This window comes from Bradyrhizobium sp. 190 (assembly GCF_023073415.1).
GTDB lineage: Bacteria > Pseudomonadota > Alphaproteobacteria > Rhizobiales > Xanthobacteraceae > Bradyrhizobium.
In genome coordinates this window covers 173015-627034 of record NZ_JADPJL010000008.1, presented here as the reverse complement: position 1 = coordinate 627034, position 454020 = coordinate 173015, and the positions used below count along the sequence as shown (strand labels likewise).

Annotated in this window: 435 protein-coding genes, 8 pseudogenes and 1 riboswitch (1 of these 444 running past the window's edge); of the genes and pseudogenes, 203 read left to right on the top strand and 240 right to left on the bottom strand. The window is 62.4% G+C overall.

Annotation, left to right across the window (positions count from 1 at the left end; genetic code table 11):
* The 4 genes from IVB22_RS06820 to IVB22_RS06805 form a co-directional block, all read right to left on the bottom strand.
* Positions 1 to 61: the 5' end (the start) of a hypothetical protein gene (locus IVB22_RS06820; RefSeq protein ID WP_247516529.1), read on the bottom strand. The gene continues 191 nt to the left of window position 1, outside the view; the window shows 61 of its 252 coding nt (coding positions 1-61); its start codon is at positions 59 to 61; its stop codon lies off the left edge, out of view.
* A 77-nt stretch (positions 62 to 138) separates the two neighbouring features.
* Positions 139 to 375, bottom strand: a complete 237-nt coding sequence (locus tag IVB22_RS06815; RefSeq protein ID WP_247516528.1) for a hypothetical protein — start codon at positions 373 to 375, stop codon at positions 139 to 141.
* Positions 376 to 469: 94 nt separating this feature from the next.
* Positions 470 to 613, bottom strand: a complete 144-nt coding sequence (locus tag IVB22_RS06810; protein ID WP_247516527.1) for a hypothetical protein — start codon at positions 611 to 613, stop codon at positions 470 to 472.
* Between the two features lie 60 nt (positions 614 to 673).
* Entirely contained in the window at positions 674 to 832 is a 159-nt protein-coding gene (locus IVB22_RS06805) for a hypothetical protein (RefSeq protein WP_247516526.1), read from the bottom strand.
* Between the two features lie 468 nt (positions 833 to 1300).
* On the opposite strand from IVB22_RS06805, the gene IVB22_RS06800 reads away from it, so the two are divergent.
* The gene (locus IVB22_RS06800; protein WP_247516525.1) at positions 1301 to 1528 is read left to right on the top strand and encodes a DUF2188 domain-containing protein; all 228 of its coding nucleotides are present in this window, start codon (positions 1301 to 1303) and stop codon (positions 1526 to 1528) included.
* A 213-nt stretch (positions 1529 to 1741) separates the two neighbouring features.
* Here IVB22_RS06800 and IVB22_RS06795 read toward each other — a convergent pair whose 3' ends face one another.
* Positions 1742 to 1891, bottom strand: a complete 150-nt coding sequence (locus IVB22_RS06795) for a hypothetical protein (protein WP_247516524.1) — start codon at positions 1889 to 1891, stop codon at positions 1742 to 1744.
* 221 nt (positions 1892 to 2112) lie between these two features.
* On the opposite strand from IVB22_RS06795, the gene IVB22_RS06790 reads away from it, so the two are divergent.
* Complete coding sequence (locus IVB22_RS06790) at positions 2113 to 2340, top strand: hypothetical protein (RefSeq protein ID WP_247516523.1); 228 nt, start codon at positions 2113 to 2115, stop codon at positions 2338 to 2340.
* Between the two features lie 243 nt (positions 2341 to 2583).
* A complete protein-coding gene (locus tag IVB22_RS06785; RefSeq protein WP_247516522.1) occupies positions 2584 to 2799 on the top strand; it encodes a hypothetical protein in 216 nt (71 codons plus the stop codon).
* 35 nt (positions 2800 to 2834) lie between these two features.
* Here the strand turns inward: IVB22_RS06785 and IVB22_RS06780 are convergent, their stop codons facing one another.
* From IVB22_RS06780 to IVB22_RS06720, 13 genes are all read right to left on the bottom strand, one after another.
* Positions 2835 to 4169: a c-type cytochrome gene (locus tag IVB22_RS06780; protein ID WP_247516521.1), complete on the bottom strand. Its 1335-nt coding sequence runs from the start codon at positions 4167 to 4169 to the stop codon at positions 2835 to 2837.
* Positions 4170 to 4180: 11 nt separating this feature from the next.
* Positions 4181 to 4561 carry a gamma-butyrobetaine hydroxylase-like domain-containing protein gene (locus IVB22_RS06775; RefSeq protein ID WP_247516520.1) on the bottom strand — a complete coding sequence of 127 codons (381 nt, stop codon included), beginning with the start codon at positions 4559 to 4561 and terminating at the stop codon, positions 4181 to 4183.
* Positions 4562 to 4575: 14 nt separating this feature from the next.
* A complete protein-coding gene (locus IVB22_RS06770; RefSeq protein ID WP_247516519.1) occupies positions 4576 to 4731 on the bottom strand; it encodes a hypothetical protein in 156 nt (51 codons plus the stop codon).
* A gap of 30 nt (positions 4732 to 4761) precedes the next feature.
* Positions 4762 to 5787, bottom strand: a complete 1026-nt coding sequence (locus IVB22_RS06765; protein WP_247516518.1) for a formate dehydrogenase subunit gamma — start codon at positions 5785 to 5787, stop codon at positions 4762 to 4764.
* Between the two features lie 72 nt (positions 5788 to 5859).
* The gene (gene fdh3B, locus IVB22_RS06760) at positions 5860 to 6456 is read right to left on the bottom strand and encodes a formate dehydrogenase FDH3 subunit beta (protein ID WP_028348819.1); all 597 of its coding nucleotides are present in this window, start codon (positions 6454 to 6456) and stop codon (positions 5860 to 5862) included.
* Between the two features lie 14 nt (positions 6457 to 6470).
* Positions 6471 to 9437, bottom strand: coding sequence for a formate dehydrogenase subunit alpha (locus IVB22_RS06755; protein WP_247516517.1), 2967 nt, complete (start codon positions 9435 to 9437; stop codon positions 6471 to 6473).
* Between the two features lie 13 nt (positions 9438 to 9450).
* Positions 9451 to 9666 (bottom strand): hypothetical protein, encoded by a 216-nt coding sequence (locus IVB22_RS06750; RefSeq protein WP_247516516.1) that lies wholly within the window; start codon positions 9664 to 9666, stop codon positions 9451 to 9453.
* Positions 9667 to 9699: 33 nt separating this feature from the next.
* The gene (locus IVB22_RS06745) at positions 9700 to 10488 is read right to left on the bottom strand and encodes a molecular chaperone TorD family protein (protein WP_247516515.1); all 789 of its coding nucleotides are present in this window, start codon (positions 10486 to 10488) and stop codon (positions 9700 to 9702) included.
* A gap of 129 nt (positions 10489 to 10617) precedes the next feature.
* Positions 10618 to 11316 carry a DUF3306 domain-containing protein gene (locus IVB22_RS06740; RefSeq protein WP_247516514.1) on the bottom strand — a complete coding sequence of 233 codons (699 nt, stop codon included), beginning with the start codon at positions 11314 to 11316 and terminating at the stop codon, positions 10618 to 10620.
* Positions 11313 to 11825 carry a DUF3305 domain-containing protein gene (locus tag IVB22_RS06735; RefSeq protein ID WP_247516513.1) on the bottom strand — a complete coding sequence of 171 codons (513 nt, stop codon included), beginning with the start codon at positions 11823 to 11825 and terminating at the stop codon, positions 11313 to 11315. Before IVB22_RS06735 ends, IVB22_RS06740 begins: the two co-directional genes overlap by 4 nt.
* 28 nt (positions 11826 to 11853) lie before the next feature.
* The gene (locus tag IVB22_RS06730; protein WP_247516512.1) at positions 11854 to 12876 is read right to left on the bottom strand and encodes a DUF6352 family protein; all 1023 of its coding nucleotides are present in this window, start codon (positions 12874 to 12876) and stop codon (positions 11854 to 11856) included.
* Complete coding sequence (locus tag IVB22_RS06725; RefSeq protein WP_247516511.1) at positions 12873 to 13448, bottom strand: DUF6505 family protein; 576 nt, start codon at positions 13446 to 13448, stop codon at positions 12873 to 12875. Before IVB22_RS06725 ends, IVB22_RS06730 begins: the two co-directional genes overlap by 4 nt.
* 7 nt (positions 13449 to 13455) lie before the next feature.
* Positions 13456 to 14211, bottom strand: a complete 756-nt coding sequence (locus IVB22_RS06720) for a biotin/lipoate--protein ligase family protein (RefSeq protein WP_247516510.1) — start codon at positions 14209 to 14211, stop codon at positions 13456 to 13458.
* Positions 14212 to 14380: 169 nt separating this feature from the next.
* Between IVB22_RS06720 and IVB22_RS06715 the strand changes: the two genes are divergently transcribed.
* Both IVB22_RS06715 and IVB22_RS06710 read left to right on the top strand, forming a co-directional pair.
* A complete protein-coding gene (locus IVB22_RS06715) occupies positions 14381 to 16417 on the top strand; it encodes a 4Fe-4S binding protein (protein WP_374207478.1) in 2037 nt (678 codons plus the stop codon).
* Between the two features lie 7 nt (positions 16418 to 16424).
* The gene (locus IVB22_RS06710; RefSeq protein WP_374207477.1) at positions 16425 to 17276 is read left to right on the top strand and encodes an Mrp/NBP35 family ATP-binding protein; all 852 of its coding nucleotides are present in this window, start codon (positions 16425 to 16427) and stop codon (positions 17274 to 17276) included.
* Between the two features lie 16 nt (positions 17277 to 17292).
* Here the strand turns inward: IVB22_RS06710 and IVB22_RS06705 are convergent, their stop codons facing one another.
* The 3 genes from IVB22_RS06705 to IVB22_RS06695 all read right to left on the bottom strand — a co-directional run bounded on the left by IVB22_RS06705 (position 17293) and on the right by IVB22_RS06695 (position 19410).
* Complete coding sequence (locus IVB22_RS06705; RefSeq protein ID WP_247516508.1) at positions 17293 to 17526, bottom strand: hypothetical protein; 234 nt, start codon at positions 17524 to 17526, stop codon at positions 17293 to 17295.
* Positions 17527 to 17647: 121 nt separating this feature from the next.
* Positions 17648 to 18673: a histone deacetylase family protein gene (locus IVB22_RS06700; protein WP_247516507.1), complete on the bottom strand. Its 1026-nt coding sequence runs from the start codon at positions 18671 to 18673 to the stop codon at positions 17648 to 17650.
* Positions 18670 to 19410, bottom strand: a complete 741-nt coding sequence (locus IVB22_RS06695) for a GntR family transcriptional regulator (RefSeq protein ID WP_247516506.1) — start codon at positions 19408 to 19410, stop codon at positions 18670 to 18672. Before IVB22_RS06695 ends, IVB22_RS06700 begins: the two co-directional genes overlap by 4 nt.
* Positions 19411 to 19537: 127 nt before the next feature.
* Here IVB22_RS06695 and IVB22_RS06690 point away from each other — a divergent pair, with 127 nt between their 5' ends.
* The 8 genes from IVB22_RS06690 to IVB22_RS06655 all read left to right on the top strand — a co-directional run bounded on the left by IVB22_RS06690 (position 19538) and on the right by IVB22_RS06655 (position 28766).
* Positions 19538 to 20326, top strand: a complete 789-nt coding sequence (locus IVB22_RS06690; protein ID WP_247516505.1) for a class II aldolase/adducin family protein — start codon at positions 19538 to 19540, stop codon at positions 20324 to 20326.
* Positions 20327 to 20384: 58 nt separating this feature from the next.
* Positions 20385 to 21938 carry an ABC transporter substrate-binding protein gene (locus IVB22_RS06685; RefSeq protein WP_247516504.1) on the top strand — a complete coding sequence of 518 codons (1554 nt, stop codon included), beginning with the start codon at positions 20385 to 20387 and terminating at the stop codon, positions 21936 to 21938.
* A 73-nt stretch (positions 21939 to 22011) separates the two neighbouring features.
* Entirely contained in the window at positions 22012 to 22983 is a 972-nt protein-coding gene (locus IVB22_RS06680; RefSeq protein ID WP_247516503.1) for an ABC transporter permease, read from the top strand.
* Positions 22980 to 23819 carry an ABC transporter permease gene (locus IVB22_RS06675; protein WP_247516502.1) on the top strand — a complete coding sequence of 280 codons (840 nt, stop codon included), beginning with the start codon at positions 22980 to 22982 and terminating at the stop codon, positions 23817 to 23819. Before IVB22_RS06680 ends, IVB22_RS06675 begins: the two co-directional genes overlap by 4 nt.
* 2 nt (positions 23820 to 23821) lie before the next feature.
* On the top strand, positions 23822 to 25429 hold the full coding sequence (locus tag IVB22_RS06670; protein ID WP_247516501.1) for an ABC transporter ATP-binding protein: 1608 nt from the start codon (positions 23822 to 23824) through the stop codon (positions 25427 to 25429).
* A gap of 15 nt (positions 25430 to 25444) precedes the next feature.
* Positions 25445 to 26380 (top strand): glyoxylate/hydroxypyruvate reductase A, encoded by a 936-nt coding sequence (locus tag IVB22_RS06665; protein WP_247516500.1) that lies wholly within the window; start codon positions 25445 to 25447, stop codon positions 26378 to 26380.
* A 9-nt stretch (positions 26381 to 26389) separates the two neighbouring features.
* Positions 26390 to 27466 carry a phosphotransferase gene (locus IVB22_RS06660; RefSeq protein WP_247516499.1) on the top strand — a complete coding sequence of 359 codons (1077 nt, stop codon included), beginning with the start codon at positions 26390 to 26392 and terminating at the stop codon, positions 27464 to 27466.
* Between the two features lie 4 nt (positions 27467 to 27470).
* Positions 27471 to 28766, top strand: a complete 1296-nt coding sequence (locus tag IVB22_RS06655; RefSeq protein WP_247516498.1) for an aspartate aminotransferase family protein — start codon at positions 27471 to 27473, stop codon at positions 28764 to 28766.
* 298 nt (positions 28767 to 29064) lie between these two features.
* On the opposite strand, the gene IVB22_RS06650 is transcribed toward IVB22_RS06655, so the two are convergent.
* The 3 genes from IVB22_RS06650 to IVB22_RS06640 are packed head-to-tail and all read right to left on the bottom strand — an operon-like array spanning position 29065 to position 31863.
* Positions 29065 to 29901 (bottom strand): SDR family NAD(P)-dependent oxidoreductase, encoded by an 837-nt coding sequence (locus IVB22_RS06650; protein WP_247516497.1) that lies wholly within the window; start codon positions 29899 to 29901, stop codon positions 29065 to 29067.
* Positions 29902 to 29907: 6 nt separating this feature from the next.
* Positions 29908 to 30786 carry an alpha/beta fold hydrolase gene (locus IVB22_RS06645; RefSeq protein ID WP_247516496.1) on the bottom strand — a complete coding sequence of 293 codons (879 nt, stop codon included), beginning with the start codon at positions 30784 to 30786 and terminating at the stop codon, positions 29908 to 29910.
* A 27-nt stretch (positions 30787 to 30813) separates the two neighbouring features.
* Positions 30814 to 31863 (bottom strand): hydroxyacid dehydrogenase, encoded by a 1050-nt coding sequence (locus tag IVB22_RS06640; protein ID WP_247516495.1) that lies wholly within the window; start codon positions 31861 to 31863, stop codon positions 30814 to 30816.
* Between the two features lie 330 nt (positions 31864 to 32193).
* Between IVB22_RS06640 and IVB22_RS06635 the strand changes: the two genes are divergently transcribed.
* The 3 genes from IVB22_RS06635 to IVB22_RS06625 all read left to right on the top strand — a co-directional run bounded on the left by IVB22_RS06635 (position 32194) and on the right by IVB22_RS06625 (position 33801).
* A complete protein-coding gene (locus tag IVB22_RS06635; RefSeq protein WP_247516494.1) occupies positions 32194 to 32748 on the top strand; it encodes a thiamine pyrophosphate-binding protein in 555 nt (184 codons plus the stop codon).
* A gap of 8 nt (positions 32749 to 32756) precedes the next feature.
* Positions 32757 to 33371 carry a thiamine pyrophosphate-dependent enzyme gene (locus tag IVB22_RS06630; protein WP_247516493.1) on the top strand — a complete coding sequence of 205 codons (615 nt, stop codon included), beginning with the start codon at positions 32757 to 32759 and terminating at the stop codon, positions 33369 to 33371.
* A gap of 76 nt (positions 33372 to 33447) precedes the next feature.
* Entirely contained in the window at positions 33448 to 33801 is a 354-nt protein-coding gene (locus IVB22_RS06625) for a VanZ family protein (RefSeq protein WP_247516492.1), read from the top strand.
* A gap of 59 nt (positions 33802 to 33860) precedes the next feature.
* Here IVB22_RS06625 and IVB22_RS06620 read toward each other — a convergent pair whose 3' ends face one another.
* From IVB22_RS06620 to gcl, 4 genes are all read right to left on the bottom strand, one after another.
* Complete coding sequence (locus tag IVB22_RS06620; protein ID WP_247516491.1) at positions 33861 to 34247, bottom strand: DUF1236 domain-containing protein; 387 nt, start codon at positions 34245 to 34247, stop codon at positions 33861 to 33863.
* 133 nt (positions 34248 to 34380) lie between these two features.
* Positions 34381 to 35310, bottom strand: a complete 930-nt coding sequence (locus IVB22_RS06615) for a 2-hydroxy-3-oxopropionate reductase (protein ID WP_308200368.1) — start codon at positions 35308 to 35310, stop codon at positions 34381 to 34383.
* The gene (gene hyi / locus IVB22_RS06610; protein WP_247516489.1) at positions 35303 to 36088 is read right to left on the bottom strand and encodes a hydroxypyruvate isomerase; all 786 of its coding nucleotides are present in this window, start codon (positions 36086 to 36088) and stop codon (positions 35303 to 35305) included. Before hyi ends, IVB22_RS06615 begins: the two co-directional genes overlap by 8 nt.
* 17 nt (positions 36089 to 36105) lie before the next feature.
* On the bottom strand, positions 36106 to 37905 hold the full coding sequence (gcl, locus tag IVB22_RS06605) for a glyoxylate carboligase (RefSeq protein ID WP_247516488.1): 1800 nt from the start codon (positions 37903 to 37905) through the stop codon (positions 36106 to 36108).
* A 328-nt stretch (positions 37906 to 38233) separates the two neighbouring features.
* On the opposite strand from gcl, the gene IVB22_RS06600 reads away from it, so the two are divergent.
* Positions 38234 to 39247: an N-acetylmuramoyl-L-alanine amidase gene (locus IVB22_RS06600; protein ID WP_247516487.1), complete on the top strand. Its 1014-nt coding sequence runs from the start codon at positions 38234 to 38236 to the stop codon at positions 39245 to 39247.
* 45 nt (positions 39248 to 39292) lie between these two features.
* Here IVB22_RS06600 and IVB22_RS06595 read toward each other — a convergent pair whose 3' ends face one another.
* The 3 genes from IVB22_RS06595 to IVB22_RS06585 all read right to left on the bottom strand — a co-directional run bounded on the left by IVB22_RS06595 (position 39293) and on the right by IVB22_RS06585 (position 43800).
* Entirely contained in the window at positions 39293 to 40321 is a 1029-nt protein-coding gene (locus tag IVB22_RS06595; RefSeq protein ID WP_374207494.1) for a hypothetical protein, read from the bottom strand.
* A gap of 155 nt (positions 40322 to 40476) precedes the next feature.
* Positions 40477 to 41538, bottom strand: coding sequence for a ketopantoate reductase family protein (locus IVB22_RS06590; protein ID WP_247516485.1), 1062 nt, complete (start codon positions 41536 to 41538; stop codon positions 40477 to 40479).
* A gap of 225 nt (positions 41539 to 41763) precedes the next feature.
* Positions 41764 to 43800 (bottom strand): ATP-binding protein, encoded by a 2037-nt coding sequence (locus tag IVB22_RS06585; RefSeq protein WP_374207476.1) that lies wholly within the window; start codon positions 43798 to 43800, stop codon positions 41764 to 41766.
* Between the two features lie 374 nt (positions 43801 to 44174).
* On the opposite strand from IVB22_RS06585, the gene IVB22_RS06580 reads away from it, so the two are divergent.
* From IVB22_RS06580 to tenA, 3 genes are all read left to right on the top strand, one after another.
* Positions 44175 to 45566 carry an ABC transporter substrate-binding protein gene (locus tag IVB22_RS06580; protein ID WP_247516483.1) on the top strand — a complete coding sequence of 464 codons (1392 nt, stop codon included), beginning with the start codon at positions 44175 to 44177 and terminating at the stop codon, positions 45564 to 45566.
* Positions 45567 to 45868: 302 nt separating this feature from the next.
* A complete protein-coding gene (locus IVB22_RS06575) occupies positions 45869 to 47287 on the top strand; it encodes an APC family permease (RefSeq protein WP_247516482.1) in 1419 nt (472 codons plus the stop codon).
* A gap of 122 nt (positions 47288 to 47409) precedes the next feature.
* Positions 47410 to 48072 carry a thiaminase II gene (gene tenA, locus IVB22_RS06570; RefSeq protein ID WP_247516481.1) on the top strand — a complete coding sequence of 221 codons (663 nt, stop codon included), beginning with the start codon at positions 47410 to 47412 and terminating at the stop codon, positions 48070 to 48072.
* 136 nt (positions 48073 to 48208) lie between these two features.
* On the opposite strand, the gene IVB22_RS06565 is transcribed toward tenA, so the two are convergent.
* From IVB22_RS06565 to IVB22_RS06555, 3 genes are read right to left on the bottom strand one after another with little or no spacing between them, the layout of a single operon-like run.
* A complete protein-coding gene (locus tag IVB22_RS06565; RefSeq protein ID WP_247516480.1) occupies positions 48209 to 49231 on the bottom strand; it encodes a HupE/UreJ family protein in 1023 nt (340 codons plus the stop codon).
* The gene (locus IVB22_RS06560; protein ID WP_247516479.1) at positions 49228 to 50037 is read right to left on the bottom strand and encodes a peptidyl-prolyl cis-trans isomerase; all 810 of its coding nucleotides are present in this window, start codon (positions 50035 to 50037) and stop codon (positions 49228 to 49230) included. The genes IVB22_RS06565 and IVB22_RS06560 overlap by 4 nt, the downstream gene beginning before the upstream one ends.
* Positions 50038 to 50087: 50 nt before the next feature.
* Entirely contained in the window at positions 50088 to 52028 is a 1941-nt protein-coding gene (locus IVB22_RS06555; RefSeq protein WP_374207475.1) for a DUF3604 domain-containing protein, read from the bottom strand.
* 348 nt (positions 52029 to 52376) lie between these two features.
* On the opposite strand from IVB22_RS06555, the gene IVB22_RS06550 reads away from it, so the two are divergent.
* Positions 52377 to 52634 (top strand): hypothetical protein, encoded by a 258-nt coding sequence (locus IVB22_RS06550; RefSeq protein WP_247516959.1) that lies wholly within the window; start codon positions 52377 to 52379, stop codon positions 52632 to 52634.
* A gap of 46 nt (positions 52635 to 52680) precedes the next feature.
* Here IVB22_RS06550 and IVB22_RS06545 read toward each other — a convergent pair whose 3' ends face one another.
* Together IVB22_RS06545 and IVB22_RS06540 are read right to left on the bottom strand one after the other, a co-directional pair.
* Positions 52681 to 53532 carry an IclR family transcriptional regulator gene (locus tag IVB22_RS06545; protein ID WP_247516478.1) on the bottom strand — a complete coding sequence of 284 codons (852 nt, stop codon included), beginning with the start codon at positions 53530 to 53532 and terminating at the stop codon, positions 52681 to 52683.
* Positions 53533 to 53653: 121 nt separating this feature from the next.
* On the bottom strand, positions 53654 to 55819 hold the full coding sequence (locus IVB22_RS06540) for an acetate--CoA ligase family protein (RefSeq protein WP_247516477.1): 2166 nt from the start codon (positions 55817 to 55819) through the stop codon (positions 53654 to 53656).
* A 217-nt stretch (positions 55820 to 56036) separates the two neighbouring features.
* Between IVB22_RS06540 and IVB22_RS06535 the strand changes: the two genes are divergently transcribed.
* From IVB22_RS06535 to IVB22_RS06485, 11 genes are all read left to right on the top strand, one after another.
* Positions 56037 to 56732 carry a GntR family transcriptional regulator gene (locus IVB22_RS06535; protein WP_249805046.1) on the top strand — a complete coding sequence of 232 codons (696 nt, stop codon included), beginning with the start codon at positions 56037 to 56039 and terminating at the stop codon, positions 56730 to 56732.
* A 65-nt stretch (positions 56733 to 56797) separates the two neighbouring features.
* A complete protein-coding gene (oxc, locus tag IVB22_RS06530) occupies positions 56798 to 58528 on the top strand; it encodes an oxalyl-CoA decarboxylase (RefSeq protein ID WP_247516475.1) in 1731 nt (576 codons plus the stop codon).
* Between the two features lie 58 nt (positions 58529 to 58586).
* Positions 58587 to 59864 carry a formyl-CoA transferase gene (gene frc, locus IVB22_RS06525; protein ID WP_247516474.1) on the top strand — a complete coding sequence of 426 codons (1278 nt, stop codon included), beginning with the start codon at positions 58587 to 58589 and terminating at the stop codon, positions 59862 to 59864.
* A 203-nt stretch (positions 59865 to 60067) separates the two neighbouring features.
* On the top strand, positions 60068 to 60205 hold the full coding sequence (locus IVB22_RS06520; RefSeq protein WP_247516473.1) for a hypothetical protein: 138 nt from the start codon (positions 60068 to 60070) through the stop codon (positions 60203 to 60205).
* Positions 60206 to 60746: 541 nt separating this feature from the next.
* Positions 60747 to 61757: a tripartite tricarboxylate transporter substrate binding protein gene (locus tag IVB22_RS06515; RefSeq protein ID WP_247516472.1), complete on the top strand. Its 1011-nt coding sequence runs from the start codon at positions 60747 to 60749 to the stop codon at positions 61755 to 61757.
* Between the two features lie 81 nt (positions 61758 to 61838).
* Positions 61839 to 62336, top strand: coding sequence for a tripartite tricarboxylate transporter TctB family protein (locus IVB22_RS06510; RefSeq protein WP_247516471.1), 498 nt, complete (start codon positions 61839 to 61841; stop codon positions 62334 to 62336).
* 28 nt (positions 62337 to 62364) lie between these two features.
* Complete coding sequence (locus tag IVB22_RS06505; protein ID WP_247516470.1) at positions 62365 to 63864, top strand: tripartite tricarboxylate transporter permease; 1500 nt, start codon at positions 62365 to 62367, stop codon at positions 63862 to 63864.
* 216 nt (positions 63865 to 64080) lie between these two features.
* Entirely contained in the window at positions 64081 to 65373 is a 1293-nt protein-coding gene (gene oxlT, locus IVB22_RS06500; RefSeq protein ID WP_247516469.1) for an oxalate/formate MFS antiporter, read from the top strand.
* Between the two features lie 270 nt (positions 65374 to 65643).
* Positions 65644 to 66075 (top strand): CBS domain-containing protein, encoded by a 432-nt coding sequence (locus IVB22_RS06495; protein ID WP_247516468.1) that lies wholly within the window; start codon positions 65644 to 65646, stop codon positions 66073 to 66075.
* Positions 66076 to 66179: 104 nt separating this feature from the next.
* The gene (locus tag IVB22_RS06490) at positions 66180 to 67202 is read left to right on the top strand and encodes a 2-dehydropantoate 2-reductase (protein ID WP_247516467.1); all 1023 of its coding nucleotides are present in this window, start codon (positions 66180 to 66182) and stop codon (positions 67200 to 67202) included.
* Positions 67202 to 68017, top strand: a complete 816-nt coding sequence (locus IVB22_RS06485; protein ID WP_247516466.1) for a fumarylacetoacetate hydrolase family protein — start codon at positions 67202 to 67204, stop codon at positions 68015 to 68017. The genes IVB22_RS06490 and IVB22_RS06485 overlap by 1 nt, the downstream gene beginning before the upstream one ends.
* Before the next feature lie 440 nt (positions 68018 to 68457).
* Here IVB22_RS06485 and IVB22_RS06480 read toward each other — a convergent pair whose 3' ends face one another.
* Complete coding sequence (locus IVB22_RS06480; protein ID WP_247516465.1) at positions 68458 to 68928, bottom strand: SgcJ/EcaC family oxidoreductase; 471 nt, start codon at positions 68926 to 68928, stop codon at positions 68458 to 68460.
* 514 nt (positions 68929 to 69442) lie between these two features.
* Here IVB22_RS06480 and IVB22_RS06475 point away from each other — a divergent pair.
* Positions 69443 to 69661 carry a hypothetical protein gene (locus IVB22_RS06475; protein ID WP_247516464.1) on the top strand — a complete coding sequence of 73 codons (219 nt, stop codon included), beginning with the start codon at positions 69443 to 69445 and terminating at the stop codon, positions 69659 to 69661.
* A 26-nt stretch (positions 69662 to 69687) separates the two neighbouring features.
* Positions 69688 to 69879: a hypothetical protein gene (locus IVB22_RS06470; protein ID WP_247516463.1), complete on the top strand. Its 192-nt coding sequence runs from the start codon at positions 69688 to 69690 to the stop codon at positions 69877 to 69879.
* A gap of 221 nt (positions 69880 to 70100) precedes the next feature.
* Here IVB22_RS06470 and IVB22_RS06465 read toward each other — a convergent pair whose 3' ends face one another.
* Positions 70101 to 71180 carry a sensor histidine kinase gene (locus IVB22_RS06465; protein WP_247516462.1) on the bottom strand — a complete coding sequence of 360 codons (1080 nt, stop codon included), beginning with the start codon at positions 71178 to 71180 and terminating at the stop codon, positions 70101 to 70103.
* 77 nt (positions 71181 to 71257) lie between these two features.
* Positions 71258 to 71449: a hypothetical protein gene (locus tag IVB22_RS06460; protein ID WP_247516461.1), complete on the bottom strand. Its 192-nt coding sequence runs from the start codon at positions 71447 to 71449 to the stop codon at positions 71258 to 71260.
* A 667-nt stretch (positions 71450 to 72116) separates the two neighbouring features.
* Between IVB22_RS06460 and IVB22_RS06455 the strand changes: the two genes are divergently transcribed.
* The 4 genes and pseudogenes from IVB22_RS06455 to IVB22_RS06440 all read left to right on the top strand — a co-directional run bounded on the left by IVB22_RS06455 (position 72117) and on the right by IVB22_RS06440 (position 75674).
* On the top strand, positions 72117 to 72803 hold the full coding sequence (locus tag IVB22_RS06455) for a Crp/Fnr family transcriptional regulator (RefSeq protein ID WP_247516460.1): 687 nt from the start codon (positions 72117 to 72119) through the stop codon (positions 72801 to 72803).
* 1 nt (position 72804) lies between these two features.
* A pseudogene (locus tag IVB22_RS06450) lies at positions 72805 to 72996 on the top strand (fumarylacetoacetate hydrolase family protein); the annotation flags it as partial.
* 323 nt (positions 72997 to 73319) lie between these two features.
* Positions 73320 to 74465, top strand: coding sequence for a fructose-1,6-bisphosphatase (locus tag IVB22_RS06445; protein ID WP_247516459.1), 1146 nt, complete (start codon positions 73320 to 73322; stop codon positions 74463 to 74465).
* Between the two features lie 21 nt (positions 74466 to 74486).
* Positions 74487 to 75674, top strand: a complete 1188-nt coding sequence (locus tag IVB22_RS06440) for a 6-phosphofructokinase (protein WP_247516458.1) — start codon at positions 74487 to 74489, stop codon at positions 75672 to 75674.
* Positions 75675 to 75718: 44 nt separating this feature from the next.
* Here the strand turns inward: IVB22_RS06440 and IVB22_RS06435 are convergent, their stop codons facing one another.
* Both IVB22_RS06435 and IVB22_RS06430 read right to left on the bottom strand, forming a co-directional pair.
* Entirely contained in the window at positions 75719 to 77263 is a 1545-nt protein-coding gene (locus tag IVB22_RS06435) for an SGNH family hydrolase (protein WP_247516457.1), read from the bottom strand.
* A gap of 116 nt (positions 77264 to 77379) precedes the next feature.
* Positions 77380 to 77823: an Rrf2 family transcriptional regulator gene (locus tag IVB22_RS06430; RefSeq protein WP_247516456.1), complete on the bottom strand. Its 444-nt coding sequence runs from the start codon at positions 77821 to 77823 to the stop codon at positions 77380 to 77382.
* 150 nt (positions 77824 to 77973) lie between these two features.
* On the opposite strand from IVB22_RS06430, the gene IVB22_RS06425 reads away from it, so the two are divergent.
* On the top strand, positions 77974 to 78675 hold the full coding sequence (locus IVB22_RS06425; protein ID WP_247516455.1) for a class I SAM-dependent methyltransferase: 702 nt from the start codon (positions 77974 to 77976) through the stop codon (positions 78673 to 78675).
* 118 nt (positions 78676 to 78793) lie between these two features.
* Here the strand turns inward: IVB22_RS06425 and IVB22_RS06420 are convergent, their stop codons facing one another.
* The gene (locus tag IVB22_RS06420; protein ID WP_247516454.1) at positions 78794 to 79093 is read right to left on the bottom strand and encodes a hypothetical protein; all 300 of its coding nucleotides are present in this window, start codon (positions 79091 to 79093) and stop codon (positions 78794 to 78796) included.
* A gap of 352 nt (positions 79094 to 79445) precedes the next feature.
* On the opposite strand from IVB22_RS06420, the gene IVB22_RS06415 reads away from it, so the two are divergent.
* The 4 genes from IVB22_RS06415 (at position 79446) to IVB22_RS06400 (ending at position 86093) form a co-directional block, all read left to right on the top strand.
* Positions 79446 to 80246 (top strand): trans-aconitate 2-methyltransferase, encoded by an 801-nt coding sequence (locus IVB22_RS06415; protein ID WP_247516453.1) that lies wholly within the window; start codon positions 79446 to 79448, stop codon positions 80244 to 80246.
* Between the two features lie 253 nt (positions 80247 to 80499).
* Positions 80500 to 83820 (top strand): adenylate/guanylate cyclase domain-containing protein, encoded by a 3321-nt coding sequence (locus tag IVB22_RS06410; RefSeq protein WP_247516452.1) that lies wholly within the window; start codon positions 80500 to 80502, stop codon positions 83818 to 83820.
* Positions 83821 to 84056: 236 nt separating this feature from the next.
* On the top strand, positions 84057 to 85052 hold the full coding sequence (locus tag IVB22_RS06405) for a nitronate monooxygenase family protein (protein WP_247516451.1): 996 nt from the start codon (positions 84057 to 84059) through the stop codon (positions 85050 to 85052).
* A 72-nt stretch (positions 85053 to 85124) separates the two neighbouring features.
* Complete coding sequence (locus tag IVB22_RS06400; RefSeq protein ID WP_247516450.1) at positions 85125 to 86093, top strand: zinc-binding dehydrogenase; 969 nt, start codon at positions 85125 to 85127, stop codon at positions 86091 to 86093.
* Between the two features lie 209 nt (positions 86094 to 86302).
* Here the strand turns inward: IVB22_RS06400 and IVB22_RS06395 are convergent, their stop codons facing one another.
* The 6 genes from IVB22_RS06395 to IVB22_RS06370 form a co-directional block, all read right to left on the bottom strand.
* Positions 86303 to 87301, bottom strand: coding sequence for an aldo/keto reductase (locus IVB22_RS06395; RefSeq protein ID WP_247516449.1), 999 nt, complete (start codon positions 87299 to 87301; stop codon positions 86303 to 86305).
* 110 nt (positions 87302 to 87411) lie between these two features.
* On the bottom strand, positions 87412 to 88053 hold the full coding sequence (locus tag IVB22_RS06390; RefSeq protein ID WP_247516448.1) for a hypothetical protein: 642 nt from the start codon (positions 88051 to 88053) through the stop codon (positions 87412 to 87414).
* Positions 88053 to 88553, bottom strand: a complete 501-nt coding sequence (locus IVB22_RS06385) for a c-type cytochrome (RefSeq protein ID WP_247516958.1) — start codon at positions 88551 to 88553, stop codon at positions 88053 to 88055. Before IVB22_RS06385 ends, IVB22_RS06390 begins: the two co-directional genes overlap by 1 nt.
* A gap of 134 nt (positions 88554 to 88687) precedes the next feature.
* Positions 88688 to 90397: a PQQ-dependent dehydrogenase, methanol/ethanol family gene (locus IVB22_RS06380; protein WP_247516447.1), complete on the bottom strand. Its 1710-nt coding sequence runs from the start codon at positions 90395 to 90397 to the stop codon at positions 88688 to 88690.
* Between the two features lie 186 nt (positions 90398 to 90583).
* Positions 90584 to 91087, bottom strand: a complete 504-nt coding sequence (locus IVB22_RS06375) for a copper chaperone PCu(A)C (protein ID WP_247516446.1) — start codon at positions 91085 to 91087, stop codon at positions 90584 to 90586.
* A gap of 269 nt (positions 91088 to 91356) precedes the next feature.
* Positions 91357 to 92454: a serine hydrolase gene (locus IVB22_RS06370; RefSeq protein ID WP_247516445.1), complete on the bottom strand. Its 1098-nt coding sequence runs from the start codon at positions 92452 to 92454 to the stop codon at positions 91357 to 91359.
* An 84-nt stretch (positions 92455 to 92538) separates the two neighbouring features.
* Here IVB22_RS06370 and IVB22_RS41325 point away from each other — a divergent pair, with 84 nt between their 5' ends.
* From IVB22_RS41325 to IVB22_RS06360, 3 genes are all read left to right on the top strand, one after another.
* Positions 92539 to 92667, top strand: a complete 129-nt coding sequence (locus tag IVB22_RS41325) for a hypothetical protein (protein ID WP_256467378.1) — start codon at positions 92539 to 92541, stop codon at positions 92665 to 92667.
* A gap of 1373 nt (positions 92668 to 94040) precedes the next feature.
* The gene (locus IVB22_RS06365) at positions 94041 to 95417 is read left to right on the top strand and encodes a cation-efflux pump (protein ID WP_247516444.1); all 1377 of its coding nucleotides are present in this window, start codon (positions 94041 to 94043) and stop codon (positions 95415 to 95417) included.
* A 192-nt stretch (positions 95418 to 95609) separates the two neighbouring features.
* The gene (locus IVB22_RS06360; RefSeq protein WP_247516443.1) at positions 95610 to 97907 is read left to right on the top strand and encodes a PAS domain-containing sensor histidine kinase; all 2298 of its coding nucleotides are present in this window, start codon (positions 95610 to 95612) and stop codon (positions 97905 to 97907) included.
* A gap of 7 nt (positions 97908 to 97914) precedes the next feature.
* On the opposite strand, the gene IVB22_RS06355 is transcribed toward IVB22_RS06360, so the two are convergent.
* From IVB22_RS06355 to IVB22_RS06330, 6 genes are all read right to left on the bottom strand, one after another.
* Positions 97915 to 98700, bottom strand: a complete 786-nt coding sequence (locus tag IVB22_RS06355) for an ABC transporter permease (protein WP_247516442.1) — start codon at positions 98698 to 98700, stop codon at positions 97915 to 97917.
* Complete coding sequence (locus IVB22_RS06350; RefSeq protein WP_247516441.1) at positions 98697 to 99566, bottom strand: ABC transporter permease; 870 nt, start codon at positions 99564 to 99566, stop codon at positions 98697 to 98699. Before IVB22_RS06350 ends, IVB22_RS06355 begins: the two co-directional genes overlap by 4 nt.
* 57 nt (positions 99567 to 99623) lie before the next feature.
* Positions 99624 to 100679, bottom strand: coding sequence for an ABC transporter substrate-binding protein (locus IVB22_RS06345; protein ID WP_247516957.1), 1056 nt, complete (start codon positions 100677 to 100679; stop codon positions 99624 to 99626).
* A 39-nt stretch (positions 100680 to 100718) separates the two neighbouring features.
* The gene (locus tag IVB22_RS06340; RefSeq protein ID WP_247516440.1) at positions 100719 to 102026 is read right to left on the bottom strand and encodes an FAD-binding oxidoreductase; all 1308 of its coding nucleotides are present in this window, start codon (positions 102024 to 102026) and stop codon (positions 100719 to 100721) included.
* Positions 102027 to 102045: 19 nt separating this feature from the next.
* Positions 102046 to 102744 (bottom strand): HAD family hydrolase, encoded by a 699-nt coding sequence (locus tag IVB22_RS06335; RefSeq protein ID WP_247516439.1) that lies wholly within the window; start codon positions 102742 to 102744, stop codon positions 102046 to 102048.
* A 61-nt stretch (positions 102745 to 102805) separates the two neighbouring features.
* Positions 102806 to 103894, bottom strand: coding sequence for an ABC transporter ATP-binding protein (locus IVB22_RS06330; RefSeq protein WP_247516438.1), 1089 nt, complete (start codon positions 103892 to 103894; stop codon positions 102806 to 102808).
* A 250-nt stretch (positions 103895 to 104144) separates the two neighbouring features.
* Here IVB22_RS06330 and IVB22_RS06325 point away from each other — a divergent pair, with 250 nt between their 5' ends.
* The gene (locus tag IVB22_RS06325; RefSeq protein ID WP_247516437.1) at positions 104145 to 105092 is read left to right on the top strand and encodes a LysR family transcriptional regulator; all 948 of its coding nucleotides are present in this window, start codon (positions 104145 to 104147) and stop codon (positions 105090 to 105092) included.
* Between the two features lie 12 nt (positions 105093 to 105104).
* Here IVB22_RS06325 and IVB22_RS06320 read toward each other — a convergent pair whose 3' ends face one another.
* Complete coding sequence (locus tag IVB22_RS06320) at positions 105105 to 105995, bottom strand: LysR family transcriptional regulator (RefSeq protein ID WP_247516436.1); 891 nt, start codon at positions 105993 to 105995, stop codon at positions 105105 to 105107.
* A gap of 419 nt (positions 105996 to 106414) precedes the next feature.
* Between IVB22_RS06320 and IVB22_RS06315 the strand changes: the two genes are divergently transcribed.
* From IVB22_RS06315 to IVB22_RS06295, 5 genes are read left to right on the top strand one after another with little or no spacing between them, the layout of a single operon-like run.
* Complete coding sequence (locus tag IVB22_RS06315; RefSeq protein ID WP_249804959.1) at positions 106415 to 107077, top strand: cytochrome c oxidase assembly protein; 663 nt, start codon at positions 106415 to 106417, stop codon at positions 107075 to 107077.
* A 1-nt stretch (position 107078) separates the two neighbouring features.
* On the top strand, positions 107079 to 108209 hold the full coding sequence (locus IVB22_RS06310; RefSeq protein WP_247516435.1) for a c-type cytochrome: 1131 nt from the start codon (positions 107079 to 107081) through the stop codon (positions 108207 to 108209).
* On the top strand, positions 108206 to 109219 hold the full coding sequence (coxB, locus tag IVB22_RS06305; protein WP_247516434.1) for a cytochrome c oxidase subunit II: 1014 nt from the start codon (positions 108206 to 108208) through the stop codon (positions 109217 to 109219). The genes IVB22_RS06310 and coxB overlap by 4 nt, the downstream gene beginning before the upstream one ends.
* Complete coding sequence (ctaD, locus tag IVB22_RS06300) at positions 109212 to 111743, top strand: cytochrome c oxidase subunit I (RefSeq protein WP_247516433.1); 2532 nt, start codon at positions 109212 to 109214, stop codon at positions 111741 to 111743. Before coxB ends, ctaD begins: the two co-directional genes overlap by 8 nt.
* A complete protein-coding gene (locus tag IVB22_RS06295) occupies positions 111740 to 112108 on the top strand; it encodes a hypothetical protein (protein ID WP_247516432.1) in 369 nt (122 codons plus the stop codon). The genes ctaD and IVB22_RS06295 overlap by 4 nt, the downstream gene beginning before the upstream one ends.
* Before the next feature lie 46 nt (positions 112109 to 112154).
* On the opposite strand, the gene IVB22_RS06290 is transcribed toward IVB22_RS06295, so the two are convergent.
* On the bottom strand, positions 112155 to 113972 hold the full coding sequence (locus tag IVB22_RS06290) for an adenylate/guanylate cyclase domain-containing protein (protein ID WP_308200357.1): 1818 nt from the start codon (positions 113970 to 113972) through the stop codon (positions 112155 to 112157).
* 52 nt (positions 113973 to 114024) lie between these two features.
* The gene (locus tag IVB22_RS06285) at positions 114025 to 114996 is read right to left on the bottom strand and encodes an ABC transporter substrate-binding protein (protein WP_247516954.1); all 972 of its coding nucleotides are present in this window, start codon (positions 114994 to 114996) and stop codon (positions 114025 to 114027) included.
* A 271-nt stretch (positions 114997 to 115267) separates the two neighbouring features.
* Between IVB22_RS06285 and IVB22_RS06280 the strand changes: the two genes are divergently transcribed.
* Positions 115268 to 116116 carry a metal-dependent phosphohydrolase gene (locus IVB22_RS06280; RefSeq protein WP_247516431.1) on the top strand — a complete coding sequence of 283 codons (849 nt, stop codon included), beginning with the start codon at positions 115268 to 115270 and terminating at the stop codon, positions 116114 to 116116.
* A gap of 135 nt (positions 116117 to 116251) precedes the next feature.
* Here IVB22_RS06280 and IVB22_RS06275 read toward each other — a convergent pair whose 3' ends face one another.
* Complete coding sequence (locus IVB22_RS06275) at positions 116252 to 116683, bottom strand: DUF4440 domain-containing protein (RefSeq protein WP_247516430.1); 432 nt, start codon at positions 116681 to 116683, stop codon at positions 116252 to 116254.
* A gap of 147 nt (positions 116684 to 116830) precedes the next feature.
* Positions 116831 to 118525, bottom strand: coding sequence for a winged helix-turn-helix domain-containing tetratricopeptide repeat protein (locus IVB22_RS06270; protein ID WP_247516429.1), 1695 nt, complete (start codon positions 118523 to 118525; stop codon positions 116831 to 116833).
* A gap of 196 nt (positions 118526 to 118721) precedes the next feature.
* Between IVB22_RS06270 and IVB22_RS06265 the strand changes: the two genes are divergently transcribed.
* Positions 118722 to 118973, top strand: a complete 252-nt coding sequence (locus IVB22_RS06265) for a hypothetical protein (protein ID WP_247516428.1) — start codon at positions 118722 to 118724, stop codon at positions 118971 to 118973.
* A gap of 94 nt (positions 118974 to 119067) precedes the next feature.
* Here IVB22_RS06265 and IVB22_RS06260 read toward each other — a convergent pair.
* The 8 genes and pseudogenes from IVB22_RS06260 to IVB22_RS06225 all read right to left on the bottom strand — a co-directional run.
* Positions 119068 to 119376 (bottom strand): annotated as a pseudogene (locus IVB22_RS06260) (serine/threonine protein kinase); the annotation flags it as partial.
* A gap of 4 nt (positions 119377 to 119380) precedes the next feature.
* Positions 119381 to 120121, bottom strand: coding sequence for a metallophosphoesterase (locus IVB22_RS06255; RefSeq protein WP_247516427.1), 741 nt, complete (start codon positions 120119 to 120121; stop codon positions 119381 to 119383).
* Between the two features lie 135 nt (positions 120122 to 120256).
* Positions 120257 to 121456: a PHB depolymerase family esterase gene (locus tag IVB22_RS06250; protein WP_247516426.1), complete on the bottom strand. Its 1200-nt coding sequence runs from the start codon at positions 121454 to 121456 to the stop codon at positions 120257 to 120259.
* A 5-nt stretch (positions 121457 to 121461) separates the two neighbouring features.
* Positions 121462 to 121881, bottom strand: a complete 420-nt coding sequence (locus IVB22_RS06245) for a CopG family transcriptional regulator (RefSeq protein WP_247516425.1) — start codon at positions 121879 to 121881, stop codon at positions 121462 to 121464.
* 736 nt (positions 121882 to 122617) lie between these two features.
* Positions 122618 to 123214, bottom strand: coding sequence for a TetR family transcriptional regulator (locus IVB22_RS06240; RefSeq protein WP_247516424.1), 597 nt, complete (start codon positions 123212 to 123214; stop codon positions 122618 to 122620).
* A 337-nt stretch (positions 123215 to 123551) separates the two neighbouring features.
* Positions 123552 to 124160 carry a hypothetical protein gene (locus tag IVB22_RS06235; RefSeq protein ID WP_247516423.1) on the bottom strand — a complete coding sequence of 203 codons (609 nt, stop codon included), beginning with the start codon at positions 124158 to 124160 and terminating at the stop codon, positions 123552 to 123554.
* A complete protein-coding gene (locus IVB22_RS06230) occupies positions 124153 to 124827 on the bottom strand; it encodes a hypothetical protein (RefSeq protein ID WP_247516422.1) in 675 nt (224 codons plus the stop codon). The genes IVB22_RS06235 and IVB22_RS06230 overlap by 8 nt, the downstream gene beginning before the upstream one ends.
* On the bottom strand, positions 124824 to 125588 hold the full coding sequence (locus IVB22_RS06225; protein WP_247516421.1) for a MotA/TolQ/ExbB proton channel family protein: 765 nt from the start codon (positions 125586 to 125588) through the stop codon (positions 124824 to 124826). The genes IVB22_RS06230 and IVB22_RS06225 overlap by 4 nt, the downstream gene beginning before the upstream one ends.
* A gap of 214 nt (positions 125589 to 125802) precedes the next feature.
* Between IVB22_RS06225 and IVB22_RS06220 the strand changes: the two genes are divergently transcribed.
* From IVB22_RS06220 to IVB22_RS06200, 5 genes are all read left to right on the top strand, one after another.
* Entirely contained in the window at positions 125803 to 127179 is a 1377-nt protein-coding gene (locus tag IVB22_RS06220; RefSeq protein WP_247516420.1) for a sensor histidine kinase, read from the top strand.
* Positions 127179 to 127832: a response regulator transcription factor gene (locus IVB22_RS06215; RefSeq protein WP_247516419.1), complete on the top strand. Its 654-nt coding sequence runs from the start codon at positions 127179 to 127181 to the stop codon at positions 127830 to 127832. The genes IVB22_RS06220 and IVB22_RS06215 overlap by 1 nt, the downstream gene beginning before the upstream one ends.
* A gap of 163 nt (positions 127833 to 127995) precedes the next feature.
* The gene (gene purB / locus IVB22_RS06210) at positions 127996 to 129303 is read left to right on the top strand and encodes an adenylosuccinate lyase (RefSeq protein WP_247516418.1); all 1308 of its coding nucleotides are present in this window, start codon (positions 127996 to 127998) and stop codon (positions 129301 to 129303) included.
* A gap of 269 nt (positions 129304 to 129572) precedes the next feature.
* Entirely contained in the window at positions 129573 to 130361 is a 789-nt protein-coding gene (gene murI, locus IVB22_RS06205; protein WP_247516417.1) for a glutamate racemase, read from the top strand.
* Between the two features lie 70 nt (positions 130362 to 130431).
* A complete protein-coding gene (locus tag IVB22_RS06200; RefSeq protein ID WP_247516416.1) occupies positions 130432 to 130899 on the top strand; it encodes a hypothetical protein in 468 nt (155 codons plus the stop codon).
* A gap of 201 nt (positions 130900 to 131100) precedes the next feature.
* Here IVB22_RS06200 and IVB22_RS06195 read toward each other — a convergent pair whose 3' ends face one another.
* Entirely contained in the window at positions 131101 to 131568 is a 468-nt protein-coding gene (locus IVB22_RS06195) for a heme-binding protein (RefSeq protein WP_247516415.1), read from the bottom strand.
* 408 nt (positions 131569 to 131976) lie between these two features.
* Between IVB22_RS06195 and IVB22_RS06190 the strand changes: the two are divergent.
* Positions 131977 to 132063, top strand: a pseudogene (locus IVB22_RS06190) (glutamate racemase); the annotation flags it as partial.
* 506 nt (positions 132064 to 132569) lie between these two features.
* Positions 132570 to 133586 (top strand): transporter, encoded by a 1017-nt coding sequence (locus tag IVB22_RS06185; RefSeq protein WP_247516414.1) that lies wholly within the window; start codon positions 132570 to 132572, stop codon positions 133584 to 133586.
* A 296-nt stretch (positions 133587 to 133882) separates the two neighbouring features.
* Here IVB22_RS06185 and IVB22_RS06180 read toward each other — a convergent pair whose 3' ends face one another.
* The 3 genes and pseudogenes from IVB22_RS06180 to bla all read right to left on the bottom strand — a co-directional run bounded on the left by IVB22_RS06180 (position 133883) and on the right by bla (position 135743).
* Positions 133883 to 134296 (bottom strand): DUF6130 family protein, encoded by a 414-nt coding sequence (locus tag IVB22_RS06180; RefSeq protein WP_247516413.1) that lies wholly within the window; start codon positions 134294 to 134296, stop codon positions 133883 to 133885.
* Between the two features lie 161 nt (positions 134297 to 134457).
* Positions 134458 to 134614: pseudogene (locus IVB22_RS06175) on the bottom strand (cyclic nucleotide-binding protein); the annotation flags it as partial.
* Positions 134615 to 134885: 271 nt separating this feature from the next.
* Positions 134886 to 135743 (bottom strand): class A beta-lactamase, encoded by an 858-nt coding sequence (gene bla, locus IVB22_RS06170; protein ID WP_247516412.1) that lies wholly within the window; start codon positions 135741 to 135743, stop codon positions 134886 to 134888.
* Positions 135744 to 135895: 152 nt separating this feature from the next.
* Between bla and IVB22_RS06165 the strand changes: the two are divergent.
* The 4 genes and pseudogenes from IVB22_RS06165 (at position 135896) to IVB22_RS06150 (ending at position 139741) form a co-directional block, all read left to right on the top strand.
* A pseudogene (locus tag IVB22_RS06165) lies at positions 135896 to 136674 on the top strand (HpcH/HpaI aldolase/citrate lyase family protein).
* A gap of 206 nt (positions 136675 to 136880) precedes the next feature.
* Positions 136881 to 137660 carry an acyltransferase gene (locus IVB22_RS06160; protein WP_247516411.1) on the top strand — a complete coding sequence of 260 codons (780 nt, stop codon included), beginning with the start codon at positions 136881 to 136883 and terminating at the stop codon, positions 137658 to 137660.
* A gap of 215 nt (positions 137661 to 137875) precedes the next feature.
* On the top strand, positions 137876 to 138493 hold the full coding sequence (rpsD, locus tag IVB22_RS06155) for a 30S ribosomal protein S4 (protein ID WP_247516410.1): 618 nt from the start codon (positions 137876 to 137878) through the stop codon (positions 138491 to 138493).
* Positions 138494 to 138673: 180 nt separating this feature from the next.
* Entirely contained in the window at positions 138674 to 139741 is a 1068-nt protein-coding gene (locus IVB22_RS06150) for a low specificity L-threonine aldolase (protein ID WP_247516409.1), read from the top strand.
* A 6-nt stretch (positions 139742 to 139747) separates the two neighbouring features.
* Here the strand turns inward: IVB22_RS06150 and IVB22_RS06145 are convergent, their stop codons facing one another.
* Positions 139748 to 141316, bottom strand: a complete 1569-nt coding sequence (locus tag IVB22_RS06145; RefSeq protein ID WP_247516953.1) for a beta-(1-6) glucans synthase — start codon at positions 141314 to 141316, stop codon at positions 139748 to 139750.
* 227 nt (positions 141317 to 141543) lie between these two features.
* Between IVB22_RS06145 and IVB22_RS06140 the strand changes: the two genes are divergently transcribed.
* A complete protein-coding gene (locus IVB22_RS06140; protein WP_247516408.1) occupies positions 141544 to 143025 on the top strand; it encodes a GH1 family beta-glucosidase in 1482 nt (493 codons plus the stop codon).
* Positions 143026 to 143037: 12 nt separating this feature from the next.
* On the opposite strand, the gene IVB22_RS06135 is transcribed toward IVB22_RS06140, so the two are convergent.
* From IVB22_RS06135 to grxD, 4 genes are read right to left on the bottom strand one after another with little or no spacing between them, the layout of a single operon-like run.
* Positions 143038 to 144342: a serine hydrolase gene (locus tag IVB22_RS06135; RefSeq protein WP_247516407.1), complete on the bottom strand. Its 1305-nt coding sequence runs from the start codon at positions 144340 to 144342 to the stop codon at positions 143038 to 143040.
* On the bottom strand, positions 144323 to 145606 hold the full coding sequence (locus IVB22_RS06130) for a serine hydrolase domain-containing protein (RefSeq protein WP_374207474.1): 1284 nt from the start codon (positions 145604 to 145606) through the stop codon (positions 144323 to 144325). The genes IVB22_RS06135 and IVB22_RS06130 overlap by 20 nt, the downstream gene beginning before the upstream one ends.
* Before the next feature lie 42 nt (positions 145607 to 145648).
* A complete protein-coding gene (locus IVB22_RS06125) occupies positions 145649 to 146203 on the bottom strand; it encodes an O-acetyl-ADP-ribose deacetylase (RefSeq protein ID WP_247516951.1) in 555 nt (184 codons plus the stop codon).
* Positions 146200 to 146538 carry a Grx4 family monothiol glutaredoxin gene (gene grxD, locus IVB22_RS06120; protein WP_247516406.1) on the bottom strand — a complete coding sequence of 113 codons (339 nt, stop codon included), beginning with the start codon at positions 146536 to 146538 and terminating at the stop codon, positions 146200 to 146202. The genes IVB22_RS06125 and grxD overlap by 4 nt, the downstream gene beginning before the upstream one ends.
* Positions 146539 to 146926: 388 nt before the next feature.
* Here grxD and egtB point away from each other — a divergent pair, with 388 nt between their 5' ends.
* Positions 146927 to 148093 (top strand): ergothioneine biosynthesis protein EgtB, encoded by a 1167-nt coding sequence (egtB, locus tag IVB22_RS06115; protein ID WP_374207493.1) that lies wholly within the window; start codon positions 146927 to 146929, stop codon positions 148091 to 148093.
* A 48-nt stretch (positions 148094 to 148141) separates the two neighbouring features.
* Positions 148142 to 149113 carry an L-histidine N(alpha)-methyltransferase gene (egtD, locus tag IVB22_RS06110; protein ID WP_247516404.1) on the top strand — a complete coding sequence of 324 codons (972 nt, stop codon included), beginning with the start codon at positions 148142 to 148144 and terminating at the stop codon, positions 149111 to 149113.
* A gap of 37 nt (positions 149114 to 149150) precedes the next feature.
* Here egtD and IVB22_RS06105 read toward each other — a convergent pair whose 3' ends face one another.
* From IVB22_RS06105 to IVB22_RS06095, 3 genes are all read right to left on the bottom strand, one after another.
* Positions 149151 to 149450: a hypothetical protein gene (locus tag IVB22_RS06105; RefSeq protein ID WP_247516403.1), complete on the bottom strand. Its 300-nt coding sequence runs from the start codon at positions 149448 to 149450 to the stop codon at positions 149151 to 149153.
* A 516-nt stretch (positions 149451 to 149966) separates the two neighbouring features.
* On the bottom strand, positions 149967 to 151145 hold the full coding sequence (locus IVB22_RS06100) for a low temperature requirement protein A (protein WP_247516402.1): 1179 nt from the start codon (positions 151143 to 151145) through the stop codon (positions 149967 to 149969).
* A 30-nt stretch (positions 151146 to 151175) separates the two neighbouring features.
* On the bottom strand, positions 151176 to 151412 hold the full coding sequence (locus IVB22_RS06095) for a BolA family protein (RefSeq protein WP_057848608.1): 237 nt from the start codon (positions 151410 to 151412) through the stop codon (positions 151176 to 151178).
* Positions 151413 to 151596: 184 nt separating this feature from the next.
* Here IVB22_RS06095 and IVB22_RS06090 point away from each other — a divergent pair, with 184 nt between their 5' ends.
* Positions 151597 to 151956, top strand: coding sequence for a DUF427 domain-containing protein (locus IVB22_RS06090; RefSeq protein WP_247516401.1), 360 nt, complete (start codon positions 151597 to 151599; stop codon positions 151954 to 151956).
* An 11-nt stretch (positions 151957 to 151967) separates the two neighbouring features.
* Here the strand turns inward: IVB22_RS06090 and IVB22_RS06085 are convergent, their stop codons facing one another.
* Positions 151968 to 152141 (bottom strand): DUF1328 domain-containing protein, encoded by a 174-nt coding sequence (locus IVB22_RS06085; RefSeq protein WP_025590829.1) that lies wholly within the window; start codon positions 152139 to 152141, stop codon positions 151968 to 151970.
* A gap of 197 nt (positions 152142 to 152338) precedes the next feature.
* Here IVB22_RS06085 and IVB22_RS06080 point away from each other — a divergent pair, with 197 nt between their 5' ends.
* Positions 152339 to 153523, top strand: coding sequence for an acyltransferase (locus tag IVB22_RS06080; RefSeq protein ID WP_247516400.1), 1185 nt, complete (start codon positions 152339 to 152341; stop codon positions 153521 to 153523).
* A 94-nt stretch (positions 153524 to 153617) separates the two neighbouring features.
* Here IVB22_RS06080 and purL read toward each other — a convergent pair whose 3' ends face one another.
* Positions 153618 to 155825 carry a phosphoribosylformylglycinamidine synthase subunit PurL gene (gene purL, locus IVB22_RS06075; RefSeq protein ID WP_247516399.1) on the bottom strand — a complete coding sequence of 736 codons (2208 nt, stop codon included), beginning with the start codon at positions 155823 to 155825 and terminating at the stop codon, positions 153618 to 153620.
* Positions 155826 to 155987: 162 nt separating this feature from the next.
* On the opposite strand from purL, the gene IVB22_RS06070 reads away from it, so the two are divergent.
* Positions 155988 to 156476, top strand: coding sequence for a PaaI family thioesterase (locus IVB22_RS06070; RefSeq protein WP_247516398.1), 489 nt, complete (start codon positions 155988 to 155990; stop codon positions 156474 to 156476).
* Complete coding sequence (locus tag IVB22_RS06065; RefSeq protein WP_247516397.1) at positions 156466 to 157395, top strand: DMT family transporter; 930 nt, start codon at positions 156466 to 156468, stop codon at positions 157393 to 157395. The genes IVB22_RS06070 and IVB22_RS06065 overlap by 11 nt, the downstream gene beginning before the upstream one ends.
* A 30-nt stretch (positions 157396 to 157425) precedes the next feature.
* Here the strand turns inward: IVB22_RS06065 and IVB22_RS06060 are convergent, their stop codons facing one another.
* Entirely contained in the window at positions 157426 to 158163 is a 738-nt protein-coding gene (locus IVB22_RS06060) for a tetratricopeptide repeat protein (protein ID WP_247516396.1), read from the bottom strand.
* A 248-nt stretch (positions 158164 to 158411) separates the two neighbouring features.
* On the opposite strand from IVB22_RS06060, the gene IVB22_RS06055 reads away from it, so the two are divergent.
* On the top strand, positions 158412 to 158750 hold the full coding sequence (locus IVB22_RS06055) for a hypothetical protein (protein ID WP_247516395.1): 339 nt from the start codon (positions 158412 to 158414) through the stop codon (positions 158748 to 158750).
* Positions 158751 to 158827: 77 nt separating this feature from the next.
* On the opposite strand, the gene IVB22_RS06050 is transcribed toward IVB22_RS06055, so the two are convergent.
* The 4 genes from IVB22_RS06050 to purC are packed head-to-tail and all read right to left on the bottom strand — an operon-like array spanning position 158828 to position 161542.
* Entirely contained in the window at positions 158828 to 159781 is a 954-nt protein-coding gene (locus IVB22_RS06050) for a tripartite tricarboxylate transporter substrate-binding protein (RefSeq protein WP_247516950.1), read from the bottom strand.
* Between the two features lie 8 nt (positions 159782 to 159789).
* On the bottom strand, positions 159790 to 160491 hold the full coding sequence (purQ, locus tag IVB22_RS06045) for a phosphoribosylformylglycinamidine synthase subunit PurQ (RefSeq protein WP_247516394.1): 702 nt from the start codon (positions 160489 to 160491) through the stop codon (positions 159790 to 159792).
* Between the two features lie 11 nt (positions 160492 to 160502).
* Positions 160503 to 160742 carry a phosphoribosylformylglycinamidine synthase subunit PurS gene (purS, locus tag IVB22_RS06040; RefSeq protein WP_247516393.1) on the bottom strand — a complete coding sequence of 80 codons (240 nt, stop codon included), beginning with the start codon at positions 160740 to 160742 and terminating at the stop codon, positions 160503 to 160505.
* A 32-nt stretch (positions 160743 to 160774) separates the two neighbouring features.
* Positions 160775 to 161542: a phosphoribosylaminoimidazolesuccinocarboxamide synthase gene (gene purC, locus IVB22_RS06035; RefSeq protein ID WP_171708996.1), complete on the bottom strand. Its 768-nt coding sequence runs from the start codon at positions 161540 to 161542 to the stop codon at positions 160775 to 160777.
* 317 nt (positions 161543 to 161859) lie between these two features.
* Here purC and IVB22_RS06030 point away from each other — a divergent pair, with 317 nt between their 5' ends.
* Positions 161860 to 162183 carry a DUF1476 domain-containing protein gene (locus IVB22_RS06030; RefSeq protein ID WP_247516392.1) on the top strand — a complete coding sequence of 108 codons (324 nt, stop codon included), beginning with the start codon at positions 161860 to 161862 and terminating at the stop codon, positions 162181 to 162183.
* Positions 162184 to 162224: 41 nt separating this feature from the next.
* On the opposite strand, the gene IVB22_RS06025 is transcribed toward IVB22_RS06030, so the two are convergent.
* Complete coding sequence (locus IVB22_RS06025; RefSeq protein ID WP_247516391.1) at positions 162225 to 163145, bottom strand: LysR family transcriptional regulator; 921 nt, start codon at positions 163143 to 163145, stop codon at positions 162225 to 162227.
* A 115-nt stretch (positions 163146 to 163260) separates the two neighbouring features.
* On the opposite strand from IVB22_RS06025, the gene IVB22_RS06020 reads away from it, so the two are divergent.
* Complete coding sequence (locus IVB22_RS06020) at positions 163261 to 164073, top strand: oxaloacetate decarboxylase (protein WP_247516390.1); 813 nt, start codon at positions 163261 to 163263, stop codon at positions 164071 to 164073.
* Between the two features lie 109 nt (positions 164074 to 164182).
* Here the strand turns inward: IVB22_RS06020 and cynS are convergent, their stop codons facing one another.
* From cynS to IVB22_RS06000, 4 genes are all read right to left on the bottom strand, one after another.
* Entirely contained in the window at positions 164183 to 164671 is a 489-nt protein-coding gene (cynS, locus tag IVB22_RS06015; RefSeq protein ID WP_247516389.1) for a cyanase, read from the bottom strand.
* 65 nt (positions 164672 to 164736) lie between these two features.
* Positions 164737 to 165663: an ABC transporter ATP-binding protein gene (locus tag IVB22_RS06010; RefSeq protein ID WP_247516388.1), complete on the bottom strand. Its 927-nt coding sequence runs from the start codon at positions 165661 to 165663 to the stop codon at positions 164737 to 164739.
* Between the two features lie 4 nt (positions 165664 to 165667).
* On the bottom strand, positions 165668 to 166507 hold the full coding sequence (gene ntrB, locus IVB22_RS06005) for a nitrate ABC transporter permease (RefSeq protein ID WP_247516387.1): 840 nt from the start codon (positions 166505 to 166507) through the stop codon (positions 165668 to 165670).
* Positions 166508 to 166673: 166 nt separating this feature from the next.
* Positions 166674 to 168056, bottom strand: coding sequence for a CmpA/NrtA family ABC transporter substrate-binding protein (locus IVB22_RS06000; protein WP_247516386.1), 1383 nt, complete (start codon positions 168054 to 168056; stop codon positions 166674 to 166676).
* Positions 168057 to 168223: 167 nt separating this feature from the next.
* Here IVB22_RS06000 and IVB22_RS05995 point away from each other — a divergent pair, with 167 nt between their 5' ends.
* The 4 genes from IVB22_RS05995 to IVB22_RS05980 all read left to right on the top strand — a co-directional run bounded on the left by IVB22_RS05995 (position 168224) and on the right by IVB22_RS05980 (position 173092).
* Positions 168224 to 170146 (top strand): sigma 54-interacting transcriptional regulator, encoded by a 1923-nt coding sequence (locus IVB22_RS05995; protein ID WP_247516385.1) that lies wholly within the window; start codon positions 168224 to 168226, stop codon positions 170144 to 170146.
* Positions 170147 to 170375: 229 nt separating this feature from the next.
* The gene (locus IVB22_RS05990; protein ID WP_247516384.1) at positions 170376 to 170963 is read left to right on the top strand and encodes a hypothetical protein; all 588 of its coding nucleotides are present in this window, start codon (positions 170376 to 170378) and stop codon (positions 170961 to 170963) included.
* 406 nt (positions 170964 to 171369) lie between these two features.
* Positions 171370 to 171948 (top strand): hypothetical protein, encoded by a 579-nt coding sequence (locus IVB22_RS05985; RefSeq protein ID WP_247516383.1) that lies wholly within the window; start codon positions 171370 to 171372, stop codon positions 171946 to 171948.
* Positions 171949 to 172108: 160 nt separating this feature from the next.
* The gene (locus tag IVB22_RS05980) at positions 172109 to 173092 is read left to right on the top strand and encodes a tripartite tricarboxylate transporter substrate binding protein (RefSeq protein WP_247516382.1); all 984 of its coding nucleotides are present in this window, start codon (positions 172109 to 172111) and stop codon (positions 173090 to 173092) included.
* Between the two features lie 133 nt (positions 173093 to 173225).
* On the opposite strand, the gene IVB22_RS05975 is transcribed toward IVB22_RS05980, so the two are convergent.
* From IVB22_RS05975 to IVB22_RS05950, 6 genes are all read right to left on the bottom strand, one after another.
* Positions 173226 to 173738: a tetratricopeptide repeat protein gene (locus IVB22_RS05975; protein ID WP_247516381.1), complete on the bottom strand. Its 513-nt coding sequence runs from the start codon at positions 173736 to 173738 to the stop codon at positions 173226 to 173228.
* A gap of 182 nt (positions 173739 to 173920) precedes the next feature.
* Positions 173921 to 174319 carry a RidA family protein gene (locus tag IVB22_RS05970; RefSeq protein ID WP_247516380.1) on the bottom strand — a complete coding sequence of 133 codons (399 nt, stop codon included), beginning with the start codon at positions 174317 to 174319 and terminating at the stop codon, positions 173921 to 173923.
* Between the two features lie 232 nt (positions 174320 to 174551).
* Positions 174552 to 175169 (bottom strand): hypothetical protein, encoded by a 618-nt coding sequence (locus IVB22_RS05965; protein ID WP_247516379.1) that lies wholly within the window; start codon positions 175167 to 175169, stop codon positions 174552 to 174554.
* Between the two features lie 113 nt (positions 175170 to 175282).
* Positions 175283 to 176080 carry a DUF2182 domain-containing protein gene (locus IVB22_RS05960; RefSeq protein ID WP_247516378.1) on the bottom strand — a complete coding sequence of 266 codons (798 nt, stop codon included), beginning with the start codon at positions 176078 to 176080 and terminating at the stop codon, positions 175283 to 175285.
* Between the two features lie 46 nt (positions 176081 to 176126).
* On the bottom strand, positions 176127 to 176759 hold the full coding sequence (locus IVB22_RS05955; RefSeq protein ID WP_247516377.1) for a DUF1326 domain-containing protein: 633 nt from the start codon (positions 176757 to 176759) through the stop codon (positions 176127 to 176129).
* A 157-nt stretch (positions 176760 to 176916) separates the two neighbouring features.
* On the bottom strand, positions 176917 to 178113 hold the full coding sequence (locus IVB22_RS05950; RefSeq protein WP_247516376.1) for a TrmJ/YjtD family RNA methyltransferase: 1197 nt from the start codon (positions 178111 to 178113) through the stop codon (positions 176917 to 176919).
* A gap of 219 nt (positions 178114 to 178332) precedes the next feature.
* Between IVB22_RS05950 and IVB22_RS05945 the strand changes: the two genes are divergently transcribed.
* From IVB22_RS05945 to IVB22_RS05925, 5 genes are all read left to right on the top strand, one after another.
* On the top strand, positions 178333 to 178689 hold the full coding sequence (locus IVB22_RS05945; RefSeq protein ID WP_247516375.1) for a hypothetical protein: 357 nt from the start codon (positions 178333 to 178335) through the stop codon (positions 178687 to 178689).
* A gap of 122 nt (positions 178690 to 178811) precedes the next feature.
* A complete protein-coding gene (locus tag IVB22_RS05940; RefSeq protein WP_247516374.1) occupies positions 178812 to 180539 on the top strand; it encodes a S9 family peptidase in 1728 nt (575 codons plus the stop codon).
* A gap of 141 nt (positions 180540 to 180680) precedes the next feature.
* Entirely contained in the window at positions 180681 to 181895 is a 1215-nt protein-coding gene (locus IVB22_RS05935; RefSeq protein WP_247516373.1) for an NADP-dependent isocitrate dehydrogenase, read from the top strand.
* 230 nt (positions 181896 to 182125) lie between these two features.
* Positions 182126 to 182599, top strand: a complete 474-nt coding sequence (locus IVB22_RS05930; RefSeq protein ID WP_247516949.1) for a DUF3455 domain-containing protein — start codon at positions 182126 to 182128, stop codon at positions 182597 to 182599.
* Positions 182600 to 182702: 103 nt separating this feature from the next.
* Positions 182703 to 183209 (top strand): DUF3455 domain-containing protein, encoded by a 507-nt coding sequence (locus IVB22_RS05925; RefSeq protein WP_247516372.1) that lies wholly within the window; start codon positions 182703 to 182705, stop codon positions 183207 to 183209.
* 56 nt (positions 183210 to 183265) lie between these two features.
* Here the strand turns inward: IVB22_RS05925 and IVB22_RS05920 are convergent, their stop codons facing one another.
* The 4 genes from IVB22_RS05920 to IVB22_RS05905 form a co-directional block, all read right to left on the bottom strand.
* Positions 183266 to 183946, bottom strand: coding sequence for a DUF2270 domain-containing protein (locus IVB22_RS05920; RefSeq protein ID WP_247516371.1), 681 nt, complete (start codon positions 183944 to 183946; stop codon positions 183266 to 183268).
* Between the two features lie 250 nt (positions 183947 to 184196).
* On the bottom strand, positions 184197 to 184520 hold the full coding sequence (locus tag IVB22_RS05915) for a septal ring lytic transglycosylase RlpA family protein (RefSeq protein ID WP_247516370.1): 324 nt from the start codon (positions 184518 to 184520) through the stop codon (positions 184197 to 184199).
* A 1112-nt stretch (positions 184521 to 185632) separates the two neighbouring features.
* Positions 185633 to 186232, bottom strand: a complete 600-nt coding sequence (locus IVB22_RS05910) for an NADPH-dependent F420 reductase (protein ID WP_247516369.1) — start codon at positions 186230 to 186232, stop codon at positions 185633 to 185635.
* 23 nt (positions 186233 to 186255) lie between these two features.
* Positions 186256 to 186696 carry an ester cyclase gene (locus IVB22_RS05905; RefSeq protein ID WP_247516368.1) on the bottom strand — a complete coding sequence of 147 codons (441 nt, stop codon included), beginning with the start codon at positions 186694 to 186696 and terminating at the stop codon, positions 186256 to 186258.
* A gap of 177 nt (positions 186697 to 186873) precedes the next feature.
* On the opposite strand from IVB22_RS05905, the gene IVB22_RS05900 reads away from it, so the two are divergent.
* Positions 186874 to 187803, top strand: a complete 930-nt coding sequence (locus tag IVB22_RS05900; protein ID WP_247516948.1) for a LysR family transcriptional regulator — start codon at positions 186874 to 186876, stop codon at positions 187801 to 187803.
* A 168-nt stretch (positions 187804 to 187971) separates the two neighbouring features.
* Here IVB22_RS05900 and alaS read toward each other — a convergent pair whose 3' ends face one another.
* Complete coding sequence (alaS, locus tag IVB22_RS05895) at positions 187972 to 190647, bottom strand: alanine--tRNA ligase (RefSeq protein WP_247516367.1); 2676 nt, start codon at positions 190645 to 190647, stop codon at positions 187972 to 187974.
* A 212-nt stretch (positions 190648 to 190859) separates the two neighbouring features.
* Positions 190860 to 190950: riboswitch (glycine riboswitch) on the top strand.
* A gap of 138 nt (positions 190951 to 191088) precedes the next feature.
* Here alaS and gcvT point away from each other — a divergent pair.
* Genes gcvT through gcvP form a run of 3 tightly spaced genes read left to right on the top strand, consistent with a single transcriptional unit; the run spans position 191089 to position 195496 of the window.
* Positions 191089 to 192234, top strand: a complete 1146-nt coding sequence (gene gcvT / locus IVB22_RS05890) for a glycine cleavage system aminomethyltransferase GcvT (RefSeq protein WP_247516366.1) — start codon at positions 191089 to 191091, stop codon at positions 192232 to 192234.
* Between the two features lie 16 nt (positions 192235 to 192250).
* Positions 192251 to 192616, top strand: coding sequence for a glycine cleavage system protein GcvH (gene gcvH, locus IVB22_RS05885; protein ID WP_247516365.1), 366 nt, complete (start codon positions 192251 to 192253; stop codon positions 192614 to 192616).
* 12 nt (positions 192617 to 192628) lie between these two features.
* A complete protein-coding gene (gene gcvP, locus IVB22_RS05880) occupies positions 192629 to 195496 on the top strand; it encodes an aminomethyl-transferring glycine dehydrogenase (RefSeq protein ID WP_247516364.1) in 2868 nt (955 codons plus the stop codon).
* Positions 195497 to 195603: 107 nt separating this feature from the next.
* Here gcvP and IVB22_RS05875 read toward each other — a convergent pair whose 3' ends face one another.
* The 3 genes from IVB22_RS05875 to recA all read right to left on the bottom strand — a co-directional run bounded on the left by IVB22_RS05875 (position 195604) and on the right by recA (position 198795).
* Positions 195604 to 196575 (bottom strand): hypothetical protein, encoded by a 972-nt coding sequence (locus IVB22_RS05875; RefSeq protein ID WP_247516363.1) that lies wholly within the window; start codon positions 196573 to 196575, stop codon positions 195604 to 195606.
* Positions 196572 to 197489 carry a hypothetical protein gene (locus IVB22_RS05870; protein WP_247516362.1) on the bottom strand — a complete coding sequence of 306 codons (918 nt, stop codon included), beginning with the start codon at positions 197487 to 197489 and terminating at the stop codon, positions 196572 to 196574. The genes IVB22_RS05875 and IVB22_RS05870 overlap by 4 nt, the downstream gene beginning before the upstream one ends.
* Before the next feature lie 217 nt (positions 197490 to 197706).
* On the bottom strand, positions 197707 to 198795 hold the full coding sequence (gene recA / locus IVB22_RS05865) for a recombinase RecA (RefSeq protein ID WP_214488537.1): 1089 nt from the start codon (positions 198793 to 198795) through the stop codon (positions 197707 to 197709).
* 1024 nt (positions 198796 to 199819) lie between these two features.
* Here recA and IVB22_RS05855 point away from each other — a divergent pair.
* From IVB22_RS05855 to IVB22_RS05820, 8 genes are all read left to right on the top strand, one after another.
* Positions 199820 to 200032, top strand: a complete 213-nt coding sequence (locus IVB22_RS05855; RefSeq protein ID WP_247516360.1) for a hypothetical protein — start codon at positions 199820 to 199822, stop codon at positions 200030 to 200032.
* 636 nt (positions 200033 to 200668) lie between these two features.
* Complete coding sequence (locus IVB22_RS05850) at positions 200669 to 200869, top strand: hypothetical protein (RefSeq protein ID WP_247516359.1); 201 nt, start codon at positions 200669 to 200671, stop codon at positions 200867 to 200869.
* 663 nt (positions 200870 to 201532) lie between these two features.
* A complete protein-coding gene (locus IVB22_RS05845; protein WP_247516358.1) occupies positions 201533 to 201826 on the top strand; it encodes a hypothetical protein in 294 nt (97 codons plus the stop codon).
* A 216-nt stretch (positions 201827 to 202042) separates the two neighbouring features.
* Complete coding sequence (locus tag IVB22_RS05840) at positions 202043 to 202282, top strand: hypothetical protein (RefSeq protein ID WP_247516357.1); 240 nt, start codon at positions 202043 to 202045, stop codon at positions 202280 to 202282.
* A 490-nt stretch (positions 202283 to 202772) separates the two neighbouring features.
* Positions 202773 to 202952, top strand: a complete 180-nt coding sequence (locus IVB22_RS05835) for a hypothetical protein (protein WP_247516356.1) — start codon at positions 202773 to 202775, stop codon at positions 202950 to 202952.
* Positions 202953 to 203101: 149 nt separating this feature from the next.
* Complete coding sequence (locus IVB22_RS05830; RefSeq protein ID WP_247516355.1) at positions 203102 to 203296, top strand: hypothetical protein; 195 nt, start codon at positions 203102 to 203104, stop codon at positions 203294 to 203296.
* Between the two features lie 850 nt (positions 203297 to 204146).
* A complete protein-coding gene (locus tag IVB22_RS05825) occupies positions 204147 to 204374 on the top strand; it encodes a hypothetical protein (protein ID WP_247516354.1) in 228 nt (75 codons plus the stop codon).
* A gap of 163 nt (positions 204375 to 204537) precedes the next feature.
* Positions 204538 to 204780, top strand: a complete 243-nt coding sequence (locus IVB22_RS05820; protein ID WP_247516353.1) for a hypothetical protein — start codon at positions 204538 to 204540, stop codon at positions 204778 to 204780.
* Between the two features lie 6 nt (positions 204781 to 204786).
* Here the strand turns inward: IVB22_RS05820 and IVB22_RS05815 are convergent, their stop codons facing one another.
* The 3 genes from IVB22_RS05815 to IVB22_RS05805 all read right to left on the bottom strand — a co-directional run bounded on the left by IVB22_RS05815 (position 204787) and on the right by IVB22_RS05805 (position 205914).
* A complete protein-coding gene (locus IVB22_RS05815) occupies positions 204787 to 205122 on the bottom strand; it encodes a PilZ domain-containing protein (protein ID WP_247516352.1) in 336 nt (111 codons plus the stop codon).
* A gap of 109 nt (positions 205123 to 205231) precedes the next feature.
* Positions 205232 to 205462, bottom strand: a complete 231-nt coding sequence (locus IVB22_RS05810; protein ID WP_025590163.1) for a hypothetical protein — start codon at positions 205460 to 205462, stop codon at positions 205232 to 205234.
* Between the two features lie 176 nt (positions 205463 to 205638).
* Entirely contained in the window at positions 205639 to 205914 is a 276-nt protein-coding gene (locus IVB22_RS05805; RefSeq protein WP_247516351.1) for a hypothetical protein, read from the bottom strand.
* A 237-nt stretch (positions 205915 to 206151) separates the two neighbouring features.
* Here IVB22_RS05805 and IVB22_RS05800 point away from each other — a divergent pair, with 237 nt between their 5' ends.
* Positions 206152 to 206613: a PaaI family thioesterase gene (locus IVB22_RS05800; RefSeq protein WP_247516350.1), complete on the top strand. Its 462-nt coding sequence runs from the start codon at positions 206152 to 206154 to the stop codon at positions 206611 to 206613.
* Between the two features lie 440 nt (positions 206614 to 207053).
* Here IVB22_RS05800 and IVB22_RS41865 read toward each other — a convergent pair.
* The 5 genes and pseudogenes from IVB22_RS41865 to IVB22_RS05780 form a co-directional block, all read right to left on the bottom strand.
* Positions 207054 to 207156 (bottom strand): annotated as a pseudogene (locus IVB22_RS41865) (IS5/IS1182 family transposase); the annotation flags it as partial.
* Positions 207157 to 207221: 65 nt separating this feature from the next.
* Positions 207222 to 207617, bottom strand: a complete 396-nt coding sequence (locus IVB22_RS05795) for a response regulator (RefSeq protein WP_247516349.1) — start codon at positions 207615 to 207617, stop codon at positions 207222 to 207224.
* Positions 207618 to 207626: 9 nt separating this feature from the next.
* Positions 207627 to 207998, bottom strand: coding sequence for a response regulator (locus IVB22_RS05790; RefSeq protein ID WP_247516348.1), 372 nt, complete (start codon positions 207996 to 207998; stop codon positions 207627 to 207629).
* A gap of 301 nt (positions 207999 to 208299) precedes the next feature.
* Positions 208300 to 209706: a sodium:proton antiporter gene (locus IVB22_RS05785; protein ID WP_247516347.1), complete on the bottom strand. Its 1407-nt coding sequence runs from the start codon at positions 209704 to 209706 to the stop codon at positions 208300 to 208302.
* Positions 209707 to 209712: 6 nt separating this feature from the next.
* The gene (locus IVB22_RS05780; RefSeq protein WP_247516346.1) at positions 209713 to 209850 is read right to left on the bottom strand and encodes a hypothetical protein; all 138 of its coding nucleotides are present in this window, start codon (positions 209848 to 209850) and stop codon (positions 209713 to 209715) included.
* Positions 209851 to 209934: 84 nt separating this feature from the next.
* On the opposite strand from IVB22_RS05780, the gene IVB22_RS05775 reads away from it, so the two are divergent.
* Positions 209935 to 210666: a CPBP family intramembrane glutamic endopeptidase gene (locus tag IVB22_RS05775; RefSeq protein WP_247516345.1), complete on the top strand. Its 732-nt coding sequence runs from the start codon at positions 209935 to 209937 to the stop codon at positions 210664 to 210666.
* 162 nt (positions 210667 to 210828) lie between these two features.
* Here IVB22_RS05775 and IVB22_RS05770 read toward each other — a convergent pair whose 3' ends face one another.
* The 4 genes from IVB22_RS05770 to IVB22_RS05755 form a co-directional block, all read right to left on the bottom strand.
* A complete protein-coding gene (locus tag IVB22_RS05770) occupies positions 210829 to 211044 on the bottom strand; it encodes a hypothetical protein (RefSeq protein WP_247516344.1) in 216 nt (71 codons plus the stop codon).
* Between the two features lie 81 nt (positions 211045 to 211125).
* A complete protein-coding gene (locus IVB22_RS05765) occupies positions 211126 to 211287 on the bottom strand; it encodes a DUF2934 domain-containing protein (RefSeq protein ID WP_247516343.1) in 162 nt (53 codons plus the stop codon).
* Positions 211288 to 212434: 1147 nt separating this feature from the next.
* A complete protein-coding gene (locus IVB22_RS05760; protein ID WP_247516342.1) occupies positions 212435 to 214465 on the bottom strand; it encodes a pyrroloquinoline quinone-dependent dehydrogenase in 2031 nt (676 codons plus the stop codon).
* A 55-nt stretch (positions 214466 to 214520) separates the two neighbouring features.
* The gene (locus IVB22_RS05755) at positions 214521 to 215984 is read right to left on the bottom strand and encodes a caspase family protein (RefSeq protein WP_247516341.1); all 1464 of its coding nucleotides are present in this window, start codon (positions 215982 to 215984) and stop codon (positions 214521 to 214523) included.
* A 228-nt stretch (positions 215985 to 216212) separates the two neighbouring features.
* Here IVB22_RS05755 and IVB22_RS05750 point away from each other — a divergent pair, with 228 nt between their 5' ends.
* The 4 genes from IVB22_RS05750 (at position 216213) to IVB22_RS05735 (ending at position 220951) form a co-directional block, all read left to right on the top strand.
* Positions 216213 to 216608 (top strand): hypothetical protein, encoded by a 396-nt coding sequence (locus IVB22_RS05750; protein ID WP_247516340.1) that lies wholly within the window; start codon positions 216213 to 216215, stop codon positions 216606 to 216608.
* 195 nt (positions 216609 to 216803) lie between these two features.
* Positions 216804 to 218000: a GNAT family N-acetyltransferase gene (locus tag IVB22_RS05745; RefSeq protein WP_247516339.1), complete on the top strand. Its 1197-nt coding sequence runs from the start codon at positions 216804 to 216806 to the stop codon at positions 217998 to 218000.
* Positions 218000 to 218944 (top strand): cupin-like domain-containing protein, encoded by a 945-nt coding sequence (locus IVB22_RS05740; protein ID WP_247516338.1) that lies wholly within the window; start codon positions 218000 to 218002, stop codon positions 218942 to 218944. Before IVB22_RS05745 ends, IVB22_RS05740 begins: the two co-directional genes overlap by 1 nt.
* A gap of 213 nt (positions 218945 to 219157) precedes the next feature.
* Positions 219158 to 220951, top strand: coding sequence for a vanadium-dependent haloperoxidase (locus IVB22_RS05735; protein ID WP_247516337.1), 1794 nt, complete (start codon positions 219158 to 219160; stop codon positions 220949 to 220951).
* Between the two features lie 124 nt (positions 220952 to 221075).
* Here the strand turns inward: IVB22_RS05735 and IVB22_RS05730 are convergent, their stop codons facing one another.
* Together IVB22_RS05730 and IVB22_RS05725 are read right to left on the bottom strand one after the other, a co-directional pair.
* On the bottom strand, positions 221076 to 221714 hold the full coding sequence (locus tag IVB22_RS05730; protein ID WP_247516336.1) for an NIPSNAP family protein: 639 nt from the start codon (positions 221712 to 221714) through the stop codon (positions 221076 to 221078).
* 135 nt (positions 221715 to 221849) lie between these two features.
* Positions 221850 to 222515 carry a DsbA family oxidoreductase gene (locus IVB22_RS05725; RefSeq protein ID WP_247516335.1) on the bottom strand — a complete coding sequence of 222 codons (666 nt, stop codon included), beginning with the start codon at positions 222513 to 222515 and terminating at the stop codon, positions 221850 to 221852.
* 235 nt (positions 222516 to 222750) lie between these two features.
* On the opposite strand from IVB22_RS05725, the gene IVB22_RS05720 reads away from it, so the two are divergent.
* Together IVB22_RS05720 and IVB22_RS05715 are read left to right on the top strand one after the other, a co-directional pair.
* On the top strand, positions 222751 to 223131 hold the full coding sequence (locus IVB22_RS05720) for an acyl-CoA thioesterase domain-containing protein (protein WP_247516334.1): 381 nt from the start codon (positions 222751 to 222753) through the stop codon (positions 223129 to 223131).
* A gap of 423 nt (positions 223132 to 223554) precedes the next feature.
* The gene (locus IVB22_RS05715) at positions 223555 to 224040 is read left to right on the top strand and encodes a hypothetical protein (RefSeq protein WP_247516333.1); all 486 of its coding nucleotides are present in this window, start codon (positions 223555 to 223557) and stop codon (positions 224038 to 224040) included.
* A gap of 431 nt (positions 224041 to 224471) precedes the next feature.
* Here IVB22_RS05715 and IVB22_RS05710 read toward each other — a convergent pair whose 3' ends face one another.
* Positions 224472 to 225296, bottom strand: coding sequence for a helix-turn-helix domain-containing protein (locus IVB22_RS05710; RefSeq protein WP_247516332.1), 825 nt, complete (start codon positions 225294 to 225296; stop codon positions 224472 to 224474).
* Positions 225297 to 225396: 100 nt separating this feature from the next.
* Between IVB22_RS05710 and IVB22_RS05705 the strand changes: the two genes are divergently transcribed.
* Together IVB22_RS05705 and IVB22_RS05700 are read left to right on the top strand one after the other, a co-directional pair.
* Complete coding sequence (locus tag IVB22_RS05705) at positions 225397 to 225618, top strand: hypothetical protein (protein WP_247516331.1); 222 nt, start codon at positions 225397 to 225399, stop codon at positions 225616 to 225618.
* A gap of 41 nt (positions 225619 to 225659) precedes the next feature.
* Entirely contained in the window at positions 225660 to 226058 is a 399-nt protein-coding gene (locus IVB22_RS05700) for a hypothetical protein (protein WP_247516330.1), read from the top strand.
* 162 nt (positions 226059 to 226220) lie between these two features.
* Here IVB22_RS05700 and IVB22_RS41320 read toward each other — a convergent pair whose 3' ends face one another.
* Positions 226221 to 226355, bottom strand: coding sequence for a hypothetical protein (locus IVB22_RS41320; RefSeq protein ID WP_256467377.1), 135 nt, complete (start codon positions 226353 to 226355; stop codon positions 226221 to 226223).
* On the bottom strand, positions 226355 to 226825 hold the full coding sequence (locus IVB22_RS05695) for a group III truncated hemoglobin (protein ID WP_247516329.1): 471 nt from the start codon (positions 226823 to 226825) through the stop codon (positions 226355 to 226357). Before IVB22_RS05695 ends, IVB22_RS41320 begins: the two co-directional genes overlap by 1 nt.
* 87 nt (positions 226826 to 226912) lie before the next feature.
* Here IVB22_RS05695 and IVB22_RS05690 point away from each other — a divergent pair, with 87 nt between their 5' ends.
* Both IVB22_RS05690 and IVB22_RS05685 read left to right on the top strand, forming a co-directional pair.
* Entirely contained in the window at positions 226913 to 227341 is a 429-nt protein-coding gene (locus IVB22_RS05690; RefSeq protein ID WP_247516328.1) for an Rrf2 family transcriptional regulator, read from the top strand.
* 38 nt (positions 227342 to 227379) lie between these two features.
* Positions 227380 to 227670, top strand: coding sequence for a DUF6522 family protein (locus tag IVB22_RS05685; protein ID WP_247516327.1), 291 nt, complete (start codon positions 227380 to 227382; stop codon positions 227668 to 227670).
* A 4-nt stretch (positions 227671 to 227674) separates the two neighbouring features.
* Here the strand turns inward: IVB22_RS05685 and IVB22_RS05680 are convergent, their stop codons facing one another.
* The gene (locus IVB22_RS05680; protein ID WP_247516326.1) at positions 227675 to 228478 is read right to left on the bottom strand and encodes an SET domain-containing protein; all 804 of its coding nucleotides are present in this window, start codon (positions 228476 to 228478) and stop codon (positions 227675 to 227677) included.
* Between the two features lie 155 nt (positions 228479 to 228633).
* On the opposite strand from IVB22_RS05680, the gene IVB22_RS05675 reads away from it, so the two are divergent.
* Positions 228634 to 229251, top strand: coding sequence for a hypothetical protein (locus IVB22_RS05675; protein WP_247516325.1), 618 nt, complete (start codon positions 228634 to 228636; stop codon positions 229249 to 229251).
* 123 nt (positions 229252 to 229374) lie between these two features.
* A complete protein-coding gene (locus IVB22_RS05670) occupies positions 229375 to 229698 on the top strand; it encodes a hypothetical protein (RefSeq protein ID WP_247516324.1) in 324 nt (107 codons plus the stop codon).
* Between the two features lie 72 nt (positions 229699 to 229770).
* Here IVB22_RS05670 and IVB22_RS05665 read toward each other — a convergent pair whose 3' ends face one another.
* The gene (locus IVB22_RS05665; RefSeq protein ID WP_247516323.1) at positions 229771 to 230505 is read right to left on the bottom strand and encodes a TetR/AcrR family transcriptional regulator; all 735 of its coding nucleotides are present in this window, start codon (positions 230503 to 230505) and stop codon (positions 229771 to 229773) included.
* 112 nt (positions 230506 to 230617) lie between these two features.
* On the opposite strand from IVB22_RS05665, the gene IVB22_RS05660 reads away from it, so the two are divergent.
* The 5 genes from IVB22_RS05660 to IVB22_RS05640 all read left to right on the top strand — a co-directional run bounded on the left by IVB22_RS05660 (position 230618) and on the right by IVB22_RS05640 (position 234905).
* Positions 230618 to 232021, top strand: coding sequence for a carotenoid oxygenase family protein (locus tag IVB22_RS05660; RefSeq protein WP_247516322.1), 1404 nt, complete (start codon positions 230618 to 230620; stop codon positions 232019 to 232021).
* Positions 232022 to 232287: 266 nt separating this feature from the next.
* On the top strand, positions 232288 to 232866 hold the full coding sequence (locus IVB22_RS05655; protein WP_247516321.1) for a hypothetical protein: 579 nt from the start codon (positions 232288 to 232290) through the stop codon (positions 232864 to 232866).
* A gap of 45 nt (positions 232867 to 232911) precedes the next feature.
* The gene (locus IVB22_RS05650) at positions 232912 to 233469 is read left to right on the top strand and encodes an inner membrane-spanning protein YciB (RefSeq protein ID WP_247516320.1); all 558 of its coding nucleotides are present in this window, start codon (positions 232912 to 232914) and stop codon (positions 233467 to 233469) included.
* Between the two features lie 131 nt (positions 233470 to 233600).
* Positions 233601 to 233897: a hypothetical protein gene (locus IVB22_RS05645; protein ID WP_025588796.1), complete on the top strand. Its 297-nt coding sequence runs from the start codon at positions 233601 to 233603 to the stop codon at positions 233895 to 233897.
* Between the two features lie 39 nt (positions 233898 to 233936).
* Entirely contained in the window at positions 233937 to 234905 is a 969-nt protein-coding gene (locus IVB22_RS05640; RefSeq protein WP_247516319.1) for an SH3 domain-containing protein, read from the top strand.
* Between the two features lie 31 nt (positions 234906 to 234936).
* Here the strand turns inward: IVB22_RS05640 and IVB22_RS05635 are convergent, their stop codons facing one another.
* From IVB22_RS05635 to IVB22_RS05615, 5 genes are read right to left on the bottom strand one after another with little or no spacing between them, the layout of a single operon-like run.
* Positions 234937 to 235629: a DUF429 domain-containing protein gene (locus IVB22_RS05635; protein WP_308200356.1), complete on the bottom strand. Its 693-nt coding sequence runs from the start codon at positions 235627 to 235629 to the stop codon at positions 234937 to 234939.
* Complete coding sequence (locus tag IVB22_RS05630; protein WP_161855722.1) at positions 235626 to 236069, bottom strand: MaoC family dehydratase; 444 nt, start codon at positions 236067 to 236069, stop codon at positions 235626 to 235628. The genes IVB22_RS05635 and IVB22_RS05630 overlap by 4 nt, the downstream gene beginning before the upstream one ends.
* Before the next feature lie 28 nt (positions 236070 to 236097).
* Positions 236098 to 237750 (bottom strand): fumarate hydratase, encoded by a 1653-nt coding sequence (locus tag IVB22_RS05625; protein WP_247516317.1) that lies wholly within the window; start codon positions 237748 to 237750, stop codon positions 236098 to 236100.
* A complete protein-coding gene (locus tag IVB22_RS05620) occupies positions 237747 to 238184 on the bottom strand; it encodes a type II toxin-antitoxin system RelE/ParE family toxin (RefSeq protein ID WP_247516316.1) in 438 nt (145 codons plus the stop codon). Before IVB22_RS05620 ends, IVB22_RS05625 begins: the two co-directional genes overlap by 4 nt.
* Before the next feature lie 6 nt (positions 238185 to 238190).
* Entirely contained in the window at positions 238191 to 238412 is a 222-nt protein-coding gene (locus tag IVB22_RS05615; RefSeq protein ID WP_247516315.1) for a hypothetical protein, read from the bottom strand.
* Between the two features lie 157 nt (positions 238413 to 238569).
* On the opposite strand from IVB22_RS05615, the gene IVB22_RS05610 reads away from it, so the two are divergent.
* From IVB22_RS05610 to IVB22_RS05590, 5 genes are all read left to right on the top strand, one after another.
* Positions 238570 to 239100, top strand: a complete 531-nt coding sequence (locus IVB22_RS05610; protein ID WP_247516314.1) for a hypothetical protein — start codon at positions 238570 to 238572, stop codon at positions 239098 to 239100.
* A 77-nt stretch (positions 239101 to 239177) separates the two neighbouring features.
* Positions 239178 to 239654, top strand: a complete 477-nt coding sequence (locus tag IVB22_RS05605; protein WP_247516313.1) for a hypothetical protein — start codon at positions 239178 to 239180, stop codon at positions 239652 to 239654.
* A 157-nt stretch (positions 239655 to 239811) separates the two neighbouring features.
* The gene (locus tag IVB22_RS05600) at positions 239812 to 239997 is read left to right on the top strand and encodes a hypothetical protein (RefSeq protein WP_247516312.1); all 186 of its coding nucleotides are present in this window, start codon (positions 239812 to 239814) and stop codon (positions 239995 to 239997) included.
* A 92-nt stretch (positions 239998 to 240089) separates the two neighbouring features.
* The gene (locus tag IVB22_RS05595) at positions 240090 to 240764 is read left to right on the top strand and encodes an isoprenylcysteine carboxylmethyltransferase family protein (RefSeq protein WP_247516311.1); all 675 of its coding nucleotides are present in this window, start codon (positions 240090 to 240092) and stop codon (positions 240762 to 240764) included.
* Positions 240765 to 240785: 21 nt separating this feature from the next.
* On the top strand, positions 240786 to 241145 hold the full coding sequence (locus IVB22_RS05590; RefSeq protein WP_247516310.1) for a GFA family protein: 360 nt from the start codon (positions 240786 to 240788) through the stop codon (positions 241143 to 241145).
* A 58-nt stretch (positions 241146 to 241203) separates the two neighbouring features.
* On the opposite strand, the gene IVB22_RS05585 is transcribed toward IVB22_RS05590, so the two are convergent.
* The gene (locus tag IVB22_RS05585; RefSeq protein ID WP_247516309.1) at positions 241204 to 241911 is read right to left on the bottom strand and encodes a glutathione S-transferase; all 708 of its coding nucleotides are present in this window, start codon (positions 241909 to 241911) and stop codon (positions 241204 to 241206) included.
* A gap of 256 nt (positions 241912 to 242167) precedes the next feature.
* On the opposite strand from IVB22_RS05585, the gene IVB22_RS05580 reads away from it, so the two are divergent.
* Positions 242168 to 242536 (top strand): DUF3606 domain-containing protein, encoded by a 369-nt coding sequence (locus IVB22_RS05580; RefSeq protein ID WP_247516308.1) that lies wholly within the window; start codon positions 242168 to 242170, stop codon positions 242534 to 242536.
* 184 nt (positions 242537 to 242720) lie between these two features.
* On the opposite strand, the gene IVB22_RS05575 is transcribed toward IVB22_RS05580, so the two are convergent.
* From IVB22_RS05575 to flgB, 9 genes are all read right to left on the bottom strand, one after another.
* A complete protein-coding gene (locus tag IVB22_RS05575) occupies positions 242721 to 243401 on the bottom strand; it encodes a lectin (RefSeq protein WP_247516307.1) in 681 nt (226 codons plus the stop codon).
* A 144-nt stretch (positions 243402 to 243545) separates the two neighbouring features.
* Positions 243546 to 244559, bottom strand: coding sequence for a Tim44-like domain-containing protein (locus IVB22_RS05570; protein ID WP_374207471.1), 1014 nt, complete (start codon positions 244557 to 244559; stop codon positions 243546 to 243548).
* A 239-nt stretch (positions 244560 to 244798) separates the two neighbouring features.
* The gene (gene cckA, locus IVB22_RS05565; RefSeq protein ID WP_247516305.1) at positions 244799 to 247363 is read right to left on the bottom strand and encodes a cell cycle histidine kinase CckA; all 2565 of its coding nucleotides are present in this window, start codon (positions 247361 to 247363) and stop codon (positions 244799 to 244801) included.
* 183 nt (positions 247364 to 247546) lie between these two features.
* Positions 247547 to 248620, bottom strand: coding sequence for a flagellar biosynthesis protein FlhB (gene flhB / locus IVB22_RS05560; RefSeq protein ID WP_247516304.1), 1074 nt, complete (start codon positions 248618 to 248620; stop codon positions 247547 to 247549).
* A 129-nt stretch (positions 248621 to 248749) separates the two neighbouring features.
* Positions 248750 to 249520 carry a flagellar biosynthetic protein FliR gene (gene fliR, locus IVB22_RS05555; protein WP_247516303.1) on the bottom strand — a complete coding sequence of 257 codons (771 nt, stop codon included), beginning with the start codon at positions 249518 to 249520 and terminating at the stop codon, positions 248750 to 248752.
* A 14-nt stretch (positions 249521 to 249534) separates the two neighbouring features.
* Positions 249535 to 249798 (bottom strand): flagellar biosynthesis protein FliQ, encoded by a 264-nt coding sequence (gene fliQ, locus IVB22_RS05550; RefSeq protein ID WP_247516302.1) that lies wholly within the window; start codon positions 249796 to 249798, stop codon positions 249535 to 249537.
* Positions 249799 to 249934: 136 nt separating this feature from the next.
* On the bottom strand, positions 249935 to 250246 hold the full coding sequence (fliE, locus tag IVB22_RS05545) for a flagellar hook-basal body complex protein FliE (RefSeq protein ID WP_247516301.1): 312 nt from the start codon (positions 250244 to 250246) through the stop codon (positions 249935 to 249937).
* Positions 250247 to 250262: 16 nt separating this feature from the next.
* A complete protein-coding gene (gene flgC / locus IVB22_RS05540; RefSeq protein WP_247516300.1) occupies positions 250263 to 250688 on the bottom strand; it encodes a flagellar basal body rod protein FlgC in 426 nt (141 codons plus the stop codon).
* A 19-nt stretch (positions 250689 to 250707) separates the two neighbouring features.
* Entirely contained in the window at positions 250708 to 251118 is a 411-nt protein-coding gene (gene flgB / locus IVB22_RS05535) for a flagellar basal body rod protein FlgB (protein WP_247516299.1), read from the bottom strand.
* A 433-nt stretch (positions 251119 to 251551) separates the two neighbouring features.
* Between flgB and IVB22_RS05530 the strand changes: the two genes are divergently transcribed.
* From IVB22_RS05530 to IVB22_RS05515, 4 genes are all read left to right on the top strand, one after another.
* On the top strand, positions 251552 to 252583 hold the full coding sequence (locus IVB22_RS05530) for a flagellar biosynthetic protein FliO (protein WP_247516298.1): 1032 nt from the start codon (positions 251552 to 251554) through the stop codon (positions 252581 to 252583).
* Complete coding sequence (fliP, locus tag IVB22_RS05525) at positions 252580 to 253335, top strand: flagellar type III secretion system pore protein FliP (protein WP_247516297.1); 756 nt, start codon at positions 252580 to 252582, stop codon at positions 253333 to 253335. Before IVB22_RS05530 ends, fliP begins: the two co-directional genes overlap by 4 nt.
* A gap of 228 nt (positions 253336 to 253563) precedes the next feature.
* Complete coding sequence (locus IVB22_RS05520; RefSeq protein WP_247516947.1) at positions 253564 to 254547, top strand: GGDEF domain-containing protein; 984 nt, start codon at positions 253564 to 253566, stop codon at positions 254545 to 254547.
* A 125-nt stretch (positions 254548 to 254672) separates the two neighbouring features.
* A complete protein-coding gene (locus IVB22_RS05515; protein ID WP_247516296.1) occupies positions 254673 to 254996 on the top strand; it encodes a copper-binding protein in 324 nt (107 codons plus the stop codon).
* A 256-nt stretch (positions 254997 to 255252) separates the two neighbouring features.
* Here IVB22_RS05515 and IVB22_RS05510 read toward each other — a convergent pair whose 3' ends face one another.
* Positions 255253 to 255483 (bottom strand): hypothetical protein, encoded by a 231-nt coding sequence (locus IVB22_RS05510; protein ID WP_247516295.1) that lies wholly within the window; start codon positions 255481 to 255483, stop codon positions 255253 to 255255.
* Positions 255484 to 256145: 662 nt separating this feature from the next.
* On the opposite strand from IVB22_RS05510, the gene IVB22_RS05505 reads away from it, so the two are divergent.
* Positions 256146 to 257540 carry an FAD-binding oxidoreductase gene (locus IVB22_RS05505; RefSeq protein ID WP_247516294.1) on the top strand — a complete coding sequence of 465 codons (1395 nt, stop codon included), beginning with the start codon at positions 256146 to 256148 and terminating at the stop codon, positions 257538 to 257540.
* A 45-nt stretch (positions 257541 to 257585) separates the two neighbouring features.
* On the opposite strand, the gene IVB22_RS05500 is transcribed toward IVB22_RS05505, so the two are convergent.
* Positions 257586 to 257822: a hypothetical protein gene (locus IVB22_RS05500; protein WP_247516293.1), complete on the bottom strand. Its 237-nt coding sequence runs from the start codon at positions 257820 to 257822 to the stop codon at positions 257586 to 257588.
* A 309-nt stretch (positions 257823 to 258131) separates the two neighbouring features.
* Here IVB22_RS05500 and IVB22_RS05495 point away from each other — a divergent pair, with 309 nt between their 5' ends.
* Complete coding sequence (locus IVB22_RS05495; RefSeq protein WP_247516292.1) at positions 258132 to 258983, top strand: glyoxalase superfamily protein; 852 nt, start codon at positions 258132 to 258134, stop codon at positions 258981 to 258983.
* Between the two features lie 57 nt (positions 258984 to 259040).
* On the opposite strand, the gene IVB22_RS05490 is transcribed toward IVB22_RS05495, so the two are convergent.
* Both IVB22_RS05490 and IVB22_RS05485 read right to left on the bottom strand, forming a co-directional pair.
* A complete protein-coding gene (locus tag IVB22_RS05490; protein WP_256467376.1) occupies positions 259041 to 259424 on the bottom strand; it encodes a DUF1488 family protein in 384 nt (127 codons plus the stop codon).
* A 117-nt stretch (positions 259425 to 259541) separates the two neighbouring features.
* Entirely contained in the window at positions 259542 to 263327 is a 3786-nt protein-coding gene (locus IVB22_RS05485; RefSeq protein WP_247516290.1) for a tetratricopeptide repeat protein, read from the bottom strand.
* Positions 263328 to 263726: 399 nt separating this feature from the next.
* On the opposite strand from IVB22_RS05485, the gene IVB22_RS05480 reads away from it, so the two are divergent.
* Both IVB22_RS05480 and IVB22_RS05475 read left to right on the top strand, forming a co-directional pair.
* On the top strand, positions 263727 to 263948 hold the full coding sequence (locus IVB22_RS05480) for a hypothetical protein (protein WP_247516289.1): 222 nt from the start codon (positions 263727 to 263729) through the stop codon (positions 263946 to 263948).
* Between the two features lie 83 nt (positions 263949 to 264031).
* Complete coding sequence (locus IVB22_RS05475; protein WP_247516946.1) at positions 264032 to 264397, top strand: hypothetical protein; 366 nt, start codon at positions 264032 to 264034, stop codon at positions 264395 to 264397.
* A 48-nt stretch (positions 264398 to 264445) separates the two neighbouring features.
* Here the strand turns inward: IVB22_RS05475 and IVB22_RS05470 are convergent, their stop codons facing one another.
* Genes IVB22_RS05470 through fliL form a run of 4 tightly spaced genes read right to left on the bottom strand, consistent with a single transcriptional unit; the run spans position 264446 to position 267371 of the window.
* Entirely contained in the window at positions 264446 to 265228 is a 783-nt protein-coding gene (locus tag IVB22_RS05470; protein ID WP_247516288.1) for a MotE family protein, read from the bottom strand.
* Positions 265225 to 265662, bottom strand: coding sequence for a DUF6468 domain-containing protein (locus tag IVB22_RS05465; RefSeq protein WP_247516287.1), 438 nt, complete (start codon positions 265660 to 265662; stop codon positions 265225 to 265227). Before IVB22_RS05465 ends, IVB22_RS05470 begins: the two co-directional genes overlap by 4 nt.
* Positions 265659 to 266861 carry a flagellar motor switch protein FliM gene (fliM, locus tag IVB22_RS05460; protein ID WP_108519780.1) on the bottom strand — a complete coding sequence of 401 codons (1203 nt, stop codon included), beginning with the start codon at positions 266859 to 266861 and terminating at the stop codon, positions 265659 to 265661. Before fliM ends, IVB22_RS05465 begins: the two co-directional genes overlap by 4 nt.
* An 18-nt stretch (positions 266862 to 266879) precedes the next feature.
* Positions 266880 to 267371: a flagellar basal body-associated protein FliL gene (gene fliL / locus IVB22_RS05455; protein WP_247516286.1), complete on the bottom strand. Its 492-nt coding sequence runs from the start codon at positions 267369 to 267371 to the stop codon at positions 266880 to 266882.
* 388 nt (positions 267372 to 267759) lie between these two features.
* Between fliL and flgF the strand changes: the two genes are divergently transcribed.
* From flgF to IVB22_RS05425, 6 genes are all read left to right on the top strand, one after another.
* Positions 267760 to 268524: a flagellar basal-body rod protein FlgF gene (flgF, locus tag IVB22_RS05450; protein ID WP_247516285.1), complete on the top strand. Its 765-nt coding sequence runs from the start codon at positions 267760 to 267762 to the stop codon at positions 268522 to 268524.
* Between the two features lie 18 nt (positions 268525 to 268542).
* Positions 268543 to 269331: a flagellar basal-body rod protein FlgG gene (gene flgG, locus IVB22_RS05445; protein WP_247516284.1), complete on the top strand. Its 789-nt coding sequence runs from the start codon at positions 268543 to 268545 to the stop codon at positions 269329 to 269331.
* Between the two features lie 10 nt (positions 269332 to 269341).
* Positions 269342 to 270424 carry a flagellar basal body P-ring formation chaperone FlgA gene (flgA, locus tag IVB22_RS05440; protein WP_247516283.1) on the top strand — a complete coding sequence of 361 codons (1083 nt, stop codon included), beginning with the start codon at positions 269342 to 269344 and terminating at the stop codon, positions 270422 to 270424.
* Positions 270425 to 270429: 5 nt separating this feature from the next.
* The gene (gene flgH / locus IVB22_RS05435) at positions 270430 to 271182 is read left to right on the top strand and encodes a flagellar basal body L-ring protein FlgH (RefSeq protein WP_247516282.1); all 753 of its coding nucleotides are present in this window, start codon (positions 270430 to 270432) and stop codon (positions 271180 to 271182) included.
* A gap of 226 nt (positions 271183 to 271408) precedes the next feature.
* Positions 271409 to 271864: a YidB family protein gene (locus IVB22_RS05430; protein WP_247516281.1), complete on the top strand. Its 456-nt coding sequence runs from the start codon at positions 271409 to 271411 to the stop codon at positions 271862 to 271864.
* Between the two features lie 44 nt (positions 271865 to 271908).
* Positions 271909 to 272172 carry a GlsB/YeaQ/YmgE family stress response membrane protein gene (locus tag IVB22_RS05425; protein ID WP_247516280.1) on the top strand — a complete coding sequence of 88 codons (264 nt, stop codon included), beginning with the start codon at positions 271909 to 271911 and terminating at the stop codon, positions 272170 to 272172.
* A 74-nt stretch (positions 272173 to 272246) separates the two neighbouring features.
* Here IVB22_RS05425 and IVB22_RS05420 read toward each other — a convergent pair whose 3' ends face one another.
* The 4 genes from IVB22_RS05420 to IVB22_RS05405 form a co-directional block, all read right to left on the bottom strand.
* Entirely contained in the window at positions 272247 to 273770 is a 1524-nt protein-coding gene (locus IVB22_RS05420; protein WP_247516279.1) for a tripartite tricarboxylate transporter permease, read from the bottom strand.
* Complete coding sequence (locus tag IVB22_RS05415; RefSeq protein WP_247516278.1) at positions 273770 to 274249, bottom strand: tripartite tricarboxylate transporter TctB family protein; 480 nt, start codon at positions 274247 to 274249, stop codon at positions 273770 to 273772. Before IVB22_RS05415 ends, IVB22_RS05420 begins: the two co-directional genes overlap by 1 nt.
* Positions 274246 to 275208: a tripartite tricarboxylate transporter substrate binding protein gene (locus IVB22_RS05410; protein WP_247516277.1), complete on the bottom strand. Its 963-nt coding sequence runs from the start codon at positions 275206 to 275208 to the stop codon at positions 274246 to 274248. The genes IVB22_RS05415 and IVB22_RS05410 overlap by 4 nt, the downstream gene beginning before the upstream one ends.
* A 345-nt stretch (positions 275209 to 275553) precedes the next feature.
* Complete coding sequence (locus tag IVB22_RS05405; RefSeq protein ID WP_247516276.1) at positions 275554 to 275811, bottom strand: DUF3551 domain-containing protein; 258 nt, start codon at positions 275809 to 275811, stop codon at positions 275554 to 275556.
* Positions 275812 to 276114: 303 nt separating this feature from the next.
* Here IVB22_RS05405 and IVB22_RS05400 point away from each other — a divergent pair, with 303 nt between their 5' ends.
* Entirely contained in the window at positions 276115 to 276474 is a 360-nt protein-coding gene (locus IVB22_RS05400) for a PRC-barrel domain-containing protein (RefSeq protein ID WP_247516275.1), read from the top strand.
* A gap of 551 nt (positions 276475 to 277025) precedes the next feature.
* Here IVB22_RS05400 and IVB22_RS05395 read toward each other — a convergent pair.
* Positions 277026 to 277241, bottom strand: coding sequence for a hypothetical protein (locus IVB22_RS05395; RefSeq protein WP_247516274.1), 216 nt, complete (start codon positions 277239 to 277241; stop codon positions 277026 to 277028).
* Positions 277242 to 277685: 444 nt separating this feature from the next.
* Between IVB22_RS05395 and IVB22_RS05390 the strand changes: the two genes are divergently transcribed.
* The gene (locus tag IVB22_RS05390) at positions 277686 to 278198 is read left to right on the top strand and encodes a ClpXP protease specificity-enhancing factor SspB (RefSeq protein WP_247516273.1); all 513 of its coding nucleotides are present in this window, start codon (positions 277686 to 277688) and stop codon (positions 278196 to 278198) included.
* A 4-nt stretch (positions 278199 to 278202) separates the two neighbouring features.
* Here the strand turns inward: IVB22_RS05390 and IVB22_RS05385 are convergent, their stop codons facing one another.
* The 4 genes from IVB22_RS05385 to IVB22_RS05370 form a co-directional block, all read right to left on the bottom strand.
* A complete protein-coding gene (locus tag IVB22_RS05385) occupies positions 278203 to 279015 on the bottom strand; it encodes a hypothetical protein (protein ID WP_247516272.1) in 813 nt (270 codons plus the stop codon).
* 55 nt (positions 279016 to 279070) lie between these two features.
* Positions 279071 to 279898 carry a 2-keto-4-pentenoate hydratase gene (locus tag IVB22_RS05380; protein WP_247516271.1) on the bottom strand — a complete coding sequence of 276 codons (828 nt, stop codon included), beginning with the start codon at positions 279896 to 279898 and terminating at the stop codon, positions 279071 to 279073.
* A gap of 68 nt (positions 279899 to 279966) precedes the next feature.
* Positions 279967 to 280332, bottom strand: coding sequence for an RNA polymerase-binding protein DksA (gene dksA / locus IVB22_RS05375; RefSeq protein ID WP_092509290.1), 366 nt, complete (start codon positions 280330 to 280332; stop codon positions 279967 to 279969).
* A gap of 201 nt (positions 280333 to 280533) precedes the next feature.
* The gene (locus tag IVB22_RS05370) at positions 280534 to 281145 is read right to left on the bottom strand and encodes an NAD(P)-dependent oxidoreductase (protein ID WP_247516270.1); all 612 of its coding nucleotides are present in this window, start codon (positions 281143 to 281145) and stop codon (positions 280534 to 280536) included.
* A 114-nt stretch (positions 281146 to 281259) separates the two neighbouring features.
* Between IVB22_RS05370 and IVB22_RS05365 the strand changes: the two genes are divergently transcribed.
* Entirely contained in the window at positions 281260 to 281649 is a 390-nt protein-coding gene (locus tag IVB22_RS05365; protein WP_247516269.1) for a helix-turn-helix domain-containing protein, read from the top strand.
* Between the two features lie 36 nt (positions 281650 to 281685).
* Here IVB22_RS05365 and IVB22_RS05360 read toward each other — a convergent pair whose 3' ends face one another.
* Entirely contained in the window at positions 281686 to 282099 is a 414-nt protein-coding gene (locus IVB22_RS05360) for a flagellar assembly protein FliX (RefSeq protein WP_247516268.1), read from the bottom strand.
* A 266-nt stretch (positions 282100 to 282365) separates the two neighbouring features.
* Here IVB22_RS05360 and IVB22_RS05355 point away from each other — a divergent pair, with 266 nt between their 5' ends.
* The 4 genes from IVB22_RS05355 to IVB22_RS05340 all read left to right on the top strand — a co-directional run bounded on the left by IVB22_RS05355 (position 282366) and on the right by IVB22_RS05340 (position 284889).
* Complete coding sequence (locus IVB22_RS05355; RefSeq protein ID WP_247516267.1) at positions 282366 to 283484, top strand: flagellar basal body P-ring protein FlgI; 1119 nt, start codon at positions 282366 to 282368, stop codon at positions 283482 to 283484.
* Positions 283484 to 283840 carry a flagellar assembly peptidoglycan hydrolase FlgJ gene (gene flgJ / locus IVB22_RS05350; RefSeq protein WP_247516266.1) on the top strand — a complete coding sequence of 119 codons (357 nt, stop codon included), beginning with the start codon at positions 283484 to 283486 and terminating at the stop codon, positions 283838 to 283840. The genes IVB22_RS05355 and flgJ overlap by 1 nt, the downstream gene beginning before the upstream one ends.
* A 20-nt stretch (positions 283841 to 283860) precedes the next feature.
* The gene (locus IVB22_RS05345) at positions 283861 to 284352 is read left to right on the top strand and encodes a hypothetical protein (RefSeq protein ID WP_247516265.1); all 492 of its coding nucleotides are present in this window, start codon (positions 283861 to 283863) and stop codon (positions 284350 to 284352) included.
* A 147-nt stretch (positions 284353 to 284499) separates the two neighbouring features.
* Positions 284500 to 284889, top strand: a complete 390-nt coding sequence (locus tag IVB22_RS05340) for a flagellar protein FlaG (RefSeq protein WP_247516264.1) — start codon at positions 284500 to 284502, stop codon at positions 284887 to 284889.
* A gap of 7 nt (positions 284890 to 284896) precedes the next feature.
* Here the strand turns inward: IVB22_RS05340 and IVB22_RS05335 are convergent, their stop codons facing one another.
* Positions 284897 to 285262: a hypothetical protein gene (locus tag IVB22_RS05335; RefSeq protein WP_247516263.1), complete on the bottom strand. Its 366-nt coding sequence runs from the start codon at positions 285260 to 285262 to the stop codon at positions 284897 to 284899.
* Positions 285263 to 285281: 19 nt separating this feature from the next.
* Positions 285282 to 285647 carry a flagellar biosynthesis regulator FlaF gene (gene flaF / locus IVB22_RS05330; RefSeq protein ID WP_247516262.1) on the bottom strand — a complete coding sequence of 122 codons (366 nt, stop codon included), beginning with the start codon at positions 285645 to 285647 and terminating at the stop codon, positions 285282 to 285284.
* 490 nt (positions 285648 to 286137) lie between these two features.
* On the opposite strand from flaF, the gene flbT reads away from it, so the two are divergent.
* Positions 286138 to 286566 (top strand): flagellar biosynthesis repressor FlbT, encoded by a 429-nt coding sequence (flbT, locus tag IVB22_RS05325; protein WP_247516261.1) that lies wholly within the window; start codon positions 286138 to 286140, stop codon positions 286564 to 286566.
* A 73-nt stretch (positions 286567 to 286639) separates the two neighbouring features.
* On the opposite strand, the gene IVB22_RS05320 is transcribed toward flbT, so the two are convergent.
* The 5 genes from IVB22_RS05320 to IVB22_RS05300 form a co-directional block, all read right to left on the bottom strand.
* On the bottom strand, positions 286640 to 288517 hold the full coding sequence (locus tag IVB22_RS05320) for a flagellar protein (protein ID WP_247516260.1): 1878 nt from the start codon (positions 288515 to 288517) through the stop codon (positions 286640 to 286642).
* Between the two features lie 7 nt (positions 288518 to 288524).
* Positions 288525 to 290405: a flagellar hook-associated protein FlgK gene (gene flgK, locus IVB22_RS05315; protein WP_247516259.1), complete on the bottom strand. Its 1881-nt coding sequence runs from the start codon at positions 290403 to 290405 to the stop codon at positions 288525 to 288527.
* Between the two features lie 45 nt (positions 290406 to 290450).
* Complete coding sequence (locus IVB22_RS05310) at positions 290451 to 292268, bottom strand: flagellar hook protein FlgE (RefSeq protein ID WP_247516258.1); 1818 nt, start codon at positions 292266 to 292268, stop codon at positions 290451 to 290453.
* A gap of 189 nt (positions 292269 to 292457) precedes the next feature.
* Positions 292458 to 292958, bottom strand: coding sequence for a peptide-methionine (R)-S-oxide reductase MsrB (gene msrB / locus IVB22_RS05305; RefSeq protein ID WP_247516257.1), 501 nt, complete (start codon positions 292956 to 292958; stop codon positions 292458 to 292460).
* A gap of 63 nt (positions 292959 to 293021) precedes the next feature.
* Positions 293022 to 294509 (bottom strand): FAD-binding oxidoreductase, encoded by a 1488-nt coding sequence (locus tag IVB22_RS05300; protein ID WP_247516256.1) that lies wholly within the window; start codon positions 294507 to 294509, stop codon positions 293022 to 293024.
* Positions 294510 to 294603: 94 nt separating this feature from the next.
* Between IVB22_RS05300 and IVB22_RS05295 the strand changes: the two genes are divergently transcribed.
* On the top strand, positions 294604 to 295158 hold the full coding sequence (locus tag IVB22_RS05295; protein ID WP_247516255.1) for a histidine phosphatase family protein: 555 nt from the start codon (positions 294604 to 294606) through the stop codon (positions 295156 to 295158).
* 159 nt (positions 295159 to 295317) lie between these two features.
* Positions 295318 to 295743: a universal stress protein gene (locus IVB22_RS05290; RefSeq protein WP_247516254.1), complete on the top strand. Its 426-nt coding sequence runs from the start codon at positions 295318 to 295320 to the stop codon at positions 295741 to 295743.
* A gap of 111 nt (positions 295744 to 295854) precedes the next feature.
* Here the strand turns inward: IVB22_RS05290 and IVB22_RS05285 are convergent, their stop codons facing one another.
* Positions 295855 to 296091: a DUF1127 domain-containing protein gene (locus tag IVB22_RS05285; RefSeq protein ID WP_247516253.1), complete on the bottom strand. Its 237-nt coding sequence runs from the start codon at positions 296089 to 296091 to the stop codon at positions 295855 to 295857.
* A gap of 179 nt (positions 296092 to 296270) precedes the next feature.
* Between IVB22_RS05285 and IVB22_RS05280 the strand changes: the two genes are divergently transcribed.
* The gene (locus IVB22_RS05280) at positions 296271 to 297611 is read left to right on the top strand and encodes a PLP-dependent aminotransferase family protein (protein WP_247516252.1); all 1341 of its coding nucleotides are present in this window, start codon (positions 296271 to 296273) and stop codon (positions 297609 to 297611) included.
* Between the two features lie 2 nt (positions 297612 to 297613).
* On the opposite strand, the gene IVB22_RS05275 is transcribed toward IVB22_RS05280, so the two are convergent.
* Both IVB22_RS05275 and IVB22_RS05270 read right to left on the bottom strand, forming a co-directional pair.
* A complete protein-coding gene (locus tag IVB22_RS05275; RefSeq protein ID WP_247516251.1) occupies positions 297614 to 298222 on the bottom strand; it encodes a YdcF family protein in 609 nt (202 codons plus the stop codon).
* 95 nt (positions 298223 to 298317) lie between these two features.
* A complete protein-coding gene (locus tag IVB22_RS05270) occupies positions 298318 to 298923 on the bottom strand; it encodes a hypothetical protein (protein ID WP_247516250.1) in 606 nt (201 codons plus the stop codon).
* Between the two features lie 70 nt (positions 298924 to 298993).
* Here IVB22_RS05270 and IVB22_RS05265 point away from each other — a divergent pair, with 70 nt between their 5' ends.
* Entirely contained in the window at positions 298994 to 299428 is a 435-nt protein-coding gene (locus IVB22_RS05265; protein WP_247516249.1) for a hypothetical protein, read from the top strand.
* 20 nt (positions 299429 to 299448) lie between these two features.
* On the opposite strand, the gene IVB22_RS05260 is transcribed toward IVB22_RS05265, so the two are convergent.
* Entirely contained in the window at positions 299449 to 301851 is a 2403-nt protein-coding gene (locus IVB22_RS05260) for an EAL domain-containing protein (protein ID WP_247516248.1), read from the bottom strand.
* 462 nt (positions 301852 to 302313) lie between these two features.
* Positions 302314 to 302820 carry a ferritin-like domain-containing protein gene (locus IVB22_RS05255; protein WP_247516247.1) on the bottom strand — a complete coding sequence of 169 codons (507 nt, stop codon included), beginning with the start codon at positions 302818 to 302820 and terminating at the stop codon, positions 302314 to 302316.
* A gap of 375 nt (positions 302821 to 303195) precedes the next feature.
* Here IVB22_RS05255 and IVB22_RS05250 point away from each other — a divergent pair, with 375 nt between their 5' ends.
* Both IVB22_RS05250 and IVB22_RS05245 read left to right on the top strand, forming a co-directional pair.
* A complete protein-coding gene (locus IVB22_RS05250) occupies positions 303196 to 304251 on the top strand; it encodes a YbhN family protein (protein ID WP_247516246.1) in 1056 nt (351 codons plus the stop codon).
* 97 nt (positions 304252 to 304348) lie between these two features.
* On the top strand, positions 304349 to 306337 hold the full coding sequence (locus IVB22_RS05245; RefSeq protein WP_247516245.1) for a hypothetical protein: 1989 nt from the start codon (positions 304349 to 304351) through the stop codon (positions 306335 to 306337).
* Between the two features lie 58 nt (positions 306338 to 306395).
* On the opposite strand, the gene IVB22_RS05240 is transcribed toward IVB22_RS05245, so the two are convergent.
* Together IVB22_RS05240 and IVB22_RS05235 are read right to left on the bottom strand one after the other, a co-directional pair.
* Positions 306396 to 307004, bottom strand: coding sequence for a DUF2147 domain-containing protein (locus tag IVB22_RS05240; RefSeq protein ID WP_247516244.1), 609 nt, complete (start codon positions 307002 to 307004; stop codon positions 306396 to 306398).
* Between the two features lie 124 nt (positions 307005 to 307128).
* Positions 307129 to 308157, bottom strand: a complete 1029-nt coding sequence (locus IVB22_RS05235; protein ID WP_247516243.1) for an NAD(P)/FAD-dependent oxidoreductase — start codon at positions 308155 to 308157, stop codon at positions 307129 to 307131.
* Positions 308158 to 308316: 159 nt separating this feature from the next.
* On the opposite strand from IVB22_RS05235, the gene IVB22_RS05230 reads away from it, so the two are divergent.
* Positions 308317 to 308772, top strand: a complete 456-nt coding sequence (locus tag IVB22_RS05230; protein WP_247516242.1) for a thioesterase family protein — start codon at positions 308317 to 308319, stop codon at positions 308770 to 308772.
* Positions 308769 to 309878, top strand: coding sequence for a S9 family peptidase (locus tag IVB22_RS05225; protein ID WP_247516241.1), 1110 nt, complete (start codon positions 308769 to 308771; stop codon positions 309876 to 309878). The genes IVB22_RS05230 and IVB22_RS05225 overlap by 4 nt, the downstream gene beginning before the upstream one ends.
* 14 nt (positions 309879 to 309892) lie before the next feature.
* Here IVB22_RS05225 and IVB22_RS05220 read toward each other — a convergent pair whose 3' ends face one another.
* Together IVB22_RS05220 and IVB22_RS05215 are read right to left on the bottom strand one after the other, a co-directional pair.
* A complete protein-coding gene (locus IVB22_RS05220; RefSeq protein ID WP_247516240.1) occupies positions 309893 to 310213 on the bottom strand; it encodes a 2Fe-2S iron-sulfur cluster-binding protein in 321 nt (106 codons plus the stop codon).
* Between the two features lie 139 nt (positions 310214 to 310352).
* Positions 310353 to 310730 (bottom strand): Hpt domain-containing protein, encoded by a 378-nt coding sequence (locus tag IVB22_RS05215; RefSeq protein WP_247516239.1) that lies wholly within the window; start codon positions 310728 to 310730, stop codon positions 310353 to 310355.
* Between the two features lie 391 nt (positions 310731 to 311121).
* Between IVB22_RS05215 and IVB22_RS05210 the strand changes: the two genes are divergently transcribed.
* Entirely contained in the window at positions 311122 to 316461 is a 5340-nt protein-coding gene (locus IVB22_RS05210; RefSeq protein ID WP_247516238.1) for a negative regulator of septation ring formation, read from the top strand.
* A gap of 82 nt (positions 316462 to 316543) precedes the next feature.
* Positions 316544 to 316837 (top strand): hypothetical protein, encoded by a 294-nt coding sequence (locus IVB22_RS05205; protein ID WP_247516237.1) that lies wholly within the window; start codon positions 316544 to 316546, stop codon positions 316835 to 316837.
* Between the two features lie 176 nt (positions 316838 to 317013).
* On the opposite strand, the gene IVB22_RS05200 is transcribed toward IVB22_RS05205, so the two are convergent.
* The 3 genes from IVB22_RS05200 to IVB22_RS05190 all read right to left on the bottom strand — a co-directional run bounded on the left by IVB22_RS05200 (position 317014) and on the right by IVB22_RS05190 (position 319927).
* The gene (locus IVB22_RS05200; protein WP_247516236.1) at positions 317014 to 317904 is read right to left on the bottom strand and encodes an MlaD family protein; all 891 of its coding nucleotides are present in this window, start codon (positions 317902 to 317904) and stop codon (positions 317014 to 317016) included.
* A gap of 116 nt (positions 317905 to 318020) precedes the next feature.
* Complete coding sequence (locus tag IVB22_RS05195; protein WP_247516235.1) at positions 318021 to 318791, bottom strand: ABC transporter ATP-binding protein; 771 nt, start codon at positions 318789 to 318791, stop codon at positions 318021 to 318023.
* A 2-nt stretch (positions 318792 to 318793) separates the two neighbouring features.
* Positions 318794 to 319927 carry an ABC transporter permease gene (locus IVB22_RS05190; protein ID WP_247516234.1) on the bottom strand — a complete coding sequence of 378 codons (1134 nt, stop codon included), beginning with the start codon at positions 319925 to 319927 and terminating at the stop codon, positions 318794 to 318796.
* Between the two features lie 143 nt (positions 319928 to 320070).
* Here IVB22_RS05190 and dgcA point away from each other — a divergent pair, with 143 nt between their 5' ends.
* The gene (gene dgcA, locus IVB22_RS05185; RefSeq protein ID WP_247516233.1) at positions 320071 to 321066 is read left to right on the top strand and encodes an N-acetyl-D-Glu racemase DgcA; all 996 of its coding nucleotides are present in this window, start codon (positions 320071 to 320073) and stop codon (positions 321064 to 321066) included.
* Here the strand turns inward: dgcA and IVB22_RS05180 are convergent.
* Entirely contained in the window at positions 321036 to 322235 is a 1200-nt protein-coding gene (locus IVB22_RS05180; RefSeq protein ID WP_247516232.1) for an MFS transporter, read from the bottom strand. The two genes, dgcA and IVB22_RS05180, sit on opposite strands and share 31 nt — an antisense overlap.
* Positions 322236 to 322311: 76 nt before the next feature.
* Here IVB22_RS05180 and IVB22_RS05175 point away from each other — a divergent pair, with 76 nt between their 5' ends.
* The 5 genes from IVB22_RS05175 to IVB22_RS05155 all read left to right on the top strand — a co-directional run bounded on the left by IVB22_RS05175 (position 322312) and on the right by IVB22_RS05155 (position 328786).
* Complete coding sequence (locus IVB22_RS05175) at positions 322312 to 323574, top strand: hypothetical protein (RefSeq protein WP_247516231.1); 1263 nt, start codon at positions 322312 to 322314, stop codon at positions 323572 to 323574.
* 147 nt (positions 323575 to 323721) lie between these two features.
* The gene (locus IVB22_RS05170) at positions 323722 to 324663 is read left to right on the top strand and encodes a diacylglycerol kinase family protein (RefSeq protein ID WP_247516230.1); all 942 of its coding nucleotides are present in this window, start codon (positions 323722 to 323724) and stop codon (positions 324661 to 324663) included.
* A gap of 381 nt (positions 324664 to 325044) precedes the next feature.
* The gene (locus IVB22_RS05165) at positions 325045 to 325566 is read left to right on the top strand and encodes a DUF1269 domain-containing protein (protein ID WP_247516229.1); all 522 of its coding nucleotides are present in this window, start codon (positions 325045 to 325047) and stop codon (positions 325564 to 325566) included.
* Between the two features lie 36 nt (positions 325567 to 325602).
* On the top strand, positions 325603 to 327333 hold the full coding sequence (locus tag IVB22_RS05160; RefSeq protein WP_247516228.1) for a metallophosphoesterase: 1731 nt from the start codon (positions 325603 to 325605) through the stop codon (positions 327331 to 327333).
* A gap of 316 nt (positions 327334 to 327649) precedes the next feature.
* Positions 327650 to 328786: an OpgC domain-containing protein gene (locus tag IVB22_RS05155; protein WP_247516227.1), complete on the top strand. Its 1137-nt coding sequence runs from the start codon at positions 327650 to 327652 to the stop codon at positions 328784 to 328786.
* 78 nt (positions 328787 to 328864) lie between these two features.
* On the opposite strand, the gene IVB22_RS05150 is transcribed toward IVB22_RS05155, so the two are convergent.
* Entirely contained in the window at positions 328865 to 329896 is a 1032-nt protein-coding gene (locus IVB22_RS05150) for an AI-2E family transporter (protein ID WP_247516226.1), read from the bottom strand.
* Positions 329897 to 330058: 162 nt separating this feature from the next.
* Here IVB22_RS05150 and IVB22_RS05145 point away from each other — a divergent pair, with 162 nt between their 5' ends.
* The gene (locus IVB22_RS05145) at positions 330059 to 331702 is read left to right on the top strand and encodes a caspase family protein (RefSeq protein WP_247516225.1); all 1644 of its coding nucleotides are present in this window, start codon (positions 330059 to 330061) and stop codon (positions 331700 to 331702) included.
* A gap of 74 nt (positions 331703 to 331776) precedes the next feature.
* Here IVB22_RS05145 and IVB22_RS05140 read toward each other — a convergent pair whose 3' ends face one another.
* From IVB22_RS05140 to thiD, 4 genes are all read right to left on the bottom strand, one after another.
* A complete protein-coding gene (locus IVB22_RS05140; RefSeq protein ID WP_247516224.1) occupies positions 331777 to 332766 on the bottom strand; it encodes a threonine/serine dehydratase in 990 nt (329 codons plus the stop codon).
* 53 nt (positions 332767 to 332819) lie between these two features.
* Complete coding sequence (locus IVB22_RS05135) at positions 332820 to 333878, bottom strand: glycosyltransferase family 1 protein (protein WP_247516223.1); 1059 nt, start codon at positions 333876 to 333878, stop codon at positions 332820 to 332822.
* Positions 333875 to 334687, bottom strand: coding sequence for a UDP-2,3-diacylglucosamine diphosphatase (locus tag IVB22_RS05130; RefSeq protein WP_247516222.1), 813 nt, complete (start codon positions 334685 to 334687; stop codon positions 333875 to 333877). The genes IVB22_RS05135 and IVB22_RS05130 overlap by 4 nt, the downstream gene beginning before the upstream one ends.
* A gap of 278 nt (positions 334688 to 334965) precedes the next feature.
* A complete protein-coding gene (gene thiD, locus IVB22_RS05125; protein WP_247516221.1) occupies positions 334966 to 335766 on the bottom strand; it encodes a bifunctional hydroxymethylpyrimidine kinase/phosphomethylpyrimidine kinase in 801 nt (266 codons plus the stop codon).
* 146 nt (positions 335767 to 335912) lie between these two features.
* Between thiD and IVB22_RS05120 the strand changes: the two genes are divergently transcribed.
* The 3 genes from IVB22_RS05120 (at position 335913) to IVB22_RS05110 (ending at position 338343) form a co-directional block, all read left to right on the top strand.
* Positions 335913 to 336158 carry an Lrp/AsnC ligand binding domain-containing protein gene (locus IVB22_RS05120; protein WP_214492143.1) on the top strand — a complete coding sequence of 82 codons (246 nt, stop codon included), beginning with the start codon at positions 335913 to 335915 and terminating at the stop codon, positions 336156 to 336158.
* 69 nt (positions 336159 to 336227) lie between these two features.
* Positions 336228 to 337304 (top strand): Ldh family oxidoreductase, encoded by a 1077-nt coding sequence (locus IVB22_RS05115; protein ID WP_247516220.1) that lies wholly within the window; start codon positions 336228 to 336230, stop codon positions 337302 to 337304.
* Between the two features lie 226 nt (positions 337305 to 337530).
* Positions 337531 to 338343: a J domain-containing protein gene (locus tag IVB22_RS05110; RefSeq protein WP_247516219.1), complete on the top strand. Its 813-nt coding sequence runs from the start codon at positions 337531 to 337533 to the stop codon at positions 338341 to 338343.
* Between the two features lie 21 nt (positions 338344 to 338364).
* On the opposite strand, the gene IVB22_RS05105 is transcribed toward IVB22_RS05110, so the two are convergent.
* Positions 338365 to 339300, bottom strand: a complete 936-nt coding sequence (locus IVB22_RS05105) for a cytochrome c (protein ID WP_247516218.1) — start codon at positions 339298 to 339300, stop codon at positions 338365 to 338367.
* 167 nt (positions 339301 to 339467) lie between these two features.
* Here IVB22_RS05105 and IVB22_RS05100 point away from each other — a divergent pair, with 167 nt between their 5' ends.
* The gene (locus tag IVB22_RS05100; protein WP_247516217.1) at positions 339468 to 339890 is read left to right on the top strand and encodes a CHRD domain-containing protein; all 423 of its coding nucleotides are present in this window, start codon (positions 339468 to 339470) and stop codon (positions 339888 to 339890) included.
* Between the two features lie 272 nt (positions 339891 to 340162).
* Here the strand turns inward: IVB22_RS05100 and IVB22_RS05095 are convergent, their stop codons facing one another.
* The 7 genes from IVB22_RS05095 to IVB22_RS05065 form a co-directional block, all read right to left on the bottom strand.
* Positions 340163 to 340606, bottom strand: coding sequence for a cytochrome c (locus IVB22_RS05095; protein WP_247516216.1), 444 nt, complete (start codon positions 340604 to 340606; stop codon positions 340163 to 340165).
* A gap of 109 nt (positions 340607 to 340715) precedes the next feature.
* Positions 340716 to 343025, bottom strand: coding sequence for a xanthine dehydrogenase family protein molybdopterin-binding subunit (locus IVB22_RS05090; protein ID WP_247516215.1), 2310 nt, complete (start codon positions 343023 to 343025; stop codon positions 340716 to 340718).
* A 333-nt stretch (positions 343026 to 343358) separates the two neighbouring features.
* Complete coding sequence (gene murJ / locus IVB22_RS05085; RefSeq protein WP_247516214.1) at positions 343359 to 344900, bottom strand: murein biosynthesis integral membrane protein MurJ; 1542 nt, start codon at positions 344898 to 344900, stop codon at positions 343359 to 343361.
* A 36-nt stretch (positions 344901 to 344936) separates the two neighbouring features.
* Positions 344937 to 346088, bottom strand: coding sequence for a DegT/DnrJ/EryC1/StrS aminotransferase family protein (locus IVB22_RS05080; RefSeq protein WP_247516213.1), 1152 nt, complete (start codon positions 346086 to 346088; stop codon positions 344937 to 344939).
* Positions 346089 to 346119: 31 nt separating this feature from the next.
* Entirely contained in the window at positions 346120 to 347136 is a 1017-nt protein-coding gene (locus tag IVB22_RS05075) for a Gfo/Idh/MocA family protein (protein WP_247516212.1), read from the bottom strand.
* Positions 347137 to 347287: 151 nt separating this feature from the next.
* Complete coding sequence (locus IVB22_RS05070) at positions 347288 to 348700, bottom strand: mannose-1-phosphate guanylyltransferase/mannose-6-phosphate isomerase (protein ID WP_247516211.1); 1413 nt, start codon at positions 348698 to 348700, stop codon at positions 347288 to 347290.
* 7 nt (positions 348701 to 348707) lie between these two features.
* Positions 348708 to 349697, bottom strand: coding sequence for an NAD-dependent epimerase (locus tag IVB22_RS05065; protein ID WP_247516210.1), 990 nt, complete (start codon positions 349695 to 349697; stop codon positions 348708 to 348710).
* Between the two features lie 175 nt (positions 349698 to 349872).
* On the opposite strand from IVB22_RS05065, the gene IVB22_RS05060 reads away from it, so the two are divergent.
* Positions 349873 to 350832, top strand: a complete 960-nt coding sequence (locus IVB22_RS05060) for a lysylphosphatidylglycerol synthase transmembrane domain-containing protein (RefSeq protein WP_247516209.1) — start codon at positions 349873 to 349875, stop codon at positions 350830 to 350832.
* Between the two features lie 29 nt (positions 350833 to 350861).
* On the top strand, positions 350862 to 351884 hold the full coding sequence (locus IVB22_RS05055; RefSeq protein WP_247516208.1) for a glycosyltransferase family 4 protein: 1023 nt from the start codon (positions 350862 to 350864) through the stop codon (positions 351882 to 351884).
* 94 nt (positions 351885 to 351978) lie between these two features.
* Here the strand turns inward: IVB22_RS05055 and IVB22_RS05050 are convergent, their stop codons facing one another.
* From IVB22_RS05050 to rfaD, 6 genes are all read right to left on the bottom strand, one after another.
* Entirely contained in the window at positions 351979 to 353184 is a 1206-nt protein-coding gene (locus IVB22_RS05050) for a glycosyltransferase family 4 protein (protein WP_247516207.1), read from the bottom strand.
* 45 nt (positions 353185 to 353229) lie between these two features.
* Positions 353230 to 355146 carry an SDR family NAD(P)-dependent oxidoreductase gene (locus tag IVB22_RS05045; protein WP_247516206.1) on the bottom strand — a complete coding sequence of 639 codons (1917 nt, stop codon included), beginning with the start codon at positions 355144 to 355146 and terminating at the stop codon, positions 353230 to 353232.
* 87 nt (positions 355147 to 355233) lie between these two features.
* The gene (locus IVB22_RS05040; RefSeq protein ID WP_374207492.1) at positions 355234 to 356520 is read right to left on the bottom strand and encodes an O-antigen ligase family protein; all 1287 of its coding nucleotides are present in this window, start codon (positions 356518 to 356520) and stop codon (positions 355234 to 355236) included.
* Between the two features lie 26 nt (positions 356521 to 356546).
* Entirely contained in the window at positions 356547 to 357836 is a 1290-nt protein-coding gene (locus IVB22_RS05035) for an O-antigen ligase (protein ID WP_247516204.1), read from the bottom strand.
* Positions 357833 to 359305, bottom strand: a complete 1473-nt coding sequence (rfaE1, locus tag IVB22_RS05030; RefSeq protein WP_247516203.1) for a D-glycero-beta-D-manno-heptose-7-phosphate kinase — start codon at positions 359303 to 359305, stop codon at positions 357833 to 357835. The genes IVB22_RS05035 and rfaE1 overlap by 4 nt, the downstream gene beginning before the upstream one ends.
* Before the next feature lie 18 nt (positions 359306 to 359323).
* Positions 359324 to 360301 (bottom strand): ADP-glyceromanno-heptose 6-epimerase, encoded by a 978-nt coding sequence (gene rfaD, locus IVB22_RS05025; protein WP_247516202.1) that lies wholly within the window; start codon positions 360299 to 360301, stop codon positions 359324 to 359326.
* Between the two features lie 168 nt (positions 360302 to 360469).
* On the opposite strand from rfaD, the gene waaF reads away from it, so the two are divergent.
* Positions 360470 to 361528: a lipopolysaccharide heptosyltransferase II gene (gene waaF, locus IVB22_RS05020; protein ID WP_374207467.1), complete on the top strand. Its 1059-nt coding sequence runs from the start codon at positions 360470 to 360472 to the stop codon at positions 361526 to 361528.
* 157 nt (positions 361529 to 361685) lie between these two features.
* Positions 361686 to 362279, top strand: coding sequence for a D-sedoheptulose 7-phosphate isomerase (locus tag IVB22_RS05015; RefSeq protein WP_247516200.1), 594 nt, complete (start codon positions 361686 to 361688; stop codon positions 362277 to 362279).
* Between the two features lie 61 nt (positions 362280 to 362340).
* Here IVB22_RS05015 and IVB22_RS05010 read toward each other — a convergent pair whose 3' ends face one another.
* Positions 362341 to 363399 carry a glycosyltransferase family 4 protein gene (locus IVB22_RS05010; RefSeq protein ID WP_247516199.1) on the bottom strand — a complete coding sequence of 353 codons (1059 nt, stop codon included), beginning with the start codon at positions 363397 to 363399 and terminating at the stop codon, positions 362341 to 362343.
* A 171-nt stretch (positions 363400 to 363570) separates the two neighbouring features.
* On the opposite strand from IVB22_RS05010, the gene galE reads away from it, so the two are divergent.
* From galE to IVB22_RS04995, 3 genes are all read left to right on the top strand, one after another.
* Positions 363571 to 364584, top strand: coding sequence for a UDP-glucose 4-epimerase GalE (galE, locus tag IVB22_RS05005; RefSeq protein WP_247516198.1), 1014 nt, complete (start codon positions 363571 to 363573; stop codon positions 364582 to 364584).
* A 103-nt stretch (positions 364585 to 364687) separates the two neighbouring features.
* Positions 364688 to 366508, top strand: coding sequence for an ABC transporter ATP-binding protein (locus IVB22_RS05000; RefSeq protein ID WP_247516197.1), 1821 nt, complete (start codon positions 364688 to 364690; stop codon positions 366506 to 366508).
* A 43-nt stretch (positions 366509 to 366551) separates the two neighbouring features.
* Positions 366552 to 367253 (top strand): fumarylacetoacetate hydrolase family protein, encoded by a 702-nt coding sequence (locus tag IVB22_RS04995; RefSeq protein ID WP_247516196.1) that lies wholly within the window; start codon positions 366552 to 366554, stop codon positions 367251 to 367253.
* A gap of 101 nt (positions 367254 to 367354) precedes the next feature.
* On the opposite strand, the gene IVB22_RS04990 is transcribed toward IVB22_RS04995, so the two are convergent.
* Positions 367355 to 368344 carry a fatty acid desaturase gene (locus IVB22_RS04990; protein ID WP_247516945.1) on the bottom strand — a complete coding sequence of 330 codons (990 nt, stop codon included), beginning with the start codon at positions 368342 to 368344 and terminating at the stop codon, positions 367355 to 367357.
* A 476-nt stretch (positions 368345 to 368820) separates the two neighbouring features.
* Between IVB22_RS04990 and IVB22_RS04985 the strand changes: the two genes are divergently transcribed.
* The gene (locus IVB22_RS04985) at positions 368821 to 369135 is read left to right on the top strand and encodes an EthD family reductase (protein WP_108513257.1); all 315 of its coding nucleotides are present in this window, start codon (positions 368821 to 368823) and stop codon (positions 369133 to 369135) included.
* A gap of 852 nt (positions 369136 to 369987) precedes the next feature.
* Here the strand turns inward: IVB22_RS04985 and IVB22_RS04980 are convergent.
* From IVB22_RS04980 to IVB22_RS04955, 6 genes are all read right to left on the bottom strand, one after another.
* On the bottom strand, positions 369988 to 370140 hold the full coding sequence (locus IVB22_RS04980) for a hypothetical protein (RefSeq protein ID WP_212421236.1): 153 nt from the start codon (positions 370138 to 370140) through the stop codon (positions 369988 to 369990).
* 159 nt (positions 370141 to 370299) lie between these two features.
* A complete protein-coding gene (locus tag IVB22_RS04975; protein ID WP_247516195.1) occupies positions 370300 to 371760 on the bottom strand; it encodes an NAD(P)/FAD-dependent oxidoreductase in 1461 nt (486 codons plus the stop codon).
* Positions 371761 to 372024: 264 nt separating this feature from the next.
* Positions 372025 to 372978, bottom strand: a complete 954-nt coding sequence (locus IVB22_RS04970) for a phosphatase PAP2 family protein (RefSeq protein ID WP_247516194.1) — start codon at positions 372976 to 372978, stop codon at positions 372025 to 372027.
* A 220-nt stretch (positions 372979 to 373198) separates the two neighbouring features.
* Complete coding sequence (gene ahcY, locus IVB22_RS04965) at positions 373199 to 374629, bottom strand: adenosylhomocysteinase (protein WP_247516193.1); 1431 nt, start codon at positions 374627 to 374629, stop codon at positions 373199 to 373201.
* A gap of 90 nt (positions 374630 to 374719) precedes the next feature.
* A complete protein-coding gene (gene metK / locus IVB22_RS04960) occupies positions 374720 to 375916 on the bottom strand; it encodes a methionine adenosyltransferase (protein WP_247516192.1) in 1197 nt (398 codons plus the stop codon).
* A gap of 57 nt (positions 375917 to 375973) precedes the next feature.
* Entirely contained in the window at positions 375974 to 377326 is a 1353-nt protein-coding gene (locus tag IVB22_RS04955; protein WP_247516944.1) for a hypothetical protein, read from the bottom strand.
* A gap of 185 nt (positions 377327 to 377511) precedes the next feature.
* Between IVB22_RS04955 and IVB22_RS04950 the strand changes: the two are divergent.
* A pseudogene (locus IVB22_RS04950) lies at positions 377512 to 379237 on the top strand (caspase family protein).
* A 143-nt stretch (positions 379238 to 379380) separates the two neighbouring features.
* On the opposite strand, the gene IVB22_RS04945 reads toward IVB22_RS04950, so the two are convergent.
* The 6 genes from IVB22_RS04945 to IVB22_RS04920 all read right to left on the bottom strand — a co-directional run bounded on the left by IVB22_RS04945 (position 379381) and on the right by IVB22_RS04920 (position 385183).
* A complete protein-coding gene (locus tag IVB22_RS04945) occupies positions 379381 to 380499 on the bottom strand; it encodes a cobalamin-independent methionine synthase II family protein (RefSeq protein ID WP_247516191.1) in 1119 nt (372 codons plus the stop codon).
* A gap of 20 nt (positions 380500 to 380519) precedes the next feature.
* A complete protein-coding gene (locus IVB22_RS04940) occupies positions 380520 to 381233 on the bottom strand; it encodes an ABC transporter ATP-binding protein (RefSeq protein ID WP_247516190.1) in 714 nt (237 codons plus the stop codon).
* Positions 381226 to 381978: an ABC transporter ATP-binding protein gene (locus tag IVB22_RS04935; protein WP_247516189.1), complete on the bottom strand. Its 753-nt coding sequence runs from the start codon at positions 381976 to 381978 to the stop codon at positions 381226 to 381228. The genes IVB22_RS04940 and IVB22_RS04935 overlap by 8 nt, the downstream gene beginning before the upstream one ends.
* Positions 381975 to 383006: a branched-chain amino acid ABC transporter permease gene (locus IVB22_RS04930; protein WP_247516188.1), complete on the bottom strand. Its 1032-nt coding sequence runs from the start codon at positions 383004 to 383006 to the stop codon at positions 381975 to 381977. Before IVB22_RS04930 ends, IVB22_RS04935 begins: the two co-directional genes overlap by 4 nt.
* 7 nt (positions 383007 to 383013) lie before the next feature.
* On the bottom strand, positions 383014 to 383883 hold the full coding sequence (locus tag IVB22_RS04925) for a branched-chain amino acid ABC transporter permease (RefSeq protein ID WP_247516187.1): 870 nt from the start codon (positions 383881 to 383883) through the stop codon (positions 383014 to 383016).
* 175 nt (positions 383884 to 384058) lie between these two features.
* The gene (locus IVB22_RS04920; RefSeq protein WP_374207491.1) at positions 384059 to 385183 is read right to left on the bottom strand and encodes an ABC transporter substrate-binding protein; all 1125 of its coding nucleotides are present in this window, start codon (positions 385181 to 385183) and stop codon (positions 384059 to 384061) included.
* Positions 385184 to 385599: 416 nt separating this feature from the next.
* Here IVB22_RS04920 and IVB22_RS04915 point away from each other — a divergent pair, with 416 nt between their 5' ends.
* Positions 385600 to 385878, top strand: coding sequence for a hypothetical protein (locus IVB22_RS04915; protein ID WP_247516186.1), 279 nt, complete (start codon positions 385600 to 385602; stop codon positions 385876 to 385878).
* Here IVB22_RS04915 and purU read toward each other — a convergent pair.
* The gene (gene purU, locus IVB22_RS04910; RefSeq protein ID WP_247516185.1) at positions 385875 to 386738 is read right to left on the bottom strand and encodes a formyltetrahydrofolate deformylase; all 864 of its coding nucleotides are present in this window, start codon (positions 386736 to 386738) and stop codon (positions 385875 to 385877) included. The two genes, IVB22_RS04915 and purU, sit on opposite strands and share 4 nt — an antisense overlap.
* Positions 386739 to 386878: 140 nt before the next feature.
* Between purU and IVB22_RS04905 the strand changes: the two genes are divergently transcribed.
* On the top strand, positions 386879 to 387724 hold the full coding sequence (locus IVB22_RS04905) for a uroporphyrinogen-III synthase (RefSeq protein WP_247516184.1): 846 nt from the start codon (positions 386879 to 386881) through the stop codon (positions 387722 to 387724).
* Positions 387725 to 387746: 22 nt separating this feature from the next.
* Here the strand turns inward: IVB22_RS04905 and IVB22_RS04900 are convergent, their stop codons facing one another.
* Complete coding sequence (locus IVB22_RS04900) at positions 387747 to 388793, bottom strand: cyclase family protein (protein WP_247516183.1); 1047 nt, start codon at positions 388791 to 388793, stop codon at positions 387747 to 387749.
* A gap of 565 nt (positions 388794 to 389358) precedes the next feature.
* On the opposite strand from IVB22_RS04900, the pseudogene IVB22_RS41860 reads away from it, so the two are divergent.
* Positions 389359 to 390722 (top strand): annotated as a pseudogene (locus IVB22_RS41860) (MFS transporter).
* On the opposite strand, the gene IVB22_RS04880 reads toward IVB22_RS41860, so the two are convergent.
* The 6 genes from IVB22_RS04880 to IVB22_RS04855 form a co-directional block, all read right to left on the bottom strand.
* Positions 390719 to 391699 (bottom strand): tripartite tricarboxylate transporter substrate binding protein, encoded by a 981-nt coding sequence (locus IVB22_RS04880; protein ID WP_247516180.1) that lies wholly within the window; start codon positions 391697 to 391699, stop codon positions 390719 to 390721. The pseudogene IVB22_RS41860 and the gene IVB22_RS04880 overlap by 4 nt on opposite strands.
* 113 nt (positions 391700 to 391812) lie before the next feature.
* A complete protein-coding gene (locus IVB22_RS04875) occupies positions 391813 to 392757 on the bottom strand; it encodes a GDP-L-fucose synthase (RefSeq protein WP_276576903.1) in 945 nt (314 codons plus the stop codon).
* A complete protein-coding gene (gene gmd / locus IVB22_RS04870; RefSeq protein WP_247516179.1) occupies positions 392738 to 393823 on the bottom strand; it encodes a GDP-mannose 4,6-dehydratase in 1086 nt (361 codons plus the stop codon). The genes IVB22_RS04875 and gmd overlap by 20 nt, the downstream gene beginning before the upstream one ends.
* Positions 393824 to 394177: 354 nt before the next feature.
* A complete protein-coding gene (locus IVB22_RS04865; RefSeq protein ID WP_247516178.1) occupies positions 394178 to 394966 on the bottom strand; it encodes a class I SAM-dependent methyltransferase in 789 nt (262 codons plus the stop codon).
* Entirely contained in the window at positions 394933 to 396396 is a 1464-nt protein-coding gene (locus tag IVB22_RS04860) for a bifunctional class I SAM-dependent methyltransferase/glycosyltransferase family 2 protein (RefSeq protein WP_247516177.1), read from the bottom strand. Before IVB22_RS04860 ends, IVB22_RS04865 begins: the two co-directional genes overlap by 34 nt.
* Before the next feature lie 72 nt (positions 396397 to 396468).
* Positions 396469 to 397311 (bottom strand): FkbM family methyltransferase, encoded by an 843-nt coding sequence (locus IVB22_RS04855; RefSeq protein WP_247516176.1) that lies wholly within the window; start codon positions 397309 to 397311, stop codon positions 396469 to 396471.
* A 425-nt stretch (positions 397312 to 397736) separates the two neighbouring features.
* Here IVB22_RS04855 and IVB22_RS04850 point away from each other — a divergent pair, with 425 nt between their 5' ends.
* Complete coding sequence (locus IVB22_RS04850) at positions 397737 to 399767, top strand: hypothetical protein (RefSeq protein ID WP_247516175.1); 2031 nt, start codon at positions 397737 to 397739, stop codon at positions 399765 to 399767.
* 116 nt (positions 399768 to 399883) lie between these two features.
* Here the strand turns inward: IVB22_RS04850 and IVB22_RS04845 are convergent, their stop codons facing one another.
* Positions 399884 to 400558, bottom strand: coding sequence for a Crp/Fnr family transcriptional regulator (locus tag IVB22_RS04845; protein ID WP_247516174.1), 675 nt, complete (start codon positions 400556 to 400558; stop codon positions 399884 to 399886).
* Positions 400559 to 400864: 306 nt separating this feature from the next.
* Here IVB22_RS04845 and IVB22_RS04840 point away from each other — a divergent pair, with 306 nt between their 5' ends.
* The 6 genes from IVB22_RS04840 to IVB22_RS04815 all read left to right on the top strand — a co-directional run bounded on the left by IVB22_RS04840 (position 400865) and on the right by IVB22_RS04815 (position 408134).
* Positions 400865 to 401686 (top strand): ABC transporter ATP-binding protein, encoded by an 822-nt coding sequence (locus IVB22_RS04840; RefSeq protein ID WP_247516173.1) that lies wholly within the window; start codon positions 400865 to 400867, stop codon positions 401684 to 401686.
* A complete protein-coding gene (locus tag IVB22_RS04835) occupies positions 401683 to 403614 on the top strand; it encodes a long-chain fatty acid--CoA ligase (RefSeq protein WP_247516172.1) in 1932 nt (643 codons plus the stop codon). Before IVB22_RS04840 ends, IVB22_RS04835 begins: the two co-directional genes overlap by 4 nt.
* 193 nt (positions 403615 to 403807) lie before the next feature.
* Positions 403808 to 404701, top strand: a complete 894-nt coding sequence (locus tag IVB22_RS04830) for a branched-chain amino acid ABC transporter permease (RefSeq protein ID WP_247516171.1) — start codon at positions 403808 to 403810, stop codon at positions 404699 to 404701.
* A gap of 6 nt (positions 404702 to 404707) precedes the next feature.
* The gene (locus IVB22_RS04825; protein WP_247516170.1) at positions 404708 to 405781 is read left to right on the top strand and encodes a branched-chain amino acid ABC transporter permease; all 1074 of its coding nucleotides are present in this window, start codon (positions 404708 to 404710) and stop codon (positions 405779 to 405781) included.
* Positions 405782 to 405837: 56 nt separating this feature from the next.
* The gene (locus IVB22_RS04820) at positions 405838 to 407118 is read left to right on the top strand and encodes an ABC transporter substrate-binding protein (RefSeq protein WP_247516169.1); all 1281 of its coding nucleotides are present in this window, start codon (positions 405838 to 405840) and stop codon (positions 407116 to 407118) included.
* Positions 407119 to 407297: 179 nt separating this feature from the next.
* Positions 407298 to 408134, top strand: a complete 837-nt coding sequence (locus IVB22_RS04815) for an ABC transporter ATP-binding protein (RefSeq protein WP_247516168.1) — start codon at positions 407298 to 407300, stop codon at positions 408132 to 408134.
* A 14-nt stretch (positions 408135 to 408148) separates the two neighbouring features.
* Here the strand turns inward: IVB22_RS04815 and IVB22_RS04810 are convergent, their stop codons facing one another.
* Positions 408149 to 409309, bottom strand: a complete 1161-nt coding sequence (locus IVB22_RS04810; RefSeq protein ID WP_247516167.1) for an AGE family epimerase/isomerase — start codon at positions 409307 to 409309, stop codon at positions 408149 to 408151.
* Between the two features lie 89 nt (positions 409310 to 409398).
* On the opposite strand from IVB22_RS04810, the gene IVB22_RS04805 reads away from it, so the two are divergent.
* Positions 409399 to 410622, top strand: a complete 1224-nt coding sequence (locus IVB22_RS04805) for a phenylacetate--CoA ligase family protein (RefSeq protein WP_247516166.1) — start codon at positions 409399 to 409401, stop codon at positions 410620 to 410622.
* A 33-nt stretch (positions 410623 to 410655) separates the two neighbouring features.
* Here the strand turns inward: IVB22_RS04805 and IVB22_RS04800 are convergent, their stop codons facing one another.
* The 4 genes from IVB22_RS04800 to IVB22_RS04785 all read right to left on the bottom strand — a co-directional run bounded on the left by IVB22_RS04800 (position 410656) and on the right by IVB22_RS04785 (position 415415).
* Entirely contained in the window at positions 410656 to 412608 is a 1953-nt protein-coding gene (locus tag IVB22_RS04800) for an RDD family protein (protein WP_247516165.1), read from the bottom strand.
* 173 nt (positions 412609 to 412781) lie between these two features.
* Positions 412782 to 413879, bottom strand: a complete 1098-nt coding sequence (locus IVB22_RS04795; RefSeq protein WP_247516164.1) for a DegT/DnrJ/EryC1/StrS aminotransferase family protein — start codon at positions 413877 to 413879, stop codon at positions 412782 to 412784.
* Between the two features lie 10 nt (positions 413880 to 413889).
* On the bottom strand, positions 413890 to 414357 hold the full coding sequence (locus IVB22_RS04790) for an acyltransferase (RefSeq protein ID WP_247516163.1): 468 nt from the start codon (positions 414355 to 414357) through the stop codon (positions 413890 to 413892).
* Positions 414354 to 415415, bottom strand: a complete 1062-nt coding sequence (locus IVB22_RS04785; protein WP_247516162.1) for a Gfo/Idh/MocA family protein — start codon at positions 415413 to 415415, stop codon at positions 414354 to 414356. Before IVB22_RS04785 ends, IVB22_RS04790 begins: the two co-directional genes overlap by 4 nt.
* 435 nt (positions 415416 to 415850) lie before the next feature.
* Between IVB22_RS04785 and IVB22_RS04780 the strand changes: the two genes are divergently transcribed.
* Positions 415851 to 416807, top strand: a complete 957-nt coding sequence (locus tag IVB22_RS04780; RefSeq protein WP_247516161.1) for an NAD-dependent epimerase/dehydratase family protein — start codon at positions 415851 to 415853, stop codon at positions 416805 to 416807.
* Positions 416808 to 416844: 37 nt separating this feature from the next.
* Here the strand turns inward: IVB22_RS04780 and IVB22_RS04775 are convergent, their stop codons facing one another.
* Complete coding sequence (locus IVB22_RS04775; RefSeq protein ID WP_247516160.1) at positions 416845 to 418788, bottom strand: hypothetical protein; 1944 nt, start codon at positions 418786 to 418788, stop codon at positions 416845 to 416847.
* A 375-nt stretch (positions 418789 to 419163) separates the two neighbouring features.
* Here IVB22_RS04775 and IVB22_RS04770 point away from each other — a divergent pair, with 375 nt between their 5' ends.
* Genes IVB22_RS04770 through pseF form a run of 10 tightly spaced genes read left to right on the top strand, consistent with a single transcriptional unit; the run spans position 419164 to position 429322 of the window.
* Positions 419164 to 420555: a CBS domain-containing protein gene (locus IVB22_RS04770; RefSeq protein ID WP_247516159.1), complete on the top strand. Its 1392-nt coding sequence runs from the start codon at positions 419164 to 419166 to the stop codon at positions 420553 to 420555.
* A gap of 21 nt (positions 420556 to 420576) precedes the next feature.
* Complete coding sequence (locus IVB22_RS04765) at positions 420577 to 422496, top strand: N-acetylneuraminate synthase family protein (RefSeq protein ID WP_247516158.1); 1920 nt, start codon at positions 420577 to 420579, stop codon at positions 422494 to 422496.
* Positions 422493 to 423194: an acylneuraminate cytidylyltransferase family protein gene (locus IVB22_RS04760; RefSeq protein WP_247516157.1), complete on the top strand. Its 702-nt coding sequence runs from the start codon at positions 422493 to 422495 to the stop codon at positions 423192 to 423194. The genes IVB22_RS04765 and IVB22_RS04760 overlap by 4 nt, the downstream gene beginning before the upstream one ends.
* Positions 423187 to 423951, top strand: coding sequence for an SDR family oxidoreductase (locus tag IVB22_RS04755; protein WP_247516156.1), 765 nt, complete (start codon positions 423187 to 423189; stop codon positions 423949 to 423951). The genes IVB22_RS04760 and IVB22_RS04755 overlap by 8 nt, the downstream gene beginning before the upstream one ends.
* A complete protein-coding gene (locus IVB22_RS04750; RefSeq protein WP_247516155.1) occupies positions 423948 to 424793 on the top strand; it encodes a sugar phosphate isomerase/epimerase in 846 nt (281 codons plus the stop codon). The genes IVB22_RS04755 and IVB22_RS04750 overlap by 4 nt, the downstream gene beginning before the upstream one ends.
* A complete protein-coding gene (locus IVB22_RS04745) occupies positions 424790 to 425551 on the top strand; it encodes an SDR family NAD(P)-dependent oxidoreductase (protein ID WP_247516154.1) in 762 nt (253 codons plus the stop codon). The genes IVB22_RS04750 and IVB22_RS04745 overlap by 4 nt, the downstream gene beginning before the upstream one ends.
* A 13-nt stretch (positions 425552 to 425564) precedes the next feature.
* A complete protein-coding gene (locus tag IVB22_RS04740) occupies positions 425565 to 426404 on the top strand; it encodes an SDR family oxidoreductase (protein ID WP_247516153.1) in 840 nt (279 codons plus the stop codon).
* A 52-nt stretch (positions 426405 to 426456) separates the two neighbouring features.
* Positions 426457 to 427458, top strand: a complete 1002-nt coding sequence (gene pseB / locus IVB22_RS04735) for a UDP-N-acetylglucosamine 4,6-dehydratase (inverting) (protein WP_247516152.1) — start codon at positions 426457 to 426459, stop codon at positions 427456 to 427458.
* Complete coding sequence (gene pseC / locus IVB22_RS04730; RefSeq protein ID WP_247516151.1) at positions 427455 to 428636, top strand: UDP-4-amino-4,6-dideoxy-N-acetyl-beta-L-altrosamine transaminase; 1182 nt, start codon at positions 427455 to 427457, stop codon at positions 428634 to 428636. The genes pseB and pseC overlap by 4 nt, the downstream gene beginning before the upstream one ends.
* Positions 428633 to 429322, top strand: coding sequence for a pseudaminic acid cytidylyltransferase (pseF, locus tag IVB22_RS04725; protein ID WP_247516150.1), 690 nt, complete (start codon positions 428633 to 428635; stop codon positions 429320 to 429322). The genes pseC and pseF overlap by 4 nt, the downstream gene beginning before the upstream one ends.
* Before the next feature lie 39 nt (positions 429323 to 429361).
* Here pseF and IVB22_RS04720 read toward each other — a convergent pair whose 3' ends face one another.
* From IVB22_RS04720 to pseG, 11 genes are all read right to left on the bottom strand, one after another.
* Entirely contained in the window at positions 429362 to 430315 is a 954-nt protein-coding gene (locus IVB22_RS04720) for a hypothetical protein (protein WP_247516149.1), read from the bottom strand.
* An 87-nt stretch (positions 430316 to 430402) separates the two neighbouring features.
* Positions 430403 to 431605 (bottom strand): HAD-IIIA family hydrolase, encoded by a 1203-nt coding sequence (locus IVB22_RS04715; protein ID WP_247516148.1) that lies wholly within the window; start codon positions 431603 to 431605, stop codon positions 430403 to 430405.
* A gap of 266 nt (positions 431606 to 431871) precedes the next feature.
* Positions 431872 to 432726 (bottom strand): hypothetical protein, encoded by an 855-nt coding sequence (locus tag IVB22_RS04710; RefSeq protein WP_247516147.1) that lies wholly within the window; start codon positions 432724 to 432726, stop codon positions 431872 to 431874.
* On the bottom strand, positions 432723 to 434144 hold the full coding sequence (locus IVB22_RS41550) for a DUF6418 domain-containing protein (RefSeq protein WP_247516146.1): 1422 nt from the start codon (positions 434142 to 434144) through the stop codon (positions 432723 to 432725). Before IVB22_RS41550 ends, IVB22_RS04710 begins: the two co-directional genes overlap by 4 nt.
* A gap of 83 nt (positions 434145 to 434227) precedes the next feature.
* Positions 434228 to 435151: a class I SAM-dependent methyltransferase gene (locus tag IVB22_RS04700; protein ID WP_247516145.1), complete on the bottom strand. Its 924-nt coding sequence runs from the start codon at positions 435149 to 435151 to the stop codon at positions 434228 to 434230.
* Complete coding sequence (locus IVB22_RS04695) at positions 435152 to 436045, bottom strand: hypothetical protein (RefSeq protein WP_247516144.1); 894 nt, start codon at positions 436043 to 436045, stop codon at positions 435152 to 435154. It lies immediately after the preceding gene.
* A gap of 156 nt (positions 436046 to 436201) precedes the next feature.
* Complete coding sequence (locus tag IVB22_RS04690; RefSeq protein WP_247516143.1) at positions 436202 to 437716, bottom strand: lipopolysaccharide biosynthesis protein; 1515 nt, start codon at positions 437714 to 437716, stop codon at positions 436202 to 436204.
* 3 nt (positions 437717 to 437719) lie between these two features.
* Complete coding sequence (locus IVB22_RS04685) at positions 437720 to 439123, bottom strand: surface carbohydrate biosynthesis protein (protein ID WP_247516142.1); 1404 nt, start codon at positions 439121 to 439123, stop codon at positions 437720 to 437722.
* The gene (gene pseI / locus IVB22_RS04680) at positions 439116 to 440228 is read right to left on the bottom strand and encodes a pseudaminic acid synthase (RefSeq protein WP_247516141.1); all 1113 of its coding nucleotides are present in this window, start codon (positions 440226 to 440228) and stop codon (positions 439116 to 439118) included. Before pseI ends, IVB22_RS04685 begins: the two co-directional genes overlap by 8 nt.
* A 69-nt stretch (positions 440229 to 440297) precedes the next feature.
* Positions 440298 to 440696, bottom strand: a complete 399-nt coding sequence (locus IVB22_RS04675; protein ID WP_247516140.1) for a GNAT family N-acetyltransferase — start codon at positions 440694 to 440696, stop codon at positions 440298 to 440300.
* Positions 440697 to 440784: 88 nt separating this feature from the next.
* Positions 440785 to 441843 (bottom strand): UDP-2,4-diacetamido-2,4,6-trideoxy-beta-L-altropyranose hydrolase, encoded by a 1059-nt coding sequence (pseG, locus tag IVB22_RS04670; RefSeq protein ID WP_247516941.1) that lies wholly within the window; start codon positions 441841 to 441843, stop codon positions 440785 to 440787.
* Between pseG and IVB22_RS04665 the strand changes: the two genes are divergently transcribed.
* From IVB22_RS04665 to IVB22_RS04630, 8 genes are all read left to right on the top strand, one after another.
* Positions 441733 to 442041 carry a hypothetical protein gene (locus IVB22_RS04665; protein ID WP_247516989.1) on the top strand — a complete coding sequence of 103 codons (309 nt, stop codon included), beginning with the start codon at positions 441733 to 441735 and terminating at the stop codon, positions 442039 to 442041. The two genes, pseG and IVB22_RS04665, sit on opposite strands and share 111 nt — an antisense overlap.
* Entirely contained in the window at positions 442038 to 443504 is a 1467-nt protein-coding gene (locus tag IVB22_RS04660; protein ID WP_247516139.1) for a capsule biosynthesis protein, read from the top strand. The genes IVB22_RS04665 and IVB22_RS04660 overlap by 4 nt, the downstream gene beginning before the upstream one ends.
* 11 nt (positions 443505 to 443515) lie before the next feature.
* Positions 443516 to 444265 (top strand): glycosyltransferase family 2 protein, encoded by a 750-nt coding sequence (locus tag IVB22_RS04655; RefSeq protein WP_247516138.1) that lies wholly within the window; start codon positions 443516 to 443518, stop codon positions 444263 to 444265.
* A gap of 389 nt (positions 444266 to 444654) precedes the next feature.
* Positions 444655 to 445620, top strand: coding sequence for a UDP-glucuronic acid decarboxylase family protein (locus tag IVB22_RS04650; protein WP_247516137.1), 966 nt, complete (start codon positions 444655 to 444657; stop codon positions 445618 to 445620).
* A gap of 52 nt (positions 445621 to 445672) precedes the next feature.
* Positions 445673 to 447001 carry a hypothetical protein gene (locus IVB22_RS04645; RefSeq protein WP_247516136.1) on the top strand — a complete coding sequence of 443 codons (1329 nt, stop codon included), beginning with the start codon at positions 445673 to 445675 and terminating at the stop codon, positions 446999 to 447001.
* Positions 447002 to 447014: 13 nt separating this feature from the next.
* Positions 447015 to 448127, top strand: coding sequence for a dTDP-glucose 4,6-dehydratase (gene rfbB, locus IVB22_RS04640; protein ID WP_247516135.1), 1113 nt, complete (start codon positions 447015 to 447017; stop codon positions 448125 to 448127).
* 6 nt (positions 448128 to 448133) lie between these two features.
* Positions 448134 to 449327, top strand: a complete 1194-nt coding sequence (locus IVB22_RS04635; protein ID WP_247516134.1) for a glycosyltransferase — start codon at positions 448134 to 448136, stop codon at positions 449325 to 449327.
* Positions 449324 to 450115, top strand: coding sequence for a class I SAM-dependent methyltransferase (locus tag IVB22_RS04630; protein WP_247516133.1), 792 nt, complete (start codon positions 449324 to 449326; stop codon positions 450113 to 450115). The genes IVB22_RS04635 and IVB22_RS04630 overlap by 4 nt, the downstream gene beginning before the upstream one ends.
* 24 nt (positions 450116 to 450139) lie before the next feature.
* Here IVB22_RS04630 and IVB22_RS04625 read toward each other — a convergent pair whose 3' ends face one another.
* From IVB22_RS04625 to IVB22_RS04610, 4 genes are read right to left on the bottom strand one after another with little or no spacing between them, the layout of a single operon-like run.
* The gene (locus IVB22_RS04625; protein ID WP_247516132.1) at positions 450140 to 450838 is read right to left on the bottom strand and encodes an NDP-hexose 2,3-dehydratase family protein; all 699 of its coding nucleotides are present in this window, start codon (positions 450836 to 450838) and stop codon (positions 450140 to 450142) included.
* A complete protein-coding gene (locus tag IVB22_RS04620) occupies positions 450838 to 451938 on the bottom strand; it encodes a DegT/DnrJ/EryC1/StrS aminotransferase family protein (protein ID WP_247516131.1) in 1101 nt (366 codons plus the stop codon). Before IVB22_RS04620 ends, IVB22_RS04625 begins: the two co-directional genes overlap by 1 nt.
* A 6-nt stretch (positions 451939 to 451944) precedes the next feature.
* Positions 451945 to 452916, bottom strand: coding sequence for a Gfo/Idh/MocA family protein (locus IVB22_RS04615; protein WP_247516130.1), 972 nt, complete (start codon positions 452914 to 452916; stop codon positions 451945 to 451947).
* A gap of 32 nt (positions 452917 to 452948) precedes the next feature.
* The gene (locus tag IVB22_RS04610) at positions 452949 to 453959 is read right to left on the bottom strand and encodes a hypothetical protein (RefSeq protein ID WP_247516129.1); all 1011 of its coding nucleotides are present in this window, start codon (positions 453957 to 453959) and stop codon (positions 452949 to 452951) included.
* Positions 453960 to 454020: the final 61 nt, after the last annotated feature.

Here is a 454020-nt window from a genome sequence, read left to right as displayed (position 1 = left end):
CGAACACGCTCCCAGTCGACAGCAACAGGGCACATGCGCAAGCAAGGATGGTTTTCTTCATGGGGAACTCCTTTGATTGAAGCGACTCTTCAACCTGCGCTCCCGCGAACGGTTCCGAGGGAAACAAGGATACCGCCATCAAGCCGACGCGAGCACCGGAGGCACGGACTGCTGCCGCCTGAATTGCTGATAGGCTGTGATTGCCTTGTTGGCCAGCATCAACCGCCGCCGCTCGCCGTGGCGCACCATCAGCTCTATCGTGTCGCTGAGAAAGCGGCCGGCCATCATCGCATCGCCCAACTCCCCGGTACGGTCGAGATAATCCCAGGCGATTTCAATCGAACTCTCTATCAGCAGGGGCAGCGGTTCCGTCATGTCTACGTCCAACCATTTTTGGGAAAACGTCCGGCGGTACTCTCTGTTCCTGATTCAGCTTGCCGGCGGAAAGGCAGGCTTCCCCTTGCAGGCTTCATGGCCCGCCTGCAACCGCGCCTGTGATCACCATCGCCAGATCGTCCAGATCGATCTTGCCCTCGACGACGAGGTCGTCGGAGCTCTTGATGCCAAGCGACTGCAGGTCATTCGCTGCTTGCCGTTTCAGCTCCTGCGACAATCGCCTCCTTCAATTTCTCCTCAAGCATTCGCAATGCCTCCATCGGTCGCGCAACGGCGGCTAGTGAGTGTTGGTCTCATGCCACTTTTCCAGATCGGGTTTTGACGGTCCCGGCCGCTGCTCCTTTTCCGGATTCCCCTTCCAGGGCTTGTCGGTCTGCTTGTGCGATCCCCAGTCCGTCTGATGACGCGGATCGTCGGTGGGCTTTTCCTTGCTCATTTGGGGTACCTCCAGAATGGGAAGCGGACAGCATGCAGTTTGGTTCCTGACGAATCTGTGAACTCCGGGTTCCAACGTCCGGAACCGAACAGACAGCGGATGATTCTCCCTCCTAGTCTTTTTGAATGGACAAGAGGAAGGTCGAGGATCGGCCCCAGCGGGACTTGCATATGGAAGCGCTCGCGGCGCTTGAGCAGGCACGCGCCATGCCTCATGGTCCTGCACGCAGCGAAGCTTTGAAGCGCGCTGGTATGCTTCAGAACGCGGCCGACATGCAGGGACTGACATTCGCCAAACGTGGTCGCCCACCAAAAACCTGACCCGTCCCTTCGATCAGGGTTGTCTGCGATGGCATCCGCGAGCGCAGCAGCATGCAAGTGCTTGCCACCTTACAATGCCAGCTTACCATGCCAGCGGAACCCAAGAACAGGTCTCAACGTTGCTCTGGCAGGCAGCAAGGAGGCAACGATGGGATTGGCCGAATACATGATCGTTTCCAAGCCGGACGGCTGGACGGTCCTCCATGACGGTACCGCGCAGCACGACTATGATACAAAGGAGGCAGCATTCGAAGCAGCCGTCGCCGCCGCGTCGCTGGCGATCCGACAGGGCCATGAGGTCCACGTCAGCGTCCCCGGTCGCGAGGCCGGCAACAAGACTGCGCTTGGCGCCAAGGATTCCCAGAGCGTGCCGTGATACACGCGCGCATGACGTGAGGCTTCAAATCTGCCGGTTGAAATCGACTCCGCGGCGATGCGACTGCAGACTTCGTCGAACGTCGCATCGCCAATACGGTTTCAGATCGAAGCCTCTGCACTCCCTTCGAGAAGCTATCGTGGGGCTGCCGGATGCACTAATCACCCCTGTCGAACAGAGAGAGGAGAGAGAGGATCGGATTCTTTTGGCCTCTCAGCTCTGGTTCTGCCTGTACCGCTCCCGCACGATTTCACCTCCGGCCCGCGTCGCCGCCCTATTGCGGTATCGATAGCTCAGCGTGCCATAGATGAGCGCGATAAGAAGCACCAGCGCTCCGAGGAAATACACGGCTTCGAGTCCCATCGCATTCTCCCAGGGTCATATGCCTGACTACGCTTTATTTCGTCGCGGCCATGCGCTTGCTGTCGCTCATCTGCCGCTCCACCCTGCGCGGAGACAATCGGGCGTGACGCCAGCAGTTCCATTCGACGCTTCGATTTAACTGCTCTGCCGCCGGACTGAGGTTGGAACGCTGTTCTCCCATTCGCGTTTCCGTGCCGATCGATGAACGTCGGGAGAATATCATGAGCGACTTCCGGGACATTCAGCACGGCGTCAACGATCCCGTTGATGGCGTCGACGTGAAGCGAAGGTTCAACGACAACCAGACTCCACACGAACGCGCGCAGTCCGCGGCGGACGTTCGCTCCAGCGCCATTCCCGCTGCCGACGAGGAGTTCCTGCCGGAAGCGTTGAGGCGGCGGCCGACGGGTCCGCTCAATCCACGAACCGGTCGTCGTCCGACTCCTTAAGCAGAATCGATTTCACGCGCAATTCTAAGGCGCTGCCGCCCTATCCATTGCCTATCGCGCAGCGAGCGGTAGAGATTCAATTCAACATAAAGTGGCCGCGCTATTCCTTAAGCGTCGAAAATGGAACCGCGCACATGTCAAAAACAAGATCGTGATAGGTGACACAGGCCACATTCGCCCGTGACCGTTGGCCGTAATGCGGTGGTGCAAGCCACACTGCATATCGAACCAACGGAGTTTTCCATGAAGCATCTGTTGATTTCAGGTTTCGTGGCAGTCGCCCTGCTCGCTGTCGCAACCACATTTCGTTCTCATTCAATCATTTCAGCCGAGCGTTCCACCGTGACTACCGGCGTGGCGTTGTCGAAGAAATCTCCGGCCGCCGCGGGCGTAACCAGGCTTCCGGTCGAAGAGTTCGAGGATATGTCGCTGGTCTTTTCGACGCCGACGAAGCCGTGACGAAAGGCGGAAATAGCGGTTGATTCAACCGGTCGCTATTTCTTCGTCGCCCGCTCGAGGAATTGCACGAGCGCGGCGCGATCCTGTTCGGAACCGATGCGCTGCTCCGGCATCTTGGTGCCGGGCGTATAGGCTTGCGGCCCGATCTCGAACAGTCTGGAAACCGTCTCCGGCGTCCAGACGATATCGAGCCGCTTGAGCGCTTCGGAAAAATTATAACCGGGTGCGGTCGCAATCCGGCGGCCGAAGATTCCGGCAAGCGTCGGGCCTGCGCGGTTGGCCTGATCGGCGTCAAGCGTATGGCAGGCGACGCAGGCGCGAAAGACCTCCGCGCCGCGGTCGCCGCTAAAGGCTGCCAGCGGATCTCCCGCCGTCTCCAGCAGAATCGGATCGATCGGTTCGCCCGTGCCGGCGTTCCAGCGCCGGATGATGTTGTCGGCGTCGCCGGTCAGCAAAGTGCGGCTATCGGGCAAAAAGGCCACCGACCAGACCGGCAGCCCGGGGCCGACCAGCGTGCGCGCCAGATTGCGCGCCTTGCGATCGATTACGCCCACCGATCCGCCGATGCTCGCGGCGGCAACCAGCGCACCGTCAGGCGAAATCGCAATCGAGATGACCGGCCTTGGCCCTGCCGCAACCTCCCCGGCCCGCGCGCCGCCAGCGGTCAGGAAGTAAACCTTGCCATCCGCGCCGCCGACCGCGATTTCACCATCGGTGCCGGCGGCCACGGCGTTGAGCGGGGTCGGCATAGGAACGACGGTCGGCGTCTGCGCGCCCGAGAGCGGCCAGATGCGAACGCTGAGGTCGTAGCTCACGCTGACCAGGGCGCGGCCATCGGCGGTAAATGCCACGCCGTTGACGTTCTGCGTATGCTCATCGAGCACGCGCGGCGCACCGCCTGCAAGCGGCCAGAGTCGCACCGTGTGATCCCACGAGGCGGATGCGAGCGTAGCGCCGTCAGGCGATGCCGCCAGTGCGACGATCGGCGCCGTGTGGCCCTCGAACACCGCGTCGGGCTCTGCCTTGCCAAAGGTCCAGATTGCGATGCGGCCATCGGCACCGGCGGTCGCGACACGCCTCTCGCCGAGCAGCACGACCGCGTTGACGGCGTCGGAATGGAAACGAAGCACCTGCTCGGCCGCATTGCGCGTCAGCGACCAGCGGATCGCAGTCGAATCGAAACTGCCGGAGATCGCGCTTTGGCCATCGGCCGATATCGCCAGCGCCCGCACCGGCCCGCCATGCCCGCGCAGTTGCGCGAAGGCTGAGGTGGCTCCGATCGACAGAACGATCAGCAAGGCCGCAAAGCTCAGAAGCGCAGACTGGCCTCCCTTGGCGAGCGAAGCGATCGCGGGAATCCTTTGCTGCATCCGCATCGGCCTCAGCGCACGCCCGGCCTGTCGCGGTCGAGGCCTTTAGCCTGGAGGTCGTCGAGGTAGTCCTGAAAGCGCCGTCCGGCGTTCACGCCGAGATCGTGCAGAAACGCCCAGGAGTAGATGCCGGTTGAGTGCATGTCGTCGAACCCTATTCTGACGGCATAATTGCCGACAGGATCGACGGAAAGAATGGTCACATTACGTTTGCCGCCGACTGTCTTGCGCTCGGCTTCGGAATGCCCCTGCACCTCGGCGGACGGGCTGGTCACCCGGAGCAATTCGGCGGGGAGATCGAAGGTGCGGCCGTCGTCAAAAGCAACGCGCAACGTGTGCCGATCCTTCGGCAGGCGAATTTCGACCGGCCACGCCAGCGTGACGTCAGGCACGCCCACCGCCGGCGTCAGCTCGGGCCAATCAGATTATGGCCGGGATCGCCGACCCTGGCGCCGCTGGTCGTAAACGCGACCGAGCTTTGCTCCTGGATGGTATTGAGCACCATCGCGACGCCGACGGCAGCAACGACCGCGAATGCCAGAGCCGCAACAAACGATTTCATGTCACTTCCTCACCTTTGACTTGAGCCGGACTATTCGGCCGGCACGGCATGCGGCGTGCGGTCGGACGGCGCGCCAGCCTTCTTCTGCTCTTCCTCCACCCAGAGCGCGTGATGCTCCTTGGCCCAATTCAGGTCGACCTCGCCGGTCCCCATCGCATCAAACGCCCCTTCCATACCGACCGAGCCGATATAGATGTGCGCCAGCATGGCCGCGATGAAGAGCATCGCAATCACGGCGTGGATCACGGTCCAGAACTGCAACGCCGTGACGTTGCCGGGCAGATACGGGAACAGCAGGAACCAGCCGGACACCGACATCAGCACGCCGCCGATGATCACGATCCAGAAAATTCCCTTCTGGCCGGCGTTGAAGCGCTTGGCCGGCGGATGCTTGCCCTCGGACAGAAGGCCACCACCCTGCTTGATCCACTCCAGATCAAGCTTGCCCGGAATATTATTCTTGATCCAGATCAGGAACATGATCGCGACGCCAAGCATGAACGGGAACGCCAGGTAGTTGTGCGCAAGCTTGGCCCAGGCTGACAGGGTGGCAAAGGCTTCGGCGCCGAACAACGGCAAAATCAGCGTACGGCCGAAGCTGACATTTAGACCTGAGAGCGCAAGAATGATGAAGCAACTTGCCGTGAGCCAATGGGTGAAGCGCTCGAAGCTGTTGAACCGCAGGATCGTCCTGCCCGAGAACCCCTGATGCACGCGAATCCGGCCGCGCACCATCAGGAAGATCGCGAGCACAGCCAACATTCCGATAATGGCAATGCCGCCGATCCAGGGCAGCTTGCTGCGCTGGAAGTCGCGCCAGTCGCGGCCCGCGGGCTGGATAAGGCTGGCGGACATCCCATCGGGGATCGATACGCGGCCGGTGATCTTGTCGCCCTCCTTAAGCGCGTTCAGGAGTTTGTCTTCCTGAACGGCCTCTGCGGTCGGCTTGAAGGAAAGCTGGGCGGTTGCGGGACTAGCCAGAACGAACAGCAGCGCGAACGCGGCGAACAAAGGCTTGAAATCGGCGAATCTGAGAATTGAAAGTGAGCCTGGCATTTGCACAACGCCCTTTCGGTTATCGGAATTACGCTAATGCCGCCGCGCCTGCGGGGCGCAGCGGCCGTTGCATCAGCCGGTTGGCGAATCGCTGTAGGCGGTCTTCCAGCCCCACATGCCGGAGCCGTAACCGCGCTTCATCACCCGCTCCTTGTAGATCTCGGCAATGATCGCGCCGTCTCCGGCGAGCAGCGACTTGGTCGAGCACATCTCGGCGCAAATCGGCAGCTTGCCTTCGGCGAGGCGGTTGGCACCGTATTTGGCGTATTCGGCCGGCGTGGAGTCCGCTTCCGGCCCACCTGCGCAATAGGTGCACTTGTCCATCTTGCCGCGCGATCCGAAGTTGCCGACCTTTGGATATTGCGGCGCGCCAAACGGACAGGCGTAGAAGCAGTAACCGCAGCCGATGCAGAGGTCCTTGGAGTGCAGCACGACGCCGTCGGCAGTGGTGTAGAAGCACGACACCGGGCAGACCGCCGCACACGGCGCGTCGGTGCAGTGCATGCAGGCCATGGAGACCGACCGTTCGCCGGGCTTGCCGTCATTGATGGTGACGACGCGGCGGCGGTTAATGCCCCACGGCACTTCATGTTCGTTCTTGCAGGCCGTCACGCAGGCGTTGCACTCGATGCAACGGTCGGCATCACAAAGAAATTTGACGCGAGCCATGATCTATTCTCCTCTCACGCCGATTGGATCTGGCACAGGGTTACTTTGCCCTCGTGCATGCCGGTGACCGGATCGTAGCCGTAGGACGTGATCGTGTTGACGCTTTCGCCCAGCACGATCGGGTCACTGCCCTTCGGATATTTGCTGCGCTGGTCGACGCCCTGGAACCAGCCGGAGAAGTGGAATGGCATGAATGCCACGCCCTTGCCGACACGGTCGGTGACCAGCGCCTTGACGCGGGCCTTCGAGCCGTTTTCCGGACCGAACACCCAGACCCAGCCGCCGTCCTTGATGCCGCGCTCGGCAGCGTCAGACGTGTTGACCTCGACGAACATGTCTTGCTGCAATTCGGCGAGCCATTTGTTCGACCGGGTTTCCTCGCCGCCGCCTTCGTATTCAACGAGGCGTCCCGAGGTCAGGATGATCGGGAATTGCTTGGCCAGCCCCTTGTCCACCGCCGCCTTCTGAACGGAGAAGCCGAGATTGGCCATGCGGAACTGACGTCCGTCCGGACGCGTCGGGTACTTCGCGACCAGATCGGGCCGCGCCGTGTAGATCGGCTCGCGATGAACCGGCACGGGATCGGGCAGATTCCACGCCACCGCGCGGGCCTTGCCGTTGCCATACGCCATCACGCCATGTTCGAGCGTAACGCGGATGATGCCGCCCGACAGATCGACCGCCCAACCGACGCCATCAGGGTTGTTGCCGCCGATCTTGTTGATGGTGGCGAGTTCGTCCGCGGTGAGGTCCTTGTCCCAACCGAGCTTCTTGAGCACGCCGTAAGTGAACTCGGGATAGCCGTCGGTCAGTTCAGATCCCTTGCTGTAGGAGCCTTCGGCCAGCATGTTGACGTTCTTCACCGAGCCGTCCGGCTGCTTCTCTTCATAGACCACGCCGAAGCGGGCGCGGAATGTGCCGCCGCCGTCCTTGGCATGAAGGTTGGTGTTGTAGAGCGTATGCGTTCCCGGATGTCGGATCTGCGGCGTGCCCCAGCACGGCCACGGCAGGCCGTAATAGTCGCCGCCGATCTCGGGCTCGTCTGCCTTGGCACGCAGGGTCACCAGGTCGAATTTGCCCTGGTTGTTCATGTGCGCCTTCAGCCGTTCCGGCGACTGGCCGGAATAGCCAGTCGAGAACCCGCCGCGGTTGATTTCGCGCAGCAGGTCTTCGGCCGACGGCTGCTTGTTCTCGACCTTGATGTTCTTGAACATCCTGTCAGCGAAACCAAGCTTTTCAGACAGCCGATAGATGATCTCGTAATCATCCTTCGATTCGAAGATCGGCTTGACGATTTGCTCGCCCCACTGCAGCGAGCGGTTGGAGGCCGTGCGCGAGCCCGAGGTCTCGAACTGGGTGCAGGCCGGCAACAGGTACGTGCCGTTCTTGCGGTCGGAGATCGCGGCGAACGTTGTGGGATGCGGATCGGCGACCACGAGCAATTCGAGTTTTTCGAGGCCCTTCACCATCTCGGTCATGCGCGGCACTGTATTGCCGCCATGCCCCATGATGACCACGCCCTTCACGACATCGCGCTGGTCGACGTCATCAGGGTTGGCAAGCGTCGCATCGAACCAGCGGGTCCACGGGATGCCCGGCAGCTCCATGTTCTGCTTGCGGGTGCGCGCCGGACGACCGGCCTTCGCCGGTACTTCGTCGAAACGCGACTGCAGGTAATCGTATTCCACCTCCCAGACGCGCGCCCAGTGCTTCCAGGCGCCTTCGACCAGGCCGTAGTAGAGCGGCAACGTCACGATATCGAGGCCGATATCGGTCGCGCCCTGCACGTTGCAATGGCCGCGGAAGATGTTGGCGCCGCCACCGAAGGTGCCGACATTGCCGGTCGCCAGCAGCAGGTCGCAATAGGCACGGACGTTGGCGGTGCCGACGGTGTGCTGGGTGCCGCCCATGCACCAGACAAAGGCCGATGGCTTCTGCTTGGCAAACGTCTCGGCGACCTTCTTCAACTGCTCGCCGGGAATTCCGGTGACACGTTCGACCTCTTCCGGCGTCCACTTCGCGACTTCGGCGCGGATCTGGTCCATGCCGTAGACGCGTTGCTTGATGAATTCCTTGTCTTCCCAGCCATTGTTGAAGATGTGATGCAGCATGCCCCAGATGACGGCGATATCGGTACCGCTGCGGAACCTCACATATTCGGTGGCATGCGCCGCGGTGCGGGTGAAGCGCGGGTCGAGCACGAACACGTTGGCGCGGTTGAGCTCCTTGCCGGAGAGGATGTGCTGCAATGAAACCGGATGGGCTTCGGCGGCGTTCGATCCCATGAAGACGATCGTCTTCGAGTTGCGCATGTCATTGTAGGAATTCGTCATCGCGCCGTAGCCCCAGGTATTGGCGACGCCGGCGACGGTGGTCGAATGACAGATGCGGGCCTGGTGATCGATCGAGTTGGTGCCCCAGAACGCCGCGAACTTGCGGAACAGATAACCACCCTCGTTGGAGAATTTCGCGGAGCCCAGCAGATAGACGGAATCGGCGCCCGACTTGGCGCGAATTTCCATCATCTTGTCGCCGATCTCGTTGATGGCCTGATCCCACGAGACCTTCTGCCACTCGCCGTTGACGAGCTTCATCGGATATTTCAGCCGGCGGTCGCCGTGGACGAGTTCGCGCACGGCTGCGCCCTTGGCGCAGTGCGAGCCGCGATTGATCGGGCTGTCCCAGGCCGGTTCCTGGCCGACCCAGACGCCGTTCTGCACTTCGGCGATCACGGTGCAGCCGACCGAGCAATGCGTGCAGATGTTCTTCCTGATTTCGGTCGGTGCGCCGACCTTCTCAGGCCCGGCCTGCGCCTTGCGCACCGAGCCGAGCGGCATCAGGCCGATCGCGGCGCCCGCACCGGCCGCCAGACCGGACCGCCGCAGGAACGTGCGGCGATCGAGAACTCCCGACGCGAGGCCGGCAGCGATACCCTGCAAACGCGCCCTGCCCGCGGATCCATCTCTTCGCTTCATCAACATGTGCGTGGTCCCATCAATAGCGGTTGACGCGATAGAAATTCTTGACGTGATCGGTTTCTTTGTAGCGAGCCTTGACGCGCTCGGCCTGCGACTCGTCCGCAACCGCCTCGCCGCCAGTGAGCGGCACAACGGCTGCTGCAGCGACCGCCGAACCGCCCATCAGAAACAGGCTGCGCCGATCCACCCCTGTGGCCCGTGATTTGCCCTTGCTGTCAGATGGCTTGCTCATTGCGATCTCCTTCATAGTTCTTGCCTTTCGCCGTCACTCGGACAGCGTGAAGGCCTCGGATTCCAATTCCATGAAGACACGGCCGGCGCGGCCGACGGCGCGGTAGAAGCGCGCCGATGGCGACATTTCCAGATCGGCGAACATCCGCACCGCCCACGGCTTGAGATGCCGTTCGAAAAAACGCACCTGTTCGGCGAACTCAGCCTCAAAGTCGTCGCGTGCGAGGCCAGCCATGACCTCGAGCAGAATGGCGATGTGATCTTCCGGCTCGCGCGAGGGGCCCGCGCGCTCGATCCCGAGCGTGCGCAGATCCTCGCGCACCCGCGCCAGCGGACGCTCGTGAAGAAAGCCGGTCAGATAGTAGGAGGCATAGGGCAGCAGTTCGCCGCGGCCGAGGCCAATGAAGAGATCGAAGAACTCCTTGCTCACGGCGCGATCATCGGTCGCCGCGGCTGCGGCTGCGAGTTCGATATGCGCCATGCCGAGTTCGGAACCATCGCCCTTCAGCGTGGCCACGCGCTTGAGCGTTTCGGCGTCAGGCGCCTTGCCGAGCAACAACGACAACAGGCCGTATTCCGCGGCACGCAGTTGATCGATCTCGTCAATTTCGGGTTTCGATGTCACCTGATTCTCGGATGATCCGTAGAGATCGGGACGCAGGACAAAACGATTCACCTGCGTCAACGTTTCGACAGCGAGAACCCGCTCGGCGGGAATGCGCGACCACGCCGAAACCGACGGCTGCGCAATACCGAGCCTCCGCGCGAGCGACCCGACGCCACCTGCTGCCTTAATAGCTAGTTCCAGTCCGGCATCACGCATGGTGCTACCGATTTCTCCCCGCCCACTCGCGCCCACCCGTGTCCCCGGGCAAACAAACTTAGAACTGGAATTATTCCAAGCTGGAGACTCTCTAACATAGCCATTGGCTATGTCCGCAAAAACTTTTGTCTAAACAATCGGTTTTGCGGTGCCATGACGTCGCACTGGCTGCTGCGGTGCAACAGGCTGAACCGGCTGGGTTTCTTCGGCCGGCCCAGGTTCGCTGGCATCGCCATCGGCCTTCACTTCCGTCTCCGCCGCCGGTTCCCCGGACCGTCTGAGAGACTGCGCCGGGAGATCTTCCTGTGGTTCCGCCGACAGATCGCGTTCGGACGGCTCTATCGGAGAGCCTGCGGCCTCACCTTTGGAACTTGCGTCGGAATTTGTCGTCTCGGCTGCGGGTTCTCCCATGATCTGCGACACCAGTCGCGCGACATCGACGCCAGCGCCGAGTTCGCCGCCGCCGGGCACCCCGCCCGGCGCATTCCAGTCATAAGCGTATTCGAGCGCTGGATTGACGTAATTACGGATCGCGGGATCCAGCGCCCAGGATTTTTGCAAGGCCGCATTCCGCAAATGTTCGGGAACGCCCTTGCGAAGAAATGCGGTGATGTCCGTGCTACCAGTCAGTTCCTCGAGCTTTGGCAAGGTCGAGAGATCGAATTCCGGCGTGACGTCTTCGCCTTGCGGTGCGGGCGATCCTGGCGATTCGACACTTTCGGCAGCCGGCTCGGCCTGCGTCGGCTCCGGCTGTTTTGCCTCCTGCTTGCGCTGCGACCATCGCGCCAGAAAGCCCTTGTCCCGATCGGTTTCGTCCGGACCACTCATCGGCGTCCCGTTCCTTCATCCGATCGGCCGCCCGGCACGCGCGGCCGATCGCCGCTGGCGCGATCCCGCTGGCGTTTGTGGAACACGCGCTCGACATGGAATCGATCGACAAAGGCTGCAATCCATGACGCGATCTCCGGCGGCATCGGCACGGTACCGATCACGTCGCAGCCGCTTTCGAACATCGCCTCCCCTTCGGTCGGGTCGGCGGTTACCTTGGTCAATTCGAGCTCTGCGCCACCGTCCTGACGCCGCAACGCGACCCAGATGCGCGGTGCGCCGTCGGCAAGGTTATCGCGATAATTCGCCGTTTCCGAGCTGAACAGATCGATGCTCGCCGAGCCCGCGTAATAGGTCGTCGTATCGGGTTCGTTGGACAGCACGGTCCACGGCGCAGTCGCTGGCACCTCGTCCAGAATCATCGCCGGCGACCACAACTGGTCGATCCAGGGATTGTCGATCGAACGGCGCCGCACCACCACACCAACCTCGCGGGATGCTTCAGTCATTGCCATTCCCGATCCTCTCGTCGGTGGATCATGTGACATTCGCGGCCGCCGCAAGCGGCAATCCCGCGATCAGGTTTTGCGGTTTCAATCTCACCACCTTGTCGGCGCCCATGGCGAGGATGAGGTAGACGGGCTTGTCGCCGACCCGCTCATCCACCAGCCGCGCATCTTCGATGGTCAGGCGCATCAAGGCAACGATGCGCTCGGCAACGTCGCCCTCCAAGCGCTCGCCGTGCCACAGCGCATTGCCGATCCGCGTCGCGTCGCTGTCGAGACCGACGAACCAGCGCCAGTCGCGATCCTCGATCGAGGCGATAGTTTCGACGCTGACGGTAACGCCGAGCAGATGGCCGATCCACCGCTCGATGACCCGGCACAGCCCGGCGCGCGCCTTGGCATTGCCGCCGAGATTCATCACCATCGCGTGCGCGTCCGATCGCGACCAGTAGGTCCACGCGTTTTCGTCGTCCATCACGTCCATCTCGCCGAAGGACTTCGGCTGTTGCAGCATGGCCGTGAGCGGCGATGAATGCAGGTCGTGCTGGGCATGCTGCTCCGCCTCGATCACCTCCGCATCGGCCAGCAGCAGCGTGCCGTCGTGAACGGCCGCCAGTTGGCTGCGATAGAACAGCTCCGCTGCGCGCAATATATAAGGGTCGTCGCAGCCTTCGAGTGCGTTGCGCAGAATCAGATGACATAACTGCGACAGAAAGATCGGCGGCAGGTCGCCCGCCCCCTTGCGCGCCAGCGCGACATAAACCGCCTCCAGCGACGGCGCCGCCATCAACCGGTCGCGGAAATTCATCATGAAGGACCAGTTTTCGCGGGCGTCGGCATCGGCAAGCCGGGCGATGTCCGCGCTAGAGACCGGGCGCAGCGGATCGGCCATCAGGCGCGCATGCAGATCGCGCTCGGCCTCGCAGGCATCCGCCGGCGGCATCAATTCGGGCCGCGCCAGATAGGCCATGATGAGTTCAGGCGTCGCGACCAGCCCGCCGTGGTCGGCGCGGCGCGTGAGGTGATGGCCCGAGGCGACCCAGAATTCTCTCATGTACGATCCGTCGTTCTGGCATCGGTCTTGATCAGCCTGAGAAGATCGACCTCTTCGGCAGGTTCAACATCGCCTTCGACCTCATGGAAGGTAAAGGCGCTGGCATGGGCGTGCAACCGGTCGGCATCTGCGGCAACAGGGCGCGGCTTGAGAGTGCGAAAGCGCTCGCGGATTTCACCGTTTTCGACGCTGCGCTGCACGGCAAGCAGCGTCTGCGGCGGATGCTCGCACAGCGAAGCTGCGAACGCGATCTCCTCCTCGGCGGCAAGGCGCGCAGCATTCGCATCGGGCGCCCCGAATTTCTCCATCAACTGGCTAGCGAGCCGCTCGATCATCGCCGACCGCTCCGCTTCGGTGGCTTCGGTGACGATGGCAAGGGTCGACCATCCGAGACTGTCGATGCCGAGAAAGCCCGAACGCAGCGCCACGCGTTGCTTCTGGCCGAGCGTGGCCAGATCCCGGTTCCAGAACACGAACGCGCCGGAAACAGCCCATTCACCGGGTTCGGCTGCCCGCTCGAAGACGAACGTATCCGACGGGTCCAGCCTGATGGTTCGCGGAAATTTCAACATGTCCGCCTCATCCGAATTTCGGACCGCGCGCCTGCGGATCATACCAAGCAGCGCGCCCCAGCGCATCCACCAGACTGCTCCGCTCGGGCGCTCCGCTACCGGCAGGCAGGCCGACCAGAAGATCGCCGTTGACGTCGATGCCGCGTCGCTCGCCGGCTTTGCTTTTGGGAAGCCGTTCCAGATAGTCCCGCGCGATCGCCTCGAAGCCGCGCTCTTTCCAGCGGTCGAACGCGGTCATGAGGTGGCGGCTGAAGCTCTCGATGATCGCATCGGTATCGACCATCTCAAAACCTTCGCTCAGCAAGGACACGCCCGAGGCCGCCTGCATCTCCGGGACATGCGCCATGGCGGCCGCGCGCAGGATCACGCCGAAAACGAGCCATTCAGGTATGTCGTCTTCGGTGCATTCCGCCGGCCAGCCCAGCCGTCCGCCGCCGAGCAACCCCGCGTCGAACCTGACAGCATCAGGCCAGTCGAACGTGACCTCCCGCTCCGGCGGACAATGGGCGGCAATCGCATCGGCCAGCGCATTCATGCCGGCAAACAATGCCCGTCGCGCTGAACGGAGCGGTTCGTCGGGTTCAAGGACCACCGCGAACTCGACCAGATCGTAGCGGCGCACCCACACGAAAGTCCCCGCGCCCGCCTCCGCCGCGATCTCGCGAGCATGCGTGAAGGCATCGCCGAGCTCGCGCAACGCGACCAAAGTATAACCGGGGGGCAGATCGAGTGTCTGTTCCGTATCCCCGAGACGAGCGATCACGAAGAACTATTCCCTCATTGCTTCATAGCCTGCGGGTGTATGCTATCCCGCGCAAGCCGGCGGCGCGAGCGGCCTTTGTGTCTTGCAGATATCCGCCCGAGCGGTTACCGCAGAACCGTGGGATGAAGCAACCGCCCATCTTGGTGCATCGGGTTCAAGGTATTTCAAAATGAGTGCGGCGACGTCTCGCCTCCTGATTTGCAGTTGCGAGAAGACCATGCCGCTCGATGCGGCAGCGATCGGTCGCGGCTGCACGGCCAAGGTCACGCAGGCAAACCAGCTTTGCGGCCTCGACCTCGACCGCTTCAAGGAGGCGCTCGCCGAAGGCTCGCCGATCACGGTTGCCTGCACGCAGGAAGCCCCGCTGTTCCGGGAAGTCGCGGAGAACTCACCGGAAGCCCAGCTCACCTTCGTCAACATCCGCGAGACCGGCGGCTGGTCGAAGGATGCCGCGGCGGCGGGACCAAAAGCCGCGGCGCTGATTGCCGCAGCGGGCGAAGATATGCCGGCGATCTCATTGGTCACGCTCGAGAGCAGCGGCGTTGCACTGATCTATGGCCGCGACGAAATCGCGATCGACGCGGCGCAACGTCTCGCCGATCGTTTGGACATTACCGTGCTGCTCACCAAACCCGGCGACGTGACCCCGCGCCGCACGAACGAGTTTCCCGTGCTCAAGGGCACGATCCGCAATGCACGCGGACATCTTGGGCAATTCGAGCTTGCGATCGACGATTACGCGCTGCCCTCCCCTTCCTCGCGTGCGAAGCTCGTGTTTGGAACGTCGCGCAACGGCGCCACTTCGACCTGCGATCTGATCCTCGATCTTTCGGGCGGCACGCCGCTGTTTCCCGCGCATGAACTACGCCCCGGTTACCTGCGCGCCGATCCGCGCGACAAGGCCGCCGTCGAGCGCGCGATTGCGGATGCCGGCGGCCTCGTCGGTACCTTCGACAAGCCGCGCTTTGTCAATTTCGAGCCGTCGCTCTGCGCGCATTCGCGTTCGTCCATCACTGGATGTACGCGTTGCCTCGACCTGTGTCCGACCGGCGCGATTACGCCGAACGGTAATGCAGTCGCGATCGATGCCAATATCTGCGCCGGCTGCGGTTCCTGCGCTTCGGTATGCCCGACCGGCGCGGCCTCTTATGCGCTGCCGAGCGTAGATGCCCTGATGCGGCGGCTGCGCACGCTGCTGCAAACCTATCGCAAGGCCGGCGGAAGCGACGCCGTGGTCTTGTTTCACGACGGCGAGCACGGCGAGGAAATCATCGACGCCCTGGCGCGGTTCGGCGAAGGCTTGCCGGCCAATGTGCTGCCGCTGCGCGTCAATGAAGTGACGCAGCTCGGTCCGGAACTCCTCGCATCCGTCTTTGCCTATGGCGGCAGCGGCGTCGCGCTGCTCACACGCGCCAAGCCCCGCCACGACATCACGGCACTCCACCGCGCGATCGAGACGTCGGATCGAATCGTTACCGCGCTGGGCTTCGGCACCGGCATCATCCGGATCATCGAGACCGACGATCCGGATCAGTTGCGCGCGATGCTGGATGCCGCTCCCCGCGGCGTCGCAACTCAAAAGCCGGCCGGCTTTGTTCCTCGCGGCGCGAAACGCGGCGTGCTGGAGACGACGTTTCGAGAGCTTCATCTCGCCGCCCCCACGCCGGTCGGTGTCGTACCGCTGGCGCCGGGCGCTCCCTTCGGTACCGTGAACCTGAATGTCGAAGGCTGCACCCTCTGCCATGCCTGCGTCACGGCCTGCCCGACCGGCGCGCTGTCCGATAACCCTGATCGCGCGATGCTGCGCTTCACCGAAAGCCTCTGCGTGCAATGCGGGCTTTGCGAATCGACCTGCCCCGAGCACGTCATCACCATCGAACCGCGTCTCGACTTCCAGGCCTGGAACACGCCGCAACGCGTGCTGAAGGAGGAAGAGCCGTTCAACTGCATCGCCTGCGGCAAACCTTTCGGCACCAAAAGCTCGATCGACCGTGTGCTTGCAAAGCTCGGCGAGAAGCACTGGATGTTCCAGGGCGCCAACGCCAAACGTCTTGACGTCATCAAGATGTGCGCGGATTGCCGAGTCGAAGCGGTGGTGAACGAAAGCTTTGACCCGCATGCGGCCCCGCAACGCCCGCCGGTCATGTCGACAGAGGATTATCTGCGCGCGCGCAATGTGAAGAAGGACGATCCGCTTGGATCGTAAGCAGTCTGTGTCTACCGCACCTCCAGATCTCAAGGCCCGCGCGACCTCAAGAGCCGCCGGCATTCCCGGCGTCAAGCACATCGTCGCGGTTGCCTCCGGCAAGGGCGGCGTCGGCAAATCCACCACCTCCTGCAACCTCGCGCTCGGCTTTGCGGCGCTCGGGCTGAAGACCGGCATTCTCGATGCCGACATCTACGGCCCGTCGCAACCAAGACTGTTCGGACTGCGCGGCAAGCCGCGGCAGCTCGGCCCGCGCATGCTGGAGCCGATGGAGCGTTTTGGCGTCAAGGTGATGTCGATCGGCTTTCTGGTCGAGGAAGACAACGCCATGATCTGGCGCGGGCCGATGGTGATCTCGGCGATCACGCAGATGCTCCGCGAAGTCGCATGGGACGATCTCGATATCCTCGTCGTCGACCTGCCGCCCGGCACCGGCGACGCGCAGCTCACCATGGCGCAACAGGCGCCGCTCGCCGGCGCGATCATCGTCTCGACGCCGCAGGACATCGCCCTGATCGACGCGCGACGCGGCATCGCGATGTTTCAGAAGGTCAGCATCCCTATCCTGGGACTAATCGAAAACATGTCGAGCTTCTGCTGCCCGACCTGCAACCACGTCACGCCGATCTTCGGCCACGGCGGCGCGCGGACGGAAGCCGAAAACCGCGGCATTCCCTATCTCGGCGAAATTCCGCTCGATATGCAGATCCGCCAGACCTCCGACGATGGCCGCCCGATCGTCGCCGTCGAGCCCGACGGCGTCCACGCCATGCATTACATCGGCATAGCACGCGAGATCTGGACCACGATCGTAACCGGCGCGGCGCACCGGCCGCCGCCGCGCATCGTCATCGAATAGACGCCACGCGAGTAACTCACGGGCTCATGAAGACCGGATTGATTCGTTCCGCTCCGTCGACAAGGCCGAGCGCGCGCAGTTCGTCGCGGTGCAGATCGACGGTTAGAATCGACAGGACCAGGAAAAGAACAGCGACAATGTAAACGAGAAGTGGCGAGGCCGATTTGTCGGTCGCATCGCGCTGCGCAGCCGTCCGCTCTCGGGAATAACTCCAGAACGGAGCCAGCAGAGCCCGCAAAGCATGGAGCATTCGGACCGTTCTTCGTTGCATCGCGCCCTGAGCCTAGATCGGCCGTTGGCCGATGTCGAGATTTGGACATCAGGACATCGTGCCACACCTGCAAGCAGGCGTGGCAGAAGCCGACCTGCGGCTAACGAGCCTCCTCGAAACCGCCGAGTGCAGCGGTGAGATTGGCGCCGAGGATATCGGAGAGATAGCCTCCCTCTTGCACGAAAACGGTCGGAAGGCCCAGTCGGGCGATCGCAGCGCCGATGCGCCGGAAGCCGGCCGTCGTCACCGCAAGGCCGGCGAGCGGATCGTGCTCCGAGGCATCGAGGCCGAGCGCCACCACGAGCGCACCGGGCGCAAACGCGCGGATGGTTTTTTCCGCTTCACCAATCGCCTTGATGTAGTCGTCATCCCCGGTGCCCTTCGGCAACGGAATGTTGAGGTTGGCGCCGAGGCCGGGGCCGGCGCCACGCTCGTGCGCATATCCCCATACGAACGGATTGAAGAAGACCGGATCGGCATGGATCGACACCGTGAGCACGTCGGGCCGTTCGTAGAAGATGCCCTGCGTGCCGTTGCCGTGATGCACGTCGACATCGAGAATCGCGACGCGCTCGTGCTTCAGCTTAAGTTGAGCCGCCGCCACTGCGCTATTGTTGAGAAAGCAGAATCCGCTCGCAAGATCGCGATAGGCATGATGGCCGGGCGGCCGGCACAGCGCGTAAGCCGCGTCTTCGCCGTCCATGACGAGTTGGGCGGCCGTCGTGGCAACGTCGGTCGCAGCGCAGGCGGCAGCCCAGGTACCGGGACCGATCGGGCACGAGGTATCGATGGTGTGCCAGCCGAGGCGACCGACGATGTGGGTCGGGTAAGTGGCGGCGTAGCGCACCGGATGCATGTTGGCGATCATTTCAGGGCCGGCATCGCCAAGCGCACTCCAGGCGTCCCACGCCTCCTCCAGAAAGCGAAGATATTCGGGACTGTGGACGCGCGACCTCGGTCCCTGACCGAAAGCCGTCGGCGAGACCAGATCGTGCTTGCCGGCCTTCAACCCTGCCAGCAAACGATCGGCGCGCTCCGGCTGCTCGGTGGTGCGCTGGATGACGCCGCGCACCAGGAAGAATTGCGGATCGTGGCTGCGATGCAGCTCGGTGTAGACGGCCTTCACGCGGGTACTCCGTTGGTGGGCAATAGAATTCCGCTTGACGCCGCACCGGCATCGCTGCTCGGAGGCGTAAGCTCCCGCACCAGTCTGCCGACCTCGCGCCAAGCGTGACCGATATGGTGATCGACATGTGCGGTGATGCGTTCGGGGTACCCGGCTTCGATCGCCGCAAGCAGCGGCTCATGCGTCCGCGCGATCTCATGCGGATCATCGTACAGGCGGCCAATCAGCCCGATGACCATGCGCAGCTCGGCCGCGAGATCATCGAACAACCGCAGCAAGCGCCGGTTATCGGCGATTTCGAAGATCAGCCGGTGAAAGCGATAGTCTTCTTCTACTTGCCGTGCCGGATCGTCGAGATCGGCTGTCCTGTGGAGAATATCGAGTTGCCGCCGTAACGCGTCGCGCGCGTCGGCGGTGAGATTGCGCGCTGCCAGCACGCTGGCGTGGCGCTCAATGCAAAGCCGCAAATCATAGATCTCGTCGATGTTCCTGATTTCGAGCTTGCGCACGAAAAAGCCACGGCGCGGCTTTGCCACCAGCAGCCCCTGCTTTTCCAGCAGCCGCGCCGCTTCCCGCACCGGCGCGCGGCTGATGCCCAATTCGCGGGCAATGCCCGCTTCCACTACCTTGGAACCCGGCGGCAGGCGGCCCTGAACGACCGCTTGCGTGAGGATGCGGGCGACCTGGCCGACCAGATCGCTGTCGGTAAGTGCCGGCAATCCGACCGGAAGAGACATGGAGCGCATCGGCTAAACCTACGTCAGCTCGTGTATATTTTTTAATCGTCGATTGTCGACAGATTCATCTTGCCAAATTGTTCCGCCCCCTGCAACTTGAAAAGGTTGAAAATGGGTAAAGGCGGAAATGACCAGCGCAGCTCCAAACACCGCAAAGGCATGGCCGGCGGCGGCAGACCAGACTCTCCAAATCCGGATCGACCTCGCGGCAGCCTACCGGCTGATTCACCGGCTTGGTCTGGACGACAGCATCTACACCCACATCTCCGTCCGGCTTCCGGGCCGGCAAGACCGCTTCCTCATCAACCCCTACGGCCTGCGCTTCGAGGAAGTCACCGCGTCAAACCTGGTGACGGTCGACCTCGACGGGAACGTCATCGATGATCCCATGGGGCTCGGCATCAACCCGGCCGGCTTCACGATTCACAGTGCGATCCATGCCGCGCGGCATGACGCGATCTGCGTCCTGCACACGCACACGGTCGCGGGCATCGCCATCGCCTGCCAGAAACAGGGCCTGCTGCCGCTCAATCAATGGTCGCTGCAGTTTACCGACTGCCTCGCCTATCACGACTACGAAGGCATCGCGCTCGATCTCGATGAGCGTTCGCGCCTTGTCGCCGATCTCGGCGACAAGTTCGTGATGGTGCTGCGCAATCACGGCATGCTGACCTGCGGGCGCTCCGTCTCCGAAGCCTTCAAGCTGATGCACAATTTGGAACGCTCCTGCCGCGCCCAGCTCGCCGTGCAGTCGTCCGGCGCCGAGATCATCGAGCTATCGGCAGCGGTGGCCCGCAAGACGGCCGGCCAATACGCCAACTTCTACGACGCAATCGAAACCAATGGCGTGCCCGACAGCGAATGGGCCGCCTTCAAGCGGATGCTTGAGCGTACCGATCCCGATTTCGCGAACTGACGAACGCCCCCCTCAATCCGGTAGCGCGCCGGCCAGCCATTTTTGAACGAGGTAAGTAATGTCCAAGCGAAAGATATTGATGAGCTTTGCCGCGCTTTGCATGCTGAGCACCGCGGCAGTCGCCGAGGGGCCGAAAGCAGGCGGCTTCGTCAATGCCGTGATTCAGCCGGAGCCGCCGAGCCTGATGGTGGGTCTGGTCCAGAACGGCCCGACGCAGATGGTCGCCGGCAACATCTATGAAGGCCTGCTGCGCTACAGCCCCAAGCTGGATCCCCTGCCCGGCCTCGCCGAGAGCTGGACGGTCAGCGAGGACGGCAAGATCTATACGTTCAAGCTCGTGAAGGGCGCGACCTGGCACGACGGCAAGCCGTTCACATCAGCGGACGTCCTGTTCTCGATCGAATTCCTCAAGCAGACCCATGCGCGCGCCCGCGGCAATCTGGTGCAGCTCGACAAGGTCGAGGCTCCCGACGAATCGACGGTCGTCTTCACGCTGAAGCAGCCGTTCGGCCCCTTCATCGGCATCTTCGAGGTCGGTTCGCTGCCGATGATTCCGAAGCACATCTATGAAGGCACCGATTTCAAGACCAATCCGGCCAACAACACGCCTGTTGGCACCGGGCCCTTCATGTTTAGGGAATGGCAGAAGGGCTCGTTCATCCGCCTGGTCAAGAATCCGAACTACCACGTCAAGGGCAAGCCCAATATCGACGAGATCTATTGGCACGTGATTCCGGACGCGGCCGCGCGTTCGGTCGCCTACGAAACCGGCAAGGTCGACGTGCTGCCGGGCGGCTCGATAGAAAATTTCGACGTGCCGCGCGTGAGCAAGCTCAAGAACACCTGCGTCACGGGTGCGGGCTGGGAGTTCTTCAGCCCGCATTCCTGGCTCTGGCTCAACAACCGCTCAGGGCCAACCGCGAACAAGAAATTCCGCCAGGCGCTGATGTTTGCGATCGATCGCAACATGGCCAAGGACGTGGTCTGGAATGGCCTCGGCAAGGTCGCCACCGGCCCGTCGGGCTCGGCGATCAAGTACTACACCGGCGCGGTGCCGAAATACGACTACGATCCGGCCAAGGCGAAGGCTCTCCTCAAGGAAGCCGGGTACAACGGCGAGAAAGTCCGCATGCTGCCCTTGCCCTATGGCGAGACGTGGCGGCGCTGGGCCGAAATGGTTCGCCAGAACCTGCAGGACGTCGGGATCAACGTCGACATGGTCGCGACCGACGTCCCCGGCTGGAACCAAAAGGTCAGCGAGTGGGACTACGACATCGCCTTCACCTATCTCTATCAGTATGGCGATCCCGCGCTCGGCGTCGGCCGCAACTACGTGTCCAGCCAGATCGCCAAGGGCTCGCCGTTCAACAACGTCGAAGGCTATTCGAATCCCGAAATCGACAAGCTGTTCGCCGATGGCGCGGTCGCCTTCCCTGATGCGGCGCGCGAGGGGATCTATGCCAAGGCGCAGAAGATCCTCGTCGAGGACGTGCCGGTCGCATGGATGCTCGAACTGCAATTCCCGACCATCACCCGCTGCAGCGTCAAGAACCTGATCACGACCGGCATCGGCGTGAACGACGGTTTCCGCGACGCCTGGATCGAGAAGTAATCGGCCCACTCGTCGGGCGTCAGGCCTCAGGCCTGACGCCCGGATATGACGACTCCAACGCAAGCGACAGAACATGATTTCCTTCATCGCACAGCGGATCGCGAAGGCCATCGTCGTCCTTCTCGCGCTCGTCGTTCTCAACTTCTTCCTGATCCGGATGGCGCCGGGCGATCCCGCGCTGGTGATGGCGGGTGAAGCCGGCGCAGGCGATCAGGTTTTCCTGGCTCAACTGCGCGAGAAGTTCGGTCTCGACCAGCCGCTGCCGATGCAGCTGTTTCTCTATGTCAAAGGCATTCTCAGCCTCGATCTCGGATTCTCGTTTCGTCAGCAGATGCCGGTCTCGACGCTGATCCTGCAGCGCCTGCCGGCGACGCTGTTGCTGACGGGGACCGCGTTTGCGATTTCGCTGGCCTTCGGCATCCTGTTCGGCGCATTGGCGGCGCGCTTTGCCGGGACCTGGGCCGATACCGCGATCACGGTCGCGGCGCTGATCTTCTACGCCACGCCGCTGTTCTGGGTTGCGCTGATGGCGATCCTGCTGTTTTCGGTCACGATGGATTGGCTGCCGAGCTTCGGCTACGAGACGGTCGGCGCCAACTATACCGGGCTCGCGCATGTGCTCGACGTCGCCGCCCACCTGATCCTGCCGGCGACGACCATCGGCCTGTTCTTCATGGCCACCTATGCCCGCATGACACGCGCCTCGATGCTCGAGGTCAACAGGCTCGACTTCGTCAAGACCGCGCGCGCCAAGGGCCTCTCCGACACCGTGATCCAGCGCCGCCACGTGCTGCGCAACGCGCTGTTGCCGGTGGTGACACTCGCCGGCCTGCAGGCCGGCACGCTGGTCGGCGGCGCTGTTCTGACCGAAACGGTGTTCGCGTGGCCAGGCATCGGCCGCCTGATGTACGAAGCACTGCTGCAGCGCGACTACAATTTGCTGCTCGGCGTCTTCGTCGTCTGCTCGGCCATGGTTCTGGCCTTCAACCTGATCACGGACCTTGTCTACCGCTCCGTCGATCCCCGCATCGAGTTCGCCTCATGAAACAGGTCTGGCGAATGCTGTTGCGCAATCCCGGCGGCATGATCGGCGTCGCGATCCTGACTGTTACGATCGCGGTCGCGCTGTTTGGCCCGCTGCTGTTTCCGACTTCGCCCTGGCGCATGGTACAGCGGCCGTTCCTGCCGCCGTTCACAATGGCTAACCTGCCGCTCGGGACCGATGCGCTCGGCCGCGATGTCATGGCAGGCATCATCTATGGCGCGCGCGTCTCGCTGCTGGTCGGCCTGATCTCGACGCTGGCGTCGCTGGCGGTCGGCATCCCGCTCGGCGCCGCGGCCGGATATTTCGGCGGGCGGGTCGACGATGCGCTGATGCGTTTCACCGAATTCTTCCAGACCGTCCCGAGTTTTGCGCTGGCGATCGTGCTCGTCGCGATCATGCAGCCCTCCATCGCATCGATCGTTACAGCCATTGCCATCGTCAGCTGGCCCCCGGTGGCGCGGCTGGTGCGCGGCGAAGTGCTGTCGCTGCGCACACGCGAATATGTCCAGGCGGCGGTCGTGACCGGCCAAAGCAACTGGTGGATCATCTGGCGCGAGATCCTGCCAAATGCACTCTCTCCCGTCATCGTGCTGGCCTCGCTGATGGTCGCGACCGCGATCCTGCTGGAATCCTCACTCTCCTTCCTAGGCCTCGGCGATCCCAATCTGATGTCGTGGGGCTACATGGTCGGCGCCGGCCGCACGGTGATCCGCCAGGCCTGGTGGATCACGGTATTCCCCGGGATCGCCATTCTGGCCTCGGTGCTGGCGCTGAACCTGATCGGTGAAGGCCTCAACGACGCGCTCAACCCCCGCCTCGCCAAGGGAGGGCGCTGAGCATGACCGTCGTCATCAAGAACCTGAAGCTGGCGCTGCCGCCCGGTGGCGACCGCGCGCATGCGGTGGATGGCGTTTCGTTCGATCTCGCCGCCGGCAAAATCCTCTGCGTGGTCGGCGAATCCGGCTCCGGCAAGTCGATGTGCGCCCACGCGCTGATGGGCCTGCTGCCGGAAGCCGTGACGGCTGAATCCGGTGAGATCCTGTTCGACGGCAAGAATCTGTTGTCGCTCAGCCGAACGGAATGGCTGGCGCTGCGCGGCCGCGGCATCGCCATGGTGTTTCAGGAGCCGATGACGGCGCTCAATCCGTTGATGCGGATCGGCGACCAGATCGCCGAAATGTTCGAGGCGCATGATCTCTTGACGCCGAAGGAGCGTCGTCAAAAGGCCCTCGCCCTGATCGGCGAAGTCGGCCTGCCCGACCCCGAGCGGATCGTTCGCGCCTACCCCCATCAACTATCCGGCGGCCAGCGCCAGCGCGCGATGATCGCGATGGCGCTGGCGCTCGAGCCCGCCGTGCTGGTGGCCGACGAACCGACCACTGCACTCGACGTCACGACGCAGGCGCAAATCCTCAAGCTGATCCGCGACCTGCAGCGCCGCCGCAACATGGCCGTCATGTTCATCACTCATGATTTCGGCGTCGTCGCCGAGATCGCCGATCGCGTCGTCGTGCTTCAGCACGGCAAGGTGGTCGAACAGGGCACAGCCGACGATGTGCTGTTGCGCGCTCAGCATCCCTATACCCGCGCATTGCTTGCCGCTGTCCCCACCCTGCAGCCACCGCAGCGGACGCCCCTGCTCGATCGCAGCAAGGCGGTGGAAGTGATCGGCCTCGGCAAGACCTATGTCACCGGCGGCGGATGGTTCCGCACCGCACGGCGCGTGCAGGCGGCCAGGGAAGTCAGCTTCGACATCTTCCGCGGCGAGACGCTCGGTCTGGTCGGCGAATCCGGTTCGGGAAAATCCTCGGTGGCGCGGCTCGTGATGCGCCTGATCGAACCCGATGCCGGCACCGTCCGCATCGGCGACGTCGATCTCACCCAGATCAGAGGAAAGACGCTGCGTGAACAGCGCCGCCGCATTCAAATGGTGTTCCAGGATCCATTCGCCTCGCTCAATCCGCGCCGAAAGGTCGGCAACATCATTACCGATGGCCCAATCGCGCATGGCGTCGATCCGGCGGCGGCGCGAAAGCGTGCCGGTGAGCTGCTCAGCCTCGTCGGCCTCAATGCCAGCGCGATGGAACGCTTTCCGCATGAATTCTCCGGCGGACAGCGGCAGCGCATCGGAATCGCGCGGGCGCTGGCGCTCGATCCGGAAATCCTGGTCGCCGACGAAGCCGTATCCGCGCTCGACGTGTCCGTGCAAGCACAGGTACTGGACCTGCTGGAGGATCTGAAGTCCCGCCTCGGTCTGTCGATGCTGTTCATCACCCACGACCTGCGCGTGGCTGCGCAGATCTGCGACCGCATCGCCGTGATGCAGCATGGCGCGATCGTCGAACTCAAATCCGCATCCCTGCTGTTCGCGGCGCCCGAACATGCCTACACGCGCGAACTGCTCTCCGCGGTGCCTGGGCAGACGTCATCGTCCAAGGCGGCATGAGCGGGACCACGAACGATGCGCTGCGTCCTGGTTAGCAAGAGCCTCGATCTTCAAGGCTATCTCGGCCCGCAATTCATGCGCGCCGCCGACTGCATCGAAATCGTCAGTCATCCCCACGAGGGTCCGGCAACAGACGTCCGGCTGGCGGTGGCCTGGCATCCTCCGGATGACGCATTCGAACGGTATCCCAATCTGCAGGCGGTCTGCTCGATCGGCGCCGGCGTCGACAACATCTTAGCGTGTCCCAGCCTGCGCCCCGATATCGACGTGATCCGCGTCGTGGATCCGGCGCAGGCGCAGATGATGTCGGGTTTTGTTGCCTGGCACGTGATCGGGCATCAGCGGCGCTTTGCGGCCTATCAGGGCCAGCAGCGCGAGGAACGCTGGCAGCGTCTCGCCCTGCGCCGGGCGCAGGATGTGCCGGTCGGCATTCTGGGCTTTGGCGAGATTGGCCGCAGGGTCGCCGCCGATCTCGCTTTGCTGGGTTTCCCGGTCATGGCGTGGAGCCGAACCGCAAAGCAGACGCCGCAAGGCGTGCGCGGCTTCAATGGCGCCGCCGGCCTCGATGCCATGCTCGGCCAGACCGAAATTCTCGTGAACCTGCTGCCGCTGACGCCGGAAACGAAGGGCATTCTCAACCAAAGGACGTTCGCCCGCATGTATCGTGGCGGCTACCTGATCCAGGTCGGCCGCGGCGAGCATTTGGTCGAAGCTGATCTGCTCGCCGCCGTGGAAAACGGCCAGCTCGCCGGCGCCGCGCTTGATGTGTTCTCGACCGAACCATTGGCGCCGCGCCATCCATTCTGGCGACACCCCCGCATCGTCGTCACGCCGCACGATGCATGCGAAGTCAGCGTGGAAGCAATCGGCGCGACGTTTCGCGCCACGGCGGAAGCGATACGAACCGGACGGCGCCCACCTCATTCCGTCGATCGCGAACGCGGCTACTGAGCGACACCAATGGATATTCTAGTGCCGGACTCGTCTGCCGCGACTGTTGAGGCTCACCCGATCGACACGCTGCGCGCCGCATCCGCCATTTCGGAAGCGCTCGCGCAAAGGCTGGCGGCCGAGCACTACGGCCTGATCGCCGCCGTGCACCGGCTCGACAGCGAGCGCGACCAGAACTTTCGGCTGCGCTCGCTGAGTGGCAGCGAATTCGTCCTGAAGATTGCCAATCCCGCGGAAGACCGCGCGGTGACCAACCTGCAGACGGAGGCCCTGCTTCACCTCGCTGCCGCCGATCCCAGCCTGCCGGTCCCGCGCATCTTTCCGGCACGCAACGGCATGACGGAACTTGAGATTGCGTTCGACGACGGCTCGACCCGGGTTGTGCGCCTGTTGTCGTATCTCGCGGGAACGCCGATGCATGCGGTCGCAGCATCGACGGCGCTGCGGCGCGATCTCGGCCGCTGCGCCGCAAGGCTCGCGCGGGGTCTTTCTGATTTCAGCCATAGCGGGGCCAATCACAAGTTGCTTTGGGACCTTCAGCACGCCGCTGAACTGCGGCCGCTGATCGACGCCGTCCCGGCCGAGCGTCGCGGTCTGGTTGAGGATGTTCTCGGCGGTTTCGAAGCTCGCGCGCTGCAGCTACTTCCGCAGTTGCCGAACCAACCCGTCCATAACGACCTCAACCCGCACAACGTCGTCGTCGACCCCGAAACCCATGCCGTCGTTGCCGGGATCATCGATTTCGGCGACCTCACCTGCACGGCGCGGGTCAACGACCTTGCGATCACGGCAGCGTATCAGGTTGCCGACAGCGACGATCCGCTTGCGCCGGCCTGCGAGATGATCGCGGCCTACCATGCCGTGCTGCCGCTCGAGCCGGCCGAATTCAGCGTGCTGTTCGACCTGATCGCCACGCGCATGGCCATGACGGTCGTGATCAGCAGTTGGCGAGCCGCCCGTTATCCTGCTAACCGCAACTACATTCTGCGCAACAATGCCGCGGCCTGGGGGCGGCTACAGCGCATGGCCACGCTGTCGCGAGACCGGGCCACGTTTCAAATCCAACGCGCATGCGATGTGGGGTAGAGAGATGTCCGCCGCCGATGAGGCCATTTCGACACAAGACATGATCGCACGACGAAGCCGGCTGCTCGGTCCAGCGTACCGCCTGTTCTACGACCAGCCGGTCCAGTTCGTCCGCGGCGAAGGCGTCTGGCTCCATGACGCTGCCGGAAATCGTTATCTGGACGCCTACAACAACGTTGCATCCGTCGGGCACTGCCATCCGCACGTCGTGCAGGCGATTGCGCGGCAGGCCGCCGTGCTCAACACGCATACGCGATACCTGCACGAGACCGTACTCGACTTCGCGGAAAAGCTGCTCGCGACGTTTCCGCACCAGATCGGTCACGTCATGTTCACCTGCACCGGCAGCGAAGCCAATGACCTCGCCTTGCGGGTGGCGCGAACCTGCACCGGCGGCACCGGCTTCATCGTCACCGCAAACGCCTATCACGGCGTCACCAGCGCGCTGACTGAGCTGTCTCCCTCGCTCGGACTTCCGCGTCCGGATGCCAGTCACGCACGACTGATACCGGCGCCCGGCTCGGAAGCAAACGCCGGCGAAGTGTTTGCCCGTCATGTCAGCGCCGCGCTGGAAGACATGAGAAAATGCGGCATCAAGCCTGCGGCGCTTCTGGTCGACACCATCTTTTCCAGCGACGGCGTGTTCGCCGATCCCCCTGGTTTCTTGCGCCCGGCGGTCGAAGCCGTCCGGGCAGAAGGCGCGCTATTCATCGCCGACGAAGTACAACCCGGCTTCGGCCGCTGCGGCGAACAGATGTGGGGTTTTGCCCGCCACGACCTCGTCCCCGATCTCGTCACCATGGGCAAGCCGATGGGGAATGGCCATCCCGTCGCCGGGATGGCAGCGCGTCCAGAACTGCTGGCCGAGTTTGGCCGGCGGTCGCGCTACTTCAACACCTTTGGCGGCAACCCGGTTTCCGCCGCCGCCGGCATTGCGGTGCTCGACGTGATCGAATCCGAAGGGTTGATGCAGAACGCGCAACACACCGGCGACTATCTGGTCAAACTGCTCCGGCAGCTAAAGGCGCGATATCCGTTGATCGCGGAAATCCGCAGTGCCGGGCTATTCGTCGGCGTCGAGCTGCGGCACGGCGGACAAACGGGAACGCCTGCCACGGCGGAGGCCGCGCGTGTCGTGAACCTGTTGCGTGAGCGGCGCGTGCTGATCAGTTCAGCCGGACCGCAAGGCAACGTGCTCAAGATCCGTCCACCGCTGGTGTTCGGCACCGAACACGCCGACCTGCTTGTCCAAAGGCTCGACCAGGCGCTGGCGGAAGTAAACGTGACGCAGGAGAAGTAAGGACGAGCGCCTTAAGCGCCGGCGGCCGGCAGGCTGGCGGCGGCGATGGCGACGATCTGGGCCAGCCGGCGTCCGATCCGGGACGGGGCGTTGCGCAGAAATGAACGAACCTGTCGCATCTGACATCTTCCATGGGCGCCAGTGAAAAAGGGCGCACACGGAAAATGGTCTTAGGCGGCTAACTAGTCGAGATCCCTGGGAAAATAGCAATGTACGCTTCGTCTGGACGCCGATCGGCAGTGGATTTATTGCCGCGATCGGCCTGTCCGCGGATGAAATCTTCTCCCCGGATTTTGGCTCATAGTCCGGTGATGCCGCTGTCGACCGCCAGCGCCTGCGCGTTGACGTAAACGCTCTCGTCGGAGATGAAAAACAGCGCCGCGTAGGCGATTTCCCAGCCTGTCGCCATTCGCCCGAACGGCACGCCCGACGCGCTTCGCGATGGCCGGCCGGCGCTGGTGTGCCGGCCGAGCGGCGTATCGACCAGGCCGGGGTAGATGATGTTGGCGCGAATGCCGCGCCTGGCGCCTTCCTTCGCGACATTGCGCATCAGGCCGCCGAGCGCCGCTTTCGACGCGTCATAGGCGATCAGCTGCGAACCGGAACGCAGCGCCGCAATCGATGAGATGAACACGATCGAGGATCCGTCGGCGACGTGCTTGAGCGCCTTGCGGCAGCAGAGCATCGGCCCCGTCAGGTTGACCGCGAAGGTGTCGTTCCACTCCTTGAGGTCCACGCCGTCGAGCCCGAGCGCCCCCACCCCGATGCCGACATTGAGCACCATGCCATCAATGCCGCCGAGACCCTCCATCGCCTCGTCGACCATCCGGTTGACATCGTCTTCGCGCGCGATGTTGGCCTCGATCGAAAACGCCTGGCCTCCCTCGGCCGCAATGCGCCCGACGGTGTCGTCGGCGCTGGTGCGGTTCAAATCGGCGACCGCGACATGGGCCCCTTCCCTCGCAAACAGCAGCGACATGGCCCGGCCGTTTCCAACGGGATCGGTGGCGGCGTCGAACGTCCGCTGTCCGCCGCCGACGACCAGAATCTTGCGGCCCTGAAGGCGCCCGCGGCCCGGCGCCTCGCCTGCGGATTCCGGACTTAGCTGACGAACATGGCGTATCTTGTCTGACATTTCATCTCACTGTGCTTGAACGGGCTGCGGCGCATCAAGAAACCGCCGCAACGACGCGAGGACGACATCGAGCCGGTCATGATGAAGCCAGTGCCCGGCGCCCGCGATCTTCTGCAGCTCGGCTCGCTTGAAATGTGCGAGCAGGCCGGCGGCCTCGGGGTCGGGAAGAAAGCTTTCGTCGCCCCACATCAGCAAGGTGGGACAGGTGATGCGCGACCATAAGGCGGCATATTCGTCCGGTGACAGCCGATACGGCGCCCTCGCCCTTTGATAGTGATCGAACTTCCAGCGATAGAGGCCATCGGCGTCCTGCCGGAGGCCGTGGCGGGCGAGATGAAGCGCCAACTCGGACGTCAGCCGCTTGTTGCGCGTCGAAAGCCGCTGCGCCGCCTCCTCGATCGTGCGGAAGGCACTGGGTTCGCGCTCCCCGATGCGGTCGAGCTGATCGATCCATCGCGACATCTGTTCATGGATCGGCGCGGGTTGTGAGCGCGACAGGAAGGCCCCGTCCAACACGGCGAGGCGCGATACCCGATCCGGATAGGTTCCGGCATAGGCGAGCGAGATCATTCCCCCCAGCGAATGACCAACGATGGCGGCATCCCGCAGCTCCGTGAAGCGGATCAAGCGGCCGAGGTCATAAACATGATCGGTCAGACTGTAGCTGCTTCCCTTCGCCCATTCGGAATCGCCGTGCCCGCGCAGGTCCGGGGCCATGACATGAAAATGCGGCTGCAATTCCCGCGCGATCGCATCCCAGTTGCGGCAATGGTCGAGCCCGCCATGAACCAGGATCAGGGGCGGCGCGGCCTCGTTGCCCCAGTCGACATAATGCAACCGCAGCCCCTGCGACTCATAAAAGCGGTCTGCCGGTTCGGCCATCATGGGATCGTCTCTCGCTGACGTGATGGCCTATTTCGGCGCGAATCCGAACGCGCGCTCGAAGCGCTTGACGTAATCGGGCCACACCTCGGGATTGACGACGCGCGGCGGCCGCTTGCCGTCGAGCGCGTCGAGAATCTGTTCGGCGGCGATCCTGCCCATGTTCACCCGCGCTTCCTTCGTCACCCCTGCGGTGTGCGGGCTCGCCAGCACATTGTCGAACTGCAGCAGCGGATGCTCCGGCGGCGGCGGCTCCTTGTCCCAGACGTCGAGGCCGGCGCCGGCAATCCGCTTGTCGCGCAACGCCTCGTACAGCGCGTCCTCATCGTGAATGAAGCCACGGGCGGTGGTGATGAAGAATGCGTGCGGCTGCATCAGCGCGAACTCGCGGGCGCCGATCATGCGGCGATTGTCCTTGGTCAGGGGGCATGAGATCGAGACGAAGTCCGAACGGCGCATCAACTCGTCGAGTTCGACCTTCTCCCCGCCCCGCGCGGCCATCTCCTCCGCAGTCAGATAAGGATCGTAGGCAATCACCTTCATGTGCAGCAGGCCGTTGCACAGCTCCGCGATGCGGCGGCCGACATTGCCGAGGCCAACGATGCCGATCGTCTTGCCCTGCGCCTCGTTGCCGATCAGCGCATTGCGATTGACGTTGGCCTCGCGGCGCAGCGCGCGGTCAGATTCGAGGATGCGCTTGGACAGCGTCAGCAGCATGCCGAGCGCATGCTCGGCGACCGAATTGGCGTTGCCGCCGGATTGATTGACGACGAGCACGCCGGCCGCGGTGCAGGCATCGACGTCGACGGGATCGAAGCCCGCGCCGTTCGAGGACACGATCAGGAGGTTCGGCGCCCGCTGCAGCAAATCCTTGTCGACATGGAAATGCCTGGCAATCTCGTCACGCGCCGCACCAACCTGATAGGCATGCGCCGCCGCCAAAATTGGCGCTGCGACCGCATCGGGGCTTTCGTTCTCCAGCCGGTCGAGCCGCACGTCCGGGCGGGCTTTGAGGATATCAACGTAAATCTCATTGGCGAGATATTTGACATAGAACACACGCTTGTTGTTGACGGTCATTTTTCTTGGCAACTTTCAGTTCGGCAAAGCGTAGAGCTTGACTGGTTTGGCGGGATGGCCGCTCGGGACCACGATCAGGTGGAAAATCTCAGCAGAAGTGCGGGCGGTGCAGCGGCCAGCGCCGCGGCGTTGGCAGCAATCCGGATACATTCAGCCATAGCCCCTCCCGATATCTTTCTTATCTCACATCGTCGCATCCCGGCTGTAGGGGCGCGCGGCGCAGAGCAGGATACGGTTGGAACATGTTGACAATCCCGCTGATGGCGTCAAGTTTCGCCGCTCCAAGAATGAGCGCGAGCGAAATATCGTCGCGGGGAGAGGAGACCAAAAATGGCGGTTGCGGAGGAAAAAACCTCGCCCGAAACCACTGAGAAGAGCTGGCACGGCATCGTGCTGCAAACCCTCAAACGCAACGATATCCGCCTGGTCCCTTACGTGCCCGACCGCGTCCTGACGACGCTGATCAGGAACCTGCACGCCGATCCCTTCTTCACGACCTTCCCCACGGCGCGCGAGGAGGAAGCGGTCGGCATCGTCTCGGGCGCCTGGATGGGCGGCATGCGCGGCGCGGTGCTGATGCAGACGTCCGGGTTTGCCACGCTCGCGAACGTGCTGGCGTCACTGGCGATCCCCTATCAGATCCCGCTGATCATGTTCGTGTCCGAGCGCGGCACGCTCGGCGAATTCAACTATGGGCAGTCGCTGGTATGCCGCACCATGCGCCCGGTGCTGGATTCGCTCGCGATGGAGCACCATACCGCCACACGGCTCGACGAATTCGAATTCATCGTCGACCGCTCCATCAAGCAGGCCATCAGCACGCAGGCGCCGGTGGCGCTGATCCTCTCGCCGCTTTTGACCGGCGGCAAGGTCTTCGACAAGTGAGCGATCTCATGAGCAGCGCAAACGACAACCCGGCCCGCAATACCAAGGTCATGAATCGCTTCGATATCACCTCGCGGCTGATCGCGAAATTGAAGAACGAGGAGGCCGTGATCGGCGGCATCGGCAACACCAATTTCGACCTGTGGGCCGCCGGCCACCGGCCGCAGAATTTCTACATGCTTGGCAGCATGGGCCTCGCCTTCCCGATCGCGCTCGGCGTGGCGCTCGCGCAGCCGGACCGGCGCATCTTTGCGCTCGAAGGCGACGGGTCGCTGTTGATGCAACTGGGTTCGCTCTCGACCATCGCGACGCTGGCGCCGAAGAACCTCACCATGGTGGTGATGGACAACGGCATCTACCAGATCACCGGCGCGCAACCGACGCCGGGTGCCGCCGTCGCCGACATCGTCGCCATCGCGGTCGCGAGCGGGCTCACCAATAGCAGCTGGGCGGCGGACGAAGGCGATTTCGAGCGCCTGATCGAAGCGTCCATGTCGGCCGCAGGCCCGACGTTGATCGGCGTGCGTATCGACGACAAGCCGGGCACAGGCACCACCCGCCGCGATCCCGTACAAATCCGGGAGCGCTTCATGCACGGTATGGGCGTGCGGGAGCCGCTCTGACGGCAATTAACCACAGGCATCGCCACTTCGCGTGCGCGGGGGTATCCGGCACATAAAACCGTGCTATGCCACCGCGATGACGATCATTTTTCGACTAATCGCCTGGGGCCTGGCCGCCGCCATCGCCTTTGCGACGCTCGGGCCGGCGGGACAGCGGCCCCACTTAAGCCTCGGACAGAACGGAGAGCATGCACTTGCCTTCGTCCTGCTGGGACTCGCTTTCGGACTGGCCCATACACGCAACCGGTTGCACACGGCGGCCTTCGTTATCGCCTTTACCGGGGTGATCGAAATCCTGCAGTTCTGGGCGCCCGGTCGGCACGCACGGCTGACGGACTTTGTGGTCGACGCGCTGGCGGCATCGCTCGGCCTTGCGGCTGCTGCGGCGCTCGACTGGACGATCAGGCGAACACGCCACAGCCCGTCGTGACAAAAAAATCCTCGCGGGACGATGACCCGCGAGGATTGCTTTCGTAACTGCTGCGTCCGTTAGTCGATGATCTTGACGACCCGGCGCGTGCGGGGCTCCACGATCACACGGCGCTCATTGACGACCGCATAACCGTATTCGGTGTGCTGCGGCACCGCACGCAATTCGACGGTCGGCGGCAGCGGCTCGCCGACGACCACCCGCTCACGAACCACGACAGAACGGTCCCGCGGGAGCCCGGTAATCACGGCGTTCGGAATTTCCACGGCTGCGCCGACCGCGGCACCCACGGTGCCGCCGACGATTGCGCCGACCGGGCCACCCACTTCGCCGCCCGCAGCGGCGCCGTCGGCCGCGCCTCTGGCGGTGGTCGACGACTGGGCAAATGCCGCGCCAGGGACCAGCAGCGAGACGGCAATCAGTGAAACAGCCAAACGATTATTCATCGCGTCCTCCAGTGAATTTGACGATGCCTCTCAACCACTGGAAGAGCGAGAGGTTCCGGTTCCAATGCGGCAGCAAAAAGAGCCGCGCCGAAACTTCGACGCGGTTCCAGTCACAGGGAAGTTCCGGTCTAAATCAGCCTTTTGCGACCTGATGGTTCGCCATCATCTCCAGCGCACGCACCATGCCGGAATGATCCCACGCCTTGCCGCCATGGGCGGTGCAGGAGCTGAACAGTTGCTGGGCGACCGCCGTGCTCGGCAAGGAAATGCCGAGCGCACGCGCGCCCTCCAGCGCCAGGTTGAGATCCTTCTGGTGCAGCTCGATGCGGAATCCCGGCTCGAAATTGCGCTTCACCATGCGCTCGCCATGCACTTCTAGAATTCGCGACGATGCAAAGCCGCCCATCAGCGCCTGCCGCACCAGCGCCGGATCCGCGCCGGCTTTCGACGCGAACAACAGCGCCTCGCCGACCGCCTCGATCGTCAGCGCCACGATGATCTGGTTGGCGACCTTGGTGGTCTGCCCGTCGCCATTGGCGCCGACGAGGGTGACGTTCTTGCCCATCTTGTCGAATACGGGCTTCATGGCGTTGAACGCGCGTTCCGGTCCACCGACCATGATTGTCAGGCTCGCCGCCTTGGCGCCGACCTCCCCACCCGAAACCGGCGCATCGAGATAATCGGCGCCGAGCGCTTCCACCTTCTTCGCGAATTCCTTGGTGGCAAGCGGCGAGATCGAACTCATGTCGACGACGATCTGCCCCTTCGAGAGGCCGGCCGCGACACCATCCTGTCCGAACAACACCGCTTCCACATGCGGCGTGTCCGGCACCATGATGATGACAATGTCCGCCTTCTCAGCGACTTCCTTGCCCGATTTGCACGCCACGCCGCCGCCCGCGACCAGCTCCGATGCAACAGGCACGACATCATGCAGGAACAGGCGGTGGCCGGCGGCCTGGAGATGGCCTGCCATCGGGCGCCCCATGGTGCCGAGGCCGATAAAGCCGATATCGCTCATATCAAACTCCCCTTTGTTCTTTTTTGCTTCTTGTTCAAGTATCGGCCGTCAGCGCGGCGTGCCAACCGAGGCCCTCGACCGTCGTCGTCCTCGGCTTGTATTCGCACCCGACCCAGCCGCGATAACCAATAGCGTCGAGATGACGGAACAGGAAGGGATAGTTGATCTCGCCCGTCCCCGGCTCATTGCGGCCGGGATTATCGGCAAGCTGGACATGGGCGATGCGCGGCAGGTGCTTTTGCAAGGTGCGCGCAATGTCGCCTTCCATGATCTGCATGTGGTAGATGTCGTACTGCACAAATAGGTTGCTCGAGCGCACGTCCGCAATGATCTGAAGCGCCTGCTCGGTCCGGTTCAGAAAGAAGCCGGGAATATCGATCGTGTTGATCGGCTCGATCAGGAGCTTGATCCCTTCCCTGGCGAGCGCATCCGCGGCGAAACGCAGATTTCCGACCAGCACTTCGTTCAGATCGATCCTGTCCACGCCGTCAGGCGCGATGCCGACGAGGCAGTTGAGCTGACGGCAATCGAGCGCCTTGGCGTAGTCGATGGCGCGCGCGACGCCATCGCGAAACTCGTCGATCCTGTCGGGCAGAATGGCGATGCCACGCTCGCCGGCTCCCCAATTGCCCGCCGGAAGATTGTGCAGCACCTGCGTCAGCCCGTGCTGGTGCAATTGCTCGCGCAACTCGGCCTTGTCGAAATCATAGGGGAATAGATATTCCACCCCGCTGAAGCCGGCGGCCTTGGCGGCCGCGAAGCGATCGAGGAACGGCTGCTCACCGAACAGCATGGTGAGATTGGCGGCAAATTTTGGCACGATCTACTCTCCTCGATTTATGCCGGCAGCAGCTTGCCGGATTGCGGTGCGCTCGGCCTTGCCGGCGTGTCGTCCAGCGGCAGATCGAGCACCTCCTCGAATTCGACGATGTTGTCGATCTCGGTTCCCATCGAGATATTGGTGACGCGCTCGAGAATGAACTCGACCACCACAGGCACCTGGAATTCGGCCATCCATTCCCGCGCGGTGGCGAATGCCGCCTGTGCATGGTTCGGATCGGTGACGCGGATCGCCTTGCAGCCCAGCCCCTTGGCGACCGCGATGTGGTCGACGCCGTAGACACCGATCTCCGGCGCGTTGATGTTCTCGAACGAGAGCTGGACGTGGTAGTCCATGTCGAAGCCGCGCTGCGCCTGCCGAATCAGTCCGAGATAGGAATTGTTCACGACGACGTGGATGTAGGGCAGCTTGAACTGGGCGCCGACCGCCAGCTCCTCGATCAGGAACTGGAAATCATAATCGCCCGACAGCGCGACGATCTCGCGGCTCGGATCGGCTGCTCGCACGCCGAGCGCCGCCGGCAATGTCCAGCCGAGCGGACCGGCCTGCCCCGCATTGATCCAGTTGCGCGGACCGTAGACGCCCAGAAACTGCGCGCCTGCGATCTGCGACAGTCCGATCACGCTGACATAGCAGGTGTCGCGTCCGAACGCCTTGCTCATCTCCTCATAGACGCGCTGCGGCTTGATCGGCATGTCGTCGAAATGGCTCTTGCGCAGCATGGTGCGTTTGCGGTCCTGGCACGCCGCCGGCCACGCCTGCCTCTCCCGGAGCTTGCCGGCCTTCCGCCACTCCTTGGCAACCGCGACGAACAATTCCAGCGCCGCCTTGGCGTCGGACACGATGCCGAAATCGGGATTGAAGACGCGGCCGATTTGCGTAGGTTCGATGTCGACATGCACGAACGTCCGACCCTTGGTGTAGGTCTCGATCGAACCAGTGTGCCGGTTGGCCCAGCGGTTGCCGATCCCGAGCACGAAGTCGGATTGCAGCATGGTCGCGTTGCCGTAGCGGTGGCTGGTCTGCAAGCCGACCATGCCCGCCATCAGCACGTGATCATCGGGAATGGCGCCCCACCCCATCAGCGTCGGCACCACGGGAACGTTGACGGCCTCGGCGAACGCCACCAGCAGCTCCGACGCATCGGCATTGATGACGCCGCCACCCGCCACGATCAGCGGCCGCTCCGCCGCGTTGAGCATTTCGAGCGCCTTTTCGATCTGCTTGCGCGTGGCAGCAGGCTTGTAGACCGGCAGCGGCTCGTAGGTCTCGTCGTCGAATTCGATTTCCGCAAGCTGCACGTCGAGCGGCAGGTCGATCAGCACAGGTCCGGGCCGCCCCGAGCGCATGATGTGAAACGCCTGGCTGAACACACGCGGCACCAGCGCCGGCTCGCGCACGGTGACCGCCCATTTCGTCACGGGTTTGGCAATGGATTCGATATCGATCGCCTGAAAGTCTTCCTTGTAGAGCCGCGCGCGCGGCGCCTGCCCGGTGATACATAGGATCGGGATCGAGTCCGCGATCGCCGAATAAAGTCCCGTGATCATGTCGGTGCCGGCCGGCCCCGATGTGCCGATGCAGACCCCGATATTGCCGGCCCTGGCGCGGGTATAGCCCTCGGCCATATGGGAGGCGCCCTCGACATGGCGCGCCAGGATGTGGCCGATCGAGCCCCGCTTCTTCAGCGCGGAGTATAGCGGATTGATCGCCGCGCCGGGCACGCCGAAGGCGATGGTCACGCCCTCCTTTTCCAGGATCCGTACGGCTGCATCGATCGCTCGCATCTTTGCCATGTCGCGCCTCGCTCAAGGGTGTGGCTCTGGCTGCGATCTTCGCGACAGCGACACGCGATCTCAACGCGGGTGATTTTATTTCCCGCGGAGTGGAAGGGGATTAAAAAATCCGCAGATAATCAGGTGCTTGGGTAGATTGCGCGATGGAAACCAAGGGCGGCAATAACGGATGACATGATGCGCCTGTGCCGTGCTTGAGTTCCTGCGCCATGAACGACGGAGGGCGCAGGGAAAGCCGGTTACCCGGAGCACCCGCAGCCCGTGTCATTGACCTCTTCCGGTATCGCGATCTGAGCTGCTATAATGGCCTCTCGGGGAGGGGGCGAGCATGAAGCGCCGCGGGTTCATTTGTGTTCTCGGTAGTGTCGCTTCGGGATTTTGGCCCCGCCGCCGCACCATCATCGTCACGATGGCCGCAATGGTGCTTCTGCCGATCGAGGCCAGCGATGCCGGCTGGCTGTCGGATCTCTTCAAATCAAAGCAAGCCAAATCGACAAAACAAGCCAAATCGACAAAGCACCTTACTTCGCGCAAGCCAGCCACTTTGGCGAAGCGTGCCGCCTCACCAAAGCGGCACACGGTAAAACTTGCCGCCGTGGGTCCGGTCCAATTGAACCCTGCCGCTTTGAAACCGGTTGTGGCCCGTTGCGATCCCGCGAAGTTCCGGATCGTCCTGGATGTGGGGCATACCGCCGAATCGGAAGGCGCGATCAGCGCCCGCAACGTCTCCGAGTTCGCCTTCAATCTGCGCCTAGCGAAGCAGATCGAGGAGAAGTTGAAGGCCGAAGGCTTTGCCCGGACCAAATTGCTTCTGACCGAGGGCAAGGCCAGGCGCAGCCTCGTCAAACGCGTCGACGCCGCCAACAATCTGCCTGCGGATCTCTTCCTGTCGATCCATCATGACTCCGTGCCCAACAAATTCCTCGAGGACTGGGAATTCGAGGGAAAGAAAAGCCGTTTCAGCGACCGCTTCAGCGGATATTCCGTCTTCGTCTCCCGCAGCAATCCGGACTTCAAGACGAGCCTCTCGTTCGCCGAACTGATCGGCAAGGAAATGAAGGCCCAGGGCCTCGATTATGCCAGGCAATATTCGCAACCCATCATGGGCCGGTACCAGCGTCCGCTGCTGAACAAGGAGACCGGCGTCTATCGCTACGATGAGCTCATCGTGCTGAGAAAAACCCGGATGGCTGCCGCCCTGCTGGAGGCGGGCTCGATCATCAACCGGGACGAAGAACTCATGATGGGTTCGCCTGAACGCCGGGACATCATCAGCAGCGGTGTCACGGCGGCGGTGAAGGAATTCTGCGAGCCTCGATGGGGCATCCTCGGTCCGCTCTGATGACGGGGTGGGCCCCACCTGGCATCGGATTCCGACCTGCCGACGTCAACTCTTTGATCGCGCCTTGATCTTGTCGAACTCGGCAAGCGCTCGTTCAAACTTGTCGTTGAAGAGCCACATCGCATCGAGAATTTCGCGGAAGGTTGCAGATGTTTTGGCCCGGTCAGCCTGTCCAAAGGTGAAAACGCTGTTGTTTCGCAGGTATCCCATGATTGTCGGGTCAGAAATTCTATAGTTGAGCAGGTTGCTTGACTTGAGTGCGGACTTCGTCGGACTCGGAATAATCTGGATGAGTTCAAAGAGCTTCATCTGATCGATCGGATCTGGCAGTGTTTTCACGATAGACGGCACCTGCGGGAAAATATCCGCGTGCGCATTCATCAGGCCATCTCGTACGGCGGTCCAGTGGTTGTACCGGTGATCCAGATTGCCGGCCCGTGCCTCTTCCCTGTCGTCGCGAGCGTTCAGTGCAGGATCAAAGGCTGCTATCGACTTCTTTATAGTCGCCCATTTTCTTCGCCCATTTTGATCTTCGGGTACGCCTGTTTGCAAACTGCCCTTGTATTTATTCGAGCGCGCATTCCCAATGTTCTGATTGCCATTTGTCTCGGCAAAGAACAGCCCCAGGCTGATACGGCCTGCCGCTTCGGCATTGACCGCGTCAAGGCCCCTGGCTCGCGCAATGGCAGTGCCCAATTCGACAACATCCTTGAATGGCGTATCTGAGTTTTGCGCATTGGCGGGCGGCGCCTGCATGACGTCGAAGAGTCTCCTGTACTCATCGAGCAGCGGCTCGTTGTCGGCGCTAAAGTATGCCGGAGGGATTCCGTATTTATTGGGCCCGCCTATTTTGGACGGAATAGCGTCGGTGAGGTCCTTGTATGCGCTCATCATGTTGTTGCGTGCAAGGTAGAGTGCCTGTCCCGGCAAGTTCGGGAGCGGTTTACTCGAATTGATCTGTGCGCGCCGCTGGCTCAGGATCGACTCAAAATGGCCCCGCGAATCATTATATGTATTGAGCGCATCCGATTGTTTTTTCGTGAGTGCGGCCGGCTCACCCATTGCAGGCGGCATGAAGCTGAGATTGCCGATGACGGCCGCGACGAGCGACACAACCATGGAAGCTGGCGGCGTGAAAAAGAGTCCGAGAGCAAGCGCTGCCGTCGGCGCAGCAGTATGGCTTTTTATTCCCATGGCGATTTCCCATGCGCGCAATGACGCAAAGCGGTTCAGTTCAGCCGCAGTTCCGTGATGTGCCGCGGATCCGGGTTCAGCTCACCACGCTCCACGCGCTTGACGATATCCGTTAGCGCGGCATTTGCGGCGCAGGAAATGCCGATCTTCTCGCCCTCGCGCACCACGAGCCCGTTGAGGAATTCTATCTCCGTGCGCCTTCCCTTCTGCATGTCCTGCCCCATCGAGGGACGCTGCTGAGAGGAAGTCCGTTTGCCGTCCTTGAAACGCTGCTCGTCGCAGACGCGCATTGCCGCCTCGTCGCCTTCGCCGGCGCGCGCGATCGTATCAGGCGGCAGGTGCAAAATCTCCTCCAGTTGATAGCCCTGCGCCTGTCCGACGCGGATCGCCTCGCTGCCGAGCCGCGTGGAGAAACGGCGAAGCGGCTCGCTTTGCAGGATTTCCGCGCCCGGCAGGCCGGTGCAGGCGGAGAGCCCGTTGCCCATGACATTGGCGACCAGTTTCGACCAGCGCTCGCCCCAGAGATTGTCCGTCACCTTGGCACTGTCGGAGTAGCCGACCAGGCGGCAGACCTCCTCCGCCCGTGGCGTGATACGGCCGTGCACCTCGCCGGCGCGAAACACCGTGTGCGCCGCCCCGCCCTTGCCGGCGCCGCGGTGGATATGGCCGGGCGCAGGCAGGTTCACCGTGATGCTGCTGGCAATGCAGCCCAGCGTCTTGCCCCAGCCGACAATGCCGGCAATCGTCTCCTCGTTCATGCAGTTCTGCAGTGACACGACAAAGCCGTCCGGCGCCAGATATTGCTGGATCAGCATGGTCGCCCAGGCCGTGTCGTAGGACTTCATGCAAACGAAGGCGATTTCGACCGGCTTCTCCTTGGCGAGCTGCTGCGCATCCGTGACGTGGAGCGCGCGCACCGGAACCGAGAACTCCGCGACGTCCATGGCGTGGGTAACGCGCAGCCCGTGCTTCCGCATGTGCTCGACATGCTCGGGCCAGGGATCGATGAACGTGACGTCCTCGCCCGCCTGCACGATATGGGCACCGGCATATCCGCCGACGGCGCCCGCTCCGACAATCGCGATCTTCCGGCCCATGCTTCCCCCTGCATCTTCTTGCGGCAGACGACGCAACCGCGTCCGCTCATCCGTTGGAGGACACTCTAGCGGATCGGGGCCTCCCGCCAACCGGTCGTTTTGTGCCAAAAGCGGGCCCGTGCCATGCCGTTAATCATGGACTGCACGCAGCGGACCCGATCCGAACCATCGAAAACATCTGCGGTAGCCGAGAACGGATCTCATTTGCTTCCCTAGCCTGCAATCTCATGCGGCTGGATTGGGTCGGACGTGCCGGGCTGGAACGCTCTCGTCTCGTTCCAGCGGCAGGGTAAACTGAAAGACGGCGCCCCCAGGTTCATTCGCGCTCGCCCACATCCGTCCGCCGTGAGCCTCGACCATAGACCGGCAGATAGCGAGGCCCATGCCCATGCCCTTGGGCTTGGTCGTGTAGAACGCCTTGAACACGCGCTCCATATCCGTCGGGTCCAGGCCCGGGCCGGAATCGCGAACCGTGACAAGCACGCCGCCCGCAGCCTCCCGCTCGGTGTTGATCCGTAGCTCGCGCGCCCTCGCGTCGATGCCGCCCATGGCTTCAATGGCATTGAGGATGAGGTTCAGCGTCACCTGCTGGAGTTGAGTGCGATCGCCATCCACCCCTGGCAATCCGGGCGCGAGCTCGGTCCGCAGCAAGATGCCATGCCGCAGCACTTCGCTTCGGGTCAGCGCGATCATTTCGAGGATGGCTTCGTTGAGGTCGAACCGATCCTTCCGCGGCGGCACCTTGTTGATGAGGGCCCGGATGCCGCTGATGACGTTGCCGGCGCGCTTGCCGTCCTCGACGATACGGCTGAGGGAGGCGCGGACCTCGTCGAGATCGGGCGGTTGGGCGCGCAGCCAGCGCAGGGCTGCCTCGGCATTGGTAACCGTCGCGGCAATCGGCTGGTTGACCTCATGAGCAATCGAGGCCGACAGCTCCCCCATCGTGGTGACGCGATTGGCGTGCGCGAGTTCCGCCTGCATGGCGCGCAGGGCTTCCTCGGCCCGCCTACGTTCGGTGATATGCCGCCCGACGCCGCGGTAGCCGACGAAGCGCCCCGTCTCGTCAAACACCGGCAGCCCGGAGACGGACACGTAACGCTTGCTGCCGTCGGGGCCATGCCGCGCGAGCTCGAAATCACGGAACGGCAGGTGGGCATCGAGCGTCTCCCGGTGCTTGCGCCAGCCCTCTTCGTCGGGCTCCAGGTAAGGCACTTCCCAGCGTGTCTTACCGATCTCGGAGCCCAACTCCGGAGCGTCGGCAAGGCTCTCCGCGAACTCCTGATGAATAAAGCGATGCTGCGCGTCGGTCTCCCAGTACACGTCGAAAGAGAATTGCACGAGGGTACGAAAGCGTTCCTCGCTCTGCCGCAGCGCCTCCACCGCCCGCTTGCGCTCGGTCAAATCGAGGACAAAGCCAACACCTTGACTTGTACCTTCCTCGAACATCGCCCCGCCGATCAGCACCGGCACGCGGCTTCCATCTTTCCGCAAGTACTCTTTCTCGAATGGTTGGGCAGCCCCGATCCGCTTGAGCTCTGCCACTGTACGCGCGTCGCGGTCGCGCCATTCCGGCGGCGTCAGCGTTGTCCGGTGCAGGCGACCCGCGGTGAGATCCTCCCGGTCGTATCCCACCATGCGGAGAAACTCGTCATTGGCCTCAAGAATGCGCCCCTCGACTTCCCAGATGATGATCCCGACGATGTTGGCGTCGACCAGGCGCCGGATCTTCTTGTCGCGCGCCACGAGATCGCCGTGAAGCGCGACGTTCTCCGCGATCGCTTTACGCCGCCGGAGCGCTTCGCGCCGGGCGAGTGCCAAAGCCACCACTGCCAGGACTGCGACGATGACGACTGCCGTCGCGATCAGCCAGGCTTTGCGTTGTTCGAGTGCCCCGGCGCGCCTCTCGTGATCCACGAGCAGGAAGCGCTCGTGGTCCACCATCTGGTCGATCTGCGATCTTATCTCGTCCAGGCTGCGGATCAGCGCCAGCGCTGCCGGCCCGGAGCTGGTTTGGGCAGTTTTGACGATGTCATCGATCTCGCGCAGCTTTGCTGCGACGGTCAGCGCCAGATGTCCGGCACGATGGTTCTGCAATGGATCGCCCGCGACCAGAGCCTGGAGCGCCTGCGCGTCCCGCCGCACGCTTTCGTCGGAGACGCCGTAGGCCTTGAGATATGAGGGGTCGAGCGTCAGCAGATAGCCGCGCCTTTGTGCCTCCACGTCGGCGATGATCGATTTCAGCCGATCCAGCGTCTCGAGCACCTGGCGGCTGCGCTCGTGCGCAAGACTTGCCGTTTGTCTCTCCTGCCAATATCGGAGGCCGAGAAACCCGGTTCCGGCAACCACAGTTAGAAGCACTGCGATCACCAGCGCCAGCGGACGCGCAAACCACCGAGAGGACTGGCTCAGAGTGACTGACATGGACCCAGGTCTTCGATGCTCGCGTGAGCGATTGTTTTCTGATGCCGACGCAGAGCATTGCTAGTATAATGAAATATAGCCACAGTCCGCGTGGGTGAAACGGGAACCGGCACGCTCTACCACTCAGATTACACGCAAGGGGCAAGAACGTCACGGGTAAGGCCCCGCCCCCGCGTTGCGAAGGCCAAGGCCGATCCGCCGGCAGGAGCAACCACATGGCTCCAGATGAAAAGTCGCAAAACGAAAATTCGCCGGGCAGTCCAGGGCCGGGTAGCCGGCGCAACTTCGTCAAGGGATTGGGCGCGGCGGGGGTGGCTTTGCCTGCCCTCGCCATATTGCCGCGGTGGGGTTTCGCAGAGGATGGCGCCGCGAGCTATGCCAACGCTGGGATAGATTGGAAACAATTTGCCGGGCAGACGATCACGCTCGCGGGCGCGATCCATCCCTGGTCGAACGCGATTACCCCGCTTTTGTGGGATTTCACCAAGCTCACCGGTATCAGCGTCGTTACCGACTTCCGATTGGAGACCACCTACCTGGGCGCGCTGCCGATCCAGCTCAACCGTGGCGGCGGCACACCCGACGTCTTCATGTACACGACCTATGGCCAGGGCATCTCGAACGGCTGGCTCGAGCCGTTGAACGCCCATTATTCCGACAAGTCGCTGACCGATCTCGGCTGGTATGACGAGAGCGACCTTCTTAAGACCGCTCGCGTCTTTCCGTTGTGGCGGGACGGCGAACGCTACGCCATGCCGATCACGTCCGAGGCGGTGACCTTGTTCATCAACGGCGATGCGCTGGCGGCCAAGAACCTGCCGGTTCCCCGGACTTTCGATGAGCTGCTTGTTACCGCGAACGCGGTCAAGACCAATGAGATGTCCGGGATAGCCATGCGGGCTCAAGCCGGTGGCAATTCGTCCGTGCCGGCCATGAGCTTCGTGTTCTCCTATGGCGGGGACATGGTCAAGGACAACAAGGCCGCTTTCGCGACCCCGGAGGCCATCGCGGCCATCGAGATGTTCGGTCAGCTGCTCAGTCAAGCCGGATCTCGTGGTGTGAGCGGCTACGAATGGTATCACGTGCTGGACGACTTCCTTCAGCGCAAGACGGCGATGGCGATCGACAGCAGCAACTTCGCTACCGACATCTCCAATCCAGCAAAAAGCCACGTTGCCAGGCAGGCCGTGTTTGCCGCCTTTCCACATGTCGCCGGTCGCACGTCCGTGCCGTTCATGTCGCACTGGCAGGCATGCATCAATTCCAGGTCACGAAACAAGCGGGCGGCTTTCCTGTTTCTGCTGTGGGCGACAAGCAAGCCGACCTCGCTGCGCTCCGCCGCAGCGGGGCTGGCGACGACACGCGTATCGGCCTGGTCGAGCGAGGGCTTCAAGAAGGCGTTCGGCGCCCAAGCCGCGGAGGCGGCGCTGACCAACTTGCAGAATGCCGATGTCGACCGCGCCAAGGCAATCCTTTTCCATTCGCTCTCGAGACCCATCCTGGACGCGTTCATGATCGGCGTGAATGAAGTGGTCTCCGGAGCGAGACCGGCGAAGATCGCGATGACCAACGCCGCCGAGAAGGCCAATGCGGCGATCCGCGGATAGCGGAGCGTTACCGCAGCGCAGTGCGGCGCGACATTCGGCCTCCATGATCGAACTTGAACGTTGTCGAAGTCAGAACGAACTTCGATGTTCCCGGCTACACTCAGCAAGATTTTGCCGCAGGCAGCACCTCGCCGGGCGCGGCCGTCAGTTCGGTCGCCACATCGCGCACGGTGCGGCCCAGTGCGGGTAAACGCTCGTCGATGAGGCGGCTGGTCCATCCTGAGAGGAATAGATGGCTATTGCAGTAAACCTTTGATTGTCGATACACTGAACGCGTTACCGGGAGCGAATAAGGACGTGCGATGACCGATGTCCCTGTCAACGCCGGCACTCAAGCAAGCGGCGCCGAACCAAGTCTTCACAGGGTCATGGGCCCATGGTTGCTCTTGCTGTTCATCGTCGGCGACATTCTCGGCACCGGGATCTATGCGCTCACTGGCCAGGTCGCGAAGCAAGTGGGAGGCGTGGTATGGCTGCCTTTCGTGGTCGCTTTTGTGGTCGCACTTGTGACCGCGTTCAGCTATCTCGAGCTGGTCACGAAATATCCCAAAGCTGCCGGCGCTGCCCTTTATACGCATAAGGCTTTTGGCATCCATTTCATCACGTTCATCGTTGCGTTTGCGGTGATGTGCTCAGGCATCACCTCGGCATCGACGGCTTCCCGGGCTTTTGCCGCGAACATGTCGAGCGCGATGGGGCTCAATCTATCGGGCTTTGCCATCACCGCTACCGGTCTCGCTTTCATGGCAATCGTTGCTGCGGTCAATTTCCGCGGCGTCGGCGAAAGCGTGAAGGCTAACGTCGTCCTCACCTGCGTAGAGCTGACAGGACTGCTGATTATTATCGTGATCGGCCTTTGGGCGATCGGGTTGGGCCAGGGCGATGTCTCGCGAGTCGTTCAGTTTCGTACGAGCGCGGACGGCAGCATGTTCTGGCCGGTGATTGCCGCAACCACGCTGGCATTCTTTGCCATGGTGGGCTTCGAGGATTCGGTCAACATGGCCGAGGAATGCAAGGATCCAACCCGTCACTTTCCAAAGGTGTTGCTTACCGGCCTTGTGATTACCGGTCTCATCTATGTTCTTGTCTCGATCTCGGCGATCACGCTGGTGGCGCCGGAGCAGTTGGGCGAAGGCGAGACTCCCCTTCTGCAAGTGGTCCAGCAAGGCGCGCCAAATTTTCCGCTTTGGATCTTCGGCTTCATCACCATGTTTGCCGTGGCCAATAGCGCACTCATCAATATGCTCATGGCCAGCCGCCTTGTGTACGGCATGAGCCGCGAGCATGTGCTTCCGCCAGCCCTCGGCAAAGTACACCAAACGCGGCGGACACCTTATGTCGCCATCGGCTTCACGACCTTGCTGGCATTTGCCCTGATCACATTTGTCGGTGAGGTGCCGGCACTTGGAGGCACCACCGCGCTTCTCTTGTTGTGCGTTTTCACGGTGGTGAATATTGCCGTCCTGGTGCTTCGGCGCGATCCTGTGGATCACCAGCATTTCCGCACGCCGACCATTCTGCCGATCCTGGGTGCCGTGTTCTGTGCCTTCCTCACGGGTCCCTGGACCGGCCGAGCCGTTGTTCAGTACCATGTCGCCGGTGTCCTGCTCGGGGTGGGCATCGTGCTTTGGCTCGTGACAATCATGGTCAACCGGAGGACCGGGGTGAAGAGAGCCGAGCCAGACATTGAACATTTAGGTCGCGGCGGGCCCGTCAACTAGGCGACGCAACAGGCCATTTTCCAGGAGCTCGGCAGAAAAGCGCTTCAACATGACTGGGTGGCGTGCCAAAGACGCTCCCTGAGAAAACCGCCCTTGCGAAATCCACCCTTGCGAAAGAGTTCATGAGTTTCTTCGAGCGACTGAAAACCGCAGCATCCGCCGAATGGCGCCTCTACACCGAGCACCCCTTTACGGAAGGGATGGCAGACGGTTCGCTCGCAGAAGCGGCGTTTCGTCACTACCTCGTTCAGGACTACCTGTTCCTTATCGAGTTTGCCCGCGCCTACGCCCTCTCCGTCTACAAGTCGCCCACGCTCGCCGACATGCGCGAGGCGGCTGGCGGCCTCTCGGCCATTCTCGACGTCGAGATGAACCTGCATGTGAAGCTCTGCGCCGGCTGGGGCCTGTCGGCCACCGATCTTGAACAAGCACGCCCGGCGGTCGAGATGCTGGCTTATACGCGCTACGTGCTCGACGCCGGAATGCGCGGTGATCTCCTGGCGCTCAAGGTGGCGCTCGCCCCTTGCGTGATCGGCTACGCAGAGATCGCGACGCGGCTCGCCGCGCGACCCGATGCGCTCGCTGCAGCAAACCCGTATCGCGTCTGGATCGCCGAGTATGCCGGCGGACCTTATCAGGAGGTCGCGGCGAAAGCGCGGGAGCACCTGGAAGCCCTTGCCGATCGCTATGCCACGCCGGCGCGCGAGGCAGAGCTGATCGCGATCTTCAAGGAAGCCACCCGGCTCGAAGCCGACTTCTGGGAAATGGGCTGGCGCGCGGGCTAGCGTTGAACGTTCACCGGCCGCGTACCGGATCGGAAAGCCCGGGAAATGCCGTCTCCAGCGTCGCCCGATGGAATAGCCGCTTCGCTCCCGAGCCGCGTGGAGAAACCAAGCAGGCGGTGCCCCGCAGGGCGCTTTGTTATGCGAAAAAGGCGGTCGTTCGCTCAACCAGCCAGTAGGCCGCCACGACGCCTATGGCGTAGCCGACCGCCACATCGAGCCGGTCAAATGCTCGCTGTAAGGGCGCAGGCTCCAATAGCCGGGACGCAGCGTAGCGTAGTAACGATATTGCCGACAACACTGCGGCGACAAAGATAAGCTGTCCGACCTCCACCCCAATATTGAAAAACAGCAGCGCAACGGGGATCGCATGTTGAGGTAATCCCACCTCCGCCAGCGCTCCGGCGAAGCCGAAACCGTGCAAGAGCCCAAAGCTGAAGGCAACCAGCCATGGCATACGCGCCGTCAGACTTGGCCTTCCGCGCCGTGCGTTCAGAATCTCGACCGAAACAAGCATAATGCTAAGCGCTATGGTTGCTTCAAGAGGCGGACCCGGCGCGTTCACGAAACCGAGTGTCGACGCGGCAAGGGTAACGCTGTGCGCGATAGTGAATGCCGTCACTGTAAGGGCGACGCGGGCCCAGCCTCGAACGAGGATCACCAGCGCCAGCACAAAGAGCAGGTGATCGAAGCCGAAAAGGATGTGTTCGACGCCAAGGCGCAGATAGGTTGCAGCGACCTCGCCCGCGCCTGGCGTGGCCTGAACAATGAACGTCGTCTTCGTCGGAGACAGCCGCTCGGTCTGTATTCCGCCGGCAAGGCTTTCGGCCCGAACGAGTACATCAGTCAATGTGGCCGACAAGCCCTCAATCGATACCGTCTGCCCGGCGAGCCCTCCATCCCGCCGAATGCTGCGGCGTTCGACGTAGGCCCCAGCGCTAAATGACGCCCGCGGCGGCCCTACGTCTTGAGTGCCCTCGGGCAGTTTGACGTAGATCGCGAGCCGCAATTCCTCCCCCCGCGCGGGAATCTTGAAAAGCAGATTATAGGCGTCGGGGCTGGTCTGGCGTATTTCAAGATAGCCCGGCCGAAGTTCATCCGAGAAGGCAAGTTGCGGCAGCAGCACCGTCAGAACGGCAAGGAGAAAACGGAAGCGATTCATCGGCTGACGGCCTCCGCCGCCTTTTCCCGAGGCGCCTCCACCACGATTTCGTAGCGCTCCCGCAGCGAGGCATAAAGCTTATGTTCCGCCTCAAGGCGCCGCGCGTTCGCCCATTCTCGGCGGACGGCTGCCCTGATATCATCGAGCGGTGGCAGGCCTCCCGACACCCGTTCGCTGATAAAAACGAAATGCTGCCCAAAGCCCGAAGCAACCGGTCCCTGCCAGCGGCCCTCTTCCATCGCGAGTATCCGTTTGGCAAACCTTTCACCAAATTGGTTCATTACCTTTGTTGCCGAGACGCCGCGAAACTCCTCGCCAAGCAGGAAGGGATCGCCGAGTGCCGTCGCATCTACAGCCGCGTCGGCGCGAGCCAGGATGCTCGCAATCTGTTTGCTATCGCTGTCGATGGTATTTTGGCGCCGCGTAGCACTCAGGAAGACGTGACGGAATGTGAGACTGTCCTCGGCTCTGAAGCGCTCTGGGTTGGACGCGAGATAGGCCGCAAGCTGCTCATCATTCGGCTCCGGTACGGACATGTCCTCGGCGAGAAATTCCATCTTCTGCCGCACGCGGCGTCGAATGACGGCGTCGTCGCGGTCCAGTCCGGCCGCCCTGCCCTCGCGGTAGAAGACCTCGTCGCGGATGTAGTCCTCAATCAGGTCCTGCAGTTCCTGTTCGCTCGGCGGTCGCCGCCACGTCCGCGCAAATCCGTCACCGAGGTTGGCGATCCGCGAAGCGGAAACAACGATTTTCTCGGGCGCCTCCGCGCTTTGCTTGCCGACCAGGCCGTAGAGCCCGAACAGCATGGCGCCAAGGGCGAGAAACTGAAGTAATGGCTCTCTCAGCAGCCGAGAAATCAAGGCGTGTACCATATCGGCGAGGTATAAGCGCGTTCGGTGGTCGTCATCGCGGCTTCAGCCGGCATTTTGATACCGAAGTATTTTGCGTCATAGGCCGTCCAGCGCGGCGTCGGAATTTCGATCACGCGCACATAGTAGAAGGCGCGCAATGCCGGATCGAAGTCGGGATCCTTCCAGACCGTGATCATCTCGCCCGCGCCGATCGTGTTGGTCCATGTCGCGTTCGCGACATCGACGGTGCTGCCGACGGATGTTCTGCTGCGGCCGTCTGCATCGATCTTGCGGTCTCCGGATACTGCGACGTCGTAAATTCGTTCCAGCGTCTGGCCGTCTTTTCCGACCCAGCCCTTGATGACCTGGATGCGATCCAGATTGGCGCCGATCGGATCCTTCAACGCGGCGACAAGGAAGGTGGGCGACTTTCCGTTTGGCGCGTTGTTCAAATCTCCGCCCATCGGCACGCCCTTGGTGTAGCCAACTCGCGCCGGCATGCGGTTGTTGGCGTCGGCCGCCTCAAAATCCCAGCCGCCGAAGAAGCGAACGGCCATGCGCGGCCCGGTGGTGGCATAGGTCTCTCGCCGCTTCATGGCGTCGAAAATCGCCTCGCGGGTATTTTCCGTGGCCCATACCGCGGCGTAGCCGGAGGCGGTCGTCTCCCAGCCCATGATGACGGCCTTGTCGGTCTTGACGAAGGGATGCGTCGCTCGACCGGCACTTGGTTCGGACGAAGTTGTCTTGCCGAAGAAATTGTCCTCCTCGACTGCCGCGAGCGCGGTATGAGCATCGGTGCTGCCGACCAGACCAAATTTGTAGGGATTTACGCCGAATTCGGCTTCCATCTTGAGGCCGTTCCTCAATGCCGAACGGACGTACTCGAATTCCAGCATTTCAGGCTTCTTCACTTCTGTCAGATCGAGGTTGCCCTTGTCCCAACGTTCGAAATTGGCGAACTCGTCGTTGGGCGAAAGAAATGGATGGGTCTCGCCATCGCCCTTGATTTGCGTGGCTTCATAGAGCGGCTCCCAACGCGTGCGGTTCTCCGCATATTCGCGGTCGATCCGCTTGCCATTGAACGACTCGATGATTGGAAACATCCGGCCGTTGCTCAGATTGCCGTTGTGTGCAAGCGCAAGAATTTCAGCACCGGTTTTTTCCTCAACCATCGCCATCCATTTCCAGAGATCGCGAGGATTTGGGCTGCCCAACGGCGGCAACGTGGTGAAAGGTTCGACGAGACTCGCCTTGGCTCCGTTGTCGCGCCAAATGATATTGCGATGAAGGTTGTTGCCGCCAGCGTTCGAGGTCCACTCATAGCCGATGAAAGCAGTGAAGCGGCCGGGTTCATTGGCTTCTTCCGCCGCCTTGATCGTTTCGCGCCAGGCGCTGCGATAGGCCGGCGTCCCCGGCGTCGGGAAGCCCTTCGGCATTTGCCCCTTGCCGAAGCTGGTAATGATATCGATAGCTGCCTGGGCACCCTTGCCGGAATTGATCTCGTCGTACCACTTGCGACCCTGCGGCGTCGCCAGCAGGCCAGCATCGCCGCCGATCAGTTGCGGGAAAAAGCCCATGCCGTCCGAATGATCCGTTACCACCATGAAATCCAGCGGGCGCGAAAGTTTCGCGCGTTGCCCGCTGGAAGCGATAACTTCCTCGCCTTTGGCAAAGCGATAAGCGTCCTTTGGGCCGAGCCGAGCGCCGAACGCGCCCGCGTCCATCGAGTAAGAGGTGTGCGTGTGCGTGTCGCCGAAGTACGGCCGTGTCGGGAAATTGCGTCCCGCATATGGCGAATAAGGTGGCTTGGTGGGGAACGCCTTATCGGCCGTCTCCTTGTCGAGCGTGCCGATGTCCGTGGTTTGATCTTCCGCGGCGACACTCGTGGCAAACACCGTCCCGGCGCAAACGCCAGCCAGCACGGCTCCGGACAAGCGCAACATCATCAGCGCCCCCATGATCTCGGTGAGTTATCTCGTCAGGGACATCCGATCGGTGCATTATCCGGCCAGAGCTGTCGGAGTCAGTGATGTCCTCAACAAATTTCACCTAACGCGATGGTAGGCTTTCTCCAAACCGCCTGGAAGCCCACGATGCCAGATCAGTTAGGGCAGCCACGCTGCCGCTTATTAGCTGCGGCGATTTCTCCAGGCTAGTTTCTCATAGTCCTCCGCGCACATAGGCTGTAGCTTCGGCGAAGGTGCGAAGTTGTGCACTGCCGGGATTGCGGATGCGGGCCGCAAAAATGGAGGCCATCCATGAAACGGACGACGAGATATCTCGAAGGACGCCGAATGAAGCTTTCGATCACGTTGTCGGCGCTGCTGATAGGTGGGTTCGTGGCCGCAAGTACGGAACAGGCCAGTGCCGTAGTTTACTGCCAATACGTTGCGTATCCTGCCGGGTGCATCGTAAGGCCCGGCGTGGTGCTGCGGCCGCGGCCGGTCGCGCGAGCCGTGGTGACCCCCGGCGTCGGCGCCGTAGGTGTTGGAGTCCGGCGTGGAGTACCGATGAATCGTGGCGGTCCCGTCAATCGAGTCGGCAGGCGCTGACAGCGCTCACCATTCGAGTACAGCGAAGATCTGAGACCGACGCTCTTCATGTGAGCGGTTTCGCTCCCGGCATCACGCCGCCGAGCGCGACCGTCAGCTCGGCCGCCACCTCGCGCACAATTCTCCCGAGCTCGGGCACACGCTCTTCGGTGACGCGCGAGGTCATGCCGGAGACCGAAATCGCCGCCAGCGGCTCGCTGCAGTCGCTGTAGACGACGGCGGCAACGCAGCGCAGCCCCATGCGCGCTTCCTCATCGTCGACCGCATAGCCCTGGCGTCGGATCACCTCGAGCTCGCGGAACAGCTCGCCCGGCCGCACGATCGACTTCTCCGTCAGGCGCGGCATGCCCTGGCGGCAAATGATGGCGTTGACATCAGCGTCGGAATAGGTGGCGAGCACGGCCTTGCCGACGCCGGAGGCGACCATGGCGACACGGCCACCGACCTTGGTCAGCGAGCGCATGATCTCGCGGCTTTCCATGCGGGTCAGGACGATGATGGATTCGTCGTCGACGACGGCAAGATTGGCGGTTTCACGGGTGAGATCCCGTAGCTTGCGCAGATAAGGCATCGCCTGCGCCGTAAAATTGCGACGGCGGGTGAAGGTGGCGCCGACCGCAAAGCTCTGGGCGCCGACATGCCATTTCGATTCGGTGCGGTCGAACTGGACGAAGCGGCGCTTCTCCAGCGTCGCCAGCAGGCGGTGCACGGTCGAGGTCGAGAGCCCCGTGCGAACCGCGAGATCGGTGAGCCGATAGCCCTCGTCATCTTCGGCCAGCACTTCGATGATGGAGAGCGCGCGGTCGACCGACTGGACGCCGCCATCCCTGGAATCGGAATCATTGTCGGCGCCGGATTTCGGCTCGACCGGTTTGCGCCGGATCACGTTTCGCTTCATCGCGACCTGCCTCTATCGGGTATCAGACCGTGAGCCGCTGAATTCCTGGCAATTTCGCTTCATGTCGAGCGTCAAAAGAAAATGCCGCTTCGGCGAACCGAAGCGGCATCGATCGTCTAACTCAGAGCAGGCCCGCGCCGCGCGCCCACTTGTACTTGGCGCCCAACACTTCGACCGGCAACTCGGTCGAATAGGCATAGGCCGGGATGCCGTTCTGGTAGAGATATTCGGCGGCCTCCTCGACCTCGACGTCGCCGGCGAGCGAGGCGACGATCGGCTTCACAAAACCCTTGGCCTCCATCTCCTTCTTCACCTCGACCATGTTGCGGGCGAACACCATCGGCGGCGTGACGATGGTGTGCCAGTAGCCGAGGATCAGCGAATGGATCCGCTCGTCCGACAGGCCGAGCTTGACCGTGTTGACATAGGTGATCGGCGGCTCGCCACCGGTGATGTCAACCGGATTTCCAGCCGCGCCGAACGGCGGAATGAACTTGCGGAACGCGGCATCGAGGTCCGGCGGCATCGTCATCAGCGACAGGCCGTTGTCGACCACCGAGTCCGAGAGCAGCACGCCCGAGCCGCCCGCACCGGTGATGATCAGGATGTTCTCGCCCTTCGGCGTCGGCAGCACCGGCACGCCGCGGGCGAATTCGAGCAATTGCCGCAGGGACCGGGCGCGGATCACGCCGGACTGGGCGAACACGTCCTCATAGATCTTGTCGTTGCCGGCGAGCGCGCCGGTATGCGACGAGGCAGCCTTGGCACCGGCCGATGTGCGGCCCGCCTTCAGCACGACCACCGGCTTCTTCTTGGAGACCCGCTTGGCGGCCTCCGCAAAGGCGCGGCCGTCTTTCAGGTCTTCGCAGTGCTGCGCGATGATCGCGGTGTTCGGATCCTGCTCGAAGAAGGCGAGCAGATCGTCCTCGTCGATGTCGGACTTGTTGCCGAGGCCGACGATCGCGGAGACGCCCATCTCGGCCGAGCGCGAGAAGCCGATGATCGCCATGCCGATGCCGCCGGACTGCGACGACAGCGCCGCCGAACCCTTGACGTCGTAGGCGGTGCAGAAAGTCGCGCAGAGATTGGCGGGCGTATAATAGAAGCCGTAGATGTTCGGTCCCATCAGGCGGATGTTGTACTTCTTGCCGACTTCGACGATTTCAGCCTGCAATTCGGGGGCGCCTGCTTCGGCAAAGCCCGACGGAATCAGAACCGCGCCTGGAATTTTCTTCTCGCCGCATTCGGCCAGCGCACCGGCAACGAACTTCGCGGGGATCGCAAACACCGCCGTGTCGATCACACCGGGGACATCCTTGACGCTCTTGTAGGCCTTGTAGCCCAGGATCTCGGCGGCCTTCGGGTGGATCGGATAGATCTCGCCCTTGTAGCCGCCGTTGATCAGGTTCTTCATCACGGAGTTGCCGATCTTGCCGTCCTCGGCGGAGGCGCCGATCACGGCGACGCCCACCGGCTGCATGATGCGGTTCATCGCGGCAACGATTTCGCCGGTTGGGCGCGGCGCCGGGCGCGGCTTGTAATCGAAATCGACGACGATGCGCACGTCGGCGGCGATCGCGTCCTTCTTGGTGGCGAATACGGGATTGAGGTCGAGTTCGACGATTTCGGGGAAATCGCTGACGAGCTGCGATACCTTGACGATGATTTCGGCGAGTGCCTCACGAGAGACCGGATCGCCGCCGCGCACGCCCTTCAGCATGTCATGGGCCTGGATGCCGTCGAGCATCGACAGGGCATCGTCCTTGGTCGCGGGCGCGAGGCGGAAGGTGATGTCCTTCAGCACTTCGACCAGCACGCCGCCGAGGCCGAACGCCACCAGCTTGCCAAACGAGCCGTCGGTAATGGAACCGACGATGACCTCGGTGCCGCCGGCCAGCATCTGCTGGACCTGGATGCCCTCGATCTTGGCGTCAGCCTTATACTTCTTCGCATTTGCGAGAATAGTCTCGTAGGTCTTTTCCGCATCGGCCGCGGTCTTGACGCCGACCACGACGCCGCCGGCTTCGGTCTTGTGCAGAATGTCCGGCGAGACGATCTTCATCACCACCGGAAAGCCCATGGTCGACGCCAGCTTGGATGCTTCAGCGGCGGACTTCGCCACGCCTTCCTTCGGAACCGGGATGCCGTAGGCGTCGCACACCACCTTGCCTTCCGGCGCGGTGAGGCTGGTGCGCTTTTCAGCCTTCACCGTATTGAGCACCTGGCGGACAGCCTCTTTGGCGCTCGGCTCGGCGATCTTGCGGGCCGCATCTGCAGAATTTGACATTGGCTTCCTCCTGGGGCTAATTTTATGGCATTTGGTATGCCAGAGATCAGATTGTCAAGTCAAAGTATCGCGCGGAAATAGCGAAAACAAAGGCATCTTGACATTCTGGTATTTGGTATGCCAAAAATATTCGAGCATTTCTTCTGCTAAGAAGACGTCTCCAACAGGGAGGAGACGAGTCGTGCCCGAACGAAAACAAACCAAGGCGCCGCCTGTCATGGCTGAGGCTGATATTACAATCGTCCGGATTGCGCCCGAGACGAGCTTCAAGAACAAGGCCTACGAGGCCTTGAAGGAAGCTATTCTCAAGATGGACATCTATGCGACGCCCGAGCAGGTGATGCTCGACGAGCGCGCGCTGTCCGAACGCCTCGGCGTCAGCCGCACCCCTATTCGCGAAGCCATCGCGATGCTGGAGCAGGACGGCTTCGTCAAAACCGTGCCGCGTCGCGGCATCGTGGTGGTCCGCCGCACCAAGACCGAAATCGTGGACATGATCCGCGCCTGGGCCGCGCTCGAAAGCATGGCCGCACGCCTGATCACGACCACCGCGCGCAAGAAGGACATCACGGCGCTGCGCGATTTCTTCAAGGATTTCGGCAAGGACCGGCTGCCGCAGGATCATGTCGAGGAATATTCCAAGGCCAATATCGCGTTCCATCAGGCGCTGATCTCGCTGTCGGAGTCGCCGGTGCTGGTCGATATGACCAACGATATCCTGCTGCACGTGCGCGGCTACCGGCAATTGACCATCGGACGGAAGGATCGCACCGCGACCTCCCTGCCCGAGCATCTGGCGATCATCGAGGCGCTGGAAGCACGCGACACCGAACTCGCCGAGAAACGCGCGCGCGACCACACGCTGGGCCTTGCCGCCTACGTCGAAGCGCACGGGCAGGAACTGTTTAACTAGACGTACCTTCGCACCAGAAGACGACGAAAAATCGTCCGAACCAAAACGATCAGGGAGATGAGCCCATGCTGAATACCGCGACCAAATCCGAAGCACCGGGCACCGAGCAAGAGCTGACGGATGGCTTTCATCTCGTCATCGACGCACTCAAGCTCAACGGCATCAACACCATCTATGGTGTGCCGGGCATCCCGATCACGGATCTTGGACGCATGATGCAGGCCGAAGGCATTCGCGTGCTCTCGTTCCGCCACGAGCAGAATGCCGGCTACGCCGCTTCGATTGCCGGCTACCTAACCAAGAAACCGGGCGTCTGCCTCACCGTTTCGGCGCCCGGTTTCCTCAACGGCCTCACTGCGCTGGCCCACGCCACCACCAACTGCTTCCCGATGATCCTGATTTCAGGCTCTTCCGAACGCGAGATCGTTGACCTGCAGCAGGGCGACTATGAAGAGATGGACCAGCTTGCGATCGCCAAGCCGCTCTGCAAGGCGGCCTTCCGCGTCCTGCACGCCGCCGACATCGGCATTGGCCTGGCGCGCGCGATCCGTGCCGCCGTCTCGGGCCGCCCGGGCGGCGTTTATCTCGACCTGCCGGCAAAACTTTTCGGTCAGGTGATGGATGCGGCTGCCGGCGCGAAGTCGCTGGTGAAGGTGATCGACGCAGCGCCCGCCCAGATCCCTGCCCCGTCAGCGGTCAAGCGCGCGCTCGACGTGCTCAAGGGTGCGAAACGCCCCCTCATCATTCTCGGCAAGGGTGCGGCCTATGCGCAGGCCGACGATGAGATCCGCGCCTTCGTCGAAAAGACCGGCGCCCCGTTCCTGCAGATGAGCATGGCCAAGGGCCTCTTGCCCGACACCCATGCGCAGTCGGCCGGTGCGGCGCGCTCGACCGTGCTGAAGGACGCCGACGTCGTCATGCTGATCGGCGCCCGCCTCAACTGGCTGTTGTCGCACGGCAAGGGCAAGACTTGGGGCGATGCCCCGAAGAAATTCATCCAGATCGACATCGAGCCGAAGGAAATGGATTCCAACGTCGAGATCGTGGCACCCGTGGTCGGCGATATCGGCTCCTGCGTGTCCGCCCTGCTCGAAGGCATGGGCGGCAGCTGGTCCGCCGCGCCGGCCGACTGGGTCAATACCGTCAACAAGAAGCGTGACGACAACGTCGCCAAGATGGCGCCGAAGCTGATGAGCAACGCCTCGCCGATGGATTATCACGGCGCACTCGGCGCACTGCGCACCATCATCAAGGAGCGGCCCGACGCCATCCTCGTCAACGAAGGTGCCAATACGCTCGACCTCGCCCGCGGCGTCATCGACATGTACAAGCCGCGCAAGCGCCTCGACGTCGGCACCTGGGGCGTGATGGGCATCGGCATGGGCTATTCGATCGCAGCCGCCGTCGAAACCGGCAAGCCGGTGCTCGCGATCGAGGGCGACTCGGCCTTCGGTTTCTCCGGCATGGAGATCGAGACCATCTGCCGTTACCAGCTTCCGGTCTGCATCGTCATCTTCAACAATGACGGCATCTATCGCGGCACCGACGTCAATTCGGGCGGTTCGGATCCGGCGACGACGGTATTCGTCAAGGGCTCGCGCTACGACAAGATGATGGAAGCCTTCGGCGGCGTCGGCATCAACGCCACCTCGCCCGACGAGCTGAAGCGCGCCGTCAACGCCGCGATGGATTCCGGCAAGCCGACGCTCATCAATGCCGTGATCGATCCGGCAGCCGGTTCCGAGAGCGGCCGCATCGGCAATCTCAATCCACAGAGCGTTTTGAAGAAGAAATAACCGACTTCAAATCATTCATCCTGCACACGCAGCACAGACACAGTACGGAGCATAGACGATGACAAAGGCGCTCAAGGGCGTTCGTATTCTTGATTTCACCCACGTTCAGTCGGGTCCGACCTGCACGCAATTGCTGGCCTGGTTCGGCGCCGACGTGATCAAGGTCGAGCGCCCCGGCGTCGGCGACATCACGCGTGGCCAGTTGCAGGACATCCCCAATGTGGACAGCCTGTATTTCACCATGCTCAACCACAACAAGCGTTCGATCACGCTCGACACCAAGAACCCGAAGGGCAAGGAAGTCCTCACCGCGCTGATCAAGACCTGCGACGTGCTGGTGGAAAACTTCGGCCCCGGCGTGCTCGACCGCATGGGCTTCCCCTGGGAGAAGATCCACAGCATCAACCCGAAGATGATCGTGGCCTCGATCAAGGGCTTCGGCCCCGGGCCTTACGAAGACTGCAAGGTCTATGAGAACGTCGCCCAGTGCACCGGCGGCGCGGCCTCGACCACCGGCTTCCGCGATGGCCTGCCGCTCGTCACCGGCGCACAGATCGGCGACAGCGGCACCGGCCTGCACCTCGCGCTCGGCATCGTCACCGCACTCTATCAGCGCACCATGACCGGCCAGGGCCAGCGGGTCACCGCCGCGATGCAGGACGGCGTGTTGAATCTTGCCCGCGTCAAACTGCGCGACCAGCAGCGCCTCGCCCATGGTCCCTTGAAGGAATACAGCCAGTTCGGCGAAGGCATTCCGTTCGGCGAAGCCGTGCCGCGCGCCGGCAACGATTCCGGCGGCGGCCAGCCCGGCCGCATCCTGAAGTGCAAGGGCTGGGAGACCGATCCGAACGCCTACATCTACTTCATCACCCAGGCGCCGGTGTGGGAGAAGATCTGCGACGTCATCGGCGAGCCCACCTGGAAGACCGATGCGAACTACGCCAAGCCGGCGGCCCGGCTGCCGCGGCTGAACGAAATCTTCGCGCGCATCGAACAGTGGACGATGACCAAGACAAAGTTCGAGGCGATGGAAATCCTCAACAAGGACGACATCCCCTGCGGCCCGATCCTGTCGATGAAGGAGATTGCCGAAGACCAGTCGCTGCGCGCGACCGGCACCGTGGTCGAGGTCGATCATCCGACCCGCGGCAAGTACATTTCGGTCGGCAATCCGATCAAGCTGTCGGACTCACCGAGCGAAGTGACGCGTTCGCCGCTGCTCGGCGAGCACACCGATGAGATCCTGCGCCAGGTTCTCGGCTTCAGCGATCATCAGGTGGCGGAAATCCACGATTCCGGCGCGCTCGATCCGCCGCGGAAGCAGGCGGCCGAATAGGTCTGCTTGTACTCCGAATACAAAGGCCGCCGGGTTCCGGCGGCCTTTTTTGTTCTGGAGTGCCAGCGGCGCTGGTCGACTTGCTGCATTGCACACGCACAATGCTGCTCCGCAAACAAAGCGATTGTTTCTGGTATCTGGTATACGTAAATTCCCCTTCAGATCAGAAGCGGACTGCTCCGCCACTTCAGAAAGGGAACTTCATGTCCAAGACTGCGTCTATCGACCTCCTGCCCACCAGCACCCTGTTCGGCCACCTGATGGCCTCGATCGACCGCTTTCTGACCGCAAGCAGCCGGATCGCCATTCGCAACGGCGACCTCCCCTATTTCGGTCTCTGATACTGATTTTGGCAGGCTCGGACGTCAGTTCCGCTCCCTGCCCTGCAAGCAAACTGAACACCTTCCGACTAATGGCCCCGGTTCCCGGGGCCATTTTCATTTGGACGCGCGCATAGCTGGAGTTATAGGCAACTGCGACAAATTGGCCGGCCGGCCCCGCGCGACCAAAAACCATTTGCATGCTGGCATATCATATACAAGAATGGTTCCAGAGACGCTCGTATCAATAAGCAAGGAGCGCATGAGGGGATGGGAAACGTGCAGTCCTCAGGGACAGCAAACGCGACGTTACCGAGGACGGGCAAGGCCTGGATGCCTCCCGTTTTTCCTGTGCTCCTCACATCAACATCAACATTGGCCGAAAGCAGCGGATGCCGCGCCGAAAGGCCCCTCGTACAATTCAAGCCTGCAGCGGTCGCGACGAGGCAACCATTGCGGCGTGACGATCATGGGTGCAAGAAGACCCGAAAGTTTTGATCGGGAATGAACTAAGCAAGCCGGCAAAGAACGGCGTAACCACAGCTCGACGGGAGTGAAGCAAATGAGGCGTTCTACACATCTTGCGTTCGGAGCGATCGCGGCAATGTGCGCAGGCGGGATCACGTTTCCCGCAACTGCCGCGTGGGAGCCGGTGCGCCCCGTCGAGTTCATCGTTCCGGCCGGCACTGGCGGCGGCGCCGATCAGATGGCGCGGACGATCCAGGGCATCGTCACCAAGCATAGCCTGATGAAGCAGCCGCTTGTCGTCATCAACAAGTCGGGCGGCGCCGGCGGCGAAGGTTTCCTCGACCTCAAGGGATCGGGCGGTAATCCGCACAAGATCATCATCACGCTCTCCAACCTCTTCACGACGCCACTCGCAACCGGCATTCCATTCAACTGGAAGGATCTCACACCGGTCGCCATGCTGGCGCTCGACGAATTCGTTCTCTGGGTGAACGCGGAGAAGCCGTACAAGACGGCGAAAGAGTACATCGAGGCGGTGAAGGCTGCACCCGCGGGCTCCATGAAGATGGGCGGTACCGGCTCGAAGCAGGAAGACCAGATCATCACGGTCGCGGTCGAAAAGGCTACCAGCACCCGTTTCACCTACATCCCCTATAAGGGCGGCGGCGAAGTCGCGGTGCAGCTCGTCGGCAACCACGTCGATTCGACCGTCAACAATCCGATCGAGGCGGTCGCGCAATGGCGGGGCGGCAAGCTGCGTCCGCTCTGCGTGTTCGACGCACAGCCGATGAGCTATGACGAGCAGATTGCGGACGGCAAGAGCTGGAAAGACATTCCGACCTGCAAGTCGCAAGGTCTCGACATGGAATATCTGATGCTGCGCGGCATCTTCATGTCCCCCAGGGCCACCAAGGACCAGGTCGAGTATTATATCGATCTCTTCAAGAAGGTTCGCGCCACGCCGGAATGGCAGGACTTCATGAAGAGCGGTGCATTCAACACAACGTTCCTGACCGGCGCTGATTACGCCAAGTGGATAGAGGCCGAGGAAAAGCGTCATCAGACTCTGATGAAAGACGCCGGCTTCCTCGCCCCGAGCAACTGACCGGTAAGCACTGATCGTTCGTAAGTAACAACGCAGACGGCGGGCTCAGCTTCCGCGGGCTTGATTGCGCATGGAGTTTTGATGTCGACAGGCAGTTCCAGCAACACCGGCCCGACCCACAAGCTCGTGGAAGCAGGCGTCACGTTATTGATCGCTCTGTTCGGAGTGATCGTGATCATCGGCAGCGTCAAGGCGGGGATCAATTGGGGCGCCGAAGGTCCCCGCGCCGGCTTCTTCCCGTTCTACATCGGCCTCTTCATCCTTGTTTCCAGCGCGATAAACCTCTGGAACGGACTGCGCGAAGACAATGACGGGCTGTTCGCCGAATGGGGGCAGCTTCGTCAGGTTCTCAGCGTCGTCATTCCCACCGCGATCTATGTCAGCGCCATCCCGTTCATCGGATTGTATGTCGCCTCCACCATCTTCATCGCGTGGTTCATGCGATGGCTGGGCAAATACAAATGGCCGGTCGTGCTCGCGATTTCGTTCGGCATGCCCATCGTCACCTATTTGATTTTCGAGCGCTGGTTCATGGTCCCGCTTCCCAAGGGACCGCTTGAAGAGTGGCTCGGTCTTTAACAACAGCGCACAGTCAGGGATTATCGGGATGGAAGAACTCGTCAATCTTTTTCATGGCTTTGCGGTCGCGCTGCAGCCTTACAACATCATGCTGATGGTGCTCGGCATCGTGCTGGGCGTCATCATCGGCGTGCTGCCGGGACTGGGCGGCGCCAATGGCGTCGCCATCCTGCTGCCGCTGACGTTCAGCATGTCGCCGACGTCGGCGATTATCATGTTGTCCTGTATCTATTGGGGCGCGCTGTTCGGCGGCGCGATCACCTCAATTCTCTTCAACATACCCGGCGAACCATGGTCGGTGGCCACGACGTTCGACGGCTATCCGATGGCGCAGCAGGGCAAGGCCGGCGAGGCCCTGACCGCCGCCTTCACCTCATCCTTCGTCGGCGCGCTGTTTGCCGTGATCATGATCACGCTGGTCGCGCCGCTGGTCGCCAGTTTTGCGCTGCAGTTTGGTCCAGCGGAAAAATTCGCGGTCTATTTCCTTGCCTTCTGCAGCTTCGTGGGCCTGAGCAAGGAGCCGCCATTCAAGACCATTGCAGCCATGATGATCGGCTTTGCACTTGCCGCTGTCGGACTTGATTCCATCACCGGGCAGTTGCGGCTGACATTCGGCTCCACCCACCTGCTCAACGGCTTCGACTTCCTCATTGCCGTGATCGGGCTGTTCGGCATCGGTGAAATCCTGCTCACGATGGAGGAAGGGCTCGCCTTCCGCGGCGGCAAGGCCAAGATCAATCTGCGGGTCGTGCTGCAGACCTGGAAGGAACTGCCCAAATACTGGATGACCTCGCTGCGCTCCTGCTTCATCGGCTGCTGGATGGGCATTACGCCCGCTGGCGCCACGCCGGCTTCGTTCATGAGCTACGGCATCGCCAAGCGCGTGGCCAAGAACGGCAACAATTTCGGCAAGGGCGAGGTCGAAGGCGTGATCGCGCCGGAGACCGCGGCGCATGCCGCGGGCACCGCTGCCCTGCTGCCGATGCTCTCGCTCGGCGTGCCCGGTTCGCCGACGGCCGCAGTGTTGCTCGGCGGCCTCCTGATCTGGGGCCTGCAGCCCGGCCCGATGCTGTTTGTCGAACAGAAGGAATTCGTCTGGGGCCTGATCGCCTCGATGTATCTCGGAAACCTCGTCGGCCTCATCGTGGTGCTGACATGCGTTCCGATTTTCGCGGCAATCCTGCGCGTGCCCTTCAGCATCATTGCACCCCTGATCCTGGTGCTCTGCGCGATCGGCGCCTACTCGGTCCACAGCTCTACGTTTGACGTCGTGCTGATGCTAGTGTTCGGCGTGATCGGCTATCTGCTCAAGAAGTGCAATTATCCCCTCGCGCCGCTGGTGCTGGCCATCGTGCTCGGCGACAAGGCGGAAGAGGCGTTCCGGCAGTCGCTACTGGGATCCCAGGGATCGTTCGGCATATTCCTGTCCAACCCGCTGGTGGGCACGATCATGGTCCTCGGACTGATCGCGCTGTTCTGGTCGGTGATCCAGCACGGCTATACCCGTCTGCGGGGTGCGATGGCCTGAACGGCGCCGCTAACTTAAGGCGAAACAACAACTTCTACTGATGACGGACATGAGGCCGCGCAAACTGCGCGGCCTTTTTTTGTGCGCGCGCAACCACCTTGCCCACGAATCTAAATTCTTTGCAGAGCTCTAAATTTCCTCTTGTCTGCTGGCATAACATATACCAGAGTTCGCGCGAGCTGTCGGGCATCGATAGAACAGCCCTTTGGAGGAAAAATGACAGACACCGTGCAAGGAGCGGCCCCCGTAGCTGGCCGAGTCAGCGATGCTTATCGCTGGACGCAATTGGCCATCGGCGTCGCCGCAATGGTGATGATCGCCAATTATCAATATGGTTGGACTTTCTTCGTCCCCGACATCCAGCAGAAATTCGGATGGGATCGCGCGTCGATCCAGTGGGCATTTACGCTGTTCGTGCTGTTCGAGACCTGGCTGGTGCCGGTCGAAGGATGGTTCGTCGATAAATACGGTCCGCGCCTCGTCGTGCTCGTCGGCGGCATCCTCTGCGCCGTCGGATGGGCGATCAACGCCCAGGCGACTACCCTCAACGGCTTCTATCTCGGCATGATCATCGCAGGCATCGGCGCCGGTGGCGTGTACGGCACCTGCGTCGGCAACGCGCTGAAATGGTTTCCCGACAAGCGCGGCCTCGCCGCCGGCATCACCGCCGCCGGTTTCGGCGCGGGCTCGGCGCTGACGGTCGCGCCGATCCAGGCGATGATCAAGGACTCCGGCTTCCAGACCACCTTCCTCTATTTCGGTCTCGGCCAAGGCATCATCATCGTGATCCTCGCCTTCTTCATGTTCTCGCCGAAAACCGGACAAGTGCCTGCGGTGACGCAGAACGCCAACATCATCCAGACCCGGCGCAATTATCAGCCGACCGAGGTGATCCGTCAGCCGATCTTCTGGCTGATGTACTTCATGTTCGTGATCGTCGGTGCCGGCGGATTGATGGTCACCGCCAACCTCAAGCCGATCGCCGTCGACTGGAAGGTCGACAGCGTACCGGTCACGCTGATGGCGGTGACGATGACGGCAGTGACGTTCGCCGCCACCATCGATCGCGTCCTCAACGGCCTGACCCGCCCCTTCTTCGGCTGGATCTCGGACATGATCGGGCGCGAGAACACCATGTTCATCGCGTTCGGCATGGAAGGCATCGGCATCTGGGGCCTGTACATGCTGGGCCACGATCCCGTGTGGTTCGTGCTGCTGTCGGGCTTCGTGTTCTTTGCCTGGGGCGAGATCTATTCCCTCTTCCCGTCGACCTGCACCGACACCTTCGGCGCCAAGTTCGCGACCACCAATGCCGGCCTGCTCTACACTGCAAAGGGCACCGCGGCACTGCTGGTGCCGGTGGCGAACTACATGCAGCAGTCTTCGGGCACGTGGGACACCGTGTTCATCGTCGCGGCCGGTGCGAATATCCTGGCCTCGGTGCTGGCGATAGCCGTGCTCAAGCCTTGGCGTAAGGCGGTGGTCGCCAAATCGCAGATTGCGGCCTGATCCGAACCGTCGGTTGTTCGAAAGAAGCGCGCTCGTCCCAAGGGATGGGCGCGTTTTCTTTTGCCTGTACGGCCTCCGGTATACCTGAGCGCTTTTTGGCCCGCTCCAGACGACGATGCCCCTCCTCCGGCTGGAGAGCAGCGTCCCAAGAACGTCAGTAATACTGCCTATTTATCTTCATCCCGGCGAAAGATTTCCACTATCAAGCGTGTTGACAATTGGCATTATGTATACCAGACTCGAGGTAATAGTTCACCCAAGGAGGTCGCCATGCAAGTTGGAGATATTCTGCGCAAGAAAGCCGCCCGTGTCGCAACGATCCGCATGAACGAGACCGTGGCCATTGCAGCCCAACTGATGCGCTCCAGCAATATCAGCGCGCTTGTGGTGAAAGATGTCGTGCGCACTGAGGGCAACACGGCAGTCGGCATGTTCACCGAACGCGACGTGGTGCGCGCGATCGCCCAGCACGGCGTGGCCGGGGTGAACATGCGCGTTTCGCAATTCATTTCGGTACAGCAGCTCGTCTCCTGCACATCGACGGATACGCTCGAGCATGTCCGTCACCTCATGAGCAAGCATCACATCCGCCACGTGCCTGTGATCGACAATTACAGCCTGATCGGCGTCATCAGCATTCGCGATATCTTCAACGCATTCGACGACGAAGCAACGCCCTTCAATCTGGCCGCGTCGGCTTGATATCCGCAGGGAAGCTCAGCACCAACGCGCCGGCCTGAGATGATCTCAGCACCGGCGCAGTGCTGACGCTTGATCATCAACCACCGGGCTTTTCGAAAGATCCCATGAAAATCTGTATCTACGGCGCCGGCGCGATCGGCGGCTATCTCGGCGTGCAGCTCGCGCGGGCTGGTGTCGATGTCAGCCTGGTGGCGCGCGGCGCGCATCTTGCCGCCATGCGCGCCAACGGGCTCAAGCTGTTGATCGGAGATGAAGAGCGCGTCGTGCATCCGCGCTGCACCGATGACCCGTCCGAGCTCGGGCCGCAGGATTTCGTCATCATCTGCCTGAAGGCGCATTCGATCACCGGCGTGCTCGAACAGATGCAGCCGCTGCTCGGGCCGCAGACCCGAATCGTCACCGCCGTGAACGGCATCCCCTATTGGTACTTCTACAAGCATGGCGGCGCCCTCGAGGGCTCGACGCTGGAGAGCATCGATCCCGGCGGACGGCAGTGGCGCGAGCTGACGCCGCAGCGCGCGATCGGCTGCATCGTCTACCCCGCCACCGAGATCGAGGCGCCCGGCGTGATCCGTCACGTCTATGGCGACCGCTTCCCGCTCGGCGAGCCCTCCGGTGAAATCACCGAGGACGTGCAGCGGCTCTCGGAGGTCTTCACCAGGGCCGGCATGCAGGCGCCGGTGCTCGACCGCATTCGCGACGAGATCTGGCTCAAGCTGTGGGGCAATGTCTGCCTCAACCCGGTCAGCGCGCTGACCCACGCCACCCTCGACGTGATCTGCTCCGATCCCCCTACCCGCGCGCTGTCGAAGGCGATCATGCTGGAGGCGCAGGCGATCGCCGAATCCTTCGGTGTCAAATTCCGCGTCGACGTCGACCGGCGTATCGAAGGCGCGCGCAAGGTCGGCGCGCACAAGACCTCGATGCTGCAGGATCTCGAGCGCAGCCGTCCGATGGAAATCGATCCGCTGGTGACGGTAGTTCAGGAAATGGGACGGCTGACCAGGATTCCGACGCCGTCGCTGGATGCCGTGCTGGCGCTGGTCGCGCAGCGCGCCAAGATCGCCGGCCTCTACGACGGAACGGTCCTTCCGGCGCCGGAAGCAAAAATCCCGGCGGTGGCGTGATGCTGCAGCGTAACGTCACCCACTGGCTTCGCTTCCGCTACCAGGGTGAAACCGGCTTCGGCGCGCTCACGCCATCCGGCATCGCCGTGCATGACGGCAACGTGTTCGGTAGCTCGAAGCCGAGCGGACAAATACTGGCGCTTGGGGATGTCGAGCTATTGGCGCCGACAGAGCCGACCAAGATCGTCGCGCTCTGGAACAATTTTCATGCGCTCGCCGCCAAGCTGCAACAGCCGGAGCCGGCCGAGCCTCTGTATCTCCTGAAAGCCACCACCAGCGTCACCGCGCCGGGCGCAGTAATCGAACGTCCCGTCTCCTATGACGGCAAGACCACCTATGAGGGCGAACTCGGCATCGTCATCGGAAAGCCCTGCACCAACGTTTCCCCTGACGACGCCGACGACTTCATCCTCGGCTACACCTGCGTCAACGACGTCACCGCCAATGACATTCTCAACCGCGATGCGACCTTCGCCCAATGGGCGCGCGCCAAGGGCTTTGACGGCTACGGGCCGTTCGGCCCGGTCATCACGTCAGGCATCGATCCGGCAAGCCTCGTGGTGCGGACCATCCTCAACGGCGCCGAACGCCAGAACTATCCCATATCAGACATGATCTTCAGCGCGCAGCAGCTCGTCAGCAAGATCTCGCACGACATGACGCTCCTGCCCGGCGACCTGATCGCCTGCGGAACATCGGTGGGCATCGGCGTGATGAAGGAGCCGGTCAACACCGTGACGGTTGCGATCGACGGCATCGGCGAACTGACCAACGAGTTTAGGCTTTTGCGAGGCCTATCCAAAAACCGGTCCTAGGCTCCTAGCCTATGCCAAATCTGCTCGATGCGGATGCGTGCTTTGATGAACAGCCAAAGGGCCTGGCTCGGGAGCATCCGCGCACCCTACGAGCAAAAAAAAACGAGGTTAGTCTTCCTCAAGATCGGGAACATCCCACAACAAGAACGCCATAACGATGAGCGCTGGAGTCCAAGCTAGCATTGCCCCAAATGCAATGGCCTGCACTGTTGTCATGATCACTCCGGGGTTGTCCCTACCCTGAATCAGGTAACTTAACGCGCTGGTGCCAGGTAGCAGCGTCGTGAAACTGTCCACAAAAAATGTCTTCTAGATGAAGTCCCTTGCCCTAGGTCCGCCGTATTTGGATAGCTCAGCGGCCCCGGTCGGCTTTCAGCGTCCGCTTTTGTAGGCCCTCTTGGCTCGGGCGGCGGGGTGTCACCATTCGACAATCTGGTGGGCTATCTCGGGGTTGAAGGCATGGCCGAGGAATGGTGGTCGACGATCAGCCAACGCTCGCCGTTCTTGACGTAGGTGAAGCTGTAGCGCGCGGGCAGGCTCTTCGTCTCGCCATCCTTGACATAGGAGAACGTATAGTAGCCGGTATTGACCGCCGCATTCCCGTACACGCGGATCAGCTGATCGCCAAAGGCGACCTTGAGGCCGGGCAGAACCTTGAAGGCAGCCACGAAATAGTCTCGTACCCCCGCCCGGTCGGAGCGCACGGTCGGCGACAGCGTACCCCAGAGCACGGCATCGTCCGAATAGAGCGGCAACACCTTTTCGGGATCGCCTTCGCCAATAGCCTGCCCCCATGCCGAGGTTGCCGTCGCCACCTCCGCTTTCGGCTCGACCAAAGCGCTGGAGCCAAACGATAGCAACACTATGCACAGGGCAAGTGCTGCGCTCACTACTTTTGGAGAAGACTGCATGACATCCTCCCTTGCGAATGCTGGACAGACAAGTGTCCGCGTGAGACGGCCTCTTGCAATGCGGGCGGCTACTGTTTGCGCGGATCGTCAGCCGGATTGATGTAATCGATGCCACCTGGGCCGGTAAATTGAACTTGAAGTATCCCTCCCTCGCTTCCGGTCCAAGCGGGTCCGTGTGGAAACTAGATTGAAGCTGCGTCACGACGTTGCGTGCGTCAACGCGTGTCAAACTACACCATCAGCAACGGGCGAACCATAAGTCAGAGATGTTGACTTGATAGGTTGTCCGCCTTGGGTCGATTGCGTCGACGGCGATGTAACAGACCCCCTTGAATTGCCGGAGGTCACAAAGCTTCTCACCGGCGAATTGAGGCGTCCGGGCTAAATTGCCTCCGTTGGCTTTGACGATGGTCGTCTGGATACACCCAAACTATCCGGGGTGGCGTCCGAATTGTCTCGCTATCTGGGTCCGACAAGCGCAGCTTGGTTCCGGACCCTCGCTTGGAGGTCAGTCATGAGCGGCAATATTTTCAATAGCAACGGCACCCACGTTGGGGTGGTGGACGGCGCGGGCATCTTCGACCTCAAGGGCCAAAAACTTTATCAGCTAAGAGGCATCAATATTTATCGACTTTCCGGCGAGCTGGTCGGTCATCTGAACGCAGCGCAAGGCTCCGATAAGCGACTCGATCGTTCCACTGACAGGCTATTCCCCGCCAGAGGCAGTTCTTGAAACCCTGCCGTATCAGGAGAAGGCGAATGACAAGCCACGACATTCCTGCCTTCTCAATCTCAATAGGTATCATTGCCTTTGGAATTTGGATTGCTTCTGGCACGATCGGCGCTGGCACGCATTTGGCTTGGATACTCATGGGATTACTTCCCGTCATCGTGGGTACGATCAGCCTTTGTCTGGTGGTTCGCGAAGTCAGCGTTGCGCCGCGGAATTGAGATTCTGAAATGTCGTCAGTTGACGTGGGCAAGCGGCGAACCGACCAACGAGTTCAGGCAGTAGAGGGCGTCGTCTGAAACCTACGGCCTGAACCCAATAATTAGGAATGGTCGTCCGATGTCCGCTTTGGCGCGCATTTAGGGACTCAAGTCGTAGACCGCCGCGCGCCGTGGCTGTCGTTGCCAGCTCAGGCACTTTGCCGTCGCCCGTAGCGGCAAGACTACGCGAGCGGCAGGGCGATCTCGCACGTGAGCCCTTGGTCGCGCCAATCAAAACGCACCTCACCCCTGAGTTGGCCAATCATATTTTCCATAATGCGTGTGCCGAACCCGCGGTGCGTGGGCGGCGTAACGGTCGGTCCGCCCGACTCGATCCAGCGCAAAATGAGTCGTCGGTCTACAGTAAGGCGCCATGTGATTTCAACGTGACCACGCGTTGCCGATAGCGATCCGTATTTTGCCGCGTTGGTCGCGAGCTCATGCAAGGAGATTGCAGTGGTCTGAGCCATGCTCGGCTCCAGCATGACGGCTGGGCCGTCAATGCGCACGCGCACCTTACTCTCTCCGCCGTAAGCCATAAGCTCCTGCGTGACCAGGCGGTGAAGCTCGGCTCCCGCCCAGCGGGATTCCACGAACAGCGTATGGACCTTTGCGAGCGCATCAATGCGCCCTTCGATCAGTTGCTTGAGATTATCAGACGTAGCGGAATGAGAAAGACGAACCGTCGCCAGCACAGTGGCCAAAATGTTCTTTGTTCGATGCTCGGCCTCGCGCGCGAGATTGACGATTTGCTCCTCGCTCCGTTTGCGCTCCGTTACATCCTGGAAGCAGTTGACGGCGCCGACAATGTTTCCATCGCTATTCTTGATTGCCTCGATGTCAACGAGCGCGATGCCGCGCGACCCGTCAGGTCGCTCGATGTGTACTTCCTGTTCACGCACGGAAATGCCGGTGCGGAGCACAGTTGCCATGGGGCATTGATGGTGCAGGAGCAGACTGCCGTCGGGGCGGAACATTCGATACGATCCGCAAAACCGTTCATCCGAATCGCGGAGTTTGGGCGCCCGGCCCCATAATTCGGCAGCACAGCGGTTGTATCGAAGAACAAGCCCGTCCCGGTCACAAACATAAACGGCAAACGGCAGTTGTTCGAACAACCGTCCGGGCAATTCGAAAGCCAGTTCCTCATCACGCAAATCAAGGACGACGCCAGCCGCCTTCGCGACCGCATCCACGTCAATGGAGGTTCTCACAGAATTGCGCTGGAGGGAGCGTCGCGCGTCGGAAGGTGCATCGCTCATTGTGCTGTAACCCGTGCTGAATTCAGGATTTGGATCATCTCTGGGCCAAAATCCGGCATTCTGCAGTTCTCCCGATCCTATTTCGATTTGGCGGTTTGTGGTGCGAATGCGCGCCTCATGGAGGCATACACCCTCAACTGTGCTGCGTTGCGAAGCGCATTCTGTCTCGCCTCTCCCTCAGGCAATTGCTTTGCCTCGCTGGCGCGCGCATCTGCCTGCTCTTCCAGATGGTCCGGCGTCAAATAGCCGACCTTGTTTCTGTTACGCATGCCGGGCCTCATTTCGGTGAGTACAAATTGCCATCAAACCAATCGAGAGGGTCGGATTGCGACGGGCTGGATACAACTTGCATCTGCTGGATGTGGCCACAGCGTGTGCAGCGCAGCGTCCAATGCTCGTACCCCGTTCGCGAAGGCGTGATGCGCTGCACCATGGTAACGCCGCAGCAACGGTCGCATCGCGAACTTGATAGGACCCGGGGTGGTGAGGGGGCTACTTCAGCGGACATTCTTAATCTTCCATGACATTGCCAAAATCTAGTCCGGGGATTTAAGCTCGCCGCCAAGCCACCCTCTCGCGTCACCGCTCATGGGGTCGCTGACCACCAGGGTTCTCTGGGCACGATCACACTTGGGGCACGCGAAAGTGCGGAGTTCGTACCCGGCTGGGCCGGGCGCAATGCGGGCCAGGACCGTGCGGGTCTGGCAGTGCTGACAGCGCGGGCGCTCTATAACGCTAAGCGGCGGGCCGGTTGGTAACGCATGAGAGCCGGGCATGCGGGCACCCCTTTTTGGATCAGGCGGGTGCACAACACGCTGCCGGACACCGGCTACTGACCGGTTGATTTTCTCACTTGGGAAACTGGTCCGCTGGTCAATATTGACCACACCGCCCCATTTTTAATATTTAGGCATCGCTGGTCCAAAGGAGGGGCTTGTGAAGTCAGCAAAGCGATCGTTCGATCCTCAGGTTTTTCTAGCCAAAGTCGGGACCGGCAAAGCGATAGTGAAGTACCGTAAAGGCCGGATCATCTTCGCCCAAGGCGAAGAGGCTGATAGGATTTTTTATGTCCAATCAGGCAAGGTCAAGGTCACCGTTGTTTCCGAGCAGGGCAAAGAAGCAGTCGTCGGCATATTGGAGACTGCGCAATTTTTCGGCGAGGGGTGTTTGAATGGCCAGGCGGTCCGCGTTGGAACCGCGAGGGCGATGGAGGAGTGCGTTATCACCTCAATAACGCGGAAGGCGATGCTGGCGGCGCTCCGCAAGGAGCCAAGGTTTTCAGAACTTTTCGTGGCTTACCTGGTGACCCGGAGCAATCGCATTGAAGAAGATTTGATCGACCAGCTATTCAATTCGAGCGAGAAGCGGCTCGCGCGCCTTCTTCTGCTGCTGGCCAATTTCGGAAAAAATGGAAAGCCAACGCCAATCGATGCTTCGATCAATCAAGCAACCTTGGCGGAGATGATCGGAACGACCCGCCCCCGGGTGAGTTACTTTCTGAACAAATTTCGCAAGCTTGGATTGATCAGCTATAACGGAAAGATCGAGGTGCATCGTTCTTTGTTGAACGCAGTCTTATATGAAAAACCGCAGCTGGAAAGAGACGAAGAGCCGAACGAATAGTCAGAACTATCCCATATCAGACATGATCTTCAGCGCGCAGGAGCTCGTCAGCAAGATCTCCCACGACATGACGCCCCTGCCCGGCGATCTGATCGCCTGCGGCACGTCCGTCGGCGTCATGAAGGAGCCGGTCAACACCGTGACGGTTGCGATCGATGGCATCGGCGAACTCACCAACGAGTTCATGCAGTAGACCGCGTCACCTGAAACATATGACGTGAACCCATTAATTCGGACTGATCGGCCGATGTGCGCTTTCGGAAACCGCCCCGCTTTCGAAAAGTGCCAAATAGCGGACTCGTACACCGCAGCAAATGGCGGCGCATGAACTAGTTATCCTATCGCTTCTGGAATGACCTTTACGGTGATCGATGATGCCGGCTACCGGATGAACCTCTTCGAGAAAGGCTCTCGTGGAACCTAACGGAACCTAAGACGTTCTTTTTTCGCGAATGAGCAGCGCCCCGGCGCAGCAAGCGCCGAGGCGCCTTGCTGCGCTGGTCGGAGGAAACGCTCATGAGACTCACCCTTTCGGTCATCAAGGCTGACATAGGCTCCGTCGGCGGCCACACGAAACCGTCTACACGCATGATGGCAGCTGTCGAGGGCGAGGTCGCGAAGGCGATCTGCGATGGCCTGCTGATCGACGGCTTCGTCTGCCATACCGGCGACGACATTGCGATCATCATGACGCACACACGGGGCGAAGGGAGCTCCGAGGTGCATCAACTCGCCTGGAAGGCGTTCCTCGCGGCCACCTCGGTAGCGAAAACCTCCGGGCTTTATGGCGCCGGCCAGGATCTTCTCGTCGACGCACCTTCTGGAAACGTTCGCGGCGCCGGACCGGGCGTCGCCGAGCTCAGCTTCGACCACAGCCTCTCGGGCACGAGAGCTGCGGAGTCCTTCATGGTGTTCGCCGCCGACAAATGCGGTCCCGGCGCCTACAACCTGCCGCTCTACCTCGCCTTTGCCGATCCCATGTATTGCGCCGGGCTGATGCTGCCCCCGATGATCAAGGGATTCCGTTTCCATGTCATCGACATGGACAACACGTCTGGCGACAGCGTGATCGAACTCGACGCGCCCGCGGATGGCTACCACATTGCCGCGCTGCTCCGCGACAACGAGCGCTTTGGCATAGATCGCATCGTCTCCCGGACCCATGGCGAGGTCGCCGTCGCCGTTTCGGCGCAGCGTCTTCACGCGATCGCAGGCAAGTACACTGGTAAGGACGATCCGGTCGCGATCATCAGGAACCAGGGGATTTTCCCGGCTCCGGAAGAGATCATCTCGCCGTTCGCGAAGGCGCACTTCGTGGGCGGCGATGCGCGCGGCTCGCACGTGATGCCGCTGATGCCCGTGCCGCTCAACACTCCGGTGACAGGCATGTACTGCCTGCCGATCGTTTCCTGCACCGGCTTTTCGATCGACAAGGACGGCCGTTTTTCGGAGTCCTTTACCGATTTCTTCGACAACCCGGCGTGGGACGAGGTCCGCCGTCGCGCCCAGCGCAAGGCAATCGAGATGCGCAGCCAAGGCTGGTCTGGCGCCGCGATGCTGCCCTATTCCGAGCTTGAGTATGGTGGCTTCCGCGACACCGTGTCCTCACTGCTGGATCGCTTTCAAGTGCGCGAGGAGCGCAAGCCGGAAGCGGCCGAGTAAGGGACCGCCTGCGAGGTGGGTATGGCAAAAAGGCGCATCGGCATTCTCACGGGCGGCGGCGACGTTCCCGGTCTCAACGCAGTCATCAAGAGCGTGACATATCGCGGCAGCGAGAACGACATCGAGGTCGTCGGCCTCCGTCGTGGTTGGGAGGCCCTCACGCACGTGAACCTCGAGGACCCGGCCTCGAGGTCCCACTACATCATCCCGCTGAACCGTGACAACACGCGCACCATAGACCGGAGCGGCGGCACCGTGCTCCACTCGAGTCGCACCAACCCGTCCAGGATGAAGAAGCTGCCGGATCATCTCGCAGGCCAAGACTTTCCAGCCTCGCTCAGCACCAAGGGCGGCATCGCAACCAGGACGTGGGACGTCACCGGCCAGGTGCTGGCGAACCTCTCGGGGCTCGGCATCGAACATCTGATCGCCATCGGCGGCGACGACACGCTCAGTTACGCAGCCAAGCTCAACGACCTCGGCGTCAAGATCATCGCCATCCCGAAGACCATGGACAACGACGTCCGCAACACCGAGTACTGCATCGGCTTCTCGACCGCGATCACCCGCGCCAGCGACGCCATCCAGCGGCAGCGCACCACCGTCGGATCGCACGAGCGAATCGGCATTTTCCGCGTCTTTGGCCGCGATGCCGGATTTACGGCACTCTACACCGCGTACGCCACCTCGATACGGTGCGTCATACCGGAGTACAAGGTCGATCTCGACAAGCTGACCCAGCTGCTCCTGGAGGACAAGCGCGCCAACCCAAGCAACTACGCGCTGGTCGTGCTCAGCGAGGGCGCCGCGTGGGAGGGCTACGAGGTGCAGGAATACGGTGAGCCCGATGCCTATGGCCATCGCAAGAAGGCAAGCGTGGCGGAATCGTTCGCCGACGAGATCAAGCGGCGCGTCGGCGAGGAGACGATCACGTCTGACCTCACCTACGACCTGCGATCTGGCAACCCGGACTTCATGGACAAGCTCGTGGCCCTGACTTTCGGTAACATGGCATACGATGCCATCCTGGAAGGCAAGACCGGCCTCATGTCGGCGTTGGTGGAGGGACGCTACGACCTCGTGCCCATCCCTGACGCCAAGCTCGGGCCGCGCAAATTGGACGTCGCCAGCACGTACAACACGGAGCGATATCGCCCCATCTACGGCAATAAGCGAGGTCTGCCGATCTTTCTCAACCGTGCGTCATAGGGTTGGCACAGCGGTTGTTCGGGAGCACTAAAAGCGATTGGGCCCTATCGGCGATGCTTTTTCGGCTTTAGCGACGCCGCCGGCGCCCGTGCGTTGGCATCGAGCGCTGTTGATGCCACTGGCGTCTCACCCTTGGTCCCTTCGCGTCCAATTTCGCGTCGCGGCCAGGCAAAATCATCGGCGCGACCGGCTGGTGCCGACAACGGCTCACCTGTGATCAGGAACCGAGCTGCTTGCGCATCCATCGTCACCGGCCGCGACCCCGGACCGCCGAGCAATCGATCCGTGCTGACCGAGGAGCCCACCAAGGGAACGATCGGCCCGGCCAGCGGACGCGGCGCCGGCTGGTCCGGCCGCGCGCTGGTGTCGGGCGTTGCCGGTTCGGTGGGCAGCACAATCGGCCCGGAGCGCGCAGCCAACAGCCGGTTGATTTCGCGCTCGGCATAATGCGCGAGCTTGAGCGCGCCGGCCTTGGTGAAGTACACGCCATCGGAGGAGCGCAGCCGGCGGATCTGCCCTTCGAAATCGGGGCCTTGCTGTGAAAAGCGGCCGGCTTCATCGACAAATCCGTCCCAGACATCGACATAGGTGATGCCGGCCTTGCCGGCCGCATCTCGATAGAGCGTATCCAGAAACGCCATGTCGGCGGTCGCCTTGGGGCCGCGCACCACCGGCAGACCTACCCACAGCACCGGCACACCCTTGGACTTGAGCACGCCGATCAGCTCGTCGATCTTTTCTCTGTAGAGTTCGACCCAGCGTTTCTCGCGAAACTCATGGAGGCCGTTCGGCGAGCGCTCGCTCTTCTCCGGTCCTGTGAGCGGCCGCGCATCACTGTTGTCGGCGGCATCGTCTGGCGACAATTCGGGATCCGTCACCTTGGTTGCGTCATCCGGCTTCGCCGCGGGTTTTTCGCCCGAAGGCTTGCCATCAGGTTTGGCCTTGGCGTCCTTCTTGTCGTCGTCCTTCTTGTCCGCCGATTTACTGGGGGATTTTTCGGCTGCCGGCTCGCGGATCGCGACGCGGTCCTCAAGTCCGAGCATGACGACAATGGCGTCTGCTTTTTCGTTGGCGAGAATGCCTTTGGCGGCAGCGGCCCAATCGGCTGGATCGCCCTTCGGCTGATACTTGATCAGGCCGGACACTGACTTGTGTTTGCGGATCACACCCATCTCAGGCTGATCGGCATAGACCTCCTCAAGCCCGTAGGCGAGCCAGTCCGCCATGGAGTCACCGAGCACAAGAATGTGGCGCTCCGGTACAGTGTTGCGTTTGTCGGGCGGCGGCGCCTTTGAAAAATCCTCGCGCACCGCCGGTGGCGCTTGCCGCCCATAACGAGGCTGCGGTGCCGGCTGCTGGTACGGCGCAAACGTGTCGTTACCAAACCAGCCGCCACCGCGTTGTTCGTTACCAAACCAGCCGCCGCCGCGCTGTGGTTGCGGTTGCGGCCGCTGCTGATATCCGCCGAAATTAAAAAACTGTGCTGAGGTAGGTCCGACCATGCCGAGCACCAACCCCACCGCGACGGCTAGCGCAATCAGCCGACCACGCTCGGTGAAGATGCATAGCTTTTTTGGTCCCTTTGGCATGCGCTTGGACCGCACACACGCAGAAATTGCCTCAGGCACACTAGCACAAAGGCGCTGGGGCGGGTCTCAGTTTACCGTGAAGTGCGTTATCGTAAGCGCGGACTGAACAAGCGTACTTAGACAGTCTTCCGGCAATGCACCGAAAGCGGTTCCGGTTTTCCCGGCGCAAGCGTGTCCAGCGTTACCTGTCCGAATCGCTCCACGAACAGTGCTTCAGCTCGTGCCATCGTGTCCGCCATAGCGGCGTTGACGTTCCTTTCGACCAGGCAGTCAGGGTGATCGCTGCGGTTTCCAATGGCGAAGAGATTGGGTCGGCCAAGCGCTTCATAAACAGCGAGGAGACTGATCCGGTGCAGCGGGCGCGCCAACTGCCAGCCGCCGCCATGTCCCTTGCCGGACTGGACGTGACCTGCCTCCCTTAAGCCCGCCATGGTCCGGCGGAACACGGCCGGGTTGGTGCCCATGCTTCTCGCCAGAACCTCTGATGTCACCGGCTCTTTGACTTGCCCCAAGTGCAGCAGCACATGTAGGACGTCGGATAGCCTGGTGTCTCTGTTCATCTCCTCAAACCTCAAACAATGCGCTGAGCGTCACCGGCGCACGAAGCACCGCATGATCGTTGACAGGAGGCGAGTTCATTCGTATCTGTTAAAGATACATGAGCCGCACACCCTTTTGTAGCTCCATCTGATACATGCTCTGGAATTCCGATGTCCACCCCCAACGCCAACACAAAAAGCCAAGGACCGTTCTCGAACCCGGCTATGGTCGCAACCTATGCGGACGATACGCCACGGAAGGTGCCGGGGCTGGCCGATCTCCATCGCATGGCGATGCTGCTCCTCAGCGAGCGGGCACAGCAAGCGGCTCATATTCTCGTGGTCGGTGCGGGAGGGGGCATGGAGCTGAAGGCGATGGCTGAAGCCCGGCGGGAATGGGTATTCACCGGCGTCGACCCCTCCGCCGCCATGCTCGACCTTGCGCGCCGCAGTATCGAGCCGTTCAACGATCGGATCGAGCTGATAGAGGGTACCGTCGGTGCGGCACCGTCGGGGTCGTTCGACGGAGCGGCATGTCTGCTCACGCTGCACTTTCTTGATAAGAGCGAGCGGCTGCTAACGTTGCAGGAGATCCGACGTCGGCTGAAGCCGGACGCACGCCTTGTTGTCGCCCATCACAGCGTACCGAGCGGAGGTGCGGAACGCTGGATGGCGCGCTCGGCGGCCTTTGCCGACCGCGCCAGCGTTGATCGGGAGAAGGCCATTGCCTCCGCCGTGAGAATGGCCGGGCTGCCCCTGCTTTCCGTTGCCGAAGAGGAAGTGCTGCTTTGCGAGGCCGGATTCTCGGATGTCGAGCTCTTCTATGCCGCCTTCTCGTTCCGCGGCTGGGTGGCGACGGCAAGCTCGGCCTGAGCGCCTCCAGCGTCCGCCAACGGGGATGACCTCGGCCCGCGCACCATCGCGCTGGCGGACACGGCTTATGATGCAGACCGCATCCGTGAGTGCGGCGTGGAACCAGGAAGCGCCGCGATCAGGCGCTGCAGGCCTCCCGCAGTGAAACAAAAATTGATCGGGTAATCAAAAAAAGCGGGGATATCTCCCAAAAGGCGGCTTGATTTCTTGCTCCTTTTTCCCGGCCGGACGGCATTTCTTTGATGGGGAAGAAGAGATGACTGATCAACAATTGGCTCTTCAGGCGATTAACGAAGCGCAACTCATACTGGAAGAATACCTTCGGCCCCGACCGCAAAACAATGAGCATATCCTCGACAAGCTCGTGGAAGTTCTCGAACGCCCCGATTTGGTTGTTGCTGTAAGCCGCTTGCAGCAACGGAGCAGTCCTTCAGTGCGCAAATGAGGAAACTGCCAGCAATCGCCTTGGCCGCCGGGATTGCTACGCTCTTGCCAGTTGGGACGCCAAACGCGCAGGCCAAACAACAATGCAGCGCCGCAGCGCCATCAAATCCGCACGGGCGTTGGTGGTCCTATCGTCTGATCGATGGACGAAAGTGCTGGTATGAAGGCAAGCCCATGCTTTCGAAATCGTTGTTGGAATGGCCCAAGGAGGCGTCCGCGCAACCCGTTTCCAACAGAGAAGTTACAAGTGTTGGCACCGAGAAGCCTGACAATCCGTTAGACGCACAAGCCTGGGCACCGAAAGATTCTGACAGTTTCGAAGCGCGATGGCGCGAAAGGGTGAAAATGCAATAGGCGTTGCCCCCAAAGGAAAGTCTCGAAGCGCCGGGATCGCGCCGCGCGGCACAGACAATCGGTTTTGGGAGATCGCGAAGAACTTTTGTTTTCTAACAGGCGCAATGCGGAAACCAGCAATGCGAACAGCCGCAGATTTCAATCTCTACTACGCAACTCCTGACCCCTGGCATATTTCCCACGCACAATTCAGGGATAAGGTCTTGCGCCGACGCCTGAAGCCATTCATCCGGAACAAATCTGTTCTTGAACTCGGTTGCGGCGAAGGCCACCTGACTCACGCAACTTTCAGCAAAGCACGATCCGTGGTTGGCATCGACATAAGCGATGTGGCGATTGCTCGCGCTAGATCGCTGAACCTGCCAAATGCCCGATTTGAATGCGCTGATTTTTTGCAAGCGTCATTCGAGGGGTACGACGTGATCGCGGCCCTCGAATGCGTCTACTATCTGTCCTTTCAAGAGCAGGGAGCGTTCTTGGAGAAAGTTGCCAAAGAACACGCTGGCAAGATACTTCTGCTCTCGGGTCCGATTGTGGACTACAGGAGGCACTTCAGTCATAAGCGATTGATGCACGAGTTTACGACTTTGGGGTTCACTCCCCTTAAATTTTATAACCTGTCGGTTTATTGGTATCCGCCTTCATCCAGAATTATCGCTGGCCTGATCAAGCTGCCGCTTGGACACACCTTGCTTGATTGGATACCGGAGTCGATGATCTACCAAAGACTCTACGCACTTCGAGCACCGAAACGCGGCTCGGATATTCGATAACCTGACGAGAGAGACTGCAGCCTCGGCCGGAATTCGACCATGCAAGCAACCGCCCATCTGGCTTCGGCACGCTCGCGCCATCCGCCATCGCCGTGCATGACCTCACAAGCCAAAAAGGGCGTGTTTCACTCGATGGAGTGGGATAAACTGGCGTTCTCATCCTGGTGCCACGGATTGGTCCGCGAGCGGCCCGACCGACAGCGCACGGCTAACGTGGCGGCGAAGTGGATGAGAGTGGCCAAGTGTGAACGCCATGGATATCTCTTCCTGGCTGCGCGGCCTCGGCCTGGAACGCCACGAGCAGGCATTCCGGGAAAATGCGATCGACGAGGCAATCCTGCCCAAGCTGACCGCCGAGGACCTCAAAGACCTCGGCGTGACGGCGGTCGGACATCGCCGTATTCTCCTCGATGCGATCGCCGCGTTGCGGCCTGAAACTTGTCGTGACACGGCCGAACCTTTCGGGTCCGGCGGCAAGGTTCCCGAAGCCGAACGTCGCCAGCTCACGGTCATGTTCGTCGACCTCGTTGGTTCCACGGCTCTGTCGGCTCGGCTCGATCCGGAGGAGCTACGCGACATCATCGGCGCCTATCACCGCCGTTGCGCCGAGGTGATCACCAACTCCGGCGGCTTTGTTGCCAAATATCTCGGTGACGGTGTGCTGGCATATTTCGGTTACCCGCAGGCACACGAGGAGGACGCCGAACAAGCGGTGCGCGCGGGCTTAGCCTTGATCGAGTCCATGGCCCAGCTCGATGCGAGGCCGGAGACCTCGCTGCAGGCGCGTGTGGGTATCGCCACCGGGCTCGTAGTCGTCGGTGATCTGCTGGGCGAAGGCGCCGCTCAGGAACAAGCGGTCATTGGTGAGACCCCTAATCTTGCGGCACGGCTTCAGGGGCTTGCCGAGCCGAACACGGTCGTCATCGCAGACAGCACGCGCCGCATGCTTGGTGGCCTGTTTGATTATCGCGATCTCGGCACATTGCCCGTCGCGGGATTTGACTATCCGGTGCATGTCTGGCGGGCCTTGGGCGCGAGCCTGGTCGGCAGTCGGTTCGAGGCCCTTCGGGCCGCCAGCACGCCGTTGATCGGTCGTGAGGAAGAGATCGCATTGTTGACGCGGCGCTGGGAGCGGGCAAAGGACGGCGACGGTTCCGTCGTCCTGATCGTAGGCGAGCCGGGCATCGGCAAGTCGCGCATTGCACAAACCCTGCTGGAGCAGTTGGGCAAGGAGCCGCACACGCGGCTGCGTTACTTCTGCTCGCCACATCATCAGCACAGTGCGTTTTATCCCAGCATCACCCAGCTCGAGGAGGCGGCCGGATTTCGACGCGAGGATACGGCCGAGACCCGCCTGGATAAGCTTGTGGCGGTGCTTGCTATTGCAAACAAGGATCTGAGCGAAGCCGTCCCTCTATTGGCGGACTTGCTGTCGATACCGACCGGCGACCGCTACCCGCCGCTCAATTTCACGCCGCAGAAGCGCAAGGAGAAAACGGTTCATGTGCAGGTGGCGCAGGTCGAAGGACTCGCGGCGCGGCAGCCGCTGCTGATGCTATGGGAAGACATCCATTGGAGCGACCCCACCACGCTGGAGTGGCTTGATCTCCTTATAGATCGAGCCGCGACGCTGCGGGTTCTGATGATTCTCACATTTCGACCGGAGTTCACGCCTCCCTGGGTCGGCCGTCCGCATGTGACATTGCTCAGCCTCAACCGCTTGCCACCACGGCGCCGCGCCGAGATGATCGCGCACGTAACCGGGGGCAAGACGCTGCCCAAGGAGATTGCCGACCAGATCATCGATCGTACGGATGGCGTGCCGTTATTCATCGAGGAGTTGACAAAGTCTGTCCTTGAAAGCGGATGGATGACCGGCCCAGGAAACCATTTGACGATCCCGACGACTCTCCAGGCCTCGCTTCTGGCCCGGCTCGATCGATTGGCGCCAACTCGAGAAGTGGCGCAGATCGCGGCGACGCTCGGGCGTCAGTTTTCCCACGAGCTGATCAGTGCCGTCGCCGAAATGCCCCAACTGCGGCTGGAGGGCGCTTTGGAGCAGCTCATACGCGCCGAGCTGGTGTTCCGACGCGGGACCCCGCCGGATGCCACCTACACCTTCAAGCACGCGCTTGTGCAGGACGCGGCCTACAGCACCTTGCTGCGCGCCCGACGGCAGCAACTGCATGGCCGTATTGCCACCACGCTGGAACGCCAGTTTTCGGAGATTGCCGCAGCTCAGCCCGAGCTCATGGCTCAGCATTGTGCCGGGGCTGGCCTCGTTGAAAAGGCAATTGAGTATTGGGACAAGGCTGGGCGCTTGGCCGTCCAACGTTCGACGATGGCCGAGGCCGCTGCGCACTTTGGCAAGGCGCTCGAGTTGCTTGCCAGCCTGCCGAAAAGTCCGCAGCGCCAATCGAGCGAACTTTCTCTTCAGCTCGCCCTTGCTGGGGCCCTCGTGGCGGCCAAGGGATGGGCATCGCCTCAAGCCGGTGAAGCGTATGCCCGTGCTCGTGAGCTGTGCCGTGAGGCCCCGGAGGGATCCCAGCTGGCGATAGCCCTGGGCGGCGCCTGGTCGTTCTTGCACAATCGCGCGGAGTTCCGCGCCGCTCGTCAGCTGGCGGACGAGTTAGCGGTACTTTCCGAAAACCGAAATGACAGCGACACCAAGCTGATGGCGCATCGGAACTTGGGCATCAGCCATCTATTTCACGCCAAATTCAGCCGTGCGCTCAACCATCTGAAGCAGGCGCTCAACCTCTATGATCCGGCGGAGCACCGACCTCCACGGCTGGCGCCCCACGACATCCGCGTTATCTGCGATAGTTTCGTCGCCTGGACACTTCTGCTGCTGGGACAATCGGATCAGGCGCTGGTGCAAAGCCGACACGCGCTGGCCTGGGCGCGCGAGCTGTCGCAGCCTTATACATTGGCGTTTGCTCTGCACGTCAATTGTGTCTTTCACCAACTTCGCGGCGACGGCGCGATCCTCGCTGAACGAGCCGAGGAGCTGGTAACCCTCGCCACCGAACAAGGTTTTCCCCACTTCGTGGGAACAGGGACCTGTTTCCGAGGATGGGCCCTGCTCGCGCTGGGAGGATCCATCGAGGAGGCCATCAGCAGGATACAGTGGGGTCTGGCGGCGAAACGGGCGACGGGTGCCGAGATCAAGGTGCCTTACTATCTTGGTCTTCTGGCGGAAGCGCACCGGCGAGCAAACCGAACCGCCGAAGGGATCACCCTGTTAGTTGAGGCCTTGGCGGTGGTCGAGCGAACCGACGAGCGATGGTACGAGGCGGAGCTGTGTCGGCTCATGGCAGAGGTGCTGATCACCACATCGGATCGACACGATGCCGAACGCTGGTTGTGCCGCGCGCTTCAAACAGCGCAGAAACAGGACGCGAGGCATTGGGAATTACGCGCCGCCATCAGCTTGGCCCGCCTCTGGCGCGATCAAGACAGGCGCACCGACGCCCGCGACCTGCTCGCGCCGATCTATGCCTGCTTCACCGAAGGCTTCGAGACACCGAACCTCAAAGAAGCCGCCGCACTACTTGATGAGTTGGCTTCGTAAGGCACTACCAACGCGATTGGAGGTCGGCATGTCCAGTCCGCGGGTAACATCGGAAATGCCGGACTCTTTGCGGAATTGTTCGCACTGCGGAACAAGCCCCGCTTTTGCATGATGGCCTTGCCCTGACCACCACCCGCTCCCGGTAGACTTTTGCAGGGGGTGACGGCATCCTGCCTCTCGAAATCTCACAAAATGACGTGCACGGGCCGCCCGTGCCGGGGAAACAGAGGGCAGACATGATCAAGACGCGATTCACCGAGCTCGTTGGCGTTGAGCACCCGATCGTCCAGGGCGGCATGCAATGGGTCGGACGCGCCGAGCTCGTCGCCGCCGTTGCCAATGCCGGCGCGCTCGGGCTGATCACCGCGCTGACCCAGCCGACGCCGGAGGATCTCACACGCGAAATCGCGCGCTGCCGCGACATGACCGACAAGCCATTCGGCGTCAACCTCACCATTCTCCCCGCGATCAAGCCGCCGCCCTACGCGGAATATCGCCAGGCCATCATCGAGGCCGGCATCAAGATCGTGGAGACCGCGGGCAACAAGCCGCAGGAACACGTCACCGAATTCAAGAAGCATGGCATCAAGATTATCCACAAATGCACCAGCGTTCGTCACGGGCTGTCGGCGGAGCGGATGGGCGTCGACGCGCTCTCGATCGACGGCTTTGAATGCGCCGGCCATCCCGGCGAAGACGACACGCCCGGCCTGATCCTGATCCCGGCCGCCGCCGACAAGATCAAGATCCCGATGATCGCTTCGGGCGGGTTCGGCGACGGCCGCGGCCTGGTCGCAGCACTCGCGCTCGGCGCCGAGGGCATCAACATGGGCACGCGCTTCATGTGCACCAAGGAAAGCCCGATCCATCAGCTCGTCAAGGAGCGCATCGTTGCGAACGACGAGCGCGAGACCGAACTGATCTTCCGCACCATGCGCAACACCTCGCGCGTCGCCAAGAACGCGATCTCGACCAAGGTCGTCGCGATGGAGAAGGAAGGCGCGAAGTTCGAGGACGTGCGCGAGCTCGTCGCCGGCGCCCGCGGCAAGATGGTCTACGCGTCAGGCGATGCCGACGAAGGCATCTGGTCGGCCGGCCAGGTCCAGGGCCTGATCCACGACATTCCGACCTGCGCCGAACTGGTGTCGCGCATCATGCGCGATGCGGAAGCCATCATCCAGAGCCGGCTCGAAGGCATGATGTCGGGCGCCCGCCGTCAGGCCGCCGAATAGGCGGCTTAACGCCAGTAAAACGACAGGCCGCCAAATAGGCGGCCGCGCTATTAGCAAAGAAAGAGAAGAGCCATGAAAGCCTATGTCTACGGCGCCAGCGGCGCCGAGATTGCCGACGTCGCAAAACCCTCGCCGAAGGGCACGCAGGTGCTGGTCAAGGTCCATGCCTGCGGCCTCAACCGCGCCGATCTCGGCATGACCAAGGGCCATGTACATGGCGCGGCCGGCGGCGTCGGCACCGTGCTCGGCATGGAATGGGCGGGCGAAGTCGCCGAGCTCGGCCCGGACGCCAAGGGCATCAAGGTCGGCGACAAGATCATGGGCTCGGGCGGCGCGGCGTTCGCCGAATACACGCTGGCCGATCACGGCCGGCTGTTCCGCGCGCCCTCGAACATGAACTTTGAGGAAGCCGCCACCCTCCCCGTCGCGCTCGCCACCATGCACAATGCAGTGGTGACCAACGGCGCGCTGCAGGCGGGACAGACCGTGCTGATCCAGGGCGCCAGTTCCGGCGTAGGGCTGATGGCGATGCAGATCGCAAAATTCAAGGGCGCAAAAATCGTGATCGGCTCATCCACGGATGCGATGCGCCGCGGCCGGCTGAAGGAATTTGGCGCCGATCTCGCGATCGACTCCAGCGACCCCAGCTGGGTCGATCAGGTGCTGAAGGCGACCAATGGCGAAGGCGTCGACCTGATCGTCGACCAGGTCTCAGGCAAAGTCGCGAACCAGAATCTCGCGGCAACGAAGGTCAAGGGCCGCATCGTCAATGTCGGCCGGCTCGGCGGCACCCACGCCGATTTCAATTTCGACCTGCACGCCGCCCGCCGCATCAACTATATCGGCGTCACCTTCCGCACCCGCACCATCGAGGAAGTCCGCGAGATTTTTGACGAGGTCCGGAAAGACATCTGGGGCGCGGTGGAATCGCGAAAACTGCAACTGCCGATCGACAAGGTCTATCCGTTCGCGGAGATCGGCAAGGCGTTCGAGCACATGGAAGCCAACAAGCACCTCGGCAAGATCGTTGTGACGTTGTAGCCGGGCGCTCTGCGATTCAGATCGTCATTGCGAGGGAAGCGAAGCATGCACATTATCCGCGCCGTGGCATGGATTGCTTCGTCGCTACGCTCCTCGCAATGACGGAGGGGGCCAACCTGTTGGCCTCCCTGTGGACCGTCGGTCAGAAGCTCAGCAAGTAGCCCGGATGAGCGAAGCGAAATCCCGGGACAGTGCGGCAACTCGCGCGATCATCGAGCTTCGCCAGAAAATCCCTGCCGCAGCGCCGAGAGCCGGTCGAGCGCAGCTTGCGGCAGCGGGTCCTTTTCGGCAGCAGCGAGTGCGTCCTCGAATTGTTGCGGCGTCGCCATGCCGACCAGGATCGTGCCCATCGCCGGGTGAGACAGTGCAAACCGCGTGGCGGCTTCGGTCAGGCTGGCGGCGAACCCCTCCTCTACCAGCGGCATCAGGCGGCGTGCGCGATCGATATCGGCGTCGTAACTCATCGCCGACCCAATCGGCTCGGGCGCCGGACCCGCGATCGGGTGACGCTCGGCTGAGCCCGACAGCGCGCCGCCGGCCAGCACGCGGATGCCCACGACGCCAACGCCCGCGGCCTGGGTGTGTTCGAACAATCGTCCATAATCCTGCGCCGGATAGCTTGCCGGCAATTCGCAGGCCGCAGACGGATTGAGCATGTTGTAGACCACCTGCGCGCTGTCGAACACGCGCGCATCGATCACCTGATGCAGCGCCGCCGTGTCGCCGAGTGCCGTCATCCCGAGGAAACGAATCTTCCCCTGCCGACGCAGGCGCTCGAACGCCGGCACCACTTCGTCGAGCACCTGCCGGACGCTCAGCGCCGATCCGCCGCCGTTCCCGGTAATCGGATTGTGCAGATGAAGGATGTCGACCCGGTCAAGACGCAGCCGCGCCAGACTGCCTTCGAGCGATGTCCTGACGGCATCATCAATGCGGCCGATCTCGCTGGCCGGCACGCGGACCTTGGTGCCGACGACGACATTCGTCGGTTTCAGCTTTTGCAAAACGCGGCCAAGGTTCTTTTCCGATTCGCCATCGCCGTACAGCACCGCGGTGTCGAAGTAGTTGACGCCTGCGGCAATCGCGCGTGCGATGGTCCGCTCCTGGTCGGCAGCATCGCCGCGCACCATCAATCCGCCCACCGCGCCGCAGCCGAAGCCCAGCACCGAGAGCCGCATTCCCGTGCGCCCAAAGACCCGCGTTTCCATCGCTGTTCCTCCGCCTGAGTGGGGATTATGCAAGGTCGAACGGCCGTTACTCAACCCTGATATCGGCAGCCGTGAGGATCGGCGCACCGCACCCGCATCATTGAGAGCTGCTAATCCTTGGCTCGCAGGATGCTGATTCGAGTTTCGTCGACAAAATTCTTGATGTCCTGATCGGGCCGGCGGAACAGGTTACGTTCGACAACGAGCGAACGGCCACTGATCGTCTTGGTGCAGCGCTCCTTGAGGTGGATGCCTCCCACGGGCTGGTCTCCTGCACCCGGCTGGCCCTCGGTGCATGCCCAGCCGTCCGGGCCGTAGCGCGATTTGGCCTGTAACCCGAGGAGAAACGCCTTCTTCCGGAGATAGAGACGCGCCTTCGGATCGGTCTCGATCTGCAAACCGGCAACGTGCCCGGTATCGTCGATCAGCAAGGTCAGGATCGCCGGATGACCCGCCACCATGGTGCCGTCCCGGCTGGTCGAGGGATCATAACCAAATCGGATTGCCCGTGCCCCGCTCGCGCTTGCAGGACAGTCACGCCAGTTCTTCCAGCCGGCCAATGTGTGCTTCGGATCGATCGCGCAGTAGAAGTCGACGTAACCGGACTCCGACAGCTCGCCCGCAGCCATGCCGAGGCGAATGTCGCGCAGATCGTTGCCGCTGAATTCTTCCGCTCGTGCCGGGGAGCTTGCAAGCGCGGTCCAGGCAAGCAGACCCGCAGCGAGAACTTTTGGCAGTTTCGGTCTGCGCATCACTGGCCCTTTCCCATGCTGGCGGTCGCATCATCCGGCTTCTGCGCCGGCGTCTTGTAGACGTCGCATACCCGCGACGTGCTCGAGAAGAAGGCGACGCATTCCGTGTAAGTGGGCTCGCCGGCTCCCTTGATGTGGGCGATCACATAGTCGGCGACGGCTTCGATATCCTTCGACCGCAGAAACGTTCCGCCCTCGGGCGGCATCTGTGCTCCGGCATCCTGCCGATTCATATCGAAGCATTTCACTTCATCGTATGCGCCGCGCATGAAGAACGGCATCCCCGTGCCCGGCCGGCCGCAGCCGACGGCTTCAATGATCTGATCCCGCGTCAGCTCGGTCTTGCGCAGCGACAGCGCATCGCCGCCGTAGCCGCCGCCGCCATTGCCGTGCCATTTGTGGCAGCCCATGCAATTGGCCTTGTTGAACACTGCCTTGCCGGCATTGGTCGGATCCGAAGCCGGCGCTTGCGCCGACTGACCGTAAGCAGCGGCCGGCATCGAAAAACTAAGGGCGACGGCGCTCACGAGCAGCATGCTCGCCGCCGCCGGGAATCTGTTGAAGATCATCATTGCATCTTTCGTCGAAGAAGCGGGAGGGTCCGCGGTTGGCGGCCCCTCCGTTTTTTTGGATGTCAGAGTGCGAATACGTAGAGCATCGATCCCGGCTGTATCTTCTTCAGTTCGGGCGTCGAATCGATGAACCACTTATCCCAGGCGCCGCCCAGGCCGACCAGAATGGCGATGTACTGCTTGCCATCGACCGTAAAGGTCATCGGCGGTGCGTTGACGCCGCCGCCCGTGTTGAACTCCCAGAGCTTCTGCAACGACTTGGCGTCAAGCGCATGCACTTCGCCGGATGGCTGACCGGTGAAGACGAGGTCGGGGGTCGCAAGCATGCCGCCCAGATTGGGAAACGGCGTTTCCAATTTTTGGGCGATCTTGCCGGTGGTCACGTCGATCGCCGTCACGCTGCCGGTGATCCTGAACGGCTGGCTCGGGCCGCCACCGGTCCAGAACTCCCGCGGCTTCAGTTTGTCGGGCGTCATCACCTCAACCTTGATGCGATTGCAGCTCTCGATCACCGGGATGTACCAGAGCTTCAGATCCGGATTGTAGGCCGTCGGTGGCCAGTTCTTGCCGCCCATGTTGCCGGGGCAGATATCGGTTTCCATGTTGGTGCGGCTTGGCGTCACCGACGCGATGTAGGTCTGCACGGACTTGTTCGGGTCATACTCGATCGGCTTGCCGCTCTCCGGGTCGAGCCCTTTGGTCCATGTGACTTTCTTGACGAACGGCAGGCCCCAGACGAACTTGCCGGTGGTGCGATCGATCGCATAGGCGAAGCCGTTGCGATCCGCCTCGAGCGCGAGCTTCCGCGGACCACTGGGTCCGGGAACATCGACCAGCACGTTTTCCGCCACGCTGTCATAGTCGTAAGGGTCATTCGGCGTGTGCTGATAGTGCCACTTGATCTTGCCGGTCGTGGCGTCAAGGGCCAGCGAGCTGTCGGTGTAAAGGTTGTCGCCTGGCCGGTATTCATTATCCCAGTCCGGCCCGGGGTTACCGATACCCCAGATGATGGTGTCGGTCGCGGGATCGTAGGTGCCGGTTACCCAGGTTGAACCGCCGCCGGCGGCAGCCGCGTTGTTGCTATCTTTCCAGGTTTCGCTGCCGGGCTCGCCCTTGCCCGGGATTGTGTAGGTGCGCCAGACCTCCTTCTGGGTCGCGAGGTCGGTGGCGGCGAGCCAGCCACGGATGCCGTACTCCGCGCCGGCAACGCCCGTGATTGCCATGTTCTTCACGATCAGCGGCGCACCGGTGATCGTCTCGCCCTTGTCCGGATCGGCAACGGTACGCTGCCAGGCGACCTGGCCGGTTTCCTTGTTGGTCGCGATCAGCCGGCCATCGAGCGTATGGGAAATGACCTGATCACCCCACAGCGCTACGCCGCGGTTGTCGACGCCGCAGCACGCCACAGCACCAGCCCAGTCGCGGTCCGTCTTGGGATCCATCTTCCAGACCAGCACACCGCGGCCGCCATGCGCATCGATCTTGTAGACCGAGCCCCATCCATCGGTGACGTAGAGAAAGCCGTTCTCGGCAATCGGAGTGCCTTCCAGCCCGCCATGGCTCCAGATGCCGCCGCTTTCGATGCCACCGAGGTGCATCGTCCAGGCGACCTTCAGGTTCTTCACGTTATCGCGGTTGATCTCCTTCAGACTGGAGAACCGGTGAGCCGCGTAGTTCTGATGATGATGAAGCCAGTTGCCCGGCTCCTTTTCGACGTTGAGCAGCCGTTCCTGATTGACCTGGTCTGCAGCGGAGACTGGCAATGCAGCCATTATGCCTCCGGCAGCCACTGCAACGGCGAGCAGACGCGCCCGCGTGAAGGTGCTTGAGTGGCCTGAGAGTCTCTTCATGAGTAGTAACCTCCCTTTGGCGGTTCATGCTGGATCGAGCGTCCGGCACATCCGGGCGTTCAGCTGACAAGCCTCTTGTTCAGCGGACTCTCCGGTCCGCTGTCGCGATCAGGGCGTTCGTGAAACCTGCACCTCCGTTTCCTTGGTTCCGGCTTTCTGGAAGACGACGGCGCATGTAAACGTCTCGCCGTCGACAAGCTTCTGCCGCGTCTGCAGCAGCATCACGTGATATCCGTCGTGCTTGAATTCGATCGTCTTGCTCTCCGGGATCGGGATGGACTTGATCTCGCGCATGGCGGGCGCGCCTTCGCCGCGATCGACCGTATGCTTTACAGCGAAATTCGCGAACGGACAGCGGACGCGCAACAGGGCGTCGGCTTCGGCCGCATCGTTCCTGATGGTCATCACAAGCGGGAGATCGATACCGATCTGATCGGACGCCGGCACCCGGGCGTTTGTCACTTGCAGCGCGTCACCTGCCGCAGCGAAGGCGGGCATCAGCCAAAGTCCAACAGCAACCAGTCCGAACAATCCCGATCTGCCGGACAACGCAATCCGGTCGCCGCGATCAAGACGAACGCCACCAGCACCCGATGTCGCTATCGCGGTCATCTTCTATGTCTCGGGCGAAGGACAGTCCCGTAAATGCGCAGCCAGTCGAGGGGCAGAAGCGAGGGATGCCCAAATGGAACTTTTCGCCCTAATCATTGGCGCCTCCCACGACCGATTTTTTTACTTATTACGCTTCTTGAAATCACAATCCCAAAATAAGGCGGCCAAAGGGCGCTGCCCCACACTTGGATGCCCGCAGCCATGCCAAATTCTGTGTCGCCACGCTGGCGTAGCGATCACCGCCGTCGTCGAGCGACGACTGCGTCAAACTATTGGGCCCGGGGCTTTTGTGCTTTTGGCACCGCCTCGATCAACAGCGAGAGCGCCTTGCTGAAGCCTGAAGCGGGGTAAGATTCGCCCCGAGAGTGCCCGAGACGTACGACGACGAGATCGTGCGAGGGAATGATCAGCGTGGTCTGCCCGCCAGCGCCTGCCATGTAATAGGCATCGCGCGGGACTGGATATTGCCCGTCGCCGTTGAGCCAGAAAAAAGCGCCATAGATCGGCCGATTGTCCGCGGCCCAGGCGGGCGCAAGCGTGCTGACGAATGTGGTGTAGCCCTCTGGGAGAATGCGCTCACCGTTCCAAACGCCCCCCTGAAGATAGAGATTGCCAAGCCGCGCCCAATCGCGCCCGGAGCCCACCTCATAACCTTGTCCTAGAAAATTTCCGAACGGATCAGTTTCGATCACCATGGTACGGATGCCGAGCTTGTCGAACAGCACCCTCTGAGGAAATGAGAGATATTCGCCGCCGCTTTTTTCGACACCGAGCCGGATCAGATAGTTGATCAGAACCGGATCGGTGTTGCGATAGCGTCCGACCGTGTTGGGAGGCCATTGCAATGGCCGTGTTGCCGCGTAGTGAACGGAATCGATGCCGCCGGTATAAAGATAGACGTGATCCGGGTAAGGCCCCGTTGGATCATGATCCGGGTCTTGGGGCGCCCTGATCCGGAGCCCGCTCGACATGTGAAGGAGATCTGCAATGCGTATTTTGGCGCGCGGGTCGCCGGGCGTTTGCCATTCAGGGATCGGTGCCGGCTGGTCCAGGTTATAGACGCCGTCTTTGACCAGAATGCCAAAGAGCGTTGCCGTAATGCTCTTGCCCATGGACCAGCTTTCGAGCGGTGTTTGCGCCGTAACACCTTCCGCGTAGCGCTCGGCAATGAGACGGCCTCTCCACGTCACAACGAACGCCGCGGTCAATGCTTCGGCCGGCTGGAGCGCGGCATTCACGGCAGCCTTGAGTTTCTCGGCGTCGATTTCTGCCGGCAACGGATCCTGCGGCAGCATGTCGCCCATCGGCCACGGTTGGGTCGCGGGATCGGGCAATCGGCTCTTGACGGCGACCGGCTTGAAATTCATGGCGCTCTTGCCGATCGGGAACGTGACGCAACCCTGGCTCCCGAGATGTTTGGCCGTCCGGGTCACGCCGTTAGGAAGCGTGACGTGGACCGCCTTGTTGGCGCGATCGATGACCGGCTTGCCGAGCTTCGCGCGCTGTCCGTAGGGCGCCGTGAAAAACCCAACATTTTTGGCCGCGAAATCGGGTGCAAGGCCGGTCATGAATACCGCTGAGCACATGACCTTCGCATATCCGGCGGCATGATGCGTCAAGGGGTCGCCTGGCGGCGGCACATAGGGCGTATCGAGTTCGAATGATTTCGCGCGGGCGATGAGCGCGTCTCTGGTGGGAGCCTGCGCAGCCGCCGCCGTACCGGTGAGAGCCACAAGAATCGCCACCAAAAGACCCTTGTTCATGATCGCTCCCGCGATAAGCGAACGATAATCGTCTGGTTCAATTGCTGCGCATGCAACACATCAAGATGCCCTAACGCGTATCTGAATGAGAGTATGGGCCAGCACTCGCTGGCGCAGCATATCAGATCCGCGGCACAACTGCTCGGCCGGCGACTTCCGTTTCGGGAGCACTTGCAGACATGAGGGCTTGAGTTTGTGATGTTGCCCTCCGAAAGCGGACATGAACTGACCGTCAGACGACATAGCTCGCGCATACGCGCAACCCATTGGCGGTCGTCGAGCTGGTGCCAACGACCGACGTTACGGCCTCTTGTTCTGCCCGTCGGGCAAAATGGCCGATGCGCGGCAAATCGATTTTCTGTAGCGACTTCAACGTGATTTGCCCGGTCCAGTCTTTTCCGCAAAAATATACTTCTTCGCGCGAGACCCAAATCACCCCTACAACTCGCGCCATCCCGTCCCGGTAGAGGGGCGTTGGCCATCGTCACGAACGTTGGGGCGGGTTGCGGTGGACGCGGCAGCGTTGGGCGCGTGGTCGTGTTCGCAGGGCGGGCTTCGGTCCGTGAGCGAACACAACGTGCAGACGACTGGCGCTGAAGCGTACGGCAAAGCCGTGTGGTCCTGGCACCCGTTGCTGGTGTCAAGCCGGCGGAGGAGCGTCGACCCAACCGGGTTTCGACAATCCTTCAATCCGCCGGCGACGGAGGCAAGAGGAATTCGTCTCCGGGGAGAGCTCGGTATAAGCCGTAAAACCATCGCGCAGGGAATGCCGGGCTGCTCCGGCTGTACCTGTATGCTCGTGTGCGTTCTCTTTGCGCTATTTGCACACGAGACCGCGGGTGCAGCAAGCACCCGGCATTCCCTGCGCCCTCTTCTCTGGGCGGATGATTTTGCAAAGCTCGGGTGCATTGCGCCGCGAGAATGCGAGCTCGTATCTATCCACGTCGTCCCGGCCAAGCGAAGCGCGAGCCGGGACCCATAACCACGAATGTCTATGTTGCGCCACGCTACAGCTACAGCTTCATCCACAACAGGCATCGGTGGCTATGGGTCCCTGCTTTCGCAGGGACGACGACGCGGCGAATCTCCACTTAGAACAATTCGCAAAAACCCGCTCCTGCAAGTGAGTGGCGATTGCGCCTCCGACCATCGGCTTTAATCTTGCACAACGCCCTGCTAAACCGCCGCCCATGAGTCATATCCCCACCATCAAGACCAATGTCGCGGCGATTTCGATTTTCGCCAGTGCCGGCATGGCTGCAGCGAAATTCGCCGTCGGCATTGCGATCGGCTCTCTCGCGCTGATCTCCGAGGCCCTGCACTCCTCGGTCGACGTGATCGCCACCGTCATCACCTGGCTGGTGGTGCGGGTGTCCGACCAACCGGCCGATGAGGAACATCATTACGGCCACGGCAAGTTCGAGAGCCTGTCGGCGCTCTTTGTCATCGCACTGCTCTATGTGCTGGCCGGCGGCATCCTGGTTGAATCCTGGAGCCGCCTGCGCGAGGGCGCAGCCCCGCCGACGCTCTCGGCGATTCCCTTCGTGGTGCTGGTGATCGATATCGCGGTGAATTTCTGGCGCGCGCGGGCGCTGCATCGCACCGCGCGCGCGACCCGAAGCCAGGCGCTGGCAGCGGATGCGCTGCATTTTGCCTCCGATGTGCTTGGTTCGACCGCCGTCATCATCGGGCTCGTGCTGACCGGGCTCGGCTATGACTGGGGCGACTCGGCCGCCGCCATCGCGGTTGCCGTGATGATATCGATCCTGGGCCTGCGGCTCGGGCGCTCCACCATCGAAACGCTGCTCGATCGGGCGCCGGAGGGCGCGTCGGAAAAGGCCATCGCCGCGATCCGCTCGGTGCCCGGCGTGGTCGGCGTCGAGCGCCTGCGGGTTCGCATGGTCGGGCCGACGCATTTCATCGACGCCATCGCGAAGGTGCCGCGCACCTACCCGATCGATCGCGTCGAGGCGATCAAGAAGACCGCGCAGGCAGCGGTCACTGAGGCGCTCGGCGACGCCGACCTCACCTTCACGGCCGTGCCGGTCGCGCGCGACAATGAGAGCGTGCGCGAGCGCATCATGGTGATCGCCCGCAATTCCGGCCTCGCCGTCCACCATGTCACCGTGCACGACCTCGGCGGCAAGCTCACGGTCAGCATCGATCTCGAAGTCGACGGCGATATGGAACTTAACGCTGCGCACGACATCGCCCACGGGCTGGAGCGGAGCATCCGTGAGGATTTCGGCGAGGACGTCGAGGTCGACACCCACATCGAGCCGCTCGAGCCGGAACTGCCGCATGGCACCGACGCCGCGCCCGAGCGTGTCGAGACCATCAAGGCCGCGCTGACGCGCTTTGCCGGCAATGGCGCGATCCACGACATCCACAATGTGCGGGTGCGCGACACCGATGCCGGCGAAATCGTTAACTTCCATTGCCGCGCCGCGCCGTCGATGAGCGTCATCAAGGTGCACGAGAATGTCGACGAGATCGAGCGCGCGCTGCGCCGCGCGTTTCCGTCGATCAAGCGCGTGATCAGTCATGCCGAACCGCCGCGCGCATAGTTTTACGGACGCGTTCCCGTTTCGGACTCACCTGACGACGCCTTAATTCGCGTTGGACAACATTTATTTCGAATTAACGAATCGTTGACACTCGACAGCCCCGGAAAACTGGATTCAAATCGCTGTGATTCGGAATGACGCGGGGTTCCTTCCGGACAGTGTGCAAAAGAGCCTTCGGCGGGGGTCTAAAGCATGGCGCGCGCGCATGCGGCGAACGCGTATGTCCAATCCGATTCGATCAAGGGATTGGCGCAATCGATCGCGAAACCTGCCTATCACCGGCTGCTCACCGCAGAGCCGGCGCTTCGTCGCGCCGTGCCGACGCTCATCATTGCCTTCCTGATCACCATCTGCCTCGGCGCCTTCGTGCAGGTGATCGACCAGAGCCGGCAAAAGCGCGCCGCGATGAAGCGCGACCTCGCCGCGCTCACCGAACTCCTCGCCGAACGCCTCGACCGCATTGCCGCCGTCCGGCAGGACCGCGCCGCCAATATCGAGCGATTGCAGAGCCTGCTGCCCGACCTGATTCCGGCCTGGGGCGTTGCCAGCGGCCGCCATGTCATCATCACCGGCGCCGATCATCGGATTCTGGCCCGCGTCCCGGTCGAGGGCAGCCTTGGCGACAACATCCTCGACATCATCAGCACGGCGCAACTGCTCGCCGCGCCGGCCCAGCAGGGCGTCGTTAACGACATGACGCTTCCGAACGGCAATGGCGCCATGGCGATCTCGCGGCTGGTCAAGTCGCTGCCGGGCCAGGTCATCGTCATCCAGGAAAAGAACGAGCCGCTGTGGGGTTCGGATGCCGCATTGTCGGTGACGCTGTCGGCCACCACGGGCTTCGTCGTGCTGATCCTCGGCTTTGCCGTCCACTGGCAGTCGACCCGCGCCCGTGAGGGCGATCTCATCAACGACGCGGTGCGCGGCCGGATCGACACCGCGCTCAACCGCGGCCGCTGCGGATTGTGGGACTGGGACCTCTCCCGCGGCAGGATCTTCTGGTCGGCATCGATGTTCACGATGCTCGGGCTCGACTCCCGCAACGACCTCCTCACTTTCGGCGAAGTCAACGCGCTGGTGAAATCCGACGACATCGACCTGTTCGCGATCGCCGACCAGATGATCGCCGGCAAGATCGACCACATCGACCAGAGCTTCCGCATGCAGCACACCGGCGGCCATTGGATCTGGCTGCGGGTGCGCTGCGAGCTCAGCCAGGAGTCAGCCGACGGCGGCCTACACCTGATCGGCATCGCGGTCGACATCACCGAACAGAAGAGCCTCGCCGAGAAGACCGTAGAGGCTGACCTGCGGCTGCGCGACGCAATCGAGACCATCCCGGAAGCCTTCGTGCTGTGGGACGCGGAAGATCGCCTTGTGCTCTGCAATTCGCACTTCCAGCGTCTGCACAAACTGCCGGATACGGCGGTGACTCCCGGCACGTCGTATGAGACCGTGATCGAGGTCGGCAGCATGCCGGAGGTGCGCACCAGATTGCAGGAGACCGGCGCGCAAGCGCCGGGAGCCCGCACCTTCGAAGCGCAGCTCGATGACGGAAGCTGGCTGCACATCAGCGAACGCCGCACGAAGGACGGCGGCTACGTCTCGGTCGGCACCGACATCACCCGCATCAAGGCGCACGAACAGAAGCTGATCGAAAACGACGCCCGCCTGCGCGCCAACGTGCTCGACCTGAAGCGCTCGCAGGCTGAGCTCGCCGACCTCGCCGAAAAATACTCGCAGGAAAAGAACCGCGCCGAGGAAGCCAACCAGGCGAAATCCAAATTCCTCGCCAATATGAGCCACGAACTGCGCACGCCGCTGAACGCCATCATCGGCTTCTCCGAGATCATGGGCAGCGGCATGTTCGGCGTGCTCGGCTCCGACAAGTATCAGGAGTACTGCCACGACATCCTCACCAGCGGGAAATATCTGCTCGAAGTCATCAACGACATCCTCGACATGTCGAAGATCGAAGCCGGTCGCATGAAGCTCGACATGGAGCAGCTCGACCTGTCGAAGATACTGGCGGAGTCGCTGCGCGTGGTCTCGGGGCGCGCCGAGGACAAGCAATTGACGCTGGACGCCGATATCGAAAGCACGATTTCCGTGATGGCCGACCGCCGCGCGGTCAAGCAGATCTTCGTCAACCTGCTGTCCAATGCCGTGAAGTTCACCCCCGACGACGGCAGGGTCACGGTGCGGAGCCACGTGCTGCCCAACTCGATCGTGCTCATGATCGCCGATACCGGCATCGGCATCGCGCCGGCCTCGCTGCGGCGGCTGGGCAATCCGTTCGAGCAGGTCGAGAGTCAGCTTACCAAGACCTATCAGGGATCGGGCCTCGGCCTTGCCATTGCGCGCTCGCTGACCAGCCTGCATGGCGGAACGATGCGGCTGCGCTCGAAGCTCGGCACCGGCACCGTCGTGCGCATCACGCTACCGCGCGATCCGCAACAGCCCACGACGAAAAATCAGATCGCGGCCTGACTCCCGCTCACGCACTCTTCCTTGACCGGGTGGGTGCAACCAGGACCAGCATGAAAGAGACCGCGGTCATCAGCGTGCTGATGGCCGCGATCGTCGGGTCTATCTCGTCGCGGAGCGCGGTGAACATCCGCTTGGTCAGCGGCTGATACTGGCCGCCGGAAATGAACAGCGCGACGATGGTCTCGTCCATCGCGGAGATAAAGGCGAAGATGCCGCCTGCGATCACGCTGGGCTTGATCTGCGGCAGCGTCACCACGAAGAAGCTGCGCAGCCTGTTCATGCCGAGGCTGCGCGCCACCATCTCCTGCGTGGCATCGAAGCTCTGCAGGCCCGCCACGACGGAGATGACGACGTAGGGCAGACCGAGCATGACATTGGCCAGCACGAGGCCGGTCATGGTCGCGGCCAGGCCGACCTTGGCGAAGACGAAGAAGATGCCGACCGCGGTGATGATGATCGGCACCACCAGTGGCAGCAGCAGCGTCATGTGGATCAGCCGCATGATGCGCCACTTCGACTGGCTGATCGCGTAGGCCGCGGCAACGCCGAGCGGGGTCGCGATGACCACGGTGAGTACGGCAACCGTCAGCGTCACGCGGGTCGCCTGCATCCAGGCCGGATTGCCGATATACTCCTGATACCAGCGCAGCGACAGCGACGGCGGCGGGAAGCTCAGGTAGCGCGCGGCCGAGAACGACATCGGCGCGATGATCAGGATCGGCAGGATGAGATAGAGCAGCACCAGCGCGCAGAACACGACGAAGGCGATGCGGTATGCGCGCGGCATCGTCATTTTTGCCCCAACACGCGGTCGAGCGGAATGAAGCGGCTGACGGCAAAGAAGATCGCGCCGACTGCGACCAGCAGCACGACGCCGACGGCGCTGGCGGCGCCCCACTGGTCGTAGAGTTCGACATTGCGGCTTACCAGCATCGATATCATGATGGTGCGGCCGCCCCCGAGCAATTCAGGCGTGATGTAGAAGCCGAGGGTGAGCACGAAGACCAGCGTGCACCCCGCAAGCACACCCGGCAGCGACAGCGGCAGGAATATCCGCCAGAAGGTGAGCATGGGACCGGCGCCGAGACTGGCGCCAGCCTGCATCAGATCGCGCGGGATCTGCTGCATGGTAGCGTAGAGCGGCAGCACCATGAACGGCAGCAGGATGTGCAGGGTCGCAACGACGGTGCCAAAGGTATTATGGACCAGCGCCAGCGGCTCGTCGATCACGCCGAGCTGGAGCAGCAGCTGGTTGATAACGCCCGTCCGTTGCAACAGCGCGAGCCAGGCATAGGCGCGGACCAGCACGCTGGTCCAGAACGGCAGCACCACCAGCGCCAGGATGATAATGCCCCACCGTTTTGGCGCGACGCTCGCCGCATAGGCAATGGGATAACCGAGCAGTAGCGCCAGCAGCGTCACCAGCAGGCTGATTTCAAACGTCAGGGCAAAGCTGCGCCAGTAGATGTCCTCGCTCCAGATCCGGCGATAATTCTCGAGCGTAAAGCCGTTGTGATAGACCGACTGCCAGGCGAGCCAGCCGACCGGCAGCACGACCAGCAGCAGGATCACGAGCAGCGCCGGCAGCGCCAGCGCCAGCATCAGGCGCTGTTCGCGACGTTGGTGGAGTACCGAGAGGTCCTGCACGGGGCTGCTCATGGTGATCCTGCGATGGCGCGGAATGCTGACGAACTCCGCGCCCAGTTGCCGACGAGACTACTTCTGCATGAATCCGATCCAGCGCTTCTCCGCGGCCTCCCCGGCCGGCGACGACCACCAGGCGTAGGACATCAGCGCCTGCTTAGCCGCGTTTTCGGGCGCGCTCGGCAGTTGCGCGACACGCTCCGGCTTGATGACGCCGGTATCGAAGGCCTTCGGGTTGGCCGGCCCGTAATCGATGAGCAGCGGCAGGTTGGCCTGGTGGACGGGATCGACCGCCTCGTTGAGGAAGCGGACGGCGGTTGCGAGATTGGGCGCATCCTTGAGGATGCAGAGCGAGGTGCTCTGCAGGATGCCCTGATTGTACGTGAAGGCGACCTTGGCGCCTTCCTTGGTCAGCGCGCTGACGCGGCCGTTCCAGGCCATCACCATGTCGACTTCCCCGTCATTGAGAAGCTGTGCAGATTGCGCACCCGAGGTCCACCACACCGTGATGTTGGGCTTGATCTCCTCGAGCTTTTTGAAGGCCCGATCTACGTCGAGCGGATAGAGCTTGTCGGGCGCGACGCCGTCGGCCATCAGCGCCGCCTCGAGCGTGGCGATCGGGTGGTTGCGCAGCGCGCGGCGGCCCGGGAACTTCTTCACGTCCCAGAAATCGGCCCAGCTATTGGGCGCTGCGCCTGCTGCAAATTTTTTCTGACTGTAGGCGAGCACGCTCGAATAGAACTCGTAGGCCACCGAATAAGGGGAACGATAGGCCTCCGGCATCGCGGCCGCGTTCGGCAGCTTCGAGAAATCCAGCTTTTCGAGCAACCCCTGCTCGCCGCCGCGCAGGCAATAGCCGGTCGGCACGTCGACCACGTCCCACGTCGGCTTGCCGCTGGCGACCTGCGATTTGATCGCGGGCCAGGCGTCGGGGATGCTGTCCTGGTTGATGGTGATACCAAGCTTTTTGGCAGAGGGATCGAGGATCGCGACGGTCTGCGCCTTCTGGTAGGCGCCGCCTTGGGACACGAAAGTGATCTGGTCCGCATTGGCCGGAAGCGCCGAGAGCGTCGCGAGGACACCAAGGGAAACGCCGAGCAGTGCACGCCGGCAGCAAGATGTAATCATCATGTTCAACCCCTCTTGTTATGATCGGGCTCAGAACTCTTAACGCCCGATCGCATCCAGAAATTGGTACCAGCCGGCCACCGCGCGGACGGCCGGTTCACGCAGCGAATAGAATGGAATGGTCCTGACCCGGCGCGCGTCGAGCAAGCCAAGGTCGACTGCCTCCCCGCGCACAAGCGACGCGAGATAGCGGCCCATCAGGCTCGACATTGCGACGCCGGCGCCATTGTAGCCGACTGAATAAAGGGTGCGGTCGTCGATGCGGCCGACATGTGGCACGGAATCGAGCGTCATGCCGACCAGTCCGGACCAGCGAAACTCCAACGGAACATCCGCCAGTTCGGGGAAGATACCGGTCATGGCACGGCGTAGAGCCTCGAAAGCGCTTTCCGAATCCTGCTTGCCGAAGGCGCCGCGACCACCGAAGATGACGCGGTCGTCGACCTTGCGGAACCAGCGCATCATCCGCTTGGTCTCTGTGTAGGTTCGCCCCGTCGGCATCAGGCTGCCGGCGAGGTTTGGCGACAGTTTTTCGGTAGCGATGAGAGCGCTGCGGAACGGCACCAATGTGCGTTGCAGCCGCACCGTCGCCGATGTCAGGTCGGAATAAGAGTTGGTGGCGACGATCGCTTGACGCGCGCGCACGCTGCCGCCTGGCGTCTCGGCAATAACGCCATCGCCGTCGCGACGGAGCGCGAGCGCAGGGCTTTCCTGGAATATCGGCACACCGCGCTGCGCAACACCTTTAGCAAGGCCACGCAGATAATTCAGCGGATGGATGCCGCCGGAGCCTGGATTGAGCACCCCGCCGACGAAGCCCCGCGATCCCGTCTCTTCGCGCACCTGATGGGCATCGAGGATCCGGACGTCGGTATCGCCCATCTCCTGTTTCATCCATTCGGCTTCGTCGATCGCGGCCTTGAGCGTGGCCTGATTGTGGGCGGCCTTGACCTGCCCGCTGCGCGTCAGCCGCGCGCTCTCGATGCCGAATTCGGACACCAGCTCATCGACCATCTCGACGGACTCATGCGCGATCTCGTACATGCGCCTCGCCATGGCGCGGCCATGGGCGGCGTCGATGTCGCGGAACGAGAGGCGGAATTTGGCGGTGATGACGCCGCCATTGCGGCCGCTCGCGCCCCAGCCGGGATGATTGGCTTCGAGTACGACCGGCGAAAGGCCGCTCTTCGCGATGTGATGCGCGGCTGACAGCCCCGTATAGCCGGCGCCGATGATGACGACATCGGCCTTTACCTCGCCGGCAAGCTTCGGAAAGGCGGGCAAAGGCTCCGCCGTATCCGCCCAGAGAGAGGCGGCCGATGCCATTGGGGTCCAGACCTCTGCCATGTCAGTCGCCCTACCCTTTTCAGCTACCAACCGCCGCGTCGGCGAACGCCTTCATCGTGGCGAAATGGAAATCGGGTTTTGTGAGCTGCGGCACTTCGGGCGTGCCGCCAAAGCCCTTCATGCCCTGGCGCCGCTCGATCCAGCAGACCTTGTAGCCAAGCTGGCGGGCGATGCCGATGTCGTGGTGCTGACTCTGCGCCACGTGCAGGATTTCCGACTGTTTGTAGCCGAACGCCGACTGCCGGCCCTTGTTGTAGGCGAAGAATTCCGGATTGGGTTTCGCAACGCCGGTGTCATCGGCGCAGATGGTGTCGTGGAAGGGATTGTCGAGCGCGTGGGCATAGCACGACAGCGCGACGCGATCCGCATTGGTCATGGCGACCAATCGGAATTTGGTGCGCAGGCGCTTCAGTGCTTCGACCGAATCCGAGAACGGCTGCCAGCGCAGCACGGCGAGCTGGAAAGCGTCGCAGGCGGCATCGTCGGCTGGCAGTGCCAGTTCCTTGGCAAGGTACCGGTAGACATGAAACATCACCTCGCTCGACCGCTCCGGATGAGCGTCGCGGCCGCGCTTGTAGGACGCAAAGATCTGATCGTCGCTGAGCTCGGCCGCCTTTCGGCCGGAGATCTTGCGCACGGCATCGAGCACGCCGGCTTCGAAATCGATCAAGGTACCGACGACGTCGAAGGTGAGAACCTTGAAGCTATCATAGGACATTTTCATCTCTTGTTTTGTTGGTCTGGTGTTGCACTCGGGTTTGACGATCCGGCGTTCATTCTCACGCCTTCTCTTGCGCCTTGGGTACGACGATGGTGTCTTCGGGATGGAGCGTGACGGTGAGCTCGCCGCCAACTGGCGGTAACAAACGCGAGGCCTGGTAATGGCTGGGCTGACGGAGGCTCAAGCAGGTGCCGTCGGCCAGCTGCAGGAACACGCGAAGGCTTTCGCCCTGATAGACAATGTCAGTGACCTTGCCGGTCAAGCGGTTGAGCGCGGCATCCGCCACGCCGTCTGCAATCAGAAGCTTCTCGCTGTGCACCGCGAGCATCAGCGCCTCGCCGTTTGGAATCGCGCGCGCGCTTTTCAGGACAGCCGAGCCGAGCGCCACGCTAGAGGCGTCGACGCGCCGGACCGGCAACAGGCTCGCCTCGCCGATGAAACTCGCCACAAAAGAGTCCGCGGGATAATCGTGCAGCCGCTCCGGACGATCGATCTGGACCAGCCGGCCGTCCTTGAGGATCGCCACGCGGTCGCTCATCGTCAGCGCCTCGCGCTGGTCGTGGGTGACGTAGATGATCGTGGCGCCGATCCGCTTGTGCAGCTCGCGCAGTTCGATCTGCATCGCTTCCCGCAACTGCTTGTCGAGCGCCGACAGCGGCTCGTCCATCAGGATCAGGCGCGGTTCGAAGATCATGGCGCGCGCCAGCGCCACGCGCTGGCGCTGGCCGCCGGAGAGCTGCGCGATGCCGCGCGCCTCGTAGCCCGACAACCCGACCATCGCCAGTGCGGCGCGCACCCTCGCAGCCCAATCCGCCTTTGCAATCCGTCGCGCGCGCAGCGGAAAGGCGACGTTCTCGCCGACGGTCATGTGCGGGAACAGCGCGTAGTTCTGGAACACCACGCCGATGTCGCGCTTGTGCGGCGGCAGGAACGTCACGTCGCGGCCGCCAAAATGGATCGAGCCGGACGAAGGCTGAACGAAGCCGCCGAGAATGCCGAGCAGCGTCGTCTTGCCGGACCCGGACGGCCCGAGCAGGGAGACGAACTCGCGCGGCGCAACGTTCAGGGTGACGTCATCCAGCGCCCGGACCGCGCCATAGCTCTTGCTCGCAGCCTTGATATCGACGCTCTCTCCGCCCTGGTCCAATGATCGACCCCGTTGCGTTGAAGGGCGTGCACCGATGCGCGCCATCGACGTCACCTGCGATGGCGCAAGCGACGGTTGAAACCGGCATGATCTCGTCTTATAGACCGGGCACTTCAGGGCAGCTCCCGAGGCCATCCCTGCCGTGCCGGATTTTCAATCTTGCCCATGCTGATGGGCGATCGCGCAAGCCAACCAGAGTTGGCCGGCAGGGGCAATTGCCAAATTCTCACCGGCAGCATAACATCAGGTTATGCCTGACCTCCGGCGGAAGCTGCCCTCCAGCCACGCGCTGTTCGTCTTTGACGCGGCGGCGCGCAATGGCAGCTTCACGGCGGCGGCTGCCGAACTAAACGTCACCCAGCCCGCGGTAAGCCGGATGCTCGGACAGTTCGAGGACTATCTCGGCGTTCGGCTGTTCGACCGGACCAATGGCCGCGCGGCCCTGACGGAAGATGGCGAGATCCTCTATCGCCATGTGTCGGATGGATTCCGCAGCATCGAAGGCGGCCTGATCGAGATCGACCGCCGTCGCAAGGGCACCGAGACGGTCACGCTCTCGGTCTCCTCGGCGTTCACCACCCATTGGCTGATGCCCCGCATCGACAAGCTGCAGCGCCAGTTTCCGACCGTCGATCTCCGCTTCCAGCTTATTTCCGGTCCGCTGCGCGGGCCGGTCGACAATGTCGATCTCGGCATGCGGTTTCGCGATCGATACGATCCAGCGCGCAACGGCGCGCTGGTCATGAAGGAAGTCATGCTGCCTATCTGCAGCCCGGCCTATCGCGACGCTGATAGCGCGGACGGGCCGATCGAGGCCAACACCATCATCCGCCTCGCCGATACGCCGGGCGATTGGGCGGCGGAATATCGGACCTTTCTCACCAAACGGTCGGGGCCTGCCAAGTCGCTGAGTTTTTCCGATTATGCGGTGGTGGTGCAGGCGGCGTTGCTCGGCCAGGGCATTGCGCTCGGCTGGCTCACGGTCGCAGCCCATTGGCTGCTGACCGGCGCTCTGGTTCCGGCCTCGGAAACGCTCAGCACGACACGGCGGCTTTGCGAACTGGTGCACCCGCATGACCGATCGATCCGACCGGTCGTCAGCGAGATCAGGGACTGGATCATCGAGCAGATGCACACCGACATGGCCGCCATCGACCGGCTCTACCCGCGCCTGCGGCTGATGCCCGCGAGCTATTAGATATACTGTGATCTACTCCAGCGTCGGCGCCACTTCGCGGGCGACCTGCACCAGCGCCGCGATCAGGGGCGTCATCGGATCGCGCTGCGGGATCACCAGCCCGACGCTGTAGTCGACGACGGGATCGACAATCGGAATGCTGCGGATGGTATCCGCCAGCCCCAGGGTCTCTGCGAGTTTTGCCGGCATCACGCTCGCCCAGCGCCCGGTCTTCACATGCGTATAGAGGACCACAAGCGAGTTCGAGGTCAGTGTCGGCGTGGCCTCGGCCCCGACCGATGCCAGCGCGCGATCGATGATGCGGCGGTTCTGCATGTCTGGCGTCAAGAGACACAGCGGCACCTGCCCCACTTCCTTCCACGTGACCTGCTTGCGATCGCCGAACATGGCATCGGGCGCCGTCAGCAGGCGATAGCTCTCGTTGTAGAGCGGAATGGTGCGCACCTTGCCGATCGGTTCGTTCTCGATGTAGGTCAGCCCGGCATCGACTTCGAGATTTTCCAGCAGGCCCAGCACGTCGGCCGACGTGCAGGACTGGATGCGAAAGCGCACGTCAGGGTACCGCGCGCGGAACGGTGTCGTCAGCGACGCCACCATGCCGAGCACGGTGGGGATCGCGGCGATCCGGATCTCGCCGGAGAGCTTGTCCTTGAGGCTGTTGATCTCCTGCCGCATCGCGCGGGTATCGCCGACGATGCGCCGCGCCCAGTCGAGGGTGCGTTCGCCCTCCGGCGTAAATCCCTGGAACCGCGACCCGCGCTGCACCAGCATCACGCCGAGGATTTCCTCGAGCTGCTTGAGGCTCGTCGACATGGTCGGCTGGGTGACGCCGCAGGCCTCCGCAGCCCGTCCGAAATGCCGCTCTTTTGCGAGCGCCAGCAGCAGTTCAAGCTTGTCGATCAAAAGAATAGCCTCAGGGGTGGTGACGGCAGTCGTCCGATGGCCAGAAATACCACGGTCCGGCGGGCATCAACACTTCAAAAGCGGCGGCCAGAGCGCTGGATTTTCCGGGGTGATTTGGTTCTCATATCGCCTCATTTTCCAACCTTATCAGCGTCGTCGCGCGAGCAAAGCCGACTTGCCCGCGGCCCGCTCGCTCCACTTGTCATTCCCCGGTGCGCAATTGCGCACCTGAGGATGCGCCTCTTGGCGCAGACCCGGAATCTATCTCTGCGGCTCGATGGATTCTCTGATGGGCAATTGCACATCAGACCTCGCGCAGGCGCTTTCAAATGGAACCCTTGCGCCGGGATGTCGTTGGTTTTGGGCGACCCGCCACGTATTCCTGAATTACCCTAGGCATCCAAGGAGCGAGCCGGCCTTTGAACATCCGGACGATCAAACCAGCCCTGGCAAGCGCTTCCGCCGTTCTCGTCGCCGGGGCGATTGTTCTTCCGGTGTACGACCTCGGGCATCTCTCGAGGCACATGATGCTTCATATCGCCTCCATGAATCTCGTGGCGCCGCTACTGGCAGCATGTGCAATCGCTTACCGGCCAAAGCGGGACATTCGGGTTTCCTGGCTGTGGACCGCGACTCTTATCCAGATCGTGCTGCTCTGGACGTGGCATTCTCCCGCCGTTCACACGATCATTGTTCAATCTCCGGCGATCGGCCTCGCACTTCACGGCGTTCTGTTGCTGGCTGCCGTGTTCTTCTGGTTCACCCTGCTGACGACCTCCGCCGCGCGCTGGCAGGCTATCCCGGCCCTGCTGCTCACCGGGAAACTGGCATGCCTGCTGGCAGCCTTGCTGATCTTTGCACCGCGAAGCCTTTACGAATCCGCCGGTCACCTCGTTCATGCCGCAGAGCATTTGCCGGCAATTCGCGCGCTTGACGACCAGCATATGGCCGGCCTTCTCATGATAACGGCCTGTCCGTTGAGCTACCTGGTCGCGGCCTTGATCATCACCCTGCAGTTGATCGGTCGCCCGCAGACCTCGGCAGCCGTTTTGCCGCGTCGCAGCCTTCTCGCTGACCGCTAGCGTGCGCACCATCCCACGATCTCGCTTGCTACTGTTCGTCCGCCTGATCGTGCTCGGCCTTACTTCAATCGTTTTGGGAGGATTTCTCCTGGCATGGTCCGGCCTCTACAACGTTGCCGCAAGTCGCGGCCACTGGGCCGTGATAGACGCGATTCTGACATTTGGGATGACGAATTCCGTCAAAACTCATGCGCTCGGCATCGAGGCCCGACCACTGGACAGCAAAGACCTGGTGACGCTTGGCGCCGCTCATTTCCAGAGCGGATGCGCCCTCTGTCATGGCGCACCCGGCGTACCGGTCAGCCCGATCGCGCAAAGCATGCTGCCCTCCCCGCCGGATCTCTCGAAATCAATGCGGGAGTGGCGCGATCGGGAGCTGTTCTGGATCGTCAAGAACGGCATCAAGTACACCGGCATGCCGGCTTGGGTAGCCCAGGAGCGGGACGACGAGGTCTGGGCAGTCGTTGCTTTTCTAAGACGCCTTCCCACGTTGGATGCAGCCGCCTATCGCGACATGGCGCTGGGTGGGCTGACCGTTCCCGCGCAAAGCGGACGCGAAATCGCGACGACGGAGGCAACGTCCGGCGCAGTAAGCGCGTGTGCGCGCTGCCATGGGGAGAAACAGCGCGGACCGAACAGTCGCCTCGTCCCGGTTCTGCACGGCCAACCCGTGGGCTTTCTAATGGCAGCGCTCGAGGACTACGCGAACGCGCGCCGTCCGAGCGGGATTATGCAGCCGCTAGCGAGCGATCTTTCCGCCGACGACCGCGAGCGGGTCGCGCGCTATTACGCCGGGCTGGCGCCGCCGGCCACACCGGAACCGCCATCGAGCGACGAAGCTGTCGAACGTGGCCGCATGCTTGCGACCCGCGGCGATCCCGGCGCGAGAATTCCTCCCTGCATGGACTGCCACAACACCTCATCGCTCGAAGTCTACCCGCGCCTTGCCGGACAGCATGCAGCCTATATGGCCAATCGCCTGCGTCTTTGGAAAAACGGACTTACCTCGCGCTCCAGCACCGACGCGATCATGGCGCCCATCGCGCGGTCTCTCAGCGAGCAGCAGATCGAAGACGTCTCGGTGTATTTCTCGTCGATGCATGCCCCGGCTCCAGGAAAGCAGAACCATTGAGGCACGCGCGATCATTCGCCACCATCGTCGCAAGCTCCGTCGTGCTTGGCGGCTGCGGCCGCGACGTGCAATCGATGTTGGCGCCGAAGGGAATTCAGGCCGAGCAGATCGCAGTCCTGGCATGGCTGCTGTTCGGGTTTGGGATCTTCGTACTGGCCATCGTCATCGCCGCGACATGGCTCGCCATAGGGGGATCGGCGCGGAGCCGCCGGATTCTTGCGCAGGAGAACACCGTCCTCACGCTCGGCATCGCGTTTCCTGTGGTGACGCTGACGTTGCTGCTGGGTTACGGCGTCTGGCTGACGCGAGCTCTTCTTGATACTGACCGCGACCAGAACGCCGTCGGCATCGAAGTGGTCGGCGAGCAATGGTGGTGGCGCGTCACGTACCTGGCCCCCGACGGCACGCCTGTCGCAAGCGCCAACGAAATTCGCATTCCTGTCGCCACGCCAATCGCGTTCAAGCTTAAAGCTTCCGATGTCATTCACAGCTTCTGGGTACCCAGCCTTGGGGGAAAGGTCGACATGATCCCTGGCCGCACCACGCATTTGCGGCTCACCGCCGAACGACCGGGAACCTATCGCGGGCAATGTGCCGAGTATTGCGGCGGCGCCCATGCGCTGATGGCGCTCGAGGTGATAGCGATGCCGGCATCCGAACATGCCGCTTGGCTGCGGCGGGCAGCCATGCCGGCAAGGGCTCCCCAATCCGACATCGAGCAACGAGGACAACATCTATTCCTCGGGGCGGGATGCGGTGCCTGCCACACGGTGCGCGGCACCGCCGCTGCCGGTAAGCTGGGTCCGGACCTGACGCAGATGGGCGCGCGGCGCTCGGTCGGCATCGATACCATGCCGCTCACCCACGACAATTTGGTGCGTTTCATAACCGATGGCCAGCACGTCAAGCCCGGCAATTTGATGCCAGAGTTTCGCTTCCTGCAGCCTCCAGAACTGGATGCGCTCGCCGCTTATCTTCTCAGCCTTAAAGCAATGGACGCCGATGGCTGACACCGCCACAATATCGAGTTATCCGAGCACGCTGCCCCGGCCACGCGACGAACAGGCCGCACTTGAAGCCGTCTGGGCGAGCCCCAGGTCCTGGCGTATCGTTACCGACGTCAACAATACGGTGATCGGCTACTTCTATGTCGGCACGGCAATGCTGTTCTTTCTGCTGGCCGGCACGCTCGCCCTGCTGATACGGCTCCAGCTCGCCGTGCCGAGCAATACGTTCCTCAGCCAGGAGACCTACAACCAGATATTCACCATGCACGGCACGGTGATGATGTTCCTGTTCGCCGTTCCTGTCGTCGAAGCCATGGGCATCCTCCTGCTTCCGCAGATGCTCGGTGCCCGCGACCAGCCGTTTCCGCGGCTGGGTGCGTTTGCGTTCTGGGCCTACTTTGTCGGAGGGCTGGTTTTCTTCAGCACCCTCTTCTTCGACCTCGCACCATCAGGCGGATGGTTCATGTATCCGCCGCTCACCAGTTCGCAGTTCTCACCCAATATAGGCGCGGACTTCTGGCTGCTCGGTATCGGCTTCATCGAAATTTCAGCAATCGCGGGCGCGATCGAGATCATCGTCGGCGTGTTGCGCACCCGCGCGCCGGGAATGACTCTCGACAGGATGCCGATGTTCGCCTGGACCATGCTGATCTTCGCCGGAATGATCGTGTTTGCGTTTCCAGCGGTCATCCTCGCCACGATTCTGCTTGAACTCGAGCGCGCTTTCGGCTGGCCGTTTTTCATCGCTGCCAAGGGCGGCGATGCGTTGCTCTGGCAACATCTGTTCTGGTTTTTCGGCCACCCCGAGGTCTACATCATTTTCCTGCCGGCTGCCGGCATGGTTTCGATGATCGTCCCGACCATGGCCGGAACGCCGCTCGTGGGATACCGGCTGGTGGTCGTGGCCCTCATCGCAACGGGATTCTTCAGCTTCGGCCTGTGGGTGCATCACATGTTCACAACAGGGATCCCTGCGCTGTCGCTCAGCTTCTTTTCTGCCGCCAGCATGGCGGTGTCATTGCCGAGCGGGATCCAGGTCTTTGCATGGATTGCAACGATTGCCTCGGGGCGCCTGCGCTGGACAACGCCGTCATTGTTCATCCTGGGCTTCCTTTTCATCTTCACCCTTGGCGGGCTTACAGGCGTGATGGTCGCGATGGTTCCGTTCGACTGGCAGGTGCACGACACCTACTTCGTCGTCGCCCATTTCCACTATGTGCTGGTCGGCGGCATGGTGTTTCCGCTGTTCGCAGCCTTCCATTACTGGGCCCCTGCCTTCAGCGGCCGAGCCTTATCGGAACGTCTCGGGAAATGGACGTTCTGGCTAATGTTTGGCGGTTTCAACATCGCGTTCTTTCCGATGCACCTCGCCGGCCTAATGGGCATGCCACGGCGCGTATATACTTATCCGGCCGTGATGGAATGGGGAGTATTGAACATGGTCTCCACCATGGGAGCCTTCCTGTTCGCCAGCGGCATAGCGCTGTTCCTGATAGATCTCGCCCGAAATCTGCGTCCCGGCGGCTCGGATACCGCAGGCAATATATGGAACGGCGGCACGCTGGAGTGGCTTCACAATCGTGAATATGGCCCACGCAGCATCCCGATCGTGACGAGTGCCGACCCGCTATGGGAACAGCCGCACCTCGCCAGGGACGTCGACGCTGGCCGGTATTACCTGCCCGGTTCGATCACCGGCCGGCGCGAAACCATCGTCACCTCGCCTATCGAGGCGACGCCGCAATATCTGCTTCGCCTGCCCGGCCCCGGTTGGACGCCGTTTCTAGCGGCAAACTTCACCGCGGCATTTTTCATGCTGCTCACGGTCAAGGCCGTCACCCTGGCGCTGATATCCGGCGTCCTCGCCGTAGCGATGCTCGTCGTCTGGATGTGGGACAGCGATCCAAAACCGCTCGAACCCGTCGATATCGGAGGAGGCATCAAGCTCACGACTTATGCATCCGGTTCGCTGTCGCATTCCTGGTGGGCAATGATCGTGCTGCTGCTGGTCGCAGGCTCGCTCTACCTCGCCTATGTATTCTCCTATCTTTATCTTTGGACGGTCTCACCGCAATTCTGGCCGAAACCGGAAGCGCTTGCGCCGGTCGCTTCGGCGGTCTTGTCGGCCTTTCTCCTTGTTTCCGGCAGCGCCATCCTCGTCGCGGCCGGACGCGTCCTGCCCCACCGGTCACGGAGCGGCCGCGCCTTCGAACTGTTGACAGGGCTTGCCGCCGCCATACTTCTCGCAGCGCTGATTGCCGAGGTGTCTGCACAGTCGCAGGCAGGCCAGCGGCCGGCAACCGACATTCATGGCGCCCTGGTGTTTACGGCGGCGTTCCTGCAAGGGCAAATAGCCTTGCCGATTCTGGTCATGGCGGGGTTCGTGATTGCACGGAGCCTCGGTGGCCGACTCGTTCTCGAACGGCGCGTGATCTTCGATAATTTCAGCCTGCTATATCACTACACGATCGGACAGAGCCTGCTCGGCTTGTTGCTCGTTCATGGGTTTCCGAGGCTTGCGGGATGAGCGCTGATTTCAAGGGAATCCGGCCGCTAGCCGATTTGTTGCGCCTGTTCATCGCCCCCGCGATCTGGCTTGCGCATCTCGGCGCCCTCTACGCCGCCGAAGCGCTGATATGCGCGGGGCCGCAGCGCGGCCATGACGACAAGATGAGCTGGATCGTTTTTCTCTTCACCGTAGCGGCCTTGATGTGCCTTATCATCCTTGCCGTCCGCACTTTCCGGCCCGGAGATGGTGTTCCGCGGTCGTCCGGTCAGACGAGCGCGTGGTTCCGGCGGATAACACTGCTGCTTGCAGTGCTTTCGGGTTCGGGGGTGATCTGGACCAGTCTGCCCACAGCATTCCTGCCTGTCTGCTCGTCAGCGCCATGACGTGTCAGGCACGAGTGTCCGCCCGCCAGCACAGGCGATATCGGATTCAGTCGGCATCCGTCAGAGAAGGCTCCGGCGCGATTCTGTCGAATTTCGCTCCCGCTGGTTGCACGTGAGCAGTCTGGAAACGATAATCGAAATGCCGTATCGGTGCGTACATGCAACCCACGGCGAAAACCTCCAAGGCACGATCGTAGCCCTTGATGGCCTGCTCTCCGATGGACGCAAGGGCAACGCTATCCTTGACATGCCCGGTGACAACCGGATCCACCAGTATCTGCGCGTCATCAGCCAAATCGCAAAGCCGCGATGCCAGATTAACGACGTTTCCGATGGCGGTGTAGTCGAGGCGTTCGTGCCAGCCGAGCGTTCCGACGGTCGCAGGTCCCATCGCGATACCCACGCCGAAACCAATGGCGCAGCCACGGGCGTTCCAGGCCCCGGTCAGGGATTGCACGGCAGCTTGCATGTCGATCGCAAGCCGAACGCCGCGATGCGCCGGATTCTCGCAAGCAACCGGCGCGTTGACGAGGACCATCACACCGTCACCGGCAAAGCGGATCAAGGTCGCCTCATGGCGGGCCGTGACGGCGCCGATGGCTTCATAGTACTGCCTCAGCACGGCCAGAATGGCATCGGGCTCGGCACGCGCGGTAAACGCGGTGAAGCCGCGTAGATCGCCGAAAATCGCGACTACCTCCCGCCGCTGTGCATCCAACAGCCGCTGATCGGAGTGCTCAACCAGTTCAGCCACCTGCGGCGCAAGGAATTGCTTCAGACGATTGATGCGCTCGGACTTGTGCTGCGAAGCGGCCAGCTCTTCCGCCATCTGGTTGAACCGGATTGCCAATTGCTCCAGTTCGTCATGGCTCTTGATCGTGATGCGATGGTCGAGTTGCCCCATTCCGATCCGTTCGACACCATCCTCGAGTTGCCTGATCGGCCCCCACAAGCGGCATGCTCGCCAATAAGCCAAGACAAGCGCGAAAACGATTCCGATGACGATGAGCACCAGAGAACGCCACAGCGCGGCGCGGATCGATTCGAACGCTTCCAGCACCGGCTGTTGGGCGATCACCGTCCAACCCACGTTGGGAGCACGCACCGAAACCGCAACGACGGGCTTGCCGTCCTCGCCGGTCGTGGTGACCGCCGATCCGTTCGCTGCGCTGACGACGGACTTGAGGCGATCGAACTCCCCTGCCCCGGCACCGCTGCGCAGCACAAGGCTGATGTCCGGGTGGGCAATCAGGCGCCCTGAATCGTCGACGACAAGGGCATGTCCGGTGTCGCCGATCTTGATCGCCGCGATGATATCCCAGATCAGTTTCAGGTTGATGTCGGCAACGACAACCCCGGCGGCGGCGCGGTTTCCCGCAACCGCGATCCGCATGTAAGGCTCGGAATCGCGCTGATAGTGCACCGGGCCATACCAGACCCGGTTCGCGCGCGCCCCCACAACCGCCGGATCCGCCGACATGTCCCCGCCGCGGCCGGTTCTGTTCATGCTCACGCGGGATACGAAGACACGTTCGGTGCCGGTCGGGTCGACCATCGAAAGCGAAACGATCGCCGGTACCTGCTGCAGTAAACGCAGCCCGTCGATCCTGCGCCGGTCGTCCTCGCCCTGGGTCCAGGGAAACTGTACGACCCAGCCAAGCTGATCGCGAATTCCATCGGTGAAAGCCTGTATCCGGTCGGCTGCGGAACGGGCCTCGACCTGAAGCAGTTCATTGAGATCGAAGCGATTGTCGCGAAACGCAAACCAGGCTTCGGTCGCGGAACCAAGCATCAGCGGCGTCACCACTGCGACAAACAGCGTGACGAAGTACTTCATGAACAGGGAGCGGCGCGGACGGGTCACCAAAGAAAAATCCGATAGAAAGAGTTTTGAACCAATAAGAGGTGCGCCGGGGTCATTCGATCACCCGATTGGCGCGGAAAAGAACTGAAGATTTGTCCAGGTCGATGCCGAGCCGTTCAGCCGTCCTGAGATTCACGACCAGTTCGAATTTGGTGGGCTGAAAAACCGGGAGATTGGCGGGCTTTTCGCCGCGCAAGATCCGGTCAGCATAAGTCGCCAGCCAGAAATAGGTCGCCCGCTGGTTGGCGCCGTAGCTCAGAAGTCCGCCAGCGTCGCAGTATTCGCTCCAGCCGAACATCGAGGGCAGCCGATGTGCGATGGCGAAGTCGGCAATTTTGGCTCGGTGCACCAGCGTGAGGACATCCGGGAAGACGAGCAACGCATCCGCACGCGCGTCTCCCACCGCTGCCAGTCCATTGTCCAGTTCGCTTTTGCCGGCAAAGGGAACGTAGACGGTCTCGATGCCCAGCGCCGTGGCGGCCTCCCTGGTCGCGCGCCACTCCGATTGTTCTCCCGGATGAAGACTGTTTGAAAACACCGCAAGCCTGCGCACAGTCGGCACGGCTTCCTTCAGCAGCTCAACCCGCTTCCCCGCCAGCTCAAGCGAAAGGAAGGTCGAACCCGTGAAATTGCCGCCCGGCTCGCCGAGGCTCTTGACCAGGTCCAACTCCACCGGATCGCCGCTCAACGCAAACAGGACCGGAACGTCCGTTACCGCCGTCATCGCGCGCGTCGCCGGGCCGCTCGACACGGCCAGGTCGATGTTCCCTCGCTTCAGTTCGGATACGACCTCGCGGAGTGCCTGCGGATTGCCGGGCGCATAGTGCAGCTCAAGGGCAACGTTCTTTCCCTCGACGTAGCCGCGCGCCCGCAATCCCTCCCGAAACCCGGCCAGGAAGGGGTCGGGCTGGGAATCGGTGGATACCCAAAAAATACGATAAACTCTTGTCGAATCCTGAGCGAGTGCGGCTGTCGGCCACGCCATCGCCGCTCCCAGAAATGCAATGAAATCTCGTCGGTCCATGCCGGCCAATATGGCTCGAACAGACTTGCCGCGCTTAGAGCCCGTATTCAGATAATCTGAAGATAATCTTGATTTTGGCTTCTTAGGCCGGGTGCGGCCGGCGCCGTTCTACCAGAATACGTCATGGCAGCTGACCCACCGTCAAATCTGCTTTGCGTGGTCTCTTTGGCGGTGCGATCCGGTCGATATCCGGCCTGCCCGCGCGCGGCGTGCTATCGTGCGGCGCCGATGCATCGATCGCCGCTGTCCCACAACTGAGTTGGGGGTTCTCATGATCACAATCCCGGAACTGGTCGCGCAAGCTTTGGGTTCGTTCCTGGCTTCAGATACCAGAAGCAGGTTTGGCTCCTCCCAAGCCCGGCTGGCTGAATATCTCCCCTATGCAGCCAGGCTCACATTGGAGTGCATCGGCAACAGCGACGCCCTGTATCACAACATCGAACACACCATGCTCGTGACACTCGCCGGGCACGATATCCTGATGGGTCGGGCGATGCTGCGACATACGACGGCAGACGACTACACCAATTTCATCCTGGCGTGCCTTAGCCACGACATCGGATACGTTCGCGGAATTGTCCAGGGAGATGACGGGGATTCCTATGTTGCGGATCTCAGCGGCCGAACCATTCGCCTGGCGCGAGGTTCATCCGATGCCGCGCTGGGCCCCTACCATGTGGACCGCTCGAAGCTGTTCGTCTTCGAGCGGCTCGACCCTACCGAAGAAGTCGATGCGAGCCGGATCGCCAAGGCAATCGAGTATACGCGATTTCCCTATGTTGCTTCATCGTCAAACGACGAACTGAACGAAGAAGAAGGCCTGCTGCTGCGCGCGGCCGACCTCATCGGGCAACTCGGCGACCCCAACTACCTGAAAAAAGCGAATGCCCTGTTCTACGAATTCGAAGAAGTCGGAATGAACAAAACGCTCGGCTACGAGACGCCGGCAGACGTTGTCTACAGATATCCGCAGTTCTACTGGAACAACGTCGCTCCGCAGATCCAGACGGCAATACGCTATCTCAATGTCACGTCAAGCGGACGGCAATGGATCGCAAACCTGCACAGCAATGTTTTCCGGGCGGAGCGTGAAATGAACCTGTCCGGTCCGCAGCCGTGATCGCGAAGGTGTCGCTGTCGTAGCCCTTGTCGCCAATCAATGTGTCGGCGTCCGGCAGGAGAGGAACTATCATAGCCGCCCTGCAAAGATGGAGTCTGGCCGAGGCAAACGGCTGATATGTGGACGAAGTTGCCGCTAGCCGATGCCATGCTTCTTAAGAAGCGCCTGCTCATCGCCTGATATCCAACCGAAAACTTTCGCCTCGCCGTCCAGCTTCTGCACGAGGTAGTGGACATCGAAATCTATAGCCGTGTCCGGTTGATCCTCGCGAGCATAGGTCGCCGTCCAGGCGACATGGGCCAAACAATGATGTTCATCTATCGGGGAGATGCGGACATCGCGTATCCGCATCTCCTTGGTCCCTATTGCCCGATAGCGGGCGTATCCTTGCTCCATGACCTGCTTGAGTTGATCGTCGTTTTTCCCGGTCATAACACCGGCCGGCGAGGCCGCGATGAAATCCGAGGCGTACAGCGATGCGACCTCATCCATATCCACGTCATCGCCGAGGGATCTGTTAAAAAAACTTTCGTATCGCTCGAATAGCTTCCTTACGGCAGCCTCCATCAGTCGCTCTCCCTGATTGCAATCTGGTGTCTCGGATCAGCATGCTGCAGCGGACGCAGCAGCCGGCTCTAACCGGTCACGTTACCCGAAATTTAATGGGTCCTGACCCTAGCGCCCCGTTCCGTGTCCATCGGAACGGAAAAGGCTCTAGGCGTTTGGAATACCGGCTACACGCAATCCCTCGACGAACCGATTGATGAAGCCCACATCATTGCAGAAGAAGAACTCCTGTCGCGCCGTTTCAATGTTGTAGTTTGGCTTGCGCTGCCGCAGTTCCGCGGCCACCGTTTCCGCCTGCGCCCGATCCCCGAGAAGTCCCAGCGACGCCGCAAGTGTCGCAAACGCCTGGTATGTGACATTGGGCTGCCGTGTCGCCCGCCTCGCGAATTCGACCGCGATGTCATACTCGCCCAGGGAAAAGTGCGCCCAGGAGCGGACATGGTGGAAAGCAGAAATATGACTGTCGCGCGGACTGAGCATGATCGCCCGATCGAGCAGCGTTTCTGCTTCAATCTCTCGCCCATACCAGAGTAAATTGAACCCTTGGGCGAAATAGGCCTGCGCAAAGCTCGGATTGAGCTCGAGTGATACGTCGAGCGCCGCCAGCGCCTCGTCGTTCTGATGGTTCAAGCACAGGGCTCGTCCGAGCGCGCAGTGGCAGAAACAATCGAGCTCGTCGAGCGCCACCGCATGGCGTCCCTGCCGCAACGCGGTTTCCAGCCGCGCCGCGCGATCTTTCGGTTCGTCAATGAACGCGCGTTGCAGATTGACGTAGCTGAGCGCGCCGTGGCCGCGCGCAAAATTCGGATCGGCCGCAATCGCCCGCTGAAAATAGGTTTCGGCCGAGTCGAATCCCGGCGTGGTGAAGCGCCAAAAATTCCATAGACCGCGTTGATAACAATCCCAGGCGTCCAGACTTTCCGGCGCCTTGCGGGCGGCGAGCTGCTGCTCGACCTTCGACAGCTCGGGCTCGATCGTTGCGGCGATCTGCCGTGCCATCTCCTCCTGGATATCGAAGATATACTCCAGCTGCAGGTCGTATTTATCGGCCCACAATTGCTTCCCATCCGCTGCGCGGACGAGTTCCGCCGTTATCCGCACAGCATCGCGGTTCTTGCGAACGCTGCCGACCATCACATACCTGACGCCCAGCAGCTCACCGATTTCGCGTGCATCCACCACGCGTCCCTGGAACGCAATAGTCGAGTGTCGCGAGATGACCGAAAGCCACCGGTTACGCGCGAGAAGCCGAATAATGTCTTCCGTCAACCCGTAGCTGAAGTAGTCGTTCTCGGGGTCATCAGACATGTTTCCAAACGGCATCACGGCGATGGACGATCGCGTGACTGCCTCTGCCTTTACGGATTCCGAAACGACATCGTCGAGGCGGGATACTTCGGCGGAAACCGAGACGCGGCCTGGAACGCTGCCCGGCGCGTCGGAAACAAGTCGAGCCGCCTCTGCATCCGTTTTCGGCGCGTCGATGGCTTGAACATCGCCGACGAAGCGGAAGCCACGCTTGTGCAACGTCCGAATGAGGGCCTGGTCGTTTCCGTTGTCGCCAAGCGCACGCCGGGCGCCATTGATGCGGCTGGAGAGCGCCGCTTCGGAGATGATCCGGCCGTTCCAGATCGTCTCGATAAGCTCATCCTTGCTGACAATCCGGTCGTGGTTACGCACCAGATGAACGATGAGATCGAATACCTGAGGCTCAATATGTACCGCTTCCCCAAGCCGGCGCAGCTCGTGCTGGCTGAGGTCGATCTCGAAATCGGCAAATCGGTATTTTGATACCACTTCTGTTAATCCGACACGAGGCTCCGCCCTTGTCAGGCGGTTCACGCTACAAACTAAGCAAAAACAGTCGCTTCCGGGGAAAAAACAAAGGTCTTCTCAGGAAGTTCGTCAAGCTGGAACAGGCAGCTCAATCTAAGGACGGGTCAATCACCGCTCAATCGGAGATGACCATGACGGGCTTGTTGCTCAATCCCACAAGGCAGAATTTTCACCAGAAGGCTTGTTGCCGCACGAGAGCGCCATGCAATCTCGCGCCCGGATCCACGCAGGCAGCGCCGCCAACCCTCTCGTCCTGCCCGCGCGCCTGAGGCGCCTTCTCGACGGCTGGATTGCCGCCGCCAGCGCCTACCGCGAACGGCAAGCCGCTTGGCTCGCGTTGCACCGAGCTGGCAATCGCGGCCTGCACAACAAGCGCATCTACCGCGGACCGATCGATGACGCCCTCGAAAGAGCCGCGCGGCTCCGCAAGCGGAGACGCCTCAAGCAGTCCTGAACGAGGCCATAGCCCCAAAACAATTTCCTCCTCGAAGAGCGCGATCTGGTGGCGATGTTCGGCCAAGAATACCGGCGCTATCGCGAAAAGGTGGCGATGGCCGAAATATGATGCTGCTCGGCTTGATGTCGTGATGAATGACGTTCTGCCGGTGCAGATCGGCCAGCGCCGTCGCGATCTGTCCCCCGGCCGGCCAGCCGCGGCAGGATCATCTGCTCCATCTCGAAACTGACGATGGCCGCCGGATCCTCGCCCTCGGCAACCCGCGGGATCTTCATCATCGGCGGCACGGTGATGCCGGGGTGGGTAACCGTCCACAGCGTCGCCATGCCGCCCTGGTGGACGCGCTCCCGATCGTGAAGCCGCCGAGTGCTGCGCCCGGCTCGATTGCAGGCTTCGCCATCCCCTCACCTCCCGATCAGCAGACGATCGGCCAGCCAATGCGGCAGGCCGTTGGTGCGGATGCGGTCAGCCGCCGCCTCTACATCGTAAGGCACGCGGCAATAGGTGATCTCGCGCGAGGTGGTATCGAGCATCGCGAACGAAGCCGCCGGGTCGCCATCGCGCGGCTGCCCGACCGACCCGAGCACGGCGAGCCAGCGCCGGCCGCCGAGCAATTGCACCGGCACGTCTGACGTCGGAACGAAGCTCGTCATCTTCGCCGCCGATGACATCGAATAGAGCGCCGGCCGATGAATGTGTCCGCAGAAGGTGACATGGGCATCGGTGGCCGCGATGCTGCGCGCGGCGTCCGGCGTGTCGCGCACATAGTGCCATCGCGCCGGATGAGAGGCTTCGGAATGCACGTAGAGGCGATCGTCTTCCTGCCGGGTCAGCGGCAACTGCGCGAGAAAGCGCCGCTGCGGCGCGCTGAGCCTGCCGCGCGTCCACTCGATCGCGGCTTGCGCCGCGGCATTCATGGTTTCGGACGGGGTGCTGATGGCGTGATCGTGGTTGCCGATCACGGCGATGGCGCCGTCATCGATCAGGCCCATCACGGTATCGACCGCCCATTCCGGATCGGCGCCGTAGCCCACGACATCGCCGAGGCAGACGATCCGCTCCGCACCGCGCGCGCGCGCGAAATCGAGGCACGCGCTGAACGCCTGCCGGTTGGCATGGATATCGGCGAAGATCGCAAGCCGCACGCTTTTCTCCCCATCCATCATCGCGCCCGTGCCTGCGCGTGTCTTGATGGATATCAAACAACAGACCGCTTGCGGCGTGCAATCGCGCCGGGTGCCCCTGCAGACCGTTAGACGATCAGATCAGATCGAGCGGCCCTACTCCTCTGGGAGCGAATGCTCGAGGAAAAAACGAAGCATTTCCCTTGTTGCGTCCGGTCCTCGCGGATCAGTGTAGGAGCCCGCAGGGCTGCCTCCGGACCATGCGTGTCCGGCTCCGTGGATATTCCAGTGCTCCAACATTCCGCGTCCACTCCCGTCGCTCAGGATCGTTCGGGTATAGGCATGCCCTCCGGGTACTTGCCCGCGATGCACCTTCTTTTGTGTACTGATCATTCTCACAGACTGCTCAAGAATTTGATCGCCGTTGTTTGGATGCACGGTAGTGTCGCGATCGCCGTGAAAAACAATGGTCGGAACCGGTGTCCGGTCACCTGAAATTACCTTGTGATCGGACCCGCCTTGTCTCATGGCGACAAGCGCAGAGGGAAGGTCCGTGGCAACCCCGCACGCGAGGCCAGAATGCATACCGATCGCCGCGTACAGGTCGTCGTATGTTGCTCCCATGATAGCCGCGGCGGCCGCTCCGGCCGACAGCCCACCAACATAGACGCGCTTTCGATCAACCAAATACTCATCCATGATTTGGCGAGTGATGCCCGCGATAAGCGAGGGTTCACCTCTGCCTCGCTGCTGGTCGGCTGTACGAAACCAGTTCCAGCATTTCGCCTGGTTGGCCTGTCTGGGCTGAGCAGGATAGACCACGAAGCAATTTTGTTCCTCAGCAACGAAGTTCATCCTCGTGCCGGCGGCGAAATCATCCGGCGACTGGGTACAGCCGTGAAGCATGACGACCAAAGGAAGCGGTCGCTCCTGATAGCGGCTCGGGATGAAAAGCCTGTAGGCACGGCTTCCCGCGGGACTGCTGTACGTGCTTTCGATGAACCGGGCGCCCTCCGGCACGATGTCCGGTGTGGACAGCGGTGCGCGCTTAATCACACCTCGCAGTCCGATCCCGGAGCGCCCCTTTTGGCTATCCAGTAACGCCCGGAACACGCGCGGTTGCGCGGAGTTTGCTTGCTTTGATTGAGGATGACTATCCGTCTCCTCAACAGGATTGGCCTTCGCGTCAATGATTAGCGGTTCGCGTCCTGTAAGGGCGATATGACTGCCGGTACGCGATGGTGCGTCTGCCGCACTCTCACCGCGAAGCATGCGTTGAAGGAGCGCGGTGGCCTGAACGAGTTGGCCCGCGCGCGTGAGGCGTGTTGCCTCCCGAATGATGTCCTGGTTCAGCATCGCCTTCACCGCGTCCTGTCGGCGAGGACGGCCTTGACTGCCGCACTGGCGTGCAATGCGCCCAGCACGGAGACTGAGGCAATGGTCGCGCGAGCGAGCTCGGGCGTGACATCTTGCGAGATGCTGGCAAGCCCCAGAACATTAATGTGCAGCATCTCGCCGGCTCGCTGCACCGCTTCGAGATCCTCGCGGCTGTAGTTTCGCAGCCCGAGGTCCAGACTTTTGCGGGCCGTTGACTGCTTCACGACGTCGGCGTGACGTTCGAGCTGGTTCCGGATCGCCGTCCGGATGAAATCGGTACGGTTCGAGTAGAACCCTTCCTGAACCATTAGATCGACGTGACCAAGGTCGACATAGCCAAGATTGATCGTGATTTTTTCCGTTTCAGGCGGCTTGGGCCGAAGTTCCCGTACATTGTCAGCCATAACTCTCTCCATCCATACACCATCTGATTGGATGGCATATGGATGCCGCAGGCTTCCTCGTCAAGGGCGCTCCCGCCGAAGGTCGGCAAAAGCGTGGTTAGGCTGCTGCCCAACCCCGCGGATGGGATCGGCGGCATCACCGCCACGCCGTATCCGCTTTGGGGTCATCATTTCCCGACTTGGAAGCGGCTCCCAAAGGAGGTCCGCTCTGCCCGACAAACCGACATCGGCTGCCGGTTTGCGCGTTTGTCTGAGATCAATTCGTCAATCTCAGCACCATTCCGCGGCACAATAGACAACGCCATCATGACATCGCCCAGGGCGACCTCGACAGGTTAGCGACACGACAACCCTGCCTCTATTTCGGTCCAAAAGCCGCAATGCGCCGGAGAGTTTGCATGCGCACCGTGGTGTGTCGCGTGGAGCAGCAGCACAATCGTGATCGCCACCAATGCAACAGAAGCCACAAAGATACGTAGCATGCGTAATTCCCGATAAGAGGTTTCGCCAAAGACGAGAAGCCCCCGGAGAGATCATCCCCGGGGGCTTCCTGGATCGTCGAGATCAGGTACATCCGCCAATCCAACGATGCCTGTCTCTTGCAATCTCGCCACCTGATCGTGTGCAGTATGTGGCCGCGGTGCGTCGCCAGCGTGATCTTATTCGGCCAGAAAGCTGCGGGCAGCCCGGCGCGGTTACGGAGAAGGGTCGCGCAAACGCGGTTTCAGAAAGATCGTCAGCGCTTGCGCGGCGCTTCCAAGCCCTTGAGCAGCAGTGCGAGCAAGGCTTCGATCCGCGCCGCAGCACCCGGCTCGTTCCATTCCTCGGCATGGGCAGGATGGTGGAAACGGCTGGTGGCGTCGAAAATGGCGCGGGCCGAAACGTTGACGTCGGCGACCTCGAACGCGCCCTGCTTCACGCCGTCGGACAGGATCAGGGCGATCTGATCGACCAGGCAGTCCTTGTGGCAGTTCACGGCCTTGCAGGCCTCGCGGGCCAGCGTCAGGTAGGTCGCAAACATTTCGGGATCATCGCCAAGCCGCTTGTGCTTGATCGAGAACATCGTGCGCAGCCACTTATCCAGCCGCGCCGGCGCCGGGCCGGAAGCTTCCGCGATCTTCAAAAGGGGCGCACTCAAACGGTCGAGCCAGCGCTTGGCCACCGCCTCGCGCAGCGAGGCCTTGCTGGGGAAATGGCGATAGACGCTGCCGTGGCTGACATCGAGGGCGCGAGCGACATCCACCACGGTTGCCTTGGCGAGCCCGTAACGGCGCAAAACGTCCTCGGTCACCTCCAGAATCCGTTCGGGGGTCAGAACCACGACTTCGTTCATGCGCGCACCTGCGAAACGATGGGACGAGTGGTCATCCTAATCCCCTTGTAATCCCCTTGGCGGGTTAATGTTTCGTGGCCGGTTCCAGCCGCTCGGCCTGGGCGGCCAGATGACGAGCGACGCTCTGGTTGAGCCAGTGCTGGATTTGGGCGGTCAGATGAATGAGATGGGTCGTCATAGCGTAGTCCTTTGCAAGTACCGGGCTCAAACCTTAAGAGCCGGGCGACGCCCGAGTACCGGCGTCGGCAATGGATATAGCATGTCTCGCTGACAGATTTCAATATCTGTCAGTCAATAATCCGTGATTGCCGGGCCGGCCGGCCCCCTCGCCGGAAGCCTATTGCTCGTCCTTCGGCGGCATCCGCGGCGGCAGCAGCGGGGTAAACGAGACCTCGTCGCCATCGCGGGGCGCGACAAGCAATCCCCCGCCCGTCGAGGGATCGCCGCCCGAAGTGTTCAGGATCATGCTGGGTGTGATGTACTCCCGGGCGGCCTGGAGCAGGCTGCCGCCGCCATCGCCAAAATCGGCGGCACGACCGCCCTGCGGGCGGCCGGCGGCGATCTCGCCCGCCGCCTTGTCGGTCTTTTCCGCAAGCCTGTCGCTGTAGGGAATGCGAAACGCCCGCGGGACGCCGCTCGGCCGATTGCCCTCGTCGAGGGTCTCGACCCACAGATAGATCGAGCCCGGATCGCCCTCCAGCGAGTGCGGCTCCACGATACGGGCCTGCAATAGCTTGAAACTTGCGGGCAGCCTGTCGATGGTGGCCCAGCCCAGCAGTCCGCGCACCCCGACAAAGCTTGCGATGTAGAACGCACTCGTCACCACCACGGCGACGGCCTTGGCCGACCACGGCAGGCGCGCATAGACCAGTACAATCAGCAGCAGCGCGCCGATCAGCGCGTAACTGAGGGAGAGCGTGAGGACGACGGATTGAAGGCTATTCACGGCGCGGCATCCTCACGCCGGTTTTCGGATCGAGGTCCGCGCCGTTGGAGCGAACGTTACGGAACGTCTCCATCAGCGACTTCGGCCGCTGCTGGACGTCGATCACCTTGCCTGCGGAGTCAAGCCAGAAGCGCACCGCCGTCTTCTCATGACCAGAGTGATCGAGCGTCAGCTTGTTGTCGAAGATCACCTGTGCGGTCGGATTGAGCTTCTGCACCTTCACGCTCACCGGGACCGGCTGTCCGGTCGTGGCCTGAAAGTGCGAGACGTTGACGGTGTATTCGCCGGGGACGACGCCCCGCACCGTGACGATTTCCTCTCGGACCGGCGACAGGATCTTCTTGCCGTTGACGATGATGAAATCGTTCGCGCCGCCGCGATCGTCGCGGTCGAGGGTGAGGAAACCGGCCTCGCGCCGGCGGTACCAGGCAATGTTGCCGACAGGGTCCTGCACGAACAGATCGAAGTCATCAGGATGACTGTCCGGCCAGTCCATCGTGATGAGGAATTCGGCCTTGGAATCGATCTTGCCTTCCTTTGCATCGGGCGAGACCGCGAGCAGCGCAAGGAAGAACAGGAAAGCGATCACCTGCAGCGCCTTGAACAGCATCACGCCGAGCGGGTCGAACGGCTCCTCGCGCGGATAGAGACCGAAGTCATCCATCATGGTGGCGTTCCAGGACGGCTTTCCAATACCGGGGTGACGTGCGTCTCGGTCAGCATGACGGCATCGGAAAATACCCGCTGGGTAGCGGCATCGAGCATGTAATATTGAATTCGGACGAGGATGGAGCCGATCAGGCCCGCCAGCGTCGTGTACATGGCCACCGCCATGCCGTCGCTCATCAGGCCCATCGATGTTTTCATCGCGGCCTTGTCGGCCGCATCGAGGGTGGCGATCGGCGCCAGCATGATGATGAAACCGATGATCGTGCCGAGCAGCCCGAGCTTCATCAGCGTGTCGGAAACGAATGCGCCAAATCCGTTGGAACCGCGCAAGCGATCGGCCAGCGTCCGCAGCAGCAGCGTCTGGTCGATGCGGCCGGCGGCTTGCGCCTCCGCCTTTTTCACGAGATTGCGGATGTGATCCGGCACCAGCCCGCCCGGCAGGGCGCGCGCGTGATCAAGTCCCCTCGTCCCGCCGGGCGCCGACAGGATGGCGCGGCAGCGCCGCGTGATCTCGCCCTCACGCGCGATCGCGCGCGTCCGCCAGAAGCAATGGAAGCAGGTGACGAAATAGAAGACGGCAATGACGCTCGAAATGTAGGTGCGGTCGGAACTGACCATCAGATGGAGCAGTCCGTACCGCCACAACAGCACGACGGCGAAGACCGACAGCCCGGTGAATATCATCCACAACAGGAGGACGCTGCGTTCGGACGTGTCTGCGCCGGAGGGCGCGGTCTCGGCGCTGGCCGTGGCACTCATGCTGCGTCAGCTCCCTGGCTGGGAAGTGCGGTTCCGCCCAAGGCCGGCCGCGACGAAAATCCGTGAGTTTGGTTAGATCAGCGGCCCACGGCCGCGTCCAAAGACATATGCCCAGGGTTGGCTGGGAAAATTTCCCGAGCTGCGCCTCGCCGGCTTGCATTTGGCGCGAATTAGCGGTGCTGTTGCACGCATCCGCACGTTGGGGAGTGATCGAATGCGCCTCGTCCTTCAGCTTGTCGGCCGCCTGTTCGTCGTCGTCATCCTGTGTCTGGGAGCGGCGACCGTCTGGGCGACGATCGATGCCCATCGCAGCGTCGATCGCGCCACGGCCGCTTCCGCCGAACGCGTCTCGGTCGCGCTGGAAGCGCTCTACTGGCGCGAATTGCTGTTGCGCGGCAACAGGATGCGCGAGCAACTATTGCCGGCGCCGCAATGGCGCACCATTGAAACGATGGGGCTGATCTCGCCGGGCATCTGCGTCCAGATCGAGCCCGCCGGCGCGTTCGAAAATCCGCTTTGCGGCCAGAGCAAGGGGATCGGCCAAGTTCCGCCACACTGGTTCGCCGCCACCGTACAGACGCTGCTTGGGGATCACGCCGCGGTCGTCCGGCCGATCAGCGCGCGCGCCGCCAACGCAGGCAATGTCTCGGCCGTCCCCGATCCAAATGCCGCCATCGCGCTGGCCTGGCAGCACATCCTCGACAACATCCACCTCGCCTTGCTGATGGCGGTGGCGATCGCGCTGCTCGCATCGCTGGCGATTGCGCATACGCTGGCGCCCGCGCAGCAGATCGTTGCCGCCCTGCAACGCATGGCGCGCGGCCAATACCGAACCTCGCTGCCGCGCTTCCGCTCGATGGACCTTGCCATGATCGGGCAGGCCGTCGGCGAACTCGGCGACCGCCTCGCGCAGGCCACGGAAGAACGTGCCGCGCTGACCCGGCGTCTATTGGAAATCCGCAGCGACGAGCGGCGCGTGCTTGCCCGCGAATTGCACGACGAGTTCGGACAGAACCTGGCCGCGATCCTTGCCTTTGCCAACACGATCGAGGTCGCCAGCGCGCAGGCGCAGGACCAGAGCAGATGCGAGGTCGCGCAGGACGCGCGGATGATCTCGCAGGCCACCCATCGCATCATGGCCTGCCTCAGGGATACCCTGAAGCGCTTGCGCCATCCGCCCGCCGAGGAACTCGGGCTGGAGGCCTGCCTTGTCGATCTCGTCGACAACTGGCGGTCGGGGAATGCAACGCAGCCGATGATCCAGCTCGATCTCAAGGGCGATCTCGCCGACGTCCGCGGCGCCGTCGCCGCGACCGCCTACCGGATGGTTCAGGAATGCCTGACCAACTCGCTGCGGCACAGCTCAGCGCGCGGGATCGTGCTGAGGATCGAGCGGCGTACGGGAGCGGAAAACGCGCTGCTGGTCCATGTCGAGGACGACGGCGGCGGCGATGCGGCCAAGGTCGCAGCGTCCACCGGCTTCGGGTTGACAGGCATTCGCGAGAGGGTCACCGCCCTTGGCGGCTCGCTGTCGATCGCGGATGCCAATCGCGGGGTGAGCGTGGCTGCCACGATCCCGCTGGCGGCTTGATGACCACGCCGCAGACCCCAGGCATTTCGATCCTGCTCGTCGACGACCATCCTGTTGTCCGGCAAGGCTACCGGCGCGTCCTCGAACATCAGGACGATTTCCAGGTGGTGGCCGAGGCCGACAACGCGGTTGACGCCTACCGCGCATTCAAGGCGCACGCCCCCGACGTCGTGGTGATGGACATCTTGATGCCGGGTGCCAGCGGCCTGGAGGCCGTCAGGAACATCCGCTCGCGCAGCTCCGGCGCGCGCATTCTGGTCTTCAGCATGCACTGCGAGGCGGCGCAGGTGAAGGCGGCCTTCAATGCCGGGGCGAACGGCTATGTGACAAAAGGCTCCGCCCCTTCCGAGCTGATCCGGGCGATCCGTTCGCTGGTCCGCGGCGAGCCGGCGATCAGCGACGACATCGCCCACGTTCTGGCGATGGAAAGCCTCTCCCCTTCGGGATCGGTGCTCGATCAGCTCGGCGAGCGGGAAATCGAGATCCTCAGGCAACTGGCCGCTGGCGCGACCACGGAGCAGATCGCCTCAAACCTCAATCTCAGCATCAAGACCGTGCAAAACTACCATTATCTGATCAAGACCAAGACCGGCATGCGTACGGACGCGCAGCTTGTCCGCCTGGCCGTGGAGTGCGGGCTGGCCAGTCTTTAGGGGCCGTCCCGAGCGGGTTTCTGCCCTGCCAGAGCTTCCGGTTTTCCCGTCTCTGCGCCCCCGTATGGGTGGCCTCCCCTGACACGATTTGCTAAAGCGCAGCGTAAAAACAAATCGGCCGGGATCGCCTCGCGATCCCGCCCTACGCTGCCCGGAGTTGTCGATGATCCCCCGTTATACCCGCCCGGAAATGGCATCCATCTGGGAGCCGCAGACCCGCTTCAAGATCTGGTTCGAGATCGAGGCGCATGCGGCTGATGCGCTGGCGGAAATCGGCACAATCCCCAAGGAAGCCGCGAAGACGATCTGGGCCAAGGCCAGGGATGCCACCTTCGACGTCGCCCGGATCGACGAGATCGAGCGCGAGACCAAGCATGACGTCATCGCCTTCCTGACCCATCTGGCCGAAATCGTCGGCCCCGAGGCGCGCTTCGTCCACCAGGGCATGACCTCCTCCGACGTGCTCGACACCTGCCTCAACGTGCAGCTCACCCGCGCCGCCGACCTTTTGATATCCGATATCGACAAGGTGCTGGCAGCGCTGAAGAAGCGCGCCTTCGAGCACAAGATGACGCCGACCATCGGACGCTCCCACGGCATCCACGCCGAGCCGGTGACGTTCGGGCTCAAGCTCGCCTATGCCTACGCGGAATTTTCCCGCGCCCGCGAGCGCCTGGTCGCCGCCCGCAAGGAAGTCGCGACCTGCGCGATTTCGGGCGCCGTCGGCACCTTCGCGCAGATCGACCCGCGCGTCGAAGAACATGTTGCCAAGGCGATGGGGCTTCAGCCGGAGCCGATCTCGACCCAGGTGATTCCGCGCGACCGTCACGCGATGTATTTTGCAACGCTTGGCGTGATCGCCTCTTCCGTCGAGCGGTTGTCGATCGAAATCCGTCACCTGCAGCGCACCGAGGTGCTGGAAGCGGAAGAATTCTTCTCCGAGGGCCAGAAGGGCTCGTCGGCGATGCCGCACAAGCGCAACCCGGTGCTGTCGGAAAACCTCACCGGGCTCTCCCGCATGGTGCGCGCCTATGCGATGCCGGCGATGGAAAACGTCGCCCTCTGGCACGAGCGCGACATCTCGCACTCTTCGGCCGAACGCATGATCGGACCGGACGCCACCGTCACGCTCGATTTTGCGCTGATGCGCCTCGCCGGGCTGATCGAGAAGCTTTTGATCTATCCCGCCAACATGCAGAAGAACCTCGACCGCCTCGGGGGCCTCGTGCATTCGCAGCGGCTGCTGATCGCGCTGACGCAAAAGGGCGCCAGCCGCGAGGACGCCTACAAATACGTCCAGCGCAACGCCATGCCGGTCTGGCGCGGCGAAGGCGACTTCCAGACGCTGCTCAAGAAAGATCCTGACGTGAAGAAGCATCTGACCGATGCCGACATCGAGGAGCAGTTCGACCTCGGCTATCACTTCAAGCACGTCGATACGATCTTCAAGCGCGTGTTCGGCGAGAGTTGATCGTTCCGCCGGCGCAAAGGGTCAAAACGCTGCAAGTTGGAGAATTTCCAACCGGCGCAACGGTTTGGCGGGACTTCCCTCACCCATCGGTCGAACCTCTCTGCGGGTGCCTTGAATTGGCCCTGGGCGCCCGCCCCAGCAGTTTTCCGGCCTTGCCAAGCCGATTTAAATCATTCCAAATTGTCGCAACCGCCGTCGAGAAGCTCCGTGATGCCGTCGGCACACTGAAAGCAACCCAACGGTAACCGCAGATCGGCTAAGGTCGCAGCGTGTCAGCCCCGCCCACCATCCTCGTCTTCGACTCCGGCCTTGGCGGTCTCACGGTCTTGCGCGAGATCGTCCGCGCCCGGCCGGACGCGCACTACGTCTATGTCGCCGACGATGCGTTCTTTCCCTATGGCCATCACAGCGAGGAAGAGATCATTGCCCGCGTGGTGCCGCTGGTCGGCGAGTTGATCGCGCGCCACGCCCCGGCTTTGGTGGTGATTGCCTGCAACACCGCTTCCACGCTCGTGATGTCGCATCTGCGCAGCGCCTATAGCGTGCCGTTCGTCGGCACCGTGCCTGCGATCAAGCCGGCCTGCGCCAGTTCGAAGACCAAACGCGTTTCGGTGCTCGGCACCAGGGGCACCGTCAAGCGCGAATACACCAGGCGCCTGATCGATGATTTCGCGCAAGGCTGCGACGTGACGCTGGTGGGATCGGCAGAACTCGCCTCGCTCGCCGAATCCGCCCTCAGCGGCAACGACGTGAGCGATGCGGATATCGCAGCCGAGCTTGCCCCCTGCTTTGTCGGAAATGGCGAGGATCGCACCGACACCGTCGTGCTGGCCTGCACCCACTATCCGCTGCTGCTCGACCGCCTGACAAGGCTCGCGCCGTGGCCGGTCGACTGGATCGATCCCGCGCCCGCCATCGCCCGGCGTGTGTCCGGCCTGCTCGGATCTCCAGGCCGGGAAAGCGATACGGCCGGCGCCGAGATGATCTTCACCTCCCAGCGGCCGCACACGCTGAGCCGCGCCCTGATGCCGTTTTTCGGTGGGCGCGTCCCGGCGTAGAGTCGCCTTTGGCGCGTATTAATGGAACCGGCTGAAAGTAACTCAGCCGCCGCGAAAAGCGACATCCGGGTTGGATCTCAGGAATGAAAAAGCATCACATGCGTTGGGGGAAATCGTGAGGCTGCGTAATATACTTGTGCTGGGCGGGTGCGCGTTGCTTTTGGCCAACTGTGTAACCGGCCCCGGTGGTATCATGACCATAAGGGATCGGGCGGCCGAAACGGCGCAATCCCTCGTTACGCCCGCCATAATCAAGGAATGCTCAGATAAAGTGGCTGCGGCATTTCCCAATCTGAAACCCACCGGTCATTACAGGTTCTCGCCGATGGCGGCGGTCCATCTTAACGAAATCGACGCCAGGTTGCTTACTGGAGACCAGTTTGCTGTGCTCGCCGCACCTACGACCAATACGGGTTTGCTTGGCCAAGAAGTCAAGGGCATAGCCGGTTGTTCGTACCTTCTTGAAAATGGAAAGCTCGTCTTCCGGAAAGCCCACCCGCCGACGAGTTTCATGCAAGTGACAGTGGTGCGCATCTAAGGCTCGTCGGCGTCGCGCGGATCAAGCGCCGCGACTGCCGCACGCTCCGAGGGCCGGCGTACGAAAATCTTCACTGAAGCCCACATCACGCGTTTCGGACGCGCAACTGTGGCCTGTGCGTGCCGGTCGTTGGTCAAGGCGCGGCACGGCTACAACAGAACCGTGCCGGCGCTTGTACGCTGGAGCGCAGGATGCAATTTCCTATGTCGTCCCGAGGCCGGCCTTGGCGCATTGCTCGTCCTGGTCGCCGGTGACGCCGCTCACGCCCACGCCGCCAGTGACCTTGCCGTCGACCATGATCGGCACTCCGCCGGGAGAGGCGAATACACCGGGAAGTGTGATCGTGGCTGACCCGCCTTTATTGATCGCTTCCATGAAAACGCGGGTCGGGCGCCGATAGGTCGCCGCGGCCCTCGCCTTGCCGACGGCGATGTCCATGCTGGCCGTCTGCGTGTTGTCCATGCGTTCGAAATACACCAGGAATCCGTGATTATCGACCACGGCGACCGCCACATTCCATCCGTTCTTCTGGCATTCGGCGACGACGCCGGCTGCGATCTTCTTCGCGCCCGCAGCATTGACCGCTGTGCCGTAATCGGGGCGCTTGTCCTGAGCAGATGCGCCGACGGTAAGGGCGGCAAGAGCGGCAGCGACCAGTATCGTCCTCATCTTTGTCTCCTCCCCTGGGTTTATTGTGCAAGGGAGTATACCGGGACGAAACGCCGATGTCCGGTCAATGATGTCGCAAAGCCCTCTGGTTTAGGGCCGGCCAAGCGCTCGATGTGAGTGCGCGCCTAGCCCAATTGCCGGCCTGCCATCCGTCCGATTTCCGCGAAGACCGCTTCGAACTGCTTTGGGGTTGGCTTACCGCCTTGCGCCGGGCAGCGAGCGATTTCAGTTCCGGCTCGTTGTGGTCCAGCCGCGAGACCGTATCGCCCGTCGAGCGCCAGAACGCGGTCAGCGCGGCCGGGCTGCCGGACCGCGCCAGCAGCAGGAGGCGCAGGTATTGTCGCTGAGCTCGACGGTGGCCTTGCACATGTCGGATACCGACATCGCGCCTGCGGCAAGGTTCTGCCCGGCGCCGAGATGATCTTTACGTCCAAACGTCCGCACGCGCTGAGCCAGGCACTGATGCCGTTCTTCGGCGGGCGCGTCCCGGCGTAAAGTCGCCTATGGCGTGTCGACTCAATGGGAATGCAGTTCGTGCTGGCAGCCTGAAGGCACTATGTGAAACGCAGGCCGTCACCAAAGCGGACGAGCGTCAAATCGCTCGTCTCGACCGCACAACCCTCACTCACGATGTAACTAAGCGCGTGATGGGTGCGAAAATCCCAAACCAATTGTTGCATTTCCGATTGGCCGATCGATGGAACCGGACCTGCGGACGCCGTAGCAGTTAGTTCCACGGCCATCTCACCGCTCTAGCCCCTGTGGCTCGTTGGTCGCAGTGCTCATCTTTTTTCTGGCAAATGAACCCTGGCTGAATTTGCGTGGTGAGCCCCGCCTGCTCGGGGGTTACGATGTCGCCGAATTTTTAATGGAGAGTCGACACACGTACGGGGCACAATATGACAGCGAGAATTGCACTAGCCGCGGCGAAAAGCGGGCGGCCAATCTCAGCACGTCGACGCAGACTTGGCCTTGCTGCAACCGTCCTGGCTCCCGCGATCATGTTTTTTTCTCATTCTGCGCTGGCCGACGAAAACGGCATCAGCTTCTGGGTCCCTGGCTTCTTTGGAAGCCTCGCGGCCACGCCGCAGCAGCCGGGTTGGTCACTGGCGACGGTCTACTACCATACCTCCGTATCCGCCGGCGCCGACGTCGCGCGTGCGCGTGAATTCTCGCTCGGCAGGGTTCCGGGCAATCTTACAGTCAACGCAAATCTGAATTTGAGTGTCAACGCCACGGGCAATCTTGGCTTTGTGATCCCGACCTATGTATTCGAGACGCCGGTGCTCGGCGGCCAGGCGTCGGTGTCCCTCGTAGCAGCGTATGGCGTCGTCGGCACCAGCCTGGCAGGGACCTTGTCAGGCGTGATCACGGGCCCGTTGGGCAACAGCATCCCCTTCTCGCGGTCCGACAGCATCAGCGACACGACATGGGGCTTTGGGGACCTGGTGCCGCAATTCGCCTTGCGCTGGAACGCCGGCGTCCACAACTACATGACCTACGTCACGGGCGGCATCCCGGTTGGCGCTTACGAGTCAACGCGCCTGTCGAACCTCGGCATCGGACACGGCGCGATCGACGGCGGCGGCGGCTATACCTATTTCAACCCGCAGACCGGCCACGAATTCTCCGGCGTGCTCGGCTTCACCTACAATTTCAAGAACCCCTCGACGCAATATCAAAGCGGCGTCGATATGCACTTCGACTGGGGTGCATCGCAATTCCTGTCGAAACAGGTCATGGTTGGCCTCGTGGGCTATGTCTACAAGGAGCTCGGCTGCGACAGCGGTTCAGGCAACCGTGTCGGCTGCTTCCAGTCGCAGGTGGTTGGCGTCGGTCCCCAGATCGGATTCCTTTTTCCGGTCGGCGACATGCAGGGCTATCTCAATCTAAAGGCTTACGGCGAGTTCGCTGAGGAAAACCGGCCAGCCGGCTGGAATGCCTGGGTGACCTTTGCCATCTCGCCGCCCGCGCCCGGAGCGCCTCCGACAACAAAACCCGTTGTCAGAAAATATTAAGGCCAGGCTGCCGACCTGCGGGTCCTAAAAAGTTTCGCGTGAGGCGCCTTGCTGCCCCGCGGATGGAATCATGAAGCCGCTGCCGAGCAGCCTCATCGCGTCGTCTGCATCCGCACAGCGCCTTGCTCGGCATGTTCGTGCGCAACCGATTGCAGAAAGTGCATCTCCGCACGGACACAAGGGATGTCGATCAGGGACGGGATTGATTGCGACAATCGCCGGGCTGGCTCTCGGCTTACTGGTTGCGTCCGCGCGAATACGACCTATGCAACCAGCCCGTCGCCGAACGGAGGTCCCTATTTCGCCGCCTTTTTTCCGGGGATCACGAATTCGACGACGACGCTTCGATCCAGGGGCTGATGGTTTGCATTGACGGGCGTAATCTCGACTTTATGCGGTCCCTCAGGAAGGCCCGCGATAATGATGGGCCCGCCGCTGGTTTCGGCCCAGATCCACGACGCGCCATCAACCGCCACATGGAGATGCCCTATGCGGGGCGACACATCGATGGCGTTCGGGCCGAACACCGGGACGATCTGCAGATTTTCGGTGCGGTACTGGATGAACACGACTCCGCGGCTCAACGGTTCGGGCAAGGGCGCATCGACCACGATCTTCGGCGCAGGCTGCGGCTCAGCGGTCTGAGCGATGGCGCTGGACGTCCACAGAACGGCTAACGCTACGATCAAGCCGATGAATGCCTTGGTCATGTCTGTTTCTCCTCATCAGGGTTCACCCGCGCCGACGACTTGACCATTTTTGCTGGTCGCAGTTTCATCTCAACCCACATGACGCACGCGAATCTGCGTCATTGACTCGCGTGAAGCATCTGCAGCTCGGCAATACGATTGTCGGCGCGGCGGAGCCGCCGATCTCCTTCCGGCACGACAGTGGCACCGGCGTCGAAGCGGCGCTCGACCAGCATTGAGACCAGGAGCTCCAGGCTTGCGTCTGAGAGGCCCACCGAAAAAAGGCGTGGCGAACAAGAACGCTTTCAGATCGGGCGAGCTGACAAGCCATCGACCCAATATACTCCCGCTCCCAGCGGCGGCAAGCGGGCCAGGCCTGACGGGACGTATCTACGATAATGGTTGCGCGGGGTGTCGGGCCCGGTCGAGCAGGCAGACCGGCCTGATCATTGCGCTGAAGAGGCTGTGGGGCTGGCGGCCTCTTTTTGACTCCATAACATTGCCTTCGGGTGCCCATTAGCTGACGTGCCGACCTGCCCGCCCGACGTCTGCTTTCGGGGTAAGGCCGACATGCGGCCGGCGCGCTATCGCCGGATTCATGAGTGCACGCCTAGCCCAATTGCTGGCCCGCCATTCGCCCGATTTCCGCAAAAACCGTTTCGAATTGCTGTGCCGTCGGCTTACCGCCTTGCGTGTAGGCGCAAATCAGTACCGGCCCGCCCGCGTTTGGCCAAGCCATCGCGATGTCGCCGCAGGCGTCCTTGCCGTTGTTGCCGGTCTTGTCGCCGATCTTCCAGTCTTTGGGCAGGCCCGCGCGCAGCCGCTTGTCACCGGTCTTGCAGCCCACCATCCATTCGGTGAGGTGGTCGCGTGACGCCGGCTTGAGCACGGCGCCGAGCAGGAAGCGGCGCAAATTTCCGGCCATGGCGGCAGGCGTGGTGGTGTCCTGAGGATTGCCGGGCCGCGAGCGATTGAGTTCCGGCTCGTTGTGATCGAGGCGCGAGACCGTATCTCCGCTCGCTCGCCAGAACGCAGTCAGCGCAGCCGGGCCGCCGACCCGCGCCAGCAACAGGTTGGCGCAAGTGTTGTCGCTGAGCTCGACGGTGGCCTTGCACATGTCGGACACCGACATCGCGCCTTCAGGAAGGTTGTGTTTGGCCACCGGCGCATAGTCGAGAATGTCCTGGGACTTGTAGGCGATCTTGTCCTCGAGACGATCTTCGCCACGGTCGACCCGCGCCAGCACGCAGGCGGCGAGCGAGGCTTTGAACGTGCTGCACATCACGAAGCGCTCGTCGGCGCGCCATGCGACCTTCGCGCCGCTCGATAGATTTTCGGCGTACAGGCCGATCCGTCCGCCGGTCTCGCGCTCGTAGGCCGCAAGTGCCGGCGGCGCCTCTTCCGCGAAAGCCGGCGCGAGCACGAAGCTGGATGCCGCAGCCAACAGAGTTCGTCGATCGATCATCATGAACACATCCTTCAAGCCAAGCCTCGCACTGCGTTGCTCGCCTCTTGCGCCGGAATCGTGGCGCGGCGAATGCGATGAGAAAACACTGGCTCGATACGTCATCAATTTATCTTTATGCTGCTGCCGGCCGACACGACCAGGGAGCTCCCGCCTTGACCTCCACAAAACCTGCGCCGCTCAACCGTCTGCGCCAGCTATGGCGGGACGGCCGCCCCACCTTCGGCGCGATCGCGACCATCCCCTCCATTCAGACCGTGCAGATCATGGCCCGTTCCGGGATCGACTGGATCATCGTCGATCTCGAGCACGGGCCGATCGATCTCGGCTCGGCGCACGCGATGATCACCGCAACAGCCGGTACGCCCTGCGTGCCGATGGGCGGATTGCCGCCAACGAGCCGTGGCTGGCGAAAGCGCCGATGGACCTCGGCGCGCTCGGCATCAACTTCCCGATGATCTGCAGCCGCGCTGATGCCGAAAAGGCCGTGCGTAGCATGCGCTACCCGCCGAAAGGCGACCGGCTGTGGGGCCCGTTCCACGCGCCGTTCCGCTGGGGCGTGTCTATGGCGGATTACATGGCGACGGCGGACGACGACATGATCTGCATAATCACCATCGAGCATGTCGAAGCGGTCAACCGCATCGACGAGATCATGGCGACGCCTGGCATCGACCTTGCGGTGATCGGTCCCGGCGACCTCGCGACCTCGATCAACAAGCGCGGCCTGCCCGACGATCCGGAAGTGCTGGAGTTGATGGCGCGCGCCGAGGCAGGCATCCTCAAGAGCGGCGTGCCGATCGGCGGCGTTGCCCGCACCGCCGAACAGGCCAACCGGATGATTGAGCGCGGCTATGTCGCGCTGGCGCTCGGCTTCGACTGGTCGCTGTTCCAGCGCGGCATCGCGGCAAGTTTCGAGGGGATCAAGCGATAGGTGCCGAGACGGCGGCAAGCCCTTCAAAGTCCTTGCGGTTTACGTCGCGTCGGCGGGCGCGCTGTCGGTGCTGACCGTGCTATCCCGGATACGAACCTTCTGGCGTCAAAACGCCTTGTTCGTGCTAGATGAGGTGATGGCAGGTCGCCGAGGCGGCCTGCCAGCTTTTTCTGATTGGTCCATTGCGGAAACCCTGAGCGGAGCGAATGCGCGGAACGGTTCGAAAAATCACACTGCCGCGCCGCCTCGTCACCGACCTCATGTATGCGTCGATGCGCGTGCCCTTTGTTTCGCTCGCGCGTCCGCTTCATATCCGCGCCCTGCAGGAGGTCCGCGCGCAGGCCGCCCAGCGGCCGGGCTGGGCTGCGATCTTCGTCAAGGCATTCGCGCTGGTGGCGAAGGAAGAGCCGATCCTGCGCACCCTCTACATCAAATGGCCGATGCCTGCCTTTTACGAACTGCCCCGCAGCGTCGCGATGGTGGCGATCGCCCGGGTCGAGGACGGCCAGGATTGTGTGCTGCCGCAAAAGGTCACCGCGCCCGATGAAATGCCGCTTGCCGAGGTCGATGCGCTGATCCGGCACGCCAAGACGGCGCCGATCGACGAGGTGCCGGCTTTCCGGAAGATTTTGCGGACCACCCGGCTGCCGCTGCCGCTACGCCGCCTGTTCTGGGCGATCGGGCTGAATTTCGGCCGCCAGCGGGCCAATTATTTCGGCAGTTTTGGGGTGACCTCGGTGGCCGCCTATGGCGCTGGCCAGCTCCATGCCATCAGCCCCGGGCCGTTTGTCCTGAGCTATGGGGTGGAAAAGCCCGACCAGACCATCGACGTCGTGCTGCGCTGGGATCACCGGGTTACCGACGCTGCCCCGATGGCCAAGGCGTTAAACCGGCTGGAACAGGTGCTGAACGGCGAAATTGCCGCCGAATTGCGAGCGAATCGACAGCACAGCGAGCCCAAACCGGTCCGGGCGGTCGCGACGTGACCGGGCCGATTTGGCCGGGAAAATGGGCCGTTTTCGTTGACAGAACGGCGATTTCTCCCTAAGAACCCGCTTGCTCGCGGGCCGGTTTCGGCCCGCGTTGCGTTTCGCGACCCGTGGTCTTCCTCGAGCTTTCGAGGCGGACCTGTCGGCCCCGGCCATGCCGGTGCACAGGAGGGCGCGTTTCCTCAACACTCAAACCTAATGCAGAGGACGCGATGACAAAGCGCAGTGAGGCGAAATACAAGATCGATCGCCGTATGGGCCAGAACATCTGGGGCCGCCCCAAGAGCCCCGTGAACCGCCGGGAATACGGTCCCGGCCAGCACGGCCAGCGCCGCAAGGGCAAGCTGTCCGACTTCGGCGTGCAGCTCCGCGCCAAGCAGAAGCTCAAGGGCTACTACGCCAACATTTCCGAGCGCCAGTTTCACGGCATCTATGTCGAGGCCGGCCGGATGAAGGGCGACACCGGTGAAAACCTGATCGGCCTGCTCGAGCGCCGCCTTGACACCGTGGTCTATCGCGCCAAGTTCGTGGCGACGATGTTCGCCGCCCGCCAGTTCATCAACCACGGCCACATCAAGGTGAACGGCCGCCGCGTCAACATTTCGAGCTACAAGCTCAAGCCTGGCGACCTCGTGGAGATCAAGGAATCCTCCAAGCAGCTCACCCCGGTGCTGGAAGCAAGCCAGCTCGGCGAGCGCGACGTGCCCGACTTCATCGAAGCCGATCACTCCAAGATGACGGCGAAGTTCAGCCGCATCCCCGCGCTGTCCGACGTGCCGTTCGCGGTGCAGATGGAGCCGCATCTGATCGTCGAATTCTATTCGCGCTGATCGAATTTCGGTTCGGAGATATCAAAGGCCCCGGCTTTGCCGGGGCCTTTTTGTTTGGCGCAGACGGTTGTTCCGTCACGCCCGGGCTTGTCCCGGGCATCCACGCCTTTATGGTCAGCGCGGAAAAACGTGGATGGCCGGGACAAGCCCGGCCATGACGCAAAATTGTGAGCCCTTGCCATGCACTACACCCCTGCCCCGCGCGATCCCAAGGCTGACCCCATCCGCATCAACCTGCTGTCGGACACGCAGACGCGCCCCACACAAGCGATGCGCGAGGCGATGGCGCGCGCCGAGGTCGGCGACGAACAGATCGGCGACGACCCGACGGTGAACTTGCTGTGCGAGCGTGTCGCCGACCTGCTCGGCAAGGAAGCCGCCGTGTTCATGCCCTCGGGCACCATGTGCAACGTCGCGGCTACCCTCGCCCATTGCCGGCCGGGCGACGAAATTCTCGCGCATGCCAGCGCGCATATCATTGCGCGCGAAGGCGGCGCGCATGCCGCGCTTGGCGGATTCCAGATCACGCCGTTGCCGGGCGACGACGGGCAATTCGCGCCCGAAACCTTCCGCGCCGCGCTGCATCCGCGCTCGCGCTACCAGCCGCCGCAGACCGTCGTCAGCGTCGAGCAGACCGCCAATATCGGCGGCGGCACGATCTGGAAGAAAGCGGCGCTCGATGAAGTCGTGCAGATCGCCAAGGCCAACGGACTCATCACCCACATGGACGGCGCGCGGCTATTGAACGCCTGCGTCGCGACAAAAATATCGGCGCGCGATATGGCCGCGGGCTGGGATTCGGCCTGGATCGATTTCTCAAAAGGGCTCGGCGCGCCGATCGGCGGCGTCATTGCCGGCTCGCGGGCCTTCATCGACGACGTCTGGCGCTGGAAGCAGCGCCTCGGCGGATCGATGCGGCAGGCCGGCATTGCTGCGGCCGCCTGCGTCTACGCGCTCGACCATCACGTCGACCGCCTCGCCGACGATCATGCCAATGCGCGGGCGCTGGCGCGCGGGTTGTCGCAGATCAACGGCATCGAGGTGCAGCAGCCCGAGACCAATCTGGTGTTCTTCAGGCCGGATGGCGCGGGCGTCGCCGGCGACAAAATGGTCGAGGCTTTGCGCAAGCGCGGCGTTCTGCTCGCCATCATGGACGGCCGCATTCGCGCCTGCACGCATCTGGACGTCGGCTCTGCGATGATCGAGGAGACGGTCGGCATCGTGCGCGAGATCGTGCGCGGGGCGTGAGCGAACTCAGGCAACAGCAGCAGTGCGCGCCCGCCACAGCGCACTGCCGAGCAGGACATACACCGCTCCGGTCCACATCGCCTGCCAGTTCTCGAACCCTTCGTTGAAGACCACATAGACCGCTGCCATGGCAAACAGCCCGGCGAACACGGCTTCCGAGAGCGGCCGCTCGCCGGATTTCGAACCGTTGAGGAATGCCAATGTCCAGAACGGCACCACGGCCATGGTCAGGGCCGCGAACGGGAAATCGCGCCAGCGCGCGTCGAATATCAGGCTGAGTGCAGTCTGCGCGGCAATGAGCGTCGTCACAATCAGCGTGACGCCCAGCATGTTGGTCATGAAGAACGGGGTCAGGCCCTTGCGCGGCCCCAGCACTTCGAGAAACGACGGAAGCGCGCGCCCCGACATCAAGGCATAGGTGGACAGCAGCGGTGCAGCGATGGCCGCGGCCAGCAGCAAGCCCTGGACCAGCCAACCGCCGGCTCCGTAGCTTTCGTGGAGCATCTTGTCGGCGCTCACGCCCAGCAGGATCCCGCCGGCAGTCGCGGATACGGCGACCGCGAGCCACGATGCCAGTGGCGGCTGCGACGGCCGGCGCTTCAGCGTGATCGCGGCTACGGCGAATACACCGACGCAAAGAAACAGCCCGCATGCCATCTGCAGCTTCCAGAACGGATAGTTGCTGATGGCGACCCCAGCCGGATATTTCAGCTTGCGTTCGGTCCCGTCGAACAGGCCCCAATAGCCGCCCACGGTTCCTTCCCAGCGGCGCTTCCACGGCTCGTCATAGGCTTCGAAAAAATTGACGCGAAAATTGTCCTGTCTCGCCCGCTCGAGAATTTGGGAAATGAATCGCGCCTGATTGACGCGGGAAGCCAGCGCGCCGTCGCGCATCCGCCCGTGGCTTGGCCAGCCGGTCTCGCCGATCAAAATCTCCTTGCCGGGAAAGGCTGCCACCACCTGCTTGCGAATGCCGTCCACATGCGCGGCCGCATCTTCGGCGCGCGGCGGAACGTCCTCCCAATAGGGCAGGAAATGGGCGGTGACGAAATCGACATCGGCGCCGACCTCCCGGTAGCGCAGCCAGAATTCCCAGACGTCGGCATAGGTCACCGGCACATCCACGCGCGGCTTGACCGACTGGATCGTTTGGCGAAGGTCGCCCACCGTCATGTCGCCGCGCAGCAGCACTTCGCTGCCGACGATGAGCGCCGCGACCGTGCCGGGATGATCCTTGACCAGCGAGACCGCGATGTCGATGAGTTGCGCGTTCTTCGCGCGATCGCGTCCGATCCAGACGCCGAGCAGAACCTTCAATCCTACCCTGGACGCGAGCTCGGGCACCTTGTCGAGCCCGTTGTCGATCGAATAAGTGCGGATGCATTTGGAGACCTTGGCCAGTTCACCCAAATCCTCCGCGATCTGCGCCGGATGGACGATCAGCGTCGGATCATGCGGCGTCTGATCGCCCCTGAACGGCGCATAGGAAACACACTCCAGCTTGGCCGCGTCATCGATCGGCGCGCGCGTCAGCGCTACCGGCGTGGCCAGCCACCACCACACCGCGGCAACCATGCCCAGCGATACGAATAAAAGCGCCAGCGGCGTCCGAAAGCCGATCGGTCCTGCTCCCAAGGTGAATAGATCTGCCTATTTAACCCTGCGCGACAGCCCTGTCGACCCGGCCGCGTACACAATTGCGCGGGATCGCGGAAGCAGTGATATAAGGCTTGCTACAAACACGAAGCATCAAGAGTGAGCCTTGTTTTGCTCAAAATTGATTCCGCGCGGCGAGTGAAAAGATGCCATTCAAGAGATTTTCCCGACGCCAATTTGGCAGGATTGCAGGTTGGTCGGCGCTTGCAACGTCGATGCTGTCGACCGGGCCCGGACTGGCCCAATCGGGCGAAGACACCGGAGCGCGAAATCGAAAAACCTCTTCCGGTTTTCCGAACGATTTTCTGTGGGGCACGGCGACCTCCGCCTATCAGATCGAGGGAGCCGTGAACGAAGATGGCCGCCGTCCATCGATCTGGGACCGCTTCGCCCACACGCCCGGGACAATCTCCGATCACAGCAATGGGGACATCGCGGCCGACCATTATCATCTGTACAAGGAAGACATCCAGTTGATGAAGTCGCTCGGCACAAAGGCCTATCGATTCTCGATTGCCTGGCCTCGCGTCTTCCCGGAAGGAGCCGGCGCGCCAAATCCAAAGGGCCTCGATTTCTACAACCGCCTTGTCGACGAGTTGTTGGCCAACGGCATCGCGCCGTTTGCGACGCTGTATCATTGGGACTTGCCGCAGGCGCTTCAAGACCGCTTCGGCGGCTGGACCTCGCGCGATACGTCAAAGGCATTTGCGGATTACGCGGCCTATGTCGCGGCGCGTTTGAGCGACCGCGTGAAGCACTTCTTCACCATCAACGAATGCTCCCGGCTCGTCCATCTCGGCCATGAGTTTGGCGCTGATGCGCCGGGGCTCAAACTATCCCCATCTGATGTGAAGCAGGTCCGTCACAACGTCGCGCTTGGGCACGGTCTCGCGGTTCAGGCGATCCGAGCCAATGGACAGGCCGGAATCAGGGTCGGTCCGGCGGAGAATGCCGTGAGCTGCATCCCGGCCATCGAAACGCCTGCGAACATTCGCGCAGCCGAGATCGCGACGCGCGAGCTCAATGCCGGCTATCTGACCGTGATGCTCGAGGGAAAATACACCGATGCATATCTCGCGCAGGCCGGCAAAGATGCTCCGAAATACACCGCCGAAGATCTGCGCATCATTTCATCGCCGATCGATTTTGTCGGACTGAATGTGTACATGCCTGATCATTACGTCGTTGCTGCCGACAACGAGCGCGGCTTCACGCTGGCGCCGTTTCCCAAATCGTTCCCGCACATGAAGGCGACCTGGCTCAGGCCCGGCCCCGAGACGATGTACTGGGTGCCGCGCCATGTGGCCAAGCTGTGGAACGTGAAGTCGATCTACATTACCGAGAACGGAACGTCGGGAAGCGACCAGGCGGCAGCGGACGGTACTATCTATGACGTCGATCGCATCATGTACCTGCGCAACTATCTGACGCAGTTGCAGCGTGCGACATCAGAGGGCGTGCCCGTGCTCGGATATTTCCTGTGGAGCCTGATGGACAATTTCGAATGGCAGGACGGTTATGAACAGCGCTTCGGCCTCTACCACATCGACTTCGGTACGCTGCGTCGTACCCCCAAGCTGAGCGCGTCATTCTATCGCGAGACGATCGCGCGAAACGCGGTGGCGTAATTCCGGCGATCATCAATCCTTGCGCACGCCCTTGCCCAGCGCCTCAAACATCATCGTCTTCAGCGCCAGTTGGATCCGCCCACCTTGCGTCGGGGCCTGCACCATGCAGACAACGAGCAGGTCGTCCACGGGGTCGACAAAATAGAAACTGCCGCCCGCGCCGTCCCAGCGGTATTCGCCGAGCGGCCATGTCGTATTCGGCGGCGGTGAAGTGCGCACGGCAAAACCAAGACCAAAGCCGCTGCTCGGGCCCGGGAAATAGAAGGGATCGTGAATGATCCCGGTCTCCGGCCCAATCTGATCCGACGTCATCAGCGCGACAGTCTCCGGCTTGAGGTACCGCTTGCCGTCCAGCTTGCCTCCGTTCAGCAGCATTTGCAGGAAGCGCGCGTAGTCCCCGATCGTCGAGACCAGGCCCGCTCCGCCGGATTCCCAGCGCCGCGGCAATGCCGGGTCCCTCATTCCGGCCACCCGAAAACGATCGACGGGGAATGCCTGGGCAATGCGCGACCACTTCGATTCATCTGCGACATAGTATGCGGTTTCGGACATGCCGAGAGGATCGAACAGTCTTTTCTTCTCGAACTGGAACAGCGTTTGCCCCGAAGCCACCTCGACGACACGGCCGAGCACGTCGGTTGAATGGCTGTAGTTCCAGCGCACTGCGGGCTGATCGGCGAGCGGCAGTGTCGCGATCCGGTCGGCGAATTCGGCGTTGTCGAAATCGCCGGCGTACAGCTTGGGATTGGCATAGAGTTTCTGCACCGCGGTTTCGCCGAAGAAGCCGTAAGTGATCCCCGACGTGTGCCGCAGCAGATCCCTGATCGTGATCGGGCGCTTCAACGGCTCGAGCTTGAGCGGATACTGTCCTGCTTCATCGGAAAGATCGACGCCGACTTTTGCATCCGCAAAGGCAGGAATGTATTTCGACACGGGATCGTCGAGGGCCAGCTTGCCGTCGTCGACCAGCATCATTGCGGCAACCGACGTGACGGCTTTCGACATCGAATAGATCTGGAAAATCGTGTCCGGCGTCATCGGCTGGTCAGATGCGGGGTCTCGAACGCCGAAACTTTGCAGATAGACCGGCCTGCCATGCTGCTGGATCAGCAGGACTGCGCCGGGGATCTTGCCGGTCGTGACTTCGTTGCGAATGTAGTCGGCGATCTGTTCAAGGGCCGCGCGTGAGAAAGTCGGCGCGTTCGGCGCTTTCGGCTCGGCTCGCACCGCGTGCAGCCATCCGGCGGCCAGGAGAATGGCGAGCGCCGCTACAATAAGGGTGCGCCCTGCGGCGCCGTTAGTTCTCCAACGCTTCATAGACCAACTGCTTCAGCGTTCGCTGGACGCGCTGGCGCTCCGTCGGCGTCTGCTCCAGCACCACGAAGAACATGTCCTGCTTGCGGTCGACCACCATATAGCAGCCGCTGGCGCCGTCCCATTTCAGTTCGCCCAGCGATCCCGGCGGCGGCGGCTTGGCGTTGCCGGGATCGGTGCGCACGGCAAGCCCAAGCCCCATGCCAAAGCCGTCACCGGGGAAATAGTAATGATCCCGCGCAACACCGGAGCCCTTGCCGGCGTGGTCCGATACCAGCAGTTCGAACGTCTTCGGGCTAAGATAGGTCTTGCCCTCGAACGTACCGCCATTGGCCAGCATCTGCGCAAAGCGCGAAAAGTCCGCCATGGTCGAAACCATGCCGCCGCTGGCGGATTCCCACTTCTGGCGAACCTCCGTCCTGTACAGGCGGCCGACCCGGAAATCGCTGTCGTTCGGCAACGGCTGGGCGAGCCGCTGCAGCCGCTCCGGTTCGGTAACGAAGAAGCCGGTGTCGGTCATGCCGAGCGGATCGAGCAGCTTTTCTTTTTCGATCTCGAGCAGCGATTTTCCGGACACGATCTCCATGATCCGCGCCAGGACGTCGGTAGAATGGCCGTATTGCCAGAGCGCGCCGGGCTGGTTGTGCAGCGGCAGCTTGGCGATCCGCTCGGCTAGTTCGGCAAGGTCGAATTCGCCCGCATAGATGTTGGCCTCCTTGTACGCCTTGCGCACCAGACTGTCGCCATAGAAGCCATAGGTGATGCCGGAGGTATGGCGCATCAGATCGAGGATGGTGATAGGCCGGGTCAGCGCCACCAGTTCGAGCGTCTTGGTGCCGTCCTCGGCCTTTTTCTCCTCACCGACCTTCATATTTGCGAAGGAGGGAATGTACTTCGAGACGGGATCGTCGAGCTTGATCTTGCCGTCCTGAATCAACTGCATCGCCACAACGGAGGTGATCGCCTTGGTCAGCGAAGACAGGCGGAAGATGGTCTTGTCATTGATCGGCGCCTTGGACACGACGTCCTGCACGCCGAAGGTTTCGTGATAGACCGGCTTGCCGTGCTGCTGGATCAGGACGTTGGCGCCGGCGATCTTGCCGGTCGACACCTCATTCTTGAAGAACTCGGTGATCTTCGCAAGCTTGTCCTGGTTGAAACGCGCGCCTGCGGGAATATCGAAAGTGCCTTCGGCGCGGACCTGTGGCGCTGCCAGAAGCATCAGGGCACCAGCGGCCAGCGTACCCAGCATTTTATGTGAATTCATTGGACCCCTCCCCGGAATTCGGAGGGGAGTGTAACCCGCACCTCAATCGGCACAAGGGCCGCCGAAGGTATTCAATGCCGCCTGATGCAACTGGGCGCTGGCGTCGGAGAAGCAGCAGAAGATCACTTGCGCCACTGTGGGCGCAGCAGCAAGCGTATCGACGACGGTCTGAATTGCGATGCCCGCCGCGCGTTCGGCGGGGAACCGATAGATGCCCGTTGAGATCGCGGGAAAGGCCACTGAAACAAGGCCGTCCTTCTCGCACAGTTCGATCGAACGGCGATAGCAGGAGGCGAGCAGATCGTCCTCGCCGAGAGTGCCGCCGTTCCACACCGGACCGACCGTGTGGATCACGTGTTTGGCCTTGAGCCGATAGCCCTTGGTGATCTTGGCGTTACCGGTCTTGCAGCCGTGGAGCATGCGGCACTCGGCAACAAGCTCCGGCCCCGCAGCACGATGGATCGCGCCATCGACGCCACCCCCGCCAAGGAGCGACGAATTCGCGGCGTTGACGATGGCGTCAACGCGCAGCGTGGTGATGTCGGCAACAATGACTTCCAGCCGCGCCTTGCCGATCTGGCGAGCGGGACCGCTCAGGCCGAGGCCGCTGCGTTGACGGTGACGCCCTTGTCGGCGAACAGCTGCTGCAATTCACCGGCCTGGAACATCTCGCGGATGATGTCGCAGCCGCCGACGAATTCGCCCTTGACGTAGAGCTGCGGGATGGTCGGCCAGTTCGAATATTCCTTGATGCCGTTGCGAAGCTCCGCGGATTCCAGGACGTTCAAGCCTTTGTAGCCGACGCCGACGTGGTCGAGGATCTGCACCACCTGGCCGGAAAAACCGCACTGCGGAAACTGCGGCGTGCCCTTCATGAACAGCACGACGTCGTTCGACTTCACTTCGTTGGCGATAAATTGTTCGATGCTCATATTTGCTTCCTTTTGGGGCACAGCCCCCTGCGGCTTCGCCTGACGGGCCGACTGGTCGATGTAACCCGGTCACTTGTCATATATGTAGCCCAAACCGTTGTGCATCCAAAGTAAAATGGCGAGGAGCTGGCATGCGCGGGTCCGGCTCGGGCCTCCCGGGGCGACCGCGGCCCCATAGTCTGACGGCACCAATATCATAGCGCGGGGAGGCTTTTTTCCCGGACGGGAACCCCTATCTAGGACGGACTGCGCTTCAGGAACCAGTTCGCCAGACTAACGTTCTCTCCCTTGACCGGAGACACCTGTGACGAAATCAGTAGCCGCCGCCGAGTTTGCGACCCCCGCCCCGTCACTTTTCTACGATTCCGGCACCCTCGCCCAGAATTTGGTGGAGGCCTATCTGGCCGTCCGCGACGAAACCGAGCGCCGGGCCGCGCCCTTGAGCCCCGAGGACCAGCTCATCCAGTCGATGCCGGACGCCAGCCCGGCCAAATGGCATCGCGCCCATACCACCTGGTTCTTTGAGCAATTCCTGCTCGGCGAGCACTGCGAGGGCTACCAGCCCTTCCACCCCGACTACGCCTTCCTGTTCAATTCCTATTACGTCAGCGCAGGTCCCCGGCATGCCCGCCACCAGCGCGGCCATTTGACCCGCCCGAGCGCGGACGAGGTCACCGCCTATCGTCGGCATGTCGATGCCGCCGTGATCAAGTTCTTCCAGACCGCCGGCGAGGAGCGCCTCGCCAGACTCGCGCCGCTGGTCGAGGTCGGCCTCAACCACGAGCAGCAGCATCAGGAATTGATGCTGACCGACATCCTGCACGCCTTTGCGCAGAATCCGATCCCGCCGGCTTACGATCCGTCCTGGCGCTTCCCGGCGTCGCACTGTTCGGCAGAGGAATGGGTCACCCTCAACGAGGGCATCCATACCGTCGGGCACACCGACGACAGTTTCCATTTCGACAACGAAAAGCCGGCGCACCGCGCCCTCGTCGGCCCGGTCAGGCTCGCCAGCAACCTCGTGACCAATGCCGAATGGCTAGCCTTCATGAAGGACGGCGGCTACGGCACGGCCACGCTGTGGCTGATGGACGGTTTTGCCACCGCGACCGGCGAGGACTGGCAGGCGCCCGGCCACTGGCGCCAGGTCAATGGCGAATGGCGGATCATGACGCTCGGCGGATTGCAGCCGGTCGATCCGGCCGCCCCGGTCAGCCATGTCAGCTACTACGAGGCGGATGCGTTCGCGCGCTGGGCCGGCCGCCATCTGCCGACCGAAATGGAATGGGAAGTCGCCGCCCGCGCCGGCCAGCTCAACGACGCCTTTGGCATCGTCTGGCAGTGGACCCGCAGCTCCTATTCGCCCTACCCCGGCTACCGCGCCATCGAGGGCGCGCTGGGCGAATATAACGGCAAGTTCATGGTCAACCAGCTGGTGCTGCGCGGCTCCTCGCTTGCAACTCCACCCGGTCACAGCCGTATCACCTACCGTAACTTCTTCTATCCGCACCACCGCTGGCAATTCACGGGGTTACGCCTCGCCGATTACGCCTGACATTTCCGATGAAGAAAGCGCGCCGGTAAGCGCGTTCAGGAGAGTATCATGAATGTGCATGCCGCCGCTTTGGCCAAAGCGCACCAGTTCGACGAGCAGACCTCGGCCTTCGCCGGAGATGTGATCGGCGATCTGTCGCAATTTCCCAAGCGCCTGTCGCCGAAATATTTCTATGACGCGAGGGGCTCGGAGCTGTTCGAGCAGATCACGGTTCTTCCGGAATATTATCCGACCCGCACCGAACTCGGCATCTTGCGCAACCGCGGCGACGAGATCGCGGATATCATTCCGAAGGGCGCAGCGCTGGTGGAATTCGGCGCCGGCGCCACCACCAAGGTCCGCCTGCTGCTGGAACGATGTAGTTTCAGCGCCTACGTCCCGGTCGACATATCAGGCGATTTCCTGAACGCGCAGGCGGGCGCCTTGCGCAAGGATTTTCCCGATCTCGGCGTCTATCCGGTTGCCGCCGATTTCACCGCGCCGTTTGCGCTGCCGGCTGAAATCGAAGGGATGCCCAAGGTCGGGTTCTTCCCGGGATCGACGATCGGCAATTTCGAGCCGCACGAAGCGCGCGCCTTCCTACGCAGCGCGCGAGAGATTCTCGGCGAAGGCGCGCAGATGGTCATCGGCGTCGACCTCGAAAAGAACGAGCGGGTGCTTTACGATGCCTATAACGACGCCGCCGGCGTCACCGCGCGATTCAACCTCAACGTTCTGGTCCGCATCAACCGCGAGCTCGGCGGCAATTTCGACGTTTCCGCCTTCATGCACCGCTCGGTCTATAACCGCGAGCGCCATCGCATCGAGATGCACCTGATCGCCAAGAAGGCGCAGACCGTACGCATCCTCGGACGGAATTTTTCATTCCGACCCGGCGAAAGCATCCACACCGAGTCGAGCTACAAATACAGCCTCGACCGCTTCACCGCACTGGCGCGCGACTCCGGCTGGTCGGTACGGGAATCCTGGACCGACCGCGACCGGATGTTTTCGGTTCACGCGCTGGCGGCGTCAGCCTGAGGAGTGGTCCCGGGCTTTGCAGTTCGGGTGTTGCAGGTCAGGTCTTGCAGTCCGACCTCCTGCGCTCCGGTCGCATCCTGCGTGTTGGAGCGATCCGGGGCGCGACAGATATCCAGTCATCGGACAGTCGGTCTGCACCCAGCAACCACGCGTGAATGATCCGCCACTTGTCCTGCCCGCGAGACTGGAAATCCAGTAGCGGCGATCCGGTGTCCTGCAGCTCGTGGAAGAACTTCAACGAGTCTTTTCCAGTGGGTCCGTCCTGCTCGATCGACTGCATCAAGATCCAGCGATCCCACTCCTGAATGATGCGTACTCTAGCTTCACTTTGTTTCATAGGCGCGTATTCCCACCACGGCACTCCGTGGGCACTGAATGAATCGCGCTGGTCAAGGTCTGATGGAAAGGTGCTACGCCGCCGCGCGTCCCCGCACCTTTGCCGCGCTCACTATAGACAAACTTCTTAACAAATCTTCATCTTTATCGAGCCGCCCGCAAAACGCTCCATCTGCGCTCCCGTTTGCCCTTCGAAACGTCCAACTTTTGACGCGGACTCAGTCGAGTTTCTGCGGCAGGCTCGGCTAGGGGTGAGTTCGTGCCAAGGGATGTTAGTCATGGGCAACGCGTATCCAGCGTCCGGCAATCGGAAGCAATATTCCAGCTCGTCGCCCGCTCGCGAGGACCAGGCTTGGGATCAAGAGGCGGACACCGAACGGGTGTCCCTCATCGAGGAAAATGCCAGGCTACGGGCGCTTGTCGTGCAATTGTCAAATCTCGTTCTTCGAAACGTCGTCGATCACAACAGCACGTCGCCATTGCTGCCGGTCAGGCGTTCGCTGCCTGACTAGAGCTCCTATTCTCTCGGATCGGATTGCAGCGAGATCGATTCCCACACGGCGACCACGATCATGATCGCGGTGGTCAGGATGGACAGCATCAGCGGCGACAGCCCGCCTGCGAACCAGGCGAGCACGCAGAGTGCGATGATACCCACCCCGTGCGAGAGCTGAAGGAAGCCGCGAAAGCTGTACTTGAACAGGATGGTCCCGAACAGAAACAGCAAGGGGCCACCGATCGCGCTTATCACGGTCTTGAGATCGGAATGCCCGCCCGGGTGCTTCAGCACCAGTTCGTCGGCTACCGCCGCGACGATGATGCCGGCCACGATCGGCAAGTGCAGATAGGTATAGGCCAGACGCGCCAGCCTTCCCGGCTCGCTCGATTTTGAAAGCTGCTCGGAGCCGGCCTCGGCGCCGATGTGGAAATAGATCCACCACATCGCGAGGCTGCCGACAAAGGCTGAGACGAACGCCAGAACGTTTTCGATCGTCCATGTGAGTTCCGCAAAGGTTGCACCGATGACGACGATGGATTCTCCGAGCGCGATGATGATGAACAGTGCGCAGCGCTCGGCCATGTGGCCGCCTTCGATCATCCAGTCCGCGACGGAAGACGCGCCATATCGGGGAATCCAGAACCGCACCGCCGGCGAAATATATTCGACGGCGAGCGCAATCGCCCACAGCGCCAACCGCGACTGGCCGTCCATCACCCCGCCGGCGATCCAGAAGATCGCCGACATCGACAGCCAGGCGGCGATCCGGATGGCATTCATGCGTGTCCGCGGGCGCGACGGCGGCGTGGACAGCCACAGAAATATCGTCTTGCCGACCTGCATCGCCACATAGGCAATGGCAAACCATAGTCCCCGCTCCTCAAACGCCTTCGGGATCGAGGTCGACAGCACCAGCCCGCCCAGCATCATCGCAAACAGCAGCAGCCGGACCGGAGTCTTCTCGGGATTGAGCCAGTTGGTGATCCAGGAGGTGAAGACCCACACCCACCACACCGCGAGAAACAGCACCGTGACCTGCAGCGCGCCCAGCAACGTAAAATGCGCCAGCAGCGTGTGCGATATCTGCGTGACCGCAAAGACGAAGACGAGGTCGAAGAACAGCTCGACATAGGTGACGCGGCTGTGCTGGTGCGGTACGATCGGGCGAAACAGCGCCCCGTGCGGATTGTCCGTCATCGATGCGCCCCCGCTGAAGCTTGCCGGGGGCTAGCCTTCCGGCACCCCGGTCTGCAGCGCCAGCGCATGCAGTAAGCCGCCCATCTGCCCCTTGAGCGACTGGTAGACGATCTGGTGCTGCTGCACGCGCGACTTGCCGCGGAAGGATTCCGAGATCACGGTCGCGGCGTAGTGGTCGCCGTCGCCTGCGAGATCGCGGATCGTCACCTCGGCATCGGGGATAGCTGCCTTGATCATCGATTCGATATCGTGGGCGTCCATCGGCATCCAGCATGTCTCCGTCAGGTATTTCGAATCACGGCCGGCTCGCGCGACCGTGACGGCCGAACCTAGCGCGTACGCTCTTCTAGGTCACGCCTGGTGCCACTATATTCCGCCCCGAACCGTTTGACACCGTGAGATCCGGTCGCGCCCCATCATTTTGGGCTGACCGAAAAAGAGGCTCAAAACCATGAAATTGCCCGGTCCCGACCATCCGATCACGATTACGGCAAATCCCAAACGCGTCCGGGTCTCGGCGGACGGCGTGGTGATCGCCGATACCACCCATGCGCTCACCCTGAAGGAAGCCAGCTATCCGGCGGTGCAATATGTGCCGCGCGAGGATGCCAATATGGCGCTCCTGGCCCGCACCGAGCGGACCACGCACTGTCCCTACAAGGGGGATGCGAACTACTTCAGCATCAATGCCAACGGCAGGCGCATCGAAAATTCGATCTGGACCTATGAGACGCCCTTCCCGGCCATGGCCGAGATCGCGGGCCATCTGGCGTTCTACCCGGACAAGGTGACGATCGAGGAAGTGGCGTAGGCCCCCGATCTCTAAGCCCTGAATATCGTGAGCCCGAGGATCAGGAGCACCAGGAAGATCACGACGAAGACATAGAACAGGAAGCGGGCGATATCGGCGGAGGCCGCCGAAATGCCGGTGAAGCCAAGAAGGCCGGCGACGATCGACACCAGAAAGAAGATCAGCGCCCATTTAAGAATTGTCATTGCGTGCTCCGGGACCCTCTGGGCCACGCCAATGGCGACCCGCTAATTCAAATTCACCGGTCCTAACGGCGGGTTGCGCTGCCGGTTCCGAAACAACCTGGTGGCGGAAGAGCGGCTCGTCAGTGCCCGATTTGGCCTTGCTGAATCGGGTTCCCGGCTGCAACATTCGGCACGAACAGCCTGGCCGGGAGGCGCGCATGACATCGATTTCCGCCGTGGGGCATGCCGAATTGGGCGCGGTGCCCAAGGCCAAAACGCGCAATCCTTCGCTCGACCGCGCCCGCACCTTCCTGACGCTGGTGGTGCTGCTGCACCACGCCGTCATCCCCTATACCTATTTCGGTCACACAGATCCGAAGTCGTTCTTCGGCTTCGACATGATCGTGCTCGCCACTGACAGTTTCTTCATGGCGATGTTCTTTTTCCTGTCGGGACTGTTCGCCTGGTCTGGTATCGCCCGGAAGGGACCGCTGAACTATTTGCAAGATCGCCTGTTTCGGCTTGGCCTGCCGTTCGTGATCTGCGCGTTCACGGTCATTCCGCTCGCCTATTACGCGATCTCCCTGCGGCACCATCCCGAAATCGGCTTTTCGGATTACTGGTGGAACATGGTCACGAAGGGTCCGTGGCCGAGCGGGCCGATCTGGTTTCTCTGGGTCTTGTTCGCCTTCGACCTGGTTGCCTGCGTACTGTACCGGCTGTCGCCCAACATGCTCGATCCGATCAACCGACTCTCGCTACACGGTCGCCGTCGGCCGGCCGTTTTCTTCGCAGTCATGCTTGCCGTCACCATGGCGTTCTACATTCCTGGGCTGGTTCACTACGGACCAAGCAACTGGTTCGAGTTCGGGCCGTTCTCGGTCCAGCACGGGCGCGTGATGCTCTACGCGACCTACTTCTTTTTCGGTGCCGGCATCGGCGTTGCGCAAATGGATCGCGGGCTGCTCGCTGCAGACGGCCGGATGGCGAAGGTCAGCTGGGACTGGATGGTGCTGGCGATCGTTCCGTATTGCCTCTTGTGGGTGCTGATCTTCATCAAGCGCGAAATACTGGGCAACCCGTCGCCGTTGCCGGACTGGTATGAAGCGCTTTATGCCATCTGCTTCACGGTCTTCAGCGTGGCTGTCATGTTTCTGATCCTGGCCTTTTTCCAGAGGTTCAGGCAATCAGGCTCAGCCAAGCTACTCGATCCGATGCAGGCGGACGCCTACGGCATGTTCCTGGTGCACTACCCGATCGCACTGTGGCTGCAATACTGGCTGTTCGACTACGACCTGCCGGCGATCATCAAGGCGACGATCGGATTCGTTCTGACGGTCGCGTTCAGCTGGGCGCTGACGCGCGCGTTGCGGCAGATCCCGGGAGCGAACAAGGTGCTGTGAAAGTCCGTAGCCCGGGTGAAGCGCAGCGCAACCCGGGACCGGTATCGCCGCGAAATTCCCGGATTGCGCTGCGCTCCATCCGGGCTACGGGCGCCTACGACGCTTTGCCGCTCATGTAGGCCGGCAGCCAGCGCTCGAACGCCGATTTGAGCGCATCCACTGACACCGCCGTTTCACCGGCAACCGCAATGGCATTACCGCCCGTTGTGCCGATCCGCGCACAGGGCACGCCCGCGCCTTTCATCTTGGCCAGCACCAGGCCGGCGTCCGCCGCAGGCACCGTCACGATGTAGCGCGCCTGATCCTCGCCGAACCAATAGGCCTGCGGCACGATCGAGGCAGGCCCGGCCAACAGCTGCGCGCCGATGCCGCTTGCAATCGCCATCTCGGCGAGCGCGATCAATAGCCCGCCGTCGGAAACGTCGTGTACCGCGGTTGCGGTGCCGGCGTGGATCATGCCGCGCACCACGTCGCCGTTACGCTTTTCGGCTGCCAGATCGACCGGCGGCGGCGCGCCCTCTTCGCGGCCGCAGACATCGCGCAGATACACGGATTGTCCGAGCCATCCCTGGGTGTCGCCGATCAAGAGGATCGCTTCACCGGAAGCCTTGAACGCCAGCGTGGCGGATTTCGTGAAATCGTCGAGCAGACCGACACCGCCGATCGAGGGCGTCGGCAAAATGCCGCGGCCGTTGGTTTCGTTGTAGAGCGAGACGTTGCCCGAGACGACTGGGAAATCGAGCGCGCTGCAGGCCTCGGAAATACCCTTCAGACAGCCGACGAACTGGCCCATGATTTCGGGCCGTTCCGGATTGCCGAAGTTCAGATTGTCGGTGATCGCGAGCGGACGGCCGCCGACTGCCGTGATGTTGCGCCAGGCTTCGGCGACGGCCTGCTTGCCGCCTTCGAACGGATCGGCTTCGCAATAGCGCGGCGTCACGTCGACGGTGAGTGCGAGCCCTTTCGGCCCGTCCTGCACGCGCACGACTGCGGCATCGCCACCCGGACGCTGCACGGTATTGCCGAGAATGACGTGGTCGTATTGCTCCCAGACCCAGCGCTTCGAGCACAGCTCGGGCGTTGCAATCAGCTTTTCCAGCGCCGCCGAAATACCGAGCGGCGGGTTTACCTCGCGTGCCTGCACCACCGGCAATGCCGCGGACGCAACATGCGGGCGGTCATAGACCGGCGCTTCGTCGCCCAGCTCCTTGATCGGCAGATCGGCCATGACGTCGCCGCCATGCTTCACCACGAAGCGCTTGCTCGGCGTGGTGTAGCCGACGATCGCGAAGTCGAGCCCCCACTTCCTGAAGATCTCCTCCGCCTCTTGCTCCTTCTCGGGCTTGAGCACCATGAGCATGCGCTCCTGGCTTTCCGAGAGCATCATCTCATAGGCGCTCATGCCGGTTTCGCGCGTCGGCACCGCATCGAGATTGAGATCGACGCCGAGATCGCCCTTGGCGCCCATCTCGACCGCCGAGCACGTCAGGCCGGCCGCGCCCATGTCCTGGATCGCGATCACGCAATCGGCTTCCATGATTTCGAGGCAGGCTTCCAGCAGCAGCTTTTCCGCAAAGGGATCGCCGACCTGCACCGTCGGCCGCTTCTCGGCGGAATCGTCGTCGAACTCGGCCGACGCCATCGAGGCGCCGTGAATGCCGTCACGCCCGGTCTTGGAGCCGAGATAGACGATCGGCATGTTCACGCCGGACGCCGCCGCATAGAAAATCTTGTCGGTCTCGGCCAGCCCAACCGCCATCGCGTTGACCAGGATGTTGCCGTCATAGCGGGTGTGGAAACGCACTTGCCCGCCGACCGTCGGAACGCCGAAGGAATTGCCGTAACCGCCGACGCCGGCCACCACACCCGACACCAGATGGCGCGTCTTGGGATGCTCCGGCGCACCGAAGGAGAGCGCATTGAGGCAGGCAATGGGGCGCGCACCCATCGTGAACACGTCGCGCAGAATGCCGCCGACGCCGGTGGTCGCGCCCTGATAGGGCTCGATATAGCTCGGGTGGTTGTGGCTCTCCATCTTGAACACAACCGCCTGCCCGTCGCCGATGTCGATGACGCCGGCGTTTTCGCCCGGGCCCTGGATCACCCACGGCGCCTTGGTCGGCAGCCCCCGCAGATGGATGCGCGAGGATTTGTACGAGCAGTGCTCGTTCCACATCGCCGAGAAAATCCCCAGTTCAGTGAAACTCGGCACCCGTCCGATCAGCTTGAGGATGCGCTCATACTCGTCGGGCTTCAGGCCATGGCTGGCGACGAGTTCGGGGGTAATCTGGGGCTCGTTCATGGGTCTCTTCTTAGGAAGATCGAGGGGGTGCGAAAAGGCCTTTTATGGCGCATTTCCGCCCTGTCCAGAGCTTTGCGGGGGGAGGCTTGCAGGATCGGCGTTTGCACATCGTTCCCGGATCGGATTTAAGGGCGGAAACACCGGATTGAAGGGCTATTTTTAGTGAACGAACTCCCCAAAAATGCATTCGACCAGCGCCCCGACCTGCATGTCGAAACCGAGGGCGAATTTGCGGGTTGGCGGACCTGGACCCGCGACAGTTTTGAGACCCATAACGGCCCGTTCTGGCACCGGATGGACGAAAACGGCCGCGTGCAATGCGCGTTCCGGGTCGAAAAGAAGCACCTCAACGGCATGCGCAACGTCCATGGCGGCTGCTTCATGTCGTTCGCCGATTACTGCCTGTTTGCGATCGCCTCCTCCGTGCTGGAAGGGCCGGGCGTCACGGTGTCGTTCGCCTGCGAGTTTCTCGACGCCGCGCGCGAGGGCGAGCTGGTCGAATGCGAGGGCGAAATCACCCGCGCCGGCGGCTCGCTGATCTTCCTGCGCGGTGTGCTGAAATCCGGCGAACGGTCGCTGTTCACCTTCTCAGGCACCATCAAGCGGGTGAAGTGGAAGAAGCCGGCAGGCACAGGCGCCGTTGCCACCTGACGCGCCACAGGCCCGTCGCGGCTGGCGCGACTATGTGTTGCTGCTCGCGCTGGCGTGCTGCTGGAGTTCGACCTATCCACTGACCAAGATCGGGCTCGGATCATTCCCGCCGATCACCTTCATCTCGGCGCGCTCGCTGATCGCCGCAGGCTTTCTGCTCGTGGTCTTGCGCATCCGCGGGATCCAGATGCCGACGGACTTCAAGGCCTGGAAACTGTTCGCCCAGCAACAGACCATCAACTCGACGTTTCCGTTCCTGCTGATCACCTGGGCGCAGCAATATGTGCCGGCGTCAAATACGGTGGTGCTGGCCTCGACCACGCCGATCTTCGCCTTCCTCATCACCTGGGCCATTACGCGGCACGAGCCGGCCACGCTGCTCAAGCTCGCCGGCGCCATTCTGGGCCTTGTCGGAACGGCCGTGATCATCGGCCTCGACGCGCTCGCTACGCTCGATGCCAACATCCTTGCCGAGATCGTCATCCTGATCGCCACCATCTCGTTCGCCTGCGCCACGATCTTCGGGCTGCGGCTGACCGACTACGACCCGATGGTGGTGGCCGCGGGCTCGCTGCTGTTCGGCGGCATGGTGCTGTTGCCGTTCGCGCTGATCATAGACCATCCCTGGACTTTGCGGCCGACAGCCGAGGCGCTGGTGGCCACGGCCGCGATGGGCATATTCTCGAGCGCATTTGGCCTGATGCTGTTCTACATGTGCCTGACGCGGCTCGGCACGCTCACCACCAATGCGCAAGGCTATTTGCGCATCCCGATCGGCGTCGGCCTGTCGGTGCTGCTGCTCGGCGAATCCGTGCCGCCGAACCTGGCCCTTGGCCTCGTGCTCGTCATGGCGGGGGTAGCGGCCATGACGATTCCGAAAGACGCTTACAGGCGGTGGCTCAAGCGGCCCAGACGATAGTCATCCATCGACCGTGGAGGTCTCGCAAACTCAGCTCAGCAATTGCGTTTCGGCGATCGACAGCCATTCCGCCTGCGCCTCGCGCAGATATTTGGGCGCGCGCTTCATCTGGAGCAGCAGTTCATTGAACACCACTCTGGCCTCGGCGTCGCGGCCGACCACGCGCAGCAGCATGCCGTAGCGGACCCGTGCCTCCGCACCGGGAGCGTACGGCACCAGCGCGTAGTATTCTTCGAGCGCCTCGTCGATCCGCCCGACCTCTGCCAACGAACGCGCGTAGAGCAAATGCGCCTCGGCCGATTCAAAGTCCGGCCAGCGCTTTTGCAGATCGTCCAACGTGGCGAGAGCCTCGGCCGGACGGTTGCGACCGAATTCGGCCTGCGCCCTGCCCAGCGCATAGGCCGGCTCACCACCGAGCGGCAGCATCAGGATGTGATCGTAGTGACGCACCGCTTCGTCGAATCTTGCGAGCCTCAGGCACTCCGCTGCCAGCGCGGCGCGATTGGCAACAGTGTCTGTGTTGACGAGCCGATCGGATAGCTCGCGATAGAGCTTTTCCGGGTCGAGTTTGCCGGCGATGCGCTTGCGTGCCTGTTGGGCACCGGGACTTCCAAACCATTCCGGCACCAGTTCGACGACGATGTAGGCGAGCGCGCCGACCAGCGGGATCATCAGGATGATGAAGGCCCAGGGCTGCAGGCGGCCGGTCCTAGATGCGTGATAGATCAGCGTGATATCGAGCAGCAAGACGACGAGAGCAACGGGCATGGCGCATTCCAGGCAAACCGGATGGACGATCCTTAGTGGCCTTGATAGCGCGGCAAGTTCAATCAGACAATCTTCAGTTGTGAATGGGTGTGAAATATCGGCCAGCGATTCCACAGAAGCAACACTGCGATTCCACATTTGTGGCCAGTGAAAATCTTCATGGGAACAGCAACGAACTGTGATCGGCAGGCGGGAACGCTGTCATGGCGAACCTTGTTGGCCGTTACGAAGCAAGAAAAGGAGCAATCATGAAACTCGCAACTTTGGCATTGGCGACAGCGTTGGCATTCACGGGCACTTGGGCGCTCGCGCAGTCCACCGGCGGCTCCACCGGCGGAAGTTCGGCCACGGGCGGCGCGGCAACAAGCGGCGCGACGACGGGATCTTCCACGGGCGGAACGACCACTGGCAATGCGACGGGTAATGCGACGGGTACTGATCCTGGCACCGGCATGAGCAATAGTGCCGGCAGTGCCGCGGCCGGACGGAATAGCGGACTGAACCCGTCGGGGAACACGCTTCTCAATCCCTCGCCCAGCGGTTCGACGTTGACGCCGGCAGCACCCGGCTCGACACCTGGCAGGTAAGACATCTGGCAGGTAATAAGCAGGCAATAAAAAGCCCCGCTTGGCGGGGCTTTTTCGTGTCTCTGGTCGCTTGCGTGCTACTTCTTCTCTTCCAGCAGCTTCCTGTATTTCTCGACGTCGCGCGTCACCAATTGTCCCAGCACTTCGCTCGCGTGCTCGTTGGCGTCGGGAGCGACGGTAGAGGAATCGTGAAAGCGCTTCTTCACCGCCTCGCTCTCGACGGCGGCCTTGGCCGCGGCGTTCAGTTTCGCGACGATCGCAGGCGGCGTGCCCTTCGGCGCGAACAGGCCGTTCCAGCCCTGCGCTTCGAAATCCGGAAGGCTGGCTTCCGCCGATGTCGGCAGATCGGGCAAGGTCGCAAGCCGCACCGTCGAGCCGACCACGAGGCCTCTCACCAGCTTGTCGTCGATGGCCTGCGACACCGAGGCGGCCGAGTCGCAGACGCCGTCGATCTGGCCGCCGATCGCATCCGTCAGCGCCGGCGCCGCGCCGCGATAGCCGACCAGCGTCACGTCGATGCCCGCGGCCTGCGCAAAGCTCTTGCAGATCAGGAAATTCGATGAGCCGGCGCCGGCATGGCCGAGATTGACCTTGCCGGGATTTTTCTTCGCATAGGCAATGAATTCCTGCAGGTTCTTCGCCGGAAAATCCTTGCGCAGCGCGACGATGCCGAAGGTCTTCGCGACCATGGCGATGGGGACAAACGAGCCCGGCGTGAATGGCAGTTTCGGATAGATCGTATAGGTCGCGGCGCTGGTGCCCGCATTGCCGATGGCGATCGTATAGCCGTCGGCTTCCGCGCGCGCCGCACGCGTCAGCGCGGTCGAACCGCCGGCACCAGCGACATTCTCGATCACGATCGGCTGCCCGAGCGACTTGGCCATCTCCTCGGCGACCACGCGCGCGATCACGTCGGAAGTGCCGCCGGCCGCGAACGGCACGATCATGTTGATGGGACGCTTGGGATAGTCCTGCGCCTGGGCGGTTGCGGCGAGCGAGAAGGCCGCAGCGGTAACGGCCAAGCGCATCATGATGGATTTCACGCGGCTTTTTCCAGATGCGCCGCAAGGCCCGCGAACAGGCCACGGCCATCGGTGCAGCCCATGATGTCTTCGACGTGGTTTTCCGGGTGCGGCATCATGCCGAGCACATTGCCGCGCTCGTTGACGATGCCGGCGATCGACTCGGCAGCGCCGTTGATGTTGGATTCCTCGTCGACGACGCCCTCTGCCGAGCAGTAGCGGTAGAGCACCCGCCCCTCGCCCTCCAGCCGCTTGACCGTCTCTTCGTCGGCCTCGTAATTGCCCTCGCCATGCGCGACCGGCACGCGAATGACCTGGCCGGCGTTATAGCCGCGCGTGAACGGCGTATCCGAGCGCTCGACCCGCAGATGCACGTCCTTGCAGATGAATTTCAGCCGTGAATTGCGCATCAGGACGCCGGGCAACAGGCCGGCTTCGCACAGGATCTGAAAGCCGTTGCAGACGCCCAGCACGAGACCGCCATCGGCCGCAAACTTGCGCACCGCGTCCATCACCGGCGCGCGCGCGGCAATTGCCCCGCAACGCAGGTAATCGCCATAGGAAAAGCCGCCGGGCACGACCACGAGGTCAGTGCCATCAGGCAGCGCCGTGTCGGCATGCCAGACCATCGCGGCCTCCTGCCCGGAGGCGAGTTTCAGAGCACGCGCCATGTCGCGCTCGCGATTGATTCCGGGGAAGACGAGAACGGCTGATTTCATGGGAGGCGCGCCTAGAGAAGTTCGACTCTGTAATTCTCGATCACCGTATTCGCCAACAGCTTATCGGCGGCATCCTTCAATGCCGCCTCGGCCTTGGCCCTGTCGGCGCCCGACAATTCAATGTCGAACACCTTGCCCTGGCGGACGCTGGCGACGCCATCGACGCCGAGCGATTTCAGCGCGCCTTCGATGGCCTTGCCCTGCGGATCGAGAATGCCCGATTTCAACGTAACGGTAACGCGTGCCTTCACGAGACTTGCCCCAGTTCTTCTCAGTTCTTGCGTCAGCTTTTCACCAGCACCGGACCGGTACCGGCCGGACGCTCGTTCTCCATCAGAATGCCCAGCCGCTTTGCCACTTCGGTATAGGCCTCGAGGAGGCCGCCGAGGTCGCGGCGGAAACGATCCTTGTCGAGCTTCTCGTTCGACTTGATGTCCCACAGCCGGCAGGAGTCGGGCGAAATCTCGTCGGCGACGATGATCCGCATCATCTCGTTCTCGAACAGCCGCCCGCACTCCATCTTGAAATCGACCAGACGGATGCCGATGCCCAGGAACAGCCCGGTCAGGAAGTCGTTGACGCGGATGGCAAGCGCCATGATGTCGTCGATTTCCTGCGGCGTCGCCCAGCCGAACGCGGTGATATGCTCTTCCGACACCATGGGGTCGTTGAGCTGGTCGTTCTTGTAATAGAACTCGATGATCGAGCGCGGCAGCTGCGTGCCCTCCTCGATGCCGAGGCGCTGCGACAGCGAGCCGGCCGCGACGTTCCGCACCACCACCTCCAGCGGCACGATCTCGACCTCGCGAATCAGCTGCTCGCGCATGTTGAGACGGCGGATGAAATGGGTCGGCACCCCGATGTCGTTGAGGTGCTGAAACAGGTACTCCGAAATCCGGTTGTTGAGGACACCCTTGCCCTCGATCACCTGGTGTTTCTTGGCATTGAACGCGGTCGCATCATCCTTGAAGTGCTGGATCAGGGTTCCCGGCTCCGGGCCTTCATACAGGACCTTGGCCTTGCCTTCATAAATACGGCGTCGACGGCTCATAGGGATGTACCGTGTTTTGTTGAAATCCATGAAATTGGTGTGCTCCGGATGACAAGGGTTTGCGACCACGACGGAGCTGCCGTGAAGGCCAGATCCCGAACAGAACGACCGGAAACAGAACAAGAACCTAGCCTGATGGCAACCTATCCGATTGGCCCATGCAGCACAATCGACCCGGCCCAATTGGGCCCAATTTATACCGATTGCCTGCGGCCTAACGGCCCGTTGTTTTACCGATTCGCCCCCTCTATCTAGGTAGGCGATCGGGCCGCGACAACGCGGCCCTGCTTACCATTTGCGGGGATTGGAACCGAAGAATGAGCACTTTTGACAAGCGCGAGGAAGGTTTTGAGAAGAAGTTCGCCCTCGACGAGGAGCAGAAGTTCAAGGCCATGGCCCGCCGCAACAGGCTGCTCGGTCTTTGGGCAGCGGAGAAGCTCGGCCTGTCCGGGGATGCCGCCACGGCCTATTCGAAGGAAGTGGTCGCGGCTGATTTCGAGGAAGCCGGCGACCAGGACGTCCAGAACAAGGTGGTGAAGGACTTCGCCGCCAAGGGCGTTGCCATCGCGGCGCCGGAGGTTCGCGCCAAGATGGAAGAACTGCTGGCGGCGGCCGCCGCCCAGGTGAAGGCGGGGACGTGAGAAGCGAATAAGGAGTGGCGAATAGCGAATAGATCCATTCGCTACTCGCCATTCGCCATTCGCGCCTTTTTATATTCCGCACGAACGGTCTCCATCAATCGCCGCGCCGCCGCGCTCAAGAATCCGCCGCGGCGCGTTACTGTCACGACCTCGTGGCTCGCCTTCAGATCGCCGACGTCGATGGTTGAAATCGTCTTGTGCCGCAGCTCCTCCGCGGCATTGCTCTCCGACAACAGCGCGATGCCGAGGCCGGCTTCGACCAGGCGCTTCTGCGCGGTCAGGCTGTCGACCGGCGTCCAGTCGATTTCACCGAGGCCATGGGTCTGAAACAGCGCAAAGACATGCGCAGCCGTGATCTCGCGCCGTCCCGGCACCACGGGAAATGCGATCCAGCGTTCGCCGCGCAGATCGGCGAGTTTTGTCACAAGGCGTCCGGCGCGCGGATGGTCTGACGCGCACACCACCTGCAACGGTTCGGCAAACAGCAATTCGCAATCGAGATCGCGCGAGCGGTCGCGGTCATAGCGCAGGCCGATGGTCGCCTCGCCGCGCCGTATCAGATCGCTGACCTCCGCGCTGGTCGCGGTGCGCAGGCTCAATTCGACTTCGGGATGTTCGGCCGCGAAACGCTTGAGGATCGCCGACAGCCGCCCGCCGGCAAGCGTGCCGACTACCGCGAGCGCAACGGGCCCTGAATTCGGCCGCGCCAGCGCGCGAACTGCATTCTCCGCATCCTGGGCGGCGGCGACCGCGCGCTCGGCATACGGCACCATCACCCTCCCCGCATCGCTCAGCATCGTGCGCCCCGCGATTCGCTCGAACAGCGGCACGCCGAGCTCCTGCTCCAGCAGCGCGATGCGCCGCGAGATCGCCGGCTGCGAGCGGTGCAGCGCCTTCGCCGCGCTCGAAATGCCACCGCGGCGATGAACGGTCAGGAAGGTGAGAAGCGCATCGCTGTCCATGTTTTTTCCATGCAAAAAGCTGATGATGCATAGAGAAATAACAAATTTGGCTGATGGGAGATAGCCCGCTAGTTTCGCCGCCAGCCAGAACCAACCAACGAAGCGGAGATTGCCGATGCGAACGCAGATGGAAAAAGCCGAAGCGTTCCGCGCGCTGCATGCGCGCGCCGGCGCCTTCATCATTCCCAATCCCTGGGACGCAGGCACGGCAAAACTGCTCGCCGCGATGGGGTTCGAGGCGCTCGCAACCACGAGCCTCGGCCTTGCCAATACGCTCGGCAGCGCCACCGTCAGCCTCGATGCCATCATCGAGAACTGCCGAATGATCGCTGATGCCACCGACCTCCCCGTCAACGCCGATCTGGAGAATTGCGGCGCTGACGATCCGAAGACCGCGGCAAAGGCGATCGCGCGCGCGGCCGAAGCCGGCTGTGTCGGCGGCTCGATCGAGGATTCGACCGGCGATCCGGGCAAGCCGATCTACGATTTCTCGCTCGCGGTCGAGCGCGTGCAGGCGGCGGTCGAGGCCGCGCGCGCACTCCCCTTCCCGTTCACGCTGACGGCGCGGGCGGAGAATTTCCTGTACGGCCGCAAAGATCTCGACGACACCATCAAGCGGTTGCAGGCGTTCGAGGCCGTTGGCGCGAACGTATTGTATTCCCCCGGCCTGTATGACATCGACACGATCCGCACCGTGGTGTCATCCATCGGCAGGCCGTTCAACCTGGTGATGGGCTTTGCCGACCCGACGCTGACGGTCGATCAACTCTCAGCCGCAGGCGTCAAGCGCATCAGCGTCGGCGGCGCGATGGCCCGCTATGCGCTTGCGGCGTTTCTAAAGAGTGCCCGCGAGATGAAGGATCACGGCGCGTTCACCTTTGTGCGCGAGATGGCGCCGATCGGCGAGATCAGGGCGGCGTTCAGGTGATCAATCTCTCCGCGTCATTGCGAGGAGCGAAGCGACGAAGCAATCCAGACTGGTTCCGCGGCGGGATTCCTGGATTGTTTCGCTTCGCTCGCGATGACGGAGGATCAAATCACCCCTCCTTGAACCCGTATTCCGGCACGTTGCCGCTGGCGCCGTAATACTTGTACGGCAGGAATTTTCCGGACATCGTGATCTTGACCCGGTCGCCCTTGGGATTGGCGACCCTTTCCAAGGCCATATCGAAGTCGATCGCCGACATAATGCCGTCGCCGAATTCTTCTTCGATCAGCGCCTTCCACGCCGGACCGTTGACCATCACCATCTCGTAGAAGCGGTAGATCAACGGATCGGTCGGCGGCATCGGCGTGCCCGTGCCGCGCATCGGCACCTCGTTGAGCATCGCGATCTCGGATTTCGACAGCCCGAACAGTTCGCCGGCATTGGCGGCCTGCGGTTTTGTCAATTTCATCTGGCCCATGATGGCGCCAACGATCAGCACTTCCGAATAGCCGCCGATCTTTTCGCAGATATGTTTCCAGCTCCAGCCCTTCTCGCGCTTGATGTCGAGCAGCTTTTCGGTGAGGTCTTCGCGTTTCATATGGCTCTCCTTCTAACCCGTCATGCCCGGCCTTGTGCCGGGCATCCACGTCTTTGCTGGTCTCGCTAGGAAGACGTGGATGGCCGGGACAAGCCCGGCCATGACGCCTGTTCTGAATCGCCCGGCCCCGAAGCGATCACCAATTCCGGTTTGCCCGGCCGCACGACCGGCACGTTCCGCGGATCGTGATCGGTCACATCAGATGCAAACGTCTTGCTGCGGCTGACCAGGAAATCAACGATGTGGTTGCGCAGCGCGTAGTAGTAGGGATGGCGGTGCAGATCGATGCGGCCGCGGTCCTTCGGCAGCGGATTTTCGACGATCTCGGCCAGCACGGCGCCCGGGCCGTTGGTCATCAGAAAAATCTTGTCGGCGAGATAGATCGCTTCATCGACGTCATGGGTGATCATGAACGCGGTCTGCCCGGTCTCCAGGCAAATGCGGCGCACTTCGTCCTGCAGCGTGCCGCGCGTCAGCGCATCCAGCGCCGAGAACGGCTCGTCCATCAGCATGATTTTTGGCGTGATCGAAAGCGCGCGCGCGATGCCGACGCGCTGCTTCATGCCGCCGGACAGTTCCGACGGCCGCTTGTGCTCGGAGCCGGTCAGTCCGACCAGGTCAATGAAGGTCTGCGCATGAGCCTTCACCTTGGCGCGGTCCCAGTTGCGCCATTTCGAGGTCACGGCATAGGCGACGTTGCCGAGCACCGTGCGCCATGGCAGCAGCGCGTGGCTCTGGAAGATCACGGCGCGGTCGAGGCTGGTGCCCTCGATCGCCTGCCCGTCCACGATGACCGCGCCCTCGCTCGGCTGGTCGAGCCCGGCCAGAATGTTCAGCACCGTCGTCTTGCCGCAGCCGGAATGCCCGATCACGCAGCCGAACTCGCCGCGGCCCATCGACAGCCACAGATCCTCGAACACGGTGGTCTCTTTGCCATCCGCGCCGGGATAACGCCGCGCAATTGCTTCGATCGAGATGAATTTGTCGGTCATGGCGCTATTCCGGGAACGTGACCATGCGCGTGAAGCGCGCAAGGATCTGGTCGAGCAGCATGCCGACGATGCCGATCAGGAGAATGGCGATGATGACATTGGTGATCGAGAGGTTGTTCCACTCGTTCCAGACGAAGTAGCCGATGCCCGTACCGCCGACGAGCATCTCGGCCGCGACGATCACGAGCCAGGCGATGCCGATCGAAATCCGCATGCCGGTGAGGATCGTCGGCGCCGCGGCCGGCAGGATCACCGTGAAGGCGCGCCTGACGGTGCCGACCTCCAGCGTGCGCGCGACATTGATCCACTCCTTGCGCACCGCGGCGACGCCGAACGCCGTGTTGAGCAGCATCGGCCAGACCGAGCAGATAAAGATCACGAAGATCGCGGAGATGCTGGAATCCTTGATGGTGTAGAGCGCCAGCGGCATCCAGGCGAGCGGCGAGATCGGCTTCAGCACCTGGATGAACGGATCGAGCGCCTTGCTTATCAAGGGCGACATGCCGATCAGGAAGCCGAGCGGGATCGCGACGATCACGGCGAGAAAATAGCCAAGGGCGACGCGGGCGATGGAATAGCCGAGCTGGATGCCGAGGCCCTTGTCGTTCGGGCCATTATCGTAGAACGGCTGCCTGAGGTGCTCCCACAATTTGGCGCCGACATCGAGCGGACCCGGCATCGCCGACTTACCCTGCGTCGCCGTCAGCCCCATCAGTTTTGCGTATTCCGGCGACATGTTGTGGGCGGCAGCCGTCGGGCGCGTGGCGAGATGCCAGATGCCGAGGAACGCGGCGAACAGCACGATCGAGACGACGGCTGCGCGGAAGCGGAGGGAGGATGTCATTGGGGAAAATCTCTCAACATGTCGTCCCGGCGAACGCCGGGACCCATACTCCGCGGCGTTAGCAATGAAGGAAGGCCTTCAACATCGCGCCCAAGAGAGACGACACGGCGTATGGGTCCCCGCGTTCGCGGGGACGACAACGGCAAATGGGGGTGCGACCCTGCCCTCACGGCGCCTTCCTGATCTTGAAGCTGTTCAGATATTCCTCGGGCTTCGCAGGATCGAAGGTCTTGCCCATCACCGAAAAGCTCTTGGTCGTCGCCGTCGGCGGCGTCAGCCCGGCTTCCTTCATCAGCTTGGCGGCGTCGGTGGCGAGATAGACCTGCGAGGCAATGCCCGCATAATCGATATCGCCTTTGATCTGACCCCAGCGCTTCATCTGCGTCATGATCCAGACGGCAAAGGATTGCCAGGGGAACGGATCGAAATCGACGCGGTTCGGCTGCTTGACGATGTTGCCGAGACCGTCGGCGAAGGTGCCGGTGAGAATCTGCTCCAGCACGATCTGCGGCTGGTTCAGATAATTGGCCGGCGCGATCGCTTCGGCGATCTGCTTGCGGTTTTCCGCCTTGTGCGCGAACGCGGTCGCCTCGATGATCGATTTGAGCAGCGCGCCATAGGTGTTCGGCATCGAGGTGATGAATTCCTTCGAGGCCGCAAACGCGCAGCACGGGTGCCCTTCCCAGATATCCTTGGTCAGGATGTGGATGAAGCCTGCGCCGTCAAACACCGCGCGCTGGTTCATCGGATCGGGCCCGAGGAAGCCGTCGATGTTGTCGGCACGCAGATTGGCGACCATTTCCGGCGGCGGCACGGCGCGGATCTGCACGTCGGTATCTGGGTCGATGCCGTGCTCGGCGAGATAGTACCGCAGCAGATAATTGTGCATCGAATAGTCGAAGGGCACCGCGAACTTGAAGCCCTTCCAGCTCTTCGGGTCGCGCTTGTCCTTGTGCTTGACCGAAAGGGTGATCGCCTGGCCGTTGATGTTTTCGACCGCCGGCATGGTGTAGGGGATCGGGTTGGAGCCGGCGCCCATGGTGATGGCGAGCGGCATCGGCGACAGCATGTGCGCCGCGTCATACTCCTTGTTGATGGTCTTGTCGCGAATGACGGCCCAGCCGGCGGTCTTGATGACTTCGACGTTCAGGCCGTTCTTGGCATAGAACCCCATCGGCGCCGCCATGATGATCGGCGTGGCGCAGGTGATCGGGATGAAGCCGACCTTGAGGTCTTTCTTCTCGAGCGGGCCGCCTGCGGCGAACACTTCGGTCGCGGTCTTGAGCGGGAAGAATTGCGACACGGCCGCCACGGCCGTCGCCGCACCCACCGATTTCAGAAACGCGCGCCGCGCGACGTCCTGCGGAAACATCGCGCGCACGACGGCGGAGGCGACCACACCCTCGTAGCGTTTTTGCTCGCTCTCGATGGCCGACTGGATCTGGAGTTGGGCGGCCTGATGCTCGGCTTCACTGAGATGCTGGCCACAAGAACAGCCACCAGCATGAAGACGGCGGTTGGGATCGAATGGGTTGTCGAAGGTAGACATCAGCCCTCCTGCGCGACGTTGCACCCTAATTAAGCAAGGCACATGCCAGCCCCGTATTTGGGCGATGGCGCTGATATCGCGGGGATTTCACGCGGATTGGCGGCTACGAAAATTCGTGATATACGAAAATTCGTAGTTCGATTACGAGTTTTCGGAGTATCGACTGGATGGATCTTGCCCTCGGTTCAACGGCCCCGCCGCAGGATATCGAACTCCGTGCCGCCGCGTTCGAGTCCTCAATCGAGCCGACACTGCTGCTCGATCCCCATGCCGACCTGATCCTCGACGCCAATCCCGCCGCCTGCACCCTGCTCGGCTACGACCGTGCGCTGCTGCGGCAGACCAAAGTCAGCAGGCTGCATGCCGGCCAACTCCCCACGCTGATCGTGTTCACGCAGGCCGTGCTCGACAAGGGCGCGTTCTGGACCAGTGCACTGACGCCGCGCCACGCCACCGGGCAAACGCTCAGGCTCGAATATGCGGGCTCGCTTGTGCCGGGTGACGGCCGCTCGCTGGTGCTGCTCACCATGAGCGACCTCGATGCGCGCCGCCGCCGCTACGTCGATGCGGCGGCCGAAGACCACATGCGCGGCGGGATCGCGACCTGGCAACGGGTCGAGCGCGTATTCCAGGATATCGAGCGCGAAAACCAGTTGATCCTGCGCGCCGCCGGCGAAGGCATTTACGGCGTCAACGCTGACGGCAAAACGACCTTCGTCAATCCCGCCGCCGAGCGGATGCTGGGCTGGTCGGCCGAGGAACTGGTCGGCAAGGAAATCCACCCGATCGTTCATCACACCCATCATGACGGGCGGCACTATCCCGATCATGACTGCCCGATCTACGCGGCGTTTCGCGACGGCGCCGTGCACCAGGTCGAGGGCGAGGTGTTCTGGCGCAAGGACGGCACGCCGGTCTGGGTCGAATACACCTCAACGCCTATTCGCGACCGCGGCGTGGTGGTCGGCGCGGTCATCGTATTCCGCGACGTCAGCCACCGGCGCGAGGCCGACGAAAAACTGCATGCGGCGCTCGCCGAGGTCGACCGCCTGCGCGAGCGGTTGGAGCTGGAAAACGCCTATCTGCAGGAAGAAATCCGCATCGAGACCAATCCGCGCGGCATCATCGGCCAGAGCGAGGCGATCCAGACGACGCTGCGCCAAGTCAAGCTGGTGGCGCCGACGTCGGCGGCCGTCATGATCACCGGCGAATCCGGCACCGGCAAGGAACTGATCGCGCGCGCCATCCACGAGGCGAGCAGCCGCCGCGACCGGCCGCTGATCCGAGTCAATTGCGCGGCGATCCCACGCGAACTGTTCGAGAGCGAGTTTTTCGGTCACGTCCGCGGCGCCTTCACCGGCGCGATGCGCGACCGCATCGGGCGGTTCGAGCTCGCCGACGGCGGCACGCTGTTCCTCGACGAGGTCGGCGAAATTCCGATCGAGCTGCAGGGCAAGCTGTTGCGCGTGCTGCAGGAGGGCAATTTCGAACGGGTCGGCGAAGAGCGTACCCGCGCGGTCGACGTCCGCCTGATCGCCGCCACCAACCGCGACCTCAAGCAGGAGGTGCAGCGCGGCCGGTTTCGCGAGGACCTCTATTTCCGCCTCAACGTGTTTCCGGTGGAGTCGGTGCCGCTGCGCGAGCGGCGCGAGGATATTCCGCTTTTGGCGCAGCATTTTCTGAACCGCGAGAGCAAGGCGCTGAAATCCGAGCTTCGATTGTCGGAAGGCGATGCGCGCAGGCTTTCGCGCTACGACTGGCCCGGCAACGTCCGCGAACTGCAGAACGTGATCGAACGCGCGGCGATCCTCGCGCAGAACGGCCGGCTGCGCATCGACCTGCCCGACGTCCCGGGCGCGCCGCCCTCCCCGGCCACAGCGCGCACAAAACCGGACAGCCGCCCCGCGGTCATGACATCATCCGAAATGCGCGCCCACGAACGCGCCAACATCGAAGCCGCGCTTGCGGCCTGCGCCGGAAAAGTGTTCGGCCCGGGCGGCGCCGCCGAAATGCTCGACATCAAGCCGACCACGCTGGCCTCGCGCCTCAGGGCGCTGGGGATTGCGAATGGGCGCGGTTCTGCGGGCTGATCAGAGTGTCCCCACAAAGGTCGGCTTCCTGCGGTACACCGGAAGTCGCCCGGCTTATCATAATCGGCCGCTTGTGACCCCATTGCGGACTTGAGCAACTGCAGCCTGCTCAGCAAAGCCCCATCCTACAATTTCAATTGTTCTCTTAATCGCTCGTTCATCACGGCTGGAAGCAAGCCCTTCATCACTGCCGACTATGTTTTCGACAGGCAATTTGAGGAGCGGGACCATGAGCCAAAGTTTTCGAAATGAGTTGCCGGCGTGGGTGTGGGGCTTGGCCTTCGCAGCGGGGGACGCCTCGCTTCAGTACGATGAGTCGATGGTCCCGAGTGACCTCTGGCAGGCATGGGAGCGCCGTGACGATGCCGGCCAGCATCAGGTGGTGCTGGACTTGCTGAAGACATGCAAGCCGGTCGAGGCTCACCATTTTCTCCATTGCGTCGGCAACTACGAAGGACTGACCGCAGAATTTAACGTCGTTCTCAGGCGCCCGGATTGCGATCGAGCAACGGCGCTGATGTATTTCGCTTACTTCTGGACGAACTACTACGACGGTGGTCGCGAATGGATGGATGACGAACAGCACGAGCTGATGTCGTACATACGAGCGCGGGCCTGGAATGGAGAATATAATATCCGCAAGTTTGATGTGCCCGAGCTTACGCTGCATGAGCTTGATGATATGCGAGAAGTCCTGGTGGACGACAAGGATCATCCCTTCCGCCTTCCCGCCAGCTTCGTGGCCATGAGCAGGAAGGAAGAGCTGTTCTATAAGCTGCGTGAAAAATTCATGCCTCGTGAAAGCTTCGTAAACTAGGCAACTGCTTGTGTCGCCGCTAGTCCGGGCTTGGCTTTGGCGGGATGTGGTTTTCGATATTGTTCGGGAATCGGGAGACATAAGTGCCAAGGGCAGATCTGACCATTCGGGTGATATCAGCCGCTTGACCTAACACCGAATATCGGCCTGCCGTTGCCATGCTGCGCCGAGGCACGGCGTTGAAGTAAAAGCCCGCGGCCGACTTTCCAGTGCTGCCCTTCCGCTATAGCATCAGGCCAAGACGACCGGTATCAAACGGTCGCCATAAAAATGGGGAGGATTTCATGCGTCGCCGGCGGAGAAAGCGGCGCGACCACTGAGCGAGAGCGCCTGCCCAATGGTCAAGCGCTGAGCCCAGTCGCCACGCTAAAACGGATCATGAGAAGCTGAGAGGAAACCAGTACCCATGAGCATTGCCGATCCCAACAAAACGATCCTGACCGGCGAAAACCCGTTCATCCGCCTGAGCCACAAGGACGGCGAACCGAACTCGACGGAGGCGAGCTATTGGCGGATCATCTTTTCGCCGGCCGGCCCCGGTCACGTGCTCTATTTGAAGAGCGAACTGACGGAGCGGCGCTGGCGCATCTACTCCGAAAACATCGCGATGGCGCGGTGGCTGCAGTCGACCGTACAGGGCATGCTCAATGCCGAGCTCTCCGACACGACGATCCCCTGTGCGGACGCGCAATTCTCCAAAACCGGAGATCCGCGCTACTTCTGGACCGAACAGGTCAAATCGCACGGCGAAGACGTCTCGCTTACCTGGTTCGATATCGGCGAGCCGCTCCTCATCCACTCGCAGCCGAACCAGATTCCGGACCGGCGCTACGGCGTGTGCACCGTGCTGATCCCGGCGCTCGGTACGCGCCTCGTCCGCAACGGCGTCGAGGCAGCGGGACGATCCTGGCCGCGGGAACGCGAAGGGCGACCATTCTCGACGTCGGCATTGGCATTCTCGGAAAGCTGGACTGAAGCAGTCTGAGGACGAGCCGCCAAGCAATTTCCGTTTTCCGCACGGCGGAAGTCACCTGATTCATGGCGGACACAGTGCCACACCGCCACGCAGCGCGTTCTGCGCTAGTTTCGACGCCCGATCGGTCCTCGCTACTCGACAAGAAACAACAAAGACCAAGGGCAGGAAAATGAATAAGCTGACACGGCGAACGTTCGTGACGGGTTCGGCCGCATTGTTGTGCGCGCCGGCGGTAAGGACCGACGCGCAATCCGCATGGCCGGCGAAATCGATTAAAATCGTCGTGCCCTATCCGGCCGGCGGCCAGACGGACGGCATCGCACGAGCATTCGGCGACTACCTCGCGCGGCAGGTAGGAAAACCGGTCATCGTCGAGAACAAGGCCGGCGCCGGCGGCGTCATCGGGGTGACGGACGCCAAGCGCGCCGATCCTGACGGCACCACCATCCTGTGCACGATCTCTTCGTCGCTGATCCAGAACCGCGTCACGGTGAAGGACCTGCCTTACGATCCCGAGAAGGATTTTGTCTATCTGACGATGGTCAGCGGCGCCGGCGGTCCTGTGGTGGCGGCGAAGAAGACAGGCGCAACCAATCTTCGCGAGTTCATCGAATACGCCAACAAGGTCGGCAGCCTGAACTGGGGATCGTACGGCGTGGGTTCGACACCGCACGTCCTGATCGAGACCATCGCCAAGCAATACGGCATCAAGGTTCAAGTCATCCAGTACCGCGGCGAGGCGCCGATGTGGAATGACATCGCCGGACAGACGCTGGATGGCGCCGCCGGAAGCTACGCCGCGGCAGCCCCCGTCATCCAGGCTGGCACCGGAAACCTGATCGGCGTAGTCGGCACCCGCCTGCCCCCGTACCCGGACACGCCAACCATGACCGAGCAAGGCGCCGTCGGCGACTTCTACGACCTGCGCGCCTTCACCACTTTTGCTGTCCCGTCCGGCACGCCGAAGGAAATCGTCGAGCGGCTCTCGGCGCTGTTGATCCAGGCCGGGTCCGACCCAAAAGTCCGGCAGATGCTGAACAACTTTATACTGTCGTTCCCGGCCGATTTTGAGACGACCAATCGCATCTTCAAGCGCGACAGCGAAGTGATGCTTCGCATCCTGCGCGATCTCGGCGTCAAGCCATCGGAGTGACCGCCAGCTAGTTACGCCGTGAACCATAAATCTGCTGAGGAGTTGGCTTGCTCGAGTCCCCTTTGCGCGCTAGCGAGTGGATTCCGCAGCGTAGGAAACGACTCGAAGGGGACGGCCTGCGTGGGGTCGAGCTTTATCCCGTGTCGAGATCGGTGATGGCGCGGTCGGTTTCGCCGTTGGCGTTCCAGACCGTGGAGCGACTTATGTAGAGCCACTGCTGCTTGGGATCCAGCCCGATACTCTTGTTCAGCGCGGCGATGGCCTGATCGAACTGACCCTTCTGACCGAGAGCGTTGCCACGCGCGGCGTGACCGAGGACGTAGTTTGGATCAAGCCGTATCGCCTTGTCGGCGCTTTGCAACGCGTGATCCGGGTCGCCAATCTGGTTGTAGACGACGGCCCGCTCGGCGTGGGCGATCGCAAAGTTGGGATTGCGCTTCAGTGACGCGTCATAGTCCTGCAGTGCTCGATCGAATTGCCGAAGCCGAACGTAACCCTGCGCACGCTGCAGGTAGAGGATAGCTTGCGATTTAGCCGGCAAGTTTTTGCGGGCGAGGAGCCTCGTGCAGCCAGCGATTCTGGCATCCAGATCCTTGACGCTGTCGCAAGCCGCAATATCAGGGTCCGTGGTCGCCCCGTTTGCCACCGGCGCACCGACAAGAAGACACAAAGCAGCGAGCCAAATACGGTATGCGACCTTTCGAATCATGGACATTGCCCTCGGCCAGGACAACAGGACGCAGAGTATCACTTCTCGATTGTGGCTGTACTCACTGCTGGCAAATGCTGCGCGGGCGCAACACGGCTATGGGTCCCCGAAGCGGAATTCTAACTCTTACCTAGATAAGCGACGGCTTCTATCTCGACCAACACTTCCGGCTTCGCAAGAGACCGCACTTCTACGAGCGTGGAGGCAGGAAAGTCTCCGGTGAAGAACTCGCGGCGCGCCCGCCAAACCTCGGTGTTTTTCTTGATGTCGACCACGTAGATCGTCATCTTTACCAGGTTATCCATCGTTCCGCCGGCCGCTTTGATGATCCGATCAATGCGCGAAAATATTTGCTTTGTCTGTTCGTACTCATCGTTGCCGACCATCCCTGTGCCGCCTTCAAATGGACGTGCTACCTGGCCGGAGATGAACAGCGTGTCGCCTGCGCGTATGGCGTTTGACCATAGATCGGGGCCGGCCTCGGCTACATCGGGGACAGATACCTTTGTCCTGGGCATGGCATTCTCCTCAATAAAGTTATCTCGATGCGCTTCGCCATTGGTTTATCGCAGATATCGGCAAGCCCGTCGCGCCGCCTTTTGGCGCTACGCCGGGGTCTATCGAGACCGTCCCGCAAGGGCTGATGGGTCATCGAATAGACGCCGACTACCGCCGCGCAAAGGCGACATGCATTAATGTTGGCTTGATTATCGCCTTCCGACAGTAAAGCGGACCTGGCTTAATTACGCCCTAGTAGCGGCGGCCGCCGACGGAGAACGACGAAGCGCCGGGCAGCGAATTGATCTCGCTGTCGATCCGCCCCGTTTGCTGGACCACGCCGACCCCAAGCGACAGGCTGAGATTCGACGTCGGCTGGAATTCGACACCGGCATACGCGCTGCTGACGGGCAGCGTTCCGGATTTGGAGTCGAACGGCGCGAACGCGCTGCTGCCGATGCCGGTATTGTATTTCAGCGTGTCGAAACCGGCATAGAAGGTGACGGGCGGCCCGCCGGCATTCTTCAGGCTGTAACCGAACTGCGTGCCTTCGCTGTAGACCGAGCCGAAGCCGCCGAACGCGCTCTGGCTAAGGCTGCTGAAGCCCATGGTGTTGCGCTGGCTGCCGACAAAAAAGCCGTTCGAAAAATTGTAGCGCGCATGGGAAGACCCGTTCCCGAGGTCGCGGAAATCGAAGCTTGGAAAGTTGCCGTAAGCGTCGGGGCTCTCGCCCGCAGCGCCGCTGAATCCCATCGGCCAGCCGGGAATCCAGTAATTTACCGGCGAGGCCTGCGCGTGGGCCGCTTGCGTGCCCAGGCACAGCGTTGCCGCGACCATTGCAAGACCAAATCTGCGTGAGAACATCGACATCCGCGCGACCACCCGACTGTGCCTTGATTATACGCAGCGGATATCGGGAACGCCAGAGCGGCGCTGCGGCGCAGTTCCATCAGCGCCAGCAATTGCATCGAGATCGCCAAACGCTATGCAGACGCGGAAACCGTGGCGGTGAAGCCGCGCGCCAGCACGATTGCGCCGACCAGGATCAGGCCAACGCCCGCGATGCGGCTGAGCCATTCGCTGCGCGGCAGCAGTTTCTCGAAGGCGACATAGATCGCTACAGCAGCGATCCAGACCAGGTTCATGACACCGACGACGAAGAGCAGCGCCATCAGGAACCAGCAGCATCCGACGCAGTAGCCGCCGTGCTGGAGACCCATCCGCAGCGCGCCCATGGCGCCGCGTTGCCAGTAGCTCGAGAGGAACAGCAACGGATTCTGGCAGTAGCGAAGACAGGCGCGCTTGAGCGGCGTCAACTGGTAGAGCCCGGCCGCAATCAGGATGATCCCGGCGATCACGCTGCTGGTGCTCGCCATCATGCCTGACAGTAGTCCGGCCTGATCAAGTCCCCACTGCAGCAAGACCGCAACAACGCTGAAGCCCGCCCAGATCACGAGATAGCCGGCGAGAAACAGCCAGCTTGCGATGACGGGGCTCTCCGTCGTCGCCTGCTTGCGCTTGATGGCGGCGAATAGCAGGATGGTGGGCGCGGCGCTGGGCACCATCATCGCGACCATCATCACCCACCACATCGCGAACATCAGCCATGCCTGGGCCGGCGTCCACGGCTCGGGGTCCATCGGCATGTCGGCCATGCTCATGTCGATGCCGGCGCCGGCAAGCAGATAGCCCCAGGAGAACGCAACCACCGTGGCTATTCCGATTGCCACAATGAGGCGATCGTGCCGCAAGGTCTGCTCGAGCGCCGAGGTCACCGTCATGAATCCGCCCCGCTGCTGGAACGGCACGTAGAGTTGGATGCGGGCGCTAGGCCGCGACACCCTCAGGCGTCTGAACGACAGTGGCGAGCGAGCTGTGCGTGCCCTTGGTGTCGAACTTGATCGCGCCGGTCGAGCGAATGTTGGCTGAGGCGACCTCCGCCGCCAGGTGTTCGAAGCCCTCCGGCATCACAACCTGGATGCGGTGAGGCGCTCCTGTCACCGGATTCTTGATCGGCTCAACCTCGGTCTCCAGCACACCCTTCGCGACGACGCGCGCCACGCGCCCATCCTTGTCGAACGAGAACTCGAACGGCACGAACAGCGGATCGTGAATCTTGGTGACGATCAGGCTGAAGATATGGAACAGCGTGCCTTCGGCAGAAAACTTCCCCGACATGATGTTGAAGAGCGCTTCACGCTGCTCCGCCGTAGCGCGCTCGTCGATGATCGGCTGCATCTGGCCATTCCCCTCGTGAAGCGCGCCGGGGAAATCAACGGTCGCCGCGAAAACCAGGCCGTCGAGTTTGGTCTTTTCGAAATGCCCCTTGGTGATCCGCATGCCGACCAAGCCCTTGCAATAACCTTTGGTCGGCAGGGCGTTGAAATCGCACGGGCAGCCAAACGCGCAGGTGCAATTCTTGATCCATTCGCCTTCGAGACGCCAGTCGGATATAGCCATTGCAGACCTCCGCGTTGCGTTGTAGATCGCAGCAGTTAAGTTTACGCCGTTCGCGCACCGAGGGACAGCGATTGTAGGGTGGGCAAAGCGAAGCGTGCCCACCATTTGGAAGCGCGATCGGTGATGGATGGTGGGCACGGCGCTAGCGCGCCTTTGCCTACCCTACGGTTTTTTCGAGCCGTTCCAGTTCCGTCGCCAGATCCGCCTCGACATCCACCACCCGCATCTCGATCACGCGATAGTCGCGCGCCTCCAGCCAGGTCCTCCGCCCGGCGCGGTCGGCGACGATGGCATCGGACTCGTTCGGGTTGACCAATTCAATCGCCAACCGGTGGACGAAGGAAACGAAATCCGGAATGTGGCGCCCCACCGGCGTCTGGCGCTTGAACTGGCCGGCGAAACGGCGGTCGCGGGTCAGCGCCTGCCACAGGATCCGCTCGGCGTCGGTCGGGTTCCGCCGGAGCAGCCGCGCGAGACCGCGCACGGTGGAGCTGTCGCCGGGCGCCGCCGGCCCCTGCCCGTGCTCGGCCAGCAGCGCCCGCAGCCGCGTCGCCTGCTCGCCATCCAGCACGCCGCCCTTGGCCGGCCCCTTGCGGCCTTCCGCGATCGCCATCACCACGCCGTGCAGGGTGTGCATGTCCTGCTTGGTCGGGTCCATCCGCGTAAAAATGTTGCGCAGGTTCACCAACATGGTCTCCCGCTTCTCCCGCGGGCGGAGGAATTCGACCTTGTCGAGTTCCCGGACCAAATTGTCGAAGAACGCCTGCATCTGGTGCTGCGACGCCGGCTCGGACCGCTCGGGCATCGCGAACGGGAGGTCACCGCCGGTCGAGTGCTTGAACCATTCATAGCCGATCAACAGCACCGCCTGAGCCAGGTTCAGCGAAGCAAAGCCCGGATTGACCGGGAAAGTGATGATCCGGTTGGCGAGCGCCACCTCCTCGTTCTGCAGGCCATAGCGCTCGCGGCCGAACAGGATGCCGGCCCCGCCGCCAGCGCCGACATGGGCCACGATCTCGGCTGCCGCTTCCACCGGGGCGACCACCGGCTTGGCCTGATCATGGGCCCGGGCGGTGGTGGCAAACAGAAGCGTCAGGTCCGCGACCGCCTGCTCGACCGTGTCGAACAACTGAGCCTGTTCCAGAATCTGGTCCGCGCCGGCCGCCGCCCGTTGCGCCGCGACGTTCGGCCAGCCATCGCGCGGGTTGACGATCCGCAGACGCGACAGCGCGAAATTGCCCATCGCGCGCGCGGCCATGCCGATGTTCTCGCCGAGCTGCGGCTCGACGAGGATCACAACGGGTCCGGCTAAGTCCCAACCAGACTTGGTTTTATCGGTGCCCGAACCGGACATTCGCAACTTCACTTTCTGCTTCAGCTTCTGAAGGATCGGGGATTCACGAAATCCTCGCAGGCCGCCTTCGATTGCCTGATTGGGATAATTTCTCAAGCAAAATAGTGGGGTTAGCACCCCCAATTTGAGCCTCGTTCAAAAACTTCAATGTCCTCTGCGCAAGGAAAGATCGATGGGAACCCATCGAAATGCAGACCGGAGGCCGGTTAGGATAAGCGGATGAGCTGGAATGAATCCGAGATCCTGCAAGCCCGTCACGCGATCTTTGACGCCGCGCAGGGCATGCTGGCGGGAAGGCTTACGTACATCGAAGGTGCGCGAAAGATTGTTGCAGCCTGGTGGGAGTCAAAGCTCGATGAAAGGGACGCCGATTTCCTGCCCTTCCTCGGCATTGGTTCTGAAACTGAAGCTCTACCGTTTGGCAAGATGAGAACGTATTGGCAGCCTGCGGCGTTGGACGCCCTTCAGCCCGAGATCGATCGTATGGAGGCTTGGGCTCGACGGTTCGGCGAACCCCATTGCCGCAATCTCGTGGCGCGGTTTTCAAGCGGCCAGATTGAGATTGAGAAGTTCTGATTGGCGTCACCACCGCCGCTTGCGCGTGTTCGACTTTCGGATAGGCTAACAATCACAAACAAAGCGAAGCTGCAAACCAGCCCGAAATCCGGTTCAACGGTGAGGGAATCAAGGAGGCGTCCATGCGCGGCAGGTGGTCGTTGGCAATTTTGGGCGTGGTCCTGATCCTGGCGGGTGGCATGCTCGCCCACTTCACCCAGACCGCAGGCGGCATCCGCATCCAGGACGTTCGCTTCACGGGCGCCAAGGGCAACACCATGAGCGGGTTGCTCTACATCCCAGCGAATGCCACGCCGCAGATCCCTGCCCCCGGCATCCTCGCGGTTCACGGCTACATCAATTCGCGCGAGACCCAGGATGGCTTTGCCATCGAATTCGCTCGCCGCGGCTATGTCGTGCTCGCCCTCGACCAGACCGGCCATGGCTATAGCGACCCGCCCGCCTTCGCGAATGGGTTCGGCGGCCCCGATGGGCTGGCCTATCTGCGCAGCCTCGAAATCGTGGACAAGAACAATATCGGGCTCGAGGGGCACTCGATGGGCGGCTGGGCCGTGCTGGCGGCGGCAACCGCTGCGCCCAACGACTACAAGTCGATGGTGCTGGAGGGCTCGTCGACCGGCAAGCCGTTCGCCGCCGAGGGTACGACCAGTTGGCCGCGCAACGTGGCGCTGGTGTTTGCCCAGTACGAAGAATTCTCGACCCTGATGTGGGACGTCGACCTCGCCCGCGACGTTACCCAGAGCCCGAAACTGTGGGCCCTGTTCGGCACGCAAGGGCCGGTGGAGCCGGGCAAGGTCTATGGCGACATCGCGCAAGGCACGGCGCGGGTGCTTCACACACCTGCGATCACCCATCCGGCCGAGCACATCTCGCACGAGGCCATCGGCTACAGCCTCGACTGGTTCGCCAAAACCCTGCAGGGCGGCACGCCGCGCCCGGTCAACGATCAGATCTGGTTCCGCAAGGAGATCGGCACGCTGATCGCGCTGATCGGCTTTGTCGCGCTATTGATCGGAGCTTTCGACGCACTGCTGGAGGCGCCGATGTACTCCCGCCTGCGGCTGCCCGAAATCGCCGACGGCACCATGCCGGAGCATACCGCGGCGAGCGGCCGCCGCTGGACCACGGCCTTCATCCTGTCCGCCTTCATCCCCGCGCTGACCTATTATCCGGCGTTTGCGCTGGGCGGCACGTTCCTAACACCCTCCGCCTTTCTGCCGCAGGGCATCACCAACCAGATCCTGGTCTGGGCCGTGATCAACGGCCTCATCACGCTGGCACTGATGCGGTTCGCGCCCAAGCGCGCCAGCCGGTCGGGCATCGTCCTGCAGTCGGTCCTGATCGCCGTCGCGTCCGTCGCGGTCGGCTATGCGGCGCTGTGGCTTGCCGACATCGCCTTCAAGATCGACTTCCGGTTCTGGATCGTCGCGCTGAAGTTGATGAGCGCGAAGCAGTTTTTGATCTTCCTGATCTATCTCGTGCCGTTCACGGCATTTTTCGTGATCGCGCTGCACGTCCTGCACCGCAATTTCTCGACCATGGCGGCGCCCCGAGCGGCGCTTTACCTGACCAATATCCTGGCATTGACGCTGGGCTTCCTCGTGCTGGTGGGCGGGCAATACGCCCTCCTCTGGCTCGGCGGAAAGCTGTTCAACCCCCTGCCCGACCCCGGCTTCGTGCCACTGTCGACCATTGTCGCCATCCAGTTCGTACCGCTGCTGGCGATCTGCGCCGTGATCGCGACCTTCACCTGGCGGCGGACCGGCTCCAGCCTGCCCGGCGCCCTGATTTGCGGCCTGTTCGTGACCTGGTATGTGGTGGCGGGGACGGCGACCCAGGCGGCAATCTAATCTGCCGCAATCTAATCTAAAGGATGGGCTGAAACTGCATAACGGCTTGGCTTTCGCCCGCCGGTTTGCAGTGCTATAGGCCGCCTATAATCACTCCACCCCGCCGAAACGCGCGGTTTTCCAAAAAAGGCCCCCTCCATCATGGCAAAAATCAAGGTGACCAACCCCGTCGTCGAACTCGATGGCGACGAGATGACCCGGATCATCTGGCAGTACATCAAGGACAAGCTGATCAACCCCTTCCTCGATGTCGAGCTTTTGTATTTTGACCTCGGAATGGAGTACCGCGACCAGACCAACGACCAGGTCACGATCGACGCCGCCAACGCCATCAAGAAGGTCGGCGTCGGCGTCAAATGCGCCACCATCACCCCCGACGAGGCCCGGGTGAAGGAATTCGGTCTGAAGGAAATGTGGAAGTCGCCGAACGGCACCATCCGCAACATCCTCGGCGGCGTGATCTTCCGCGAACCGATCATCTGCAAGAACGTGCCGCGCCTTGTTCCCGGCTGGACCAAGCCGATCATCATCGGCCGCCACGCCTATGGCGACCAGTACCGCGCCACCGACTTCAAGTTCCCCGGCAAGGGCACGCTGACGATGAAGTTCGTCGGCGAAGACGGCACCGTGATCGAGAAGGAAGTGTTCAAGTCCCCCGACGCCGGCGTCGCGATGGGAATGTACAATCTCGACGATTCCATCATCGATTTCGCCCGCGCCTCGCTGAACTACGGCCTGCTGCGCGGCTATCCGGTCTATCTGTCGACCAAGAACACGATTCTGAAGGTCTATGACGGCCGCTTCAAGGACATCTTCCAGGACATCTACGACCGCGAATTCAAGAAGGAATTCGAGGCCAAGCGGCTCACCTACGAACACCGCCTGATCGACGACATGGTCGCTTCCGCGCTGAAATGGTCCGGCGGCTACGTCTGGGCCTGCAAGAACTACGACGGCGACGTGCAGTCGGATACGGTGGCCCAAGGCTACGGCTCGCTCGGCCTGATGACCTCGGTGCTGCTGACCCCCGACGGCAAGACCGTGGAAGCCGAAGCCGCCCACGGCACGGTGACCCGGCACTACCGCGAGCACCAGAAGGGCAAGGAGACCTCGACCAATTCGATCGCGTCGATCTTCGCCTGGACCCGCGGCCTGTCCCATCGCGCCAAGCTCGACAACAACCCGCAGCTGGCGAAATTCGCCGAGACGCTGGAAAAGGTCTGCGTCGCGACCGTCGAGGAAGGCTACATGACCAAGGACCTCGCGCTCCTGGTCGGCGCCGATCAGCGCTGGCTGTCCACCACCGGCTTCCTCGACAAGGTTTCGGACAACCTCGCCAAGGCAATGGCGGCCTAAGCCGCCCTTCCCAACTCCCTCCACGTCATTGCCTGCGACAAGCGCGAAGCGTTTGCGCAAGGGGCAGAGCGACGAGCAATCCATGTCTCGGCTTGAGGCACGACGGATTGCTCGGCGCCTGTCGTCGGGCGCGCATTCGCGCGGCCCGTTGGCTCGCCGTGATAGAAAACCAATAAAACCAATAACGGAGCATTACCGTGTCGTTCCCCAAGAACGCCGTACTCACTGTCATCTTTCTCACCGGGTCGTTCGTCAACGCGACCGCCCAGACATCACTTCCCGAGGCCATCGCAGCTCCGGGTGAAACCGCAATGCTCACGCTGCATGCCGAAGGCGCGCAGGTCTACGAATGCAAGACCAGCGCCGACGGCGCACTCGCCTGGGCGCTTCGCGAGCCGATCGCGACGCTTTTTTCGAACGGCAAGACGGTCGGCCGGCATTATGCCGGACCGAACTGGGAGTACAGCGACGGCAGCGCAGTGGTCGGCCAGGTCGTCGGCACCGCCCCGGGGCAGGTCGCAATGGACATTCCCTGGCTGAAGCTCGGAGTCACTTCCCGGCGCGGCAACGGTGTTCTCAGTCAGGTGACGACAGTGCAACGGATCAACACGATGGGTGGAAAGCTCAATGGCCCCTGCTACAAGGCAGGCAGCTATGAAAGCGTCCCCTACTCGGCCGATTACGTGTTCCTGCGCAAGGGCTGATACGACGCTGCCATCCCTAGGTTTCGGACAACCTCGTCAAGGCGATGGCATAATTGGCTGATCATGGTGTTGGTCTTTCGGGGGCCAACACCATGGATTCATGATGCCGATTGCCCGGAATGCCGCACTCGCTCTGCTCTTGTCGTCGGCATCAGTTTTGAGCGCCTCCGCCCAGACACCCCTTCCCGACGCCATCACCGCGCCCGGAGAAACCGTGGTGCTCACGCTCCACGCCGAAGGCGCGCAGGTCTACGAATGCAAGGCCGGAACCGACGGCAAGCTGGCCTGGGCATTCCGCGAGCCGACCGCAACACTGTTGCTCGATGGCAAGACCGTCGGCCGGCACTACGCGGGACCGAACTGGGAACACATCGACTCCAGCGCCGTCGTCGGCAAGGCGGCCGGCAACGCGCCCGGCGCCACGCCGAACGATATCCCTTTGCTCAAGCTGACGGTGACGTCCGGACGCGGCACCGGCATCCTCTCCGGCGTCACGACGGTGCAGCGGATCAATACGGTGGGCGGCAAACTCGAAGGCGATTGCGACAAGCCTGGCAGCTATCGCAACGTGCCTTACTCCGCGGACTACGTATTCCTGCGCAAGAGCTGAATGCTTTCTCCGTCATCGCCGGGATACCTGATGCGAAGACGCGCTTCGCGCTACCGCTAACCCATCGCCACCTTGTCGCCCTTGGTGCCGTGCTCGCGTTCATCGAGCCACATCGTGCCGAGCGCGAACGCCAGCCAGCCAAAATTATAGGCAAAGCCTATCATCAGAACGACCCAGCCGGGAATCGGTCCGACTGCGGCACGATCGACAAATTCCGCCAAGGTAGACGCCGGCGTCGGATGGATCGCTATCTTGCCGTAATAGGCAATCACCTGGACGGCGAGAATCCAGACGTAATTGCGACGCAGCCGCCGCCCCGCCGCGCGGACAAACGAAATGTGGTGGCGGGGCGTCGTGTAGTCGCGCCCGAGAATCGCCTGCCAGCTATCGTCGCGGGCTTCACCGGTGAATATTGGCGCGTAGAAATTCATCTCCATCCATCGAGCTCGGGCGCGCCAGACATTGAAGTAGCGATAACGTCGCGCCTCCATGCCGAGAAACACGGCAATGAGCAGACCTACGAGCAGGAGTGGCAGGGGTGAAGCCTCCGGACTCGAAAAGGTCGTCGACAGCGCGATGCCCATCGTGACGATCGCCCAGTTGGTGGTGTTGTCGAGCCGCGTTCTCCAGATCGTCGAACGGTAGACTTCACCCCGGTAGAGATGAGCGATGGCGCCCATTTCAGCAGAATTGAAGGTGTGTTGGCGGTGTGTTTCGCTGGAAGCCGTAATAGACATGGCGGCACTCCGGTTGTCCGAACCGCGGATCACCGGCGTTGACCGGGAGTGTCCATATCATCAACGCCGATGAACCTATCCGGAATTGTGAGGGCGCAACTATGCTCGCCCCGAGGCCGAATTGCCAGCAACAGGTCTGCGCTCAGGAGCCAGTCAGGGCTTGCTCGATGGCCGACAGCGCCGCGCTCGCTTTGGCACCGTCAGGCCCGCCGGCCTGCACGGCGCGGCTCGCCACTTGTACTCTTCTATCTCAGCGAAGCGAGACCATCGCAATCCCGCTGATGCCAAGCACGCGGGCGGCCCCAGTGGATAGGTCGATGCACCGTCCCTTCACGAAGGGACCACGATCATTTATCCGGACGGTGACGCTTCGCCCGGTCGAATGGGAAGTGACTGTGACGTGAGAGCCGAATGGTCTGGCGCGATGCGCCGCCGTCATCGCGCTTGGATTCATCCGCTCCCCCGATGCGGTTTTGCCGCCGCTATATCCATAGCGAGAAGCAATACAGGTTTCGGCCAATGCCGGCGCAGATAGACAGGTGAGCGCCAAGGCGGCGCATATCGGGCGGATCATCGTCTCCCTTCCAGGATCGAGGCTCGATTGCCAACTTTTCCGGTGCCTCTAAGTTCCCGCAAGAGAGTCAGAATGACGAAAGCGGCACCGCATACCGCGCAACAGAAGCGTCTGAGCGCAGGAGAACAGTTCGTCAGAACGGACGTGGGGTCATCGTTCGATCGACTGCGAGATAGCTCTGTCTGAAACCCGACAGGTCGCGGCGCTTCACGCTCTTCATTGAAAAATCAGGAAATTCAGAGGGCGCCGGAGGTCGCGCTGAATAGTACACAGACGCCCGGACAATCGGCGTCCCTACCTCTTGGCCCCAAGATACGTCGTCCACACGGCGCTGGCTAACGTCTGGGATGCTTTCCGGGCGCATGCCATTTCGACTTCCGCCACGATCGACGACATACCGATGCTCGGCTGTGTTTGGCCACTCGCCGCTGCAACGTAATTAAGCCCCGTCCAGAAACCGTGAATCCAGACCGTTCCCTCCAATCGATGCTCTTCCGTAGACCGCCAGTGAGCGCAACTCATGCTCCCTACTCCGATCATCTCGACTGAAACCTTGGCGTCCTGCGCTGAGGCCACGCAGACCGAAGCGCCAAAGACGATCGACGCAAATAGAGATCGCTTCATCATCCACCAAGTCATCTGGCACCTCTCGCCCGAACGCCAAAAATCGGCTGTTGCGCAAGTTCCAGCGATCGGGATTTCTACCGGACTGCCGCGACCAATGATGCCCGCAAGGTCCGCGGCACCATCCAGGGTTTGGTCAACGCGGATTCTCTACAGCATCACCAAGAATCAGGCTGCAGCGTGACGAATCAAGATGGCGTCAGCCGTTCTGCCGCTCCCACTTGTAGGTGCGATGGATGGATGGCCAGGACACTCTAACGCGAAGATGCGCTTCGCGGTTTTGCCTGGGCATGACTATCTTCAAACGAACCTGCGCGCGTGCTCATCAATCGAGCTTGATTGGCGCACCTCAATCGGTGTCCGCTATTGCTCGGATAGCGACCAAACTCCGCAGCGCGATGGAATGATGCGATGTGCCAGCAGCGGTCATTCTTAGATCGATTGCCATGGCCGATCTCGTGACTCGGCGCGCTAAGGCCATTTGGGAATTATCCGATTTTCAACAGATTCTGGTTCGGCAATGGCCCGCCGGGAAATTGTGCCAGCCTGCCGCCGAGCGCGAGCGGACCAAGGTCGATGCCAGCGAATCCGACGCGATCGATCAACGATCCAACCTCCGCCTTCGCGGCGCTGTCATCGCCAGAGTAGAAGAGCACGCGACGGCCACCGTCTGCCCGTGGATCGCTGGCCAGTACGTCTGCCTTCAGATGATTGAATGCCTTCACGAGGCGCGCACCACGCACCAGGTCGGCGACCACCTCGCTTGAAACACGGCCCTGCAAATCGACCGGCTTGAACAGCGGGGCTTCGATCGGGTTATTGGCGTCAATGACGATCCGTCCGCCCCAGGGCGGCAGCCCAGCCACGGCCTGCGGCAGTTTCGACCAGTTGACCGCGATCAGAACGATGCCTGCGGCGGCGGCTTGCTCGCGCGTTCCCGCCTTGATGGTCGGGCCCAGAGTAGCGACGGACTCCTTGAGCGAGGCGGGTCCTCGGCTGTTGGCGATGGTTGCGGCAATTCCAACTCGCGACAACGTCTGTGCGACGGCCAGGCCGATACTGCCCGCTCCAATGATACCGATGCTCATGTCCTGTCCTCCAATGCGCGGCTTTAAGCCTTTGGCGTGCCGGGAAGCGCGCCGAGTTGCTGCATAAGAGAGAACAGATTGGCCACGCCCCAGTGCTCGGTGATCTTGCCGTCGCGCACCCCCATCACGTCCACCGTCTCGAATTGGATTTTGCGACCGGTTGGCGCGATGCCGAAGAACTCACCCTTGTGCGTGCCGTGATAAGTTTTGTAGGTCGTCACCCGGTCGCCATCGGCTAGCTGCCAGTGGATGTCCGCGTGGAAGTCCGGGAAGGCAGCGCGCAGAACCTTGTAAAGTTCACGCGCACCAGCCTTGTCGGCCGTGCGTCCCGGTTGCGGCGTATGGTCGAGAAAATCGTCGGCGAACAATTCCTCGAACACCTCGAAATTCCCGCCGCCTTGCACTTCTTCGGTGTTTCGCCGCACAACCGCCTTCGCGGCTTCGCTCACGCTGATCTTGGTCATGGATGTCGCTCCAAACTTATGGGCGCTGCGGTTTCTTGGCGCCGTGACTTTGGGCGGCAAGGCCGGCCTTTTTGGCCGAGAAGCTGCGCTTTCTGCAGTGGATAATGGCGACAAATTCACCTATAATTAGTCGGGAATTGATGGAATTACTTTCAAGTATTCGTTGAAGGCAATCCGCTGGAAACCCTCGCTAACCTCGAATCGTTCGTACGCAGTACCGAAACCGCCAGTTTCTCGGCTGCGGCGCGTCGGCTTGCCCTCACCCCAGCGGCAGTCAGCCGGAACGTGGCGATGCTGGAGCGCAATCTCGGCACCCGGTTGTTTCACAGGAGCACACGCAAGCTGACGCTCACCGACGCTGGTGAGCGCTTCCTGCTCGCCATCAAGGGCAATCTGGACGAACTGCAGCAGGCGATTTCGGGGATGGCGACGGATGGCGGAGAGCCGGCGGGCGTGCTCAAGGTGAGCATGGGCCTCAACTTCGGTGCGGATTACATCCTTCCGCTGTTGTCACCTTTCCTGGCTCGCTATCCCGGCATTCGACCCGATTGGCAATTCACTACGCGTCAGATCGATTTGATCGCCGATGGATACGATGCCGCGATCGGGGGCGGCATTGAATGGACGCCAGGCGTTGTCTCGCGCGCGCTGGCGCCGCTACACCTGATCGCGGTCGCCGCGCCGGAATATCTCAAGAACCGTACATTGCCGACCGACCCCACCGGGCTTGATGCATTCGAAGGAATCGCATGGCGCTCATCGCGCACAGGCCGGATTCGCGAACGTTTAATGCGCAATGCGGCGGGTACCGAAATTCCAGCGAAACTGGCCGAGACGATGGTCTTTGACGATCCGGAAGCGACCTGCCGGGCAGCCCTGCTTGGCCTCGGTGTGGCGTTGATCGCGATGAGCCATGCGCTCCCGCATTTGGAGCGCGGTACGCTCGTGCGCCTCGTACCCCAATGGTACAGCGACGGTGGGCCGATCTCCATCTATTACGCGAGCCGTACGCTGCTGCCTGCGAAGACCCGCGTCTTCGTCGACTTTGTTGTTGAGGCATTCAAGCGTGACCGTCTGGCCGAACGCTTCGCCGGTAGCTTGGGCTAGGGTTAGTCTGCAACAATTCGCGACCGGGTCGAGCCGACAGCAATTCGGACCATGTCCGCTATGCGCCCGCAATGACAAACTCGCGTCCAACCGCCTCGCCTTCGTCAAGCTGGCAGCTAGCCGTATCTGGCTACGCGCTCATGAGTCCACGCGCCGGCTTGCCGGCGCTCACGCGCCGGCCATCGCCTGTTCGATCGCCGACAGCGCCGCGCTTGCCTTGGCGCCGTCGGGCCCGCCGGCCTGCGCCATGTCGGGCCGGCCGCCGCCGCCCTTGCCGCCCAGCGCTTCGGAGCCCTTGCGCACCAGTTCGACTGCGTTGAATCGCGCCGTGAGATCGGCGGTGACGCCGACCACGATGCCGGCCTTGCCGTCCTCGGTGACGCCGACGATCGCGACCACGCCAGAGCCGATCTGCTTCTTGCCGTCGTCGACCAGGCTCTTCAGGTCCTTGGTCTCGACGCCTTCGACCGCACGCGCCAGCAGCTTGACGCCGCCGGCTTCGCGCACGCCGCCGGCCGCCGCACCGCCGTTGGTCACGCCGCCGCCCATTGCGAGTTTCTTGCGTGCGTCCGACAGATCGCGTTCGAGCTTCTTGCGCTCTTCCACTAGTGAAGCGATGCGCGCTGGCACGTCCTCGATTGACGTGCGCAACTCGGCTGCAGCCGTCTTGGCCAGCGCCATCGTATCATTGGCATGCTTGCGCGCATGACGCCCGGTCAGCGCCTCGATGCGCCGCACGCCGGAGGCCACTGCGCTTTCGCCGGTCACCGAAATCAGCCCGATATCGCCGGTGCGGCGCACATGGGTGCCGCCGCACAATTCGACCGACCAGCCGAGCGCGTTGGTCCCTTGCGCGCGGGCCTGCTTGCCCATCGAGACCACGCGGACCTCGTCGCCGTATTTCTCGCCGAACAGGGCGCGCGCGCCGGCTTCGCGGGCGTCATCGACCGCCATCAGCCGCGTTGTCACCTCGTCGTTTTCCAGCACCACCTCGTTGGCGATGTCCTCGACGCGGGCGAGTTCTTCCGCCGTGATCGGTTTTGGATGAACGAAGTCGAAGCGCAGGCGATCCGGCGCCACCAGCGAGCCGCGCTGGGCGATGTGGTCGCCGAGCACCTGGCGCAGCGCCTCGTGCAACAGATGCGTCGCGGAGTGATGGGAGCGGATCGAGGAGCGCCTGCCGTGATCGACTTCGAGCTGCAGCGCGGTGCCGACCTTTAGCGTGCCCTGCTCCACCGTGCCGAGGTGCACGAACAGGTCGCCGACCTTCTTCTGCGTGTCCGTGACGCGGCACTTGACACCCTCGCCCGTCAGCAGGCCAGTGTCGCCGACCTGGCCGCCGGACTCCGCGTAGAACGGCGTCTGATTCAGCACGATCGCGCCGCTCTCGCCGGCTTTGAGACTTTCGGCGCCCTCGCCGTCCTTCACCAGCGCGGTGACCACGCCTTCGGCGCTCTCGGTGTCGTAGCCAAGAAATTCGGTGGCGCCGAGTTTTTCGCGCAGCGGAAACCAGACATTCTCGCCGGCAGTATCGCCGCTTCCCGACCACGACGCGCGCGCCTTGGCCTTCTGCTTTTCCATCGCGTCGGTGAACGAAGCCTGGTCGACGCTGATGCCGCGCGACTTAAGCGCGTCCTGCGTCAGATCGAGCGGAAAGCCATAGGTGTCGTACAGCGTGAACGCCGTGTCGCCGTCGAACATGTCGCCCTTCTTCAGGCCGGCGCTCTTTTCGTCGAGGATAGCAAGGCCGCGCGACAGCGTTTTGCGGAAGCGGGTTTCTTCCAGCCGCAGCGTTTCCTCGATCAGCTTTTCGGCACGCACCAGATCCGGATAGGCCTGACCCATCTCGCGCACCAGTGCCCAGACCAGACGATGCATCAGCGGCTCGCTGGCGCCGAGCAATTGCGCGTGACGCATCGCGCGGCGCATGATCCGGCGCAGCACATAGCCACGGCCCTCGTTCGACGGCAGCACGCCGTCAGCGACGAGGAAGGCCGAGGAACGCAAATGGTCCGCGATGACGCGAAACGATGCCACCGTCTGCTCCTGCGGTCCGTGTCCGAGCGCGGAAGCGGTGGCGTCGATCAGATTACGGAAAAGATCGGTTTCGAATACGCTGTCGACGCCCTGCAGGATGCAGGCCATGCGCTCCAGCCCCAGGCCGGTGTCGATCGAGGGGCGCGGCAGCGGCTGACGCTCCTCCTTCGTCACCTGCTCGAACTGCATGAAGACGAGGTTCCAGAATTCGAGGAAGCGATCGCCGTCTTCCTCCGGGCTGCCCGGTGGTCCGCCCCAGATGTGCTCGCCGCGGTCGATGAAGATCTCGGAGCACGGACCGCAGGGGCCGGTATCCCCCATTGCCCAGAAATTGTCCGAGGTCGCGATCCGGATGATGCGATCGTCCGAAAAGCCGGCGATCTTCTTCCAGTGGCCCGCCGCCTCATCGTCGTCGTGGTAGACGGTGACCAGCAGCTTGTCCTTCTTGAGCCCGAACTCTTTTGTAATGAGATTCCAGGCAAGCTCGATCGCACGCTCCTTGAAGTAGTCGCCGAAGGAGAAGTTGCCGAGCATCTCAAAGAAGGTGAGATGCCGCGCGGTGTAGCCGACATTGTCGAGGTCGTTGTGCTTGCCGCCGGCGCGCACGCATTTCTGCGAGGTGGTGGCGCGCTGGTAGGGCCGCTTCTCGACGCCGGTGAAGACGTTTTTGAACTGGACCATGCCGGCATTGGTGAACATCAGGGTCGGGTCGTTGCGCGGCACGAGCGGCGACGACGGCACGATCTCGTGGCCGTTCTCCGCAAAGAAATCCAAGAATTTCGACCTGATCTCGTTGACGCCGCTCATGTTCATCCAATCGGAAATAGGGCCGGGTCCGGTTGCAAATAACCTTAATCTTCCGGCGGAACGCTTTTAGACAAGGCCGCCTGCGGTGTCCAGAAACTGTGCAGGCGGATCATAGGCTTGCCGCAGCACACACGAAGGGCGCGCACATCCCGTTGATAATGCTGCGGCTACGTTGACAGGCTTGGCAGGCCTGTGTTTCCCTCTTATCTGTAAGACGTCACGTCGGGAGAGATCGGCTTCAGCGCCGGCGCCGAAGGAGCAACCGCCCCGGAAACTCTCAGGCAAACGGACCGCGTGACGAAATAGCATCTGGAAAGAGACGCCGAAGGCCTTGGGCCCGGGGGCGTCCGCCGACGGGATAATACTCTCAGGCACAGCGACAGATGGGGCTTTCTTTGGGTTTTCGGAGGCTGGTCTCCGGAACCCATGAGGGCCTGACGGATGCTGGCGAGAGAAGAATCCTCACTAAAACGCACCCCATTGCACGCGCTCCATGTGGCGCGCGGCGGCAAGATGGTTCCCTTTGCGGGCTACGAGATGCCGGTGCAATACCCGGCAGGCGTCCTGAAGGAGCATCTGCATACAAGAAGCGCCGCCGGCCTGTTCGACGTCTCGCATATGGGCCAGCTCGCGCTACGTCCCAAATCGGGCCAGGTCGCCGATGCGGCGCTGGCGCTGGAGCGGCTGGTGCCGCAGGACATCGTGGCGGTTGCGCCGGGACGGCAGCGCTACGCGCAGTTCACCAATGTCGAGGGCGGCATTCTCGACGATCTGATGGTCGCGAATTTCGGCGACCACCTGTTTCTGGTCGTCAACGCCGCCTGCAAGGCCGAGGACGAGGCGCATCTGCGCGCGCATCTTTCTGAAGCCTGCATCATCGATTCGCTGGCTGATCGCGCGCTGATAGCGCTGCAGGGCCCCAAAGCCGAATCCGCACTGGCCAAATTCTGTGCAGACGTGACCACGATGCGGTTCATGGACACTGGTCCCCGGAAAGTGGCCGGCTTCGACTGCTTCGTCTCGCGCTCCGGCTATACCGGCGAAGACGGTTTTGAGATTTCGGTTCCGGCCGAACATGCCGAGACGCTGGTGACGGCGCTTTTGGAAAATGCGGACGTGCTGCCGATCGGTCTCGGCGCCCGCGACAGCCTGCGGCTGGAGGCCGGGCTCTGCCTCTATGGCCACGACATCGACACCACGACGACGCCGGTCGAGGGCGCACTGGAATGGTCGGTGCAGAAGAGCCGCCGCACCGGCGGCGCCCGCGCCGGAGGATTCCCCGGTGCCGAAAAAATCCTCTCCCATTTTGAAAAGGGTGTGTCGCGCCGCCGCGTTGGCTTGCGCCCAGAGGGGCGCGCGCCGGTGCGCGAAGGCGCAGTGCTGTTCGCGGACGCCGCCTCGAGCGAACCGATCGGCAAGGTCACCTCGGGCGGCTTCGGCCCGAGCCTCAATGCTCCGGTTGCAATGGGCTACCTGCCGACATCGCTCGCCGCAAACGGCACGCAAATATTTGCCGAGGTCCGCGGCCAGCGCCTGCCGCTGCAGGTCGCGCCCATGCCCTTCGTTCCCAACACCTATAAACGCTAGATCACGAGGACGTTTCATGACGACGTTGTTCACATCCGACCACGAATGGCTCCACATCGAGGGCGATGTCGCCACCATCGGGGTCACCGACTACGCGCAATCGCAGCTTGGCGACGTCGTGTTCGTCGAACTGCCCAAGGTCGGCCGCTCCCTGAAAAAGGCTGAAGCCGCCGCCGTGGTCGAATCGGTAAAGGCCGCCTCCGACGTCTACGCGCCGATCTCGGGCGAGGTCCTCGAAGTCAACGAGGCGCTCGCCGCCGAGCCCGCGCTGGTGAATTCCGACGCCGGCGGCAAGGCCTGGTTCTTCAAGCTGAAGATCGCGGACAAAAGCGAACTCGGCGGCCTGATGGATGAGGCCGCCTACAAGGCCCATACGGCTTAAGGAAAGCACGCCATGAACGCGCCGCTCAAGACCACTGCCGAAGCCGCCACCGATTTCGTGCGCCGGCATATCGGCCCCTCGCCCCGCGACATCAGCGCGATGCTGGAAAGCGTCGGCGCGAACAGCCTCGGCGAACTGATGGGCCAGACGCTGCCCTCCTCGATCCGGCAGAAGGCGCCGCTCGATCTCGGGCGCGCGTTGAGCGAGACCGAGGCGCTGGCGCATATGCGCGAGCTGGCATCGCAGAACCAGGTGTTCACCTCGCTGATCGGGCAAGGCTATTCCGGCACCATCCTGCCGGCGGTGATCCAGCGCAACATCCTGGAAAACCCGGCCTGGTACACGGCCTACACGCCGTATCAGCCGGAAATCAGCCAGGGCCGGCTGGAGGCGCTGTTCAACTTCCAGACCATGATCTGCGATCTCACCGGGCTCGACGTCGCCAACGCCTCGCTGCTCGACGAAGCAACCGCCGCGGCCGAGGCCATGGCGCTCGCCGAACGTGCCTCGCAAGCGAAATCGAAATCGTTCTTCGTCGATGCGGAAGTGCATCCGCAGACGCTCGCGGTGCTGCGCACCCGGGCCGAACCCCTGGGCTGGAATCTGATCGTCGGAGATCTCCTCACCGATCTCGATTCTGCCGAGGTTTTTGGCGGACTGCTGCAATATCCTGCTACCTCGGGCGCGGTGCGCGACCTCAGGCCGGCGATTGCGGCATTGCGCGCCAAGGGCGCGCTTGCCGTCGTCGCCGCCGATCTGCTGGCGCTGACGCTGATCGCCTCGCCCGGCGAACTCGGTGCCGATATCGCTATCGGATCGGCGCAACGCTTTGGCGTGCCGATGGGCTATGGCGGCCCGCACGCGGCCTATATGTCGGTGCGCGATTCGCTAAAACGCTCGCTGCCCGGCCGCATCGTCGGCCTGTCGGTGGATTCGCGCGGGGCGCCGGCCTATCGGCTGGCGCTGCAGACCCGCGAGCAGCATATCCGCCGCGAAAAGGCCACCTCCAACATCTGCACCGCGCAGGTGCTGCTGGCGGTGATCGCCTCGATGTACGCGGTCTATCACGGACCCGAAGGGCTGACGCATATCGCGCGTACCGTGCACCGGCGCGCGGTGGTGCTGGCGGCGGGGCTGGCAAAACTCGGCTTTGCGCCGACGTCGCAGGCGTTCTTCGACACGATCACGGTTCAGGCCGGCGCGAAGCAGAATGAAATCGTTACGCGGGCGCTGGCTGAAAGGATCAATCTGCGCATCGGTAACGGCACGCTCGGCATTGCGGTCGACGAGACCACCACGCCTGCCGTCGTCGAGGCGGTATGGCGCGCATTCGGCGGCACGCTTTCCTATGCGGATGTCGAGGTCACCGCGCGCGAAACGCTTCCCCTCGAACTGAAGCGCGACAGCGCCTTCCTCATCCATCCCGTGTTCCATACGCACCGTTCCGAGACCGAGCTGTTGCGCTATATGCGCAAGCTCAGCGACCGCGACCTCGCGCTCGACCGTGCGATGATCCCGCTCGGCTCCTGCACCATGAAGCTGAACGCCACCACGGAAATGATCCCGCTGACCTGGCCGGAGTTCGGCAGCCTGCATCCGTTTGCACCCGCCGAGCAGGCGCGCGGCTATCACGCGCTGTTCAAGCGGCTGGAGCAATGGCTGTGCGACATGACAGGCTATGACGCGATCTCGCTGCAGCCGAATTCCGGCGCGCAGGGCGAATATGCCGGGCTGCTCGCGATCCGCGCCTATCATGCCGCGCGCGGCGAGCCGCATCGCAAGGTGTGCCTGATCCCCTCCTCCGCGCACGGCACCAATCCGGCCTCCGCACATATGGTCGGCATGGAGGTGGTGGTGACCGCCTGCGACGCGCGTGGCGATGTCGATGTCGACGATCTCCGCGCCAAGGCGGAGAAGCATTCGAAAAACCTCGCCGCCGTGATGATCACCTATCCCTCGACGCATGGCGTGTTCGAGGAGCACATCCGCGATATCTGCGACATCGTTCATAGCCATGGCGGACAGGTCTATCTCGACGGCGCCAACATGAACGCGCAGGTCGGCCTGTCGCGGCCCGGCGATTACGGCGCCGACGTCTCTCACCTCAACCTGCACAAGACCTTCTGCATCCCGCATGGCGGCGGCGGCCCCGGCATGGGCCCGATCGGCGTGAAGGCGCATCTTGAACCTTTCCTGCCGGGGCATCCCGCAAGGGACGGCAGCGTGCCGGTCGGACCGGTGTCTGCGGCGCCGTTCGGGTCGGCATCGATCCTGACCATCTCCTACATCTACATTTTGATGATGGGCGGCGAAGGTCTCACGCGCGCCACCGAGATCGCGATCCTGAACGCGAACTACATCGCCAACCGGCTCGATCCGCATTTCCCGGTACTCTACCGGAATGCCAAGGGCCGCGTCGCCCATGAATGCATCGTCGATCCGCGCCCGCTCAAGACCACGAGCGGCGTCACCGTCGACGATATCGCAAAGCGTTTGATCGACTACGGCTTCCATGCGCCGACCATGAGCTTCCCGGTACCGGGCACGCTGATGATCGAGCCGACCGAATCGGAATCGAAGGCGGAACTGGATCGTTTCTGCGACGCCATGATCGCGATCCGAAGCGAGATCACGGAGATCGAGATCGGCCGCTGGAAGGTCGAAGCCTCGCCTTTGCGCCATGCTCCGCACACCGTGCACGACATTGTCGATGATGCGTGGAGCCGCGCCTATAGCCGCGCCACGGGTTGTTTCCCCGACGGCGTCTCGCGCACGGACAAATACTGGAGCCCGGTCGGGCGCGTCGACAACGTCTATGGCGACCGCAATCTGGTGTGCTCATGCCCGCCGGTGGCGGATTACGCGCAAGCGGCGGAATAGCTTCGTAGGATGGGTGGAGCGAAGCGATACCCATCGCGGTCGTCACCACGGGTGCGGCACGATGATGGGTTTCGCTGCGCTCTACCCATCCTACGGGTCTACCCCCGCTACGGCACGAGCAGGACGGGGTCCCAGCGCCACAGCCGGTCGTTGGTCAGCCGCGTGCCCCCCCACCAGCGATCGATCGGGTTATGCCGGCTGAAATCCTCGGTGCCCGCCAAAATTGCCTTGCCAAGCGCGGTGAGCGATAGCCGGCTTTCCTTGTATCGCTCGTATCGTTCGGGCTCATCGTACATCTCGAGCGTGAACGGCCACTCCGCAAGGCCTGACACGGCCGGCACCGGAGCAAGCGCAAGCTTTTCCAGGATAGTACCGGCTTCCCAATAGTCGAACACGCGGCGCTGAAAATGAGGAAACACGCGGAACGGATGCTCGTAACCCGCCGCGATCAATTCCAGAATTCGCAGTTCGGACGCGCCAAGCCCCGTTGTGCGCCCCGGTAGCTCTTCGAGCATTTCCAGCACACATCGCCTAAGCTGCGGCAGGATGCTCAAATCCCTCCCCAACAGATTGAACCACGCGTGTGGCGTCGGTGCCCGGTAGGCCTGCCACGCAAGGCTTGCGACCTCAAGATGGTCATCGGTGATGGCGACGCCCATGAACTTCGATTTGGCGAGACGCGCCGGCTCTGCCTCGCCGAGAGAGACGTCCACGTGTCGCAAAACCATCCTTGAGGTTTTCGCCCGCGGGCCGAGATAATCCAATAGCCAGATCAGCACCAGTTGGGCATTCGGCTCCGTTCCCATCCAGAGTTCGACCGTTTCGCAACGTTCGCAAGCCTCGGTCAACCCGAGATCCTTGAAGCCGAATAGCTGACGGCGCTGCCGGGGCTGAGAATAAAGCCAACTCGAGTCCGGCCCTTGCGTCGTCCTTGCTTCCAAAAATGCTGCAAGCTCCGCATCGGAACGTGGCGGTCCCCAAACCATCCGAAGCTCGGTGGCAATCACCAGATCGGCAAGACCGGCCGATACAACGCAGCCCGCACTTGAGGAATCTGCCGTCAGGATCAAACGCGTCATCGCACGCCTCGTTCGGACTGCCTGCGGGAGGGCTTGATCAGCGCCGGATTCCAGCGCCACAGATTATCGTTGGTCAGGTGCGTGCCGCCCCACCAGCGGTCGATTGGATTGTGCCGGCTGAAGTCTTCCTTGTGGGCGACAATGGCCTTGCCGAACTCGGTAAGCGACAGGCGGCTGCGCAAGTAGGCCCCATGGCGATCCCTCAGGTTCTCCCGCGCAAGTGTGCGCAGTTCCTCATCAAGGCCCGCCACGGCCGGTTTGGGCCCGAACGCCAGCCCGTCGAGCAGATAGCCGATTTCCCATTCGCCGAAGATGCGCGTGCCGCGGATAGTCCGCAGATGAAACAGCGGATTGGTGTTCGCAAATCCCCACGCCAACATCTCCAGTAGCCGCATTTCGGTGGCTCCGAGCCCGGTCCCGCCGGAGGGCAGCTCTTCGAGCAGTTCGACAAGGGCCGGTCTCAGCAGCGGCAAGGCGCTCAGATTGCTGGAAAGCAGATCGAAGCAGGCTTCCGGCGTCGGTGAACAATACGCCTGCCAGCTCCGGCTTGCCGTATTCAATTCCGCCTCCGTAACGGGCAAATCGAACACCTCAAACCTGCGAAGTTCCTCCTCGCGCGCGCCAAGCAAATCAAAGTCAACAAGGCGAAAAACCAGTTTCGCTGCAGTCTTCGGGTGAGACCGAAAGTGATCGAGCAACCAGATCAGTTGCAACTGGTGGTTTGGGTGCGGGTCGAACCACAGTTCGATCGCGTCGTAGGCCTCGTAGAATTCGACAAGGCTGAGGTCTAGTCTTTCCTCGTCGTCAGCAGGCCCCCGGCGGGCATAATCCGACCAGTGATAACCCCTATCCTGTTCCTCCGAACGCGTTCCGAGATAGGCCGAAGCTCGTCCGGGGACGGCAACTGCCCCCACGCGAAGCGATAGCAGAAGTGGATGAGAAAGTCGGCGAGGCCCGCATCAAGAAGACCGAATCCGGACGTATTGGTTAGGATCAGACGCTTCATAAGCCAATCACCTGCGCACGCATAATCACCAAACAAAACGGGCGCTGAAGACGTCGGCAACTCAACGTCTACAACACCCGTCCGTCCGTTTCAGGCCTTAACCCCTGAAGCGTTTCTGAAACTTATTATTCCTCCGCCGGCTCCTCGCCGTCGGCGTCGCGCTCGGCGGGGCCGGCGAGGATCTGTTCGGCGATCAGGCCGGAGTTCTGGCGGATTGCCGTCTCGATCTTGGCGACCATGTCGGGATTGGCCTTGAGGAACGCTTTCGAGTTCTCACGGCCTTGGCCCAGCCGCTGGCTGTCATAGGAGAACCAGGCGCCGGATTTCTCGACGATGCCGGCCTTGACGCCGAGGTCGAGGATCTCGCCCATCTTGGAGACACCCTCGCCATACATGATGTCGAACTCGACCTGCTTGAACGGCGGCGCCAGCTTGTTCTTCACCACCTTGACGCGGGTGGTGTTGCCAACCACTTCGTCGCGCTCCTTGATCGCGCCGATGCGGCGGATATCGAGGCGGACGGAGGCGTAAAATTTCAGCGCGTTGCCGCCGGTGGTGGTTTCCGGCGAGCCGTACATCACCCCGATCTTCATGCGGATCTGGTTGATGAAGATCACCATGGTGTTGGACTTGTTGATCGAGGCGGTAAGCTTGCGCAGCGCCTGGCTCATCAGCCGCGCCTGCAACCCCGGCAGCGCGTCGCCCATCTCGCCCTCGAGTTCGGCCTTCGGCACCAGGGCCGCCACCGAATCGACCACCAGCACGTCGACCGCGCCGGAGCGCACCAGCGTGTCGCAGATTTCCAGCGCCTGCTCGCCGGTGTCGGGCTGTGAGATCAGGAGCTCGTCGATGTTGACGCCGAGCTTGCGTGCATAGACCGGATCGAGCGCGTGTTCGGCGTCGATGAAGGCGCAGATGCCGCCCTTCTTCTGTCCCTCCGCCACCGTGTGGAGCGCCAGCGTGGTCTTGCCCGAAGATTCCGGCCCGTAGATCTCGACCACGCGTCCCTTCGGCAACCCGCCGACGCCGAGCGCGATATCGAGCCCGAGCGAGCCCGATGAAATGGTCTCGATATCCATCGAGCGGTCGTTCTTGCCCAGCTTCATCACCGAGCCCTTGCCGAACTGGCGCTCTATCTGGGAGAGCGCGGCGGACAGGGCCTTGGTCTTATCCATGGAGGATCCTTCGACGATACGCAGGGCAGTGGCGGACATAGTATGTGCTCCTTATGGCGGGGATTCGCGAGCGGGACAAACGGGCGGAGGCAAGTTCGGGATTCGATGGCGTATAGGGATCTTGTACCACGTTTGTTCTATGTTCGCAATATGTTCTTTTCCGGGTGGCCCCTTTCCATTCCCCGCTAAGGTAATTGGTCCCTTTTGATTTTTGAGGTTGCCCTTTTTGCTCCACGCCAGCGCCGCGATCTTGCCGCGCCCTGTTCATCAGCCAAAGTGGGTAGCCGGAACAGAAAAAGGCCGCCTTAGTTGGCGGCCTCTTCTTCATCATCATCCTCTAACAGCGCCATATTGGCTTTGAGCGCCTTGGCCTATTTCCGGCCAGTACGCAGGCTCTTGATCACGAAAACAGAAAGACCCCGATCAGCAAACCTGCTGCAAATGCCCAGAGGCCTAATGTGCAAGCCGACACAATGCGGACGAGAATACGGAGGTCCTGCGGGATCTCGTGGGATCGATCCATCATTTGCAGCCGTCCCCCTGAGCAGCAATTGCTGGGGCAGTCCTTTATGGCCGGGCGGCACCCCGGCCGCCCGGCCACGCATTAGATCCCAATTCCGGCCCCGTCTGTCCGGTTTCCGACATTTTCGGTGGCCTGATTTGAACTGGCGAGTGGCCGGATTCGGCCAGCACCCGGGCACTGGTACTGCCTGTTTTAACCCCCTAGTGGCTTAGGAACCGGCCGGAAGAAAATACGTTAACTTTTATCACCGCCCGGTACGTGGCTTTTATCGGTGATGAGAACGCCCGGTAGCGCTCCCGCCTTCCTCTAATGGAAAGGAGCGCGCCATGTTAACAGGGCGTCGTTTCAAACGACTCGATCCACTCGATACGCGCCTTTCAACAGAGGCCGAGCGTCTGCGGAAAGAAGCGCGAGGCACTCAGCCTGGAGTGGAGCGCGACAGGCTCATCCGTAGAGCGAGGCTTGCGGAAACCGCCTCGCACATGAACCAGTGGCTTTCCTCCCCCGGGTTAAGGGTTCCGACCTGAAGGCAAGCACGCCATGCACACCTCATTCACCGACAGCGACACCTTGGGCAAGTTCAACCCTCCCTCCTACGCGAACTGGCTTGCCAAACTTCGCACCCTGTTTCCTGTGCCGGATGAATTCCTTCTGGCGGATACGATCTTCAGTTTCGAAAACGCATTCGAGGAAGGAAAGACGCCGCAGCAGGCTTACGAGGCGTTCGATATTTTGGTCAGTGCGGAGGCTTAAACAGCAGCCCCAGCCGCCTCAGTTGGCGGCCTCTTTCATTTACAATCCTTTGCCGTCGTCTTTGTCGCGCTCGTAGTCGAAGTCAAACCGATACTGTTCACGAAGAGTTCGCCCTTTATGAAAAGAAGGACGAACATTTTATTGTGCATCGTCGCGGTCGCCGTCGGTTCATCTATGTGGACGATGTGAATGACGCAATTATCTTGCGAGGCCGCGCTACGCGGCCGGCCCCACCCGCAACGTAGCGGTTCGTGTCCTTAATTCTCCTCTCTAGGTGCCATTAGAAAAAACGGCCCCGGCCTTTCTCCGCCTGACCGGGGCCGCCAACTCTCAGCTGGGCTTGGGGGCTGGAACAGCCGAGAGCCACGGCTAGACTCCCGCCGGGAACATTGGTTCCAATTTCCTAGTGGCCCTAATCTGCCGGCACGGCTGTCTAGCAGCACCTCGGCTATGCGGGTACTGGCCTGTTTCGACCCCTAATGGCCTAGTTTTGAAATTGGGAGTGGCCTAGTGTGCGGAACCGGCCGGGAAGGAGTGCGTTGACGTTCATCACCGCCCGGTACGTGGCTTTTATCGGTGATGAGAACGCCGGTTGCGCTCCCGCCATCCTCTAGCAGGCAGGGAACGGAGCGCGCCATGGACAAGCGGCGTCATTTCAAACGACTCGATCCGCTCGACACGCGCCTTTCAGCAGAGGCCGAGCGTCTGCGGAAAGAAGCGCGAGGCACTCCGCCTGGAGTGGAGCGCGACAGGCTTATTCGCCTGGCGCGGCTTGCGGAAACCGCCTCCCACATGAACCAGTGGCTTTCCTCCCCTGGGTTGAAGGTTCCGATCTAATAGTAAAGGCCGCCTCAGTATGGCGGCCTCTCCCCAGCGCGTCGTTGGCCTTTGTTCACTTTGGAACATAACCGCTACATCCTCATTGCTTACGATCACCGGCCGAGGTTCTGCCCGTAGGCGTCGGTGCCTGAGAGACCGATAGCGCTCCCGCCTGCACAGCCAGTGGGGGGAGCGCGCGATGTTCCAAGACAGCATTAAACGGCCGTGTTGCTCGAAGCTGACCTAGATGCGAGCAACCCCCGAAACTTGGCTCTTCGCCGCCTCGATCGGTTGGTGTGCCGCGCTGGCTTGCGGCCTGGTTTATATAATCTTGATCGTCGCGCTGTGAGGCGAAGGGTCGCCTCAGTTGGCGGCCTCGTTCATTTCCGGCTGTCCAGTTCCGAATGTTCGGGAGGATGCCGCACTCGTCTGCAAGCCTGCACCACCAGCGTCGATACTCACGCTTCCCAGGGAAGATCGTTGTATTCTGACAATATGAGCGGCCACTTTCCGGCAGGTCAGACCTTTGAACCTTCGGCACTTGGAATTTTGGGTGCTGGTCTGTTTCCGGCTTCAGTGGCCGGTTTTGAAATCGGTAGTGGCCTGATTTGACCCGAACGTGATTGCCGCTTCTTCCCGGCTGGCGGTAGATTGTCGCGAACCCAACCTGGAGGATTCCCCATGCGCTTGCTTCTCGCCTCAACCGCCGTTGCGCTTCTATTCGGTCTTTCGCCCGCGTCTGCCATGTGTGGTGGCGGTGGCCAGCAAGCCGGAATGTGCGGCGCGCCGGCGGCCTCCAAGAGCATGTCCGAAAGGGTTGCCAAGGATTGGCCGGCGGCTCCTAGCCAGGCTCAGCCGGAACAGAAGTCGGGCACGGGCATGGGCGGCTGCCCCTGCTGCAAAAACATGGCGATGATGATGGACGGCATGAAGTCCGATGACCCGCATAAGGGCATGGATATGCCGAAGCAGTGAGGTCGATGAGGCCGCCGGTTGGCGGCCTCTTTCATTATAGGCCCTCTGAGTTGGCCTATTTCGGCCAGTACCAGGGATTTGGCACTGGCCTGATTCCAACCTCAGTGGCCTCTTTGATTTTGGCAGTGGCCTGAATTTGATTTCTGTCGGCTACTCGACAGACGAAATGAAATCACCGGCCTTTAATTAGCGATGGGTGGGCTTAAGAGGGACCCCATGGCTCGGCAGCGTAAGCGCGTCAATCACACGGCGACCTTTGAAGAGCGGCTAGCGGAAGAGGCGATTAGATTTAAAGAAGCCGCTGAAAAGCAACCTCCCGGCAGCATGGCCCGAGAACTGCTTTTGCGGCGTGCCCGGCAGGCCGAGACGGCCGCTCATGTCAATGAGTGGCTGAGATCGCCTGGACTGCGGCCCCCTACCTCATTTGAAAACTTGCTGTCCGATCAGAAGAAGTAAGGCAGCACCCCAGTGTCCTGGACTGGCAAGGGGACCGCAAGTGAAGGACTAGCGAGCCTCGCTGGAGAAGCTTCGGAGCGCTGCAGCCGAAGCGGCGCTGATCCGGGACCTTGCAACGGACACGACCAAACGCGAAATGTTCGACCGACTGGCCAAGCAATTGGGCCAACTGGCTGATGACGTTGAGCAGGCCATGAACGCGCCAAAAGCCGGCTAGAGTTGCCCCGTCCGCATTTGGCCCCCGATCTGCCGGAGACCCGCCTGAGGACGAGCCCAATCCAAGTCTATGTGTCCGTCGTCTATCTCGCCTGCGCCCGGCTACTTATAACTCCTGAACGATGAGTGACGCCGCAACCAGTAGCGTGCCTGCCTGGACACAGTGCCCGCCTTAAGTTCACTTTTGTACTGTTCCCCCGGAACGGATTCCGCCGCAGCGCGTAATCGCCTCGGAAGCAACGGATAGTAACGGGTAGTAACGGGGAACCAGATTGTGGCGGGTAAAAAATATCTAACGGAACAAGCGGCAACCTTTCTCAAATTTGCAATGGCCACCACGGATCCGGATGTCGCCGCAGGCTTTCTCGAAAAGGCCGCCGACCTTTCGGCCAGGAGTAAAGAGGCGCCGGACGCCAGCCCCCGGGCGCCTGATGTGGAGCAGCCGGAAAGCTAGCTCTCGCGGTGGGGCCGCCAACGGGCGGCCTCATCGTTTCATCGGTCCATCTGCAATTCGAGGTGACTGGTGACGTCACTTACAATTTTAGGCGTGCTTGCAGCTTCGCCTGAACCGTCCGTCAAGATGCGTACGCTACGAATTACTACATGCACATACAGGTTGCCTTCACCCCCGAACCCATCCTGCCGATGCTTCAGCAGCATGGCGCCGATCTGCTCACACGGCTCTTGAGCCTCAGCCGCACCCCGGAGCCCTCGCGGGTGCCGCCGCCGGTCCGGCCGGACGCGCCGTCGAGACCCCATATGCCGCCGCGGCAGCCTTATCCATCGCGCCAGGAATAGGCGCCGGCAATTCCATCGGCGGTGGCCTTGCAGGCCATGGCGGGAATCGCAACCCCGCTGCGATCGGCGACGCCCAGCCAAACGACCCCGCCGCATGGGGCTATGCAGCGAGGTCGCCGACGACGGCGGAAATCTGGAGGACTACCCCGCCCTCGCGAACAGATACGCCCGCCGCAAGGCCCCGTTTCAGCGTGCAAATTATCGGGCAATTCGCCTCGGGCGGCGTTGAACCTTTTTCATTCCGCCCAGACAAAACCTTGCCTGGGACATTGCATCACTCGGGGAATAGGCCTGCGCCGCCAAGCGACCATACTCCGCTTGCGCGGCGCAGTGCTTTTTAGCGGGCCGGCGCGGGAATTCGGACGCGGCCGCGGGGTTCAAACGCATACCGCGCCAGATTTCGGCCCCGCCGATGCGCGGCATATGTATTTCTCAGCAGGTGGAATATGGAACCTTGTGGTTCCGCTCCCGTTATTGGGGAGAGTGCGGGAGATTTCCATGAGCCGCAAAGGCGTAGGATGTGCGCTGACGAGGTCGGAAACCCGGGGTTCTGGCAGCAGCAATATCGTAGCGGCGACCTGGTCAGGACGGGAAAGACCGAGGCACGGCTTGCCCAATTGGCCATGCGCCGCGTTCAGTTGAGGATCGATTGCGAACCATCCGGCACGCGCCAACTAACGTCCTGATTGGGATCCCCACGGGTTATTCCCGGCCCCTCTCCACTCCTTCGCAGGCACCGGCGCCTGATCAAGTCTCATATCGTTGCTCATTTCGTTGCATTGACTAATATTTGCAATCTTAAGTATCAGGCTCGGATTCGAAGCGGTCGGGGCCGCAGCGGGATTTTTATATGATCTACAAGGGCGTTGAGTTCACCGTGACGGCGGTCGCTCCGGGCATTTGGACATGGCAATTTCACATCGGTGACAGGGTCATCGCGGGCAAGACCGAAGCCAAGCTCAATCTGCTGGCCATTCGGCGGGTCCAGCTTCGGATCGATCGGGAGCTAAAAAAGGCCGAACGGGATCAACCCGCTTCGCGGGATCCTTCTGCTGGCCGCACGTCGGAAAAGTCTTAAGCGATTACAGCAGGTTACGACGACATGATGACGTGACTCATATGCCCGCATTGGCCCGTAAAAACCCGGGGTTGATCTTTCCGCGCCTCAGGAATCCACTCCACCCGCCCTTGCGCATGCTCTGGGCCAACGGCGGCCCATTTTGCATCTGGTTCAGCTTGCCATGCCGGTTTTCTTCTTCAGCGTTCGACTTGGCGAGGATGCATCCGTCAACAACGACGGTGCGGAGTTTGCCGACCATAACGCTGCCTGGAAGGAAATGACCGGCGTCTGCGGCGACATGATCGCGGACATTTCCCGAAAACTTTCCGAAAACGCCGAGTGGCAGATGGAATTGCTGGACGAATCCAAGAAGCCGGTATTCCGGATTCGCCTGGTTGCGGAGACGCTGCAGGACACCGATTGAAAAGCGCTAGGCGTGCGCCTTTTTGGGAGCCGCATCCGGTTCACCGGCCGGCGCAGCGCCCTTTCGCAGCTCCCGGGCGGAGATGAATCGGACGCCGACCAATTCGCCCTTGCGCCAGATCAACGTGCATACCCGCCGTACCTCGCCGCCCGCGGTCAGCGAAAGGCCGAACACCTTCGGCACCGCCAGGTCGCCCACGTCGAGGCAGGCGCCGTTCTCTGAAATGTCGAGGATGTAGCACTGGATCCATGGCGCATCCGGCGCCGGAATCAGGAATCCCGGCTTGCGCAAGTCGACCCGAACGAACTTACGGGCACCTAGGTCTTTGCGGTCTCTCGCCATGATTTCTCCTGCGCGGGGAAGTACTAGGCGGAATACCTGAATACCGAGTTATCGGAATTCGGCAAAAATCGAGGTTTGATATCAATTCTGGTGTGCAGGCGGACGTCGCCTAATCGGCACTGGCAAGCCGGCGCATCGTGAATTCGATGTCGCCATCGGGCAGCTCGCGCCAGCTTTCGACCGAGCTCATGTAAGCCGCCTTGGGGTAGCGGTCGAGAAAGTCGCGCGCCCTCGCCCTGGCCTTGTCGCGTGGCAGCGTAAAGGTCTCGCGCAGATAGCCGTCGTCCGGCTTGCGCCGGCCGGCCATCCGGCTCGCGAGATCGCGCGGGCGAAAGACCATGTCGTAACTCCAGACATAGGACGACAGGTCGAATATAGGGGTGGCGGCGAACGAATCCTACTCGCCGCTTGCGCCAGCGCGTTTTCCAGCGAAGTGGGGACGGTTCGCGTCAAGAAAACGCGTCAAATCAAAAATCTAGAGTCCCGTTCCGATTCCATCGGAACGGGACTCTAGGGTTACTGGCTGCTGCTGCCGGTCTTGCTCTTCTTGGCAGGCGCGGCCGCGGCCTTGGGAGCGTCGGTGCTGCGCACGGTGCCCCAGGGATCGGAAGAGGCCTTGGCGTCGGGGATCTTCCTCAAGGAATCCTTATAGGCTTTCTCCTTGATCGCATCCGCCTCCTTCTCCTCCGCCGATTTGGACATGAGTTCCGGCATCAGGTTGATGTTGGGGGTCTGCGCGTAGGCCGGCACCGTCAACAACACCACCACCGCGGCCGCGCTCAGCATTCTCATAACGCTCTCCTTTGGGACGCTGACTTTGCGTTTCCGGGAAGGATACCACCGGCTTAACCGCCTCGCCAAGCACGGGCGCCCCCACCTTTGGTTCGACGCGGCGGACGCGCCCCGCGAAGCGCGGGCCGGACTCGCAGGATTTCGCGCCGTATTTGTGGCCCACCGCCGCTGTTCCCTTCGCCGCAATGAGCACTACAATACGGCCTGCGACACGATCAGGCGAGGAATCGGGCGTTCATGCAGCAACAGCCACAAGCAACGGAATTCGGCATCGCGGAAGCCAGGCGCGTGCTTGGCGAGGTATTTGCGCCCTGGGTGATGGATCTCAATCTCTCGATCGAGCGCTTCGACTTTGCCCCGCCCTCCGATGCCGCCGACTGGCAGCCGGGCGCGATCCTGCGCCTGCCGTTCTCGGAGCGACTGTGCCGCAACGGCGCCACGGTCTCGGGCCAGGCGCTGATGGCCTTTGCCGACACCGCGATGGTGATCGCCAACCTCGCAGCCAACCGCGGCTATCGGGCCATGACCACGGTCGACCAGACCACGCATTTCATGCGCGCGGTCTCGGCCTCCGACGTGCTGGCCGATGCGCGCGTGGTCCGGCTCGGGCGCACCATGAGCTTCGGCCGCGTCACGCTTCTCGGCGCCACCGACAACAAGCCGGTGGCGATGGTCTCGAGCGCGTTCGCGATGCTTTAGGGAATCGTAGGGTGGGCAAAGGAGCGTCAGCGACGTGCCCACCATCTATCGCTAACGTTGCTTCGAAATGGTGGGCACGCTTCCGCCTTCGCTCTTCGAGCTACGGCGGACAAGTCGCTTTGCCCACCCTACAAGATAACGCGCCCTATCCGATCCATTCGATGCGGGCACAATATCGTCCCCCGTAGTTCTCTCGGCTTGCCGGAACATGATTCCTCTGGCGTCCTGACGTCAAAATCTGTCAGGAGCGAACCATGGTCAAAACTGTTCTCGTGATGGCGACCATCACCCTTATCGCATGCGCCGCGGTGATCGTAATTTACGAACTCGTCTCTCGTGGACGCCACCCGCAGGCCGGTCCCCCGCCGCGACGCCGAGCGTTTTAAGAAACGAGCTGGTGTAGCGGCGGCCGATGCCCTCACTAGATCGCACAACGAGAGCTAGGGCGTGGACCCATTAGCGCGTAGCCAGATCCGGAATAGATGCGAGTTTGACGAACGCCAGATAGTTGGCTGCGAGCTTGTCGTAGCGGGTCGCCGCGCGGCTTGTGCCACTGGTTGGCCCCGATCGCGAATGACCCACAACGGACACGCAACCAAGGGAGCTGGTTATTGCCTCTTTGACTGGTCGCTCATCGCCGAATTGATCATGTCAGCGAAGTGTTCAATCAAGAATGGCTTGTGCAGTACTGGCTTGTCGGCAAACAGGGCTGGCCTGCCAGCCGGCCCATAGCCGCTGACGAATACAAACGGCAGACTTCGCGCCGCAACGATCTGCGCGATGGGACTGATATTGAAGCCAGCGACGTTGATGTCGAAAATCGCCAAATCGAATACGGAAGTGCGGGCCAACGGTTCGGCCGTCTCAATACTACCCGCCTCGGCAACTACTCGATGCCCAAGCTCCTCAAGGATCTCGACGATCATCATCCGGATGAGGATCTCGACGATCATCATCCGGATGAGGGCCTCGTCCTCGACCAAAAATATGGACGCCCCCTTCATATCGGCCCCTCAACTGCTCGGATTACCGACGTTCAAAAGCTGAGACACGGCCGTGACAAGTTGGGCAGGGGCGAAGGGCTTCACGAGTAAGATGCTGTTGGGCACGCCGTGCGAGGCCCAATCGCGAGCAGCTGCACCCGTCATGTAAATGATGGGAAACTCCGGTTCGATCTGTCGGGCCTGTTTCGCGACCTCCCACCCCGTCATACGGCCCCTCAGGTTGATGTCCGTGACCAGCGCCCGATAGTTCATGACGTTTCCTTTGATCAAGGTCACAGCTTCTTCGGCTGATGGGGCAATCGCGGTTTCGAAGCCGGCTTCCTCTAAGGCTTCCTCGACCATGGTTTGGATCAAAACTTCGTCCTCAACGATGAGGACCATAGGTAGATTTTCCACTTGTTTCCCACCTGCAAAAAGGTTCCATGCCGAAACGCAGCAAGTGACGGGTAGTTCCGCATAAAGGTGCAAAAGTGGACATTTGGGCACCGCCCGACGATCCCAGCACCAGGCAGCCAGGCCAAGACACACAAGCGCTTCTGGCCCTAAACGGCCCTGCCTAGTCAGGCGATCGATGTCCGGGTCATAAGGGGAAAGCGGACTTCGACGGGTGGACGCGCGTCAAAGCTCTGTAATTGACCTGAAGCGACGTCTCATTCGGTCTGGCCTCAAAAGTCCAATTGGCTCACAGGAAAAAGATGAGAGTAACCACCGCGAATATTGGCAGAAGAAACGCCACAGCCCATGCCAGATAGCCGAAGAAGCTCGGCATTTTTACACCGCTTTTTCTCGCGATAGCATAAACCATGAAATTCGGAGCGTTGCCGATGTAAGTGTTCGCTCCCATGAACACGGCCCCGGCTGAGATGGCTGCGAGCGTCAAAGCACCGCTTGTCATCAAGTTTTTTGCATCCCCGCCCGCGAGCTCGAAGAACACTAGATAAGTTGGGGCATTGTCCAAGAATGAGGACAACAAGCCGGTCATCCAGAAATAAGCGGCATGATTTGGGGTCCCATCTGAATGGGTGACAATGCTCACAAGCGGAGCGAATGCGCCGGATTTTCCAGCGTTGAGCATGGCAATAACAGGGATGATGGTAACGAAAATCCCTGCGAAAAGTTTGGCGACCTCAACCATTGGCGCCCATGAAAAGCCGTTGGCGTCGTGATCAGAGGAGGACGTCCATGCGAGCGACCCGAACACCACTCCTAGCATAACTGCGTCGCGCACGACGTTGCGCAGCTCGATCGTTGTGCCGAAAACTTCGACGCTTCCGAGGTTGACCATTGCACTGAAAAGGAGAGCGCCGATGATTACGCCCATGAGAACAAAATTGACGCCACCGCTGACGCGCAACGGGTCGTCAGGGGTCGGATCGGGCGGGCTATGTCCATCTTTGCGATAGAGAAAGGTATCGATCACGAAGAAGAGGGTCAGTAGAAGGCCGACAACCAACGCTGTCTGGGGCAATAGATGGGTCGTCGTCCAGAAGAAATCGACGCCTCGCAAGAAACCGAGGAATAGAGGGGGGTCTCCGAGTGGAGTAAGGGAGCCGCCAATGTTCGAGACCAAAAATATGAAAAAGACGACTATGTGCACGTTTCTCCGACGATCGTCGTTCGCCCGCAGCACAGGTCGGATCATGACCATCGACGCGCCGGTTGTCCCGATCAGGCTCGCCAGAAGCGTGCCGACCGCAAGCAACATGGTATTCACGACGGGCGACCCGTGCAGATTTCCCCTCACGGCGATACCACCTGCGACCGTGAACAGTGCAAGGAGCAGCAGGATGAACGGGATATATTCTAGCAATAGCGTGTGCACGAGCGCATGCGACGTCGTTGATACGCCTGCCGAAAACACGAGGGACACCAGAGCCAACCCCGCCCACGCGAGCGCTATCTTGCCTTGGTGATGCTCCCAAAAATGCGGTGCCACGAGTGGGAACAAGGCGATAGAGAAAAGCATCCCAGCAAAAGGCAGCGCCCAGCCAAGACCCATCCGCGCCCCATCCAGATCGGCTGCAAGCGCTTCTGAGGGCAAAAATATCGCAATGACAATGGCGAGGAGAATCCCCCGATCGCTCCGCATTTCAGCCTACGTCCGTCCAGATCGCTGACGGAGGTAATGTGAGGCTAGCCCTGCGGCCGCAACCAGGAACGGAAGCGCTAACAGGAACGCAAAGGAGCGGTCGAGCGCAGCGAGCCAGACACCAAGGTCGGTAAAGTAACTCATCCTCTACTCCTAGCACGAACTGTGCAGCCGACCAACTCTGGGGCTATCGTATTCAAGGTCATGGGGCCAACTTGAGAAGCAAAGATGGACGACCGACAGCAAAATCCCGTTCCGGGCCGGATTGGCGTTGGGCTCTCGGTTGTCTTGTTCGGCGTCCCTGCACTGCTGCTTTGGCTGGCTACAACTCAGTTGCTGCCCGTCCTGGTGGAACGGGGGTGGGAACCTCTTTTGGCGTGGTTCGCGAGCGGCGCGCTTGTCTTGGCACCGCTCCTCGCCGCCGCATTGCTCGGCGCGTGGATGGCACTGCCAGCGCCATCGGTGCCCGCGGTCCTGGAGCACTTGCGCGTTCGCCGTCTGAGCGGCGAAGAGTGGCGCCTGGCCGGACTTGTGCTCCTGTTTACCTTCGCAGCTGTCGCTGGTTTACAGCTTTTCAACGCAAGCGTCTGGCCGGGATTGCCGCCTCATCCTTCCTTCATGGCGGTTAGGCCGCTAGAGATTGGTCAATACTACATTCTTGCGCTCTGGCTGCCGTTCTTTGTGCTCAACATTATCGGCGAGGAGTTCTGGTGGCGCGGGTTCATCCAGCCGCGCCAGGAGCCGGTGTTCGGTCAAAGCACCTGGCTCGTCCAGGGACTTCTTCATGGCCTCTTTCACTTCAGTTTCGGCTTTGGCGTCGTGTTTCTCCTGATGCCGGTCGTGCTCGCTATACCGTGGGCCGTACAGAGCACGCGGAATACGTCGGTCGGCATCGTCATCCATGCGGGCGTCAATGGTCCGGGGTTCTTGGTTGTGACGCTCGGCCTCATACCAACCTGATGCCCACGGCAGCATAGTGTGGGCACGTCCGCTATTGGGGCACATAGCGTCGTTTCGCTGCGATGCGGAATTTGGTCCGCTATCATCGCATAGCGGACCTGACAAGCCGTCCGCTCGGTAAATTTATGGGTTCACGCCCTAATTGCGCGTCATCGAAAAGGGCTATCGCTGTTTCGGATCACCAGGCGGATCATCGCCCCGATCTTTCCGGCTGACGTGTTGAGCACGCGCCTTGTCCGCTGGCTGCTCCTGTCCCCGCTCGTCGCGAACGATGCCCTGCTGCGCTGAGCTTCGGTCCTCAGGCTTCGGCATGCCCGCCTGGCCGCCATGCTTGCCACCCACGTCCTGCTGGCCTTCCAAATCGTTTGCTCTTGCCATTTGAGAACTCCGGTGGGCCGCAGATCTTGGACTGGTGATCGTCCGGCATGTGCAGGGATCACCGTTGGTCGTTCGACAGTGTTACAGCGTGTCGGGCGTGCGTGTCGGCGAACCCTTGTCCTCGTTGCGCAGCTCTTGTTCAGCCAAGTGCCAAAACTCGTCTTCTCGACCTTCGGGCCGACCCGCCTGCTCCCAAAGCTGATACGCTCGCGCGTCGATTTCCTGTTTGCTCGGTTCAGCCACTGCGTTTCTCCGAGTTGGAGCGCAGCCCATCCTTCAGGCGTATTGAGCACCCGCGGGACGTGCCAGACCAGCTTGGAGGCTGGCCTTTCGGATTCAAGTCCACATGAAGCCGTTAGTTCCTCGCCGAGGCTGCCCCACAAGACAAAGGCCAAGCGGGCGTTACACCGCTTGGCCTTTGCCGGGACTGTCCCGCTCCTCGCTAGGATTCCGTCTCCGGTAACAGAACCGCGAACCGGCAGAAACGTTCCAGCCGACGCGGGAGTTGTAATAATCCTGACTAGTAGAGATCAGTTCGTAGGGTGGGCAAAGGAGCGTAGCGACGTGCCCACCATCTATCATCGAGCGCGCTTCCAAATGGTGGGCACGCTGTGCTTTGCCCACCCTACAGACTACGGTCTGCGGGCTGATTTGCTTCGCGCACAAGCGCGATCTCATGCACCAACTGCGACAAATCAACACGACGGGCAAATCAGTCAAAACCTGTCCAGCCCCATTTGCAAAAATATTCCGCTTAACTTGTCACGCAAATCATCTGCATAACTCCGCCCGTCTCACGGCAGATGAGGGGCGTTGGCCATCGTCACGAACGTGCGGTGAGATGCGATGGACGCTGATGGCGCGATAGACGTACGCGCCTGATGCGTACGGCGAAGTCGTGTGGTTCTGATGCCGCGGTGCTGGCGTTAAGTTGCGTGCAAGCGCAGCGACGGTGGCAAGAAAGCCGTTCACCGGGAAGAGCACGAAGTAAGCCGTAAAGCCATTGCGCAGGGAAGGCCGGGATGCTCCCGCTGAACCTGTATGCTCGTGTGCGTGTTCTTCTGTGCACGTTGCACACGAGACCGCGGGTGCAGCGCGCACCCGGTCTTCCCTGCGCCCTCTGATTTTCGAGGAGGGCAAACGAAGATGCAAACCTCGGGCGAGATGCGCCGCGAGAACGCGGATGTATGTCGGCTCGTCGATATCAAACCTGAAAATCTTCCGTCGTCCCTGCGAACGCAGGGACCCATAGCCACCGGCCGAAGTTGTTTTGTAAGGTCGTAGTTACCTTGTCTTTTCCAACAACGACTGCCGCGGAGTATGGGTCCCTGCGCCCCGTGCGCAATTGCGCACTAGGCAGGGACGACGATGGAGCGGTTGTTGCGGTAACCTACGCCCTCCGCACCCTGCTCTGCCGCCAGCGCCACGCCAGCAGCAGCACCACGACCCCAGCCGCAATCGCCCCGCTCATGAATCGTCCGCCGGGCCGGTCGATGGTGCGCGACCAGAGCGAGGGCGCTTCGCCCGGCCGCGCCAGGCGGAACGCCACCACGCTGTCGCCAATGGTCGTGCCCGACTCGGAATGACCGCCGGCGCCGATCGCGACATATTGCTCGCCTTTCCACAGATACGTCATGGGATTGGCAACCCCCGGCACCGGCAGCCGGCCCTGCCACAGCTCCCTCCCCGATCGCGCGTCGAAGGCGCGCAGATAAGCATCCATCGCGCCGGTGAAGACGAGACCGCCGGCGGTGATCGCGACGCCGCTGACGAGCGGCGTGCCGAAGGGCAAGGCGATGCCGAGCGGCGCGCGGTCCTCCGTGGTGCCGACCCGCGAGCGCCAGAGAATCTTGCCGGCCTGCAGATCGACCGCGACCATCTCGCCCCACGGTGGCTTGTTGCACAACAAGCCCAAGGGCGACACTGCGACCGCGCGCGTCATCGCGAAGGGCGTACCCTGCTGCCGTCCGAAATCGTGACCGGGCGGCGGGTTGAACCCGTCGGCCACGGCGGCACGCGGAAGAAGCTTGACGATGTGGATCGCGCGCGAGGTGTTGGCGTAAAGGATCTGGTTGACGGGATCGAAGGCGGCGCCGCCCCAGTTCACGCCGCCGCCGGTCATCGGAAACACCACGGTGCCTTGCGTCGACGGCGGCGTGTAGAGACCCTCGTTGCGCGCCGAGGCGACCTGCGCGCGGCAGGCCCGGCTTTCCCAGAACGGAATCAGGCCGAACACGTCATCGGCCGAAATCTGTTGCGACAGCAGCGCCGGCACGTGGGTCGGAAACGGCTGCGTCGGCGAGAGCTGCTCGCCTTCGGCACCGCCCTGCGGCACGGCCCGTTCCTCCACCGGCCACACCGGCTTGCCGGTATCGCGGTCGAGCACGAACACAAATCCCTGCTTGGTCGGCTGCATCACGACGTCGCGCAAGCCTGCGCCGGTATCGATGCGCGCAAGCGTCGGCTGCGCCGGCAAATCGTAGTCCCAGACATCGTGATGCACGGTTTGATACGACCAGACCCGCTCGCCGGTCCCGGCGCGCAGCGCCACGACCGAATTGGCGTAGTCGTTGTTGCCGGGCCGCTTGCCGCCCCAGAAGTCCGGGCTCGGCGAGGACGTCGGCAAGAACACCAGGCCGCGCTCCTCGTCCACCGACATCGGCGCCCAGACATTGGCATGGCCGGCGACGACGCCATCATGCACCAGCGGATCGAAACTCCAGCGCGGACGCCCGGTTCGCGCATCAAAGGCGCGCACCGTGCCGAGCGGCGCCTCGACGCGGCGGTTGTCCGCGATCGCAGAACCGACGATGACGGTGTCGCTGATAATGACGGGGGCCGACGTGATCTGGAATTCGCCGGGCCATTCCAGCGGCGTGCCGATCTCGATCCTGATCTCGCCATTGGCGCCGAAATCGGCGCAGGGAATGCCGGACCTGGCGTCGAGCGCGATCACCCGCGCGTCGTTGGTACCCACGAAGATTCGCGCGCGGCAGGCGGCCGTTCCGGACGCCTTGTCGTCGACCCAATAGGCCACGCCACGACAAGTGTAGCGGTTGGCCGGCCGCTGCGCGGTCGAGATCTTTGGATCGTACCGCCATTTCTGCGCGCCGCTGCCGGGATCGAGCGCGATGACTTCGTTGAACGGCGAGCAGAAGATCAGGCTGTCTTCGACCAACAGCGGCGTAGCCTGAAACTTGGTCCGCTTCATCACCTCGGGCGCACGGCTGTCGAGATCGCCGGTGCGAAACTCCCAGGCGCGGACGAGATTGCCGACATTATCAGGCGTGATCTGGTTGAGCGGCGAAAACCGCGATCCGCCGCGATCGCCGCCCCAATGCTCCCAGGCGGAAGCCGGATGCGCGATACCGATGCAGAAGATGGCAACGATGAAAATGAACAGACGAAACGGATTTCGCATCCTGCCCCCGCAAGCGCAATGCAACGCTTGCGGGATCGATTACCCGATTGGCACGTCAGTATCTACCCCGGCCGCCATGATCGCCATAGTTGCCGCCGCGGCCGCCGCCAAACCCGCCGAGGCCAATGCCGATGCCGATGCTGACCGGCGGTCTCGATGGCTCGTACACTTCGCGCGGCGGCGGATCGTACACCACGCGCGGGGGCGGACGGCGAACGACCACGACGTCGTCATCCGGCTCGCGACGCGGCGGCTTGCGATCGACCCGCTTTTTCGGCGGATCCGGCTCGACGCGCCTGACCGGCGCATTGACCTTCAGTGGCTGCGGCTGCTGCGGCGGCTGCACGTTGCAGGGACACATCGGTGCGGCCAGCGAGACGTTTTGCGGCAGGGCGGCGTTGGCGGCGGCAACCGCCGGCGTGAACTCGGGACGGTTGCGCAGCCGCTGTTCCAGCTTGCGCGCGGTCGCACTGAGATCGCTGTCGGGGAATTTCGCCAGGAACGAGCGATATCCGGACGCGGTGTTGATGAGCACGGCCTCGTTCCACGCCACCATGCGCCGGTGCCGAACCAGCCAGTCGCGCGCCAATCGCCCGAGCGCCGTCTGCGGGAAGAGGCCGGCAAAGGCCTCATACGCTTCGTCGGTGCCGTCGGCCACGATCAGCTCGTTCGCCGCCTCGACCGGCTTGCCTTTCAGGTCGCGGGTCCACTCGGCGACCGTCTTCTTCGGAGCTGCCGCAGGCTTCGGCCCGGCGAGCGACGCGCCCGAAAAGCGGAAATCCTCGGTCAGCGAGGAGCTGTCCCACGGGGTCTGCCGCCCTTCGGTGACCTTGTTCACCGCAAGCCGCACCCGCTTGAAGGTCTCCTCGATCGGAATCTGCTCCTTGCCGGCCGTCAGCAGCGCGGTCGTATACGGGCTGTTGGAGCCGGAGCCATCTTCGGCAACCGCGCCGGGCGACGTCGAGAACGACAGGAAGGTGCCGGGCGCGCCGACCTTGGCATCGATAAGGGCAAGTCCGCCGCCGGCGGTCTTGAGGTCCGGGAACGGATTGTTGCGGCAGGCGTCGAGCATCAGGATGCGCATCTTGCTCGGCACCGACGTCAGGGTGTTCAGGATGTCGTTGAGGCGCACCGCCTGGATCGGAATGTCGGCTTCCCGCTTCGGATCGATGTCGACCGGAACCAGAAAATTCTCGCCGTCGATCTGCAGCCCGTGACCGGCGTAAAACACCAGCGCTACGGTGTCGGCGCCCTTGGCCGCGACCTTGCCGGCGAAGTCGCTGACCGCCTCCCGCATCTGGCCTTGCGAAAGATCGGACGCGGTCGAGACCTCGAAGCCGGAATCGGTCAGCAATTGCGTGACAGCCCTGGCGTCATTGGCCGGATTGGGCAGCGCCGGCACCGAGCGATAGGCGGACTGGCCGATCACCAGCGCGAGGCGACTTTCGGCAGAGGCCGATTGTGTTCCCAGAAGAACCGCAGCGGGAATCATCAGCTTGAGCAGCGTATCTCGGAACATGATGCCACCTCCCGGCAATGCAGGCTACGGGTTGGTCATGGCCCGGAGCCAAAGGGTTCAAGCCGGCGGCGCCGTTTGGGGCGTGACAAGGGCTCGATTCAACGGCGATCTTGTCGCAGGCCCCAGGTCCCGCGCAGTGATGTGAATCACAGTCGCGCAATCGTTATTCTGCCCAGCACTGTCCGAAACGACGTCTCCGGGGTAGAACATCCTCCGATGCGACGGATCGTGAATCATATAGCGCTGGTTGCGGGCGCAGCGCTGACGCTTGCGGGTTGCGGCTTTGCCGACGTCCGCTCGCCGGTGCCCGAGTTCATGCGCGCCAAGGCGCCCGAGCCGCCCCCGCTCGAGCCGGCACCCGACGTCAAGCGCATGCTGAAGGAGAAACTGGACGCGGTGTTCACGGCGGCCTCGCAACCGACCCATGTTCGCGTTTCCGAGCCGCGCCCCAACCTCCGCGGCCCGGGCTGGACCGCCTGCGTCAAGGCCGAAGTGATTTCGGTGACCGGCAAACCGCTGGGTACGCAGACCTATCGCGTCGAGATTTCGGGCGGCGTGATCGCAGATCGCCAAAAGGTCGAAGGCGAAGATACCTGCAATACCGAGAGCTACGAGCCGGTCTAGCTACGAACGGGTTTGCGCCCCGGCCGAGCGGCCGGATCAGGCTGAACGATCCGTTAACGCGACCGCTTAAATCCGAGCTTCGCTGCAACGCGATTTTCCACCTCTGTCCGATAGCGTCGCTCCGTGAACGCGACGGCTAGGCGACACCCTCTTGGTGTCGCCAGCCGCATAAATCGCGAATGGGGATTCGGGGAAGTGGCTGATATTGCTGACACATCGACGGTTCGTCGTGCATCGAGCAAGGATGCGAACGCACATGCGCCAGGCTCCAGCGGGGCGCTGACGCCGCTCGCCGGCGTTTCCGGGGCGCAATGGCGCGCGCTGTCTGAGCGCGCCGCCGAGCCGAACGGCTATTACCTGCCCGAATGGGAGCTGGCGGTAAACGCTTCGGCGCAGGGACGCGGCAACGCCGCCGCGCTTGGCGCGAGGCGCGATGCTTCCAGCTTGATCGGCCTGGTGCCTGTGGTCTCGATGTGGAGCGCCTACAGAATCCCCCTGCCCGCTCTGGTCAGCGCCGATCCCTACGGCACGCTTTGCACGCCGCTGCTTGACCGCGACATGGCGGAGGAAGCCGTCACGGGCATTCTGCAGCAGGCCCGGCGGGCCGGCGCGCATGCGCTGATCATCCGCGCCACCTCGCTCGATGGCGCTGCCATGAAGGCCTTTACCGACGTGCTGCATCGCAGCCGCATGCAGCCCGTGGTACTGCAATCGCATGTCCGTGCTTGCCTGGATGCCACCGGTGACGCCGACGAAGTGCTGCGCGAGGCGCTGGGCGCGAAGAAACAGAAAGAACTGCGCCGTCAGCGCAATCGCCTCGCCGAACAGGGTGCCGTCAATTTTGACGTGGCGCGCACGCCTGCTGACGTCGCTGCCGCGATGGAAACATTCCTGATGCTGGAGGCGAGCGGCTGGAAAGGCCAGCGTGGCACCGCGCTCAGCCAGGACGACGGCGATGCGGCCTTCGTCCGCCGTGCCACATCAGCGCTGGCCGAGACCGGCCAGTGCGAGATCGTGACCCTGCGGGCCGGCGAAACGCCGGTGGCCGCGGCAATCGTGCTGCGCCATCAGGACCGCGCCTTCTACTTCAAGCTCGGCGTCGACGAGCGCTTTGCAAAATATTCGCCGGGCGTACAGCTGACGCTGGAGCTGACCCGGCACCTCTGCGCCGATCCGGCCATTTCAATGGTGGATTCCACCGCCGCGCCCGACCATCCCATGATCAACCCGATCTGGCGCGAACGCCTTGCGATCGGCGACGTCCTGATCCCGCTGCGACGGCGCGATCCGGTCGTGTCGCTGATCCGCGCCGCGCTCGGCTTGCGCGGCGCGATCCGCGAGCCAGTACGCCGCATCGTTCATTTTCTCAGATCACGGCAGGAGAAATCCTAATGAATACGCTTACCGCCATCGCGCCCGTGATTACGGCCGATCATGACGCGCTTCGCCGCGACTTTCCGCTCAAGCCGTTTGCGATCCATCACAAGCTCGCCGGCCATCCGCTGCTGACGCTGCCACGTATCGCGCAGTTGGCCTCTGAATTGCCGCGCGACCTGATCGAATATAATTCCGGCAAGGTCGCGATCAGCCAGGATCCGGACGCGATTCCTTCCGTCGACCTCGATCCGGTCGAAGTCGTGAAGAGCATCGAAACCGCAGGCGCCTGGATGGTGCTCAAGCGCGTGGAGAACTCGCCGGAATATCGGGCGTTGCTGGAGGACACGTTGCTGTCGGTCGCCCGCGCCCGTGGCTTCAACAGCCTGCTCGATGCCGGCTTCGAGCAGGTCGAAGGTTTTCTGTTCGTGTCCTCGCCAAACTCGACCACGCCGTTCCATCTCGACAGCGAAGACAATTTCTTCGTCCATATCCACGGCGAAAAATTCTTCACGATCTTCGATAACACCGACCGTTCGATCGTCTCCGACGACGAGATCGAGCGCTCGATGACCAAGCATCGCAACCTGAAATACGACGAGAGCTTTGCGCCGCGGGCTACGGAATTCCATCTGTTCGCAGGCGACGGCTGCTACGTGCCGTACCAGTGGCCGCACTGGGTGCGCACATCAGGCTCGTTCTCGATCTCGATGGCGATCACCTGGAAGACGCGCGAAGTGCGGCGGCTGAACGATCTGCACTTCTTCAATTCGATGCTGCGCGGCATCGGCTTGCCGCAGCAGCCTCCCGGCAAGCAACCGGTGCTCGATGCGCTGAAGCTCGCGTTCTATCGCATGGTAACGACGGCGATCAAACCGCTGCGCGCCTCAATGGCGATGCGCCGCGTGCTGCGGCGGATCGCACTCGGCAAGCGGGCCAATTACTATTTGAAGGGCGCGTAACTAGTAGCCCGGGTGAAGCGAAGCGTAATCCGGGGGCCGGTGCACCTGGATGCGCATCTAACTGATCGGTCTGCACCACTCACGTATTGATCTGTGTCAATCTCCTCACGTTTCCTCCCGATGGAATGATTTCGCGTCCAGGAGCGGACGCAAGAGTGTGGTCGGCTCCGGCGCAATCCTGTCCAGATTTCGCCTGCGAGGGAGGAGATCTCCATGGCTGATCACCCCACCATTTCGACTGAATCCGACCTGGCATCGCCGGCCCTGCCGACGACCGCCGTGGTCACTCGCCGCTCGCTGCTCGGCGGGGCCGGCATTGCGGTTGGCGCCGCCGTGCTTGCGTCTCCGCCGAGCATGCCCGGAATAGCCCCAGCCGCGGCGCAGCCTGTGAGCGCGGACTCGCGACCGCTCGATGCGGCGTTCAAGCGCCGCGCTTTCGAAGTCCGAGAGGTCTGCGCGAGCAACAACGAGAAAATTCCCATCGCGTCCCACCCGACGAATGGCGATGAGGCGCGCTACATTAACAAGATCGGTTCCGATTCACGGGGCCTGCCGCACGACAAACGCGGCGAAGTGGAACAAGCGGCATGGCAGGCGCTCTATACCGCTTGCCAGTCGGGCGATCCCGCTGATTTCGAGAAAATCCCGCTCGGCGGCACGCGCAAACTGGTCAATCCTGTAGGCACACAGGCCGTCAGTCTGAGCGGCATAAACCCCACTCAGATTGGGATACCGCCGGCACCGGCCCTTGCAAGTGCAGAGCGCGGCGGCGAGGCGGTCGAGGTATATTGGCAATCCCTGCTTCGTGATGTTCCGCTTACCGAGTTGCGCGACGACACCTCCAATCGCGACGTACTTGCAGCAACCGAGGAACTCAACAAGCTTGCCGATTTCCGGGGGCCGAAGTCTGGTGGGCGGGTCACGCCCGGTACGCTGTTCCGTGCCAATGCGCTCTATTTCGACCCGACTGACCCGAAGGGCCGCTCCGTCACGCCCCCAGGCATTTTGGACGGACCGCTGATCTCGCAATTCCTGCTCCGGGACGTCCCTTATGCCTCACAGTGGATCAGTGCTCAAATTCGCACCGTGCTGCCCACCAGCGAATTCCTGACCGACTACGAGGAGTGGCTGGCGATCCAGAACGGCGTTGCAGCGAAACGCAGGCTGCAGTTCGACGCGACACCGCGATACATAACGACAGGGAGAGATCTCGCGGAGTATGTCCGCACGCCTCCTGCATTTGCGTGGGCGGCAACACTGCTCCTTGCAACCCCCGGCGGTGGGACGGATCAACGCTACTCCGGGATCTATCCACCGACAGAGCCCGCGTCCTACCCATCGAACCCGTATCGGAAATCGAAAACCCAAGGCCCTGGGGCTGCCACCTTCGGGTTCCCCTATGTGCAGGCACTGCTCGCCACGGGGATCAGTAACTCCGTCCGCGCGTCCTACTGGCAGAAGTATTTCGTGCATCGGGCTGTGCGACCGGAGGCCTACGGCGGTCTGGCGCACCATCGCTTCGCCAACGGCGTGAGCGACTACCCGTTGCATGATAACTTCCTGAAATCGGAAGCCCTCGATCGCAGTAAAGCCAAATACGGCACCTATCTTTTGTCCCAAACCTATCCGGACGCTGCGCCCTTCCACTCAACCTATCCCGGCGGTGCCACAAGCGTTGGTGCCGTCGCGGCTACCCTATTGAAGGCGTTTTTCGACGAGAGCCGCGTGATCGCCAACCCGGTACAGCCCGATCCGGCTGACCCGACGAAGCTCGTGCCCTACAACGGCCCGCCGCTCACCGTTGGTGGAGAGTTGAACAAGCTCGCGGTGAATTTTGGTTTCGGACGGAATTGGGCGGGCATCCACTGGCGTTCCGACGCTTCCGCCTCAATGGCACTAGGCGAGGAAGTGGCTATCGGCATGCTGCGGGACGAGCGCACGACCCTCCGCGAACCCTTCGACGGCTTCTCCTTCACGCGCTTCGACGGCAGCCGCGTGACAATCTGACTGCAGCCGGCCGCGCCCGTGCCGTGAGCCGCCAGCGGCGCGGTGCCGCGCTGGCGGCGCGACTTGAACAGGTGCAGATGCCGCGGGGTTATCTGCACCGCTCGATCCGGGCTACTTGGACAACTCACTGCAATGGCGAGTGCGGCGCCGGCAGCATGATGGTCGAGTGCATTTCCTCGAGAAAGCCCGGACCCTTGCCGAGGAACTCCTGCCAGGCAGGATCCTTCATCGCGTTGCCACGTGCTTCGCCGCGGGCGTTCAGGCTGGGATAGGCCCAGATGTGACAGGCTTCGTTCGGCTGCCCCGCTTCGGTCGTCCAGAGGCCTACAATCTTTGAATATTTCTCGCGCTCCGGCAGCACCGCGGTGAACGCATCGAGCCACTGCTTCAGGCCACCGGCAGGCTTGCCCCGATAGTTGCGGAGTTCGTAGACATTGCCCGTCGATGCCGGCGCGACCGGCGGCCTCACCGCATTCATCAAGCGGACGTCCTGGCGCACCAGCAAGGGCCGGATCAGCGGCACATACTCGCCGGTCCAGCGCGGGTTCTTGGCCAATTCGGCCCGCATCCGCGTCCGCTCGTCGAAACTGTTGTAGCTCCACATATGCAGAACCTGATTGAGCGGCCCAATCTCGGTCGACCAATAGCCTTCGAGCTTGCCGTAATCGTCCTTGCGGATGTCACGCGAGACGGTGCTCGCGGCCTTGATCATGTCGCCGAGCGTGCCGGGCTTTACGGTGTAGGTTCGCAGTTCGTAGATCATGACGCCTCCCCAAGTATTGTTGTTGATTGTTGAGGCGACACTCACTTCAAACGCGACACTGCGCTGTCTGGAGAGAGGCGCCTCACCCCGCTCCTCTCCCCGCAAGAGCGAGGCGAGGGAGAAGAAAGCCGGTATTTATTCCGCCGCCTGCGCGTTGATCTCGCCGGATACTTGACGGATGGCGCGGGCGAGCTGCTCGGCGGGCTGCGCGCCGGAGACGGCGTATTTCTGCGCGAACACGAAAGTCGGCACACCAGAGATACCCTTGTCGGATGCCTCCTGCGCTTGCCCCGAGATCAGCACAACATCCTCGTCGGTGGCGAGACGCCTGCGCACGTCGTCGGCATCGAGGCCGACATCAGCCGCGGCCTGCACCAGCACGTTGACGTCGGTCAGATCGCCGCCATCGCGGAAATACAATTCCATCAAGCGCTGCTTCATCTCGGCTGATTTGCCCTGCGCATCCGCCCAATGGATCAACCGGTGGCAATCGATGGTGTTGGGTTGGCGCTTCACCAGCTCGGGGCGGTAGGTCAGCCCCTCCTCGCCCGCCGCCGCCACGACGCGGCCGGCGATGCCCTTATAGGCTTCGACCGAACCGAACTTGGCGGTGAGATATTCGTCGCGGCTGATGCCCTCGCGCGGCACCCAGGAATTGAGAAAGAACGGCCGCCAGCGCACTTCGACGGGAACATCAGGCACCAGCGCCAGCGCGTTCTCGATCCGGCGCTTGCCGATGTAGCACCACGGGCAGACCACGTCGGACACGATGTCGATCTTGAGGGGCTTTAAGGTGCTCATCGGGGTCTCCTCGCGAATGATGCCCGAAAGGTAGTCCGATCGGGCGAGGAGACAAGAGCGCGACCTGCATGTCTCGTATCACGTCACCTCCACGGTTATTGTGGCAAACGGCCGACCTTTCTAGAACCCGCGCATCGATTTGAACCGCGGAGCCCTGCACGCGGAGCCCTGCATATGACCGCTATTTTCAGGCCGGAAGGCCCCAGTTTCGCGCCACCGAACATGCCGGCGGGCCATGGTCGCGCCGGATATGCTGCAGGGCAGCGCGACCACGTCGCTGATGACGCGCGAGGTCGAGCGGCTGGCCGATGCATCCGGCTTTGCGGTGCGCCGGCTCACCTTCGATCTGTGGCGGCCGGCCGGCTTGCGCGCTTTCGGCGTTGAAACCGAGATGCTGCGCGACGGCCGCAAGGCCAAGACCATGCAGGTGCGGCTCATGGACGGCGACGTCGAGATCGGCTGCTGCACGGCGCTGCTGACCGCGCAGGGCGACGAGACATCCGCTGATCCCTTTTCGAAGCAAGCAGGCGATGACGCCCCACCGGAGACAGGCTCACCACCGCCGGCCTTCGCACAAAAGTGGAGCCGCTATTTCCGGACGTTTCCGTGCGGCTGATCGAGGGCGCATTGGAAAAGCCCGGCCCGGCGGCGGCATGGATGCGGCTCGACGTGCCGATGGTCGAGAGCAACACGCCGCTATTGCAGGCGGTGCACAGGCTCAGGCGTCCTGAGCCACCGCAAATACAGGGCAGTCGGCCGACATCCGCTTTGGTGCACATCCCGGAATCAAGTGGGCCTCGCTATCGGACTGGTTTGGTAAACCACCTGGAACACTTGACTACCGCTGATTCCGTGCACGCCTGGCGCATGTCCGCGATCGCGAGAGCTCCCTATCGGTTCCAGAATTAACCCGCACCGAGGACGTAAAGCTTAACTAACAAGCTTACCGAGGGGATCCTGTTGCTCGATTCCCCAGAGCAACTAACCATTTTGGCTGCATTGCAAAATTTTTTGTCACCGGCTCACAAGGAGCATTGCCATGGCGCAGTCAGCAAAACCGCCGATTTTTGATGTGATCGATATTGAACGCGAGATCGAGGAAGAATTTCGAAAACTGCCGTCGAATCGCGAACCCCAGCCGACCGATTTCGCGCCGCCTTCCGTAAGCGCGCCGGATTTGTCGATGCCCGACTATGTCGAGCATCGCGCCGGAGCCACGGAGATCGGCAAGCTGTCGGCGGAAGCGGTTGTCCGCGAATATGAAGCTGCGGCGAAAGATATCGAGGACCTGGGCGTTGAGCTGGTCGGGCACGTCAAACAATGTGAGGCCATGAGCCGCGAGGCGCTCACCGTGATTGAGGAGCTGAAGGAAACCGCAGCGCGATACCGCGAGGAGGCCAAGCGCGTCTTCCTTCATATTGAGAACTGCTCGTTGCTGACCGCGCAGGTACGCAGAACCTGCGCCGAAATGAAGGAAAAGATCGCAGTTTCGGCCAGACCTGAAACCAAAGCCAAAGAGAAGTGAACTCGCGCATATCCTGGCACGTCCGGTTGGCGGGTAACCTCGGAAGCGCCCTTTGTCTTGGTACCGCACGCAACACGCGGCGCGCCAATGAGTCAACGCGCTAGTTTTGCAAGCAATGCTTCCGATCCTTCGTCGGCAGGCATGAACGTTTCCACGCGCAATTCCTGCAGCGTGACATCCTCGGCGTGCCCAGCGTCAGCACCGCGCCAATCAGCCCGATGAACGCGAGATCGGCCTGACTCATGGCGCGGCGGTTGCGCCAACCGCGCAGGAGGTCGCCGACCGTGTTGATTGGCAGCGGTGCATGTTGGCGAGCGGGTCGGTGTAAACCGCTAGGATGTAGGGTGGGCAAAGCGCAGCGTGCCCACCATATCTCCACGACATCAATACCTAATGGTGGGCACGGCGCGGTGCGCCTTTGCCCACCCGGACTACGCGAGACTGGCCGCCATCTGCCGCATCCGCTCGGCGGTCAGGTCGTCGGCGGGAAAAAAGGTTTCCAGCGCCAGCTCCTGCAGCGTGATGTCGACCGGCGTGCCGAACACCATGGTGGTGGAGATGAAGCTCAGCACCTCGCCGCCCGCGCTCCGCAGCTTGAAGGGGATCGCGACATTGTCAGTCGAGATGGGCCCCGAACGCGCCGGCATCCGATAGGCCTTCAGTTCCTGATAGAGTTTCAGCAGTTCGGGATCGGCCGTCGCCTCGCACTGCCGGTGCAACCGCTCCAACAGATGCGCGCTCCATTCGGCGAGATTGACCGTGCGCGGGGCCAGTCCCTCAGGATGAAAGGCGAGCCGCATGATGTTTAAGGGCTGCCCCAGCAAATGCGGCGGGATGCCTTCGAGCAGCGGCGCCACCATGCGATTGGCCGTCACCAGATTCCAATGTCGGTCATAGGCCAGCGCCGGATTCGGTTCGTGCGCCCTCAGCACGAGGTCGATCGCCTGCCGCGCCGATTTGAGCGCGGGATCGTCGAGCGAGCGCTGCGGAAAGGCCGGGGCAAACCCCGCTGCGACCAGGAGCACGTTGCGTTCACGCAAGGGAACCTCCAATCGCTCGGCGAGCTTCAGCACCATTTCGCGCGATGGCGCGGCGCGGCCGGTCTCCACAAAACTGAGGTGACGCGCGGAGATCTCGGCATCTCCCGCCAGATCGAGCTGGCTTAAGTGGCGGCGCTGCCGCCATTCGCGCAGGTGATCGCCGATATGGACGGGCTGGGTTCGCTCGGCTCGCGCCGCGGAAGCATGTGCGTTCATGATGGAAAACCTACCATGCGAATTTCACCCATTCCATTACGTCCGAGGTAATCGAAACGGGTCAAGCGCCGGGTCATCTTGGGGGCACAGGAGATGACCCATGCTGATGCTTGCCCTCTTCCGCTTCGCCGCCGCCGCGATCCCGTGGACGCTCAATCTGGCCACCTGGCTCGTGGCGCGTTCACTGAACATGCCCGAACCCGTGGTGCACGACACCGGCGTCTTCGTGTTCGTGCAGGTGCAGACGATCGAAAACAGGGTCGGCAAGGCGCTCAGCCCGATGCGGCTGGTGCGTCGGCTCCGGTCGCTGCTGCAGCGCTGATCCCTGTCTCACCCAAGTCCACCAAGCAAAGGAGAACTGTCATGATCCATCCATCAACATTCCTGAGCCGCGCCCTCCTCGCCGACGCCATCTTCAGCGGCGTCGCCGCGGTCGCGCTGACGCTCGGCGCCGGCGCGCTCACGCCCTTCCTCAATCTGCCGGAAGCGCTGTTGCGCGAAACCGGCCTGTTCCTGATCGCCTATACCGCGCTGGTCGGCTGGCTTGCCGCGCGGTCATCGGTGCCGAAGGCGCTGGTGCTGGTCGTGATCGTGGGGAATGCCGCGTGGACGCTCGGCAGTATCGCTTTGTTGTTCTCGGGCGCGGTGTCGCCGAACCTGCTCGGTCAGGTGTTTGTCGTAGCCCAGGCGATTGCGACAGGCGTGTTTGCCGAACTGCAGTTTATTGGACTGCGCAAGAGCGGTGAGGCGGTGGCGGCATAAGCCCAAGCCGTCATTGCGAGCGAAGCGAAGCAATCCACGTCTCCACGCGGGATAGATGGATTGCTTCCGCCTTCGCTCGTTGAGCTTCGGCGGACAAGTCGTCGCTTTCGCTCCCTTGCGCAAACGCTTCGCGTTTGTCGCAGGCAATGGCGAGGGTAGACTTCAGCTCAACACCAATGCCGCGATCATCCCGGCAAAGGTCAGCACCAGCCCGATGACGAGCATCGGCACCAGGCTGCTGCCGGAATACGGATCGGCCTGCTCCTTGTTGGTCACGACATCCGCACGATAAGCCATCACACTGCTCCTGTCTGGTTGCGCCGAAATCGTTCGCCGTTTCCGAGCATGATGCCCTGGGCGCCGGCGATACCGAGTTCGAGACTCGCCGCAATCCGCCGCGCCCGTTCCACGAAATGCACTTCCGCCTCGGGCGGACAGATCTCGCGGGCGGCTTGCTCGAACAGTTCGAGCCAGCGGTCGAAATGCCCGGCGTCGACCGGCAGCGGCAGGTGTTTGGCCATCGGGGTGCCGTGGTAGCGGCCCGTCATCAACGCGACCGATGACCAGAACGCGCACATCTGCGCCAGATGCGGCTCCCAGTCCCTAATCCTGACATCGAAGATCGGCCCCAGCACCGCGTCGGCGCGCACCTTGGCGTAGAAGCCGTGCACCAGGCGCTCGATCATCGCCTCGTCGATGCCCGTCCGCTCCATGATTTCGGCCGTGATCCGCTGACGCCGTTCCGGCCCTGCCACGATCGCTTCCATTTCGTCCGCTGCCCTTAAATAGGCATTTCAAATACCTATTTAGACGGCTATAAATGATTTGCAAGCAGATCTTTTAAGAGGGCTCCCATGCGCCTGACATCGTTTACGGATTTTGCCTTGCGCGCCCTGATGCGGCTGGCGGGCGAGCCCGGCCGCTCCTTCGCGACCAACGAGATCGCGGCTGAGTTCGGCATTTCCCGCAACCATCTGGCCAAGGTGGTGCGCGACCTCGCCGACAGCGGCTTCATCTCGACCCAGCGCGGCGTCGGCGGCGGCTTCACGCTGGCGCGCCCCGCCCAGTCGATCACCATCGGCGAAGTGGTGCGCGCGCTGGAAGGGCCGCCGCTGGTCGAGTGTTTTCGCGAGGATGGCGGCAATTGCGCGCTGAAGCCGCGCTGCCGGCTGAAGGCCAAACTCGCCGCCGCCCGCGAAGCCTTCATGCGCGAGCTCGACTCCACAACGCTGGCGGAGTGCGCCTATCCCGCGACGGCCAGGCGGAGCCCGGCGCTTCTGTGAGGGCCGCAAGAAACCACCGCAAGACTCAGGTGCAACTCATGAAACCGATCGAATTTGAGAATGGGGCCGTCCAGATCGACGCAGCCATCGTCGCCGAAGGGCTTGGCCTCGCCCTGCCCCTGCTTCAACAGGAAATGCGCGCGGGAAAGATCACGAGCTTCGCCGAGCGCGGGATCGATGCGGATAGCGGCCGGCATCGCCTGACCTTCTTCTCCGAGCACCGCCGGTTTCGCGTCGTGGTCGACGAAACAGGCGCGATCGTTCAGCGCTCGGCAGTAAACTTCGGCGACTCGTCACTGCCGAAGTCGGTGCGAAAGCCCGGTGGATGAGCCTTCAGATAGCGGCGGGCTGAGCCTCGACGGAGATAGCGGCGGGTTGAGCCTGAAGGGCCGGCGCAGAAACCGGCGGCTTCCCGCCGGCCGATTTCTTGCCGGCAACCCTGACGCGGCTATTGCCGTTCAGATGCTTGCCGTTGAGGGACTTGGCATTGAGTGACTTGCGGGCGCGTGGCTTACCACTCAGAGACTTGCTACTCAGAGACTTGCCATTGAGCGAATGGCCGTTCAGCGTGAGCTTGTTCTTCGACTTCCGCTCGGCCTTTTCCTTCAGCTTCGCCTGATCCTTCGCTTTTTCCTTGGCGAGCTTTTCCGCCTTCTTCAGCGCCTTCCGTTCGGCCTTGGCCTTCAGGCGGGCCTTTTCAGCCCGTGCCTCGGCGCGCTGCTTCTTGCGCTTCTTTTCGCAGGCCGCGCATTTGCAACCGATGGGCTTCAGATAGGCTTTGAAATAGTCAGTGCCGTAATCGTAATTGATCTCCTCGCCCGGCTCGATGTTCTTGATGGCGCGGATGAAGACCTTGCGCTTGCGTGGGCGAACGTCGGATTCCGCGTTCGGCTTGCAGGCGTGGTTGATGTAGCGGGCGATGTTCTTGCGGACCGAGCCGTCGATGGTCCAGCGGTCGTTCAGTTCGAACAGATACTTGTTCTCGATCGCGTCGTCTTTTTTCTTCTTCGAATCCAGCAGCGGCCCAAAATAGCGGATGATCTTGGTGCCCTTCTTGATCGGCTTGGTGGCGAAGAGGCCAAGTCCGGTGGGGGAGCGGCCAACACGATAGGGCTTATTCGAGGGAATAGAGGGCATGACGATTGGATGGCTACACGCTGGGGAAACGGAGGAATTGCGAAGTCGCTCTTCTAGGACGATTCCGCGGCAATGTCAGGTGTTTCGCACCTTTGCCATGAACCTTCCCCAGATTGCGCACGTCTGATCCTGGAAGTTCCATGCGAGAAGTGCAGATGAAACGCGTCCCCCATCGGCAACTCACTGTGCCGGCCGCCGCGGTCCTGTTCGCGGCTGCCTTTGGCCTGATTTCACCGGCCAATGCCCAAACATTCAGCAGTAGCTACACATCGACTGCGCCGAAGGACTGCCGTACCGTCGGCAAGCCCGAGAACGGCGGGACGACGCAGGTGTGCCCCGGCAAATCGGGGCTCTTGGTGCTGATCAGCGAGGACGACTTGCGCCAAACCGTCTCGGTCGGACCCGACCGTGTGGCCGCCGCCAAAGAGCCGGCTGCGGAGGCTTGGTTTGCTCCCTTCAATTCCACGGCGAACACCGTCGAATGGCGGGCGGTGGACGGCAGGCCGTTCGCGATCATTCAGCGCTGGCTGATCGCCGACAACAACGACCCGGACAAGTCCGGAAGCCCGACCTCGAAACCGATGCTCGCCGTGACGCGGTTGCCGCCGGGCCCGGTCTGCCACGTCGCCTATATCGACGGCCAGGCCAACCGTAATGCCAACGAACTCGCGCGCCAGGCGGCGGACGAATTTGCGCGTGATTTCAAGTGCGGCAAGGACGAAGTGAAGGTAATCGGTGAAAAAGGCACCGCCGTCAGCCTTGCAAAGCGCTAATGCAGCCCGTGGCCGGCGTGTTTTCGCCGTATTAACGTCAAAGCTACAGCCTTGAGTGCTTGATATTCTCACGTCACGGGTTTTAACGGCGGCCACACCGGAGTAACGATGCTAACGAAATTCATGGTTCTGCTGGTTGCCGGCTCCGCGCTCACCGGCTGCTGCGCGTCCGGCACCGGCTGCTCGACAACACAGACCGCAGGCGCGCCGATCGCCTGGGATGGGTTGGGTGAACCACCGACCGCAAATGACGCGCCGGGCGAGCAAAAACGGACGCCAAAGCGAAGAACAGCCCGCAATCAGGAGATCATTCTCGGCCCTCTGAATGGCGCCCCGCCCCAAGCAGATGCCAAAGCGCGGTATGACGAGTGGACACGGCAGCCCAACGAAGACGTGGAAGCCGACGCAAGGCTTGCGCGGCAAACCAAGATTTGCAGGGGTTGCTGAGCGGCACGCCACCCACGCTGTTCGCCGCGCAAGTCCATCCCGACGCCAACGAACTCCCGCAAAGCCGCCGCCCTACACCCCCGCCGGTCGCGGCACCGTCGAACGCAACATCGCATCCAGGAGCTGGTCGACCCCGGTGCCTTCGGGCAGCCGGTGCAAAATATCCTTCAGCCGTCCGTCGAGCAGCAGCGTGGTGAAGCCGTGCACCAAAGACCACGCGCGCGCGATCGCCGCGGCCTGGTCGAGCGTCAGCGCCTCCAGCGCGTCGCCCGTGAGCTTCTCGTCACGGCCGGCGCCGACCGCGTTCGCCAGGCCTTCGAAGGAGGCAGTCGCCGCCTCGTGCAGCGAGGGCCGCTTCATGTCGAGCCGCTCGGTGCGGAACATCAGCCCGTACATGCCGGGACACGCCTGCGCGTAGGCGACATAGGCCTTGGCGCGGGCCATAGCCTTCATCAGCGGGTGAGTATCGGTCTTGCCCGCCGCCTCCATCGCCTCGTTGAAGCGACGGAACCCGATCGCGGCGAGTTCGCTCAAAAGCCCGGAGAGATCACCGAAATGATGCGTGGGCGCGGCATGCGATACGCCGGCCTCGCGCGCCACGGCCCGCAACGTCAGGCCCGGCAACCCGTCGCGTTCCAGCACCCGCTCGGCGGCGGCGAGCAAGGCGTCGTGCAGATCGCCGTGATGATAGGGCGTCTCGCCTGCAGGACGGCGCCGACGGGCGGCTGGCCTTTCGGCCACGGCCCTTGTCGGCTTGCGCTTCGCAGCGGGACGGTTCGTTCTGGTTTCTCGCGATGTTCTTGCCATACGAATTCTTATAGTCACAATTTTTACACTGTAAAGATTTTGCTTGACGGCCGGCCACAACGTCCTTACTGGTATCTTTACGATGTAAAGATTTAATCGGAGGAAACGTGCGATGCTCGACCAGGTGAAGACCGAGGCGGCCCGAACCAACCTTGCGCCGATCCCGATGGAATGCGACGCGCCGCATCTCAAGGTGACCGGCGAATTGCCGCGCGAGCTCAACGGAACGCTCTATCGCAACGGCCCCAACCCGCAATTCGATGCCCCCGGCGCGCACTGGTTCGTCGGCGACGGCATGCTGCACGCCTTCCATCTGGAGAACGGCCGCGCCAGCTACCGCAACCGTTGGGTCCGCACCCCGAAATGGCTGGCCGAGCACGACGCCGGCCGCGCCCTGTTCGGCGGCTTCGGCCGCAAGCTGCCGGGTGCGCCGGCCGGAATCACCGACGATGGCGGCGTCGCCAACACCAACATCATCTTCCATGGCGGAAAGCTTTTGGCGCTCGAGGAGGGCCATCTGCCGACCGAGATCGAACCCGGCACCCTCAATCGTCGCGGCTATTGCGACTACAACGGTGCCATCAAGGGGCCTTTCACGGCGCATCCCAAGATCGATCCCGTGACCGGCGAGATGGTGTTCTTCGGCTACAACGCCGCGGGCCCCCTGACCCCCGCCCTCTCCTTCGGATCGGTCAACGCCGCGGGCGTGGTGACGCGGTTCGACCGCTTCGACGCGCCCTATGCCAGCATGGTGCACGACTTCATCGTCACCGAAAATCATGTGCTGTTTCCGATCCTGCCGATTACCGGCAGCATGGAGCGCGCGATGCGCGGCAAGCCGCCTTACGCCTGGGAGCCTGAGAAAGGCGCGTACGTCGGCGTCATGAAGCGCAACGGTTCGGCGAAAGATCTCGTCTGGTTCCGCGCGGAGAGCTGCTACGTCTTCCACGTCATGAATGCGTGGGAGGAAGGCAACCGCGTCATTGCCGACGTGATGCAGTTCGAGGAAGCGCCGCTATTCCCCCATCCCGATGGCTCGAAGACCGATCCGCAGAAATCACGCGCGCGGTACTGCCGCTGGACCTTCGACCTGTCGGGCAATACCGACCGCTTCACGCAAACCTATCTCGACGATCTCACCGGCGAATTCCCGCGCATCGACGACCGCCGCGCGGGACGCGCGAACAGCCATGGCTGGTACGCCTGCGCCAATCCCGATCTGCCGATGTTCGGCGCGTTGTCCGGCATCGTCCATGTCGACGGCAAGGGCAAGCGGTTCGGAAAGTATGTGCTCCCCGCAGGCGACACGATTTCCGAGCCGGTGTTTGTCGAACGCGGCGCTGACGCCGCCGAGGGCGATGGCTGGCTGCTATCAGCCGTCTGGCGCGCGCAGGAAAACCGCAGCGATCTTGCGGTGTTCAACGCGCAGGATGTCGAAGCCGGTCCCGTCGCGCTGGTCCATCTCGGTCATCGCGTGCCGGACGGCTTTCATGGCAATTGGGTCGGGGCTGAGTAATTCCTCCGTTGTTCCGGGGGCATTGCGCAGCGACGCCCCCGGAATCCGGAAGTAACTGCCCTCGAGATTCCCGATGCGCAATTTGCGCATCTGCGGTTCGCGCGCGCCCCGGCATGACCACCTCAACGACCCCTACAAGCCATTGCAAAACAGACAGACTTCGTAAGCTTTCGACCATTTTTACACTGTAAAGATTTTCCTTGACGACTCTCATGCTGACGGCTAGTTTATCTTTACGATGTAAAGATTTGCCCCGAGAGGCTGGCATGACCATCTTCCTGATCCTCGCTCCCTTCGGCTCGTTCGCCCTGCTGATGCTGGTGACCTCAGCCGAGATCAGCCTCTTCGTGGCGGCCGCGATCTGTCTCGGTGTCGTCGGCATTGACCTTTATCGCGGTCGCTCGATCAAGATGCTCGGGGCGGGCTCCGTCGTCCTGTTCAGCGGACTGGGCGCCTATCTCACGCTGGTCGATCCGAACCTCAGCCATTCGGCCGTCAAGCTGATCGTCGACATCGGAGTACTCACGATCTCGCTGGTCTCGCTGATCATCCGCAAGCCGTTCGTACTGCAATATGCACTTGAAGTGGTCGACGCCAAGACGGCAAAGCAGCCCGGCTTTCTGAAGGCGGTCTATCTCATCACATGGGCCTGGAATGCCGCCTTCGTCCTGATGATCGTCGGCAACGTGCTCACGATCTATGTGCCGGGCTTGCCGCTCTGGTCCAGCCTTGTGATCGCCTTCGCCGCCCGCAACAGTGCCGCCTTCTTCACGACATGGTATCCACAATATCGCAAGTCGAAGCATGGTGCGCCGCCCGCGAACGCCCTCCCCGGCACCAACTAAGTCTACCCTTTCGACTGCAACACCCCTCCAGCAGAAAGCAAGCCGATGAAGGACGTATTCGCCAGACTGGGCGCCGATTTTTTCTCCACCATTCTGTTCATCACGATCTATCTCACCACCGACAACGTGCTGCTGGCGACGGGCGTGGCGATCGCAGGCGCCATCGCGCAGGTGATCTACTCGCGCGTCAAGGGCAAGGAGCTCGGCTACATGACCTGGGCGAGTCTGGCGCTCGTCATCGTGCTCGGCAGCGCGACGCTCCTGACCCACGACCCGCGCTTCGTGCTGGCGAAGCCTGCGATCGGGCATTTTGCGATCGGCGTCATCATGCTCAAGCGCGGCTGGATGCTGCGCTATATGCCGCCGATCGTGACGCAGACCATTCCCGAATACGTCACCTTCGCGGGCTATGCCTGGGCCGCACTGTGTTTCGTGCTCGCCGCCGGCACCATCGGGGTCGCAATGACCGGCGACATGAAGCTGTGGACGTTCTACGTGACCGTCGTATTGGTCGGCGCCAAGATTGCCGCCTTCGCAATTCAATACATCGCGTTTCGTGTTTTGGTCGGCAGCCGGCTTCGCGCTGCCGCGCAACGCGCCTGAAGAATACGCGTCAAAAGGACGCTTGAGACGGTTGGGCTTGTATGGCGAGATAGGCTATACCGCCGATCGAGTTTTAGCGGATCTCGCAAGCCATTCCGGTTTGCCGGGAAGAAAATGTCGGGGAGACAAAGATGGCCGTGGACGGAAACTGGAATCTCACCATGAGCACGCCGATGGGCGAGCGCAAGGCAACACTAACCCTGTTGGCCTCCGGTGGTACGCTGACGGGCACGCAGGGCGCCGACGGCAATTCCACCGAAATCTTCGACGGCGCCATCAGCGGCGACGCCGTCAACTGGAAGGTCTCGATCACCAACCCGATGCCGTTGACCCTCGAGTTCATCGGAAAGGTCTCCGGCGACAGCATGAGCGGCGAGATGGGTATCGGCCCAATGGGCAGCTTCCCCTTCACCGGGACGCGGGCCTGATTGATGAGGAGGCCGTAGCGCCTCCTCATTCTCTCGGTCATGCACAAAATAATTCTGTTTTCGATCGCCGCCCTCGCCTCGCTGGTGGGTGCGGCGATCGCGCAAACGCCAGAGCCCGAACCGGCGTGGCGCAAGAGCGCGCTCGCCTTCGTGCCGGCCGGTTATGTCGGGGGCGATGCCTATCGCACCGATGAAGCCGCGATGACGGGCTATCTCGCCGTCTATCCGGCGAATGCGAGCGATCCGAAATCTCCGGGAAGCGTATTCGCGCCGCGGCAGATGCTTGTCGTCAAGCTGACACGAGGCGACAGCGGACTACGCGCCTCATCGGCCGAATTGCAACCGCGTATCGATCCAACCCGCGGCAACCGCGACACCACGACGACCGATCCGGACGGCGAGGAACGCCAGTTCGAGAAACTGGACGCCGAACTCGCAGCCGGCCGCGCCAAACTCCCCGAGGGTACCGAACCCTGCAGTCTCGGCGCCTGGTCTTGGGATCGCGATCCCAAAGGTCTCAACGTGCGCGCCGAGCCTTCGGTAAAGGCGCGCGTGCTCGGCACGTTGCCGCCGCCCTACCGGCTGAAGATGGGCGGCAGCGAGAACGCGCCCGAAGGCGGCTGGCTGACCGAATTCCGCATCATCGGCTTCAAGGACGGCTGGTTCCTGATCGAGGGCGCGACACCGCCCGGCAAGGAATATGAGGACGAGAAGAAGTACCCGCGCACTGCGCCAAAGCCCTATTCGGGGCGCGGCTGGGTCGCCGCCAACAAGCTCGGCGCGAACTATGCCAATGGCGGCACGCGGATGGGCGGACTATTCCAGGCACCCTTTGCCGATGCGAAGTGGTCGCCGGCGCAGCGCAAGCTCGGCGGCACGCTCGATACCGACGGCGGACCGAAACGCCTGCTCGCCTGCAGCGGCCATTGGGGTCTGGTGGAAAGCCATGACGGCGTGCGCGGCTGGTGGCGGAGCCTGTGCTCCAGCCAGGTGACGAATTGCAGTTGAGCTGATCGTTTCGGTTCGCAGGCGATCAAGGTCACGACCAGATCTGCATCGGCAGGCCGTACGCGTCACGCGGCGGTCTCCCCTCCGGAACGCAACCAGCGACATCGCGCGCAGCGATCGCAACAGCGCAATCGTCCAGCACGTCATCGCATTTTGCACCGGTACCGATACGTTCGTTGGCCAGCCACCTGTCGATTTCCCTGATCCCCTCCCGTTTGAGCAGCGTACGGCGGAGCCGGGTTCCCTCCTCGGACTTCTTCGAAGGCAATGGCCTGCCATCGTTCAGGCGCAGGAAAACCAGCTCGGGGTGAGCCTCGCGAATATCGCGCGAGCGATGGGCGCGCAGGAACGCATCCACCTCCATGATCTTCGGCCCGAGGTGCCAGAGCTGGCGCGACACGCGCTTTTGGCCGCGCCGCTGCGCCTCCCTGTTGGCGCGATCGGGATCGCTGAACTCCAGCCACAGCCAGCGGCGGGTACCGGTGAAGACGCGCGACGTATGCGGCCACAGTTTCGCAAGCGCCAGCAAATCGCAATCACGCTCGCCGTCATCGGTCATTCCGATTGGAATATCGATCCCCACCCGGTCGAACGGACGCGACAATGCTTCGATGACATTGCGGTGAAAGGAGATTTCTTGCACGTCGCCATCGAGGAGCACCGCAACCCAGCCCTTGCGGAACCCGTCGAGGCCAATCGCCCTGCAGCCGGACCTCGCGCTCACTTCGGACGCGTCGGCACAATCGCGATGGGAATGAAGGTATAGACCGCCTCGCCATGCTGGTCATAGAGGGTCCATCTGACGCGGGCGACGCCTTGCGGCTTCGACCGTGAAGGCGCCAGTTCGACGACTTCTCCTTCAAGATGCAGCGTGTCGCCAGGCCGCACCGGCTTCAGCCAGCGCAGATCGTCAACGCCGGCGCCCAAGAGCGGATGCGGCCCGAATGGCCGGCACTCGGTGGCAAGCCGCATGGCGATCGCCGCCGTATGCCAGCCAGATGCGGCGAGTCCCTTGAAGACCGTCTTCTTGGCGGCCTCCTCGTCGAGGTGAAACGGCTGCGGATCGTATTCCCTGGCGAAGCGAAGGATGTCTTCCTTTGACACCATCACTTCGCCGCCCTTGAAGCGCATGCCGACTTTCAGGTCGTCGAACCACTCGACCATGTTGTTGCTTCCCGCCAGGAATTGCCCCTCACCCCAGATTCAACTCCTTGAAGAAGTCGTTGCCCTTGTCGTCGATGATGATGAAGGCCGGAAAATCCTCCACCTCGATGCGCCAGATCGCTTCCATGCCGAGTTCGGGATATTCGACGACCTCGACCTTCTTGATGCAGTGCTCGGCGAGATTTGCCGCCGCACCGCCGATCGAGCCGAGATAGAATCCGCCGTGCTTCTTGCAGGCCTCGCGCACCGCGACCGCGCGGTTGCCCTTGGCCACCATCACCAGCGATCCGCCCGCCGCCTGGAACTGGTCGACGAATGAGTCCATTCGCCCCGCCGTGGTCGGGCCGAACGCGCCGGAGGCGTAGCCGTCCGGCGTCTTGGCGGGACCGGCGTAATACACCGGATGGTTCTTGAAGTAGTCCGGCAGCGGCTCGCCCTTCTCCAGCCGCTCGCGCAATTTGCCGTGGGCGGAGTCGCGCGCCACGATCATGGTGCCGGTCATCGAGACGCGCGTCTTGATCGGATATTGCGACAGCGTTGCGAGAATTTCCTTCATCGGCTTGTTCAGATCGATCTTGACGACCTCGCCGCCGAGCGATTGTTCGACCGCCGGCAGATACTGCGCCGGGTTATGCTCAAGCTCCTCAAGATAGACGCCGTCCCTGGTGATCTTGCCAAGCACCTGACGGTCTGCCGAGCAGGACACGCCGAGCCCGATCGGGAGCGAGGCGCCATGGCGCGGCATCCGGATCACGCGCACGTCGTGGCAGAAATACTTGCCGCCGAACTGCGCGCCGACGCCGAGCGACTGCGTCATCTTCAGAATCTCCTGCTCCATCTCCAGATCGCGGAACGCATTGCCGTCCGCAGAGCCTTGGGTGGGCAGCGCATCAAGATAGCGTGCGGACGCAAGCTTAACAGTCTTCATGCAGAGTTCGGCGGAGGTGCCGCCGATGACGATGGCGAGATGATACGGCGGACACGCCGCAGTGCCGAGCGTCAGCACCTTCTCCTTCAGGAACGCCAGCAGGCGATCTTTCGTCAGGACCGACGGTGTTGCCTGGAACAGAAAGCTCTTGTTGGCGGAACCGCCACCCTTGGCCATGAACATGAACTTGTAGGCGTCATCCCCCTCGGCGTAGATCTCGCACTGCGCCGGCATGTTGTTGGCGGTGTTCTTCTCCTCGTACATCGTCAAGGGAGCGACCTGCGAATAGCGCAGGTTACGGCGCAAATAGGCATCGCGCGCGCCTTCGGAGAGCGCGGCCTCGTCGTCGCCATCGGTAATGACGTTGCAGCCCTTCTTGCCCATGATGATCGCGGTGCCGGTGTCCTGGCACATCGGCAGCACGCCGCCGGCGGCGATGTTGGCGTTCTTGAGGAAGTCGAAGGCGACGAACTTGTCGTTGTCGCTGGCCTCCTTGTCTTCCAGGATCGAACGCAGCTGCTTCAGGTGCCCCGGCCGCAGGTAGTGGTTGATGTCGCCGAAGGCCGCCTCCGATAGCGCCCGCAGCGCCTCACGCGACACGACGAGCATGTCCTTGCCCAAGACCTTCTCGACCCGCACGCCTTCGGCCGTGATCTTCTTGTAGGGCGTGGTGTCCGCACCCAGCGGGAACAGCGGCGTATGCTTGTAGGGCGGAACGGGTTTTTGGTCGGGAAAGGCAGTCGGGGCGTTCATATCGATATCTCGGGTTGGAGCCGGCAGCGGCCAGAACGGCGCTGCCGGCAATAGACCCGTTCTAAGCATTTTTTGGACAAAAGGAAGCTTCGGGGGCTCCGGGCGTTCTGCTGCCTCCCAGATGGGTGCGTCCTGCATATCCTATCGGTTTCCGCCCTCGCGGTCCTGCGCCCCGTGAAAAACAGCCGTACGACAATTCTCTCCTGCTCCCGATCGACTTCGTACACCACAACATATGGCAGCCGCGGTACTACCCATTCGAACGTGTCGGGATCGCGGCCAACATGGCCAATTAGGGGAAACGAGATAAGCAGTTCTATGCTGCTAAACAGCCGGTCTGTCACAGTCCTCGCAGTCGAGGGACTATCCTGGGCAATCCAGCCATAGATGTTTTCGAGATCGGCAATCGCCTGATCGTCGAAGACAAGTTTCATTGGTTGCTACGAGCCCAGCCGTCCGATGCGTTCTAGCGCTTCGGCTTGCGACAGGAGCTTGCGGTTAGGATCGGCGCGACGGCGACGAACCTCGGCCACTTGCGCATCGGTCAAACGCATGTCCCGCATATGCTTGACATAGTCGAGCAACGCACCCGCCGCGGCGTCCTGTTCGCCTTCCGGCAATTGCTCGACCTGACGCAAGGCTTGTTCGAGTAGTTTTGTCATGAGGGTAGTCTAGCACACTGGGCGCGCGAAATCACTATGCCCCCTCCCCTTGGTACCCTCGCAGTCACTACCGCCGCCGGCTCACGTTTGAACCCTTCCCGGTCCTCCCCAGACAAAGGAAGGTTCCAATATTCTGCCCAACTGATTGCCATTGTAAATGAACTCCGCCACCACAGTGCCCGACGCAGCCCCTGTCCCGATCCATCCCCCGCGGCTGCTCGGGCTTTACCTGCTTCTGATTGTCATCGCCGCGATCGAAGCCTTCGACGGGCTCTCGCACGTGCCGACGCTGTTCGGCGACATGTCGGAAATTCCCGGCCCCGGCATCGGCGGCGCGATCATCAAGACCTATATCGCAAGCCACCCGTTGCTGGCGCTGGCAGCGCTGGCGTTCGCCACCGTCGGCCGGCTGCGTTACGCGATCATCACGCTTGGCGCGCTCGTGCTCATGACCTGGCTGAACTTCATGCCCTCGGTGGTGCGGCACGGGTTCGATTTCCGCGGAGTCTCCGCCTTCGAGACGCCGATCCGGATGATCGCGTTTCCGCTGATGGCCGCCTGCGCCATCGCGCTTGCCGCGCGCGGCCAGCGGCTGGGACTCGCCACCATGCTGGTCAGCATTCCCACGCTGTACGGCATTTTCGCCGTGATCGCCTTCGGGATCGGCGTGATCCTCTACGGTTTCTGACAAGCAAGTTGACTTCCGCACGCGGCCCTTGCAGGAAATCCGCGCGCGGGGTTCAATGGTGCAAAGGGGCATTCACGATGGCTTTGGGACCACATCTTCGACAACCGACCTTGTTTGCCGCGACGCTCGCGCTGGTCGCCGCGTTCAGCGTTTCGCCGGCGCGCGCCGACCGCTGCGAGGATATCGCCAAGGAGTTGAAAAATCAGATCGACGGACTGAAGATCAGCGTCAACACCGGCAACATGATCTATCTGACGCACCCGGCAGCCAAGGAATTCTCGCTCGGCTGCCGCGGCCGCAATTATTCCAACGAGCTTTATGCGAAAACCGATCGAAAGCCCAAGCCGGCATTCTTCGAACTGATCGCATCAGCCGGCGCTATCGTCTTCACCATTCCGAAGCAAGACGTTGCGACCGGCTCTTCGCGCTGCATCAAGCGCATGGGTATTCTCCGCGGCGATAAGATCTCCATGCGCTTCCGCCGGCTCAACATGGAATGCACGCGCACCAAGGCCGAGGCTTCTATCGTGGTGACCCGCGGCAAGGACGAGTAGGCCCAACTCTCGATCCGTCGCATTCTAACGATTTCGCGAGCCGTCCGTTCACCATTGGACGGGGATTGCCGGCGTTAGCGCGGGATTGCCGCGCCGGATTCACCAATCGTTCGTTTCAAGCCGGCCAGTGTCGGAGGCAACCAAAAGGATGCTTCCGATGAATGTCTCCGCTGTCCCCGCAACGGTGGTAGTCAAACCGCCTGAAGTCCCGGTGTTCAAGGCCCCCGACAAGACCCCCGACGTCCAAAACGGCGCTGCCGCCGACGGCACCCGCACGCCGAAGCCGACGCAAGTAGCTCCCCTGCCGCCGGGTCAGGGAACGCGGATCGACCAACTGGCGTAACGGCTGGCGTCCCCGACGGGGGGCGAAACCAGCGCCGCAAGTTTGCCGAAGAATCACGCAATCATGCCGCCACGGGGAAATGGAACCCGGGCATGATCGCAAAGCTTCTGCTGCAAAATACCATCTTCGTCATCGCGCTCGGCGCGTTGTTGTTCGCGTCAGCCGGTTCGCTGGACTGGCCGGCGGCCTGGGTGTTCCTGGTCGTCAGCGCGATCATCGGCCCTGCCTGCGGATTGTGGCTCGCGAAGACCGATCCCGCCCTGCTCGCCGAACGCATGCGGCCGACGTTTCAGGCCGACCAGCCGGCCGCCGACAAGAAATTCATGCTGACCTTCGTCCTGGTGACGCTGATCTGGCTCGTCGCGATCGGGTTGGACCGGCGCGCGCAGGCATCGGACGTTCCGCTCGCGCTGCAGGCGCTCGGGCTTGCGATGTATCTGCTTTCGAACGCCTTCATCATGTGGGTGTTCCGCGAAAATTCCTTTGCCGCGCCGGTCGTGAAGGTACAGGTCGAACGCCACCATCGCGTCATCTCAAGCGGCCCCTATGCCTTTGTCCGCCACCCCATGTACAGCGGCATCATGCTGTTCTTCGTAGGCGTCCCGCTGCTGCTGGGATCGTGGTGGGGCGTGGCGATCGCGCCGGTGTTCGCCATTCTCTTCGCCATTCGCGCCCGCATCGAGGAGCGCGCGCTGCTCGAAGGACTGCCCGATTATGCTGACTACGCCGCGCGCGTGCGCTATCGTCTGGTGCCCGGACTTTGGTGAACATAACGATGGCGGACAAGAATGCCCGATAGCAAGACCTACACCGGCGGCTGCCATTGCGGCCAGGTGCGCTTCGAATGCACCACCGACCTTTCAATGGTCACCGCCTGCAACTGCTCGATCTGCACCAAGAAGGGGCTGCATTTCACCTTCCTCGACCCGAAGAGTTTTCAGCTCCGCGCCGGCGAGGAAAACTTGAAGGAGTATCTCTTCAACAAGCACGCAATCCACCACCAGCTTTGCGTTGATTGCGGCGTCGACGTCTTCGCGCGTGGCAAGAAGCCCGACGGCAGCGACGTGGTGGCGCTCAATGTGAGCTGCATCGACGGCATCGAATTGTCGAAGCTGAAGATGACGCCGGTGGATGGACGGAGCATGTAGGGACTACCACCGCTCGTCATGGCTGCGCTTGACCCGGCCATGACGGCGAGTTCGCACTTCACCCATCCAGCGCCTTGTACCTCCGGAAAATCCCATCCTCGTTGAACGCAATCCTTCGGTCGCTCGCCAGATACGTCTTGATGTTCGGCCGCACCGCAACGCGGTCGTGCAGTTCGACCAGGCCGGGAATTTTCCGTTCGAAGGCCTTCATGCGCTTTGGAAATGCGTAGCGAAGTCCCTCGACGATCTGGAACAGCGACAGGTCGACGTAGGTCAGGCGACGGCCAGTGACATAAGTCCCGCCATTGGCCGCCAGCAGGTCCTCGAAATAGCCGAGATATTTCGGCACGCGCGCCTTCCAGAACTCATCGGTGCGTTTCTTCGCCGGCGCTTTCTGCTCCTCGTAGTACAGCGAGGGGCCGAGCGGGTGATGGGTGTCATGAATTTCCAGCACCAGATCGGCGATCGTGAGCTGCAATTGATGCACCCAGAGCTTGCCGGCTTCCGACTTCGGCGCCAGCCCGTGCCGCGATCCCAGATAAAGCAGGATGTTGGCGGTCTGCCCGATCACGAGCTTTCCGTCCTTGAGGAACGGCGGCGCGAAGGGCGGCGCTCCCTTCCGCGTTTCCATCATTCGCATCATCGCGGCCATGCCGTTGCCACGGCGCGCGACGTCGGCGTAGCGGGCGCCCGCTTCTTCCAGTGCGAGGCGGACATATTCGCCGCGGCCTTGAATCATTGGCCAGTAATAGAGCTCGTAACGCATCGATGGCACCTCCGCTGCCGGTTTGACCGATATAACAAATCACCCCGTGGTTCGTTCGTCACGCCAAACGCGATGTCCGCGCGACCGCCGCAGCATGAACGCTGCGCGCGGATCTCCACAGGTCCGAATCTGTCCGAATGCGAGCCGGCGTGATAGGTTGCTTCCCGTTTGAAGCGTCGATTTCTCAACACGACAGGAGAATGGGAATGGCGGACAACAGGAAGAACGCGGCGGAGCCGATCGCGGGCTGATCGCGTTGAGCGAGCCTTACGAGGTCGCCTACTGGTCGAAGAAATTCAAGATCACGCCGGCCAAGCTGAAGGCCGCCGTCAAGAACGTGGGGCACTCCGCCAAGAAGGTGGCCGCCTACATCAAGCTGCAGAAGCACAAGGCCGCCGACCGGGCGCGGATTTCGGTGAGCCAGCCCTACGAAGTCAGCTACTGGTCGAAGAAGTTCAAGGTCACGCCCGCCAAATTGAAGGCCGCCGTCGCCGCCGTCGGGCATTCGTCGAAAGCCGTCGGCGCCCATCTCGCCAAGCGCAAGGCGCCGAAGAAGGCGAAGAAGAGCGCCAGCAAGGCCCCTCGGAAAACGACAAAGAAGCGCGCAAAGAAAAAGGCCGCCTAGCGGCGGCCTTTTTCGCAAAGCTTTGCATCGGTATCGGCCGCCGGGTGCGTCGTCGACCAGAACGACGGCCCATGCGATTTCGAATGAGCGAACTTAGCCCGGGTGAAGCGCAGCGAAACCCGGGGTCTCCTTGCGAGAGTGACCCCGGGTTTCGCTTCGCTCCACCCGGGGCTACGGCGTGAACTCAGTTCGCCGCGAAGCAATAGAACAGCCCGTCACCGCCGGTGCTCTTCAGGTCGGCTTGCGAGCAGCCGCCGTCCGGGCCGCGCGAGGGATGCGACGTGTTCCAGGATTTCGAGGCATCGTCGTCGCGCATGCCGACGCGGTCGGAATGACCGACCATCGCCGCACCTTGTGTCGAGCTCGTCCAGTTCTTGCAGGTGCGATCCTCGCCCGCCGCAAACGCTGACCCGTCCGCCTGCGATCCGGTCAGCACGTCGTGTCGATTGGGCGCATCGCCGCGGCCGTTGATGACCTCGCCCTTCTCGCTCAGCGCGGTCTGCTTGGTGAGGCCGTTGGCGCCGTGCAGTTCCGCGACGTCCTTGGCGACCACCGCGCCTTTCGCATTCTTCCACGGCCCCTTGCCGATGCGATCGCGCGCATTGACGGCCGGCGTGCCGTCGGCGGCCTGCGTCGAGAGGTAGGCGCGCCAGGTCTTGCCACCCGCTCCGGCTGCCTGCGCCAATGTCTGGCAGTGATTGTCGGCGCCGGCGAGCCCACCGAGATTGCCGCCATTGCCGATGCCGTTGCTGGTCAGGAAGAAACTGGTATCGGCTGATTGCGCCTGCGCGGGCGCACTGGCGAGAGCCGATATGGCGGCAAGCGCAAAGCATGCCGGCGAGATGATTCTGGCGAAGCTCTTCATCTGGTTTCTCCCTGTTATTTTTTGTTCGTTGGCATCAACACATCACGGCGACCAATATTCCGGCACGGAATGAAGCGGGCATTCTGGCAAAGAAAAAGGCGCCGCGGAACGAACCGCAGCGCCTTCCTCGTCACGTTGCAGCGATCAGCCGGTCTGCTGGATCGCCGAGAGTTCCCAGTCGCTTCCACGCCGCCGGGCGAAGGTCCACACTTCGGTGGCTTCGATCGGAGTTTCGCTGCCCGAAACCAGACGGCCGGTGGTGCGCTCCGTGGTCTTGTCGATCAGCGAGAACCGCATCGCCACGCTGGCGAAATCGGTTTCGCCTTCCCGCCAGGCTTCCGCGAGGTCGCCCTGCAGCAGCTTGACGTCGGTCACCTTGTTGACGTCGTTGCGGGCCTTGTTCTCCTCGAGATCCTTGGAGAAGTAGGACACCATCTCGGGCGTCGCCAGCGTATGCAGTTTGGCGACGTCCTCGTTCGACCATGCAGCCTGAACCTCGCCGAGCAGACGCTCGAACGCTTCATAGTCAGCCGGCTGGATTTCCAGCGCCGGCTGGTTCGATCCCAGTCCAAAGCCACCCAGTCCGGAGCGGAAGTTGGTCTGGGCGCCGGGGCCTTCAGCGGCAGGAGCAGGTCCCGTCGCGTAGGCGGAGGCCGGCGTATGGCGGCGCTGCCACCACGACATCGCCAGCCGCACCACGATAACGATCAGGGCGATCTGCAGCAGCAGGCCGATGATCGAGGACAGGCCGCCGAGACCGGAGAACAAGCCGCCGCCGGTCAGCATGCCGAACAGGCCTGCGCCAAGGAAGCCCATGGCGAGACCGCCAAGCATGCCCCCCATCATTCCGGGCCGGTTGAAGAAGCCGCCCTTGGCGGCCGCGCCGGCAGCCGCCGGTGCGCCCACGCCAGGAGTACCCGGCTGGGTAAAGCTACGGTTCATGGGTTGCGCCGTGCCCGGCGCGGTGGTCGTGCTCGGGGGCGCCGAATAGGTCTTCGATCCTCGCGAACCGGAGCTGCCGCCACCGCCAACGCGGGCATCAGCCGCCGAAATCGTGATCGCCAACGGAACCGCAACCGACATCACGATCGCGATGGTCCGTATAATTCCGCGCGCAGTCTGCGTGAAATTCATGTCTTTTTCCTCGTTCCCCGACATTGGAGAAGTGCTCCTAAGATGGGCAGGATCGCCCAAAAGTGAAGCCGCCATAGGGACGCATGGCTGCGGCCCTCGGTCGCGGGGATGTGACGATTTAGCTGTGAACCAGCATTAATCAATGGTTTAGCGGCGAGCAATGTCAGCCCGCGCTGGATGCGTAGCCGGGAGAACTCGCCTTCGAATGGCGATGATTCCGGCGTGCTGAAGCATTTCATACGGGCGAATATGACAGGCAGGTCTCAAGAAGCCGTCATCGTCTCCTTCACCTTCTCGACCAGCGCACTGAGCGCGAACGGCTTCGGCAGGAAGGCGAATTGCTCGTTTTCCGGCAGGCTCTTATCGAAAGCTTCTTCGGCATAACCTGAGACGAAGATGATCTTGAGATTCGGATTGCGTTTGCGCATTTCGCGCAGCAGCGTCGGGCCGTCCATTTCGGGCATCACGACGTCGGAGACGACAAGATCGACCGCGCCGTCCTTTTCGTCGAGCGCCTCCATCGCCTCGATGCCGTTGGAAGCCTCGATCACGCTGTAGCCGCGGGAACGAAGGCCGCGCGCATTCAGGGAGCGCAGGCCATCCTCGTCCTCCACCAGCAGGATGGTGCCCTGCCCGGTCAGGTCGGGTCGTGGCTTCGGCGGTTCCGCCGCTGCTTCCTTGCCCGCACCGTTGGTCGCCTGCGATTCCGGCTGCGCTTCCAGTTCGGGCCGGTGACGCGGCAGGAAGATGCGGAAGGTGGTGCCCTCGCCCGGCGTCGAGTCGACATAGACAAAGCCACCGGTCTGCTTGACGATACCGTATACCGTCGAGAGACCAAGCCCGGTGCCCTTGCCGACCTCCTTGGTCGAGAAGAACGGTTCGAAAATCTTGTCGACGATGTCGGCCGGGATTCCGGTGCCGGTATCGGAAATGTCGATCCGCACGTAGTCGGCGGCCGGCATGCCCTTGTGGGTGAGCTGGGCTGCTTCATCCACCGTCACATTGGCGGTCCGCACCGTCAGCTTGCCGCCATCGGGCATAGCGTCGCGCGCGTTGACCGCGAGATTGACGACCACTTGTTCGAACTGCGAGACGTCGACCTTGACCGGCCAGAGATCCCGGCCATGCACGAGGTCGAGCTTGACCTTCTCCCCGATCAGGCGCCGCAGTAACATGGTGAGATCGGAAAGCGCGTCACCGAGGTCGAGCACCTGCGGCCGCAGCGTCTGGCGGCGCGAGAACGCGAGCAGCTGCCGCACCAGCGTCGCCGCACGGGTGGCGTTCTGCTTGATCTGCATGATGTCCTGGAACGACGGATCGGTCGGCTTGTGCGCGTTCAGCAGGAAGTCGTTGGCCATCATGATCGCAGACAGCACGTTGTTGAAGTCGTGCGCGATGCCGCCGGCGAGCTGGCCGACCATGTCCATCTTCTGCGACTGGTTGATCTGGTTTTCCAGCGTGCGCCGCTCGGTGGTCTCCAGCAAATAGACGATGGCGGCTTCGGTGTCGCGCTCGTCCTCCTCGACCGTGGTGACGAAGAACTGCCCCCAGCGCTCCTTGGCGCCGTCGAGCATGGCCTCGACCGGCGCGATGTCGCCCTGCCCTTCGGCCGCCTGGTTGATCGCCGCGATCAGAAGGCTGCGATCGCGCGCGTTCACGGTGCGGAAGATCGACTTGTTGGCCGCGCCGTCCGGACTGAGGCTCTGCGCGAGCTTGGCGAAGCGAGCATTGGCGCGGACGACAGCGCCGCTGCTGTCCACCGTCGCAATCGCCATCGGCGTATGGTCGAAGAATCGCATGAAGCGGACTTCGGCGGCGCGTTCGGGGTCGGAATGCTCGTCGCGTGCGCGGCTGATCACCAGCGTGCGCGACGAACCCGGCGAGCCGTCGGCACCGAAGGCGAGCTTGTGATAGAGCCGCACCGGCATGGTCCTGCCGCCACGCATGCGCAGGTCGATGTCGAACACCTCGGTCTTGACCTCGCCGGGCACCGCCACGATCGAGGTCAATAGCGCAGCGCCATCGCCGGAGACGATATCGGTGAGCTTCAGCCCACCCGAACCGATCTCGGCGAGATCGTAATCGAGCCAGTTCGCCAGGGTGGCGTTGACATAGATGACGTCGCCGGCCGGACTGACCGAGAAGAAGCCACATGGCGCGTGGTCGAGATATTCGATCGCGTGCTGCAACTCCCGAAACACATCTTCCTGGCGCTCGCGATCCCGCGTGATGTCGGCGATCGACCACACCGCGTATTTTGCTTCGCGCTTGCTCTGGCCGAGCGGACGAACCCGCATCCGCAACCAGCGTCCCTGCGCACCGTCGGAGCCTGCGATGCGGACCTCCTCCTGCTGCCGCTTGCCTTGGCGGGCGGCCTTGAGCAGGCGGAACACGGCTTCGGAGACGTCCGGGTTACCGATGAAGACGCGTTCGATGGGGCGCACGTCCTGCGGGCTCGCGGCGCCCGTCAGCGCCAGATAGGCGGCGTTCGAATAGACGACATGGCCCTTCGGGTCGGTCACGGCCAAACCGTCATGGGCGTGATCGGCGATACGGCCCATCACGGGGTCATCGGCGCCGCGGTCGGTGAAGCGGATGATACCGGCGGCAAAGGCGAACAGATTGAAAAGGCCGACCATGGCGAGCAGCGCCAGCACGCCGAGGATATAGGGCTGGGCCTGGGCGCGACCGATGGTCATCAGCGCCACCGCCACCGCCACGATGCCGGCAGCCACCAGCAGCACCAGCACGATGCTACCGCCCCGCCGCGCCGGTTCGTTGGCCGCAAAGGGCTCGGTCGACGGATGGCTGTCAGTTTCGACGGTCATATGAAGCGGCGTTGCCCTTCGGCGAGGAAGTCACGCGCCGGTCAGGATCGGCCGGCCGCGGGTAACCCCGCGTTCGGCTGGCGCACCCCTCCTGAGTGCCTGAATCGGCCCCGCAAGCGCAAGCCCATCAGGCAGCTATTTGACAGATTGAAGGCATTTCAAGGCGATTTCCAGCGGTTCCTTTCACATTCTCCGGCTGGCAAGCCCGTTCTTCAGGCCCATGACGTAGCCGATGATCTCGGCGACCGCGTGATAGTGCTCAACCGGAATCTCCTCGTCGACATCGACGGTGGCATAAAGCGCCCGCGCCAGCGGCACGTTCTCCACGATCGGAATGTCGTGCTTCTTGGCGATTTCCCTGATCTTTAAGGCGACGTTGTCCACGCCCTTGGCGACGCAGACCGGCGCCGACATGCCGCGATCGTAGGACAGCGCTATCGAATAGTGGGTCGGGTTGGTGATGATCACGCTGGCGTTGGGCACGGCGGCCATCATGCGCTTCTTCATGCGCTGCTGGCGCAACTGCCGGATCTTGGCCTTGATGTGGGGGTCGCCTTCGGTCTGCTTGAACTCGTCCTTGATCTCCTGCAGCGACATTTTCTGCCGCTCGAACCATTGCCGATACTGGAAGAAGTAATCGGCGATCGCGACCGCGGCCAGCATCGCCACCACCGCGCCCATCAGCTGCAGCGTCAAATTGGTTGTGACGCCGAGGATCGCCGAGGGATCGAACATCAGGAACGATTCCAGGCGATGGCGCTCGGGCCACAGCACCGCCATCATGACGGCGCCGAGCGCGACCAACTTGAACACGCCCTTGGCGAAATTCGCCACAGCCTGCTTGCCGAAGATGCGTTTCAGTCCGGCGCCGGGCGATACCTTGTTGAACTTCGGCTTCAGCGATTCCGACGACCATACCAGGCGGTGTTGGATCATGTTGCCGGCGATCGCGGCGAGCGCCAGCATCAACAGCGGCACACCGATCGCGCCGATCACGGCATAGCCCAGCGTATTGCCGAGCACGAGCAACGCCGCGCCGTCGGCACGAAGCTGGCCCGCATTGGCGACCAGGTTGCGCAGCGGCGTCAGGATGCCGCCGCCGATCGATCCCGAGAAGGTCGACAATATCAGCGTGGCGCCCGCGATGATGAACCAGGTGTTGACCTCTTGGCTCTTTGCGACATCCCCCTTGGCAAGCGCATCGTCGAGACGTTTTTGCGTAGGGTCTTCTGTTTTGTCGTCGGTATCGTCGGCCATTGCGGCGCCCTAGCATTTTGTCTGAGCATGATCTCCGCGCAAACGCGCTCCGCTTTTGTCGCGAGGGGAAACCGGTACCCACTTTCCCCTCGCGACAAACGCGGAGCGCGTTTGCCCGGAGATCATGCTCTATTTCAGCGGCGTCAACTCGTGCATCACGCTGATGAAGTAGTTGAGATAGGTCGCCATCATTCCGGTGAGGACGAGGGCGAGGATCAGAAAACCCACCATGATCGACAGCGGCACGCCGACGAAATAGACCTGCATAGCCGGCATCAGCCGCGCCAGCACGCCAAGGCCGATATTGAAGACGAGGCCGAACACCAGAAATGGCGCCGAAAGCTGCATGCCGATCTTGAAGGCCGTGGCAAAGGCGCGCGTAGCCAGCGCCGCGACGTCGCCGCTCGGCGGCAATTCGCCTGGCGAGAAAATCCGGTAGCTCTCGTTCAGCGCCGATATGACCAGGTGATGGCTGTCGGTGGCAAACAGCAGCGTCATGCCCAGGATGGTGAGAAAGTTGCCGATCAGCAGGCCCTGTTGCCCCTGGGTCGGGTCGACGGCGGTGACGAAGCCGAGGCCGAGCTGCTGGGCGATCACCGAACCTGCGACCGCCAGCGCCGACAGCGTGACGCGCGCGGTCGCGCCGAGCACGATGCCGACGACGATCTCGTGCACCATCAAGACGCCCAGCGACGTCATCGAGTTCAGATCGACCTGATAGGCGGCGCGGTGCAGCGGCAGGATGATCAGCGTCAGCAGCAGCGCGATTCCAAGCTTGATGCGCACCGGGATGTTGCTCTCGCCGAACCCCGGCATCAGCATCACCATGGCGCCCACGCGGGCGAACACCAGCATGAAGGTGGCGGCAAGGGCCGGCAGCAGGGAAATGTCGACGCGCATTCATTCACAATGCATCAACCGCCTATGATTCGCGACGATATCCGCATCATGTAGCCGTGCATCGAATCCGCCATGAACGGCAACGCCAGCAATAATGTCACGAAGATCGCCAGTATCTTCGGCACGAAGATCAGCGTTTGTTCCTGGATCTGGGTCAGCGCCTGGAACAGCGAGACCACGACGCCGACCACGAGCCCGATCACCATCAAGGGCGACGACACCACCACGATGGTCCAGATCGCATCGCGCGCCACGTCGAGGGTTTCAGCACCGGTCATTTCAAACGTCCTTCTCTACACTTGTCCGCAGCGACGACTTGTCCGCCGAAGCTCAACGAGCGAAGGCGGAAGCAATCCATTCTTTCTTTTTGCGGCGCTATGGATTGCTTCGCTGCGCTCGCAATGACGGCGTACGTCAGATCGGCATCTTCATGATATCTTCGTAGGACTGGATCACCCGGTCGCGCACCGACACCAGCGTCGAGACCGCGACGTCGGTCTCCGCGACCGCCGTCACCACGTCCATGACGTTGGCCTTGCCCGAACTCATCGCCATGGTCTGGGCGTCGGATTTCTTGCCCGCATCCAGCACGCTGCCCACCGCGTCCTTGAGCAGCGCGCTGAAGGACGGGCCGCCGGCGGATTGGCCGCTTTTCTCGGCGCCGCCGGATTCCATGATGCGCGAAAGCGCGGCGTAGGCGTTTGCTGCAACGGTCGGTGAAGCCATTTTCTATGGTTCCTGTTCAGGCCTTGAGGATGTCGAGCGTGCGTTGAATCATGCGGCGCGTGGCGCTGATGATGTTGAGGTTGGCTTCATAGGACCGCTGCGCCTCGCGCATGTCGGTCATTTCGACCATCGAATTGACGTTCGGATATTTGACGTTGCCCGCGGCATCGGCCGCCGGATTGCTCGGCTCGTACTTGACGCGAAACGCCGACTGGTCGGTCCGGACCTTGCCGAGCGTCACGACCCTGGCATCCAGCGTGCGGTCGAGCGCGGAGGAAAATGTCGGCACCTTGCGGCGATACGGGTTGCCGCCCGCGGTCGGCGCGGTGGACTCCGCATTGGCAATGTTTTCCGAGATCACCCGCATGCGCCCTGCCTGCGCGCGCAGGCCTGACGTCGCTATGCTCATCGAGCGGGCGAAATCGCTTCCGTCGTCTGCCATGATCCGGCTCCCTTACGCGTCAGCGTTTTCCGATGGCGGTTTTGAGAAGTCCGAGGCTGCGGCTGTAGAGCGAAGTCGCTGCGGCGTAATCCATCTGGTTTGCCGAAACCCTCAGCATCTGCTCTTCCAGATTGACCGCATTGCCGGCCGGCTTGGTCAAAAAGCCGTTCTTGCCGCCGTCTCCCCTGAAGCTTGGTGCGCCGCCGGAAACGCCGATATGGGTCGATGCGGTGCGCATCATGGCGAGCGAGCCCATCGCGCCGCCGAGGTTTGCGCCCTTGTTGTCGAATTTCGGCTCGACCAGGTCGTTCGGCCTGAAATTCGGGGTGTTGGCGTTGGACACGTTTTCAGCGAGCACCCGCTGGCGTTCCTGGTGCCACTGCATCTTGGTGCGCAGCGCCGACAGGATCGGAAGGTCGTTGATGGCCATCGCGAGCGGCTCCCGTTAACCTCTGGCAGACGCCGCGAGGTAGGCAGAATTTGCCCGGTGTATGGTTAACGGCTGGTTAAAATTGCGTTCTGCCGCCCTCGACATCGGCCAATACCCGCCGACAGCGACAAAATGAGCGCATTTTCGCCACGAAAACTGCGTTAACCAGCACCAGCCGACGCGACTTGGGGCGCTCAGAAGTCGTTTTGGCTCAAGCGATTCTTGGTCTATTAATTAACCGGACGGCGGCGTTCGCCGCGGGGAATTAAGGAATAAGGCTGATCTCGGGCTGATTCGCCGTCTGCGGATCGCTTCGGAGCATGGTCAGGATGGCGGGAACCGTATCCCGGGGAACATGCTCGGACAGCAAGACCTAAGACCGCACTCGTCGAAGCCAGCATCAAGAGAACGGCCTGTGGCCGGGGACTAAAGAATGCAGACACTGACATTCCTCTTCGCATTCATCGCCGTTCTGGCGCTGATCGGCGTTGCCGCATGGGTGGTTCGCCGTTACGCCAACAACCGCCTCGGCGCCAACACCCAGCGCGGACGGATGCCGCGGCTCGCCGTGATCGACGCCGCCGCCGTGGATGGCCGTCGGCGCCTCGTGCTGGTACGGCGCGACAATGTCGAGCATCTCCTGATGATCGGCGGCCCGAGCGACATCGTGGTCGAACCCAACATCGTGCGCGCAATGCCCAACCGCGATCAAATGGCGCCGCGCCCGGCGGTCGGCGAACAGGCGCCGCGCATCGCGCCGCTGCCCGATGCCGCCTGGAGCGAAGAGGCGGCAAGATCCGATTCGCGATCGACCGACGCCTTCGATCACACCGAACCGCAAATGCCGGAGCCGCCACCGCGCCCCGCACGACCCTCTTTCGCCGACGAGATCCGCCGCCCTGCACCGCCGCCGATGCCGGAACGTCGCAGCGATCCATTGACGGGCTTTGCGCCGGAATCGATCAGCGGTCGGCCAGAATCGGCCCCTCCGCGCCTGGGCCGCAACGAGCCGCTGATGCCACGGCCGCAGCGCGAGTTGCCCAAGCCACCGCCGGTCCGCGAGGCGCCGCCAGTCCGCGACGTGCTGCCTGTCCGTGAGGCATCGCCAGCCCGGGAGGCACCGCCAATCCGTGAGGCGCTGCCTGTCCGTGACACTCCGGCGGCTCGTGAGACGCCGGCCCGAGCGCCTGAACGCGCCGCGGCGCCGCCGCCTCCACCTCCGCCCCCTCCGGCCCCCGCGCCGTCGAGTGCCGACCAGAATCTGGCCGAAATGGCCCAGCGGCTGGAAGCCGCCCTGCGCCGGCCGGCCGAACCGGTGGCGCCCCCGGTTGCGCCGGAAACGCCGCCCGCCCGTAATTCCCGCAGCGAGCCTCCCGTTCCCACACCCGCTCCGCAGAAGAGCGGCTTCGAAAATCTCGAAGACGAGATGGCGTCCTTGCTGGGCCGTCCGAAGAATCCTTCGTGAGGCCGCCGGCTTCTCCGCGTAGAGTTTTATTTTTCTTAATCCTGACCGCCGCCGGATCGCTCGCCGACCCGGCGATGGCGCAGGATATCAGCATCAATCTCGGCCAGGGTGGCGGCGGCGTCACCGAACGCGCGATCCAGTTGATCGCGCTGTTGACGGTGCTGTCGATCGCGCCGTCGATCCTGATCATGATGACGTCGTTCACGCGGATCGTCGTCGTACTGTCGCTGCTGCGCACCGCATTGGGTACCGCGACCGCCCCGCCCAACTCGGTGATCATTGCGCTCGCGATGTTCCTGACCGCATTCGTGATGGGCCCTGTCCTGCAGAGGTCCTATGACGACGGCATCAAACCCCTGGTCGCCAACCAGATCGGGGTCGAGGAAGCGCTGCAAAAGGCTTCGGTGCCGCTGCGCGGCTTCATGCAGAAGAACGTTCGTGAAAAGGATCTGAAGCTGTTCGTCGATCTCTCCGGCGAGCCGCCACCGGCGACACCGGAAGACCTGTCGCTGCGGATCCTGGTCCCGGCCTTCATGATCTCCGAACTGAAGCGCGCCTTCGAGATCGGTTTCCTGCTGTTCCTCCCCTTCCTGATCATCGATCTCGTGGTCGCATCGGTCCTGATGTCGATGGGTATGATGATGCTGCCACCGGTCGTGGTGTCGCTCCCGTTCAAGTTGATCTTTTTCGTGCTGGTCGACGGCTGGTCGCTGGTGGCGGGGAGCCTGGTGCAGAGCTACGGCGGCAGCTAGCGGTCGGTTCCCGCGGGTTCCACAACCAAATAGGTCAACATTAGTTACGTATTTGCTGCGGAGTTTCCCAGGGAATTTAAGGTGAGATTAGTTCCTCTGTGCACAATGGATGCCAGGTAACCGAATTTCGTAGCAAACGCATCACCGGGTCAAACGATGGCAGGCCAGCCTATCGGCGATATGGACGCCGAATACGCCACGACGATTGCCGACCGGGCTATGCGGCTGATGGCGCAGCAATCGGTTCCTGCCACCCCGACCAATTTTGCGGTCTGGTTCGAATATTCCCTGGGCAATTCGCTGGCGCTGCGAAAGACCATCGACATCCTGATCGCCGGCAGGCGCAAATTCGACCCGGCGATCAACCACGAGCTCTACATTACCTATGTGACGCCGCAGTCCAGCCCCGACCCGCTCGGTGACCTTCCCGAGCAATTGAGCGGCCTGATCGCCACCGCCCAGCAGTTCCTCAACACCGCCGTCACCGACAACCAGACCCACATCAAGGCGCTCGGCGAAGTATCTTCCGAAGCCGCTGCCACCAGCGATCCCCGGACGATCATTTCGAAGCTGGTTGACGAATTGTCAAAGGCGACGGCGCGAGCCGCAACGCTGGAGGCAAATTTCGCCGCCACCTCCGAGGAACTGGACAACATCCGCGACTCGCTGAAGGCGGCCGAGCAACGCTCCAACACCGATGCGCTGACCGGGCTGGCCAACCGGCACTCGATGGATGAATTCCTCCGGCTCGCCCAGATCGCGGCGATGGAAAAGGACGAGGCGCTCAGCGTCTTCCTGATCGACATCGATCACTTCAAGAAATTCAACGACGATTACGGCCATCAGGTCGGCGACCAGGTGCTTCGGCTTGTCGCAAAGGTCTTGCAAGAAGGTGTTCGCGAAGTCGATCTCGCAGCCCGCTACGGCGGCGAGGAATTGATCGCGGTGCTTCCGGGCGCCGATCTCGAGGATTGTACGTCGGTCGCCGAGCGCATTCGCCGCCGCATTGCCGAAGCGAAGCTGACCCGCCGCGCAACCGGCAAGGAAATCGGCAGCATCACGGTTTCGATCGGGGTGGCGCAATTCCGCCTCGCCGAATCCGCTGATGCCATGATCGAGCGCTGCGACCGCGGGCTTTATCAAGCCAAGCGGCTCGGCCGTAACCGCACGGTGACGGAAACCGAACTCGAGTCCGAGGCCGGCGCGGCCTAACGGGATCGCTCCAACGTCAGCGCTGGCATGTTTGAAGCGTGAAGAAATTGTCGCACCGCGCTCCGCTGCGGAACTAATGCCGCAATCCCGGCTTATCGTAGACGCCCTACAGCCGGGAGTATTCCATGAAAATCGCAGGGATGATTATGGCCGCCACCGCGGCCCTCAGCATCGCCGGTACGTCGGCCCTTGCCCAGCAAACGCGGACCGGAATGGTGACGAGAATAGATCGGATCAGCGGCACGATCTCGATCAAGGATATGCCTGATGGCACCACCGGCGCGAACGCCGGCGCCGCGACCGAAGAATTCAAGATCCAGGACGGCGCGCGGCTGAACGTCCTGCACGCCGGCGACAGGGTCACCTTTGCCGTGAGCGACACGGCGGGGACCAAGACCATCACGAAGATCGACAAGACGGACGCGGTCACGAAGATCGACAAAAAGTGAGACATTTGCCGAAGCGACATCCAATCTCGTGATGTCTCGCTTCGCAGGAGAAGAGCGAGGCCCGGAGTGCCCTGAGCAAGATGACGTTTCTTCGAAACGTCATTTTGTTTCGGGAGTCCGGGCCTCGTAACCGGAACGACCCCCTTCCGGATAGAGCGGCTCGGTACGAAATGCACTGCAGGGTAGTCTGGCCGGCTTGCTTTGATCTGCCGCAAATTTTCGTTCCCGGAAAAACCCGGCACCGGTTTCTTGCGGACTAGCGCGGCGGCGCCCGCTCCAGCGAAGCGCGAATTTCGGCGACGGTCTCGTCGCAATACTCGTTCAGTTTCTGGAATCGTTGCTGCAGCACCCGAAGTTTTCCGGCGCGTTTCGCCGGCCCTTCCCGATCAATATTGAATCTGTCGGCGGGCGATGGGCGGGACGCCGCAGCCTCCACGAGGGCCAACGCCGCTTGCATCGATGTGTCGTGACCGTTGGTGGAAGACATTTCTGCACGCCTTACAAATTGGCATCCGGCCGGATTCGCTCCGGTGGAATTTCCGTATGGTCACGCGCTGGCGTTGCGAGTTTGCACCGTGCAGTGTGTTGTTTGGATGCCCGGCCGGGGTCGATTTGGTGGCAAAAGATGGACGCTGGTGGCGGACCTCGTATTATTACGGACCTCAATTTCCACGAATAAGATGCAATCGACGGCTATCCTCGCCGATGTTTTCCTTTGTTGCTTAGCGATAGTCTCTTAGCGATAGTCATATGTCCGTGCCGCATTCAGAAACCGGTCTGCCGCCGCGCTGCGAGATCTGCGGCGTAGGTACGGCCCAGATCGGAAAGCTGCCCCGGATCGGACTGCGCCCCCTCATCTACGTTTACAAGTGCGACGCCTGCAACCAGATCACTTCGATCGAGCCCGAGCGGCAGGACAGCCCCACCATCACCCCGCCGATGCCGAAGTCGCGCATCAAGAACGCCCCGCACAGGACCTCCCGGCGACAGCCACACTGATCGCCGGTCACAGCCCCGGCCGAGAGATGGCGCCTTCAGAGGGCGCCTTTCCAGTTCGGAAAATGCCGCGATTGGGCCGGTCCGGGTTTCTTCCTGGCCATGCCGCATGTAAAGCTTCGGCCAAACTTCTCATCAAGAAGAGGCAGGGGCATGTCCGAGGGCTTCATTGACGAACTGCGCAACGCGCTCGACAAGGGCGCGGTGCTATCAGGCAACGACATCGACGCACGCTATCATCACGATCTCGCTGGCAATCCGGTGCCGAAACCGCGCGCGGTCGTCCGCCCGAGAACGACGGAGGATGTCTCCGTGTTGCTGCGGCTCTGTCATCGCGAAGGTGTCCCCGTTACGACGCAGGGCGGCATGACCGGGCTGGTGCGCGGCGCGCTGCCGAATGCGAACGAAATCGTGCTCTCGATGGAGCGCATGAACAGCGTTGAAGAGGTCGATGCCTCCGCCGGCGTCGCCATCGCGCAGGCCGGCACGCCGCTGCAAAAGCTCCAAGAGCGGGTCGAGCAGGACGGCCTGATGTTTCCGCTCGACCTCGGCGCGCGCGGCAGCTGCACCATCGGCGGCAACATCTCGACCAATGCCGGCGGCAACCGCGTCATCCGTTACGGCATGACGCGTGACCTGGTCCTCGGCCTCGAAGTCGTCACGGCCGACGGCACCGTGCTGAAGGGCCTGCGCAAATACATCAAGAACAACACCGGCATCGACTTAAAGCAGCTTTTCATCGGCAGCGAAGGCATCCTCGGCGTGGTGACGCGCGCAGCGCTACGCGTTTTTCCCGCGCCGGCGGAGCGGCAGGTGGCGCTGTGCGCCCTGCCCTCGTTCGGTCAGGTCATGGCATTCCTGAGGATGGCGCGCGAAAGCCTCGGCGGCGAATTGACTGCATTCGAAGTGATGTGGAATGCCTACTACCGCCTCGTCGTCGAGCGCGTGAAGGGCGTCGCGGGGCCGCTGCCGACGCATCACCCGTTCTACGTTCTGCTGGAGGCTTCCGGCAGCGACCCCGGGCGCATCCATGCCGACCTCGAGAAACTGCTCGAGACCGCGATGGACGACAATCTGATCCTCGACGCCACGCTCTCGACCTCGAATGCATCCGCCGCTACGATCTGGCGTATCCGCGATTCCAGCGTCGAGCTCGGCCGTACCTTCCCTTACGCCGCGAGGATGGGGTTCGATGTCAGTCTCGCCATCGACAGGATGGAAGAATATGCGGATACGCTTGATGCACGAGTCAAAGCGATCGATCCGCACGCCTTCACCATCGTGATGGGACACGTCGGCGACGGCAATTTGCATCCCAGCGTGTATCACGAACATACGCCTGACAAGCACGATGAGTTCGAGAAGCTGGTCTACGACCTCACGGGCGAATTCGGCGGCTCGATCTCGGCCGAACACGGCATCGGCATCCTCAAACGGCCCTACCTGAAAATGAGCCGGACAGAGGAGGAAATCGAAACGATGCGCACGCTCAAGCGCGCCCTCGACCCGAAGAACATTTTGAACCCGGGGCGGATCTTTACGGTGTGAAGGAATTCTGGGCGGTTAGCCGAACCGGACGCCCGCACTCGCCGCTCACCCCTTGAAATCATACTGCTTGCAGAGGTGGTCACCGATCTGGACCAGCATGGCGACGCATTCGGGAAAGCCGGGTTTGGCGATCGTGGCATCGTCGGCCTCGGCGCGGAATTCCCAGCTGTCACCGTCAGGGATCACCGAGATGACGATGCCGTCGGGGCAATTGGCGTGGACCTTCAATTCGGCTCGCGCCATCTCGATGAGTTCAGCTTCGGTTTTGGCGGGCTTGCTCATCGTACGCTGTCCTCCGGAAGGTTGTTTGCCTGCAGGTTGCCGCTTTGACATGCATCTGTCGAGGGGTGACGGAACGACGCGCCATCTCGTCGCGCTCGATGGCCCCATTCCGCCCGCTGTCACGATTGACAAATCCGGGATCGCAAGCACACATATTCGACGGGTGGATACGACCCGCTGCTTGCGCCCCTCCCGGGGTATGGCGAATGTATCAAGCCGAACTTTTAAGGCTTTCCTCATGCCCCGAGCGAACGGGTCAGCAACGCAAGCCCCTGACGTATCTCCGTTCGTCGATGCAGAGGATCGTCCATGCGCGATTTCCGCGACGCAAAAGCTATGGCGCAAACACTACGTGAAGCGCTGAATGCCAAATCCGTTTCCCTCACCCACAGCGAGTCCCTGGAGCTGATTGCCAAAATTCTGGGCTGTCGGGACTGGAACGCGCTCGCCGCAAGAATTCAGTCCAGCAGTGGGCAGACCGGCTCACCCGCAGCATCGCCGCCGGCCGACAACAGCCCTCCCGACCAAGCCGCGCGGCAGAAGGTCGTCGTGGATGCGGCAATTCTCGATAACTATGCCGGTTTCTACCAGCTCGGCGACAACGCCGTCTTTACCGTGACGCGCGAGGCGGATCATTTGCTCACCCATCTGACCGGACAACGGCACGTCGCATTTTATGCGCAAAGCCCAACCGAATTCTTCACTGACGTCGTCGACGCACAGATCACTTTCGTCCGGGACGAGCGCGGGCTGGCAACATCCGTGATCCTGCATCAGGGTGGCGGGAGTCATCCGATGCAACGCATCGACGCGGCAACGGCGCGGCAGATTGCAAACCGGACGGAAGAGAAGGTGAAAAGCCAGTCCGCCAGCCCCGGGACCGAGACAGCCCTTCGCCGCCTAATTGACGGGCTCATCAGCGGCCAGCCCAATTACGACGAAATGAGCGCGGCGCTCGCCGAGGCTACCCGTCAGCAATTGCCAAACCTGCAGCCTGGCCTTGCCGAACTGCGCGCCGTCGAGTCCATCAGGTTTCTCGGTGTGGCCCCCCAAGGCGAAGATGTCTACACCGTCAAGCACGAAAACGGCGCGTCGCATTGGCGAATTGCGCTGGACGCGAACGGAATGATTGTGACCGCGTGGGTGACGCCGGGACCGTGATACGGATGCGTGGTCGCTGTTTTACGGCTGCTGTCGAGGCGACCGCAGCGCGGCGCGTTATTGCGCCGCGCTTGCCGGCCTCGCTTCGGCAATGACCCGCAGCGAAACGGTGTTGCCCGTATCCGGCTCCGAGTCGGTCGCGATCGGTTCGGTCAGCGATGGCGGTAGTTTCTGAACGTGCTTGGTGAATATCCTGACGATCTGGCCTTTCACGCATGGCCCCTTGTCGAAAATTTCGGATGCGATGCCCTCGACGGCATCCCGCAGCGCCAAAAATTGCGCCCGCCTTGCGATGCTCTCCGTACCCTTCACGCCTCCGAGTTCGTCCAATGCGGCATCGCTGATCTGGCACTCCACCGTATCGGCGGCATTTCGCATGGTGAACCTGAACGCCAGGCGTTCGTTGTCGTGTCCTATAATTCGGTCCCGGGTCAGCGGCATCGGACGGCCAGTTTGGACGGCTAGCTAGAGACGATTGCAGAGAGCGCCAACGAGGCGCTGACGTCCTCCCTAATGTGCCAACTGGTCAAAAATTGGCCGAACCTGCGGCCGAATCCGCTACTTCGCCTGCTTCTTCAATTCGATCCGCCGGATACCTGATATCGCGGGCAAGGAGCCGGTGTGGACCGGCTCGGCCCCGGACATACCCGGCGATAGCGGCGCGCGGGCGGTGGCATCCGGGAAGCGGATCTTCATTTCGCGGATGAAGCCGTCGAGCGTGTCGACGCTGGCGGCCATCTTGGCGATCAGGGCGAATTCGGTGCTGTTGGAGGCGGCCGGCTTGCTCGCGGTCTCGAACGCGAACCGGTCAGCCTCGCCGGTCATCAGCGGCGCGTATTTTTCGCGGAAACGGGCCAGGCCGATCGCGTCCCCGGCCAGCGCATAGCCGACCACGGCGCGGATCACGTCGCTCTTCTCGGCGGCGTTCAGCGGCCTGAAATCCCGCCAGCGGTCGGCGTAGTACAGTTCGATCTGTTCGGAAGCCTCCCGCCACTGCCGCGACGCCCAATAGATGTCGGAGCGCAGCCGGATCGCTTCGCGGCCGGTGATGTTGGAGATGATATCGAGCGCGAGGTCATGCCGACCGATGTCGCTCTGGGCCCGCGACTCGAGGAGCAGCCGCTGCTGCCGCAGTTCGCCGGAGAGATCGGCGATCCGGGTCAAGCGCAGCGCCGCGATCGCCCGGTCCGGCTTGCGGTTGGTCAGGTAAACCATGGCAAGGCGTGCCGCCACCTGCGCGCGCGCGGCTCCCTCCAGCCGCTTGTCGACCTGGTACTGCAGCAGTTCGGCGGCCTGGTCGAGCAGGTCGACCGTGGCCAGCCGATCCGCCAGGCGCCGGATCATCTCGTCGCCGCGCCGGCCGATCGGCGTCAATTCGCGAAACTCATAGAACATGGCGAGCGCATCGACCGGCTTCATGTCGTCGCCCTTCGAGCCGAGATAGAGCTCCGCGAACAAGGCGGACGCCGCATCCTGGCCCTGCCGCGACAATTCGGAATTGGGCTGCAGCTTCGTCGCGGTCTTGGCAGCGGCGAGCGAGTCGGCGTAGCGGGCGTTCTCGGCGTAGATCTGAGCCATCTTGTTCAACGCCTTCAACTCGATCTCGTCGCCACGCCAGGTGACCGACAAAATCTCCAGCTCGCGCAGCAATTCGGCCTGGCCGAGTTCGCCGCGCCTGTGCCGCAGCAGGGCCTCCAGCAGCCCCGCCTCGGCCGACGCCTGCCGGTCGCTCGACTGCGCCGCGTAGCGGTAGGCGTCGAGCGCGTCCTTGTCGTGCCCCAGCGCCTCGGCGAGCCGCCCGCGCAGCACCGCGATCCCGGGCTTCATCTCGTTGGGAATGCCGATCACCTCGAGTTCGCTGCGCCGCCGCGAGGCCCCGGCATAATCCTTCACCTCGAGCGAGGCCCGCATCGCATCCGCGGTGATGATGCGCTGCAGTTCCAGCGGCAGCGCGGCGATCGAGAATTCGGCGTTCTTGAACTTTTCGCGCGCGTCCGCCCATTTTTCCTGACGGGCGAACGCGAACCCTTTCCACAATTGGGAATCGTGGCCGTTGCCGATCGCAGGACTTGCAAGATCCTTCAGCGCCCGCTCGGGATGGCCGATCAGGATGCTGGCGACCGCGTGCACCATCAGCACGGCGGCATCTTCGTTCCCCGGGTTAGTGTCGGAGATGATGAGGTTGGTCACCCCCCGCGCTTCCTGATACATCCCGCGCGACATGTAGAAATTGGCAAGCTCGAGGCGGGGTTGCGCCTTTTGCTCAGGCCCCGCGGCGGCCGCGGCCTTGATCAACGCATCCAGCCGGGTGAGAAATTTCTCTTCCCTGTTCTTGCGCCATTCGTTGGCGTCGAACAGCGGCCTCACCGCCGCGGTGGCGCGTTCGGCCGCGACGTCGGCCGACGACAGCGTCAATCCGCCGGGTCGTCCAAGCATCACCTTGTCGGCGCCGACCTCGGCGTTGATATCGTCGGAGTTCGGATGCACGACCACGCCGTGCACGGATTCCAGCAGCGATAATTCGACGAAATCCTGCCGCTTGATGAGGCCGCGGGTCGGCGGCGGCGCGGTGACGACCAACAGCGTATCGCCGGCGTCGGGATCGACCAGCCGGTGCATCGCTCCGGGATTGGCCAGCGGCACGGTGACATTGGCGAGCGCGGGATCGGTAATGTTCCTCAGCACCATCAGCGGCAGCGGCGGCGTCTGGCCGCGGTCGGCGAAAGTCAGCGTCCACTCGGCGCCGTTGGCGCGGCCTTCGCTTTCGAGCGAAGGGATCTGCGGCCGGTTGAGGCGGATACGGATGGCCTGGCCCTTTTCCAGCGGCAGCCGGCTGACATTGCCGATGATGGCGCCGCCCTTGGCGCGGATCGGTTCGACATCGATCGGTTTGGCCTGGTCGAACACCAGCCACACCGTATCGGCGCGGCGGAACAGCGCAGCCGCGGTCGGCGCGGCAAAGGAGAACGTGACGCGCAGGCCGTCGCTGTCACGCCTCGCCTCGACAGTGGCGGTCTTGTCCTTGGCGCCGCTATCCGGCGGCGGATTGGATGCTGCTGCCCCCTTCGGCGGCTCCGCGGGAGGTGGAGCCTGCTTGGGCGCCACAGCCTTCGGAGCTTCCGCAGCGGCAGCCTGGACCTGTTCGGCAGGCTGCCCCACTTTCGCAGCTTCTGCCGGCGGCGATGCTTGTTCCGGTGCGGCTGCCATCTTCTCGGCCGCGGGAGCCGCATTGTCCTTGACCGGTGTCGCCTTTTCGACGGCAGGCGTTGCGGCCTCCGCCACGGCCGGCGCTTCAGTCATCTGGGCAGGCTTGATCTCGATCCGGGCCTGTTCGGCAATCATCTCCGAGGTAACAGCCGGAATCTCCGCCGGCTGCTGCGGCGGCTGAGATTCCTTCAGGGCCTTGTCGCGCGAAATCCGCGCGGCTGGACCCGGTTTGGCCGGCATGGCCGGCTTGGCCTCGGCATGGGGCGCGGCCAAAGCGGGCTTTTCCGCCTGCTGGAAGGCGACATCGATCACATAGTTCTTTTCCTCGCGGAAGGAATGCACGTCGACCTCGCCGATCAGCACGATGTCGACTGCGGAAGAATCGACGTCGGCCCGCTGGTTGATCGAGGCGACGTTCGGTGGCGCCGCCACCTTCGCATCCGCCAGGTCGAAATTGAGCACGCTGTTGAACTGCAGCGTCAGCTTCTGATCGTTCAGCACCGACGACACGTTGACGCCGTCGGGCATCTCGAACACGAAACGGACGAAAGTCGGCTGCACCGAGGCGCGGACACGCACCGGCGGCCTCTTCTTCGCGGCGTTGACCGCAAGCTGCGCCCGAAGCGCGCGTTCGGCGGCCCGCGCCCGCTCCGCCAGTTCGCGCACGACCGCCGCAGGAAGCGCGGGCGGCGGACCGGTCCAGCTATCGGGCAGGAAGTCGACGAAGATCCGCTCCCCCGCCGTCATGGTGTTGACGGTTGCCCGCCGCGAGAGCGACAGCCGGATCGCCGTACCGTCGGGATCGCGCCGCGCCGAGCCGACATAATCGGGAACGGCATCGGACAATTTGTCGACGGGAATATCCACCGGGCGCTTGAAGTGGATGATGATGATCGAACCCGCAGTCGAAACGTCTGACTCGACGTCCTCGGCCAGCTTCAACACCAGCCGGGCGAAACCGCCGCCGGACGTAAACGTCGCCTCCCCCCGAACCGGATCGTCGGCCCGGCAGGGCTGCGAAATAGCGAGGCCGGCAAGCAGCAAGACAAAAGCAAGCGGCCGGCCGAGGCAAAGCCGGGCCGCCCGCGCCAAAGCGCGGCCCTGCGACCCAGTTCCAGCGGCAGCCCTTTGCCCCATCCAGGAAATCTCGCGGCCTCAATGAATTCTGCGGCGAAGCGCGCTCGCCTGCCGGTTTGAATCTTGGATTGGCCGACTTAAGGTTTTGTTAACGTCAACTCATTGATTTCGTTGGAGGGACGGCTTGGCGCCCGGACCAAGCATTACACGTCGCAGGATGGGTCGGAATCCGGTCCCTTTTCTTGATCATCCGGCACGCCGCAAGCTCGCGGGCTGCGGCTATTGCCACAGCGCCGCCCCGCGCCTTGATCTGCATCAATAATCTCACGACGGTTGGAACCAACATCAGCCATCCCGTCTTAGGGAAATAATGGACCCGGGACGCGGGGCCGGCAGTCAATCAACCAATGCGCCCGGGTCGCCAAACCTGCCTCAGGCAGCCAATTCGGAGTGCGTGAAATGGCAACCCAGATCGTGATGGATCGTACCGGTGACACCCGCCACACATTCGACATCCATGATCGCGCAGAGGTCGAAAAGGCCGAGCGGCGTTTCAGGGAATTGACCGGCGCAGGCTTTACGGCAGCGGTACGATCGGGGCCCGGCGAGCAACGGGTGATCCGCTCCTTCGATCCGACGGCGGAGGAAACGCTGTTTTATCCGCGTCTCGTTGGTGGCTGACGGCAGTGACCCAGCAGATCGTCCTGGCGATATGCTCGTTCGTCCTGGCTTTGCTTGGCACGCTGCTGCTTTCGGCGCTTTCGCTGGTGGTGGCGCGATCTGGTTCCTGCAGCAGATCGTTCCGCTACGAAACCGAGGCACGAGCGCTGACCCTGTTGAAGGGCTGGCTCTCGCCGAAGCAGCGTGCCTGCTATGAGCGCTTCCGATATTTCGACGTCGTCGGCAGCGACACCGGGACGCGTTATCGGATACATCACGGCACGCAGACGAACATCGAGGAGCTCAACGGCACGGGCCACCACGTCTGCAAATGGTGCTTCGTTCCGGATGGCGACCTCGTCGCGGGCGATGTCATGCTGGCGCAGAAGATCGCGCTTGAAACCAACGAGCGTGGGGCGCTCTCCGTAGCCCATCGCTCGTTCGTTTCGTCGGGGCCGCGCAGGTTCTGACCGGGTGGCGCCAATGCCTTGTTACCGCGGGGCGCTTGGCGCCCCGCGTCAGTTGGGCCTTTGCTGCAGAATCTTGCCTTCGATCTTCGGCAGCTCGGCCGTGGACGTGGATTTATCGGTGCCGGCACGGCGGGCCAGTTCGACCGTCAGCCGTTCGGCCGCTTCCGGCTGCATCAGCCCGAGAATATCCGACATCTTGCGCGGCGCGATCTGGGAGGCGATTTCGTAGAGTACGGACATTTCCAGCCGGTCGAACACCTTGGCGGCGTCCTTCGGCTTCATGCCCTCGTACATCGTGATGATGCCCTTGAAGCGGGCGGCGTCCTGCTCCGCCTTTTGCCCCGTCGCGGTCGAGATCTTTGCCTCGGTGGCCTTCATTTCCTCGACGCGGCCCTCGATGCGTTTCTCGGCGGATTTCAAAAGGCTTTCGCGAATTTCGATTTCACGCGCGCGCTGCTCCAGTTCCTGACGCCGCGCCTGCAGCCGTTCCAGAATGGCGCGCTCCGACGGCGACACCGATTGCGGGTTCTGGTCGGGAAACACCACGACGCCGTCGGGCTTCGGCGCGTCGGTGGCGGGAGCGGCCGGTTTCGGCGCCTCTTCCTTTTTCTCTTCCTTCTTGACCGAACCGGTAATGTCGGCAGAATCGGCTCTGGCACTGTTCGGATAACCCAGATTGTCCTGCGCCCACGAACGCTTGGCCGGCTGGCTGACCTGATAGTCGAACACGTATCCGCCATCGATCACGAGGCCCGCAACCTTCAGCACAGCAAGGCCGAAGATCGCGACCAGCACGACCGGAATGACGCGGATATCGCGAAACGACTTCATGCGGCGAGGCCACTGGCCCTTCGGCGTTCGGAGAATGCTTCAGCCGCCGCAGCAACCGCCTTGGCGGAGGAAACCTTGGGCGCTGCGGGTTCGGCGTCCTGCGAGGGCCGCGCCGCGATCGCGATCTTGGACAGCCGGCGAATGACGCCGTCGCCTTCGGCCAGCATGTTCTTCAGATGCCCCGCCATCTGCGTCGCCGCCGCAAGCTGGCTGCCGAGATTCTCATTGACGTCGCGCACGGTGTGCTTGAGGCCGCCGATCGCCCGCTCGGCGATTTCGGTCGCGGTGATCAGTTCCGCGATCGTGGCTTTCAGCGAATGCTCGTCCGCCTTCAGCCGCTTCAGCCGCTTATTGAGCAGCATGCAGTAGCCTATCGTGAGCATCAGCAGCACCGCGACCAGACTCTCGATTACAATGCCAAGGGAATGACTCATTGTGCCTCCATCAACTTGGTTTGTTCGTCGGCCTTCTCGAACATCGCGAAGGTGGTATTGGGTTTGCGCAACTGCTTGGTGACGCGGATGGCGACGCGGTCGCCGACCCGGCCCATGCGCCCTTCGGTCAAAAGAACGTTGCCGCAGCGGACCTGCACCAGCGCTTCAGGACGCATTTCCAGCGGCAGGGTGTCGCCGACCTTCAGCTTCATCAGCTGCTTGAGCGGAATGTCGGCTTCATACAGCACGGCGTCGACCGATATCTCGGCCTGCGCCACTTCGGTCGCAAAATGTCCTTCCCAGATCGGATCGCGGCCGAACTTTTCGCCCATGAACATCTGGAGCAGAACCGGACGGATCGGCTCGATGGTCGCGTAAGGCAGCAGCAATTCGATGTTACCGCCGCGATCTTCCATGTCGATGCGCAGCCGCACCAGGATCGCGGCGTTAGCCGGCCTGGAGATTGCGGCGAAGCGTGGATTGGTTTCCAGCCGGTCGATCGAGAACGTCACCGGCGACAGCGGCCGGAACGCCTGCTCGGCGTCGGCCAGCACCACCTCGACCAGCCGTTTGACCAGGTTGGTTTCGATCGTGGTGTAGGGCCGGCCCTCGATGCGCAGCGAGGTCTGGCCGCGCCGGCCGCCGAGCAGCACGTCGATGATCGAATAGATCAGGCTGGAATCGACCGTCGCAAGGCCGAAATTTTCCCACTCCTCGGCCTTGAACACCGAGAGCACTGCGGGCAGCGGGATTGAATTCATGTAGTCGCCGAAGCGAACCGAGGTGATGCGGTCGAGCGAGACTTCGACGTTATCAGAGGTGAAGTTGCGCAGGCTCGTGGTCATCAGCCGCACCAGGCGGTCGAAAACGATTTCGAGCATCGGCAGACGCTCGTAAGACACCATCGCGGAATCGATGATGGCGCGAATGCCGGAATGGTCGTCGAGATTGACGTCGCCGACGGTGAAACCGAGCAGATTGTCGATTTCTTCCTGCGACAGAACCCGTTCGCCGGAATTCTTGTTGCCGAACTCGCGACCGCCATCCTCGACCATGGCCGCCCACTGCAGCGCCATGCTCTCGGAAAGTTCATTGGCGGCAGCTTCTTCCGCGGCCGCCGCGGGATCCTCGGAATCCAGGGAGGCTTCCCATTGCGCGGCAATGGCGTCCTGGTCCATCTGGTCTTGGTTGCCGGCCATGATGCTAGATCCGTCCCATCACTGCACGACGATTTCCTTGAACAACACGGCGGTCACCTGCTGGGGCGCCACCGCGTTGTTGACCCGCTTGGTCAGTTCTTCCTTGAGGCGAAATAGCCCGGCCGAACCGTTGATGTCGGAGGCACGCAATTCGCGCAGGTAGGTCTGGAACAGGTCGGTGACGCGCGGCAGGTTCGGCTTGATCGCCTCGACATGCTTCTCATCCTTGATCTCGAGCACGACCTTGACGCGGAGATATTGCACCCGCTCGCCAGGGGCCCCGACCAGGTTGACCATCATATCGGGCACTTCGACAAAGGACGGCGGCTTCGGCGGCGGCGCTTCGGCGTGCTTCGCCTCGCCATGGCCGCGCATCAGGAAGAACCAGCCAGCGCCCGCGCCGAGGATTGCGACGAACCCGGCAACGGCAATGATCAGCTTGAGCTTGCCCTTTTTCGACGGTGAGGCATCTGCGCCGTCTGCGCCTTCCGCCTGCTCGTTGTCAGCCATTGCCCCGCCCGCTTCGATTCCGAAAAACGAACGCGGTTGCCACCAGCCTGGGTAACGATGCCCCCACAACGCGAAACAAAAGCCGCCAGCGCACACGCGCTCTCTACAAGTGCAACGCTAGGGTAATAATGGTTAACGGAACCTTTCCATTGACGCCCAAGTAGGAAAAATCTGCCGGGCAAACATGGTCAACAAGACCTTTCTGCCGCCCTCGCCGCGCCCCGAAAAACGATTAACCCCTTAAAAAACCATAGCTTCCCGACTTGGCACGGCTTTCGCTGAGTAACTGGCGTGACCTGCCGGCTTGGGAGAGCCCAAAGGTTTACGACGGATCCGGACCGCGGGCTTGGGAGAGCCTGCTTCGGATCGATCAAGGGGAGAACCACCGATGGAGAATATGCTTCTCGTCGGACTTTCGCGGAAGATGACGCTGGAACGGCAGTTGGACGTCATCGCCAACAACGTCGCCAACATCAACACGACTGGCTTCAAGGCCGACCGGTCGCTGTTCGAGGAATATCTGCGCTCGCCGGCGCATGAAGACAATTTCCAGCGCGCCGACCGCCGCGTCTCCTTCGTGCACGACCGCGCCACCTTTCACGATTTCGCAGCCGGCCCCTCCGAGCAGACCAAGAATCCGCTCGACGTCGCGATCGACGGCAACGCCTTCCTGGTGGTGCAGACGGCCGCCGGCGAGCGCTACACCCGTGACGGCGGCCTGCAGATCAACAATCAAGGCCAGCTTGTCACCGCGAGCGGCGACCCGGTGCTGGGTACCTCCGGCCCGATCGTGTTCCAGCCGACCGACAAGGCGATCAACATCGCAGCCGACGGCAATATCACGGTCCTCGAGGGCACCGGCAGCACCGACTCGGTCCGCGGCAAGCTGCGGCTGGTCAATTTTGCCGATGCCCAGAAGCTCGTGAAGGAAGGCGGCAACCTCTACTCGGCGGGCCAGGGCGTCGCCGCCCAGCCCGACACCGCCTCGCGGGTCCGCCAAGGCTTCATCGAGAAATCGAACGTAAATTCCGTTCACGAAATGAGCCGCATGATCGAGATCACGCGCGCCTACACGCAGATCTCGACGATGTTGCAGCAGCAGCACGACCTGCACCGAACCGCAGTCGAGAAACTCGCCGACGTTCCGGCATAACGCTTAAGGAATAGATCGATGCGCGCCCTCTACACAGCAGCGACCGGCATGGCGGCACAGGAACTCAACGTTCAGGTGATCTCCAACAACATCGCCAACATGCGCACCACCGGCTACAAGAAGCAGCGCGCAGCGTTTCAGGATCTGATCTACGACCATGTGCGCCGCGTCGGCGCGCAGGCCTCCGACCAGGGCACCATCCTGCCCGTCGGCGTCGACATCGGCGGCGGCGTCAAGACCGTCGGCACGCCGCGCCTGATGGGCCAGGGCACGCTGTCGCCGACCGGCAACGACCTCGATGTCGCGATCCGCGGCGAAGGCTTCTTCAAGATCCAGGTGCCCGACGGCACCTATGCCTATACCCGCGACGGCTCGTTCATGATGGACGCGCAGGGCCGTGTCGTCACCGCGCAGGGCAATCCGGTGCAGCCGACGATCACGATCCCGCAAAATTCCTCGCAGATCACCGTCAACGCGCAGGGCCAGGTCACGGTGGTGGTGCCGGGCTCGACCACGCCGACCCTGGTCGGCCAGATCGGCCTGACCCGCTTCATCAACAAGGCCGGCCTCAACCCGATCGGCGACAATCTGTTCACGGATACGCCGGCCTCCGGCACGCCGCAGGACGGCGTCGCCAATACCGACGGTTTTGGCGACATGCAGCAGGGCAATCTCGAACAGGCCAATGTCGAAGTGGTGACCGAAATCTCCGACCTGATCGCCGCCCAGCGCGCCTATGAGATGAACGCCAAGATCGTCAGCGCGGCGGACCAGATGCTGCAATCCACCTCCAACATGTTCCGCTAAAGGACTGGTCATGATCGCCCGCGCCCTCCTCCTGGCCACAGCCCTGATCGCCATATCGAGTGCGGCCGCGGTCGCGCAGACCCAGGAAACCTTCGCGAACCGCACCGTGATCGCCGCGCCGGTACTGCGCGCCAACGTGCAGGTGTCGGGCGATCTGGTGCGGATCGGCGACGTCATCGACAATGCCGGCAGCGCCGCGCAGATCGCGATCTACCGCGCGCCGGATCTGGGCACCACGGGCTCGCTGCCGGTCGCGCAGGTGCTCAACACCCTTCGCGGCCATCATGTGATCGGCGTCGATGCCCGCGACCTGAAGGAAATTTCGGTGACGCGTCTGGCCCGCACGCTCGAAGGCAGGGATATCGAGCAGCAGATCGCCCGCGCGCTGGAGCGCCGCAACGGTCTCGGCGACGCCGCCAATCTGTCGCTGACCTTCGACCGCGACCCCAGCGACGTCAGGCTGGACGCCGGCTTCACCGGTGCCATGCAGGCAGCCATCGTGCGCTACGACAACCGCAACGGCCGCTTCGACGTCACCTTTGAAATCAGCAACGAGAACGGCGCCGCCGCGGCCAAGCTGCGTTTCACCGGCACGGCGATCGAGATCGTCGAAGCCACTGTGCTGGCACGCAATGTCGAGCGCAATGAGATCCTGAAATCGTCCGACGTGGTGGTCGAGCGCCGCCCGAAAGCGGAAGTCGGGGCTGATGCCGCCGCGCGCGACCGCGCGGTGGGCATGCAGGCCCGCCGCCAGCTCCGTGCCGGCCAGGCGATCCGCACCGCCGATCTCGTCAAGCCCGATCTGGTACAACGCGACCAGAACGTCATGTTGGTCTACGAGGCGCCCGGAATCTACCTCACCATGCGCGGCAAGGCGCTGGACAACGGCACCGAAGGCGACGTCGTCAACGTCATGAACGTGCAGTCGAAGCGCACGCTGTCCGGCACCGTGATCGGCCGCGGTCAGATCTCGATTAGTCCCGTCTCGATCACGCCGGCGGCGTCCCGCCTGCCGCAGACCAGCGATGTGACACAACCCGCGCCCGTTGCCGTAGCCATCGTCAGTTCGCCAGTCGCTCCAAAAGCCGAGTAATGTAAATGTCAGTCATCCGTCTCAACCGCATCATTCTCACTGGCGCCATGCTGTCGCTGGCCGCCTTGGCCAGCGGTTGTTCCTCGATCGACCGTCTGTCGCAGATCGGCGAAAAGCCGAAGCTGACGGAGATCGAAAACCCGACCACGCAGCCCGGCTACAAGCCGGTGCAGATGCCGATGCCGAAGCCGGAACAGGCCTCCTACAATGCCAACTCGCTGTGGCGGAACGGCTCGCGCGCCTTCTTCAAGGATCAGCGCGCCGCGCGCATCGGCGATATCCTGACGGTCACCGTCAATATCACCGACAGGGCCAACATCGCCAACGAGACCCAGCGCAGTCGCACGAGCAAGGAAGATTCGGGAATAACCGATTTCATCGGTGCCCAGACGATCACGCAACCGGCCAAAATCCTGCCCGGCCGCATCCTGACCACGGACTCCACCTCTTCCAGCGACGGCAAGGGTTCGGTCAACCGCCAGGAAGCGCTGCAGACCAACGTCGCGGCCGTGGTGACGCAGGTGCTGCCGAACGGCAATCTCGTGGTCGAGGGCAAGCAGGAAATTCGCGTCAATTTCGAGATCCGCGAATTGATCGTCGCCGGCATCGTCCGCCCAGAAGACATCCAGAGTGACAACACGATCGAATCAAGCAAGATCGCGCAGGCCCGCATCGCCTATGGCGGCCGCGGCCAGATCACCGACGTGCAGCAACCCCGCTACGGCCAGCAGGTGATGGACGTGCTGCTGCCGTTCTAGTTTTTCTTAGAGCTCCCACACTCCATCGCGAACCTAGGCGCGATGAAGTGTATCAACACGGCCTCCGCCAGCTCCCCTGACGGAGGCCGTGGTCGTTTGCGTGAGAACCATCATCTTGAGCTTGCGGCGGCCTGGGGGCGTGTTGTCTCCCTTACGGCCGATCACGCATGGAACCGAAGCTTCCGCCCTGCGTTCCTGACAGCACCACAACTACAGGGAGGCTATCATGAGCCGCGGAATGCCATCGATGACTGCCCTTCTCGGGCTACTCGCCATTGCCGGATATCAGAACCGCGACAAACTGGCAGAACTTCTCAAGGGCGCTGGCGGCGGCCAGCCGAATGAAGGCTCCGGTCAGCAACCCCCGGGCGGCTTGCTGGGCAATCTGGGCGGAATGTTGGGCGGCGCCGGGGTTGGCGGCCTCCTCAACGGCGGGATCGGCGAACTACTCGATAAGTTCCAGCAAAACGGCCAGGGCGACAAGGCTGAATCCTGGGTCAATCAGGGCCCGAACAAGGATGTCTCGCCCCCGGAATTGAAGCAGGCGATTGGCTCCGACGTTCTGGCACAACTCGAACAGCAAACCGGACTGTCGCAGGAGGAAATCCTGGCGAGATTGTCGCGCGAGCTTCCGGCAGCCGTCGACAAATACACGCCGGACGGCCGTTTGCCTGCAGCATGAATTGATGGACGTGACGTCGGAGCAATCAGGAACGGAGCATCGAGATGGGCATAATTTGGACGATCATCATTGGTTTCATTGCCGGCGTGATTGCCAAGTTCATGATGCCTGGAGACAACGAGCCCTCAGGCTTCATTCTCACCACCATACTGGGCATCGTCGGCGCCTTCGTGGCGACTTATCTCGGTCAGGCGCTCGGATGGTACAGTTCCGGAGAAGGCGCGGGCCTGATCGGTGCGGTAGTCGGCGCCATCATTGTGCTCTTTGTCTACGGTCTCTTCGCCGGCCGGCAACGGCGATCGATCTAAAGGGCTGGACCTGATGATAGCGTCGGGCCTGGATCGGCGGCGACGCGGGCTGCCGAAGGGCACCTCGTTGCGGCTCAAAAATCCGGCTCTTCCTCAGCCAACCGATTCTGGTGGCGCCAATGCTGCCATATCGCCAGCACGACCGAGGCCGCCGCCGCCAGCAGCAGCAAGCCGGAGATCGGCCGCGTCAGGAAAAGCCAGGGATTCGCGTCGGTCATGATCGCGCGCACCAGGTTGATCTCGATCTGGTCGCCAAGAATCAAGCCGAGGATCAGGGGCGCGAGCGGGAAGCCGAGCTTGACCAGCACGTAGCCGACGACGCCGAACATCAGAAGCACGTAGACGCTCTGCATGGTATTGTTGAGCGCGTAGGCGCCGACGACACAGAGCACGAGCACGACCGGCGCCAGCACCGCCATCCGCACCGAGGTCACACGCAGCATCAGCGGCATCAGCACAATACAGATCAGCAGCATGCAGGGGTGCGCCAGAATGTAGGCCGCATAGATGCCATAGGCGATATCGGGGTTTTGCGAGATGAATAGCGGTCCCGACTGAATGCCGTGGATCGTCATCGCGCCGAGCATCACGGCGGTGACAGCGTCACCGGGGATGCCGAATGCCATGATGGTCATCAGCGAGCCGCTGACATTGGCGTTGTTCGAGGCTTCCGAAGCGATGATGCCCTCGGGGTGCCCCCTGCCGAAACGCTCCGGCGTTTTCGAGAATTTCTTGGCCTGGTCATAGGCCATGACGCTCGATGCGCTGCCGCCGATGGCAGGCAGGATTCCGATGATCAGCCCGACGATCGTTGACCACGCGAGCAGGAACGGCTGCTTGAAGATTTCCAGGTTCACCTTGAGGTGCGAGAAGCGCTCAAGCTTGGTCCCAACCAGCGATTCCACCGCCTGGCCGCGCGGCGAATTCAGCTTCTCCAGATCGGTCATGATCTGGGCGAAAGCGAAAATGCCGATCAGCACCGGGAGGAACGGGAAGCCGCCGCCGATGAACTGCGAGCCGAAGGTAAAGCGCGGCACGCTACCGATCGGATCGTGGCCGACCACCGTGATCAACAACCCGATGGCGGTCGAGATCAGTCCCTTCAGCAGCGAGGATTCCGTGAGACCTGCCACCATCGCCATGGCGAGCACGAACAGCGAGAAGTATTCCCACGGCCCGAATTCCAGCGCGATCGCCGCAAGCGGCCCGGTGAGGAACACCAGGAACAGAGCGCCGAGCAGGCCGCCCCAGACCGAAGCCCAGACGCCGAGCCAGATGGCGCGGCCCGGCTCGCCGTTGCGTGCCATTGGAAAGCCGTCGAACGTGGTGGCGATCGAAGAAGGCGAGCCAGGGATACCGAGCAGACAGCAGGCGATGAGGCCGCCGGTAGAGCCGCCGACATAGACGCCGGTCATCGCCGCAAGGCCCGCCAGCGGATCGAGCCCGTAGGTGAACGGCAGCACAACGATGACCGTCATGGTGATGGTGACGCCCGGCAGAGAGCCGCCGATCACGCCGATGAATGTGCCGGCAAAAAGCGGCAGCAGGTATTTCCACTGAGCGATGTTGACGAGGCCGTTCCAGAGCAAATCGAGCATCAGAAACCCGTCCACGCACCGCGTGGCAGCAGCACCAGCAGGTATCGTTCAAAGACGAAGTAACTCGCCATGGCGGTGCCGAGCGCGATCGCGGCGAGTACACCCCATTGCCGCGCCGTTCGCGGCCGGTCCAATGCGGCCTGCAACGCGCCGACGAACAAGACCGTGGCGACGCGAAATCCCACGAGCGGCAGCAGAACCACATAGGCGCCGACGATCGCGAACGCGATCACGACCAGGCGATAGTTTCGTCGCGGCGCGTCGCCCTCGCCGGCTGCGGCCGCCGGGCGGCGCTTCATGAGATCCTGCAGGACCAGCAGCGCACTCGCGGCCGCCATCAACGACAGCACGATGGCCGGGTAAAAGCCCGGCCCGACCGGAACGATGGGAAGGGACGGAAGCTGGAACGACTTGACCAGGAGTACCAGGCTGACCGCGAGCAGGATCAGCCCGGCAATTCCGTCGCGGCCGGTACTCATTTCTTGATCAGGCCGAGATCGGTCATGACGACCTTGTTCTCGTTGTCGATCTTGGCGAGGAACTGCGCATAGTCATTGGCATTGAGGAACGCCACGCGGGTGCCTTGCACTTTCATCGCTTGAGCGAAGCTCGCCTCCTTGGTCGCCTTGGCGCAGCCCTCTTCGAGCTTGGCGCGCACCGGCGCGGGCGTCCCTTTGGGGACGAGGATGCCGCGCGCCACTTCGTACACGATGTTCATGCCGAGATCCTTGAGCGTCGGCACGTCGGGCGCTTCCGGATCGCGCTTCTCGCTCGCGATCGCGATGTAGCGCAGCAGGCCGGCTTCGACCTTGCCCTTCTGCGTCAGGTTGGAGTCCGTAAGGTTGATATGACCGCCGAGCAGCGCATTCATCCGCGGGGCCAGGCCGTCGTAGGACACGAACTTGAATTTCACGCCGGCCGCCTTCTCGATCATTGCCGGGAAGATATGGCTGGTCGAGCCGAGCGTGGCGCCGACGGTGATCTCGCCCGGCCGCTTCTTGGCATCGTCGGCGAGTTCCTGCCAGTTCTTCCAGGGCGTTTTGGCGCTTGCGGTCAGTACCGAGGGCGTCGCTGCGACCAGGCAGATCGGCTCGAAGTCGCTGTATTTGACGTCACTGATGCCTGCGTAGAACGTCAGGTGGATATAGTCGTGCACGGCGTAGACCGTATAGCCGTCGGGCGCCGCTGCCTTCGCCTCGCGCGCGCCGGTGGTGCCGGATGCGCCGCCGACATTGGCGACGACCACCGGCTGGCCGATGTGCTTCTGGAATTCAACGGCGAATGGCCGGAAGATGTTGTCGGTATCGCCGCCCGCGGCCCATGGCACGATCATCTTGATGGGGCGGTCGGGATATTGCGCCATCGCCGGCGCAGATAAAGCAGCCAGCACCCCGATCAGCGCGGCAGCGCCGGCCATCGTCACCAACGTCCTTGCCATCCGTCATCTCCCGGTGTCGTCTCGTGGGCCATTCAGGCTCTCTGTCGGGACAATAACAGCCAAGCCCCGCATGGGAAAGCCCTGCGGCGGCTCGCATGCCCGCGACTGCGAGCTGGTGATGGACGTGCTGTGCCGTTCTAGCGGGCATAATCCCAAGTGGACACCAGTCATTGGAAAAGATCATGCCCAAATAAGAGTCTTATCCCGAGCTCCCACACTCCATCGCGAACCTGGGCGCGATGAGGTGTATCAACGCGGCCCTCGCTAGCTCCCCTGGCGAGGGCCGTGGTCGTTTTTGAAGGGCGTATCGCGAAAGGTAACGAATGCGACTGGCGCCGTTCGATTTCAGTTCGAACGACGACGCGCACGGCTCTTGTCAATGAGCTGGGCGTTGGCGCTGAAGTTGCGATTCTCCACACAAGAAGCCGTCCGGCCCGAAGCCGCGGCCCGGCACTGCGCGCTGGTGGTGAAGATACACTCGCCCGTCCCGCCGGCGAAGTCGTCGCCCTGAATGCAATAAGGGTAATCGTTCGCAGAGGCCGCGTTAATGCCGGTGAAGAAGACAATTGCCGATGTCACGAAGGCAAGAAATACTATACGCATCTTTCCCTCCTACGTTTCCTTCGACATTCGTTGCGCCCAATCTCGGAAGCACCGCGTGAGGCGTTTCACATCGCGAGGGTCACTGTTAGGTGATCGAGCGCGCTTCAGGCCGCGTCGCGATTTCTTCGCGGGCAACTGCCGCGACAACCACGATCAGCAATCTTCGCTTGTCCAAAACGTAACACAGGAACCGCGCTACTCGCATGACTTCACTGCTTATGGCGGCGACGCGTAGCTCTCCTATCAGGAACGTTTCCTCGCGCGCTTCGTTTTCCGTCCTTCAAATGTCAGCTGGAGGAAACCATGTCTTTGGAAGCAAGCGAAACCGGCAACCTGATCGGCAGCGACAAGGTCGAGGGAACTGCGGTCTACGGCGCCGATAGCAACAAGATCGGCTCGATCGAGCGTGTCATGATCGACAAGAAGAGCGGCAGGGTGTCCTACGCCGTGCTCTCCTTTGGCGGTTTTCTCGGCATCGGCGACGACCATTATCCGCTGCCCTGGCAATCGCTGAAATACGATACCTCGCTCGGCGGCTACGTCACCGGTGTGACGGAAGCACAGCTCAAGGACGCACCGCATTACCGCAACGACAACACCTGGAACTGGAGCGACCCGACCAGGACCCGCGCCGTCAACGACTACTACGGCGTCGCGATCTGATCTCTCTCACGCCTTTACTTCCGAAGGGCCCGCCTCGATGGCGGGCCCTTCTGCGAACGCGGGTGCGCTCGCCTGTCAGCGGAGAACTATTCCTGCTGCTTTGCGTTGGGATCTGCGGGAGACAGAGCAATGGGAAAATTCTTCTTGATCATTATCGCCATAAGCGTCGCCGTCCTGCTGGCGATGAGCGCGTATGTCATCAGCCTGTGACGGCGATGCGATTGCCAACCGCTCGGCTAGAAGCGCCGCTGCGGAACCGGGCCATTGGCAGGTTTGTCATTTCCCCATAGTGCGCGTTCGATCGTGCCGCCCTAAACCATCGGTCCTTTGATGAGGAGCGCCGCGCGCGAATCTCCAGGGACGCAGCCGCCGGTGCCGCCGCGAGAGAAGCGAAACAGCGCTTTCGCGTCTTCTCGACAAGGTCGCGAAAAAGGCAGGCTTCAGCGCCTCTCGGGGGGAGGAGATTGCGCCGAAGCCTGAGAAGGTTACCGCGTGTCTAGCGACACGATTGCATAATTTTCCCGGTCAAGAATCGTTCCTTCCCCGGAACGTCACTTCTTCATGGTTTCGCCGGGAGAAATGGCATCGCCCTTCTTGTCCACGGCGCCCGCAGTCCCCGTACCTTGCGTGCTGGTGTCCTTCGGCGAAGGCCTGGAGCTGCCGGTCGTCGTGCCGGTCACGCCGTTCTTCATCGCGGGTGCGCCACGAATGCACGCAAGCGCGCTGCGCCCAATCCCCACAACAATGACAATGCTGCGAATCGTCACGGACGATGCGGTGGCGCGCCAGCGTCGTGTGTGCAAGTTTGTCGCAGGGCCCCATTCCCTGAGTACGCAACGGCGCGCAAACGAAGGGCGCTCAGGAGTTCGGTCGGCAGCCATGCCCGCCCGACACGATGGTTAACGAAGCTGCGGGCGGCACGATCGAATTAGTCCTGGCATCCGCTATTAGCGCCACGCAGGCGAACCTTCTTCGAGCCCGACCAGGTTTTCGATTAACCATTAATTTTCCGGCGACGGTGGCGAGACGAACTCGTCGTTGGCGAGAGCACGACTTAAGCCGTTAAAGCCACTGCACAGGGAGCATCAGGTGATCCGGAGTACCTGTGGTGACGGTGTGCCTGCGACCAATGCACACGGGCTGCGGGTGCCCGACCCGCATCCCCCTGCGCCCTCTTTCTTTTTTGAAGGAACCAGTTAGCATGACCTTGGGTGAAGCGAGCCGCGGCAACGCAAACACACAGCCAGTTGTCGTTCGTCCTCGCAGGCAGGCGATCGAGTATTCCAGAGACAGCAGTGATGGACACGACAGGTCGCGGCGTGCTGGATACCCCGCAAGTGCAGGGTATGGCCATCTCCTATGCAACAATGCTTCTCCTCCTCGCGACCCTCATCCCGGCCTCGCCTGCGTTTGCCGAGCCGTGCAGCAAGCCTACGTCGCGCACCAGGATCGCCGAGACGCTCAAGCTCGCCTCGGAGCAGCGGCCGATCAATATCACGTTCCGCACCCACGCCGAGGGTGTGAAACTGTCGATCGGCCTCAAGTCGAAATATCCCGACGATATGACCATCATCCTGCAGAATGACTTCGAGCAGTTGAACATAAAGGACGACCGCTTCGAGGTCTTGCTGCGATTGATGGGGAATCGGGAACGACTCAGCGTGCCCTTCAATGCAATCAAGGCATTCTGGGATAAGTCCGATCTGAAGTGCTCCGACGGCTGATGCGTCACTCCGGCGTCGCGCGCCGGATCAGGGCGCAGAGCCCCGTCATGCGTGCGATCGGATGTTCGACGAACAGTCGGCAGGAAGCGAGCGCGCCCTTCAGCGTATCTGGTGGCGCGGCAGGTTTCAGTTGCGGCGCGAGAACAGCGCCATGAGCATACCCAAGCGCGCGAGTCGAAAGCGTCAGCGCATTTAGCCGCCCTTCCCGCTGCAGTGGCGCGAGCATGGTTCGCACCAGCGCCAGATAGGCCGGCCAGTAAGCGAGATGCCGGTACATACTCGCGATCAGCTGCGGCTCGGTGTCTTCGCCGAAGGAATTCAATTCGCCGACCAGCGCCGCCACTTCGGGATCGAGCGCATCCATCGGCGGCAATTCCGGGATCTTGGCGCCGGACGGTTTTGGCGCGGTATCGGCGGCCGTTACGGTATCGGCCGGGCGCGGCTCGTAATGCGCCAGCAGCGCCGAGAGCACGACGAGTGCGAGCGCGTTGGTATGTTGATAGCTGTCGAGCACGTCACGGATGAGCGCGCGTTCGGTCTCGTCCACGCCGGCGGCAGCCAAGGTGTCGGTGGAGAAGCCGGGCCAGTCCGGTAGCGCGATTGTTTTCCTGACGGCTTCGGCATGCAATGGGCCGTCGCCGAGATAGAGCGGGCGGACGGTGGACCACGTCCATTCCAGCGCGCCCGGCATGGTCGCGAGGTTGCGCCAGATCAGGTTGACCACGCTGGTGCCGAGAACTTTTCGAATATCGGCATAGATGTCGGCGATTTCACCTGTCGCGTCTGATTCGAGAACCGACGGAACGCTTTCTGCCATTACACACCCGGACCGTAGGGTGGGCAAAGCGCAGCGTGCCCACCATCTCTCACAATCATTGTGCTGAATGGTGGGCACGCTTCGCTTTGCCCACCCTACGATTCATTTGAACTTCGCTTCCACCGTCCCCATCCAGCTCCATCTTCACGCTGTCGCCCGCATCGAGCCACACGGTTTTCACCAGACTGCCCGTGAGCACGATCTGCCCGGCATGCAGTCCCTTGCCCTCTTCGGCGAGATGATTGGCGAGCCAGGCGAGCGCGTTGTGGGGATGGGCGAGCACGTCGGCGCCGGTGCCGCGCCCGGCTTCCTTGCCGTTGACGATGGCGCGGCCCTTGACCGTGAGCAGGTCCGGCGCCTTGGTGCGCCCCACCGCCTTGCCGAGCACGCAGCCGGCGGCGAAGAAATCATCGGCAACGAGCGTCGGCGCGCCCATCGTCTCCCATTTGACGTAACGGTCGTCGACGATCTCGATCGCCGGGTGATAGGCCTCGATCGCCTCCATCATCCACTCCGCGGTGAACGGGGCCTCCGACGGCGCAAGATTGCGTGCGAGCCGCATCGCGATCTCGCATTCGACGCCGACACGGACATAGTCGCCGTAGCGCAGCTTGGCGCCGCTGTCGTGAACGCCCTTGGCAAACACGCCGCCGGCGCAGGGATGGGAGATGTCGAGATATTGCTGCATCACCGCGCTGGTGCAGCCGATCTTGTAACCGACCAGGCTGCCTGTCTGCGGCAGCAGGAGGTCGTGGACGGCGCGTTGAATGCCATAGCCTGCCGCCTCATCGCCGGGCACGAGCTCAGCGGGAAGCGAGGCCAGCGGCGCGCGGTTGCGGCGGGCAGTAGCGATGGTCTGTGCGGCCGCAAGAATGTTGTCCATCAGCGGCGGCTTTCTTGTTGCAAGGCGCAGCGCTGATCGCACACGGCGGTCAGTCGCCCGTCAATGCCCTACTCGTCCCGGTAAACCTTCTCACGCTTCTCGTGACGTTCCTGCGCCTCCACCGACAGCGTTGCAATCGGGCGGGCCTCCAGCCGTTTGAGCGAGATCGGCTCGCCGGTCTCCTCGCAATAGCCGTAGGTGTTGTCCTCGATGCGTTGCAGCGCGGCGTCGATCTTGGAGATCAATTTGCGCTGGCGGTCGCGGGCGCGCAGTTCGATGGCGCGATCGGTTTCGGAAGAGGCGCGATCAGCCAGATCGGGATGATTGACGTTCTCTTCCTGGAGGGTCTGCAGGGTAATCTTTGATTCCCTCAGGATCTCGTCCTTCCACGCCAGCAGCTTGGCGCGAAAATAATCGCGCTGGCGGTCGTTCATGAAAGGCTCTTTTTCGGAGGGTCGATAATTCTTCAACTTTTCCAAGGCCAGCCCATCTTCACGTGCAAGGCGGGGCGGAAAATTGTCCGTCCGCGCCGGCCTTATATAGCGGCGGGTTGTGACAGACAATATCGTCCGTCCCCGTGGGAGTACCGCCCCCAAGGCCTTGCACAGGCAAAACTATCGGGGCGGCCCGCTGCCTTAATATCCGACCGTAAAACGCTTACGGATATGGGCAGGGCGTTCGATCTCGTCGGCGAGTGCAACTGCGAAATCCTCGAAGGAAATCGAGCTTTTGCCGTCGTCAGCGGTCAAAAGCTGGTCGGTCCCGAGACGGAACTTGCCGGTTCGCTCGCCGGCCACAAACAAGGCCGAGGGCGACAGGAAGGTCCAGCTGAGTTCCTTCTCGGCCCGTAGCAGGTCGAGGAACGCGGCGCCCTTCTCGGCTTCCGCCTTGTATACCAGGGGAAAGCCGGGGGTGGTGACCAGCCGGACACCGGGGGCCGCTTCGAGGCTGCCGGCGCCGCCGACGACGAGGTAGCGGGCGACCTTCGAATCCCTGGCGGCCCCGATCAGCTTGAGCGGATCGCTGGCGAGAAAGTGGACCGAACTGATCGCCGCATCATGGCCGGCCAGGAGGCGGGTCAGCGCCGCCTGGTCCATGAGGTCGCCTTTGGTTGCAGTGACGTTGGCCTCGCTTGCGATCTTTTCGGGATGGCGGGCGATGGCGGTCACGCTGTGACCGCGGCGGGCGATCTCAGTGGTGATGCGCGAACCGGCATTGCCCGACGCGCCGATGACGGCGATTTTCATGGAAGTCTCCTTTGCGATACGCGAATGTGGTATCCAATGGTGACTAGATAGCGAAAGGGATGTAAGTGTGAAGAGAGCACTTTTGGGTCACCTGATTACGCCGGAGTAACCGCCGTGAAAGCCGCCAATTCGAAAACCCCGAACGCTTATTCGGCCGATTGCCCGACGCGCCAGATTCTCGATCGCGTCGGCGACAAATGGGCGGTGTTAATCCTGCTTCTCGTGCGCGGCGAGCCGATGCGTTTCAATGCGTTACGCCGCACCATTGAAGGCATCTCGCAGAAGATGCTGAGCCAGGTTCTCAAGTCGCTCGAACGCGACGGACTGATCCGGCGACGCGCGATCGCGACCGTGCCGGTGACGGTGGAGTATTCGATCACGCCGCTCGGCGCCACGCTCGCCGGCGCGGTCGATCCGTTGCGGGAGTGGGCGGAGAAGAACCTGAAGGAGGTGCTGAACGCGCAGCGCCGTTACGACGCGGCGCGCAAGGACATGGCGGCGTGAGCTACACCGCCCTCATCCGATGACATGCGCTGAAATCTAGAATCGGCCGGCCTTTGCCAGCTCGACTTCAACCCGCAGCTCAATCTCGGACAGCACCGCATCGAGGCCGGGATCGCCGGAGGAGGATTTCAAATTGGCCGCGGCGTCGCGCAGCCGGTTCATCGTGGAAGCATCGAGATTGCCGGAGAGCAGTCCGATCTTGAGCTCGTCGAGCACATCGAGCGCGCCCCTACCCCGCGCCACCGAACGCTTGCGGCGCTCGGTCGGATCTTCGACACCCTGCAGCGCAAGCAGCGCATCGATGTTGCCGGCGGCCCTGGGTGCTGCGGCCGAGCGCGGCTCCTCGGGAGTCGACGGCGCTTCTGGCAGCGAGAAGCCGCTTGAACTGGTTCGCCGCGTGTTAGTCGCGGCCGATCCAAGCGTGGTGCCGTTCGGTCCGTAGATGCGCATCGTGGTGATCTCGGCGTGAGAATAGAGGGACCTTCGCCTCCTTATGGTTAATGATGCGTAAATAGCCCGGCAAAATCTGCCGACATGCGGCAGTTTCGCCCATCGTGGTGAAGCCGCCGCGGCATCATGCCTCCGACGAACATCCAGAAATATCAAGGCATTGCATCAGAAACACGACATGGCACGGCGTTCGCATAGTTAATGGCGGACCGCCGTCATGGGAGTGGCGTCAGCGGTCCGGTTGAAGACCTCGAGGGGAGCACAGGATGCCCGGCATCCGTTCGGCAAGACTGATTTGGGCGGCCTGCGCCGCGCTGCTGGCGCTGGGGCTATCGCCCGCGGGCGCGACCTCGCGGATCAAGGATCTCGCCAATATCGAAGGCGTGCGGCAGAACCAGTTGATCGGCTACGGCCTCGTGGTCGGCCTCAACGGCACCGGCGACACGCTGAACAACATCCCCTTCACCAAACAATCGCTGCAAGCGATGCTCGAGCGCATGGGCGTCAACATCCGCGGCGCCACCATCCGCACCGGCAACGTCGCCGCCGTCATGGTCACCGGCAACCTGCCGGCGTTCGGCACCCAGGGCACGCGGATGGACGTCACGGTGTCCGCGCTCGGCGATGCCAAGAACCTGCAGGGCGGCACCCTTCTCGTCACCCCCCTGCTCGGCGCCGACGGCAACGTCTATGCGGTCGCCCAGGGCTCGCTTGCGATCTCCGGCTTCCAGGCAGAAGGCGAAGCCGCCAAGATCACCCGCGGCGTGCCAACCGTCGGCCGCATCGCCAACGGCGCCATCATCGAGCGCGAGATCGAGTTCGCGCTCAATCGCCTGCCCAATGTCCGGCTGGCGCTGCGCAACGCCGACTTCACCACCGCCAAGCGCATCGCGGCGGCCGTCAACGATTTCCTCGGGGTCAAGACCGCCGAGCCGATCGATCCCTCCACGGTGCAGCTCGCGATCCCCGCCGAATTCAAGGGCAACGTCGTCGCCTTCCTGACCGAAATCGAGCAATTGCAGGTCGAGCCGGATCTCGCCGCCAAGATCGTCATCGACGAACGTTCCGGCATCATCGTGATGGGCCGCGACGTCCGCGTGGCCACCGTGGCGGTGGCGCAGGGCAATCTCACCGTGACGATTTCCGAAAGCCCGCAAGTCAGCCAGCCCAACCCGCTGTCGCGCGGCCGCACCGTGGTGACGCCGCGGACGGGGGTCAGCGTCAGCGAAGACGGCAAGAAATTCGCGGTCGTGAAAGACGGCGTCTCGCTGCAGCAGCTCGTCGACGGCCTCAACGGGCTTGGCATCGGCCCGCGCGACCTGATCGGCATCCTGCAGGCGATCAAGGCCGCCGGCGCGATCCAGGCCGACATCGAGGTGATGTGATGGACACGAGTCTTATCAATGGCATCGGCGCATACTCGAAGAAAAAGACTTCGCTGATCAACGGCCGCAACGATCCGCAACTCGCCGACGCGCTGAAAAAGATTTCGCCTGAGGCGCAAAAAAAGACGCGTGCCAAGGCCCAGGAGTTCGAGGCGATGTTCCTCAACTCGATGTTTTCGCAGATGACCTCCGGCGTCAAAGGCGAAGGGCCGTTCGGCGACACGACCGGCACCGGCGTCTGGCGCTCGATGCTGACGGATGAATATTCGAAATCCTTTGCCAAGTCCGGCGGCATCGGCATTTCCAACGACGTCTTCCGCACCTTGATCCTGCAGCAAGCCAACCGCGCCGGCTGATCCAAAAGGAAAACCCGAAAATGAATCAGCGTCCTCAGGCCACCCCCGCGCCGGCACCAGCAAGAGCGATCTCCACGCCGGCGGAAGCGCGCAAGCTCGCGGAAGATCTCATGGACGTGATGAGCGGCCTGCTCGGCATCATCGAACGCGAGACCGAACTGGTTCGCGCCGGCAATGTGCGCGAGGCGATGCGTCTGGAGGAGAAAAAGGGCGAGCTGTCGCGCCGATACATGGTCGCGGTCGAGAATCTGAAGAATGCCCAAAAATATCTGGCGCAGGTATCGCCGGAATTGCTGACCACGCTACGCCGCCACCACGACACCTTCCGCGCGATGCTGCAGATCAACCTCACCGTCCTTGCGACCGCGCACGCGGTATCCGAAGGCATCGTGCGCGGCGTCAACGCCGAGATCCAGCGCAAGAACATTCCGAATACCTATACCGCTTCGGGACAACGCGCCGTGCCGGGACCGCGCAACATCACCCCGCTCTCGGTCAGCCGTTCGCTGTAGGCGATAATTGGCTACAATTTTCGCTAAATTTGCGCGTCCGCGGCAGCGCGGAATTGAGCGTATTCCCTAACACCGCGTTGAGAGGTGCCGGGCTATATTGTGTCGACGAGGGGTTGGGATTTGACTCGCGCAAGCCTGGAGGCTGCCATGAGTACAGATTTCAACATCAAACCGGTGGGGGCACCGGTTGCCGCGCCGATCGTTCAGCACGTGAGCGAGGCGGCACAACATGCGGTCGCGACCGAACTGCCGGCGAGCCAGAGCGTCGCGGCGGTTGATTCAAGCGCGCGCGCCAGCACCGATTCCGCGGCCGTCCGCGTCTCCATTTCGAATGCTTCGGTGTCGAACCAGTCGAACCAGGTGGTGATCGACCGCGACGCGCGCGCCGTCGTCTATCAGGTCATCGATACCAGGACGAGCCAGGTGGTGAAGCAGTTTCCCGAGGAAGCCGTGCTGCGCCGTCGCGCTTATTTCCACACGCTCGACCTGACCAGGGATGCGCCTCAGCGCCTTCGCGCGACCGACCGCCAGGCCTGAGCCAATTTTAACTAGCGCGTGATGCGTAGGCCTGGTCGAGATAGGTCTGGCCGCTCGACGGATCGGTGACGACGTTCTTGATTTCCGCTTTCCCAAGGGCGGTCAGCGTGAACTTGGTGTCGCCGATCCGGAACGCATTGTCCTTGATCAGGACTTCCTGAAACTTGTTGGTGCCGCCGCTCTGGTACTGCACCTTGGCGCGGAAGCCCGTGACGTTCGAGACCGTGATCTTGAACGTCTTCTGATCGGCGTATTTTCCAGTCCAGCTGCCTTCATAGAGATTGGGATCGACCGCCACGTACGGGGTCTTGGACGGTACGGTCAATCCCACCGTCTTGTAGTTGGCCGATATGATGTTCCAGAGGTCAGCCATAGCGGCACACTCAATCGAATCAGCCGCGGCCTGAAAGGCCGGCAGCGAGGTTGCAGTTGATTTCGATCAACGACTTCAGCTTGGCCGGATCCGGATTCATTTGCATGTCGACGGTCTGCTTCATCACGAACACACCGATGTTCGCGATGTTCTGACGGACTTCGATCGGTTGAGGATTGTCGTTGGTCTCCACGGCGCTCATGAAAATCGACCAAAGCCTGCGATTGAAGAGCAACGCACTGTGCATGGCCGCGTCGGGACCGTTCCAGTTGGACTGGACTTCCTTGAGTTGCCGTGCGGCCTTCAGCAGCGCCTGCGCTTCGATTTCACGGGGGGACGTCGTCGTTTGAGATGTACGCGCGTAGGCCTGGGCTGCATTAGACATTCACGAACCTCGATCGGAGCGGTTTGCAGGACCGCGGGATTTCGAAAAACTGCCCAACTTTCATACAGGTGGCGCCTTTAAATATGGTTAGCAAGAGTTACCGATTGTGTTGGTAGTCCGGCAAAAAATCCATATTTGCGGCAGCATGCCGGCCGCCAGGTTCTGATGGAATTAAGATCGAAGCCAAAATTCTCGGCTTCGGTGCTTTTCTTCATGCGGACGTTTTTTTGTTCGCGACTCCAGAAGAAATCCTCGCCCGAAAGAAAACGGCGGGGTCTCCCCGCCGCCTTGATCGTTGAGGTCGCCGTCCCGCTTGGCGCAAGAGCGCCGCGTCCGAATCCACTCCGTATTCCTACGGACCGTCAGCGAAAAAGCCCCGCCAGACGGGCACTAATCGCATGTTCACCATTGGTTAACCATCATCAGGAAGGATGCCGAATCTGCCGGCGGGCAATCGACAACGCGCGAAAGCGTCAAACGGAGAACAGGCATGGCCTTGAAAGTCGAGCTCAAACCGCACGAGCGAATCATCATCGGCGCCTGCGTGGTCACCAACACCGACCAGCGCGCCAGGCTGCTGATCGACGGCGACAGGATTCCGATCCTGCGCGAAAAAGACATCCTCACACCCGAGGTCGCCGACACGCCGGCCAAGCTGGTCTATCTCGCCGTGCAGCTCATGTACCTGTCACCGGATCCGATGGCGCACCATCCGACCTATTTCAGCCTCGTGCGCGACATCCTGACCGCGATGCCGAGTGCATGGCCCTTCATTGAAGGGATCAACAACTACATCCTGAACGGCGATCTCTATCACGCACTGAAGGAATCCAAGAAGCTGATCGGGCATGAGGAGCAGATTCTCGAAAGCGCCCGAAAGCTCCAGGCGTGCAATGAGCCCGACCGCAAGTCCGCATAACCATCGTCACTTCGCCAAACGAAAAGGCCTCCGCAAGGAGGCCTTTTTTGCTTTTGAAGCTGACAAGCTTTCGTCACATCGGCAGGTACTTGGTTAGCGTGGTCTGGTAGAGCATCGACGTGGTTTGATAGGAGGCCTGCAGGCTGGTCTGCAGCGCCAGTATCTTGGTCGCGACCTCGTCCGGGTTGATGCCCTCGATCTGGTCGAGCATGGTCTGCGCCATTCCCTTGAGCTGGGTCTGGCGGTCGGTCGAGCCCTTGATGGCATTCTGTGCGCCGGCGAACTCCGCCTGCATGTCCTGAATCGATTGCTGACCGGTCTGTGGCGCCAGGTTTGCCGAAATCCGCTGCTGCAGCGCGTTCACCTGCGCCTTCGAATTCGGATTGGCGGCATTGGTCGTGACCGCGGAATACACCGCGATATTCTGCAACTGATAGCGCAACGCCTGCTCGTTGGCGCGCGCGCCATACTGCACCGTGATCGACTGGTCGATGCGCGCGATCGCGGTGCCGCGCGGCGAATCGGTACCGACTTCGCCCGTGTACCACGAGACGGTATTGGCGGATGTGCCGCCGATCAGATTGGTGGCCGTGGCAAACGGCGGACCGTTGACACGCAACGGCGCCGGATTTGCACTCGCCGTGGCGCTGAAGCCCAGCGCCGCGAACGCGGCCGCGTTAGAACTGGAAACCGTCAGGCTCGCCCCGTCACCACCGTGCAGCGCAATTACGCCGCCGGTAACCGTCGATGGCGTTCCGGTGCCGGTGATCGAATCGATCTTTGCCAGCAAGGTCTGCACGCTGTCGGTGATGTTGAGCTGGTTGCCGGTCGCACCCGATGCGACGAAGGTGATCGGCGTGCCGTTGACCGTAATCGTATCGCCCGCCGCAAAGCTTGCCGCCAGCGAGTCCGTTCCCGCCGCGCCCGAGAGCAGCGTAGCGCCGGTGATCGGCCCTGGCACCGTGGCCTGATTGTTGACCGCAGTCCCCGTGACGGTAGCGGACGGATTGAAGAAGTTTTCGGACGCCGCGATCGCGGACGCGGCCACCAGCGACGTGTCGCTCAGCGTCTGGATCGAAGACGTCAATGCGGCCTGCAGGTTCGCGGTGGTCGCAACCGTATCGACGCCAATCAGGAACGAGCCTGTCGGCGGCGGGTTCGTCGTCGTCGCGGTCAGCGCGATCGACTCGGTGGTGCCGTCGGGTAGGTTGAAGTTGAACGTGATCTTGTCACCATCGTTCGGATTGACGGCGCCGAGATCGACGGTGACGGCCGGCGGCGCGCCGGCTGGCTGCGTCACGGTCGCCCCCGTCAGCGACGAACTGACCGCACCGAGCTTCAACCCGAACGATGAACCCTCTTCGGCCAGGCTGGTCACGGTGGTCGTCAACGGCGGCGAGGAGACCGTCAAATGCGCCATGTTGCTGACGCCCTGATCGGCCTGGCGGCGTTCGTTGATCAGTTGCTTCAACCCGGCCTGCGTTCCCACGCCGTCGAGCATGACGTCGGCCGGCACCGTCGCTGATGTGTCGGTGGTGCGTCCGGAAAACAGATAGCGGTCACCGGTCTGGCTGTTGAGCAGCGACACCGCGTTCGAGAACGCCGCCTGCGCCGTGATCTGGCCGGAGGTTTGACCGTTGTTGTTGAGCACGATGGTCGACGTACCGGCCGCTTTCTTTACGGATGTGCCGATGTCGGCCAAGCCCTGCAGCGCAAGGTTGGCGGCGTTGAGCCTCGTATTGACGTTGGTCGCGGTATCCTTGAAGGCATCGATGCTGCTGACCTGCGCGCGCAAACTGAGCGCAAAGCCGCGATTGGCGCCCTGCCCTGCATAGGTCGTCGAGACCCGGCCGCTGGCGAGCTGCTGTGTCAGATCATCGAGTTGCTTACGGATATTGAGGATCGAGGTCCCGATATAGGATGTTCTGCCGTTAACGCCATCGATCGACATGAAACCCTCACATGGCCTGCATCAGCGTATCGTACATCTGCTTGATGGACGACATTACGCGCGCGTTGGCGGAATAGGCGTTCTGCAGCGCGAGCAGATGCGCCATCTCGTCGTCGATATTGACGCCCGAGGCATCCGTCACCTTCTTCTGCAGCGTGTTCAGCACCACAGACTGACCGTCGGCGAGTTGCTTGGCGGCGGTCGCGGCTTCGCCCTGTTGGCTGATGAACTGCTTGGCGAAGTTGACCAGCGTGCCGGTGAACGGAGCGCCGGTGGTCCCGATGCCGGTCTGCGGCGAATAGCGATAATTCCCCGACTGCAGCTGCGTCAGAATGAAATCGGAACGCGTGGTGTCGCCCGAAGGCGTCAACGGGCTGGTGGAGAACACGATGGTGCGCGAGGGGTCGCCAAGCAGCCCGAGATTGACGCTGATGCGACCGGCGAGACCCGTCTGCTGCGAACCGTTGGCGGTGAGCGCGCCGGTAAAGAGCCCGCCATTATCCGTGAACAGCGGAAGCTGTGGGTTGCCGCTGGTGAGCGAAGACATGGTCGTGGTGACCGACGCCGCGAGCACGTCAGAACGGTTTGGCGCGCCATCATCCAGAACGCGCAGCGTAGAGCCGGAAGGATTCGAAAACTGCAGATCAGCCGACCCGAGCGCGGCGTTGAGCTGGGAAACCACCGAGGCCATACCGCCGGCAAAATTGATGCCCAGCACTTCATCGTTCGGATCGAGCGTCGCGGTATTGCTCAGCGGCAGAACGCTCGGGTCGTCGACGCGCACGATCGACAGATTGTGCGTAACGCCGGTGGTGTTGTCCTTGTAGCTGACGCGGATGACGTTGCCGGATTGCAGGCCCGTCAGATCGAGATCATAGCCGGCCTGCGGCATCACGGACGCCGGAGCAGCGGTGCCGGCCGTCGTCTTGTCCGACAGTGCGCTCGCCATCGACGCCGCGAACTGGTCGATCTGCGCCTGCGCCTTCACCAGCGTGTTGTCGCGCAGCTCGAGATAGGCAGCGATCTTGCCCGAACGGATCGAGTTGGTCGACACCAGATCGTAGCTGCCGCCGTGCGGGAAATTGATCGCGATGGTGCCGACGTTGTTCTTCGTCGGATCGGAATTGTACAGCGTGTTTGGCGTTATCGTGCCCTGCGGATTGAAGCTTAGCTGTGCAGCCTCGGTGCCGACCAGTTGCACGCCGGAGTTCGTGAATACGGTCACCTGGTTGAGGTCGTTGACGACCGTTCTGATGTCCATCAAACTCGACAGTTGAGTAATGTACTGGTCGCGCTGATCCAGAAGCGATGCCGTCGCGGCGTCCGTCTTGCCGTTGTTCTGGAGCTGGTTGTTGATGAACGCGATCTGGGCCATCGCGTTGTTCGCCGTAACGATGGAATCGTTGATGCCCATCTCGGCGTTGGCGCGAAGATTTTGAATCCCCTGCGTCGCCGCATTGAGCGTCTGCGCCATGGTCTGTGCGGCGGCAACCGCGCTGATCCGCGCCGACTGCGAGTCTGGGCTGGTCGATAAGCCCTGAAAGGCGGTCAACAGCTTGTTGAACGAATCCTCGATGGTGCCGGTCTCAGCCGGATTTCCGTAGACGTTCTGCAGATTGGCAAGGAAGGTCGAGCGGATATCGGCATAGGCCGCGCCGGAGGTTTCCGTCCGCAGTTGTGTCTGCAAATACTGGTCGAGCTGCCGATCGACGCCGTGGAGCAGAACGCTCGAGCCGTAGTCGCCGGTCACGCCGGCGGACTGGATGATCGACTTCCTGACGTAACCGGGCGTTTCCGCGTTGGCGACGTTCGATCCGACCAGCGCGATCGCGGCTTGCGTCGCGCGCAGGCCGGACATTGCGGTGGAGAGAGCTTGACTCAAACCCATGACTAATTGCCCATCTCAAATCGCATCGCGAACGGCGTCGCGGAATTAGCGCAGTACGTTCAGGAGATCCTGCACCATCGTGTTGGAAGTCGTGATCACCTTGGTGTTGGCCGAGTAAGCCTGCTGCGTGACGATCAGCTTGGTGAACTCGTCGGCGATATCGGTGTTGGATCCTTCCAGCGACGAACCGACGATGGTTCCGGCCTTACCGAACAGCGCCTGTCCGGATCCGTCGGTGACCTCGAACGCCCCGCCATTGACGCGCTTGAGGAAGTTCGTGCCGTTGAAGGTCGCGACCGAGATTTCGGCGAGGTCGAGGTTGCGGCCATTGGAATAGTTGCCAACAATTCGCCCGTTGGTGCCTACGCCGACCGACTGCAACTGGCCGGCCGGAAAGCCGTCCTGCTGGACCTGGTTGACCTGCACGTTGCCATTGGCATCCGCGAATTGAGTGACGCCGCCGGTGCCGAAGTTGATGACGGGACTGCCCAGCGTGACGCCATTGACGACGGCATTGGTGAGTTCCACGGACGGAACCGCCGGCGTCATCTGGCCTGAGGCAGAGAAGGTGAAATTGGTGTTGACGTTCTGCCACGCGACCTGGGTGCCGGTTGCGTTGGGATTGACCTGGTAGAACAGGTTCCAGGTGTCGGTATGGCCAGCGCCAAGCGAGGCGGTGTCGACCTTGGCCCAACGGAACTGCAGGTTCACCGGAGCGCCCGAGACATCGTAGGTCGTGACCGCACCACCCGCTATCGACTCGCCGAGGAACGTCGAGTTGTCGTTGCCGACGACCTGGCCGGTGCCGACGCCGCCGCCGCCGCCGCGCGTCGCCGTCGCGGTACCGTTAAAACCGAGCGCGGCCCAGGCCGTGCCGTTCGAGCTCGTGACCGAGAGATTGTTGGCGAGGCCGGAATGCAGCGTGATCGAGCCCGAGGCGATCGTGGACGTGTACGGGGCTGACGTTCCCTGGAGCGCGTCGATCTTGCCCAGCAAGGTTCCGATGCTGTCGTCGACGTTGATCTGGTTGGCGCCGACGGCGGTGCCCGACGCCATGAAGGTGAGGGTTTGGCCGTTGACCGTAATGGTGTCGCCCGCGACGAAATTGGAAGAGATCGAGTTGGAGGGTGCCGTGCCGCTGAGCAGGGTCGCGGCCGTGTTCGCAACCGACGGCGTCGCTTTGTTGCTCTGAGTGGTGCCGCTCCTGGTGGCGTCGGTATAGGGCGCCTGAGGCGTGCCGAGCGCCAGCGGATTATGTCCAGCGCTGTATGATCCGGGGATGATCAATTCCGATCCGGGAACGGCAACGTCATGCTTGGTTGTCAGCGGATAGCTGGCGAGGTTGGCGCGATAGTCGATCCTGGTGGTTTGCTGCGCCGGCAAAAAGTCGTTCTGGAATCTGAGGACCTGCGGCGAACTGCCGGAAGGGTTGCCGGTGGTCGGATCGATCGGCACGCCCTGCAGATAATAGCCGGCGCCGTTGACGAGATAGCCGCTCTTGTCGAGCTGGAAGTCGCCGCGGCGGGTATAGCGGTCGACGCCGTCGAACACCGGCGTGCCGTCGGTGAAATTGCCGGGCTTTTGCACCGCAAAGAAACCGTTGCCGTTGATCGCCATGAAGGTCGCAACCGAGGCCGTCTGCACGTCGCCCTGCACCGAGTTGGTGGAGCGGGATTGCGTGGTCACGCCGCCCGCGAGTTGCGCGGTCGCTGAGGTCTGCGGAATCAGATCGAGGAAGGAGGTGTCGACGCGCTTGAACGCCGTCGTCTGCGAGTTGGCGATGTTACCCGAGACGTTTTCCAGCGCGTAGGAGTTGGCGCGAAGGCCGCCGACCGCGGTGGTGAGAGCGCCGAAGATACCCATGACATGTTCTCCAAATTCGATCCGGGCGGCTCGCCGTTCCAGGGAAACCGAGGCCGCGTCGTGAGAAGATGTCGCAAGCGTTGTGCCAAACCACAAAATCAATAAAAATCAAAGACTTAAGAAAAAAAGCCCCGGTCCGAAGACCGGGGCACATTTGCCGGGCGGGCAACAATTGCCGAGCAGCGCCGTTCACGAGGCCGACGGAGCAGCCGGGTGAAACACCAGCCCAAACCCGTCGATGCAATAGCGCAAGCCGGTCGGTTTTGGCCCGTCATCGAAGACGTGCCCCATATGTCCACCGCAGCGGCGGCAGTGAACTTCTGTGCGCGTCATCCCGAGCGTCGTGTCCTTGGTTTCGCCAAGGGCGTTGTCGAGTGGCTTCCAGAAACTCGGCCAGCCAGTTCCGCTCTCATATTTGGTGTCCGAAGAGAACAGCGGCAGATCGCAACCGGCGCAGGCAAAGATGCCCTTCCGCTTTTCTTTCAGGAGCGGGCTCGAACCCGGCCGCTCGGTGCCGTGCTTGCGCAGGATTTCATATTGCTGCGGCGTGAGCTGTTGGCGCCATTCGGCGTCGGTCTTTTCCACCTCGAATTTCTCGGCGGCTTGTGCCGGGCTGGTGCGCAGCCAGCGGAAAGCAGCGAGGCCAAACAGGCCGGCCAGGGATGCGAGCAGGATACGGCGGTCGATCATGGAAATCTCCGTGCGAGGCGGGCGTAACGGTTCGCCATCAAGTACGGCCCACGGGCGCCGACGTTACACGGAACCGTCCCGGATTTTCTCACTTTCCTGCGAGGGGACAACCTGGATCCCGCCGTCCTGCGCCCCCGCCGGCCGCGGAGGCTGTGGACGCATCGGGCGTGGCCCAGCCGGCGGACGGCGCTGCGGCATGGTTCCGGCCTGCCGGTTGGCCTCCGCCAATCGCGCCTCGCGCACGCCTTCCCGGGCGCGGGCGCCTTCGCGGTAACGGGCCAGCGCGCCCGCCGCGGCGGAATGGCCCCGCCCCCACAGGCCGATCAGATGGCCGGCGGCGCGGCCGGTGGCGCCGCCCGCCCAGACCAGTTCGAACGGCGAGAACAGTTTCCAGCGTTCCTCGCCCCACAGAATGCTGCGCGCGATGACCTGCCCCGCCATCGCCGAAGTATTCAGCCCATGGCGGCCGAAGCCGCTGGCGACCCACAGTCCTTTGCGCAGCTGGCCGATCTGCGGCATGCCGTGCACGGTCACCCCGACCGCGCCGCCGAACACGTCCGAAATCGCGACCTTGCCGAGCTCTGGGAAGATGGTGGCAATGCGGCGCTGAACGGCGGGTCCAAAGCGGCTTGGCCGCGCCTCCCAGGTGGTTTCCGGACTGGCCCACATCAGCCGGTCACCGTCGACGATCCGGAAATGATCGATGCCGTCACTGTCGGCCACCGACCCCTTGAACGCGATCACCTCGCCCAGCCGCTCGCCGAGCGGCTCCGTTACCGCGGCATAGCGCCAGACCGGCAGCAGCGTCTCCGACAGGCGGCGCAACGGAGCGCCGAGGTGAACGTTGCCGGCCAGCACGATGTGCGATGCGCGGAGCCGCGCCGACGGCGTCACGATGCGCTTGCGAATCCCCGACGGATCGATGCTGACGACCGGCGTATCCTCGAAGATGCGCGCGCCCGCACGCCTCGCCTGCGCGGCAAGACCGTGGATGTATTTGCGGCCGTCGATCTGGAACGCGCGCGGATAATAGATGCCGTGGAAATAGCGTGCCGTCCCGAGCTGAGCGCGAACGCGGTCGACCTGCCATCCCTCGACCTCGGTCTCGAAATCCTCGCTCAGCGTCTGCAGCCGGCTGATCAGCGTTTCGCCGGCGTCGACGGTGGAGACCTCCAGCGCGCCCTCGGTCAGTGCAATTCCCGGCATAGCCTCTTCGGTGGCGGCGGCGCGAACGTAATCAGCGCCCTGCTTCGACATCGCCCACAGCTCGCGCGCGTCCTCCAGGCCGACGCGCTCGATCAGGTCGCCGATCGGAAGACTGTAACCCGGCATCACCGTGCCGAGCTGATGACCGGACGCGTTCCAGCCGACATAGCGGCCTTCGAGCACGGCCACGCTGGCCCCAAGGCGCGCAGCCTCCAGCGCCACCGTCAGGCCGGCAAGTCCGGCTCCCACCACGCAAATGTCAACATCCAGGTCGAATGACAGACGCGAGCGAAAAGGCGCGTCGTCGTCGGGGCCGTTGGTCGCACTTGTGAAAGTCTCGGGCATGGCGTTTCTTACGGACCGCTGCTGCGCTTGTCACCTTGTCCGGGACATGAGCTTGTAGATTAGTCCAGACTAAGACCGAATCGAGATCGCGATCATGCGCCGTTTGATGCTGCTGCGTCACGCCAAGACCGAACACGCCGCGCCTTCGGGCCATGACCAGGACCGCCGTCTCGACGAGCGCGGCCGGCTCGATGCCGCCGCCATCGGAACCTGGATCGGCCGGCATCCGCCCCTCCCCGACGCGGTCCTGGTTTCGACCGCGGTGCGGGCGCGTCAGACCTGGGAGATCGCGCGCGATGCGATGAAGGATGCAGCGCAGGAACGGCTTCCGCAGCCGCAGGTCGAATTGCTCGACGAACTCTACGGCGCCGAGCCGGCGCAGCTCCTGCGGATCATCCGCATGGTCGAAGTCACCGATCCCGCGCGCTTGATGCTGATCGGCCACAATCCCGGCATGCATGAGCTGGCCTTGATGCTTGCCGGCAGCGGCGACGCAGCGGCGAAGAAGTCACTTGAGGACAACCTGCCAACCGCTGGCCTGGCCATCCTGGATTTTGCGGTCGACGACTGGAGCGAGGTGGCGTTCCGGCGCGGCAAACTCGTGCGCTTCACCAGCCCGAAATTGCTGAAGCAGGCGCTGGACGATTGAGGCAGGCGGACTTCCCTCCCCCGCCATGCTAAGCTCTCCACGACGCGGTTTTCGAGCGAATTGAGAACAAGTTCGCGTAAAAGAAAACATGTCAAAACAAAAGGCTGGAGCCCGATCCTGATAAGTCAGGACCGAACGGGCTCAAGCCAGGAGGCGCAGATGTTCAAGTCGATTCTCGTGCCGATCGACCTGGCCGATACCGATCTGGCCAAGCCCGCAATCGCAACGGCTGCGACGCTGTCGCAGACCTGGAATGGCTCGGTGCGCCTGCTCAACGTATTGCCGATGACGCCGGTGATGCTGGCGGAATATGTGCCGGCCGATTTCGACGCCCAGCAGCGCGCCACTTCGGAAGAAGCGCTCACCATCGTGGCGAAGGAATCCGGCATCGAGGCGTCGCGCATTTCCGCCGCAGTGCGGCAGGGCGGCATCTATCACGAGATCCTCGAAGAGGCGGCGGCGATCAAGGCCGACCTGATCGTGATGACCTCGCACCGGCCGGCGATGCGGACCTATTTCCTCGGTTCCAACGCTGGCCATGTCGTGCGCTATGCCAGATGCTCGGTGCTGGTGGTACGGCACTAGGGCCATTTCCGTTCCGATGGAATAATTTGCGCGGTACGCGATCCGACAAACAAATTCGGCCCGGTCGATCGACCGGGCCGTTTGATGTGCAGAGCGATCAAACCAGGCGCCTTACATGATGCGCCCGAAATCCGGATCGACGTTGCCGCGCACGGCCGATTCAATCCGGCTGCGTTCGATGCCGATGTCGCGGAGCGCGCGATCGTCCAGTTCGCTCAGCGTCTGGATGGCGTGGCGGTGCGCAAAATAAGTGACGATGCCGTTTACCCAGTTTCCGAGGACGCGGAAGAATCCGCCCGGGACGCTTTGGGGAGCAGGTTGGCCTGCCGTCGAATAGATCGTGGTCATCGCACTTCTCCTTGCTTTCACGCGGCAAGCCGCTGCCGCCGGCGCAAACGCTTGCGAGAGCGCTTGCACCTTAATGGACCGATTGTTTGCACCCCTCTCAGTGCAATCTCTGGCTTGATGGTTCCAAAATGATCCGATACAATGCTCGGTGCAAGGAAAACATTGCTCTCGGTGCAATAATGTCAAAATTCGAGTACCTGAAGCTTGCCGATACCGTCGCCGCCGAGATCGCCAATGGCGGCCTCAAACCCGGCGACCGCCTGCCGCCGCAGCGCAGCTTCGCCTATGAGCGGAAGATCGCCGTCTCCACGGCGAGCCGCGTCTACACCGAGTTGCTGCGCCGCGGCCTCGTGGTCGGCGAAGTCGGTCGGGGCACGTTCGTTTCGGGCGAGACGCGCCGCGGCATCCCCATGCCGACTGAGCCGCGCGGCGCGCGTATCGATCTGGAAGTGAACTATCCGATCCTGCCGACGCAATCGGTGATGATCGCAAGGAGCCTTGCGGGGCTGGAGCGTCCCGAAGTGCTCGATCTCGCGTTGCGGCACTCGACCACGACAGGCACGCAGGCGGCACGGACCATTTCCGCCGAGTTTCTCTCCCGCGAGGACTGGTCCCCGGCCCCCGATCAACTCGTCTTCACCGCGAACGGCAGGCAATGCATCGCCGCGGCGCTGGCGGCGATGGTGCCGAGCGGCGGCCGCTGCGGCGTCGAGGCGCTGACCTATCCCTTCATCAAGGACATCGCCGCGAGGTTAGGCGTCACGCTGGTGCCGCTCGCGATGGACGAGAACGGCGTTCGTCCGGACGCGGTGCAGAAGGCGCACCGCGAGGCGCATTTGTCGGCGCTGTACGTTCAGCCGACGATTCAGAATCCGCTCGGGATGACCATGCCGCAGGCGCGCCGGACCGACCTGCTGCGCGTCGTCGAGAAGCTCGGCCTCACGATCATCGAGGACACGGTCTATGGCTTTCTCGACGAAGAAACGCCGATGGCCGCGCTCGCGCCGGATAGCTGCATCACGCTCGACAGCCTATCGAAGAAGGTGGCGCCCGGCCTCGCGCTCGGCTTCATCGTTTCGCCGCCGCGCCTGCGCGAGCGCATCATGGCCGCGGTTCGCTCGGGCGGATGGACGGCTTCCGGATTTGCCTTTGCCGCCGGACAACGACTGATGGCTGACGGCACGGTGGCCGAACTGTCACGCCTGAAACGGATCGATGCCGCGCGGCGCCAGCAGATGGCGGCCAGGTACCTCGCCGGCTTCGAAATCCAGGCGAACGCCAAATCCTACCATCTCTGGCTCACTTTGCCCTCGCATTGGCGCTCGCAGACATTCGTCGCCGCCGCGGCCCGGCGCGACATCGCGCTGACCCCCTCGACCACCTTCGCCGTGATCCCCGGCCATGCCCCAAACGCCGTCCGCCTGGCGCTTGGCGCCCCGAGCACCGAGCAGCTCGATCTGGCGCTGCGAACGCTCTCGGGAATGCTGACGGCGAAAGAGGACGTCGATACGACCGAGTAGAGCTACCGATCGCGCGTTTCACGCCGCGGCCATTCCGCGATAAAGCCCCTCGCCTTGTACGGCTCGATCTTGTGCCATTCCCTAAGCATGCGGCGGCTGAACTCCGCGTCGGTGTGCCAAAGCGCCCGCGGCGTCCTGAAACTGTCGACCATGACCAGCATCTTCTCCACTTCCGGCCAATGCCGATGCAGCGTCATCGGATAGCGGCGCGCCGTCCAGCTATTGCCGAGACAGATCACGCTGCGGATGCTGGCGAGCCCGAGCGCGGCGTCAATGATCGGCAGCGAGAAGATAACGTTCTCGCCGGTGTTCATTGCGCGATCCTCTCTCAGGATGATGTCGGCCGGAACGCCGCGCGCGGCCATTGCACCGGCAATGATCTCGCATTCAGACAGATCGGATCCTGGCGTCACGCCGCCGCTCACGATCGCCCAGCGAAAAAACCCTTCGCGCCACAACCGGCAGGCTTCAGCGACGCGCTCCTCGACGTCCTCGCGCGTGCCGAACACGAACAGCAGGTCGGCCGGCCGTAGCGGCGTCTCGATCAGATGCCGCGCATTGATCGCGGCAATCTCGGCTTCCGTCGGCGATCGCGTCGGTGGGGGTGTCACGGCAACTCGCCTGTTTATTGGGAATGCTGCACAGAGTGCCGTGCCCTGCGGCGCTTCGCGAAATCACATTTCGTGTCGCTTGATTGCGAAGCCTGTTACGGCAGCAATGTCTCGGGAAGCGCGTCGAACGAATATCTGCGTGGCCGATTGCGCTTGATGAAGCCGCCGATGGTCCAGGCAAACCAGATCGCCATGCCGACAAGAAACAACGCGCCGGTGAATTCGGAAGTCGCAAGCGCCCGGACGAGAAGTCCGATCATGGCGATGGCCAGCAACGCCACCATCGTAACCGCTGTGGCATAGGTCACCGTCCCGATGCCGCCGGTCAGGGAAGCCTTGCTGCCTGCCGCCTTCATTCTTCGATGCAGCTCGGTGATGAAGGCGCGGTAGCCCTGATCCTGCGGCGTCATCAACGAGACGGTCTGCCAGGTCGTCGAAAGGATGGCGATCCGCCCGCCGCCGGTCCTTGCGATATCGGCGCGAAAGCGGCGGGACTGCAGCGACATCGGTCGATACGACAGGCGAATCGAAGCGATATCGGCATACGGCCACACGCCGGACCGGCGGCCGATCCGCCACGACAATCCGGCCTCCGTCAGTTCGAACTGATACGCCGACGAGATCAGTGACGCCTTGTAGACGTAGCTGATCGTGCGCGCACCCTCGCCTTCCCCGGCCTGGTTCGGTAGTGATGTCGGCAATCCAAAATATCCCGTATCGTTTGAAGCCGCCTGCTTGCGCGGTGAGCCGGCTTTACCTTACAAGCGGGCCATGGCCGAGACGACTTATTTTCCGCGCCGCCTGATCCTGGCCGGCGCGATTGTTTCCGGAGTGCTGCTGGCGCTGGCCGTGCACATGCTGGGCGCGCGTTACGGCCTCGATCTCGGCGGCCTGTGGCGGTCCGATACCAGCGAATTCATGCCCGCGGGCGCGGCGATCGCGTGGTGGCTGATCGCGACCGTCGGCTTTTCCGGCGGCTATTTTACCGCCAACCTGATGCACAGCGCGGCCTCGGGCCAAATTCCGCAGCGGATGCGCCAGTTCCTGATCGCCGTCGGGGTGTTGATCCTCGCGGGCGCGGGACAGGCCGCCTCGGCGCCGAGCCCCGTTCCGACCATTTCGGGCGTGCTGGCAGGCCTTGCAGCCCTATGCCTCGGCGCGGCAATGGCGTTCTGCGGTGCGCATTTCGCGTTGCTCAAGGCCTGAAGAAACAAGGCTTGAGAAAACTAGGCGACGACCCGGGCCCGTGCCTTCGACAGCATCGATTCCACCTCGGCTGCGGGACGCGGCGGGCTGAACAGATAGCCTTGCGCCTGTGTGCAGCCTTCCTGGCGCAACAGGTCGAACTGCGCGTCGGTCTCGACGCCTTCGGCCGTGGTGACGATGCCCAAGCTCTTGCCGAGGCCGGTCACGGCGCGGACGATCGCCATCGAATCATCGCGCGTCGCCAGTTCAGTGACGAACGAACGGTCGATCTTGATCTTGTCGAACGGGAAGCTGCGCAGGTAGCTCAGGGATGAATATCCGGTTCCAAAGTCGTCCAGCGAAATCCGGACGCCAAAGGCGCGAAGCTCGTGCAGAACCGAAAGCGTTGCCTCGCTGTTCTGCAGCAGCACCGATTCCGTGATCTCGAGCTCGAGCCGGTTCGCCGGAAGACCGGAGGCTTTCAGCGCCTCCTTCACCGACAATACCAGATTGGGATTCTTGAACTGCACCGGCGAGAGATTGACGGCGACGCCGACATCCCGCGACCAGCCGGCCGCGTCCATGCAGGCCTGGCGCAACACCCAGTCGCCGATCGGCACGATCAGGCCGGTTTCTTCCGCCAGCGGAATGAAGTTGATCGGAGAGATCATGCCGCGTAGCGAATGATTCCACCGCACCAGGGCTTCGAAAGCAACGACGACGTCCTTGGCGACGTCGCGGATCGGCTGGTAATAGACTTGGAATTCCTCGCGCTGCAGTGCGGCGCGCAAGTCGAGTTCCAGCAGCCGCCGCGCCTGGGCGCGGGCGTCCATCCCGGTCTCGAAGAAGCGATAGGTGCCGCGGCCGTCCTCCTTGGCGCGATAGAGCGCGAGATCGGCTTTCTTGAGGAGTTCGTCAGGATTCTTGCCGTCCTCCGGCGCCAGCGAAATACCGATGCTGACGCCGATGACGAGCTGGTGTCCGGCGATTTCGTAGGGCGCGGAAACGTGCTCGACCACGTGGCTGGCGAGCAAGGCAACGGCGGATGGATCGCAATCGCTGCAGAACTGCACGATCGCGAATTCGTCGCCGCCCAGCCGCGCCACCGTGTCGTGGTCGGTGATGCATTCGCCGAGACGACGGGCGACTTCCTTCAGGAGCGCGTCGCCGACCGGATGACCGAGCGAATCATTGATGTCCTTGAAGTGGTCGAGGTCGAGACAGAGCACCGCAAGCTGATCGCTGCGTTTGGCAAGCCGCAAGGCCTTTTCGAGTTGCTCGCGGAACAGCGTCCGGTTCGGCAGATTGGTCAGCGCGTCATGGCGCGCCATATGCGAGATCTGTTCCTGGGCGGCCTGCCATTCGGTGATGTCTTCAAAGGTAGCGACCCATCCGCCGCCCTTCATGGGCTGATCGACGACGCGAAGCGAACGTCCGTTGCGGCTCACCGTCCTGGTCACACTGTTGCCGGCCTTGGCCGCAGCGATCACGCTGGCGACGAACTGATCGGGATCGCCGTCCCATCGATTGACCGCTTTCTGCTGCCGGAGCACATCGAGCAGCAAACGACCCTGGAGAGCCATGCCGGTCCGTCCCATCATTTGGGCATAGCGTTCGTTGTACAAGAGGATGCGGCCATCCGCATCGAACATGGAAAGTCCCTGCGACATGTTGTCGAGTGCGGTGTCGAGCAGGACTTTCTGCCCATGGAGTTCGCCCTTGGCGCGGCGGTCGATCATCGACGCCAGCAGCGACAAGCCGAGGATGGCGAAGGCCGCGACCGCCGTCAGAAACGAAAGCGCGGTCGGAGAAATCGACAGCCCGTCGGTACCGAGAGTCGGATCGGGAATGAGCGTGACGGCGCCCATCGCCGTGAAATGATGCGAAACGATGGCAACCGTCAGCAGCCCGGTGGCGGCCACGGTATGGCCGAGATTGTCGCGACGTGCGGCGACAAGAAGCGCGATGGCCGCGAACAGGCTGCCAAACACAATCGAGGCCACAACGATGCCGGGCGACCACACAATGAACGCCGGAAGCTCAAGTGCCGCCATGCCGGTATAGTGCATCGCTGCGACACCGCCGCCGATGACGGCGCCGCCGAGGGCGACTACCGATTGGCGCGCGCTGGACAACGCAATGCAGAGGCCGATGGCGACGATGGTTATCGCGAAGACCAGCGACAACAAGGTGATGGGTATGCTGTATCCGGCGCTCGCGCCGGGATCGTAGGCCAGCATCGCGACGAAATGGGTGGCCCAGATTCCACAGCCTCCGACAGCCGCATCGAGGCCGATCCAGACCGCCCGCGCTCGGCCGCGGGACGCCCTGGCCCGATGAAACAGGCTGATTGCGACCGCACTGGCGAGCCAGCAGATGGTGCCTGCCAATACGACCAGGCGCCAGTCATGCTCGGCGGTGAGACAAGTTAGAACGCGGTACATTTACAGACTCCCCCGTGGCCTGTAATTGCGGCTCCATTCGTATATTTGAGGTAACCGCCACAATTCACTTGCGCGGATGGTGAACAACGGTTTGAAAACTCACCGGAAGTACCCCCCGCCGATGGTTAAGTTCGGGTTAGCCAAACATTCCTGGAACGGCTTCCGGAGCGGCTTTAGTGACGGCGAGTTCGCTTCGCGAATCCGGTCTACCTCATCTTGGACAGCTTCATCGACGTGCCCAAAGAATCGCGACAGCAGCGGTCAGCAAAACGCCGCCGCAATTACCAGCGAAGCGCTTCGCATGGATCACCTCGATTTGGGGATCCAATGCCATTCAACGACGTCGGTTTCAGCATAACATTTCGTCAAACATCGAAGTATAGATGTATCCGACCGTTTCCTTACGACAAAAACCGCGCGAGGTGGCCCCGCGCGGCTTTTTGCCTCATTCAACAGGAGAGATCAGCTTGCGGCTCGCAGGTTGACCTTGCCTTCCGCCAGCGAGGCCAGCTTGGTGTCAGTCTTCTTTTCCTCATCGAGCGTCTGCTGCAGAATGCTGGCGCAGTCGTTGCGCCCGAGCTGGCGCGCCCACGCGATCAGGCTGCCGTAGCGGGTGATCTCATAGTGCTCGGCGGCTTGGGCTGCGTTGATCAGGGCTGCGTCCAGCACGGCCTTGTCCGCGATCTCGCCCGCGACGTCGTCGGCTTCCTCGATGATGCCGTCTATCGCCGGACAATCGACCGCCTTCACCTCGGCGCCGTGCATCCGGAATACCTCCTCAAGGCGCTGCACATGCGTCTTTGTTTCGTCGAGATGGGTCAAAAAACCCTGTTTAAGCTGCTTATCGGTCGCTTTTTCCGCCATCTTCGGCAGAGCCTTCACGAGTTGTTTCTCGGCGTAATAGATGTCCTGCAATTGATGGATAAACAGGTCGTTCATGGTCTTGATGTCTTTGGTGAAGAGTCCCATTGCCGTCCTCCGTTGGGAACATGCAGGCGCAGGCCCTTTCCCGGCCTGACATGCGCTTCATGTTCGATCGCTGATGGGAAGCTAACCGGCTCCTGAAAAGGATGTTCCTAAGCACCTCAAAAACGCCGTGATGGAACGACGGAACGGCAAAAAGAGCACGCGGAACGGACCTCGTTGCGACTCAAAATCGTTAACGCGGCGACATATGTAGGGCGTATGACAAAGGTGGCGGACGAAGCCAAAAGGCATGCTTGTCAAGGGCTGCACAACGGTCCGGTTTTGGCTTATGGATTGCGCGAACGGTGCCTCTGACCGTCGACTGTCACCTGTCGTGACAGACCTTAATATTTACGTTGCCGCCCGCCGGGAGGATGAATGCATCGGCTGCTGACCGCGCTCGGGCGTGGCTTCAAGAAGAAGATCGGCTGGAAACGGCTGGGTATCGCTGCGAGTCTACTCATCATCGGTCTTGCGATTACGCACCTGGTTCACACCCTCAAGGGGGTCGATACCGGGGTTATCCTGACTGCGCTCACCGACATCGCCCCGCATCGGATCGCGCTGGCCGCGCTGTGCGTGGTAGGCGCGTTTTGCACGCTGACTTTCTATGATTTCTTTGCGTTGCGAACCATTGGCAAGACGCACGTGCCCTATCGCATCGCCGCGTTGTCGAGCTTCACCAGCTACACCATCGGCCACAACATCGGCGCCACCGTCTTTACCGGCGGTGCGATCCGGTTCCGGATCTATTCCGACTACGGTCTGACCGCGATCGATGTCGCAAAAATCTGCTTTCTCTCCGGCCTGACCTTCTGGCTGGGCAATCTGTTTGTGCTCGGCTGCGGCATGGCCTGGCATCCCGAGGCGGCAACGGCGATGGACCTGCTGCCGCCGGCGATGAACCGGCTGATCGCGCTCGGCTGCCTCGCCGGCATCGCCGCCTATTTCGTCTGGCTGCTGATGGGCGAGGGTCGCCGCGAGCTTGGGCAGAACGGCTGGAAGGTCGTTTTGCCGTCTGCCCGGCTGACGCTGCTGCAAGTCGTGATCGGCGTCGTCGATCTCGGGTTCTGCGCGCTGGCGATGTATCTGTTGATGCCAACCGAGCCGCATATCGACTTCGTTTCGCTGGCGGTGGTGTTCATCCTGGCGACGCTGCTCGGCTTTGCCAGTCATGCGCCCGGCAGCATCGGCGTGTTCGACGCCGCGATGCTGGTGGCGCTGCCGCAGTTCGGCAAGGAGGCGTTGCTGGCGACGTTGGTAGTGTTCCGGATCCTGTACTTCCTGATCCCCTTCGGCATCTCGATATGGATCATGGGCACACGCGAACTATGGCTCAGCGTGGTACAACCCTGGCTGGAGCGGCGTCGGCTTGGCGAAGCCTGCACGGCCAAGGCCCGGGTGCGACAACCGATCAAGGGCCGGCAATCCTGAGGCTGGTAACGGCGTCGTTATCTGCGCTGTCTGGTCTTTTGAGGCAGAGCTGCCTCATTCTCTTATTTCTGCCTTACCGCTAACGTCAAACGACGCCATGGCTGGAATTCTCTTACGTTCGATGCTGTCGGTCGCGCTGGTCGCCGGCGCGCTGGCCGGCATATCCACGTCGGCTGCGGAAGCACAGACCGCCGGCGGCTACGGGCCGCTGCAGATTTCCTGGGAGGTGCGCAACCGTTTCCGCCTGTTCCGCGAGGAGCGGGATTTCCTGCTGCACGCTGAAAGCGGCCGGGGCCGCAGCGTGCTGGCTTCGGAGCAGGTGCTGGCAATCCAGAGCGACGGCCGCGGCTGGGCGCGCAACACGGTGAACCGGCTCTGTATCGATCTGGCCGGCCGCGTCAGCGAGCCCTGCACCCGCGACAACGTCAAGGAAAGCTATCTGACGCCGATCGATCATCCGATCGTGATCCGCCTGACCGGCCCGGTGCCGGTCGGCGCCACCTGCGCCTGGACGGTCGACGATGGCGACGGCCCGCAAACTTCCACCTTCGACTGCGCCGAACCGGTCAATCTCCGGGTCCGCTACGGCCGCACCACGGTGGTGACCGCCGACGTGTCCAGCTCGGATGGTAGTCAGCGCGTTTTCACCGAGATCGCGGTGCGCGACATCTTCATCGCCGGCCTCGGCGACAGTGTCGCTTCCGGCGAGGGAAATCCGGACCGGCCGATTGCGCTGGCCGATGAAGGCTTTTGCTTCCGCTCGTATCTTGGAACGGCAGCCGCGCAATACTACCGTCCGAGCCGCGCCGGCTATAAGGGCGGACGCGCCTGCGAAGCGCCGGACTTGCTGACGGTGTGGCAGCGCCAGAGCGCGCTCTGGTTCAATCCCGCCTGCCACCGTTCGCTCTACAGCTATCAGACCCGGACCGCGCTGGCGCTCGCCGTGCGATATCCGCACATCGCGGTGACTTACCTGCCGCTGGCCTGCACCGGCGCCACCATCGCCGACGGGCTGTTCGGCTCGCAGCGCGCCCGTGACTGCCTGCCGTCGAAATCGGGCGGTGCGTGCCAGGGCACCGTCAACGGGCAACTGGCCGAACTGCGCGAAGCGATTACCGCCGCGAAACGCCGCCAGCCGGATCGCAAGCTCGACCTGGTGCTGCTGTCGGTCGGCGCCAACGACATCTATTTCTCTGGCCTCGTCGCCGATGTGATCGTGGACACGGCGACCGAACGCGCGCTGTTTCGGCGCAGCGGCGTGATGGCCTCGGTGGACGACGCGCGCAGCGCGATGACGCGGGATCTGCCGCAGGGCTTTGCCAAGCTGCGCGAGGCGTTGAAGCCGCTGGTCGGCGGCGACCTGTCGCGCGTGGTCTACACCTCCTACGCCAATCCAACGGTGGCGAATGGCGGCGCGCCCTGCCCCGGCGGACGCGCCGGCTTCGACATTCATCCCTCCTTCAATGCCCAGCCGCAGCGGCTGGCCGCCGTGTCGAACTTCGTCGAAAGCGAATTCCTGCCGCAGTTGAGAGGGCTGGCGCTGTGCGAGGGCGGCATCCTGTGCCGCAATCCGAGCACCGACCGCATGACCTTCGTCGACAGCCATCAGACCAGCTTTGCCAGTCACGGCTTCTGTGCGCGCGCCGAAAGCGATCCCGAATTCGACCGGCAGTGCTTCTCGGCGACCGGCAACAGCTTCGATCCCGATATCGTCACCGCCGCCAGCCAGCCGATGTTGTGCGGCCGCAGCGCCGGCGAGTACCGCGCCTATCTGCCCCGCGCGCGCTGGATCCGCGATGCCAATGACAGCTACTTCGCGGCGATGACTTACCCTCAAGGCCTGCCGACATCGCAGCAGCCGGCCGACATCCATGACGCAACCTGGGGCGTCTTGTCGGCTGTCTATGGCGGCGCGGTGCATCCGAGCGCCGAGGGCCACGCCGCGATGGCCGATGCCGCCGTGCCGGCCGCCGCCGCCGTGCTGCAGCTCGATGCGGGGGTGCCTGAAGTCACGTCGCAGCCGGTGGCGCCGATACCGGTCGCGCCGGGCGCGCCGCGGCCACCCGGCAGAACCGGCCTGAACTAGAGCGTTTTCCAGCGAAGTGGAGACCGGTTCGCGTCAAGAAAACGCGTCAAATCAAAATCTAGCGCGCAGGTGCAGGAATTGGTGCTGGCGAAGTGGTCTTCTTGGGCGCTGCGGGGGCCTTTGCCGGACCAGCCGCCGGCTTCATCGCCGCGGCCTGTGCCGGCAGATATTTTGCGATGATCGCGGGATCGACCTGCGCCAACTCCGTGTCCGGCAGTCGGGTCCAGACCTCATCCTTGCCCAGCAGCGAGATACCGAGATAGCCGCGCATCGTCAGCGTCTGCCCATCCGGGCTCAGCGTCATCTTGGCCTTGTAGATCTTGCCGTCGCGCGGATCGAGCACGTTGCCGTTCTCGTATTTCAATCCGTCGCGCTTCATGTCGCGGATGAAGGAGAGCCCGAGCCACGGCGCGTCCTTACGATCGTCGGTGCATTTCGAGCAGACTGGATTGGGAGGATCGCCGGGCTCGGAAAAAAGCTTGGCGAACGCGCCTTCGAAGAGGCCGTTGCGATCGACCACCAGAAACCATCCGACCGGTTTGCCCTTCTCGACCTTCTGCCAAAGGCCGGTCGCAGAAGGTTCCGCCGTCTGTGCGGCGAGTTCACCGGCAAACGCGAGCCCGATCACGAGCGGAAGTATCAGTTGAAGTCCGGTCAGCTTGCGCATCGTTATCACCTGATCAATCCCCAAATGAATGGCCGCAGACTAAGGCCATTTCGCGGACGGTTCCAGTAACGATCGCCGCGCGGTTCCGGCAAAGCTCCGCGGGCCCAACTGTCATATTTTGGGATCAGTTGACCCCGAGCTTCTTCTGCAGGCTCGACGACGAGGTGGTGTACTGGAACACCAGCCGCTTGTCCGGATAGACGTAGCGGTGCGCCTTCTGCGCCATCAGCGCGCCTTCGTGGAATCCGGACAGGATCAACTTGAGCTTGCCGGGATAGGTGTTGATGTCGCCGATCGCGAAGATGCCGGGAACATTGGTCTCGAACGCCGCGGTGTCGACCGGCACCAGATTGTTCTCGAGCGCGACGCCCCAGTTCGCCACCGGGCCGAGCTTCATGGTCAGTCCGAAGAACGGCAGCATCGTATCGCAGTCGACTTTCGAGATCGCGTTGTCGTTGCTTTTCATCACGGCCGCGGAAAGCTTGCCGCCCTCGCCTTCCAGCGAAGTGACCTGACCGATCCTCAGATCCATTTTTCCGCCAGCCACCAGCGCGCGCATCTGCTCGACGCTGTGAGGCGCGGCGCGGAAATCGTCGCGCCGGTGCAGCAGCGTCACGCGTTTCGCAACCGGATGCAGGTTAAGCGTCCAGTCGAGCGCGGAATCGCCGCCGCCGACGATCAGGATGTTCTTGTCGCGGAACTGCTCCATCTTGCGCACGGCATAGAACACGGAGGAGCCTTCATAGGCCTCGATGCCCGGCACCGGCGGACGCTTTGGCTGGAACGAGCCGCCGCCCGCCGAAATCGCCACCACCTTGCATTCGAACACCTGGCCGGCATCGGTCGTCACGCGAAAGCCGGGATCGCCGATCTTCTCGATCGTCTCCACCATCTCATTGAGATGGAAAGTCGGATGAAACGGCTTGATCTGTTCGAGCAGCGCGTCCGTCAGGCCCTGGCCGGTGACGAAGGGAATGCCGGGAATGTCGTAGATCGGTTTTTCCGGGTAGAGCTCCGCGCACTGGCCGCCGATCTTGTCGAGGATGTCGACCACATGCGCCTTCATGTCCAAGAGGCCCAGTTCGAAAACGGCAAACAGGCCGCACGGACCCGCGCCAATAATCAGCACGTCGGTTTTGATCACTTCGCTCATGTCAGCTTCTTTTCGGTTGAACCTGGCGGGAAGGCCGCATCTGTCTAGCCAACCCGGGGCTGACAGGAAAGCCATAATATGGCGTTCGCGGCGGCGGCAACCCCTTGCCGTCATTCGACAACTGGGCTGTAAGGGAACGAGATATTCGGAGATGACCCCGTGAACGCCCCCTTGCGTCCGGACGCGACCCCACGTCTGGAGGATTTTCCCTACCGCTTGTCGGACAATGTGAGATTTGCCGACCTCGATCCCAACCAGCACGTCAACAACGCGGTTTACGCCACCTATTTCGAAACCGGCCGCGTCACGCTGATGAAGGACCGCAGCTACGGGCTGATGCCGGAAGGGCTCGGCTGGATCATGGTGCGGATCGATATCCATTTCCGCGCCGAGTTGCACTGGCCGGGCAAGATCGAATTGGGGCTTGGCGTCGCAAAGTTCGGCCGCACCTCGGTGAGCTTCGATCAGGTGGTGTTTTCCGAAGGCAAATGCGTTGCGTCGGCGCGCGCGATCACCGTCCTGATCGACGAGACCACGCGCAAGCCCGTGCCGCTGACGTCCGAACTGAAGGCGAAATTTGCGCCGTGGATCCGCAGCGGCGTGGACCCCGGATGACGCGTGCCGCGCTGCTCCTTCTTGCGTTCGCCGGCGCCGCGCTACAGCCTGCCGCGGCGGCGGACTATCATCGCGAGGACCTGCGGATTCCGATGGAGGCTGCTGGCCCGCGCGGACTTGAGGCGATGCTGTTGCGGCCGTCGGGCACGCGCCGCTATCCACTCGCCTTGATCAGCCACGGCACTCCGCGCGAAGGGTCGGCGCGAGCGCCGATGTCGCCGTATGGATCCTATCGGCAAGCCCTCGAATTGGCCCGCCGGGGCTTTGCGGCACTGGTCTTCATGCGCAGAGGCTACGGCGATTCCGGCGGCCAATATGCCGAGAGCAGCGGCCCGTGCGACAGGCGCGAATATTTGCGTGCGGCATGGCAGTCGGCCAGCGATCTGCGCGCGGCGATCGAGGCCATGCGTAGCCGGACCGACGTTTCGACCAATGGCATGATTGCGGTCGGCGTCTCCGCCGGCGGCTTCGCGTCGTTGGCGCTGACCGCCGATGCGCCGCCGGGGCTCGCCGCGGCGATCAACTTCGCCGGTGGCCGCGGTTCGCGCGCTGACAATGACGTCTGCGACGAGGATGCGCTGGTCCGCGCCTTTGCCACGCTGGGAAAGACGTCACGGATTCCGACGCTGTGGATCTACGCGCAGAACGACAAGTTCTTCGGGCCCGAACTGGCGCGCCGAATGCACACAGCCTTTACCGGCAACGGCGGGCGGGCCCAATTCGTCGATTTCCCGCCCCATGGCGATGACGGCCATTCTCTGTTTTCGCGCGGGATACCGCTCTGGACGCCCGCGCTGGATGGCTTCCTGCGCGATCAAAATCTGGGAACGCGCGATATCGCCGCGATGCCAGCGCCATCGCAACTGCCGCCGCCGCAACAATTGCGCGACAAAGGGCGCGCAGGATTTGCCGATTATCTCTCTGCGCGCCCGCACAGGGCCTTTGCCGTCTCGCCAAAGGGAGCTTTCGCTTATCGCGGCGGGCGGCGGTCGGCGCGTGAAGCGACGGAGGCTGCTCTCGCCGCCTGCGCGGAGTACGCGTCCGATTGCGCGCTATATGCCGTCGACGACCATCTCGCGGAGACCGCCAACGCCGGATCGCGCTGAATGTCTTTCGGACTTCAGGCCTGCCGTTCCGGCGTCGACACCACGAGGCCGTCGAGGTCGTCGCTGACCTTGATCTGGCACGACAGGCGCGAGTTCGGCCGCACGTCGAAACCGAAATCCAGCATGTCTTCTTCCATCGGGGTCGGAGCGCCGACCTTCTCGCGCCACGGCTCCTCGACATAGACGTGGCAGGTCGCGCAGGCGCAGGCGCCGCCGCATTCGGCTTCGATGCCGGGAATGGCGTTGCGGATCGCGGCTTCCATCACGGTCGCGCCGTTCTCGACTTCAATAGTTCGTTTCTCGCCGGTATGGTCGACAAAGTGGATTTTGGCCATGATCGCTCGTGCTGCCGAATAGGTAATGAAGGTCCCGGCAGTCCTATAACGGGTCGATCCGCACAGCGCCAGCGGTCGGGACGAAAACCTTAAGGCAGGCACTTTACCGGGATTTTGGCCGATACGGACCGCTTTCCGTTCAGGAACGGCGCAGATCCGCCTCGATCGCCGCCCGCGCCTCTGCAACCGTCTCGCCAAGTTCGGCGAGCGCAGCGGACGCATCGAAGCCGCGGGCGATGGCCGCCTCCAGCCGGGTTGCGGCATCGGCGACGGCGAAAGCGCCTATCGCGCGGGCCGAGCCCTTCAGCGTGTGCGCCAGCGCGCTGGCATCCGCAGGTTTGGCAGCGAGCGCTCGCACAAGTCTTGCCGACTGGGCCACGAACATCGCCAACACCTCCTGCTCGAGGCCGGCATCGCCGAGCGTCATGCGGTTGAGATGTTCGAAATCGATCGGCCCGTCATCGGGAGCCAGCGGCGGCGATGGCATCCATTCTATCCGTTCAAGATGAAGCGGCATGACTTAAGGTCCGGATCGCCTCGCCGCAGCGGTTCGGAGAGGCCATTTTCAACAGCCAATCACGGCACCCGTTAACGAAACGTTCTGTGAATTCACCACATCTTTGCCTTGTTTTAGACACCAATCTGCCGTGATCGACGATTCAGTTCCAGAAATCTGTGTATCCTTAAGGCCTTAAGGAACAAAGCTGTTAACGATGATTAACAATGTCTTAATCGCGGCCATTTCATTCGTATCGCTCAGCCAATAGGATGTTTGCGGATGTAGCGGACAAGCTGCCGGCGGGCACGCTTGCGGTCCGCGGGGGATTATGAATCCGGCTTCGAGCTTGCGGGGGCGTTTTTTGCAAGAACGGCCGGATGCGTAATAGTTAAGAGGGCTCGGACTGAACATGGCGAACAATCCCAAGAAGGTCAAAGATCCCACTGAAGTCGCGCTCTCCGCCATTCAGGAAGCGCTCAACATCAGCGATACGACCGTCGACACCAGCCGAAATTCGATCGGAGGCGAACTCTCGTCGCCGACCATGCCGTCCGCCGCGCCGACCTATTCCGAAAACCCGTTCGACACGCGCGCAAGCGCCGATCGGCCGGTGTTCGATCCGATCGAAGAGCCGCGCAGCCCCCGTCGCGCCGCCAATGACGATCGCGAAACCATCGGACAGATTCTGCAGGCGATCCAGAAGAACCAACCTGCCCGCAGCGTCTACACGCTTGCCTCCGTGTTTGGCGGCGTCTGGGTGATCGGTTGCGGCCTGCTGACCGTCAGCTTCCTGCCCGCGCTGCAGGCGGCGATCGGACAGAGCGGCGGCGTGCTGGTGCTCGCCGGCCTTGCCGCGTTGTTCTTTGCGCCGGTGCTGTTGTTTTATTTCCTCGCCAGCCTCGCCTGGCGCGGCCAGGAAATGCGGATGATCGCGCAGTCGATGGCGCAGGTCGCGATCCGCTTCTCCGAGCCCGAGGGGGCCGCCGCCGATTCGATGGTGACCGTGGGGCAAGCGATCCGCCGCGAAGTCGCCGCGATGGGCGATGGCGTCGAGCGCGCGATCGCGCGCGCCGGCGAACTCGAAACGCTCGTCGCCAATGAAGTCGCAGCGCTGGAGCGCGCGTATTCCGACAACGAGGTGCGGATCCGCGCGCTGCTGCAGGACATCGCGCATCAGCGCGACAATCTGGTCGGCCAGGCCGAGCAGGTTCGCAGCGCCATTTCCGGCGTCCAGATCGATCTGCGCCACGACATCGCGCTGATCTCGGATGCGATCGCCTCGCGCGTCGACGAGGTTGCCAAAAGCATCACCGGCGCGCTGGAAGAGCGCGGCCAGCACATCACGAGTGCGCTGAGCCATGCCGGCGACAACATGATCCTCGCGCTCGGCGAGCGCGGCGGCGACCTGCTCGATCGCCTGGAAGAAGCCAGCGCCGAGACCACGCGCGCCGTGCTCGACGCCTCCGAGCGGCTCACCACCAGCCTCAACTTCAAGACCGGCCACGTCCACGACGAGTTCGTCGATCTGGCCGATCGCGTCCACGAGATGCTGAACGAACGTATCGACCGCATCACCGGCGAATTCGAACAGCGCTCCTCGACCATCGTCGACGGCATCTCCGACCGCACCGAGCAGGTCCACGACTCCCTGAAGAACTCCTCCGACTCGCTGCTGCTCGAACTCGAACTGCGCTCGGGCGATCTCGTCAGCAAGATCGACGATGCCGGCAACCGCCTGGCGAGCCGCATCCTCACCTCCGGCGACAAGGCCAGCGACGCGCTCGACGTGACCGTCAACACGCTGGTTGCCAAGGTGATCAGTCAGACCGAAAACGCGCACGACAGCCTCGCGCTGCAGATGAGCGCGTACGACGAACTGGTGAAGAACCAGGGCGGTGAACTTGCGGAAAAGTTCGCCCGCGATAGCGGCACGCTCGGCGCGCTGATCACGCGCCACATCTCGGAGTTCGATCGCACCGTCAAGACCTTCGGCGGCGAGATCGTCGAGCGTATGGGCGCGCGGACCCAGGAGATCAGCGACAGCCTGAAGGATTACGTCGACACTTTCGACACCCGCCTGGTTGCGAACAGCGGCGAGATCACCGCCTCCCTCGATCAGCGCCTGCTGCAGTTCGAAACCACGCTCGGCACCCGCGTCAGCAACCTCGACACTTCGCTCGAAAACAAGCTCAAATGGTTCGATGAGACCGTCGACGGCCGTCTGCAATCACTGGAGACAACATTCGACACCCGCGCCAGGTCCGTCACCGAGACCATCGACAACCGCCTCAGCACCCTGACGGGCTCGCTGACCGACGGCGCGGCGCAGGCGATCCAGTCGATTGACCAGCGGCTCAGCCTGCTCACCTCCTCGTTGACCGAGGGCACCGCGCAGGCGATTGCAGCGGTCGACCATCGTATTGCCAATGTCACCGAAACCCTCGACGGCCGCAGCGTCTATCTGACCGACACCATCCAGGCGCGGTTCCAGGAAATTCATCAGGGCATTGAGACGCGGGTTGGCGACATCGCCAGTGGACTCGAGACGCGAGTCGGCGGCATCGCCAGTGGTATCGAGACCCGCGTCGGCGACCTCGCCAGCGGTATCGAGACTCGTGTCGGCGCCATCGCCGGCGACATAGACACCCGCGTGGCGCAGTTCGAGGATCTGCTCGGTTCGCGCATCGAAGCCGTGGCAGGCCGGATCGAAAGCAGCGGCCGCCAGGCCAGCGAAGACCTGATGTCGCGCGCCGAAATGCTGTCCTCCGGCATCAAGTCTCATGTCGAGGACGCCGAGCGTTCGCTGACCAATCTCGTCGTCAACACCGCAGAGACCATCCAGACCGGCGCGCGCACCGCGCAGCAGGCGCTGCTGACGGTTTCCTCCGACGTCGGCGCACAACTCAAACTGACCTCGGCCGAGGTCGAAGCCGCCCTCGCCGCGGTCGGCACCGGCGCGGCAGCCTCGATCGTGACCAGCGCCCAGGAGGCCCAGACCACGCTGGTGTCGGCCTCCTCCGAAGCTGCTACGCAGATCAAATCTCTCGCCGCCGACGTCGAGCGCACCCTTTCGGCCGCAGGCGACGCCACGGCCGCCTCCGTCCTGTCAGGGGCGCGCGAGGCGCAGACCACGCTGGTGACCGCATCCGCGGACGCGGCAAACCACGTCAAGTCGCTTGCCGCCGACGTCGAGCGTTCGCTGTCGATCGCAGGAACGACGACCGCCGAGGCCGTCACCGCAGGCGCCCGCGAAGCACAAAGCACGCTGGTCGCCGCCTCTACCGAGGCCGCCAACCAGGTCAAGTCGCTCGCAGCCGACGTTCAGCGTTCGCTCTCGATCGCCGGAACGGCGACCGCCGAGTCGATCACTGCAGGCGCCCGCGAGGCCCAGAGCACGCTCATGAATGCGTCCGCCGACGCATCGAGCCAGGTCAAGTCGCTCGCCGCCGACGTGGAGCGTTCGCTCTCGATGGCCGGCAATGCCACCGCCGAGTCGATCACGACGGGCGCGCGCGAAGCGCAGAACGCGCTCATCACGGCGTCGACCGAAGCCGCCAACCACGTCAAGTCGCTGGCGATCGATGTCGAACGCACGCTGACTGCGGTCGGCGCCGGCACTGCCGCCTCCATCCTCGGCACCGCGCGCGAAGCCCAGAGCTCGTTTTCTGCGACCTCCACCGACGCCGCGAACCAGATCAAGGCGATCGCCGCCGACATGGAGCGTTCGCTCGGCGTCGTCACCGCCAGCACCACCGACACCATCCAGACCACTGCGCAGAACGCGCAGAGCGCGCTGGTCGCCGCAACGAACGAGGTCAGCACCAAGGTCAAATCGACCTCGGCCGATATCGAGCGTTCGGTGCTCGCCGCGAGCAGCAATTTCGGCTCGACGATGACCGGCAAGACCGACGAAATCGTCACCTACGTTCAGCAGCAGACCGACCGTCTGGCGCAGATCGTCGACAGCCGCCGCGGTTCGCTGGTCGAGGCGCTCTCTTCCAGGACCACGCAACTGACGACCGACATCGACCGCGTCACCGCAGACGCGCTGAAATCGATCGAGAGCCGCGGCCAGGCCTTCTCGCAATCGATGTCGACCCACGGCTCGGAAGTCGCGCGCACGATCACGTCGGCCGGCGACCTCGCCACCGGCGCGGTGGCCAAATCGCTGAAGGACCTCGAACAGGCGTCGCGTTCGGCCATCGACCAGTCGCGTCAGGTCTCGATCGCCGCCGTCACCGAAATGCAGGAGACCAGCAAGATCCTGCGCACCGATACGGTGGCGCTGTTCGAACGGCTGCGTGAAGGCAACATCCTGCTGCAGGAAGTGCTGACCGGCGCCCACGACAACCTCAACTCGCTGGAGCGCGCGCTGGTGACGCGCGTGGCCGACTTCGTGTCCGCCATGAACGACGTCACCGCCCGCAATGGCATCGCCACGCAGACGCTGGAAGACCAGCTCACCGTCTTCAACAGCAAGACCACGAAGGCGTTGGAGGATCTCGGCGCGCTGTCGAGCGAGTTCGAGAAGCACGGCAAGGAACTGGTCGACGCAGCCGGCGTGGTCGAACAGGCCAACCGTACCACCTCGACCTCGGTCGCCGACCGCAAGTCGCAGCTTGAATCGCTGGTGACCACCATCGACCTGCGCACTACCGACCTCGACCAGCGGCTGTCGCGCTTCACCGGTCTGCTCGACGAATCGCTCGCCGCGGCCGAAGAGCGCGCCCGCGACATCGCCCGCGTGGTCGCGGAAACCGCCGGCGCCGGATCGGCCGCGATCAGCCGCCAGTTCGAAGCGGTGCGCACAGCGGCCGAAAACGAGCGGCAGCAGACCCTCAATGCGATGAACGACCTGTACCAGCAGAGCAACCACGAGACGGATGCGATGTTCAAGGAGTCGACCGAGAAGTTCGGTGCGATGGTGCAGTCCATGAAGCAGATGGCGGCCGAGATGCATAACGAGCTCGAGGCAACCCGCAACGAGCTGCGCCGCGGCGTGCTCGAAATGCCGCAGGAGGCCGCCGACAACACCGCGCAGATGCGCAAGGTGATCGTCGACCAGATCGAGGCGCTCGCCGAGCTCAACCGGATCGTCGCCCATCATGGCCGCGGCCTCGACGTCGTGACCTCCGGCCGTGCCAGCGTGCAGCGCCAGGAAGAGCCCGTAATGGCAGCCGCCTCCGGCGGCCGTAACGAGGTACGCATGCGCGACGCCGGCAGCGCATCGACGCTGCCGCCGCCGGACCTCGGCATGCCGGCCACGCGCCGTGCTGAAGCCCCGCCGGTCTTGCCGGCAAGCCAGGACGCTGGACGCGGCGACGGATGGCTGTCCGACCTGCTCCACCGCACCGATAACGGCGGCGGTGGCGGACGCGAAGCTCCCCGTGGCCGCCCGCCGCAGACCCCCGCCAATCCGCTGGAGTCGCTGTCGCTCGACATCGGTCGGCTGATGGATCGCAACCTCGCCTCCGAAATGTGGGACCGCTATCAGCGCGGCGAGAGCAAGGCGTTCACCAAACGGCTCTACACGCCGGCCGGCCAGAAGGCGTTCGACGAAGTCGCGCGCAAATACCGCGCCGACCGCGGCTTCAAGCAGACCGTCGACCGCTATATCGCCGAGTTCGAGCGGCTGCTCGACGAGGTCGCCCGCGAGGACCGCGGACCGCAGGCGCTGCGCGGCCACCTCACCTCGGAAACGGGGCTGGTCTACACCCTGCTCGCGCACGCGGCGGGGCGGCTGGGGTAAGCAGCGAACAACGCGAGACGAATATCGAATGAAAGCGGAGGCCTCGCGGCCTCCGTTTCTGGTTTGAAGCCTGGTGGCTTGAATGCGCTATGTGACAATCGATGGAATGCTCTCGGGAACAGGGATCCGGGATTCCCTTACCGGGGAGTATCTGGATCTCAACGAAGTCGGACTTTCTCCTGAACTCGTCCGAAGAATCGAAAAGTGGGTGATCGACTACGAAACTGCCCACTACGGTCAGTTCAATGATGAAGTCGAAAATCAACGACTAGATCAGGACGGCATCGAAATTGCGCGGCAGGCGCAATCACAGCTACCCGAAATGAAGGTTGCGTATTTCTCGAACGCACAGATGAAAAAAATCGGCTTCAAATAAGACGTTGCGGTGAGGTCGAACAGCCCTTGCCCACGCCGTCCTTGCGAGGAGCAAGGCGACGAAGCAATTCATACCGTCCGCGCGGAAGCTATGGATTGCTTCGCTTGCAATGACGCGGCGAAAGCGCTGCTTCGCAGACAACGACGGAGCGAGGCGAGCTATTCGCCATTCGCCGCTTACTGCCGCTTCTGCCCGCTCGGCGCCCTCGGGGCCGCCGGTGGTGGCGCCGGTGGCGGCGGCGGCGGTGCTGCCGCCTGGCTGTTGCCCCCGCCAAAAATCACCCGGGTCGGGTTGCGGTCGAAATTGTTCACGGCGCGGCTGATGTCGGAAAGGGTGCGGCGGCCATCGGCCATCAGCGCGCCCGACCGCTTGTCGAAATCCTCGGCGAGTTCGCGGATCGACTTGACCATTAGATTCAGCTCGCCGCCGGCGGCCCCGCCCGCGATCGTGTTCAGCCCGAGCATGAGACTGTCGGCCTTGCCCATCACGCCATCGACCCGGAGCATGACGTTGTCGATCTTCTCGGAATTGCGCGCGAGCGCGGCCGTGAAGGTCTCGAGATTCCGCAGCGAGTTCTTCACCGATTCCTGGTTGTCGGCGACGATCCGGTTGACGTTCTGCAACGTGGCGCGGATGGACTCCGTCACGTCCTGCAGCGCACTCGGATCGGCAGTCAGCATCGGCACGCCATCCTCGTCGAGCGGCACGGCAGCCGCGTTTTCCTCGCCGCCCTTCAGCGATATCGCCGCGACGCCGGTCAGTCCCTGGAATTCGAGGCCGACGAGCGTGTCCTTGCGGATCGGGGCGTTGTTCTCGACCATCGCCAGTGCGACCACCCGCCGCGGGTTGTCGAGCTTGACCGACACAACCTCCCCTATCCGGATACCGTTGAAATTCACGCTGCCGCCATTGCGCAGGCCGGATGCCGGGCCTTCGAACACGATGCGGATCGGACTGCGCTGCTTGGTGGTATGCAGGCTCTGAAACCACAGCACGAAGCCCAACGCCGCGGCGATCACTGCCAGCGTGAAGGCCCCGATCAGGACGTAATTCGCCCGCGTTTCCATAACTCAAGGTACTCCGGAACCTGGGTCTGTTCAGCTTCGCCGATCAGACCTGTCATTTATCGCTTGTTTGAGCATGATCTCATCAAAAACCGGTGCCCGCTTCGTGATCATGCTCTCTAGCCCATGACCGCGCGGGCGCGCTTGCCGTGGAAATATTGCCTCAGCCAGGGATGCTGCGAGGCCTGCATGTCGGCAATCGATCCTGCTGCAATGATCTTACCGTTCCCTAAAACCGCGATGCGGTCGCAGGCCGTATAGAGGCTGTCGAGATCATGGGTTACCATGAAAACGGTCAGGCCCAAAGTGCGCTGCAGGGTGCGCACCAGTTCGTCGAAGTCCCCGGCGCCGATCGGATCGAGCCCCGAGGTCGGCTCGTCCAGGAACACGAGTTCGGGATCGAGCGCGAGTGCGCGCGCCAGCGCCACGCGCTTGATCATGCCGCCCGACAATTCGGACGGATAGCGGTCAGCGACCTCGGGCCGCAGGCCCACCATGCCGAGCTTGGCCACCATGATCTCGTCGAGCAGCCGCTGCGAGACCTTGAGATATTCGCGCACGGGAAACTGGATGTTCTGGCGCACCGTGAGCGAGGAGAACAGCGCGCCCTGCTGGAACAGGATGCCCCAGCGGCGCTCGACGCCGCGGCGCTCCGCGGCACTCGCCGCATCGAGATCGACGCCGAACACCTCGATGCTTCCGGCGACCTTGGGCACGAGACCGATGATGGTGCGCGTCAGCACCGATTTTCCGGCGCCCGACGGACCGACAAATCCCAAAATCTCGCCGCGCTTGACGTCGAGGTTGAGCCCGTCGAGCACCCGCGTCTTGCCGAACTGCACGGTGATGTCGCGAACCCGGATGATGGCGTCGGAAATTTCGTCCGCCATGGTCACATTCCGATCGATGCGAAGAAGATGGCGAACACGCCGTCCATCACGATCACGAAGAAGATCCCCTTCACCACCGAGGACGTCGTGTGCTGGCCGAGCGACTCGGCGCTGCCCTGCACCGCCAGTCCCTCGACGCAGGCGACGATGCCGATCACCGCGGCCATCACCGGCGCCTTGATGATACCGACGATGAAATGGTCGATCGAGATGGCGTCGCGCAGCCGCAGCAGGAACGCTTCCGGCTCGACGCCGCCATAGAGCCACGCCACCAGCCCGCCGCCGTAAAGCGCCGCCATCGCACCCAGAAACGCCAGGATCGGCAGCGCCAGCACCAGCGCGAGCATCCGCGGCAGGATCAGAACCTCGATCGGGTCGAAGCCCATGGTGCGCAGCGCGTCGATCTCCTCGCGCATCTTCATCGAGCCGAGTTCGGCGGTGTAGGCCGAGCCCGAGCGACCCGCCACCATGATCGCCACCAGCAGCACGCCGATCTCGCGCAGCACCAGCACGCCCAGCATGTCGACCACGAAGATGTCGGCGCCGAATTTGCGGAAATGGAAAATGCCCTGCTGCGAGATGATGCAGCCAATCAGGAACGTGATCAGCACCACGATCGGCACCGCGCGCCAGCACACCTGCTCCAGATGATGGATGGTCGAGGTCAGGCGGAAGCCGCGCGGGCGAATGAGGACATGGGCGGCCGCAGCGAGCACCGCGCCCAGCATGTCGATCAGCCCGATCAAGGTGCCGCCGACGCCGGCCACGGTGCGGCCGATCTGCTCCAGCATGCCCGTGATCGTCACCCTATCGGTTTCGACGATCGGCTCGGCCTTCACCCGGCGCACCTCGTCGACCAGGCTCGAATAATTGGCCGAGAGCCCGGCGATCTCGCCCTCGACGCCGCCCTGGGTCAGGCTTCGCCGCAGCCGCTCGATCAGCCAGGCTCCGAACGTGTCGAGCTTCGATACCTGGGAGACGTCGATGAAGATATTGGGCCGGGTGCCGCCGAGCTTCTCGGCGTCGGCGACCATTCGTTCCAGCATCGGCGCAAAGCGGGCCGTCCACGCGCCGGTCGCGCACAGCGCCAGCTCGTTGCCCCTGGCTATCCGCTCCAATGTCGGGTTGCCGCTCACGATGCCCACCCTTCGGCCGGTACGCTTACCGATGCAAAACGCTTAGGTTCCGCACGCCGTATTGCCTTGTCGAATCTGTCCCTAACCAGCCATAGTTGGTAGCGGCGAGCAAGCTTGCGGTTCAGAAAATTGCAGATTTTAAAATGACTTCCAGCCTATCTCGAAACCTTGCCGTCAGCATCGAACGCTGGCCGATCGCAGGCGCTTTCACCATCAGCCGGGGCGCCAAGACCGAGGCCGTCACGGTTGTCGCGACCGTCAGCCATGACGGCGAAAGCGGCCGCGGCGAGTGTGTGCCCTACCCCCGTTACGGCGAGACCCCGGAAGCAACACTTGAAGCCCTTAATGCGATGCAGGAACCGCTGGCGAAGGGACTGGACCGCACGGCCCTGCAGGAGGCGATGCCCGCGGGCGCCGCCCGGAACGCGCTGGATTGCGCACTGTTGGATCTCGAGGCCAAGCGCTCTGGTCAACGGGTCTGGACCCTGCTCGGCCGGCCGGCACCGCGTCCCTGCACCACCGCCTTCACGATCTCGCTCGGCACGCCGGAGGCCATGGCGGCAGCCACCGCGAAGGCCGCGCACCGGCCGCTGTTGAAGATCAAGCTCGGCGGCGACGGCGATGACGAGCGGATATCGGCGGTACGCAAAGCGGCTCCGGAATCCGAACTGATCGTGGACGCCAACGAAGCCTGGACGCCGGACAATCTCGAATACAATTTGGCCGCCTGCGCCAACGCCGGCGTCACGCTGGTCGAGCAGCCGCTGCCGGCCGGGCGGGATGAGGCGCTGGCGCGCATCAAGCGCCCGATTACGGTCTGCGCCGACGAAAGCGTGCATGACCGTATCTCGCTCCAAGGCCTTCGCGCGCGCTACGACGCCGTCAACATCAAGCTCGACAAGACCGGCGGGCTGACGGAAGCGCTCGCCATGGCGGACGCCGCGCAAGCGCTCGGCTTTGAAATCATGATCGGCTGCATGGTCGCGACCTCGCTGGCGATGGCGCCGGCCATGCTGCTGGCGCAACAGGCCAGATTCGTCGATCTCGACGGTCCCCTCTTGCTGGCGCGCGACCGCGATGGCGGGCTGCGCTACGACGGCAGCCTGGTCTATCCGCCGGAAGCCGCCTTGTGGGGCTGATGCGAGAGCCGGTCCCGCGCCAGCCAGATCACCAACCCGCCTAGCGCGGCCATGACAGCCATCACGTAATAGATGCCTTGCCCCCAGGTCCCATAGATCGTGCCCGATGCGACCGACGCGAGTCCGGCGACGATGCCGCCGCAGGCGGTCAGATAGCCCTGCGCCCTTGCCATCACGTGGCCGGGCACGTGATGCAGCATCAATCCCATGATTCCGACCTGCGTCAGCCCGAAGCTCAGCGCATGCGCGAGCTGGACGATCGCGAGAACGGCCAGCGGCGGGTCCTGCGCCGTTATCGCCCAGCGCGCGGCGGCGCTCAGTGCCGCGATCACCACCAGCATCGACGGCTTCAGGGTAAATCGCGGCGATAGCGCAAACAGCACGATCTCGGCAATCACGCCCAGGACCCACAGCGCCGCGATCGTCAGCCCGTCATATCCCGCCTGTTGCCAGGCAATCGACGCGAAAATGTAATAGGCGGCATGGCTGCCCTGGATCAGCGCCGACGCCACAATGATCGCGATAAAGCCGCCGTCACGCAGCAGCGCGCTCGCGCTGCCGGTGGCCGGACGAGCGGTCCTGGTGTCGTCCAGCGGCTGCAGCGCGAGGCTGGCCAGCGCCCCGATCGCCGCCGAGCCGGCGATGATCCAGATCAGATTTCGGGCGGCGATGAGGTCGAGCAGCGCCCCGCAGACCAGGGCGCCGAGGACGAAGGCGGCCGAGCCCCACAGCCGCAACGGTCCGTAGTTGAGGCCATAGCGCTTCACGCCCCGCAACGCATAGGCATCCGTCAGCGGCACCATGGGCGTCCACAGGCAGCAGGTCAGGGCATAGATCAGGAACACCAGCACCGGCAGATGCTGGGTGCCCAGGATGAAAAATCCCAATGCGGTGGCAAAGGCGGTCACGATGATGCCGCCGCGCAAGGCCTGGCGCCGTTCCGCAAAGCCCGTCACCAGCGGCAGCACCGTAAATCGGGTCACCGAGGGAACGGCCGTGATCAGCCCTATCCAGAAAGCATCGATCCCGACGGCCTTCAACCAGACCGTGAAAAACGGCAGGTGGGTGCCGGTCATACCGAACAGCGTGCCGTAAAATAGCGCCATCCGCGTCGCGAAACGCCTGGATGCACCTTGAGAAGCTGTGGGGATTTGTGATTCGCTCTGCATCAATTCAATTGCGATTCGGGCAATATCGTGTTGTTTCGTTATCGCAATGCGCGCTGATTTGCGCGAAGAGTTTGACATGGCCGACGAAGCATTCGCCCTTTCGCCGATCTCAGCACGCGCCGCGCTGCCGGGCGAGGAAGACTATGCGGCGATCGCCGAAGCCTTCATGGAGACTTCGCGGGGCCGCTGGTTCCTGACCGAATACGCCAAGCGCAACCGCAATGCCGACACCCGCATGGTGCTGGATGCGGTGGCGCGGATCGAGCAAAGCCTCACCGCCCAGCGGGAAGAGACCCTTGAGCGGGAGGCAAGCCTCCAGCGGGAGGAAGGCCTTTCGGCGCAGCAGGCGGCCGAGGCCGTCGCCGCGGCGGCCGCGGCGCAGGAACGCCTGACCGAGGCGCTCGCCGCCATCCGCCATTCGGTCGAGGCTGCCGAGGAATCGGCGGTGGAAGCGCTCGACAGCCTCGCGCTGGAACAGCGGCTGGCGCCGGTCCGCAAGGGCGCGCGGGTGCTGCGGGAAATCGCCTGGCGGTTGCGCGAAATCGGCAATGACGGGCGGATCTGCGACCTGATCGATTCGCAGGTCACCGTCATCGAAAAGGGCACCGACCAGTTCTCCTCAGAAGAGGCGAGAGTGGCGCTGCGTGCGGCCTTTGCCGCCCTCCAGGGCCGGCTTGTGGAATTCGGCGACGACGACAGCTCCTCACTGGTTGCCGAGACCGAAGCGGCGGCGCCCTTCCCGGCCGCGCCGGAAATGGCCGCGGCGGCACAGCAATCTGCCGAGACACCATCCGCTTCGCTGGCCACGCCCGCCGAGGCCGCGCTTGCGGCGGTGGAAGCCATGCTGACGCAACCGGAAATGCCGCCGGCCGCCGAGGTCGCCACTGCCGAGGAAGCGGCTGTCCAGGAAATCGCGGTCCAAGAAGCTCCTATCCAGGACACCCAAGACGCCGACGCCCAGGACGAGGCGGTCCTCGACATGATCGCGATGGAGATGGGCGCGCCTGATCCGATCAACGACGACGAGATCGCCGAAGCGGCAGCCGAGCAAGCCCGTCTGGCGGAGCCTGCGCCGACCGCTGCCGTGATCGTCGCAAAAGCGCCCGAACCGGTCGCTGCGCCGGCGCCGCCGCCGGTTCAACAGGTGATTCAACCGCCACCGCCGCCCGCCGCCACACCGGCCCCTGTGCCACCAGCGCCTGTGCCGGCTGTGGAAATGTCGCTGGGCTCGAGCCTCATCGCGAGCGGCATGGTGCGAAAGCCGGTCACCGCGGCCAACGACCCGCTGGCGCCGATCCGGCGCATGAGCCAGGCCGAGAAGATCGCGTTCTTTTCGTAAAAGGCTCTGCGTCGCCGCTCGAAGCTCTTCCAGCTTCCATAACGCGCCCGCAGCATTTGTTGCATCTGCGAATAGTTCGCTTTCCGGTTGATTCGCTCTTCCGCCGAGGTCAAGTTGGCGCGATTGTCTTCGCAAGCGGAGATCGCCTTGAAAACCAGGATCATCGTCAATCCGATGGCGAACAAGGGCCGTTGCGGCAAGCGCTGGCCGCAGATTCGCGCCGAACTCGAAAAGCATCTCGGCCCGATCGATGACGACGACATTGCGATGACCCGCGCGCCCAATCACGCGACGAAGCTGGCGCGAGAAGCAGTCGATGCCGCCGGTTGCCGGCGCCTGATCTCCGTCGGCGGCGACGGCACCTTCAGCGAGATGATGAACGGCGTGATCGCGGACGACCGGCCGATCGCGTCCGACCTGGTGCTGGCGCAACTGCCGGGCGGCACGTCGAACGAACTCTCCCGCTCCTTCGGCCAGCTCTCCTTCGGCGAGGCCAGCAAGGCCATCGCCATGGGCCACACCCGCGACATCGATGTATTCCGCGCCGACGCCAAAGGCTACGCGGGCGGCCAGGTGACGCGCTACGGCTTCGTGCTCGCCATCGTCGGCGCCGCCGCCACGATTTCCTGGCGTGCCCAACGCGTGCCGCTCCTGAAGCGGCTCGGCCCGCTCAGCTACGTCCTGATGACGGCGTTCACGTCGCTGACCTACAGTCCGCGCCGGTACCGTGTCAGAATCGACGACGAGGCCGAACAGAACCTGCCGATGTGGTCCTTGATGTTGTGCAGTTTCGATGGCGCGGGCGAAGGCCTGATGCTCGCGCCGGGCGCCGACCCCAGTGACCGCAAGCTCGACCTGATCATGGTCGGCGAGATGGGGCGCTGGGAAAGCCTGACCAAGATCGTTCCCAACATCGGCGACGGCAGCTATCTGGCGCACCCGAAGGTCTCGCGGCGGCATGCGACGCGGATCACCATCGACAGCGATCGCATGGTCCGCGCCGACGTCGACGGCGAAATCGGACAATTGCCGATGTCGGTCACGGTGCTGCCGTTCCACCTCAAGGTGGCGGCGGTCAGTCGGACCTAGCGAACCCTGACTACGCAGCGCTGGTAGTGGGCTTCCACGCATAGGCCAGCCACCTGATCCCGTGAGAAATCAGGTCGATGCCCAGGAGGAATCCGAGCACAGGGGGAACCATTCAGTCAATTTGGCGCCAATTTGATTACAGAGTCGCCGCGAACCGTGATCCGTTCGCTGGCAAGTTGTGATACCGTGATGCCTGTGCCGCACGGCCGCTGGTCAATCCGCGGCTTTCCGGGATGATCTCGCCGCCGTCGGACATTTGCCATCGGCAGTTGACGCAACGGAAGCTCCGCTGCGACTGCAACAGCTTTTAGGAGTGTCGATCCGTCAACAGCGCCCTGTGCCGCCGATATCATGTCCATCATAGAGTTGGAGGATACGGAGATGTCAGATCTAGTCGCGATCATCTATCCATCCGAAGCAAAGGCCGAAGAGGTGCGGCAGCGCCTGTTCAAGCTGCAAAAGGAATACCTGATCACGGTCAGCGATGCCGTGATTGCAGTGAAGACGGAAGCTGGTCCCGTCAAGCTGAACCAACTCGTCAATACGACGGCGATAGGAGCCGCATCAGGCACATTCTGGGGACTTTTGATCGGCGTGATCTTCCTCAATCCCATACTTGGCGTTGCCTTGGGCGCGGCATCCGGAGCCCTCGGCGGCGCCCTGTCTGACTACGGCATCAATGACGGTTTCATGAAGGAACTGTCGGGGAAACTGCAGCCCGGCAATGCCGCGCTGTTCGTGCTCATCAAGAATATAACTGCGGACAAGGTGCTGCGGGAGATTCAGGACGCGGGAGGCACCGTACTCAAGACATCTCTCGATGACAGCAAGGAACAGAAGCTTCGCGACGCGCTCGCCAAGGCGAGCACCGAGCCGGCAGCGCCTAAAACAGACGCCGCTTGAGCGGGGCGACCGAAGCCCGCCAGCACCCGGGACAGCATGCTGATCGATCCGCGCCACGGCGATATCGAGGACGATGCCGCCAGTCCCGGGCAGCGGTCCCTGCTCGCGATCGCCGGAAGCCTGCTGGTCGAAATCAGTTTGCCCAAACTGCTGTTTGCCTGGACGGTGTTGCTGTTGTTGCCGGCAGTGCTTCTGGGTCTGGCGCCGCTGCTGGTCTCCGCCTGGCTATCAACCTTGTCGGAAAAGCTTGCCGCACTGACCGGGATCGGCACGACCCTCGCCTTGCTCGCGATCGTCGCGGTGGGATGGATTGGATGGCGACCGCTGTTCCGGATCGCTGAGGTCAATTTCTGGTCGCTCAACGCGCTCGCCGTGCAGCCCGGCTACGCATTCAGCCGCGAAGCGCTGCGCCACCTGACGGAGCGGATATGGGGCAGGAAGCTGACCATCGCCGGCCGGGCAAGCTTGCGCAGCGCCAATTCGGTTGGGGCGGGCATCGTGCTGTCCGCCTGCGCGGTGCTGATTGCGATCGTGGCCTGGCCTGCCTCGCGCTGGACGGGCGGCTGGAACGACCTCGTCTTGCTGCATCGCCTCGCAGTGCCGACGCTGGCAAATGCCGTCGTGCTGGTGTCGGGCTATCTGGCGGTCGCATCGCTGATGTGGGGATTTGCGGATGCCAGCATGCAACAACCCGTCGACCTCGCCGCGTTCGATACGACCTCATCCAGGGGGCGACGCTGGCGCGTTGCGCACCTGTCGGACCTTCATGTCATCGCCGAACAATATGGCTTCCGCATCGAAAGCGGACGGGCGGGCCCGCGCGGCAACGGCCGGCTCGAGCGCGTCCTGACGCATCTCGCCGCCATTCACGAGACCGATCCACTCGACCACATTCTCATCACCGGCGATATGACTGATGCAGGCCGCGCCAGCGAATGGGCCTCATTCCTCGACGCAATGGCGCAGCATCCGGAACTTGCCGCGCGCACGGTCATGTTGCCGGGCAATCACGACGTCAACATCGTCGACCGCGCCAATCCGGCCCGGCTCGACCTGCCGTTCAGCCCAGGCAAGCGGTTACGGCAAATCCGCACTTTGTCGGCGATGGCGGCCGTGCAAGGCAATCGCGTGCGCGTGGTCGATGCCGTGGGAAAACCCAACGTAACGCTGAACGAGGCGCTGGCGCCACACCGCGATGCGATCGTGGCGCTTGCGGAGCATGGCGGCCTGCGCCGTGTAGTGGAGCTGCGTGGCCTGTTCGACGACCAGTTTCCGATGATCCTGCCGCCGGAGGCGGAAGACGGCCTCGGAATAGCCATCCTGAACTCCAATGCAGAAACCCACTTTTCCTTCACCAACGCGCTCGGGCTGGTCTGCGTCGAACAGATGCATCGCTGCGAGGCGGCGATCCGCCATTATCCGGCGCCACGCTGGATCGTCGCGTTGCACCACCATGTGGTGGAGTATCCCATGCCGGTGAAGGCATTCTCGGAACGCATCGGTACGGCGCTGATCAACGGCAGCTGGTTCGTCCGCAGGCTGGAAGCGCTGGCCGGTCGCACCGTGGTGATGCACGGCCACCGCCATATCGACTGGATCGGCGCATGCGGCTCGTTGAAGATCATCTCCGCGCCCTCGCCGGTGATGAATGCGACCGATGATGCGGCCACGCATTTCTATATTCACACGCTGGCGGCTGGGCCAGATGGACAGCTTGGTCTGCTGCCGCCGCAGCGCGTGGAGATTGCCGGCGAGAAAAATTCCTAGGGCATACACTCATAAATTCGGGTGATGATGTGCCCGACCCTGGTGTCGGCTTCGCCTCCGTCCCGATTGTCTCATCCCAACGAGCGTTGATCTAATCAGCTCTGAAGAGTCGGAAAGTCTAACGACATCCACTCCGAGAACCAGACTGCAGGACGGCGAAACGCACTACTCGCGCAACTCAAACGATCACGTGCAAAGCCGACAAAGCTCAACGCTCGCGCGCAGATTCACCTTAAAAAATAAGGCCTTGAAGGTGAACGAGCTCACACCAGGAGCTCGAGCGGCAGGTCCATTTTGCTGGCTTGGGACGATCCAGATGCACGACCGAGTTACCATCCCTAAGTTTGCGGTCGGCGAATTGCCGGAGCTGAAAGGCCAAGGCCGCGACCTGCGAATAGACGCCTGCCGAGGCATCGCGCTTTGGTTCATCTTTCTTGACCATGTTCCCAACAACATCGGAACTTGGCTGACGTTGCGGAACTACGGCTTCAGTGATGCCGCGGAAGTGTTCATGTTCATCTCGGGCGCAACCTGCGCGCTGGCTTACGGCCGAGCATGGCGCTGCGAGGGCTGGACCGGAGTGATCAGCCGAACGCTGCGGCGAAGCTGGGACATTTATGTCGCATTTCTGCTGCTCACGCTCGCCTGCGTCATCCTGGTTCACCTCGCAGGCCGTCTTGCTGACGAGAGCAATACGCGTATCTTGCTGGACCATCCTGGCGCGACGCTCGCGCGCGCGGCGATCCTGCAATACCGTCCCGTCAATACCGACGTGTTGGCGGTGTTCGTGCTTCTTCACCTCTTGTTCGCACCGCTGCTGTGGCTGCTGATGCGAGTGCCGAACGCGACGCTTGGCGCCTCGCTAGCACTTTATGTGTTGGTGCACGTCTTTGGCTGGACCGTCCCGGCTTGGCCGAACGGCCACTGGTATTTCAATCCGCTGGCCTGGCAGCTGCTGTTCGTGCTTGGCGCGTGGTGGATGATCGAGGACAAGAGGCCCCGGCCGTGGGTGACGTCGCGCACGACGCTTGTGCTTGCCGTCCTGTATCTGCTCTTCAGCTTGGTCATCGCACTGAGCTGGCGCATCAAACCGCTGGAAGCACTGATTCCGCAGGAGCTGGCGAGACTGTTTCACCCATTGGACAAATCGAATCTCGATCCATTGCGACTGCTGCATTTTTTGGCCATAGCGGTTTTGGCGGCATGGCTCGTGCCTCGCAATTGGCGAGGGCTGACGACACCGGTAATGCGCGGCGCGATCCGCTGTGGCCAGAACTCGCTGCCAATCTATTGCCTCGGCGTCCTGCTCACGTTCGCCAGCCACGTGGTGCTGCTCGACATTTCAGGCGGACTTGCGATGCAGATAGCATTGAGTCTCGCAGGCATCGCAGCGATGATCGCGACCGCAACACTGCTGAACTCGATCAGCATCAAACCCAGGCAGCGATCGTAATATTTGGACACTGCGATCAGCGAGAATGTCTATGAAAGAAGAAGAATGCCGTTCTTGCGGTTCTTATGAGCAAGCGTCCTAGCGCTTTCGCTTCATCTGATCTGGTCCGCCGAACAGATCGGCGACCCAGCGGCTTGACGGGTGCGCGGCGCAGAAGGTCAGAATTGCGAGCGCGATCGGCACGCCGATGAAGGTCCCGAACAGGCCCCACAGGAACGTCCAGAAGAAGATCGAGAACAGCACGACGACGGGCGAGATCGACAACATCGTTCCGGCCACCCGCGGCTCGATGTAGCTGCCGACCACGAACTGAATGACATTGAGGCAGACGAAGAGGCCCAGGACCGCAGGCCAGCTCTCGAACTGCGTCATCGCCAGCAGGGTCGGAAACAGCGTTGCGACGAAGGGACCGATGAACGGGATATAGTTGAGCACGAAGGCGATCACGCCCCACTCGAATGCAAATGGCAGCCCGGTAATCGCAGCGAAGATACCGACCAGCAGACCGGTCACCGCGCTCATCTTCGTCCGCACCAGCAGGTATCTTCGAAATTTCGCCGCGGTGGCGGCGCTACCGTCGAGCAGCAGGTGTGCTGCAGTACGGTTATCCAGCCGCTCGATCTTCTGCCTGACGTTCTCGACTTCGAGAAGTCCGAGCATGACGTAAATCAGCGCAATCACCCAGAAGCTGAGCGTGGTATTGACGCGCCCGGTGACGTACTGCGTCGCGCGCAGCAGCCAGCCTACGTTGAAATGTTCGGCCCAAAGCCCCGCCACCGAGACGCCGTGGCCGTCCAGCCAGGTCACCATCGACGAATAGAGGGCCTGGTACCGCGGCAACTCCGCGACCAGCGATCGTCCGACGCGGCCAAATCCCCAGGCTGCGAGGGAGGCAAAGCCGAGACAGACCGCCACCGTGACGACGACGGTAATCGCCAGCGCGACAAGCTTCGGCATCCACGCCTGCAGCTGCTTCTGGACCGGCCACACGATGGCGATGATGAAAATGGCCGCCGCAAGCGGCGCGAATACCCTGCTCGCCTGCGCCAGCGCCGCGATGACCAGCACCGCCGCGATGATTCCTGTGGTGGTCTTTAGCCCGAAGCCCATTTTGGGTTCCTTCGACCTTCCAGCAACCCGAGATTGTCAGTTGCGCCGGACGGCGGCAAGGGCGACGGCGCCTCCCGCAACAACGTGATCGGAGTCACGTACAATAACGCCCGCCTGAACATAGCGTGCTTCCCAATCTCCAAGGAGAGAAGGAGCACCGCCATGTCCCGTTTTAAGTCATTGCTGCTATCTGCCAGCCTGCTGGCAGGCCTGTTGGGCTTCGCCGGCGCTGCTTTCGCCGAAGCTCCCAATGCCGATATCCGCAACGGCATGCAGGCACCGCCCGCCGAACAGCGGGTCGCGCTGGTCATCGGCAACTCGAATTACCAGATCGCGCCAAAGCTCGCCAATCCCGGCAACGACGCGCAATCGATGGCGCAGCTCCTGAACTCGGCAGGCTTCGAGGTCACCCAGGCGACCGACCTGACGCGCAGCGACATGGTCAGGGTCGTGCAGGATTTCTCAGCCAGGGTGGCCGAGCGCGGTCCTCGCACCGTCGCCATGATCTACTATGCCGGCCACGGCGTGCAGGTGGCGGGAGAGAACTATCTGCTTCCAGTCGATGCAAAAATCTCTTCGCCATCGGACCTTGATGGCAATTCGCTGCGGTTGGTCGACATGATGGGCACGCTGGAATCCATCTCGAGCCGGATGCGCATCGTTGTGCTCGACGCCTGCCGCAACAATCCGTTCCCGGAAGTCAACGATAAGGGACGAGGCCTTGCCATTGTCGATGCGCCGAACGGCTCGATTGTCGGCTACTCGACCGCGCCTGGTATGGAAGCGCAGGATGGAGACGGCAACCACAGTCCGTATACGTCCGCGTTCCTGAATATCGCGCGTGAACCGAACCTGCCGATCGAGCAATTGTTCAAGCGTATCCGGCTCGAAGTGAACAACACGACGAAAGGCAAGCAGACGCCGTGGGAAAGCTCGTCGCTTACCTCCGACTTCTATTTCTTCGGCGATACCGCGGTTGCTTCGGGCCGCGCACCGGATCGCCGGCCGATCATGCAGGCTGCGGCCAATCTGCCGTCGCGTTCGGTGCGTCAGGCCTACGACTACGTGCTGTCGGAAGGCTCGCCCGAACATTATGAGGAGTTCATCCGTCTCTACCCGCATGATCCGCTGTGCGACCACATCCGCGTGCTGCTCGGCAACCTGCAGGTGGCAAAGGCGTGGCACAAGACGGTGCTCGCGAACTCGCCGTTCGCCTACAAGACCTTCCACGACAATTACGCCAACAGCCCGTACGCCAAGTCCGCGTTGAAGCTGCAGGGTGCGCCGAAGGCCGTGCCGCTGATGCAGTTCACGCATCTGGCGAAGCAGTCGCCGACGTTCAAGCCGGGCAACATCGGCAACTCACCCGCCCTCGGCATCTCCAGGCACAATCTTGGTGTCCACGCTCACATGCCGGTGACGTCGAAGATCGTTACGCTGCCGGCCAAGGGCATGACGACAAACAACCTTGCCAATGGCCGCAACAAAGTCGGCAACATGGGCAAGGTCACGACCCTGCCTGGCAAGATCAAGCCTGGCCCTGTCAATGCCGGCAACAACAGCGGCAACACCGGCAAGTTCTCGAGATTGTCCGGCAGGTTCAACAACAATCCGGCACGGCTCACCAACAGGCCCATGGTCAACACCGCGCCGCGTCATTTCAACAGCGGTATGGGCGGCGGACGTTTCAGCCAGAGCTTCGCCGCAGGCCCATCCCGCGGTTCATTCGGCGGCGGCGGTTCGTTCGGCGGCGGCCGCTCGTTCGGCGGCGGCTTCGGCGGCGGCGGCGGCTTCGGGCGGCGCTGACTGGAGGAGAGCTTCGTCAAATGCGAAACCGGGCAGAGCACATGCTCTGCCCGGTTCCGTTTGAGACGGGATGATCAGGCGACCAGCTTGGCGAACAGGTCCGCGTCGACATTACCGCCGGAGAGCACGATGACGACGTTCTTGCCCCTCGCATCGATGCGGCCGGCGAGCAGTGCGGCGAGACCGACGGCGCCGCCAGGCTCTACCACCAGCTTCAATTCCCGATAGGCATAGGCGACCGCCGCGCCGACTTCCTCGTCGGAGGCGATCACGCCATTCGCCAGCAGCTTGCTGTTGATCGAGAAGGTGAGCTCGCCTGGCATCGCCGCCATCAGCGCGTCGCAGATCGTGCGGCCGGCGGCGTGATGGGCCTCGCGATGCCCTGCGCGCAACGACAGGCCATGATCGTCATAGTCCTTGGGCTCGGCGACGATCACCTGCGCTTGCGGAAATTTTGCCTTCACCGCCGTCGCAACGCCGGCGATCAACCCTCCGCCCGATGCCGGCGCCACCACGATATCGGGGACGAGCCCGAGCGCCGCCATGTCCTCGGCGATCTCGCGGCCCGCGGTGCCCTGGCCGGCGATCACGAAGGGATCGTCATAGGGGCGCACCAGCGTCGCGCCACGCTTGCTGGCAATGCCGTTGGCGATGGCCTCGCGGTCTTCCTTGTCGCGGTCGTAGAGCACCACCTCGGCGCCATAGCCCTTGGTGCGCTCGCGCTTGGTGATGGGAGAGTCCGCAGGCATCACGATGGTGGCCTGCATGCTGAGGATCTGCGCCGCCGCCGCCACGCCCTGGGCGTGGTTGCCGGAAGAGAATGCGACCACCCCGCCGCCGCGCTTGTCCTGCGGGATCGAGGCCAGCTTGTTGAAGGCGCCGCGGAACTTGAACGATCCGGTCCGCTGCAGCATTTCGGGCTTCAGAAAGACCTTGGTCCCGACGCGTTCATTGAGAACGGGGAACGACAGCAGCGGCGTCCGCACCGCAAAGGGCGCGACCACCTTGGCGGCGGCCTCGATATCAGCCGCGCCAATGGGTGGATTTTGGATGGATTCTGGCATCCGCCATTTGTATCGCGGTCGCAGACTGGCGAGCAAGACGATTTAGCGTGAACTCAGGCCACGAGATGCGGATTATCAGCCACAAATTCGGCCTCCTCGCCTTCGGACAGGACGGGGCGAACATTCAGGGCATGCTCGACAAAAACCCGCGCGGAGGCCTGCCAGCTGTAGCCAGCGGCGAATTCGACGCAATCTTGCCGCGAAATCTGCAGCGCTTCCAGGCAGGCCGCGCGCAGATCGTCGTCCAGGACGCCGACCGGCGCCGAGCCGATCACGTCGCGCGGACCGGTGACCGGAAAGGCGGCAACCGGCAGGCCACTGGCCAGCGCCTCCAGCAGCACCAGGCCAAACGTGTCGGTCCTGCTGGGAAATACGAAAATATCGGAGGCGGCGTAGATTTCGGCCAGTTCCTCGCCATGCCTTGCGCCCAGGAAGACGGCATCCGGATATTTCCGCTCCAGCGCCGCGCGCGCCGGCCCGTCGCCGACGATGAGCTTGGTGCCAGGCAAATCGAGGTTGAGGAAGGCCTCGAGATTCTTTTCAACCGCGACGCGCCCGACGCAGAGGAACACAGGCATCGGCAGGCAGAGATCGGTGCTGCGCGGATGAAACAGCGAGGTATCGACGCCGCGTGACCACAGCACCACGTTGCGAAAACCGCGCATGCGCAATTCGGCCGCCAGCGCCGGCGTTGCCGCCATCACCGCTTGGCTCGGCCGGTGGAAGGCGCGCAGCGCCCGCCACGTCAAGGATTCCGGAATCGGCGAACGCGCCGAAACATATTCGGGGAAGCGGGTGTGAAAGCTCGTGGTGAATGGCAGGCCCCGCTTGCGGCAATAGCGCCGCACCAACAGCCCGATCGGACCTTCGGTCGCGATATGAATGCTGTCGGGCTTTGCCGCCTCGATCAGTTTTGCGATTTTTGCCGGATACGGCAGTGCCAGCCGCAGATCGGGATAGCTCGGCATCGCAAAAGTGCGAAACGATTGCGGCGTCAGGAAACTCACCTCGACGCCAAATCCCTTGGCCGCCTCGGCCATCATGGTCAGCGTCCGAACCACCCCGTTGACCTGGGGATGCCACGCATCGGTCGCGACCAGGATATGCGTCATGCGGCGCGCGCCGCGACGCGGGGAACGGGTAGCGCCTTCCGCTGCGGATCGGTCCAGGTAATGATTTCAAACCGGCCGTCCTCATGTTCGGCGAGTGCGGTGCAGCTTTCCACCCAGTCGCCGCAATTCATGTAGCGGATGCCGTGCTCGTCGCGGATGGTGGCGTAGTGAATGTGGCCGCAGATCACGCCGTCGGCGCCGTGCCGCCGCGCCTCGCCGGCCAGCGTTTTCTCGAACGCGCCGATATAATTCACGGCGTTCTTGACCTTCAGCTTCGCCCATTGCGACAGCGACCAATAGGGCACGCCGAACATGCGCCGGAAGAAGTTGACGAGGCGATTCATCTGGATGGCAAAGTCATAGGCCTTGTCGCCGAGATGGGCGAGCCAGCGCGCGTTCTGCACGACGAGATCGAAGATGTCGCCGTGGATGACGAGGTAGCGTTTGCCGTCGGCGCCCTCATGAATGGTGTTTTCCACCACGTCGATGCCGCCGAAATGCGTGCCGTAATAGTTGCGCAGGAACTCGTCGTGATTGCCCGGCACGTAGATGACCTTGGCGCCCTTGCGCGCCTTGCGCAGCATCTTCTGCACGAAGTCGTTGTGCGATTGCGGCCAGTACCAGCCCGACTTCAGCGCCCAGCCATCGACGATATCACCGACAAGATAGATGGTGTCGGCGTCGTGGCTCTTGAGGAAGTCCAGCAATCGATCGGCTTGCGAGCCGCGGGCTCCGAGATGGACGTCGGAGATAAACAAGGTGCGAAAACGCCGTTCCGGGCTGTCTTCACTCAAGGAGTCACTACCCATACCTGTCCCCTGACAGATTTCTGTGACAGGGCGATGACTAGTTCACGCGACCCATAGCCCCACGAGAATCAGTGTCGCGCCCCGTAGTTTGCGGATAACAGCGCGATGCGACAGCCAAGCGACATGAGAGCGGCAACATCGCAGCGTCGTCCCTGCGAACGCAGGGACCCATACGCCGCGGCACCAATTGTTTTGGAGGACGTCAGCCATCTCGCTTCTATCGATAGGACAACGCGGTATGGGTCCCTGCGTTCGCAGGGACGACGGCGGATGGGACTTCAATAAAACTTCTGAAAATGATGGATCGGGCCGTGGCCATGCCCGACGCTGAAGCGATCTGCAGCGGCAATGGCAGCGCTGACGAAGGCCTTGGCCTTGCGCACGGCGCTCTCCATGCCCTCGCCCTTTGCCAGTCCCGCGGCAATCGCCGAGGAGAGCGAGCAGCCGGTGCCGTGGGTATTTTTTGTGGCGATGCGCGGCGCGGCGAGTGCGATGACACCAGAGGAGTCGATCAGATAGTCGATGCTCTCGGCGCCCTCGCCGTGACCGCCCTTGATCAGCACCGCCTTGCAACCCAGAGCCAGCAATCGCCTGCCTTGTTTCTCGACGGCGGCTTCGTCGGCCGCCACGCCCTCGTCGAGCAGCGCTGCGGCTTCCGGCAGATTGGGCGTGATCACCGACGCCAACGGAATGAGCTTGGTCCGCAGCGCGTCGACCGCTTCCGTGGCGAGCAGCCGGTCGCCCGAGGTTGCGACCATCACAGGATCGAGCACGACATGCTTCGGCGACCAGCGCGCCAGCCCGGCGACGATGGCATCCATAACCGGGGGCTGCGCCACCATGCCGATCTTGACCGCGCCTACCGCCAGGTCCGAAAACACCGCGTCGATCTGCGAAGTCACGAACTCGGCCGGCACCTGGTGGATGCCGCTGACGCCTTGGGTATTCTGCGCGGTCAGCGCCGTGATCACGGAGGCGCCGTAGACGCCGAGCGCGGCAAACGTCTTCAGGTCAGCCTGGATGCCCGCTCCTCCAGAGGAATCGGAGCCGGCGATGGTCAGCGCAATCGGCGTCGTCATCAGAAGTCTCGTGAAAATGCTGTGTTCAGGGCCATGTCTTGTCCTAAGCGGCCTGTCCTAACGCGCCCTCCCGTTGGCGGCAAGCTGGCTTGCCATCCCCTGTGGTTTTTGGCCTATTGGGGCCAACATTTTTGGAGACGACAGCGATGGTTCCCTTCTTCGTCCAGTTCAAATGCAAGCTCGGCCAGTCCTATGCTGTCGCCAATGCGCTCGCGGAGGCCGAGATCGCCTCGGAGATCTATTCCACCGCCGGCGATTACGATCTGCTGGTTAAATTCTATGTCGATAACGACACCGACATCGGCCATTTCGTCAACGAGAGGGTGCAGGTGATTCCGGGCATCCAGGACACCCACACCATCATTACGTTCAAGGCGTTCGGCACAGGCTAGCAACGGCTGTCCCGCCTGCCCGCCGTCGACTTCGCCCGGCGCGCGGCTACCGCCCGCAGGCCTCTGGGAGTGCCCGTCCTGTCCGAGACATCAGTTACTTTTGGCCGGTTGAAAGCCTTCATTGAGCAAGCGCTCGTCGCGGTGGGCTTGCCGGACGACGATGCTGCTGTTGTCGCGGACCTGATGGCGGCGGCCGACCTGCAGTGGTCGGACGGGCACGGCGTCAGCCGGTTGCCGCAATATGTCAGGCGGATCAAGGCCGGCGGCTTCAACGTCCGGCCGAACATCCATGTCGTGCACGAGCACGCCAGCACGGCGGTCCTGAACGGCGACAACGGCATGGGCCACCTCGTCATGAAACGCGCGGCCGAGATGGCGATCGAAAAGGCGCGCACTACCGGAATAGGCTGGGTCAATTCGCAGTTCAGCAACCACGCCGGTCCCGCCTCGCTCTACGCCACGATGCCGCTGGCCCATGACATGATCGGGCTCTACTTCGCGGTCGGCAACGCCAATCACCTTCCGCCCTGGGGCGGCCTCGACATGCTGCTGTCGACCAATCCGATCGCAGCGGCGATTCCAGCCTGCGACGAAAAACCGATCGTGCTCGACATGGCGACGACGGTCGCCGCCTACGGCAAGGTGAAAACCAAGGCGTTGCGTGGCGAGACCATGCCGGAGGGCTGGATGATCGATCGCGAAGGCAAGCCGCTGACCGACCCGAAACGCGCCGACGAAGGCATGTTGCTGCCGCTCGGCGGCATGGAGGCCGGCTACAAGGGCTATGGCCTGGCGATGGTCATCGGCCTGCTCGCAGGCACGCTCGGCGGCGCCGCGATGGGCCGCGACGTGATCGACTTCAATCACGACGACGACAGCGTCACCAACACCGGACAAGCGATCGCCGCGATCAACATCTCAGCCTTTGGCGACCTCGCCGTCTTCAAGCGAAGCGTCGATGCGCTGGTGCGCGACTTCCGCAACAGCCGGCGCATGCCCGGCGTGGACCGCATCTGGGTGCCCGGCGAACGCAGCCATGAAACGCGCCTGAGGCGGACCAGCCTTGGCATTCCCATAGCGCCTGCGCTGCTGCGCGGACTGGACCAGGTCGCCGACGAGCTGGGAATAGCGAGGCTCGTGAGTTAAGCCGCGTCCTGGCGCGAGCGACCGCCGTTGGAGGGCTCCGCGCCCGCCTGATACACCCAGTGCAACAACCTCCACGGCAGCGGATGGTTAACGCCGTTAACCATGGCATGCTTTTGCCATAAGAGGATCATTCTACCGCCTTGATATTTTTGATTACCTAAGGCGTCGTCAATCGGAGGCTCCGCGGCGGGGGACATCCGAGGGGGAAATAGTCGCGAGTACCACCATGGGGACGTTATACGATTTGCTCGGAGCGCTTCCGAGCGATGACGCCGAGGGGCTGCGGACGGCGTTCCGCAAGGCCGCGAAGGCTACACATCCCGATATCAATCCCGACAATCCCGATGCTGCGCTGCGGTTCAGGGAGCTGGTGCGCGCCTATGACATCCTGACCGATGTCGAGCAGCGCGAGACCTACGATGAACTGCTCGCCATTGCGCTCCAGCCGCCGGCCACGAAGGCCGTGCAGACCTACGAGACCGTGCGCAAGGTTGCCTCCAACACGATGGCGGCAACGGTCATTTCGGCGGTGCTGGTCGGAGGCTACGTCCTGTTCGGGCTGTTTTCAAAGCCACCCGGCGCAGCGGAAATCACGACCGACAGGACCATCGGCGAAGCGCAAGTCGTCGCAGCGCTGCATCCTGACGTCACCGCTTCGGATGAACCGCGCGTCCAGCGCGAGGGGGAGCCATCGACCGTCGGCGCCATCGTGACATCGGCGGTTACGCCCGCAGCGAAAGAGGCAAACGCTGCGGCCATCGGCCGTTTCGAACCTGTCCCAGGATTCGTCTCATACAATCTGGCGATTCAATATTATCCGCGCTTCGCAACCGCCAATTTCGACCGCGGCATCGTTCTGTATCGCGTCGGAGATCTCGACCCGCTCGCGGCTTTAGCTTCGCCGAAGCCTGCCACCGAACCGAAGCGGGCCAAGATCGCCACACCTGCGCCGCGCAAGCCGCTGTCGCTCGTGCCTCCTATTGCGTCCCCTGCGCCGCCAGAGAGGCGGATGCCGATCACCGCGGCCTTGACGCCCTGATCGCGGGCGGCAACGCGCCGGTCATGACTTCTCGGCGTCCTTTGCCTTCTTGGGCCGCGGCGGTCCCTCGACCGGCGGCAGCGACTTCAGATACTCCGCTATGGCGGCGCGGTCCTCCGGCGGCAATTGCGACGTGTTCCTGATCACGCGCGCCATCGAACCGCCCGCGGTGTCACCGTCAGGCGTTTGCCCGGTTTCGAGGAAGTAGGCGATGTCCTTTGCGCTCCATTCGTCCAATCTCTTCTGAGTGATGTTGGGCACCCAGCCCTCGCCCTCCGGATTGGGCCCGCCTGCGAAGCGTTGCGCCTCGACGATGCCACCGAGGAAGTTGCGCGGGCTGTGGCACTCGGCGCAATGGCCCAGACCGTTGACGAGATAAGCGCCGCGATTCCATGACGCCGAATGTGAGGCGTCCGCCGTGAAAGGCTTGCCGTCCATGAACAGCCATTTCCAGATGCCGACGTTGCGGCGGATGTTGAATGGAAACGGCACGTCGTGGTCGCGCGGCTTGCCGGCGACCGGCGCCAGCGTCTTCAGGTAGGCAAAGAGGTCGCGGACGTCCTCGACTGTCGCATGCTGGTAGGACGCATATGGAAAGGCCGGAAAATAATGCGCGCCATCCGGTGAAGTCCCCTTGAGCACCGCCGTCACGAAATCCGCTTCGCTCCACCGGCCGATACCGTAAGTGGGATCAGGCGAGATGTTGGGGACGTAAAACGTCCCGAACGGCGAAGGCATTGCAAGCCCGCCGCCGAGCTTCAACCGATCGGGCTGGTTCGGAACGGCGTGGCAAGAGGAACAGCCGCCGGCATTGAACGTTGTGACACCGTTGGCGAGGTTCGGCGTGTAAGCAGCAAGCGAGGTCGGGGCAACAACCGCCGGGACCGTCAGCCACCAGAAGATGCCGGCGCCGGCAGCGCCAGCCAAAATCAAGCCAAGGAGGATTCGTCGCAGCATTCACCGATCCGTTATCAAGCGTCGCAATTCAGTGATTAGTATGAACGCACTTTGCGCCATAGGCTTCCACGAAATTTCGCGGCGTTCGTTGTCGTTTCGGGAATAAATTCGTGAAGTCGTTGTTTTGAGGCTGACACCGCCGTTTGATGTCAACAGGGAGAAACACCATGTCGAACAAGACCATGCTTGTCTCGCTTGCGCTGGGGGCAGCGATGGCGTTTGCCGGGCCCGCCTTTGCCGACAAGATGAAGGCGACGCTCGACGGCAAGGCCCAGGTGCCGCCCAACACCAGCGCGGCCAAGGGCACCGCCGACATCGATTACGATCCTGCCAGCAAGAAGCTGAGCTGGAAGCTGAGCTATTCCGGCCTGTCCGGCCCCGCCACCGCCGCGCATTTCCATGGCCCCGCAGAAGCCGGCAAGAACGCCGGCGTTGCGGTCGCCATTCCCAATGCGACGTCGAGCCCGGTCGAGGGCAGCGCGACACTGACCGATGCGCAGGCCGCAGACCTCGTGGCCGGCAGGTACTACGTCAACATTCACACCGCGGCCAATCCGGGCGGCGAAATCCGCGGCCAGGTAACGAAGTAGACTTCGCATTTGCGCCGAAGCAAAAAGGCGGACGCATCAAGCGTCTGCCTTTTTCGTTTTAGTCGCACTGAAGACAGTAACCACAAATCTTCGTTTTAGTCGCACTGAAGACAGTAACCACAAATCGTCGTCCCGGCGAACGCCGGGACCCATAATCCCGGTCGTCTATTGCTGAGCGACGCCGTCGGCGATCATACTCGACAATAGCCGCCGCGGCGTAAGGGTCCCGGCTCCTTATGCGCAATTGCGCACAGGGCCGGGACGACCAATCATCAGCCTTTCACGCGGAAGGTCTCATGGCAGTTGCCGCATTCCTTGCCGATCGCGGGCATGGTTGCTTTCAGCGAATCCAGATCCTTGATCTTTGCCTTGGCCTCGGTGACCGTTTTGGCGAAGCTTGCAATGGCTGCGTCGAAACCGGCCTTGTCGCTCCAGATCTTCGGTGACGGGCTGTAGTCCCCCTCGAACTTCACGCCCTTGAGGCTGGCGGGAAACAATGTAGGAAGCTTCTTGGCGGTGTCGTCGAACTGGCCGATCGCGGCGTTGACGGTCGCCTGATCGTAGGGCTTTTCGCCCTTGACGATCGCTGCCAGGGCGCCCGCGTTCTTTCCGTTGCCCTTCATCATGGCCTGGGTTTCCTTGACCTGATCCTGCTGCGCGGCCAACGCACCAATGCCGAGCAACAACGCTCCTGCAACCACGACAATCCGCATCATCGTCCGCTCCCTCTTGGGTTTTGAACGCGCCGGTCCGCAAAGGTGGAACCAGCGCCTATCGTTGTCGAACACCGCCGCCGGATTATCATTCCCGGCTAGCAGAAAATTGTCAGAGGCTGTGCCGGCGCTGGTGCTCGCGGATCGCAATCCAGACCCGTTCCGCGGTCGCCGGCATATCGATGTGGTCGATCTTGTACTCGCGCCACAACCCCTCGATGATCGCATTTACAACCGCCGGACAGGAACCGATCGCGCCGGCCTCGCCCGCGCCCTTGACGCCGAGCGGATTGGTCGTGCACGGCACGTTGTGGGTTTCGAAATGGAATGACGGGCCGTCGGATGCCCGCGGCACCGCATAATCCATGAAGGTGCCGGTGACGAGCTGGCCGTCGGTTGCGCTGTAGACCGCCTGCTCCATCAAGGCCTGGCCGATCCCCTGCATCGCCCCGCCATGCACCTGGCCGGCGAGCAGCAGCGGATTGAGCGTCACGCCGAAATCGTCGACGATAACGTAGTTGACGATCTTGATGATGCCGGTTGCGGGATCGATCTCGACTTCGGCGAGATGCGTGCCATTCGGATAGGTGCCGTCGGCCTGCGCGAAGGTCGCACTTGCATTCAGTTTCGCGGGATCGACGCCCGGGCGCTTCGCCAGGTCGGCAAAGCTGATCGAGCGGTCGGTGCCGGCGATGCGCACGAGGCCATTGCTGATCTCGAGGTCGCCGGCGCTGGTCTCCAGTGCCTCGGCCGCGATCTCCTTCAGCTTGCCGCCGAGATCGCGGGTCGCGCGTTCGACGCTGACTCCGCCGGTCGGGATCGACGCCGAGCCGCCGGTGCCGAGACCGGTGGCGATCTTGTCGGTGTCGCCCTGCAAGACGTGGACGCGCTCCGGCGGCACCCCGAACTGTTCGGCGACCAGTTGCGCGTAAGCCGTCTGGTGGCCCTGTCCGCTCGACTGGGTGCCGATCAGGATGGAGATGTCGCCATTGGGATCGAGTGCGACATTGGCGGTCTCCTCGCCCATGGTGCCGCACACCTCCACATAGCTCGCCAGCCCAATGCCCCGCACCAGTCCGGCCTTCTTCGCCGCCTTGGCGCGCTTCGGAAATTCCTTCCAGTTGGCGACTTCCATCGCGCGCTTCATGTGCGCGGTGAAGTCGCCGGAATCGTAGACCTTTCCGGTCGCGGTCGTGTAGGGCATCGCCTTCGGCGGAATGAAGTTCTTGCGCCGGATCGCGTCCGGCGTCAGCCCAAGTTTTCGCGCGGCCGCGTCGACCAGCCGTTCGATCACATACGCAGCTTCAGGCCGGCCCGCACCACGATAGGCATCCACCGGCACGGTGTTGGTGAACACGGTGCGAACGCGGCAGTGGAAGGCCTGGATGTCATAGAGCCCGGGCAGCATGCCGGCGCCGCCGTGTGGAATGTAGGGCCCGAAGGTCGAGAGATAGGCGCCCATGTCGCCCATCAGGTCGACGTCCATGCCTAAGAACTTGCCGTCCTCGGCCAGCGCCATCTTCGCGGTCGTGACGTTGTCGCGGCCCTGCGCGTCGCCGATGAAGTGATCGGAGCGGTCGGCGGTCCATTTGATGGTCTTGCGCAGCTTGCGCGCGGCCACCGAAATCAGCGCGTATTCGCGGTACGGAAACAGTTTTGTGCCGAATCCGCCGCCGACGTCGGGGCAGATCACCCGCATCTTTTCCATCGGCATCTTCAGCACCATGCCGCACAGGATCTCGCGCAGGCGATGGCTGCCCTGGCTGCCGATGGTCAGCGTCAGATGATCGCGCTTGGCGTCGTATTCGGCGACCGCAGCGCGGGTTTCCATGAAGTTGGTGATGACGCGCGGATTGACGATCGATACTTCGGCGACCGCATGCGCCTTGGCAAAGGCGGCCTCAGCCGCCTTCTTGTCGCCGATCGACACGTCGAACAACACGTTGCCGGGCTTGTCGGGCCAGACAAGCGGCGCGCCCTGCTTGACGGCGTTGACGACGCCGACCACCGAAGGAAGCGGCGTCCATTTGACGTCGATCGCCTCGATCGCGTCGCGGGCCTGGTCGATGTTATCGGCGACCACGAAGGCCACGGCATCGCCGACATGGCGCACCTCGTCCTTGGCGAGGATCGGATATGGCGGGCCGGTAAAGGGATCGGTTTCCAGGTTGAACAGACACGGCAGGTCGCCGAGATCGCCGACCTCGGCCGCGGTCAGAATCAGCGACACGCCCGGCATCCCGCGGGCCTTGGTGACGTTGATGGTGAATTTCGCGTGCGCATGCGGCGAGCGCAGCATCAGCGCGTGCATCGCAGGCTGTGGCGAATGGTCGTCGGTGTAGCGGCCCTTGCCGCGAATGAGCGCGTCGTCTTCCTTGCGGAGAACGCTTTGACCGACGCCGAATTTGATGGGAGCTGCCATCGTATCTCCAATTGCCGTTAGCGCGTGATGACTTTTCCTGGAAACGTCACCGCATTCACTTTTGTTGTTGAGCATGATCCTTTCGGAGAACCCGGTACCCGCGTTTTGGGATCACGCACCTGGAAGCGTTCTATATTGCAGCGGTTCGCGAGCCAGCGCAAACCCGCTTTCAGTGGCCACCACTATTCCAGCGGCCGGATTTTCCGCACCTGCACAACAAGAAAACTTGATGATGCCCGGCTCACAATGCCGGCGTTTTTTCGGCGGCAGACGCCAACTGCGTCAACGCGACCACCGCGCGACTTCTAGGAAATTTCCTTTATTAACAGAAGTTTAGACCCGGGATTGGCGATCGCGGAGCAGCACAAAAAGCCATCCCCTGCCGAACAGCAGCAGGATGGTAACCCCATAAACGAACGCGCCGGCGAAGATCAGCAGCAACAATGCAGTCTCGTCGCGGAAAGTATGCATTGACGCGAAATAGAAGCTGGCGAATCGCGCGATGCCCCACAACGCAGCGGCGAGCAGGACACCGGCCGCCGCGAACTTAGCGAGCGAAATCATCCAGGCGCGGTCGAGTTCGAGGTAACCCGCCCGCACCGCGAAGAAGAGTACCAGCAACAGATTGACCCAGGCCCCGACGGCGGTGGCGAGCGCCAGGCCGATTTGCGCCAGCGCACCCATCAGCGCGACCTTCAGCGCCACGTTGACGGCGACGCCGGTCAGCGCCGCCTTGACCGGCGTCGCGGTGTCGTGACGGGCATAGAAGGTCGCCACTGCGCTGCGGATGGTGACAAACGGAATGAGTCCGATCGCGTAAGCGGCGAGCGTGGCGCCCGCGGCTGCGGCATCCGCCTTCGTGAACGCACCACGCGCAAACATCGCGCGCATGATGACGTCAGGCACGGTCAGGAAAGCGGCGACGAACGGCACCGAAAACAACAGCGAGAATTCGAACGCCCGCCGCTGCGCGGCCGATGCCCCAGTGACATCGTTCGCGGCAAGACGCCGCGACATTTCTGGCAGCAGCACGGTACCGATCGCAATCCCGATCACGCCGATCGGCAACTGGTTGAGACGGTCGGCGTAATACAGTGCCGAAAGCGCGCCCGCCGCCAGAAAGGTCGCGATGATGGTGTCAGCGAACAGCGCGATCTGCGTTCCCATCGAGCCGATGGTCGCAGGCCCGAGCGCCCGAAAGAACGCGCGCACGTCTTCATCGAGTTTGAGGAGCGCGAATTTCGGCAGGATACCGGATTTTGCCGCGTCACCAGCCAGCAGCAGGAATTCAAGGATGCCGGCAAGCAGGACGCCCCATGCGGCGGCGTAACCCGCGCCCGGAAAGAACGCGGCCAGCGCCAGCGTCGCCATCATCGACAAATTTAGAAAGATCGGCGCGGCGGCTGCGCTGGCGAAGCGATTCATCACGTTGAGCATGCCGCCATACAGCGTCACCAGCGTGATCAGCAGCAAATACGGAAAGGTGATCCGCGTCAGTGAAATTGCGAGCTCGCCGCGCGCCGGATCGTCCTTGAACCCCGGCGCGAGAATGGCGATTACCTCCGGCATGAACCACCAGGCCAGGACAAGCAGGATCACCTGCACACCAAACAGCAGCGTGAAGATGCGGTCGGCAAACAGCCGCGCCGACGCTGCGCCCTTGCCGTGCAGATGCGCATAGGCCGGCACAAAGGCGGCGTTGAAAGCGCCCTCGGCGAAGATCGCGCGAAAATGATTGGGCAGCCGCAGCGCCACGAAGAACGCATCCGCCACCGGCCCCGCGCCGAGAATAGCGGCCAGCATGATGTCGCGCGCGAATCCGGTCAGCCGCGAGAGCAGCGTGTAACCGCCGACGGTGAAGATGCGTCCGAGCATGCGCCGCTTCTAGCGCATATTCGCCAGAGGAGGAAATCAGGAAGGGAGCGCGCCGCGCACCGCCTCGATGACGCGATCCTGCGCCGACTCGTCGAGATAGGCGTGAATCGGCAGGCTGATGACATCGTCCGAGAGCTGTTCGCTCACGGGCAGCCCACCATCCGCCACCGGGAACCCCTTGTACGCGGTCTGCTGATGCATCGATTTCGTATAATAGACCATCGTCGGAATGCCCTGCGCCTTCAGCGCTGCGGCGAAACCGTCGCGGTCGGTCCCCTCAGGCAGACGGATGGTGTACTGCGCCCAGATCGAGGTGCATCCGGAAGCCAGCCGCGGCACCGTCACGACGTTGCCGAGGCCGCGCGCATAGCGCTCCGCAACGCGGTTGCGGGCCGCGATCTCGTCCTCGAAAATCTTCAATTTCTCGATCAGGACCGCCGCCTGCATGGTATCGAGGCGTCCAGTCAGGCCGAGACGCACGTTGTCGTATTTGTCGGAGCCCTGGCCGTGAACGCGGATGCTGCGCAGCGTCTCGGCAAGCTTGTCATCATCGGTAAAGATGGCGCCACCATCGCCAAAGCAGCCGAGCGGTTTTGTCGGGAAGAAGCTGGTCGCGGTCGCCAGTCCCAAAGAGCCGATCCGGCGGCCCTTGTAGCTCGCGCCAAAACCCTGGGCTGCGTCATCGAGCACGAACAGGCCCTCGGCCTGCGCGACCTCAGCGATCGCATCGTGGTCGGCGCTTTGGCCGAACAGATCGACGGGGATCACGGCGCGGGGCTTCAGGCCACGCTGCTTCGCAGTCGCGATGCCGCGCCGGAGCGAGGCGGCATCCATATTGAAGGTTGCTTCGTCGACATCGACGAATACCGGCGTCGCGCCGGTCAGCGCCACGGCTTCGCCGGTCGCGCAGAACGTGAATGACGGACACAGGACGGCGTCGCCCGGTCCGACTTCCCTGGCCATCAACACCATCAGAAGCGCGTCGGTGCCGCTCGCGCAACTCACGACATGCTTGGCGCCGCAGAAATCCGCCAAGGCCTTCTCCAGCACGGCAACTTCCGGACCATTGATGAAGAGGCAATGGCTCGTCACACGCGAGATCGCCTCATCGATCGATGCGCCGAGCCGCCGGCGCTGCGATCCGAGGTCATAGAAGGGAACGGGTTCTGGACGCATGTGCTGGTTCATGGGGCCTTGCTTGGATCAGAATGAGAGTTTCTCAGCCGGCGATGCGGCGCGGTCCCTTGCGCACAGCGGAGGCCGCGGGCTTGGCGGGCTGCTCGAGGCAGCGGATCGCGATTTCGAGACTGGCGACGCCCTCGTCGCCGGAAACCGCCGGTACATTGCCGGTGCGGACGGCATCGAGGAATGCGATCAGCTCGGCGCGCAGCGGTTCGTCGTGGCCGACCGGCAGATGCCGCATCGAATAGCTGCCGTCGGGCTTGAAGCCGAAGCACTCGGTTACCTGGCGCGTCAAGAGATCGCCCATCACATATTTTCCGCGGGTCGCAACCGTGACGCTGCGCGCCTTGAACGGGGTCAGCCAGTTGGTGTTGATGTGGGCGAGCACGCCCGAGGCGGTGCGGAACTGCAAGAGCGCGATATCCTCGCGCTCGGCGACCGCGCTGGAGAGCTGCGGCTGCACCTCGACGATATCGGATTCGGTGAACCAGCGGATCAGGTCGATATCGTGCACGGCGAGATCAATGACGACGCCGACATTGGACATGCGCGGCGGGAACGGTCCGACACGGGTGATGCCGATGGAGAGAATATCTTCGCCCGCGATCGCCTGCTTGATCGCGGCGACCGCCGGATTGAAGCGCTCGACATGGCCGACCATCAGCGTTACGCCGGCACTGCGCGCCGCGTTGACGATGTCCTTCCCCTCCTCCACCGTGGTGGCGACCGGCTTCTCGACCAGGATGTGGATGTTGCGCGTGATGCAGGCGAGCGCAATCTCGTGATGCAGGTGGGTCGGTGCCGCGATCGTGATGGCGTCGACGCCTTCGTCAAACAGCTCGTCGAGGCTGGCGAACGCACGGCAGCCGACCATCGCGGTAGCCCGTGCGCGGTGTTCCGGCAACGGATCGACGATGCCGACCAGCGTCACCCCGGGCAGACCGGCCAGCACGCGGGCATGGTTGCTGCCCATCACGCCGGCGCCGACCACGCCGACGCGCAAGCCGCGTTGTGCATCGGTCTTCGCGTCAGATGCGGACCCTTTGGAACTCATGATTTGTAGACCCCAAGCAGATTCTGCGCCGGTAACGTCCCCGGCGGTTCTCTAGCACGCCGTCACAGATGTGGCGAACGCGATCGGCCGTTTCTGGACACGTTTTGATTCAAAGAATTACAGCCGCCAGGCCGGTAAAACTACTGTTCGCTCAACTGCGCTTGTAGTCGTCCTCGATGCGGATGATGTCGTCCTCGCCGAGATAGCTGCCGGTCTGGACCTCGATCAGTTCGAGCTGGATCTTGCCGGGATTCTCCAGCCGGTGCACCGCGCCGATCGGGATGTAGACAGATTCGTTCTCGTGCACGGTCTTGACCAGTTCGTTGACGGTGACTTGCGCCGTTCCGCGCACCACGATCCAGTGCTCGGAGCGATGGTGGTGCTTCTGCAGCGAGAGCCGCCCGCCCGGCTTGACGATGATGCGCTTGACCTGGTGACGGTCGCCATTGTCGACCGACTGATAGGATCCCCAGGGCCTGTGCACCCTGATGTGATCCTCGGTCACCTCCGGTGCCACCGTCTTCAGCTTCGCGACCAGCCGCTTCAGCCCGTTCGCGTCCTTTTGCCTGGACACCAACACGGCGTCCTGGGTCGCGACCACCACGAGGTCGTCGACGCCTTCGAGCGCGACCAGCGCACGGTCGGTCGATACGTTGCAATTGCGGGAATCCTCGAACACCGCGGCGCCCCGCGCCGCGTTGCCCTCGCCATCCTTGCCGGACAATTCCCACACCGCATGCCAGGAGCCGACATCGGACCAGCCGCACGCGACCGGCACGACCGCGGCGCGCGAGGTCTTTTCCATCACTGCATAATCGATCGAGATCGACTTCGCCGATCCGAACGCGGCCTCGTCGAGCTTGACGAAACCGAGGTCGGTGCCCGCCTTCGCCACCGCATCGGTCACGGCCTGGACGCTTTCCGCATCGACCTTGCGATATTCATCCGACAGTACGGCGGCGCGGAACATGAAGTTGCCGCTGTTCCAGAGATAGCCGGCCTCGACATAACTCGCGGCCGTTGCCGGGTCCGGTTTCTCGACGAACTTCGCGACCGCACGGACCTTGCCGGCGATGACCTCGCCGGGATTGATGTAGCCATATTCGGTGGCGGCGCGTTCGGGCTGCACGCCGAACGTCACGATGAGCCCGGCTTCCGCGGCAGCCAGCCCCTCGCGGCAGGCGGCGAGGAATGCGGGCGTATCGGAAACCACGTGGTCGGCGGCGAGCGCCAGCACGATCGCATCCTTGTCGCGCGTCTCGGCAAACGCAGCGCCGGCCGCGATCGCGGGGCCCGAATCGCGCCGCATCGGCTCGAGCAGCACGTCGGCCTCCAGCCCGATCTCCGCCAGTTGCTCGAGCACCATGAAGCGATAGGCGTTGTTGGTGATGATGACGGGCCGTTCGAACAGATCAGCATCGGAAACCCGCAACAGCGTGTCCTGGAACGTCGAGCGCGCCCCGAACAGGGACAGGAACTGCTTGGGGTGAACCTCGCGCGAGGCCGGCCACAGCCGCGTTCCGGCACCGCCGCACATGATCAGGGGGATAATTCGTCGGTTCATCAGCGTCTCAAATCCTGTAGTGGTCACGATACCAGGCGACAAAATCGGCAAGCCCGTCCTCGATCGAGGTCTGCGGCCTGAAGCCGGTGTCGCGCATCAGTTCGGCGACATCAGCGAAGGTCTCGGTCACGTCGCCGGGCTGCATCGGCAGCATCTCCCTGACCGCCGCGCGGCCCAATTCCTGCTCCAGAACCGCTACCACATGGGTCAGTTCTTCCGGATGATTATTGCCGACATTGTAAATCCGTGCCGGCGCCCCGGCGGCCGGCCCGTCGTCGCGCGGGGCCTGGTCGACCAGTTGCACGACGACCCGCGTCACATCATCGATATGGGTAAAGTCACGCCGCATCCTGCCATGGTTAAAGAGCTTGATCGGGGTGCCATCCACGATCGCCTTGGTAAACAGGAAAATCGCCATATCGGGCCGTCCCCACGGCCCATAGATGGTAAAGAACCGCAAGCCCGTCACCGGAAGCCGGTAGAGATGGCTGTAGGAATGCGCGATCAGCTCATTGGCCTTCTTTGTGGCGGCGTAGAGGCTGACCGGATGATCGGTTTTGTCGTCCACCGAAAACGGTAGTTTCGTATTGGCGCCATAGACCGACGACGAAGATGCATAGACCAGATGGCCGCATCCATGATGCCGGCAGCCTTCCAGCACATTGACGAAGCCCTCGAGATTGGCGTCGACATAGGCGTGCGGATGATCGATCGAATGGCGCACCCCGGCCTGAGCTGCAAGATGGACTACCGCTGGAAAGCGGTGTTTGGCGAACAGGCGTTCCATTGAGGCGCGATCAGCGAGATCGACCTGTTCGAACGCGAAACGCGGCTCGCAGCGCAGGATGTTCAGGCGAGCCGCCTTCAGTTCCGGATCGTAATAATCGTTGAGATTGTCGAGGCCGACCACCGCGCGGCCTTCGGCCAACAGCCGGCGAGCGACGTGGAAGCCGATGAAACCCGCGGCTCCCGTGACCAATATGGGTTGATCCGGCATCGTATCCCTGGAAGGCGCTGTTCAAAGGCTGAAAATCTCTGTCAGGGCCTCTTTACCTGCGTTGCCGAGGCCGCTGCAACACCTAGCAGCCCGCTATTGCCAGATCGGCCCGAAAACCATACCAAGGCGTCGAATTGCATCGCTGCACCCCCTCTTCAAACCCCACACAGGCGAGATGCGCCGTATCCTGTTTTCAACGTTGAAGATATTGGTCTCGGCGGCGCTCCTGTATTTCTCGCTGCGCAAGGTCGACCTTGCCGAACTCGTCGCCCGCATCGACGTTTCCAGCCTGGGCTGGATCGGCGTGGCGATTGCCGTGACGTTCCTGCAGATATTCGTCGGCGTCCTGCGATGGCGCGAGATCAGCGCGGAGTGCGGCGCACCGCTGCCGACCAGGCAGGCGATGCGCTTCAACGTGATCGGAACCTTCTTCAACCAGACGCTGCCCTCCGCGATCGGCGGCGACGCGGTCAGGCTATGGCTGGTGGCCCGCAGCGGTGCCGGCTGGCGGGCCGCGACCTATTCCATCTTCGTCGACCGCGCCATCGGTCTGATCGCGCTCGCCGTGATTATCGTCGCGAGCCTGCCCTGGAGCTACCGCCTGATCACCGATCCGCACGGCCGGTCGGCGCTGCTGTTGGTCGATTTCGCAGCCCTTGCCGGCGGCCTCGGATTTCTTCTGCTCGGCCGGCTGCCGTGGCCGTGGCTCAAGCGCTGGTGGGGCACCCACCACATCCACGCCTGTTCTGTCATCGCCAATCGCGTGCTGTTCAGCCGCGTTCACGGCCCGAAAGTCGCGGTGCTGTCGTTGCTGGTGCACGTGCTCGCCGTCGTCATCGCCTGGTGCGTGGTGCAATCGATCGCAGCCCCCGTGCTGTTCAGCCAGATCTTCCAGCTCCTTCCGCCGGTCATGCTGATCACCATGCTGCCGATCTCGATTGCCGGCTGGGGCGTCCGCGAGGCCACCATGGGGCTGGCGTTCGGTTATGCCGGCCTGATGGCCAGCGAGGGCGTCAACATCTCCCTGCTCTATGGCGCGGTATCCTTCATCGTCGGCGCGATCGGCGGGCTGGTCTGGATATTGAGCGCCGAGAAGGCCACGCAGGGCGCGGTGCCCATTGAAGTTCCCAAATAATCTTTCGAGCAACTTTCCACGCGGATCGAATGGCCAGTTCGCAACTCCTGCTGTCGTTGGCCGCCGCAGTGCCGGCGGCGCTGTTGTCGGGCGTCCTGACATGGGCGATCCGGCCGCAGCTCATACGAATAGCGCTGGCAAAGCCGAATGCGCGCTCTTCCCATCGGATTCCGACGCCGCAGGGCGCGGGCATTGCGGTGATTGCGGCTACGCTGATCGCCGCCGTCACGGTCATCGCATTTGCCGGCGCGGCGGAGATCAAAATTCCCGTCGCGGTATTCGGCGCGACGCTGTTCATCGCGGCCGTAGGCTTTGCCGATGACGTCAATTCCATCCCGGTCGCGCCGCGGCTGCTGCTGCAGGGGCTCGCCGTCGCGGTAGTCATCCTTGCCGCGCCTGAAAGCTTGCGGATCGTTCCCGCCTGCCCGCTCTGGCTCGAGCGAGGCTTGCTGTTCCTCGCAGGCCTGTGGTTCGTGAACCTCGTCAACTTCATGGACGGGCTGGACCTGATGACGGTCGCCGAGATCGTGCCGGTAACCGGCGCGCTCGTTCTGCTCGGCTGGCTCGCCGAACTGCCGACGTCGATGACGGTCGCCGCCGCGGCGCTATTCGGGGCGGTGCTCGGCTTCGCGCCTTTCAACCGGCCGGTGGCGAAAATCTTTCTCGGCGACGTCGGCAGCCTGCCGATCGGCCTGCTCGTTGGCTGGTGTCTGCTGCAGCTCGCTTGGCATCAGCACTTCGCAGCCGCGCTGCTGTTGCCGCTCTATTATCTGGCCGATGCGACCGTCACGCTGTTTCGGCGGATGGCAAGGCGCGAGCCGTTCTGGGCGGCGCATCGCACCCATTTCTACCAGCGCGCCACCGACAACGGATTTTCCGCATCGCGTGTGGTGAGCGAAGTATTTGCGCTCAACATCCTGCTGGCCGCTTTGGCGATCGGCTCGGCCATGACCTCGTCGACGGCCGCCGCAATCCTGCTTTTCATCGTCGGCGGCATCGCCACGGCGCTTCTGATGCACCGCTTCTCACGCCGGCAAGCATCGTCAGGCTAGAGCCCCGTTCCGATTGAATCGGAACGGGACTCCAGATTCTTGGTTTGACGCGTTTTCTTGACGCGAACCGGCCTCCACTTCGCTGGAAAACGCTCTAATCCGGCTGCTTTTGCAGGAGCTCGCGGATCAGGCCGCAATAGCCGGCCATCGCAGCGTTGAAATCGAATCGTCCTGCGATTTCGGCGGCGCGCTCGGCCCGCTGCGCGTCCTTGGCGCCGGCGGCGCGACTGATCGTTTTCGCCAGCTCATCGGCTCTGCCGGGTTCGACGATCCAGCCGACATCGTGTTCGGCCACCGTCAACGCCGCCTCGGCATCGGACTCGGAAACCAGGATCACCGGGCGGCCGATCGCCAGCAGATTGTAGAACCGGCTGGGCACCGATACCCCGGCCACATTACTGCGGTAGGGAATGATCCAGACGTCCGCAGCAGAAAGAAACGCCTCCAATTGTTCGTCCTCGACGCGATCGACCAGGGTGACGTTCGCAAGCCCGGCCTCGGCTTGCATGGCCTTCAACTGGTCGAAGCCCACCCCCCAGCCCGACAGCAGGAAGTGAATATCCTTGTCGTCCCGCAGCAGGCGCGCGGCCTCGAATACGATGACGGGATCGTGGGTAAAGCCGAGATTGCCTGAAAGCCCGACGACGAAGCGGGCGGAAAGCGGACGGCGATACGGATTATCAGGATCGACCGCGCGAACGCCGCGCGCAAGCGTCGCCCAGTTCGGAATGAAGCGGATCTTGTCGCTTGTCATTCCGCCATAGCGCAGCAGCAGCTTTTCCGTGTCGCGGCCGATGATGACGACGGCGTCGAGCGCGCGAAACATCAACGCGTTCAAGCCGCGCATCGCACTTGCCGGCAACGAATGCGGCTTCAGAAGGCCTGCCATGATGAGGACGTCGGGATAGAGATCGTGCATGATCAGCACCGACCTCGCGCCTTTCAATTTCGCGGCAGCGGCAAAGGCGTAAGGCAGCATGAAGGGTGCGGGGACGGTGAGCGCGACGTCGCCGCGCCGCAGCTTCGCCAACAGCGCGACGAACATCCGGATCGTGAACAGCAGTTCGGCCAAAGCGCGCTTGAGCAATGCGGCCTTGCCGGGCATCCAATTCCCTACTTCGACGACCGCAGGCTTGCCGACGGCCACCGCGGCGGCGGCGGAGCCTGCCGTTCCCGACAGCACCAGGACTTCGGCTTGCTGCGCCACGCGTTCCGAAATCGCCGCCATGATCGCGGCCGTCGTGCCCGGATCCGGCGGATAATGCTGGCTGACGACGACGACTTTTCCGGACTTCTGCATCATGGCTTTCGAAGCGGCCTGCGTGGCGGGCGGACACCAAAAAAATCAGGCGGCGTTCGATCCGAATTCGGGCACGGCATCCTTGAGCACCGCGCGGATGGTGGAACGGTCATCCTGCTCGATCGCCTCCTCGAGCGCCGCGAGCCATTTGCTCAACGTCTGCATCGGCGGCTCGTTCGGCTTGGCCGCCATGATGCCGGCGACGCCGATCTCCACCGGCGGCTCCTCGCTGGCGAACAGTATCTCGTTCAGCCGTTCGCCCGGCCGCATGCCGGTGAACACCACCTCGATATCGATGCCGGGTTCGAGGCCGGACAGGCGGATCATCCGCTCGGCCATTTCCACGATCTTGACCGGCTGTCCCATGTTGAGGACGTAGACGGAGACATCGGGCCGCGCCGGCGTCAGCGCGTGGGTCGCCGCCGTCAGCACGAGATCGCAGGCTTCGCGGATGGTCATGAAGTACCTGACCATATCCGGATGCGTCACCGTGACCGGGCCGCCGGCCTCGATCTGCGCCTTGAATTTCGGCACCACCGACCCGTTGGAGGCCAGCACGTTGCCGAACCGGACCGAGATCAAACGCATGTGCGGCTTGCCGTCCGATTGCGTCATCAGGTCATGGTCGAGCGCCTGGCAATACATTTCGGCAAAGCGCTTGGTCAGGCCCAGCATCGAGACCGGCTCGATCGCCTTGTCGGTCGAGATCATCACCATCGCGGCCGCGCCCGCCGCCCGCGCGGCGTCGGCGACGTTGACGGAACCGAAGATGTTGGTCTTGACGCCCTCGCTCCAGTCGCGCTCCAGGATCGGCACGTGCTTCAGGGCTGCGGCATGGAACACGATATCGGGCTTGAATTCCCGCATCAGATTCATGATCCGGTCGCGATCGCGGATATCGGCGATCCGGCCTTCGATCACGGCATTGGTTCCGTGCGCGGTCAGCGCCTCCGTCACCGCGTAGAGCGCGGGTTCCGAATGCTCGATCACCAGCAACCGCGCGGCGCCGAAGGTCGCGACGCGGTCGCAAATCTCCGAACCGATCGAGCCGCCGCCGCCGGTGACGATCACCGCCTTGCCCTTCACCAGCGTTTCGAGCCGCGCGTAATCGATCTTCTCGCTCGGCCGCAGCAGCAGGTCTTCGACGGCGACATTGGTCAGCCTCGGCACGTCGCCGCTTTCGAGCGACGGCAGGCGGCTGACGAACAGGCCGAGCCGCTTGGCCCGCATCAGGACCGCTTCGGGATGCGCCTCGGGTTCGAATGCCGACGGGGTCATGACGACCCGCGAAATCGGTTTTCCCCGTCCGGCATAATCGCGCACCACGTCCTCGACATCGTCGATCCCGCCGAGCACCGGCACGTTGCGTATCGACTGGCCGCGGTCTGCGGCCGACGGCGACAGCACGCCGACCGGCCAAAGCTGCTTGACGGCGCCGCTCTCGATCGCGCGTAACAACACCTCCGCGTCGGCGGCGCGGCCGATCAGCAGGGTCGACGACGCCCCTTGGGTCTGGGCATGGCGGCGAACGCGCGAATAGCGGAAATAGCGATAGCCGAAACGGAGCGCGCTCAGCGCGAACACCTGGAGGAACCAGTAGAGCACGATGGTGACACGGCCGAACAGCACCGGCGTCTTTCCGTTCGATGCTCCGAAAATGAAGGCATAGTCCAGCACGACGAGCGCTACCGCCAGAACGGTCGCCACGCGCAGGATGTTCAACGCATCGGGGAGCGAGATGAAACGCCACTTCGTCGTGGTCAGGTTGAATACGTAGCAGATCACCACGCTGAAGAGGACGAAGAGGGGCAGAATGCGCAGCAATAGCGGCAGCCGGGCATAGAAGGCTTCGCCTCCCTCGAAGCGCAAATAGAAGCTTGCGAGCAACGCAAATGCCGTCGCCAGCGCATCATGCGCTGCGATCAGGAAATTGCGACGGGTCAGTTGCGAGAGAGGCGTCATTCCATTGGCCGGCTGCGGAAACGGTGGGGATTTACAAGGCGCGTCCCGAGTCCGCTGATATCTTATCTGCGGCGCGCATGCCAGCGATCATGGCCGGCCTGTTCCGGAACATTCCGCAGCCTCTGACCTGGCGCGCAGCACCATGCCTCCGGCAACACCGACGCCCAGCACATACATCCATCCCTCGTGAAAATCGAACAGATGCGAGTTGAACAGCGAACTGAACATGTTCTGCAGCACCACCATCAGCCCGATCCAGGCCGCCAACCCCTCGCCGCGAAACAGCGCGAAATGCGAAAGCCACATCGCGTACAGGATCACGACCCCGGTCGCGCCCCACTGGACCGCGACGTTGAGGGTCTGGTTATGCGGGTTCCCGATCACCTGCGCCTGCGCCAGCACTGCGGGACCGGTCGCCGCCGCCTCGAACAGCCGCCGCGTCGATCCAGTGCCGTGGCCGATGACGGGCGCCTCGGCAAAGAACCGCAACGACTTCTCCCAGAATTCGAGCCGCAGCCCGACCGATGTCGGCTGATTGAATTCCTTGTAGACTCGGTAATCCCGCATGAACTTGTCCGTCGTCGCCTGCAGTTGAGGCGACACCGTCCAGGCCAGCGCACCTAATACGACGGCGGCGACGAACAGCATGACGTTGGTTCGCCATTTCAGGTGCGCCATCGCGAACACGGCGAGCATCACGGGCAGCGTCACCAGTGCCGTGCGCGACACGACGACGAACACCATGTTGACGACAAAGTTCGCCGCGACGAGCGTCAGCAACAGCGCTTGCCGGATTTTCCCTTGTCGCAGCAGCGTGATGATGGGGAACGCAAGCACGACCGTGCACAACAGGAATTCCTGGCTCTGGTCGATATAGTTCTTGACGAAGATGCCGTGCCCTTGCGGCTCGTCGGGAGCCTTCAGTGAGAGGCTGGGATCAATCGCAACCATCCAGGACGCGACAGTCAGCAGCGTGCAGGACGCCAGGAACGCGATGAACACCCACATGCCGCGCGTCGAGCGCTCGAAATGATAGAACAGGAACGGCAATACGAGCAGCTTCGTCGCAGGGCTCAAGGCATAAGTGCGCGCGCTCCAGGGCGCGTCCGACCACAGGGTCCCCATTGCGGCCAATGCCACGAGTGCAATCGGAAGCAGACAGATCGGGCGCTTCAACGAATACAGGAACGGCCGCAATTCCAGCGTGGCGGCAAGGGCGGCAAGCCAGAGCAGCATGCCGATGCCGACGCCGCTGGTCGACCACGGCAAAAGGACCGCAACCAGGACCGCGATGAGATCGACGTTCCGTATCCGCGCCGCCGGATCGTGCCGGGCGGACAGTGTCGACGAAACCAGCGAGCCGAGCGAGTTCATCGTGTTGCGCAGGCGATCCGCCGCCCTCATCGCGGTATCGCTGGAGCCGCAGGCAGCCCGCGTTGTTTGGCCGCGAGCATCATGCCGCCGGCAACCCCGACGCCCAGCACGTACATCCACCCCTCATGAAAATCGAAGAGGTGTGAGTTGAACAGCGAGGTGAAGATATTCTGCACCACGACAAGCAATCCGATCCAGGCGACGAGGCCCTCGCCGCGAAACAGCAGCAGATGCACCAGCCACATCGCGTACAACAGGACGACCCCGATCATACCCCACTGCACCGCGATATTCAACGTCTGGTTGTGCGGATTACTGATAATATCGCCATTGGGCGATTCGGTGTAACCATTCGCTGCCCGCTCGAAGAGCCCACGGAGCGAGCCCGTCCCGTGGCCGATGAACGGCGCCTCCGAAAAGAATCGCAGGGACTTTTCCCAGAATTCGAGCCGCAGCCCGATCGACGTCACCGTTTGTTCAGTCTTGTAGAGCTGATAATCTTTCAGCAATCTCTTGGGCCCCCAACGCAAGTCAGTAGTGGTAACCCAAAGCACGCCCACCAACGCGATCATCACGCCAATAAGGATCAGGCTGGTTCGCCGTTTCAGGTGAAGCAGCGCAAACACGCCCACCATGATCGGCATCGTAACGATGGCCGTCCGCGAAACGGTCACGAACGCCATGTTGACGAGAAAGCCGAGGGAGACCGCGGCCAGCGCCAGCGCCTGCCACATCCTGTTCGATCGCATCAGGATGATAACCGGATAGGCCAGCGCCACCGCGCACAGCGCAAACTCCTGGCTCTGGTCGATGTAATTTTTGACAAAAATGCCGCGGTCCGCCGCGCCGTTCGGCTTGAGTGAAAGACTGGGGTCGATCAAGACGATCCACGACATCACCATCAGCAGCGCGCAGGACACCAGGAATGCGACGAAGACCCACATCCCGCGCGACGAGCGTTCGAAATGATAGAACAGGGCCGGCAGCACCAGGAGCTTGAGGGTGGGACTGATGGCGTAAAGCCGCGCGGCCCACGCCGCGTCCGACCAGAGCGTGCCGAGGAGAGCGAGGCCAACCACCGCGAACGGCAAATAGCAGATCGGCTGTTTCAGCAATCGCCCGTAGGCCCGCCAGTCCATCACCCACGCCACGGCGCCGAGCCAGCACGGCACGAAGATCGCCACCAGTGACGTCGACCAGGGCAGCGAGAACGCGGCCAGAATCGCAAAGACGTCCGCAATGGTCGTCCACAGCGCCCGGTCTCGCCCGTATCGCCGCGCCAGGGACATCGGCGGAGGAGCCGTCACAGCGGTCACGCCTTACCTCCCCGCGCACGGTCGACCAGCGACGTCGTGCTGTGGCCCGGCAGAATGTCGACGAGCAGGACCTCGCCGCCGGCAGCCTCGACGATCTCGTGGCCGACGACCTGCTCGCGGGTGTAATCGCCGCCCTTGACCAGCACGCTCGGCCTTACTTTCGCGATCAGGTCGATCGGCGTGTCTTCCTCGAAGATCGCGACCAGATCGACCGCCTCCAGCGCCGCCAGCACTTCGGCGCGCGCGCTTTCATCCTGAACCGGGCGTCCCTCGCCCTTCAATCGTTTCACCGAGGCATCGCTGTTGAGACCGACGATCAGCTGGTCGCAGGCGCGGCGCGCCGCCGTCAGCACCTTGACGTGGCCGGGATGCAGGAAGTCGAAGCAACCATTGGTGAAGCCGATGCGCAGCCCCTGCCGGCGCCAGTCTGAGAGATGCACGTCGAGATCGCCGCCTGCCAGCACGATCTTCTCTTCGGCCGCCAGCGACGCATGCGGCAGGATCTTCCGCCGCAGCTCCGCCGGCGTCACGGTAGCGGTGCCCTTCTTGCCGACCGCAACCGCCGCCGCCGCATTCGCCATCCGCAGCGCCGTCTCCCAGTCGGCCCCGGCCGCAAGCGTCAGCGCCAGCACGGCGGCCACCGTGTCGCCCGCGCCCGAAACGTCGCGCACCTTGACCGGCAACGCCGGCACGTGGATCGCCTCGCCGCCGCGAGCCACCAGCGTCATGCCGTGTTCGCTCTGCGTCACCAGCATCGCCTCGCAATCGGCGAGAACCATTGCGTCCTGCGCCGCGGCTGCAATGTTCAGGTCGGTATCGGCGCGGCTGCGGGTGGCTTCGGCAAATTCCTTGCGGTTGGGCGTCAGCAGCGTGGCGCCACGATAGATCGCGAAATTGGCGCTCTTGGGATCGACGATCACGCGCTTGCCGAGCTTCCTGGCGGCATCGATGATGTTGCGGATGACGCGCGCCGTCAGCACGCCCTTGGCATAATCGGACAGCAGCACGATATCGGCGCGCGGCACGAGCGGCAGGATCGCGTCGATCAGCCGCTGCTCGACATCGGCCGAGGCCGGAACGGCCTGCTCCCAATCCGCGCGCAGCATGTGGGTGGAAAAATGCTCGGAGACGAAGCGCACCTTGCGCGTCGTCGGGCGGGAGGAATCCGTGACCAGCACGGCCTCGATCAGCTTCTCCCCTGCCAGATCGGACTTCAGCTTCGCGCCCGCCTCGTCCTCGCCGACTAGGCCGGCAAAGATGCAGCGTGCGCCGAGAGCGGCGATGTTGCGCGCGACATTGCCGGCGCCGCCGACATTGGTTTCGCTGCGCTGGACCGCGATGACGGGCGCCGGCGCCTCCGGCGAAACGCGTGACACCTCGCCATAGACGAATTCGTCGAGCATGAGGTCGCCGACGCAGAGCACGGTCTGACGCGGGATCGCCTGGCTGAGGGCTTCAAAATCGAACATCTGTCCACCTGGTACCCATCAGCGAAAGCGATCGGTGCGATCGAGAAAGCCCTTCACGTAACGCTCGACCGCGTCTTCCAGCGCGGTGAAGCCGCCATTGTATCCGGCGCGCAGCAGCCGATCGACTTCGCTCTGGGTGAAGTATTGATAGCTGTCGCGGATCTGGTCGGGCATGTCGATATACTGGATGTTCGGCTGAGCGCCGAGCGCCGCATAGGCCGACAGCATCAGGTCGCGAAAGCTGCGCGCGGTGCCGGTGCCGACATTGAAGATGCCGCTGACGCCTGATGTCGCCAGCAACCACATCGTCACGCGCACGACATCGTCGACATAGATGAAGTCGCGGCGCTGGTCGCCGTCGGCGATGCCTTCGCGGTGCGACTTGAACAATTGCACAGGGCGCCCGGCCTTGACGTCGTCGAAGCGCCGCGCCAGCACGCTCATCATCGTGCCCTTGTGATATTCGTTGGGTCCGAACACGTTGAAGAACTTCAATCCGGCCCATTGCGGGGGCAGCCGTTCGCCGCGCGCGGCGCGTTCGGCCACCGCCATGTCGAACAGGTGCTTGCTCCAGCCGTAGAGGTTCATCGGCCGCAGCTTCTTCAGGGCGTCGATGGATTGGTCGTCGCTAAAACCGGCGCTGCCGTCGCCATAGGTCGCCGCCGAGGACGCGTAGATCAGCGGCGTGGCGTTCGCCGTGCACCAGTCCAGCAGCCGCATCGACAGCCGGAAATTGGTCTCGATCACCAGATCGCCGTCGGTCGCCGTGGTCTCGGAGATGGCGCCGAGATGGATGACGGCCTCCAGCCTGCGGCCCTTCAGCCAGTCCATCAGTTCTGAGGGCGGCACGAAATCGGCGAGCCGGCGCTGGGCCAGGTTGCGCCATTTGCCGTCCTGGCCGAGCACGTCGCACACGGCCACGTCCCGGCCGGCGTCATTCAACGCAGCCACGACGTTCGACCCGATAAAACCGGCGCCCCCGGTCACCAGCAACATGCCATCCCCTGCCACGATTGTTCGGCAAACCTTTGCCCCAGTCCTGCCTAGCAGGCAACTTGGCTTCTTTACGGTGGCAAAGGCGGATCGCTCGACTTTACCTGTCCTTGCGGAGCGGTTACCTCCGGTCCCGGAATCGCCCGTGGGCGTCGAACATAAGATATGAATATGAATTCACTTAGTGGGATCGAGATGGAGGATGCCGCCGACACGCGGCCGATCCTGATCGTGCCCTATATGTGGATCGGCGATTTCGTCCGGGGTCACACGGTCGTCCGCGTCCTCAAGCAGCGCTGGCCTAACCGGCCGGTCGATTTGCTGGTGACCTCCCTGTGCGCGCCCCTGGTCGATTACATGCCGGGTGTTCGCGCCGGGATCGTCTGGGATCTGCCCCGCAGCCGGCTTGCGCTGGCCAAACAACGGGGTCTCGCATCCGAACTGCGCGCCCGGGGTTATGGAACCGCCCTCGTGCTGCCCCGCACCTGGAAGGCAGCGATTGCCCCTGTGCTGGCCGGCATCCCCGAGCGGGTGGGCTTTTTCGGCGAGGCTCGATTTGGGCTGATCAACCGGATGCGCTGGGGCGAAAAGGCCCTGCCCCGCTTCATCGACAAGAATGCCGCGCTGGCGCTGCCGGCCGGCGCGCCGCTACCGCCGGAATGGCCCGTGCCGCAACTTGTCGTGCCGCCGGAGCAAATCGCGCGCTGGCGGCAGGCCAACGACCTCGGCACTGGTCCCGCGGTGGCGCTGGCCCCTGGGTCGGTCGGCGCCTCCAAGCGCTGGACCTATTACCCCGGCGCAGCACGGCTCCTGGTCGAGCGCGGGCTCGACGTCTGGGTGGTCGGCGGCCCCGGCGAGAAGGCGCTGGCGCAGGAGATCGTCGCCGCCGGCGGCAACAAGGTCCGCGACCTCACCGGGTCAGACCTGCGCAACGGCATCCTGGCGATGGCGGCGGCCGGCGTCGCCATCTCGAACGATTCCGGCCTGATGCATATCGCGGCGGCGATCGGCACGCCGACCATGGGCATTTTCGGCCCCACCAGCCCCTATCTCTGGGCGCCGCTGAACGGGCTCGCGGCGACGGTGCTTCAGACCAAGTCCGTGCTGCCCTGCCAGCCCTGCCAACGCACCGTCTGCACCATGAACGATCACCGCTGCATGCGCGACATCGACCCTTCCTACGTAGCCGAGGTCGCGCAGCGCCTGCTGGTTACTCAGCCGAGGACCTGATCGGTTCTGAATCGCGGCGATTGCGTTCGCTTCCGCATCGAGGCTGCATCACTGCAGCACACGCTCCCGCGCACGCCCTGCATTGACGATTGCCAAGCTTGCGCCACCGCTCAGCTGTCTCTACCAAGGATGACAATTGCAACCCCGTCGGTGCGTCTTGAGCCAGGACATTATCGCAAACCATCTCCAACAGTCGCTGGCCGCGCTTGAGCGTGCGGCGCAGGATGCGGCGTTGCTTGCCACCGCGCACAAGGTCGCTGCGGTGATCATCGGTGCGCTGCGCTCCGGCAACAGGCTGCTCATCATCGGCAATGGCGGTAGCGCCGCGGATGCCCAGCATATCGCTGCCGAAATCATGGGCCGGTACAAGAAAGAGCGATCCGCCTATGCCGCAGTGGCTTTGACCACAGATACGTCCGCGCTGACCGCGATTGGCAACGACTACAGCTTCGAGCGGGTGTTCGCGCGTCAGATCGAAGGCCTGGGCATGCGCGGCGACGTATTGATGGCCCTGTCCACCTCGGGCCGTTCGCCGAACATTCTGGCGGCGCTGCGCACGGCACGCGAACGCGGTCTCGTAACTATCGGATTCACCGGGAGCAACGGCGAAGCGTTGCGCACAGCCTGCGATCATTTGCTGGTCGTGCCGAGCGACGACACGCCGGTCATCCAGCAAGTCTATATGGCGTTCGCCCACGGTATCTGCGACGAGATCGAACAGGGCATGATGCGCGAGGCCGTCAAAGAATGATCGGGGTACGGCGACCGCTTCGCTCAACCACGACGGAGACGGCGCAGCGCGCGCTGATGGCTCAGATGAGCGTGCGATAAACCACGGCGATCGCGTTCGCCTCGGCATCGAGGCTGAATCTCTGCAGCACACGCTCTCGCGCCCGCTCGCCCATCGCGATTGCCGATGCCGGATCGCGCATCAACGGCTCCAGTGCGGCGACCAGCGCCTCAGTATCCCCCGGCGGCGTCAGCACGCCGGTCACGCCATCCTCGACCACGAATTCGGCTGCGCCCGCGCGCGACGCCACCAGCGCCGCACCTGCGGACATCGCCTCGATCAGCGTCAGCCCGAAGCCCTCGTTGCGCGAGGTAAAGGCGTAGATCGTCAGCCGCTGATACCAGCGCTGCACGTCCTCGATCGCGAGCTCGCCCGTGATGACGATGCGCGATTGCAGCCCGGCGGCTTCGATTTGCTTTTTCAGACCGTTGGCAAAGCCCTCCTGCTCCGGCACCACCGCGCCGACGATGATTGCGGTGAAATCGGGATAACGCGGCAGCAGCCGGCACATCGCCGCGACGAAGACATCAGTACCCTTTTGCGCGCGCACCCGGCCGAAGCAGCCGATCGCGTAACGCCCCGGCAGTTTGGCTTCCGCAAACGCCGCCGCGCGATCGGCCGGCGGTGCATACGCGTCGGTATCGACGCCATGCATCACGACCGTTGCCTCGCGCTTGAGAAATGACGCCGAGAGCTCGGAAGTGGCGATCATCGCATCCATCTGCCGGATCAGCCAGCGCGTCAGCCGCTTGTGATGCCGCTGTGCGGCCGAGGTGAAGACGAGTTTTAGCGGCCAGCCGAGCGCGCGCAGCAATAGCCCTGCGATCATCTCGTCATTGCGCCGCGCGTGCCAGATCAGCGGCGTGCCGTGGCGCCACAGTTTCAACAGATCCGCAAAACCTATCCGCGCGATGCCGTCGGGCGCGTGCGGCCCGAGCCATGCCGCGCGATACATCTGCGCGAGTTTCGGCGCCACCATCCGGTTGGTTGCCGTGACGCCTGAATAACGCCTGTGCAGATTCGGCACGATCAGTTGCAGATCACTGGCCAAATTGTTCTCGATCGGCACGTCCGGCTCCATTTCGACCAGTTCCTATACGCAACATTAAGCATAGTGGCCAGTTCGCCGGCGCCGAAACGCACTCTTCACCGCAGCCCCGCTAGCATCGCCGTCAGTAGAGCGCGACCAGCATAAAGTGGAAACCGGTTTTGCGTCCGGGCGCGCTCCCAATTCAAAAGCGAGAGGTGGCCCATGACCGTGCTCGTCACCGGTGGCGCCGGCTATATCGGAAGTCACATGGTTCACGCGCTGGCGGAAGCCGGCGAAAGCGTCGTCGTGATCGACAATCTGTCCACCGGATTCTCCGCCTTCCTGCCGGAAGGCGTGCCGCTGTTCATCGGCGACGCCGGCGATGAAAACCTCGTCGAAGGCGTGATCGCCCAGCACGAAATCGAGAGCATCATTCATTTCGCGGGCTCCATCGTGGTGCCGGACTCGTTGCGCGATCCGCTCGGCTATTACCGCAACAACACCATGACGACCCGCAGCCTGTTGAATGCCGCGGTGAAGGGCGGCGTCAACCGCTTCATCTTTTCGTCGACGGCTGCCGTCTACGGCAATCCGGACCAGGTGCCGGTGCCGGAACATGCGCCGACGCGGCCAGCGTCGCCATACGGCTCCTCCAAGCTGATGACGGAAATCATGCTGCACGATGTGGCTTCCGCGCACGGCATGAACTATGTCGTGCTGCGCTACTTCAACGTCGCCGGCGCCGATCCGCAGGGCCGCTGCGGCCTCGCCACCGTTGGGGCTACGCATCTGCTCAAGATCGCGGTCGAAGCCGCCACCGGGCAGCGCGCCAAGGTCGACGTGTTCGGCACTGATTATCCGACGCCGGATGGAAGCTGCATCCGCGACTTCATCCATGTCAGCGATCTCGCGCAGGCTCATCGCGCCGCGCTGGCCTATTTGCGCGGGGCGAGAGGCTCGATCACGTTGAACTGCGGTTACGGCCGCGGCTATTCGGTGCTCGAGACTATCGAGGCCGTCCGCCGCGTCTCCGGGCGCAATTTCGCGGTTTCATATGCGCCGCGCCGCCCCGGCGACATCATGACCATGGTCGCCGATGTCAGCCGTATTCACGCGACGCTGGACTGGACGCCGCAATACGACAATCTCGAGACCATCGCCGCCCATGCACTGGCCTGGGAAGAGAAGCTGTTCCGCGACCGCGGCGGCCTTCCGCAGCATGCGGAATCTGCCTGAAATCAAGCGCTTATTGGGCTTGAAAAAGCCCCGCCAAGCAGGCAAGGAGTCAACCGCAGCAGCCCTGACGCGCCGGTCTACCGGCCCCGTCAATGGAACGCGGATGACCGAACTTCCAAGCAAACCGACCCGAAAAATCACCGACGATCCCTATGGCGCGGCGATCCTGATTCGCCGCCTCGTCATGGAACAGGGCTTCGTCTATTGGCGGCGCTATCTGACCGCGTTCGCGCTGATGGCCGTGTCCGCCAGTGCCACCGCGGGCTCCGCCTATATCCTGGGCCAGGTGATCAATCAGGCCTATATCGACAAGAACGTCGTCGGCATCGCCATTCTCTCCGGCGTCACGGTGGTGCTGCTGTTCATCAAGGGTCTGGCGACCTACGGCCACACCGTGATCCTGTCGAAGATCAGCAACGCCATTCTCGCCAACAACCAGCGGCGGCTATTTGCCAAGCTGATGAGCGAAAGCATCGGATTCTATTCGGCGCGGCATTCGTCCGAATTCCTGGCGCGGCTGACATCGGGCGCAAAATCCATCACCGACGTGCTGACGCTACTCATCAACGCGGTCGGACGCGACGTGCTGCTGCTGGTCAGTCTGATATTCGTGATGGTGTCGCAGGATCCGATTCTGTCGTTTATCGGCCTCGTGGTGGTGCCGCCGGCGATGCTGATCCTGCGCAAGCTGGTGAAGCGCATCAAGGGCCTCGCCCACAACCAGTTCACCGGCAGCGCCGACATCATGGAGACCATGCAGGAATCGCTGCAGGGCATCCGCACGGTGAAGGCGTTCACGCTGGAAGCGACCATGCAGCAGCGCATCGACGAGAATATCGCGATCGTCGAGCGCAACGCCAACAAGATGGCGCGCGTCTCCAATCGCTCCAACCCGCTGATGGAAATGCTCGGCGGCTTTGCGGTCGCCGGCTGCCTGCTCTATGGCGGCTACAGCGTGGTCGCGCTCGGCGCCACGCCCGGACAATTTTTCTCCTTCATGACCGCGTTCCTGCTGGCGACCGAACCGGCCAAGCGGCTGGCGCGGCTCAACATCGATCTCAACAGCCAGTTGGTCGGCGCGCGCATGCTGCTCGAGATCGTCGACAGCCCGGCGAGCGAGCCCGCCGATAATGACAAGCCGGCGCTCAAACTCTCGAACGCGCGGGTCGAATTCCGCGACGTCAATTTCGCCTATCGGCCGAATGAGCCTGTGCTGAAGGCCATGAGCTTCGTCGCCGAACCCGGCAAGACCACCGCTTTGGTCGGCCCCTCCGGCGGCGGCAAATCCACAGTGCTGGCGCTCTTGCTGCGGCTCTACGAGGTGACCGACGGTGAGGTCCTGATCGACGGCCAGAAGATATCGACCGTATCGCGGCATTCGCTGCGCGCCCAGACCGGCTATGTCGGGCAGGACGTTTACCTGTTCCGCGACACGATCGGCGCTAACATCGCCTTCGGCAAGGCGGACGCCACGCAGGACGAGATCGTGGCAGCGGCGAAAGCCGCCTGCGCGCATGACTTCATCATGGGCTTTCCGCTCGGCTACGATACGCCCGTCGGCGAGCACGGCACACAGCTATCCGGCGGCCAGCGCCAGCGCATCGCGGTGGCGCGGGCGCTGATCAAGAATGCGCCGATCATCCTGCTCGATGAAGCCACCGCGGCGCTGGATTCGGAATCCGAAAAAGCCGTGCAGGAGGCGATCGACCATCTCTGCCAGAACCGCACCACCATCGTGATCGCCCACCGCCTGCACACCATCATGCACGCCGACGCCATTTTGGTCGTCGAGGGCGGCGAGATCGTCGAGCGCGGCCTGCATGACGATTTGCTGCGGCGCGGCGGCCGCTACGCCTCGTTCTTCCGCCTGCAACAGCGCGACGCCGGCCATCCCAGTCTGGCGCCGGTCAGCGCAAGCGCGTAGAGCTATTCCCGAATTTCCAACTGTAACCTATCGAGACCTTTTCATGAACGCAGCCTCCTACGTCATATCAGCAGCCCCGCAGCCCTCGCTTCCTGTCGTCGGCGAGACCGGCTCTTATCCCGTCCGCCGCATCTGGTGTGTCGGGCGCAACTATCTCGAGCACATCCGCGAGATGGGCAATGACGAGCGCGCGCCGCCGTTCTTCTTCGCCAAGCACGCCGACATGCTGGTGCAAGATGGCGCCACGGTCCCCTACCCGCCGCTGACCAAGGATCTGCATCACGAGGTCGAGTTGATCGTCGCGATGAAGAGCGGCGGCCTGAACATTCCCGCCGACAAGGCGCTCGACCATGTCTACGGCTATGCCGTCGGCATCGACCTCACCCGCCGCGACCTGCAGCTCGCCTCGCGCAAGAAGGAACGGCCGTGGGAAGTCGGAAAATCCTTCGACTATTCCGCGCCCTGCTCCGCGATCCAGCCCGCCGCCAAGATCGGCCATCCCGCCAACGGCAAGATCTGGCTGACGGTCAACGGCAAGGAAACCCAGAAGGGTGATCTGACCGAACTGATCTGGAGCGTGCCTGAAATCATCTGGCAGCTTTCGCAGCAGGTAAAACTCGCCGCCGGCGACATCATCATGACGGGCACCCCGGCCGGCGTCTCCCAGCTCAACCCCGGGGACAAGATCGAGTGCGGCGTCGACGGGGTCGGCACGCTGAAGGTTTCGATCGGCAAGCCGGAATAGGCGGCGCGAGAATTCCAAAAAAAAAGCCCCGGACCATATCCGGGGCTTTTTTCATTGCGGCTGCGGTATCGCTTCGCTCCACCCTACGCGGTCCGCGACCGCTATCGCGCTGCTTCCTGAAAGTCCCGGGCCCTGATTTCCTGGAACGACACCAGGCGGCGCTGCGCCTCGTCCCATAACACAAGCCGTACACACTGAAAGCTCTGCAGGAGCGTGATGCGACCGACGTCGCGCAGTTCAGGGTAGTCGCGCAGCACGCGCGGCAGCCGGTAATAGGGAATACGACTGCTGAGGTGATGCACATGGTGAACGCCGATGTTGGCCGTGAACCAGCGTAGCAGCGCCGGCAGGTCGTAATGCGAGCTGCCGTGCAGCGCGGATTGATGCAGGTTCCAGCTCTCGTCGCGCTCCCAGGTCGTGTGCTCGAATTGATGCTGCACGTAGAACAGCCATACGCCGGCCGTGCCGGCGAGGAGCGTAATCGGAAGATGCACGAGCAGGAACGCCTTGATGCCGATAAACCATGTGAGCACCGCGACGATGACGGCAATCGCGAGATTGGTTGCCATTGTACTGGCCCAGGGCTGCCAACCGCTGCGCATGAGGCCGACAGGGAGCCTCTGTTGCAAAAGAAACAGATAGGCCGGCCCGACCCCGAACATGATCAGCGGGTGGCGGTAAAGGCGGTATTTCAGACGACCCCACCAGGAAAGGGCGCGGTATTCGCGCACTGTCAGCGTATCGAGATCGCCGATACCGCGGCGGTCCAGGTTGCCGGTGGTGGCATGGTGAATCGCATGCGAGCGGCGCCAGCAGTCGTAGGGCGTGAGCGTGAGCACGCCAATGACGCGGCCGACCCAGTCGTTCGCCAGACGGCCGGCAAAAAAGGTGCCGTGACCGCAGTCGTGCTGGATCATGAACAGGCGTACGAGAAAGCCGGCGGCCGGAATCGCGATAAGGAATGAAGCCCAGGCATGGCCAAGGGAGAACGTGAACCAGGCAGCCGTCCACAACATGATGAGCGGCAAAGCGGTGATCGCCAACTCGGCAACGCTGCGCAGCCGATTTGGGGTGCTGTAGTTGCCCAATATGCGCTTCCAACGCCGAGCATCGAGGACGTCATCGCCGCCATCGGCAGGCTGATTGAAGCCAAGGCCGTCTTGCCTGTTAGAGCACTGCACAGCTCTCTGATGCACAAAGATATCCTCTTCTGACAGCGCACGTAAGTTCGAGGCACCGAGGGATCGGCACCTTCGTCGGTTGATCGATTTTTGGGGAAGGGTCTGAAACGTACGCGCCCGTCAGTGGCAAGGCAAAGCGGCCCAGCCGTTCGGCCAAGTGTCGATTTCCCGACATATGGACACGAATTCGGGTGACGTCAAGGACTGCAACTCCACGTTACCAGTGTTCCCTTTGGTCATTCTGGACGTGAGCACGATGGCGAATAACGCCCGCTTTGCCCCCGGTCATCGGGCACCCGCCGCCCTCTGGTTGCCAGATCCGCAAAACTGCCGCAGATTTTGGATATTGCCGGTTAAACGGCGAACGTCAGATCGGAGAGCACACCATGATCAAGGTAAGCGTAATGTATCCCAATACGCCCGGCGGGCGCTTCGATCACGATTACTACCGCGACAAGCATATGCCCCTCGTGAAGGCCCGCATGGGCGATGCGTGCAAGTCCTACACGGTCGACAAGGGCATGGCCGGCGGAGCCCCCGGCGCTCCCGCAACCTATGTCGGAATGTGTCACATCTTCTGCGACTCGGTCGAGGCCTTCCAGGCCGGCTTCGGGCCTCATGCCAAGGAGATCATGGCAGACATCCCGAACTATACCGACCAGTCTCCGGTCATCCAGATCAGCGAAGTCGTCGTAGGCTGACGGTGTAGCTGCAGCAGCCGTAGGGTGGGCAAAGGAGCGTAGCGACGTGCCCACCATCTATCCGCAACAATCGTCGTGAATGGTGGGCACGCTGTCGCTTTGCCCACCCTACGGCGTGTGGACTGATTTGCCTTCCGCGCAAGCGCAATCTCGATGTGCAACTGCGACCAATTGGCACGACGGGCAAATCAGTCAAAACCTGTCCAGCCCTTCCCGCAAAAATATTCCGCTTAACTTATCGAGCAAATCATCTGCATAACTCCGCCCGTCTCACGGCAGATGAGGGACGCTCGCGATCGTCACGAACGTGCGGTGAGATGCGATGGACGCTGAGGGCGCGATAGACGTACACGCCGGAAGCGTACGGCGAAGTCGTGTGGTTCGGGCGCCGCGGTGCTGGCGTTAAGTTTCACAAGTTACCTCGTGGAGCGACGGTGGCAAGAAAGCCGTTCACCGGGGAGAGCTCGAAGTAAGCCGTAAAGCCATTGCGCAGGGAAGGCCGGAATGCTCTCGCTGCCCTGTATGCTCGTGTGCACTTTTGTTTGCGCAAATCGCACGCGAGACCGCGGGTGCAGCAAGCACCCGGTCTTCCCTGCGCCCTCTATTTCGAAGAGGGCCAATGAAGATGCAAACCTCGGGCAATCAGCGCCGCGAGATCGCGAATGTGTGTCTATCGTAGGATGGGTGGAGCGCAGCGATACCCATCGCCACGTGCACCGGCATTGATGGGTATCGCTTCGCTCCACCCATCCTACAGGACCTCGCAATGACGCGGAGAAGCCGCAGCGTACTGGATACCCGCATGCGCGGGATATGACGGCCTTGGTAGCCGAGAATCGAGAGACGGAAGCCTCAGCTCCGCAGCGCCTGCAGCCCCTTGAAGGTCAGCCGCTTGGGGTCCCTCACGCCGGCCAGATAGAACTTGCGGATGAAGGCGGCTGCGGCCTCGCGGTCGCAATCGGTCAGCGCCACGATGGCATCGACGGCTATTCGCTGGGCGTCCATGGGCTTCCTCGTGCTGTCAGGTGCCACAAGCCAAACAGCGTGGGGCACGCCGGTTAATCCGGCGTTAACCGTGAGGACATGTTGAACGATTCGCCGGCAACCACGTATACGCGAAACAGCGCATGGGGCGTCGGGACGCACCTCGCGCGGCGGAACCGCTCACGAATACTGCATCACCCCGTCGTCGACCTTGCCGTAGCGCAGCGTGACGATGTCGAGCGCGTAGTTCTGATACAGCCGCCACGGCCGCTTCGAACCCTGCTTGGGCAGTTTGGCGATCGAACGCTGCACGTAGCCGGAGGAAAAATCCAGCGACGGCAGTTCGGTGACGTCAGGATCGACATTATGCGGCATGCACTGCTTGTAGCCGTTGCGGTCCATGTAGTTGATGAGACGGCAGACATATTCGCAGGTCAGATCGCATTTCAGCGTCCACGACGCATTGGTGTAGCCGAACGCCGAGGCCATGTTCGGAATGTCCGAATACATCATGCCCTTGTAGTTCAGCGTTCGCGCGAAATCGACCGTGCGGCCGTCGACGCTGACTTCAAGCCCGCCGAGCACCTGCAGGTTCAGCCCGGTCGCGGTAATGATGATGTCGGCCTCGAGCTCGCTGCCATCCCTGAGCTTGATGCCGCCCTTGGTAAAGGTGTCGATCTCGTTGGTGACGACGGAGGCGCGCTTGTCGCGGATCGACTTGAACAGGTCGCCGTCGGGCACCAGACAGAGCCGCTGCTCCCAGGGATTATAGCGCGGCGTAAAGTGCTTGCCGACGTCGTATTCCGGCCCCAGCGCCATCTTGACGCCGCCGAGGATCAACTGCTTGGCACGGTCGGGCTTGCGGCGGCAGAGCTGGAAGAAATACATGCCGAACAGCACGTTGCGCCAGCGGATCATGTGATAGGCGAGTTTGGCGGAGAGATTGCGGCGCAGCTTGTTGGCGAGCGCATCCTCCGCCGGCCGCGCGACGACGTAAGTCGGCGAGCGCTGCAGCATGGTGACATGCGCCGCGGTCTTGGCCATCTCCGGCACCAGCGTCACGGCGGTCGCGCCCGAACCGATCACCACCACCCGCTTGCCGGCATAGTCGAGATCCCCAGGCCATTTCTGCGGATGCACGATCTGGCCGGCGAAGTCGGCTGTGCCCGAAAACTCCGGCGTGTAGCCTTCCTCGTATTTGTAATAGCCCGAGCACATGAACAGGAAATTGCAGGTGAAGCTGACGGTCTCGGTCGCACCCTCGCCCACCATGCGTTCGGCCTCAACGGTCCAGCGCGCATCCGGCGACGACCACGACGCGCGCTTGACGCGGTGGTGGAAGCGGATCTTCCTGTCGATGCCGTTGTCGACCGCGGTCTCGCAGACGTAATTCAGAATCCGCGGCCCGTCCGCGATCGCCTTCGGCTCGGTCCACGGTTTGAACGAATAGCCAAGCGTATACATGTCCGAGTCGGAGCGGATGCCGGGATAGCGAAACAGATCCCAGGTGCCGCCGATACAATCGCGTCCCTCCAGGATCACGTAGCTCTTGCCCGGGCATTTCTCCTGCAGGTGATAGCCCGCGCCGATGCCGGACAGGCCGGCGCCGACGATGAGGACGTCGAAATGTTCGTTCTGCATGGCGGTCTCCGAAAGCTCGATTGTCCGACCGCTGTCGCGGTCAGTCAATCGGCTGGAGGAGAGAAAAAGGCTATCCTCAACCTTGCGTCAGGACGCTGCCGGCAGTTCGCCAACTCGCTTGCGGCAATATTCCGCGCCGAGATAAATCAGGAGTGCGAATACCGGAAGGACGAACAGCGGTCCGACAGGCGCGTGCGAGCGCGAAGAATCGGATCGCAGAGCATGAAGGCATTTCGGTGCTATCGGGTCGATCAGACGCGGACACTACCCGAGCCCAGATGCAATCTTCGATCGTCCGAGGCTCAAAGTCGTCTCGGCCCTAGACGGCCAGAGAGCTCTTGCGAGCAAGTAGGCCGTCACCCAAATCGCAGCCCCAACTGGCAGGTCCACCATGTAGTGTCCGCCAATGGGTATTGTCGACACGATCACCAGAGCGTTCCACAGGAGCGAAATGAGTAGGAGCCAGCGATGCTCGACATAGGCAAACGCGGTCATAAGAGCAAGGCAACAATGAAACGACGGAAACGTAACTACCCCCTGTAGGCTCGACATTGAAATGGTTGGCGCAACTGCATGACGGTAGTATTCGAACTTCGGCAGATGATAAACGCCCGCACCCGACGGTAGGCCGTTAAGCACTTCTGCGGGATACGCAAAGTGAGCAAAAGCGCCCATTGCGGGAAAGAATACAGAGAGCGTGGCGCAGCCGACCGCTGTGAACGCGAAAACAAATGCGAGCTGCCAAAGCGGCCTCATATGTCGTGTCCAGCCAAGAAACACGACTGACGCGAACAAGATCGGGAACGAACTGACATACGCAAGGCCTAGCAGGCCGGCAAAGGTCGTCGAATTCGCAATGGCAACAACGATGGAGCGGGTATCAAGCAACAAGGAAGCATCAAACGCAGCCAGGTTTGCGTCGACGAGCGGTGCGCCCATGCGGAGCCCCGCGAGACTAATGATGCCTGCGGCGGCTGCGGATAGCATGACGACCGCCAACACGCCGCAAACGTTACGAATTATCGGTTCGGGTCGCCACCTGCCATATATAATGTAGGCGGCGATCGAGAACCCCATAATCAGCAAAGGCGCTCCCAAACTTTGGACGTCGACCCCGACGCTCCCCGCAATCAACAGATAGGCTGCAAAAACTGCTGAGGCCCCGCAAATCAGCCACGCACCAATCTCAAGGGAAGCGTTCTGATTATCAAACTGCACTTTTGTTGTCCTACAACCTAAATGCAGCTCTATTGGCAAGGCTTTCCTAACAAAATCCTAATCGGTCGAAGAATTGTACCGACGCAACCTCATTGTGACCGTCTTTTCCAATGCCCTATGTCTTCGTCCCGGGATCGGAACATAAGTCAGTTGAGCAGCTTCGTCACAAAAACAAAGGCCCCGCATCGCTGCGGGGCCTTGTCGGGTGCCGGTGTCGCACTCAGTACCGGTAATGATCCGCCTTGAACGGACCTTCCGGCTTGACCCCGATGTACTCGGCCTGGTCCTTGCGCAGCTCGGTCAGCTTGACGCCGATCTTGGCGAGGTGCAGGCGGGCGACCTTCTCGTCCAGCGACTTCGGCAGCACGTAGACCTTCTTCTCGTACTTGCCGTCCTTGTTGTTGGCCCAGAGCTCGATCTGCGCCAGCGTCTGGTTGGTGAACGACGCCGACATCACGAAGGACGGATGGCCCATGGCATTGCCGAGATTCACTAGGCGGCCTTCCGACAGCAGGATGATGCGGTGCTTGTCGGGGAATTCGATCTCGTCGACCTGCGGTTTGATGTTGGTCCACTTCAGGTTACGAAGGCCCGCGATCTGGATCTCGTTGTCGAAGTGGCCGATGTTGCAGACGATGGCGCGATCCTTCATCGCGCGCATGTGGTCGATGGTGATGATGTCCTTGTTGCCGGTCGCGGTGACGAAGATGTCGGCACGGGGCGCGGCGTCTTCCATGGTCACGACTTCATAGCCTTCCATCGCCGCCTGCAGCGCGCAGATCGGATCGACTTCGGAGACCATGACGCGGCAGCCGGCCTGGCGCAGCGAGGCGGCCGAGCCCTTGCCGACGTCGCCGAAGCCCGCGACCATCGCGGTCTTGCCGGACATCATGACGTCGGTGCCGCGACGGATGCCGTCGACCAGCGATTCACGGCAACCATAGAGGTTGTCGAACTTCGACTTGGTGACGCTGTCGTTGACGTTGATGGCGGGGAACAGCAGCTTGCCTTCCTTCTCCATATTGTAGAGCCGGTGCACACCCGTGGTGGTCTCTTCGGAAACGCCTTTGATGTTCTTGGCGATCTCGGCGAAATAACCCTTGGGCTTCTCCTTCAGGAGCTTCTTGATCAGCGCAAAGAAGACTTCCTCTTCTTCCGACTCCGGCTTGTCGAGGAACTTGACGTCGCCGTTCTCGGCGCGCAGGCCGTGATGCACCAGCATGGTGGCGTCGCCGCCGTCATCGAGGATCATGTTGGGCGTGCCGCCGCCGTGCCAGTCGAACAGCTTTGCGGTGTAGTCCCAGTACTCGGCGAGCGTTTCGCCCTTCACCGCGAACACCGGAATGCCGGCGGCGGCGATTGCCGCTGCCGCATGGTCCTGCGTCGAATAGATGTTGCACGACACCCAGCGGATGTCGGCGCCGAGCGCAGCCAGCGTCTCGATCAGCACGGCGGTCTGGATCGTCATGTGCAGGGAGCCTGCGATGCGGGCGCCCTTCAACGGTTGCTTCGGGCCGTATTCCTCGCGCGTCGCCATCAGGCCGGGCATTTCAGTCTCGGCCAGCGAGATTTCCTTGCGGCCGAATTCGGCGAGCGAGATGTCCTTGACGACGTAGTCGGTGAAGGCGGGCTTCTTGGCGGCAGCGGTCATGCGGTTGATCCCTTAAAAAGCGTATTCCGAAAAGCGCTTTCAGCTTTCCGGAACACGCGAGGCGAAAACGGACAAGAGTTACGGAGAAAGTCAGACCGCGCGCTTGAGCGGTTCGACCAGATCGGTCTTCTCCCAGGAGAAGCCGCCTTCATTGTCGGGCGTGCGGCCGAAATGGCCGTAGGCCGAGGTACGCGCGTAGATCGGCCGGTTGAGATCGAGATGGGTGCGGATGCCGCGTGGCGTCAAATCCATCGCCTTCGCAGCCGCCTTCTCGAGTTGGTCCTCCGGCACCTTTCCGGTGCCGTGGGTGTCGATATAGATCGACAGCGGCCGCGCCACACCGATCGCGTAAGCAAGTTGCAGCGTGCAGCGGTCGGCGAGACCGGCGGCAACGATGTTCTTGGCGACGTAGCGCGCGGCATAGGCCGCGGAACGGTCGACCTTGGTCGGGTCCTTACCGGAGAACGCACCGCCGCCATGGGGAGCCGCACCACCATAGGTGTCGACGATGATCTTGCGGCCGGTCAGGCCGGCGTCGCCGTCGGGTCCGCCGATGAAGAACTTGCCGGTCGGATTGATGTGCCAGATGGTCTTGCCGTTGATCCATTCCTTCGGCAGCGCCTCGCGGACGTAGGGCTCGACGATGTCACGAATCTGATTGGAGGTCAGGTCCTCGACCAGATGCTGGTGCGAGACCACGATCTCGCGCACGCCGACAGGCTTGCCGTTCTCGTATTGCACGGTGACCTGGCTCTTGGAGTCCGGTCCCAGCACTTTCTCGCGACCGGAGTGGCGCGCTTCCGAAATCAAACGCAGGATCTTGTGGGCGTAGAAAATCGGCGCCGGCATCAGGTCCGGCGTCTCGTTGGTGGCGTAACCGAACATGATGCCCTGGTCGCCCGCGCCCTCTTCCTTCTTCTCGCCCGGCTGCAGCGCATCGACGCCCTGCGCGATGTCGGCCGACTGCGGATGCAGCAGGATCTCGATGTCGGCTTTCTCCCAGTGGAAGCCCTCCTGCTCGTAACCGATGTCCTTGATCGCCTCGCGAACAACGCTCTCGATCTGCTCGTTGGTGACGGACGCTGGACCGCGCGTTTCGCCGGCAATCACCACCTTGTTGGTGGTGGCGAGCGTTTCGCAGGCCGCGCGGATCTGCCAGGGATCGATGCCGGCCTTCGGCCCTTCCCGGTAGAACAGGTCGACGATCTCGTCGGAAATCCGGTCGCAAACCTTGTCCGGATGACCCTCGGAAACCGACTCGCTGGTGAACAAATAAGACGCGCGCATCAACAACCCCTTGTTCGCGCCGGATGCCGGCGGCTGTGTGTGATCTATCCCGGAATGTCAGTCGCGACGGCGCGAAATGACGTAGGATTCGTCGTAAAACCAAAGCCCATTATGCTTGCGCAGAACCTCTCTGGTGGCATCGAGGGTTCGGCTGTTTTCAGTCATTTCCGTCAACCGGTCGTCTTCGATCTGGGCGACATACACCGCCGCATTCCACGCTGCAAAAGCCGTCGAGGTTCCGATCTGGCCGGTGACCTCGTTGGGCAGCGCTTCCATATCATAACGGAAGATGGAACGGTTATCGGCGTAGGCATTAAAGTTAAGGTCGCGCCCGGCCGATCCCAGCTCGTATTTCACCGCGCGCAATAGCTCATGACGGCTCACCGCGAAAGGATTTTCTCCCGGCCAGACCGACTGGATGATTTCCAGGCCCGGATCCTCCCCGTGGGAGTGAATTCCAATCAGCCGGCCCCCGGCCCGCAGCGCCCGGGCCAGCGGAGCAATGATCCGCTTGGCGCGGAAATTCACAGAGGATTTCGCCCGATAGGGCTGGGAGGCGATCACCAGGTCGAAATTGGCCTCGGTCCGGCCCGCCCGGGGGATGATCGAATCAAGCAGGAACCGGTGGTCTTCCCGGTATACGACCAGCGCCACCGGGCGTTCATAGATCGGCATGCCCGATTTGGGGCTGATATTGGCCCGCCAGTTTTGTTCCAGAAACGGGCCCAATTCGGCGATTTGGACCTCGAATTCGCCCGAGGAGGCCCCCCGCAGGGCGACCTCGTGCCAGATCATTCCGGCGGCGGCCGTGGGCGAGGCCGGCGTCAGCCAGGGTGCCTCGGCATAATGCATGTTGGTCAGGACGACGACGGTCGCCGGGTGCTCGAACAGCCGGTCCGGCACCTTGTCGAGCGTCAGCCGGACGTCCTCCAGGCTCAGCTCCTTGCCGGCGATATAGAACGGCATATGGGGAAAGCGGCCGTGCATCGAGCGCATCACCCGCGCCAGCACCGTGCCATCGCCGACGCCGGCGTCGAATACCCGCAGCGCTGGCGGCCGCGGATGCAGGCTGGCGAGCTCCAGCCCCACCCGCTCGGCGATCACCCGCTTCTCGCTGCAGGTATGCACGAACAGCAGGTATTTCTGGCGGTTCTCGAAGAAGCGGAAATTGCCTCTGGGATCGCGCTTCTCCGGCGGTACTTCGAGGCCCCGCGGCGGCGGCAGCGCGCCGGTGGACGCCGCGATATAGGCCTGGATGCGGTCCAGCGTGTCGATCGTGATGCGCTTGCCCTCGCGCAGCCGGTGCACCAGCTTGCCGTCGTTGACCGTCCGGCGGCCAAACGTCGTCTCCGCCATGTCGGCTTGGCGGCAGAACTCGGTGATCTGGCTGAGAATCTGGTCGTTCTTCATCGGGTGAGGGTTTTGGGAAATGCCAGTGGGCAGCGCCGGGTGACGCCGACGTCCTACCACGATCTGCCCAACAAAGGAAACCCCCGCCGCTGGCGACCGGCATACATCGGCGCCGGCCTTGAACCCCCATGCCGCGGCAGGCAACAAAGCGGTATCCGCCACTTGCGACCAATCACGGGGACCTGATGCGCCGCGCGATCTTGACGCTTATCCTGCTCGCCGCCGCGCTATGGTCGGCGCCTTCCCTCGCCCAACCGCGAAGCCAGCTTGGGCCGCTCTGCACCACCGACACCACGCCGGCCGATCAGCAGATCGACGCCTGCAACAAGATCATCGCGCTGAAAGTGTTTTCCGGCGAGAAGCTCGCGAACATCTATTTCTGGCGCGCGGTCGGCTGGAACAAGAAAGGCAACTACACGCAGGTGATCGCGGATGCCGGCGAGGCAATCCGCCTGCGGCCCAGCCAAGCCGTCTACAATCTGCGCGGCTCGGCCTATTACGACAAGGGCGAGGACGACATCGCGATTGCCGATTTCAACGACGCGCTGCGAATCGGGCCGCCGACCGGCATCACCTTTCACAACCGCGGCAACGCCTGGCGCTCCAAGGGCGAATACGCCAAGGCGATCGCCGACTACGATCAATCGATCAAGCTCGGACCGCCGTCGGCGTTCTCCTGGCAGAACCGCGGCATTTCGAAACGCGCACTTGGCGATCTCGATGGTGCGTTGGCCGACATCAATGAAGCGATCCGTCTCGACCCGGAATTGCCGCAACCTTTGACCAGCCGCGCGGTGATCTGGCGCGCCAAGGGTGACCTTGATCGCGCCATCGCCGACACGACCGAAGCGATCCGGCTCGCAAAAGCAAAAGCACCGGTCAACATCATGACGCCGCCGGGCGGCGTGCTGATCTCGGCCTATAGCCAGCGCGCCCTCTCCTACGAGGCCAAAGGCGAACTCGACCGCGCCAGGCAGGATTACGCCGCGGTGCTGGAGGGCAAGGCCTCCGATGCCGGCAGCAAGGCCAATCAAGCCACCGCCAAGGTTCGCCTGTCACTGCTGTCGGAGTCGTTGCCGCCGCGAGCTGCGAAGGAGGCGCTGCGCTCGCGCGTTGAATCGGCGGCCCCGTCTCCGCCGGCCGGTGCGGCGCCCCCACCTCCCGCGGCCCGTGCAAGCGCCTGCTCCGACCAGCCGTCGCGTTGCGCTGGTGATCGGCAACAGCGCCTATACGCATGTCAGGCCGCTGCCCAATCCCCACAATGACGCCCGCTCGGTCGCAAAAAGCCTGCGCGACATCGGATTCGTGGTGACGGAGGGAACCGACCTCGGCCGCACGGCGATGCAGGCGACGATCCGCGACTTCCTGCGCGATGCCGCGCGGGCGCAGGTGGCGGTGGTCTACTACGCCGGCCATGGCGTGCAGATCGACGGCCGCAACTATCTGGTGCCGATCGATATCCAGTTTCAGTCCGGCAGCGGCATGACCGATGCGATGATGGACATGGATACGATCATGGCGGGCCTCGACGATCAGGTCCGCACCAACATCCTGATCCTCGATGCCTGCCGCAACAACCCGATGGCGCCGAAGCTGGCTTCCGCAGGTCCTGCCCGTGGCATCGAAGCCGGCTCGGGGCTGGCCGCGCCCGCCACGCTCGGGGCCGGCGCGACCCTGGGTGCGGGCACGCTGATCGCATTTGCAACGGCGCCCGGACAGGTCGCGCTCGACGGCGAAGGCGCCAACAGCCCGTTCTCGGCCGCGCTGACGCGCCACATCGGCACGCGGGGACTCGAGGTGCAGCAGATGCTGACGCGGGTACGGGCCGAGGTGGTCGCGGCAACCAAGGGCAAGCAGGTGCCGTGGTCGAACTCGTCGCTGCTGGGTGAAGTCTATCTGGCGGAGAAGTGAAGGCCGTGATGGCTCTTCGTCATTGCGAGGAGCTCGCGACAAAATTGCAAAGCAATTTTGCGCTGAAGCGACGAAGCAATCCATTCTATCCCAACGCTGAGAGGTGGATTGCTTCGCTTCGCTCGCAATGACGGCTGAGAGACTTACTTCCCCCACACCTCGTTGGCGACTTCGACCGCGAGGCTGAGCTTGGCCCACTGCTCTTCCTCGGACAGGATGTTGCCTTCCTCGGTCGAGGCGAAGCCGCATTGCGGCGAGACCGCGAGCTGGTCGAGCGGGGCAAACTTGGCGGCCTCTTCGAGACGACGCTTGATGTCGTCCTTTTTCTCGAGTTCGCCGAATTTCGACGTAATGACGCCGACCACGACCACCTTGTTGCCCTTTGGCAGATAGCGCAGTGGCTCGAAGCCACCGGCACGGTCGGAATCATATTCGAGGAAATAGCCGTCGTAATTGGTGCCGGCCAGCATGGTCTCGGCCACCGGCTCGTAGCCGCCGGACGAGATCCAGGTCGAGCGGAAATTGCCGCGGCAGACATGCGTGGTGACCACCATGTCGGCCGGCCGTTCGGCTAGCGCGTAGTTGATGACGCGCGCGTAGATTTCCTGCAGTCCATCGGGATTGTCGCCGCGATCGCGCGCCTTCTGCAACTCGTCCTGCGAGCAGAGATAGGCCCACACGGTATCGTCGAACTGCAGGTAGCGGCAGCCGGCGTCGTAGAACGCCTTCACCGCCTTGCGGTAGGTCTTGCCGAGATCGGCGTAGAATTCCTCGAGATCGGGATAGACCTCCTTCGAGATCGACTTGCGGCCGCCGCGGAAATGCAGCACCGCGGGCGATGGGATCGTCATCTTCGGCGTGACGTGGGCCGTGTCGGCATGCTTCTTCAGGAAGCGGAAGTGATCGAGCATCGGATGGTTGTCGGGGAAGTCGAGCTTGCCGATTACGCGGACGGCGTCATGGCGGGTCTCGACGCCTGCGAACTGAATACCCGTCTCGGGGTGGAAGAGCACGCAGCCGCCGAGCTTGGCGAGAAAATCGAAATGCCACCAGGAGCGGCGGAATTCGCCGTCGGTCGCGAGCTTCAGGCCAATGGAAGCCTGCTTGTGCACGACCTTTTCGATCTCGAGGTCCTCGGCCTTGCGCAGGTCCTCCGCCGTGATCTCGCCCCTCTCCAGTTTGGCGCGCGCTTCCTTGATGCGCTGTGGCCGCAACAGGCTGCCGACCTCGTCGGCGCGGAACGGGGCTTTGGTTCTCTGCATGGTCTCAACTCCCATCAAATCTAGTGCGCAGCGCCGGCGACGCCGAGATAGCGTTCGAGCACCGCGGGATCGGCCTTCAATGCGTGGCTTGCCGCATCATGCACGATTGCGCCGCGTTCCAATATCACAACCCGATCGGCCAGCCCCAGAATCTTTTGCGCGTTCTGCTCGACGATGATCGAGCAGATGCCGCCGGCCCGGGTGATGGTGCCGAGCGCCCGCAGCAATTCCTCGACGATGATCGGCGCCAGGCCCTCGGTCGGCTCGTCGAGCAGCAAAACCTTGGGATTGAGGGTAAGCGCGCGGCCGATCGCCAGCATCTGCTGCTCGCCGCCGGAGAGCTGGTTGCCGAAATTGCTGCGGCGTTCCTTCAGCCGCGGAAACATTTCGTAAACCTTGTCCACGGTCCAGGGGCCCGGCTGGGCCACGGCGGTCATGTTTTCCTCGACCGTCAGCGAGCGGAAGATATTGCGTTCCTGCGGCACCCAGCCGATCCCTGCCCGCGCCCGCTGGTCCGGCCGCATTGCCGTGATGTCCACCCCGCCGAGCGCAAGCGTGCCGCCGAAGCGGCGGGTGATGCCGACGATCGAATTGATCAGCGTGGTCTTGCCAGTGCCGTTGCGCCCCAACAGCGCCAGCACCTGGCCCTCGCCCAGGGTCAGCGACATCGAGGGCAGCACCACGGCTTCGCCGTAGCCGGCGCGCAAGGCATCGATGGCGAGAAGATCAGACATCGGCGGCCTCACCGAGATAGACCGCCTTGACCTGCGGATCCCTGGCCACCTCGTCGGGCGGGCCCTCCACCAGCATGGCGCCATTGACCAGCACCGAGATGCGGTCGGCAAACGAGAACACCAGATCCATGTCGTGCTCGATCAGCAGCACCGTGACGTCACGCGGCAGGGCGGCAACCGCCGCCAGAATATCGTGGCGTTCGCTCTCGGGCACGCCGGCGGCGGGCTCGTCGAGCAGCAGCACGCGCGGCCGGGTCGCAATCGCGACCGCGATCTCCAGCAGGCGCTGCTTGCCATAGGGTAGCGTTGCGGTGAGCTCGTTCATCACGTCGAGCAGATGAAAGCGCCCGAGCGTCTCGGCAATCTCCTCGTTGACGTCGGCGCGCGTGCCCATCCGCCGCCACCAGTCGCCGCCGCGGCCGAGCCGTTCGGAAACCGCCAGCCCCACGGTTTCGAGCGGGGTCAAATCGGCATAGAGCTGGTTGATCTGGAAGGTGCGCGAGAGCCCGCGCAGCACCCGGGTGTGAACCGGCAAATCGGTGATGTCGGTGCCCTCGAGCAGGATCCGCCCTCCATTCGGCTTGAGCACGCCGGTCAGGAGATTGATGACGGTGGTCTTGCCGGCGCCGTTCGGCCCGATCAGGGCGTGGCGGGCGCCTTGCTCCACCTTCAGCGAGAGGTCGCGCGTGACCTTCAAGCCGCCGAAGGATTTTTCCAGTCCCTTTGTTTCCAGCGCGATCGTCATGGCGCATCGCTTTCAGGAACGGCCACGACGGCCTTGCGTCCGAAGACCTGGCGGATCACAAGGTTCGGCCCCCAAAGCACCCAGCGATGGATGCGCTCGCGGCCCACCAGCACGATCACGACCAGAACGAGCCCGATCCAGAACATCCAGTATTGCGGCGTAATGGTCTGAAACAGCTCCTGCAGCATCTTGAACACGACCGCGCCGATCAGCCCGCCATAGAGATAGCCGGTGCCGCCGATGACGAGCACCAGCATCAGATCGGCGGAGCGCTCGAACGCGAACACGTCGAGGGAGGCCAGCGCCGTGGTCTGGGTGAACAGCGCGCCGGCGATGCCGGCATAGAATGCCGCCACCGTATAGATCGCGATCAGGCGGCGGTTGACGGGCACGCCGATCGCCGACGCCCGCAACGGGTTGTTCTTGATCGCGCGCAGCGACAGGCCGAACGGCGAATTCACGATCCGCCGCGCCAGCAGAAACAGCAGGAACAGCACGATCAGCGAGTAGAAGAAGCCGGTCTTCCCGAACATGTCGAACGCAAACAGGCCGAGGATCGGTTGCATCTCGATGCCCTGCAGCCCGTCGGTGCCGCCGGTGATGTTGGAGAAGCGTTCCGCCAGCGCCTCCAGCAGCAGCGCGATGCCGAGCGTCACCATCAGCCGCGTCAGGTCGACGCCGCGGATGACGAGGAAGCTCGTGAGGAAGCCGAGCACCATGGCGATCAGGCCGGCCGCAACAAGCGCGATCACCGGCTCGTTGATGATGCCGTGCAGGGCCAATAGCCCCGCCGAATAGGCACCGACGCCGAAGAAGGCGGCGTGCCCCAGCGAGACGATGCCGGCGTAGCCGAGGATCAGATCGAGCGACAGCGTGAACAACGCCAGCCGAATGATGTCGGTCATGATCAGATAGCGGGAGGGAAACAGGAACGCGCAGGACGCCGCGAGAACCCAGAACGCGATTTCAGCCGGACGCAAGCGGGCGCGGGCGATGGCATGGGATGAAACATCGGAGACTGCGGTCATCGCTGGCTCACCGCGCGGCGGCGCGGCCGAACAAGCCGTTCGGACGCCAGATCAGGATGACGATCATGATGGTGTAGATGACGAACGGTCCCATCTTCGGCACGTAATATTTGCCGGCGACGTCGCCGATGCCGAGCAGAAGCGAAGCAAGGAACGGCCCGGTGATGCTGGAGGAGCCGCCGACGGTGACCACGATCAGAAAGTAGATCATGAATTTGAGCGGAAAATACGGATCGAGCCCGAGAATTTCGGCACTGAGCGCCCCGCCGAGACCCGCAAGGCCGCAGCCAAAGGCAAAGGTGAACGCGAACACCTGCGGCACGTTGATGCCGAGGCCGCTGGCGGCGCGCGGATCGTCCACCGCCGCCCGCAGACGGCTGCCAAAGCGGGTCTTCGCCAGGATCAATTGCAGCGCCACCGTGAGCAGGCCGCAGATCACGATGATCATCAGCCGGTAGCGGCCGATGCCGACGCCGAAGAAATCGAACTGACCCTCGAGCGCCGCCGGCAGCTTGATGAAGATGCGCGACGATCCCATGATGTAGTCCACCGCCGCCACCGACATGAAGGTGAGGCCGATCGTGAACAGCACCTGGTCGAGATGGCTGCGGGTATAGAGGTGGCGGTAGAGCGTGCGTTCCAGTAGCACCCCGATCGCCGCGGCTGAGACAAAGGCCAGCGGCAGCGCTGTGAAGAACGGCCAGCCGGAGTTGTTCACCAGCACCGCACAGATATAGCCGCCGGTCATGGCGAAGGCGCCATGGGCGAGATTGACGAAATTCATCAGCCCGAGCGTCACCGCCAGCCCGCAGGCGAGCACGAACAGCAGCATGCCGTAGGCGACACCGTCGAACAGGATGGTGAAGAGCGTGGTCATGGGAGAGACAAATCCGCAGCGATACGAAATCTATAGATCGTCATGGCCTGGCTTGTCCCGGCCATCCACGTCTTCCGCTAGCCTTCGCGGCGAAGAAAGACGTGGATGCCCGGCACAAGGCCGGGCATGACGCAGATAGAGCGGAGCAACACGTTCGGCTCAGCACATTTCGCCGTCACTTCTTCGTCTTGCCGGAATCCTTCACCGCCTCGAAGGTCGCGAATTCGACGTTGTAGAGTTCGCCGTCGACCTTCTCGACCTTGCGGATGTAGATGTTCTGGACGATGTCGCGGGTTTCCGGATCGATCGAGATCGGGCCGCGCGGGCTTTCCCACTTCATGCCCTTCATCGCCTCGATCAGCGCATCGCCGTCGGTCTTGCCGCCGGTCTTCTTCAGCGCCTCGTAGATCAGGCGGATGCCGTCATAGCCGCCGACCGCCATGAAGCCCGGGCGCTGGTTGAAGGCCTTCTTGTAGGCGGCGACGAATTCCTTATTTGCCGCCGAGGGATGGGCCGCGGAATAGAGATGCGCGGTGACGGTGCCGAGCGCCGCATCGCCCATGCCGTTGAGCAGATCGTCGTCCATCACGTCGCCGGGGCCGATCACCTTGATGCCCGATTTGTCGAGCCCGCGCTCGGCATACTGCTTCATGAAATTGCCGCCCTGCCCCGCCGGCACGAACACGAACACGGCGTCGGGCTTGGCGTCCTTCATGCGCTGCAGAAACGGAGCAAAATCAGGGTTTTGCAGCGGCACCTTCACCTCTTCCACGATCTCGCCGCCGCCGGCGGTGAAGTTCTGCTTGAAGAAGTTCAAGGCGTCGTTGCCGGGCGCATAGTCGGAGGTCAGCGTTGCGACCTTCTTGATGCCGTTCTTCGCGGCCCAATCACCGATGATGGTCGACGACTGCGCCAGCGTGAAGGAGGTGCGCACGATATAGGGCGAACGCTCTGTTATGATCGAGGTGCCCGCCGCCATCACGATTTCGGGAATCTTGGCCTGCGTTGCCAGTGGCGCGGCGGCAAGGGCTGCCGGCGTCACGCCGAAGCCCGCGATGAAACTGACCTTGTCGTTGACGATCAGCTCCTGCGCCAGGCGCTTGGTGTTGTCGGGAACCGCCCCGTCGTCCTTGAGGATGACTTCGATCTTCTTGCCGGCGACGGTATCGCCGTTCTGCTGCATATAGAGCTTGACCGCGTTGTCGATCTGCTTGCCGGTCGATGCCTGGCCGCCGGTCATCGGCAGGATCAGGCCGATCTTGACGGTCTCCTGGGCGTGAGCCGGCGCAACCGCCAGCATTCCGGCGACGGCGCCTGCGGCCAACAACATGTGACTGCGAATAGACATGAACATCTCTCCCCCTGATCGGCCTTGTGTCCTCGAACCGAGTCCCCGGCCCTTGATCTCCACCGTAACCCAGATTTTTCGGCCGGGTAGCGCCGGCAACATGGCGTCCTTGGCCGCCCTTTTGTCAATCGGACCATTGGCGTGCCGCGGCGAAGTTGCCGGGGCAACGGGAACTGTCGCGAAACAGGCGACGGTATTATAATATGATCCAACCTCGCCGCCCGACGCTTCCGCCCACTATTGGCCGCCTATTTGTACGGTTGTATAAATTAACTGGCCCTGTCAACAAAGATGCGTCCTCGCCGGTTCTTGAAAGGCGGCGCCCTAAATCCATCATCCTTAAAGGGTCAGGTCGTAACCTGCTGCCGATGCCGACCAGCGCGCGCCATATTGTCACGATCCTCACCGTTGCCCTCGCGGGCTGCGGCCTGGCCGGTTGCGGCACGATCAACGAGAAACTGGCAGCCGGGATCAGCGACGCCATTCCGGCGGCGATCGGCGGAATGCCCGCGGACGCGCCGCCGCGCCCCGGGACAGCGAAGTACGACGAGTACATGCGGGAGCGCGAGCGAAAGCGCCTGCTGCCGGCTTCCGAACGCGGCGAGGAAACCAAGCCCGCGCCCTCCAAGCAGGACGCGGCTCGCTAATCCATGAACACTACAGTCTTGCGACCATTGAGGATCACGCGGTCCTCGAGGTGATGGCGCGTGGCGCGCGCCAGTACGCGGCGCTCGATGTCGCGGCCCTTGCGCGACAGATCTTCCGGCGTGTCGCGGTGGCTGATGCGCTCGACGTCCTGGTCGATAATCGGGCCCTCGTCGAGATCGCGCGTGACGTAATGCGCGGTGGCGCCGATCAACTTTACGCCGCGCTCGTGAGCCTGGTGATAGGGGCGCGCGCCCTTGAAGCCCGGCAGGAACGAGTGATGGATGTTGATGCAGCGCCCCGACAGTCTTGCCGACATCTCGTCCGACAGAATCTGCATGTAGCGCGCCAACACCACGAGATCGGTCTTCGTGTCCTGCACGAGCTTCCAGACCGCCTCTTCCTGCTCGCGCTTGGTTTCCTTCGTGACAGGCATGTAGTGGAACGGGATCTCGCAGAAATCGAGATTGCCGTAGGTCTCGCGCGGATGGTTGGAGACAACCGCGGTCGGGATCATCTCGAGTTCGCCGGTGCGCCAGCGATACAGGATATCGACCAGGCAGTGATCCGACTTGGAAACCAGCAGCATCACGCGGCGGCGATTGGCGCGGTCGCGCATCTGCCATTCCATGGCAAAGCGATCGGCGATCGCGGTGAAACCGGTCTGCAGCGCCTGCAGTTCGACGGCGAGATCAGCGGCGGTGAACACCACCCGCATGAAGAATTTTTTGGTCTCGACGTCGTCGAACTGCTGAGCGTCCAGGATGTTCTGCCCGTTATGGGCGAGAAAGGTCGACACCGCGGAAACGATGCCGGGGCGATCCGGGCAGGACAGGGTCAGAACGAACTGGTGATCGGGCATGGCGAAGCTGACTACAATTCAGGCAAAAGGGTGAAGCGGCGATTTGCGGCCCTGCTCTATCACCGCACATACGCTTGCGCCAATCCCGAAACCGGGGTCAGGATGAACAAAGCGCGAAGCAAAAGCGTTGGAGCGAGATCATGGCTGACAGATTGAACGGTTACCGCATCCTGATTCTGGAAACGCGCGAGGAAGCGCAGTTTTCCCGCCTGCTCACCGAGCAGGGCGCCGACGTGCTGCAATGTCCGATGTTCACCATCCACGACGCGCCGGACCCGGCACCGGTCGAAGCCTGGATCGGGCGATGCATTGAAAAGCCCTTTGACGATTTGGTGCTGATGACGGGCGAAGGCCTGCGCCGGCTGATGAAGGTCGTCCGGCGCATCGGCGTCGAGCAGGAATTCATTGCCTCCCTCGGCAAGGCGCGCAAATTCGCGCGCGGACCCAAACCGGGCAAGGCGCTGCGCGAAATCGGACTGGAACCGCAGATGACGACGGAAAAGCCAACCTCCGAAGGCATTGCCGAGATGCTGTCGCGCCTCGATCTCGGCGGCCATCGCCTCGGCCTGCAGCTTTACCCGGACAAGGATCACAGCGTCCTGATCGGCGCGATCAAGGCGCAAGGCGCCGAGGTCGATACCGTGCTGCCCTATGCATATGACGCGCAGGCCGCCGACGCCAACATCCTCATCGCGATCGACGAGATGGCGGCCGGCCGCATCGACGCGATCGCGCTGACCAATCTCGGCCAGATCCGCCGCCTGATCGAGGTTGCGCGCGCGCGAGGCTGCGAGGATCGGCTGCGTGAGGGGCTCGAATGTACGCCGATCGCTTCCGTCGGACCGGCGGTGTCGGAAGAGCTCAAGTCTCACGGCCTGCGCACGGATATCTATCCGGCCGAGGACGCATTTTTCATGCGGCCGCTGATCTCGGCGATGGCGGCGGCACTCGCAAAAAATCCGCCGCGCGCGGCTGCGGGAAACTAGGGCGGCGTGGACTCCTAAGCGATTAACGGAGGACGAGCGGCCGTAGCGCCGTTCCGGCCACGGTACCGCGGATGGCGTTTGTGGTCAGGATATAGGCGAACTCGTAGACACGATCGGCGGCGAGCCGCTCGAGGTTATTGAACTCCAGGATGTGGACGCCCTGCTGGACGAGCAGATAGACGTGAACCGGGATGAAGCTGCCGCCAACGGCCTGAGAGTCGGCTGGCTTCGGCGGCGCATATTCGAGCCCGGACGTATCGGAACCGAGCATAAGCGCGCCCTTCTCCTCGACGAGCCACTTCGCGGCTGTCAGGCCGATGCCCGCCGAGTCGTGCTGGCCGATCTTGGCGTGGTCGCGGCCGTTCTCGCCCCAGTAGCGCGCGGTTCCCGTGCGCAGCAGAACGACCGTGCCCGGGGTGACGTCGACGTTCTGCGCCCTCAACGCGCCCTCGATGTCCGCGACAGTGATCTCATAGGAAGACGGAAGGGCCTCCACGTTCTTGAAGCCCGCAACGTCGACCAAGACGCCCCGCGCGACGATCGGCGGGATCGTCGTCACGTCGGCCTTGCGAACGCCGAAGTCGCCGCCCCACTCATCGGACGTGAAACCGTTGTAAAACTCGTTCTTCGGTCCATGTGTGACGTGGCCAAGCCCATCAAGCTGGGTCGCCACGTTGTCGTTCATGAAGATCGCGTTGCTATGCCAGGCGGTGATGCCCGTATTGCCGCCCTCCGCCGTGGTGAACGCCAGATCCTTCTGGCTCCTCACGCCCGCGGGCGACCGGAAGCTCATGATCTCTCCCGGGCTGTGGCCGGGCCATTTGTATGAATAGCGATCATACGGAAGGCCGAGATCGTAGGCCTTACCCTGTGTCACGAGCTTCAAGGCGGCCAAACGTGATGCATCGGTCATCTCGTTGAGGTTTCCGACCTCGTCCTGAGGTCCCCAGACCCAGCCCCACCCTTTTCCTTTTGTCCACTTCTTCATGCCGCTGTCCTGCGCATAGCCGTCGCCGGCTGCGAGTGCGAGAACGACCACGGCGAGCAGGAATCGCGAAACTACCTTCATGGAATCCTCCTGGAACGACATGGATAGCTTAGCTTGGCCAGTCTAGGCCTGAGCTGGCCGTGGGATCAACGAGATTGTCGGTCGGCGCCGCCACCCCCACGCGGGACACGAACTTCAGCTCCGGTCCCAAATGCGAAGTGGCGCAACCGACTCTAGTCTGGAATGCGCACCAAAGCAGATCTCCACCGACCACTGAATTTATGGGTTCACATCCTAATCCACCTTGGCGCCGGCGAACTTGACCACCTTGCCCCATTTGTCGGTCTCGTCCGCCACAAGCTTGCCGAAGTCGATCGACGCGATCGCGCTGACCAATCTCGGCCAAATCCGTCGCCTGACCGAGGTCGCCCGCGCGCGAAGCTGCGAGCATCGGCTACGCGAGAACGAGTTGTTGACACGCGAGACCCCTAGTCCAATTGTCGGAGATCGCTGCGCGCGATGAGCAACAGGTCAAGGCTCCTGTCCCAGCGGCTGAAATTGCCGGCCTGCTCGACGTAACGACACCCAAAGAGGTGTCGTTGAATCCGCATCTTGAGGATACGCGACACCAACTACGGGGGGCTTCATGAGCACGACCGCAGCAACTGCCGAACGATCACAACCACTGCCGCCCAATGTTGGGGCGGTCGAATCGATCTATTCGAAGGTCAATTGGCGGATCCTTCCGTTGCTGCTGATCGCCTACATGATCGCCTATCTCGACCGCATCAACATCGGCTACGCGCAACTGCAGATGAAGCAGACGTTACCCTTTGGCGATGCCGTCTACGGGCTCGGCGCAGGCATCTTCTTCGTGGGATACTTTCTGTTCGAAGTTCCGAGCAATCTGTTGCTGGAGAGGATCGGAGCGCGCAAGACGCTGCTGCGTATCATGGTGTTGTGGGGGCTTACCGCGGCGGCGATGATGTTCGTGACGACGCCGACGCAATTCTATATTGCGCGCTTCCTGCTCGGCGTATTCGAGGCGGGTTTCTTTCCCGGCATCATACTCTATTTCACTTACGGTATCCCTCTGTCCGCCGCGGGCAGGTCATTGCGATCTTCATGTCTGCAACCACCATCGTCAGCGTGATCGCCGGACCGCTCTGCGGCGCCATCCTCAAATATTTCGACGGAATGAACGGCTGGTACGGGTGGCAATGGCTGTTCCTGGTGCAGGGGCTGCCGGCCGCGATACTCGGCGTCATCATCTTCTTCTATCTGCAGGACAAGCCGGCGGATGCACACTGGTTGTCGCCGGCCGAGAAAAACCTGCTCCGGCACAATCTGGAACACGACGAAAAGGACATCGAGGGCGAAACCGAAAGCACGGTCGGCCAGATGATCCGCGATCCCAAGATATATCTGCTCGCCCTGGTCTATTTCCTGCTGCTCGGCGCGACCTACACGATGGTGTTCTGGCTGCCGACCCTGATCCAGAGTTGGGGCGTCAAGGACCTGCTGCTGATCGGCATCTACTCCGCGATCCCGAACGCGATCGGCATCGTCGGAATGATCCTGATCGGCCGCAGCTCCGACAAGTATCATGAGCGACGCTGGCATTTCGCCGCGTGTGTGGTCGTCGCAGCGGTCGGCTTGTGGATTACAACCCTGCTGCAAGGACACCTGGTCGGATCGATAGCGGCGCTTTCATTCGCGGTCATCGGAATTGCGGCGGCAACGCCGCTGTTCTTCACCCTCATTACCGAATATCTGTCGGTCGCGGCGGCCGCCGCCGGCATTGCACTGATCAGCAGCCTAGGCAACCTCGGCCCAGCGGTCAGTCCATCGATCAACGGATTGATCACGCAGTACACCGGCAACAACACCTACAGCATGTACCTGGTGATGGCGCTTTATGTACTGGCGGGCGTCATCTTGCTGGTCACAGTCAAGGCCGCGAAGGGCGCGAGCCATGGCGCAGCCACAACGCCCGCGCCTTCGAGCTAGTCCACCTTGGCGCCGGCGAACTTGACCACCTTGCCCCATTTCTCGGTTTCGTCTGCCACCAGCTTGCCGAAGTCGGCGGCCGAGCCCGGCAGCAGTATCGCGCCGATTTCGGTGAACCGCGACTTGGCTTTGGGATCGGCGAGGATTTCGTTGACGGCCTTGTTGAGCCGGTCGACGATTTCAGGCGGCGTGTTCTTCGGCGCCGCGAGACCGTACCAGGCACTTGCTTCGTAGCCGGGCAGGAAGTCAGCGACCAGCGGCAGATCCGGCAGCACCTCCGAGCGGGTCGTGCTGGTGACCGCAAGGCCGCGAAGCTTGCCGGATTTGACGTGCTCGGCGCAGGTCGGAAGATTGTCGAACATCACCTGCATCACTCCGGAGAGCATGTCGGTGAGTGCCGGCGCGCCTCCCCGATAGGGCACATGCTGCATATTGATTCCGGTCGACATCTTGAACAGTTCGCCCGACATGTGGATCGTCGACCCGTTGCCTGATGACGCCATGTTGAGCTTGCCGGGATTGGCCTTGGCGTAGGCGATCAATTCGGGAATCGACTTGATCGGCAGCGAGGGGTGCACCACCACGACGTTGGGAAAGCGGATGATGCCTGCGATCGGCTCCATCTCCTTCATGAAATCGAAGGGCAGCTTGTCGTAGAGCGTGGCGTTGATGGCGTTGGCCGGCGCGACCAGAAGCAGCGTGTAACCGTCCGGCGTGGCGCGCAGCACGGACTCGGTCGCGATGTTGGTGCCGCCGCCCGGCCGGTTCTCGATGACAAAGGATTGCCCAAGCTTTTCCGATAACCACTGCCCCATCAAGCGCGCCGTGAGATCCGCCGAGCCGCCGGGCGTGTAACCGATCACGAGGCGAACCGGCCGCGCGGGATAAGCCTGCGCGCTCGCGTTTCCAGATGTGAGCGGAAGCGCAGCCGCACCGGCGGCGAGTTGCAAAAATTGACGACGCTGAAATTTTTTCATGTTTCCTCCAACACACTGGCGGCTCTTGCGGCCGCCTGGGTGCGCGCATCCTACCCGTCGAGCGTCGTGAAGCCGACAGATATTCTCAGTCCGAAGGCGGAAGATTCACCGCGTCACTTCGTCTCGCTGAGGAACGCCTGATAGGCCAGCCTGATGCCCTCCTCGAGCGAGGTAGAGGCGCGCCAGCCGAGTTTGGCCAGCCGGCTGACATCGAGCAGTTTGCGCGGCGTGCCGTCCGGGCGCGAGGTGTCAAAACCGATCTCGCCAGTGTAGCCGACAGTCGTCGCGACCACGCGGGCGAATTCGGCGATGGTGATGTCCTCGCCAGTGCCGATATTGACCAGCTCATCGTCGGAATAGGTCTTCATCAAATGGATGCAGGCATCGGCGAGGTCGTCGACATAGAGGAATTCGCGCCGCGGTGTGCCGGTGCCCCAGACCACGACCTCCCTGGCGCCGGACATCTTCGCCTCGTGGAAGCGGCGGATCAGGGCGGCCACGACGTGGCTGTACTCGGGATGATAATTGTCGCCACGACCGTAGAGATTGGTCGGCATCACATTGATGAAGTCGGCGCCATACTGGCTGCGATAGGCCTCCACCATCTTGATCCCGGCGATTTTTGCAATCGCATAGGGCTCGTTGGTCGGCTCCAGCGGCCCCGTCAGCATGGCATCTTCGCGCAACGGCTGCGGCGCCAGCTTGGGGTAGATGCAGGACGAGCCGAGGAACATCAGCTTCTCGGCGCCATGGACATGCGCGGCGTGGATCACATTGGTCGCAATCGCCAGATTGTCGTAGAGGAATTCGGCGCGCAGCGTGTTGTTGGCGACGATGCCGCCGACCTTGGCGGCCGCCAGAAACACCACCTGCGGACGCTTGGCGGCGAACCATTTATTGACCGCGGCCTGATCGCGCAGATCGGCCTCGCTGCGGCTCGCCGTCAGCAGCTCGACGTTTTCCGAAGCCAGCCGGCGCACCAGCGCCGAGCCGACCATGCCGCGATGGCCGGCGACATAGACCGTCTTGCCTTTCAGCTCAAACGGAAGGCTTGCCATTGGCCACCTCCCGCCTTGCGTCAGCGAGATCGCTTGCGACCATTTCCTTGACCAGTCGGGCGAACGGCGTCTTCGGCTGCCAGCCGAGCTTCTCGCGCGCCTTGCTGGCATCGCCGACCAGAAGATCGACTTCGGTCGGCCGGAAGTAGACCGGATCGATCCGGACCACGGTCTTGCCGGATTTTTTGTCGACGCCGGTTTCGTCGACACCGTTGCCGCGCCATTCGATGCGGCGGTCGACTTCGGCGAACGCCAGTTCGACGAATTCGCGCACCGAACGGGTTTCGCCGGTCGCCAGCACGAAATCGTCGGGCGCGTCCGCCTGCAATATCCTGTGCATGCCCTCGACATAATCCCGGGCATGGCCCCAGTCGCGCTTGGCCTCGAGGTTGCCGAGATAGAGCACCTCTTCCAGGCCGGTCTCGATGCGGGCGACGCTGCGCGTGATCTTGCGCGTCACGAAGGTTTCGCCGCGGATCGGGCTCTCATGGTTGAACAGGATGCCGTTCGAGGCAAACATGCCGTAGGCCTCGCGGTAATTGACCGTGATCCAGTAGCCGTAAAGTTTCGCGACGCCGTAAGGCGAACGCGGGTAGAACGGCGTGGTCTCCTTCTGCGGCACTTCCTGGACGAGGCCGTAGAGTTCCGACGTCGAGGCCTGATAGAACCGCGTCTCCTTCTCCATGCCGAGGATGCGGATCGCCTCCAGCAGTCGCAGCACGCCGATGGCGTCGGCATTGGCGGTGTATTCCGGGCTCTCAAAACTGACGCCGACATGGCTCTGGGCGGCGAGGTTGTAGATCTCGGTCGGCCTGATCTGCTGCATCAGCCGGATCAGGTTGGTCGAATCCGTCATGTCGCCGTAATGCAGCAGGAACGGCACATTGCCGGCGTGCGGATCCTGGTAGAGGTGATCGATGCGCGCGGTGTTAAACGAGGACGACCGCCGCTTGATGCCGTGGACCTCATAGCCGAGGCCGAGCAGATATTCGGCCAGATAGGCGCCGTCCTGGCCGGTGACGCCGGTGATCAGCGCCACGCGCCGCTGCGAATCTTGAGCCGCCATGTCCTCTCCAATGATGCCGATCCGCAGCGATTAACAGCCGTTCCGCGCTCCCATCGCCCAGCCCAAATGAGGACGGAGGGGCCGTGCCATCGGCCGCGCACGGCCATAGCATCCGACCAGAGCCGTGTCTAAGGCTGATAGCCTGATAACGGAGTAGATAGCGCATTTTGCCCGCTAAACTAGGACGCAATTCACAGGGAAGCCGCAAAATCCAAACATGCCCAGCGATTTAGAAAGTTGAATCTCTGGCCATCCAATGAATCCTTCGATGAGAAGGAACTACTCGATCCCCATTTTTGACCGCTGCGGCAACTCCCGAAGTTGCAGGTCGAAATCCGAAATAACTCGACACCGCTATATACGTTGCAGGACAATCATCATCCGGAATGCTAAATGTTTTCGGACTGGAGCTGGCACCTTTCTTTCAAGTGCCAGCATCGGGCCGACCAGTGAGCCCGGAATCAACGACCATTTCTGGAATCCGCCGCTCATCGGATAGGCGAAAAGGCTGTGCCATTCGACGGTGCGTACCCGCAACGACGGAACGGTCTGTTCGATACGCCTGCACGCGGGAGCAGTGGCGAACAACAATGTGGGAATTGCCTGATTGGCATCGAACGGATCACGATCGGGATCGATTGCGACAAGCGCGAATGGATCGGCGTTCATGTCCACGGGTTCTTCGTGAAACCGATCGTAGAACCTGCGCGCGATTGTCGTCATCGCCGGCTCGATCATCGCGAGACACCCGCCGGGCTTCAAGACGCGCGACGCCTCCTTGAGGAATTCGATCGGGCGTTCCAGATGATGCAGGACATCGAGCATCACGACGCCGTCAAAGATTTCATTCCGGAAAGGAAGCCGGTGAGCATCGGCGACCACGTCGATACCCGGAAAGGATAAGATGTCGGCGGAAACGACATCGGGGCGAGATTCCTTGATGTGAGCAGTTCCTCCGCCGATGTCGAGAACGCTACCCGCCGGACAGTTTTCAAACAGCTGCCGGTGAAAGTCATGATAGAGAGCGCGTAGCGCTTTCTTCCGCGCCCAGACTTGCCGATGGATGACCTGGCGTTGATTCAAACCGATTGCGCTCTGCGTCATAACAATCAAATGGCCTTGAGCTTGCGGTAGGCGAACCACACCATTCTCAACAGCAACCAACCGTCCCGAAATCGAGATATCTGGGTTTCGCCAAAAGTGCGGGCCTTGTAGTGGATCGCAGTTTCGACGATTTTCAGATTCTGTTTCGCGGCACCGAAGATCAGATCAAAATCCCCGAACGGATCGAAGTTGCCGAAGTATTCGCGCTCCCGCGCCAGCACTTCGTAATCTTTTCGCAAAAGGACTTTGGTGCCGCATAGCGTGTCGGTGAGCCGGGTGTTTACGAGGTAGCTGAATAGATAGGCAAAGCAGCGGTTGGCGATGAGATTGAGTGATCGCATCGCCTCGTTTTCCATTGGGTAGATCAGGCGGGTGCCGTTGACGAATTCTGCCTTGCCGGTCTCGATTAACGAATGATATTTCGGCAGTGCTTCAGGAGGCATCGTCAGATCTGCATCGAGAATCATCAGCACGTCGCCGGTAGCGCTGGCGAAACCTTTTCGAACCGCATCCCCCTTACCCTTTCCATCCTGCTTCAGCACTTTGATGTCCCAGTTGTCCTTATATGCATCGCGTACCCGCTCGCACTCTTCGAACGTGCCGTCGCTGGAATTTCCTTCCACGAACAGAATTTCCTGCTTGGCGGCGAACCTCGGCATCCGCAGTATAGCGCTTTCGATATTGCCTTTCTCGTTTCGACAGGGAATGACGATGCTCACGGAATATTTCCGGTCCGGAAACTTCAGGACCGGACGTCCGACGAGGTAGGTTCGGAGGCATAAATGCCTGATCACTGGCAGCGGCGCGATGAAGCGATTGACGAACGAACCAATTCCGAACCAGCGCAGCGGTATCAATTGGCGCTGCTCTTGGCTAATCACTTCGAAATCCGCGATATCCATCAGGTTCAGGAAATCGACGGTGGCAATATAATTGATCTTCGGTCGCCTTCTACGCAGACGCAGCAGCTCGGCGACTTTCAGGATCGGCTCCCACAAATGTGAGTAATAGGAGATTATGATCCGCGTGGATGGAGTGCACAAATGATGCACAAGTCTCAATGTGCCGTCGATGTCCTCGAACATCCCGATGGTATCAGCGATCACGATGTAATCGAACGGATCCTCGATGCCGGCCAACGTTGCCGGATTTTCTACGTCGCCGAGAACAAAATGCAGGTCTGGATGCAACTCCCTGGCTTTAGCAATCGTATTGACGCTGAAGTCTATTCCGACCCCGTAGGATGGTTTCAGCGCAGCGAGCAACTCGCCTTGGCCACAACCAAGTTCCAGTACCCGCTTACCGGGTGGGATCAGGAATCGCATGAACTTGCGGTCGTCTTCGCGATAGGCGGCGTTGAACTTGCTGAGACGATCACCACCCTTCGGGCTGCTTTCGGCGTATTGCAGGAATTCCCTCTTTCGCAAATTGCCGACCGGTGGTGAAATGCTGGATTGCGCTGGGTTCATTGTGGCGTCCAAGTTGACACCCGCCTCTTGCTAGAGTGCGGCTTACATTTTCGACGGACGGCTGCGCAGGCATCAGGTGACGCGGGCGATGACGTTCATGCTTTCGCCGCTCGCGACCAGCGCCTGCAACTCTTTTGCTGTCGAAGGCAGACGCTTCTGCGTCCTCTCGTGGTAGAAGATATACCCATTGGGGATGAAGTAAGAGAGGAGTTGGTCTAGTGAGGTGCCCCGTTCGTCGAGCACATAGGGCGCCAATTCCATCACGAAGGTCGGGCGAGCATCGCGAAGCAATGACGGCGCGCCGCGAAGCACGTCACATTCGAACCCGTCCACATCAAGCTTTACCAAGTGCACTTTTCGGTCAGCATGCTCGGCTAGAATGCTGTCCAGACTCCGCGCCTGCGCTGAATCCGTCTGCATTTCGCGACCAAGGTGCTTAGGGTGCAGTCCTGCCTCCGCTACCAAAGGCCAACTGGAGTAGATGGCATCCGGAACGACGGTTCCATCCGTGGCGGTCAAGAAGCAATGAAACGCATCCACCCGAGACGCAAGCGATGGATTGAGATCCAGGTTCCGTCGAAGCTTGCGGAACGCAAAATCCGTCGGCTCGAACGCCAAAACCCGGCCCTTCGGACCGACCAGTTTGGCCAAACGCAATGTGTGCGCCCCGATGTTGGCGCCGATATCGAGCACGAGCGAAGAGGGTTCCGTTAATTTGCTCAAGGCGATCGCGGTACTGGGCTCGAACATGCCTCCGAGATAGATTGCAAAATCTATTCCCTGCGAAAGGTCCAGGTCGTAACTAATTCCATCTCTGACAAAAATCTCTCGATCGGTTCGACCCAGCAGCGTGCGACCGGCGTGAACCGCGCGATAAATCGCGCGCGCGGCGCCGATTTTATGGGTCGTCTTCATCGATGGAATCCGCTCCTAGGCAGTCGAACCGGGCTATTCCTAACGGAAGGGATGCCTCCTGTAAATTGATAGAGCGCGCTTAGCAACGTATTGTTGTGGCGCCTCCGTATGGTTGTCAGCAGGCATATCGTTGGTGGTTGTAGAGCACTCCCGCGCGGCGCGATTGGTTGGTAAACGAGCACGCGCCTCACTCAGCGCCTCCCCTCGTCAGCCCCGACAAGAAGGCCGATTCGCTGCTTACGCGCCCTTGTTGCAGGAGGGGCGGCAAGCTCCCGGTAGTTGACCGGTCGCCGAGGTTCGGGCATGGATCGGTTATAGATGCGATCGAAGACCAAGAAGTGTCACGGAAAGGGCGGTCGCGCGTGTGCGAGATGCCAGCACAAAACATCAAGACACGGCGACCTTGGGTCTGGTGCTGCTTAGTATTGCTGGCAGCGGTTTCGTTCGTGATTTTCCGGCACAATACCGCGCTCTATCCGTACTACTCCACCGACGACATGGATCAAGTCACAGCGCTCGACGCGCTTTTGATCCAAGGCGGCATGCTCCCTGACCAAGTGACCCATCCGGCGGGCGGGATGTACTTGATGCTGTCCTGGAGCCAGTGGTTCGGCCAACTAGTTGGGCTAGTGCATATGCGGGACTACACCGCAATGTATAGCTGGGCCAATCCATTGCTCGGTGTTGCCGAACTGATCCAATTTCTTCGCGGGCATCTGGCGTTCCTCGCCGTCGGCTGCGCGCTGCTGCTCGCGCTCGCACTAGCCAAGGTTACCCGCGCCGGGCCGTTGCTCATGATCTTGGCATTTCTATTCTTTGCAGGTTCGCGATCACTCGCATATCAGACGATCCTGTTTCGGACCGACCTTTTCAGCCTCTTTTATGCATCATGCAGTCTGTACGTTGCACTGATTGCCGTCGATGCGAACAGAGCGTTGCGATCATCGATTCTGGCGGTTGCTTCCGGCATGTTTGCCGGACTGGCGTTCAGCACCAAAATTCTAATTCTTCCAACCATTGCCGCCGTACCACTGTTTGCGCTCTTGATGATGCTCCGGGACAGTAGCTTGTCTGCATTTGGGCGATTGTCGCCGCGGAGCAATCGAATAATCGCGGGTGTCTCGATCTCTCTATACGTCGCCTTCGTCGTGCTCGCCTTCTTTCTGGACTTGCCGGCGCACGTCTATCACTCTCGAACATCGTTCTCGATCACGCCGCTTTGCATCGTCACTGGTTTGGCCTTGATTATCCCGATGCTGCTGACCGAGTTTTTCAAAAAGCCGGAAAGCTTGGGATATCGCTTCGGCTCCTTTGCGAACTTGATGGGGTTGGGAGTTCTTCTTTCGATTCCGCTGCTGATGCTTGTTTTTTCAAACCTGTTCACGGGTGCCTTTTACGCATTATCCATCGTCAAGGTCGCCTTCCTTGGTACGGTAGATCCGACCCTCCTCGGCAACCCGGCACCGCTGTGGCAGAAGTTCACGAGCGCTCCCCTTCTGTTCCTTTTGCCAGCGGCGATGGTAGGCGCGCTCGTCGTTTGCCAGCGGCGGTCGTCAAACTATGGCGAGCTTGCAATTCTAGGGGTGATTTTTCTTCTCTTCGTCTTGTCCGTCGTCGTTTTCAGTCGGGGAATGCAGGGGCAGGACATCATCTTCTCCGAACCGCTAGGCTTGTTCCTGAGCCTCGTCCTGCTGCAGACGCTTTGGAAACGCGGCGTCGCTCTTCGGCTAGCGGCCGTGGCTTTCTCGGTCTTGCTTGCGTTCCATGTTGCCATCAACGGGCAGCCCGCACCAATTGTTAATGCTCAGCTCGCCGGTTATTTCAGGGAAACGAAGCAATTGATGACCTCCTACGGCCGGGGAAACCAGGGCGTGTTCGAGGGGAATTTCACGCGTCTTTTCGTACAGGATGACGATGGGCGCAGGATACCGGTCGCATCGCGTGACGCGATATTCGAGCAGGCCGCCAACTTCGACACGATCGCATCGCAAGTTGAATTCAGCTTGCCCAACTTGCGCGTGGATCGCAGTCGCATCGGCGTGGTGGCCGAGGGCCTGAAACCCTACGGCCAACAACGTCCGGAGGCGAGATTTACAAAGGTAGACGACATCTTCAGGGGCGCCACATCCTATGTCCCGCGACCCGCAGATGCGGTACTCGGCGCCGAGGGTCTCAGCCGATTGTTTACCCTCCTAGGTGTTCATTCGATCGAACTCAACGCTCTACTCCGCACTCATCCTGAAGCGATTCGGACGAGATCGGATCTAAGCGTGTTCGTCCTGGTCCCCGCCGCCATTAAGGACGAGTTCGCGTGGTCAGAAGCGCCTGTCGAGATCGGGATCGGAGATCAGAATTACGTCGCGGTGCCAGTCCATGCCAATCCGCCAGCCGCGCTTTTGGCTAAGCTCGTAGCGGTTAATGATCGGATCATCGTGATCAAACGAAAGCACGCATAGAGATTGCTCATCGAGACGGCCTTCTACCGCGCACGCCCCGGGGGCCAAGTCTAATGTCATAGTCGTTTGAAATCAGACCTTTAGTGCCTGCTGGAAGCTCGATGCGCGCGGTGGCGTCACTCGCCGTGCTGACGCAAGCGTTCGAGTTCGGTAATGGTGACACCGCCATATTCGAGCCGCAGCAAGCCTTCCTTCTCCAGCCGCTTCAGGCACTGGTTGGCGTTTTGCCGCGAAATACCGGACAGCGCTCCGATTTCTTCCTGCGTGATCTCGAGATGGCGCGTCATGTCCGGATAGAGGATCGGGTTGAACAGCGAGGCGATCGAGCGCGCGACGCGGCTGGTGGCATCCAGCGTGCGGCCATGTTCCACCGCGCCAATGAACTGGCCGAGCCGCTCGTTGAGCTGCCGGACCAGAAAGCGGTTGAACGCGACGCTGTTCTCGAACAGCCAGAAGAAGGTGCTGCGGTCCATCAGCGCCAGCCTGGTATCGCGCAACGCGACCACGTCGTAACGGCGCGGCTCGCTCTTCAGCACCGAGCCCTCGCCAAACCAGGCGCCTGCCGTGAGGCCGGCAAACGTCGCAGCCTTGCCGCCGCTCGACACGGTACTCATCCGGGCAAGACCCGTGACGATGCCGGTCCAGTAGTCGAAGGCATCGCCGCGCATGAAAATATGCTCATTGGCGCGATAGGATTTCTCCACGATGCCGGCGCGGGCGATCTCGATTTCCCGTTCGTTCAGTTCGCGCGACCAGGCCGCGATGCGCTTGAGGTAATCCGCAGCAATCATGATCGCATCGACCGTCGCGTCCCCATCGATTCCTGTGCTGCACTGCAGCAGAAGCAGCCTGGCGAAATTTCCCGACCAATTGTCAGGCAAAAGACATTTCAAACTATCGCATTGCCCTAAGGAGAGCCACCTCGGTGCGCGCGGCCTATGGCGCGGTGGCGGGGGTGCGACGCTACCACGCGTGACGCGGGCATCGGCCGCTACCGATAGTCGGATGGCTTGCCCGTCACCGCCGATGTAGGATCGCATGCGATTGCAAACGATAGATAAAGAGCGCTGCTCAGGCGCCGTATCTGGAGGGAATGAGTGGCTTACACGTTGGAAGTGCGCGGGGTGTCTCTGCGCTTCGGTGGCGTCCGTGCGCTGACCGAAGTCTCCTTCGGCGTGAACGAGGGCGAATTGTTCTCGATCATCGGCCCGAACGGCGCCGGCAAGACCTCGATCGTCAATTGCATTTCGGGTCGTTACAAGCCTACCGAAGGCAAGCTGTTCTACCGCGGCAAGGACATCACCGGCCTCAATCCGAACGCGCGGCCCCGGCTTGGCATCGGCCGCACTTTCCAGAACCTGGCGCTGTTCCATCATATGAGCGTGCTCGACAACATCATGGTCGGGCGGCACCATCTCCTGAAGAACAATTTCATCACGGGCTCGCTGTACTGGCTGACCGGCGCGCGGCGCGAGGAACTCGAGCACCGCCGCAAGGTGGAGGAGATCATCGATTTCCTCGACCTGCAGTCGGTGCGCAAGGCCACCGCCGGCACCCTGCCCTACGGCCTGCGCAAGCGCGTCGAGCTCGCCCGCGCGATGGCGCTGGAGCCACAGCTGATCCTGCTCGACGAGCCGATGGCCGGCATGAACTTCGAGGAAAAGGAGGACATGGCGCGCTACATCGTCGATCTCAACGAAGAGTTCGGCATGACCGTCATGATGATCGAGCACGACATGGGTGTGGTGATGGATATCTCCCACCGCGTCATGGTGCTGGATTTCGGCCGCAAGATCGCCGAGGGCGATCCGGCGTCCGTGCTCGCCGATCCCCATGTGAAGCGCGCCTATCTCGGTGAAGAGGACGAGGCTCTCGTCGACCCCGACGATACGCCCGCACCTCGGGAGAGCGCGGCATGATGGATTACGCCGGACGCGCCGCCCAGGCGGATACTTTTCCGAAGCTGTTGCGCCTCAACGCGAAGGAGCACGGCGGCGAGATTGCGTTGCGCGAAAAGGATCTCGGGCTGTGGCGCGTCTTCACCTGGAACGACTATCAGACCCGCGTGCATGATTTCGCGCTCGGCATGATCGAATTGGGTCTCGGGCGCGGCGACGTCATCGGCATCATCGGTGACAACCGCCCGGACTGGGTGGCCGCGGAAATCGCAACGCATGCTGTTGGCGCCATGAGCCTCGGCCTTTACCGCGACGTGCTGGACGAGGAAGCGGCCTATCTGCTCAGTTATGGCGACGCCAAACTGGTGTTTGCCGAAGACGAGGAGCAGGTCGACAAGCTGCTGGCGCTGGCCGACCGCGCGCCGAACCTCAAGCACATCGTCTATTCCGATCCGCGCGGGATGCGGAAGTACGACGATCCGCGGCTGATGGAGGCCGAGAAGCTCGCCACGATGGGTCGCGACCGCGCCGCGCGCGAGCCCGGCCTTTACGACCGGCTGGTCGATAAGACCCACGGCGAAGATGTCGCGATCCTCTGCACCACCTCGGGCACGACGGCCAACCCCAAGCTGGCGATGCTGGCGGCGGGACGCGTCCTCAAGCATTGCGCGACCTATCTGGCGTTCGATCCGAAGGGACCGGACGACGAATATGTCTCGGTGCTGCCGCTGCCCTGGATCATGGAACAGGTCTACGCGCTCGGCAAAGGGCTGCTCTGCCGGATGAAGGTGAACTTCGTCGAAGAGCCAGAGACCATGATGCACGATTTCCGCGAGATCGCGCCGACCTTCGTGCTGTTCGCGCCGCGGCTCTGGGAATCGATTGCCGCTGACGTGCGCGCCGGCGTGATGGACTCCTCGCCGCTCAAGCAAAAACTCTTCGATATCGGCATGAAGACCGGACTCTCGGCGCTGGCGCAGGGCAAGCATTCTGTTCTGGCCGACCAGCTCCTGTTCCGCGCGCTGCGCGACCGGCTCGGCTTCACGCGGCTGCGCTCGGCCGCGACCGGCGGCGCCGCGCTCGGGCCGGATACCTTCAAGTTCTTCCGGGCCATGGGCGTGCCGCTGCGCACCCTCTATGGCCAGACCGAACTGCTCGGCGCCTACACGCTGCATCCTTTCGACAAGGTCGATCCGGACACCACCGGCGTGCCGATGGGCGGCGACATCGAGATCCGCGTCGACAACCCGGATGTCAACGGCATCGGCGAAATCGTCGTGCGCCATCCCAACATGTATCTCGGCTACTACAAGAATCCGGAAGCCTCGGCCGCCGACATGAAGGATGGCTGGATGCACTCGGGCGACGCGGGCTATTTCAATGCTGACAGGCAACTCGTCGTCATCGACCGCATCAAGGATCTCGCGGAGACCTCGCGCGGCGAGCGCTTCTCGCCGCAATATCTGGAAAACAAGCTGAAGTTCTCGCCCTACATCGCCGAGACGGTCGTGCTCGGCGCCGGCCGCGACACGCTGGCGGCGATGATCTGCATCCGCTACTCGATCATCTCGAAATGGGCGGAGAAGAACCGCATCTCGTTCACGACCTATACCGATCTTTCCTCGCGCCCCGAGGTCTATGCGCTGCTCCGCAAGGAGGTCGAGGGCGTCAACGCCACGCTGCCGCCTCCTCAACGCATCTCGCGCTTCCTGCTGCTCTACAAGGAACTCGACGCCGACGACGGCGAACTGACCCGCACCCGAAAGGTCCGCCGCAGCGTCATCAACGAGAAATACGCAGATATCATCGACGCGATCTATGGCGGCAAGAGCGATATTCCCGTCGATACTGTTATCCGATTCCAGGACGGCACCACCCAGCGCATCCGCACTACGCTCCGGGTGGTCGATCTCGGCCATGATGCGCCGATGGCGGAGGCGGCGGAATGATGACGCAGCAACACAGCGCGGTGCCAGTTGATGCGCCCTCTCCCCTTGTGGGAGAGGGCAGCGCCAGCCGTCGATACGAACTCACTCCGGTGAGGGGTTTCTCTCCACACATGCGAATGCCGAGACAACCCCTCACCCGTCTTCGCTTCGCGAAGCCACCCTCTCCCACAAGGGGAGAGGGAAAGAGAGCAGCATGAACACCCAGCTCCTCATCCAGCTCCTGGTCAACGGCCTCGTGGTCGGCACGCTCTATGGCGTGGTCGCGATGTCGTTCGTGCTGATCTACAAGGCGACGCAGGTGGTGAACTTCGCGCAGGGCGAACTGCTGCTGGTCGGCGCCTGGGTGTGCTGGTGGCTGCTCACCAAGTATCAGGTGCCGTTCTATCTGGGCATGCCGATCACGCTGGTCTTCATGTTCCTGTTCGGCATCGCGATCCAGATCTTCATCCTGCGCCCCATGATCGGCGAGCCGATCATTTCCGTGATCATGGTGACGATCGCGCTGTCGATGGTATTCTCCGCGCTGATGAAGTGGATATTCGGCGTCAACCTGCAGCCGTTCCCCCGCATCTTCCAGACGCAGAACATCAACATCCTCGGGCTGCAGGTCCAGACCGTCTATCTGATGAGTCTCGCCGTCTCGGTGGCGATGATGATCGGGATGGCGTGGTTCTTCCGCCTCTCCAAATACGGTCTCGCTATGCGCGCCACCGCCTTCAACCAGCAGGTGGCGCAATCGCTCGGCATTTCCGTGAAGAGCGTGTTTGCGATGGCCTGGGCGATCTCGGCGACCGTCTCCGCCGTCGCTGGCGTCGTGGTGGCGGTCGTCAACGGCGTCTCGGCCGGGCTTTCCGCCTACGGCGTCAAGGTGTTTCCGGCGGCGATACTTGGCGGCCTCGACAGCGTCGGCGGCGCGGTGCTGGGCGGCATCATCATCGGACTTCTGGAGAATTTCGCGCACTTTCTCGACAGCGAATATCTGCACTGGGGCAATCTCTACGAGATCGCGCCGTTCTATGCGCTCATCATTATCCTGATGATCAAGCCATACGGCCTGTTCGGCACCAAAGACATCGAGCGGGTGTAAGCAATCATGGCAGGCCAGACTCTCATTCCCGCCGGCGATTTCCGCACCAGCTATGCGGCCGATACCACCGTGTTTCCGACCACGACCAGCCGTAACGCCATGATCGCAGGCATCGTGCTGGTCTGCTTTGCGCCGCATGTCGTCAACGAATACATCCTCAGCCTCCTGATCCAGATCGGCATCTTCGGAATCGCCGCACTCGGGCTGAACATTGTCGTCGGCTTCACCGGCCAAATCTCGATCGGCCACGCCGCCTTCTTCGGCCTCGGCGCCTTCACGTCAGCCTATCTCTCGAACCGGTTCGGGATTCCCGTCTTCTTCTGCATTCCACTCGCGGGCGTGGTGACGGCGGCAGTCGGGCTGATCTTCGGCCTGCCTGCCGCGCGGCTGAAAGGCCTCTATCTCGCGATCGCCACGCTGGCGGCGCAGTACATCCTGCTGGACTTCTTCGCCCGCGCGGAATGGTTCACCGGCGGCAGCGTTCCCGCCAGCGCCGAACCGTTCTCGATCTTCGGCTACATGCTGCGCGGCGATAAACAGTATTTCTATGTCGTGCTGGCCTACGTCATCGTCTGCTATCTCCTGGTCACGAACCTGATCCGTTCGCGCGACGGGCGCGCGCTGGTGGCGGTGCGCGACCATTATCTGTCCGCCGAGATCATGGGCATCAACCTGACCAAATACCGGACACTTTCTTTCGGCCTCGCCGCGTTCTTTGCCGGCGTCGGCGGCGCGCTCTATGCGCATTACAATCAGGTGGTCTCCAACGAAGGTTTCGGCATCGACCGCTCGATCATCTTCCTTGCGATGATCATCATCGGCGGGCTCGGCTCGATCATGGGCACGCTGATGGGCACCGCCTTCATGGTGCTGCTGCCGGAATCGATGGAATGGCTCAGCGTCGCCCTGCGCGGCAGTCCGATCGACCAGTTCCTGGGGTTGAAGAACAACATCGCTTTCCTGCGCGAGATGGCGATCGGCGTCATCATCATCGTCTTTCTGGTTTTCGAACCGGACGGACTCGCGCATCGCTGGCGACAGATCAAGGCGTATTGGAAACTCTACCCGTTCTCGCATTGAGGTCGGAACGGGACGGACAACAAGAAGACCTCGAGAAATAACCGGAGGATTAGTCCATGACGATGAAGACTCTACTGAGCACCGCCTCGCTCGCGTTGCTGTTGGGTAGCACCGCGGCATCAGCCCAGGCGCCGATCTCGCTGGGGCATCTCGCCGACTATTCGGGTCCGACTTCTGACGTCGGAACGCCGTTCGGACAGGGTGTCGCGGACACCTATGCGTGGATCAACAAGAACGGCGGCATCAACGGCGCCAAGGTCAATGTCGACACTGTCGATTACGGCTATCAAGTGCCGCGCGCGATCGCCCAGTACAAGAAATGGTCGGGCTCCGACAAGGTCGCCGCCATTCTCGGCTGGGGCACCGCCGACACCGAAGCGCTGACGGGATTCCTGGCCCAGGACAAGATTCCCGATATTTCGGCATCCTATGCCGCAGCACTCTCCGATCCGACAGGCGCCGGCGGCAAGGCCAAGCCTGCGCCCTACAACTTCTTCTACGGCCCGAGCTACTCGGACGCGGTTCGCGGCATGCTGACCTGGGCCGCTGAGGACTGGAAGTCCAAGGGCAAGCCCGGCAAGCCGAAGTTCGTCCACATGGGCGCCAACCACCCCTATCCGAACGCGCCGAAGGCCGCAGGTGAAGCGATTGCCGCCGAACTCGGCTTCGAACTGCTGCCGCCGATCGTGTTCGCCTTGACGCCCGGCGATTACAGCGCGCAGTGCCTGACCCTGAAGAGTTCGGGCGCCAACTACGCTTATCTGGGCAACACCGCCGGCTCGAACATCTCCGTGCTCAACGCCTGCAAGGCCGCCGGCGTCGACGTGCAGTTCCTCGGCAACGTCTGGGGCATGGACGAGAACGCCGCGAAAGCCGCGGGCGCTGCCGCCGATGGCGTGGTGTTCCCGCTGCGCACCGCGGTGGCATGGGGCGGCAACGCACCCGGCACGAAGACCTTCATGGAAATCTCCAAGATGTCGGACGCGGCCGGGACCACCTATCGTCCGGTGCATTACATCGCCGGCGTCTGCACTGCGCTCTATATGAAGGAAGCCGTCGAATGGGCTGCCAAGAACGGCGGCGCCACCGGCGAGAACGTCAAGAAGGGTTTTTACCAGAAGAAGGATTGGGTGCCCGCGGGCGGCGAAGGCATCTGCAATCCCTCGACCTTCACCGAAACGGATCACCGCGGCACGCTTAAGGTCGATCTCTATCGCATGAAGGTCGCAGGCGCGACCGACGCTCCCCTCAACGATCTCGTCAAGAACGGCGGCATCAAGATGGAGAAGGTGAAGACCATCGACCTGCCGCGCAAGCCCGAGTGGCTCGGCTGGTAAGGCAATGGTTGCCGGGAGGCGTTGAACGCATTTGACTGTCGTCCCCCGCGAAAGCGGGGGACCTAGTACGCCGCGGCTTCTCGGTGGATCACAGCCGCCTCTGGAATACTGGATCACCCGCCCCAGTGCGCAATTGCGCACAAGGCGGGTGATGACGACAAGAGGTGATGAGACGAAACATGACTGAAGCAACCGAAATCAATCGTCCTGCGACGGCAGCGCAAGCCGCTCCGCTGCTCAGCGTCCGCAACATCGAGGTGGTCTACGACAAGGTCATCCTGGTGCTGCGCGGGCTCAGCCTTGAGGTGCCAAAGGGCGCGATCGTGGCCCTGCTCGGCGCCAACGGCGCCGGCAAGTCGACGACGCTGAAGGCGATCTCGGGCCTGCTCAAAACCGAGGACGGCGAAGTCATCCGCGGCGAAATCCTCCTCGACGGCGAGCGCATCAACGGCATCGACCCCGACAAGATCGTCCGCCGTGGCGTCTTCCAGGTGATGGAAGGTCGCCGCATCATATCGGACATGACCTCGATCGAGAATTTGAAGCTCGGCGCCTTTACCCGCACCGACAACGAAGTCGGCAGCGACATCGACATGGTCTTCAAATACTTTCCGCGCCTGAAGGAGCGCACCGGGCTCGCCGGCTATCTCTCCGGCGGCGAACAGCAGATGCTGGCGATCGGCCGCGCTTTGATGGCGCGCCCCAAAATGATCCTGATGGATGAACCGTCGATGGGCCTGTCGCCGCTGTTGGTGAAGGAAGTGTTTGGGATCATCAAGGCAATCAACCGCGACCTCGGCGTCACCATCCTGCTGGTGGAGCAGAATGCGCGCGCAGCCCTTTCGGTCGCGAGCCACGGCTACATCATGGAACAGGGCAAGGTCGTGCTCGACGGCTCGGCCGACGAATTGCGCGACAACGAGGACGTCAAGGAATTCTATCTTGGCGGAGCCGGCGACCAGCGCAAGAGTTTCAAGAACCTGAAGAGCTTCAAGCGCCGAAAGCGGTGGCTGTGAGCGCCACCAAACAGCTAGCCGAGCACCTGTTCCGCTTCCGCGACCGCGCAAAGAACATGATAGAACGAAGAAGCAGGAATGGTGGCGACCAGCGAGTTGCCGTCGCGATCGAATTGGTCGTACCAGCCGCCCGCCACGGGATGGCTGAGATAATGCCGTTCGAGCCGCGCCAATGCCGCGCGCGCTTCATCCGCGGCTCCCGCCTCGCCCGCTTCAGCCTGCGCAATCCATGCCTTGGCGATCTCCGTCTGCGGCCACAGCCGGCGCGTATGCCGCCTGATGTCACCAGCCGCATTGCCTTCATCCACCAGGCAGCCGGTCGCCCCATCGCGATAGCGCAGCGCCGACGCCAGCAATTCGCCGCGGTAGCGCCCGGTCGGACAGCCGGTGATGCGCTCAAAGCCCTTCAGCAGCCAGGCCCACTCCGCCTGATGCCCCGGCTCGACGCTGACGGGCTCGATCTTCGACCAATCTTCCTCAAAGTACTCACCAAGCACCTGCCGCTGCTTGTCGTAGAGATTGGCCAGAAACAGGCTGAAGAAATTCCCGGCCCGGTTCTGGAACACCGTATCGTGCGTCGCGTCGAACGCCGCGATCATTGCTTCGAACAGATGCATCTGCGGATTCTGCCGCCGCGGCATCGATACCGGCAATCCCTCATGAACGCCGCCGTGCGGCGACCGCAGCTCCGTGTCGACGAAGTGACACAGCGCGTCGATCTCGGTGCGGACCTGCGCATCGCGGTCGAGCGCGTGGACGGTTGCAAGGGCGAGCAGGGCAAAGGCGTGATCGTAGGAATCGCGCAGCGGGTCCAACACAGCGCCATCCGGCGTCAGCGTGTGGACAAAGCCCGGTCGGCCATCGGGGGCTTTCGCCTTCGCAAGCAGATGCTCCAACCCCCTCAGCGCGATCGCGCGGCCGTCGGGATACCAGCCCATTTGCGCCGCCTTGGCGTAGCAATAGATCTGGCGCGCCTGCACGAAAACCCGGCGCGGCGCCAAGCGGTCCGCACGGCCGTCCCCATCGAGCCGATCGACAAAGCCGCCAGCTATGTCGTCCCAGCCTTCGGTCGACCACAGCGGCAAGCAATGGTCGATCATGCGAAGCTTCAGCCTGGCAACGATATCGGCCGAATCCAGCGCATCTGCCGCCGCAGCGGTATCTCTTTCAGCCATTGCGTTCCCTGGAACATCAACACCGGTAGAAGCCGTCTGATAGCACGTCAGGGGCGGCACGCAATCGGCGCTCACCTGCGAGATTAGCTATGACCGACCACTATGACGCCCTTGAAACGCGCGAGCCAGCCAAACGCGAGGCGGAGCTGCTTTCTCGCCTCCCGGACGTCCTGCGCAAGGCGCTGGCCGCGCCAGCTTATGCCGAGCGCTTGAAGGGCATAGACGTGGCTACCGTCACCAGCCGCGCCGCGCTGGCTCGCTTGCCGATGTTGCGTAAGTCGGAACTCCCTGCCCTGCACAAGGCCGCGCCACCTTTCGGCGGATTCGTGGCCGGGCCTTTGGGGTCGTTCGGGCGGCTCTTTACTTCGCCGGGGCCGATCTTCGAGCCCGAGCCCGTTCACGCCGACCCCTGGCGCGGCGCGCGGGCATTGTTTGCGGCCGGGTTCCGGCCCGGCGACGTCGTGCTAAACACCTTCAGCTACCATCTGACGCCCGGCGGCTTCATCTTCGATGCGTCGGCGCGGGCGCTGGGCTGTGCGGTGATTCCGGCCGGCCCCGGCAATACCGAGCAACAGTTCGAACTGATCGAGGCCTATCGCCCGGTCGGCTATAGCGGCACGCCGGATTTCCTCAAGATCCTGCTCGACGCTGCTGCTAGCGCCGGACGCGACGTCTCCTCGATCAAGCGCGCGGTGGTATCCGGCGCGGCGTTTCCGAAATCGCTGCAGGACGAAGTGAAGTCGCGCGGCATCGATGCCTATCAGGCGTTTGGCACCGCCGACCTCGGCCTGATCGCGTTTGAGACGCATGCGCGCGAGGGCATGGTGGTCAACGAGGACCTCATCATGGAAATCGTACGTCCCGGCACCGGCGATCCCGTCACGCCCGGCGACGTCGGCGAGATCGTCGTCACTTCGCTCGATCCGCAGCATCCCTGGATCCGCCTCGCGCTCGGCGACCTTACGGCGGCGTTGCCGGGCGCAAGCCCATGCGGACGCACCAACATGCGCATCAAGGGCTGGATGGGCCGCGCCGACCAAACCACCAAGGTCAAGGGCATGTTCGTGCGCCCCGAGCAGATCGCCGAGATCAGCACGCGCCATCCCGAGCTCGGGCGGCTGCGCCTCGTCGTCACGCGGTCCGGCGAGAGCGATCTGATGACGCTGAAAGCGGAGACGGCTTCCCCCGGCGAACCGCTTCAGAGCGAACTCGCGGCAACGCTGCGCGCAGTGACCAAACTCGGCGGCAATGTCGAACTGGTCGCCGCCGGATCGCTGCCGAACGACGGCAAGGTGATCGCGGACGAGCGCTGAGCCATCGTTCAGGGCTCGCTCCGAAGCGCGTGCTTATTTCGATTCGCCGGCCGTTGCAGTTTCAGCCTTCGGCTCCGGTGTAGCCTTCGGCGCAGTCATTGGCGGTGCCAGTCGCTTGATCAAATCCACCGGAATCACCGCCGGGCCGGCCCCGGAGCCACTCAACGCGGCGCCTGGCGTCGGGAACACGGAAGGCGCCCGCGGTGCCATCGGCACGGTATCTGCTACCGATGAGGTCGACGCCGTCGAGTTCGACGGCTGCGTAGGCACGATCCATGTAACCACCTTCTCGCGCACCAGTTCGTCCTGTTCCGGATACCACATGTCGTCCGGGCTTGCGCTGTTGGCGCGCTCGACAAACCTCTTGCTCAGACCGAAGGCTCGCAAGCGCGCCTCTTCCTCCGCGATCGCGAGTTTTCGAGCGCCTGCCGTCATGCCGCGAAAGCTCGGCTGATGAAAACCAAGACTTGCCCCATCGAGCAGGAAGCGCTCCTTGCCACCAAGGAACACCACGGTGCAAGCGGAAAGGCACTCTTCCACGACATACGTCGCCAGCCCGCGCGCCTTCACGATGTCCGACATCTTCTGCGCCTCCCGGATACGGCCGCCAATCGAAGCGAGCCTGACTGTCGTCACGCCCTTATTCTCGTCGAGGAGACTTTCGAACTCCTTGGCAATGCCGAACGTGATGCCGCCGTAAAACTCCAGCATCCGGCCATCGGCCAGCAGGTTGAATTCGTACGGACCGAAGGCTGCGTCTCCGGTAGCCATTTCATAAGTGTCGAGGATCTGTGGTCCAACCACGAACACCCAACCATAGGCAAGCTGAAGCGCGGCAAGTGCAACCACGGCTTTCGCCGCGCCGCCCCAGAATGACCGCCCACTGCGCTTGTAGCGTGTTGCCGCGCGCCACACCCCTACCACCTGCCATATCGCAAGCAGCGAAATGACAAGACAGCTTGTTTGCAGCGCTATCAGCCACGAGACCGGTTGCTCTTCGCCATAGATGGTGAACGCCACCAAGAGCGCGCCGCTCGCCATGCCGATGACTGCGCTGAGGACGACGCCGTTCGCCCAATATGAAACGGGCAACGAAAGCTCGCCGCGCCAGTGCCGTGCGAAGTAATTACCCGTCCTTGGCTCCGGTAGTGCCGGCGGCTGTATGAGGGCGGCTTCAGCAGGCACATTCGGTAGCGCGCTGGCGGGAATCGGTATCAGCATCCGGTTCTTGTCGAGGCGGAGCACGCGGGTCATCGCCCAGCGGTCGTACCAGGCGTCCTGTCGACAGACGATTGCATACACGGCTATCGGCACGGCAATCAGCAGACTGGCCCCCGGCATTGCCAGAAGGACCGATCCCGATAGGGAAGCGACGGCTTGCTCGCCCGCCATAACGCGCTGGAGCAGCGACCAGATGACCAGAGGTACCAGCGGCAGCGCCTGCGCGGCGTAACGCCGGGCAGCCGCACCGATCGGCAGCGGAGACGGCGCTTCGATAACGCCCGTCAGGCGCACGCGACAGATCCTCCGGCCCAGCGTACCGCAGCCGCGGTCGAACCAGAAGCGCAAGACGAACAGGAAAGGCAGCGCGAGGCTGTCAAGCGTTGGGGCATTGAAAGGCTTGCCCTCTGCGTCGAGCAAATGGACAATGTTCGTCCTCGCACTCGCGGTTGCTTCGTTCTGCGGAATTCTTGTGACCGTGAGAATGCGCGCCGAGGTCATGCCAAAGAAACCATACCGGCAATCGGTGATCCAACCGACGGCATAATCCGCAGGCAGCGATAAACCTTTAGGTATCGCATTGACCGCGCTACAGCTGGGCGCAACGCCACTGACGAACTGCATGCGCCCGTTGCTCAACGGAAACAGGGCGAACGTGATCAGCTGCAAGATCACCATGGTGATGACCACATCGATCAGCAGCGCCAGCGCCCGGCGCCAGAAACCGCCACGCTCGTATTCGATGCTGTGCGTGAACTCAGCCAATTCAGACCCGTAAGAGACACTTGAGAACGGGTCAGTCCCGCCGCCGGTGCGAGACGCAATGTTGCCCCGGTTTGGTTGCCGTGACAAGCCACTGCAACCATATTCCCGCGGCATGGATTCGTGGCAGGCGAGGCGGCAGAAAATCTGCGAAAAGGGCCGCCGCTGCTTGCGGCCTAAAACTTGCGAACCAGATCGATCACCTCGTCCTGCTGCCTGCGGGTGATCTCCGCGAACATCGGCAGCGACAGTATTTTTCCCTGATCGCTGGATGCATTGGGAAACTGTTCGGGACGGTGCCCAAGGCGCGCGTAGGCGGCGAGGAACGGCAGTGCCGTCGGATAATTGATCGCGGTCTGCACACCGTTGACGTTCAGGTGCGCAGCCAGCGCGTCGCGGCGCGGATGCCTGATCGTGTAGAGATGATAGACGTGGGTGCGGTCGGACGCTACCTGTGGCACCGCGACATCCTCGATCTGGTTCAGGCCGGCATCGTAGACTTTCGCGGCGTTCTGCCGCGCTTCTGTCCACTGGGCCAAATGCGGCAGTTTCGCCGACAGGATCGCCGCCTGCATGCCGTCGAGCCGGCTGTTGATGCCCTCGATATGATGCTGGTGCTTCACCAGCCCGCCGTGACGCGCCAGCATGGTCATGTGTTCGGCAAGCCGCTCGTCATTGGTCACGACGGCGCCAGCATCGCCCATCGCACCGAGATTCTTGCCTGGATAGAACGAATAGGTCGCGGCCGCTCCGAACGTTCCGACCTGCTGGCCTTTATAGCGGGCCAGATGCGCCTGCGCACAATCCTCCACCACCCAGAGCTTGTGCTTGTTCGCGATCGCCATGATCGCGTCCATGTCCGCCGGCTGGCCGTACAGATGCACCGGAATGATCCCGACGGTGCGTGGCGTGATCGCGGCCTCGATCCCCGCCGGATCGATCGTGAACGTAGCGCCATCGGTATCGCAGAACACCACGGTGGCGCCGGCGTGCGTAATCATCGCCGAAGTGCTGATCCAGGAATGCGCCGTGGTGATCACCTCGTCACCCGGCTTGACCTTCAGCGCGGCCATCGCGAGATACAGCGCATCGGTGCCGTTCGCGCAGGATACGCAATGCTTGACGTCTACGGCAGCGGCGAACTCCCGTTCGAAGGCATCAACGTAGGACCCGCGAATGAAAGCGTTGTCGCGGATCACGGAGGCAATCGCACCGTCGATCTCGCTTCTGATGGTCTGATACTGCAGTTGCAGATCCGCAAAAGGCACCGGCATCTTCGTTTTCCTACTTGTCCGCCAGCAGCCGGCGCGCAGGATTGCCTGCATAAGTCCCTGACGTCGTGATGTCCCGGGTTACCACCGAGCCCGCGCCGATGACGACATCGTCGGCGATCCTGACCGGCATGATCGTGGCGTTGGAGCCGATCGAGACGCGGTTGCCGATGACGGTCTCGCGCCACAATTCCCTGTTGCCGCGGGCCGGACCGCCGGTCGAGAACGTATCGTTCACGAACATCACCCCGTGGCCGACAAAGCAGTCTTCGCCGATCGTGACCAGTTCGCAGATGAAGGCATGAGACTGCACCCGCGTGCGGGCGCCGATCACGACGCCTTTCTGGATTTCGGTGAACGGCCCGACGAAGCAGTCGTCGCCGATCTTGCAGCCGTAGAGATTGCACGGCTCGACGATTTTGACGCCTGTGCCGAAATCAACGTCACGCACGCCGGCCTGATGTATCTCGGGCCGGCTCACGAGACGACACCAAGCCGGCCCAGCCGCGGCGCGAAGCGAAGCGGCACCTCGGCACCGGTCTCGATCGATTCGTAGAGCGCGGAAATCAGTTCCAGGCTCTTGCGCCCTTCGAGACCGTCGACGAGCGCCGAACGCTGGTTCACCAGGCAGTCGATCACATGCTGGTAATAGGCCTGGTGGCCGAAGCCGTAGACGTTCGGCGGATTCACGGAAAATTTCCCGACCACGTCCTTGTCGGAGGCAAGTTCTTCGACAAAGCGCCAGTGCCGAATCTGGTTGACGGCGAAGCCCGCAATTTCGACCGTTCCCTTCTCTCCGAGAATCGAAAGCGATCCTTCGAGGTCGGTCGGCCGGACAGCCGTCGTCGCCTCGACGATCCCGAGCGCGCCGTTGCGGAATTTCAGGGTTGCCACCGCCGTGTCTTCGGCCTCGATCTTTGCCAGCGCGGTCACGGCGCGGGCATGAACGCTGACGACGTCGCCGAAAAACCATTCCAGCATGTCGATGTGATGGCTGGCCTGGTTGGAGAGCACGCCGCCGTCATAGGCCCAGGTGCCGCGCCAGGCATCCTGATCGTAATAGGCCTGATCGCGGCACCAGCGGACGCGGACCGTGCCGAGAATCAGGCGGCCAAAGCGGCCGGCCTCCAGCGCCTCGCGCGCCTTCACCACAGGAACGTTGAAGCGGTTCTGCTTGACGACGAACAGCTTGACGCCGGCCTCGTCACAGGCGCGGACCATGTCGTCGGCATCCTGCAGCCGCAGCGCCATCGGCTTCTCGACGACGACGTGCTTTCCGGCCTTCGCGCAGGCGATGACATGGGCGGGATGCATCCCGCTCGGCGTCAGCACCGCCACCGCATCGATGTCCTTCCGGGCGAGAAAGTCATCCATGTCATGGATTGCCGGGACGCCGAACTTCGACGCGATCGCGTCGGCGCGGTTGCGAACGGTATCGCAAACGGCAACGAGCCTGGCTCCGTCGATATGATTGCCGCCCAGAAGTTCCGAGTGGCGCTTTGCGATACGCCCGCATCCAAGCAGGCCTATTCTGATCATGGGGAGCCTTCCATTAGCCGTCGGAATCGACGTTAGCCCCCTGATCGACCGCAGCCAACCCTTCAGGGCGGCGGAGCCCCCACGACGCTCGCCGGCGCCGCCGGATTTTCATCCGTCGGAAGGCGTTGACAGTAACCTCGGAAGACTGCACGACGCAGTAGCCTCGCCAATGGCGGGATTTCACCCTTTGGCGGATGGATTAATTAAATGGTTCGACGGGATCCCAGCCCCCAAACGCTGCCCGGTTGGCACCGTATCCCCCCTGCTCATGCAGGAAAGCACCGTTTTTGGAGGGGTTCCGTCAACCCTCGGTTGCTCCCATACGATTTGCTGGCCTATATTCGAGATCAGCGGTGGACTATTTCAAACGCAAAGCTAGCTTTCTCAGATTAGATGCAACAGGAAACTCAGCGGCGAAAAGGCGTCCCCGGGCTGATGAATTCACGCCCCACACCCGCTTGCGAGGGAGCCGGTGCGCAGTCGAGCACCGCGTCGGACGTGCAGTGCAGCCGCGACAGCAAGAAAACCAGGGTGCTCGTAACCGGCGCCGACGGGTTCGTCGGACGTCATCTGGTTCCGTATCTTGTCGCGCAGGGATATGCCGTTATCGCTGCATCGAGAGCAGCAACCACCTTCGACAATCTGGACGTGACCGCCGTTCCGCTTCCGGATCTCTCGCGGCTGTTCGACTGGCAACCCCTGCTCGATCATTGCGACGCCGTCGTTCATCTTGCAGGCATTGCTCACAAATACGCCGGCGACGATTTTTATGATCGCGTGAATCATCGCGCGACGTCGGCGCTGGCGCGGGCGATATCGCGCGGCCCGACAAAGCATCTTGTGTTCATTTCCTCGATCGCCGCCCAGTCCGGCTCTTATTCTGCTCATGAGCTCACCGAGGATGATTTTCCGACGCCGAACAATGCGTATGGACGATCCAAATTTGCCGCCGAACAGGCGGTACGCGCAGCCGGCATTTCGTTTACAATCTTGCGTCCCGTCGTGATCTACGGCGAAGGCGAGAAGGGAAACTTCGCGACCGTCCACCGGCTTTCACGGCTTCCAATCCCGCTTCCGTTCGGACTGTTGGCCGCGCAGCGATCCGTGCTGTCGATCCAGAATTTCACTTCGGCCGTCGGGACTGCGCTGAACAATCCCGGCGCGCGGGGAGAAACCTTTATCGTATCAGATCCTGCACCGGTCACGGTAGCAAGCCTCATTGCCCGTCACCGCACCAGCCTCGGCAGGTCACCCTGGTTGATGCCTGTGCCCGAAAGCTGGCTCAAGGCGTCCCTCAAGATCATGGGCCAGGGCGCGATCTGGGAGCGAATTGGACGGCCCCTGGTGGCCCCTCCAAGAAAACTTCTTTCGATCGGCTGGAAGCCATCCTGAGCGATCTGCGCCCGCTATCCGTTGGCGGTTGGATGCCTCAACCGCAGCGGATTTTTCGGCCGGTGGTAGGCGTCGTGAGTATCAACACCGTGTCGAGCTTCCAGGGCGCAGCCCGGTCGCAGAGTTGCTGGTCGCTCAACGGTTCGGAGCTGGCGTCCTTGTAATCGGTAAACCCGTAATGCGGCTCCTTCGGGCACTTCAGCGCCGGCGGGTTCAGTCCTTTCAGCATGGGCGCGCCGAGGATCGCGGGGACGAAAAGCGGATCCTGGCGGCACTCCACGGCGATGGTCCAGAAAGGTACGTTGTCGGGCGGTACGAATACTGCCGCACGGTGCGACTGCGTGATCCCCATTGCCAGCAATGTCTCTCTGGCCTGCCAGCCTGGAGTGCGCTTCATATCGCTCGCCAGCGCATAGCGGGCCGGATGCCCCGGCGTCAAAAGTTCGATGAGGCGTTGCCGGGTTGTCGTCTCGGCGCCGGCGCTTTCACCGGAAACCACCCGGGTCCGCGCCTGAACCTCCGCAAACAGAGCACCCAACCTGTACGCACTTTGCCGCTTTTCCTGAGTCGCAAACGCGACGAGCAGCAGCGCACCGACAACAAAGCCCGGCATACGGGGGTTGGGAAAAAGTTTTTCGAAATGAGCGCCGCCGTAGGCGCAGACAAATACGATTGCCGTCCAGGTTCCGACGTTGACGAAGTAATAGTCGGATCCACCGGGGACGTTGATCAGCAGAACGGGGACCACGCTGGCGATCGCCATCACGGCAACCGCTTCGGCGCATCTTTGGTCCCGCGGCGTTCCACCCCGCCATACCTGAAACGCAACATAAAGCAGCACAAGGTTTGCCGCGATGTTCGGCAAGGCGCCGCGCGGATGCTCGCGGATAAAGCCCAATGGTTCGAGCGCCTCCAGCAGCATCCGCGCACCGGGGGAGATGATCGCGATTGCAAGGATCACAAGCAGGAGGAGTGGCGCAGCCAGCTTGATCAGACCCAGCGGCGTCGTGCCCATTCGCCGCCACAACAGGAATCCGGTCCCACCTGCGAGGACGGCGCCGACAGAAATCTTCGAAAGCAGGATCAGCAAGCCTGCAACGCCGAGCGCTGCGAGCTGCAAGCTGAGGCGCCGGCGCCGCTCGGAATCGGCGATCTCCGCCAGCAGCGGCAACGCCAACAAAAACAGGATCATCGCGAGGAAATAGGACTCCGAGACCAGATAGGACGTCCATCCCCACAGGTCGGCCACAAACAGCAGCAGCAGCGAACCCAGCGTGATCAGGGCACCATTGGCGGGCCCCTCTCCGGGCCGGCGAAACAGGTGGATCGCGAGCGACAGGCTGAACAGCAGCATCGGAATGGCGATGATTTGCCCGCCGATGAAGTAGGCCTCCAGCGTCGGTACCCCGAGCCAAAGGCCGATGCAGCCGAGCCAGATATGGGACAGCACATGGTATTTGGTGGGCAGGAGTCCATCGAGGCCGGTGCTCAGCACACCATACTTGACGAGCATGTTGGCGATCGAGGCATGAAAAATAGTGTCGAGCTGGTGGATGCCCGTCAGCGCCAGTTCGGGCGTGAGGACCGAGCCAAAGGCGCGGGAATTGATCACCAGGAAATAGCCGAAACCGACGAGGCCACCGCAGGCAACGGCGAACACCCACCTGCCGGCGGGCGCTTTGCGCATGGCCCAAACGGTGTGCGAGATGCCCGCAGCCAGCAGTCCAATAAACAGCGGGTAGGTGACGACGTCGGCCAAAGGCCCGTTCAACCAGGCAAGGCATGGCAGAAAAATCACCGCCACGGTCGAAATCAGCAGCGCGCTATACGCGCCACCGCGCTCGACGTGGCGGACCGTCAACAACGTCGCACAGGCGATGACAGCGCATGGCAACAGGAACGCCTTGACGAAAACAAACCAGTGTGGGCTCCCCAACGGCCAGCGCACGATGGCCACCATGACCGCCGACACCGCCGTCATGGTCCAGCAGAAGATAGCCGCGAAATAGATCGGGCTTGGTTGGCGGGCGGCAAGCAGTTGCGTTGGATCGGGCGCCGATTCAGCCAGCCAGCGCCGAGACAATTGTTCAGTAGCTTGCACGCGATCGAACCTGCTTTTTGACCGGGGGACTCTAGGGATAGTCCCCGCCTAGCGCTCCCTGCCGACGAGCCGAAGGCGCGGCGCAGAACGCGCCCGAAATAGGTCAATCCATGCTCTTGCGCTAGCATATTCGGCCCGGATTCACCACTCCATGGAAGCCTTGCACGATCTGCCCCCCTGCCGTATCTAACGACCCGAAAATCGAGGCATTTCCGGGCCAAAACCGGAACCGGTTGCTGCTTTGGACCCGCCAAATTGCCAGACAAGAGCCACCTTACCATCGCCGAGAGCGACACGATCGAGCAGGCATTCCAGCGGCTCAATGCCAACATGCTGGGGATCCTGTTTGCCCGTGACGCAAAGGGGCGTGTGATCGGCGCCGTCACGGACGGCGACATCCGCCGGCGGCTGCTGACGGGAATATCGATCCAGGGCGAGGTCGCGAGCTGCATCAACCGCAACTTTGTATGGGCGCGCGCCGGTGCGCCCCGCGAACAGATCCTCAAGCTGCTCGACCAGCGGGTCCATGTCGTTCCGATCCTGGATGCCGATGGGCGGCTTGTGGACGTATTCAGCCGGGATCTGTTCAATCTCGGCCAAGAGAGCGAAGTATTCGCCCGCGCCCGCTCGCCGGTTCGCATCAGTTTCTCCGGCGGCGGCACCGACCTCACGCATTACTTCGTCGACAATGACGGCGGTTCCGTCATCAACGCGACCATTGCGATGTACGCGCATGCGACGCTGCGCCGGCGCAACGACAACCGGATCAGAATCTACTCGCACGATTTTCGCTGCACGGTCGAAGCCGAAAATCTCGCCAGCCTCGGCAGCGAAGGCGAACTGGCGCTGATCAAATCGGTCGTACGCCTGATCCAGCCGGCCTACGGCTTCGATCTCGACGTCTCGGCCGATTTTCCGGTGGGCTCCGGCCTCGGCGGTTCGGCGGTGGTGTCGTCCGCCATCATCGGCTGCTTCAACGAATTCCGCTCCGATCGGTGGGACCGCCATGAGATTGCGGAAATGGCCTTTCAGGCCGAACGGCTGATGCTGAACATACCCGGCGGCTGGCAGGACCAATACGCCACCGTGTTCGGCGGCTTCAATCACATGGAGTTTTCGTCCGAGCAGAACACCATCGTTCCGCTTCGCCTCGAGCCCAATATCATCGCCGAGCTCGAGGAAAGCCTGGTACTCTGTTACACCGGCTCCAACCACGATTCCGGTTCGATCCACCGCGACCAGAAGCAGCAGCATGAGACCAGCGACGCCGTCGCGGCTGCGGCCAGGCAAAAGGAAGTGACGCGCGAGATCCGGCATCATCTGCTGCGTGGCCAACTTCTGGAATGCGGCCGACTGATCGACGAGGCATGGCACGCCAAGCGCCGCCTCAGTCCGCTGATCAGCTCCGCCGAACTCGACGCGATCTATGATCTCGCAAAGGCCAACGGCGCGGTCGGCGGCAAGCTGCTGGGCGCCGGCGGCGGCGGCTACTTCATCTTCTTCGTCCGCCCGTTTCACCGCTATCCCCTGATTGCGGCGCTGGAGCAGAAAGGCCTGTCCTGCTCCCGCATCGCGTTCGAGGAAAATGGCCTGCGGACCTGGAAATCGCGCATTCGCGGAGCGCCGGGCAAGGGCGGCGCCGCATAAAACTGGATACCGAGAAGGTTCATGAATTCAACCAACCAGGCGGCACCAATCCGGATCGGCAATCGTTCGATCGGCAACAGTCAGCCGTGCTATGTCATCGCGGAAGTCGGCAACAACCATAACGGCGATTTCGATCGCGCCATCGCACTGGTCGACGCCGCGGTCGCAGCCGGCGTGGATTGCGCGAAATTCCAGATGCGCAAGCTGGACGAGGTCTACCGCGCCTCGAGCCTTTCCGGAAAGGACGACGACCTCGCCGTCGAATACACCCTCGACCTCTTGCGCCGCTTCGAACTAACCACCGACCAGCAGCGACGCGTGGCGGCCTATTGCGCCTCGAAAAACATCCAGTATCTCTGCACGCCCTGGGATGCGTCGAGCGTCGCGACGCTGGAGACGTTCGGGGTCCAGGCCTACAAGGTCGCCTCCGCCGACCTGACCAACCTGCCCCTGCTGGCGAAACTGGCCGCGACCGGCAAGACGCTGATCGTCTCGACCGGCATGAGCACGTCGGATGAAATTCGCAGCGCGGCAAAATTCCTCGACGACCGCTCGGCGCCTTACGTGCTGCTGCATTGCCAGAGCACCTACCCTGCCGCGCTTCACAATATTCATCTGCGCTTCATGGAGACGCTGCGGGAGATCCATCCCTTCGTCGGCTATTCCGGCCACGAGCGCGGCATCGCGGTTTCGATCGGCGCGGTCGCCATGGGCGCGGTCGTGATCGAGCGCCACATCACGCTCGATCGCGAAATGGAAGGCCCGGATCACGCGGCAAGCCTTGAGCCGGAAGAGTTCAAGGCGCTCGTGTCAGGCATTCGCGAAGTGGAGACCGCGCGCGGCGAAAAGCTTGCGGAGCGCGCGCTGAGCCAAGGCGAGCTGATCAACCGCGAGAACCTCGCCAAGAGCCTGGTGGCGGCTCGAGACATTGCGGCCGGCGCCGTGATCGCCGAGAGCGATGTCGCCGTCAAAAGCCCGGGCCAGGGCCTGTCGCCGCTCAAAATGCCGGCCTTGATCGGCCGGCGCCTCAACCGCGCGATGGCGAGAGACGACTACTTCTTTCAGAGCGACCTCGCCGACGGCGCTGCCACCGCGCGCCGCTACCGTTTCGACCGGCCCTGGGGCGTGCCGGTCCGCTATCACGACACGCAGCGGTTCCTGGAAATCTGCCAGCCCGACATCATCGAATTCCATCTCAGCTACAGCGACATGGAACGCGATCCGGCCGCCTATCTGTCCGGCACCTACGATCTCGGCTTCGTCGTGCACGCGCCCGAACTGTTTGCGGGCAGCAAGCTGATGGACCTGGCGACATCAGACGAAGGGTTGCGCCGCTATTCGCTGGAGCAGACCCAGGCCGTCATCGACATCACGCGTGGATTGAAGAAGTTCTTTCCCAAGACCAAGCGCCCGCCGATCGTCGCCAATATCGGCGGCTTCACCATGGACGAGCCGCTGGCGCCGGAACAGAAGGCGGAGTGCTATCGCATCTTCGCTGCCAGTCTCGCCGAGCTCGATCTCGACGGCGTCGAACTGATTCCGCAGACCATGGCGCCGTTCCCGTGGCATTTCGGCGGGCAACGTCACCAGAACATCTTCATCTTTCCGGACGAGGCGGCCGCGTTCTGCGCGAAGCATAATCTGCGGATGTGCGTCGACATCTCGCACACCAAGCTTGCCGCCAATCATTTCGGCTTCGATTTCAGCGAGGGCCTCGCCCAGCTCGGCCCGCATACCGCCCACCTCCACTTTGGCGACGCCAAGGGTCTCGACGGCGAAGGTTTGCAGATCGGCGAAGGCGAGATCGACTTCGACCAGATCGGCGCCATCCTGCGCCAGCACGCCCCCGAAGCCTCGTTCATCCCCGAGATCTGGCAGGGCCACAAGAACATGGGCGAAGGATTCTGGACGGCGCTCGAGCGCCTCGAGGGCCGCATATGACGAGGGTTACTCCCGGGCGGACGCTCGCCGTGATCGCGGCGCGCGGTGGCTCCAAGGGAATTCCGCACAAGAATCTGATCGACCTGTGCGGCAAGCCGCTGATTGCCTGGACCGTCATGCAGGCGGTCGCCGCCCGCGGCGTCGATGTCGTCGCGGTTTCTTCCGACAGCGACCAGATCCTTGCCGCCGCGGAGGCCGCCGGCGCGGTCGGCGTCCGGCGCCCCGAGGATATATCCGGCGATCTCGCCTCATCGGAGTCGGCGTGGCTCCACGCGCTGGAGCACCTCGATGGCAAGCTTGGTCCGTTCGGACGCGTCGTCGCGCTGCAGGCGACCTCCCCGATCCGGGAATCCAGCGACATCGAACAGGCGCTCGCCACGTTCGAACGCGAGGAACTCGACAGCCTGCTCTCGGTCTGCGAGGTCGAGGATTATTTCAACTGGCGCATCGGCGCCGGTGGGCCCGAGCCGATCAACTACGATTTCCGCAACCGGCGGATGCGGCAACAGATCGAAAAGCGGTATTTGGAGAACGGCTCGTTCTACGTTCTAATTCCCTCGCTGCTGCGCGAACAGAACAACCGGCTCGGCGGCAAGATCGGAATGCATCTGATGGAGCGCCACAAAATGTTCCAGATCGATCGCCCGGAAGACATCAAGCTTTGTGCGGCCATCATGCGCAGCTACGGCTATGCATAATCCCGCAGCCTTTTCGCTGGAAGGCAAGACTGCCGTCGTCACCGGCGCGTCGCGCGGCATTGGCGCGGCGATCGCGAGCGGCCTGCAGGCGAGCGGCGCAAAAGTGTTCGGCCTCAGCCGGAGCGGCACGGCGCCTTCGCATGTCACGGCGGTCAAATGCGACCTGGCCGATGATGCCGCGATCCGGTCCGTTTTCGATAATCTCTCGAAAGCCGGAGAACGACTCGACGTGCTGGTCAATGCGGCGGGCATCAGCCTTCCCGCCTCCGCGACGATGAGCGAACTCCAGAGATTCCGCGATACGCTGGCGGTCGACCTGAGCGGCGTCTACGCGACGATCCTTGCGGCCTATCCGCTCCTGAAGAAGGCGGGCGGCGGCTCGATCATCAACGTCACCAGCATCAACTCGGTGCGCGGCTTTCCCGGAAACCCCGGTTATGTCGCCGCCAAGGCCGGTCTTGCCGGCCTCACCCGCGCGCTTGCCGCGGACTATGCGGGCGACGGTATTCGCGTCAACGCGCTCGCGCCCGGCTATGTCGCGACCGAGATGACCGCCACGAGTTTTGCCGATCCTGTCATGCATGAGGATCGCCGCCGTCACACCATGCTGGGCCGCTGGGGCAACCCGGACGATATGGCCGGCGCCGCCGTTTTTCTGGCGTCATCCGCCTCGGCCTATGTGACCGGCCAGGAATTGTTCGTCGATGGCGGCTGGACCACAAAGGGCCTCGCGATCAGCGAGGGTGACAAGCCGTGACAACGTTGGAACGCATCGGTTTCATGCAGGGACGGCTGTCGGCCATGGTCGACGGCAAGATCCAGGCCTTCCCGTGGAACGAATGGCGCGATGAATTTCCCCGTGCCCATGCGCTGGGGTTAACCCGGATCGAATGGACCATCGACCAGGATCGCTTGCGCGAAAACCCGCTCAACACCGCCGCCGGTCAGAAGGAAATTATCGAACTGTCGCGCCGCAACGCGCTCAAGCCGGCAAGCCTGACCGGCGACTGCTTCATGCAGGCGCCGTTCTGGAAGGCTGAGGGCGAGACGCAGAAATCGCTGGTCGACGATCTCGATCTGGTGCTCGCCTCCTGCAGCCACCTCGGCATCGAGTTCGTCGTGATTCCGCTGGTCGACAACGGCAGGATCGAGAGCGACGCACAGACGGAGACCTTGCTGCGCGTTCTGCTCGATCGCGCCTCCTCGCTGTCGAAGCAAGGCGTCAGGATCGTTTTCGAATCCGACCTGCCGCCTGCCCCGCTCGCGCAGTTCATCGACAAATTCCCACGCGACGTGTTCGGCATCAATTACGACAGCGGCAACAGCGGCGCGCTCGGCTATGATTCCGCCGAGGAGATTTCGGCCTACGCCCCGCGCATTCTCAATGTGCATGTAAAGGACCGGCTGCTTGGCGGCACCACCGTGCCGCTCGGAACAGGCGCGGCGGATCTCGCCAAGACCATTCGGCTGATCGAACAGTCCGGCTATCGCGGACAATATATTCTGCAAACGGCGCGCGCCACCGACGGCGACCACGCCGGCGTGCTGGCACGATATCGCGACATGACCGTACGCTGGATCGAGGACGCCAGGCGATGAAACTCGACATCGAGGACCGGGTCGCATTGGTGGTCGGCGCGAGCCGCGGAATCGGCTTTGCGATTGCCGACACGCTTGCCGCCGAGGGCGCCAAAGTGGCCATAGCGGCCCGCGGCCTCGACGGGATCAAATCGGCTGCGGACAGGATCGGCCGCAGCGCCTCCTGCCATGCCGCCGACGTCACCGATCCCGCCGCCGCGCTGTCGCTGGTGAACGATGTCGAAAAGCAGTGGGGCAGGATCGACATCCTCGTCTGTAACGTCGGTAGCGGCGCTTCGGTGCCGCCGGGCAAGGAAACCGCGGCAGAGTGGTCGAGGGTGATGGATCTCAACCTGTTCGCTACGACCAATACGATCGAAGCCGCGCGACCGCTTATGAGCCGCGGCAGCGGCGATCGTGCGATCGTCTGCGTGTCCTCGATCTGCGGGCTCGCGGCGCTCGGCGCGCCCGTGACCTATTCCGCGGCGAAAGCAGCACTGAACGCGACCGTGCGTGGTCTTGCCCGTCCTTTGGCGCTTGAGGGAATCCGTATCAACGCCGTTGCTCCCGGCAACATTCTAGCAGCCGACGGCACCTGGGCGCGCAAGATTACCGAAAACAAAGTTGCCGTGGATGAGATGCTGCTGCGCGAAGTGGCGCTGCGCCGGCTCGGCAAGCCTGAAGAGGTCGCGGACATTGTCGCCTTTCTCGCCTCGCCTCGCGCCGCGTTCATCACAGGCACCGTGATCGTGGCCGACGGTGGACAATTGCGTGCTTGAACAGGAGCGTTCCATGACCGCCCCCTCCGCTCGATACGACCTCACGGGACGCACCGCGCTCGTCACCGGCGCCGGTGGTTTGCTGGGACGGCAGCATGTCGCCGCTCTGGTCGATGCCGGCGCGCGCGTGGTGGTCAGCGACATCGGACTGGCGCAGGCTGAAGCAACAATCAGCGCGGTGAAGGAAATCTCGTCTACAGCCGATCTTGTCCCCGTTGTCATCGACGTGACATCGCAGCAATCGGTGGGCGCGGCAGGCGAGGATCTCGCCGGGCGCGGCATCGCCATCGACATCCTCGTCAACAACGCGGCGATCGATCCCAAGGTCACCTCGACACCGGGCGTGATGCATTCGTCGCGCTTCGAAGCCTTTCCGGTTCCTCAGTGGCAGACGGAAATCGCGGTGGGATTGACCGGCGCGATGCTGTGCTCGCAGGTCTTTGGCGGCGCCATGGCCAGGCGCGGCCGCGGCGTAATCCTCAATATCGCGTCCGATCTCGGCGTGATCGCGCCGGATCAGCGGCTCTACCGGCAGCCCAACATCACGCGGGATGAAGAGCAGCCGGTCAAACCCGTGACCTACTCCGTCATCAAGCACGGCCTGATCGGTTTGACGAAATACCTCGCGACCTACTGGGCGGACCAGGGCGTTCGCGTCAACGCGATTTCGCCGGGCGGCGTCTTCAACAACCAGGATCCCGCTTTCGTCGAACGATTGACGCGGCTAATCCCGATGGGACGTATGGCCCGGGTCGACGAATATTGCGCCGCCGTTCAGTTCCTGTGTTCGGACGCATCGAGCTACATGACCGGCCAGAACATGGTCATGGACGGCGGCAGGAGCGTGTGGTAACCACCCGCGTTCCCCCAATTTCATGCAATGACGATCCGGCGCAGAAACAATCATGTTTAACGACAAGTCCATTCTGATTACCGGCGGCACTGGTTCGTTTGGGCGCAAATACGTCGGCAACCTCCTGAAGAACTACAAGCCTCGCCGTGTCGTGATCTACTCGCGCGACGAGCTGAAGCAATATGAGATGCAGCAGGAGTTCGATCAGTCGCCGATGCGCTATTTCATCGGGGACGTGCGCGACGGCGAACGCCTGCGCACGGCCATGAAGGGTATCGACTTCGTGATTCATGCAGCGGCCCTGAAACAGGTTCCCGCTGCTGAATACAATCCGATGGAATGTATCAAGACCAACATCCACGGCGCCGAGAACGTCATTCAGGCGTCTCTGGAGGCCGACGTCGAGAAGGTCATCGCGCTGTCAACCGACAAGGCCGCGCAGCCCATCAACCTGTACGGCGCCACCAAGCTCGCCTCCGACAAGCTGTTCATCGCGGCGAACAACATGGCAGGCGGACATCGCACTGCCTTCAGCGTCGTGCGCTACGGCAACGTGGTCGGCTCCCGCGGCTCGATCGTGCCGTTGTTCAACAAGCTGCTGGCTGAAGGCTGTGATCACCTGCCGATCACCGACCCCCGCATGACGCGGTTCTGGATATCGCTGCAGCAAGGTGTCGACTTCGTCAACAAGAGCTTCGAGCGAATGGCCGGCGGCGAGATCTTCGTTCCGATGATCCCGTCTGTACGTATTCCCGATCTCGCAGCCGCCATGGCGCCGAACCTCCCGACCAGGGTGATCGGCATTCGTCCCGGCGAAAAGCTGCACGAGATCATGTGCCCGACCGACGACTCGCACTTGACCCTGCGCTTCCACGATCATTTCGTCATCAAGCCGACCATCAAGTTTTTCCGCAAAGACGTCGATTATGTTACCAACCAGATCGGCGAACTCGGAGAGCCGGTGTCGGACGGATTCGAGTATAATTCCGGCCGGAACGATCACTTCCTTGATGTATCCGAGATCAGGGAATTCAACCGAATTGCGGTCCAATGATCCCGTATGGACGTCAGGACATCTCGGCTGAGGACATCGACGCAGTCACCGAGGTGCTGCGCTCGGACTGGCTGACCCAGGGTCAGGCCGGCCCCCGCTTCGAACAGGCGATGGCGGCCTATTGCGGCAGCCGCAGCGCGATCGCGGTAGCCAATGCGACAGCAGCGCTGCACATCGCCTGCCTGGCGCTCGACCTCGGTCCCGGTGATACGCTCTGGACCAGCCCGAACACCTTTGTGGCATCGGCCAATTGTGCGCGCTATTGCGGCGCCGGCGTCGACTTCGTCGACATCGATCCGCGGACCTACAATATGAGCGTCTCGGCGCTGGCCGAGAAACTTGAAGTCGCGGGATCGCGGGGCGGGCTGCCCAAGATCGTGGTGCCCGTGCATTTCGCCGGCCAGTCCTGCGAGATGCGCGAAATCCGCGCGCTGGCGGATCGCTACGGCTTTCGAATCGTCGAGGACGCCTCGCACGCGGTCGGCGGCGAGTATCTGGGACACAAGGTCGGCTCCTGCGGCTACGGCGATACGACGATTTTCAGCTTCCACCCGGTCAAGATCATCACGACTGGCGAGGGTGGTATGGCCCTGACCAATGATCCGAAGCTTGCCGAGCGCCTCTCCTATCTGCGCACGCACGGGATCATACGCCCCGCGCAGCCGCCTGAAGATCCGAGCGAGCCGCGGGTCAACGAGGAACGCAACGGCCCGTGGATATATGAGCAGATCGAGCTCGGGCTGAATTATCGCATGACCGACATTCAGTCGGCGCTCGGCACCAGCCAGCTCGCGCGGCTCGACCCCTTTGTCGCACGCCGGCGCGAACTCGCGGCGCGCTACGATCGCCTGCTGGCGAAGCTGCCGTTGACGTGTCCATGGCAGCATCCGGATACGAACTCGGCGTGGCATCTCTACGTCATTCGCCTGCACCGCAACGAGATCAAGCTCAGCCGGCGCCAGGTGTTCGATGCGCTCCGCGCCGCCGGGATCGGCGTGAACGTGCACTATATTCCGGTTCATACCCAGCCTTACTACCGAAAACTTGGTTTTGAGACCGGCATGTTCCCTGAAGCTGAAAGTTACTATGAGGACGCGATCACATTGCCGCTGTTTTCGCGAATGACGAACGACGAACAGGACACCGTCATCGCGGCGCTGGAGAAGATCCTCGCGTGAAGATCGCTGTTATCCCGGCTCGCGGCGGCAGCAAGCGGATCCCGCGCAAGAACATCCGCATGTTCTGCGGCAAGCCGATCATTGCCTACTCGATCGCCGCGGCACAGCAGACTGGATTATTCGATCAGATCGTCGTCTCAACCGATGACGAGGAAATCGCAGCGGTGGCCCGCGAATTCGGCGCAACGACGCCCTTCATCCGTCCGAAAGAGATCGCCGACGATTTCACCGGCACCAACGCCGTCGTGAAGCATGCAGTGGCCTGGTTCAATGCGCAGTCGAACGACGTCACGCTTGCGTGCTGCCTCTACGCTACAGCCCCGCTGGTTCAGGCGCGATTTATTACGGAAGGTTACGAGGCCCTCGCCCGCTCGGACGCCGCCTTCGCCTTTTCCGTCACCAGTTACGCGTTCCCGATCCAGCGCGCCGTGCGCATCACCCCGGACGGGCGCGTGGACGCGATCTACCCGGAACACCGCATGACGCGATCGCAGGATCTGGAGCACGCCTATCACGATGCCGGACAGTTCTATTGGGGGACCGCGCGCGCCTTTCTGGAGGAAATGCCGGTGTTCGCGCCGCATTCGATCGGCGTGATCCTGCCGCGGCATCTGGTGCAGGATATCGATACGCTTGAAGACTGGGACCGGACGGAACTAATGTTTCGCGCACTTCACCGCACCTGAGGGTGAGCGAGGTGGCAGCTCTCCGCGCTTGGACGACAATTAGGTCAAACGGTATTGAACCGCCTGCCGAATTTTCTCGGGAAGCAATTTGCGCCGGTTTAATCCACGGAGCGTATTCCAAATCATCGTCGCGTAAAACGGCTCTTCCAGGTAGTGGAATACAAGTCTCAGCTGTTCGCGTACGGCTCCGGACGAAAAGTAACCCCGGCGATGAAAGCCGAAATTATTTGAAATCACCATCGTATTTGGTTCAGTCAAAATTGGCTTTTCGACAAGGCCCATGTCTTTGAGATGAGATTCCGGAATCTCAAGATTGTGTTTGGCCTGTGATCGAGCAAAGCGAATGCTGTCGGCGTATTCGTAGCGAAGACGGGCCGCTGTCAACTTGTGGCTTTTTGGAACCCATACATAAGCGCCGTTATCGGAGGTAGAACCGTTCAAACTGTAATAAGCCTTGATCGTCGGATAATGACGGTCCGCATGCAAGATCGTCTCGGCGTCAGGAACGAACTCTTCGCCATCTCGCATCGTCAGTAATTGGTATCCCAGCTGCGGGGGCCTGGTGATGCGGTGGCGCGAAAGCGCCGAGACGATGTCAAGCAGTCTCCGATCTCCCGCTACCTTCTCGAGGGCAAACTGAGCGTCTGCGCTATCTCCCTTCGCGATCGGGCTGGTCGTGAAATCCAGCCCCGTCTTTCCGCGGTTTGGCTCGTGTCTAGTCGACGGCGCCGAGCGCAGCGTCACGCAATAGGCGCGAAGTCTCTCGAAATCTTCCTGCGACAAAAAGTTTGGAATAATGACAACCCCTTCCTCACGGCCCTGCGCAATCAGGTGCTCGGTTTGAGAAAGCGGAGTCGGAGGGCGTCGAACGGCGTAAGCGCCATGATGAGTGAGAACGCGCGCAAGCTGCCAGCCTGCCATATTGGTCCATGCCGGACCTGAATGATAAGCAGGTGGACCAAGAACCCTCTTTGCCAAGTCAGAAATAGCCATAGTACCCGCCGCTGCTTGCGTCTGAGGGGGCATATGCCTTGTTTTCCTGCAACCTGCAACTGCGCGGACTGGCCTTCGCCTTAATTTTCACTCCGGGTTCCCCGGCATCAGGCTACGGACAAAGGTCTCAAGATTGCCGCCCTCGAACAAGTATCCCGATATTCCAGCGGCGGCGGCAGCCTCGAGGTCGAGGGTCCTATCTCCCACCAGAAGACTGGCGTCCTTGCGCACCGGCCAGCCCTTGAGGCAATCGAAAATCATGCCCGGTGCCGGCTTACGTCGGTTACTTGCGCGCCGCCACTGCTCGACGACGGCTTCCTCGTGATAGGGGCAATACTGGAACTCGTCGACATGCGCGCCGATTTTGGCCAGATCCTCGTTCATCCAGCCGTGCAGATTTTCAACCGCTTCGATGCCATAGTAGCCACGCGCGACCCCGGCTTGATTGGTCACCACAAAGGTAAGATAGCCCCGATCGTTGCAGAGCTTGACGGCCTCGCGCGCGCCGGCGACCCATTCAAAATCCTCAACCCTGTGCACATAGGCCTTGTCGATGTTGAGGACGCCGTCCCGGTCGAAGAAGACCGCCGGGCGCCGCTGTCTCTCGGGAAGCTCGCTCTGCGCCCGTTCAAAGTCGACGGGTACGCCGATGTCGATGAAAAAGCCGTCGTATAGCGTGGCCCGCAGTTGCCCGTTTTCGGCAAGACGCGGGAAGATCGCCTGTTCGAGCGAGCACGGGAGTCCATCAATGAATGAAAGTATCTCACGGTCGACGCAGTAAACGCCCGAGTTGATCGGTCCGTTCGGCTGCGCCCCCGCCGGCAAGAACGTCTTGATGAAATCATGATCGAGCAGGACGCGCCCGTAGCGATCACCGGCATGATCCTTCTTCAGCGCAACGCGCACGATCGCGGGCGAATGCAACGGCGCGGCGAGATCAAGCATGTTGAAGTCGAAAAAGGAATCGCCGTTGAGAAGAAGGAACTTGGCGTCCAACCGGTCAGCTGCGTATTTCAACGCTCCGCCAGTGCCCAATTGCGCAGGCTCCGAAATGACCGAGACGTGCGCACCGCGCCAGCGCTTTCCGTCATAGCGGTCGATCACCTGCCCGGCCTGATAGCCCGCCAGCAACAAGATGTCCTGAATGGTCGCGTAGCGTGACAACTCGTCCAGGATGTAATCGAGAAACGGCCTGCCGGCTACCTCAAGCAGCGGCTTCGGGACCAATCGCGTCATCTCACCCAAGCGAGTACCCAGCCCACCGACCAGGATAACGGCCTGTTTCAGCACGGCATCTGCCCGAACAAGCTGCACAGCATTTGATCGACCCTGCTGGTCGAAACCGGCCGCGCGCCAGCAGCGCCGTACTCTGTCTCGACAGTCATGAAGCTAACGGCGCAATGCATCGAAATTCGATAAACGCAGCAAAGGATATCTCCGCCAACCCTGAGTTTCTTGCTGGAACGAGCTAAGCACATCGATGCGTTACCGTAAATCCAGCGAATTCCCCTTAGCCAGCCGGCTCGAATTGCAGCGATGTCGTGACCGACAATCCGCTAGTCGGCGCGAACAGCCTTCGAACCGCGAAGTACAACGCCGAGAAGTAATATCATGAACGCGGCTCCGCCTGCCAGAAGCGCCATCGTAGCCGGCCGAACCGCAAATCCTGGCAATACGAAAACATCATCCAGAAGCGTGGTTGGATAAGTTTTCCAGACTCCGAGCTTCGCGGAAAGCGCGTGCCGCTCGGCCTTCGCCGCAGTCAGCCGCTGTTCGTTACGCGAGATGAGATCGGCCAACCACACTCTTCTCATCACGAGCGATGTCGGGTCGATGGACGCCCCTTGCCCATTTTCCTTCATCAGGGCGGATAACGAGTCCCTGGTCTCAAGCAGGCCGGTGATCGTCGCATCGTTGGTCGCAAGCTGCTCCTTGATGTCCGCTTCGAGCGGTTCTCTAGTCTTGCGCTGCTCCTCGTCCAGAAGTCTTACCGCCGTGGCCGCAGCGTCGCGCGCCTGCTGAGCACCGGTTGCGCGCACCGTCACCGCGAGGGTATCGGCGGTTTCTTGTTTTGCGGCCAGACTTTGAAAAATCAGTTGCGCAGCCCGATCGCGGTCGACAGAGGGTAAGCCCATCGCCTCGATCACACGCAGCTTGAACGAAGGGGAATTTAATCGAGAAACGACGCCCGTAAGACCCATGGTTTCCGTGCCATCCACTCTTCCAATTCGAACGTTGCCCTGCGCCGTGTAGACCGGCGGGAGCTGCAGGACGGCGACGTATGCGATCGCCGCGGCAACCAGCGGCAGCAGCACCGTCAAAAACAGATGCTCGCGTATTGCCCGGCAAAGGAACATGAACAACCCACCCAAATATCGATCCCCGGGCACCGCATTTGGCGAAACGCTCATAACATTGCCTTTTTCTCGGGACCAAGAGCCGTGGGGGAGAAAAACAGATTCGATCTCCACCTGTCTTCGGTTACATACACCACCAGAGCGACGGCAACCTTGATCAGGAAGGTTATCTGAACGAACGAATTAACCATTCCCGAAACAACATTGATCGACACTGCAAACAATATGGGAGTCAGGAAAAAGCAGGTCGCAAAACGCTCCTGAACGACGCACCGCATCATCAGGAACATGAACTCGGAAAATGCGATCGCCGAAAGAGCGACCAGGATAAATCCACCGATTGGTCCACCCAGTTCGAACAAGACCTCCGGCCATCCCCCGGTGTAAGACGATCCCAGAGCGAGAATATAATGAGCGCGTTCGAGCGGTAACCCAACCTCCATCAAGAATTGCATGGTCGAGTTGCGCGACGGGTCGAAGGGATCGACAAACAGTTTGTAAGCCGCGATGCTGCTGCTCCAGTTGTCATGCAGGAAGACCCGCTCGTAGGTCATCCACCACATCTCGCCCTGTTGAACCAGGATACGCTGCGTAAGCTTCGACAGAAGCTGCCCTCCCTCGCCGCGCACGACAATGTAGGAATAAATTACGGCGATGGCGGTCAGGACGCACAGCGCTGCCGCGGCGACCGACAGGTAGCGCAGCATCTTTTTCGAAACCATTTTACCCTGCGATGGTGACGTGGCTTGGCGGCCAAGCAGGACCGCACCGATCGGCATGACGAAGAAGGAGGCGTAGAGGTAGAACGACGAGAATCGATGTCCCGCCAGAAACAGATACAGGATCAAAGCCCCGAACAACGCACCGAAACGCCAATCCGACGACGTGTCGCGCAGCAAGGGAACCGCAAAAAATACACCGAGCTGGAACGCCAACATTGGCCCCCAGTCCATTAGACGGTGATGCAACGAACCACCGTGCAGCCGCGTATAGTCGAAGCGCTCAAGGCCCGCGAACAGCGGGATCGGACCTCTCACTAGGAGCTCTGCCCAGAGCGCGATGACGAAAAGCGCGGCAACCCAGAATGCCAGGTCAGGGAGCGAAAATCGTCCGGAAGGTAGGCGGCTCGCCAGTCCTGGCCCGTCTGCGCCGATGAGCTGCCGCACCCGCTGAGGTCGAAACGAAAACAGCAGCGCGACAATGACAAATCCCTGCGAAATTCCAATCGGGACGGCCGAAACGCCCAAACCGATATCCCGCTCCAACTGGTCGGAGAACAACGGCCCGAACAGATCGATGTAGAGAACGGAAACGAGCCTCCAGGTAAAAGCAAATAGAAAAAAGAACGAGATCAGGGCAAGTCCGGGACGCCTGATCGCGATCCACAGACTTGCGGCCAGGGCCACAGCAACAGCGGACACACTCAGCAGAGCATCAAACAGGAAACCAGAAGCCAACCAGAAAGCTGTCACGCCGTCACCCCACCCGATTCACGGATCCAGCAAAATTACGTTGCGCCCAAACGCTTCTCTTCAGTCGAGGCCGCTGACAATTATCAACGAGGCTCCCAAACGTACAAAAGCCCATCATTGTGCAAGGTCGGTGCAAACTCCATGCGCTCCCGGGCCAGGACGCGGATGCGGCCCTGCGCGTCCAGCATGTCGAGCAACTTGAAGAGACGGGTCTGATAATCCATCGAGCGGATGTAAATCCGGCTGGTCAAATCACGCGGCCGGGACAATTTGAGCATGTCCACGCCCGGCTCGATATTGACCACGCGGGCCGGCTTTGCCCGAATGATGTTTTCGATGACCGCTTCCACAGCATAGGGAATCTGCTCAATACAGAAATACGTAAAAACCGTGCCTCCGGCCAGCTCGCTGAAATGCGGATCGCCAGCGTCGGTGAGATCAATCCGGTCGAAACTGACGCGGCCGTCAAGCCCGAAATGGCTCGCGATCTGCCGTCCCGCCTCGATGCCGTTTGGCGCAATATCGAAACCGCGAAGCCTTTCCCAGCGCTGGTCAAGGCTCAACGAGAACAGGTTGTAGCCATACCCGGCGCCAAGTTCGAGCAGCGACGTCGCTTCATCCGCGTGCCTGCCGATCAGCTCTGACAACGCGCCGATCCGGTATTGATAGTAGTCCCTGGTGGTTATTCGGACGATCCGGCCATCCACTTTCGCAAGGCGCGATGACGCGTTCTGCCCGATCAGGAAATCTTCAAGCGTCCGACCGCTGAGCCAGCCGCGCTGAGTGAGCACCCGGTCCCACTCACCGGAATTATACTCGGAATCGACGACATCGTGCGTTCGCCGCACGTTCTTGAACGCCAGCCGGCGAAGACTGCGCGCGACATCGGCCGTATAGGCCCGCGACAAATCCAGTCGGGACGCCGGCTTCACTTCTGGACTAAATCTCACCGAGCGCCTCCCAGCGACTGCCGGATCCGATGATGCCGATAGGGCATCGACCTGCAATCAAAGCCCCAACACCAGTTTCTGCAATGGCGAGGTTTCCGGCGTCGGGAAAAACGGCCGTCTCTTGCCACCCGGATACATGCGCGGGAAAGCAAAGAACGTCGCAGTGTACAACAACCGCCCGTGTCCAGGTGCCATTCGGCTGCCCATATGCAGGCACTTTGCCGTGTCCACCATGAATGATGTCAAGCGAGGAGCCTTCATCACCTTGATATCGCTGCGGGGAACCTTGTGGAACACCCGCTCGTCGGGGAAATGGCTGCCCAGAAGTGGATAGCCGAATTTGTCGGTCGATCGACGGGGCAGGAAGGTGAAGGGCCCGTCGCCGTCGTCTTCGACGTCGGTAAGATAGCTAAACAACTTGATCACCCTGACATCGTCGTGATCGCGATGCCAAAGCTGCGACGAGGCGAGTTCGTCGCCGGTGTGGCGCGAATAGGATAGCAGCACGTAGTCGAGCCACGGGATCTCGCCCAGCGCCGTCGAGATGGTATTGATCACCGACTGCTGCAGCGCGTAACGCACGAAGACATTGTCCGCGCTGAGCCGGCCATCCTTCATCTCCGCATCCAGCAGGCGGACCCAGAATTTCTTTCGGTTCGGCGCCTGCTTGGTCTCCGCAGAATCGATGTCGGCGAGCCTCGCAACGCCCGCCTCGGCAAACTGCTGCTGGATCGATGGATCCATCAATTCGGTCACCACCGCATAACCATCGCGATTGAGACCGTCGGCGCTGGCTTTCTCCCGCTCCGACACATCAAGAAGTTGCGCCTGCCGCTTTCGCTCGAGCTTTTCATTGAGATGCCAGGCATTCACGCCCGTCTTCACCGCATAGCGTAGCGGTGACCGGTTCACATGCCAAAGTGCTCTGGACATCAATCCCATGTTGCGCATCCGCTTTGCTTTGGGTCGAACGGGTTTCGACCTGTTCGCCACCCCTGAGCGCGTTCACTAGCAAAACCGGCCTATTGCGGCAAGAAAAGACACGCCACCGCCACGATCTGTGGCCTCGGAACCTCGCAACCCCTTGTCGAGGACTCAATTGATCGGTTACTGCCGTTGGGTAAACGCCCGCATAAATCGGCCGAACATGGCGCGATCCTTGGGCGAGAGAATCAGCGCGGCACTCAAGACCCATGCGGCAATGCAACCAAGCCCCCCGACAACCACGAGTCCGGCGAAGCTCACCGGGCTTAAGTACATCTTATAGGCCCCTATCGTCACCGCGAGTATGACAGCGACGACAGCCTGTCGGCGAACCTGATCCCAAAACAGGGACCGAGGCAAGCTCATGAACGAAAGCATCCCGCGCGCAATAAGCGGAGCAAATACAACATGGGACAGAACCCATCCCAAAATGAAGGCTCGCTCGCGGAACCAGACAATTGTAAGCGCCGTCACCGCGTACTGGGTAAACACTTGCCAATAAAGGTACCTGGTGTTGAGACGCAAGAAATCCGGCCTCACGATCAAGGCGGTTTGGCCGGCGCCGAGCATGATGCTCACGGCAGGGATGAACAGTGAGAGCGCCATCCACGGCCACTGATCGGCGTGCTGCGGTCCTACCCACACCCTCAATATTTCCTGGGAAAACAGACCGATGACAACGAGCACGGGAATCACGATCGCAGCAGGCAAGATCAGGCCGTTGCGGCCGAGCATCTGCAGCCGGCGCGTATCGGTCGACTCTTCGATGTGGGTCGAGATTGGAAGAATTACCGAGTAAAGCGGTGCCATTGTCGCCTTCAGGAAACGCGGCAGACGCGTGAGCAGATCGAAGGTCCCAACCTCGGTTGGAGTAAACAGAACGCCGATCAAGAGAGGCGGCGCCGTCTGTTGCAATGTTCCGACGATCCGACTGTTGAACATCAACCAACAACGGTGGATGACATCCTGCCGGCTATCGCGGCCCCACGAAATCAAGCGCAACATCCTGCTGCTACGCGCCAACAAGCAAGCGACAAATCCGAGGATGAAATACTTGACGACTATAGTCGCGAGATAGGAGTACGCAATCCACTCAAAGGGAGCGCCGCGCCATACCGCCACATAGACCGCAGCGACGTAGAGCGCGTTGCTGCCAACCTCCGTCAACCGCAACCAGCCGTATTCCTCGAAACCTTTCAGCGCGCCCTCCGCGATGAGGCCGAGAAAGGCGATCGGAAGTACGAACGCGGTGACCGACAGAATGGAAACGAACGCTTCGGTCTCGTCGGGGGCAACCTTGAAAATCATCGCAAGCGACGCCGCGCAGATCCATAGCACCATGCCGGAAGCGATTCCCGTCGCACCAGCGATGACGGCCAGCAGTGACACTTTCTCGCTGGCCACCGCCCAGTCGCCGCCCCTTCCCCGAGCCACGGCTTGCGTTGTGATCTCGGAAACTCCTAAATCAACCAACGCTAGGAATCCGGAAGGTAGGAACGCCCGTGCAAGCACGATCAGGCCCAGCACGGCGACGCCGTACGATCGCGCAATGAGGCCGACGGCCAAGAGGCCCAATACTCCCGCAAGCCCGTAGGCGACAGCCGAGATCGCCGTATTGTGCAAAAAACGCCGCAGCATCGGTCAATTCGCTTCCGTTAACCGCAGGCTTGCGCCGCTCAACGCCCGGGACATCCGGCGCGAGTTACCTGTGACCCGTTGAGCGACAAATTTCCGGCCGTCCCCTGAAGCGGCGCAGACGCGCTGTAGCACCGAATTCACCAGCTCGGGCTCGAACGCCTTGCCGAGACGGCGGCGTTCGTTTTCCGGGCCGCTGTAGCTGCGGCGGAGCGCTGCGTTTGCCTTGTGGCCGAGAACGCGGCGGACCGCGTCCACCACAGTGCCGCGGAGCGACGGTCGCTCGAGCGCGGATGCGCGGCGGTTTCCCCCGCGTGCCGCCGCGATCGCATCGAGAACCGCTGTCGTGACGCGCGACGAGTTCGCCCCGTCGACGGCGGTAAAGAGGTCGCTGATGATTTGCTGCCGAAATTGCTCGGTTTCCTTGGGAACTGGGCACAGCCGTCCCTCAAGCCCCTGCTGAACCAGTTCAATCAGAACAGCCTCGGATTCGGCGCCACGGCTCACCCGTGTCGCGGCGTCCAGCCGCAAGCACGGCGTGTTGAACCACTCCATGCTCAAGGGCTCCACCTTCAGCATGGTTGCCTCGATCGCGGTGGAGCAATTCTGGTGAATCAACAGGCTCGCGCCGCTGATCCATTCCAGCGACGTACCGTCCTGGCGTACGTGAAAATTCGGCAACTCGGCGAGCGCATCATAGGACCGGATGTTCTCGAACGGATGCGGGCGCAGGACGAATTGGACATCCGCGAAGTGCTTCGCGAGCTTGGTCGACGTCTCAAGCACCGACCGGTACGCTTTGCCGGCGTCGATGACGAACTGGCGCGCGAACTCCCGCGAAAAACCCGCCTGAACCATCGCCTCTTCTTCATCCGATGAACCATCGGAAAACCGCGGATTGACCACAGGAAAGTTGGTGTTGATGAGTACGTAGCCGGGCTCGATCGACGGTTTCGGAAGTGCCGCGCGCCAAGGAGGCGCGCAGAAGTCGTAGCGAGGACACCCTGTCGCGTAAAGCAGCTCGACCGGCACCGTCCCGTTGCGCAGGAACGCCGCATGCTGGGCCTGTCCCCAGACGCAATAAAGGTCGACGAGATCGGTGCAGCCGACGCTCTTGACCATCTCGGCAAACTGGTCGGGATTCTTGCCGCCGATGCCTTCGGTATCCAGCACGCCGACCAGAATCCCAGCGCGCTTGTAGGACTTGATAAGATCAGCGTTATTGGGCCGGGTATAGTTCACCAGCACCAGATGCGGACGCAACGCCGGCACGTCGAAGCCCTGCTCATACATGGGGACCAGGGTGACGATCGCCCCTCTGGCTGCGAGCTGCCGACCCAGCAAGACCAATCCTTCCAGATCGCGAAGTGGATTATCGACGATCAGGCAGACATGCGACTGGTCAGGCACGAGCGCCCCGCGGCATTTGCTGCGGCGATGTCGAAACATTGTCGTCGTCCGACGTCAGCAAATCCCAGCTCATTGGAGTGCCGCGCCGCACCGCGCGGCCGACGCGCTTGCCGATCAGAGTATCGAAATATTTCGGCGGCAGTCCGAGACCCGGGCGGATGATCTTCAAATTGCTTTCCGTCAGCATGTCGCCCGGGGCCAGATCTTCAGCAACATAGAGCGAGCGACGAAAGACCCGCGACTTCTGCTCTTTCTCGGTCAATCCGTAATGGACCTCGCCGAGCGCCATCCACGCGCGCTCGGTCTCAACCACCAGCGCCATCATCTCGGGCGGCTCCATCGAGAAACTCGAATCGACGCCGCCATCGGCGCGTGCCAGCGTAAAATGCTTCTCGATCACGGTTGCACCGAGCGCAACGCTCGCCACGCCCGCTCCGATGCCGAATGTGTGGTCGGACAACCCCACCTCGCAGTTAAACAGCGCACGCATGTGCGGGATGGTCAGCAGGTGGGTGTCAGAGGCCGCAGCCGGATAGGTGCTCGTGCATTTGAGCAGCACGATGTCCTCGCACCCCCCCTCCCTCGCCGTCCGGACCGCCTCGTCGATGTCGGCAACGGTAGCCATGCCCGTCGAGATGATCATGGGTTTGCCGGTCGCCGCAACCTTGCGAATCAGCGGAAGATCGGTGTTTTCGAACGAGGCGATTTTGTAGCAGGGCACGCCCAGCTGCTCGAGGAAATCCACCGCAGTCGCGTCGAACGGCGTCGAGAATGGTATCATTCCGAGCGCGCGGGCGCGCTCGAAGATCGGCGCATGCCACTCCCAGGGAGTGTGGGCCTCCTGGTAGAGCTTGTGCAGCGAGGTACCGCGCCACAAACTGTTCGGGTCGTCGATGAAAAACTCGCCCTCGCCAAGATTGAGGGTCATCGTATCCGCAGTATAGGTCTGCAACTTCAGCGCATGCGCGCCGGACTTTGCCGCGGCTTCAACAATCGCCAAAGCGCGGTCAAGCGATTGATTGTGATTGCCCGACATCTCGGCGATAACAAATGGGCGATGCGAAAGGCCAATTGAACGACCCGCGATAGAGATCGTTTTGGTCATCGATTGCTCCCGACATTTATAACATACTGGCGGCGGCAGGGTGCGCGGCTATCCGATCGTTTCACCTGGTCATTCATCCACGATTACAACGTCCATGCCCGCGCTCTGCGCAACCTTTATTGACGGCACATTGTCCGAGTAAACATGCGCACGAAGACTGCCAAAGCGCGACCTGACTTCATTCAGCATGAGTTTTGCAACCCCGCGGTTACGGTGTTCCGGTGCAACGGTATAGGACAGATCCCTGCCATCGATCCTGAACGTGGCAACAGGTTGTCCATCGACCTCGAACACGAAGAGGTTGGGCTGATCCATCTTCAGGCGCCGATCGAGCCAGCCCAGGTGATCTTCCCACGGGATCAGGCTCTTGCTCTTCGACATGTTGCGGGTCGATTCATCGTTCCGCCAATCGAACAACCGTCGGGCATCGTCCCTCGTGGCCGGCCGTATTTGAAAACGGTCAATCATTCGGCAATCTCGCCTGATCGGCTTCAATAGGGGTAGACTTGCACGTAGTCAAACCAAAAGGCACGCCGGGGTTTCGTACCGCCGACCTTCAGAATTGGGCTGATCTCGGCCGAAATGCCTCCAACTCCGCACAGACACGGCGCAGGCCCTCCCCGTCAACCAGTGCCAGCGCCCCTTTGCCCAGCGCCCGTATCCGCGCCGGATCGCGCAGCAGGGCTTCGAGGGAACGCGCCATTTGGTCCTCCGTCACGCTAGCGGCTGAACCCAAATAGACAAGCGCGCCGGCTGCGGCCAGCGCCGTCAACACATCGAGCTGGTTGGGTGCGATGTCGACCGCAAGCGTCGGCAGCCCGAGGCAGCACCGCTCCCAGCACATGACCCCGCCAGCCCCGATCGCGAGATCGGCGCGACCCATCAAATCGGCGATGTTATCAGCCCCACGATGCAATACAGCGCCCGGCAGTTCCTCGCACATCGTTGCAACCGAACTGCCGTGCGGATTGCTCAGGCCAACGACGACATCCACTGGGAGCGGATTTCCCGACAGACGCTTGATCGCCGCGAGCGCCTTCGCCGTCTCATTGGACGGATCGGAACCGCCATAGCACACGAAAATGCGGCTGACCTTTCCGCTGCGCCCGCCAAGCGATTTGCGCTGCTCGGCAAATTCAGGGCGCAGCAACGCATAGCGCGGGCCCAGCAGCAGCTTGCATGTCTTCGGCAACAGGCCACGATATCGGCGTTCCATTTCCAGAACCAGGTTCTGGTCGAGCAGGATGTCGCAGTCGTGGTTCCGATCGGCAAGATCGTCGATCGCAAGAATGCACGGCGCCCGCTTGCGCTGCATGCGCTCCCACCTCGCATCGAGTGCATAGTGGTCGACGATGAGCCAGTCGACAGGCCCGATGCGATCGATCGCCTCCAATGTCTGCTCGGCATCCTTCTGCCAGGTCGTCGGCAGCCAGTGCACATGGGCGGTTCCGTCCGCAGCCAAAGCGTCCGGAAGGCGATCGGGATCGGGCAGCAGCCGCACGGAATGTCCCTCGCCTTCGATCAGGCGCGTCAGGCCCGCGGCATGGCTGCGCAACAGGAAGAACACGTTCGCGCCGTCGTCGGCCAAAGCGCGGGCCAGGCTGAGGCACCTCATGAGATGCCCCATGCCCATTTCGATGGAAGCATCGACGCGGACTACGACCCGTTGCACAGCGTTCATCAAACTGGCCTTGGATTATATCCGGAACGCTTGGTTGCGGGAGAGGTCGACCCGTTACAATGGCCGTGCTATCCGCTGACCCACGAACCAGCCGCCAATGTCCGGTCCAGGCTGCGCCGGAGCGCCACTTGAACCATCGCGCTATACTCTATAATCCCAGACACCAGCAAAGCAACATTCGGCAAGGCATGCCGCCGCGCAACGACGACGTTATCCTGATCACGACCCTCGCCGAATACCAGACTAGGTTCTGGATTCCCGTGGCGCAGCGCTTGCGCCAGGCGGGATGCGAGGTGCAACTGCTCGCCTTTGACGATCGCAGCGCGGAAATGGCGGAGGCGCAAGGTATCTCCGTCATCAACATGTACCGGACCGGCCTTCATGGCGGCCCCCCGGTCGAAGACCAGCGCGCCTTCGCTACGCGGATCGCTGACTACGGCCTGGATGGAACGAACTTCCTGTTCAGCCATGAGCGCGTCACCTTTGGCATTCGCGATACCGCCGCGCTGCGCCGGCGGTTCATGATCTACAGCAACGCGATGGAAGTCGTGCTCGATCGATTGGCGGCCGAGGGCCGGCAGGCGTTGGCTGTTCAGGAACTCGGCGGATTCCTCTCGGTGATCGCCTGCTTCTACGCCGCGAAGAAACGCGATGTCCGGAACTGGTTCATCGAGCCGTCGTTCTTTCGCGGCAGACTCTATTACACACCGGACAGCCTTGCCGCCCCCGACACGATGCGGACGCCGGCGGACGCGGTCTCCGCTGACGTGCGCGCCTATCTCGACGACACCTTGCGGCAGCAATCCATCGTGATTCCGCAAAAGGACCGCCACCAATATTCGGCGGCATTCAACAAGATCGCCAACGCGCGGAACGCGCGCCGCCTGGTCGAGAAGCTCTGGGACCAGTTCGCACTCGGCAAGCATCAGGAGTTCGGACATAACCTCCGCCATGCCCGCGCGCATGCCGCCATGGCGGTCGGCGCGACACGGCTGCGGAAACTTTATCGCCCAATGCCGGACGGACCGTTTGTCTACTACCCCCTGCACGTGCCGGCTGATATGGCGCTGACGCTTCGCTCGCCGGAATATCTCGATCAGGTCGCGACCATCGATTTCCTGCTGCGCACCATCCCGGATACGCATGTCCTCGTGGTGAAGGAGCATCCAGCCCAGATCGGCGCGATCCCGGCCGGCCGCCTGTTCGAACTTGCGCGCCGCTTTGATAATTTCGTTCTGCTGCCGCCGCAAACCAACAATTACACGGTGCTTGGCCGCGCCGATGCGATTGTCTCGGTCAACAGCAAATCGGGCGCCGAAGCCGTGCTGCTCGGCAAGCCTGTCGTGGTAATGGGCGATGCATTCTATCGCTCCTGTCCGCTGGTGTTCGCCGTCGACCGCGTTGCCGACGTTCCGCAGCGGCTTCGCGACGCGCTGGCCGCGCCGCCGTTCGACCCTGCCGATACCGCGCCCTATTTCGAAACCGCCTGGCGGCAATCGTTTCCAGGCGAACTCTATATCAGCGATCCCAAGCAGCTCGATACGTTTGCGGCTTCGCTGCTGTCCGCGATCGCCGAACCGCGCCGCGCGGATTGAAAGGCTTCTCCATGCCGCTCGTTTCGATCATCACCCCGTCGTGGAACGTGGCGTCGCTGATCGGCGAAACCATCGCCTCCGTTCAGGCCCAGACCATGACGGATTGGGAGCTGTTGATCGTCGATGACTGTTCGACCGACCAGACCGCCGCGATCGTGGAAAGCCATGCGGTGCAGGATCCGCGGGTCAAGCTGATCCGCCAGGCCCGCAACGGGGGCCCGGCGCTTGCCCGCCAGGCCGCAATCGAACAGGCGCAGGGCCGCTTCATCGCGTTTCTCGACAGCGACGATTTGTGGCTGCCCGCCAAGCTCGAACGGCAGATCGCCTTCGCGCAGGCGAAGCGTGCGGCGCTGAGCTACACGGCGTTTCGCCGCATCAACGAGACGGGATCGGTCACCGGCCGCCTGATCGAGGTGCCGGCCTCGTTAACCTACGAGCAGTTGCTCAAGAACACCTCGATCGCCACCCTGACGGCGCTCGTCGACCGCGACATCGCGGGCAACATTGCCATGAAGAACGAACCGTATGACGATTTCTGCCTCTGGCTGAGTATCCTCAAGCCGGGACACGCCGCCCATGGGCTCAACGAGGACCTCGCCCGCTACCGCGTGCGGGGCGCATCGGTCTCCAGCCGCCCGCTGCGGTCCGCCGGCTGGGTCTGGCACATCTACCGCAACGTGGAGCAGCTTCCGCCGATCAAATCCGCCTGGTGCTTCGCGCATTGGAGCGCGCGCGCCTGGCTGAAGCGCCGGGAGTTCTGATGACCGCTGAAACGGTTTCGGATTCGCGGGCCCCGCGCGCGGTTCCGAAACCGGATAGTGAGCGTAGTCCCCATCAGCCGCCTGCCGGTCCCTCAGGGCAACCGGCCTGGCCGTCTACGCAACCAGCGCGATTGAAACCAGCCAGGAGCTCGCGGCGCTAGTCCAGGTCGAGCGCGGTTCGCTACCTATTGGGGGACACCTGTATTTCGCCTCGCTGCAAGGACGAGTGAGCAGTTCCTTCAGGGACTTAACCGGGGATTACGGTATTATGACACCTCTCTCACGGACAATGCTATTGGCGAACTTTGCCGTTGCCGATACCACTCGGCTGCCCCGTCACAGGACGTGAAGCAAGCCAGCCGCTCGAAGCGGCAACCCCGGGAATCACGATGGCTTTTGACCGAAACTACAAAGACAGCCGCATCCTCGTCACCGGCGGCGCAGGGTTCATCGGATCCCACCTGAGTGAACGGCTGCTCGCCGCGGGCGCGGAAGTGGTGTGTGCGGACAACTACTTCACCGGCAGCCGCAAGAACATTGCCCACCTGCTGTCCAACCCGATGTTCGAAGCGATCCGGCACGACGTGACGTTTCCGCTCTACATCGAGGTCGATGCGATCTTCAACCTGGCCTGCCCAGCCTCGCCGATCCACTACCAGCGCGATCCGGTGCAGACCACCAAGACCAGCGTGCATGGCGCGATCAACATGCTCGGTCTCGCCAAACGTCTGCGGGCCCCGATCTTTCAGGCCTCGACCAGCGAGGTCTATGGCGATCCCCTGATCCATCCGCAGACCGAGGATTACTGGGGCAACGTCAATCCGATCGGGATTCGTTCGTGTTACGACGAGGGCAAGCGCTGCGCCGAGACCCTGTTTTTCGACTATTGGCGGCAACATGCCCTGCCGATCAAGGTTGCGCGCATCTTCAATACCTATGGTCCGCGGATGCAGCCGAACGACGGCCGGGTCGTTTCATCCTTCATCGTCCAGGCGTTGAAGGGCGACCCGATCACCGTGTTCGGCGACGGCGGCCAAAGCCGCTCGTTCTGCTATGTCGACGACCTCGTCGAGGCAATTACCCGGCTGATGCTGACCGGCGAAGATTGCACCGGACCGATCAATCTCGGCAACAATTCGGAATTCACCATTCTGGAACTGGCCGAGAAAGTGATCAGTTATACGGACTCGCGCTCGAAGCTCATTTTCAAGCCGCTGCCGCAGGATGATCCGCGGCAACGCCAGCCCGATCTCTCCAAGGCGAAGGCGCTGCTGAATTGGGAACCGAAGGTAGCGCTCGCCGATGGTCTGAAGGAAACCATCGCCTATTTCAGGCGCTCGCTCGAACTGTCGTAGTCAGAGAAAGCCAATCGTTTCAGTTATCACCTCGCGTGGCGGCGCGATGTCCATGATGCATTCGTCAGAAAGCAAGCGCGCTCCGGACATTATGGAACGCATTCGGCTGGCATCCGGCTCGCGCTTCAGCCTGTACGTGCTGGTATGCCTTCACATCGTCATTTGCTGCACCTCGCTGGTACAGGTTGCGCATTGGCAGTCGTACATGTTGTACGACGCTGCGCGGGCTAACTACGCGATTGCTGCGGTCGGAGCGTTTTCTACCGTCTCGCTGTTTTTCATATTCGCCCGCTTCAGCTTTGGCTACTTCGTCGGCTTTAGCCTGTTCACGATGGTGCTCGGCTTCATCTGGCTCAACAACTTCTCCAAATTCAACTACGATCACCGGCTGGCGGGCCTTTCGGCCGCCGCTTCGGCGGTGCTGTTTCTGCTTCCCGCTCTCCTCGTCAGGGCGCCCGCCAAACAGATGTACGTGCTGTCGCCTCGCGCCCTCGAATACCTTCTGATGTTCATTCTGGTTCTGGCGCTGGGCACGATCGTCGCGGCCTCATTCTACAATTTCAGACTGGTGTCGATCAGGCAGATCTACGATTTTCGCAACGAACTCAACTTTCCGGCGCCGGTACGTTACCTGACCGGAATTCTGTCCACCGTGCTGCTGCCGTTCGCCTGCGCCTGTTATCTGGCGCTCAATCGCCGCTGGTGGGCTGCCGTACCGCTCCTCCTGATGCTGCTGTTCTATCCGATCACGCTCAGCAAATTTGCGCTGTTTTCGACGGCGTGGGTCGTTATGTTGCTGGTGCTTTCGAGGATTTTCGAGCCCAGAGCTGCAACCATCCTGTCGATTCTCTTGCCCATGCTTCTCGGCGTGATCCTGATGGCAGCGTACCTCAACCGCTATACACAGCATTATTTCGGCCTGGTGAATATCCGAATGATGGCGACCCCATCCAGCGCCATGGACATCTACAACGACTTCTTCTCAAGTCACCCGCTGACCTGGTTCTGCCAAATATCCTTCCTGAAGCCGTTGATGAGTTGTCCCTATCAGGAGCAGCTATCGCTCGTGATGGAAAAGACTTACCAGATCGGCAACATCAACGCGTCTATGTTTGCGACAGAGGGTATCGCCTCGGTCGGACTGTATCTCGCGCCGCTGGCGGCGCTGGCATGCGGGCTCGTGATCGCGCTCGGCAACCGTGCGTCGGCCGGACTGCCGCCGGGATTCGTGCTGATCTCGGCAGCACTGCTTCCCCAGACCTTTCTCAATGTGCCCTTTACGACGGCATTGTTGACACATGGCGCCGGGTTCCTGTTTCTGCTGTGGTACATCATGCCGCGCACGATGTTCGATCGGAAGATCGAAGCTGCGGCTACGTGACCGGAGGGTTTCGATGCAAAGCGTTCTGATCACCGGCGGCGCGGGCTTTATCGGCCAGAACCTGGTGCACGCATGGCTAGCCGCGCGGCCGGCCGACCGACTGACCGTGGTCGATGCCATGACCTATGCGGCCAATGTCCGCAGCCTGGAGCCGCTGATTGCCGATCGCCGTATCCAGTTCGTGAAGGGCGACATCGGCGACGCGGCGCTGATGCAGCGCCTGTTCGACGAACGTAAATTCTCCCGCGTGGCGCATCTCGCTGCCGAGTCGCATGTCGACCGCTCGATCAGCGATCCGGAGGCGTTTCTGCAGACCAACGTGCTCGGCACGTTCACGCTTCTGCAGGCGGCGCTCGATTGCTGGCGCGCGGCGGCGATGCTCGATGAGGCGCGATTTCTCCACGTTTCGACCGACGAAGTCTATGGCTCGCTCGGCGCGACTGATCCCGCCTTCACGGAATCCTCGCTTTATCGTCCGAACTCGCCTTACGCGGCGAGCAAGGCCGGAAGCGATCACCTGGTCCGCGCCTTTGTCGCGACCTATGGCATGCCGGCGCTGATCACGAACTGCTCCAACAATTACGGCCCCTATCAGCACCCGGAAAAACTCATTCCACTGATGATCATCCATGCGCTGGAAGGCAAGCCGCTGCCGGTCTACGGGGACGGCTCCAATGTCCGCGACTGGCTGCACGTATCAGATCATTGCGACGCCCTGATCAACGTGATCGAGCGCGGCCGCACCGGCGAAACCTACAATGTCGGCGGCGGCAACGAGCGCAACAACCGCGACGTGGTGGGCCTGATCTGCGATACGATCGATGCCGCCTTCGCAGCCGACCCTCGCCTCGCCTCGCGCTTTCCGTCCTGTCCCACAGCTAGCGCCGGCTCCTGCCGCACGCTCATCACCTATGTGACGGACCGTCCCGGCCACGATCACCGTTATGCGATCGACGCCAGCAAGCTCGCGACCGAACTCGGCAGCCGCTGCAGCGTCGGTTTCGAGAGCGGACTGAAGCAGACCGTGCAATGGTATCTCGACCACGAGCCATGGTGGCGTGACGTCACCAGCGGCGCCTACAAGGCGTGGATCGACAAGAATTACGGCTTCCGGCGCGCGGTCTAGCCATTCATGCGCATCCTGGTGCTCAATGCGGACTACCCGCGTTTCCTGAGCTGGCTGTATCGCCGCCAGCCAGGACTCGGAAGCGCCGGTTACGCGGCCCAGATGGCGGCGCGAAATGCCAGCCTGTTCGGCGTCGCCGATTTCTATTCGCGGAACTTTGCCGCACTCGGCCACTCGGCGGCAGAGATACACGTCAACAATGCCTGGCTACAGACGGCATGGGCGCGCGAGCACGGGATGGCCGTCGAATCGGCGGGGCCCGCCACTCCGAGCGGAAGCACCTCGCTTCCAGCCTGGCTGCAACGTGCCGTGACGCCGCTAAAGCCGATGCTGCGACCGTTGGCCCGTAAGGTCGGGCTCAGTCCCAGCCTCGACGCACAGGCCGAGGCCATCCTGCTGGCCCAGATCGAGGAATTCAAACCAGACGCGGTGCTCAACCAGGACACCTTCCACGTCGACCCCAGGCTGATGCGGCGCATCAAGACGATCGGCAACCCCATCCTGATCGGGCAGATCGGGATTGCGCCGTCCCGCGGCGTGGATTGGTCCGTCTACGATCTGATGATGTCGCAACTGTTCGCGACGGTGGATTTCTTCCGCCGTCTCGGTGTACGGGCGGAAGTCAATCATCTGGCGTTCGAACCCGCCATTCTCGAAGCGCTGCCGCCGACGCCCGCCCTGGACATCGAGGTTTCCTTTGTCGGCACGGTATCGCCGGACCACCAACAGCGGATCGCCCTGCTCGGGGCGGTCGCCGAACGTTACGATCTCAAGCTGTTCGGCAACCCGCCGCAGACGCTGCCAGCCTCCTCCCCGCTGCATCGCTGCTTTCAGGGCGAAGTCTGGGGCGCCGAGATGTATCAGGCGCTGCGGCGCTCGAAGATCACGCTCAATTCCCACATCGACATGGCCGGGCGGGAAGCCGGAAACATGCGGCTGTTCGAGGCCACCGGCGTCGGCGCGTTCCTGCTGACCGATTTCAAGGACAATCTGCACACCCTGTTCGCACCGGACCGCGAGGTCGCGGTATGGCGCTCGGTTGAAGATTGTCTTGAGGTCATCGGTCGCGCGATCGACGATACCGATGGTCGCAATACGATTGCCTGTGCGGGCCAGGCGAGAACCATGGCGCAACATACCTATCGCCATCGCGCCGCGGAGATCCTTGGTTTCGTTGAAACCCTGCGGAAGCCGCGATGAAGCTACCCCGCATCGTCAGGCAGGTCGGCAAGCACGTGGTCAAGGCGACGCCGATCCTGCGCCGACATGTTCTGACCTCGACCGACTATAAGGTGCTTGGCGGCGTGGAGGATGCTCGCAATGCAGCCGCATCATCGAGCGGCTGGCTTGCGGCGCGCACCGTGGCTCGCCAGGAACGCGCCTATCGGAGCCTGATTGCCGACATGAAGAACGGCGAACCGCGGCTCGATTTCGCCGTCGCGGCGGAGGCCGTTGCTGCGACCGGCCTCGCCGATGCCCGCCTGCTCGAAGTCGGCAGCGGTAGCGGTTATTATTCCGAAGTCTTCGCACGTCTCGTCCCCGGCGGCGTGCGCTATACCGGCATCGACTATTCGGAAGCGATGATCGCGCGCGCGCATTCCCGCTATCCGTCTGATACGTTCGAGGTCGCCGACGCGACCCGGCTGCCCTATCCGGACGATGCATTCGACATCGTCTTCAACGGCGTATCGCTGATGCACATCATCGACTATCAGGAGGCGATCCGCGAAGCAGCACGCGTGGCCGGGCGGTACTGCGTGCTGCACACCGTGCCGGTATTCGACGATCATCAGACCACATACTTGCGAAAGTTCGCCTATGGTGCGCCGGTCGTCGAGATCGTCTTCGGCAAGAGCGAATTGATGTCGGTTTGCCGGAACGCCGGGCTTCGGCTGCAGCGCGAATGGCCCTGCATTCCCTATGACGTATCCGAGGTGACAGGCCATCGCTCGACGACCGAAACATACCTGTTTTCGAAGGCACGCTGACCGGACGCAGGCCCGTTCCCCGAACTACAACGGCGCGATGATCGTCCTTACGAAGGGGTTCAGCACGTTGTCGATCAAGGCAAGCTCCTTGATCTGGCCAAGACTCGCCCAGCAAAACATCGCCATGTCGGACTCGATCACGCTCTCATCGTCGACAAACACGATGATGTTCTCGTTCGACTTGCGCCAGAACCGGCCGCCCTCTTCATTGTGCTCTGCCCGGTAAATGATACGAACCCCGGCCTTGGCGGTGAGCACCTCCAGCATCGGGGACAGCTTTCCACCATGCGCGCGCCTGATATTGGACCACGTGCTTTGAACGGAGGGAGAGAGCTGGAGCACGCCGACGTTGCCCGGCTCGGCCTTGGCGTACAACAGAAACTGGACGCCACTATCCGGCGTCTCGCGGGCGACCAGTCCGAGGATACCGCCTTCGGGCTGGGTGTAGATCGGCTGGTCCCACGAGGCGACCTCGCGCAGGTCGCCGCTTTCGACACGTACGCCCTCGACCCCGAAAAACTGCCCGGACTTGTGCCGCACATTGCCTTGCGCGTCTCGCGACCAGCCCCGAACGTCATCGAGTCCGATCAACTCGGCCTCGAAGCGGATCGCCCGGCAGCGCTCGTCCCGCCACGCCAGGATCGGCGCGGGATCCGTCGGCTCGATCGCTTTGGAAGCCGCGAGCCTTTCGCGAAACCAGTCGAGATGCGCGCGCTCGGCCATCAAATCACGTCCCTGAGCACTTCGATCACGGTATCGACTTCCTCGTCCTTCAGGTGCGGATACATCGGCAGCGAGAAAATGCGCTGCGCCTTGCGCTCCGCAACCGGGAACTGGCCCTCACAATAGCCGAGATCGGCGCTACCCCGCATGATGTGAATCGGCCAACGATAGGACACGTTGCAGTTGATGTCGCGTTTCGCCAGCCGCTCCAGCACCCCGTCGCGATCCGTCGGGTGTTCTACCACATAGACATAATAGGAATGGCGGCTATGGGCGTTCTCGCGCGGCAGCACGAGGCCGCTTCCGGCGAGACCCTGCTCGTAGCGCGCGGCGATCTCCCGCCGCCGCTCTATCCAGCTATCGATACGCGGCAGTTTCAGCGACAGGATCGCAGCCTGCACCTCGTCGAGACGCGAATTGTAACCGTGGCGCTCGGAATAATACTGCGTTTCCATGCCATAGAAGCGGAGACTGCGCGCAAGCCGGATCGCCGCCTCGTCGTTGCTCAACACCATGCCGCCGTCGCCATAGGCGCCCAGCACCTTGGTCGGGTAGAACGAGAACGCCGAGGCGTGACCGACGCTGCCGGACTGATGATTCTTGTAGAGCGCCCCCTGCGACTGCGCACAGTCTTCCATCACCTTCAGCCCGTGCCGCCCGGCAATCGCCATCAGCGGATCGAGATCCACGCACTGGCCGTACACATGCACCGGAACGATCGCCTTGGTGCGCGGCGTGATCGCCGCCTCGACCTGCCCGACATCCATCAGGAAATCATCTTCGCGCACGTCAACAAAGACCGGCGTGGCACCAAGCGTGCGGATCGCCGAGACCGTCGGCACGGCCGTATTGGGCACGGTAATGACCTCGTCGCCGGCCCCGACCCCCAGAGACGCCAGCGCGATGTAGATCGCGTCAGTTCCGCTATTCACGCCGACGCCGCCTGCAACGCCCAGATAGGTGGCCATCTCGCGCTCGAATTTGACGCCTTCCTGTCCGAGCACCAGCCGCCCCGATCCAAACACCCGATCGACGGTAGCGAGTATCTCGTCGCGCAGTTCGTCGTATTCCCGTAAGTAGTCCCACACGTTGATTGGCATTGTCTCTCACACGCGCTGATGCGGCGGATTCTGGGATGCGAGCGCCGTCGCGATCATGTCCCGACACCGGGCATCGCTCAAGAGATCGCGGTGGAAGCTCTTGTGATTGCCGCCGTCGATCGCCGACGTCACCGCCTCCAGGAACCGAGCAAAGGTATCGGCTGGCTCGAACGTCACGACATCATCGACATTGCGTACGCGCCGGCGCCATTCCATCCGATGATCGGCGGGTGGAGTGAAGACGCGCTCTATTAACACAGACCCCGAACGGCTCACAACGAGCAAGCGATTTTGATACTCGCCCTCGAAGCTGAAATGGCCGGAAAATACGCCGCCATTGCCGAGCCGGGCCAGGACCGAAAAGCCCGTGTCGACACCGGTTTCCGGATGCCGGCCACCGGCCAGAGCCGTGATTTCCGACGCCGCCTCACCGCCGAGGATTCGCATCGTTGCGGCAGCGTATGGCGCCATGTCCAGCAGGCAGCCTCCGCCCAGCTCGCGGTGATTGCGAAAATTTCCGATCGGCAACGGCGGAATGATGAATTGCACGGCTGCCTGCGTCAGCGGACCGTGTTCGGCGACGAAGGCCGCAAGCGCCTCGAATTGCGGATGATAGCCGAACACCGTCGCCTCCGCGACGGCGCGATTGACGCGCCGCGCCGCATCCACCGCGCGCTCGCTGCCCGTCAATGTCATCATCGCCGGTTTGTCGACCACGACGTGCTTGCCGGCAGCCAGCGCCGCCATCACCCAGTGCTCATGCATCGCATTCGGCAGCGAAAGATAGACGAGGTCCGAATCGCTGTCGCGCAACGCCGCGGCATAATCGTTGAAGAAGCGCCCCTGCTTTGGCCACCCATCAGGCTGTGGCCGACTCTTGCTTGCGATCGATATCTGCGCGATGGCTTCGACTTTCGCCGCGGCCGGTATCACCCGCCGTTCGACGATCGAGGAATAGCCAAGGATCAGCAGCCGCATGTGTGAAGAATCTCCCGAAGGAATTGTTCGGACTACCGGGCCGCGATAGCCCGGCCGGTCAGGATATCAAGGCCCCGGATGCTCATCATTCTCGCCTTCCGCAACGCGTTGGACATGCGGTCGCCGAGGGTGGTGGCGACGGGCTTTCGGATCGTATCGATCTGCTGGTCCTTCAGATAAGGCGCCGCCGCCCGTTCGGCCTCCGCGAGCGCCGCCGTGTAGGGCTCGTACAGTTTATGCTTCATCAGGCTGGAAAATGGCGCGTGATAGAGCCGGTGGCTATTGAAATAATAGCCGCCGCTGCGCTTTACCCCGTAAAAATGAAAGAACAGCAGCGGATATCGTCGCTCAATCTCTACCCCGCCATCTTTCCACTGCAGATCGCAGTCCGCAAAATTCCAAGGTGCGAGATTGGCCCCGAGATGCGAGATGACATGGACCCCGCCAAACATTTCCGGCAATCGATCGAGGTAGCGCTGGTCAGCGAAGCGATCGCCCTCCACCCGGTCATAGCACCATTCGATGCAGCGCTCGCGCCACCAACGCAAGGCCTGGACCCCGTCGTTGCGCCTGCGAACGCTTACCCAGCCGACGTTGTAGAGTCCAAACCTGCGCTGACCTTCCAACCCTCGGGCGAAACGATGTGGAACGATGCCGAACGCCGCGTCCTTCATCTCATCGTAGATCGGATCGGGTGAGGCGAAGAAGAAGAGATCGCTGTCGAGATATGTGACCCACTCCGCATCCGGCTTGCCGTTCAACACGAAAAGCATCCAGGCCGGCGAACACGTGAAATAATATTCGATCAGGCTGCGCGTGGAGCGCGTGGCCGCGACGTCGGGATTGGCGCCCTCGAAGTCGGCCAGCCGCACCGGGACCAGATTGGGCAGATCGAGCGCAGTCAGAGCCCGGTGACAGGCCTCGCTCAGGCATAGCACCCAGAGCTCCGCGCCCCGCGCATGCCGCTGCAACGAATGGTAGAGCGCCAGCCCGCGTGGCAGGTAGTTGTGATCGAAATAGGTACAATAGGCGCGGTTGGCCATGATCCCCGTCGCAGCTCAGGTCGCGAATTGCGCCGGTGCGTCACCGACATTGCGTCATAAA

What these genes read in the sequence shown, in the direction of transcription:
- IVB22_RS06815 (WP_247516528.1), bottom strand. Translation starts at nt 375, where the DNA reads ATGACGGAACCGCTGCCCCTGCTGATAGAGAGTTCGATTGAAATCGCC.
- IVB22_RS06805 (WP_247516526.1), bottom strand. Translation starts at nt 832, where the DNA reads ATGAGCAAGGAAAAGCCCACCGACGATCCGCGTCATCAGACGGACTGG.
- IVB22_RS06800 (WP_247516525.1), top strand. Translation starts at nt 1,301, where the DNA reads ATGGGATTGGCCGAATACATGATCGTTTCCAAGCCGGACGGCTGGACG.
- IVB22_RS06795 (WP_247516524.1), bottom strand. Translation starts at nt 1,891, where the DNA reads ATGGGACTCGAAGCCGTGTATTTCCTCGGAGCGCTGGTGCTTCTTATC.
- IVB22_RS06790 (WP_247516523.1), top strand. Translation starts at nt 2,113, where the DNA reads ATGAGCGACTTCCGGGACATTCAGCACGGCGTCAACGATCCCGTTGAT.
- IVB22_RS06785 (WP_247516522.1), top strand. Translation starts at nt 2,584, where the DNA reads ATGAAGCATCTGTTGATTTCAGGTTTCGTGGCAGTCGCCCTGCTCGCT.
- IVB22_RS06780 (WP_247516521.1), bottom strand. Translation starts at nt 4,169, where the DNA reads ATGCAGCAAAGGATTCCCGCGATCGCTTCGCTCGCCAAGGGAGGCCAG.
- IVB22_RS06770 (WP_247516519.1), bottom strand. Translation starts at nt 4,731, where the DNA reads ATGAAATCGTTTGTTGCGGCTCTGGCATTCGCGGTCGTTGCTGCCGTC.
- IVB22_RS06765 (WP_247516518.1), bottom strand. Translation starts at nt 5,787, where the DNA reads ATGCCAGGCTCACTTTCAATTCTCAGATTCGCCGATTTCAAGCCTTTG.
- fdh3B (WP_028348819.1), bottom strand. Translation starts at nt 6,456, where the DNA reads ATGGCTCGCGTCAAATTTCTTTGTGATGCCGACCGTTGCATCGAGTGC.
- IVB22_RS06755 (WP_247516517.1), bottom strand. Translation starts at nt 9,437, where the DNA reads ATGTTGATGAAGCGAAGAGATGGATCCGCGGGCAGGGCGCGTTTGCAG.
- IVB22_RS06750 (WP_247516516.1), bottom strand. Translation starts at nt 9,666, where the DNA reads ATGAGCAAGCCATCTGACAGCAAGGGCAAATCACGGGCCACAGGGGTG.
- IVB22_RS06745 (WP_247516515.1), bottom strand. Translation starts at nt 10,488, where the DNA reads ATGCGTGATGCCGGACTGGAACTAGCTATTAAGGCAGCAGGTGGCGTC.
- IVB22_RS06740 (WP_247516514.1), bottom strand. Translation starts at nt 11,316, where the DNA reads ATGAGTGGTCCGGACGAAACCGATCGGGACAAGGGCTTTCTGGCGCGA.
- IVB22_RS06735 (WP_247516513.1), bottom strand. Translation starts at nt 11,825, where the DNA reads ATGACTGAAGCATCCCGCGAGGTTGGTGTGGTGGTGCGGCGCCGTTCG.
- IVB22_RS06730 (WP_247516512.1), bottom strand. Translation starts at nt 12,876, where the DNA reads ATGAGAGAATTCTGGGTCGCCTCGGGCCATCACCTCACGCGCCGCGCC.
- IVB22_RS06725 (WP_247516511.1), bottom strand. Translation starts at nt 13,448, where the DNA reads ATGTTGAAATTTCCGCGAACCATCAGGCTGGACCCGTCGGATACGTTC.
- IVB22_RS06715 (WP_374207478.1), top strand. Translation starts at nt 14,381, where the DNA reads ATGAGTGCGGCGACGTCTCGCCTCCTGATTTGCAGTTGCGAGAAGACC.
- IVB22_RS06705 (WP_247516508.1), bottom strand. Translation starts at nt 17,526, where the DNA reads ATGCTCCATGCTTTGCGGGCTCTGCTGGCTCCGTTCTGGAGTTATTCC.
- IVB22_RS06695 (WP_247516506.1), bottom strand. Translation starts at nt 19,410, where the DNA reads ATGTCTCTTCCGGTCGGATTGCCGGCACTTACCGACAGCGATCTGGTC.
- IVB22_RS06690 (WP_247516505.1), top strand. Translation starts at nt 19,538, where the DNA reads ATGACCAGCGCAGCTCCAAACACCGCAAAGGCATGGCCGGCGGCGGCA.
- IVB22_RS06685 (WP_247516504.1), top strand. Translation starts at nt 20,385, where the DNA reads ATGTCCAAGCGAAAGATATTGATGAGCTTTGCCGCGCTTTGCATGCTG.
- IVB22_RS06680 (WP_247516503.1), top strand. Translation starts at nt 22,012, where the DNA reads ATGATTTCCTTCATCGCACAGCGGATCGCGAAGGCCATCGTCGTCCTT.
- IVB22_RS06675 (WP_247516502.1), top strand. Translation starts at nt 22,980, where the DNA reads ATGAAACAGGTCTGGCGAATGCTGTTGCGCAATCCCGGCGGCATGATC.
- IVB22_RS06670 (WP_247516501.1), top strand. Translation starts at nt 23,822, where the DNA reads ATGACCGTCGTCATCAAGAACCTGAAGCTGGCGCTGCCGCCCGGTGGC.
- IVB22_RS06665 (WP_247516500.1), top strand. Translation starts at nt 25,445, where the DNA reads ATGCGCTGCGTCCTGGTTAGCAAGAGCCTCGATCTTCAAGGCTATCTC.
- IVB22_RS06660 (WP_247516499.1), top strand. Translation starts at nt 26,390, where the DNA reads ATGGATATTCTAGTGCCGGACTCGTCTGCCGCGACTGTTGAGGCTCAC.
- IVB22_RS06655 (WP_247516498.1), top strand. Translation starts at nt 27,471, where the DNA reads ATGTCCGCCGCCGATGAGGCCATTTCGACACAAGACATGATCGCACGA.
- IVB22_RS06650 (WP_247516497.1), bottom strand. Translation starts at nt 29,901, where the DNA reads ATGTCAGACAAGATACGCCATGTTCGTCAGCTAAGTCCGGAATCCGCA.
- IVB22_RS06645 (WP_247516496.1), bottom strand. Translation starts at nt 30,786, where the DNA reads ATGATGGCCGAACCGGCAGACCGCTTTTATGAGTCGCAGGGGCTGCGG.
- IVB22_RS06640 (WP_247516495.1), bottom strand. Translation starts at nt 31,863, where the DNA reads ATGACCGTCAACAACAAGCGTGTGTTCTATGTCAAATATCTCGCCAAT.
- IVB22_RS06635 (WP_247516494.1), top strand. Translation starts at nt 32,194, where the DNA reads ATGGCGGTTGCGGAGGAAAAAACCTCGCCCGAAACCACTGAGAAGAGC.
- IVB22_RS06630 (WP_247516493.1), top strand. Translation starts at nt 32,757, where the DNA reads ATGAGCAGCGCAAACGACAACCCGGCCCGCAATACCAAGGTCATGAAT.
- IVB22_RS06625 (WP_247516492.1), top strand. Translation starts at nt 33,448, where the DNA reads ATGACGATCATTTTTCGACTAATCGCCTGGGGCCTGGCCGCCGCCATC.
- IVB22_RS06620 (WP_247516491.1), bottom strand. Translation starts at nt 34,247, where the DNA reads ATGAATAATCGTTTGGCTGTTTCACTGATTGCCGTCTCGCTGCTGGTC.
- gcl (WP_247516488.1), bottom strand. Translation starts at nt 37,905, where the DNA reads ATGGCAAAGATGCGAGCGATCGATGCAGCCGTACGGATCCTGGAAAAG.
- IVB22_RS06600 (WP_247516487.1), top strand. Translation starts at nt 38,234, where the DNA reads ATGAAGCGCCGCGGGTTCATTTGTGTTCTCGGTAGTGTCGCTTCGGGA.
- IVB22_RS06595 (WP_374207494.1), bottom strand. Translation starts at nt 40,321, where the DNA reads ATGCCGCCTGCAATGGGTGAGCCGGCCGCACTCACGAAAAAACAATCG.
- IVB22_RS06590 (WP_247516485.1), bottom strand. Translation starts at nt 41,538, where the DNA reads ATGGGCCGGAAGATCGCGATTGTCGGAGCGGGCGCCGTCGGCGGATAT.
- IVB22_RS06580 (WP_247516483.1), top strand. Translation starts at nt 44,175, where the DNA reads ATGGCTCCAGATGAAAAGTCGCAAAACGAAAATTCGCCGGGCAGTCCA.
- IVB22_RS06575 (WP_247516482.1), top strand. Translation starts at nt 45,869, where the DNA reads ATGACCGATGTCCCTGTCAACGCCGGCACTCAAGCAAGCGGCGCCGAA.
- tenA (WP_247516481.1), top strand. Translation starts at nt 47,410, where the DNA reads ATGAGTTTCTTCGAGCGACTGAAAACCGCAGCATCCGCCGAATGGCGC.
- IVB22_RS06565 (WP_247516480.1), bottom strand. Translation starts at nt 49,231, where the DNA reads ATGAATCGCTTCCGTTTTCTCCTTGCCGTTCTGACGGTGCTGCTGCCG.
- IVB22_RS06560 (WP_247516479.1), bottom strand. Translation starts at nt 50,037, where the DNA reads ATGCTGTTCGGGCTCTACGGCCTGGTCGGCAAGCAAAGCGCGGAGGCG.
- IVB22_RS06555 (WP_374207475.1), bottom strand. Translation starts at nt 52,028, where the DNA reads ATGATGTTGCGCTTGTCCGGAGCCGTGCTGGCTGGCGTTTGCGCCGGG.
- IVB22_RS06550 (WP_247516959.1), top strand. Translation starts at nt 52,377, where the DNA reads ATGAAGCTTTCGATCACGTTGTCGGCGCTGCTGATAGGTGGGTTCGTG.
- IVB22_RS06545 (WP_247516478.1), bottom strand. Translation starts at nt 53,532, where the DNA reads ATGAAGCGAAACGTGATCCGGCGCAAACCGGTCGAGCCGAAATCCGGC.
- IVB22_RS06540 (WP_247516477.1), bottom strand. Translation starts at nt 55,819, where the DNA reads ATGTCAAATTCTGCAGATGCGGCCCGCAAGATCGCCGAGCCGAGCGCC.
- IVB22_RS06535 (WP_249805046.1), top strand. Translation starts at nt 56,037, where the DNA reads ATGGCTGAGGCTGATATTACAATCGTCCGGATTGCGCCCGAGACGAGC.
- oxc (WP_247516475.1), top strand. Translation starts at nt 56,798, where the DNA reads ATGCTGAATACCGCGACCAAATCCGAAGCACCGGGCACCGAGCAAGAG.
- frc (WP_247516474.1), top strand. Translation starts at nt 58,587, where the DNA reads ATGACAAAGGCGCTCAAGGGCGTTCGTATTCTTGATTTCACCCACGTT.
- IVB22_RS06520 (WP_247516473.1), top strand. Translation starts at nt 60,068, where the DNA reads ATGTCCAAGACTGCGTCTATCGACCTCCTGCCCACCAGCACCCTGTTC.
- IVB22_RS06515 (WP_247516472.1), top strand. Translation starts at nt 60,747, where the DNA reads ATGAGGCGTTCTACACATCTTGCGTTCGGAGCGATCGCGGCAATGTGC.
- IVB22_RS06510 (WP_247516471.1), top strand. Translation starts at nt 61,839, where the DNA reads ATGTCGACAGGCAGTTCCAGCAACACCGGCCCGACCCACAAGCTCGTG.
- IVB22_RS06505 (WP_247516470.1), top strand. Translation starts at nt 62,365, where the DNA reads ATGGAAGAACTCGTCAATCTTTTTCATGGCTTTGCGGTCGCGCTGCAG.
- oxlT (WP_247516469.1), top strand. Translation starts at nt 64,081, where the DNA reads ATGACAGACACCGTGCAAGGAGCGGCCCCCGTAGCTGGCCGAGTCAGC.
- IVB22_RS06495 (WP_247516468.1), top strand. Translation starts at nt 65,644, where the DNA reads ATGCAAGTTGGAGATATTCTGCGCAAGAAAGCCGCCCGTGTCGCAACG.
- IVB22_RS06490 (WP_247516467.1), top strand. Translation starts at nt 66,180, where the DNA reads ATGAAAATCTGTATCTACGGCGCCGGCGCGATCGGCGGCTATCTCGGC.
- IVB22_RS06485 (WP_247516466.1), top strand. Translation starts at nt 67,202, where the DNA reads ATGCTGCAGCGTAACGTCACCCACTGGCTTCGCTTCCGCTACCAGGGT.
- IVB22_RS06480 (WP_247516465.1), bottom strand. Translation starts at nt 68,928, where the DNA reads ATGCAGTCTTCTCCAAAAGTAGTGAGCGCAGCACTTGCCCTGTGCATA.
- IVB22_RS06475 (WP_247516464.1), top strand. Translation starts at nt 69,443, where the DNA reads ATGAGCGGCAATATTTTCAATAGCAACGGCACCCACGTTGGGGTGGTG.
- IVB22_RS06470 (WP_247516463.1), top strand. Translation starts at nt 69,688, where the DNA reads ATGACAAGCCACGACATTCCTGCCTTCTCAATCTCAATAGGTATCATT.
- IVB22_RS06465 (WP_247516462.1), bottom strand. Translation starts at nt 71,180, where the DNA reads ATGAGCGATGCACCTTCCGACGCGCGACGCTCCCTCCAGCGCAATTCT.
- IVB22_RS06460 (WP_247516461.1), bottom strand. Translation starts at nt 71,449, where the DNA reads ATGCGTAACAGAAACAAGGTCGGCTATTTGACGCCGGACCATCTGGAA.
- IVB22_RS06445 (WP_247516459.1), top strand. Translation starts at nt 73,320, where the DNA reads ATGAGACTCACCCTTTCGGTCATCAAGGCTGACATAGGCTCCGTCGGC.
- IVB22_RS06440 (WP_247516458.1), top strand. Translation starts at nt 74,487, where the DNA reads ATGGCAAAAAGGCGCATCGGCATTCTCACGGGCGGCGGCGACGTTCCC.
- IVB22_RS06435 (WP_247516457.1), bottom strand. Translation starts at nt 77,263, where the DNA reads ATGCCAAAGGGACCAAAAAAGCTATGCATCTTCACCGAGCGTGGTCGG.
- IVB22_RS06430 (WP_247516456.1), bottom strand. Translation starts at nt 77,823, where the DNA reads ATGAACAGAGACACCAGGCTATCCGACGTCCTACATGTGCTGCTGCAC.
- IVB22_RS06425 (WP_247516455.1), top strand. Translation starts at nt 77,974, where the DNA reads ATGTCCACCCCCAACGCCAACACAAAAAGCCAAGGACCGTTCTCGAAC.
- IVB22_RS06415 (WP_247516453.1), top strand. Translation starts at nt 79,446, where the DNA reads ATGGCGCGAAAGGGTGAAAATGCAATAGGCGTTGCCCCCAAAGGAAAG.
- IVB22_RS06410 (WP_247516452.1), top strand. Translation starts at nt 80,500, where the DNA reads ATGGATATCTCTTCCTGGCTGCGCGGCCTCGGCCTGGAACGCCACGAG.
- IVB22_RS06405 (WP_247516451.1), top strand. Translation starts at nt 84,057, where the DNA reads ATGATCAAGACGCGATTCACCGAGCTCGTTGGCGTTGAGCACCCGATC.
- IVB22_RS06400 (WP_247516450.1), top strand. Translation starts at nt 85,125, where the DNA reads ATGAAAGCCTATGTCTACGGCGCCAGCGGCGCCGAGATTGCCGACGTC.
- IVB22_RS06395 (WP_247516449.1), bottom strand. Translation starts at nt 87,301, where the DNA reads ATGGAAACGCGGGTCTTTGGGCGCACGGGAATGCGGCTCTCGGTGCTG.
- IVB22_RS06390 (WP_247516448.1), bottom strand. Translation starts at nt 88,053, where the DNA reads ATGCGCAGACCGAAACTGCCAAAAGTTCTCGCTGCGGGTCTGCTTGCC.
- IVB22_RS06385 (WP_247516958.1), bottom strand. Translation starts at nt 88,553, where the DNA reads ATGCCGGCCGCTGCTTACGGTCAGTCGGCGCAAGCGCCGGCTTCGGAT.
- IVB22_RS06380 (WP_247516447.1), bottom strand. Translation starts at nt 90,397, where the DNA reads ATGGCTGCATTGCCAGTCTCCGCTGCAGACCAGGTCAATCAGGAACGG.
- IVB22_RS06375 (WP_247516446.1), bottom strand. Translation starts at nt 91,087, where the DNA reads ATGACCGCGATAGCGACATCGGGTGCTGGTGGCGTTCGTCTTGATCGC.
- IVB22_RS06370 (WP_247516445.1), bottom strand. Translation starts at nt 92,454, where the DNA reads ATGAATTTCAAGCCGGTCGCCGTCAAGAGCCGATTGCCCGATCCCGCG.
- IVB22_RS06365 (WP_247516444.1), top strand. Translation starts at nt 94,041, where the DNA reads ATGAGTCATATCCCCACCATCAAGACCAATGTCGCGGCGATTTCGATT.
- IVB22_RS06360 (WP_247516443.1), top strand. Translation starts at nt 95,610, where the DNA reads ATGGCGCGCGCGCATGCGGCGAACGCGTATGTCCAATCCGATTCGATC.
- IVB22_RS06355 (WP_247516442.1), bottom strand. Translation starts at nt 98,700, where the DNA reads ATGACGATGCCGCGCGCATACCGCATCGCCTTCGTCGTGTTCTGCGCG.
- IVB22_RS06350 (WP_247516441.1), bottom strand. Translation starts at nt 99,566, where the DNA reads ATGAGCAGCCCCGTGCAGGACCTCTCGGTACTCCACCAACGTCGCGAA.
- IVB22_RS06345 (WP_247516957.1), bottom strand. Translation starts at nt 100,679, where the DNA reads ATGATTACATCTTGCTGCCGGCGTGCACTGCTCGGCGTTTCCCTTGGT.
- IVB22_RS06340 (WP_247516440.1), bottom strand. Translation starts at nt 102,026, where the DNA reads ATGGCAGAGGTCTGGACCCCAATGGCATCGGCCGCCTCTCTCTGGGCG.
- IVB22_RS06335 (WP_247516439.1), bottom strand. Translation starts at nt 102,744, where the DNA reads ATGTCCTATGATAGCTTCAAGGTTCTCACCTTCGACGTCGTCGGTACC.
- IVB22_RS06325 (WP_247516437.1), top strand. Translation starts at nt 104,145, where the DNA reads ATGCCTGACCTCCGGCGGAAGCTGCCCTCCAGCCACGCGCTGTTCGTC.
- ctaD (WP_247516433.1), top strand. Translation starts at nt 109,212, where the DNA reads ATGGCTGACACCGCCACAATATCGAGTTATCCGAGCACGCTGCCCCGG.
- IVB22_RS06295 (WP_247516432.1), top strand. Translation starts at nt 111,740, where the DNA reads ATGAGCGCTGATTTCAAGGGAATCCGGCCGCTAGCCGATTTGTTGCGC.
- IVB22_RS06285 (WP_247516954.1), bottom strand. Translation starts at nt 114,996, where the DNA reads ATGGACCGACGAGATTTCATTGCATTTCTGGGAGCGGCGATGGCGTGG.
- IVB22_RS06280 (WP_247516431.1), top strand. Translation starts at nt 115,268, where the DNA reads ATGATCACAATCCCGGAACTGGTCGCGCAAGCTTTGGGTTCGTTCCTG.
- IVB22_RS06275 (WP_247516430.1), bottom strand. Translation starts at nt 116,683, where the DNA reads ATGGAGGCTGCCGTAAGGAAGCTATTCGAGCGATACGAAAGTTTTTTT.
- IVB22_RS06265 (WP_247516428.1), top strand. Translation starts at nt 118,722, where the DNA reads ATGCAATCTCGCGCCCGGATCCACGCAGGCAGCGCCGCCAACCCTCTC.
- IVB22_RS06250 (WP_247516426.1), bottom strand. Translation starts at nt 121,456, where the DNA reads ATGCTGAACCAGGACATCATTCGGGAGGCAACACGCCTCACGCGCGCG.
- IVB22_RS06245 (WP_247516425.1), bottom strand. Translation starts at nt 121,881, where the DNA reads ATGGCTGACAATGTACGGGAACTTCGGCCCAAGCCGCCTGAAACGGAA.
- IVB22_RS06240 (WP_247516424.1), bottom strand. Translation starts at nt 123,214, where the DNA reads ATGAACGAAGTCGTGGTTCTGACCCCCGAACGGATTCTGGAGGTGACC.
- IVB22_RS06230 (WP_247516422.1), bottom strand. Translation starts at nt 124,827, where the DNA reads ATGATGGATGACTTCGGTCTCTATCCGCGCGAGGAGCCGTTCGACCCG.
- IVB22_RS06225 (WP_247516421.1), bottom strand. Translation starts at nt 125,588, where the DNA reads ATGAGTGCCACGGCCAGCGCCGAGACCGCGCCCTCCGGCGCAGACACG.
- IVB22_RS06220 (WP_247516420.1), top strand. Translation starts at nt 125,803, where the DNA reads ATGCGCCTCGTCCTTCAGCTTGTCGGCCGCCTGTTCGTCGTCGTCATC.
- IVB22_RS06215 (WP_247516419.1), top strand. Translation starts at nt 127,179, where the DNA reads ATGACCACGCCGCAGACCCCAGGCATTTCGATCCTGCTCGTCGACGAC.
- purB (WP_247516418.1), top strand. Translation starts at nt 127,996, where the DNA reads ATGATCCCCCGTTATACCCGCCCGGAAATGGCATCCATCTGGGAGCCG.
- IVB22_RS06195 (WP_247516415.1), bottom strand. Translation starts at nt 131,568, where the DNA reads ATGAGGACGATACTGGTCGCTGCCGCTCTTGCCGCCCTTACCGTCGGC.
- IVB22_RS06185 (WP_247516414.1), top strand. Translation starts at nt 132,570, where the DNA reads ATGTTTTTTTCTCATTCTGCGCTGGCCGACGAAAACGGCATCAGCTTC.
- IVB22_RS06180 (WP_247516413.1), bottom strand. Translation starts at nt 134,296, where the DNA reads ATGACCAAGGCATTCATCGGCTTGATCGTAGCGTTAGCCGTTCTGTGG.
- bla (WP_247516412.1), bottom strand. Translation starts at nt 135,743, where the DNA reads ATGATGATCGATCGACGAACTCTGTTGGCTGCGGCATCCAGCTTCGTG.
- IVB22_RS06160 (WP_247516411.1), top strand. Translation starts at nt 136,881, where the DNA reads ATGCGCGGAACGGTTCGAAAAATCACACTGCCGCGCCGCCTCGTCACC.
- rpsD (WP_247516410.1), top strand. Translation starts at nt 137,876, where the DNA reads ATGACAAAGCGCAGTGAGGCGAAATACAAGATCGATCGCCGTATGGGC.
- IVB22_RS06150 (WP_247516409.1), top strand. Translation starts at nt 138,674, where the DNA reads ATGCACTACACCCCTGCCCCGCGCGATCCCAAGGCTGACCCCATCCGC.
- IVB22_RS06145 (WP_247516953.1), bottom strand. Translation starts at nt 141,316, where the DNA reads ATGGTTGCCGCGGTGTGGTGGTGGCTGGCCACGCCGGTAGCGCTGACG.
- IVB22_RS06140 (WP_247516408.1), top strand. Translation starts at nt 141,544, where the DNA reads ATGCCATTCAAGAGATTTTCCCGACGCCAATTTGGCAGGATTGCAGGT.
- IVB22_RS06135 (WP_247516407.1), bottom strand. Translation starts at nt 144,342, where the DNA reads ATGAAGCGTTGGAGAACTAACGGCGCCGCAGGGCGCACCCTTATTGTA.
- IVB22_RS06130 (WP_374207474.1), bottom strand. Translation starts at nt 145,606, where the DNA reads ATGAATTCACATAAAATGCTGGGTACGCTGGCCGCTGGTGCCCTGATG.
- grxD (WP_247516406.1), bottom strand. Translation starts at nt 146,538, where the DNA reads ATGAGCATCGAACAATTTATCGCCAACGAAGTGAAGTCGAACGACGTC.
- egtD (WP_247516404.1), top strand. Translation starts at nt 148,142, where the DNA reads ATGAATGTGCATGCCGCCGCTTTGGCCAAAGCGCACCAGTTCGACGAG.
- IVB22_RS06105 (WP_247516403.1), bottom strand. Translation starts at nt 149,450, where the DNA reads ATGAAACAAAGTGAAGCTAGAGTACGCATCATTCAGGAGTGGGATCGC.
- IVB22_RS06100 (WP_247516402.1), bottom strand. Translation starts at nt 151,145, where the DNA reads ATGACGGACAATCCGCACGGGGCGCTGTTTCGCCCGATCGTACCGCAC.
- IVB22_RS06095 (WP_057848608.1), bottom strand. Translation starts at nt 151,412, where the DNA reads ATGCCGATGGACGCCCACGATATCGAATCGATGATCAAGGCAGCTATC.
- IVB22_RS06090 (WP_247516401.1), top strand. Translation starts at nt 151,597, where the DNA reads ATGAAATTGCCCGGTCCCGACCATCCGATCACGATTACGGCAAATCCC.
- IVB22_RS06085 (WP_025590829.1), bottom strand. Translation starts at nt 152,141, where the DNA reads ATGACAATTCTTAAATGGGCGCTGATCTTCTTTCTGGTGTCGATCGTC.
- IVB22_RS06080 (WP_247516400.1), top strand. Translation starts at nt 152,339, where the DNA reads ATGACATCGATTTCCGCCGTGGGGCATGCCGAATTGGGCGCGGTGCCC.
- purL (WP_247516399.1), bottom strand. Translation starts at nt 155,825, where the DNA reads ATGAACGAGCCCCAGATTACCCCCGAACTCGTCGCCAGCCATGGCCTG.
- IVB22_RS06060 (WP_247516396.1), bottom strand. Translation starts at nt 158,163, where the DNA reads ATGCCCGTTGCTCTCGTCGTCTTGCTGCTCGATATCACGCTGATCTAT.
- IVB22_RS06055 (WP_247516395.1), top strand. Translation starts at nt 158,412, where the DNA reads ATGAAACTCGCAACTTTGGCATTGGCGACAGCGTTGGCATTCACGGGC.
- IVB22_RS06050 (WP_247516950.1), bottom strand. Translation starts at nt 159,781, where the DNA reads ATGATGCGCTTGGCCGTTACCGCTGCGGCCTTCTCGCTCGCCGCAACC.
- purQ (WP_247516394.1), bottom strand. Translation starts at nt 160,491, where the DNA reads ATGAAATCAGCCGTTCTCGTCTTCCCCGGAATCAATCGCGAGCGCGAC.
- purC (WP_171708996.1), bottom strand. Translation starts at nt 161,542, where the DNA reads ATGAGCCGTCGACGCCGTATTTATGAAGGCAAGGCCAAGGTCCTGTAT.
- IVB22_RS06030 (WP_247516392.1), top strand. Translation starts at nt 161,860, where the DNA reads ATGAGCACTTTTGACAAGCGCGAGGAAGGTTTTGAGAAGAAGTTCGCC.
- IVB22_RS06025 (WP_247516391.1), bottom strand. Translation starts at nt 163,145, where the DNA reads ATGGACAGCGATGCGCTTCTCACCTTCCTGACCGTTCATCGCCGCGGT.
- IVB22_RS06020 (WP_247516390.1), top strand. Translation starts at nt 163,261, where the DNA reads ATGCGAACGCAGATGGAAAAAGCCGAAGCGTTCCGCGCGCTGCATGCG.
- cynS (WP_247516389.1), bottom strand. Translation starts at nt 164,671, where the DNA reads ATGAAACGCGAAGACCTCACCGAAAAGCTGCTCGACATCAAGCGCGAG.
- IVB22_RS06010 (WP_247516388.1), bottom strand. Translation starts at nt 165,663, where the DNA reads ATGACCGACAAATTCATCTCGATCGAAGCAATTGCGCGGCGTTATCCC.
- ntrB (WP_247516387.1), bottom strand. Translation starts at nt 166,507, where the DNA reads ATGACATCCTCCCTCCGCTTCCGCGCAGCCGTCGTCTCGATCGTGCTG.
- IVB22_RS06000 (WP_247516386.1), bottom strand. Translation starts at nt 168,056, where the DNA reads ATGTCTACCTTCGACAACCCATTCGATCCCAACCGCCGTCTTCATGCT.
- IVB22_RS05995 (WP_247516385.1), top strand. Translation starts at nt 168,224, where the DNA reads ATGGATCTTGCCCTCGGTTCAACGGCCCCGCCGCAGGATATCGAACTC.
- IVB22_RS05990 (WP_247516384.1), top strand. Translation starts at nt 170,376, where the DNA reads ATGAGCCAAAGTTTTCGAAATGAGTTGCCGGCGTGGGTGTGGGGCTTG.
- IVB22_RS05985 (WP_247516383.1), top strand. Translation starts at nt 171,370, where the DNA reads ATGAGCATTGCCGATCCCAACAAAACGATCCTGACCGGCGAAAACCCG.
- IVB22_RS05980 (WP_247516382.1), top strand. Translation starts at nt 172,109, where the DNA reads ATGAATAAGCTGACACGGCGAACGTTCGTGACGGGTTCGGCCGCATTG.
- IVB22_RS05970 (WP_247516380.1), bottom strand. Translation starts at nt 174,319, where the DNA reads ATGCCCAGGACAAAGGTATCTGTCCCCGATGTAGCCGAGGCCGGCCCC.
- IVB22_RS05965 (WP_247516379.1), bottom strand. Translation starts at nt 175,169, where the DNA reads ATGTCGATGTTCTCACGCAGATTTGGTCTTGCAATGGTCGCGGCAACG.
- IVB22_RS05960 (WP_247516378.1), bottom strand. Translation starts at nt 176,080, where the DNA reads ATGACGGTGACCTCGGCGCTCGAGCAGACCTTGCGGCACGATCGCCTC.
- IVB22_RS05955 (WP_247516377.1), bottom strand. Translation starts at nt 176,759, where the DNA reads ATGGCTATATCCGACTGGCGTCTCGAAGGCGAATGGATCAAGAATTGC.
- IVB22_RS05950 (WP_247516376.1), bottom strand. Translation starts at nt 178,113, where the DNA reads ATGTCCGGTTCGGGCACCGATAAAACCAAGTCTGGTTGGGACTTAGCC.
- IVB22_RS05945 (WP_247516375.1), top strand. Translation starts at nt 178,333, where the DNA reads ATGAGCTGGAATGAATCCGAGATCCTGCAAGCCCGTCACGCGATCTTT.
- IVB22_RS05940 (WP_247516374.1), top strand. Translation starts at nt 178,812, where the DNA reads ATGCGCGGCAGGTGGTCGTTGGCAATTTTGGGCGTGGTCCTGATCCTG.
- IVB22_RS05935 (WP_247516373.1), top strand. Translation starts at nt 180,681, where the DNA reads ATGGCAAAAATCAAGGTGACCAACCCCGTCGTCGAACTCGATGGCGAC.
- IVB22_RS05925 (WP_247516372.1), top strand. Translation starts at nt 182,703, where the DNA reads ATGCCGATTGCCCGGAATGCCGCACTCGCTCTGCTCTTGTCGTCGGCA.
- IVB22_RS05920 (WP_247516371.1), bottom strand. Translation starts at nt 183,946, where the DNA reads ATGTCTATTACGGCTTCCAGCGAAACACACCGCCAACACACCTTCAAT.
- IVB22_RS05915 (WP_247516370.1), bottom strand. Translation starts at nt 184,520, where the DNA reads ATGATCCGCCCGATATGCGCCGCCTTGGCGCTCACCTGTCTATCTGCG.
- IVB22_RS05910 (WP_247516369.1), bottom strand. Translation starts at nt 186,232, where the DNA reads ATGAGCATCGGTATCATTGGAGCGGGCAGTATCGGCCTGGCCGTCGCA.
- IVB22_RS05905 (WP_247516368.1), bottom strand. Translation starts at nt 186,696, where the DNA reads ATGACCAAGATCAGCGTGAGCGAAGCCGCGAAGGCGGTTGTGCGGCGA.
- alaS (WP_247516367.1), bottom strand. Translation starts at nt 190,647, where the DNA reads ATGAGCGGCGTCAACGAGATCAGGTCGAAATTCTTGGATTTCTTTGCG.
- gcvT (WP_247516366.1), top strand. Translation starts at nt 191,089, where the DNA reads ATGCTGGCGAGAGAAGAATCCTCACTAAAACGCACCCCATTGCACGCG.
- gcvH (WP_247516365.1), top strand. Translation starts at nt 192,251, where the DNA reads ATGACGACGTTGTTCACATCCGACCACGAATGGCTCCACATCGAGGGC.
- gcvP (WP_247516364.1), top strand. Translation starts at nt 192,629, where the DNA reads ATGAACGCGCCGCTCAAGACCACTGCCGAAGCCGCCACCGATTTCGTG.
- IVB22_RS05875 (WP_247516363.1), bottom strand. Translation starts at nt 196,575, where the DNA reads ATGACGCGTTTGATCCTGACGGCAGATTCCTCAAGTGCGGGCTGCGTT.
- recA (WP_214488537.1), bottom strand. Translation starts at nt 198,795, where the DNA reads ATGTCCGCCACTGCCCTGCGTATCGTCGAAGGATCCTCCATGGATAAG.
- IVB22_RS05855 (WP_247516360.1), top strand. Translation starts at nt 199,820, where the DNA reads ATGCACACCTCATTCACCGACAGCGACACCTTGGGCAAGTTCAACCCT.
- IVB22_RS05850 (WP_247516359.1), top strand. Translation starts at nt 200,669, where the DNA reads ATGGACAAGCGGCGTCATTTCAAACGACTCGATCCGCTCGACACGCGC.
- IVB22_RS05845 (WP_247516358.1), top strand. Translation starts at nt 201,533, where the DNA reads ATGCGCTTGCTTCTCGCCTCAACCGCCGTTGCGCTTCTATTCGGTCTT.
- IVB22_RS05840 (WP_247516357.1), top strand. Translation starts at nt 202,043, where the DNA reads ATGGCTCGGCAGCGTAAGCGCGTCAATCACACGGCGACCTTTGAAGAG.
- IVB22_RS05830 (WP_247516355.1), top strand. Translation starts at nt 203,102, where the DNA reads ATGCACATACAGGTTGCCTTCACCCCCGAACCCATCCTGCCGATGCTT.
- IVB22_RS05825 (WP_247516354.1), top strand. Translation starts at nt 204,147, where the DNA reads ATGATCTACAAGGGCGTTGAGTTCACCGTGACGGCGGTCGCTCCGGGC.
- IVB22_RS05820 (WP_247516353.1), top strand. Translation starts at nt 204,538, where the DNA reads ATGCCGGTTTTCTTCTTCAGCGTTCGACTTGGCGAGGATGCATCCGTC.
- IVB22_RS05815 (WP_247516352.1), bottom strand. Translation starts at nt 205,122, where the DNA reads ATGGCGAGAGACCGCAAAGACCTAGGTGCCCGTAAGTTCGTTCGGGTC.
- IVB22_RS05810 (WP_025590163.1), bottom strand. Translation starts at nt 205,462, where the DNA reads ATGGTCTTTCGCCCGCGCGATCTCGCGAGCCGGATGGCCGGCCGGCGC.
- IVB22_RS05805 (WP_247516351.1), bottom strand. Translation starts at nt 205,914, where the DNA reads ATGAGAATGCTGAGCGCGGCCGCGGTGGTGGTGTTGTTGACGGTGCCG.
- IVB22_RS05800 (WP_247516350.1), top strand. Translation starts at nt 206,152, where the DNA reads ATGCAGCAACAGCCACAAGCAACGGAATTCGGCATCGCGGAAGCCAGG.
- IVB22_RS05795 (WP_247516349.1), bottom strand. Translation starts at nt 207,617, where the DNA reads ATGAAGGGGGCGTCCATATTTTTGGTCGAGGACGAGGCCCTCATCCGG.
- IVB22_RS05790 (WP_247516348.1), bottom strand. Translation starts at nt 207,998, where the DNA reads ATGGTCCTCATCGTTGAGGACGAAGTTTTGATCCAAACCATGGTCGAG.
- IVB22_RS05785 (WP_247516347.1), bottom strand. Translation starts at nt 209,706, where the DNA reads ATGCGGAGCGATCGGGGGATTCTCCTCGCCATTGTCATTGCGATATTT.
- IVB22_RS05780 (WP_247516346.1), bottom strand. Translation starts at nt 209,850, where the DNA reads ATGAGTTACTTTACCGACCTTGGTGTCTGGCTCGCTGCGCTCGACCGC.
- IVB22_RS05775 (WP_247516345.1), top strand. Translation starts at nt 209,935, where the DNA reads ATGGACGACCGACAGCAAAATCCCGTTCCGGGCCGGATTGGCGTTGGG.
- IVB22_RS05770 (WP_247516344.1), bottom strand. Translation starts at nt 211,044, where the DNA reads ATGGCAAGAGCAAACGATTTGGAAGGCCAGCAGGACGTGGGTGGCAAG.
- IVB22_RS05760 (WP_247516342.1), bottom strand. Translation starts at nt 214,465, where the DNA reads ATGCGAAATCCGTTTCGTCTGTTCATTTTCATCGTTGCCATCTTCTGC.
- IVB22_RS05755 (WP_247516341.1), bottom strand. Translation starts at nt 215,984, where the DNA reads ATGTTCCGAGATACGCTGCTCAAGCTGATGATTCCCGCTGCGGTTCTT.
- IVB22_RS05740 (WP_247516338.1), top strand. Translation starts at nt 218,000, where the DNA reads ATGAATACGCTTACCGCCATCGCGCCCGTGATTACGGCCGATCATGAC.
- IVB22_RS05735 (WP_247516337.1), top strand. Translation starts at nt 219,158, where the DNA reads ATGGCTGATCACCCCACCATTTCGACTGAATCCGACCTGGCATCGCCG.
- IVB22_RS05730 (WP_247516336.1), bottom strand. Translation starts at nt 221,714, where the DNA reads ATGATCTACGAACTGCGAACCTACACCGTAAAGCCCGGCACGCTCGGC.
- IVB22_RS05725 (WP_247516335.1), bottom strand. Translation starts at nt 222,515, where the DNA reads ATGAGCACCTTAAAGCCCCTCAAGATCGACATCGTGTCCGACGTGGTC.
- IVB22_RS05720 (WP_247516334.1), top strand. Translation starts at nt 222,751, where the DNA reads ATGGTCGCGCCGGATATGCTGCAGGGCAGCGCGACCACGTCGCTGATG.
- IVB22_RS05715 (WP_247516333.1), top strand. Translation starts at nt 223,555, where the DNA reads ATGGCGCAGTCAGCAAAACCGCCGATTTTTGATGTGATCGATATTGAA.
- IVB22_RS05710 (WP_247516332.1), bottom strand. Translation starts at nt 225,296, where the DNA reads ATGAACGCACATGCTTCCGCGGCGCGAGCCGAGCGAACCCAGCCCGTC.
- IVB22_RS05705 (WP_247516331.1), top strand. Translation starts at nt 225,397, where the DNA reads ATGCTGATGCTTGCCCTCTTCCGCTTCGCCGCCGCCGCGATCCCGTGG.
- IVB22_RS05700 (WP_247516330.1), top strand. Translation starts at nt 225,660, where the DNA reads ATGATCCATCCATCAACATTCCTGAGCCGCGCCCTCCTCGCCGACGCC.
- IVB22_RS41320 (WP_256467377.1), bottom strand. Translation starts at nt 226,355, where the DNA reads ATGGCTTATCGTGCGGATGTCGTGACCAACAAGGAGCAGGCCGATCCG.
- IVB22_RS05695 (WP_247516329.1), bottom strand. Translation starts at nt 226,825, where the DNA reads ATGGAAGCGATCGTGGCAGGGCCGGAACGGCGTCAGCGGATCACGGCC.
- IVB22_RS05690 (WP_247516328.1), top strand. Translation starts at nt 226,913, where the DNA reads ATGCGCCTGACATCGTTTACGGATTTTGCCTTGCGCGCCCTGATGCGG.
- IVB22_RS05685 (WP_247516327.1), top strand. Translation starts at nt 227,380, where the DNA reads ATGAAACCGATCGAATTTGAGAATGGGGCCGTCCAGATCGACGCAGCC.
- IVB22_RS05680 (WP_247516326.1), bottom strand. Translation starts at nt 228,478, where the DNA reads ATGCCCTCTATTCCCTCGAATAAGCCCTATCGTGTTGGCCGCTCCCCC.
- IVB22_RS05675 (WP_247516325.1), top strand. Translation starts at nt 228,634, where the DNA reads ATGAAACGCGTCCCCCATCGGCAACTCACTGTGCCGGCCGCCGCGGTC.
- IVB22_RS05670 (WP_247516324.1), top strand. Translation starts at nt 229,375, where the DNA reads ATGGTTCTGCTGGTTGCCGGCTCCGCGCTCACCGGCTGCTGCGCGTCC.
- IVB22_RS05665 (WP_247516323.1), bottom strand. Translation starts at nt 230,505, where the DNA reads ATGGCAAGAACATCGCGAGAAACCAGAACGAACCGTCCCGCTGCGAAG.
- IVB22_RS05660 (WP_247516322.1), top strand. Translation starts at nt 230,618, where the DNA reads ATGCTCGACCAGGTGAAGACCGAGGCGGCCCGAACCAACCTTGCGCCG.
- IVB22_RS05655 (WP_247516321.1), top strand. Translation starts at nt 232,288, where the DNA reads ATGACCATCTTCCTGATCCTCGCTCCCTTCGGCTCGTTCGCCCTGCTG.
- IVB22_RS05650 (WP_247516320.1), top strand. Translation starts at nt 232,912, where the DNA reads ATGAAGGACGTATTCGCCAGACTGGGCGCCGATTTTTTCTCCACCATT.
- IVB22_RS05645 (WP_025588796.1), top strand. Translation starts at nt 233,601, where the DNA reads ATGGCCGTGGACGGAAACTGGAATCTCACCATGAGCACGCCGATGGGC.
- IVB22_RS05640 (WP_247516319.1), top strand. Translation starts at nt 233,937, where the DNA reads ATGCACAAAATAATTCTGTTTTCGATCGCCGCCCTCGCCTCGCTGGTG.
- IVB22_RS05630 (WP_161855722.1), bottom strand. Translation starts at nt 236,069, where the DNA reads ATGGTCGAGTGGTTCGACGACCTGAAAGTCGGCATGCGCTTCAAGGGC.
- IVB22_RS05625 (WP_247516317.1), bottom strand. Translation starts at nt 237,750, where the DNA reads ATGAACGCCCCGACTGCCTTTCCCGACCAAAAACCCGTTCCGCCCTAC.
- IVB22_RS05620 (WP_247516316.1), bottom strand. Translation starts at nt 238,184, where the DNA reads ATGAAACTTGTCTTCGACGATCAGGCGATTGCCGATCTCGAAAACATC.
- IVB22_RS05615 (WP_247516315.1), bottom strand. Translation starts at nt 238,412, where the DNA reads ATGACAAAACTACTCGAACAAGCCTTGCGTCAGGTCGAGCAATTGCCG.
- IVB22_RS05610 (WP_247516314.1), top strand. Translation starts at nt 238,570, where the DNA reads ATGAACTCCGCCACCACAGTGCCCGACGCAGCCCCTGTCCCGATCCAT.
- IVB22_RS05605 (WP_247516313.1), top strand. Translation starts at nt 239,178, where the DNA reads ATGGCTTTGGGACCACATCTTCGACAACCGACCTTGTTTGCCGCGACG.
- IVB22_RS05600 (WP_247516312.1), top strand. Translation starts at nt 239,812, where the DNA reads ATGAATGTCTCCGCTGTCCCCGCAACGGTGGTAGTCAAACCGCCTGAA.
- IVB22_RS05595 (WP_247516311.1), top strand. Translation starts at nt 240,090, where the DNA reads ATGATCGCAAAGCTTCTGCTGCAAAATACCATCTTCGTCATCGCGCTC.
- IVB22_RS05590 (WP_247516310.1), top strand. Translation starts at nt 240,786, where the DNA reads ATGCCCGATAGCAAGACCTACACCGGCGGCTGCCATTGCGGCCAGGTG.
- IVB22_RS05585 (WP_247516309.1), bottom strand. Translation starts at nt 241,911, where the DNA reads ATGCGTTACGAGCTCTATTACTGGCCAATGATTCAAGGCCGCGGCGAA.
- IVB22_RS05575 (WP_247516307.1), bottom strand. Translation starts at nt 243,401, where the DNA reads ATGAAGAGCTTCGCCAGAATCATCTCGCCGGCATGCTTTGCGCTTGCC.
- IVB22_RS05570 (WP_374207471.1), bottom strand. Translation starts at nt 244,559, where the DNA reads ATGTCGGGGAACGAGGAAAAAGACATGAATTTCACGCAGACTGCGCGC.
- cckA (WP_247516305.1), bottom strand. Translation starts at nt 247,363, where the DNA reads ATGACCGTCGAAACTGACAGCCATCCGTCGACCGAGCCCTTTGCGGCC.
- flhB (WP_247516304.1), bottom strand. Translation starts at nt 248,620, where the DNA reads ATGGCCGACGATACCGACGACAAAACAGAAGACCCTACGCAAAAACGT.
- fliR (WP_247516303.1), bottom strand. Translation starts at nt 249,520, where the DNA reads ATGCGCGTCGACATTTCCCTGCTGCCGGCCCTTGCCGCCACCTTCATG.
- fliQ (WP_247516302.1), bottom strand. Translation starts at nt 249,798, where the DNA reads ATGACCGGTGCTGAAACCCTCGACGTGGCGCGCGATGCGATCTGGACC.
- fliE (WP_247516301.1), bottom strand. Translation starts at nt 250,246, where the DNA reads ATGGCTTCACCGACCGTTGCAGCAAACGCCTACGCCGCGCTTTCGCGC.
- flgC (WP_247516300.1), bottom strand. Translation starts at nt 250,688, where the DNA reads ATGGCAGACGACGGAAGCGATTTCGCCCGCTCGATGAGCATAGCGACG.
- flgB (WP_247516299.1), bottom strand. Translation starts at nt 251,118, where the DNA reads ATGGCCATCAACGACCTTCCGATCCTGTCGGCGCTGCGCACCAAGATG.
- IVB22_RS05530 (WP_247516298.1), top strand. Translation starts at nt 251,552, where the DNA reads ATGCAGACACTGACATTCCTCTTCGCATTCATCGCCGTTCTGGCGCTG.
- IVB22_RS05520 (WP_247516947.1), top strand. Translation starts at nt 253,564, where the DNA reads ATGGCGCAGCAATCGGTTCCTGCCACCCCGACCAATTTTGCGGTCTGG.
- IVB22_RS05515 (WP_247516296.1), top strand. Translation starts at nt 254,673, where the DNA reads ATGAAAATCGCAGGGATGATTATGGCCGCCACCGCGGCCCTCAGCATC.
- IVB22_RS05510 (WP_247516295.1), bottom strand. Translation starts at nt 255,483, where the DNA reads ATGTCTTCCACCAACGGTCACGACACATCGATGCAAGCGGCGTTGGCC.
- IVB22_RS05505 (WP_247516294.1), top strand. Translation starts at nt 256,146, where the DNA reads ATGTCCGAGGGCTTCATTGACGAACTGCGCAACGCGCTCGACAAGGGC.
- IVB22_RS05500 (WP_247516293.1), bottom strand. Translation starts at nt 257,822, where the DNA reads ATGAGCAAGCCCGCCAAAACCGAAGCTGAACTCATCGAGATGGCGCGA.
- IVB22_RS05495 (WP_247516292.1), top strand. Translation starts at nt 258,132, where the DNA reads ATGCGCGATTTCCGCGACGCAAAAGCTATGGCGCAAACACTACGTGAA.
- IVB22_RS05490 (WP_256467376.1), bottom strand. Translation starts at nt 259,424, where the DNA reads ATGCCGCTGACCCGGGACCGAATTATAGGACACGACAACGAACGCCTG.
- IVB22_RS05485 (WP_247516290.1), bottom strand. Translation starts at nt 263,327, where the DNA reads ATGGGGCAAAGGGCTGCCGCTGGAACTGGGTCGCAGGGCCGCGCTTTG.
- IVB22_RS05480 (WP_247516289.1), top strand. Translation starts at nt 263,727, where the DNA reads ATGGCAACCCAGATCGTGATGGATCGTACCGGTGACACCCGCCACACA.
- IVB22_RS05470 (WP_247516288.1), bottom strand. Translation starts at nt 265,228, where the DNA reads ATGAAGTCGTTTCGCGATATCCGCGTCATTCCGGTCGTGCTGGTCGCG.
- IVB22_RS05465 (WP_247516287.1), bottom strand. Translation starts at nt 265,662, where the DNA reads ATGAGTCATTCCCTTGGCATTGTAATCGAGAGTCTGGTCGCGGTGCTG.
- fliM (WP_108519780.1), bottom strand. Translation starts at nt 266,861, where the DNA reads ATGGCCGGCAACCAAGACCAGATGGACCAGGACGCCATTGCCGCGCAA.
- fliL (WP_247516286.1), bottom strand. Translation starts at nt 267,371, where the DNA reads ATGGCTGACAACGAGCAGGCGGAAGGCGCAGACGGCGCAGATGCCTCA.
- flgF (WP_247516285.1), top strand. Translation starts at nt 267,760, where the DNA reads ATGGAGAATATGCTTCTCGTCGGACTTTCGCGGAAGATGACGCTGGAA.
- flgG (WP_247516284.1), top strand. Translation starts at nt 268,543, where the DNA reads ATGCGCGCCCTCTACACAGCAGCGACCGGCATGGCGGCACAGGAACTC.
- flgA (WP_247516283.1), top strand. Translation starts at nt 269,342, where the DNA reads ATGATCGCCCGCGCCCTCCTCCTGGCCACAGCCCTGATCGCCATATCG.
- flgH (WP_247516282.1), top strand. Translation starts at nt 270,430, where the DNA reads ATGTCAGTCATCCGTCTCAACCGCATCATTCTCACTGGCGCCATGCTG.
- IVB22_RS05430 (WP_247516281.1), top strand. Translation starts at nt 271,409, where the DNA reads ATGAGCCGCGGAATGCCATCGATGACTGCCCTTCTCGGGCTACTCGCC.
- IVB22_RS05425 (WP_247516280.1), top strand. Translation starts at nt 271,909, where the DNA reads ATGGGCATAATTTGGACGATCATCATTGGTTTCATTGCCGGCGTGATT.
- IVB22_RS05420 (WP_247516279.1), bottom strand. Translation starts at nt 273,770, where the DNA reads ATGCTCGATTTGCTCTGGAACGGCCTCGTCAACATCGCTCAGTGGAAA.
- IVB22_RS05415 (WP_247516278.1), bottom strand. Translation starts at nt 274,249, where the DNA reads ATGAGTACCGGCCGCGACGGAATTGCCGGGCTGATCCTGCTCGCGGTC.
- IVB22_RS05410 (WP_247516277.1), bottom strand. Translation starts at nt 275,208, where the DNA reads ATGGCAAGGACGTTGGTGACGATGGCCGGCGCTGCCGCGCTGATCGGG.
- IVB22_RS05405 (WP_247516276.1), bottom strand. Translation starts at nt 275,811, where the DNA reads ATGCGTATAGTATTTCTTGCCTTCGTGACATCGGCAATTGTCTTCTTC.
- IVB22_RS05400 (WP_247516275.1), top strand. Translation starts at nt 276,115, where the DNA reads ATGTCTTTGGAAGCAAGCGAAACCGGCAACCTGATCGGCAGCGACAAG.
- IVB22_RS05385 (WP_247516272.1), bottom strand. Translation starts at nt 279,015, where the DNA reads ATGGCAGAAAGCGTTCCGTCGGTTCTCGAATCAGACGCGACAGGTGAA.
- IVB22_RS05380 (WP_247516271.1), bottom strand. Translation starts at nt 279,898, where the DNA reads ATGGACAACATTCTTGCGGCCGCACAGACCATCGCTACTGCCCGCCGC.
- dksA (WP_092509290.1), bottom strand. Translation starts at nt 280,332, where the DNA reads ATGAACGACCGCCAGCGCGATTATTTTCGCGCCAAGCTGCTGGCGTGG.
- IVB22_RS05370 (WP_247516270.1), bottom strand. Translation starts at nt 281,145, where the DNA reads ATGAAAATCGCCGTCATCGGCGCGTCGGGCAATGCCGGTTCGCGCATC.
- IVB22_RS05360 (WP_247516268.1), bottom strand. Translation starts at nt 282,099, where the DNA reads ATGCGCATCTACGGACCGAACGGCACCACGCTTGGATCGGCCGCGACT.
- IVB22_RS05355 (WP_247516267.1), top strand. Translation starts at nt 282,366, where the DNA reads ATGCCCGGCATCCGTTCGGCAAGACTGATTTGGGCGGCCTGCGCCGCG.
- flgJ (WP_247516266.1), top strand. Translation starts at nt 283,484, where the DNA reads ATGGACACGAGTCTTATCAATGGCATCGGCGCATACTCGAAGAAAAAG.
- IVB22_RS05345 (WP_247516265.1), top strand. Translation starts at nt 283,861, where the DNA reads ATGAATCAGCGTCCTCAGGCCACCCCCGCGCCGGCACCAGCAAGAGCG.
- IVB22_RS05340 (WP_247516264.1), top strand. Translation starts at nt 284,500, where the DNA reads ATGAGTACAGATTTCAACATCAAACCGGTGGGGGCACCGGTTGCCGCG.
- IVB22_RS05335 (WP_247516263.1), bottom strand. Translation starts at nt 285,262, where the DNA reads ATGGCTGACCTCTGGAACATCATATCGGCCAACTACAAGACGGTGGGA.
- flaF (WP_247516262.1), bottom strand. Translation starts at nt 285,647, where the DNA reads ATGTCTAATGCAGCCCAGGCCTACGCGCGTACATCTCAAACGACGACG.
- flbT (WP_247516261.1), top strand. Translation starts at nt 286,138, where the DNA reads ATGGCCTTGAAAGTCGAGCTCAAACCGCACGAGCGAATCATCATCGGC.
- IVB22_RS05320 (WP_247516260.1), bottom strand. Translation starts at nt 288,517, where the DNA reads ATGTCGATCGATGGCGTTAACGGCAGAACATCCTATATCGGGACCTCG.
- flgK (WP_247516259.1), bottom strand. Translation starts at nt 290,405, where the DNA reads ATGGGTTTGAGTCAAGCTCTCTCCACCGCAATGTCCGGCCTGCGCGCG.
- IVB22_RS05310 (WP_247516258.1), bottom strand. Translation starts at nt 292,268, where the DNA reads ATGGGTATCTTCGGCGCTCTCACCACCGCGGTCGGCGGCCTTCGCGCC.
- msrB (WP_247516257.1), bottom strand. Translation starts at nt 292,958, where the DNA reads ATGATCGACCGCCGTATCCTGCTCGCATCCCTGGCCGGCCTGTTTGGC.
- IVB22_RS05300 (WP_247516256.1), bottom strand. Translation starts at nt 294,509, where the DNA reads ATGCCCGAGACTTTCACAAGTGCGACCAACGGCCCCGACGACGACGCG.
- IVB22_RS05295 (WP_247516255.1), top strand. Translation starts at nt 294,604, where the DNA reads ATGCGCCGTTTGATGCTGCTGCGTCACGCCAAGACCGAACACGCCGCG.
- IVB22_RS05290 (WP_247516254.1), top strand. Translation starts at nt 295,318, where the DNA reads ATGTTCAAGTCGATTCTCGTGCCGATCGACCTGGCCGATACCGATCTG.
- IVB22_RS05285 (WP_247516253.1), bottom strand. Translation starts at nt 296,091, where the DNA reads ATGACCACGATCTATTCGACGGCAGGCCAACCTGCTCCCCAAAGCGTC.
- IVB22_RS05280 (WP_247516252.1), top strand. Translation starts at nt 296,271, where the DNA reads ATGTCAAAATTCGAGTACCTGAAGCTTGCCGATACCGTCGCCGCCGAG.
- IVB22_RS05265 (WP_247516249.1), top strand. Translation starts at nt 298,994, where the DNA reads ATGGCCGAGACGACTTATTTTCCGCGCCGCCTGATCCTGGCCGGCGCG.
- IVB22_RS05260 (WP_247516248.1), bottom strand. Translation starts at nt 301,851, where the DNA reads ATGTACCGCGTTCTAACTTGTCTCACCGCCGAGCATGACTGGCGCCTG.
- IVB22_RS05255 (WP_247516247.1), bottom strand. Translation starts at nt 302,820, where the DNA reads ATGGGACTCTTCACCAAAGACATCAAGACCATGAACGACCTGTTTATC.
- IVB22_RS05250 (WP_247516246.1), top strand. Translation starts at nt 303,196, where the DNA reads ATGCATCGGCTGCTGACCGCGCTCGGGCGTGGCTTCAAGAAGAAGATC.
- IVB22_RS05245 (WP_247516245.1), top strand. Translation starts at nt 304,349, where the DNA reads ATGGCTGGAATTCTCTTACGTTCGATGCTGTCGGTCGCGCTGGTCGCC.
- IVB22_RS05240 (WP_247516244.1), bottom strand. Translation starts at nt 307,004, where the DNA reads ATGCGCAAGCTGACCGGACTTCAACTGATACTTCCGCTCGTGATCGGG.
- IVB22_RS05235 (WP_247516243.1), bottom strand. Translation starts at nt 308,157, where the DNA reads ATGAGCGAAGTGATCAAAACCGACGTGCTGATTATTGGCGCGGGTCCG.
- IVB22_RS05225 (WP_247516241.1), top strand. Translation starts at nt 308,769, where the DNA reads ATGACGCGTGCCGCGCTGCTCCTTCTTGCGTTCGCCGGCGCCGCGCTA.
- IVB22_RS05220 (WP_247516240.1), bottom strand. Translation starts at nt 310,213, where the DNA reads ATGGCCAAAATCCACTTTGTCGACCATACCGGCGAGAAACGAACTATT.
- IVB22_RS05215 (WP_247516239.1), bottom strand. Translation starts at nt 310,730, where the DNA reads ATGCCGCTTCATCTTGAACGGATAGAATGGATGCCATCGCCGCCGCTG.
- IVB22_RS05210 (WP_247516238.1), top strand. Translation starts at nt 311,122, where the DNA reads ATGGCGAACAATCCCAAGAAGGTCAAAGATCCCACTGAAGTCGCGCTC.
- IVB22_RS05205 (WP_247516237.1), top strand. Translation starts at nt 316,544, where the DNA reads ATGCGCTATGTGACAATCGATGGAATGCTCTCGGGAACAGGGATCCGG.
- IVB22_RS05200 (WP_247516236.1), bottom strand. Translation starts at nt 317,904, where the DNA reads ATGGAAACGCGGGCGAATTACGTCCTGATCGGGGCCTTCACGCTGGCA.
- IVB22_RS05195 (WP_247516235.1), bottom strand. Translation starts at nt 318,791, where the DNA reads ATGGCGGACGAAATTTCCGACGCCATCATCCGGGTTCGCGACATCACC.
- dgcA (WP_247516233.1), top strand. Translation starts at nt 320,071, where the DNA reads ATGACTTCCAGCCTATCTCGAAACCTTGCCGTCAGCATCGAACGCTGG.
- IVB22_RS05180 (WP_247516232.1), bottom strand. Translation starts at nt 322,235, where the DNA reads ATGCAGAGCGAATCACAAATCCCCACAGCTTCTCAAGGTGCATCCAGG.
- IVB22_RS05175 (WP_247516231.1), top strand. Translation starts at nt 322,312, where the DNA reads ATGGCCGACGAAGCATTCGCCCTTTCGCCGATCTCAGCACGCGCCGCG.
- IVB22_RS05165 (WP_247516229.1), top strand. Translation starts at nt 325,045, where the DNA reads ATGTCAGATCTAGTCGCGATCATCTATCCATCCGAAGCAAAGGCCGAA.
- IVB22_RS05160 (WP_247516228.1), top strand. Translation starts at nt 325,603, where the DNA reads ATGCTGATCGATCCGCGCCACGGCGATATCGAGGACGATGCCGCCAGT.
- IVB22_RS05155 (WP_247516227.1), top strand. Translation starts at nt 327,650, where the DNA reads ATGCACGACCGAGTTACCATCCCTAAGTTTGCGGTCGGCGAATTGCCG.
- IVB22_RS05150 (WP_247516226.1), bottom strand. Translation starts at nt 329,896, where the DNA reads ATGGGCTTCGGGCTAAAGACCACCACAGGAATCATCGCGGCGGTGCTG.
- IVB22_RS05145 (WP_247516225.1), top strand. Translation starts at nt 330,059, where the DNA reads ATGTCCCGTTTTAAGTCATTGCTGCTATCTGCCAGCCTGCTGGCAGGC.
- IVB22_RS05140 (WP_247516224.1), bottom strand. Translation starts at nt 332,766, where the DNA reads ATGCCAGAATCCATCCAAAATCCACCCATTGGCGCGGCTGATATCGAG.
- IVB22_RS05135 (WP_247516223.1), bottom strand. Translation starts at nt 333,878, where the DNA reads ATGACGCATATCCTGGTCGCGACCGATGCGTGGCATCCCCAGGTCAAC.
- IVB22_RS05130 (WP_247516222.1), bottom strand. Translation starts at nt 334,687, where the DNA reads ATGGGTAGTGACTCCTTGAGTGAAGACAGCCCGGAACGGCGTTTTCGC.
- thiD (WP_247516221.1), bottom strand. Translation starts at nt 335,766, where the DNA reads ATGACGACGCCGATTGCGCTGACCATCGCCGGCTCCGATTCCTCTGGA.
- IVB22_RS05120 (WP_214492143.1), top strand. Translation starts at nt 335,913, where the DNA reads ATGGTTCCCTTCTTCGTCCAGTTCAAATGCAAGCTCGGCCAGTCCTAT.
- IVB22_RS05110 (WP_247516219.1), top strand. Translation starts at nt 337,531, where the DNA reads ATGGGGACGTTATACGATTTGCTCGGAGCGCTTCCGAGCGATGACGCC.
- IVB22_RS05105 (WP_247516218.1), bottom strand. Translation starts at nt 339,300, where the DNA reads ATGCTGCGACGAATCCTCCTTGGCTTGATTTTGGCTGGCGCTGCCGGC.
- IVB22_RS05100 (WP_247516217.1), top strand. Translation starts at nt 339,468, where the DNA reads ATGTCGAACAAGACCATGCTTGTCTCGCTTGCGCTGGGGGCAGCGATG.
- IVB22_RS05095 (WP_247516216.1), bottom strand. Translation starts at nt 340,606, where the DNA reads ATGATGCGGATTGTCGTGGTTGCAGGAGCGTTGTTGCTCGGCATTGGT.
- IVB22_RS05090 (WP_247516215.1), bottom strand. Translation starts at nt 343,025, where the DNA reads ATGGCAGCTCCCATCAAATTCGGCGTCGGTCAAAGCGTTCTCCGCAAG.
- murJ (WP_247516214.1), bottom strand. Translation starts at nt 344,900, where the DNA reads ATGCTCGGACGCATCTTCACCGTCGGCGGTTACACGCTGCTCTCGCGG.
- IVB22_RS05080 (WP_247516213.1), bottom strand. Translation starts at nt 346,088, where the DNA reads ATGAACCAGCACATGCGTCCAGAACCCGTTCCCTTCTATGACCTCGGA.
- IVB22_RS05075 (WP_247516212.1), bottom strand. Translation starts at nt 347,136, where the DNA reads ATGAGTTCCAAAGGGTCCGCATCTGACGCGAAGACCGATGCACAACGC.
- IVB22_RS05070 (WP_247516211.1), bottom strand. Translation starts at nt 348,700, where the DNA reads ATGAACCGACGAATTATCCCCCTGATCATGTGCGGCGGTGCCGGAACG.
- IVB22_RS05065 (WP_247516210.1), bottom strand. Translation starts at nt 349,697, where the DNA reads ATGCCGGATCAACCCATATTGGTCACGGGAGCCGCGGGTTTCATCGGC.
- IVB22_RS05060 (WP_247516209.1), top strand. Translation starts at nt 349,873, where the DNA reads ATGCGCCGTATCCTGTTTTCAACGTTGAAGATATTGGTCTCGGCGGCG.
- IVB22_RS05055 (WP_247516208.1), top strand. Translation starts at nt 350,862, where the DNA reads ATGGCCAGTTCGCAACTCCTGCTGTCGTTGGCCGCCGCAGTGCCGGCG.
- IVB22_RS05050 (WP_247516207.1), bottom strand. Translation starts at nt 353,184, where the DNA reads ATGCAGAAGTCCGGAAAAGTCGTCGTCGTCAGCCAGCATTATCCGCCG.
- IVB22_RS05045 (WP_247516206.1), bottom strand. Translation starts at nt 355,146, where the DNA reads ATGACGCCTCTCTCGCAACTGACCCGTCGCAATTTCCTGATCGCAGCG.
- IVB22_RS05040 (WP_374207492.1), bottom strand. Translation starts at nt 356,520, where the DNA reads ATGAACTCGCTCGGCTCGCTGGTTTCGTCGACACTGTCCGCCCGGCAC.
- rfaE1 (WP_247516203.1), bottom strand. Translation starts at nt 359,305, where the DNA reads ATGTTCGATTTTGAAGCCCTCAGCCAGGCGATCCCGCGTCAGACCGTG.
- rfaD (WP_247516202.1), bottom strand. Translation starts at nt 360,301, where the DNA reads ATGTTGCTGGTGACCGGGGGCGCCGGTTTTATCGGGTCGAACGTCGTG.
- waaF (WP_374207467.1), top strand. Translation starts at nt 360,470, where the DNA reads ATGAATTCACTTAGTGGGATCGAGATGGAGGATGCCGCCGACACGCGG.
- IVB22_RS05010 (WP_247516199.1), bottom strand. Translation starts at nt 363,399, where the DNA reads ATGGAGCCGGACGTGCCGATCGAGAACAATTTGGCCAGTGATCTGCAA.
- galE (WP_247516198.1), top strand. Translation starts at nt 363,571, where the DNA reads ATGACCGTGCTCGTCACCGGTGGCGCCGGCTATATCGGAAGTCACATG.
- IVB22_RS05000 (WP_247516197.1), top strand. Translation starts at nt 364,688, where the DNA reads ATGACCGAACTTCCAAGCAAACCGACCCGAAAAATCACCGACGATCCC.
- IVB22_RS04995 (WP_247516196.1), top strand. Translation starts at nt 366,552, where the DNA reads ATGAACGCAGCCTCCTACGTCATATCAGCAGCCCCGCAGCCCTCGCTT.
- IVB22_RS04985 (WP_108513257.1), top strand. Translation starts at nt 368,821, where the DNA reads ATGATCAAGGTAAGCGTAATGTATCCCAATACGCCCGGCGGGCGCTTC.
- IVB22_RS04980 (WP_212421236.1), bottom strand. Translation starts at nt 370,140, where the DNA reads ATGGACGCCCAGCGAATAGCCGTCGATGCCATCGTGGCGCTGACCGAT.
- IVB22_RS04975 (WP_247516195.1), bottom strand. Translation starts at nt 371,760, where the DNA reads ATGCAGAACGAACATTTCGACGTCCTCATCGTCGGCGCCGGCCTGTCC.
- ahcY (WP_247516193.1), bottom strand. Translation starts at nt 374,629, where the DNA reads ATGACCGCTGCCGCCAAGAAGCCCGCCTTCACCGACTACGTCGTCAAG.
- metK (WP_247516192.1), bottom strand. Translation starts at nt 375,916, where the DNA reads ATGCGCGCGTCTTATTTGTTCACCAGCGAGTCGGTTTCCGAGGGTCAT.
- IVB22_RS04955 (WP_247516944.1), bottom strand. Translation starts at nt 377,326, where the DNA reads ATGAAGAACGACCAGATTCTCAGCCAGATCACCGAGTTCTGCCGCCAA.
- IVB22_RS04945 (WP_247516191.1), bottom strand. Translation starts at nt 380,499, where the DNA reads ATGCAGAGAACCAAAGCCCCGTTCCGCGCCGACGAGGTCGGCAGCCTG.
- IVB22_RS04940 (WP_247516190.1), bottom strand. Translation starts at nt 381,233, where the DNA reads ATGTCTGATCTTCTCGCCATCGATGCCTTGCGCGCCGGCTACGGCGAA.
- IVB22_RS04935 (WP_247516189.1), bottom strand. Translation starts at nt 381,978, where the DNA reads ATGACGATCGCGCTGGAAACAAAGGGACTGGAAAAATCCTTCGGCGGC.
- IVB22_RS04930 (WP_247516188.1), bottom strand. Translation starts at nt 383,006, where the DNA reads ATGACCGCAGTCTCCGATGTTTCATCCCATGCCATCGCCCGCGCCCGC.
- IVB22_RS04925 (WP_247516187.1), bottom strand. Translation starts at nt 383,883, where the DNA reads ATGACCACGCTCTTCACCATCCTGTTCGACGGTGTCGCCTACGGCATG.
- IVB22_RS04920 (WP_374207491.1), bottom strand. Translation starts at nt 385,183, where the DNA reads ATGCTGGCGGTTGCGCCGGCTCACGCCCAGGAGACCGTCAAGATCGGC.
- IVB22_RS04915 (WP_247516186.1), top strand. Translation starts at nt 385,600, where the DNA reads ATGCCGACCAGCGCGCGCCATATTGTCACGATCCTCACCGTTGCCCTC.
- purU (WP_247516185.1), bottom strand. Translation starts at nt 386,738, where the DNA reads ATGCCCGATCACCAGTTCGTTCTGACCCTGTCCTGCCCGGATCGCCCC.
- IVB22_RS04905 (WP_247516184.1), top strand. Translation starts at nt 386,879, where the DNA reads ATGGCTGACAGATTGAACGGTTACCGCATCCTGATTCTGGAAACGCGC.
- IVB22_RS04900 (WP_247516183.1), bottom strand. Translation starts at nt 388,793, where the DNA reads ATGAAGGTAGTTTCGCGATTCCTGCTCGCCGTGGTCGTTCTCGCACTC.
- IVB22_RS04880 (WP_247516180.1), bottom strand. Translation starts at nt 391,699, where the DNA reads ATGAAAAAATTTCAGCGTCGTCAATTTTTGCAACTCGCCGCCGGTGCG.
- IVB22_RS04875 (WP_276576903.1), bottom strand. Translation starts at nt 392,757, where the DNA reads ATGGCAAGCCTTCCGTTTGAGCTGAAAGGCAAGACGGTCTATGTCGCC.
- gmd (WP_247516179.1), bottom strand. Translation starts at nt 393,823, where the DNA reads ATGGCGGCTCAAGATTCGCAGCGGCGCGTGGCGCTGATCACCGGCGTC.
- IVB22_RS04860 (WP_247516177.1), bottom strand. Translation starts at nt 396,396, where the DNA reads ATGAACCCAGCGCAATCCAGCATTTCACCACCGGTCGGCAATTTGCGA.
- IVB22_RS04855 (WP_247516176.1), bottom strand. Translation starts at nt 397,311, where the DNA reads ATGAAGACGACCCATAAAATCGGCGCCGCGCGCGCGATTTATCGCGCG.
- IVB22_RS04845 (WP_247516174.1), bottom strand. Translation starts at nt 400,558, where the DNA reads ATGATTGCTGCGGATTACCTCAAGCGCATCGCGGCCTGGTCGCGCGAA.
- IVB22_RS04835 (WP_247516172.1), top strand. Translation starts at nt 401,683, where the DNA reads ATGATGGATTACGCCGGACGCGCCGCCCAGGCGGATACTTTTCCGAAG.
- IVB22_RS04830 (WP_247516171.1), top strand. Translation starts at nt 403,808, where the DNA reads ATGAACACCCAGCTCCTCATCCAGCTCCTGGTCAACGGCCTCGTGGTC.
- IVB22_RS04825 (WP_247516170.1), top strand. Translation starts at nt 404,708, where the DNA reads ATGGCAGGCCAGACTCTCATTCCCGCCGGCGATTTCCGCACCAGCTAT.
- IVB22_RS04820 (WP_247516169.1), top strand. Translation starts at nt 405,838, where the DNA reads ATGACGATGAAGACTCTACTGAGCACCGCCTCGCTCGCGTTGCTGTTG.
- IVB22_RS04815 (WP_247516168.1), top strand. Translation starts at nt 407,298, where the DNA reads ATGACTGAAGCAACCGAAATCAATCGTCCTGCGACGGCAGCGCAAGCC.
- IVB22_RS04810 (WP_247516167.1), bottom strand. Translation starts at nt 409,309, where the DNA reads ATGGCTGAAAGAGATACCGCTGCGGCGGCAGATGCGCTGGATTCGGCC.
- IVB22_RS04805 (WP_247516166.1), top strand. Translation starts at nt 409,399, where the DNA reads ATGACCGACCACTATGACGCCCTTGAAACGCGCGAGCCAGCCAAACGC.
- IVB22_RS04795 (WP_247516164.1), bottom strand. Translation starts at nt 413,879, where the DNA reads ATGCCGGTGCCTTTTGCGGATCTGCAACTGCAGTATCAGACCATCAGA.
- IVB22_RS04785 (WP_247516162.1), bottom strand. Translation starts at nt 415,415, where the DNA reads ATGATCAGAATAGGCCTGCTTGGATGCGGGCGTATCGCAAAGCGCCAC.
- IVB22_RS04780 (WP_247516161.1), top strand. Translation starts at nt 415,851, where the DNA reads ATGAATTCACGCCCCACACCCGCTTGCGAGGGAGCCGGTGCGCAGTCG.
- IVB22_RS04775 (WP_247516160.1), bottom strand. Translation starts at nt 418,788, where the DNA reads ATGACGGCGGTGTCGGCGGTCATGGTGGCCATCGTGCGCTGGCCGTTG.
- IVB22_RS04765 (WP_247516158.1), top strand. Translation starts at nt 420,577, where the DNA reads ATGAATTCAACCAACCAGGCGGCACCAATCCGGATCGGCAATCGTTCG.
- IVB22_RS04760 (WP_247516157.1), top strand. Translation starts at nt 422,493, where the DNA reads ATGACGAGGGTTACTCCCGGGCGGACGCTCGCCGTGATCGCGGCGCGC.
- IVB22_RS04755 (WP_247516156.1), top strand. Translation starts at nt 423,187, where the DNA reads ATGCATAATCCCGCAGCCTTTTCGCTGGAAGGCAAGACTGCCGTCGTC.
- IVB22_RS04745 (WP_247516154.1), top strand. Translation starts at nt 424,790, where the DNA reads ATGAAACTCGACATCGAGGACCGGGTCGCATTGGTGGTCGGCGCGAGC.
- IVB22_RS04740 (WP_247516153.1), top strand. Translation starts at nt 425,565, where the DNA reads ATGACCGCCCCCTCCGCTCGATACGACCTCACGGGACGCACCGCGCTC.
- pseB (WP_247516152.1), top strand. Translation starts at nt 426,457, where the DNA reads ATGTTTAACGACAAGTCCATTCTGATTACCGGCGGCACTGGTTCGTTT.
- pseC (WP_247516151.1), top strand. Translation starts at nt 427,455, where the DNA reads ATGATCCCGTATGGACGTCAGGACATCTCGGCTGAGGACATCGACGCA.
- IVB22_RS04720 (WP_247516149.1), bottom strand. Translation starts at nt 430,315, where the DNA reads ATGGCTATTTCTGACTTGGCAAAGAGGGTTCTTGGTCCACCTGCTTAT.
- IVB22_RS04710 (WP_247516147.1), bottom strand. Translation starts at nt 432,726, where the DNA reads ATGAGCGTTTCGCCAAATGCGGTGCCCGGGGATCGATATTTGGGTGGG.
- IVB22_RS04695 (WP_247516144.1), bottom strand. Translation starts at nt 436,045, where the DNA reads ATGCGCAACATGGGATTGATGTCCAGAGCACTTTGGCATGTGAACCGG.
- IVB22_RS04690 (WP_247516143.1), bottom strand. Translation starts at nt 437,716, where the DNA reads ATGCTGCGGCGTTTTTTGCACAATACGGCGATCTCGGCTGTCGCCTAC.
- pseI (WP_247516141.1), bottom strand. Translation starts at nt 440,228, where the DNA reads ATGACCAAAACGATCTCTATCGCGGGTCGTTCAATTGGCCTTTCGCAT.
- IVB22_RS04675 (WP_247516140.1), bottom strand. Translation starts at nt 440,696, where the DNA reads ATGATTGACCGTTTTCAAATACGGCCGGCCACGAGGGACGATGCCCGA.
- IVB22_RS04665 (WP_247516989.1), top strand. Translation starts at nt 441,733, where the DNA reads ATGTCCCTCGCCTTCGATCAGGCGCGTCAGGCCCGCGGCATGGCTGCG.
- pseG (WP_247516941.1), bottom strand. Translation starts at nt 441,843, where the DNA reads ATGAGGTGCCTCAGCCTGGCCCGCGCTTTGGCCGACGACGGCGCGAAC.
- IVB22_RS04655 (WP_247516138.1), top strand. Translation starts at nt 443,516, where the DNA reads ATGCCGCTCGTTTCGATCATCACCCCGTCGTGGAACGTGGCGTCGCTG.
- IVB22_RS04650 (WP_247516137.1), top strand. Translation starts at nt 444,655, where the DNA reads ATGGCTTTTGACCGAAACTACAAAGACAGCCGCATCCTCGTCACCGGC.
- IVB22_RS04645 (WP_247516136.1), top strand. Translation starts at nt 445,673, where the DNA reads ATGATGCATTCGTCAGAAAGCAAGCGCGCTCCGGACATTATGGAACGC.
- rfbB (WP_247516135.1), top strand. Translation starts at nt 447,015, where the DNA reads ATGCAAAGCGTTCTGATCACCGGCGGCGCGGGCTTTATCGGCCAGAAC.
- IVB22_RS04635 (WP_247516134.1), top strand. Translation starts at nt 448,134, where the DNA reads ATGCGCATCCTGGTGCTCAATGCGGACTACCCGCGTTTCCTGAGCTGG.
- IVB22_RS04630 (WP_247516133.1), top strand. Translation starts at nt 449,324, where the DNA reads ATGAAGCTACCCCGCATCGTCAGGCAGGTCGGCAAGCACGTGGTCAAG.
- IVB22_RS04625 (WP_247516132.1), bottom strand. Translation starts at nt 450,838, where the DNA reads ATGGCCGAGCGCGCGCATCTCGACTGGTTTCGCGAAAGGCTCGCGGCT.
- IVB22_RS04620 (WP_247516131.1), bottom strand. Translation starts at nt 451,938, where the DNA reads ATGCCAATCAACGTGTGGGACTACTTACGGGAATACGACGAACTGCGC.
- IVB22_RS04615 (WP_247516130.1), bottom strand. Translation starts at nt 452,916, where the DNA reads ATGCGGCTGCTGATCCTTGGCTATTCCTCGATCGTCGAACGGCGGGTG.
- IVB22_RS04610 (WP_247516129.1), bottom strand. Translation starts at nt 453,959, where the DNA reads ATGGCCAACCGCGCCTATTGTACCTATTTCGATCACAACTACCTGCCA.